The sequence below is a fragment of the Bradyrhizobium sp. UFLA03-84 genome (genome assembly GCF_002289535.1).
Classification (GTDB): Bacteria; Pseudomonadota; Alphaproteobacteria; order Rhizobiales; family Xanthobacteraceae; genus Bradyrhizobium; species Bradyrhizobium viridifuturi.
In genome coordinates, this window is sequence record NZ_NSJY01000017.1 from 222,707 (window position 1) to 674,021 (window position 451,315).

Below are 451,315 nucleotides of genomic sequence, written 5' to 3' on the forward strand. Positions count from 1 at the left end.
ATTGGGCGCTTCGTTCGCATTGTCGGCGAGCGCATTCGCGCAAGATATCACTATCGCAGTCGCGGGCCCGATGACGGGCTCCGAATCCGCTTTCGGCCGGCAGATGAAGAACGGCGCCGAGCAGGCGGTCGCCGACATCAACGCCGCCGGCGGCGTGCTCGGCAAGAAGCTCGCGCTGGAAGCCGACGACGATGCCTGCGATCCGAAGCAGGCGCGCTCGATCGCGGAGAAGATCGGCTCCTCGAAAATCCCGTTCGTGGCCGGCCATTTCTGCTCGTCGTCGTCGATCCCGGCCTCCGAGGCCTATGCCGACGCCAATGTCCTGCAGATCACCCCGGCCTCGACCAACCCGCTGTTCACCGAGCGCAAGCTCTGGAACGTGGCGCGCGTCTGCGGTCGTGACGACCAGCAGGGCCTGGTCGCCGCCGACTACATCATGAAGAACTTCAAGGGCAAGAACGTCGCGATCCTGAACGACAAGACCACCTACGGCAAAGGCCTCGCCGACGAGACCAAGAAGGCGCTGAACAAGGCCGGATTCCAGGAGAAGATGTTCGAGTCCTACAACAAGGGCGACAAGGACTTCAACTCGATCGTCTCGCGCCTGAAGCGCGACAACATCGATCTGGTCTATGTCGGCGGCTACCATCAGGAAGCCGGCTTGATCCTGCGCCAGATGCGCGACCAGGGCCTGCAGACCATTCTGATGGCGGGCGACGCCATGAACGACAAGGAGTTCGCCTCGATCACCGGCCCGGCCGCCGAGGGCACGCTGTTCACCTTCGGTCCCGATCCGCGCAACAAGCCGACCGCGAAGGCGATCGTCGAGAAGTTCAAGAGCAAGAACATCGACCCCGAAGGCTACACGCTCTACACCTACGCCGCGATGCAGGTGTGGACGCAGGCCGTCGCCAAGGCCGGCACCACCGATGCCAAGAAGGTGATGGAGACCATCAAGGCCGGCGATTGGGACACCGTGCTCGGCAAGATGGGCTTCGACGCCAAGGGCGACATCAAGGCGATCGACTACGTCGTCTACAAGTGGGACGCCAAGGGCAACTACACCGAGATCAACCCGAAGGGCTCCTGAGCCTCTCACGCCTGATCCGATCAGAGACACGAAACGCCCCGGTTCGCCGGGGCGTTTTTTTGACCAGGGAGCTGCAAGTGTTACCGCAAGTCGCCGCTCACCTACGCGCGACGGTTGATGCATCCGCCGCGGCTGCTATACCGGATCGATCGGACAGCAGGCGGACGGACGCATCGTGAAAAACCTTCTCACCGATATTGCCGGCGTTGCCGTCGGCCACGCCGACGACACCGTGATTGCCTCCGGCGTCACCGCGATCCTGTTCGAGCGGCCGGCGGTGGCCTCGATCGATGTCCGCGGCGGCGGTCCCGGCACCCGCGAGGACGCGCTGCTTGCCCCGCATAATGTCGTCGAGGCGATCGACGCCATCACGCTGTCCGGCGGCTCCGCGCTCGGGCTCGATGCGGCCGGCGGCGTGCAGGCCTGGCTTGCCGAGCGCGGCCGTGGCTTTCGCATCCGCGATGCGGTGATCCCGATCGTGCCCGGCGCGATCTGCTTCGACCTGCTCAACGGCGGCAACAAGGCATGGGGGCGCTTCCCGCCCTATCGCGACCTCGGTTATGCGGCTGCTAATGCCGCCTCCGACGACTTCGAACTCGGCAGCGTCGGCGCCGGCATGGGCGCGACAACAGCCAACCTCAAGGGTGGCCTCGGCTCGGCGTCGGCCACGACCGACGACGGCGTGAAGGTCGCGGCGCTTGCGGTGGTCAACGCGGTCGGCAGCGTCACGGTCGGCAGCGGCCCGTGGTTCTGGGCGGCGCCGTTCGAAGTCGACGGCGAGTTCGGCGGGCGCGGCCTGCCGCCATCGTTCACACAGGACATGCTGAAGCCGCGGCTGAAGGGCGGCGCGGACGCCACCGCGGCCGAGAACACCACGCTCGTCGTTGTCGTGACCGACGCGCAATTGACGAAACCGCAGGCGCGGCGGCTGGCGATGATCGCACAAACCGGCATGGCGCGCTCAATCTACCCGGTGCACGCCCCGCTCGATGGCGATGTCGTGTTTGCCGCCGCCACCGGCGCCAAGCCGATCGATCCGCTGTTCGGGCTGACCAAGCTCGGCGCGATCGCCGCCAACACGGTGGCGCGCGCGGTCGCCCGCGGCGTCCATTCAGCGACGGCCCTGCCCTTCCCCGGCGCGTTGCCGAGCTGGCGGGACCGGTTCGGCTAGGGCCGCGAAGGCAGTGCGCTCCCTCGCCCGTTCTTACGGGGAGAGGCGTGGCGCTCGCGGTCGTGCCGTCTCAGTTACGTGCTGACCGAAACCGATGACGAAGCCTGTGCCGAGATCGCCTGCGACTGGCGCTGGATCAGCTGCTCGATGAAATTGTAGGACGACGTCGCATTGCTGCCGGCGGAGGACGAATTCGTGCTGCCGGTGGTGGACGCCGAGGCTGGGGTGGTCATCGACACCTTGGAGCCGTCGGCATAGGTCGTCGTCGTCGTGGTCGAGCCGTCGCTGTTGGTCACCGAGGTCGAGGTGGCACCGTTCAGCGCCTGCATCAGGGGATCGGAGCTCGATCCGCCCGAGCCGCTGCTGGAGCCGGATCCATCGGTGGAGCCGCTCTCCATGTGATGGTGATGATGGCCGCCGCCCTTGTGGCCCTGTAGCGCCTGCGACATCTCGCCGAGGCTGACGCTGCCGTCGCCATTCTTGTCGAGCTTGGAGAACACGTCGTCGGCCTGCGCGACGTTGGTGCCGCCGGCGCCGAGCGCGTTCTCGAATTCGGTCTTGGTGATCTGGCCGTTGCCGTCGGCGTCGATCAGCGAGAACAGGTCCTTCAGCGCATCCGACCGGCTGGTCGGCGTTGTGCTGGTTGAAGTCGTGCCGGTTGAAGCCGCGCTGGTTGAAGCGGTCGCCTGGCTCTGCGCGTCGAGCAGCGCGCTCATGGTCTGCGGCGAAATCTGCGGGGTGCCGGCGCCCGATCCGGCGCTGGTGCTGCTGCTCGACGTCGATGTGGTGGTCGAAAGGTCGAACAGCCCGGTGGTCTGATTCCCCTGAGTGGAGCTGCCGGTCTGCGTCGTCGATTTCGACGACATCAGCGAGCTCAAAAGGTCGACGGCGGATGACGCAGCGCCAATGGCAAATAACATGGCAATACTCCAACAAGGCCGCGCCTGGCGGCTCAAACGCTGCCATTGACGGAGCAAGGGGCGTGCCATGGCAAAAACCCAATAAAACCAGGCCTTCGCGCACCGCTGCAGGTTCCGCGTACCCGGCAAGACCTGCCACCGGCGGCAGAATTTTCCGGCTTCCGGCCGCCGTCCGCTCGCATTGCCCGCCACGCCTGCGCATGTTAGGCGGGATCACCCGTCGCCCCCTGAAGTCTTTCGGAACTGCGCTATGACTCAGTCATTCACCCCGCGTCCCCTCGTCATCGCTCCGTCGATCCTGGCGTCGGATTTCTCAAAGCTCGGCGAGGAGGTCCGCGCCGTCGACCAGGCCGGCGCCGACTGGATCCATCTCGACGTGATGGACGGGCATTTTGTCCCCAACATCTCGTATGGCCCCGACGTCATCAAGGCGATGCGGCCGCACACCAAGAAGGTGTTCGACGCCCATCTGATGATCTCGCCCTGCGACCCCTATCTGGAGGCCTTCGCCAAGGCGGGCTGCGACCACATCACGGTGCACGCCGAAGCCGGCCCGCATTTGCATCGCTCGCTGCAGGCGATCCGCGCGCTCGGCAAGAAGGCCGGCGTCTCGATCAATCCGGCGACGCCGGCGAGCGCGATCGAATATGTGCTCGACCTGATCGACCTCGTGCTGGTGATGTCGGTCAATCCCGGCTTCGGCGGCCAGGCCTTCATCCGCTCGGCGATCGGCAAGATCTCTGACGTCAGGGCGATGGTCGCGGGCCGCCCGATCGACATCGAGGTCGATGGCGGTGTCGCGCCCGACGTCGCGGGGCAGCTCGCCGCCGCCGGCGCCAACGCCTTCGTCGCGGGCTCCGCGGTGTTCAAGGGCGGCACGCTCGAGGCCTACAAGACCAACATCGCCGCGATCCGCAATGCCGCGGCCGACGCGCGCGGCGAAGCGATCTAGAACAAAGCGGGCGGCGGCGGCGCGGCATCCGCCGCGGCGTCGCCCGCATCCGTCGCCGGCGTCAGCCGCGACGGCCGCACCACCGTCACCGTGCACGGCGCTTCCCCGGCGACCTGGGCAGACACGCTGCCGAGCAGCGCGCGCCGCATCGAGTTCTGCCGCGCGCCGATGATGATGTGATCGACCAGATTGACCGCGGCGAATTCCAGGATGGCGGCGGCCGGATCGATCGCCTCCAGCACATGCACGGTCAGCCGCCCCTCCGCGAGCCGGAACGGCCGCGCCCAATGCTGCAACGCGACCAGCCGGTCGACATGCTTGTTCTGGCCCTGCTCGTCATGGCTGCGGTCGATCGCCAGGCGATTGAGCTTCAGCACGTTGACGCAGGCGAGCCGCGCCGACGGCGAGGTCGACAGCACCTGCTCGGCGGTGACGCGGATGGTCTCGTTCAGCGCCTCGGTCTCCTCGCCGAGATCGAGCGCGACGGCAACGATCGGGCTCGATGCGAGCTGCACCGCGACGTCGGACTTCGGCTGCGGCGGCGCCGCGCCGAGATTGAAACGGCGGCGCCACACCGTGCTCAGCGGATCGCGCTTGAGCCGCTGTGCCCGCGCCGTCAGCTTGACCTGCTCGGGATGGCCGAGATCGAACGCAAGCTGCGCCGCGGTGGGATAGCGCGCGACGGGGTCGATCTCCAGACAGCGCAGCACGATCTCCTGCAGCCACAGCGGATAGTCCGGCCTGAGCTCGCGCGGCGGATGCGGATCGCGCCACAGCCGCCGGCGCATGCCGCGCAGGGTCTCGCTCTCGCCGAACGGGCGGACGCCGGTGGTGAAGAAATAGAGCAGCACGCCGAGCGAAAACAGGTCGCTGCGCGGATCGTCGCGCACCCCGAGCAGGCGCTCCGGCGCCATGTAGGGCGCGGTGCCGTAAGGCAGCCGAAACTCCTCCTGCAGCAGGTCGGGCAGATGCTGGTGATGCGAGAGGCCGAAGTCGATCAGCACCGCCTCGCCGCGTTCGCGGAACATGACGCTGCTCGGCTTGATGTCGTGATGGATGACGTTCTGCCGGTGCAGGCTGGCGAGCGCGGCGGCGACCTTACCGCCGATCACCCTCACCTCGTCATACGGCAACGGCAGCTTGTCGATCTGCTTGTAGAGGGTTTGGCCCGGGATGCGCTCCATCACCACATAGGCCTGGCGCTCGAAATCGCCGGTGCCGAAACAGGCCGGCACGTGCGGCCCCGACAGCCGCGGCAGGATCATCTGCTCCATTTCGAAGCTGACGATCGCGGCCGGATCCTCACCTTCCGAGGTGAGCGGCACCTTCATCAGCAGCGGCACGTTGATGCCTGGATGGGTGACGGTCCACAGCGTCGCCATGCCACCGCGGTGCACGCGCTCGCCGATGGTGAAGCCATCGAGCTCGGCGCCCGGCTGCATGGTCAGCGCCGCCACCGCGTCACCTGCCGAGCGGCAGGCGATCGGCCAGCCACAGCGGCAGGCCGTTCGCCTTGATCCGCGCCGCGGCGGTCGCGACGTCGTAGGGTACGCGATGATAGGTGATCTCGCGGCTTGTCGTGTCGAACATCGCGAACGATGCGGCCGGATCGCCGTCGCGCGGCTGGCCGACCGAGCCGAGCACCGCAAGCCAGCGTCGCCCGGTCAGAAGCTGTACGGGCACGCCCGAAGTCGGGACGAAGCTCGTCATCTTCGCCGTCGAGGACATCGAGTAGAGGCCGGGACGATGGATGTGGCCGCAGAAGGTGATCTGCAATTCGGTCGCCATCATGCTGCGGGCGGCATCTGACGTGTCGCGGACATAGCGCCATTTCGCCGGGTCGGAGGCCTCGGAATGCACATAGAGACGGTTGTCCTCCTCGCGCAGGATCGGCAAGCCGGCGAGGAAGGCCTTCTGCTCGGCGCTGAGCCGGCCGCGGGTCCAGTCGATGGCGGACTGCGCATCGGCATTCATGCTGTCGCTCGGCACGCCGATCGCATTGTCATGATTGCCGCGCACTGCGACTGCGCCCTTGCCGACGAGGTCCATCACCGTGTCGACGGCCCATTCGGGATCGGCGCCATAGCCGACGATGTCGCCGAGGCAGATCAGCCGCTCGGCACCGCGCGCCCGCGCAGCATCCAGGCAGGCGGCGAAGGCCTGCCGGTTGGCATGAATATCGGCAAAGAGTGCGAGGCGCATGGTTGTTGGCAGTCGAGCCCGGAAAGGCGAACCTGATCTTGACGGACATCAAGCACGCGCAGCCCGGAGGCCGCAACGGGGCACTATTTGCTGAATTCGGACTTGATGGTGGCGCCGCTAACGGAATCAAGCCAAATCGCCCATCCGCTCCACGTGCTGGCGCGAATACAGCCCGCGCTCAGCACAACGTCGACAAATCGGTCCGGGCCGGTATGGTGAGGCAGCTCGGCTCGCCAGCGCAACGAACCGTCACGTTCAAAGCATGTGAGATTTTCCGCGCGATAAATGTCCGCTGCGCCGTCGAACAGGACGACACGACCATCGGTCAGATCGAGGGATTTGATCACATCGCTCATCGTGCCACTTCAGGCCGGTTGCCAGCATGACCGCGCTCTTTGCCGGTCGCCGGAACCATGAGCTAGTGCTTGCACACCCGCACGCCCCGCAGCAGCAGGGCGATCAGGGCGTCGATCCGGGACGGGCATTCCGGCTTGGCCCATTCCTCGGCATGCGCCGGATGATGGTAGCGGACGGTCGCGTCGAACACGGCGCGCGCCGTCGCCTTGACGTTGTCGATCTCGAATTCCCCCTGCGCGACACCGTCGGACAGGATTTTCGCGATCAGGTCGACCTGCTTGTCCTTGTAGGCTTCCACCACCTCGCGCGCGTCCTGCGCCAGTGCCAGGTAGGTCGCGAACATCTCCGGATCGTCACAGACCTTCTTCTGCTTGATGGTGAAGGCGGTGCGCAGCCATTTCTCCAGCCGCTCCGGCGCCGGGCCGTCGCCCGCTGCGAGCTTGCACAGCGGCTCGTTGGCGCGGTCCAGCCAGCGTTTTGCCACTGCGTCGCGCAGCGAGGCCTTGCTGGGAAAATGGCGGTAGACGCTGCCGTGGCTGACATCCAGCGCGCGGGCCACGTCGACAACGGTGGCCTTGGTCAACCCGTAGCGTCTCAAGACATCCTCAGTTGCCTCGAGGATCCGCTCGGGTGTCAAAACCACCGCCTCGTTCATGCGTTTACCGTCTGGTTATCGCTGTCCTGCCCGCGGGTGAACTTGGCGGCCTGGGCTGCCAAATGGCGGGCGACGCGAAGGTTGAGCCACTGTTGAATCTGGGCGGTCAATTGAAAGATTTCTATCGTCATGGAGGTAGTCCTTCGAGGTAGTCAAATTAAGTACGGCTTCCCCGGCCAAACGCCGGAACAGCCACTGGGCGCCCTCCTCCCTTGGGCTGGTGAGTATATACACCATCTCGCTGACAGATTTCAATATCTGTCAGCGAGACGGTGTGAGATGACAGACATGCACGGAGCGCGGCCTCGCTGGAAAATTCCGGTCCGGATCTGGGGGCGGAATCGAAAGGGGCCGCTTCACGCAGCGGCCCCTTTGCCGGGAAAATGGCTTCGGGATAAAATCTAGCCCCGGTTAGAAGTTAGATTACACCGAGCTGACCGTTGGCGGGATTCCGGATCACTACTGTCCACCCCGCTGACCGATTATTGGCGATCCCTACTTTTATGCCATCCTGGTCGGGATGCCCTGTCCTAGCGCTGCTCGTCCTTGGGGGGCATCCGCGGCGGCGGCAGCGGCGTGAAGACCGATCCCTGCGCACCGGCCGGCGGGGCCACGAACGTCCCCGTCGTGGAATCGCCGCCAGTGGTCTCCACGATCGTCTTCGGCGTGATGTACTCCCTGACGAAGTCCATGATGGTCCCGTCGCCGCCGCCGAAATCCGCCGCCCGCCCGCCCTGCGGGTGCCCGGCCTTGATCTCGTTGTCGGCGGTATGGGTCTGCTCGGCCAAGGCGTCGCTGTAGGGAATGCGGAAGGCGCGCGGCACCGCGCTCGGCCGGTTGTCCTCGTCGAGCTCCTCGACCCACAGATAGATCGAGCCCGGATCGCCCTCCAGCGAATGCGGCTCCACGATCCGCGTCGACAGCAGCTTGAAGTTCGCCGGCAGCTTCTCCGCGGAGGCCCAGCCGAGCAGGCCGCGCATGCCGCCGAAGCTGACGAAGTAGAAGGCGCTGGTCACGACGATGACGACCGCCTTCAGCGACCAGTGCAGCCGCGCATAGACCAGCACGATCAAGAGCAGCGCCCCTACCACGGCGTAGGCGACCGCAAGCGTGAGGATGATTGATTGCAGACTAATCACGACGGAGCACCCTCACGCCGGATCTTGGGACGCCGGTGTTCGGATCGAGGTCGGCGCCGTTGCGCCAACTGCTGCGGAAGGTCTCGAGCAGCGATTTCGGCCGCCGGTCGACGTTGATCACCTTGCCCTCCGCGTCGAGACGAAACCTGACCGCGGTCTTCTCGTCGCCGGTGTGATCGACGGTCAGCTTGTCGTCGAAGATCACCTGCGCCGTCGGATTGAGCTTCTGCACCTTCACGTTGGCCTGTACGGGCTCGCCGGTCGTCGCCTGGAAATGCGAGACGTTGACGGTGTATTCGCCGGCGACGACGCCGCGCAGGGTGACGATCTCCTCGCGGATCGGCGACGCGATCTTCTTGCCGTTGACCACGATGAAGTCGTTGGCGCCGCCGCGGTCGTCGCGGTCGAGCGTGAGGAAACCGGCCTCGCGATGCCGGTACCAGGCGATGTTGCCGGCCGGATCCTGCACGAACAGGTCGAGATCGTCGGGGTGGTTGTCGGGCCAGTCCATCGTGATGATGAACTCCGCCTTGGATTCGATCTTGCCGTCCTTGGAGTCCGGCGACACCGCAAGCAGCGCCAGGAAGAACAGGAAGGCGATCACCTGCAGCGCCTTGAACAGCATGACGCCGAGCGGATCAAACGGCTCCTCGCGCGGATAGAGGCCGAACTCGTCCATCATGACGGCGTACCAAGGGACGTATCGAGGCGACGTTCGAGGGCCGGCGTGACATGGGTCTCGGTCAGCACGACGGCGTCGGAGAACACCCGCTGGGTCGCAGAATCCAGCATGTAGTACTGGATGCGGACCAGGATCGACCCGATCAGCCCGGCCAGCGTCGTGTACATCGCGACCGCCATGCCGTCGCTCATCAGGCCCATCGACGATTTCATCGCGACCTTGTCGGCGGCATCGAGCGAAGCGATCGGCGCCAGCATGATGATGAAACCGATGATGGTGCCGAGCAGGCCGAGCTTCATCAGCGTGTCGGAGACGAAGGCGCCGAACCCGTTGGAGCCGCGGAGGCGGTCGGCCAGCGTCCGCAGCAGCAGCGTCTGGTCGATACGGCCCTTGGCCTGCGCGTCGGCCTTCTGCACCAGGCTCTTGATGTGATCGGTGACGAGGCCACGCGGCAAGCCGCGCGCATCCGACAGAAGCGCCTTGGTGCCGTCGGGCGCGGCGAGGATCGTGCGGCAGGACCGCGCCACCTCGCCTTCCCGCGCGATCGCCCGCGTGCGCCAGAAGCAATGGATGCAGGTCACGACGTAGAGAACGGCGATGACGCTGGAAATGTAGGTGCGGTCGGAACTGACCATCAGGCGGATCAGCCCGTAGCGCCACAGCAGGAAGGCAGCGAAGATCGAAAGGCCGGTGAAGATCATCCAGAGCAGCAGGACGCTGCGCTCCGCCGCGTCCGTGCCGGCCGGTGCGGCCGCAGCCTCGACCTTGGCGTCCATGCTGCGCTTGCTCCCTATAACGGTTGTTCCGCGAGGCCCGCGTGAGAACCTCGCTGATGGTTAGAGCAGAGCCGGCGGGCGCCGTCCAAAGACTTCTGCCCAAGTTTCGTCGGGCAAATTTCCCGACCTGCATAGCCTGGCACGCTTGCGATTGGCGGGGAACAGCGGTGCTGTTAGCATCACGCCGCCCATTTCAGCATGAGGCCGCATCACGCTTGGTCGGCTCATGCTCCGGCCGTGGAGTGATCGCATGCGCCTCGTGCTTCAACTGGTCGCCCGCCTGCTCGTCATCGTCGCGCTGTGCCTTGGCGCCGCCACCGTCTGGGCCACGATCGACGCCTATCGCAGCGTCGATCGCGCCACCGAGGCGTCCGCCGGCCGGGTCTCGCAGGCATTGGAGGCGCTGTACTGGCGTGAATTGCTGCTGCGCAGCAACCGGATGCGCGAACAACTGCTGCCAGCGCCGGACTGGCGCACCATCGAGACCATGGGCCTGATCGCCCCCGGGATCTGCGTGCAGTTCGAACCAGCCGGCGCCTTCGAGAAGCCGCTCTGCGGCCAGAGCAAGGGGATCGGCAAGGCGCCGCCGCGCTGGTTCGCGGCAACCGTGCAGACCGTGCTCGGCGAGCACGCCACCGTCGAGCGGCCGATCAGCGCCCGTGCCGCGACCGCGGGAACCGTCCGTGCCATCTCCGATCCGGACGCCGCGATCGCGCTCGCCTGGCAGCACATCCTGGACAACATCCATGTCGCGCTCTTGATGGCGCTCGCCATCGCGCTGCTCGCTTCGCTCGCGATCGCGCATACGCTGGCGCCCGCCCACTCGATCGTGTCGGCGCTGCGTCGCATGGCCGACGGCGAGTACCGCACGCCATTGCCGCGCGTCCGCTCGATGGAGCTTGCGATGATCGGGCGCGCTGTCGGCGATCTCGGCGATCGCCTGGCGCAGGCCGAGGAGGAGCGCACGATGCTGACGCGGCGCCTGCTCGAAATCCGCAGCGACGAACGCCGCGCGCTGGCCCGCGAACTGCACGACGAGTTCGGCCAGAACCTCACCGCGATCCTGGCCTTCGCCAACACGATCGAAGCGAGCGCGGGGGACAAATACGCCGCCGGTACCGAAATCGCACAGGATGCACGGATGATCTCGCAGGCGACGCGCCGCATCATCGCCTGCCTGCGCGACACGTTGAACCGGCTGCGCCATCCGCCGGCGGAGGAGCTCGGGCTGGAGGCAAGCCTGGTCGATCTCGTCGACAGCTGGCGGTCGCGCGCGACGCAGCCGATGATCCAGCTCGATCTGCAGGGCGACCTCGCCGACATCAGCGGTACGGTAGCCGTAACAGCCTATCGGGTGGCGCAGGAATGCCTGACCAATGCGCTACGCCACAGCGACGCGCGCGAGATCGTGCTGCGGATCGAACGACGAACCGGAACCGAGAACGCGCTGCTGGTGCGGGTCGAGGACGACGGCGGCGGCGATGCCGCCAAGGTGGCGCAGTCGGCAGGCTTCGGCCTCACCGGCGTCAGCGAGCGCGTCGCCGCACTCGGCGGTTCGCTGTCGATCGCGCGCGCCAGTCGCGGCCTCTCCGTCGCCGCCACGATCCCGCTCGCCGCCTGAGATGACGACCGCGAAGATGACAGCCGTGAAGACTCGGGGAATCTCGATCCTGCTGGTGGACGACCATCCGGTCGTCCGTCAGGGCTATCGGCGCGTGCTCGAGCATCAGGACGATTTCAGCGTGGTCGCCGAGGCCGACAACGCCGCCAATGCCTATCGCGCGTTCAAGTCGCACGGGCCTGACGTGGTGGTGATGGACATCTCGATGCCGGGCGCGAGCGGGCTGGAGGCGATCCGCAACATCCGCGCGCGCGATGCCGACGCCCGCATCCTGGTCTTCAGCATGCACAGCGAGGCCGCCCAGGTGAAGGCGGCGTTCGCTGCCGGCGCCTCCGGTTTCGTCACCAAGGGCAGCGAGCCGGCCGAGCTGATCGCGGCGATCCGCTCGGTGGCCCGCGGCGAGCACGCGATGAGCGACGACGTCGCGCGGGTGCTCGCGCTGGAGAGCCTGGTGCCGACCAAATCGGCGCTCGACCAGCTCGGCGAGCGAGAGATCGAAATTCTCCGGCAGTTCGCGGCGGGCAGCACCAAGGAGCAGATCGCCGCCAACCTCAACCTCAGCACCAAGACCGTGCAGAACTACCACTATCTGATCAAGGCCAAGACCGGCCTGCGGACCGACGCCCAGCTGGTCCGCCTCGCCGTCGAATGCGGCCTGGCGAACCTCTAACCGCTCCCTCTCCCCGTTCTTGCGGGGAGAGGGTTGGGGTGAGGGGCTATCTCCGCGAAGACGCTGACAGCCGAGTTCGCGGAGGATCCCCCTCACCCGGAACGCATCTGGCGATGCGTTCCGGCCTCTCCCCGCAAGCGGGGCGAGGCGAAGCAAGGCCGGGGCGACGGACCGCCGATCTCGGCCGGTTTTCCCCGCCAAATGCCCCGAAAAGGTGGCTTCGCCCGGCCCGATTTGCTAAAGCGCAGCGTAAAAACAAATTGGCCGGAGCGCGTTTTGCGCGCCCCGCCCCGTCCGATTCGGAGTTCTCGATGATCCCCCGCTATACCCGCCCGGAAATGGCCTCCATCTGGGAGCCGCAGACGCGTTTCAAGATCTGGTTCGAGATCGAGGCGCATGCCGCCGACGCGCTGGCCGAGCTCGGCGTGATCCCAAAGGAAGCCGCTAGGACGATCTGGGCCAAGGGCAAGGATGCCACCTTCGACGTGGCGCGGATCGACGAGATCGAGCGTGAGACCAAGCACGACGTCATCGCCTTCCTGACCCATCTCGCCGAGATCGTCGGCCCCGAGGCGCGCTTCGTGCACCAGGGCATGACCTCCTCCGACGTGCTCGACACCTGCCTCAATGTCCAGCTCAAGCGCGCCGCCGACCTCCTGATCGCCGATCTCGACCGGGTGCTGGCGGCGCTGAAGACCCGCGCCTTCGAGCACAAGATGACGCCGACCATCGGCCGCTCCCACGGCATCCATGCCGAGCCGGTCACCTTCGGCCTCAAGCTCGCCTATGCCCATGCCGAGTTCGCCCGGGCCCGCGCCCGCCTGGTCGCCGCGCGCGACGAGATTTCGACCTGCGCGATTTCCGGCGCGGTCGGCACCTTTGCGCAGATCGATCCGCGGGTCGAAGAGCACGTTGCGAAAGCGATGGGCCTGCGGCCCGAGCCGGTCTCGACCCAGGTGATCCCGCGCGACCGCCACGCGATGTATTTTGCCACGCTCGGCGTGATCGCCGCCTCGGTCGAACGGCTCGCGGTGGAGGTGCGCCATCTGCAGCGCACCGAGGTGCTGGAAGCCGAGGAGTTCTTCTCCGAGGGCCAGAAGGGCTCGTCGGCGATGCCGCACAAGCGCAATCCGGTGCTGTCGGAAAACCTCTCCGGCCTGTCGCGCATGGTGCGCGCCTATGTGACGCCGGCGCTGGAGAACGTCGCGCTCTGGCATGAGCGCGACATCTCGCATTCCTCCGCCGAGCGCATGATGGGCCCCGATGCCACCGTCACGCTCGACTTCGCGCTGGTCCGGCTCGCCGGCCTGATCGAGAAGCTCCTGGTCTATCCGCAGAACATGCAGAAGAACCTCGACCGGCTCGGCGGCCTGGTGCATTCGCAGCGCGTGCTGATCGCGCTGACCCAGAAGGGCGCCAGCCGCGAGGACGCCTACAAATTCGTGCAGCGCAATGCGATGCCGGTGTGGCGCGGCGAAGGCGACTTCCAGACGCTGCTGAAGAACGACCCCGACGTGAAGAAATACATGACCGATGCCGAGATCGAGGAGAAGTTCGACCTCGGCTATCACCTCAAGCATGTCGACACGATCTTCAAGCGGGTGTTCGGCGAGGCCTGAGCGAGGCCGCCATTCCCACGTGACATCGCGGCGGGTTGCGCTACGCTGACCCGCCCTACGCAATCACAAGAAACGGACGCTTCCCATGCCCATCGTCAATCGCGTTGCCGCCCTCTCGGATGAAATGGCCGCCTGGCGCCATGACTTCCACGAGAACCCCGAATTGCTCTACGAGGTGCACCGCACCGCGGGCATTGTCGCCGACAAGCTGCGCGAGTTCGGCTGCGACGAGGTGGTGACGGGGATCGGGCGCACCGGCGTGGTCGGCGTGATCCGCGGCCGCAAGAACGGCTCGGGCAAGACCATCGGGCTGCGCGCCGACATGGACGCGCTGCCGATCGTGGAGGCCGCCGACGTGCCCTACGCCTCGAAGGTCCCCGGCAAGATGCACGCCTGCGGCCATGACGGCCACACCGCGATGCTCTTGGGCGCTGCGAAATACCTGACCGAGACGCGCAATTTCGACGGCACCGCGATCGTAATCTTCCAGCCCGCCGAGGAAGGCGGCGCCGGCGGCAAGGCGATGGTCGACGACGGGCTGATGACCCGCTGGGGCATCCAGGAGGTCTACGGCCTGCACAACATGCCCGGCCTGCCCGAGGGCTATTTCGCAACCACCCCGGGCCCGATGCTCGCCTCGTCGGACACCTTGAAGATCGTCGTGCGCGGCAAGGGCGGCCACGCCGGCGCGGCGCCGCACGAGGCGATCGACAGCGTCCTGATCGGCGCCCAGATCATCAATGCGCTGCAATCGATCGTGTCGCGCAATCTCGACCCGCTGAAGTCCGCGGTGATCTCGATCACGATGTTCGAGGCCGCAAATGCATTCAACGTGATCCCCGAGATCGTCACGCTGGGTGGCACCGTGCGCACGCTCGATCCCGGCGTGCGCGACATGGTCGAGCGCCGGATCGGCGAGGTCGCCTCCAGCATCGCCAAGGCCTATGGCGGATCGGCCGAGACGGACTATGGGCGCATGTATCCGGTGACGCTGAACCATGCGCATCAGGCCGGCATCGCCGCCGAGATCGCCCGCGACGTGGTCGGCGCCGACCGCGTCAACGACAATCTGGTGCCGGTCATGGGCGCCGAGGATTTCGCGTTCATGCTGGAAGCGCGCCCCGGCGCGTTCGTCTTCCTCGGCATGGGCGACGGCCCGATGTGCCACCACCCGGCCTACAAGTTCAACGACAACATCCTCGGCCACGGCGCGTCCTACTGGGTTCGCCTGGTCGAGAAGCAGATGCCGGCGGGCTAGCGCCGCCTGCGCAGTTGATGAACGGTGAATGGCCCGGCCGCGATCCATCGCGGCCGGGCCATTCACGTCATGAACGCGGCTGCTGTTGCGTGGTGCAGTGAATGCCGCCGCCGCCGGCGGCGATGCCGTCGATGTTGAGCTGAATGATTTCCCGGTCGGCAAACAGCTCCCGCAGGATATCGCGCGCATTGCGGTCGGCAGCCGCATCGCCGAATTCCGGGGCGATCACGGCGCCGTTGCAGACGTAGAAATTGATGTATCCGGCAGCGAAGTCCTTCGTGCCGTGCTTGGGGCGCACTGTCGACGGGCCCTGCAACACCACGATGTCGAGATGCCGGCCCTTGGCGTCGACCGCGCCGCGCAGCAGATCGAGGTGCCGCCTGGTCACCGCGTGATCGAACGACGACGGATCCGGCTCGAGGCCGGCCACGACGACGCCTGGACCGGCAAATCGTGCGTAGAAATCGGTATGTCCGTCGGTGATGTCCTTGCCGGCGATGCCGGGCAGCCAGATCACCTTGTCGAGCCCGAGCAGGCGCGACAATTCGGCCTCGCATTTCTCCCTGGAGACACCGGGATTGCGATTGGGGTTGAGCACACAGCTCTCGGTGATGATCGTAGTCCCCTCGCCATCGACTTCGATCCCGCCGCCTTCCAGCACCAGTCCGGCCTTGACGAACGTCGCGTTCGCCGCACGGGCCACGTGCCCTGCCACCTCGGCATCAAGCGCATGGCGCTGCTTGTTGCCCCAACCGTTGAAGTTGAAACCGATCGCGCCAAGCTGTCCCGAATTGTCGCGCACAAACACCGGACCGGTGTCGCGCATCCACACGTCATCGATCGCTCGAATGACGAGGCTGACCGAGGGGCCGCAGAGCCGCGCGGCTATCTCGCGATCCTCCTCGCGCACCAGCATGTTGACGCGTTCGTAGGCCGCAATCGCCTTGGCGATGCCGGCGAGATTTTCCCGCGCGACGGGAAGCAGCTTGCCGCCCCAGATCGCCGCGCTGGCGCCGAACGCCATCCAGGTCGCGGCATGCGGCGCGCCCTCGTCCGGCATCCGCCAGTTCGCATTGTCCCGCGCAAGATCGTCCACGAGATCCCGGCCGCGATGGCCCTCCCGGCTTCAACGCCAGATTAGCGCCGTCGCCAACCGGACGCCACGACCTGACGGTGATCCGCTCGCGCTGGGCCTGGCCGCCCAAGTCGCTCGGTGAGGCGTCTAACGCGCGGGGTCGGCCTCACTCGCCCCGATCATGCGCGCCGCGACGCGGTCGCGCTTGACGAAATGATGGAAGGCGACTGCGGCGAGATGCAGCACGATCAGTGCCAGCAGCACATAGGCGAAGAAGATGTGGCGCCCCTCATAGGCATCCGCCGCCGCCTTGTCAGGCGAGGTGATCTGCGGAACGTGGAACAGGCCGAAGAAGCTCGAATAGTCCTGCGCGCGGGATCCGGAATGCGCCCAGCCCAGCATCGCGACCAGGATGGTGACGGCATAGAGCGCGCCGTGGCTGACGCGGGCGGCGATCCTTTGCCAGCTGGGCATGTCGGCCGGCAGCGCCGGCGTCGGGTTGACGCCGCGCCACAGCAGCCTGAGCACCGTGAGCAGCAGCACTAGGTAGCCGATGTCGGCGTGGATCGACCGGTAGAAGAACTTGTCCGCCCGCGCCGGGATGTGGTTCATCCACCAGCCATAGGCCAGCATGCCGATGATGGCGATGCCGAGCACCCAGTGGAACGCTCGGGCGAGCGAGCCCCAGCTCGCGGTCGTATTGCGGATCATGGTCGAATGGTCCCCGGCGGCCCGTCTGGATTTCACACGTCACAGCAATAGTTTGCCGTGATACTTGCAGGTATCGGCCAAGGCCATGTGAAATTCCCGGCTTCACCGCCTTTTGTCGGCCCCAAAGGCCGGGCAGGCAAAAACAACTGAATGGTAACCCTGCTTCGGATAGACTCTTCACCGTGTCCACCCCCCCGACCATCCTTGTGTTCGATTCCGGCCTCGGCGGCCTCACCGTGCTGCGCGAGATCGTCCGCGCCCGGCCCGACGCGCACTTTGTCTATGTCGCCGACGATGCGTTCTTCCCCTATGGCCACCACACCGAGGACGAGATCATCGACCGCGTGGTGCCGCTGGTCGGCGAGCTGATCCGGGCTCATCGGCCCGACCTGGTCGTGATCGCCTGCAACACGGCGTCGACCCTGGTCATGTCGCATCTGCGCGACGCCTATCCTTTGCCCTTCGTCGGCACGGTGCCGGCGATCAAGCCGGCCTGCGCCTCGTCGAAGACGCAGCGCGTCTCGGTGCTCGGCACCAGGGGCACCGTGAAGCGGGAATATACCCGCAAGCTGATTTCGGATTTCGCGCAGGGCTGCGAGGTGACCCTGGTCGGCTCCGGCGAGCTCGCCTCGCTGGCGGAAGCCGCGCTCAGCGGCCAGAGCGTGCGCGATGAGGACATCGCGGCCGAGCTCGCGCCCTGCTTCGTCGGCGCCGGCCCCGACGACCCGGCCCGCACCGACACCGTCGTGCTCGCCTGCACGCATTATCCGCTGCTGCTGGAACGCCTGACCAGGCTCGCGCCCTGGCCGGTCGACTGGATCGATCCGGCGCCGGCGATCGCACGCCGCGTCGCCGACCTGCTCGGCCCCGCCGGCACCGGGAGCGACGAGGCCGGCGCCGAGATGATCTTCACCTCGAAGCGCCCGCACACGCTGGCAGCGGCGCTGACGCCGTTCTTCGGCGGCCGCGTACCGGCCTGATCCTTCCCGTCGTCACAGCGCGCTGCTAGTTTCCCCTCGCCTCACGAGGGAGCACCGCATTGACCTCAGCACCGCTGACGCCACTCAACCGCCTGCGCAAGGCGTGGCGCGACAAGCGCCCGACCTTCGGCGCGATCGCGACCATTCCGAGCATCCAGACCGTGCAGATCATGGCGCAGTCGCTGGACTGGATCATCGTCGATCTCGAGCACGGCCCGATCGATCTCGGCACAGCGCATGCGATGATCGTGGCGACCTCGGGGACGCCATGCGTGCCGATGGTGCGGATATCAGCCAACGAGCCGCACCTTGCCAAGGCGCCGATGGACATCGGCGCGCTCGGCATCAACTTCCCGATGATCTGCAACCGCAACGAGGCCGAGAAGGCAGCGCGCAGCGTGCGCTATCCGCCGAAAGGTGACCGGCTCTGGGGCCCGTTCCATGCGCCGTTCCGCTGGGGCGTCTCGATGAACGACTACATGGCGACCGCCGACGACGACATGATCTGCATGATCACGATCGAGCATGTCGATGCAGTGAACCGCATCGACGAGATCATGGCGACGCCCGGCATCGACCTCGCGGTGATCGGCCCCGGCGATCTCGCCACCTCGATCAACAAGCGCGGGCTGCCCGACGATCCCGAAGTGATCGCGCTGATGCAGCGCGCCGAGGAAGGCATCTTGAAGAGCGGCGTGCCGATCGGCGGCGTCGCGCGCACCGCAGAGCAGGCCAATGCGATGATCGACCGCGGCTATCTGGCGCTGGCGCTCGGCTTCGACTGGTCGCTGTTCCAGCGCGGCATCGCCGCCGCCTTCGCCGGGATCAGGCGGTAAGCAGGTTCCAATGATGTCACACAGGAACCGCAGCGCGACTGAACGCGGGCGCTGCCAGTCAGCCCTCTGTAAGCTCGGTCGCGGATAATGCCAGGACGGCCGGCGCGATTGGATGAACGGACTAATCCCAATGTCGAAAGCGTACATCACACAGTGCCTGCTTTTCGCCGCGATTCCGCGCTGCTAGACTTTCGCGGGTTGGGAGGAAATTGCATGTTCAGGAAATTGCTGCTTGGCCTCACCGTGATTGCGTTTGCCGGCGCAGGCGGCGGCTTTGTCGGTGCTGGCGCTGCCTTGGCGCAGCAGAGCGGTATCAAGCGAACGCCGCTACAGAAGGTCGATTTTCCGGCGGGCTACAACACGGTCACCGCGATCGCCGAGGTTCCAGCCGGGGGTGCGTCGGGGCGTCACAGCCATCCGGGTGCGGAAACCGGCTATGTGCTCGAAGGCGAGCTGGAGCTTGTGATCGACGGCAAGCCGCCGCTGAAGCTGAAGGCGGGCGATTCCTACCAGATTCCGGAAGGCGCGGTGCACGACGCCAAGACCTCCGGCGACAAGCCGCTGAAGGTGCTCGGCGTCTACGTGGTCAAGGCCGGCGAGCCCCTGGCGAAACCAGCACCGTGAACCCGAACCGATTGGCCTCCGGCCGGTTGGTTCATGTCAGCTTCAGGTGCGGCGAGCGACAATTTGAGTTCGCCGGACCTTCGATGTTTTGCCTGATTGCAGGGATTTGAACCGAACAGATGCGCGGTAAGTTTCGTCGGATTTCATTGCCGCGCCGTCTCGTCGCCGATCTGATGCACGCATCGGCAGATGTGCCGTTCGTCTCCCTGACGCGCTCGCTGAACGTTCGTGCTGTCGTCGAGGCCCGGGCACGCGCCGCGCAGGCACCGGGCTGGGCCGCGATCTTCGTCAAGGCATTCGCGCTGGTCGCCAAGACCGAGCCGACCCTGCGCACGCTGCACGTCAAATTGCCGTGGCCCTGCCTCTACGAGCTGCCGCGCAGCGTCGGCATGGTGGCTATTGCGCGCGTTGAGAAGGGCGAGGACTGCGTGTTGTTCGAGCGCGTCTGCGCCGCCGACGAAATGGCGCTCAGCGATGTCGACGCGCTGATCCGGCGCGCCAAGACCGCGCCGCTGCACGAGATCCCGTCGTTCCGCAAGACCCTCAGCGTGACGCGCCTGCCGCTTCCGCTGCGCCGGCTGGCCTGGGCGATCGGGCTGAATTTCGGCCGGCAGCGCGCCAATTTCTGCGGCAGCTTCGGCGTCACCTCGGTTGCGGCCTATGGCCCCGGCGAGTTGCACGCGCTGAGCCCGGGGCCTTTCCTGCTGAGCTACGGCGTGATCAAGCCGGATAACACCGTGGATGTGGTGCTGCGCTGGGACCATCTGGTCTGCGACGCCGCCCTGATCGCCCAGACCCTGATCCGGCTCGAGCGGGTGCTGGCCGGCGAAATCGCCACGGAATTGGCCACGATCCGGCCTCACGCCGACACCCGGCCGGTCCGGGCGGCCGGAAACCGGCTTTGAGCGACGAAATCGGCCGATTTTGACGCCGATTCGACCCAAAATGCCCCCTGTTTTGTTTGACAGGAGCGGACTTTCTCCTTAAGACCACCCTTGCTCGCGGGCCGGTTTCGGCCCGCGATGCGTTTCGCGACCCGTGGTTCTCCCCGAGCTTTCGAGGCGAACCTGTCGGTACAGGCCTTTTGGCCGGTACACAGGAGGGCGCGTCTCCTCAAACCCTAGACTGACAAAACGCCGGTCGCTTCGTGCGAAGGCTATGCAAAGAGGACGCGATGACAAAGCGCAGTGAGGCGAAGTACAAGATCGATCGCCGCATGGGCCAGAATATCTGGGGCCGCCCGAAGAGCCCCGTGAACCGCCGCGAATACGGCCCCGGCCAGCACGGCCAGCGCCGCAAGGGCAAGCTCTCCGACTTCGGCGTGCAGCTCCGCGCCAAGCAGAAGCTCAAGGGCTACTACGCCAACATTTCCGAGCGCCAGTTCCACGGCATCTATGTCGAAGCCAGCCGCCTGAAGGGCGACACCGGCGAGAACCTGATCGGCCTGCTCGAGCGCCGTCTCGACACCGTGGTGTATCGCGCCAAGTTCGTCTCCACGATGTTCGCCGCGCGCCAGTTCATCAACCACGGCCATGTCAAGGTGAACGGCCGCAAGGTCAACATCGGCAGCTACAAGCTGAAGGTCGGCGACGTCGTCGAGGTCAAGGAATCCTCCAAGCAGCTCACCCCGGTGCTGGAAGCGAGCCAGCTCCCCGAGCGTGATGTGCCCGACTTCATCGAAGTCGATCACTCCAAGATGACGGCGAAGTACGCGCGTACCCCCGGCCTCTCGGACGTGCCGTTCCCGGTGCAGATGGAGCCGCATCTGATCGTCGAATTCTATTCGCGCTGATCGGTTCAGCGTTGCGAGATTCGAAAGGCCCCGGTTTTGCCGGGGCCTTTTTGTTTGGCCTGCGGACTATTGCAGTGCGTCGACCAGCACACGGTCAGCTGTGTGACCATGATCGGCAGCTGCTCGCGAGCAACGTCCGACCAATTTTCGCAGATCACGTCCGGATTGAGCTAGATCAAATTCAAGGCAGATCGGCTCGTACAATGTCGCATTCGATAGGGATGTTGGATGCTGCGACGGGCGACAAATATTCCGACGGAGATGTTCCGGACGGTCATTGCCATTGCCGAGGCCGGCTCCATGTCGAAGGCGGCCGACGTGCTGAACCTCAGCCAGCCCGCGATCAGCGCGCAAGTAAAGCGCCTTCAGCGATACATCGGCGGCGAGTTGTTCATCCGTACCGCAAGCGGCACAAATCCCACCGAGCTGGGCAAGCTGGTGCTTCAGCAGGCACGCCGGATCATCGACGCCAACGATCAGGTTCTCAGACTCGGCGGATCAGAGCGGCCCTCCGTGTGCAGGCTGGGAGTGAGCCAATTCTTTGCCGAGCCTCTGTTTGACATGATCGGCAAGGCTGGCCTTTCCGACATCTTCGTGATTGGCGAGCACTCGAGCGAAATTCGGCGAGGTCTCGTTGAGCGATTCATCGACGTCGCTTGTTTGTTCATGCATGAAGCCGACGGGCACGAAATCGAGGACCTGATCGTCGACGAATTCAAATTCGAAACCAGCTGGGTCAAGGCCCGGGATTTTGTCACGCGACCCGGCGCTCCGATTCCGATCATCACGCTTCCCGAAGACAATTGGATCATCGAGCCGCTGGAGCGAATGAAGGTTGCTTACCAGGTCGTGCTTCGAAGCTCTGACTCGGCAGTACGCGCCAGCGCTCTCAGAGCGGGGCTCGGCGTGACGGCCATGCCATCAGTATTCGTGCCGCCAGGCCTCGTCATCTCCAGGGACTCCTATTTGCCAGTGCTGGCGGCTCGCCGAGCTGTCGTCTGCATTCGTGAGGGGTGGACCGCAACCAATGTGCAGCATTTGGCAGGTCAGCTTTCCGAGCTGCTGGAGGACCTCGGCACCGTGATCTCTGAATCAGAAAGCTTGACCGACAATCGGTGAGCCGACTGGCGCAATCAAAGCCCTGACGTGCGACTTCTCGTCACGCCACCAAAGTTTGAAATTTTAGTCATTCGACATAGATTTCCGCTGAACCTGAAGACCCGCCGCATTGGAAGCAACTTGGTGCGGGTCAATCTCGCAAGCGGAACGACACCTTGGCGTGTTGCTGTTGCTTGTGGTGGCGAACCGCGTCGTCAACTCATGAAACGCGCGGGATGGTGCCGTACTTCGATAAGGCCCGATCGAGGCTTCCCCTTGCAACATCCCGAATGTGAGTCGAATCGGCTCGCGATTGAGCTTGCCTATGTCATCGTCCAGCACGAGCAGGATCGCATTATTCATAGACGGCGCTAGTCTGCACGCGACGGCGAAGGCGCTCGGCTTCGATATCGACTACAAGCGTCTCCTCAGCGAATTTCAAAGCCGCGGGAGACTCCTGCGCGCGTACTACTACACCCCCCTAGAGGACCAAGGATCCTCCTCGATGCGGCCCTTGATCAATTGGCTGAGCTATAATGGATACACCGTAGTCACCAAGACGACCAAAGCATACGTCGACGGAAACGGCCGCCGTAGAGTCACACGCAATGCGAACATCGAGCTTGCTGTCAACGCCATGGAGCTCGCCGATCGTATCGATCAGCTGGTGCTGGTCTCCGGCGATGGAGATTTCCGGCGGCTCGTTGAAGCAGTGCAGAGACGCGGCGTGCAAGTGACGGTGGTTTCGAGCGCGGCCCGTCAGTCGCCGTTGATCGAAGACGAACTGCGTCGGCAGGCTGATGTTTTTACCGACATTGCCGAATTGATGCCCAGGATCAGTCGCGATCTCTCCGAATGAAATTGCCGCGGTAGGGGCCATCAGCCACTGAGCCGCGGATGGCCGACATCTCGTCTGGTCGGAAGAAAAATCCATCTCCGCGGGGAACACCAGAATTCGATCCCAGCGGATCGGCGGCACGACCGCATGGATTGTCGCGTGACGCCGGCCGGGATTATCGTTATGTGGTTTCGCCATGCGGTCCGATCACCCCAAAACTGACCGGTGAATCCGCGCCCCGGCGCGGACCGATGAGGTAAGCCATGCACTACACCCCTGCCCGCCCCGATCCGAAGGCGCCCGCCGTCCGCATCAACCTGCTGTCGGACACCCAGACCAAGCCGACGCCGGCGATGCGCGAGGCGATGGCCGGGGCGGAGGTCGGTGACGAGCAGGTCGGCGACGATCCGACCACCAACGAGCTCTGCGCCCGCGTTGCCGATCTGCTCGGCAAGGAGGCCGCCGTATTCATGCCGTCGGGCACGATGTGCAACGTCGCCGCAACGCTGGCCTATTGCCGGCCGGGCGACGAGATCCTGGCGCATGCCACCGCGCATATCATCGCGCGCGAGGGCGGCGCGCATGCCGCGCTCGGCGGCTTCCAGATCACCCAGCTGTCGGGCGACGATGGCCAGTTCACGCCCGAGACGTTCCGCGCCGCGCTGCATCCGCGCACTCGCTACCAGCCGCCGCAGGTGCTGGTCAGCGTCGAGCAAACCGCCAATATCGGCGGCGGCACGATCTGGAAGAAGGCCGCGCTGGATGAGGTCGTGCGCATCGCCAAAGCCCACGGGCTCGTGACCCATATGGACGGCGCGCGGTTGCTGAACGCGACCGTCGCCTCCGGTATCTCGCCACGCGACATGACGGCGGGCTGGGATTCGGCCTGGATCGACTTCTCCAAGGGCCTCGGCGCGCCGATCGGCGGCGTCATCGCCGGCGCCAGAGCGTTCATCGACGACGTCTGGCGCTGGAAGCAGCGGCTCGGCGGCTCGATGCGGCAGTCCGGCGTCTGTGCCGCCGCCTGCATCCACGCGCTCGATCATCATGTCGACCGCCTCGCCGACGACCACGCCAATGCGCGGGCGCTGGCGCGCGGGCTGTCGCAGATCAACGGCATCGCAGTGCAGACGCCCGAGACCAACCTGGTCTTCTTCAAGCCCGACGGCGCCGGCGTATCAGGTGACAAGATGGTCGCCGAGCTGCGCAAACGCGGCGTGATGCTGGCGATGATGGACGGCCGGATCAGGGCCTGCACGCATCTCGACGTCTCGGCCGCAATGATCGAGGAAGCCGTCGGCCACGTCAGGGACATCGTCCGCGCGGCGTAGTATCCGCTCGTCATTGCGAGCGAAGCGAAGCAACCCATCTGTCCGTGTGCGCGGGGCGATGGATTGCTTCGTCGCTTCAGCGCAAAATTGCTTTGCAATTTTGTCGCGAGCTCCTCGCAATGACGAGAGGAAGGTCTTACCCGAACTACCGCCCCATCGCCTGATAGATCAGCGTCTTCAGCTCCTGCTGGATCCGGCCGCGCTGTGACGGCGTCTGCACCATGAAGATGCCGAACAGATCGTCGGCGGGATCGATGAAGAAGAACGTGCCCCCGACGCCGTCCCAGCGATACTCGCCCAATGGCCAATTCGTGTTCTCCGGCGCCGAGGTGCGCACGGCAAAGCCGAGGCCGAAGCCGGAGTTCGGACCGGGATAATAGTTCTTGTCGCGCACGACCCCGGTCTCGGGACCGATATGGTCCTTCGCCATCAGCGCGATGGTTTCCGGCTTCAGGTAGCGCTTCCCCTCATAGAGGCCGCCGTTCAGCAGCATCTGCGAGAAGCGCGCATAGTCGCCGATGGTGCCGACCATGCCGCCGCCGCCGGATTCCCACCGCAGCAGCTTGCGGGGGTCGCGGATGTCGGCGACCGGACTGATGGTGCGATCCTTCGGCATCGGCTCGGCGATCAGCGGCCATTTCGCAGGGTCGGTGACGTAGAACGCCGTCTCGTTCATTCCGAGCGGGCCGAGCAGCCGCTCCTTCTCGACCTGAAACAGGGATTTCCCCGAGATCACCTCGATGATGCGGCCGAGCACATCGGTGGAATGGCCGTAGTCCCATTGCGTGCCGGGTTGTTCGGCGAGCGGCAGCGCCGTCAGCCGCGCCACGAATTCGGCATTGTCGGGATCGTTGTTGAACAGGCCGGCATCGGCGTAGTCCTTGTTCACGATCCCGCCGCCGTAATAGCCGTAAGGCAGACCTGCGGTATGGCGCATCAGATCTTCGATGGTGACGGGGCGCTTGAGCGGCTCCAGCGTCATCGTCGTCTTGCCCTCGTCGCCGCGCTTCTCCACACCGACCTTCATGCCGGCAAAGGCCGGGATGTATTTCGACACGGGGTCGCTGAGCGCGAGCTTGCCTTCCTCCACCAGCATCATGGCGACGACCGTGGTGATCGGCTTCGACATCGAATAGAGGCGGAAGATGGTATCCGGGCTCATCGACAGTTCGGTGGCGACGTCGCGAACCCCGAAATTCTGGAAGTAAACCGGCTTGCCGTGCTGCTGCAGCAGCAGGATCGCGCCGGGAATCTTGCCGGTCGCGATCTCGTTCCTGATGTAATCGGAGACCTTGACGAGCCCCTCCGGCGAGAAACGCGCGACGGAGCTCGCCCTCGCCTCGACCGCACCGAGCAGGAGCATGAGCGCCGCGATCAGAGCGCGGCGCACGCGCATCTCAATTCTCCAGCGCTTCATAGATCAACTGCTTCAGCTTCACCTGGATGGGCTGGCGCTGGCTCGGTGATTGCTCGAGCAGGATGAAGAACATGTCCTGCTTGCGGTCGATCACGTAATAGCAGCCGCTTGCGCCGTCCCACTTCAGTTCACCCAGGTCGCCGGGCGGCGGCGGCTTCGCATTGCCGGGATCGGTGCGGACCGCGATGCCGAGCCCGAAACCGAAGCCGTCGCCGGGGAAATAGAATGCGTCGCGCGCGACGCCGGAGCCCGGGCCGACCTGGTCTGTCGTCAATTCCTTGAACGTTTCGGGCTTCAGAATGGTCTTCCCGTCGAAAGTGCCGCCATTGAGCAGCATCTGAGCGAAGCGCGAATAATCAGCCATGGTCGAGACCATGCCGCCGCTGGCGGATTCCCACTTCTTGACCTTGGTCGGATCATTGACCCGGCCGACCCGGAAGTCGCTGTCGTTCGGCATCGGTTCGGCCATCAGCTTCTGCTTCTCGGGATCAGTGACGAAGAAGCCGGTGTCCGTCATGCCGAGCGGGTCGAGCAGCCTTTCGCGCTCGATCGTCGAGAACTTCTCGCCAGTGGCCACCTCCATCACACGCGCCAGAATGTCGGTGGAATGGCCGTACTGCCAGAGCGCGCCGGGCTGGTTGTGCAGCGGCAACTTGGCGATCCGCTCGGCGAACTCGGCGAGGTCGAAATCGCCTCCATAAATGTTGGCTTCCTTGTAGGCCTTGCGGACCAGGCTGTCGCCATAGAAGCCGTAGGTGACGCCCGACGTATGCGTCATCAAATCGTGGATCGTGACCGCCCGGTTCGGCGGCACCAATTCGAGTGTCTTGGTGCCGTCCTCGGCCTTCTTCTCGACGCCTACCTTTACATCGGCAAATGACGGAATGTACTTCGAGACGGGATCGTCGAGCTTGTACTTGCCCTCTTGCAGCAGTTGCATCGACACCACGGCGGAGATCGACTTCGACATCGAGGCCAGGCGGAAGATGGTCTTGTCGGTGATCGGCGCCTTGCTCACCACGTCCTGGACGCCGAAGGATTCGTGGTAGACCGGCTTGCCATGCTGCTGGATTAGGACGATCGCGCCGGGGATCTTGCCAGTCGCCACCTGTTCCCTAAAGAATTCCGAGATTTTGGCGAGCTTCTCCGGATTGAAATGCGCGCCAGCCGGAATCTCGTAAGTGCCCTCGGTGTGCGTGTACGCGGGCGAAGCCGCCAGCAGCACTGCGGCGGCCGCAGCCGTGCGCCAAAATCCGAATGAAATCATTTGATCTATCCCTCTCCCCGCATATCACGGGGAAGTGTAGCGGCGGTATCATCAGGCACAAGGGCTCCCAAAGGCGTCCAGGACCGCCTGATGCAGCTCGCCGCTTGGGGCCGAGAAGCAGCAAAAGATCACCTGTGTGACACCGGGGGCGGATAGCAGGGCATCGACGACGGTTTCGACCGCAATCTGGGCGGCGCGATCTGCGGGGAAACGATAGATGCCGGTCGAGATTGCAGGGAAAGCGACCGACGCAAGCCCATGCTTTTCGCAGAGCTCGATCGAGCGCTGATAGCAGGATGCCAGCAGCCTGTCCTCATCGAGCTTGCCGCCATTCCACACCGGGCCGACCGTATGGATGACGTGCCTGGCGGGAAGCCTATAGCCTCTGGTGATCTTGGCCTGGCCAGTCTCGCAGCCGTGAAGCATACGGCATTCGGCGACCAGATCGGGTCCAGCGGCACGATGGATCGCGCCGTCGACACCGCCGCCACCGAGCAGCGATGAGTTGGCCGCGTTGACGATGGCGTCAACGCGCAGGGTCGTGATGTCGGTGACGATGACGTCGAGCCGCGCCTTGCCGATCTGGCGCGCGGTCAAGGTCAGGCAGCTACGTCGACCGGGATGCCCTTGTCGGCAAACAGCTGCTGCAATTCACCGGCCTGGAACATCTCGCGGATGATGTCGCAACCGCCGACGAACTCGCCCTTCACATAGAGCTGCGGAATCGTCGGCCAATTCGAATAGACCTTGATGCCGTTGCGCAGCTCGGCCGATTCGAGAACGTTGAGGCCTTTGTAGCCGACACCGATGTGGTCGAGGATCTGAACGACCTGACCGGAAAACCCGCACTGCGGGAATTGCGGCGTGCCCTTCATGAACAGCACGACGTCGTTCGACTTCACTTCGTTGTCGATGAATTGCTCGATGCTCATTTTCGCTTCCTTCGGGGGCGGCGCTCTCAGGCCTTGACGGGCCGGCCCACCCTTCTAACCCGTGACTGGCTATATATGTAGCTCAAACCATTGTGCATCCAAAGTAAAATGGCGGAAATCTGGCATGCGGCGGGGGCCGGACGGCACCCCCAAAAGCGCCGGGATTATCTGACGGGCCCAATATCATCATGGGGGAGGCTTTTTTCCCGTAACGGAGCCCCTATCTAGGACGAACTGTCCGTCAGGAACCAGATTGCCGAAGCAACGTTCTCCCCCTGGAATCGGAGACCCATGTGACGAAACCAGCCTCTGCCGCGGCCACCAATTCCGCCGCCACCCCGTCACTTTCCTCCGAATCCGCCCCGCTCGCACAGCGGCTGGCGGACGCCTATCGCGCGGTCCGCGACGAGACGGAGCGCCGGGCCGCCCCGCTGTCGGCGGAAGACCAGCTAATCCAGTCGATGCCGGATGCGAGCCCTGCCAAGTGGCACCGCGCCCATACCACCTGGTTCTTCGAGCAATTTCTGCTCGGCGAGCACGTCAAGGGCTACACGCCGTTCCATCCGGACTACGCCTATCTGTTCAATTCCTATTACGTCAGCGCCGGCCCGCGGCACGCCCGCCACCAGCGCGGCCATCTGACCCGCCCGACCGCCGACGAAGTCACCGCCTATCGCCGCCATGTCGACGCCGAGGTGGTGAAATTCTTCCGGACCGCGACGCAGGACACGCTCGAGGCCCTGGTGCCGCTGGTCGAGGTCGGCCTCAACCATGAGCAGCAGCATCAGGAGCTGATGTACACCGACATCCTGCATGCCTTCGCGCAGAACCCGATCCCGCCGGCCTACGATCCGGCGTGGCGCTTCCCGGCATCGCAGCACGGGCCGCAGGAATGGGTCACGCTCAACGAAGGCATCCACACCGTCGGCCACGGCGACGACAGCTTCCATTTCGACAATGAGAAGCCCGCGCATCGCGCCTTGGTCGGCCCGGTGAAACTCGCCAAGAACCTCGTCAGCAACGCCGACTGGCTCGCCTTCATCAAGGACGGCGGCTATTCCACCGCGACGCTGTGGCTGATGGACGGCTTCGGCACCGTCAGCAACGAGGGCTGGCAGGCGCCGGGTCACTGGCGCGAGATCGACGGCGAATGGAAGATCATGACGTTGGGTGGCCTGCAGGCCATCGATCCGCAGGCCCCGGTCTGCCATGTCAGCTACTACGAAGCCGACGCCTTCGCCCGCTGGGCCGGCAAGCATCTGCCGACCGAGATGGAATGGGAGGTCGCGGCACGTGCCGGCCTGCTGAACGACGCCTATGGCATCGTCTGGCAATGGACCCGCAGCGCCTACTCACCCTATCCGGGCTACCGTGCGATCGAGGGCGCGCTCGGTGAGTACAACGGCAAGTTCATGGTCAACCAGCTGGTGCTGCGCGGCTCGTCGCTGGCGACCCCACGCGGTCACAGCCGTGTCACCTATCGCAACTTCTTCTATCCCCACCATCGCTGGCAATTCACGGGGTTACGCCTCGCCGACTACGCCTGATTGATTCCAGTTGACATCAAGTGCGCGCCGGTAAGCGCGTTCAGGAGAGTATCATGAATGTGCATGCCGCCGCTTTGGCCAAAGCGTATCCATTCGACGAAGCGACCTCGGCGTTTGCCGGCGACGTGATCGGCGATCTCGCCCGTCACCCGAAACGGCTGTCGCCGAAATATTTCTACGACGCCACCGGCTCGGAGCTGTTCGAGCAGATCACGGTGCTGCCGGAATACTATCCGACGCGCACTGAACTTGGCATCCTGCGCGACCGCGGCGACGAGATATCAGCGATCATCCCCGACGGCGCGGCGCTGGTCGAGTTCGGCGCCGGCGCGACCACCAAGGTGCGCCTGCTACTCGAGCATTGCGAGTTCGCAGCCTATGTCCCGGTCGATATATCAGGCGATTTCCTGAAAGCGCAGGCCGACGGCCTGCGGAAGGATTTCCCGGGTCTCGGTATCTATCCGGTGGCGGCCGATTTCACCACGCCGTTCGCGCTGCCCGAGGCGGTCGCAGCGATGCCGAAGGTCGGCTTCTTCCCCGGCTCGACGCTCGGCAATTTCGAGCCGAGCGAGGCCTTGGCCTTCCTGCGCAGCGCGCGCAAGATCCTAGGCCATGGCGCGCAGATGATCATCGGCGTCGACCTCGAGAAAGACGAGCGCGTGCTGTACGACGCCTATAACGACGCGGCCGGCGTCACCGCGCGCTTCAACCTCAATGTGCTGGTGCGGATCAACCGTGAGCTCGGCGGCAATTTCGACCTGTCGGGCTTCACCCACCGCTCGATCTACAACCGCGACCGCCATCGCATCGAGATGCACCTGATCAGCCGCAAGGCGCAGACCGTGCGCATCCTCGGCAACACCTTCGCGTTCCGCCCCGGCGAGAGCATTCACACCGAGAACAGCTACAAATACTCGCTCGAGCGTTTCACCGCGCTCGCCCGCAGCGCGGGGTGGACGGTGCGCAACAGTTGGACCGACGCCAACACGATGTTCTCGGTGCACGCTCTCGTGGCGGACTAGCGATATTATTAGATTGACGCGTTTTCTTCACGCGAACCGGTACCCACTTCGCTCGAAAACGCTATGAACGCGAGGGACGGGGGCACGATGATGGGCCGGCGCGCGCTGCAGGTCGCCACAGCGGTGCTCGCCCTTGTCCCGATCCTGACCGGCATCATCACCATGCTCGGCGTGAGCGATCCGCTCTATGCCGCGTCGGGCGTGCCGGCGCTGCCGGTGCTCGACAGCAATCTGCGCTTCTTCGGCGGGGTCTGGCTCGGTCTCGGCCTTGCCCTGCTCTGGCTGGTGCCGCGCATCGAAAGCGAGAGCGTTCTGTTCCGCGTGGTCTGGGGCGGCATCTTCCTCGGCGGGATCGGCAGGCTGCTGTCGATCGTGATGGTCGGCGCACCGCCGCTGCCCTTCGTGGGCTTCACCCTGCTCGAAGTGATCGGCGCGCCCCTGTTCGTCTATTGGCAGCATCGCGTGGCGACTGCCCGTCGCACGTAACGACCTTCCCTATTCTTCCTCTCCCGTCGACCTTAGCGAGATCGACTCCCACGCCGCCACCACGATCATGATCGCGGTGGTGACTATCGAAAGCATCAGCGGGGACATCCCGCCGGCGAAATACGCCGCGACCGCCAGCGCGATGATGCCGACGCCATGCGAGAGCTGCAGAAAGCCGCGGATCACGTATTTGAACAGGATGGTGCCGACCAGGAACAGCGCGGGACCGCCGACCGAGCTGACGATCGTTTTCAGGTCGCAATGGCCGGTGGGATGCTTCAGCACCAGTTCGTCGGCGACCGCGGTGAGAATGATGCCACCGACGATCGGCATGTGCAGGTAGGTGTAGGCGATCCGTGCCACGCGGCCGGATTCCTCGGATTTCGAGATCATGTCCGAGCCGGCCTCGGCGCCCTTGTGGAAATAGATCCACCACATCGCGATGCTGCCGACCAGCGCCGAGATGAAGGCTGTGACATTCTCCGGAGTCCAGGTCAGCTCGGCAAAGGTCGCGCCGTCGACCACGATGGCCTCGCCGAGTGCGATGATGATGAAGCCGGCGCAGCGCTCCGCCATGTGGCCGCCCTCGACCGACCAGGCCTCCATGGAGGAGAAGCCGAGCCCGGGGGTCCAGAACCGCAGGGCCGGCGCGACATATTCGATCGCGAGCGCCGCGATCCAGAGCCACATCCGCGTCTCGTGCTCGGCGAAGCCGCCAAGGATCCACAGCACCGCCGAGCAGCTGAGCCAGGTCAGGATCCGGATCGCATTGTGGCGCACCGCGGTGCGGCGCCGCGGCGTCGCCAGCAGCCAGAACGCCGTGCGGCCGACCTGCATTGCCGCATAGGTCCCGGCAAACCACAGCCCGCGGCCCTCGAAGGCGGTCGGGATCGAGGTCGACAGCAACAGCCCGCCCAGCATCAGGACGAACAGCAGCAGGCGGACCGGCGTCAGGTCGGGATTGAGCCAGTTGGTGACCCAGGTGGTGTAGACCCACACCCACCACACCGCGAGGAACAGCAGCGTGACCTGCACCGCGCCCAGCGGGCTGAAGTGGTGCAGCAGCGTATGCGACAACTGCGTGACGGCGAAGACGAAGACGAGATCGAAAAACAGCTCGGCATTGGTGACGCGGCTGTGCTGGTTCGGCACGATGACGCGAAACATCGCGCCACGCGGATTGTCTGCCATCGCTCCAGGCCCCCGCCCGCTGGCCGGGGCCTAGCCTTCCGGCACCCCGGTCTGCAGGGCGAGCGCGTGCAGCACGCCACCCATCTGGCCCTTCAGCGACTGGTAGACGATCTGATGCTGCTGGACGCGGGACTTGCCGCGGAATGACTCGGAAACGACAGTGGCCGCGTAGTGGTCGCCGTCGCCTGCCAGGTCGCGGATCGTCACCTCGGCGTCCGGGATAGCTGCCTTGATCATCGATTCGATATCACGGGCGTCCATCGGCATCCCAGTCCACCTCCGTCAAGTCGTTCGAATCAGGGCCGATTCGGCCCGGATAAAACCTAGTCCTTGAGGTCTTCTAGGTCATCCTGCCGCACACTATATTCCCATTCCCAGCGAATTAAACCTGCATCAATCGGTCACAAGCCATCACGCCGAAATCACCAGAAGAGGCGCAGAATCATGAAGCTCCCCGGCCCCGACCATCCGATCACGATCACACCCAATGCCAAGCGCGTCCGCGTCACAGCCGACGGCGTCGTCATCGCCGAGACGACCCATGCGCTGACGCTGAAGGAAGCGAGCTATCCGGCGGTGCAATACGTGCCCCGGCAGGACGCCAACATGGCGCTGCTGACCCGCACCGAGCGGACCACGCATTGCCCCTACAAGGGGGATGCGAGCTATTTCAGCATCAAGGCCAACGGCAAGACGCTGGACAATGCGATCTGGACCTATGAGGAGCCCTTCCCGGCCATGACCGAGATCACCGGCCACCTCGCGTTCTATCCGGACAAGGTGAAGATCGAGGAAGTCGCCTAGGCCGCCTCGCCTGCCGCAACACCGCGTCATCCGAGAACCAGAATGCCCGGGCCGGGCCCGGGCATCATGACGGAAAGTGTGCGGCCGGATCGCCGCTAGGCCCTGAATATCGTGAGCCCGAGGATCAGCAGCACCAGGAAGATCACGACGAACACGTAGAACAGGAAGCGTGCGATATCGGCGGAGGCCGCTGAAATGCCGGTGAAGCCGAGCAAGCCCGCGATGATCGAGACGACAAGGAAGATCAACGCCCATTTCAGCAAAGTCATTGCGTGCTCCTCAGAGCCGCGAGCGCCCGCTGCGCCCGCCAGCCTTACCGACAACGCCCGCTAAATATTCCAGTTCCAAAACGAAACAGACGCGCTGAGATGGCCGACCTCGACACCACCGAATCGGGACAATTCGCTCTTGCTGAATCGGGTTCCCGATTGCAACATCAGGGTGCAGACCCGGCTGGGGGCACCATGAAATCGATTGCTCACGCGGCTCCGGCCGTCGACGTCCAGGCAGCTCCGAAGCTCCACAAGCGCAACGTCGCCCTCGATCGTGCGCGCACCTTCCTGACGCTGGTCGTGCTGCTGCACCATGCGGTGATCCCCTACACCCATTTCGGGCATACCGACCCGACCTCGTGGATCGGCTTCGATTGCGTGGTGCTCGCCACCGACAGCTTCTTCATGGCGATGTTCTTCTTCCTGTCGGGGCTGTTCGTGTGGCCCGGGCTCGGCCACAAGCCGTGGCTGATCTTCCTGCGCGACCGGCTGCTGCGGCTCGGCCTGCCCTTCGTGATCTGCGCCTTCACCGTGATTCCGATCGCCTATTACGCGATCGCGCTGCGTGCGACGCCGGAGCTGACCTTCTCCGAATTCTGGTGGAGGACCATGATCTACGGGCCCTGGCCGAGCGGCCCGATCTGGTTCGTCTGGGTTCTGATGGCCTTGGACCTGACGGCAAGCGTGCTGTACCGGGTGTCGTCGCGCCTGCTCGAACCGATCAACCGCCTTTCGGTCAAGGGATTTCAACGTCCCTCGAAGTTCTGGCTGTTCATCGTGGTCGTCAGTGCCGCCTTCTATTTGCCGATGCTGGTGCGTTATGGCCAGAACTACTGGTTCGAGCTCGGACCGTTCTCGGTGCAGGCCAGCCGGGTGCTGCTGTATGCGTGCTACTTCTTCATCGGTGCGGGGATCGGCTCGGCGAACTTCGAGAACGGGCTGCTCAGCGCGCACGGACGGCTGACCGAGAGGCGCTGGTTCTGGACCGGCATCACGCTGATCCCCTATGCGTTGATGTGGGTGATGATCTACATCAAGCGCGAGATCATCGGTAACCCCGATCCGCTGCCGGGCTGGTACCTTGCGATCTACGGCAGCTTCTACGTGCTGTTCAGCGCCTCGATCCTGTTCGCGATCCTGGCCTACTTCCTGCAATCGAAGGCGGCGGGTCCGACGCTGCTCGATCGCATGCAAGGCGATGCCTACGGCATGTTCCTGGTGCACTATCCGATCGTGCTGTGGCTGCAGTACTGGCTGTTCGACATGGAGTTGCCGGCGATCGCCAAGGCCGCGATCGCATTCTTCGCCACCATTGCGCTGAGTTGGGCAGCCACCGCCGTGCTACGCAAGATTCCGGGCTCGAAATACGTGCTTTGATCACGCTCCTCGCCGCCGCGCTTCGCGGCGCGGGGGGCGCGGGCGATCATGATGTAGAGGTCGGCAGCACGAACAGCGTACCGATCACCACGTTGCTGCCGATGACGAAACGGCTCGCCGCAGCGTCGGGATGGAGCAACGGCGCGAAGCGGCAGGCTTGACGGCAAATCGCGACCGACAAGTTGCGCACAACCTGCCATTGGTCACATCCCGTCGAGTGATTCTCGGTTATGCTGGCCGGACTGCTTGACCCTAGGGAGTCCTGAGATGAACGACCCTCAAGTTGGATGGATCGCCGCGATCATCGTCGGCGGATTGGCCGGCTGGCTTGCCGAGATGATCATGAAGTCCGGCACCGGCATCTTCATGAACATCATCCTCGGCATCGTCGGCGCGGCGTTGGCGAACTGGCTGCTGGGTCTGCTCGGCGTGTCGCTCGGCGGCGGATGGCTCAGCTATCTGATCGCCGGATTCATCGGCGCCTGCATCATCATTTTCGCATGGCGCGCGATCCGCGGTGCGACCTAGCGTCCGGTCGCTTCGGGTTGCGTCCGAACAAGACAATGGCGCGATGATCAATTCATCGCGCCATCATTGAGGGCTTGTGCGGCAGCGCCTGATCAGGCCGGATCAGGCCGCAGTGCTGCGCATGTAATTCGGCAGCCAGTGCTCGAAGGCGCGAGAGAGGCTGTCGACGGTCACCGGCGGCTCGCCGGCGACCGCGATCGCATCGCCCCCGGTGGTGCCGATCCGCGCGCAGGGCACGCCGGCGCCCTTCATCTTGGCCAGCACGAGACCGGCGTCGGCAGCGGGCACGGTGACGATGTAGCGGGCCTGATCCTCGCCGTACCAATAGGCATGCGGCACGATCGAGGACGGCGCCGCCAGGAGCTGCGCGCCGATGCCGCTCGCGATCGCCATCTCGACGAGCGCAATCAGGAGCCCGCCGTCGGCGACGTCATGCACCGCGGTCGCGGTGCCGGCGCGGATCATGCCGCGCACCACGTCGCCGTTGCGCTTCTCGGTGGCGAGATCGACCGGCGGCGGAGCGCCCTCCTCGCGGCCACAGACATCGCGCAGGTAGACCGACTGGCCGAGCCAGCCCTGGGTATCGCCGATCAAGAGGATCGCCTCGCCCGCCGCCTTGAACGCCAGCGTCGCGGACTTGGTGAAGTCGTCGAGCACGCCGACACCGCCGATCGAGGGGGTCGGCAGGATGCCGCGGCCGTTGGTCTCGTTGTAGAGCGAGACGTTGCCGGACACGACCGGGAAGTCCAGCGCGCGGCAGGCCTCCGAGATGCCCTTCAGGCAGCCGACGAACTGGCCCATGATCTCGGGCCGCTCCGGATTGCCGAAATTGAGATTGTCGGTGATCGCGAGCGGCCGGCCGCCGACCGCGGTGATGTTGCGCCAGGCTTCGGCGACCGCCTGCTTGCCGCCCTCGAACGGATCGGCCTCGCAATACCGCGGCGTGACGTCGACCGTGAGCGCAAGCCCTTTCGGCCCGTCCTCGACGCGGACCACGGCTGCATCGCCGCCGGGACGCTGCACGGTGTTGCCGAGGATGACGTGGTCGTACTGTTCCCAGACCCAGCGCTTCGAGCACAGTTCGGGGGTGCCGATCAGCTTGGTCAGCGCGTCTGCAATGCCGAGCGGCGGCTTGACGTCCTGGGCGCGGATCACCGGCAGCGCGTTCGAGGCGACATGCGGACGATCATAGACCGGCGCCTCGTCGCCGAGTTCCTTGATCGGCAGATCGGCCATCACGTCGCCGCCATGCTTGACGACGAAGCGCTTGGTCGGCGTGGTGTAGCCGACGATGGCGAAATCGAGCCCCCATTTGCGGAAGATCGCCTCGGCCTCTTGCTCCTTCTCGGGCTTGAGCACCATGAGCATGCGCTCCTGGCTCTCCGAGAGCATCATCTCATAGGCGCTCATGCCGGTCTCGCGGGTCGGCACCGCGTCGAGGTGGAGGTCGACGCCGAGATCGCCCTTGGCGCCCATCTCGACCGCCGAGCAGGTCAGGCCCGCCGCCCCCATGTCCTGGATCGCGACGACGCAATCGGCCGCCATGATCTCGAGGCAGGCTTCCAGCAGCAGCTTTTCGGCGAAGGGATCACCGACCTGTACCGTCGGGCGCTTCTCCTCGGAGGCGTCGTCGAATTCCGCCGAGGCCATCGAGGCGCCATGGATGCCGTCGCGGCCGGTCTTCGAGCCGAGATAGACGATCGGCATGTTCACGCCGGAGGCCGCCGCGTAGAAGATCTTGTCGGCATCGGCGAGGCCCACCGCCATCGCGTTGACCAGGATGTTGCCGTCATAGCGGGTGTGGAAGCGGACCTGGCCGCCGACCGTCGGCACGCCGAACGAATTGCCGTAGCCGCCGACGCCGGCGACCACGCCGGACACCAGGTGCCGGGTCTTGGGGTGCTCCGGCGCGCCGAAGCTCAGCGCGTTCAGGCAGGCGATCGGGCGCGCGCCCATGGTGAAGACGTCGCGCAGGATGCCGCCGACGCCGGTGGTCGCGCCCTGGTACGGCTCGATATAGCTCGGGTGGTTGTGGCTCTCCATCTTGAAGACCACGGCCTGGCCGTCGCCGATGTCGATCACGCCGGCATTCTCGCCGGGGCCCTGGATCACCCAGGGCGCCTTGGTCGGCAGCCCGCGCAGATGGATGCGGGACGACTTGTACGAGCAATGCTCGTTCCACATCGCCGAGAAGATGCCGAGCTCGGTGAAGGTCGGAACTCGCCCGATCAGCTTGAGGATGCGCTCGTACTCGTCCGGCTTCAGCCCGTGGGCGGCGACGAGTTCGGGGGTGATCTGGGGCTCGTTCTTCGGATCATTCTTGGGCGCGGTCATGGGACCCTTAATAGGTAGATCGAACGGGGGCGAAAAGGCCTTTTACGGCCCATTTCCGGCCTGTCCAGAGCTTTGCGGCGGTTGGGCGCGGCTTGGGGTCGGCACCCGGGATTTGCACAATGGGGATGGATCGGATTTAAGGACCCGAACCCGATAATTGAAGGCCCAGATTTCGTGAACGAACTCGCCCCGACCGCACTCAACACCGCATTCAACCGCCGCCCCGACCTGCATGTCGAAACCGAGGGCGAATTCGCCGGCTGGCGAACCTGGACTCGGGACAATTTCGAGACCCATACCGGCCCGTTTTACCACCGCATGGACGAGAACGGCCGCATCTCCTGCGCGTTCCGGGTCGCCAAGAAGCACCTCAACGGCTCCGGCAACGTCCATGGCGGCTGCTTCATGACCTTCGCGGACTACTGCCTGTTCGCGCTCGCCGGTTCCGTGCTCCAGGGCCCCGGCGTCACGGTCTCGTTCGCCTCGGAATTCCTCGACGCCGCCCGCGAGGGCGATTTGATCGAATGCACCGGGGAAGTCACCCGCGCCGGCATGTCGCTGATCTTCGTGCGCGGCATGCTGACATCGGCCGGGCGGCCGCTGTTCACCTTCTCCGGCACGATCAAGCGGGTGAAGCGCAAGGCGCCTGCGGAGCCGACAGCGTAAGCGCGCGCGTCACCGCTTCGTGCGAGAACGCCTCAGGTCCGTGACCACGCGCCGTCATCCAGCCGTTACATCGACGCGCACTGAATCGATAGCAGAGCGCTAGCGCGTTGCGTTCACGCGCGATCTTCGCGTGAAGCAATGCACACTGCAGTTGTGACGCGCAGATGCGCTGTCGTTGCGTCGTCGCGCATGCGTCACATGGCCGTCAGCCAAGCGTCCGTAGATTGCCGAACGGTTTCCGTTTGTGCATTCGCGCAGCGAGGTTGGGGCATTCTCATGAAATTGAAAACGTTGGTTTCCGCCACGACGGCGATGACGCTTGTCGCATCGCTGCCGTGGATCGCAACTCCGGCGCCCGCCGGACAGGACGGCGATAATGGCGATCGCGGCAGCGATTCCCGCGGTCACGATCAGGATCAGGACCAAGATCATGACGGCGGTCATCATGGCCGCAAGTCGCGCGTGGTGTTGATCTCGCTCGACGGCGCAAAACCCGATTTCATCCAGAAATTCATCGAGGAAGGCGTGCTGCCGCGCGACGGCGGTCTCGCCCGGCTCAGCCGCCGCGGCGCGGTGGCGTTGCAGAACGTGACGGCGTCACCGTCGCTCACCGCGGTGTCGCACATTGCGATCGCGACCGGTTCGACGGCGGTTCATAACGATATCCCCTCGAACACGTTCCAGCCGATCGTCGGGCCGATCTCAAGCAGCATCAGCGGTTTTGCGGCGCCGATCGGCGGCTACAGCGAAAGTCCGCTCGGGCCGACGGCAAACCCGACGGCGCAGCCGTTGTGGGTTCAGCTGCGCCAGCAGGGCAAGAAGGTCGTCACCGCGACCTGGCCCGGCGGCGACGGCGCCGACATCTCCATCAACAAGACCGTGGTGCAGCCGGCGCAACCGACCCGCATCACCGACTTCACGGTGCCGTTCGGCGCGTTCGGCGGCATCGGCGCCCAGGGCTTTACGCTGTCGCGCAGCGACTTCACCGCCGATCCCGGCATCGTGGCGGCGCTGCAGGCCGCCGGACATTTCTCGTTCAGCCCGGTGCTGGTGACCTCGGCGCCGGTCGAGACGTTCTCGTGCTCGGCCGCGGCGACCGCGACCTGCACCAATGCCTCGACGCTCGACGTGAAATATTCGATCCGCGTCGCCGCGATCGACACGACAAACGATCGCAAGGTGAATTACGACACGCTGGTGTTCTTCGACGAGAACCGCGGCATCACCGCAGGGCCGTTCCACGCGCCCTCGACCGGACCGGCCTATGTCAAGTTCGGCGGCGAGAACGCGCCGTTCTTCTTCGAAGGCAGCGGCGCCAAGGTCGGCGCCGCGTACTTCGTCTCGGCGCTGTCGCCGGACCTCTCGGTGGTGCGCTTCGCCCGTTACGGCGCCAACTACATTCCGCGCAACACGCCTGTCCTCGCCGATGTCGACGACATCAACAACAATATCGGGTTCTGGCGTCCGCAAGCCGACTTCCGCATTCCGGAGCGCCTGAGCCCGGGCTTCACGGGCTTCCCCGACCTCGAGATCGAGACCATGTTCGAGGACATGGTGAAGACCTTCGTGCGCTACCAGGCCAATATCGGCGAGCGCGCGATCAAGACGCATCCGGATGCCGACCTCGTCATGGTCTATATCGAGCAGCCGGATGGCTCCGAGCACCAGTTCCTGCTCACCGATCCGCGCCAGGGCACCAGCCCGACCGATCCGAACTCGATCGGCGCCAACCAGGATCCAGCCAAGGTGAAGCGTTACGCCTCCTACATCCGCTTCGCCTACCAGACCGCCGACAAGGCCGTGAGGCAGATTGCCGAGGCCGCGGGCCATGACAGCAACGTCGTCGTGGTGTCGGACCACGGCTTCGCGCCGTTCCACACCTCGGTCAATCTCACCAACATCCTGCGCAACGCGGGTATCGACACCAGCAAGGTCGGCATCCGCACCTCGGGTCCCGCCGCCGACATCTACGTCAACCTGCAGAACCGCGAGCTCGGCGGCACCGTGGATCTGGCGACCTACCGCGCCCTGGTGGCGCAGATCACCGATGCGGTGAAGAACGCGGTCGATCCCAATGCACGCTTCAACTATTCGCTGAGGGATCAGCGCATCTTCCCCGTCGTCGAGACCCGGCCGCTGCAATGCGACGCCGGCACTGGACAGTGCACCAGCAAGACCGTCGGCCAGGACTATGGCGACGTGTTCGCGCTGATGGCGCCCGGCTACAATTTCGACGGTATCCAGAACCCCGGCGTCGCGCGCCAGGGCGACGCGCCGTTCAATTCGGCGACCACCGCGCTGTCGATGCCGAACTTCTACGGCGCCCATGGACACGATCCCGAGCTTCCGGTGATGAGCGCGACGTTCATCGCCGCGGGGCCGCACGGAAGGACACCGTGGTACGGCACATGCGCAACATCGACGTCGCGCCGACCATCATGCGGATGCTCGGCACCACGCCGCACCAGGTCGATGGCGAGGTGCTGAACGAGGTGCTGCGCTAGCATCCTTTCGGCAAATTCCTGGCGGTGGACGCCAAGCCGCGTCCACCGCCTCGCAATCCCGCCTCCGGGAATCACTCACGCGCGCGGCGTGCCGAACCGCTCGATCACCTCGGCAAGCGCAACGTGACCGAGGCAAGCGCCCGTTCCCGGACTGCTGTCACCGTTCTCCAGCGCTGTCGCGTAGATCACGGCCGGATCGGCCTCCAGGCGTGCGCGAAGGGCGGCCAGTTTCGGCCAGCGATTGCGGTCGGCGACGGCGTGGAATTCGAGCCAGCGCGCGACACCGATCAGCAGCCCATCCGCCAATGTCGGATGGTCGCCGAGCAGAAACGGCGCATCCCCGATCAGTTCCTCGAGCCTGTCGTGCCGCTGCACGACATTGCCCTTCCCCCACTGACGCAGCGCCGACTGCATCGCCGGGGCCGGCGATTGCATCTCCAGCGCCGCCCACAACGGGCTGAACGCCGCGGTGAAGCCGGTGTTCACGAACGCCATCAGCAAACGCATCCGGTCGACCTCGGGCGACAACGGCTCGAAGCTGATGCGGCGCTCGGTATCGCGCGCCGCGAGCCAGCTTGCGATCGCCATGTTCTCGGTGAGCACCCTGCCCTGGTCGGTGACGAAAGCCGGCGTCTCGTGCCGCGGATTGATCCGCGCATAGGAGGGATCGCGCATTTCGCCGAGCATGTCGACGCGGCAAAGGCGGTAGGGCTTGCGCAGCCATTCGAGGGCCGCAATGAGCCCCATGGAGCTTCCGAGCGGGAAGCCATAGATAAGGATAGGTTCCATGATGTGGTCTCCGGTGATGATCTGACGATCACGCTGCGCAGCGGAGCCGGACCCTATTCGCCACATCCGGGATGTAAATTACGCACCTTTTTGTAACCACGAGCCGCCATGAAATCTCTCGTCTCCCGCTGCCCGATCGAAGAAGTGATGCAGATCCTGAGTGGCCGCTGGCCGACGCTGCTGATCTATTATCTGAAGCAGGGCACCAAGCGCTTCAGCGACCTGCGCCGCGACAACCCGACCATCTCGCACAAGATGCTGACCCTGGAGCTGCGCAAGCTCGAGGACGCCGGCATCGTCGAGCGTATGGAATTCCAGGGATACCCCTTGCGTGTCGAGTACGAGCTCACGTCGGCCGGGCATCGGCTGGTGCCGCTGATCGATGCCCTCGGCGAATGGTGGGAAGCAACCGCTGAAGATGGGCTACAGGCCGACACCGCGAATAGCGAGAGCGCGGTTGCGAAAGTCTCGCGGCCTGATTGATACTGCCGCATGCACGCGTCGTTTCGAATATGCCGCAGGGCAGAATTGAGAGTGAGCCGATGCCATTCTACTTTTTCGCACAGTTTCACGCTGCTCCGGGACAGGAACGCGCCGTCGAAGCCGCGCTGCGCCAGGTCGCGGCGCCCTCGCTCGCAGAGACCGGATGCAGGGATTTCCACGTCTTCCGCGGCAGCCGCGACAGTGCCCGCTTCGTCATTCACTCGATTTGGACCGATGAAGCAGCATTCGATTTACACGCCACGCTGCCGCATACCGTAGAATTCCTCCATACGGTAAACCGGCTTGTCGATCGCCCGCCGGACCTGTGCCGCAGCGAGATGATCGTGTGAGGCGCCGAAGACTCTCCGCTGGCCTAAGCTGCAGTCCCGAAGTATCAGTCTCCTGGCAGGGAGCCAATCAAGGTGCCGAAGAGCACAGCTAGAGCGGGCGGCGTGACGGCTCCCGCGATCACACCCACGGCGTCGACATCGGCGCCGGGCGCGCGCGGCTGGCGCGACTATGCGCTGCTGCTGGCGCTGGCCTGCTGCTGGAGCTCGACCTATCCGCTGACCAAGATCGGGCTCGGCTCGATCCCGCCGGTCACCTTCATCTCGGCGCGCTCGCTGGTGGCCGCAGCTTTCCTGCTCGTGGTGCTGCGGATCCGCGGCATCCGCATCCCGACCGACATCAAGGCGTGGAAGCTGTTCGCCTTCCAGCAGACCATCAACTCGACGATCCCGTTTTTGGTGATCACCTGGGCGCAGCTCTACGTGCCGGCGTCCAACACCGTGGTGCTGGCCTCGACCACGCCGATCTTCGCCTTCCTGATCACCTGGGTCGATCACGCGGCACGAGCCGGCCTCGCTGCTCAAGCTGGTCGGCGCCATCCTCGGCCTCGCCGGCACGGTCGCGATCATCGGCCTCGACGCGCTCTCGGGCTTCGGCAAGGAAATATTCGCCGAGATCGCGATCCTGCTCGCCACCATCTCGTTTGCCTGCGCGACAATCTTCGGGCTGCGACTCTCCGATTATGATCCGATGGTGGTTGCCGCCGGCTCGCTGCTGTTCGGCGGCACCGTGCTGTTGCCCGTCGCCCTGATCGTCGACCATCCCTGGACGCTGCACCCGACGCCGCAAGCGCTGGTCGCCACCGTCGTGATGGGCATCTTCTCCAGCGCATTCGGGTTGATGCTGTTCTACATGTGCCTGACGCGGCTCGGCACGCTGACGACGAACGCGCAAGGCTACCTGCGCATCCCGATCGGCGTCGCATTGTCGGTGATCCTGCTCGGGGAATCCGTGCCGTCGAACCTGGCGCTCGGTCTGGTGCTGGTCATGTTCGGCGTCGCCGCGATGACGGTGCCGGCAGACGCGGTCAAGCGCTGGCTGGGACGATTGCGCGGCCTTTGAAATGACAGCCCAGGCCAATTCAAACGCCCATCGCGTGCCCGCGGCCTAGTGGTTTCTACTTGCGCTCGTTCCGCTCTTTGCATCCCAAGTCATGCGACTGCATCAGCATCATGCAGCGAATTGGCTTGCTTGGGATTATGGCGGCCGGATCGCCGCTCTGGCCGTCCTGGCAGCTATTCCCGCGGCACGAACTGTTGCCTTTCGACCAGGGCAGAACCGGATCTCCCTCCTCGAAATCGGGGTCTGGATCGCGGCAACTTCGCTCCTGGAGCGTCTGAGTCAGTGGCCGCGACGCCTCATCAATGCAGCCCTTCCCGCGACCGTCATCGGTGTGTATCCGCGTCCGACCGGCTGGCTCTACGTATTCGACTTTGTCTTCGGCCTTGCGTTGGTGGCAGTCAGCGAAGAGATCATTTTCAGGCGATGCCTTCGGAACATCGCGCAGCGCTATGTGGGCGACGGCAGCCTTGCCGTTCTGGTCACGTCTGTCATGTTCGGCGCCTATCACTGGTGGGCCGGGATCGGAAACGTCCTGCTTGCCGCAACAATCGGCATCCTCTTTATGGTGATGTACCGGCGATCAGGCGCGCTTTGGCCTGTCGTGCTGGCCCACTATGTCGTTGACCTGATCGCCTTTACCTGAATCTGAAGCCGGTTTTGGAAGCGGCGACTACCGTCGCCTATCGCGCTTCGCAGCGGGCCTTGCGCTCCTCTTCAGCGCGCTCTGCCTCCTCTGATCTCGCCCGCATTTCCTCCTTTGAAAGCTCGACCACCTTCGTCTCTTGTGCGGGTCCATCGTAGGCATCAGCAAAGCCGGCGAGCGGTACGATCAGGCCGATCGGCGAGTTGGCCTTGTCGATTGCTTCCAGGGCAAGCATATGCCCTTGCTTGAGCTGATCGACCAGTTCCGGCCCCGCGTCGTAGTCTGCGATGCAACCGCTGGCAAAGCAGCTCGTGAAGGGCCGCTCAATCGCTTGCCCCTGATCGAGGGTGATCCGAACGCTGCGTTCGACCTTCACCCGGGTCGGCAAGATGACGCGCAACGTCTTCCTGGTATCTCCGGTGCGCGCGATGAGCGTGGCTGATACGACCGGCCCGCAATCGACGTTCCCTATCTTCAATCGACCGTCTCGCCCGACAAAGCAGGCATCGCCCAGGCAGAACTTCGCCCAGGGTGAGTAAGTCAAGTCAGACTGTTCGCCGGCCGCGGCACCGGCAACGAGCCAAGCGAGCGCCATGCCGGCGCAGCAGCGCAAGACAACACGGCGCATGGCCGCATCCCCGATCAGACCTGAATGCAGGCTTGCCGTAGACTGTGTTTACAATAGGGAGTTGCGCGCCGCGGAGGCACTACTTCTTGTCGTCCGCGAGCAGCGTGCGGTATTTCGCGACGTCGCGCGTCACCAGTTGCTGCAACGCCTCGGGTGCGAGCTCATCGGCGTCGGGCGCAACCGTCGACAGGTCGACGAAGCGTTTCTTCACCGCTTCGCTTGCGACCGCGGTGCGCGCGGCGGCGTTGAGCTTGGCGATGATCTCGGGCGGCGTGCCCTTCGGCGCGAACAGGCCGTTCCAGCCCTGCGCCTCGAACTCGGGCAGCCCGGCCTCGCTCGAGGTCGGCAGCTCCGGCAGCGAGGCGAGCCGCACCGTCGAGCCGACCACGACCGCCTTCACCAGCTTGTCGTCGATCGCCTGCGACACCGAGGCCGCGGCATCGCAGACCCCGTCGATCTGGCTGCCGATCGCATCCGTCAGCGCGAGCGCGGCGCCGCGATAGCCGACCAGCTGCACGTCGATCCCGGCAGCATGCACGAAGCTCTTGCAGATCAGGTAGTTCGACGAGCCGACGCCGGCGTGGCCGAGATTGACCTTGCCCGGATTCTTCTTGGCGTAGTCGATGAAGTCCTTGAGGTCCTTGGCCGGGAAATCCTTGCGCAGCGCGACGATGCCGAAGGTCTTCGCCACCACGGCGATCGGCGCGAAGGAATCGGGCGTGAACGACAGTTTTGGATAGATCGTGTAGGTCGCGGCATTGGTGCCGGCATTGCCGATCGCGATCGTGTAGCCGTCCGGCTCGGCGCGCGCGGCGCGGGTCAGCGCGGTCGAGCCGCCAGCGCCGCCGACATTCTCGATGATGATGCTCTGGCCGAGCGCCGCGCTCATCTGGTCGGCGACCGCGCGCGCAATCACGTCCGAGGTGCCGCCGGCGGTGAACGGCACGATCATCGTGATCGGGCGCTTGGGAAAGACCTGCTTTGGGAGATCCTGGGCGTTGACTGCCGACGCAAAAACGAGTGCCGCAGCAGCGGCAAGGCACCACCGCCCCAGCATTTCCGTTATGCCGCCTTCTCGAACTGCTGGACCAGCCCGGCGAACAGGCCACGGCCGTCGGTGCAGCCCATGATCTCTTCGACGTGATTTTCCGGATGCGGCATCATGCCGAGCACGTTGCCGCGCTCGTTGACGATGCCGGCGATCGAATGCGCGGCGCCGTTGAAGTTGGAGGCCTCGTCGACCACGCCATCGGTCGAGCAATAGCGGTAGAGCACCCGCCCCTCGCCCTCGAGCCGCTTCAGCGTTTCCTCGTCCGCTTCGTAATTGCCCTCGCCATGCGCCACCGGCACGCGGATCACCTGGCCGGCATTGTAGCCGCGGGTGAACGGCGTGTCGGAGCGCTCGACCTTCATGTGCACGTCACGGCAGACGAATTTCAGCCCGGCATTGCGCATCAAGACGCCGGGCAGCAGGCCGGACTCGCAGAGGATCTGGAAACCGTTGCAGACGCCGAGCACCAGCCCGCCCTTGGCGGCGAAGTCGCGCACCGCGTCCATCACGGGCGCGCGCGCCGCGATCGCGCCGCAGCGCAGATAGTCGCCGTAGGAGAAGCCGCCGGGCACCACCACGAGGTCGGTACCCCTGGGCAGCGCGGTCTCGGCGTGCCAGACCATCGCGGTCTCGTTACCGGATGCGAGCTTGAGCGCGCGCGCCATGTCACGCTCGCGATTGATGCCGGGGAAGACGAGGACGGCTGATTTCATCGGATCACCTGGTTTTGGGCGCCAGCACGAGCTTCGCTGCGGCGGCAAACTTTGCGTAATTGTCGTTGCTGGCCTTCTCGTCGCGCGCCGAACTGATCAGGCTGGCAGAGCCTTGTCCGCCGATCAGCAAGCCGCTGACTTGATACTCGCTTGCGCCATCGGCCGTCACAGTCAGACGCCGTGCCTTGAACATGCGCGGCGTCGCCGTGCCCTTGTCGCCGTCAACGCCGAGCAGCGTAATCCGCTGTCCGGGCGTCCGCTGCTCCAGCGCCTTGATGATCTGCTCCTGCCCTGCACGGAACTGGTCGAGCGTCATCTGCTTTCCGCCGGTATAATACCGGTAGCTCACCTTGGAGCCCGCGCCGCAGGACGACTGCGCGCAGCGGAACATGTGCACATCTGAGCCGCGGCGCTCGTAGCTCCATCCGCTGACCGTGAACGGCGGCGCCTGCGTCGCGGCGGAAGGTGGCGGCGGCGCCGATTGCGCCGAGACACCGCCGCTTCCAGCAACCGTCAGCAGGGCAGCCAACAACGATCGGACGACGATACGGTCACCGCCAGCAGCGAGGGTGGCTGTTGTCATCTGGCTCGCCCGGCTAGCTCAGGACCTCGACCCGGTAGTTCTCGATCACGGTGTTCGCCAGCAGCTTGTCGGCGGCGGCCTTCAGCGCCGCCTCCGCCTTGGCCTTGTCGGTCGCGGCGAGCTCGATGTCGAACACCTTGCCCTGCCGAACGCTGGCGATGCCATCGACGCCGAGCGACTTCAGCGCGCCCTCGATCGCCTTGCCCTGCGGATCGAGGATGCCCGACTTCAATGTGACAGTGACGCGTGCCTTCACGATTGCCCCTTAAACTTAGCTCTTCACCAGCACCGGGCCGCTGCCGGCCGGACGCTCGTTTTCGATCAGGATGCCGAGCCGTTTTGCCACCTCGGTATAGGCTTCCAGCAGACCGCCGAGATCGCGGCGGAAACGGTCCTTGTCGAGCTTCTCGTTCGACTTGATGTCCCACAGCCGGCAGGAGTCCGGCGAGATCTCGTCAGCGACGATGATCCGCATCATCTCGTTCTCGAACAGCCGACCGCACTCCATCTTGAAATCGACGAGGCGGATGCCGATGCCGAGGAAAAGACCAGTCAGGAAGTCGTTGACACGGATGGCCAGCGCCATGATGTCGTCGATCTCCTGCGGCGTCGCCCAGCCGAACGCGGTGATGTGCTCTTCCGACACCATCGGGTCGTTGAGCTGGTCGTTCTTGTAATAGAACTCGATGATCGAGCGCGGCAGCTGGGTGCCCTCCTCGATCCCGAGCCGCTGCGACAGCGAGCCGGCGGCGACGTTCCGCACCACCACCTCGAGCGGCACGATCTCGACCTCGCGAATCAGCTGTTCGCGCATGTTGAGGCGGCGGATGAAGTGGGTCGGCACCCCGATGTCGTTGAGGTGCTGAAACAGGTACTCCGAAATCCGGTTGTTGAGGACGCCCTTGCCCTCGATCACCTGGTGTTTCTTGGCATTGAACGCGGTCGCGTCGTCCTTGAAGTGCTGGATCAGGGTTCCCGGCTCGGGGCCTTCGTAAAGCACCTTGGCCTTGCCTTCATAAATGCGGCGTCGACGGCTCATTGGGATGTACCGTGTTTTGTTGAAATCCATGAATTTGGGTGCTCCGGATGACTTGGGGTTACGACCCACGACGGAGCTGCCGCGGAGGCCTGGAACCTGAGCTATCCAACTGGAAACAGAACAAGAACCACACCTGTTGGCAACCTATCCGATTGGCCCATTCAGCACAATCGATAGTGCCCCCTTGCGGGTACTTATACCGCCCTATCGAAAAGGGCCGATTCCGCCTGTTTTGCCTGCGGCTTAACGGCTCGTTGTCTTGCCGATTCCTCCCACCTATCTAGGCAGGCATCGGGGCTGCCGCAACGGAGCTGCGGCCCGCATTCAGCAGGGGATTGGAACTTCGGCCATGAGCGAATTCGACAAGCGCGAGGAAGGTTTCGAGAAGAAGTTCGCCCTCGACGAGGAGCAGAAGTTCAAGGCGGAAGCGCGCCGGAACAAGCTGCTCGGCCTGTGGGCCGCCGAGAAGCTCGGCATCACCGGCGACGCCGCCAACGCCTATGCCAAGGACGTGGTGGCCGCCGACTTCGCGGAAGCCGGCGACAATGACGTCCTGCACAAGGTGCTGAAGGACCTCACCGCCAAGGGCCAGCCCGCCACCGAGCGCGATATCCGCGCCAAGATGGACGAGCTGCTGGCCGTGGCCGTGGCCCAGGTCAAGGCGGGGACTTGAACGCAGGAACCTGACGGCGCGAACCTGAGCTCACGCCCCGCAACGCTCCAGTACGATCTTCTACGCGCGCCGGGCATTGTCCCGGCGCGACGCGTTTGTACCCCTCGCCCTGGTGAACTCAGCGCGGATGATGTCGAGCAGACGGCGCGACGCGGCGCTGAGGAAGCCGCCATGCCGCGTCACCGCGACGACCTCGTGGCTTGCGCTGAGATTGCCGACGCGAATCGTCGCGATCGTCGAGGCGCGCAGCTCCTCCGCCGCATTGCTTTGTGACAAGAGCGCGATCCCGAGTCCGGCCTCGACCAGCCGCTTCTGCGCCGTGAGGCTGTCGACCGGCGTCCAGTCGATCTCGCCGAGCCCGTGGGTCAGGAACAGGGCGAACACGTGCGAGGCGGCGATCTCCCGCCGTCCCGGCACCTCGGGAAACGCGATCCATCGCTCGTCCCTCAGATCGGCGAGCCTGCCGACCCGGCGTCCGGCCAGCGGATGGTCCGGCGCACAGACCACCCCGAGCGGCTCGGCGAACAGCACCTCGCAATCGAGGTCAGCTGAGCGGTCGCGATCGTAGCGCAGCCCGATGGTCGCCTCGCCGCGCCGGATCAAATCGCTGACCTCCGCGCTGGTCGCAGTGCGCAGCGTCAGCGCGACATCGGGATGCCGGCGGGCGAAGCGCTTCAGCACCTTCGAGAGCCGCTCGCCCGCAAGTGTGCCCGTCACCGCCAGCGCCACCGGACCGGAATTGTCGCGCAGCAGCGCGCGCACCGCGTTCTCGGCATCCTGCGCCGCCGCCACCGCGCGTTCGGCATAAGGCACCATCACCCGTCCGGCATCGCTGAGCCGCGTCTTGCCTCCGATGCGCTCGAACAACGGCACACCGAGCTCCTGCTCGAGCAGCGCGATGCGCCTCGAGATCGCAGGCTGCGAGCGATGCAGCGCCTTGGCGGCATTCGAGATCCCGCCGCGCCGATGCACCATCAGGAACGTGTTGAGGGCGTCGCTATCCATTGCCTCGCCTCATGCAAAAAGCTGATGATATCGAGAGAAATAACAAATTTGTCTGATGGCTGAAACTGCCCTATCGCTGCTGCCAGTCGCTTTCTTCCAACCATCAGGAGCTCACATGCGCACCCAGGCAGACAAGGCAGCACGGTTTCGCGAGCTGCATCAGCGGAGCGGCGCCTTCATCATTCCAAATCCGTGGGATGCCGGCACGGCGAAGCTGCTCGCGGCGATGGGCTTCGAGGCGCTCGCGACCACCAGCCTCGGGGTCGCCAACACGCTCGGGCAGTCCACCATCAGCCTCGATGCCATCATCGAGAACTGCCGGGTGATAGCGGAGGCCACCGACCTGCCGGTCAATGCCGACCTCGAGAATTGCGGCGCCGACGATCCGAAGACCGCGGCAAAGGCGATCGCGCGCGCCGCCGAAGCCGGCGTCGTCGGCGGCTCGATCGAGGATTCGACCGGCAATCGCGAGCACCCGATCTACGACTTCTCGCTCGCGGTTGAGCGGGTGCAGGCGGCGGTCGAAGCGGCGCGGGCCCTGCCGTTCCCGTTCACGCTGACGGCGCGGGCGGAAAACTTCCTCTGGGGGCGCCAGGATCTCGACGACACCATCAAGCGCCTGCAGGCCTTCGAGGCGGTCGGCGCCGATGTGCTCTATTCACCGGGTCTGTACGACCTCGGCACCATCAAGACCGTGGTCTCGGCACTGAAGCGGCCGTTCAATCTCGTGATGGGTTTTGCCGATCCGACCTTGACGGTCGAGCAGCTGTCGGCCGCCGGCGTCAAGCGCATCAGCGTTGGTGGCGCGATGGAGCGCCACGCGCTGGCTGCATTCCTGCGATGTGCCCGGGAAATGAAGGACAATGGCGCGTTCACCTTCGTCCGCGACATGGCACCGGTGAAGGAGGTGCGCGAAGCGTTCGTTGCGGGGTCAGCGGCACGTTGATGACCATCATCACGGCGAGTCGACGGATCGCGCCAACGCGCGCCCGATAACAAGCCCAGCGAAGCAAACGCGCAGTGGGACGGATTGTTTCGTCCACAAAGTGCCTTGCAACTTCTCCGCTCGCTCGTAGCAACGACGGCTGAAACCGCTACGCGCCGCGGGCGATCCTGCAGTGAATTGCGAGTAACGGACAGAGTCAAAGCGCCCCATCGTGGGTCCCCGTTCGGGCGGTCACGGACTAGCGCGCAACGTTTTGAGTTCGATGGCGGCAGCCCAGCCTTCGACAAAGGGCTTCGGACAATCGGCTGCGGCCAACTCAAGCGACCGCCTCGCGTCATCCCTGGCGCCGCGCTGCAAGGCAAGCTCCGCAACATAGAAGTTCGCCTCGCAGACTTTGCTTCTCTTCTTTTCTGGATTGGAATCATCGGCAGCGTCGAGCACTTGCTGCGATGTCAACGTGCCCAGAAAGAGGTTGACGATCGGGGCGGGCCACTTCGTCATGTCGAGATGCGTTGCCACGTCTGCCAACCGGCTCGGTTGATCACTGCGCCGGGCAATGATGTCGCGCCACAAGGCCGCATAAGCGCTTTTCGGATTGAGCCGACCTGCCTCGTCAAAATCCGCCAAAGACTGGGAAAGGGACCCGCGCTGCCAATGGATCATAGCGCGACCAAAATACGCGAATGCGAACGTAGGATTGATCTCGATCGCTTTGCTGTAATCAGCGATACCACGATCAAGCTCACCCTTCGCTCGATACGCGTCCCCGCGATAGATGTAGGCAAACGAGCCCTTTGGCTCGATCTCGATCACACGGGTGTAGTCTGCAATCGCAGGGTCGAAGTTGCGCTGCCTGAAATATGCGGCTGCACGTACCTGGAGTCCCTGCACGTTGTTGGGGTAGGAATGAAGAAACTGTGAGACGTCGGCGACGGCGGCCTCAAAATTCTGCTCATCAAAATGCGCTTGTCCGCGAAGATAGTAAGCCCTGCTGTAAGCCCAGCTATCAGATCTCGAGGCCAGCGCGGCAGTGCAACCTGAAATCCGCTCCGAAGGTGGAATTTTCTCGATACTCAGGCACTTTGCCCAGTCCTCGGTGGAATTCGCTCTGACGCCTGGCAACGATAGACTCGTTGCCAACACCGCCATCGCACCTGCAAATAGGCCGCATGTACTTCGTTTCACGTGACTTCCCGCCCCGACCGACAGTCAAGTGAGATAGCATGAGGTTGCAGGACGAGTCAGCAGCTACTTGTATTTGCGATAGCGCGCTCCATTCGGAAAGGCGCGCAGAAAGCGACGCCTTATGTATCCCGGAAGACGCCTTATGTATCCCGGAAATAGTATCGATTGAGAAGGTGCGAACGGAGTTTGAGCGACGGGCCTCACCCTGTCGTTCCGGGATGATCCAAGGGGACCAAACCCGGAATCCTTATGTTCCGGATCGCCGCTCCGCGCCGCCCTCACCCTTCCTTGAAGCCGTATTCCGGCACGTTGCCGCTGGCACCATAATATTTGTAGGGCAGGAACTTGCCGCTCATCGTGATCTTGACGCGGTCGCCCTTCGGATTGGCGACGCGCTCCATCGCCATGTCGAAGTCGATCGCCGACATGATGCCGTCGCCGAACTCCTCCTCGATCAACGCCTTCCACGCCGGGCCGTTGACCATCACCATCTCGTAGAAGCGGTAGATCAGGGGATCGGTCGGCGGCATCGGCGTGCCGGTGCCGCGCATCGGCACCTCGTTGAGCATCGCGGTCTCGGCCTTCGACAGGCCGAACAGCTCGCCGGCATTGGCCGCCTGCGGTTTTGTCAATTTCATCTGGCCGAGGATCGCGCCAACGATCAAGACCTCGGAATAGCCGCCGATCTTCTCGCAGATATGCTTCCAGCTCCAGCCCTTCTCGCGCTTGATGTCGAGCAGCTTTTCGGTGAGGTCTTCGCGTTTCATGAGGCTTCCTCCGTGGGGACCGGCACGCAGTACCGACGCCGGCATTGATCAGCGTCCGGCCGCATCTTATGCCGCCGGACGCCGACAAACATGCAGATTTTATGCCGCTTTGCCTGTTACGACGGCAGCGGTCGGCAAGCCCTCGTCGATCGGCAGCGCCGGATCGCGCGACCATTCGTTCCAGGAGCCGAAGTACATCCGCACGTCCTTCACGCCGGCGTTCTTCAGCGCCAGGAAGGTGTTCGAGGCGCGTGCCCCCTTGAAGCAGTAGAGATAGACCGGCGTGGTCTGCGAGATGCCGACGGTCGCGCATTCGGCGAGGATCTCGTCCTTCGACTTGAAGCGCGGCCCCTCGCCGGTCGGCTTCATCATCCGGTACCATTCGAGCCAGACCGCGCCGGGGATGCGGCCCTTGCGCGGGCAGAAATCCTTCCCGTAAGGCGACGAGCTCTCGCCGATCCACTCGTCGACGTCGCGCACGTCGAGGATCGCGACACCCGGCTTGCCGACCGCCGCCAGCATCGCCTTGGCATCGATCATGATGTCGCCGGCCTCCGGCACGATGGCAAATCCGGCCTTCGCCGGCACCGCAACGTCAGTCGTGACCGGCAGGTCCGCCGCCTTCCAGGCATCGAAGCCGCCGTGCAACACCTTGATCTTGGGATAGCCCAGCATCGCCAGCAGGTAGTAACCGCGGCAGGACTGGCCGAAACCGGAATTCATCGACTGCTCGTAGATCACGGCAGTCTCCTTGCCGGAGAGGCCGGCGGCGCCGAAGGCGTCGGCGAACTTGGTCTTCAGCGCGTGCATGCCCTCGGGCGTCGAAGTCGCGAGATAGGTGAAGATGTCATGCACATTGACCGCGCCGGGCAGATGTCCCGCCGCATAGGCATCCGGATTGCGCGTGTCGATGACGACACACGGCTCCTTTGTGACGAGCTCGGCTAGTTCGCCGGCGGTGATCAGAACGTCCGTCATGGCTCTCTCCTGTTTGCGGTTGCAGTCGTGGTGGTCCCGAACTTGTTTGAGCATGATCTCTTCGGAAAACCGGTCCCCACTTTTCCGGATCATGCTTCAGCCGTCCGCCAGCATCTTGCGCAGCTGCTTGGTGGCGGGCGTGACGATGGCGACGAAATAGGCTTCGCGCAGCCGGCGCTGGGCGCGGTGGCTCATCAGGTAGCCGCGCGCGCCGCAATGGAGCATCGCCGCATGCGCGACCGCGACGCTGGCATCGCCGATACGCAAGCGGAGCGCGACGACGCGGCGCCAGTAGCTGTCGTCGGCGTTGTAGGGATCGCCCGCCAGCGTCATCGCCTCCTTCTCGAACTCGGCATAGAGCTCGCGGAATTGCAGCGGCTGCTGCGGCAGATAGCGGTTGACGTGACCGAGCGGCGCGTGGACCTCGTCCATGATGTTGATGCAGTCCCGCATCAGCCCGAGGCCGATGCCGGCCTGCAGCAGGATGAATCCGGCGCGGATCTTCCTGACAAAGGGAGCGGCCGGCTCGGCGAGGATCAATTCATCCGGCACGAACACGTCGCGGAACTGAACGCCGTAGGTGCCGGTGCCGTCCATCGCCAGGAACGGCTTGCACGGTGTCAGCGTGATCGCGGGATCGGAGCAATCGGCCAGGAACATGACCGTGCCGCCGTCCTCCTCCTCGCGCTCGAAGATGGTGCCGAAGTAATGGCCGGGCCCGAGGTTCGACACCCAGGGCAGCGCGCCGCGGACGATGTAGCCGCCGTCGACCCTGCGACCCCTGAGCTTCAGCCGCTCGATGCCGAAGAAGCTCTTCATCGGGTTGGAAAGCCCGGTGCCGCCCAGCACGCGCCCGCGGGAGAAGCAGTCGCCGAAGCGCGCGGCGAGCTTCACATTGGTGGAATTGGCGACGTACCAGACCAGCGTGTTCTGGCACCAGGCCATGAAGGCGGTGGCGCCGCAGACCTCGCCGATCGCGGCCATCGACTGGATGGCCCAGCGCAGGTCGGCGGGGCCCTCCTGCGGCACATGGCTGCTCCACGCCCCGACCTCGCCGAGCCGGCGCAGGAACTCGCCGGGATAGACCGAGCCGGCATCGATCGCGGATGCGATTGGTGCCAGCTCCTGGCGGGCGAGGCGCGCGACCTCGTCCGTGATGGTCGGTGCGGGATCTTGAGCTGCGACCCGCGATAAAGCCAGTGAACCCATGGGTGGTCTCCGCACCTTGAATTGCCGATTGGCGCCTAAGCGCTGACCTCGAGATTGACGGGGCGGGTGAAGGTGTTGGCGACCGGCGACCACTTCTTCACATGCGCCACCAGCGCGTCGATCTCGCCCTGCGCGATGCCTTCACACTCCATGTCGACCTTGACGCGGACGTCGGTGAAGCCGACCGGCTTCTCGCTGACGTCGCCGGTGCCCCACACCGCCGTGATGTTGAGGTCGCCCTCGAGCTCGAGCTCGAGCTTGTTGACGATCCAGCCGCGATGCACGGCGTTGGCGTGCAGGCCGACTGCAAGGCAGGAGCCGAGCGCGGCGAGCGAGGCTTCGGAGGGATTGGGCGCGGTGTCGTCACCAAGCAGGCCCGGCGGCTCGTCGACGATGTAGGGCGCGAGGTTGCGGATGTAGTTGGCGTGGCGGAACTTGCCCTCGGCCACCGTCTTGCACTTCAAGGTCTTGACGACCTTCGGGTTGGCCTTGCCGTTGGCAATGAGCTGCTCGAGCCCGCCTCTGTCGATCGGCGCGAGGCAGCCGGTCAGTACGGTTTTTTGAGCGACAGCGGTCATCAGTTTTCTCCCTGGGAGCGATGGAATTGGTCAGGATACCGAACGGTCTGTTTCCTGCACGAAGCGTGCCAGTCCGGCCCCACATCAAAAGGCGAAATTCCGCAGGCGCTTAAGGGGGTCTGCCTGCGGATTGATCAGCGCCGTCTTGCTCAATCGCCAAGCAGATGCCGCGGGCCTGCGATTATTTTCAGCGCAGGAAGGCGCGCATGAAGATGCGGCTTGATGATTTCGCCGCGCTCCGATTTACTGCCGCGCATGGCCAAATCGATTGCGAAGAAAAAACCAGCCGCGGCGTTCAGCGCCGGCGACGATGAATCGGCGCGCGGACGCCTGCTCAATGCGGCGACGCATCTGTTCTGCAAGAACGGCATCAACGCCACCGGGATCGATGCGATCATCGACGAGGCTGGAACCGCGAAGACCACGCTCTACAAACTGTTCGGCTCGAAAACCAACCTCGTGCATGCGGTGCTCGAGAGCGAAGGCCGGCAGTGGCGCGAATGGTTCATCGGCGCGATCGAGGCCGGCGGCGGCGATCCGCAGACGAAGCTGTCGCGGATCTTCCCTGCCCTGAAATCCTGGTTCGCCGAGGAACGCTTCTACGGCTGCCCCTTCATCAATGCGGTCGCCGAGCACGACAAGGATGCCAAGCAGTTCCGCAACATCGCACTGAAGCACAAGAAGGTGGTGCTGGCGCATATCGAGAAGCTCGCCGCCGAGATGGGCGCAACCGAGCCGGCCGTGCTGGCGCATCAGCTCGCGCTGTTGATCGACGGCGCCATCGTCGCCGCCATGGTGTCGGGTGATCCGGCCGTCGCCGATACTGCAGGCCTCGCCGCAGGCAACCTGTTCGCACCGGCCAGGGCGAAGAAGGCGAAGCGCGCCGACAGCGCCGTGGAACAGCTACTCGCGGTCTGAAGCGCGATGAGATTGGGTTGAATTGTCGTCGCGCTTTAATTCATTGTTTGAGCATGATCTTTTCGGAAGACCGCCAAGCACTTTTCCGGATCATGCTTTAGCAGCGGGGGCGCCGCGCGATCCGCAACGCCCACCGCCTTGTCATCATATCGTCTCTCGGCGCTATTTCAGCGCGTCCGCCACCTTCGCAATGCCGGCATTGGCGCAGACCTCATCCTTCTCGCCGCCGGGCGCGCCCGAGACGCCGACAGCCCCGATCACCTCGCTGCCGGCCTTGATCGGAACGCCGCCGCCGACGCCGACAACATTCGGGATCTGCTTGAGGAAGGCGTTAGCGGGATCTTCCATCTGCTTCATCGTCGCGAGCGAGGTCTGGCTGCGGGTGCGCGCCGTGTAGGCTTTCATTCGCGCGAATTCCATGGTGTGCGGGCCGGTGCCGTCGCCGCGAACCGAGGCCGCGACATTGCCGCCCTTGTCGACGATCACGACCGACACCTTGTAGCCGTCCTTGGTGCACTGATCGATCGCCGCCTGCATGATCGCCAGCGACATCGCCATCGAGACGTTCTTCTCGACCAACGGTGCCTGCGCCAGCGCAGGCGTGGCGGCGAGGATGGTGATGGATTGGAACAAAGACAGACTGACACGACGCATGAAGAAGCCTCCCTGAGAGATGTTGTTGTGCGCCCTATTGAACCCTCGCCGGCGCGGAATAATCCCGCTGCGCCGGACAAAATTCGGAGCCCGCGCGGGCTGCCGCCTACAAATCAAAATTCGTCGGCAGCATGACGACGTCGCGGATCGTCATGCCGCGCGGCCTAGTCAGCATGAACATCACGACCTCGGCGACTTCGCTTGCCTCAAGCAGACTGCCCGACGCTTTGGCTTCCGCGAGCTTCTCCGCCGGCCAGTCGGCGAGCAGCGCGCTGATCCCCGGCCCCGGCGAGATCGAGCCGACGCGGATGCCGTGCTTGAACACCTGGCGGCGCACCGTCTGGACGAAGCAGTTGATCGCCCATTTCGACGACGCATAGACCGGCTCCCAGGGCGTCGGGAAATGCGCGGCGAGCGAGCTCGTGACGATGATGTCGCCGGTCCCCCGCGCGATCATGTGCGGCAGCACATCATGCACGTTCTTCATCACGACATTGACGTTGAGGTTCAGCATCCGGTCGATCGCGCCGCTGTCGGCATCGACGAGGTCGCCGCCGACATAGATGCCGGCATTGGCGTGCAGGATGTCGAGCTGGCCCGCCTTCTGCAGCACGCGCGGCAGCAGTGTCGCGCAGGCCGCGGGATCGAGCAGGTCGATGACCAGCGGGATCACCGCATCGCCGTGCCTGCCGGCGAGCGCCGCGAGCGCGGCGGCGTCGCGATCGACCATCACCACGCGCGCGCCGGCCGCCAGCATCGCCTCGCTGCTCGCAAGTCCGATGCCGGACGCCGCCCCGGTCACGGCCGCGACCTTGCCTTCCAATTGCTTCGCCATCGTCTCCACCCTGTCAGGTCAGTGCGACAGGCATGGCAACACATCGCGGTCGCGCTGTCAGCTGCCATGCGATGCACGACGCGCGCGTCCGGCGCTCACAGGCGGAGCATCGGCGGCCGCGTGGCGAAACGGCGGCGCAGCCATTTTGCCGCCGGTCCAGCCGGCCGCTGCTTGTGCCAGACCACTTCGAGCGCGACGGGATGCGCACCCTCGTCGAAGTCGAGTTCGGGAACCGCCAGTTCCTCGGCGACCTGCGAGCTCGCCATGATGTGCGCCGGGATCAACGCCCAGCCGACGCCGTGCTTGAGGATCTGCAGGATCACCCAATGGCTCTCGACCCACCACACCTCCGCCGCGACACGCAGGCGGTGCCGCTCGGTTCCTTCGTTGCGCACCGTGACCATGATCTGGCGATGCCGCTTCAGCTCCTCCCAGTCCACCTTTCCATGCGCGAGCGGATGGTTCTTGCCGCACACCAGCTGCAGCGGCACCCAGCCGATGGTCTTGAAGCCGAGCTCGGGCGGCAGCTGCTCCTGCCGCCACATCACGCCGACATCGGCCTTGCCGTCGAGCACGAGGCGGCTGACGTCCTCCATGATCGGAAACAGCAGCTCGAGCTCGACATGAGGAAAGCGCGTGGCGAATTCCGCGAACAGTTCGCCGACCGCGCTCTCCGGATAGAGCTCGTCGATCGCCACCACCAGCCGCTTCTCGACATGCGCCTCGAAGCTGCTGGCAACGCCGATCAGGTGCTCGCGGCGATCGAGGATCAGCTTCGCTTCCGGCAACAGCCGCGCCCCCGCTTCGGTCAGCACCGGGTTGCGCCCGGCCCGGTCGAACAGCGCAATGCCGAGGTCGGTTTCCAAATTGGCGACATGCGTGCTGACGGCCGATTGCGCCTTCTTCAGCAGCCGCGCCGCGCCCGAGAACGAGCCCTGCTCGGCGGCCGCCACGAACGATTCGAGCTGGTCCATGGAAATGGCCATCTATCTCTTTTCCAGATATTATCTAACTTTGTAATCCCACAATATCAGATAGAAACCCGATCACAACGACAAGAAAGGGTTTCCAAATGTCCATGCGTTCCTTCTCCGACCGGATCAGGCACGCAGTCCTGTTCGAATTGATCGGTATCGCCATCTTCACGCCGGCGGCCGCTTGGCTGTTCAATCAGCCGGTCGCCCATATGGGCGTCATCGGCGTCGTCTCGGCGACGGTGGCGACGATCTGGAACTTGCTGTTCAATCTCGGCTTCGACCATGCGCTGGTCCGCTTCACCGGCCGCGTCGTCAAGACGATGCCGATCCGCGTTGCGCACGCGATGCTGTTCGAGGCCGGACTGATCGTGCTGCTGATCCCGTTCGTCGCCTGGTATCTCGGCGTCTCGCTGTGGGCCGTGCTGATGATGGATATCTCGATCGTCGCGTTCTATCTGGTCTACGCGTTCGTGTTCAACATCACCTACGATCGCGTCTTCCCCGTGCGCCCGTTGAAGGCCCACGGTCGCGCGGCGAGCCGGGCGCTGCCGGCCTGATCGGTTGCGATACGCGGCGCGGCTCGGATTATCAGATCCGCCGCGCCGCTCCGCACCCTGACACCGCGCCAATATTCATGATGGCAGCGACTACACACAAGTTCTGCCGCGCTCCTCACATAGATTGATTTGATCCGGCTTGAGCCCTGCGTGGTATTCGAGCCGGCACGCCCGTCAGAGGCTGCCAAACGGCCAACAATGCCAAAACGGCCAACAAGAAGAAGCGGAGGACGACAATGCCGAGGAACCGTTCAATTCAGCTATCCCGCCGTCATCTCATCAAGGGCGCAGCCGCCACGTCGGCCACGCTGCTGCTCGGCAGACCCGCGATCGCCAAGGGCAAGGCCGAGATCGTGATCGGCAACATCGACGCCTATTCAGGACCGGCTGCGGTCTATTCGTCGATCGGCCGCACGCCCGGCGGCTATTTCAAGATGATCAACGAGCAAGGCGGCATCAACGGCCGCACGATCAAGTACATCACCTATGACGACGCCTACAGCCCGGCCAAGACCGTCGAGCAGGCGCGCAAGCTCGTCGAAGGCGACGAGATCGACGTCCTGTTTGCGCCGCTCGGTGCGCCCACCAATGCGGCGATCATGAAGTACATGAACCAGAAGAAGGTCCCGCACCTCTTCATCGCCTCGGGCGCGACCAAGTTCGGCGACTACAAGAATTTCCCCTACACCATGGGTTTCCAGCCCTGCTACCAGATCGAAGGGCGCGCCTTCGCGCAACACGTGCTCGCGACCCAGGCCGACCCCAAGATCGGCATCGTCTACCAGAACGACGATTTCGGCCGCGACGTGCTGAAGGGTTTCAAGGACGGACTTGGCGCGAAGACCTCCGCAATCGTGGCCGAGCTATCGTATGAGACCGCGGACCCGACGATCGACAGCCAGGTCGTGCGCTGCAAATCCGCCGGCGCCAACGTGTTCATGAGCATGACCACGCCGAAATTCGCCGCCCAAGGCATCAAGAAGATCGCCGAGCTCGGCTGGCAGCCGGCGCATTACATCGGCAACAACGCCTCGTCCGCCGGATCGACGCTGAAGGCCGCGGGGTTCGATGTGTCGAAGGGGATCATCTCGAGCGCCTATTTGAAGGATCCCGTCGACGCGGCCTGGGACAGCGATCCCGCGATCCAGAAATGGCGCGCCTTCCTCGACAAATACGATCCGGCGGCCGCCAAGAACGACATCTACGCGGTGACAGGCTATCTCACCAGCCAGATCCTGGTTCAGGTGCTCAAGCAGTGCGGCGATGACGTCTCGTCCGAAAACATCATCAAGCAGGCGGCGAATTTGAAGAATGTCGAATCCGACATGCTGCTGCCGGGCATCAGGATCAACACCTCACCGACCGACTACTATCCGCTCGAGCAACTGCAGCTGACGCGCTTCAGCGGCGAACGCTACGAGGCGATGGGACCGGTGATCGACGGCGGCATCTCGAAGGCGTGAAGGCAGCAGGCGATATGCGAAGCGCGGACCCTCACCTGGTCTGCGCCTCTCCATCGTCATTGCCTGCCAAAAGCGGCTTTCAGACTATTCTTTTGCCGGCACCGTACGCAAATAGGCGACGATGGCGTCGAGGTCGGCAGCTGCCAGAGTGGCGTAGTAATGGAAGCCCATGGGCGGATTGAGCTTGCTGCCGTCCTTGCTGACGCCCTGAGTGATGGCGCGCTTGATCTCGTCATCAGTCCAGCCGCCAATGCCTTTCGTCTTGCTGGAGCTAATGTTCCGCGAAACCGAGACGCCCCAAGGTCCCGGAAACTTGCCGCCGCCGGCGCCCATGCTGGTCGCAAATTCTCGCCCTTGCGGCCCCATCGGCGTGTGGCACTCCATACAGTGTGCAATCGTGACGAGGTAGAATCCTTGCTGCACCTTGTCGCCCAACATCGCTTCGGTGTACGGGCTTTCACCACCTGGGGGAACAGGATGTCCTTGCGGCATCTTGTAGACTGGCTCCGGCACCGCATTCCTGATCGGCTGGATGGTGTGCAGATAAGCGATCACTGCATCGAGATCGCGATCGGTCATGATCTCGTAGAAGCCGCTTGGCATGATCATGGCGACGTGCGCGCCGTTGCGCTTGATGCCCTTACGTATCAGTTGCTTGAGCTCTGCGTCAGTGTACTTGCCGATGCCGGTTTCCTTGTCTTGCGTGATATTCGGGGCCGTGACCTTGAACGGCGGCTCATCCCATGACAGGCCGCCGGAAAAAGCCTTATCCCGGATCTCGCCCGATGGTCCCTTCGGGGTATGGCAGTTGCCGCAGGTCAGGATGCCATTGACCAGATAATTGCCGCGCTCGACTAGGTCCGATTGTGCGCCGGCCGGGCTGGTCAATACCGCGCCGATAACGAGCGCTAACGATCCGATACGGATCATGACGACGCCTCCAATCAATTGAAATATGCCGATAGAACTCAGATCGATTTCTGACTTCAAGAAGGTCCGTCAACGAAATGCGCGCACGAGTGCCGACGCTGCGAAGGCCGTGCGTAAATCGAGATAGCCGACGCGCAAGAAAAACGAGCGCGCGGATCAATGGTACGATCGCCGCCCTTTCTTTCGGCGCGTGACTGCCGAGGGCTGGCCAGACAAAATCTAGCAGATTTTCCGTGCTTGAGAAGCCAACATGACTCCGCCGAAATTCGGGGCGCGAGACATCAGGATCAACGCCTCGCCGACCAATCGTCATCCTCCCGAGCACGGCGCGGTGGGCTAGCGTTTCCAACCGATCATTCTTGAGGTAGCCTCATCCATCCTGAACGTGACGAGCCGCCATGCTCACGCTCTATTCCTATCCGCCGTTGTTCGGCGTCGCCGACAACAATGGCTATGGCCTGAAGGTGTTCGCTTTTCTGAAGCTCGCCGGCGTACCGTTCCGGCACGAGCACATTTTTGATGCGTCGAAGGCGCCGCGCCAGCAATTGCCCTATATCGTCGACGACGATGACACCGTCGGCGACAGCGAGACCATCCTTCGCTATGTCACCGAAAAGTACGGCGTGACGCTGGATGCCGCGCTGACGCCGGCGCAACGCACCACCGATCTCCTGATCACGCGTACGCTCGACGATCTCTACTGGGTGATGTCCTACTCGCGCTGGAAGGACGAGCGCTACTGGCCGAAATTTCGCGATGCGCTCAAGCGTGAGCATCCCGACCTCACCGACGACGGCTTGATGAAGGCCAGAGAGTTCAACGCGCAGCGCTACCATTACCAGGGCATCGGCCGCTTCGATCCCGACGCCGCGATGGCCCGCGGGCTCGCCGATCTCGCCGCACTGGCGAGCCTGATCCCGCGGCAGGGCTATGTGCATGGCAACACGCCGACGTCCATCGACGCCGGCATCTATGGCTTCGTGGCCAACATCTACTTCTACGACATCGACACGCCGTTGAAGGCATTCGTGGTCGCGCACGACGCGCTGGCGAAGCACTGCAGGGCCATCCACGCGGCGGTCGCTGGTGTCGCATAGCGCCGGCTCGGCCCAGGGCGCGCACTCGTCAACATGACGAGCCCGCGCCCGGTTCAGCTCTAACCCGACAAGCGGTCAGTAGTCCCAGAACGCCGGGACCCAACGAAAGGCCTCGCCGGCGACCGCGACATGGCCGATCGACGGGAACGGCATATGCGTCGCCACCAGCAGTTCGCCGCTCTCGGCCAGCTCCCGCAACAGGCGGATGCGAACGCGCGCCGCCTCCTCGGGGTCGTGCTCGAAGCCGTTGTGCCATTCGGGCTGGTCGAATCCGACCGTGAACACGGCGTCGCCAGCGAAGGTCAGCGCCTCGCCGCCGGACGCCATGCGGACCACGCTGTGTCCGGGGGTGTGGCCGCCGGTGCGACGAACGACCACGCCCGGCGCCACCTCGTGCTGCTCATCAAAGGTCCGCAGATTGTTGCGGTACTCGTTCGCGAACCGCTTGGCGGTCGCCCGCAGCGCGTCCGGGAATCCCTGCGGCATGTCGGTGCGGGTGAAATCCGGCGCCTCCCAGAATTTGACCTCGGCGGCAGCGACGTGGATCCGCAGGTCCGGACGCAGCCTTTCCTTGACGCCATCGACGAGCAGCCCGCCGACGTGGTCCATGTGCATGTGGGTCAGCACCACATCGGTCACCGACGCAAGGTCGATGCCGGCCGCTTCCAGCCGCTTGATCGTCTGACCGGCGCGCGGAAGGTGCAGGTCAGGATCCGACCCCAGCCCGGCGTCGATCAGGATGGTCTTTCCACCGCTGCGGACCATCACCACGTTCAGCGCCCAGTCGAACGCGTCCGGCGGCAGGAACATGTCGTGCAGCCAGGCCGCGCGGACCGCCGGATCGGCATTGTGCGCCAGCATTTTGGACGGCAGCGGCAGCACGCCATCGCTGACCACGAGCACGTCAATCTCGCCGATCCGCAGCGCGTAGCGCGACGGAACCAGCTCTTCGGGCTTCGACCCGACGGCGTCTGAGGGGGTGTGTAGGTTCATGATCGTCTCCTGCTGACCGACCACGCCGCGTGGGGCGCGGTTGCGGTGAATGGAGAGATGTCTAGCGAACCGGCCGTGCCGGTGCCCCAGAGCGATTGTCGTCGTTGCAGAGAGATTGCTGACGATGCAGCCGACGGGCTAGCTCGCAATAGCAGCGGATGCATGACTCGCCGGCCGCGCAGCATACTCGGTGTCGTCCCTGCGAAAGCAGGGACCCACAACCACAGACGGTCATCGCCGCACGATGCTGGAATGACGAGTCCCGTTCGCAACACTCGCCGCGGAGTATGGATCCCTGCTCCCGTGCGCAATTGCGCACTAGGCAGGGACGACATGTCGGGAGACCTGTGGACTTGAACTCATTCTTGGACAACGAGCTGCGACCGCTCACCGCGCCTGCTGAAGCCCCGCCTCCAGCCGCAGCAACTCACCATCGAGATCACGCTCGACATCATCCACCTTGATGTCGACCACCCGGTAGTCGCGCGCCTCGAGCCAGGCGCGGCGCTTGGCGCGGTCTGCGGCGATGGCCTCGCTCTCGTTCGCGTTGACCAGCTCGATCGCGGTCCGGTGCACGAAGGAGACGAAGTCGGGGATGTGGCGGCCGACCGGGGTCTGGCGCTTGAACTGGCCGGCGAAGCGGCGGTCCCGCGTCAGCGCCTGCCACAGGATCCGTTCGGCGTCCGTCGGGTTGCGGCGGAGCAGCCGGGCGAGGCCACGCACCGTGCTGGAATTGTCGGCGGTCGCGCCGCCCCCGCCCTGTTCGGCGAGCAGCGCCCGAAGCCTCGTTGCCTGGGCGCCGTCGAGCACGCCGCCCTTGGCCGGGCCCTTGCGGCCTTCCGCGATCGCCATCACCACGCCGTGCAGCGTGTGCATGTCCTGCTTGGTCGGGTCCATCCGGGTGAAGATGTTGCGCAGGTTCACCAGCATGGTGTCGCGCTTCTCGGCCGGACGCAGGAACTCGACCTTGTCGAGCTCGGCGACCAAATTGTCGAAGAACGCCTGCATCTGGTGCTGGGAGGCCGGCTCGGACCGCTCCGGCATCGCGAACGGCAGCGCACCCGCGGTCGAGAGCTTGAACCATTCATAGCCCATCAGCAGCACCGCCTGCGCCAGGTTGAGCGAGGCGAAGCCGGGGTTGACCGGAAAGGTGATGATGCGATTGGCGAGCGCGACCTCGTCGTTGGTCAGGCCGGAGCGCTCCCGCCCGAACAGGATGCCGGCGCCGCCGCCGGACGCGACATGGCGGACGATCTCGCTGGCCGCCCCTTCCGGCCCGACCACCGGCTTGGCCTGGTCGTGGGCGCGCGCGGTGGTCGCAAACACCAGCGTGAGGTCGGCGATCGCCTGCTCAACGGTGTCGAACAGTTCGACGGAATCGATGATGTGGTCGGCGCCGGCTGCGGCGCGCTGGGCGGCGATGTTCGGCCAGCCGTCGCGCGGGTTGACGATGCGCATCCGCGACAGCGCGAAGTTGCCCATCGCGCGCGCGGCCATGCCGATGTTCTCGCCAAGCTGCGGCTCGACCAGGATGACGACGGGACCGGCAAGGTCGTGCCCTGCCTTGGTCTTGTCGGTGCCGGACATCTCACTTCACTTTCTGATTCAAGATCTGAAGATTTTGATTCAGCTTCCGAAGCGGCTGATTCAAAGTCTCATACAGGTCCCCGAAACCAGCTTTGCACCGGTTTTGCGCGGGACCAATTTCTCCAAGCAGATAACAGGGTTAGCCGCGATTGCGAATCCTCAATTGGAATCCCGATCGCACAACGCGAGGGTCGCCGCTTGCGCGCACTTCGCCTTCGGATAGGCTATCAACCACAACCAAAGCGAAGCTGTAAAGGCACGCTTGAGACGCCGGTTGAACGGCGAGGCACTTGGTTCAAAGCACTTTTGGGGGAGACGACGATGCGGGGCAGATGGACGCTGGCGATTGTGGGCCTGATCTTGATCGTGGCGGGGGGCCTGCTTGCCCACTTCACGCAAACTGCCGGCGGCATCCGGATCGAGGATGTCAGGTTCAAGGGCGCCAAGGGCAACACCATGAGCGCCCTGCTCTACATCCCGCCGAATGCGACGACACAAATCCCGGCGCCCGGCATCCTCGCCGTTCACGGCTACATCAATTCGCGCGAGACCCAGGACGGCTTCGCCATCGAGTTCGCCCGCCGCGGCTATGTCGTGCTGGCGCTGGACCAGACCGGCCACGGCTACAGCGACCCGCCCTCCTTCGCCAACGGCTTTGGCGGACCTGACGGCCTCGCCTATCTCCGCAGCCTGCCCTTTGTCGACAAGGAGAACATCGGGCTCGAGGGCCATTCGATGGGCGGCTGGACCGTGCTGGCTGCTGCCGCCGCCATGCCCAACGACTACAAGTCGATGGTGCTGGAGGGCTCGTCCACCGGCAAGCCGTTCGCCGCCGAGGGCACCGCGAGCTGGCCGCGCAACACCGCGCTGGTGTTCGCGAAATACGAGGAATTCCCTGACCTGATGTGGGGCGTCCAGCTTGCCCGCGACGTCACCACGAGCCCGAAGCTCTGGGCGCTGTTCGGCACGCAGGCTGCGGTCGAGCCCGGCAAGGTCTATGGCGATCCGGCGGCCGGCACGGCGCGGGTGCTCTACACCCCCGCGATGACCCATCCGGCCGAGCACATCTCGCATGAGGCGATCGGCTACAGCCTCGACTGGTTCGCCAAGACCCTGAAGGGCGGCACCCCGCGCCCGGTCGACGACCAGATCTGGTTCCGCAAGGAGATCGGCACACTCATCGCCCTGATCGGTTTCGTTGCTCTCGTCATCGGGACGTTCGACGGGCTGCTGGAGGCCCAGATGTTTTCCCGCCTGCGGCTGCCGGCGGTCGCCGACGGCACCATGCCGCCGCACCAGGCGGCGAGCGGCCGGCGCTGGACCACGGCGTTCATCCTGTCCGCCTTCATCCCGGCGCTGACCTATTACCCGGCCTTTGCGCTCGGCGGCACCTTCGTCACCCCGAGCGCGGTCCTGCCGCAGGGCATCACCAACCAGATCCTGGTCTGGGCCATCATCAACCTGCTGATCACGCTGGCCCTGATGCGGTTCGCCCCGAAGCGCGCCAGCCGGGCCGGCCTGATCGGTCAATCCGTCGTGATCGCGCTGGCCGCGGTTGCGGTGGGTTATGCCGCGCTCTGGCTCGCCGACCTCGCGTTCAAGATCGACTTCAGGTTCTGGATCGTCGCGCTCAAATTGATGAGCGCAAAGCAATTCCTCATCTTCCTGATCTATCTGATTCCGTTCACGGCGTTTTTCGTTGTGGCGCTGCACGTGCTGCACCGGAATTTCTCGACCATGGATGCGCCACGCGGGGCGCTCTATCTCACCAACATCCTGGCCCTGACGCTCGGTTTCATCGTGTTGCTGGTGCTGCAATACGGCACGATGTGGCTCACCGGAAAACTGTTCAACCCGGTCCCGGACCCAGGTTTCGTGCCGCTCTCGACCATCGTCGCGATCCAGTTCGTGCCGCTGCTGGCGATCGTGGCCGTGATCGCGACCTTCACCTGGCGGCGGACCGGATCGAGCCTGCCGGGGGCCCTGATCGCGGGCCTGTTCGTGACCTGGTACATCGTGGCCGGGACCGCCACTCAGGTCCCATTTTAGGTGAAATGATGGGCTGAAAGTGCATAACCGGTGCGCTTTCGCCCGTCCCCGGGCGGTGCTATAGCGCAGGCGTATTTTCCAACCCGCCGTCAAAAGCGCGCCGTTCCCAAAAGGGCCTCCCCGTCATGGCAAAAATCAAGGTATCCAACCCCGTCGTCGAGCTCGATGGCGACGAGATGACCCGGATCATCTGGCAGTACATCAAGGACAAGCTGATCAACCCGTTCCTGGATGTCGAACTGCTGTATTTCGATCTGGGCATGGAATACCGCGATGAAACCAACGACCAGGTGACCATCGACGCCGCCGAAGCCATCAAGAAGGTCGGCGTCGGCGTCAAATGCGCCACCATCACCCCCGACGAGGCCCGGGTGAAGGAGTTCGGCCTGAAGCAGATGTGGAAGTCGCCGAACGGCACCATCCGCAACATCCTCGGCGGCGTGATCTTCCGCGAGCCGATCATTTGCAAGAACGTGCCGCGCCTGGTTCCCGGCTGGACCAAGCCGATCATCATCGGCCGCCACGCCTATGGCGACCAGTACCGCGCCACCGACATCAAGTTCCCCGGCAAGGGCACGCTGTCGCTGAAGTTCGTCGGCGAGGACGGCACCGTGATCGAGCGCGAAGTGTTCAAGGCGCCCGGCGCCGGCGTCGCGATGGAGATGTACAATCTCGACGACTCGATCATCGATTTCGCCCGCGCGTCGCTGAACTACGGCCTGCTGCGCAACTACCCGGTCTACCTCTCGACCAAGAACACCATCCTCAAGGTCTATGACGGCCGCTTCAAGGACATCTTCCAGGACATCTACGACCGCGAGTTCAAGAAGGAATTCGAGGCCAAGGGCCTGACCTACGAGCACCGCCTGATCGACGACATGGTCGCCTCGGCGCTGAAATGGTCCGGCGGCTATGTCTGGGCCTGTAAGAACTACGACGGCGACGTGCAGTCCGACACCGTGGCCCAGGGCTACGGCTCGCTCGGCCTGATGACCTCGGTGCTGCTCACCCCTGACGGCAAGACGGTGGAAGCCGAAGCTGCCCACGGCACGGTGACCCGGCACTACCGCGAGCACCAGAAGGGCAAGGAAACCTCGACCAACTCGATCGCCTCGATCTTCGCCTGGACCCGTGGCCTCGCCCATCGCGCCAAGCTCGACAACAACCCGGAGCTGGCGAAGTTCGCCACCACTCTGGAGAAGGTCTGCGTGTCGACCGTCGAGGAAGGCTACATGACCAAGGACCTCGCGCTCCTGGTCGGTGCCGACCAGCGCTGGCTCTCGACCACCGGATTCCTCGACAAGGTGTCCGACAATCTCGCGAAGGCGATGGCGGCCTAAAGGCTGCCGTCCTGGAATGACAGGTGCGAGCATGACCGAGGCCCTCATCAGAGCCGTCGTGCTCGCATCATTCGTGCTATCAGGGTCGGCGGCATCAGCTGCCGATCCCCTGCCAGACGCCGTCGCGGCGCCCGGCGAAATCCCGGTCCTGTCAGTCCACGCCGAGGGCGTTCAGGTCTACGAGTGCAAGCCGGTCACCGACGGCAAGCTCGCCTGGTCGTTCCGCGAACCGGTCGCCACCCTGATCGCCAATGGCCGCACAGTCGGCCGGCACTATGCCGGCCCGAACTGGGAGCATATCGACGGCAGCGCCGTGACCGCCCGCACCGCCGGCAGCGCGCCCGGCGCGACCCCCGCCGACATCGCCTGGTTGAAGCTCGAAGTGATTTCCCACCGCGGCAATGGCGTGCTCTCGAGCGTTGCCACCGTGCAGCGGATCAACACCTCTGGCGGCGAGCTCAGCGGCACCTGCGACAAGGCCGGCGCGCTGAAGGGCGCAGCCTATTCGGCGGATTACGTATTCCTGCGCCGCGATTGATCCAAGGCGTTTTCGAGCGAAGCGGGTACCGGTTCGCGTGAAGAAAACGAGTCAAGACTAATCACGGAAGCCACCATCGGTCTCGTGCGGCGCCTGGCCGATCTCCGCGGCGGCAAGGTCGCCACCGGCCGTAAGCGGATCGGCGAGCCGCGCCTCTGCTGTCTCCCGGACATGCGCGGCGAGCGCCGGCATACGCTCGATCAAGGCATGGAAGTCCTGTGCATCGAGCAGCAGCAGCTTGGTCTTGCGCGTCGCGGTCACCGTGCCGGAGCGACTGGTCCGCCTGAGCAGCGCGATCTCGCCGAAGAATGCGCCGTCAGACAACCGCACCCGCTGGTTCGGCAGGTCGATCTCGACCTCGCCGGCCGTGATGAAATACATCGACGACGCCACGTCGCCGCGCCGCACCAAGACCTCGCCGGCCTCGATGGCCTGCGACCGCAACAGCCGCATGATGTCGGCGATGTCAGCGGCGTTGAGATGCGAGAACAGCGGCACCCGCGCCAGCATGCCCCAGGTCACGACGAAGTCGCGGCGCCGGACCTCGTCGGCGAACGCGGTCGAGATGATCGCAACCGGCAGCGCGATCATCGCAAAGCCAACCACGATCGCGATCACGGTGACGATCCGGCCGAGCGGCGTGACCGGAACGACGTCGCCATAACCGACGGTACCGAGCGTCACGATCGCCCACCACATCGCCTGCGGCATGGTGCCGAACTTGTCCGGCTGCACCTTGTGCTCGATGGCATAGAGCAGCGAGGCGAACAGCAGCACTGCGCCGGTCAGGATCACCACGCAGCCGAACAGCGTGCGCCGCTCGGCATGCAGCGCCGCCAGCAGCGAGCGCATCGCGGTCGAATAGCGCACCAGCTTGAGGAACGGCAGCATGCCGAACAGCACCAGCGCGGTCTTGTCGCCGATCGCAAGCGCAATGGCCGACGGCAGGAACGCGAGCAGATCGATCACGCCGAGTGTCGAGAAGGCGTAGTCGAGCCGCGCCTGTAGCGGCGTCACGTCACGCAGGGAATGGCCAACCACGCTCCAGAGCCGGGCGGCATATTCCAGCGCGAAGGCGGCCACCGCCGCGATCTCGACAGTCGTGAGCAGCCAGCCGAACTGCGCGTCGATCTCGGGCACGGAGGCCAGGATCGCCGCCAGCACATCGACCGCGATGATGGCGACGATGATCCCGGCAAACCGCGCGCCGCCCGAATGCGGCAGATCATTGCGCTCGAGCAGCTCGTAGAGGCGATCGCGCAGCCGGGAGGCGCTGATCGTGGGCTTGAGCGGAGCCGTCGCCACGATCAGCCTCTCCGTCAGGCGCCGGCCGATGCTTGTTGAGTCATGGCCTGTTCGATCGCCGACAGCGCGGCGTCCGCCTTGGCGCCGTCGGGCCCGCCGGCCTGCGCCATGTCGGGGCGGCCGCCGCCGCCCTTGCCGCCGAGCACCTCGGAGCCCTTGCGGACCAGCTCGACCGCGTTGAAGCGCGAGGTCAGATCGGCGGTGACGCCGACCACGATGCCGGCCTTGCCGTCCTCGGTGACGCCGACGATCGCGACCACGCCCGAGCCAATCTGCTTCTTGCCGTCGTCGACCAGGCTCTTCAGATCCTTGGTCTCGACGCCTTCGACCGCACGCGCCAACAGCTTGACGTTGCCGACCTCGCGAACCCCGGAGGCCGCGCCGTTCGACGCACCACTACCGCCGCCCATCGCGAGCTTCTTGCGGGCGTCAGACAAATCGCGCTCGAGCTTCTTGCGCTCTTCCATCAGGGCGGTGATGCGCGCCGGGACGTCTTCGATCGTGGTGCGCAGCTCGGCCGCCGCGGTCTTCGCCAGCGCCATGGTGTCGTTGGCGTGCTTGCGTGCGTGACGCCCGGTCAGCGCCTCGATGCGGCGGACGCCGGAGGCGACAGCGCTCTCGCTGGTCACCGAGATCAGGCCGATGTCGCCGGTGCGGCGGACATGGGTGCCGCCGCAGAGCTCGACCGACCAGCCGAGCGCGTTCTGGCCATGCTCGCGGGCGCTCTTGCCCATCGAGACGACGCGGACCTCGTCGCCGTATTTCTCGCCGAACAGTGCGCGTGCACCGGCCTCGCGGGCGTCGTCGACAGCCATGACGCGGGTCGTCACCTCGTCATTCTCGAGCACGACATCGTTGGCGATGTCCTCGACCCGGGCGAGTTCTTCCGGCGTGATCGGCTTCGGATGCACGAAATCGAAACGCAGGCGATCGGGCGCGACCAGCGAGCCGCGCTGGGCGATGTGATCGCCAAGCACCTGGCGCAGCGCCTCGTGCAGCAGATGCGTCGCGGAATGGTTGGCGCGGATCGACGAACGCCTGGCGTGGTCGACCTCGAGCTGCAGCGCGGTGCCGGCCTTCAACGTGCCCTGCTCCACCGTGCCGACATGGACGAACAGATCGCCGGCCTTCTTCTGCATGTCGGTGACGCGGAACTTGACGCCCTCGCCCGTGAGCACGCCGATATCGCCGACCTGGCCGCCCGACTCCGCATAGAACGGCGTCTGGTTCAGCACGATCGCGCCGCTCTCGCCGGCCTTGAGGCTATCGACCTCGGCGCCGTCCTTGACCAGCGCCGTCACCGCGCCTTCCGCGCTCTCGGTCTCGTAGCCGAGGAATTCGGTTGCGCCGAGCTTCTCGCGCAGCGGAAACCAGATGGTCTCGGTCGCCGCCTCGCCGCTCCCTGCCCACGAGGCACGCGCCTTCTCGCGCTGGCGGTTCATCGCGTCGGTGAACGATGCCTGATCGACGCTGATGCCGCGCGACTTCAGCGCGTCCTGCGTCAGGTCGAGCGGGAATCCGTAGGTGTCGTACAGCGTGAACGCGGTGTCGCCGTCGAACATGTCGCCCTTCTTGAGGCCGGCGCTCTTCTCGTCGAGGATCGACAGGCCGCGCACCAGCGTCTTGCGGAAGCGGGTCTCTTCCAGCTGCAGCGTCTCCTCGATCAGCTTCTCCGCGCGCACCAGATCCGGATAGGCCTGGCCCATCTCGCGGACCAACGCCCAGACGAGGCGATGCATCAGCGGCTCGCTCGCGCCTAGGAGCTGCGCGTGGCGCATCGCGCGGCGCATGATCCGGCGCAGCACGTAGCCGCGGCCCTCGTTCGACGGCAGCACGCCGTCGGCGATCAGGAACGCCGACGAGCGCAGATGGTCGGCGATGACGCGATACGACGCGACGTTCTGCGCATTCGGCCCGTGGCCGAGCGCCGACGAGGCCGCATCGATCAGATGGCGGAACAGATCGGTCTCGAACACGCTCTCGACGCCCTGCAGGATGCACGCCATGCGCTCCAGGCCCATGCCGGTGTCGATCGAGGGACGCGGCAGCGCCACGCGCTCCTCCTTCGTCACCTGCTCGTACTGCATGAACACCAGGTTCCAGAATTCGAGGAAGCGATCGCCGTCCTCCTCCGGGCTGCCCGGAGGTCCGCCCCAGATGTGCTCGCCGCGGTCGATGAAGATCTCGGAGCACGGACCGCACGGACCGGTGTCGCCCATCGCCCAGAAATTATCCGAGGTCGGGATGCGGATGATGCGGTCGTCCGAGAAGCCCGCAATCTTCTTCCAGTAGCCGGCCGCCTCGTCGTCGGTGTGGTAGACGGTGACGAGCAGCTTGTCCTTCTTCAGCCCGAAATCCCTGGTGATCAGATTCCAGGCGAGCTCGATCGCGCGCTCCTTGAAGTAGTCGCCGAACGAGAAGTTGCCGAGCATCTCGAAGAAGGTGAGATGGCGCGCGGTGTAGCCGACATTGTCGAGGTCGTTATGCTTGCCGCCGGCGCGCACGCATTTCTGCGACGTCGTGGCGCGCTGATAGCCGCGCTTCTCGACGCCGGTGAAGACGTTCTTGAACTGCACCATGCCGGCATTGGTGAACATCAGGGTCGGGTCGTTGCGCGGCACCAGCGGCGACGACGCCACGATCTCGTGGCCGTTCTCCTTGAAGAAGTTCAGAAATGTCGACCTGATGTCGTTGACGCTGCTCATGTTCATCCAATCGGAAAAAGGGGCCGGCCAGCCGCAAAAAGGCGTCATTTTCCGGCCGAACGCTTTTAGACATTGCCAGCTGCGGTGTCCAGAAACTGTGCAGGCGGATCATGGGCTTGCCGCGGCAGCACAAAGCCCGTGGGATAGTTGCTGCAGCTGCGTTGACAGTCTTGGTGGCGCCGTGTTTTCTACCTACCTGTTACCCGTCACGTCGGGAGAGACCGGTCCCGCTTTGGGCCGGCGCCGAAGGAGCAACCGCCCCGGAAACTCTCAGGCAAAAGGACCGCGTGACGTCTGACATCTGGAAAGAGGCGCAGGGGTTCTCCCCGATGCGTCCGCCGACGGGATAATACTCTCAGGCACAGCGACAGATGGGGCTTTCTGCAGGTTTCTCAAGGGGAAATGGGTCCCCGCGGGAACCGCGAGGGCCCTGTGATGCTTGCGCACGAAAACTCCCCGCTGAAACAGACCCCGCTGCACGCCCTGCATCTGGCGCGCGGCGCCAAGATGGTGCCGTTCGCCGGCTACGACATGCCGGTGCAATACACGGCCGGCGTGCTCAAGGAGCATCTTCACACCCGCAAGGACGCCGGTCTGTTCGACGTCTCCCACATGGGCCAGCTCGTGCTGAAGGCCAAATCCGGCAAGGTCGGCGACGCGGCGCTCGCGCTGGAGAAGCTGGTGCCGCAGGACATCGTCGGCATCGCGCCGGGGCGGCAGCGCTACGCGCAGTTCACCAACGACGACGGCGGCCTGCTCGACGACCTGATGGTCGCGCATTTCGGCGATCATTTGTTCCTGGTGGTCAACGCCGCCTGCAAGGACGAGGACGAGGCGCATCTGCGCGCGCATCTCTCCGATACCTGCGAGATCGTGTCGCTGGCCGACCGCGCGCTGATCGCGCTGCAGGGGCCGAAAGCCGAATCGGCGCTGGCGAAACTTTGTGCAGATGTCAGTTCGATGAAATTCATGGACGCCGGCCCGCGTCGCGTCGCCGACATCGACTGTTTCGTCTCACGCTCCGGCTACACCGGCGAGGACGGTTTTGAGATTTCGGTGCCGGCCGACAAGGCCGAAGCCCTGGTCACTGCGCTGCTCGACAATCCCGACGTGCTGCCGATCGGCCTCGGCGCGCGCGACAGCCTGCGGCTGGAAGCCGGGCTCTGCCTCTACGGCCATGACATCGACACCACGACGACGCCGGTCGAAGGCGCGCTGGAATGGTCGGTGCAGAAGGTTCGCCGCAGCGGCGGCGCCCGCGCCGGCGGTTTTCCGGGCGCCGACAAGATCCTCACCCAATTCGCACAAGGCGCATCGCGCCGCCGCGTCGGCCTGAGGCCGGACGGCCGCGCGCCGGTGCGCGAAGGCGCCTTGCTGTTCGCCGATGCCGCCTCGACCGAACAGATCGGCAAGGTGACCTCGGGCGGCTTCGGCCCGAGCCTCAATGCGCCGGTTGCGATGGGCTATCTGCCGACCGCCCTCTCCGCCGCCGGCACCACCGTTTTCGCCGAGGTGCGCGGTCAGCGGCTGCCGCTGAAAGTCGCCGCCACGCCCTTCGTCCCCAATACCTACAAACGCTAAACGCTGAAGGATCGACCCTATGACGACGCTGTACACGTCCGACCACGAATGGCTCCGCATCGAGGGCGACGTCGCCACGATCGGGATCACCGACTACGCGCAGTCGCAGCTCGGCGACGTCGTGTTCGTCGAGCTGCCCAAGGTCGGCCGCAGCCTGAAGAAGGCCGAAGCCGCCGCCGTCGTCGAATCCGTCAAGGCTGCCTCCGACGTCTATGCGCCGATCACCGGCGAGGTGATCGAGGTCAACGAGGCGCTCGCGGCCGAGCCCGCGCTGGTCAATTCGGATGCCGCCGGCAAGGCCTGGTTCTTCAAGTTGAGGATCGCGGACAAGGGCGAGCTCGGCGGCCTGATGGACGAGGCCGCCTACGCCGCGCACACCGCCTAAAGGATCACCCGAGGATCAGCCCATGAACGCGCCCTTCAAGCCGATCAACGAAGCCGCCACCGATTTCGTCCGCCGCCACATCGGACCGTCGCCCCGCGACGTCAACGCGATGCTGGAAACGGTCGGCGCCGCGAGCCTGCAGGCGTTGATGAACGAGACGCTGCCGGGATCGATCCGCCAGAAGGCGCCGCTCGATCTCGGCCGCGCGCTGAGCGAAACCGAGGCGCTCACGCATATGAGCGAGCTCGCCGCCCAGAACCAGGTGTTCACCTCGCTGATCGGCCAGGGCTATTCCGGCACGATCCTGCCGGCGGTGATCCAGCGCAACATCCTTGAGAACCCGGCCTGGTACACGGCGTATACGCCGTATCAGCCCGAGATCAGCCAGGGCCGGCTCGAAGCCCTGTTCAACTTCCAGACCATGATCTGCGACCTGACCGGGCTTGACGTCGCCAACGCCTCGCTACTCGACGAGGCGACTGCGGCCGCCGAAGCGATGGCGCTCGCCGAGCGCCACTCGCAGGTCAAGGCGAAGGTGTTCTTCGTCGACAAGGAGGTGCATCCGCAAACGCTCGCCGTGATGCGCACGCGTGCCGCCCCGCTGGGCTGGGCGCTGCTGGTCGGCGATCCCCTGACCGAGCTCGACAAGGCCGACGTGCTCGGCGCGCTGCTGCAATATCCGGGCACCACGGGCGCGGTACGCGATCTCCGGCCGGCGATCGCATCGCTGCACACCAAGGGCGCGCTTGCGATCGTTGCCGCGGACCTCTTGTCGCTGACGCTGCTGACCTCGCCCGGCGAGCTCGGCGCCGACATCGCGATCGGCTCGGCGCAGCGGTTCGGCGTGCCGATGGGCTATGGCGGACCGCACGCCGCCTACATGGCGGTGCGCGACACGCTGAAGCGCTCGCTGCCCGGCCGCATCGTCGGCCTCTCTGTGGATTCGCGCGGCGCACCGGCCTATCGGCTGGCATTGCAGACCCGCGAGCAGCACATCCGCCGCGAGAAGGCGACCTCCAACATCTGCACCGCGCAGGTGCTGCTCGCCGTGATCGCCTCGATGTATGCGGTCTATCACGGCCCCGAAGGCCTCACCCATATCGCGCGCGGCGTGCACCGCCGCGCCACCGTGCTCGCCGCCGGCCTGCGCAAGCTCGGCTTTGCGCCGACCAGCGAGGCATTCTTCGATACCGTGACCGTCGAGGCCGGCGCGAAGCAGATCGAGATCGTCACGCGCGCGCAGGCGGAGCGGATCAATCTGCGCATCGGCGCGACCACGCTCGGCATCGCGCTCGACGAGACCACCACGCCGGAAACTGTCGAGGCGGTGTGGCGGGTGTTCGGCGGCAAGCTCAGCTTTGCCGAGATCGAAGCGGCCGCGCGCGAGGCGCTGCCGAAGGAGCTGCGGCGCAGCAGCGCCTTCCTCACCCATCCGGTGTTCAACACGCATCGCTCGGAAACCGAGCTGCTGCGCTACATGCGCAAGCTCAGCGACCGCGACCTTGCGCTCGACCGCGCGATGATCCCGCTCGGCTCCTGCACGATGAAGCTGAATGCCACGACCGAGATGATCCCGCTGACCTGGCCGGCGTTCGGCAATCTGCATCCGTTCGCGCCAGCCGATCAGGCCAAAGGCTATCACGCGCTGTTCAAGCGGCTGGAGCAATGGCTGTGCGACATCACCGGCTATGACGCGGTGTCGCTGCAGCCGAATTCCGGCGCGCAGGGCGAATATGCCGGCCTCCTTGCCATCCGTGGCTATCACCTCGCGCGCGGCGAGCCGCACCGCAAGGTGTGCCTGATCCCCTCCTCCGCGCACGGCACCAACCCGGCCTCGGCCGCGATGGTCGGCATGGAGGTCGTGGTGGTCGCCTGCGATGCGCGCGGCGACGTCGACGTCAACGATCTCCGTGCCAAGGCGGAGAAGCATTCGGCCAATCTCGCCGCCGTGATGATCACCTATCCGTCGACCCACGGCGTGTTCGAGGAGCATATCAGCGAGATCTGCGACATCGTGCATGCGCATGGCGGCCAGGTCTATCTCGACGGCGCCAACATGAATGCGCAGGTTGGCCTCTCGCGGCCCGGCGATTACGGCGCCGATGTCAGCCATCTCAATTTGCACAAGACCTTCTGCATCCCGCATGGCGGCGGCGGCCCCGGCATGGGCCCGATCGGCGTCAAGGCGCATCTTGCGCCCTATCTGCCGAGTCATCCCGCAACCGATGGGGCGACCGCGCACGCCATCGGCCCGGTGTCGGCCGCGCCGTTCGGCTCGGCGTCGATCCTGACCATCTCCTACATCTATATCCTGATGATGGGCGGCGAAGGGCTGACGCGCGCCACCGAAGTGGCGATCCTCAACGCCAACTACATCGCCGCACGGCTGCAGCCGCACTTCCCGGTGCTGTACCGCAACGAGCGCGGCCGCGTCGCGCACGAGTGCATCGTCGACCCGCGGGCGCTGAAGACGAGCAGCGGCGTCACCGTCGACGACATCGCCAAGCGGCTGATCGACTACGGCTTCCACGCGCCGACCATGAGCTTCCCGGTGGCGGGCACGCTGATGATCGAGCCGACGGAATCGGAATCGAAGTTCGAGATCGACCGCTTCTGCGACGCCATGATCGCGATCCGCAGCGAGATCGCGGAGATCGAGAACGGGCGCTGGAAGGTCGAGGCCTCGCCGCTGCGTCACGCGCCGCACACCGTCCACGACATCGCCGATGATGCCTGGAACAGAGCCTACACCCGCACCGAGGGCTGCTTCCCGGCCGGCGTGTCGCGGTCCGACAAATACTGGAGCCCGGTCGGGCGCGTCGACAATGTCTACGGCGATCGCAACCTGGTGTGCTCGTGCCCGCCGATCGAGGCTTACGCGGAGGCCGCGGAGTAGCGCGGCCTCTGTTGCGGGATGTCGTGGCAACCATCCACCGGGGATGGTTGCCACGAGGTCCAGGTCAAAACGTCGAAAACAACCCCATGCACAGTAGGGATTGGGGCGACTGGTCATCCGCGGGCACTAGATCCAGTGGGTAGGACGGGTAGAGCCAACGGGTCCGCGATTCGGCTATGGCAGGGAATGCGCGGGAGCGACCGACGCCGCGGCAGGAGGAGACATGCGCGAGGAATTCTGGTTTCACTTCCCGTTTCGCGTCCGCTATTCCGAGGTCGACGCGCAGGCCGTGGTGTTCAACGCCCACTATTTGACCTATTTCGACACCGCGATCACGGAGTATTTCCGCGCACTCGGCTACGACTATCTCGGCGAGGTGGCGCGCACCGGGATCGACTTCCACACCGTGAAATCGGTGGTGGAGTACAAGGCGCCGATCCGGTTCGACGAGGACATCGAGGTCTGCGTCCGGGTCGCGCGGATCGGCCGCTCCTCGATCAACCTGGCGCTCGCGATCTTCGCCAAGGGCTCCGACGACCTGCGCGCCACCGGCGAGATCATCTGGGTCGCGACCGACCAGACGACCCATCAATCGGTCGCGGTGACGGAGGACCTGCGGGCGCTGATCGCGAGCCGGGAGAAGGCGCTGGCGCCGGGTTGAATTGACTACGGCTTGGTCAGCGTCGGAGCAATGCGCCAGAGATTGTCGTTGGTGAGGTGCGTGCCGCCCCACCAGCGATCGATCGGGTTATGGCTGCTGAAGTCTTCCTGGTGCGCGATGATCGCTTCGCCGAACTCGGTCAGCCGCGGATAGCTTGCGGCGTAGCGCGCGTGCCAGCTCCTTTTGCTCTGCGGTCGTTCGAGATCAGTCACTGCAGGCGACGGACCATCCGTGAGGCCGTCGAGCAATGAGAAAAGTTCGAGTTCTCCGAACACATTTCCGGGGCGCCAGAGACGATGAAGTAGTCCAAGCGCTGAAAAGCCGTCGTAACGTGCGATCAGCTCAAGAAGTCGCATTTCAGTTGCGCCAAGCCCCGTCGCGCGGGAGGGCAATTCTGCAACCAAGGCAAGCTGCGCCGACCTCAGAAATGGCAGTGAGCTAAGGTCACTCTGCAGGCAATCCAGAAAGGGCATTGGGGTGGCTGCGCGATAAGCCGACCAGATCGCACTTCCGGTGTTGAGTTCGACCGGGCCGACGTCGACCGTCGACACATCCTCTGGTTCGGGTATCTCTTCAGCCGGCATCGTCAGATCGAAATCAACAAGACGCAACTTCAACCTGGCCGCTGTCTCGGGATGATATCTGAAAAAAGCCAGAAGGAAGACCAGCTGCAGCTGATCGTTCGGATATTGTTCGAACCAGAGCTCGACAACGTCATACGGTTCGCAATACTCGACGAGCGAAAGGTGCCTGCGAGCCCGGACTTCATCGGAGAACAATCTCCATGAACACCTGGCTGGAACGCGCGCCAAAATAATCTTCGAACTCTTCTACCGGGGGCAACGGCCCCAAACGAAGCGAAAGCGAAATTCAATGACCGCTTCTGCCAGACCTGAGCGCGCGAGACGGATACCGGAACCAGTCAGAATCAAACGCTTCATCGTCCAGACCTCGCCGAACGCAACACAAAACAAAACGGGCGCCGATGACGTCGGCAACTCAACGTCCTCAGCGCCCGTTTGCAGCGAAATGATTGAGCCTTACTCTTCCGTCGGCTCCTCGCCGTCGGCGTCGCGCTCCGGCGTGCCGGCGAGGATCTGTTCGGAGATCAGGCCGGAATTCTGCCGGATCGCGGCTTCGATCTTGGTGGTGATGTCAGGGTTGGCGCGCAGGAACGCCTTGGAATTCTCGCGTCCCTGGCCGAGCCGCTGGCTGTCATAGGAGAACCAGGCGCCGGACTTCTCGACGAGGCCGGCCTTGACGCCGAGGTCGAGGATCTCGCCCATCTTGGAGACGCCCTCGCCGTACATGATGTCGAACTCGACCTGCTTGAAGGGCGGCGCCAGCTTGTTCTTCACCACCTTGACGCGGGTGGTGTTGCCGACCACCTCGTCGCGCTCCTTGATCGCGCCGATGCGGCGGATGTCGAGGCGAACTGAGGCATAGAACTTCAGCGCGTTACCGCCGGTGGTGGTTTCCGGCGAGCCGTACATCACACCGATCTTCATGCGGATCTGGTTGATGAAGATCACCATCGTGTTCGACTTGTTGATCGAGGCGGTGAGCTTGCGCAGCGCCTGGCTCATCAGGCGCGCCTGCAGGCCCGGCAGCGCATCGCCCATCTCGCCCTCGAGCTCGGCTTTCGGCACCAGCGCGGCGACCGAATCGACCACCAGCACGTCGACCGCACCGGAGCGCACCAGCGTGTCGCAGATTTCCAGCGCCTGCTCGCCGGTATCGGGCTGCGAGATCAGGAGCTCGTCGATGTTGACGCCGAGCTTGCGCGCATAGACCGGATCGAGCGCGTGTTCAGCGTCGATGAAGGCGCAGATGCCGCCCTTCTTCTGGCCTTCGGCCACCGTGTGCAGCGCCAGCGTGGTCTTGCCCGAGGATTCCGGCCCGTAGATCTCGACGATGCGTCCCTTCGGCAGGCCGCCGACGCCGAGCGCGATGTCGAGCCCGAGCGATCCCGACGACACCGTCTCGACATCCATCGAACGGTCGTTCTTGCCGAGCTTCATCACCGAGCCCTTGCCGAACTGGCGCTCGATCTGGGAGAGCGCGGCTGAGAGGGCCTTGGACTTGTCCATGGAGGATCCTTCGACGATACGCAGTGCGGTGGCGGACATTTGGGATGTGCTCCTTATGGCGAGGATTCGCTAGCGGGACAAACGGGCGGATGAGATCGGCAGAAAAGCGTTGTTGATAGGAATCTCGTACCACGTTTGTTCTATGTTCGCAATATGTTCTTTCAGAGCTTTCGGCGCTGGCCTGTTTCCGACCTCAGTGGCCTGGTTTGAAAATCGCAGTGGCCTGAATTGGTTGGGCGATGTTCTCAGTACGACTACGGAGACTATGCCCGGTCTTGGGCATAACGAGTTCCTATAGGGCGGCAAACTCGTTCCCTACGTGGTTCTCCGCAAGGAATGGCCCGGGGGATGCTACGTGGGGGAACGGGAGTTCCTAGCACGCTGTGGAACCACGCGCTCCCGGTCAGGGTTATCGACCTGGTAACGGGAGTGAGGAAGATGGGTAGCTCACACCTCAATGATCCGAGGCATTGGCGAGAGCGGGCCGAAGAGACCCGCACCAAAGCGGAACATTTCTGGGACGAAGAGTCCAAGCAACGGATGTTTCGCATTGCCGTCGAGTATGACCGGCTGGCAGACCAAGCGGCAGAGCGTGCACGCGCCGAGCAAACTGCCGCTTTAGCCCGCAGGTAAGGCCGCCTCAGTTGGCAGCCTACGCCGCTTTGACATGCACATTCAAAGCAACGTGGAGCACTAACCCACTATCCTGATTCTGCCCCAAAGAAACGGCCCCAGCGAGGGACCTAGGTGAACGGCTCCGGCAATGTCCCTGTGGGCACGGGGCCAACGCACCGGAGCCGTTCAGACACGCCCGTGCAGAGCGCGCTCTACACGGTACCGGGAAAAAGTGGCAATCGGCGATAGCGATCCCGGGGTACCCCTCACTGTGTCCTAATTTCCGATAGCGGGTAGCGTTCTTTATGAACAGGCGCGCCGCGCGCCAAATTGTTCATGCGTTCGGATCTCAGATGGCTCTTCGGCATTTACGAAAAATCCCCCGGCTTTTAAGGCCGGGGGTGGGAGTTTTTTCCTATGCATCAACTAAAATACCGGGACAAGCCCCGATGATTGATGCCTAGCACACCGCGGTTCCATCCATCCACAGAAATTGCCACTTTTTCCCGACTTCGAAACGACGGTACGTGCTACCAGCGATTCCGGGTCGGCTATCTCACTCAGCACGGGACGCCCGGCCCAGCTCATCGCCGGTCGTCTCGAGAGGGACGACCGGCGCGAGCGAATGCAGGTGTCCTAGTTTGTTCTTGCGACTGTCCTAACTAGGCCAGCACCGAGATTTCGGTACTGTCCGTATTTGAGCCCCCGATCCTAATTCGAATCCTAGAGTGTCCTAAATCGTTTAGCCGGAATGTTTGGGCCGTTCTCGGCAGGACTGCTGAGCCCGATGCACGGTCTTGGGCATAACGAGTTTCTATAGGGCGGCAAATTCGTTCCCTACGTGGTTCTCCGTAAGGCCATCAGCTATTGCCTACGCCATCTCCCCGTAGTTTCACGGATCAAATGTTACCCAGTGGCATATGTTGGGCTCGCGCTGGTTGTGGCAAAATACTGCTTGGCTTTATTGAGCAGTTCGGGGAGTGAGCCATGGCGGACTTTATTTTCACGGCGAACATTGCCCATTACGATCAACTGCTGTCGACGGAAACGGACCCGGCCAAGATCGCGATGCTACGCAAACTGCGGGCCGAGGAAGAAGCCAAGCTAGCCGAGTGGCACAAGCAAAATCCAACGCAGAAGGCGGGGTAAACTGAAATTCGTATCGTTGCCCGGCATGATGACTCTTCAAGAATACGAGGAGCTAGCAGCCAAGTACGAGCGGCTGATCGAGATGCTGCGCGATCCGCACGACCGTTACCAGCTTGAGAAGCTTGCCAATAGCTATCGCGCACTTGCTAACAGCGCGTCCGTTCTAGATCGATGTGCCAGGGTCCTCGAAGCGCTAGAACAGGGCCGGATGAAGTAAGGCCGCCTCAGTTGGCGGCCTCTTTCATTGCATGAAATCAGGCTCTTCATCGCCGTCTTGATCGGCAAGAATCTCTCTATCGAGGCTGTGAAGGCAGCCGCGCGCCGCTACAGCCCTGCCGAGGTAATAGCAGTAAGCCGTAAGAGAGAGAGAGAAGCGGGCCGGTTCGCACGGCTCCTGTCGTTCAGATCGCCAGCCTAAAGAAACGGCCCCAGCGAGGGGGCCAGTTCAAACGAGAGGGCCGCGTCACGCGAACGGCCCGACCGGGCAAATCTGAAAATCATCTGAACTGAAAACCTGCCCCGGCTCCAAAATCCTAGATCGCTTCGCATCCGCAGCAATTCCGGAAAAGCACGTAATGTCCCAGTTTGTTCTCGCGACTGCCCTGTTTCCGACGCTGGTGGCTAGTTTGAAAATCACAGTAGCCTGAATTGGTTGGGCCGCGATCTCAGTAGGACCACTGACCGGTATGCCCATAACAATTTCTATGGGGCGGCAAACTCGTTCCCTACGTGGTTCTCCGTAAGGAATGGCCCGGAGCTCTCAGTTGGGTGAACGGAGTTCCTATCTCGATTTGCGCACGATAAACTTGGATCCCCGGATAGGGGGACACCGATGAAGGACATGAAAGCGCACTTGGAGAAGCTTCGCGTCGAGGCGGAAGAGTGCGAGCTGATCAGCAAGCTGGCGACCAACCCAACCAAGAAAGAACTGTTCGCAAAGCTAGCAGCACATCACCGCACACTTGCCAATGAGGTCGAGCGCACAATGAACGAGTCGAAATAGGAACCTTACGCGAGGCTGACGATTAGAGTTCGCGTTCCGGACAGGAACCTAGAGCAAGGGGTGAATGCATGGGACCGAAGAAGCGCCGCCGTTATGCCCCGCAGGCAGATTTGCTCGAAGCGCGGCTCCTGGAGCGCGCTCGAGAGCTACGCGATCAGGCCGCAGCTCTACTCCCAGGTATCGAGAAAGACGCGCTATTGAAGCTCGCCCGCCAAGCTGAAGCTGGGGCGAGCATGACCGAATGGCTGCGCGTTCCTGGCTCTGCTTAAGAGGTGCCGTCATGCATGCACGCCACCATCATATCGATAGCGTAGAAATCGCCTTTGCCTGTACTGCGGCCGTGTCCCTTGCGGGCTTGATTGCCAGCCTTGCCTGGCTCTTTATGCGATGAAGCAAGGCCGCCTCAACTGGCGGCCGCTTTCGCGTCCCGCTCCAACCGCTTCTGCTGTCGTTTCAAGTCGTCCTCAAGCGCTTCCAGCATCGTCTCATCAATCTCGCCGCTCGCGACGAGCTTGAGATAGTCTTGCGGGTTATGGCTCACCGCCCGCCCGGCGCGAGTGGCCGGTTTTGGTTTTGCGAGTAGCCTCAAAAATAAGTCCCAGCGCCCCGGGGAAGAGCGCTGGGACTGAAGGCGACGGCGGACCGTGGGGGCAGGATTTCGCCCTCGCCAATTGCCTAATTTTCCCGACACTGAATCGTTCCTAAAGAGTGACCGGTTCTGAAATGGCGGTTGGACTGTTTCGGCCAGTACCGAGATTGCGCGCCTGGCCGGACCCAGGCCCCGGTGTCCTGAGCTAGAACCGGGAGTGTCCTCATTCGGATTAAGCGAACGGCCATCAATCGATATGCAGTTTGTGCCACGCACGCCGTATTATGCACGGTTCTGGGCATATAAATTTCGATGGTGCGCAATCTGTTCGCGGTCCTCCGGAACAAAACGCGACCACCCGCCAAGTTTGAATCCTGACTTGCCCCAATCCAGGATGACGGCATGCCCAGTTGGTCAAACCCCACGCCCGCAGCCGCCTCCACAACACGGAAGCCGCGCGCTAGTGACCGTGGCCGAACTCCGGGAATGGCAGGCGCACGGCATCGCGTGCGTGGTCCTCGACGTTGAAACCTGACAGGACGTGACCAGGATTGTACTGGCCCAGGCCGAGGCGGCCTCCGGATCGATGGCGTCAAGAAGCGGCCCCAGCGAGTGGGCACTGACCGGGGCCGAGTTGCACTTTGGTCGTCCCGATGCTGCCCGGCAGGAACAGCACCCGAACAAGCGATAACCCGGAGCGTGCTGCGCTCGTTCCTTTTCCAGCACGCCGGCGTGTGAACGCGGCCCGGTTTGATGTCGGACGCGCTCTGGCCTCCGATGGAACCAACCGACGTCATCACCCGGCCGATGTTCTCAGTAGGACTACCGAGGCGGCATAGTAAATGTTCTGGCCCCATCATTTTCCATGGGGCGCCATCCGTTCTTGCCGCTCGGCGCTCATCGCTTTGGGCCAACCTGAAAGGCGTCGCGCCAGCGCGGGCGAAGAGGTGATGCGCGAAGGTCAGTCGCTCAGAACATCGTCCGTGATAGCCAATTTGGGACATGCCCTTTGGCACAGATTGTATAGGCTTCGCGGTATCAGGATTTTGCACACCTTCCTGGGGCTAGGGCCAGCGCCGTCCGCATCTTTTTCAAGCGGGCGGCGTTGTGCTGTCGGGCATCCGATCGCGTGAAAAGGTCCGCAATCGCAAACGCAGAACGGGCTCATTTCCGGAGCGGCTGGCGTAATCCGTAGTTCTCCGGGCCAGAACAAAGTTCCGCGAACAGGCGGATCCGCCCCCGCCCCAACTGCCCCGGATTATCAACGAGTTACGAGCGGATTTGGCGATGCCGACGTGCGTTTGGCACAATCTGCATACTACCTTGGTACCCCTCCTGACCCCCAAGAAAACTACGTAGCCTTCACGGGAAGACTCGGGTTCCGTCAGTGTTCGTGACATTGGCTCGCCGGGCCGCACCGCGAGACACGGCGTGCCGCCGGCGGATGGATCTCCTTCGGGATCCATGACGACGCCCAGACGGGCGTCGCAGTTCACAACATCGTTGTACGGGTGTTAATCATTGCTACAACCTTTAGTTTAAATATCGACGACCGCCATTCCCTCGCGGAACCGTTCCAGATGATTCACAAGGGCGTCGAATTCAGCGTCACGCAGGTCACGGCCGGCGTCTGGAAATGGCGTTTCCAGATCGGCGATCGGGTCTACACCGGCAAGACCGAAGCGAAACTCGACCTGCTGGCGATCCGCCGCGTGCAGCTGCGGATCGACCGCGAGCTGAACAATCTCGGGCTGGGACGGCCCCGCGGGCAAAGCGATCAGGATTGAGGCGCCGGCTGGATTGGCTCCGCTGCGCCGGCCAACAGGCCGCGCTTCAGTCCGCGCTGGCCAGCCGCCGCATCGTGAACTCGATCTCCCCGCCGGGCAGCTCGCGCCAGCTCTCGACCGCGCTCATATAGGCGGCCTTCGGATAGCGCTTGAGAAAGGCGCGCGCACGCAGGCGGGCCTGATCACGCGGCAGGCTGAAGGTCTCGCGCAGATAGCCGTCATCCGGCCGACGCCGCGCGGCCATCCGGCTGGCGAGATCGCGCGGACGAAACACCATTGCCGCAACTCCGGACCAACTGACGACGCCCCCAATATAGGGGCGGCGCCGGGAGAATCCGAGTCTGCGGCAACCGGCGAAGCCGGCCCGAACGGGGCTTACTGGCTGCGCTGCGCGGAGCCTGCAGGCTGCGCGGAGCTACCGGTCTTGGTCTTCGGCTTGGCCGGGTGGGTGGCCGCCTTCGGCGCATCGCTGCGCACCGCGCCCCAAGGATCGGACGATCCCTTGGCATCCGGGATCTTGCTCAACGAGTCCTTGTAGGCCCGGTCTCTGACCGCGTCCTGATCCTTCTCGTCCTGGGTCTTGGTCTTGACCTCAGGCATCAGATTGACGTTCGGCATTTGCGCATAGGCCGGCGCCGACAGCAGCGCCGCGACCGCGACTGCGCACAAAACTCTCATCACAACGCTCCCTGCATTTTCGCCAGCGGTATATCACCGCAAGAAAGCGGTCGCCAAGCGTGTCTGGCCAGCGCGCCCGTCCCTGCCCTAGAGGTGATCCGACTTGCAGGATTTCGGCGACTGCATCCAGTCGTCCCAGATCGGACCGCATCGCGTGCATCCGCCAAGCGCAAGTCCGATCGCAAGCACCCCACCCAGCAGCACCAACCTGCGGAACATGTACGCCCCCGCCACTGACGAGGGCGAATTGGGCGCCAAAACTGGGGCATTTTCAAGCCGGGCACGGCGCTTGCAGCGCGGCGCAAACGCCTCGGAGCGCATCGGAGCGCAGCGGACGCGCGACGGTTTGACCGGGCGGCTCGGCAAATTACAGTGCGCAACAAAGCAGAAAAGGAATCGACGACATGACTTTGGCGATGAGCTGGGACGAATGGACGCGGCACGACGGAACGGCGCTCGCCGCGCGCGTCCGGAGCGGCGAGCTGACGCCCCGGGAGCTGGCGGCGCAGGCAGCCGTCGCGGTCGCCAAGGTCGATCCGGCGCTCTCGGGCGTGGTCGAGCTGTTCGACGACGTGATCGCCGATCCCGCGCGCGACGGCGCCGATCTCAACGGCCCGTTCGCCGGACTGCCCTTCCTGATGAAGGATCTCGGCCCGACCTTGAAGGGACGGTTGCAGGAGATGGGCTCGCTGATGATGCGCGGCAACCGCGCCGCAGCCGACACCTTCCTGACCACGAAGCTGCGCAAGGCCGGCCTCAATCTGATCGGCCGCACCACCACGCCGGAGTTCGGGGTCTGCAGCTCCGCCGAGAATCCCGCGGTCTATGTCACGCGCAATCCCTGGAACACCGACTACACCACCTGCGGCTCGTCGGCGGGCAGCGCGGCGATGGTCGCCGCCGGCGCCGTCCCGATCGCGCATGCCACCGACGGCGGCGGCTCGATCCGGATTCCCGCCGGCGTCAACGGCAATATCGGACTGAAAGTGTCGCGCGGCGTGTTCTCGCTCGCGCCGCATCTGTCCGACCTCACTGGCCTCGTCTCGATCCAGGGCTGCCAGTCCCGCACGGTGCGCGACACCGCGGCCTTCGTCGACGCCTGCCGCGGACCTGCGCCCGGCGAGTTCATGCCGTTCTGGACATCGCCGGAGCCGTATACAGCGATGATCGCGCGCGACCCCGGCCGGCTCAAGATCGCGCTGTCGCACACCTGGGGCGACTATCGCGCGACGCCGCATATCACCGCCGAGCTCGAGCGGGTCGGACGCTTCCTCGAAGGCCTCGGCCATCAGGTCGATTACGCGCTGCCGTCGCTCGACTACGCGGAAGCCTTCGCGGCGCAGACCACCTGCTACATCAGCAATTTCGCCGTGGTGATCGGCAACATGCTCGCGGCGCGCGGCCTGACGCGGCCGCCGGCGGAGCTGATCGAGCCGATCAATATCCGGATCTGGGAGCACGGCCGCGACACCAGCTTCGCCGACCGCGCCCGCATGCAGGCCGTCTTCAACACGACCGCGCGCGGCTTCGGCGCCTTCTTCGAGGACTGGGACATCATCCTGACGCCGATCACGGCGCTGCCGACGCCGAAGATCGGCACCACGGAATATCTCACCATCAGCGATAACCCGTCGGTGCTGGACTGGTTCGGCAATCTCTGGCGCAACTTCGCCTTCACGCCGCTCGCCAATCTCTGCGGCATCCCGGCGATCTCGCTGCCGCTCGCGACCAACGAGCACGGCCTGCCGCTCGGCATCCAGGCGATCGGAAAGCAGGCCGATGACGGCCTCCTGCTGCAGCTCGCCGCCCAGATCGAGCGGGCGATCGACGGCAAGTGGAATGCCGGCAAGCGGCCTGGCGTGCATGTCACGCGCGATTAGGCGATAGAATAGAGAACGATAAATCAACAGGGGAAACGGGACGTCATGCAGCAGGCCGGTGAATTCGGGATCGACGAGGCGCGACGGGTGCTTGGCGACGTCTTTGCGCCGTGGGTGCAGGATCTCAATCTGTCGATCGAGCAGTTCGAGTTCACGCCGCCGCCCGGCAACGCTGCCGATTGGCAGCCCGGCGCCATCCTGCGCATGCCGTTCTCAGAACGGCTGTGCCGCAATGGCGGCATCGTCTGCGGCCAGGCGCTGATGGCGTTCGCCGACACCGCGATGGTGCTCGCCAACCTCGCGGCCAACAAGGGCTACCGTCCGATGACGACGGTCGACCAGACCACCCATTTCATGCGCGCGGTGACCGCCTCCGACGTACTGGCCGACGCGCGCGTGGTGCGGCTCGGCCGCACCATGAGCTTCGGCCGCGTCACGCTATCCTCCGCCACCGACAACAAGCCGGTGGCGATGGTGTCGAGCGCGTTCGCGATGCTGCCGGGATAGAGCACGATCCGGAAACGCGCGCGCGGCGAGCGCAAGCATGACATCGTGCGCGCGCGTGCTCACGTCGTTTCGGTGCACGCATTGAGAACCGATGTCGCTGAACCGATGTCGCTGATTTGTCATGCAGCGCGCAACATGCGCGCCGCCGCACTACGCCGCAGCGACGCGACGCTTCCTGCGCCAACGCCAGAGCAACCCGATCAGCACGATCAGCACCACACCGGCCGCGAGTGCCTTCGCGGTAAACCGTCCACCGGGACGATCGATCAGACGCGTCCACAGCGACGCGCTCTCGCCCTGACGCGGCAGACGAAACGCGACGACGCTGTCGCCGATCGATGTGCCGCCCTCGGAATGGCCGCCGGCGCCGATCACGACATACTGCTCGCCCTTCCAGAGATAGGTCATCGGATTGGCGACGCCCGGCACCGGAAGCCGGGCGAGCCACAGCTGCTTTCCCGACTTGACATCGAATGCGCGCAGATAGGCATCCATCGCGCCGGTGAACAGCACTCCGCCCGCGGTGATCGCGACGCCGTTGACCAGCGGCGTGCCGGTATTGAGCGCGATGCCGAGCGGCGCGACATCCTCGCTGGTGCCGACCGGCGAGTGCCAGAGGATCTTGCCGGCCTTCAGGTCAACCGCCACGGTCTCGCCCCATGGCGGCGTATTGCACGGCGTCCCGATCGCCGTCATCGCCAGCGCCCGCGACATCGCAAACGGCGCCCCCTCCTGCTGGCCGAAATCATGGCCGGGCGGCGGGTTGAAGCCCCTGGCCTGATCACGCGGAATCAACGTGATGACGTGCGCGGCATGACTGACATTGGCGAACAGGATCTGGTTGACCGGATCGAACGCGGCGCTGCCCCAGTTCACACCGCCGCCGGTCATCGGATAGACGATCGTGCCTTGCGTCGACGGCGGCGTGTAAAGTCCCTCGTTGCGGGATTGTGCAAGCAACTTCGTGCAAGTCGAACTCCGGACGCCCGGCAGCAGGCCGCCGATGTCATCCGCGGTCATGCGCTGCGTCAGCAGCGGCGGCACGTGGGTCGGGAACGGCTGCGTCGGCGAGAGCTGCTCGCCCTCGGCGCCGTTCTGCGGCACCGCGCGCTCCTCGACCGGCCACACCGGCTTGCCGGTGTCGCGATCGAGCACGAACACGAAGCCCTGCTTGGTCGGCTGGATCACGACGTCGCGCATGCCGTTGCCGGTGTCGATCCGCGCCAAGGTCGGCTGCGCCGGCAGGTCGTAGTCCCAGACGTCGTGATGCACGGTCTGGAATGCCCATATCAGCTCGCCGGTCTCGATCCGCAGCGCGACGACGGAATTGGCGTGCTCGTCATTGCCGGGGCGCTTGCCGCCCCAGAAGTCGGGACTGGGCGATGTCGTCGGCAGGAACACCAGTCCCCGCTCCTCATCCACCGACATCGGCGCCCAGACGTTGCTGTGGCCGGCCTCGATGCCGCTGTGCACCAGCGGATCGAAGGTCCAGCGCGGCTGGCCGGTCCGTGCATCGAAAGCCCGCACCGCGCCGATCGGCGCGTCGACCCTGCGGTTGTCGCCGATCGCGGACCCGACCACGACCACGCCGTGGCCTGTCACCGGCGCCGACGTGATCTGAAATTCGCCCGGCCATGCGAGCTTCATCCCGGCGTCGATCTTGATCTCGCCGGCATTGCCGAAATCGGCGCAGGGCTTGCCGGTCCTGGCATCGAGCGCGATCAGGCGGGCGTCGTTGGTGCCGGTGAAGATGCGTGACTTGCAGGCCGCACCTTCGGCCGCACGATCATCCGTCCAGTGCGCGACGCCGCGGCAGACGAAGCGGTTGGCCGGCCGCTGCGCCATGCTGATCTTCGGATCGAAACGCCATTTCTGCGCACCGGTGCCGGGATCGAGCGCGATCACTTCGTTGAACGCGGAGCAGAAGATCAGGCTGTCCTCGACGAACAGCGGCGTCACCTCGAACTTGGTGCGCTTCATGACCTCGGGCGGGCGAGCATCGAGATCGCCGGTGCGGAATTCCCAGCCGCGGATCAGCGTGCCGACATTGTCCGCCGTGATCTGCGTCAGCGGCGAGAAGCGTTGTCCCCCGCGATCGCCTCCCCAATACTCCCAGGCGAGCGCCGGTTGGATGCAAAGCACCAGAGCGGCGAGCAGGCGAAACAGGGACCGCATTGCGTCCTCCCGCAAGACGCGATCATCGGACGCCGCATCTCATGCGGGAAAGCCTTTACGCGATTGGCGCCTCAGTATCCACCCCTGTGGTAGCCGCCGCCATAATTGCCGCGATAACCACCGCGGATGCCAATCCCGATTCCGATCGGTGGTCCGACAGGCTCGTAGACCACGGCCGGCGGCGGCCGGCGCACCACCACGACGTCGTCCTCGACCACGACGCGCGGCGGCCGCTTGCCTGCACGCCGCGGCGGCGGATCGGGAGCGACGCGCTTCTTAGCCGGCGCCGCGGCCTTCTGCTGCTCCGGCGGCGCGGCGTTGCACGGACAGGCCGGCGCCGCCAGCGCGACATTGGTCGCGGGCACGCTGAGCGCGGTGGCCGGCGTCAGGTCGGGACGGTAACGCAACCGTTCGATCATCTTGCGCGCGGTGGCCGTGAGATCGCTGTCGGGATACAGCACGAGGAAGCTGCGATAGGCCGCCGCCGTGTTGGCGAGTACGGCGTCGTTCCACGCCACCATGCGACGATGCCGGTCGAGCCAGTCGCGCGCCTGCAGGCCGCGCGGCGTGCCGGCGAAAACAGCGGCAAAGGCTTCATAGGCTTCGTCGGTACCGTCAACCACGATCAGTTCGTTGGCAGCCTCGATCGGCTTGCCCTGCAAGTCGCGCTTCCATTCGTCGACGGTGCGCTTGGCCGCGGCCGGCGCCGGTGCCGGTGCCGCTGCTGGCGTTGCTGAGGGACCTGCCATGAAGCGGAAGTCGTCGGTGAGCGACGAGGAGTCCCACGGTGTCTGGCGGCCATCGGTCGCCTTGTTCACGGCAAGACGGACACGCTTGAACGTATCCTCGATCGGGATCCCCGGCTCCTTCGCCGAAGCCAGCAACGCGGTCGTGTACGGGCTGTTGGCGCCGCTGCCGTCCTCGGCCTCGGCGCCCGGTGACGTCGAGAACGACACGAAGGTGCCGGGCGCACCGATCCTGGCGTCGACGATGGCAAGCCCGTGCCCCGCGGTCTTGCTGAGTTCCGGGAACGGATTGTTGCGGCAGGCATCGAGCAGCACGATGCGCATCCGGCTCGGCACCGAGGTCAGCGTATTCAGGATGTCGTTGAGACGAACCGCCTGGATCGGAATGTCGGCCTCACGCTTCGGATCGATGTCGACCGGCACCAGATAGTTCTCGCCATCGATCTGCAGGCCATGTCCGGCATAGAACACCAGCGCTACGGTGTCGGCGCCCTTCGCCGCCACCTGACCGGCGAAATCGCTGATCCGTGCGCGCATCTCATCCTGGGACAGATCGGATGCCGCGGTCACCGCAAATCCGGCGTCGGTCAGCATCTGCGACATGGCCTTGGCGTCGTTGGCCGGATTGGGCAGCGCGGGCACCGACTTGTAGGCGGACTGCCCGATCACCAGCGCCAGGCGGCTTTCCGCCGATGCCGGCGCCGCACCGAACAGGATCGCGGCCGGAACGATCAGGCTGAGGAGCGAACGGCGCAACATGGCGGCCTCCGACAAATGACATCGGAGATGGGTCGAAAGCCGTCAGGTGAAGGTTCATGCCGTGCGGCAATGTGCTGCCGCCGACTTCGATGATAGTGTCGAGACGTCGCAGGAACCCGATGCGCCCTCGACGAGCGCCGGCTGTTCGGCTGACTATTTCGGTTTCTTGGCCGGATCGGTGGCCGGCTTGGTGACGCCCCAGGGATCGTATTTCTGCTTGGGCTCGGGAATCCGATCGAGCGCGGCCTTGTAGGCCTTCTCGTCGATCTTGGGCTTCTGCTCCGTCTTCCTGTCGTCGCCTCCGCCGCCTCGCCGGCCCTGGGCCAGGGTCGGTGTCGCGATCAGCGCCAGAATGACGGCAGCAACCGTGAAGCGTTTCATGTCAGTCTCTCTCCCCCGCAGCCGTAGAAACATCCGGCAACACCTCTACCCCAGGATAACTTGTCGCTCGACATTTGTTGATCGACAAAGCGTCGCGCGATGCGAATTCAGCCCCACCAGGGGGGCGCAATCTTGACGGCGGTACATTAAATTCGCCGGATGGGACAGGGACCAGTAAAACTGGCGGCGGTGCTGGCCGGCGCCGCCTTCATGTTGAGTGGCTGTGGGCTCGCGGATAGCCACGCGGTGTGGCCGGAGATGTTGAAGGTCAAGTCGAGCGAGCCGGCGCCGCTCGAGACCCCTCCGGATGTCAAGCGGCTGGTCGCGGGCAAACTGGACTCGGTGTTCACCGCGGGCTCGCAGCCGTCCCATGTGCGGGTCTCCGCTCCGCTGCACGACCCGCGCGGCACCGGCTGGACCGCCTGCGTGCGCGCCGAACTGACATCTGTGATCGGCAAGCCGCTGGGGACGCAGACCTATCGCGTCTTCATCAGTGAGGGCGCGATCTTCGATCGCCGGCAGGTGGAAGCCGACGACAATTGCGTGACCGAGACTTACGAGCCGGTCGAGGGCGCCGTTACGGCAGACGCGCAACGAAGCGCCAAACCCTAGTCTGAGACTCGGCATGCGCCGGCCAAGCCTGATCGCGCATGTCGTGCGGGCCCATGTCGATCGTCGCACGAAACTCCGCTCGCAACGCAGATCAGACGTTGCTGACGCCGCCGTCGACCACCATGTCGGAGCCGGTCATGAACGAGCTCTCGTCCGAGGCCAGGAAGACCGCTGCTGCCGCCAATTCCTCGGGACGGCCGATCCGGAGCATCGGCGTGTAGTTGGAATACATCTTGCGGATCGCGGCGGCTTGCTCGGGCGTCGACGCCTGGGAGTCCATGATCGGCGTGTCGACCGGCCCCGGGCTCAGCAGGTTGGCGCGGATGCCGCTGTCCTTGAACTCGGCCGCCCAGGTCCGCACGTAAGAGCGCACCGCCGCCTTGGTGGCGGCATGGGTCGAGTGGTTCGCCAGACCCATATAGTGCATGGCCGAGGACACCAGGATGATCGATCCTCCGCCGCCCATCATCGGCAGCATCTTCTGCACCAGGAACAGCGGCCCCTTGGCCATCAGGTTGAACGTGCGGTCGTAGTGCTCCTCCGTGATCTCACGCAGCGGCACTTGTTCGGTGAAGCCGGCGTTGGATACGACCACATCCACCCTGCCCTTCGCCTTGCGAACCGTCCCGGCGACACGTTCGAGATCATCGAGCCTCGACGCATCCGCCTGGATCGCGGTGACGCCGCCGCCGATCAGCTTTGCCGCCTTGTCGAGCGCGTCCCGGCGGCGGCCGAAGATGAACACATCCGCGCCTTCCCTTGCGAAGCGTTGCGCGATGGCGAGCCCAATGCCGCTGTTGCCGCCGCTGATCACCGCGACCTTGCCTTCCAATCTCGACATGTCAGTTCCTTTGCGTTGCGCACCCGGATCGTCCGGAGACCCTGCAGCTAGGCGCGCCCGCACCGGCCGCTCAGTGCGGACATGCGCACACCGGTGGTGCAAGAATGATCCGGACGACAGGCGTTGCGGGTGGTTTCTCGCAGGACCATCCTTTTCGTGCGACTGCGGGCGGCTCGGTCGCCGCGATGGTGCGATCGCCGGCCCGCATATGCTGAACGCCCCGTTAACATTACCGCTCGAATTGCCGGATGACCTCAACGGCATTTTCCATTTCTTTCCGCTAGCGTTGCCCCCGATGAACGCAAGGCCGATCAGCCTCGCGGACCGGGGAAACAGGGACGTGGCCGATATTGCTGACCAGGCAGTGATCCGCCGTGCATCGCGCAAGGATGCCACGGACGATCGCGCGTTGCCGCCGCTGTCTGCGGCGCCGGTCGGTGCATGGCGCGCACTTGCCGAGCGCGCGATCGAGCCCAATGGCTACTATCAGGCAGACTGGGAATTGGCGGTCGATGCGTCTGCGCGCGGCCGCACCGGCGCATCGCTGCTCAGCGCCGCCGGCGATGCCGGGCAATTGATCGGGCTGCTGCCGGTCGTGCCATTTCGGCGAATCTATCGGATCCCCCTGCCCGCACTGGTCGGCGCCGAACCCTACGGCACGCTGTGCACGCCGCTGCTGGATCGCGACGCCGCCGAGCAGGCCGTCGGCCAGATGTTGCAGCAGGCGCGCAACGCGGGCGCGCATGCACTGATCCTGCGCACGATGTCGCTCGACGGCCCGGCCATGGCGGCGATCCGAACGGTGCTCGCAAGGGATGGATTGCAGCCGCGCCTGCTGAGCACCTATCAGCGCGCGCAGCTCGATGCGACGGGCGATGCCGACGATTTGCTGCGCGACGCGCTCGGCGCGAAGAAGCTGAAGGAGCTGCGGCGCCAGCGCCATCGCCTGTCCGACCATGGCGCGGTGCGCTTCGACGTCGCCCGCACGCCGCGCGCCGTTGCAGTGGCGCTCGAGACGTTCCTTGCGCTCGAAGCCGGCGGCTGGAAGGGCCAGCGCGGCACCGCGCTCAGCCAGCATCCGGGCGACGCAGCCTTCATCCGCCGCGCAACGGCGGCGATGGCCGAGGCCGGGTGCTGCGAGATCATCACGCTGCATGCGGGCGGTACGGCGGTCGCAGCCGGCATCGTGGTGCGCCATCAGGACCGTGCGTTCTTCTTCAAGATCGGCATCGACGAGCGCTTTGCGAAGCATTCGCCCGGCACGCAGTTGACCCTGGAACTGACGCGCCATCTCTGTGCCGATCCGGCGATCAATTCGGCAGATTCCACCGCGGCGCCCGGCCATCCCATGATCGACCCGATCTGGCGCAGCCGCTTCGCGATCGGCGACGTGCTGCTGCCGCTGCGGCGCCGCGATCCGCTGGTCGGCGCCATTCATGCCGCGCTGACCCTGAACAATGTCGCCTACGAGGCCGCGCGGAGCACCGTCCGCTTCATCCGCAGCCGGCGCGGCAAGCCCGGCTAGCACACCCCCTCTTACACAACCCCGCGCGGACCGGTAGGCTGCAGACAACGGCCTTGAGCCGATGGCGTCGTGATCGGGCGTGAATGTGACGATCCAGCAATGCTACGTCCGACAGGACACGTTGACCGACCCTGGCGAGTTCGCCGGCGCATATGACGATTTGCCGGAGACGATCTCTGGACTACGCGAGGTTGTCTCGGGGCTGATCGTTCATGTCGCGTTGGCTGAGCGGTACGGCATCCCGCCTGACACGCCGATGGTCAGGCAAACCCAGCCGGTCGCGGATCGCTTGAAATCGATCCAGGCGTCGTTCGCCGGATCGCTCACCGCGGCACGGCCGCCGCGCAGTCGCACGTTCGGTACCTGTCGCGACTACGCGCTCCTGCTGTGCAGCATGCTGCGAAGCCGGTCGATCGCGGCGCGGGTGCGCTGCGGCTTTGCCACCTACATCGGCGACGACATCTATCACGACCACTGGGTCTGCGAATACTGGTCACCGGCCGACAAGCGCTGGCGGCAGGCCGACGCGCAGCTCGATGCGCTTCAGATCGACCAACAGCAAATCACGTTCGACTGTACGAACCTGCCGAGCGATGCATTTCTGACGGCGTCGCAGGCCTGGCGACTGGCGAGGAGCAACGCGGTTGCGGCCGGTGCCTTCGGCCATGCCCCGACCACCGGCCTGTGGTTTCTTCACGTCAACGTCTACCGCGACCTGCTGTCGCTCACGAACCGGCAAATCTCCGCCTGGGATGGCTGGCGCGACGCCCCGCCGGGCGGCAAGGTCCTGAAGGTCGACGCGCTTGCCGAGCTCGACCGGCTGGCCGAACTGGTCACGGCGTTCGAGGACGGCGCGGCGCCATTTGCCGTGCTGGATGCGGCGGCATCACGCTGCCTGACGCCATCCTGGCTTTCGTAATGCCCAGGCGCCGCATGGTTTACCCTTTCGTAGCCATGCTGACACATCAAGAAACGATCGGCTCCGCCGTCAGGTTGGTGTCAGCCGGCCCTTTTAGCGTCGCGATGCGCTGTTTCTCAGGCGGCGCATGCCCTTGCCTGGAAAGCCTCATCCGATGGAAACGTCGGGTGAGGCTTTCTGCGCCAGTGTCCCTTACTGCAACGGCGAGTGCGGCGCCGGCAGCATGATGGTCGAGTGCATCTCCTCGAGCAGCAGCGTGCCCTTGCCCAGGAATTCCTGCCAGGCCGGATCCTTCAGCGCGGCGCCGCGCGCAGCAGCGCGGGCGTTGAGATCGGGATAGGCCCAGATGTGGCAGACCTCGTTGGGCTGTCCGGAATCGGTGTGCCAGAGGCCGACGATCTTGGAATATTTCTCGCGCTCCGGCATCACGCCGGTGATCAGGTCGAGCCATTGCTTGACGCCGCCGAGCGGCTTGGCGCGGTAGTTGCGGAATTCGTAGATGTTGCCCTTGGTGGCAGGCGCCACCGGCGGAATGATTGCATTGAGCAGCCGAACCTCCTGACGCACCAAGAGCGGACGGATCGCCGGAATGTATTCGCCGGTCCAGCGCGGATTCTTCGAAAGCTCGGCGCGCAGCCGGGTCCGCTCGTTGAGATCGGCGTAGCTCCACATGTGCATGACCTGATTGAGCGGTCCGATCTCGGTGATCCAGTAGCCTTCCAGCTTGCCGAAATTATCGCCGCGGATATCGCGCGAGATCGTGCTCGCCGCCTTCACCATCTCACCGACGGCTCCCGGACGGACCGTGTAGGTGCGCAGCTCATAGATCATGGTTGTCTCCCTGATTGTTTCCGATGGACGATGTAGGCAAATGAAAAAGCCCGGCGCGAGCCGGGCTTTCGATGGTGCTCGCGGACTACTCCGCTGCCTGTGCGTTGATCTCGGCCGAGACCTGGCGGATGGCGCGGGCGAGCTGCTCGGCCGGCTGGGCGCCGGAGACCGCATATTTCTGCGCGAACACGAAAGTCGGCACGCCGGAGATGCCCTTCTCGGCAGCCTCCTGGGCCTGCGCCGAGACGAGGGCGACATCCTCGTCGGTGGCTAGACGCCTGCGCACATCGTCGGCGTCGAGACCGACATCGGCGGCCGCCTGCACCAGCACGTTGACATCGGTGAGATCACCGCCGTCGCGGAAGTACAATTCCATCAGCCGCTGCTTCATCTCGGCCGCCTTGCCCCTGGCCTCGGCCCAGTGGATCAGGCGGTGGCAGTCGATCGTGTTGGGCTGGCGTTTGACGAGCTCGGGATGGTAGGTCAGCCCCTCCTCATTGGCGGCGGCGACCACGCGGCCGGCGATGCCCTTGTAGGCCTCGACCGAGCCGAACTTGGCGGTCAGATATTCGTCGCGGCTGATGCCCTCGCGCGGCACCCAATTGTTGAGGAAGAACGGCCGCCAGTGCACCTCAACCGGCACGTCGGGCACCAGCTTGAGCGCGTCCTCGATGCGATGCTTGCCGATGTAGCACCAGGGGCAGACGACGTCGGAGACGATGTCGAGGCGAAGCGGCTTCAGATCGCTCATGGCAGGGGTTCCCGGCGGAAATGGAACCCCAAAGGTAGGCAGAAAGCGCCCCGAGACAAGCCGCTATTTCATACTGGCTGCCATCTGCCGCATCCGCTCGGCGGTCAGTTCATCGGCCGGGAAAAACGTCTCCAGCGCCAGTTCCTGCAGGGTGATGTCCACCGGGGTGCCGAACACCATGGTGGTCGAGATGAAGCTCAGGATCTCGCCGTTGAGTCGCAGCTTGAACGGCAGCGCGACATTGTTGTCGGTGGTGATCGGCGCCGAGCGCGCCGGGATCGGATAGGACTTCAGGTCCTGGTAGAGCTTGAGCAGCTCCGGGTCGGCCGTGGCCTCGCATTGCCGGTGCAGCCGCTCCAGAAGATGCGCGGCCCATTCGGCGAGGTTGACGGTGCGCGGCGCGAGGCCCTCCGGGTGGAACGCCAGCCGCAGGATGTTGAAGGGCTGGCCGAGCAGCCGCTGCGGCACGCCCTCGAGCAGCGGCGCCACCATGCGGTTGGCCGAGACCAGATTCCAGTGCCGGTCATAGGCCAGCGCCGGATTGGGCTCGTGCGCCTTCAGCACCAGGTTGATCGCCTCGCGCGCCGATTTCAGCGCCGGATCCTCCAGCGAACGTTGCGGGAATGCGGGCGCGAAACCCGCGGCGACCAGCAGCACGTTGCGTTCGCGTAAGGGCACGTCGAGGCGCTCCGCCAGTTTGAGGACCATGTCGCGCGACGGCGCCGAGCGGCCGGTCTCGACGAAGCTCAGATGCCGCGCCGAGATCTCGGCATCGACGGCAAGGTCGAGCTGGCTGAGATGGCGGCGCTGCCGCCACTCGCGCAGGTGCTCGCCGATCAGGACGGGTTTTGCGGGCTCGGCCCGCGCCAGGGATGCATGTGCGTTCATGGTGCAAAACCTACCATGCGGAATTCGCCCGTTCCATTACGCCTGAGGTAATCGAATTGGCGTGCAGGGCGGCTCATCTTCCACGGCACAGGAGATGACCATGCTGATGCTGTCCCTTTTCCGCGCCTTCGCCGCCCTGCTCCCGTGGCTGGTCCATCTGGCCACCTGGCTGGTCGCGCGCTCGCTCAACCTGCCCCAGCCGCTCGTGCACGCGACCGGCCTGTTCGTGTTCGCGCAGGTCTACGCGGTCGAGATGAGGGTCGGCAAGGCGCTGTGCCCGCCTCGGCTGTGGCGTCAGCTGCAGTCCCTGTTCCGCTGACTAACCCCGTCCCAACCCAAGGAGAATGCTGCCATGATCCATTCGTCCCCGCTGCTGCGCCGCGCTTTGCTTGCCGATGCCGTGTTCAGCGGCGTATCCGCGGTCGCAATGGTGCTCGACACCAGCACGCTGGCCTCGCTGCTCGGCCTGCCGGAAGCGCTGCTGCGCGAGACCGGGCTGTTCCTGATCGCCTACACCGCGCTGGTCGGCTGGCTCGGCGCAAGGACCTCGCTGCCGAAAGGCCCCGTGATCCTCGTGGTCGCCGGCAACGCGGCCTGGACGCTCGCCAGCATCGCGCTGCTGCTCTCGGGCGCGGTGTCGCCGAACCTCTTCGGCACGATCGTGATCCTCGCCCAGGCGATCGCCACCGGCGTGTTCGCCGAGCTGCAATATGTCGGGTTGCGGAGGAGCGGAGCGATGGTTACGGCGTAGAATCCAGTTCTGTAAAAAAGCACCCGGCGCGCCAGACCTGTGTGGGGGGGGGCGGTCTGAGCGCGCCGGGGAAGAACTAGGCCGCCTCGGTCGCGGCCTGAACGGCCGTCGCATATGCCGCGAGCCGCTCGTAGTCGGCGGCCTCCTGCTTGAGCGCGGCCACCCGATGCGCCGGTGCGTCACCCGCCCTTGCCCTCGCGCATGTCGCACATTGCTGCCAATGGACCGGGTCGTACGCCTCGCGCGGTGTGATGGGGGTCTGACGCTGATTCCGAAGGCAATTGTCCGTCCTCGACATTCTGCCGCTCCCGAACGTTTCTTAGCGTCTTGCTTCTGCTTGTCCGCATAGGATAGCCACCCGAACGTCGGCGGTGCGATCCAAGATTTGTGCAGATTTGTCGGAGTCCTGCGCGCAGAGCAGCGGCGGTCCCTGTTTTGATCCAACTCAATGAAATGTGGCCGGGACTGATAAAAATGCGCCCCCAAGACTTGGTCCACGCATGCAGCTTCCGCAGAAAACGATCCTCGTTATCGAAGACGACCCAGACGTTCGAAGAGTATTAGCCTCGGGTCTGGTGGCGGAAGGATTCACCGTGACCGAAGCCGCGAGCCGGGAGGCGGCGATCAAGCTGCTGGAACGCTGCCCCGTCGATCTGATCACGCTCGACATCGGACTGGGCTCGGATGACGGTTTGCAGCTGGCCCGCGAGATCAGAACGACGATCAACGTGCCGATCCTGATCATCACGGGACGGGCCGAGCCGATCGAGCGTGTCCGTGGGCTCGAACACGGCGCCGACGACTATGTCACGAAGCCTTTCCATATTCGCGAAGTCATTCTGCGCGTCCGCACCTTGCTCGGCCGCTACGATGACTCGCGGGAGAACCAGCGCGCCACGCTCGATGCCTACAGCTTCGACCATGCGATCCTCGATCTTCGGCGCCGCGTGCTGCGCCGGCTGGACGGAGACGTCGTTGAGCTGACCGAAACCGAAATCAGGTTACTCGAGCTGTTCCTACGTCATCCCTCACGGGTGCTCTCGCGTGACGAGATCAACACCTTCCTCCGAGGCCGTGACTGGTCGCCGCTCGATCGTACGCTCGACGGCCATATCGCCCGCCTGCGACGCAAGATCGAACCGCTCTCGGATACACCCCATCTGATCAAGAGCGTCAGAGGGGTCGGCTATGTGTTCTGCGGATAGCACACATTCAGGTTGTCGGGGGCGGTCTCTCTGCGAGCGCCTGTTGAATGCAGCGGGCGAGCTGTTCACGACCGTAGGGTTTGAGCAGCAGCGGGGGTCCGTCGCTGGACTCGGTCGTCTTGGCCTCGCCCGGATAGCCGCTCGTCAGCACGACCGCCGTCCGCGGCCGGTGCGCGCGGATCCATCGCGCAAGCTCATACCCCGACATCCCGGGCATCACCACGTCGGCGAAGACGAGATCAATCGCTCCATCGCTTCGTAATGTCGTCACGGCTTCTTCCCCGGCGCGCGCCTCGAGTGTGACATAGCCAAGCGCTTCCAGACGCTTCATCGCGATCTCACGCACCTCGTCATCATCATCCACGACCAGGATGGTTTCGCCGTCCCCCAACGGAATCGATACCGGATCGACGAGCTGCGCCGATGTCACGGACTCGGCGCGGGGAAAATGCAGCGTCACGGTGGTGCCCTCTCCCTGCACGCTGGCGATCTTCGCGAAGCCTCCGGCAAGCTTGGCGAGATTCCTGACCGTCGTCAGTCCCAATCCCGTGCCTCGGCCCGGCTTCTTGGTCGAGTAGAACGGATCCCAGACCTTGTGGAGAACGTCGGCCGTCATCCCTTCGCCGGTATCCGTAACGGAGAGGCACACGTAGTGGCCAGGCGCCGCCGTGCGAGCCCCTTCCGTCACATGCATGTTGCGCGTGGTGATCGTGATGCTGCCGCCCTCCGGCATTGCGTCCCGGCTATTGGCGGCCAGGTTCAGAAGCGCGCTGCATACCTCACCCGCAGGAACCCGCGTCAGCCAGAGTCCCTCCAGGAGGTCAACGCGCAACGACCACTGGCCCGCGACGAGACTTTCGAGCAGCGGCATCATCTCGCGCACCACGTCGTTGAGTGAAACGATCTCCCATTCGCCTTCGGGTTTCCTGGCGAGCGCCAGCAGCCGCTTGGTCACCGTGGAAGCGAGTTTTGCGGCCTGGAGCGCGCGCTCGACGAGATGCTGCGCCGCGCGATCGCCTATTCGTGGCTCGGCGAGTTCAAGGTTTCCCAGAATGACCGCAAGCGAGTTGTTGAAATCATGGGCAACGCCGCCTGCAAGCAGTCCGATCGCATCAAGCCGCTGCCTTTCGGCCACGAGCCGTTCGGCCTGCTTCCGCTCGGTCACGTCCGTGAGTGTGCCGCAATAGAGCTGCGCACCGTTCTCGTTGCGCCAGATGGTGATCGCGAGCTCCGCGGGAAACACGGCGCCGCTCTTGCGCTTGGCGGACACCTCGCGGCCGATACCGATGATGCTCCCCTGGCCGGTTTCGGCATATCGACGCAGATAGTTGTCGTGTGCCATCGCGTCGGCTTCCGGCATCAGGAGGCTCACGTTTCTCCCCAGCAACTCGCTCAGCTCATAACCGAAGACGGCGAGCATCGCCGGATTGACAGCCTCCATCGTTCCTCGCGCGTTGATCAGGACGATCGGATTGGGCGCCGCCTCGAACATCGCACGGTAGCGATCCTCGGAGGCGCGCAGCAGCTCGCGATCGCGCTGCAGCTCTTCTTCGGCCGCCTTTCTGCGGGTGATATCTTCGGTGAGGATCAATATTCCGCCGATGCCGCCGTCCGGTCCGAACCAGGGCCGGACGTCCCACCTCAGCCATTGCACGGTCCCGTCAACGCGCTCGAACCTGTCCTCCTCCGAGCTGCACGATTCGCCGTTCATTGCGCGCTGGTGGATCACGCGCCAAGCCTGCGGAATCTCGGGGAAGACTTCGTAGTGTGACCGGCCCTCGATCTTGCCGCTCAGCCCGTAATCGTCGATCCAGCGCCGGCTCGCCGCCAAGTATCGCATCTCGCGATCGAACATGGCGATCGCAACGGGTGCATACTCGACGAAGCCGCGAAACTGATCACCATTGGGAGAACGGCGTGGCTCCACTACCGCTCCCTCGTCCGCTCGAGCCGCCATTATGCCTCCGGGCGAGCAGACTACGTTGGAACCTCAGTGCTTGCTTGACGCGGATCAAACCTCTTGCAAGCGCACAAATCTGCACAAAGATCGGATTCCGATTCATCGGCCAATCCGCGATATTGACTGCATGTTGCGATGCAGGACCGGGAATTGTCTCGGATCGCAATTTGAAGTGCGCAACTAGGTGGTGGCTGGGGCAACCCTGTTACTAACCGTCCACCGAATGGAGGCCGCCTTGCTGGCGGCCTCTCACTCGGCTCATTGCGACGCATAGGGTTGCGCGATGTCGTCACCGACCTGTTGCGCGCGAAGCTCGGACCAGGGCGCTGCGACCGATTACACAGCGCTCGTTTCTGCTCGCCTGTAGCGTTCGCCCACCCCCAGCATCACGCGCTGTCCGCTGGCAACGCCCATCTCCAGGCTTGCGGCGATGCGCCGTGCGCGTTCGATGAAATGAACCGCGGCAACCGGCGGGCACAGTTCATGTGCAGTCGCCTCGAACAGCTCGAGCCAGCGATCGAAATGCGCGGCATCGATCGGCAGCGGCATGTGCATGACCATCGGCGTGCCGTGATAGCGCCCGGTCATCAGCGCGACCGAGGACCAGAACGCACACATCTGCGCCAGATGCGGCTCCCAGTTGCTGATTTTGGCCTCGAATACCGGGCCGATCATCGGGTCGTTGCGGACCTTGGCGTAGAAGGCGTGCACCAGCTGCGCGATCATGGCCTCGGTGATCCCGGTCCGCGCGACGATCTCGGCGGTGATCTGCTCGCGGCGCTCTGCTCCTGTCATCGCTCATATCCTAAATATGCATTTCAAATACCTATTTAGACTGCTATAGCTGATCCGCCAAGTGCTGATTTCGAAGGGCTTCCATGCGCCTGACTTCGTTCACGGATTTTGCGCTCCGCGCCCTGATGCGGCTGGCCGGCGAGCCGGACCGCTCGTTCGCGACCAGCGAGATCGCGGCGGAGTTCGGCATCTCCCGCAATCACCTCGCCAAGGTGGTGCGCGACCTCGCAGAGGCCGGCTTCATCGCGACCCAGCGCGGCGCGGGCGGCGGGTTTTCGCTGGCGCGGCCGGTGGAGACCATCACCCTCGGGCAGGTGGTCCGCGCGCTGGAAGGCGGCAGCGCGCTGGTCGAGTGTTTCAGGGATGATGGCGGGGATTGCGTGCTGCTGCCGCGCTGCCGGCTGAAGGCGAAGCTCGCCGCGGCTCGTGAGGCCTTCATGCGCGAGCTCGACGGGACCACGCTGGCCGAATGCGCCTACCTGCCGCGCCCCGCGCGCCATCCGGCGCGCGCATCATGACGATCGTCGAACAGGATCAGTCTCGGAACTCAGGCCTGCAACGGACGCGCGGCGCCGCGCTTTGAAGGGACCGCGCGCTTGCCGGCAGCGGCAGTGAGACTGTGGCCGTTGAGGTGCTTGCCGTTCAGGGCCTTGCCATTCAAGGTCTTGGCGTTCAGGGCCTTGGCGTTCAGGGCCTTGGCGTTGCCGTTTGCCTTGGCGGCCTGCTTCGCGCCGGCCTTCCTCTGCCCGGCCCGCTTCTCGGCCTCGCGCTTCGCCTTCCGTTCGGCCTTTTCCTTCAGCCGCACCCGCTCCGCCCGCGCCTCCGCGCGCTTCTTCTTGCGCTTCTTCTCGCAGGCGTCGCACTTGCAGCCGATCGGCTTCAGATACGCTTTGAAGTAGTCGGTTCCGTAATCGTAGTTGATCTCGTCGCCCGGCTCGATGTCCTTGATGGCGCGGATGAACACCTTGCGCTTGCGCGGCTTGACGTCGGATTCCGCGTTCGGCCGGCAGGCGTGGTTGATGTAGCGGGCGACGTTCTCGCGGACCGAACCGTCGATGGTCCAGCGGTTGGTGAGCTCGAACAGGTATTTGTTCTCGATCGCGTCCTCATCCTTCTTCTTCGAATCGAGCAGCGGCCCGAAATAGCGGATGATCTTGGTGCCTTTCTTGATCGGCTTGGTGGCGAAAAGGCCAAGGCCGGTGCGGGAACGGCCGACGCGATAGGGCTTGTGCGATAATGATGCGGGCATGATGATCGAGGCTACGGCACGCCGGGGCGCACGCGACAAAGTTGCGAAGCCGCCCTTCTAGGACGATTCCGCGCGCCTGTCAGGTGTTTCCAGCGTGTCTGTTGAACCTTCCCCAGATTGCATATGTCAGACACAAAGTAACGTCCGGATCACAGGTTTTCCCGATGAAATACCTTGCTTTTGCAACAGCCGTTATGGCGCTTGCCTGCGCAAATCCCGGTCAGGCTGCCCCTGAGACGATCAGCAGCAGCTACACCTCGACCGCGCCGAAGGCCTGCCGCATGATCGGCAAGCCCAACGAGGAGGACGGCAGCACCACGCGGGTCTGCCCGGGGAAATCCGGCCTCGTGGTGCTGATCAACGAGGGCGACCTGCGCGAAGTGGTCTCTGTGGGGCGAAATCGCGCGGCTGCGGCGAAGGAACCGGCGGCGCGGGCCTGGTTCGGCCCGTTCAGCTCGACCGGCGACACGGTCGAATGGCGCACCGCAGGCAGCAAGCCTTTTGCGATCATCCAGCGCTGGCAGATCGCCGACAACAGCGAGCAGGACAAGCGCGGCGGGCCGGTCTCGCGGGCGATGCTCGCGGTGACGCGGCTGCCGCCGGGCGATGTCTGTCACGTCGCCTATGTCGACGTCGCGGCCAATCCCGACGCCAACGTGTTGGCGCGGCAGGCCGCCGATGATTTCGCCCGCGATTTCAAATGCGGCACGGATCAGGTCAAGACGATCGGCCAGAGCGGCCGCTCCACGTCGCTGACAAAACGCTAGCGCTTCTGCTGCTTCGCACGTTTGTAGCGTTGTAGCAGGCGTTCGCCCTTGGCCGCGATGCGGCGCGCAGCGGCCACCGTTTTGGGAACTGGTTCGCCCCAGGCATGGGCCGACAGTGCATGCCGTGTCGGCCGTCCACGATCATCGACCAGCGGTGGCAGCTTTTTGCGCCCGTAGAAGCGCACCGCCCAGCTGCCCTTCCGCCGCATCTCCTGCGGCGTCATCTCGGCTTCCTTCTTCGTGACGCCGGGTTTCAGATGCGCTCCCTGCTTCACCGCGAATGCCTTGCGGCCGGCCGCGGTAAGCCCGCCACGCGGATCCTTTTCACGCGCACGACCAGCGCCTTTCCGCGCCGATGTTCTTGTCGTCGTCCGCTTCTTCGCCGCGCTGTTCTTCGCAGACGGGCGCTTATATGCCGCCCGCTTCTTTCCGGACGTCTTCGTGCTGCGCTTCGTTTTTGCTGCCATGCGCATATTGTCCACGAGGTTGGGGTAGCGCCGTCCGGCACGTCGCGCGGCCGCCCTGGCGGCAGCCTTCTTCGGCGGCGACAAATGCTTCGACGCCTTGCCCGCCCGCTTGCGCGGGTTCGGACGTTTCCAGGGAACGCGCGGTGATCGTGCCATGCGCGTCAACGCGCAGGCACGAGAAGGGTTGCTCGGTTACGGCCGCGCCGAGCGGCCCGCGGACAAACGCAGCATCGCGGTCAACAATGTCTCGACCGACGTGCCTTCGGGCGCTCGGTCCAGAATCGTCTTGAGGCGTCCGTCGAGCAGCAGCATGGTGAAACCATGCACCAGCGACCAGGCGGATGCGATCGCGGCAGCCTGATCCAACGTAAGCTGCTCCTTGGAAATCTGCTCATGCCGGCTGGCGCCGACGCCGCGGGTCAGCCCTGCGAACGATGCTTCGGACGCCTCGTGCAGCGAGGGACGCGAATGATCGAGGCGCTCGCTGCGGAACATCAGCCCATACATGCCGGGATGCGCCTGAGCATAGGCGACATAAGCCTTGGCGCTCGCCACGCCCTTTTCGGGCGGCGACGCCGCTGAAGCGTCCGCCGCCGCCATCGCCTGGCCGAATTGCCGGAATCCGATCGCCGCGAGTTCGCTGAGCAAACCGGTGAGATCGCCGAAATGATGCGTGGGAGCGGCGTGCGACACGCCGGCCTCGCGCGCCACTGCGCGCAGGGTCAGCCCCGCCAGTCCGTCGCGCTCGAGCACGCGTTCGGCAGCCTTGAGCAGCGCCTCATGCAGGTCGCCGTGGTGATACGGCGTGTCATTGGCCCGGCGCCGCGATGCCGGACGATCCGCAGCTACCCGCGCAACCCGGCGTGCCGGAGCCCGCGCCGGGCGAGCCGCTTTGTTTTCCTTGGATAATCTTCCCATGACGCCGTTATATGTCGCAATTTTTACACTGTAAAGATTTTGCTTGACGATCGAAGGCGTCATCCCTACTGATATCTTTACGATGTAAAGATCATAATGCAGGGAGCCGCGAATGCTCGATCAGGTCACATCCACCACGGCGCGGACCAATCTGGCGCCGATCCCGTTTGAAGCCGACGCGCCGTTCCTGAAGATCACCGGCGAATTGCCGCGCGAGCTGAACGGCACGCTGTACCGCAACGGCCCCAATCCACAGTTCGAGGCGCCGGGCGCGCATTGGTTCGTCGGTGACGGGATGCTGCACGCCTTTCATCTCGAGAATGGCCGCGCCAGCTACCGCAACCGCTGGGTCCGCACTCCGAAATGGCAGGCCGAGCACGACGCGGGTCGCGCGCTGTTCGGCGGCTTCGGCCGCAAGCTGCCGGACGCGCCCGCCGACATCACGACTGACGGCGGCGTCGCCAACACCAACATCATCTTCCATGGCGGCCGCCTGCTCGCGCTCGAGGAAGGCCATCTGCCGACCGAGATCGAGCCGGGCACGCTCGATCGCCTCGGCTATTGCGACTATAAGGGCGCGATCTCGGGCCCCTTCAGTGCGCATCCCAAGATCGATCCGGTCACCGGCGAGATGGTGTTCTTCGGCTACAACGCCGCAGGTCCGCTGACGCCGGCACTGTCATACGGCTCCGTGAGCTCATCCGGCGTGGTGACGCGGTTCGAACGCTTCGAAGCGCCCTATGCCAGCATGGTGCACGACTTCATCGTCACCACGAACCACGTGCTGTTTCCGATCCTGCCGATCACCGGCAGCATGCAGCGCGCGATGCGCGGACAGGCCCCCTACGCCTGGGAGCCGGAGAAAGGCGCCTATGTCGGCGTCATGAAGCGCAGCGGCTCATCCAAGGACATCGTCTGGTTCCGCGCCGAGACCTGCTACGTCTTCCACGTCATGAATGCGTGGGAAGACGGCAACCGCATCGTCGCCGACGTGATGCAGTTCGAGGAAGCGCCGCTGTTCAACCATCCCGACGGCTCGCCGACCGATCCGAAGAAGAATCGCGCGCGCTATTGCCGCTGGACCTTCGACCTTTCCGGCAACACCGACCGCTTCACGCAAACCTATCTCGACGACCTCACCGGCGAATTCCCCCGCGTCGACGATCGCCGTGCCGGACTTGCCAGCAATCACGGCTGGTACGCCTGCGCCAACCCGGATCTGCCGATGTTCGGCGCGCTGTCGGGCATCGTGCATGTCGACGGCCGAGGCAAGCGGCTCGGCCACTATCTCCTGCCTGCCGGCGACACGATCTCCGAGCCGGTGTTCGTCGAGCGCAGCGCTGATGCCGCGGAAGGCGACGGCTGGCTGCTCGCGGTGGTCTGGCGTGCCCGCGAAAACCGCAGCGACCTCGCCGTGTTCAACGCGCAGGATGTCGAGGCGGGCCCGGCGGCGCTGGTCCATCTCGGCCATCGCGTGCCGGACGGCTTCCACGGCAATTGGGTGGGGGCGGAGTAGTTCCGGACGTAACGTAACTGACGTCGCAATGTCAGAGGCGGGCCGATGCACGCCTCTGACCGGCGTTGTGAAAGGACATTGCAACGGCATCAGGGGAGGTTCGCATGCACATGCCTTCGATCACGGCTGGCTACCTTGCAATTCTCGCCCTGCTTTACGCCGCCCTCGCCTTGCAGGTGATCCGGTTGCGGCGAAACAGCCTTGCGCCGTTCAGCGACGGCGGCAACATCGCGCTGCGCAACGCGATCCGCGTCCATGCCAACTTCATGGAGTATGTCCCGATCATCACGCTGATGGTCGCCTTCCTGGAAATGGCCGGCGCACCGCCGGCGCGGGTACACATCCTGATGGGGGCGCTGCTGCTGTCGCGGCTGATCCATCCGCTCGGGATGTACGCGGCGCCGGGCTCGTTGCGATTCTCGATCGGGCGGGCCGGCGGCATCTTCATCACGATCGGCCTGCTCATCACCTGCGCGGTCACGACATTGTCGAGAACGAACTGGGACGGATAGGACGACCTCCATCGCAATGCACTGAGATACCTATGTTTTTCGAAATCACATCACGATTTTGACACTGTAAAGATTTCGCTTGACGCTCTTCCCTTGCGCCTCTAGGTTATCTTTACGTTGTAAAGATTAGCCCTTGAGGCTCGCAATGACGATCTTCCTGATCCTCGCTCCCTACGGTGCCTTCGCCACGCTGATGCTGGTGACCTCGACCACGGTGAGCCTGCTCGCTGCCGCCCTGATCTGCCTTGCGGTCATCGCCTTCGATATCGCGCGCGGCCGCAGCATCAAGATCCTCGGCGTCGGCTCGGTGATCGTCTTCACCGCGGTCGGCAGCTACCTCACCTTCATCGATGCAACGCCGAGCATGATCGCGGTGAAGATCGCGGTCGATGCCGGCATCCTCGCGGTGTCGTTCGGCTCGATCCTGATCGGCCACCCCTTCACGCGGCAATACGCGCTCGAGCAGGTCGATGCGGAGATCGCGAAGCAGCCCGGCTTCCTCTATGCCAACTACCTGATCACCGGCGCCTGGACCGCTGCGACGCTGCTGATGCTGATCAGCAACGTGGCGGTACTCTATGTGCCGGCCCTGCCGCTGTGGACGGGCCTGCTGGTCGCTTTCGCCGCACGCAACGCCGCGGTCGGCTTCACCCGCTGGTATCCGCAATATCGGATGGCCAGGGACGGCGCGCCGCCGGCCGGCGCGCTGCCGTCGCCCTAGACGCTGCTACAACGACATCACAACAATCACCTCCCGAGGAAACGGAAACCACGACGATGAAGAGCGTATTTGCCAGGCTCGCGAGCGACTTCCTCTCCACCATCGTGTTTCTGGTGATCTATCTCGCCACCGACAATGTGCTGATCGCGACCAGCGTTGCGATCGCGGGCGCGATCGCGCAAGTGGTCTATGCGCGCGTGAAGGGACAGGCGCTCGGCTACATGACATGGGCGAGCCTCGGGCTGGTGATCGTGCTCGGCGGCGCGACGCTGCTCACCCACGATCCGCGCTTCGTGCTGGCGAAGCCCGCGATTGGCCATATCGCGATCGGCGCGATCATGCTGAAGCGCGGCTGGATGCTGCGCTACCTGCCGCCGATCGTGACCGAGACGATTCCGGAATATGCCACCCTCGCCGGCTATGCCTGGGCCGGGCTGATGTTCATCCTCGCCGCCGGCACCATCGCGGTCGCAGCGACCGGCGACATCAAGCTGTGGGCGTTCTACGTGTCGGTGGTGCTGCTCGGCGCCAAGATCGCCGCCTTCGCGATCCAGTATGTCGCCTTCCGCTTCCTCACCAGTAGCCGGCTGCGCGCCGCAGCCCGCGCCTGATCGCCGCAGCCGCGAACTAGGCGCAAGCAGCAAGATGGGCTATACCCGCGACGCTCCAAATAACCGAGGGGATACATCAATGGCGGTGGACGGAAACTGGAATCTCACGATGACGACGCCGATGGGCGAGCGGAAGGCGACGCTGTCGCTGGCAAGCTCGGGCGGCACGCTCACCGGCACGCAGGGTGCCGAGGGCAACTCCACCGAAATCTTCGACGGCACCGTGAACGGCGACAGCGTCGCCTGGAAGGTTTCCATCACCAACCCGATGCCGCTGACGCTCGAATTCACCGGCAAGGTCGCCGGCGACGGCATCTCCGGCGAGATGGGCATCGGCCCGATGGGCAGCTTCCCCTTCACCGGCACCCGGGCCTAAGCGCCTTTTTCTAGAACCAGATCTGCATCGGCAGATCATGTCCATCCAGCGGCTGCGATCCCTCGGGAACGCGGCCGCTCGGTTGATGGGCCGCCAGCGCCACCGCGCAGGCATCCAGCACGTCGTCGCGCTTTGCGCCGCTGCCGATCCGCGCACGCGTCAGCCAGTGATCGATATCGTGAAACCCTGATCGCTCGAGCAGCCTGCGGCGGAGCGCATCACCCTCCTCGGACTTCTTGCGCGGCAGCGTCGCGCCGCCGTTCAGCCGCAGGAACACCAGTTCGGGATGCACCTCGCGGATGTCACGCGCGGCGTTCGCGCGTACGAACGCATCGACCTCCATGATCTTGTTGCCGAGATGCCAGAGCTGGCGCGAGACGGCGGTCTGGCCGCGGCGCCCAGCCTCCTCGTTCGCCAAATCGGGATCGCGATATTCCTGCCATAGCCAGCGCCGGGCGCCGGTGAAGACGCGCGAGGTGTGCGGGCGCAGACGCGCACGAGCGAGACGATCGCAGGCGCGCTCGCCGTCATCGGTCATGCCGATCGGGATATCGATCCCGGCACGATCGAACGGACACGACAGCGCGTCCGCGACATCGCCGTGAAAGGAAATCGTCCGCTGGTCGCCGTCGATGCTGACGGCGACCCAGCCCTTGGAAAATCCGTCGAGGCCGACCGCGATCAACCCAGGTTCAATTCCTTGAAGAAGTCGTTGCCCTTGTCATCGATGATGATGAAGGCCGGGAAGTCGACCACTTCGATGCGCCAGATCGCTTCCATGCCGAGCTCGGGATACTCGACCACCTCGACCTTCTTGATGCAGTGCTCGGCGAGGTTCGCCGCGGCGCCGCCGATCGAGCCGAGATAGAAGCCACCGTGCTTCTTGCAGGCCTCGCGCACCGCGACGGCGCGGTTGCCCTTGGCGACCATCACCATCGAGCCGCCGGCGGCCTGGAACTGGTCGACGAAGGAATCCATGCGGCCGGCCGTGGTCGGGCCGAACGCGCCGGAGGCGTAGCCATCGGGCGTCTTGGCGGGACCTGCGTAGTAGACCGGGTGGTTCTTGAAATAATCCGGCAGCGGCTCGCCCTTCTCCAACCGCTCGCGCAGCTTTGCATGCGCGGAGTCGCGCGCCACGATCATGGTGCCGGTCATCGAGACCCGGGTCTTGATCGGATATTGCGACAGCGTCGCGAGGATTTCCTTCATCGGCTTGTTGAGGTCGATCTTGACCACATCGCCGCCGAGCGATTGCTCGACCGCGGGCAGATACTGCGCCGGGTTGTGCTCGAGCTCCTCGAGATAGACGCCGTCCTTGGTGATCTTGCCGAGCACCTGGCGGTCCGCCGAGCAGGAGACGCCGAGCCCGATCGGCAGCGAGGCGCCGTGACGCGGCATGCGGATCACGCGCACGTCGTGGCAGAAATACTTGCCGCCGAACTGCGCGCCGACACCGAGCGACTGCGTCATCTTGAGGATTTCCTGCTCCATCTCGAGATCGCGGAACGCGTTGCCATCGGCCGAGCCGTGGGTCGGCAGCGCATCGAGATAGCGCGCCGAGGCAAGCTTCACGGTCTTCATGCAGAGCTCGGCCGAGGTGCCGCCGATCACGATCGCGAGGTGGTACGGCGGGCACGCCGCAGTGCCGAGCGTCAGCACCTTCTCCTTCAGGAACGCGAGCAGCCGGTCCTTGGTCAGCACCGACGGCGTCGCCTGGAACAGGAAGCTCTTGTTGGCGCTTCCGCCGCCCTTGGCCATGAACATGAACTTGTAGGCGTCGTCGCCCTCGGCATAGATCTCGCACTGCGCCGGCATGTTGTTGGCGGTGTTCTTCTCCTCATACATCGACAGCGGCGCCACCTGCGAATAGCGCAGGTTGCGTCGCAAATAGGCGTCGCGCGCGCCTTCGGACAGCGCGGCCTCGTCGTCGCCGTCGGTGATGACGTTACAGCCCTTCTTGCCCATGATGATCGCGGTGCCGGTGTCCTGGCACATCGGCAGCACGCCGCCGGCGGCGATGTTGGCGTTCTTCAGGAAGTCGAAGGCGACGAACTTGTCGTTGTCGCTGGCTTCCTTGTCCTCGAGGATCGAGCGCAGCTGCTTCAGGTGACCCGGCCGCAGATAGTGATTGATGTCACCGAAGGCGGCCTCGGAGAGCGCCCGCAGCGCCTCCCGCGACACCACCAGCATGTCCTTGCCGAGGACCTTCTCGACCCGGACGCCCTCGCTCGTCACCTTCTTGTAGGGCGTGGTGTCCGCTCCAAGCGGGAACAGCGGGGTGTGCTTGTAGGGCGGAACGGGCTTCTGCTGGTCGGGAAAGGCTGAGGGTGCGTTCATGAGCTGCTCGTCGGTTTCGAAAGGCCCGGTCCGGCCGCACGGCCGCCGGCAATGTAGAGCGGTTCTAAGCCTTTTTCGGACAAAGGAAAGGGAAGCCGGCCGCCTTCCAGCCATGCGCGGGACCGCCAAATCCACGTGCTAGGTTTCATCCCTCGGTAATCTCGGGTTGCCACAACTTGCAGCACACCACCAATCGGCCAGGGAAGCCATCAGGAGGCCTTCATGAAGACAGCGCTTTTCATCCGGTTTGCGGCGCTGGCCCTGCTGATGGCGCTCCCGAGCGGTGCCGATGCGGCACGGCTCGGCAGGGTGTGCGGCGGCCTAGCCGGGCTGCAATGCAGCCGGGTCGGCCAGTTCTGCCAGTTCAAGCAAGGGCAATGCGGCCGGGCCGACCAGACCGGCACCTGCGCGTTCCGGCCGACGATCTGCAACAAGATCTACAAGCCCGTGTGCGGCTGTGACGGCAAGACCTACGGCAATGATTGCGAGCGCCGCGCCGCCGGCGCCTCCAAGGCGCAGGACGGCAAGTGCGCGTCCTGACGGGCGGGCCATATTGACGCGCTGCGCGGGAGCCTGCATGTAGCTTTGCGTATTTTCGTACCGCGAGGGTATTTCGTGACAGCACCGTTGCGCCAACGTTTGCCTTTGGGCATCCGCTCCACCCTGCCCGCCGCGCTGATCGCGCTGGCGCCGGCCTTCACCGCGGCACCTGCGCATGCCGATCCCTGCGTGGACATCGCCAAGCAGCTCGCCGGCCAGATCGACGGGCTGAAGGTCAATTTCAGCGCCGCCAACATCACCTACCTCACACATCCGGCGGCGAAGGAATTGTCGCTCGGCTGCCGCGGCAAGGACTATGCGATCGAGCTCTATGCCAAGACCGACCGCAAGATGAGGCCCGAGTTCTTCAACCTGGTCGGCTCCGCGACCGCACTGATCTTCACCGTGCCGAAGGACGATGCCACCACCGGCACCTCACGCTGCCTGAAGCGCATGGGCATCCTGCGCGGCAACACCATCACGATGCGCTATCGCCGCCTCAACCTCGAATGCACGCGCAACAAGACCGATGCCTCGATCACCGTCCGCCGCAGCAACAACGAGTGAACCGTTAGAGCGAGTGAAGTGGGTACCGGTTCGCGTGCGCCAAACTAGGATCCAGAGCCCCGTCCCGATTCAATCGGAACGGAAAGTGCTCTAGGCCTCCGCGGTAACCCGCCCGATCGCATCGACGATCTTGCCCCAGCCCGGGCTCATCATGTCGAACGCGAAGCGGTTGCCGGGGAAGACGAAGCCGTCATGCACCATGCGGACATGGGTGCCGCCCTCGACCGGCGTCAGCGTCCAGGTGACGACCGAGTCGAGCTTGGAGCCGTAGTCCGGGTTGGTGTCGGCGCCGCCCTTCCATGAGTAGCGCAGCAGGCGCGGCGGATCGCAATCCAGCACCTCGCAATGCACGACGCCGTCCCAGTCGCCGATCGGCTTGGTGCGGAAATTGAACCGGTGCCCGACGGCAGCAACGAAATCGTTCGGCATCAGCCATTTCATCAGCAGTTCGCTCGTGGTCAGCGTCCGCCAGATCCTGTCGGCAGCGTAAGGCAGCACCTTCTCGACCGTGATCGCGTGCGTCTCACCCATCACTCACTCTCCTTCAACAATTTCTCGAGATTGGCGAAGCGCTCGGCCCAGAACGTCTCGTAGTGGCCGAGCCAGTCGATCAGCGGACCGAGCCCCTTCGGCGCGACGCGATAATGGATGTGCCGGCCTTCGCGCCGCTCGACGACCAGCCCGGCGTCGCGCAGTGCGCGCAGATGCTGCGACACCGCCGGCTGCGACACCTTTGAGCCCTGCACCAACCCGGTCGCGGCGACTTCGCCCTCCCGGATGATCCGCTCGAACACCGCTCGCCGCGTCGGGTCGGCAAGGCTCTTGAGCACATTGGTCAGCTGCGTGGCGGTGGCCATAGAAATATATAAGCAATTACTTATACGATTGTCAATGCGGAGGCAACGCAGTTGCGGCGCTGGAACAGCTCGCCCGCTCCGAAAGTTGATGGCTGCGGTCGCATGTTTGCCGGGGAAACAGTGCGATAATCGCTGCTGGGATAACGGAGTCGCCATCCATGATCGCAAAGCTCCTCCTGCAGAATACGTTCTTCGTCCTCGCCATGGCTGCGCTGCTGTTTGCCTTCGCCGGCACGCTGCACTGGCCCGGCGCGTGGGCCTATCTGATCGCCTCGGCGCTGATCGGCCCGGCCTGCGGACTGTGGCTTGCCAAGGTCGATCCCGGCCTCTTGGCCGAGCGCATGCGGCTCACCGCGCGTGAGGGCCAGCCCGCCGAGGACAAGCGCTTCATGCTGGTGTTCCTCGTCATCGCGGTGCTGTGGTTCGTCGCGATGGGGCTCGACCGCCGCTTCGGCGGCGCCAACGCGGGCGTGGCACTGATCGTGCTCGGCCTCGCGCTGTATCTGCTCTCGACCGTGCTGATCCTGTGGGTGTTCCGCACCAATTCGTTCGCAGCGCCGGTCGTCAAGGTGCAGACCGAGCGCCACCATCACGTGATTTCGACTGGTCCCTACGCACTGGTGCGGCACCCGATGTATGCGAGTGTGATCCTGTTCTTCATCGGCGTGCCGGTGACGCTCGGCTCCTGGTGGGGCCTTGCCTTCGTGCCGGTGTTCTTCGGGCTGTTCGCGTTCCGCACCGGGATCGAGGAGCGCACGCTGATTGCGGGATTGTCAGGCTATGCTGACTACGCGGCGCGGGTGCGCTATCGTCTCGTGCCCGGGCTGTGGTGAGGACCGACCGTCATGGCAGAGAGTAAGACCTACACCGGCGGCTGCCATTGCGGCCAGGTGCGCTTCGAATGCACCACCGACATGGCGATGGTGACCGCCTGCAACTGCTCGATCTGCACCAAGAAAGGCCTGCACTTCGTGTTCATGCCGCCATCGAGCTTCCAGCTCCGCGCCGGCGCCGAGAACCTGAAGGAATATCTCTTCAACCGCCATGCGATCCGCCACCAGCTCTGTGTCGATTGCGGCGTCGACGTGTTCGCGCGCGGCAAGAAACCCGATGGTTCGGACATCGTGGCGCTGAACGTCAGCTGCATCGACGGCATCGACCTGTCGAAGATCACGATGACGCCGGTGGATGGGCGAAACAGGTGACCGCGATCACAAATCCAGCGCCTTGTAGCGCCGGAAGATGCCCTCCTCGTTGAACGGAATCCGCCGCTCGCTCGCCAGATACGCCTTGATGTTCGGCCGCTCGGCGACGCGGTCGCGCAGTGCGATCAGGCGCGGGACCTTCTTCTCGAACGCGGCCATCCGCTTCGGAAACGCGTAGCGCAGGCCTTCGACGATCTGGAACAGCGACAAGTCGACATAGGTCAGCCGCCGTCCGGTGACGAAGCCGCCGCCATTCGCCGCGACCAGGTCCTCGAAATAGCCGAGATATTTCGGCACTCGCGACGCCCAGAATTCTTCCGTGCGCTTCTTCGCCGGCGCCTTCTGGTCCTCGTAATACAGCGACGGGCCGAGCGGATGATGGGTGTCGTGGATCTCGAGCACAAAGTCCGTGATCGTGAGCTGCAGCTGGTGCACCCAGAGCTTCCCCGCCTCCGCCTTCGGCGCCAGGCCGTGACGCGCTCCGAGATAGAGCAGGATGTTGGCGGTCTGGCCGATCACGAGACTGCCGGCCTTGAGGAACGGCGGCGCAAAGGGTGGCGTGCCCTTATGCGCGTCCATCATCTTCATCATGGCGCCGGTGCCGCCCTTGCCGCGGGCAACGTCGGTATAGCCGGCGCCCGCATCCTCGAGCGCGAGGCGGACATATTCGCCGCGGCCCTGGATCATCGGCCAGTAGTAAAGCTGATAGTGCATGCACTTACCTCCGAAAACTTGGCAGCGTCGTTTCTCTTCAGTCGTTTCTTCTCACCGGGATCGTAGCCGCGCCGCGGCCCAATCGTCCATCGTACACCGGCCGCCTGTCCGAACCGCGCGGAGACTGCTAAGGTTCCAGGATCGAGTCTTCGATGAAGGATCAACTTATGGCGGACGACAAGAAGAAGCGGGGCGCACAGGATCGCGCCCTGATCGCGTTGGGCGAGTCCTACGAAGTTGCGTACTGGTCCAAGAAGTTCAAGGTCACGCCGGCAAAGCTCAAGGCCGCCGTCAAGAAGGTCGGGCATTCCGCCAGGAAGGTGGAAGCCCATTTCAAGGAGCAGCGCCACATGGCCGCCGATCGCGCCCGGATCGCGATCAGCGAGCCCTACGAGGTCCGCTACTGGTCGAAGAAGTTCAAGGTGACCCCTGCGCGGCTCAAGGCGGCGGTCGCCGAGGTCGGACATTCCTCGAAGAAGGTCGGGGCCTACTTCGCGACGAAGAAGAAAACCGCGAAGAAAAAGAAGACTGCGAAGAAGACGGTGAAGAAGGCAGCCAAGAAGACCAAGCGCAAGAAGAGCTGAGCGCGGTCATACTGTCCCCGTCATTGCGAGGAGCGAAGCGACGAAGCAATCCATCGCTCCGCGCATGCGGCAGGATGGATTGCTTCGCTGCGCTCGCAATGACGGGCATTCACTTGCAGCAAAATCAGACCCGCCCCTGCCGCCTCAATTCGCCGCGAAGCAGTACAGCAGGCCGTCGCCGCCGGTGCTCTTCAGATCGGCCTGCGAGCAGCCGCCATCGGGGCCGCGCGAGGGATGCGACGTGTTCCAGGATTTTGACGGCTCGTCGTCGCGCAGCCCCTTGCGGTCGAAATGCCCGACCATCGCAGCGCCCTGCGTGCTGCTTGTCCAGTTCTTGCAGGTGCGGTCCTCACCGGCCGCAAACGCAGTACCGTCGGCCTGCGATCCCGTCAGCACGTCGTGGCGGTTCGGCGTATCGCCGGCACCGTTGATGACCTCGCCCTTCTCGGACAGCGCGGTCTGCTTGGTGAGATTGTTGCTCGCGCTGTGCAGGTCGGCGACGTCCTTGGCGACCACGACGCCCTTCACGTTCTTCCACGGTCCCTTGCCGATACGATCGCGCGCATTCACCGCCGGCTTGCCATCGGCCGCCTGGGTCGAGAGATAGGCGCGCCAGGTCTTCGGCGCGCCGAAGCCCGCGGCCTGCGCCAGGGTCTGGCAATGATTGTCGGCGCCGGCGAGGCCGCCGAGATTGCCGCCATTGCCGATGCCGTTGCTGGTCACGAAGAAGCTGGTATCGGCGGTCTGCGCGCTCGCCGGTGGTGCGGCCATGACGACGAACGCAAGACAGGCAGGAACCGCGATCTGCGCAAATTTCATTCCATCCTCCCGATGGTTGTTATGGTCCGCTGACATCAACCCGCGGCATGTCCGGATATTCCGCCGTCACGACACCGCAATAAACTCCACAAGACAAAAGCGCCGCGGACGATGCCGCGGCGCCTTCTGTTCGTCAGACCATCGATCAGTTGGTCTGCTGGATCGCCGAAAGCTCCCAGTTGCCGCCGCGCTGGCGCACGAAGGTCCAGACCTCGGTGACCTCCTCCGGCTGCCCGCCGCTGATCTGGCGGCCGGTGCCGCGCTCGAGCATGGTGTCGACCAGGGCGTAGCGCATCGCGACCGTCGCATATTCGCTGTCGCCTTCGCGCCAGGCTTCCGCCAGATCGCCCTGCAGGAGCTTCACGTTGGTCACCTTGTTGGTGACGTTGCGCGCCTTGTTCTCCTCGAGATCCTTCGAGAAGTACGACACCATTTCCGGTGTCGCGAGCGTGTGCAGCTTCGCGATGTCCTCGTTCGACCACGCGGTCTGGATGTCGCCGAGCAGCCGTTCGAACGTCTCATAGTCGCCAGGCGCGATCTCGACCGGCGCATTCGATCCGCCGCCGAGGCCAAAGCCGAAGCCCGAGCGGGCATTCGCCTGCGGACCGGGGCCGACGTCGGGTCCGCCGGCGTAAGCGGCAGCCGGCGCATTGCGGCGCTGCCACCACGACATCGCGAGCCGGACCACGAGCACGATCAGACCGATCTGCAGCAGCAGGCCGAGCATCGACGACAGGCCGCCTAGACCCGAGAACAGGCCGCCGCCGAACAGCATGCCGAACAGGCCGGCGCCGAGGAAGCCCGCGGCCAGGCCGCCGAGCAGGCCGCGCCCCATTCCGCCGCGGCCGAACAGGCCGCCGGAGTTCGCCGCCGGTGAGCTCATGCCCGGGCTGCCGGGCTGGCTGAAGGTGCGGTTCATCGGCGCAACCGAACCCGGCGCGGTGCTGGTCGAGGGCGGCGCGGAGAATGTCCGCGAGCCGCGCGAGCCGCCGCCGCCGACGCGAGCGTCGGCCGCCGAGACGGTCATCATCACAGGCAGCGCCAGCGCCATCGCGACGGCGATCGCCCGGACAATTCCACGCGTGCGTTGCGAGAAATTCATGTTGGTTTCCTCAAAGGATTCCCCGGCATGGGGAAACGCCCCTAAGATGGGCAGGGCCTGACAAAAGTGAAGCGGGAAACGGGAACCACGGCTGCGGCCCTCGGTCGCGGCGATGTGACACTATGGGCCTTGTGGCCGCGACAACGCGTCCTAGCGCGAGATGCGCCCCGGTTTCAATCGCAGTTGCATCGGAATTTCACCTCGCACTTGCGAGAAGCGGAGGCAGTTGCGGCGGCAACCGTCTAGTTCGCCGTCATGGTTTCCTTCACCGCGGCGACCAGCTGCGTCAGCGTGAACGGCTTCGGCAGGAACGCGAATTGCTGGTTCTCCGGCAGGCTCTTCTCGAACGCATCCTCGGCATAGCCGGAGACGAAGATGATCTTCAGCTCGGCATTGCGGCTACGCATTTCCTTCAGCAGCGTCGGCCCGTCCATCTCCGGCATCACGACGTCCGACACCACGAGATCGACCGCGCCGTTCTTCTCCTCGAACGCCTCCAGCGCCTCGACGCCGTTGGCCGCCTCGATCACGCTGTAGCCGCGCGAGCGGAGACCGCGCGCATTCAGCGAGCGCAGGCCGTCCTCGTCCTCGACCAGCAGGATGGTGCCCTGTCCGGTGAGGTCGGGCTTCGGCTTGGCGGTTTCCGCCGCGGCCGCGGTTTCCTTTGCCGCGCCGTTGCCGGCCTGCACTTCAGGAGCGACCTCTTGCTCCTGGCGATGCCGCGGCAGGTAGATCCGGAACGTGGTGCCGCCGCCCGGCACCGAATCGACATAGACGAAGCCGCCCGTCTGCTTGACGATGCCGTAGACCGTGGAGAGGCCGAGGCCGGTGCCCTTGCCGACTTCCTTGGTCGAGAAGAACGGCTCGAAGATCTTGTCGATGATCTCGTGCGGAATGCCGGTGCCGGTGTCCGAGATCTCGATCTTCACATAGTCTGCCGCCGGCATGCCCTTGTTGGCGAGCTGGGCGGCTTCCTCGGTCGACACGTTGGCGGTGCGGATGATCAGCTTGCCGCCGTCGGGCATCGCATCGCGCGCGTTGACCGCGAGATTGACCACCACCTGCTCGAACTGCGAGACGTCGACCTTCACCGGCCACAGATCGCGGCCATGCACGAGATCGAGCTTGACCTTCTCGCCGATCAGCCGGCGCAGCAGCATCGTGAGGTCGGACAGCGCGTCGCCGAGATCGAGCACCTGCGGCCGCAGCGTCTGGCGACGCGAGAACGCCAGCAGCTGCCGCACCAGCGTCGCAGCGCGGGTGGCGTTCTGCTTGATCTGCATGATGTCCTGGAACGACGGGTCGGTCGGCTTGTGCGCGTTCAGCAGGAAGTCGTTCGCCATCATGATGGCCGACAGCACGTTGTTGAAGTCGTGCGCGATGCCGCCGGCGAGCTGGCCGACCATCTCCATCTTCTGCGACTGGTTGATCTGGTTTTCCAGCGCACGCCGCTCCGTGGTCTCGAGCATGTAGACGATCGCGGTCTCGGCGTCGCGCTCGTCCTTCTCGACGGTCGTGACGAAGAACTGGGCGAAGCGCTCCTTGGGCCCGTCGAGCATCACCTCGACCGGCGCGATATCGCCCTGCCCTTCGGCGGCCTGGTTGATCGCCGCGATCAACAGGCCGCGGTCCCGCGGGTTGACTGCGCGGAAGATCGACTTGGCCGCGCCGCCATCGCCATTGAGCCCCTGCGCCAGCTTGGCATAGCGCGCATTGGCACCGACCACGTTGCCGCCGCGGTCGACGGTCGCGATCGCCATCGGCGTATGGTCGAAGAAGCGCATGAAGCGCACCTCGGCGGCGCGCTCCGGATCGGAATGCTCGTCGCGGGCACGGCTGATCACCAGCGTGCGCGAGGCGCCCGCTGCGCCGTCGGCGCCGAAAGCGAGCTTGTGATAGAGCCGCACTGGCACGGTCTTGCCGCCGCGCATGCGCAGGTCGATGTCGAATACCTCGGTCTTGACCTCGCCCGGCACGGCCGCGATCGAGGTCAACAATGCGGCGCCGTCGCCTGACACGATGTCGGTCAGCTTCAAGCCGCCCGAGCCGATCTCGGCCAGATCGTAATCCAGCCAGTTGGCCAGCGTCGCGTTGACATAGGCGATCTCGCCGGCCGGATTGACCGAGAAGAAGCCGCACGGCGCATGATCGAGATATTCGATCGCATGCCGCAGCTCCTGGAACACGTCCTCCTGGCGCTCGCGGTCGCGGGTGATGTCTGCGATCGACCATACCGCGTACCTGGCGTCGCGCTTGCCCTCGCCGAGCGGGCGTACCCGCAGCCGCAGCCAGCGCCCCTGTCCGGCCTCGCGCCCGGCGACACGGACCTCCTCCTGCTGCCGCTTGCCCTCGCGCGCGGCCTTCAGCAGGCGGAACACCGCTTCGGAAACGTCGGGGTTGCCGATGAAGACGCGCTCGACGGGACGGACGTCCTGCGGCCCCGCCGCGCCGGTCAGCGTCAGATAGGCGGCGTTGGAATAGACCACGTGGCCGCGGGAGTCGGTGACGACGAGCCCCTCCTGGGCCTGGTCGGCGATCCGCGCCATCACCGGATCGTCGGTGGCGCGGTCGGAGAAGCGGATGATGCCTGCGGCCAAGGCGAACAGGTTGAACAGCCCCGCGGTGGCGAGCAGCGCCAGCACGCCGAGAATATAGGGCTGCGCCTGGGTGCGGCCGATGGTCATGAGCCAGACCGCCACCGCGACGATGCCGATCGCGATCAGCACCACCAGCAGGATGCTGCCGCTCCGCCGGGCTGGCCCGTGAGCCACGAACGGCTCGGTCACGGGAGGATCGTTGCTATCGGCGGTCATCTGGAGAGACATGGCTCGTCTGCATCACGAAGGCGACCGGCCGGCCACCTTGCCCCTGAGTGCCTGAATCGGACCCGAAAACGCAAGTCCATCAGGCGGCAATTTCGCAAGTTACGCGCATTTCAAGCGGTTTTCCGCCCCTTACTGACGCAGGCCGGACAGGCCGCGCCTCAGCCGCATCACGTAACCGATGATTTCGGCAACCGCATGATAGTGTTCGACCGGGATTTCCTTGTCGATGTCGACGGTGGCATAGAGCGCCCGGGCCAGCGGCACGTTCTCCACGATCGGAATATCGTGCTCCTTGGCGATCTCCCTGATCCTGAACGCGAGGACGTCGACGCCCTTGGCGACGCAGACCGGCGCCGACATGCTGCGGTCGTAGGCCAGCGCGACCGAATAGTGGGTCGGGTTGGTGATGATCACCGAAGCCTTCGGAACCTGCGCCATCATGCGCTTCTTGGCGCGCTGGACCCGCAATTGCTTGATCCTGCCCTTGACGTGCGGGTCGCCTTCCGACTGCTTGAACTCCTCCTTCATCTCCTGCAGCGACATCTTGTGACGCTCGTACCAGGTCCGGTACTGGAAGAAGTAGTCGGCGATCGCAACCGCAGCGAGGATGGCGACCACCGCCGCCATCAGGTGCACCGTCATGCTGGTGATGGCGGGCAGCAGCTCGGCCGGATCGACCCGCAGGAACGATTCCATCCGCATCCGGTCGGGCCACAGCACCATGACCATCACGACGCCGAGCGCGATCAGCTTGAACAGGCCCTTCAGGAAGTTCGCCACCGCCTGCTTGCCGAACAGCCGCTTGAAGCCGGCGGCCGGCGAGATCTTGGAGAATTTCGGCTTGAGCTGCTCGCCCGACCACACCAGCTGGTGCTGGATCATGTTGCCGGCGACCGCCGCCAGCGCCAGCATCAGGAACGGCACGCCGATCGCGGCGACCACGGCGTAGCCGAGCGTCTGGGTCAGCTGGAGCAGGCCGGCACCGTCGGTGCGGATCATCCATGAGTTGGCGATCAGATTGCGCAGCGGCATCAAGATGCCGCCGCCGATCGAGCCCGAGAAGGTCGACAGCACCAGCGTGGCGCCGGCGATGATGAACCAGGTGTTGACCTCCTGGCTCTTGACGACGTCGCCTTTCTCAAGGGCTTCGTCGAGACGTTTTTGCGTAGGGTCTTCTGTTTTGTCTTCGGTATCGTCGGCCATCGCTCTTCCCTAGTTCATCGGAGCGAGCTGGCGCATGACGCCGTTGAAGTAGTCGAAATAGGTGTTCATCATCGCCGCGAGCACGACGGCGAAGATCAGGAAGCCGACCATGATCGAGAGCGGCACGCCGACGAAATAGACCTGCATCTGCGGCATCAGCCGCGCCAGCACGCCGAGCCCGATGTTGAAGACGAGCCCGAACACCAGGAACGGCGCCGACAATTGCAGGCCGATCTTGAAGGCGGCCGAGAAGGCGTTGGTCGCAAGGGCCGCGACGTCGCCGGTCGGCATGATCTCGCCCGGCGAGAAGATGCGGTAGCTCTCGCTCAGCGCCGCGATGACGAGATAGTGGCTGTCGGTGGCGAACAGCAGCGTCAGGCCGAGGATGGTGAGGAAGTTGCCGATGATCTGGCCCTGCTGGCCCTGGGTCGGGTCGACCGCGGTGACGAAGCCGAGCCCGAGCTGCTGGGCGATCACCGAGCCCGCGACGTTGAGCGCAGACAGCGTCACCCGCGCGGTCGCGCCGAGCACGATGCCGATGATAAGCTCATGCACCATCAGGACGCCGAGCGCGGAGATCGACGTCAGGTCAACATGATAGGCGTTGCGGTGCAGGGGCAGGATGATCAGCGTCAAGAGCAGCGCGATCGACAGCTTGACCCGTGCCGGGATGTTGCTCTCGCCGAAACCGGGCAGCAGCATCACCATGGCGCCCACGCGCGCGAAGACCAGCACGAAGATTGCGGCCAGCGCCGGCAGCAGGGAGACATCGATGCGCATGACCGCGGCATTAGTGCATCAACCGCCGATGATTCGCGATGAAATCCGCATCATGTGGCTACTGAGCGAGTCCGCCATGAACGGCAGCGCCAGCAGCAATGTGACGAAGATCGCGAGGATCTTCGGCACGAATACCAGGGTCTGCTCCTGGATCTGGGTCAGCGCCTGGAACAGCGACACCACGACGCCGACCACAAGGCCAACCACCATCAGGGGCGACGACACGATCACGATGGTCCAGATCGCATCGCGCGCCACGTCGAGAGTTTCAGGGCCGGTCATTTGAGTTCTCGCTGCTGATTGTTTTTGCACCGTCGTTCCGGGGCGATGCAAAGCATCGAACCCGGAACCTCGAGATCCCGGGCTCGATGCTGCGCATCGCTCCGGGATGACGTCCTGACGGATGTCAGATCGGCATCTTCATGATGTCTTCATAGGCCTGGATCACACGATCCCGGACCGACACCAGGGTCGATACCGCGACGTCGGTGTCGGCAACCGCCGTCACCACGTCCATCACGTTCGCCTTGCCCGAGGCCATCGCCATGGTCTGCGCATCGGACTTCTTGCCCGCTTCCAGCACGCTGCCGACGGAGTCCTTCAGCAGCGCGCTGAACGACGGTCCGGCGACGGCCTGTCCGCCCAGCCCGGCCTTCTCGGCGCCGCCGCGCTCCATCATCCTCGCGAGGCTGGCATAGGCGTTGGCGGCGACTGTCGGTGTAGCCATGAGTTACGTTCCCTGTTCTTGCTGGGTCAGGACTTGAGGATGTCGAGCGTGCGCTGGATCATCCGCCGCGTCGCGCTGATGATGTTGAGGTTCGCCTCGTAGGAGCGCTGGGCGTCGCGCATGTCGGTCATTTCAACCATCGAATTGACGTTCGGATATTTGACGTTGCCGGAGGCGTCCGCCGCTGGATTGCCCGGCTCGTGCTTGATGCGGAATGACGACTGGTCGGGCCTGATCCGTCCGAGCGTCACGACCTGGGCATCGAGCGAGCGATCGAGCGCGGAGGAGAACGTCGGCACCTTGCGGCGATAGGGATCGCCGCCTGCGGTCTGCGCCGTCGAATCGGCGTTGGCGATATTTTCCGAGATCACCCGCATCCGCCCCGCCTGCGCGCGCAGGCCGGAGGTTGCGATGCTCATCGAGCGGGCGAAATCGCTTGTTCCATCTGCCATGGGATCCTCCTGCCGCCGTTAGGTGGCCTAACCCTTGCCGATCGCGGTTTTCAGCAGATGCAGGCTCTTGCTGTAGAGCGACGTGGCGGCAGCGAAGTCCATCTGGTTGGCCGACACTTTCAGCATCTGCTCCTCGAGATTGACCGCATTGCCGGCCGGGCGGGTCTGGAAACCGCTCTTGCCGCGATCATTGTCGAACGTGTCGGGCGCGCCCGAGGCCGCCATGTGGGTGGCGCTGGTCTGCATCATCGGCAGCGTCCCCATGCCGCCGCCGACGGTCGCGCCGCCCTTGTCGAATTTCGGCTCGACCAGATCGCGCGGCCGGAAGTTCGGCGTGTCTGAATTGGAGATGTTCTCGGCGAGCACCCGCTGACGCTCCTGGTGCCACTGCATCTTGGTGCGCAACGCCGACAGGATCGGCAGATCGTTCATGGCCATCGCCGCGGCTCCGTTAACCTCTGGGACCTCCCGAGGTAGGCAGAATTTGCCCGGTGTATGGTTAACGGGTGGTTAAAATATCGGACGGATCCGTGGAGAACGCCGCAACGACCGCCTGCGAGCGCATTTTCGCCACGAATGCTGCGTTAACCAGCACAAACCGAGACAGCGTGGGGCGCTGAGAAGTCGTTTTGGGACAAGCGATTCTTGGTTTATTAATAGAACAGTCGGCTGCAAGCCGCTGGGAATTAAGAAATAAGGCGAATCTCGGGCGCGATTCGCTGCGTAAAACCGCACCTATCAATCTGTGCCCGTTGATGGCGGAAGCTGAGGAAGGCCAAGATGGCCGGGGACTCCAATATGCAGGTCATTACTTTCGTCTTGGCATTCGTTGTCGTGCTGGCGCTTATCGGCGTCACCGCATGGCTCGTCCGCCGCTTCGCTGGAAACCGCCTCGGCGCCAACGCCAACCGCGGCCGCATGCCGCGCCTGGCGGTGATCGACGCCGCAGCCGTCGACGGCCGCCGCCGCCTGGTTCTGGTTCGCCGCGACAACATCGAGCATCTCCTGATGATCGGCGGCCCGACCGACATCGTCGTCGAGCCGAATATCGTCCGCGCTATGCCGGGGCGCGACCAGATGTCGAGCCGCCCCGCGGTCGCAGCCGACGCCGCGCCGCCGCGCGTGGCGCCGCTGCCGGATGCCGCCTGGAACGAGAGCGAAGCCGCCCGCTCCGACAATTTCGACCTGCCCGAGCCCGAGCTGCCGCCACGTCCGGCGCGCCCCTCCTTCGCCGACGAACTGCGCCGGCCCCCGCCGCCGATCGCCGAACGCCGCAGTGATCCGCTCACGGGCTTCACGCCCGAGCGTTCTGAACCGCGGCCCGATCCGATGCCGCCGCGGCTGCCGCCCCGCTCCGAGCCTGCCATCCCGCGTCCGCCGCGCGCCGCCGAGCCGCCGAAGGCACCGCCGCCGCTGCGCGCGCCCGAGCGTGCCGTGACGCCGCCGCCACCGCCTCCCCCGGCTCCGCCGCCGATCGCAACCCAGGCGCCGCCGGCCGCACCCGCGGCATCGAACGCCGATGCCAATCTCGCCGAGATGGCGCAGCGGCTCGAGGCGGCCCTGCGCCGCCCGACCGGTGCCGGCGAGACCGTCGCGCCGCCGGTTGCGCCCGAGGCGCCGCCGGTCCGCGCGCCGCGCAGCGAACCGTCAGCCCCGCCCGCCGGCGGACAGAAGAGCGGGTTCGAGAACCTCGAGGACGAGATGGCATCGCTGCTCGGCCGACCGAAGAATCCTTCGTGAGGTTCGGGGCCGTCCCGCGTAGAGTTTTTTTCATCGCTGTCCTGATCGCCGCCGGATCCTTCGCCGATCCGGCGATGGCGCAGGACATCTCAATCAATCTCGGCGGCGGCAATGGCGGCGTGACCGAGCGCGCGATCCAGCTGATCGCGCTGCTCACGGTGCTGTCGATCGCGCCGTCGATCCTGGTCATGATGACGTCGTTCACGCGCATCGTGGTCGTGCTCTCGCTGCTGCGCACCGCGCTCGGCACCGCAACGGCGCCGCCGAACTCGGTGATGATCGCGCTCGCGATGTTCCTCACCGCCTTCGTGATGGGACCGGTGCTGCAGAAATCCTATGACGACGGCATCAAGCCGCTGGTCGCCAACCAGATCGGCGTCGAGGAGGCGTTGCAGCGCGCCTCGGTGCCGTTGCGCGGTTTCATGCAGAAGAACGTCCGCGAGAAGGATTTGAAGCTGTTCATGGACCTCTCCGGCGAGCCGCCGCCGGCGACGCCCGAGGAGATGTCGCTGCGCATCCTGGTGCCGGCCTTCATGATCTCCGAGCTGAAGCGCGCCTTCGAGATAGGCTTCCTGCTGTTTCTGCCATTCCTGATCATCGACCTCGTGGTCGCTTCCGTCCTGATGTCGATGGGCATGATGATGCTGCCGCCGGTCGTGGTGTCGCTGCCGTTCAAGCTGATCTTCTTCGTCCTGGTCGACGGCTGGGCGCTTGTCGCCGGCAGCCTGGTGCAGAGTTACGGGGGGTAGCCCCGCGTAACATTCATGGCCTGTCGGCTGGATCGGCGGTGCCGTTGCACTATCATGCGCGGCACCGCATCCAGGGAGCCGCGCCGTGCAGCAGCCATTCGACCGCGCCGCAGAAGACCTCGGCAACGCCATCCATCTCGAGCACGTCAACGTGCAGGTGCCCGACCAGCGCCTCGCCACGCTGTTCTACGTCGCCGGCATCGGGCTGACCCGCGATCCCTATCTGATGGTGTCCGACAGCAACATGTGGGTGAATGCCGGCCGCAGTCAGTTTCATCTGCCGAGCGGCCGGCCGCAGGTGCTGCGCGGCCACACGGGAATCGTGATCGCCGGACGGCAGGCCCTGCTCGCGAGGCTCGCCGCGGTCGCCCCCAAGCTCGAAGGCACCGCGTTCAGCTATCGCGAGCACAACGATCACGTCGAGGCCATCTGCCCGTGGGGCAACCGCCTGCGCTGCTTTGAACCGGACGCCGAACGGTTCGGACGGATCGCGCTCGGCATGCCCTATGTCGAATTCGACGTGCCGCCCGGCACCGCTGAAGCGATCAGCCGGTTCTATCCCGAGATCATGGGCATCCCCGCCAGCGTCGCGAACGGCGACGGAGTTGTCGCACGGGCGAAGGTCGGCAAGGACCAGTATCTGCAATTCCGCGAGACCGACCAGGCGCAAGGCGAGTTCGACGGCCATCACGTCCAGATCTACATCACGGACTTCTCGGGCCCCTACAAGCAGCTGCGCGAACGCAATCTGGTCTCGCGCGAGGACAATCAGTACCAGTACCGCTTCTGCGACATCGTCGATCCCGCCAATGGAAGGCATCTGTTCACCGTCGAGCACGAGGTGCGCAGCGCCACCCATCCGATGTACCTGCGCCCGCTGGTCAACCGCAATCCTGATCAGACCAACCGCACCTTCGCCAACGGCTACGACCAGGCGCCGTGGGCGATGGGGCCGGACCAGTACGACGGTTGAGCGCCCGCATCTCCGCGTTACGCCATCACTGCAAATTCCAGCAACGAGACGACATGCTTCCCTCCCAGCGCCACCTGTTCGAGATCCCACGCGAGGTCTGCTACCTGAACTCGGCGTCCTACAGCCCGCTGCCGCTCAAGACGCTGGACGCCGGCCGCATGGCAGTCGGGCGCAAGGGCCGGCCCTGGCGGATCGAGGCCGATTTTGCCGCTCGCCAGCATGAACGTGCCCGCAGCGCGGCGGCCCGCCTGCTCAATGCCGATCCGAATGACGTCGCACTGATCCCCGCGATCAGCTACGGCGTCGCGACGGTCGCGAAGGCGCTGACCATTCCGCGCGGCACCCGCGTCGTCGTGCTGGAGAACGATCACTCGTCGCCGGTGCTGGAATGGCACGCCCGCGCCGAGGCGCAAGGGTTCGTCGTCGACACCGTGCGGCAACCTGCCGACGGCGACTGGACATCGGCGGTGCTCGCAACGGTCGAGCGCTCGGACGCACCGCCGGTCGGCCTTGCCTCGATCTCCTCGGTGCACTGGTCGGACGGCGGCATGATCGACGTCGATCGAGTGCAAGCCGTACTGCGCCGACAGGGGGCGATGTTCGTCATCGACGCGACGCAGAGCGCCGGTGTCGTGGCGATGGACGTGACGAAGCTCGATCCGGATGCGGTGATCTTCCCGACCTACAAATGGCTGATCGGCCCCTACGGCCGCGCCTTCCTCTATATCGCAAAACGCCACCAGAACGGCGTGCCGCTGGAGCAGACCTCCGCCGGCCGTCGCAACGTCAACTCAGAGAACCCGGTCTATTTCGGCGATCTCGCCTATGTCGACAATGCCCACCGCTACGACATGGGCGAGCGCGATCATTTCATCACGCTGGAGATGGCCTCGATCGGCATGGAGATGATGGCCGAATGGGGCGCCACCGCCGTCAGCGAGCGGCTTGCGATGCTGACGCAGCGGATCGCCGAGGGCGTCCGTGATCTCGGGCTCGACGTGCCGGCGCAGGGCGTGCGCGCGCCGCACATCCTGAGCCTTGGAATCGCCGGCGGCATCCCGAAGGAGCTGATCGCGCGGCTTGCCGCCGAGAACATCCACGTCGCGCTGCGGTTGGGGCGGATGCGGATCTCGCCGCACGTCTTCAATGACGAGGCCGATGTCGACCGCCTCGTCGCCGCATTGAGCAAAGCGCTGCGTGGCTAGCTGAACTCGCGCCCTCGCGCGACGACGCTGAACAATTCGATCGCGAGCGCTGCGGCCACGCCGGCCGCGCCGATCAGGAACAGCAGCGCATAGTCGCCGCCGCTCTGCGCGAACAGATAAGACAGGCCGTAGGCGGCCGCCGCCTGGAACAGCGCGAACGTCGTGGTGGCCTGCGCCCAGGCCGAGCGCTGGCTCGCGGCGGAATGCGGGATTAGTTCGTGGATGCGGCCGATCACCAGCGGCACGATCCCGGGTGTGAAGCCGCCGACGATGAGGCTCGACACGATCATCGCAGCAGGCGCGTTCGTGACCGCGGGCATCGCGACCGCGACCGCCTCGATCAGGAACGCCGCGCGCAGCGCCGCCGCGAAGCCGGCGCGATCGGCGAGATGTCCCGTCAGCAGCGGGCCGACCACGGCGCCGATGCCATACAGCACCCAGTAGTACGATCCCGCAGCGATCCCCTGCCCGAGACCACGAGCGACGAAATCGACCAGGAACACCATGTGCGGTACCAGCGCCAGCGCATTGAGGCCGTATTCCACGCACAGCGCGATCACCAGCGGCGAGCGCACGCCGTGCGCCGCGACATGCGCCTCGGCTGCACCATGCGCGGCCGGCGCCTCGGCAGGCCACGCCTTCCAGCTGATCGCGGTCAGCACTGCGGAGAGCACGCCAAGGCCATACCAGGCCTGCTTGACGCCCTGTTGCAGCAGCAGCGGCACCAGCGTGCCAGAGGCTGCGACGCCGAGGCCAACGCCGGCGAAGATCACGCCACCGATCAGGCCGCGCTTGCTTGGCGCGGTGTGCGGCAGGATCGCGGTCGCCGCCAGCACCATGATCACGCCGCCGCTGATCCCGGCGAGGAAGCGGAATCCGAAGAACCAGATGAACGAGATCGGCACCGCGCAGGCGAAGCAGGTGACGGCGGCCAGCAGCATCATGCCGCGCAGCGCCCACACCGAGCCGATCCGCGCGCCGAGGTCACGCGCGATCAGCGCGCCGGCGAGGTAGCCGGCCAGGTTGGCGGCGCCGAGATAGACCGCTTCCGCCGGCGTGAACCACTTCGCCGCGATCAATGCAGGGATCAGCGGCGTGTAGGCGAAGCGCGCCAGTCCAAGCCCGACCAGCGAGGCACAGAGCCCTGCGGCGGCTGACAGCCACAGCGGCCCACCCGCATCGCGATGCGGCCCGGCATGATGGCGCCGATCATGATCGACATTGGCTGACATGGACATCGCAGTAGGCCCTCCGGCCGTTCGTGAAAAATGATTAGTTGCGATCGCAGCAATCGCTCGGAGCGATCACTGCTCACCTCTCCCGATCGGGAGAGGTGCAGGGCTCTTCTGGTGAAGGCCGTCAGCGGGAAGAAGCTGCAGCTGCAAGCTTCCGGCGATATTCCAGCGCGGGCAGGCCGCCCCAGCCCCAATTGTCGGTGTCGACTTCCTCGATGACGACGAAGGTCGATTCCATGGGCTTGCCGAGCACGTCGCGCAGCAGCTCGCTGGCGCCCTTGATCAGAGCGGCCTTCTCCGCCGGCGTGGTGGACGACGCACCGGGCGTCGTCCCCTCACGCGTGACCTGGATGGTGACGATAGGCATGACAGCCTCCCGATCGCGCTTCAGTGCCCGGCGCTCTGGCCGCCGTCGACATGCAGGATCTCGCCGGTGACGAAGCCCGCGTTCTCCAGGAACAGCACCGCGTCGACGATGTCCTTCGCCTCGCCCATCCGGCCGACCGGATGTTGCCTGGCGAGGAAGTCGAGCGTCGCAGGCGGGTGCATCGGCGTCTTGATTACGCCGGGCGAGACCGCGTTCACGCGGATGCCCTTGGCGGCGTATTCAATGGCAAGCGACTTGGTCGCGGCATTCAGGCCGCCCTTGGTCAGCGACGCGAGCACCGAGGGCACGTTGCTGTTGGCATGATCGACCAGGCTGGTCGTGATCTGCACGATGTGTCCCGATCCCTGCTTCTCCATCTCCCTGGCGACACGGCGGGTGATGTAGAAGAAGCCGTTGAGGTTGGTCGCGAGCACCGCGGCGTAGTCCTGGTCGGTGTAATCGGTGAACGGCTTGGCGACGAAGATGCCGGCATTGTTGACCAGCGTGTCGATCCGGCCGAAATGCCCGAGCGCCTGCTTGACGATGCGCTCGGCAACCTCGGGATCGCCGATGTCACCCGGCACGGCCAGGACATCGAGGTCCGACGACGGCTTGATGTTGCGGGAGTTGGCGACGACGCGCCAGTTACGGTCGCGATAACCCTTCAGGATCGCCTCGCCGAGGCCCTGCGACGCACCGGTGATGATGGCAACCTTCTGCTCTGCACCCATGATTTCTCTCCATCCGTTGCTGAAGCGACGCAGCGCCGCTTCGATGGAGAGGAACCTAGATACATCCGCATTCCGCGCGAATGCCCGCTATTCGGCAGACACTCTTCCGCGGCGCGAACGAATGAGCACGGCCCGGGGAAAGTACGAGACGGCTCCATCGTGCCTTGGCTTCATCGGGTCTTGGCTCATCGGGTCTTGGCTCATCGGGTCTTGGCGCCGGCCTTGCTGGCCTCGCGCGACAACCGCTCGAAATAGCGCTTCAGCTTTGGCGCCGCGAAGTCGACGAAGGCGCGCACCTTCGGCACGTCGAAGCGGCCCTGCGGCGCCAAGAAATGCACCGGCAGCGGCGGATGCTCGTCCTTGGCAAGCAAGATCCGCAGCCGCCCGTCACGGATCTCCTCGGCGATGTGGTACGAGAACAACCGCGTGACGCCGTACCCCTCGCTGGCCGACGCAACCGCTGCCCGCACCGTGTTGACGACCAGCCGTGGCGTGAACTGGACCGCACGCGCGATCTTCGACTTCGCGGCCGGCGGAAAGCTCCAGGAGTCGAGACCAAAATGCGTCATCGCGATGATCTGGTGCTTCGCCAGATCGGCCGGCTCGCCGATCAGGGGATGCCCCGCGAGATAGCCCGGCGACGCCGCGACCACGCGGCGCACCTCGCCGAGCTTGATGGCGACGAAATTGGAATCGGAGAGATGCGCGATGCGGAGCGCAACGTCGAAGCCTTCGTCGATCAGATTGACGGTGCGATCGAGCATCACGAGCCGCACCGTCACCGCCGGATGTTCCGCCATGAAGGCGTCGAGCACCGGCCGCAGCACGTCCTCGCCCACGACGATGGGCGCGGTGATGGTCAGCGTGCCGCGCGGCGCGGCCCGCTCACCGCCGGCCGAGATGTCGGCTTCCTCGAGCTCGCTGAGGATACGCCGGCACGCCGCCGCGTAGCGCTGGCCGGTATCGCTCAGCTTCAGCGACCGCGTGGTGCGATGAAGCAGCTCGGCGCCGACGTGATGCTCGAGGAACGCAATCGCCCGGCTGACCGCCGCCGGCGATCGCCGCAACTTGCGGCCCGCACCGGCAAGGCTGCCCTCGTCGACCGCCGCGACGAAGACCTTCATGGCGTCGATGCGGTCCATCGGTCCCCCCGCTTCGCCGCCGCCGCTAACCCCTTACATCGTATTGCTTGCTGAGGTGGTCGCCGATCTGCACCAGCATCGCGACGCATTCGGGATAGCCGGGCCTCGCCACCGTGGCCTCGTCGGCGCTGGCGCGGAATTCCCAGCTGTCGCCGTCGCGCAGCACGGAGATGTCGATGCCGTCGGGGCAGTCGGCATGCACCTTCAGCTCGGCCCGCGCCATCGCGATGAGTTCGGCTTCGGTCTTGATCGGCTTGCTCATGTGACGACGTCCTCCCGGCTGGCAATATCAGCCATGGTTGCCGATTTGGCAGCAGGATGTCGAGAGCGCGAACGCGATCACGACCTCTTGCAATTGACAAATCGCACCTCCCCGGCGAACATTCGGCCGGGTCGATACCACCCGCCGCTTGCACCCCGCCCGGGGACGGTGAATGTATCAAGCCGGTTTCAGGCTTCCTTTGCCCGCACGAACGGGTCAGCAACGCAAGCCCCTGACGCTTTCCGTTCGTCGATGCAGAGGACCAATCCATGCGCGACTTCCGTGATGCCAAGGCCATGGCGCAGACGCTGCGCGAAACGCTCAGCGCCAAATCGATCCCCCTCACCCACAGCGACAGCCTGGAGCTGATCGCCAGGCTGTTCGGTCAGCGCGACTGGAACACGCTGGCGGCGCGGATACAGGCCGCCGGGCCGGCAAGCATGTCGGCCCAGGCTGCCGCAGACCCCGCTGCGGAATCACCGCCGATCGCGGCGCGGCAGGAGATCGCCGTCGATCCAGCCGCGCTCGATCATTATTCCGGTTTCTACCAGCTCAATGACCGCGCCGTGTTCACGGTGACGCCCGATGGACATCATCTGATGATGCAGCTCACAGGACAACGCTCGGTGCGGTTCTTTGCGGAGAGCCCAACCGAATTCTTCGCCAAGATTGTCGATGCGCAGGTCAGCTTCGTCGTCGGACCGGACGGACGGGCCACCTCGCTGGTTCTGCATCAGAACGGCAGCGATATTCCGATGGCGCGTATCGACGCCGCAACGGCAACGAAGATCGCCGATCAGACGGCGGAGCGCGTCAAGCACCAGTCAGCCAGCCCTGGAACCGAAGCTGCGCTTCATCGCCTGATCGATGGGATCGCATCGGGGAAGCCTGATTACAACGCGATGAGCCCGGCGCTGGCGGCGGCCACCCGCAAGCAGATGCAGTGGCTTCAGCCTCTCGCGGACCTCGGCAACATCCAGTCGATCCGCTTTCTCGGTGTCGGCGAACAGGGCGAAGACGTCTACAGCGTCAGGCAGGACAACGGAGCCACGCACTGGCGTATTGCGCTCGACGACAAGGGGATCATTTCCTCGGCGTGGGTGACGCCTGGACCGTAGCAGCCTGCGCTGCTACTGACCCGCGCTGGCGCGGCGCTCGCCCTTGATCGCCGGCAGCGCGCTCACCGGCGCAGCCTTCGGCATGTCGGGCACCGATCCGGTCGACACCGGATCGGGCAGCGGCGCGCGGGCGGTGGCGTCGGGGAAGCGGGTCTTCATCTCGCGGATGAAGCCGTCGAGCGTGTCGACGCTGGCGGCCATCCGCGCGATCTGGGCGAACTCCGCGCTCGAGGTCGCGACCGGCTTGCTGGCCGCATCGAACGCCAGCTTGTCGGTGTCGCCGGACATCAGCGGCGCGTATTTTTCGCGGAACCGGGACAGCCCGATGGCGTCCTCGGCGAGCGCGTAGCCGACCACGGCACGGATGACGTCGGCCTTCTCGCTCGGATTGAGCGGGGTGAAATCGCGCCAGCGGTCGCCGTAATAGAGCTCGATCTGCTCGGACGCCTCGCGCCAGTGCCGCGACGCCCAGTAGATGTCGGAGCGCAGCCGGATCGCCTCGCGCCCGGTGATGTTCGAGATGATGTCGAGCGCGAGGTCGTGCCGCCCGACGTCGCTCTGCGCGCGCGCTTCGAGCAGCAGCCGCTGCTGGCGCAGTTCGCCGGAGAGGTCCGCGATCCGGGTCGAGCGCAGCGCGCCGATGGCGCGATCCGGCTTGCGGTTCATCAGATAGACCATCGCAAGCCGCGCGGCGACCTGGGCGCGCGCCGCGCCTTCCAGCCGCTTGTCGACCTGGTATTGCAGGAGGTCGGCGGCTTGGTCGAGCAGATCGACGCCGACGAGGCGGTCGGCGAGACGGCGGATCATCTCGTCGCCGCGGCGGCCGATCGGCGTCAGTTCGCGATATTCGTAGAAGGTGCCGAGCGCATCGATCGGCGCCATCTCGTCGCCCTTGGGGCCGAGATAAAGCTGCACGAACAGCGCCGAAGCGGCATCCTGCGCCTGGCGCGATTCCGGCGCGTTCGGCTGCAGCCGGGTCGCGGCACGCGTCACCGCGAAGGCGTCGGCATAGCGCGCGGTCTCGGCATAGATCTTCGACAGCACATAGAGCGTCTTCAATTCGATATTGTCGCCGCGCCACAGCATCGACAACAGCTCGAGCTCCTTCAGCACATCGTCGCGGCCGATCTCGCCGCGTTTCTGCTTGAGCAGGGTCTCGAGCAGCATGCCTTCGGCAGCGGCCTGGCGATCGGCCGAATTGGCGGCGAAGCGGTAGGCGTCAAGCGCATCCTTCTCCTGGCCGAGGGCTTCGGCGAGCCGGCCGCGCAGCACCGCAACCGCGGGCTTGAGCGCATCGGGAACGCCGACCACATCGAGATCGCTCTTGCGCCGCGCGGCGCCGGCATAGTCCTTGACCTCGAGCGAAGCCTTCATCGAATCCATCGTGACGATGCGCTGCAGGTCGGGCGGCAGGGTCGCGACCGAGAACTCGGCGTTCTTGAATTTTTCGCGCGCCTCGGCCCATTTGCCTTCGCGGGCAAAGGCCAGCCCCTTCCACAATTGGGAATCGTAGCCGTTGCCGATCACGGGATTGGCGAGATCCTTCAGACCGCGTTCGGGGTGGCCGATCAGGATGCTGGCGACCGCGTGCACCATCACCACCGACGGTGTCTCGCTGCCGCGCTTGCTCTCGGACAGGATCAGGTTGGCGACGCCATGGGCTTCCTGGTACATGCCGCGCGCCATGTAGAACTCGGCGAGATCGAGCCGCGCCTGCGGCAGCTGCTCGGCATTGGCGGTCGAAGCCGCCGCAATCAGGCCGTCGAGCTGCTTGAGGAAATTCTCCGACTGATTCTTGCGCCACTCGTCCGGATCGAACAGCGGCTTCACCGCCGCGGTCGCGCGCTCGGCGGCAACGTCGGCCGACGACAACGTCAGGCCGCCGGGCCGGCCCAGCATCACCTTGTCGGCGCCGACCTCGGCCTTGACGTCGTCGGCGTTCGGATGAACCACGACGCCGTGGATCGATTCCAGCAGCGAGAGCTCGACGAAATCCTGCCGCTTGATGATGCCGCGGGTCGGCGGGGGCGCGGTCACCACCCAGAGCGTATCGCCGGCATCGGGATCGACCAGTTTGTGCAACTGGCCGGGATTGGCGAGCGGCACGCTGACATTGGCGAGCGACGGCTCGCTGATGTTGCGCACCACGGTCAGCGGCAATGGCGGCTTCTGCACGCGGTCGGCAAAGGTCAGCGCCCAGCTCACGCCTTGCGAACGGTCGTCGCTTTCGAGCGACGGCATCTGCGGCCGGTTGAGGCGGAAGCGCACCGCCTGCCCCTTCTCCAGCGCGATCCGGCTGACGTCCGCGATCAGCGAGCCGCCCTTGGCGCGGATCGGATCGACATCGATCGCCTCAGGCGTGTCGAACACCATCCACACCGTGTCGGCGCGGCGGAACAGTGCCGCCGGCGTTGCTGCGGGGAACGAGAACGTCACGCGAAGCCCGTCGCTGTCGCGCTGGGCGTCGACCGAGGAGCTGGCGCCGGACTTGGCGCCGGCGCGGGCTTCGGCTGGCGATGGTGCGGCGGTGGGCTTCGGCGTCTCCATCGCCGGCGCGGCCGCGACGGCGGGAGCAGGCTTCGGCGCTTCGCTGACCGGCGGTTTGTCTTGTTCCGCCGCGGCACCGGCGCTGCCCTCACGCGGCGCTGGCGGCGCAGCCGCATTCTCGGCGCCGGCCGCTGGTGCAGCCGCGATCTTCGGCAGTTCCGGATCGGCTAGCTCCGATCTCGGCTGTTCGGGTTTGGCGGGCGCGGCGGCCGGTTGTTCGGTCGTAGCCTGCTCGGGCTTGGCCGGCTCGGATGGTGGCGGCTCGGACCGGGTCTGCTCCGATGTCGCCTGCTCAGATTTGGCAGGCTCCGCTTTGGGTTGACCGGGCCGGATCTCGATCTTGGCCTGCCGCGCGAAGCTTTCCGATGTCACCGGCGCGATCGCCGCGCCCTTCTTGCTGCGCGGCGTCGGCAGCAACGAGCTCAGCGAGGGCTTTGCAGCCTGCTGCTGCTCGCTCTGCTGGAAAGCGACATCGACGATGTAGTTCTTCTCGTCGCGGAACGAATGCACGTCGACATCGCCGATCAGGGTCACATCGACCGCCGAGGTGTCCGTATCGGCGCGCGAACTGATCGACGCGACGTTCGGCGGAGCGGCGACCTTGGCATCGGCAAGGTCGAAGCTCAGCACCGAGTTGAAGGACAATGTCAGCTTCTGCTCGTTCAGCACCGAGGAGACGCTGACCCCGTCGGGAACCTCGAACACGAAACGGACGAAGGTGGGCTGCACCAGCGCGCGAACGCGGATCGGCGGCTTCTTCCTGGCGGCATCGGCGGCGCGCTGGATACGCAGCAAGCGCTCGGCGGCGCGGGCCCGCTCCGCCAGTTCGCGGATCACATCCTGCGGCAGCGACGGCGGCGGACCGGTCCAGCTGTCGGGCAGGAAGTCGACGAAGATGCGCTCGCCGGCGGTCATGGTGTTGATGGTGACGCGGCGCGCCAGCGAGAGGCGGATCGCCGACCCGTCCGGATCGCGGCGGGCGGCGCCGACATAGTCGGGCACCGCATCCGACAGTTTCTCGACCGGGATATCGACCGGACGCTTGAAGCGGATCACGATGATCGAGCCGGCGGTCGTGACCTCCGACTCGACATCCTCCTTCAGCTTCAGCACCAGCCTTGCATAGCCGTTCGCGGCCGAGAATGTCGCCTCACCCGGCACCGGGTCGTCGGCATGCGCCACGGTCGGGAATGTGAGGGTCGTCAGGGCAAGGCCGGTGGCAAGCAGGCATAGACGCGCGGTCCGCGCCCAGGCGCGGCCTAGCGACCATGTTCCAGCGGCAGCCGTTCGCGCCATCTCGAAACGTTTTCTCGGGACCTCAGCCATACCAGCGCGAAGCGCCCTCGCCCACGCGCCCCGATCTTGGATCGGGCGACGTTAAGGAGCTGTTAACGTAAACCCGTTGACCGCATTTTCGGGAGGCGGCGGCTGCCCCTCGTTCCGCATTCGCTCACCTGCGGGCTTGGCTCGTGCCTCGCCAGCGCCGCGGACGGCGAGCGCTCGCCCTGTTGCCGAGCGGCCGATCGCGCTGATCCCAGAGCAGAGTTAACTCTCCGAACGAGCCCGGGAATGCCCGGCCTTGCCTGGCCCGGAAACGCAATGATAGATTCGACCATTGATTGATTTAATCTCTTTTCAAACCAAAATTATGAACGAAGTCGCACGCCATAATGCTTTTGCGGAAGATGACCCGGCGCTGGCCATTGCCTGCGTTCTCCTGATCGCTATCGCGGTATTGCTGTTCAGTGGCAACGTCGAAGGTGCCGGCAACGATTTCTCATGTTTTTGGGGCGCGGGCACGATGGCGGTCGATGGCCACGCGGCCGCCGCCTACGATTGGGATCAACTGCATAAGCAACTTGTCCTTCGGATGCCGGCGATCAATCAACTCCGATATCCCTACGATCAGTTTCCACTTCCGTTCTTCTATCCGCCAGTGTTTTTCCTCGTCCTGGCGCCCTTTGCCCTGCTGCCGTTTCCGATCGCGTTCTTGGCTTGGAGTGGAGCAAAGCTGTCTTGCTGGCTTCTCGTCATCTATGCGATCCGGCCACGCCCTAGCGCCCTGCTGCTGGCACTCGCGACCCCGCCGGTCTTCTACGATATGTTCCACGGCCAATCCGCGTTGCTTGCCTCAGCGCTGCTCGGCGCCATCCTGCTGACGCTGGACAAGCGCCCGTTCCTTAGCGGCATCCTGATCGCGCTGCTCATCTTCAAACCTCAATTCGGCGTGCTCATTCCCTTCGTGCTGATCGCGACGGGGCGTTGGAACGTCATCATCACCGCAGCCTTGACAATACTGGCTCTCGTACTGCTCACAGGAGTGAGCTTCGGCTGGGATACGTTCAAGGCCTTCGGTGAAGGGGCAACGACTGTGTCGGCGCGGCTTCAGGCTGGTGGAGGGGTCGCCTGGTTTAACCTGTCGAGTGTTTATGGACTGCTGCGAGTTGCCGGCCTTGGTTACGGACTGGCTTGGTCGCTCCATATGGCCATCGCGTCAGCCGTGCTGGTTTGGGTAGTCCTGATATGGCGTCGCAACGTCAGCTTCGCCCTGCAGGCAGCCAGCCTGCTTGCGGCTACGCCGCTCATGTCTCCCTATTTCCTCATCTACGATCTTCCAATGCTGGCGATGGCGCTGGTCTTCCTGATGAAGGCTGACCTCGATCAAGGCTCGCTGGTCGGCAACCGGCGAGCCATCCGTATCGGTCTCGGCGTCATCGTCGTCCTGGGATACGCTTTCCCGTTCGTGCTCGTGCCGGTTGGTCCGTTCATGTGCGCAACGGTGATCGCGATCATCTGGGTGAAATGCAGGCAACCTGATCTCAGGCCGGATCCGGCTTACGGCTGAACCTGCCGACACCTGGCAATCGACGGGCGGCGCGGTCAGCGCCCGTCAATTGGTCTTCGGCGCAAGCATCTTGCCTTCGATCTTGGGGAGATCGTCCGTCGATGCCGACTTGTCGCCGCCGGCGCGGCGGGCGAGTTCGACGGTGAGCCGCTCGGCAGCTTCGGGCTGCATGAGACCGAGAATGTCGGACATCTTGCGCGGCTGGATCTGCGAGGCGATCTGGTAGAGCACGTTCATTTCCAGGCGATCGAAAACCTTGGCGGCATCCTTCGGCTTCATGTTCTCGTACATGGTGACGATGCCCTTGAAGCGCGCAGCCTCGGCTTCCGCCTTGGCGGCGGCGTCGGCGTTCGCCTTGGCATCGTTGGCCTTGGCCTCCTCGACCTTGGCCTCGATGCGCTTCTCGGCCGCCTTCAACAGGCTCTCGCGGATCTCGACCTCGCGTGCGCGCGTCTCGAGCTCCTGGCGGCGCGATTGCAACCGTTCCAGGATCGCTCGCTCGGATGCCGACACCGGCGCCGGCGCATCCAGGTTAACCACCACGCCGTCGGGCTTCGACAGTTCCGCGGCCGGTGCTGCCGGCTTCGGTGCTTCTTCCTTCTTGTCGTCCTTCTTGGCGTCCTTGTTCTCGACCGACCCCGTGATGTCGCCGGGATCGGCCTTGCTCTTGCTGTCGACGACCGCCTTGCTGGCGCCGGGGAAGTTGAAATTCTGCTGCGCCCAAGAGGGGCCGGCAGGCGGCGCGTCCTCGGCAAACACATAACCGCCATCGAGCACGAGGCCGGCGACCTTCAGCACCATCAGGCCGAAGATCGCGACCAGCACCACAGGCATCACTCTGATGTCACGAAGCAACTTCATGCAGCGAGGCCGCCGGCCCTCCTGCGCTCGGTGAAGGCTTCAGCCGCCGCGGCAACCGCGCGCGCGGCGGAAACCCTCGGTGCCGGCGCCACTGGCGCGGCGGGCGCAGCTGCCTGTGAAGGTGCCCGCGCCGGCTCCGCCGGCCGCGCGGCCGCCGCGATCTTGGACAGGCGGCGGACCACCCCGTCACCTTCGGCGAGCTGGGTCTTCAGCAGCGCCGACATCTGCGTCGCCGCGTCGAGCTGGTTGCCCAGATTCTCATTGACGTCGCGCACCGCGTGCTTCAGCCCGCCGATCGCCCGCTCGGCGATCTCGGTTGCGGTGATCAGTTCGGCGATCGTCGCCTTCAGCGAGTGCTCGTCCGCCTTCAGCCGCTGCAGGCGCTTGTTGAGCAGCCAGCAATAGCCGATCGTCAGCATCAGCAGCACGGCCACCAGACTCTCGATCGCTAGTCCAAGCACATGACTCATGGTGCCTCCATCATCTTGGTCCGCTCGTCCGCCTTCTCGAACATCGCGAAGGTGGTTTGGGGTTTACGCAAATTCTTGGTGACGCGGATCGCGACACGGTCGCCGACGCGGCCCATGCGGCCTTCCGTCAGGGTGACGTTGCCGCAACGCACCGAGACCAGCGCGTCGGAGCGGATGTCCAGCGGCAGCGTGTCGCCGACCTTGAGCTTCATCAGCTCCTTCAGCGGGATCTCGGCCTCGTACAGCACCGCATCGACCGAAATCTCGGCCTGCGCCACCTCGGTCGCGAAATGACCTTCCCAGATCGGGTCGCGGCCGAATTTTTCGCCCATGAACATCTGCAACAGCACGTTGCGGATCGGTTCGATGGTGGCATAGGGCAGCAGCAATTCGACGTTGCCGCCGCGGTCTTCCATGTCGATGCGCAGGCGGACCAGAATCGCGGCGTTGGCCGGGCGGCTGATCGCGGCAAAGCGCGGATTGGTCTCGAGCCGGTCGATCGTGAAGGTCACCGGCGACAGCGGCCGGAACGCCTGCTCGGCATCCGACAGCACCACCTCGACCAGCCGCTTCACCAGATTGGTCTCGATCGTGGTGTAGGGCCGCCCTTCGATCTTGAGCTGGGTCTGGCCGCGGCGGCCGCCGAGCAGCACGTCGATCATCGAATAGATCAGGTTGGAATCGACCATGGCTAGGCCGAAATTCTCCCACTCCTCCGCCTTGAACACCGAGAGCACCGCCGGCAGCGGGATCGAGTTCATGTAGTCGCCGAACCGCACCGAGGTGATGCGGTCGAGCGAGACCTCGACGTTGTCGGAGGTGAAATTGCGCAAGCTCGTCGTCATCAACCGCACCAGGCGGTCGAACACGATTTCGAGCATCGGCAGACGCTCGTAGGACACCATCGCGGAATCGATGATGGCGCGGATGCCGGAATGGTCGTCGAGGCTGACGTCGCCGACGGTGAAGCCGAGGAGATTGTCGATCTCCTCCTGCGACAGCACGCGCTCGCCATTGGTGTTCTTACTGCCGAAGTCGCGGCTGCCGTCCTCGACCATGGCGGCCCATTGCAGCGCCATGTTCTCGGTGAGTTCGTTCTTGGCAGCTTCCGCCGCGGCCGCCGCGGGATCCTCGGAATCGAGCGAGGCTTCCCATTGGGCCGCAATGGCGTCCTGGTCCATCTGGTCGTTGCCGGCCATGGCCTTACATCCACCCCGTCACTGGATCACGACTTCCTTGAACAGCACCGCGTTCACTGAATTGGGCGCCAGCGCGAGGTTGACGCGCTTGGTCAGCTCTTCCTTGAGACGGAACAGGCCGGCAGAACCGTTGAGGTCGCTCGGGCGCAGCTCGCGCATATAGGTCTGGAACAGGTCGGTGACGCGCGGCAGCGCCGGCTTGATCGCCTCGGCCTGCTTCTCTTCCTTGACCTCGAGCACGAGCTTCAGCTTGAGATATTGTACGCGCTCGCCGGGCGCGCCGACCAGGTTGACAAGCATGTCCGGCACGTCGACGAAGCTCGGCGGCTTCGGCGGCGGCGCTTCGGCGTGCTGCTCCTCGCCGTGGCCGCGCATGAAGAAGAACCATCCGCCCGCGCCCGCGCCGAGCACGACGAGGAAGCCGACGACGGCAATGATCAGCTTGAGCTTGCCTTGCTTCGGTGCGGCCGCGCCTTCGCCGCTATCCGTCTTTTCCTCGTCCGCCATCGTCCGCCCGCTTCAACAGAAGGATGCGAACGCGATTTGCCCCAGCTTTGGCCTGAAGACGCGATACAAATGCCGCCGGCGCACACGCGCCCCAATGCCGGCAACACTGGGGTCATAATGGTTAACGGAAGCTTAGGATTTACCATCCACTAGGAAAAAACTGCCGGGCAAACATGGTCAACAAGACCTTTCTGCCGCCCCCTACGGTACCCGCCCAGGCACCTAAGCCATTCAAATATCTATCTATTTCAAGTTGGCACGGCTTTCGCTGAGAGGACGGCGTGACCAGCGGGTTTGGGAGAACCCAATGGTTACTGACGGGTCCGGCGTGAAGGTTTGGGAGAACCTGCATTCGGATCGCCTCACAGGGGAGAACCACCGATGCAGAATACGCTTCTGGTCGGCCTATCGAAGCAGATGGTGCTGGAACGGCAGATGGATGTCGTTTCCAACAACATCGCGAACATGACCACCAACGGCTACAAGGCCGACCGCTCGCTGTTCCAGGAGTATCTCTCCTCGAACGCGCATGAGGACAATTTCGCCGGCGCCGACCGCCGCGTCTCCTTTGTGCAGGACCGCGCGACCTTCCACGACTTCTCGCAGGGTCCGACCGAAGAGACCAAGAACCCGCTCGACGTCGCGATCGACGGCAGCGCCTTCCTGGTGGTGCAGACGCCGGCCGGCGAGCGCTACACCCGCGAAGGCAATCTTCAGATCAACAACCGCGGCCAGCTGGTCACCGCCTCGGGCTACCAGGTGCTCGGCACCTCCGGCCCGATCACGTTCCAGCAGACCGATCACGACGTCAACATCGCCCCCGACGGCAACATCTCCGTGCTCGAGGGCACGTCCCGCCTCGACTCGATCCGCGGCAAGCTGCGCCTCGTCTCGTTCGCGCAGGCCCAGCGCCTGCTCAAGGAAGGCTCCAACCTCTACGCGCCCGGCGAAGGCGCGCAGCCGCTGCCGGACACCAAGTCCCAGATCCGCCAGGGCTTCATCGAGAAGTCGAACGTCAATTCCGTCGTCGAGATGAGCCGCATGATCGAGATCACGCGGACCTACACCCAAATCGCCTCGCTGCTGCAGCAGCAGAGCGACCTGCACAAATCGGCGATCGAGAAGCTCGCCGACGTGCCGAACTGATCCGGGGGATTGACCGATGCGCGCTCTTTATACTGCAGCGACCGGAATGGCGGCACAGGAACTCTCTGTTCAGGTGATTTCCAACAACATCGCGAACCTGCGCACCACCGGCTACAAGAAGCAGCGCGCCGCGTTCCAGGACCTGATCTACGACCATGTGCGCCGGGTCGGTGCGCAGGCCTCCGACCAGAACACCATCATGCCGATGGGCATCGACCTCGGCGGCGGCGTCAAGACCGTCGGCACGCCGCGGATGATGACCCAGGGCACGCTGTCGCCGACCGGCAACGATCTCGACATCGCGATCCGCGGCGAAGGCTTCTTCAAGATCCTGATGCCGGACGGCACCTTCACCTACACCCGCGACGGCTCGTTCCAGATGGACAACCAGGGCCGGATCGTCAACGCGCAGGGCAATCTGGTGCAGCCGACGATCACGATCCCGCAGAACGCCTCCGGCCTCACCATCAATGCGCAAGGCCAGGTCTCGGTGACGCTTCCGGGCCAGACCGCATCGACCAACATCGGCACGATCGGCCTGACCCGCTTCATCAACAAGGCCGGGCTGATGCCGATCGGCGACAACTTGTTCCAAGAAACGCCGGCCTCCGGCCAGCCGCAGGACGGCACCGCCAACACCGACGGCTATGGCGACATGCAGCAGAGCAACCTCGAACAGGCCAACGTCGAGGTGGTCTCGGAAATCTCCGACCTGATCGCAGCGCAGCGCGCCTACGAGATGAACTCGAAGGTGGTCTCCGCCGCCGACCAGATGATGCAGTCGACCTCCAACCTGTTCCGCTGAGGATGATGTCGATGATCGCCCGCTCGCTCCTGATTGCAGCCGCGCTCCTCGCGGTGACGGCGGTACCGGCCGCCGCGCAGAGCCGCAGCGAGACCATCGCGGTGCCGACGCTGCGCGCCAGCACCACGGTCGCGGACGACATCGTGCGGGTCGGCGACCTGATCGACAACGCCGGCAGCGCCGGCACCATCGCGATCTACCGCGCGCCCGACCTCGGCACGACAGGCACGCTGCCGGTCGCGCAGGTGATCAACGTGCTGCGCTCGCATCAGGTGATCGGCGTCGATACCCGCGAGCTGAAGGAGATCACCGTCACGCGGCTCGCGCGCACCATCGACAGCAAGGAGATCGAGCAGCAGCTGTCGCGCGCGCTCGAGGGCCGCCACGGCCTCGGCCGGGCCGGCAACATCGCGCTGACCTTCGACCGCGATCCCGGCGATATCAGACTGGAGGCGACCAACACCGGCGCGATGCAGCCGATCGCGGTGCGCTACGACCCGCGCTCGACGCGTTTCGACGTCACCTTCGAGATCAGCAACGACGCCGGCACGGCGCCGTACAAGCTGCGCCTCACCGGCACCGCGATCGAAACCATCGAGGCCGCCGTGCTGACCCGCAATGTCGAACGCGGCGACGTGCTGAAGGCCTCCGACGTGATGATCGAGCGCCGTCCGAAGGCCGAAATCGGCAACGACGCGGCGATGCGCGACAGCTCGATCGGCATGCAGGTGCGCCGCCAGCTCCGCGCCGGCCAGGCGCTGCGCGTCGCCGACATGGCGAAACCCGATCTCGTCACCCGCGACCAGAACGTCGTGCTGATCTACCGCACCGCCGGCATCTATCTCACCATCCGCGGCAAGGCGATGGACGGCGGCGCCGAGGGCGACGTCGTCAGCGTGATGAACCTGCAGTCCAAGCGCGCCGTCTCCGGCGTCGTCACCGGCCGCGGCGAGGTCTCGATCTCGGTCGCGACCCCGCGTGCGGCACCTGGCGCCGATGCCACCTCTTCCGATTCCGCTCCCGTCAAGCTGAGTTCAGTCGCACCAAACGCCGAGTAAAGTTCATGTCCCAGTATCGTATCAACCGCCTCATCCTGACCGGTGCGCTGTTCGCACTCGGAACGATCGCCAGCGGTTGCTCGTCGATCGACCGTCTCTCCCAGATCGGCGAACAGCCGAAGCTGACGTCGATCGACAATCCGACGACGCAGCCCGGCTACAAGCCGGTGCAGATGCCGATGCCGAAGCCCGAGGTCGCCTCCTATAGCCCCAACTCGCTGTGGCGCAGCGGCTCCCGCGCCTTCTTCAAGGACCAGCGCGCCGCGCGCGTCGGCGACCTCCTGACCATCACGGTGAATTTCACCGACAAGGCCGCGATCGCCAACGAGACCCAGCGCAGCAGAACCAACTCGGAAGACTCCGGGGTCACCAATTTCCTAGGCTCGCAGACCATCACGCAGGCCAACAAGATCCTGCCCGGAAAGATCCTGACCGCCGACTCCACGGCGTCCAGCGACGGCAAGGGCTCGGTGAACCGCCAGGAAGCGTTGCAGACCAGCGTCGCCGCCGTCGTCACCCAGGTGTTGCCGAACGGCAATCTGGTGGTCGAGGGCAAGCAGGAAATCCGCGTCAACTTCGAAATCCGCGAGCTGATCGTGGCCGGCATCGTGCGCCCGGAGGACATCCAGAGCGACAACACCATCGACTCCTCGAAGATCGCCCAGGCCCGCATCGCCTATGGCGGCCGCGGCCAGATCACCGACGTACAGCAGCCGCGCTACGGCCAGCAGGTTCTCGACGTGCTCTTGCCCTTCTAGCCGCATGATCCCGCAAAGGGAAGAGGATCATGCCTGAGTAAGAGTTTCACGAGCTCCCACATCTCGTCGCGAACCTAGGCGCGACGCGGTGTACCAACACGGCCCTCGCCAGCTCCCCTGGCGGGGGCCGTGGCATTTGCAGCGCGGCTCTTGTGACCGGTCGCATGCACTCGCGCTGTCGTCGCGCACCAGTCCGATACCTCTGCGTGCAAGTCGCGCGATCGCCTTCTCGGTTCGTTAACCGTCGCAGCAGCGCGCAGTGGCAGTCCCGACGCTTGCAACGTAGCAAGAGAACAACGCAGGGTTTCTGTTTGTATGACGGTCATGCAAAGAGACGGACAATATGCGGCGTGGTTCCGGACGCCGCGCGGCGAAGGCACCGGAATAGTCCAGCTGGCAAATGGCAGGATCAGCGGCGGGGACGCCATGTTCACCTATGGCGGCTCCTATCAGCTCAACAATGACCGCTTCACCGCCGTGCTGACGACGCGCCGCTATGTCGACGGCCCGTTCACCACCGTGTTCGGCTGCGACGAGGTCGAGGCGGAGCTGACCGGCTCGTTCAGCGGCAATCGCGCGGTGTGCATGGGAACGGCCAAGCAGGCCCCCGGCGTGGTGTTCGAGGCCACGCTGTTCTTGCAGCAACCGGAAACTGCGCCCACCCCACCGCCAAAATCCGCGCCGGCGTCTGCCGGCCTCGCGAGGCTGCCAAGGCCCGCGGTCAGCCGCCGCTCACCGAACCCGTTTGCGGGGAAGCGCATCGTCTGACCCGCCCCCTTCCCGATGGCGTCCACGCCCGAGCCGGCGTACGATCATGCCCGCGCATCAAAGCGCAGCCCGATCGATCCCAGCCGGAAGGAGCAAACCATGTATGCCGCCATCCGTCAGGCCAAGGCAAAGACCGGCACCGCCGAAGAACTCGCGCGCCGGATCAAGGAAGGCGCAATCCCGATCATCAGCGATGTCGAAGGCTTCATGGCCTACTACGTGGTCTATGCCGGCGACGACACCGTCACCGCGATCAGCATTTTCAACAATCATGCCGGCGCCGAGGAAGCCAATCGCCGCGCACTGGTCTGGATCGACGACAATCTCGGTCCCTTGCTGGTCGGGCAGGCAACTGCTGTAGCGGGTCCGGTGATCGTGCATACGAAGGCGTGACGGCCGCTTCCCCGGCAAGCTTCACCCGGCAGAACTTTCCTGCGGCACGATTGACGCTCGCAGCATCGTCGCGATCTGCTTGAAAACGCTGAGGTGGCGTATGGCACGCCGTTTGCTCCGCGACTGCAGCATTGCAACGGGGACAGCGCGCGCAGATGACGTCCATCTCGGCCTTTGGATCGGTCGCAGCCAGCATGACGACTGGCACATTGAAGAAGCCGTTGACTGCCGATGCCTCCGGGTCCGCGCAAGCCACCGGCGGCAGCGCTTCCGACGACAGCGTCGAGCAGAAGTTTCTCAAATACGCGCAGATGAGCCCGATGGACCGCATGCGCGCCAACATCCTCAAGAGCATGGGACTGTCGGAGGAAGACCTGAAGAACATGACGCCGGATCAGCGCGCCGCGGTCGAGCAGAAGATCAAAGAGCTGATCGAGCAATCGTTCCAGAAGAATGCCGGCAAGGCCGGCCAAGCGGTCGACATTTCGGCCTAGGTTGGCCGCGTGCAACCCGACGCACGACCGAAATCGCTAGATCGGATAGCGCCATTTGAGCGCGCGCCGCACGAACACCAGAGCCACGGCATCCGCGAGGAGAGCGAGCCAAAGCAACGCCGGCGCTGACCAGAAGCCGATGTGAATGATGCAGTACGCAAGCCCGATCAGACCGGCGAGCAGCGCTGTCCACGTCCAGAACAGCGGCGAGCGGAAGATTCCGGTTGGAGCGGCGTCAAACAATCTGGAGCCAGACTGCGTCGGGAGAAGCGAGCCCAGCAGGGCCTCCCAAAGCGCTTCCCAGTCCATTGCCAACAGCTCCACCTTTCAGATTTGTCGGACCGGCGATCGGCGGGTTCAACCCGAGCGTTGTCGCCGGCCTCGAACGGCGCCGCGCGTCGTTGCACCGCTAGGCGGACACGGCTGCGGGCATCGGCATTGCACGCATCGCCATCGATGATCTGCCGAGCATCGCCTCGACCTTCATCGCCGCCAGCCACAGTAGCGCGCCGCAAGTGAGGTCGATGACGTAATGGCCGCCGATCGGGATCGTCGAGACCAGGACGAGGAGATTCCAGATCAGGGTGATGCCGAACAGCCATCGTGTGCCGATCGTCGCGAAAAACGTCATCAAAGCGAGGCAGGTATGGAACGACGGAAGCGTCACCACGCCCTGCAGATTGCTCAACGACAGCTCCGGAGCGGCGGCGTTACGGAAGTATTCGAACTTGGCGAGATGATAATTCCCGGCATGCTCAGGCAGCGCCTTGAGGATCGCCAGAGGATGGTCGAAATAGACAAAGGCGCCCTTGGCGGGCCAGAACACCGAGAACATCGTCGACGCAACGATCGTCAGGGCGAATACGAACACCAGTTGCCAGAGCTTGTCGAAGCGCCTTGTCGCCGCCAGGAGGACGAACAGCGCGGTAATCTGCACGAAGGAACTGCAATATGCCGCAGCGAGCAATTCAGTCAGCCATGGATGGTTCGCAAACCATGGGATGATCGACGGCAAATCGATTCCGATGAGACGATCGGCCTCGGCGAGACTGTCGTCGATCAGGGGAAATTTGTATCTGAGGCCGACGAGGCTGATCGTTGCGGCCGCCGCAGCCGACCAGAAGAACACGGCAACGGCTGCGGCCAGGTTGGACAGAACCGGTGCGGACCGCCATCTGCCATAGACGATATCGACGGCAAGCAGAAAGCCCATCAGGCCCGAAAACAGCGCCAGGCTTTCCGGCTCGACGTCGATCTGGAATTTCCAGAGCAGGAAGCCGGCGAAACCGCTCGCCGCGATGCCGATCAGCCATGAACCGCGCTCGACCCGCTGATGAGGTTGCGGTGTTCGAGGTGCGCTAGCTGCTGTTCTCGGGGAGGCCTGCGGTGCGACTTCGGTGTCCGCCGACGAAGCGATCCGTGACGGGCCGACCAACTGACTGAACATTGCGACTGCCATTCCAGCGGGCGCCTCGACACGAGACCCGCTCATTCCACAGCCACAGGTTTAGCAGCCGTCCCTTCAATTGTGTCGGTAAGCAAGTACAACCTGTGGCAGGTCGCCCGGCATTCGTATCCGATGGTGAAGACTTTGTTTCTGATTGTTGCCGATCTTGGGGCTCGGGTTCCCGCGCGCGGAACCAAGGTCTCTGGCAATCATCCGATTATCGCCCGAGCTCGGGCCCGTCGCTCAGGACAATGAAAACCGTGCCGCCGAAATCGTATCGCGCGACCTCGCGCATGCCGAGCCGCAGATGGGCTTTCAGCGAGCGCGGATTGTCTTCCCTGATGAAGAGGATTGCTTCGCGGCCGGGAAATAGCGTCTGAAGCATCGCGTACAGCGCGTCGAGGACACCCAGACCACGCGCGTCCTGGGAGACGCACACCGGGCCGTACACATACGCATCGGGACTCCCCGGCCAGGCCTTCAGCATGGCCTGCACCGGCGGCGCGTCGTCAAATCCCTTCTCCGAGGTCAGCAGCGCGCCGAGCAGCCGGCCGGCCTCGCCGGTCGCGACCACGATCGATTGCCCGCGTGCCATGCGCGCGGCGATCGCCTCGCGCGGCCATTGCCCGAGCAGCATCCCGCCGCGATCGCCGGAATTGGCCATCAGCAGCGCCGAGATCGCGTCGGCGTCCGACGGTATGGCGAGCTGGGTTCTGATCATTTTGGACAGACCGGATCAACCGGCCGCATGCAGGCGCAGTTCATGCCTTCTTCGCGGCTGCGCGAGTGCGCACGGCTTTCTTCGCCGACTTCTTCGCTGGCTTCTTCGACTTGGCCTGGTTGAGCTCGATCGCAGCACGGATCAGGGCCTTCAATGCAGCGGCGTTGATCTTGTCGCCCTCGAACAGGTCGATCGCGCGCCGCACATTGCCCTCGAAGCCGGTGTTGAACAGCTTGTCGGGATCCGGAAGCTGCGCGCCATACATGAAGGTCAGCTTCACCTTGCCCTTGTGCGCGTTACCGACCGCGATGATGCCGTCGCGCGACCACACCGGGCTGCCCATCCACTTCCATTCCTCGATGATGCCGGGGTCGGCGGCGAGGATGCTCTTGCGCAGGCTGGCAAGGGTCTTGCCGCGCCAGTCGGTGAGATCCTCGATCATCTGGTCGATCCGTTCCGATGCCATCATCGTTGCCTCACGCCTCCTCGCCTGCCCCAATCAATCATACTTGCGATGCCGGGGTCGATCCCCCGAACCGGCGTCGTGGCGCCAGATAGGGCAACGCGAACAGGTACAGGCCGCTGAGCAGCATGAGGATCAGCGGGAACAGCGCCAGCAGGCCGATCCAGGTCGCCTGCTGCTCCGCGACCATCGCGACGATGTTGACGATGACGGCGACCGTGAAGACGATCGAGAGCCAGCGGTGCGATTGCCTGATCCAGTTGTTCCAGTTCATGTGATCTCCTGTTGTGTGTGTGTCCGTGTGCGGTCGTCATTGCGAGGAGCGATAGCGACGAAGCAATCCGTCGTGCGGTACAGAGATGGATTGCTTCGCTTGCAATGACGCGAGAAACGATCAGCCTTCGCGTACCAGCAGCTGATCGAGCTTCTCCAAAAACTGCTTCCACCCGGCATGGGCGCCGCCATAGGCCTGCTTCTGATGCGGCTGGAAGCCGGACTGCTCGACGCGCAGATGGGTGCCGCGTGCCGTCGGCGTCAGCGTGAACACCACCACGCTCTCGAGATTGTAGGCGGCATCCTCATGCGCGAAATTCCAGGTGTAGGACAGCGTCTTGTGCGGCTCGATGGCGAGCACCTTGCAGTCCAGCACGCCGCCCCACTCGCCGCGCAGATTGAAGCTGTGCCCGACCTCGGGCTTGAAGTCGTTCTTCATCAGCCACTCCTCCATCAAATGCGGTTGGGTCAGCGCGCGCCAGAGCTTTTCCGGCGGATGAGAAAATTCGCGCTCGACGATCGCCGAGCGCGTCTCACGGGTGGTGTTGTTCATTGGTCCATCCTTTTGAGGAGATCTTCGAGGTGGTCGAACCGGTTCTGCCAGAAGCCGGCCATCTGGCTGGTCCAGTCGATCAGCGGCGCCAGCGCACCGAGCTGCGCGCTGTAATGCGTCTGCCTGCCTTCATGGCGATCGCGCACCAGGCCGGCCTGCTTCAGCACGCCGAGATGCTTCGACACCGCCGGCTGGGAAATCCGCGCCCGCGCCGTCAGCGCGCTGACGGTCTGCTCGCCCTCGCGGCACAGGCGCTCAAAGATTGCCCGCCGGGTCGGGTCTGCGAGGGTTCGAAACAGCACGTCGTGAGCGTCTGGCATTTGAGATCAATAACCCATTGGTTATGGATTTACATATAGCTAGCCAGCTATGAATTAGTCAAGCGGGAATTCGGGCAGCCAAATTGTGATGGATCGCCCGGTGTTGAACGGCTCAGTCCTGATCCCAAACGCCCGCTTTTTCATAACCTATGAGTTATTTACTGAAGCCGATTTGTCCGCTGGCTCACGGCGCGAACGATGGGGACTCCGTTAGCGGAGGGCGAAAGCACTTCGGCCTCCGGAATACCGGATCACCTGCATGCGCATGTGCGGGTGACGACACCGGTTGTTGAACGATCCACATCGTCGTCCAGGCGAAAGCCAGGACCCATTATCCCGAGCGATCATTGTTGGGCGACGCTGCGGCCCCATTCCCGCTCATCAGCAACTGCGGTGGCTATCGGTCCCTGCTTCCGTGCGCAATTGCGCACCAGGCAGGGACGACAGTTGTGGCGGTGGCGGCCGCAAGCCTGCGCATGCACGTCGTTGCGAAGAGGTTGCGCTTACCCTACAAATATCGCGCGGATGCGGTCCCTGTTCACGGAGAACCTTGATGTGCGAGCTCTGCGACGTCACACCTTCCGGCCAGACCTCCCGACGATCCTTCCTCGCTGCCGCGGCGTGCACCGCCGCCAGTCTCGCATTCGCTGCCCCTGTCGTCGCCAAGGAGACAAAACCGCCGCCGAAGCCGCAGAACGTGCTGCCGCCGGACGCCGCGCTCGACCGGCTGGTGAAGGGCAATCTCCGCTATGTCGAAGGCATTTCGCGGCGGCATGATTTCAAGCACGAGCGCGAGGCGCTGGCCGGCGGACAAAATCCGTTCGCCGGCATCCTGAGTTGCGCGGATTCCCGCATCGCGCCGGAGTACGCCTTCGACACCGGCCGCGGCGATCTGTTCGTCTGCCGTGTCGCCGGCAATTTCGCCAGCGACGAGATGGTCGCGAGCCTCGAATATGCGTCGTCGGTGCTCGGCGTACCGCTGTTCATGGTACTCGGCCATGACAGCTGCGGGGCAGTCGACGCCGCGATCAAGTCGCTGAAGGACAACACCACCCTGCCCGGCCACCTGCCCTCGCTGGTCACTGCGATCGCGCCGGCGGTGAAGGCAACCGAGGGCAAGCCGGGCGACCACCTCGCCAACGCCATCAGGCAGAACGTCATCGACAATGTCGCCAAGCTCAAGACGGCGACGCCGATCCTCAACGCCGCGGTCGATCAGGGCAAGCTCAGGATCGTCGGCGCGGTCTACCGGCTGACCGACGGCAAGGTCGAGCTGGTCGCGGACGGCAAGCGGCCGGCGACTTGAACCTCGGCGCGGCCTGCGACCACAGAAGCCAAGAACGACGTCGCGCGAGCGACATGGAGAAGGCGGATGTGGCGCGGGAGCGAATGGATAGCTGGAGTGCTGCTCCTGCTGGTTGCTTCGTTGCCGGCGCGCGCCGCCGTCGAGCCCTGCAATACCACGCAGAAGCGGATCGAAATGACCGCGTTGCTCCGCCGCGCCGCGGAGGACCGGCCGGTCAACATCACCTTCGCAACCCGGGCCGACGGCGTAAGGCTGCCCGCCGCCGTGGTCGAGAAATATCCGGAGGAGATCACGATCATCCTGCAACACGAATTCGATCGCCTCGTGGTGAGCGATGACGGCTTCGAGGTCGGCGTCTGGTTCAATCGGAAATATGCCAGGCTGGCCGTGCCGTTCGACGCCGTCAGGAGCCTGTGGGACGGCAAGGTCCTGATGTGCACGAACGATCAAATGTAGGAAACAGTGGCACCCCGACGCGGAAGGCATGCAAGATCGCTCCGCGCACTCAACATCGTCCCTGCGAAAGCAGGGACCCATAACCACGAATGCTGATTGTTGCGCATCGCCGGAACGACGAGCCCCGTTCACGACAACGGCCGCGGCGTATGGCTCCATGCTCCCGTGCGCAATTGCGCACTAGGCAGCGACGCCATCTTTATTTGGAGACGAGTCTGTCAACCCAACTTCACCTCAGGTGAACGTCGCTTCCACCTTGCCGAGCCCGTCGAGCTCCATCACGACCACGTCGCCCGGCTTCAGCCATATCGTCTTGACCAGGCTGCCGGTCATGACGATCTGGCCGGCATGCAGGCCACGGCCCTCGGCGGCGAGATGATTGGCAAGCCAGGCGAGCGCGTTGTGCGGATGGCCGAGCACGTCGGCGCCGGTGCCGCGTCCCTCCTCCTTGCCATTGACCATCGCGCGTCCCACGACGTCGCGCAGATCGGGCGCAGTGATGCGCGGCACGGCCTCGCCGAGCACACAGCCGGCGGCGAAGAAATCGTCGGCGATCAATGTCGGCGCGCCGAGCGTCTCCCATTTGACATAACGGTCGTCGACGATCTCGATCGCGGGATAGTAGGCCTCGATCGCCTCCGCGACCCATTCGGCGGTGAATGGCGCTTCGCTCGCAGCCAGATTACGCGCCAGCTTCACCGCGATCTCGCATTCGACGCCGACATGGACGAAGTCGGCCGCTGGCAGCCGCACGCCACTGTCATGCACGAGCTTCTCGAACACGCCACCGCCGCAGGGGTGCGGGATGTTGATGTACTCCTGCATCACCGCGCTGGTGCAGCCGATCTTGTAGCCGACGAGGCTGCCGACCTGCGGCTGCAGCAGATCATGCAGCGCGTACTGCACCTGGTAGCCTTCGGCCTCGTCGAGCGGCACGACGTCTTTCGGAAGCGCCTTGAGCGGCGCGCGGCTGCGACGCGCGCTGGCAATCGCCTTTGCGGCCGCGAGGACCCGATCCATCTGCGCAGCCTCCCTGATGCTGTGTCTGCTCACGGCAATTCAGCACTCGCCGACGTGTCTGGCAAGCGTGCCGGACGGAAGGGGCCGTCAGGTTTTGACCAGGCCGAGCCTGATCAGGCTTTCGGCGGTCGCGAGGATCATCTCCTCATTGCCGCGCGGCTTCCAGCCGAGCAGGTTCTGCGCCTTGGAGCTGGTCGAGCGGCGCACCTTGCCGAGCAGCGGCAGGGCGGCGCGCGCCAGCGGATTGCGCCGTGCGGCGAGCCGCATCATCCAGTCCGGCGCCTGGAACCGGGGCACGCGCCGCGCCTTGCCGCCGAGCTTCCTGCGCAGCAGGCGGGCCACCTGCAGCACCGACATGGTCTCGCCGGCGACCGCGAGGAACCGCTCCCCCTTGGCCCTCGGCGAAGTCATGGCGCGCAGGTGCAGGTCGGCAACATCGCGGACGTCGACGAGACCGAAATGGATCCGCGGCACCGCCGGCATCGCGCCGTCGAGCAGCGACTTGATGATGCCGATCGACTCGGAGAAATCGGGACCGAGCGCCGGGCCGAACACGGCGGTCGGATTGACCACGGCAAGCTCGAGGCCATTGCCCTCGCGCGCGACGAAATCCCAGGCGGCGCGCTCGGCCAGTGTCTTGGACTTCGGATAGGCCTGCACGTCGGGGCCCTTGAGATTGGTCCAGACGGTTTCGTCGAACGGCTTGGCTTGCGGCGGATGGCCATAGCCGATCGCCGCAAACGACGACGTCACGACGACGCGTTTGACGCCGGCCTCGCGCGCCGCGCGCAACACCCGCAGCGTGCCTTCCCGCGCCGGAACGATCAGCTCGTTCTCGTCGTCCGGCACATGGGAGCCGAGCGGCGATGCTACGTGCAGCACGTAGTCGCATCCGCTTGCCGCCTCGCGCCAGCCATCATCGCGCGTCAGGTCGGCGGTCACGAAGCCGACCTGGTCGGCGGTATCAGCGCCGCCCTCGCGCAGCATCGCGATCACGTCCTTGCTGCGGTCCGGATTGCGCACCGTGGTGCGCACCGCATGCCCATCGGCCAGCAGTTGCAGAATGGCATGCACGCCGATGAAACCCGTTCCGCCCGTGACCAACACCGTGCTCATGTCCTCGCCCTTTCGATGGTTCGTCGGGGTAGGACATCGCAATGCCCACCCTGCACAGGCCGCATCTGGTCACTATCTCTGCTCGAGCAAGTAGAATGAAAATCGAGACGGGTATGGAAAACAATACCAGTGATGTGTGTGACGGCGGTGACTGCGACCGCTGCCCCACCGACCCGACTTTGCTGATCGACTCCAAGCAGGCGATCCACGCGCTCAGCGGCAAATGGAAGCTCGAGATCCTGTTCACGCTGATGCATGGCGGCGTGCGGTTCGGCGCGCTGCGTCGCGCGCTGGTGCCGATCACCCAGCATATGCTTACTGCGCAACTGCGCGAGCTCGAGCGCGACGGGCTGGTGGCGCGCAAGGTGCTGGCCGAGAAGCCGCTGCAGGTCGAATACGAGCTGACGGATTCGGCCTGGGGGCTGACGCCGGCCTTCCGCGAATTGCTGGCGTGGTCGAAGACCTATGGCCCGCGCCGTCACGTGGAGGCAAGCGAGGCGGCACCCGGAGCCGGACTGGCCCGAATGTCGCCTCGCCTTTAGATCGACGGGTCACCGCATACCAAGCGCCTGCCGGATCGCGATCTCGACTGGAGAGTACGCACCGTCCTGACGCGCGAGCCGGTAAGGCTCGCCGGAACCGAGCGCCGGCTGAGCCATGAAGCGCGGCCGCTTGCCCCGGTGCTTCTGCGCGGCATGCACCAGGAACGGATGGCACAGATAGACCGTGCCCGCCTCGCCGGTCGCCAGCGCAAGCTCGCAGTCGGCGCCCATGTGCTCGAGGTTCATCCGCGCACGTCCGGCCTCTCCGGCCGGCGCGAGGTAGCGCGCCATCGGCAGATGCGAGCCGACCCTGATCCGGGTCGGCGCATCGTCCTCGCCGACATCGGAGAACAGGAACAGCATCAACAGCGCGCGGCCGCGCGAGTTGACGTTGACCCGCCAGGTGGAGAAGTCGCTCCGCTCGTCCGGATCGCAGTCCTCGCCGGGAAAGCTGACATCGACATGCCAGCCGGCGTCGCCGGGATCATCCGGATGCGGGAAGCGCACCGGAAAGGTCCCGATGTTGTGGCGCGGAGACCAACGGCCGGAACCGGCGATCTGGTCGAATGCGCGATGCAGCACCGGCGTGTTGATCGCCTGCCGGAACGGTTCCTCGCCGTAGCCGGGCAGCCGCACCACCGGGCGCGTCCATGTCGATGGATCGTGCTCGCTGCACGGAAGATCCCGCCACATGATGGCGCGGCCAGCATCGGCGAGTTCGCGGGGGAAGGCGTTGTCGATCCTGACAAAGCCCTGTTCGATGAATTGCGCGATTTGCGCGTCGCTCAGCGCACGCGCGTCGTCGGGGTGAATCATGATTGTCTCTCAAACTGTCGCCAGCCATCGATGGTCCGCGCTGCGCGGAACCTGGCCGGCCCATTCGGATCACTGGAATCCCACGAGCCCATGCTCGCGGGAACGATCAGCGTTTCCTGTCGGAAACGGGATCAGTCCAGGAAGAAGACCGATGCGATGTTGAGAGTACGTGTCATCATGGCGGCGCGAACCTACGACCGGTGCGCGCCGGAATCAATCAGGAGTGGCCAGCCGCCACTATTCGTCGCGATAGACCTTCTCGCGCTTCTCGTGGCGTTCCTGCGCCTCCACCGACAGCGTTGCGATCGGGCGGGCTTCGAGCCGCTTCAGCGAGATCGGATCACCGGTCTCCTCGCAATAGCCGTAGGTGTTGTCTTCGATGCGCTGGAGCGCCGCGTCGATCTTCGAGATCAGCTTGCGCTGACGGTCGCGGGCACGGAGTTCGATCGCGCGGTCGGTTTCCGAGGAAGCTCGGTCCGCGAGATCGGGGTGATTGACGTTCTCTTCTTGCAACGTCTGCAGCGTGACCTTCGATTCGCGGAGGATCTCATCCTTCCAGGCCAGCAGCTTGGCGCGGAAATAGTCGCGCTGCCGCTCATTCATGAAAGGCTCTTTTTCAGTCGGCCGGTAGTTCTTCAGCTTTTCCAAAGGCAGCCATGTCCCTGTGAGGCGGAGGGAACAGGACCCCTCCGCGCGGCGCCTTATATAGCCACGTCATGTGACAGACAATATCTGCCACCGCGAAAGGAGGGCCGCCCCCAAGGCCTTGCACAGGCAAACTTATCCGCCCTGCCTGGGGGCCGCCCCGCCCCCTCAATAGCCGACCGTGAAACGCTGCCGCAGATGGGCCGGACGCCCGATTTCGTCGGCGAGTGCAACTGCGAAATCCTCGAACGAGATCGAGCTTTTGCCGTCGGCGGCGGTCAGAAGCTGGTCGGTCCCGAGCCGGAACTTGCCGGTCCGCTCACCCGCCACGAACAGCGCCGAGGGAGACAAAAAGGTCCAGTTCAGGTCGCTTTCGCGGCGCAGCAGGTCAAGGAATTCGGCCCCCTTCGAGGCTTCGGCCTTGTACTGGGGCGGGAAGTTCGGGGTGGTCACCAGGCGGACGCCGGGGGCCACTTCGAGGCTGCCGGCGCCGCCGACCACGAGATAGCGGCCGACCCCGGAGGCCTTGGCTGCCCCGATCAGCGTGAGGGGGTCGCTGACCGAGAAATGGACGGAACTGATCGCGGCATCGTGCCCGGCCCACAGCGCTGCGAGGCCCGCCTGGTCGTTCACGTCCCCCTTCCTGGCGGTCACGCCCGGCAGGGTCGCGATCTTCTCCGGATTGCGGGCGATGGCGGTGACGGCATGGCCGCGGCGGGCCAGTTCCGCCGTGATGCGCGAGCCGGCCTGGCCGGATGCGCCGGCGATGGCGATCTTCATCTCAAGTCTCCGATTGGTAGTTTCCGATGGTGACTAGATAGCGAAATGGATGTAGGTGTGAAGAAGGCACTCTTGTCTCACCTGATTACGCCGGAGTAACCCGATGAAAGCCTCGAGCCTGAAGCCGGACGCCTATGCCGCCAATTGCCCGACGCGGCAGATCCTCGACCGGGTCGGCGACAAATGGGCGGTGCTGATCCTGCTGCTGCTGCGCAGCGAGCCGATGCGCTTCAACCAGCTTCGCCGCGCCATTGAGGGCATTTCGCAGAAGATGCTGTCGCAGGTGCTGAAGAGCCTGGAGCGTGACGGGCTGCTGCGCCGCCGCGCGATCGCAACCGTTCCCGTCACCGTCGAGTATTCGATCACGCCGCTCGGATCGACACTCGCCGAGGCGGTCGATCCGCTGCGTGACTGGGCCGAGCAGAATCTGAAGGAGGTGCTGGCTGCGCAACGCCGCTACGATCAGCTGCGCAAGGCGCTGGCGGCCTGAGGCGATGGCGGCGTGAAACAGGTCAGGCGGTCAAGAGACGCCTAGTATTGCCCAGCCTTGGCGAGTTCGACTTCGACGCGCAGCTCGATCTCACCGAGCACGGCATCGAGGCCGGGATCGCCGGAGGATTCCTTCAGGCTCGCCGCGGCATCGCGCAGCCGGTTCACGGTCGAGGAATCGAAATTGCCGGACAGCAGGCCGAGCTTGAGAGCGTCAAGCACGTCGAGTGCACCCTTGCCGCGGGCCACCGAGCGCTTGCGGCGTTCGGTCGGGTCCTCGACGCCCTGCAGCGCGAGAAGCGCATCGAGGCTGGCGGCGGCCTTCGGAGCCGTGGTGGAGCGAACCTCCTCCTGCGCGCTCGTTGCATCCGGCAGCGAGAAGCCGCTCGACGAGGTGCGCCGCGTGGCGCTGGTGGACGTGCCAAGCGTGGTGCCGTTCGGTCCGTAGATGCGCATCGCCATGATCCCGCAGGCCTGAATGCCGCGAGCATCGCCGTTTTATGGTTAACGATGCGTAAACGACCCGGCAATTTCTGCCGCCGCACGGCAGTTTCGCGCTCCCTGGCCAACCGCAGCCAAACGGGAGCCAGACAATTTCGATAAATATATCAATACATTGCCCCAACAAAACGAAGTGGCACGCAGATCGCATGGTTAATGGCGGATCGCCGTCATGGGAGTGTCGCGTGATCCGCCAGTGAGTTTGAGGGGAGCATCAGGATGCCCGGCATCCGCATCGTAAGCTTATTCGGGTTGGCCTGCGCCGCGCTGCTGGCGCTGGCGGCTTCCGCCATGCCCGCGGCCGCGACCTCGCGGATCAAGGATCTCGCCAACATCGAGGGCGTGCGGCAGAACCAGTTGATCGGCTACGGCCTCGTGGTCGGCCTCAATGGCACCGGCGACACGCTCAACAACATCCCCTTCACCAAGCAATCGCTGCAGGCGATGCTCGAGCGCATGGGTGTCAACATCCGCGGCGCCACCATCCGTACCGGCAACGTCGCCGCCGTGATGGTCACCGGCAACCTGCCGCCGTTCGGCACCCAGGGCACGCGCATGGACGTCACCGTCTCGGCGCTCGGCGACGCCAAGGACCTGCGCGGCGGCACCCTGCTCGTCACCCCCCTGCTCGGCGCCGACGGCAATGTCTATGCCGTGGCGCAGGGCACGCTGGCGATCTCCGGCTTCAACGCCGAGGGCGAGGCCGCCAAGGTCGTGCGCGGCGTGCCGACGGTCGGCCGCATCGCCAACGGCGCCATCATCGAGCGCGAGATCGAGTTCGCGCTCAACCGCCTGCCCAATGTGCGGCTCGCGCTGCGCAACGCCGACTTCACCACCGCCAAGCGGATCGCCGCCGCGGTCAACGACTATCTCGGCGTCAAGACCGCCGAGCCGCTCGATCCCTCGACGGTGCAGCTCTCGATCCCGCCGGAGTTCAAGGGCAACGTGGTCGCCTTCCTGACCGAGATCGAACAGTTGCAGGTCGATCCCGACCTCGCCGCGCGGATCGTGATCGACGAACGCTCCGGCATCATCGTGATGGGCCGCGATGTCCGCGTCGCCACCGTCGCAGTGGCGCAGGGCAATCTCACCGTCACGATCTCGGAAACCCCGCAGGTCAGCCAGCCCAATCCGCTGTCGCGCGGCCGCACCGTGGTGACGCCGCGCAGCAATGTGCAGGTCAGCGAGGACGGCAAGAAGTTCGCGGTGGTCAAGGACGGCGTCTCGCTGCAACAGCTCGTCGACGGCCTCAACGGCCTCGGCATCGGGCCGCGCGACCTCATCAGCATCCTGCAGGCGATCAAGGCCGCCGGCGCGATCGAAGCCGACATCGAGGTGATGTGATGGCGAGCCTGATCAACAGCACCACCGGCAGCATGCCGAACAAGGCGCTGATGCCGATGTTCAACGGCCGCCCCGATCCCGTGCTGCAGGACGCGATGAAGAAGGTCACGCCGCAGCAGATCACCAAAGCGAAGGCCACCGCGACCGACTTCGAATCGATGTTCCTCAACACGATGTTCTCGCAGATGACGACCGGCCTGAAGGGCGAAGGCCCCTACGGCGACACGGTCGGCACCGGGCCGTGGCGCTCGATGCTGACCGACGAGTATTCGAAAAACTTCGCCAAGTCCGGCGGCGTCGGCATTTCCAACGAAGTGTTCCGCTCGCTGATCCTGCAGCAGGCGAACAAGAGCTAAGGAGCAGCGAGATGAACCAGCGTCCACAGCAGCCGCGGCCAGCCTCCGCCCCCGCCGCGCGGGGTGCGACATCGACGCCTCCCGACGTCGCGCGTCTCGCCAACGAGCTGACCGAGGTGATGAGCGCGCTGCTTGTCGTCGTCGAGCAGGAGACCGAGTTCGTCCGTGCCGGCAAGATCCGCGAGGGCATGCGGCTCGAGGCACAGAAGTCGGAGCTGTCGCGGCGCTACATGCTCGCGGTCGAGCATCTGAAATCGATGCAGAAGATGCTGTCGCAGACCGACCCCGAACTGCTCGCAACGCTGCGGCGTCATCACGAGACGTTCCGCGCGATGCTGCAGGTCAACCTGACGGTGCTTGCGACCGCGCACGCCGTCTCCGAAGGCATCGTGCGCGGCGTCAATGCCGAGGTGCAGCGCCGCAACATCCCGAACACCTACACCGCGAACGGACAGCGCGCCGCGCCGGGTCCGCGCAACATGACGCCGATCGCCGTCAGCCGCACGCTCTGACGCGCACGGCCTACAATTTAGTTCAATTCGACGCGGCACTGGCAGCACGCCGTTCAGCGTGTTCCCTAACACCCTATTGAGAGGTTCCCCGTAGAGTTGCGGATCGTGAGGGGTTGGGATTTGACTCAAGCAAACTAGTGCCTGTGCACTACGAGGCTGTCATGAGTACAGATTTCAACATCAAGCCGGTGGGGGCACCGGTCGCAGCGCCGATCATCACTCCCGTGAGCGATACGGCGCAGAAGGCGGTGAAGACCGAATTGCCCACGAGCCAGAGCGTCACCGCTCCGGAGCCGAGCGTGCGCGTCACGATCGACCCGAACGCCGTCAACGCGTCAATTTCAAACCAGGCCCCAGCGGTGACCGACCAGGTCATCATCGATCGCGACGCACGCGCCGTGGTCTACCAGGTGGTCGACAATCGCACCAACCTGGTGGTGAGGCAATTTCCGGAAGAAGCCGTCTTGCGCCGCCGCGCCTATTTCCACGCGCTCGATCTCAGCAAGGACGCGCCGACGCGGGCGCGCGCCACCGACCGCCGCGCATAGACGCGAGCGACCGGCGCCTCACTTCTGAGTGGCGTAGGCCTTGTCGAGATAGGTCGATCCGGTGGCCGGATCGGTGACGACATTGGCGATCAGCGCCGTCCCCTGCTGCACCAGCGAGAACTTGGTATCGCCGATCCGGAACGCTCCGTCCTTGATCAGGACGTCCTGATACTTGTTGGTGCCGTCGCTCTGATAGTGGACCTTGGCGCGGAAGCCCTCGACGTTCGACACCGAGATGTTGAACGACTTGTTGTTGGCGTACTTGCCGCTCCAGCTGCCCTGATAGAGCTTCGGATCGACCGCCACATAGGGCGTGTTCGACGGAACGGTCAGCCCGACGGTCTTGTAGTTGGCGGACAGGATGCTCAACACATCGGCCATGGTCGAGAACTCCGCTGCGGACGGTGTCGATCAGCCGCGGCCCGAGAGGCCGGCCGCGATGTTGCAGTTGATGTCGATCAGCGACTTCAGCTTCGCCGGGTCCGGATTCATCTGGATGTCGATGGTCTGCTTCATCACGAACACGCTGATGTTGGCGATGTTCTGACGCACCTCGAGCGGCTGCGGATTATCGTTGCCTTCCGCCGCGCTGAGGAAGATCGACCACAACCGGCGATTGAACAGCAAAGCGTGATCGAGCGCCTTGTCGAGGCCGTTCCAGTTCGCCTGGACTTCCTGCAGCTGCCGCGCGGCCTTCAGGAGCGCCTGCGCTTCGATTTCACGGGGGGACGCCGTCGTCGTTGAGGTACGAGCGTAGGCCTGGGCTGCATTCGACATTAATGACCTCGATGGGATGCGGATTTCTCGAGCCGCGGAGACGCAATTCTAGCGCCCGATATTTATGCATCCGGCGCCTTTAAATATGGTTAGCAGGCGTTACGAAATGCGCCGTTCTTACGGCATGGACAGATACCGTAATATCCCGGAGACAAACGAGAAACGGCGGGGTTGCCCCCGCCGTTCCTGAACCAGGTTTTGGTGCGCTCAGCGCAGCAGCTGCAGCACGCTCTGCTGGCTCTGGTTGGCGAGCGCGAGCGCCGAGACCGCGATCGACTGGCGGGTCGACAGCGCCTGGCTGTTGGCCGCTTCCTCGTTGGTGTCGGCCAGCGTCAGGTTGGACGAACCGGTCTGCAGCACGTTGATCAGGTTCTTCGAGAAGTCCTGACGGATCTGCACGATCGAGAGGTTCGAACCCAGCGTCGAGGCTTCGCTGCGCAACGCGGAGCTCGCCGTGCCCAGCGTCGAGATGACGCTGTTCGCCGAGTTGTTGTCGAGGAAGTCGGTGCCCGCCGTCAGCGACTTCAGGCCGAGGCCGGTGGCGTTGAAGGTGACGCCGGTGATGCTGAGCGTGGACTTGCCGGTCTCGTTGAAGGTCAGCTTCAGGCTGTCGCCGTTCAACAGGTTGATGCCGTTGAACGAGGCATCCTGCGCCGTTGTCGTGATCTGCGAGATGGTGTTGTTGTACTGCTGCACCAGGGCCGCGCGCGCCGACTGCGAGGCGGAGTCGGCAACCGGAGCCGTGCCGGCCGCGCTGAACGTCGCGGTGCCGCCGCCGGTGTTGGTGAAGGTCACCGCACCGATCGTCGAGGACGCCGCGTCATTGGTCGTGGTGATGACGAGCTTGTTGGAGCTGTCGAGGCTCGCCGTCAGGTTGCTGGCCGACAGCGCCGTGTTCAGCTGCGCCAGCGACGAGTTGGCTCCGAAGGTGAAGGTGAAGGCGGGCTGACCGGCCGAGGCCGCGATCGCCAGCACGTCGCCGCTCTTGATCGTGGTGCCGTCGACCAGGTTGGCCGCCGTACCGCCGAGCGCTGCGGTCGAGGTGACCTGCGAGCGGGTGGTGTAGCCCGTCGGGCTCTGCAGCACCTGGTTGGCAATCGACTTCGCGGTATCGACCAGCTTCTGCAGCGAGGTGATGCCGGTGTTGGCAGCCTGCAGCACCTGCACACCGTTGCCGATGCCGTCGAGCAGGTTGTTGATGTCGCTGGCGCGGTTGTCGAGCGACTGGGCGGTGAAGAAGTTGGTCGGGTTGTCGAGCGCCGTGTTGACCTTCTTGCCGGTGGCAAGGCGGTTCTGCGTGGTGGAGAGCAGATCGGCGGTGGACTGGAGGGAGAGGAGGTTCTGGCGAACGGAGGACGAGAGAATGATATCGGACATTTTCATACCTTTCTGGTGTGAAACTGAGGAAAAAACCGCGCCAATCCTTTCTGATCGGGCGGATGGCCGATCCTGCGGGTCGAGCCGCCAAGGAAAAAGAAATCTCCAGCGCGGCATTTCAATCAAATGCCGAAGAATAAAATTGTCGCTATTGGGCGAAGTTCGCCGTGAAAACTACTGAGACGATTGCCGATTCCGGCTGAACCACGACGCCTGCGCCGGACCGTCATTCACCAAGCGTTAACCATCATGGGAAAGGATCGCTGACGCATCGGCCCCGAGCCGCGACGGTGGCTGCTAAGCAGTGCCGAGCACAACTGCGTTCCGCAAGCGACGACATCGCGCGACTGCCCGGCAAAGGAGAACGGTCATGGCCCTGAAGGTCGAACTCAAACCGAACGAGCGCATCATCGTCGGCAATTGCGTGATCACCAACACCGATCAGCGCGCCCGCCTCCTGATCGACGGCGACCGCATCCCGATCCTGCGCGAGAAGGATATCCTGACGCCGGAGACCGCGGACACGCCGGCGAAGCTGATCTATCTCGCCGTCCAGCTGATGTATCTGTCGCCGGACCCGATGGCGCACCACCCGACCTATTTCAGCCTGGTGCGCGACATCATCACCGCGATGCCGAGCGCCTGGCCGTTCATCGAAAGCGTCAACAACTTCATCCTCAACGGCGACCTCTATCACGCGTTGAAGGAATCCAAGAAGCTGATCGCGCACGAAGAGAAGCTGCTGGAGAGCGTGCGCGGTCCGCAAAAGCCCAATCAGGACGATACCCGCAAGAGCGCGTAGAGCTTCGCGTCTTGACGTGTTGTCTTTACGCGAACCGGCGTCCACTTCGCCTGAAAACGCTCTGGCCTCTTGCCTGAACGAAAAAGGCCTCCGCGAGGAGGCCTTTTTGCTGGCTGGAGATGGGCGGCGGGCAATCAGCTGATCGGCAGATATTTCAACAGCGTGGTCTGATACAGCATCGACGTGGTCTGGTACGACGCCTGCAGGCTGGTCTGCAACGCCAGGATCTTGGTCGCGACCTCGTCCTGATTGACGCCCTCGACCGAGTCCAGCATCGTTTCCGCCATGCTCTTGACCTGGGTCTGGCGATCGGTGGCCGCCTTGGTTGCCGTCTGCGCGCCGGCGAACTCGGCCTGCACGTCCTGGATCTGCTGCTGGCCGTTCTGCGGCGCGAGGTTGCCGCTGACGCGCTGCGCCAGCGCCGTCACCTGCGCGCTTGCATTCGGATTGCTGGCGTTGGTGGTGACCGCCGCATAGACCGCGACATTCTGCAACAGATAGCGGAACGCCTGCTCGTTGGCGCGCGCGCCATACTGCACGGTGATCGACTGATCGACCTGCGCGACGGCGGTGCCGCGCGCCGAGCCCGGGCCGTTTTCGCCGGTGTACCAGTACACGGTGTTGGCGGGAGTGCCCGCGACCAGGCTGGTCGCCGTGTCGAACGGCGGTCCCCCGACCCTGAGCGGCGCGGGCGCCGCCGTCGTGTTGTTGGCAATGCCGAGCGCGCCGAGCGCGGCCGTGTTGGAGCTCGAGATCGAGAGGTTTTGACCATCGGCGCCATGCAGGGTGATCACACCATTGCTGATGGTCGACGGGTTCTTGGTGCCGCTGATCTGGTCGATCTTGGCCATCAGCGTCTGCACGCTGTCGGTGATGTTGACCTGATTGCCGGTCGCGCCCGAGGCGACGAAGGTGATCGGGGTCCCGTTCACCGTGATGGTGTCGCCGGCCGCAAAGCTCGTGGATAGCGAGTCGGTGCCCGCCGCCCCCGAAAGCGCCGTGGCACCCGTGATCGGCGCCGGCGGCGTGTTCTGGTTGTTGACGGCGGCGCCCGAGACCGTCGCGACCGGATTGAAGAAGTTGTTCGACGCCGCGACCGCGGAGGCAGCGACGAGCGACGTGTCGCTCAAGGTCTTGATCGACGAGGTCAGCGTCGACTGCAGGTTCGCCGTCGTCGCCGTGGTGTCGGCGCCGATCAGGAAAGATCCGGCCGGCGGCGGATTCGTCGTGGTCGCCGTGAGCTCGATCGAATCGGTGGTGCCGTCGGGCAGCGTGAAGTTGAACTTGATCTTGTCGCCGTCCTTCGGATTGACGGCGCCGAGATCGACCGAGGTGGACTTCGGCGTGCCGGCCGGCTGCGTCACGGTGGCGCCGGTCAACGACGATTGCACCGACAGCAGCTTCAGGCCGAACGGCGAGCCGTCCTCGGCGACGCTGGTCACCGTGGTGGTCGCCGGCGGCGACGAGACGCTCAGGCGTCCCATCAGGTTGGCGCCCTGATCGGCCTGCTTGCGCTCGTTGATGAGCTGGGTCAGGCCGGCCTGGGTTGCGGTGCCCTTCAACATCGTGTCGGCGGACACTGTCGCTGGCGTATCCATGGCGCGGCCGGAGAACAGGTAACGATCGCCCGACTGGGTGTTGAGCATCGCGACCGCGTTGGCGAAGGCAGCCTGCGCCGTGATCTGGCCCGAGGTCTGGCCGCTGTCGTTGAGCGTCAACGTCGCGGTCGTCGAGGCGTTCTTCACCTGGGTGCCGACGTCGGACAGCCCCTGCAGGGTGAGATTGGCGACACCGAGCCGCGTGTTGAGGTTGGTCGCCGTATCGGAGAACGCGTTGATGCTGCTGATCTGCGCACGCAGGCTGAGCGCAAAGCCGCGATCGAGCCCCTGCCCCGCATAGGTCGTCGACACCTTGCCGGTCGCAAGCTGCGTCGTCAGGTCGTTGAGCTGACTGCGCAGGTTGAGGATCGTGGTGCCGATATAGGATGTTCTGCCGCTTACGCCGTCGATCGACATGTTACCCTCACGTGAGCTGCAGCAGCGCGTCGTACATCTGCTTGATCGACGACATCACGCGCGCATTGGCCGAATAGGCGTTCTGGAGCGAGAGCAGATGCGCCATCTCCTCGTCCATGTTGACGCCGGAGGTCGAGTCCATCTTGGTTTGCAGCGTATTCAGGACGACGTCCTGACCGTCGGCCAATTGCTTGGCCGCGGTCGCCGACTCGCCCTGCTGGCTGATGAACTGCTTGGCAAAATTCAGCAGCGTGCCGGTGAACGGCGCGCCCGTGGTGCCAAGGCCGGTCTGCGGCGAATAGCTGTACGACGCGTTCGACAGCTGGTTCAGAATGAGGTTGGCGCGCGTGGTGTCGCCGGCCGGCGTCTGCGGGTTGGTCGCGTACACGACCATGCGCGAGGGATCGCCGACCAGGGCGGTGTTGACGCTGATGCGAGCGGCAAGGCCGGTCGACTGCGAGCCGTTCGCGGTGATTGCGCCGGTGTAGAGCCCGCCATTGTCGGTGAACAGCGGAAGCTGCGGGTCGCCCGAGGTCAGCGACGAGACGGTTGTCGTGACCGAGGCCGCGGTCACGTCGGCCTTGTTGGCGGCGCCGTCGTCGAGCACCCGCAGCGTCGACCCGGACGGATTGGAGAACTGCAACCCCGTTCCGCCGAGCGCGCCGTTGAGCTGCGACAGCACCGAACTCATGCCGCCGGAGAAATCCACCCCCAGCACCTCGTCGTTCGGATCGACGGTCGCGGTGTTGCTCAGCGGCAGTACGCTCGGGTCGTCGACGCGGACGATCGACAGATTGTGCGTAAGGCCGGTGGTGTTGTCCTTGTAGGAGACGTGGATGGTGTTGCCGCTCTGCAGCCCCGAGAGATCGAGGTCAAAGCCGGACTGTGCCCCCGCCGTCGCCGCGGTGCCCGCCGTGGTCTTGTCCGACGCTGCGCTCGACATCGCGGCGGCGAACTGGTCGATCTGCGTCTGGGCCTGCACCAGCGTCTTGTCGCGCAGCTCGAGATAGGCGGCGATCTTGCCGGACCGGATCGAGTTGGTCGACACCATGTCGTAGGTGCCGCCATGCGGGAACGTGATGGTGATGGTGCCGACCGTGCTCTTGGTCGGGTCGGAATTGTACTGCGTATTGGGCGTCATCGTGCCCTGGGCGTTGAAGCTGAGTGTCGCCGCTTCGGTGCCGACCAGCTGCACGCCGGAATTGGTAAACACCGTCACCTGGTTCTGGCTGTTGGTGACAGTGCGGATGTCCATCAGTTGCGAGAGTTGCGTGACGTAGCGGTCGCGCTGGTCGAGCAATGCCGCGGTCGACGCATCGGTCGTGCCGGCATTGGCCGCGAGCTGGACATTGAGGCGCGCGATCTGCTGCATCGCATTGTTGGCGGTGTTGACCGAGTCGCTGATGCCGGCCTCGGCGTTGGCGCGCAGCGTCTGGATCCCCTGCGAGGTCGCGTTGAGCTGCTGCGCCATCGATTGCGCGGCATTGACGACGCCGATCCGCGCGGACTGCGAATCCGGGCTGGTCGACAGCCCCTGCAGCGCGGTCAGGAACTTGTTGTAGGCGTCCTCGATCGTGCCGGTGGAGTCGGGATTGCCGTAGACGCCCTGCAGATTGGCCAGGAATTCCGAGCGGACGTCGGCGTAGGCGGCACCCGACGTCTCGGTGCGAAGCTGGGTCTGCAGGAATTCGTCGAGCTGGCGGTTGACGCCGGTGATCAGGACGCTGGAGCCGAACTGGCCGGTGGTGCCGGTATCCTGGTTCAGCGTCTTCCTGACGTAGCCGGGCGTTTCGGCGTTGGCGACGTTCGACGACACGAGCGAGAGCGAGGCCTGCGTGGCACGCAGGCCCGACATCGCGGTGGAAAGGGCTTGGCTCAAACCCATGTTGTGTACTCGCCTTTACTGCTTCACACGTGCATCATCGATGCGATCAGCGCACGACGTTCAAGAGGTCCTGCACCATCGAATTGGTCGTCGTGATCACCTTGGTGTTGGCCGAATAGGCCTGCTGGGTCACGATCAGCTTGGTGAACTCGTCGGCAATATCGGTGTTCGAGCTCTCGAGCGACGAACCGACGATGGTGCCGGCCTTGCCGAACAGCGCCGCGCCGGACTCGTCGGTCGCCTCGAACGCACCGCCGTCGATGCGCTTGAGGAAATTGGTGCCGTTGAAGGTCGCCACCGAGATTTCCGCGAGGTCGATGTTGCGGCCGTTGGTGTAGTTGCCGACGATGCGGCCGTTGGTCGATACGCTGACCGATTGCAGCTGGCCGGCGGGGAAGCCGTCCTGCTGGATCTGGTTGACCTGGACGTTGCCGTTGGCGTCCGCGAACTGGGTCACGCCGCCGGAGCCGAAATTGATCACGGGGTTGCCGAGCGACACGCCGTTGACGACGGCGTTGTTGAGCGTCACCGACGAGATCGCCGGCGACATCTGGCCGTTCGACGCGAAGGTGAAGTTGACGTTGGCGTTCTGCCAGGAAACCTGCGTACCGGTCGCATTCGGATTGACCTGATAGAACAGGTTCCAGGTGTCGGTGTGTCCGGAGCCGAGCGACGAGCTGTCGGTCTTGGCCCAGCGGAATTGCAGGTTCACCGGCGCACCCGAGACGTCGTAGGCCGTGACGGCGCCGCCCGAGACGGATTCGTTCAGGAAGGTCGAGTTATCGTTGCCGACCACCTGGCCGGTGCCGACCGTGCCGCCGCCGCCGCGGGTCGCGACCGCCGAGCCGGTGAAGCCGAGCGCCGCGAAGGCAGTCGAATTCGAGCTCGTCACGTTGAGGTCAGCCGCGGTGCCGGAATGCAGGGTGATCTTGCCGCCGCTGATCGTCGATGGCGTTGCAGTACCGGTGATCGCGTCGATCTTGGCGAGCAGCGTTCCGATGCTGTCGGTGACGTTGAGCTGATTGCCGGTCGCGCCCGAAGCCACGAAGGTGATGACGGTGCCGTTCACCGTGATCGTATCGGCCGGCACGACGGGCGGACCGGCAGAGCCGGCGCTGAAGTTGGTATTGATCGAGTCGCTGCCTGCTGCGCCCGACAGCAAGGTCGCGGCGGTGTTGGCCACCGAGGGGGTCGCCTTGTTGTTCTGCGCGGTGCCAGTGACGGAGGAATCGGTATACGGCGCGGCCGGCGTGCCCAGCACCAGCGGGTTATGTCCGGCGCTGAACGCGCCCGGCCGGATCAGCTCCGAGCCGGGAACCGAGGTGTCGTGCGCGGTGGTCAGCGGATAGGACGCGAGGTTGGCGCGATAGTCGATCTTGGTGGTCTGCTGCGCCGGCAGGAAGTCGTTCTTGAACCGCAGCACCTGCGGCGATGAGCCCGACGGGTTGCCGGTGGTCGGGTCGATCGGCACGCCCTCGAGATAATAGCCGGCGCCGTTGACCAGATAGCCGTCCTTGTTGAGCTGGAAATCGCCGCGGCGGGTGTAGCGGTCGACGCCGTCGAACACCGGAGAACCGTCGGTGAAGCTGCCGGGCTTCTGCACCGCAAAGAAGCCGTTGCCGTTGATCGCCATGAAGGTCGCGACCGACGCCGACTGCACGTCGCCCTGCACCGAGTTGGTCGAACGCGACTGCGCGGTGACGCCACCGGCGAGCTGCGCGGTCAGCGCGGTTTGCGGGACGAGGTCGAGGAAAGAGGTATCGATGCGCTTGAAGGCCGTGGTCTGCGAGTTGGCGATGTTGCCGGAGATGTTCTCCAGCGCGTACGACCCTGCGCGCAAGCCACCGACCGCCGTCGTAAGTGCGCCGAAGATACCCATGACATGTTCTCCAATTCGATTCCCGGCGGCTGGCAATCAGCAGATGGCCGCATCGGCGGAGCATGTCGCAAAGGTCGTGCCAGGAAACGAATCGTAACAAAATCATGCGCTTGAAAAAAAAGCCCCGGTCGTTTAACCGGGGCACAATTGCCGGGCAGGCAACAATTGCCGGGGACCGAGCGCAATTCTGAACTGCGCTCCTTCGCCCGAGGCGTTATGGGCGCCGTCAGGTTGCCGACGGAGCCGCCGGGTGAAACACCAGCGCAAAACCATCCATGCAGTAGCGCAGGCCGGTCGGTTTCGGGCCGTCGTCGAAGACATGGCCGAGATGGCCGCCGCAGCGGCGGCAATGCACCTCGGTGCGCAGCATGCCGAAGGTGCGGTCCGACGTGGTGCCGACCGCATTGTCCAGCGGCTTCCAGAAGCTCGGCCAGCCGGTGCCGCTCTCATACTTGGTCTCGGACGAGAACAGCGGCAGGTCGCAGCCGGCGCAGGCGAAGGTGCCCTTGCGGTGCTCCTTGAGCAGCGGGCTCGATCCCGGCCGCTCGGTGCCCTGGTTGCGCAGGATCTCGTATTGCTGCGGTGTTAGCTGCGCCTTCCATTCGGCGTCGGTCTTCTCGATCTCGAATTTCTCGGCGGCCTGCGCCGGCGAGGTGCGCAGCCAGCGGAACGCGGCGAAGCTCAGCAGGCTGGCGACGGAAGCAAGCAGGATACGGCGATCGATCATCAATCATCTCCGATGCGGACGGCCAAACAGGCTCGCCAACAGATACGAACCCCGCCGCCGGACGTTACATCCGCCCGTCGGAGATCCGCTCACTTTCTTGCGAGGCGTGAGGATACCGCTCCTCGCCATCCTCGATCTGCCGGGGCGGCGCGGGCGGCGCCACCGGCCGCACGGCAGCCCCGGGCGGACGGCGGGGTGCCGGCCCCCGGGTTCCCGCCTTGAGATTGGCTTCGGCCAGCCGTGCCTCGCGGGCCCGCTCCCTCGCCCGTGCTCCCTCGCGGTAACGCGCCAGGACGCCCGCCGCCGACGAAGCGCCCCTCGCCCACAGGCTGACGAAATGCCCGGCGACGCGACCGGTGGTGCCGCCGGCCCAGACCAGTTCGAACGGCGAAAACAGCCGCCAGCGGTCATCGCCCCACAGAATGCTGCGCGCGATCAACTGGCCCGCGAGCGCCGAGGTGTTGAGCCCCTGCCGGCCGAAGCCGCTCGCCACCCACAGGCCCCTGCGCAATTGGCCGATCTGCGGCATGCCATGCACCGTGACGCCGACCGCGCCGCCGAACGTATCGGCGATCGGAGGCTTGCCGAGTTGAGGAAACACCGTGGCGATGCGGCGCTGCACCGCCGCACCAAGCCGCTTCGGCCGCGCATCCCAGGTGGTTTCGGGACTGGCCCACAACAGGCGATCGCCATCGACGACGCGGAAATGGTCGATGCCGTCGCTGTCGACGACCGAGCCCGTAAAGGCGATCGTCTCCGCCAGCCGCTCCCCGAGCGGCTCGGTCAGCGCCGCGTAGCGCCACACCGGCAGCAGCGTATCGGACAGGCGCTTCAGCGGCGCACCGAGATGGATATTGCCGGCGAGGACGATGTGGTTGGCGCGCAGTCGCGCCGACGGCGTCACGATGCGTTTGCGGATGCCGGAAAAATCGATGCTGACGACCGGCGTCTCCTCGAAGATCCGCACACCCGCGCGCGTCGCCAGCGCGGCGAGGCCGTGGACGTATTTGCGGCCGTCGATCTGGAACGCCTTCGGATAGTAGATGCCGTGGAAATAGCGGCCGGTCCGCAGCACGCTGCGCACGCGATCGACCTGCCAGCCTTCGACTTCGGTCGCAAATTCCTCGCCCAGCGTCTGCAAGCGGCTGATCAGCGCCTCGCCGACATCGACATTGGAGACCTCCAGCGCGCCGTCGCTTGGGCTGATGCCCGGGATCAACTCCTCGGTGGCGGTGGCGCGAACATAGTCGGCGCCCTCCTTCGACAGCGCCCACAATTCGCGGGCATCATCGAGGCCGACGCGCTCGATCACATCTGCGATCGGCAGGCCGAAGCCCGGCATCACGGTGCCGAGATGGTGGCCGGAGGCGTTCCAGCCGACCTGGCGGCCCTCGAGCACGGCGACGCTGGCGCCGAGCCGTGCCGCCTCGCGGGCCACCGTCAGCCCGGCCAGCCCCGCCCCGACCACGCAGATATCGACGTCGAGGTCGAACGCCAGGCGGTCACGAAACGGCGAGGCCGCCGCATCGGGGCCGTCCGCCGCACTTGTGGAAGTCTCGCTCATGTCGTTTCTTACGAACCGCTGCGGCGCTTGTCACCTTGTCCAGGGCATGAGCCTGTAGAATTAATTCGACCAGACCGAATCGAGATGGAAGTCCATGCGCCGTTTGCTACTGCTGCGTCACGCCAAGACCGAACACGACGCGCCCTCGGGGCAGGACCAGGACCGCCGTCTCGACGAGCGCGGCCACCGCGATGCTGCCGAGATCGGCGGCTGGATCGCTCGCCACCCGCCTTTGCCCAATCTGGCGCTGGTGTCGCCCGCGGTCCGCACCACGCAGACCTTCGAGATCGTGCGCGAGGCACTGAAGGGCGCGGGACCTGCGCCGAAGGTCGACTTCGTCCCGGAACTCTACGGCGCCGATCCGGCGCAGCTGCTGACCGCGATCCGGATGGCCTCGGTCACCGATCCGAAGCAGCTGATGCTGATCGGACATAATCCCGGCATGCACGAGCTGGCGCTGACGCTGACCGGCAGCGGCGACGAGGCGGCCAAGCGCGCGCTCGCCGACAATCTGCCGACCTCGGGGCTCGCCGTGTTCGACTTCGCGATCGACGACTGGAACGAGGTCTCCTTCCGGCGCGGCAAGCTCGTCCTGTTCGTCAGCCCTAAACTGTTGAAGCAGGCCTCGCGCGGCTGACGCAAGCGGACACCGCCGCTCCGCCATGCTATGTTGACGATCGCGCGACAGGGGGACCGGTTCGCGTCGACCACGAGCTACTGCAAGAACAAGAAGGCGCGCGTCCCGCCACAGGGACCAAACGGCTCCAGACCAATCGCGGACAGGAGGCGCTGATGTACAAGTCCATTCTCGTGCCGATCGACCTCGCCGATACCGATCTGGCGAAGCCTGCGATCGCAACCGCTGCGACGCTGTCGCAAACCTGGAACGGCGCGGTGCGTCTGCTCAACGTGCTGCCGATGACGCCGGTGATGCTCGCCGAATACGTGCCGGCGGATTTCGACAGCCAGCAGCGTGAAACATCGGAAGAGGCGCTGGCGATCGTGGCGCGCGAATCCGGCATCGCGCCCGGGCGCATCTCCGGCGTGGTCCGCCAGGGCGGCATCTATCACGAGATCCTCGAGGAGGCCGCGACCATGAAGGCCGACCTGATCGTGATGACATCGCACCGCCCGGCGATGCGCACCTACTTCCTCGGCTCCAATGCAGGCCACGTGGTGCGCTACGCCAAATGCTCGGTGCTGGTGGTCCGGCACTGAAGCGCGATCGATCCGGCCGCACCGCGCACCATCTCGACGACCGGGGCAGGTGCGCGCCGCCGAAATATCGAAAACAACCCCATGCAAAGGAGCCAGGCGGCCGCTTCCCTGCCCGGCCCCCTCGCCCCGCACGGGATCAGGTCAACGGATCCGCACCAGCTCCAGGTCGAAGTTGCCGGCCACGGCGGTCTCGATCTGGCAGCGCGAGATCCCGATGTCGCGCAGCGTCCGGTCGTCGAGCTGGCGCAGCGTCTTGATCGCCTCGCGGCGCACCCAATAGGTCGCGAATGCATCGCCCGATACGCGGAGCAATCGGAGCAATCCGCCCAACATACTGGACCGCACGGGCGCTGCGGCGGCTGAGGATATCGTCGTCATCGTCATCTCCATCGATGCCCAGACGCATAGCTATGCCGTTGACGCAAATGCCGTTTCAGCACCTGCGCCGTCGTGACCTCGGATTGCTTGCGCTCTCCTCGGTGCAATCATGGGCTTGTTCCCTCTTAAATGATCCGGTACATTGCTCGGAGCAAGGAAAACATTGCTCTCGGTGCAATAATGTCGAGATTCGAATATCTGAAGCTGGCGGATGCGGTGGCCGCCGAGATCGCCAGCGGCGCGCTGAAGGCGGGCGACCGCCTGCCGCCGCAGCGTCATTTCGCCTATGACCGCAACATCGCGGTCTCGACCGCGAGCCGGGTCTATACCGAGCTGTTGCGGCGCGGGCTGGTGGTCGGCGAAGTCGGCCGCGGCACCTTCGTGTCCGGCGAGGCGCGCCGCGGCAACGCGGCCCCGCCCGAGCCGCGCGGCGCCCGCATCGACCTCGAATTCAACTATCCGCTGCTGCCGCACCAGGCGACGATGATCGCAAAGAGCCTCGAGGGGCTGGAGCGGCCCGAGGTGCTCGAGGGCGCGCTGCGGCCGGCGACCAGTTACGGCACGCGGGCGGCGCGGACGATCTCCTCGGAATTCCTCGCGCGCAAGAGCTGGGCGCCGAATCCCGACCAGATCGTGTTCACCGCCAATGGCCGGCAATGCATCGCCGCGGCGCTCGCCGCCGTGGTGCCGCCCGGCGGCCGCTGCGGCGTGGAGGCGCTGACCTACCCGTTCGTGAAGGGCATTGCCGGGCGGCTCGGCATCACGCTGGTGCCGCTCGCGATGGACGAGCACGGCGTGCGCCCGGATGCGGTGCAGAAGGCGCATCGCGAGGCCCATCTGTCCGCGCTCTACGTCCAGCCCACGATCCAGAACCCGCTCAGCATCACGATGCCGGCCGAGCGCCGCGCCGAGCTGTTGCGCGTGATCGAGAAGCTCGGCCTCGTCGTCATCGAGGACGGCGTCTATGGATTCCTCGACGACGAGATGCCGCTGGCCGCGCTCGCGCCCGACAGCTGCATCGTGCTCGACAGCCTGTCGAAGAAGGTCGCGCCCGGCCTTGCGCTCGGCTTCATCGTCTCGCCGCCGCGGCTGCGCGAAAGCATCATGGCCGCGGTGCGCTCGGGCGGCTGGACCGCGTCGGGATACGCCTTCGCGGCGGGTCAGCGTCTCATGGCCGACGGCACCGCCGCCGAATTGTCACGGCTGAAGCGAATCGACGCTGGCCGCCGCCAGCAGATCGCGGCGAAGCATCTGGCCAATTTCGAGATCCAGACCAACCCGAAGTCCTATCATCTCTGGCTGACCCTGCCGCCGCATTGGCGCTCGCAGACCCTGGTCGCGGCCGCGGCACGCCGCGACATCGCGCTGACGCCATCGACGACCTTCGCCGCCACGCCTGGGCACGCGCCCAATGCGGTGCGGCTTGCGCTCGCCGCGCCGCCGATGGAGCAACTGGACCTCGGACTGCGGACGCTGGCGGGAATGCTGAGCGCGACCGAAGAGGATTTTGACTCGACGGAGTGACATCGCACGTTCACTCCGAGGCGCCGGCCTTCCGCTGCTCGACGCGACAGAGCATCAAAAACCACAGGCCGCATACGTCTTCCGGGCGAGACGAAAATGCGCGCCGTCGGCGACGAAGTCCACATCCAGGCACTGGTTGCCTCGGCGAAACTCCCCGATCACGCCGCACTGCAGATATTCGAGGTTGATCCGCCAGCGCTTCTCTTGCGGCGAGTAGGTCGCAAAGTCGTGCTGCGCGACCGGCGTGTCCTTGCAGATTCCGGCAATATATTGCCGCACTTCGAGCGGCAGAGAATCGATGTGATGGGGATCAACCAGATCATGCTTGTTGCCGACGCTGCCGCCCTTGGAAAGAGCCGGCGCGACACTCGAGAGCACAAGGCCCAGAGCCAGAACGGGGGTCCGGATTGTCATCTGACACTCCAGCTGGAAGCAATTCAGACGGAATGTTACAGCGTGTTGCTTACAGCCCGCTGACAGTCCGGACCGGCGAGAACGTACAGATTTGCCGTTCAGGCAACCGGCCACTGCGCGATGAATCCCCGCGCCATGTACGGCTCGATCTTGTCCCATTCCGTCAGGACGCGGCGACGAAATTCGGGAACGGTGTGCCAGAGCGCACGCGGGACCGCAAAGCTGTCCACCGTCACCAGCATCTTCTCGACCTCCGGCCAGTGCCGATGCAGCGTCATGGGATAGCGCCGCGCGGTCCAGCTGTTGCCGAGACAGATCACGCTCCTGATATTGGCGAGCCCCAACGTCGCGTCGATCACCGGCAGCGAGAAGATCACGTTCTCGCCGGTGTTCTGCGCGCGATGCTCCTCCAGGATCCGCTCCGGCGGCACGCCGCCCGCGACCATTGCGGCCTTGATGACCTCGCATTCCGAGCGGCCATCGCCCGGCGTGATGCCGCCGCTCACGATCGACCAGCGCGCGAAGCCGTCGCGCCAGAGCCGGACCGCCGTGTCGACCCGCTCGGCGACATCGCCGCGGGTGCCGAACACGAACAGGAGATCGGCGGGCTTGAGCGGCGTCTCGATCAGGTGCCGGGCATTGATCGCGGCGATCTCGTCGTCGGACGGCATCCGCAAACTTCGATCGTCCATGCCCCTGCCCGCTCCGTTCGCGACACCACACGCCGACGATGCCGCGCGCGAGGCAGTGCACGAAGTCACGTTTCATTGCGCTTGATTGCGGTCCGGCTTGGGCAGCAGCGTCTCGGGCAATTGATCGAAGCTGTAGCGCCGCGGCCGGTTGCGGCTGACGAAGCCGCCGACCTGCCAGCTGAACAGCGCGGCGAAGCCAAGCAGGAACAGCGCGCCCGTCCAGTTGGATGTCATGAGCGCCATCACCAGCAGGCCGACCATCGCCACCGCAAGCCACGCCAGCACGGCCAGCGCCGCGATGTATGTCTTCGGCCCGAGACCTCCGGACAGCCTCGCCGTGCTGCCGGCCGCCTGCATCCGGCGATGCAGCTCGATGATGAAGTCACGATAGAGATGCCCCTGCGGCGCGACCAGCGTCGCGGTCTGCCAGGTGGTCGAGAGGATCGCGATCCGCCCGCCCTTGGCGTTGTCGATGTCGGCGCGAAACCGCTGCTGCTGCATCGACACTGGGCGATAGGACAGCTTCACGGCGGAAATGTCGTTGTAGTCCCACACCCCCGAGCGGCCGGCGATCCGCCACGCCAGCCCATCCTCGGTCAGCTCGAACTGGTGCGCCGAGCCGACCAACGAGGCCTTGTAGGCATAGCGCACGGCGGCGCCCTCGCCTGCCTCCGACCGCTGCTGCAACCTTGTTGGCAATCCGCCGTTCCACCTGTTCGGACACATCCGCGCGCTTGCATGGAGTGTCACGCCTATCCTACAAGCGAGTCATGCCCGAGACGACCTATTTTCCGCGTTACCTCATCCTCGGCGGCGCGATGATATCCGGCGTGCTGCTGGCGCTGGCCGTGCATATGCTCGGCGCGCGCTACGGGCTCGATCTCGGCGGGCTGTGGCGCTCCGATAGCCACGAATTCATGCCGGCAGGTGCAGCGATCGCCTGGTGGCTGATCGCGAGCGTCGGGTTCTCCGGCGGCTACTTCACCGCCAACCTGATGCACAGCGCGGTGGCCGGGCAGATTCCGCAGCGGATGCGCCAGTTCCTGATCGTCGTCGGCGTGCTGATGCTGGCCGGCGCCGGCCAGGCGGCCTCGGCTCCGAGCGCGGTGTCGACCATCTCCGCCGTGCTCGCCGGCCTCGCCGCCCTGTGCCTCGGCGCCGTGATGGCGTTTTGCGGTGCCTATTTTGCGCTGAGGAAGAACTAGCGCGTCTACTCGTAAACGTCCGGACCCCGAGGCAGATCGCTCCGCTTGGCCGCCACAGACGGCTTATGACCCGTCTCCGAGATCACCCCTCCGGCACCCCGGCTATGCGCATGCCCTCACAGAGGCGCTCTTGTCCAGAGAGATAAATAGGATTGTCGCTTATCTTGGCGGCGCGCAAGCGGCGGATCGTAAAGCCTGGGTTGAGCGCAAATCCCGCTTTCGCAGCAGTTCGCGCCTCATCGAGCGCGCCGAGCAAGCCCAAGGCAGCGGCGAGCGAGAAATGGGCGAGAGGATAAGTGGGGTTGGCCTCAATGCTTCGTCGCAGCCAACTGACAGCTTCGGCATCCGCACCGAGATGTAGCTTTGCCATGCCCACAAAACGCATCAATCGGTTGGCAACGAGATCGCGAGGGGACAGACGGAGAGCATCGAGTACATGGCCTTCAGTCTCGGTAGCACGACCCATATAGAATTTGGCTAAACCAATAACGCCATGAGCATAAGCCAAATTGCGATCAAGTGCTAATGCCTGCTCGCATTCGGTAATCCCTTGCGCGGCGCGGTTTGTGTTGATGTAGATGAGTGCCAGTGTCAGGCGGGCCGCGGCAATGCTGGGAGCTAGTGAACGTGCCTTGATCGCGTTCGCTTCGGCCGCCGAAAGAAGCGCGGCTCGTTCGTCCGTTAGCAGGTCGGCTCCCATTGTCAGATCGACGTTTGCCATGCCGATCAACGCCCAAGCCGCTCCGACCCCTTGGGGATCGATCACCAAAGCACGTTCAAAAAAGCCGCGCGCCCTGGCCAAGTCCTCAAGCGTCGGCCCGCTGTACAAGCAGGCAGTACCCTGAAAGAACAGGTCTAGTGCGTCGGGATGCCGCAAGCGCTCCGCTTTTCGTGCCTCGACTACAACGAGTTGGGCACCGAACGAGTTGGCGAGCCTCGATACGATTTCGTCCTGCATATCGAAGAGATCGGCGACAGGTTTTTCGAAGCGCTCGGCCCAAAGATGTTTGCGGCTTTCGGCATCGATGAGATGCACGTTCACTCGAAGCCGCTTGCCAATGCGCTGCATGGAACCTCCAAGCACGTACCGGACGTTCAACTCGCGGCCGACTTGCTGTACGTCGATTGCTTTGCCCTTGTATGAGAACGCGCTGTTTCGGGCGATTACGAACAAGCCAGCGATACGCGACAAGTCCGTTGTCAAGTTCTCGGTTACACCATCGACGAAGTAATCTTGTTCGGGATCGCCGCTGAGGTTGGCGAACGGCAGTACAACGATGGAAACACGAGGCGGTGAAAGTACGCTCGATCCCGTGCCCTGACACCGTGTCGTTGGGTTGGGTTCATCCCAGATCACGGCATAGGCTCGAACCGGACGGTCGATGTTTTTTAGGTTCTGCTCGCCCAGATCGGCGATCTTGCCTCCAACCTTGCCTTGGACTTGCTCGTAAACAGCAGAGGAGATGCAGATCCCGCCGGGCACAGCAATGCCCTCAAGCCGTGCCGCGATATTGACGCCATCGCCAAAGATGTCGTGAGGCTCGACGAGCACGTCACCAATGTTGACGCCCACGCGAAAAGCGATGCGCCTGTCTTCCGGGTCGCCGATCGTAAGTTCGTGGACCCGGGCTTGGAACTTCATCGCAGCCCGAACCGCTTCGACCGCGCTCGAAAACTCCACCAGGAACCCGTCGCCGGTGTTCTTCACGATGCGGCCACCGTGTTCCGCAATTGCGGGCTCGACGCCGTCAGCGAGGAGCCTCATGAGCTTGGCGTGCGTAGCCTCCTCGTCATTGTGCATGAGCCGCGAATAACTCGCCACGTCAGCCGCCAATATCGCCGTCAACCTGCGCTGGACCCGCATTGACCGCTCCTGCAGCATAGTCGCAATCCAACCAGTTACTTTACTACAACAAGTTGAAAGGATTGCCCATCCGCTACGTCGCCTATTGGCCCCAAGGCCGACATGCCGCCATCTCGGTTTCAATGTCGCCTTTCGAGTGCAAAGCGGACCCCTACCAATTTGCGAACAACGCCGAGCCAAGTGGACGCCGGTTCGCGTCAAGAAACCGCGTCCGACAAGAATCAAGTCAGGCGACCGATCGCTCCGGCATCCGGTGCAACATCTGGCGACGTCAGCCGCCGGCCGCGGCGGGCTGAACAGATAGCCCTGCGCCTGGGTTCAGCCTTCCTGACGCAGCAGGTCGAACTAGGTATCGGTCTCGACGCCCTCGGCCGCGCCAAGGCGACCAAATTCTGCAGCACAGCCAAATGACGCGATGTGCCAAGAACGGACTATGCAGCCGACATGTTCTTCACGGTCGCCTCGGCTTGCTCAGCGAGCCAATTCACGAACAATTCGACGCTGCGATCGCCGATCAAATGAGCCGGCCACTGCGCAACCTGAATTTTCGTGCACTCGACGATGGGGTAATTCGCGAGTGCGGACACGAGGCGTCCAGAAGACACCGCATCCGCGACAAGAAGTGAGCGCCCAAGGGTCACACCGGCTCCCTCGGTCGCAGCCGACATGCACATTCCGATGTCGTCCAGTGTCACGCTGCCGGCGGCAGCACCCGATTTCGGCAAACCCAGACGCCTGAACCAGGTAGGCCATCCCCAGTCGCCGGTCCCATTGTCGCCCTTGTGAATGAGCGGCAAAGCCAGCAGGCCGTTGGGGTCCTTCAAGGGACGCCGTTGAGGCAACAAGTGCGGCGCACAGACGGGAAAGATCCGCTCCCAAAACAACGGCAATTGAGTCGACGTCCGCCGTGCGTCATCGATGGCGTTCCAGACAATTCGCACGTCGAGCGGACGCTTTGAGCTTTCGCCAGTCTCCAATGGCTTGAGATCGACGTTGATGGACGGATGTCGCGACGCAAAGTCCGGCAGCCGGCGCACCAGCCACCACGTGGCCAGCGCCGAGCTTGCGCCGACACGTAACGTCGCGCGATTCGGGCGCCGCCGCACCTGGGCATCCAGTGCACCAAGCGCGTCGAGTGCTGCTGCAAGCTCTTGCCTGAGCCGCGCGCCGGCAGGTGTTATCCCGATCCCTGGATTCTGCCGCTGCAGCAGTGCTACCCCGAAGTGGTCCTCCAGTTTTCGAATCTGATGGCTGACCGCACTCTGCGTGACGCCCAACTCGGCCGCGGCGCGGGTGAACGAGCCATGGCGGGTGACAGCGTCGAACGCGACGAGGGGCGCGAAAGGTGGCAAGCGGCGTGGCATTTCGATTTCCTCAAGCCATGATACAGATTCATGGGCTTTTGAGGAACCATCATTCGACCGAAGCCTGTCGCTCGGCCATCCATGCTCCATGGAGGCCGGAAACGACCATGCTCGACAAACCTCGGCAGAACGATGATGAAACACCGAGCGCCAGTCGGCCTGCCAACGATGGCCATCGCGCCGATCTCATGTCCCGGGAAACGGCGACGCTGGTTGCAGCGTGCTTGAGCGGCTTTCTGTTTCAAGTCGACCTGACGGCCTTGGCGGCTGCTTTACCCGACATCGGCCGCGACCTCGGTGCCGCTTCCGCACGAGCGGCCTGGACCATCGACATCTACAGCCTTGCCTTGATCTTCTGTTTGCCGATCGCAGGCAGCCTTGCCGACAGATACGGACGCGTTCGAATGTTCACTTGGGGCGCGGGGCTGTTTGGCCTGGCGTCCCTGCTGTGCGCATGCGCGAGCACGCTCGACGTTTTGCTGACATTCCGTGCATTGCAGGGTATCGCCGGTGCCTGCATCACCAGCACCTCGTCCGCCCTCCTGGCTGGTGCCTACGAGGGACCTCGGCGCGCGCGGGCGTTTGGACTTTGGGGCACCATCGTCGGAGCCTCGATGGTCGCCGGCCCGCCGCTCGGATCGTTGCTGGCTGATACGATCGGGTGGCGTTGGATCTTCTGGATCAACTTGCCGCTTTGCGTAGTGCTGGTTTCCCTGGCGCAATGCAAGATCGGCAACGGCCTCGACCGGCAGCACTCGAACGCCAAGGTAGACTGGCTCGGTGCTGGCCTTCTCGCGATCACGTCGGCGGCGCTCGCGTTCATGTTGCTGGAATCACCCCTGCTTGGCGGCATCGCGTCGGCGACGTGCCTGACAGGCCTCGCCGCTTCGGGGATTGCGCTGCTCGTGTTCGTTTGGTTGGAACAGCGACACCCCAACCCCGCCTTCGATCCCAAGCTGTTCGGATCGCGACAGTTCATCGCAATGTGCCTCGTCCCGATCGCGGGATCGATCGGATTCTGGTCCCTGCTCGTCTACGTGCCGCAATTGGCGCGCGGACCATTGGGGCTCAATCCGCTCGAGGCGGGCTGGCTCCTGGTCGCGCTCACATTGCCGATGATGGTGTTGCCGCGCTATGGAGCGGCCTTGACGACCCGCATCCCGTCACGGTCGTTCTTCTGTGGCGGTCTCGCGCTGATCGGGATGGCTGACGTGGCACTCGGTGCGATCTCCGGCGCAAATCGGGGGCCGGGCACGCTGGCAATGACGGTCATCGCGCTGCTCGTCAGCGGGTCAGGTTGTGCGGTGATCAACGCTCAGATCACTGCCGCCGCCGTGTCGGTCGTTCCAAGCGATCGTGCCGCGACCGCATCGGCCATTTGCGTCACCATGCGCCAAATCGGCTTCAGCTTCGGGATCGCACTTTTGGGCGCGGCCCTGCAACGCAGTTCGAATGGCGACTATCTCGCCGCGTTCATCGTTGCAGGCGCATCGACCCTTGCCCTGACGACCATCGTCTATTGGCTTATGGACGGGAAGCAGGCCGCATAGCAGCGAGTGATCGACGCGGTAAGCGGACTCCGGTTCAATCAGGCAACCGACCGTTCCGGCATCCGGTGCAACATCTTGGCGACGTCGGCCGCCGGCCGCGGCGGGCTGAACAGATAGCCCTGCGCCTGGGTGCAGCCTTCCTGGCGCAGCAGGTCGAACTGGGTATCGGTCTCGACGCCCTCCGCCGTGGTGACGATGCCGAGGCTCTTGCCGAGACCGGTGACCGCGCGCACGATCGCCATCGAGTCCTCGCGCGTCGCCAGATCCGTCACGAACGAACGGTCGATCTTGATCTTGTCGAACGGGAAGCTGCGCAGATAGCTCAGCGACGAATAGCCGGTGCCGAAATCGTCGAGCGAGATGCGGACGCCGAAACCGCGCAGCTCGTGCAGCACCGTGAGCGTCGCCTCGCTGTTCTGCAGCAGCACCGATTCGGTGATCTCGAGCTCGAGCCGATCCGGCGACAGGCCCGACGCATCCAGCGCCGCCCTCACCGACGACACCAGGTTCGGATTCTTGAACTGCACCGGAGACAGGTTGACGGCAACCGCGATATCCGCGGGCCATCTTGCGGCCTCCGCGCAAGCCTTGCGCAGCACGATCTCGCCGAGCGGGACGATCAGTCCGGTTTCCTCGGCGACTGGGATGAAGTTGTTGGGCGCGATCAGCCCGCGCAGGCTGTGATTCCAGCGGGCCAGCGCCTCGAAGGCGACCACCCGATCGCCCTCGACGTCGCGGATCGGCTGGTAATAGACCTCGAACTCGTCGTGCTCGAGCGCAAGCCGCAAGTCACGCTCCAGCAGCCTGCGCGCCTGCGCGCGCGCATCCATCCCGGTCTCGAAGAACCGGTAGGTGCCGCGTCCGTCGGCCTTGGCGCGGTACAGGGCGAGATCGGCCTTTTGCAGCAGCTCGTCGGGATCCTTGCCGTCCTCGGGTGCGAGCGAGATGCCGATGCTGACGCCGATCACGAGCTGGTGGCCTTCGATCTCGTAGGGCGCGGCGATCCGCTCGACCACGACGCTTGCCAGCGACGACACCACGGACGGTTCGCAATTGCTGCAGAACTGCACGATGGCGAATTCGTCACCGCCGAGCCGTGCCACGGTGTCGTGCTCGGTCACGCATTCGCCGAGCCGGCGCGCGACCTCGCGGAGCAGCGCGTCGCCGATCGGATGTCCGAGCGTGTCGTTGATCTCCTTGAAATGATCGAGATCGAGGCAGAGCACCGCGAGCTGGTCGGAGCGCTTGGCGAGCCGCGAGGCCTTCTCGAGCTGCTCGCGGAACAGCGTGCGGTTCGGCAGGTTGGTCAGCGCGTCATGCCGCGCCATATGTGAAATCTGTTCCTGGGCCTGCTGCCATTCGGTGATGTCTTCGAAAGTCGCAACCCAGCCGCCGCCCTTCATCGGCTGGTCGACGACACGGATCGCGCGCTCGTTGCGGCTGATGATCCGCGTTCCGCTGTTGCCGGCCTTCGCCTCGGCGATCAGGGCCTCGCAGAGCTCTTCGGGATCGCCATCCCACTCGCCGACGGAATGCAGGTCCTGCAGGACGTCGATCAGCAAACGCCCCTGCAACGGCACCCGACTGCGGCCCATCATCTCGCTGTAGCGCTCGTTGAACAGCATGATCCGGCCATCGGCATCGAACATGCAGAGGCCCTGCGACATGTTCTCGAGCGCGGTGTCCAGCACCACCTTCTGCTTGTGGAGCTCGGTCTTGGCGCGGCGATCGAGGATGGAGGCGATCAGCGACAGCCCGAGGATCGCGAAGGCGGCAACCGCGGTCATGAACGAGAGCACGCGCGGCGAGACCGAAAGCCCATCGGGAACGATGGTCGGATCCGGAAAGAGCGTCACGGCGCCCATCGCGGTGAAATGATGCGAGACGATGGCAACGGTCAGAAGACCGGTCGCGGCCGCGGTGATGCCAAGACGTTCACCGCGGGTGGCGACGACCAGCGCGAGCGCGCCGAACAGGCTTCCGAATGCGATCGAGGCGAACACGATGCCGGGCGACCAGACGACGCGCGCCGGCAATTCCAGCCCCAGCATGCCGGTGTAGTGCATCGCCGCGACACCGACTCCGACGATGGCGCCACCGGCGGCGACCGTCGGCCAGCGTTCGTTGAGCGTTGCGACGGCGAGCCCGATGGCCAGGATCGCAACCGCGAGCACCAGCGAGAGCAGCGTGATCGGAATGTTGTAGCCGGCCTCGATGCCGGGATCGTACGCCAGCATGGCGACGAAATGGGTGGCCCAGATACCGCAACCGCCGACGGCCGCGTCGAGGCCGATCCAGATCTCACGGGCGCGGCCCTGTGCGGCGCGAGCCCGGTGAAACAGGCTGATCGCGACGGCGCTGGCGAGCAGGCAGATCACCCCACCGAGGACGACCAACCGCCAGTCATGTTCCAAGGTGAGACAGGTGAATACGCGATACATATAGGCCCCCGTTATGGACCCATAAGAACAAGCGTATTCGTGTACGAACGGTAACCGCACCGCAGCAAGGTTCCACGGATGGTGAAGAAGCCTTGAATGCGCACGATACCGTCGAGGAAAACCGCACTCCTCCCACGCAATTCGATCTCATCGCAGCCTCGGCCACCGATGGGCGGCCGCGCGTCAGGAGCTGGCTTCACTCACCGCCGCGCTTGTGATGAGGCACCGATCCAGACCAGCGCGGCGGCAGCAAGCAAGACGCCGGCGGAGATCACGAGGGCCGCGTGCAGGCCGGCGATGAAGGCCGCGGAGCGGCCGACCATCGAGCCGAACAGCGCGACGCCGAGCACGCTGCCGGTCTGGCGGGTCGCATTCAGCACCCCGGCCGCGATTCCGGCGTGCTGCGGCTCGGCGCTGCCGAGCAGCGTCGAGGTCAAAGGCGGCACCAGCAGGCCGAGGCCGCCGCTGATCGCGAGCAGTTGCAGGCAGATCGCGCGATAGCCGGTGCCTGGACCGATCAACAGCATCGCCAGGCATCCGGCGGCCGAGATCGCGGCGCCGAGCGCGATCGCCGACGGCGCGCCGATCCGCTCCGCGACATGCGGCGCGATCAGGTTGGCGGGCAGCACTGCGCCGAGCATCGGCACGAATGCGAGGCCGGTTGCAAACGCCGACAATCCGTTGACCTGCTGGAAGTACAGGCTGAGCACGAAGATCAGCCCGTAGAATGCGACGTTGACCAGCAGGCCGACCATCGAGGTCAGCGCGAACATCCGGTGGCTGAACAGCGAGAGCGGCAGCATCGGCTGCGCGGCGCGCGCCTCGCGCCAGACGAACAGCACAGAGAACACGGCGGCCAGCGCGAAGCCTGCGACCACGAACGGGCTGCTCCAGCCAAGCGCGCCGCCTTCGATCAGCGCGCCGGCCAGCGTGCCGAGCGCGGCGATCGCTGCAATTTGCCCGGGCAGATCGAGCCTGTGCTGCTGATGGCGGGTGGTTTCGCCGGCAAAGCGCCAGGCGAGCCACAACCCGGCGAGGCCGATCGGCAGGTTGACCAGGAAGATCGCGCGCCAGCCGACCAGCGTGATCAGCGCGCCGCCGACGAACGGGCCGGCGGTCAATGCAAGGCTCGCGCCTGCGGCCCAGACGCCGACCGCGCGTCCGCGCGCCGTCTCGTCCGCATAGGCGTGGCGGAGCAGCGCCAGCGAGTTCGGCACCAGGATCGCTGCGGCCAGTCCCTGCACGCAGCGCGCGGCGATCAACGTCACGGCGTCGGGCGCGACGGCGCAGGCGAGCGATGAAGCGGTGAAGATGGCAAAGCCGGCCATGAAGATGCGCTTGGCGCCGATCCGGTCGCCGAGCGCACCGGCGGTCAGGATGAAGGCGGCAAACGCGATGGTGTAGGCGCTGACCACCCATTGCAGTTCGGCAACGCCGCCGCCGAGCGAGCCGCCGATGGCGTTGAGCGCCGTGTTGACGATGGTGACGTCGAGCTGCACGACGCCGTAACCGAGACTCATGGCAGCGAGCGTCAACGTCGCCGCCAGCCCGGCCGTCCGCCGATGCGGTGCCGCGCGCCGGTCCGGCACGCGCCGGACGTTCGGGGATGTCTGTTGCATGGTCTTGACCTCGCTCTTCGCGACCAATGCCAGAGGTAGGTCTTCGTTTCACAGTAACACTTCGCTACTGATCGAAGTATGACATCGCCAGGTTGCGCGGGCCGTGCGGCCGCAGCGATCTTGCGCGGCGTTTTGCCTCAATAGACCTACGGACCGCCCCCCAGGGCGCCTCATTCCCGCCCAAACGGTGATCCACAGCCCGTCACGCGCATGCACGCATCGACTTCACGCTTTGGTAAACGCCGCGGCCGCCTTCAATGTCCCCATGCTGATGCATACCGTCTATTCGCTTCGCTCCGACAGCCCCGCGGCGATAGCAAAAATCGGCAAAAAGCGCGACAAAACCGGCTGAAACGCCGGAACATGCACCTGGTCCGCGGCCGCAGCGGACATGGCCGCGACTCACATTCCGCAGAGCGAGAACATATGTAGGGCGTATGACAATGACGCTGGACGGGAGCCGAACCTTGGCTTGTCAAGGGCTGCACAACGCATCGGTTTTGCCTTATGGGTCATCGCGTACGGTGCGTTTGCCCGTCACCCGTCGCCATTCGTGACCGGGTCCCACTGAAATTGTCCCTGCCGGGAGGATGAATGCTTCGGCTGCTGACCGCGCTTAGGCGTGGCTTCAAGGAAACGATCGGCTGGAAACGGCTCGGGATCGCCGCGAGTGTGTTGATCATCGCGTTCGCGATCACGACGCTGGTCCACACCCTGAAGGGCGTCGATACCGGCATCATCCTCACCGCGCTGACCGACATCGCGCCGCACCGGATCGCGCTCGCTGCGCTCTGCGTGGTCGGAGCGTTCTGCACCCTCACCTTCTATGACTTCTTCGCGCTGCGCACGATCGGCAAGACCCACGTCCCCTACCGTATTGCAGCGCTATCGAGCTTCACCAGCTACACGATCGGCCACAACATCGGCGCCACCGTCTTTACCGGCGGCGCGATCCGCTTCCGGATCTATTCCGACTACGGCCTCTCCGCGATCGACGTCGCCAAGATCTGCTTTCTGTCGGGGCTGACCTTCTGGCTCGGCAATCTGTTCGTGCTCGGGTTCGGCATGGCCTGGCACCCGGCGGCCGCATCGGCGATGGATCTGCTGCCGCCGGCGATGAACCGTCTGATCGCGCTCGGCTGCCTTGCCGGCATCGGCGCCTATTTCGTCTGGCTCTTGACCGGCGACAAGCGCCGCGAGCTCGGCCAGAACGGCTGGAAGGTGGTGCTGCCCTCGGCCAAGCTGACGCTGCTGCAGATCATCATCGGCGTGGTCGATCTCGGCTTCTGCGCGCTCGCGATGTACCTCCTGATGCCGACCGAGCCGCATATCGACTTCGTCTCGCTGGCGGTGGTGTTCATCCTGGCGACGCTGCTCGGCTTCGCAAGCCACGCTCCGGGCTCGATCGGCGTGTTCGACGCCGCGATGCTGGTGGCGCTGCCCGAGTTCAGCAAGGAGCAATTGCTGGCGACGCTGGTGGTGTTCCGGATCCTCTATTTCCTGATCCCGTTCGGGATCTCGATCTCGATCATGGGCATGCGCGAGCTGTGGCTCAACGTGGTGCGGCCATGGCAGGAACGAAAGAGATTAAGCCAAGCCTGCACGGCTTCGGCGACCGTGCGGCAACCGATCGAAAGCCGGCAGCAGCAGATCAGGCGGCTGAGACGGTAACAGCGACGTTATCAGCCCCTCGGTCCCGGTTTCGATCCCGGATTTTTGGTCCCTGCTGCCGCTTCTCTTATTTTCGCCGTACCACTCGCGTCAAACCGCGCCATGATTGGCTTTTTGGTTCGATTTTCGTTTCGTGTGACGGTCTGCAGCGTGCTGCTCGGCAGCGCGCTTGCCGCGGTATTGGTTCCGACGGCCGCGCAGGCGCAGGATGACCAGCTCTCGATCTCCTGGGAGGTCCGCAACCGCTTCCGCCTGTTCCGGGAGGAGCGCGACTTCCGCCTGCATGTCGAAAGCGGGCTCGGCCGCAGCGTGCTGGCTTCGGAACAGGCGCTGGAACTGCAAAGCGACGGCCGCGGCTGGGCGCGCAACACGGTGAACCGGCTCTGCATCGACTTGCAGGGCCGCGTCAGCGAGCCCTGCACCCGCGACAACGTCAAGGAAAGCTACCTGACGCCGATCGATCATCCGATCACCGTACGGCTCACCGGCCCGGTTCCGGTCGGGGCGACCTGCGCCTGGTCGTTCGACGACGGCGACGGGCCGCAATCCCAAACCTTCGATTGCGCCGAGCCGGTCAATCTGCGCGTCCGCTACGGCCGCACCACGGTCGCGACCGTCGAGGTCGCGAGCGGCTCGGACGCCAACCAGCGCGTGACGACGCAGATCGCGGTACGCGACCTGCTGATCGCGGGCCTCGGCGACAGCATCGCGTCCGGCGAAGGCAATCCCGATCGCGCGATTGCACTCTCCGACGACGGATTCTGTTTCCGCTCCTATCTCGGCGGAGCGCAATATTACCGGCCGAGCCGCGCCGGCTTCAAAGGCGGGCGCGCCTGCGAAGCACCGGACACCCTGACGAACTGGCAGCGCCATAGCGCGCTGTGGCTCAACTCGGCATGCCATCGTTCGCTGTACAGCTACCAGACCCGCACCGCGCTTGCGCTCGCCGTGCAATATCCGCACATCGCGGTGACCTACCTGCCGCTGGCCTGCACCGGCGCGACCATCGCCGACGGGCTGCTCGGCTCGCAGCAGGCGCGCGAGTGCCTGCCGACGAAGACCGCCAACACCTGCTCGGGTACCGTCAACGGCCAGATCGCCGAGTTGCGCGCGGCACTCGCAGCGGCCAAGCGCCGGCAGCCCGACCGCGCGCTCGATCTCGTGCTCCTGTCGATCGGCGCCAACGACATCTACTTCTCCGGCCTCGTCGCCAACGTGATCGTCGACACGCCGACCGAACGCGCGCTGTTCAGCCAGGGCGGCTCGATGGCCAGCGTCGACGATGCGCGTTCGGCGCTGGCGCGCGACCTGCCGGCCGATTTCGCCAAGCTGCGCGATGCGCTGAAGCCGCTGCTCGGCGGCGACCTGTCGCGCGTGATCTACACCGCCTATGCCAATCCGGCGCTGGCCAATGGCGGCGCGCCCTGCCCCGGCGGCCGCGCCGGCTTCGAGATCCATCCTTCGTTCAACGCCGATCCCAAGCGGCTCGCTTCGGTCTCGAGCTTCGTGCAGAACGAGTTCCTGCCGCAGCTCAAGGCGATCGCGCAGTGCCAGTCCGGCATCATCTGCCGCAATCCGCAGGCCGACCGCATGACCTTCGTCGATGCGCATCAGGACGCGTTCGCAAGCCACGGCTTCTGCGCGCGCGCCTCGACCGATCCGGAATTCGACCGCGACTGCTTCGCCGCCAACGGCGACAGCTTCGTCTCCGACATCGTCGCCGCGGCGAGCCAGCCGCTGAAATGCGGCCGCAGCGCCGGCGAATACCGCGCCTATTTGCCTCGTGCGCGCTGGATCCGCGACGCCAATGACAGCTATTTCGCGGCGATGACCTACCCGCAGGGCCTGCCGTCCTCGATGCAGCCAACCGACATCCACGACGCGACATGGGGCATCCTGTCGGCGGTGTATGGCGGCGCGGTGCATCCCAGCGCCGAAGGTCATGCGGCGATGGCCGATGCGGCGGTGCCCGCGGCCGCCACCGTGCTGCAATTGAACACCGCGGTGCCCGAGGTGCTGTCCGAGCCGGTCGCACCATTGCCGACCGCGCCGGAGCAGCGCTGAACGCGCGCGCCGCACGAGGGTGAACGCGCGCGCACCTGATCCGGATCGGAGCGTGAAACGTCCTAGTGCCGCTTCGTCGCAGGCAACGGCGCAGGCGCCGGCGGCTTCACCGCAGCGGCTTGCGCCGGCAGATATTTGGCGACGATCGCGGGATCGAGCTGCGCCAGCGCGGTGTCGGGCAGCCGGGTCCAGACCTCGTCCTTGCCGAACAGCGAGATGCCGAGATAGCCGCGCATGGTCAGCGTCTGCCCGTCGGCGCTCAGCGTCATCTTGGCCTTGTAGATCTTGCCGTTGCGCGGATCGAGCACGTTGCCGCCTTCATAGGCGAGCCCGTTGCGCTTCATGTCGCGGATCAGCGGAATGCCGAGCCACGGCATGTCTTTGCGATCGTCGGTGCATTTCGAGCAGACCGGATTGGGCGGATCGCCGGGCGATGCAAACATCCTTGCGATCATGCCTTCGAACAGGCCGTTGCGCTCGATCACCAGGAACCAGCCTTCGGGCTTGCCGTCCTCGATCTTCTGCCAGAGGCCGGCCGCCGACGGCTCGGCCGCGGCCGCCGCAAGCGGAGCAGCCAGCGCAAAGGCCGCTGCGAGCGCCAAGATCAGCCGAAGTCTGGATAGCGTGTTCCGCATCATCATCACCTGATCAATCGACAAACTCGACTACGCGCAGACTACGGCCATTTGACGGAGCCTTCCAGTGCCCGCGCCGCGCGGGACATGGCCCATGCCCCCGGCATTGGTCGCTGCCGGAGCGGAATCAGTTCACGCCAAGCTTCTTCTGCAAACTTGATGACGAGGTTGTGTACTGGAACACCAGTCGCTTGTCCGGATACACGTAGCGGTGCGCCTTCTGCGCCATCAGCGCGCCCTCGTGGAAGCCGGAGAGAATGAGCTTCAGCTTGCCCGGATAGGTGTTGATGTCGCCGATCGCGAAGATGCCTGAAACGTTGGTCTCGAACGCCGCGGTGTCGACCGGCACCAGGTTGTTCTCCAGCGCCACGCCCCAGTTCGCGACCGGACCGAGCTTCATGGTGAGCCCGAAGAACGGCAGCATCGTATCGCAGGCGATCGTCGACATCGCGTTGTCGTTGCCCTTCAGGGCGGCGCCCGAGAGCTGACCGTTGGCGCCCTCGAGCCCGGTGACCTGGCCGATCCTGAGATCCATCTTGCCGTCGGCAACCAGCGTACGCATCTGCTCGACGCTGTGCGGCGCGGCGCGGAAATCGTCGCGCCGATGCAGCAGCGTGATGCGCTTGGCGATCGGATGCAGATTGAGCGTCCAGTCGAGCGCGGAGTCGCCGCCGCCGACGATCAGGATGTTCTTGTCGCGGAACTGCTCCATCTTGCGCACGGCGTAAAACACCGAGGTGCCTTCATAGGCCTCGATGCCCGGCACCGGCGGACGCTTGGGCTGGAACGAGCCGCCGCCCGCGGAGACCACCACGACCTTGGCTTCGAACTCCTTGCCGGCATCGGTCTTCACGCGGAACAGGGGATCGCCGATCTTCTCGATGCTCTCCACCATCTCGTTGAGATGGAAGGTCGGGTTGAACGGCTTGATCTGCTCCAGCAGCTGATCGGTGAGGCCCTGGCCGGTGACGAAGGGAATGCCGGGAATGTCGTAGATCGGCTTCTCGGGATAAAGCTCGGCACACTGCCCGCCGATCTTGTCGAGGATGTCGACCAGATGCACCTTCATGTCGAGCAGGCCCAGTTCGAACACGGCGAACAGTCCGCAGGGGCCCGCGCCAATAATCAGCACATCGGTTTTGATCGCTTCGCTCATATCCGCTTCTTTTCAAGTTGAGATTGGCGGGGCGGCTTGCGCCTGCCCAGCCAAGTATGGCCGGATCGGGACATGCATAATAGGGGTAGAGGCTGCCGCGGCAACCCCTTGCAGAGCCTTCGTAACTCGGCTGTATGGACAGAAACTGACGGAGATCAATTCTCGTGAACGCCCCTGTCCGCGTGGATGACACGCCGCGCCTGGAAGATTTCCCCTATCGGCTGTCCGACAATGTGCGGTTTGCCGATCTCGACCCCAACGGCCACGTCAACAACGCCGTCTATGCAAGCTATTTTGAGACCGGCCGCGTCACGCTGGTGAAGGATCGCAGCATGGGGCTGATGCCGGCGGGACTCGGCTGGATCATGGTGCGCCTCGACATCCACTTCCGCGCCGAACTGCACTGGCCGGGCCAGATCGAGCTCGGGCTTGGTCTCGTCAAGTTCGGACGGACATCGACCACCTTCGATCAGGTGGTGTTTTCGGAAGGGCGATGCGTGGCGTCGGCGAAGGCGGTCACTGTGATGATCGATGAGGCCACGCGCAGGCCGACGCCGCTGCCGGCGGAGGTCAAGGAGAACTTCCGCCGCTGGATCCGTCGCGGGGTGAATCCGGACGGCGAGTAACGGAGCTCAGGCCTGCCGTTCGGGCGTCGATACGACCAGTCCGTCGAGGTCGTCGCTCACCTTGATCTGGCAGGACAGCCGCGAATTCGGACGCACGTCGAAGCCGAAATCCAGCATGTCCTCTTCCATCGGCGACGGCGCGCCGACCTTCTCGCGCCAGGCTTCATCGACATAGACATGGCAGGTCGCACAGGCGCAGGCGCCGCCGCATTCGGCCTCAATACCGGGAATGGCGTTGCGGATCGCGCCTTCCATCACCGTCGCGCCGTTCTCGATCTCAACTGTGCGTTTCTCGCCGGTATGGTCGATAAAGTGGATTTTGGCCATGATTGCTCGTGCTGCCGGAATGCGCCGGACGATGGATGGAAAGGTCCCGGGCAGTCGTATAACGGGTCGATCCGCGCAGCGCCAGCGCGGAGACCGAAAACCTGCCGGCGGGGAAAGGACGGCGCCTGCGCCGTGGCGGCAGGCCGAGGGGATGCCGGAGGCCTAGGATCGGCCGAGAATCAGCTCGATCGCGGTACGCGCCTCGGCAATCGCGGCCCCGAGCGCCGCGAGCGGTTGGGCCGGATCGGAGCCACCGGTCAGCGCGGTTTCCAGGTTGGCGGCAGCCTCGGCGACGCCGAAGGCGCCGATCGCCCGCGCCGATCCCTTCAGGGTGTGGGCATGGGTCGGTGCCTCCTGCGGCAGGGCAGCCAGCTCGCCAAGGATCCGGGCCGACTGGGTGGAGAACATCGCCAGCACTTCCCGTTCCAGGGCAAGATCGCCCAGCGTCATGCGCCGGAGGTGATCGACGTCGATCGGCCCGTCGCCGGGCGCGAGCGGCGGCGATTGCGTCCATTCAACCCGTTCGAGATGAAGCGGCATGGCCTGTCCCTGTCGTCTCTGCCGGGTCTTCCCCGGCGGACCATCGGCGAGCCAATCACGAAACTGGTTAACGAATTGTTGTCGGGATGATCGGCAAAACCGCCCGATTCTGGACAATTTCCGGACACAATCGACCCTCTGCGGCAGGAATTTCGAGTACCCATAAGGCCTTATGGCGCAAAGCTGTTAACGATGATTAAGAAAGTATTAATCGCAAGCATTTCATTCGCATCACTCTCCCCATAGGATGTTTGCGGATGTAGCGGACAAGCCGCCGAGGGGGCGCTTGCGCTCCGCTTGTGGGCACCGGCTTCGAGCTTGCGTGGGGACGATCGCAGGCTCGCCGACGCGTAAAATAGTGAGAGGGCTCAGACTGAACATGGCGAACACTCCCAAGAAGGTCAAAGATCCCACCGAAGTCGCGCTTTCTGCCATCCAGGAAGCCCTCAACATCAGCGAACAGGGCGCCGAAAGCCGCGGTGCTCTCAACGAAGGCGCGGCGCCGCCCAGCCTGCCGCCGTCAGCTTCGGATTTTTCCGCCACATCGTTCGATCAGCGTCCGAACACCGACCGCTCGGCGTTCGAGCCGATCGAGGAACCGCGCGCTCCGCGCCGCGCCGCCAACGATGATCGCGAGACCATCGGCCAGATGCTGCAGACGCTGCAGGGAGGGCGTACCCGCAACGCCTTCACGCTGTTCTTCGTCTGCTCCGGCGCCTGGCTGCTCGGCGGCGTCATCCTCACCGTCGCGTTCTGGCCTGCGCTGCAGGCGTCGATGGCCCAGGGCACCGGCGTGCTGGTGCTCGCCGGCCTCGCCGCGCTGTTCGCCGTTCCGATTCTGCTGTTCTACTACCTCGCCAGCCTCGCCTCGCACGGCCAACGCATGCAGATGATCGCGCAATCGATGGCGCAGGTCGCGATGCGATTCTCCGAGCCGGAAAACGCCGCCGCCGATTCCATGGTGACGGTCGGCCAGGCGATCCGCCGCGAAGTCGCGGCGATGGGCGACGGCGTCGAGCGCGCGATTGCGCGTGCCGGCGAGCTCGAGACCCTCGTCGCCAACGAGGTGGCGGCGCTCGAACGCGCCTATTCCGACAATGAAGTGCGCATCCGCGCGCTGCTGCAGGACATCGCCCACCAGCGCGACAATCTGGTCGGCCAGGCCGAGCAGGTGCGCAGCGCCATCTCCGGCGTGCAGATCGACCTGCGCCACGACATCGCGCTGATCTCCGACGCGATCGCCTCGCGCGTCGACGAGGTCGCCAAGAGCATCACCGGCGCGCTGGAAGAGCGCGGCCAGCACATCACGACCGCGCTGAGCCATGCTGGCGACAACATGATCCTCGCGCTCGGCGAGCGCGGCGGCGACCTGCTCGATCGCCTCGAGGAAGCCAGCGCCGAGACCACGCGCGCGGTGATGGACGCCTCCGAGCGGCTCACCACCAGCCTCAACTTCAAGACCGGCCACGTCCATGACGAGTTCGTCGATCTGGCCGACCGCGTCCACGAGATGCTGAACGAGCGCGTCGACCGCATCACTGGCGAGTTCGAGCAACGTTCGTCCGCCATCGTCGACGGCATCTCCGACCGCACCGAGGAGGTCCACGACTCGCTGAAGAACTCCGCCGACTCGCTGCTGCTCGAGCTCGAGCTGCGCAGCAACGACCTCGTCAGCAAGATCGACGACGCAGGCAACCGCCTCGCCGGCCAGATCATGACGTCCGGCGACCGGGCGAGCGAAGCGCTCGACGTCACCGTCAATTCGCTGGTCGCCAAGGTGGTGGGCCAGACCGAGACGGCGCACGACTCGCTGTCGCTGCAGATGAGCGCGTTCGACGACCTGGTGAAGAACCACGGCAGCGAGCTCGCCGAGAAGTTCGCCCGCGACTCCGGCACGCTCGGCGCGCTGATCACCCGCCACATCTCGGAATTCGACCGCACGGTGAAGACCTTCGGCGGCGACATCGTCGAGCGCATGGGCCAGCGGACCCAGGACATCGCCGACAGCCTGAAGACCTATGTCGACACCTTCGACAATCGCGTGACCACCAACAGCGGCGAGATCACCGCCTCGCTCGACCAGCGCCTGCTGCAGTTCGAGACCACGCTCGGCAGCCGCGTCTCCACGCTCGATGCCTCGCTGACCGACAAGCTGTCCTCGTTCGACTCTTCGCTCGCCAGCAAGATCGGCTCATTCGACGGCCGCCTGCAGTCGCTGGATGACGCGATCGACGGCCGCATGAAAACGCTCGAGGTCACCTTCGAGAGCCGCGCCAAGTCGGTCACCGACACCATCGACGGCCACCTCGGCACGCTCGCGACGCAGCTGACCGAAGGCGCCACCCAGGCGATCCACTCGATCGACTCGCGTCTCGGCCTGCTCACCACGACCCTGACCGAGGGCACCGTGCAGGCGATCGCCGCGGTCGATCACCGCATCAACGGCGTCACCGAGACGATCGACGGCCACAGCATCCGCCTCGTCGACACCATCAACGGCCACAGCACCCGCCTCGCCGACACCATCAACGGTCACAATAACCGCCTCGTCGAGACCATCAGTGGCCACAGCTCGAACCTGACCGACACGATCTCGGCGCGCTTCGCCGACATCCAGCAGGGCATCGAGAGCAGCGTCGGCGTCATCGCCGGTGACATCGATACCCGCGTCGCCCAGTTCGAGGACCTGCTCGGCTCGCGCGTCGAGGCCGTCGCCGGCCGCATCGAGAGCAGCGGCCGCCAGGCCAGCGAGGACCTGATGTCCCGCGCCGAGCTGCTGTCGTCGAGCATCAAGTCGCACGTCGAGGATGCCGAGCGCTCGCTGACCAACCTCGTGGTCAACACCAGCGAAACCATCCAGACCGGCGCGCGCACCGCGCAGCAGGCCCTGCTCACCGTGTCCGCCGATGTCGGCAACCAGCTCAAGCTGAGCTCGGTCGAGGTCGAGGGCGTGCTGACTGCGGTCGGCACCAGCGCCGCCAACTCGATCCTCACCAGCGCCCGCGATGCCCAGGTCTCGCTGGTCTCCGCCTCCGGCGACGTTGCGTCGCAGATCAAGGCGCTGTCCGAGGACGTCGAACGCACCCTGCAGGCGGCCGGCAGCGCCACCGCAGCCTCCGTGCTGTCGGGCGCCCGCGACGCGCAGACCACGCTGGTCAGCGCTTCGGTCGAGGCCGCAAGCCAGGTCAAGTCGCTGGCCGCCGATGTCGAGGCATCGCTGTCGATGTCCGGCTCTGCCGCCGCCGAAGCGATCATGACCGGTGCCCGCGAGGCCCAGACCACGCTGATCTCGACCTCGACCGACGTCACCGGTCAGGTGAAGTCGCTCGCCAGCGACGTCGAGCGCTCGCTGTCGATGGCCGGCTCCGCCACCGCGGAAGCCGTCGTCGCCTCCGCCCGCGAGGCCCAGAGCACGCTGGCCGGTGCATCCACCGAAGCCGCCAACCTGGTCCGCGCGCTCGCGGCCGACATGCAGCACTCGCTCTCGACCGCCGGCACCGCCACCGCGGAATCCATCGTCGCCTCCGCCCGCGAGGCGCAGAACACGCTGGCCGGTGCGTCGACCGACGCCACCAACCTGGTCCGCACGCTGTCGGCCGACATCGAGCGTTCGCTGTCGATGGCCGGCTCCGCCACCGCGGAAGCCGTCGTCGCCTCCGCGCGCGAAGCCCAGAGCACGCTGGCCGGTGCATCCACCGAGGCCGCCGATCTGGTCCGCACCCTCGCGGCCGACATGGAGCGCTCGCTGTCGATGGCCGGCTCCGCCACCGCGGAATCGATCACATCGGGTGCGCGTGAAGCGCAGAGCACGCTGGTCAATGCGTCGACCGACGCAGCGAGCAAGGTGTCGTCGCTTGCCGCCGACATCCAGCGCGCGCTGTCGATGGCCGGTTCCGGCACCATCGAGGTGCTGACGGCCGGCGCTCGCGAGGCGCAGAACACCCTCGTCACCGCGTCGACCGATGCCGCCAACCACGTCAAGTCGCTGGCAGCCGATGTCGAGCGCACCCTGACGTCGGTCGGCACCAACACCGCCCAGTCGATCCTCGGCAGTGCCCGCGATGCCCAGAACTCGTTCGTCACAACGTCGAGCGAGGCTGCAGCCCAGATCCGCACGATCTCCGTCGAGATCGAGCGCTCGCTGACCACCGCCAGCGCCGAGACCGCGCAGACCATCCTGGGCAGCGCCCGCGAAGCCCAGAGCTCGTTTGCGGCGACCTCCGCCGATGCCGCCGCGCAGATCCGCACGCTCTCGACCGATATCGAGCGCGCGCTGGGCTCGGTCACGGCCAAGACCACCGACAATATCCAGACGTCTGCGCAGAACGCACAGGCCGCACTGATCACCATGTCCAACGAGGTCTCGACCAAGGTCAAGACGACCTCCGCCGACATCGAGCGTTCGGTACTGTCCGCAACCAGCGCGTTCGGCTCGGCGATGACCGGCAAGACCGACGAGATCGTCACCTATGTGCAGCAGCAGGCCGAGCGTCTGTCGCAGATGGTCGACGGCCGCCGCGGCTCGCTGGTCGAGGCGTTAACCGCCAAGACCACGCAACTGTCGGCCGACATGGATCGCGCCACGGCAGACGCGCTGAAGGCGATCGAAACCCGTGGCCTCGCCTTCTCGCAGTCGATGTCGGCGCATGGCGGCGATGTCGCGCGCAACATCACCTCGGCCGGCGATCAGGCGACCGGCGCGGTGGCGAAGTCGCTCAAGGAGCTCGAGCAGGCCTCGCGCGCGGCGATCGACCAGTCGCGCCAGGTCTCGATCTCGGCCGTCACCGAGATGCAGGAGACCAGCAAGATCCTGCGCACCGATACGGTGGCGCTGTTCGAGCGGCTGCGCGAGGGCAACATCCTGCTGCAGGAGGTGTTGACCGGCGCCCACGACAACCTCAACTCGCTGGAGCGCGCACTGGTGACCCGCGTGGCCGACTTCGTGTCCGCCATGAACGACGTCACCTCGCGCAACGGCGTGGCGACCCAGACGCTGGAAGACCAGCTCACGGTGTTCAACAGCAAGACCGGCAAGGCGCTGGAAGATCTCGGCGCGCTGTCGAGCCAGTTCGAGACCCATGGCAAGGCGCTGATCGAGGCGGCTGCCGTGGTCGAGCAGGCCAACCGCTCCACGACGGCTTCCGTCAGCGAGCGCAAGTCGGCGCTCGAAGCGCTGGTCACCACCATCGACCTGCGCACCACCGATCTCGACCAGCGGCTGTCGCGCTTCACCGGGTTGCTCGATGAATCGCTCGGCGCGGCCGAGGAACGCGCCCGCGACATCGCGCGCGTGGTGGCGGAGACCGCAGGCGCGGGTTCGGCTGCGATCAGCCGGCAGTTCGAGGCGGTGCGCCAGGCGGCCGAGAACGAGCGTCAGCAGACCGTCGACGCCATGAACGAGCTCTACCAGCAGAGCAACGCCGAGACCGATGCGATGTTCAAGGAATCGACGGAGAAGTTCTCCGCGATGGTCACGGCGATGAAGCAGATGGCGAGCGAGATGCACAGCGAGCTCGAGGCCACCCGCAACGAGCTGCGCCGCGGCGTGCTCGAGATGCCGCAGGAGGCTGCCGAAAACACCGCGCAGATGCGCAAGGTGATCGTCGACCAGATCGAGGCGCTCGCCGAGCTGAACCGCATCGTCGCCCATCACGGCCGCGGGCTCGACGTGGTCTCGACCACCCGCGCCAGCGTGCGCCACGAGGAGCCGGTGATGGCTGCTGCCGGCGGCCGTGCCGACGTGCGGATGCGGGACAGCATCCGTGACAACGGCAACAGCGCCTCGACGCTGCCGCCGCCCGATCTCGGCATGGCGGCCTCGCGTCGCACCGAGGCCCCCTCGGTCAGCCCGGCCGGCCCCAACAACGCCGACGGCTGGCTGTCCGACCTGCTCAACCGCAGCGACGCACCGCCGCCCGCCCCGCAGGGCCGCGACGCCCAGCAGCGCCCGCGTCCGCAGCAGCAGCCGGCCGCCAATCCGCTGGAGTCGCTGTCGCTCGACATCGGCCGGCTGATGGACCGCACCCTGGCGGCCGAGATGTGGGATCGCTACCAGCGCGGCGAGAACAAGGCGTTCTCCAAGCGCCTCTACACGCCGGCCGGCCAGAAGGCGTTCGACGAAGTGGCCCGCAAGTACCGCGCCGACCGCGGCTTCAAGCAGACGGTCGACCGCTACATCGCAGAGTTCGAGCGCCTGCTCGACGAAGTCGCCCGCGAAGGCCGCGGCCAGCAGGAGCTGGCTGGCCACCTCACCTCGGAGACCGGGCTGGTCTACACCCTGCTCGCGCACGCCGCGGGACGGCTGGGGTAAGCGCCCGACGATCGTGACACCGGAAACGGAGGCAGCAATGCCTCCGTTTTGCTTTTGACCGATGCAGGGATAAATTGCCCGAGAACGAGCTGAGAGGCCTCGGATGCTGCTCGCAGGCTGGTACTCCGTCGTTGCGCTGACGGTGCTGCAGACAATCGGGTTCGCCGCGGTTGCGACGGCGGATCAGATCCAGCCGTCCAAGATCCGGACCATCAAAATAACGGAAGACGCCAAGCCCGCACCCGATGCGCATGTCGTTCAAACGGCGCCGGTCAGGCCTGCCTCCGATGAGCCCCACAATGCGTCCAATAAATGGTCGGGCACGCCGGGCCTCGTCAGTGCCACATCCAATCCCCACCGCATTCGCAGCTTGACGATCCGCTCGGAGCACCCGGACGCGGATCCCCGCTATCGCCGCTTCGCTCCTGAAGCACTGGAGCCAACTCAGGCCGCGCCACAATAGAAGTGCGAGGGTCGTCGAAACCGAGCAGGCGGCGCAGCCTACTGCCGGCGCCGCGGCCCAGGCGCTGCGGCGGCCGGAGCCGGCGCGGGCTCGGGTGCGGCGTTGTTGCTGCCGCCGAAGATCACCCGGCTCGGATTGCGGTCGAAATTGTTCACGGCGCGGCTGATGTCGGCGAGCGTGCGGCGGCCGTCGTTGATCAAGAGATTGGAGCGCTTGTCGACATTGTCGGCGAGCTCGCGGATCGACTTCACCATCTGGTTCAGCTCGCTGCCGTTGTTGCCGCCGGCGATCGCATTGAGGCCCAGCATCAGATTATCGGCCTTGGCCATCACGCCGTCGACCTTGACCATGACGTTGTCGATCTTCTCGGAATTGCGCGCCAGCGCCTCGGTGAAGACCTCGAGGTTCTTCAGCGAATTCTTCACCGACTGCTGATTGTCGGCGACGATGCGGTTGACGTTCTGCAGGGTTGCCCGGATCGCCTCGGTGACGTCCTGCAATGCGTTGGGATCGGCGGTCAGAACCGGGATGCCGTCTTCATCGAGCGGCACCGGCGGGGCGGCCTCCTCGCCGCCCTTCAGCGAGATCGCCGCGACGCCGGTCAGCCCCTGGAATTCGAGGCCGACCAGGGTGTCCTTGCGGAGCGGTGCGTTGTTCTCGATCATCGCCAGCGCGACCACGCGCCGCGGGTTGTCGAGCTTCACCGAAACCACTTCCCCTATTCGGATACCGTTGAAATTGACATTGCCGCCATTGCGCAGGCCCGACGCCGGCCCCTCGAAGATCACCCGCAACGGGCTGCGCTGCTTGGTGGTGTGCAGGCTCTGGAACCACAGCACGAAGCCGAACGCGGCGGCGATCACCGCCAGCGTGAAAGCCCCGATCAAGACGTAGTTCGCCCGCGTTTCCATCAATTGCTCGCGTTATTCACTCTTGGGCTCCCGCGCAGCCAGTCCGCGCGAGCCCGTCGAATTTCCTGTTGGCGCATGATCTCGTCCGAAAACCGGTCTCCTCGTTGCGGGATCATGGGCTAGGCCACAACGGCTCGGGCGCGCTTGCCGTTGAAATATTGCTGCAGCCATGGATGCTGCGATGCCTTCATGTCGGCGATCGATCCTGCTGCAATGATCTTACCGTTCCCTAAAACGGCGATACGGTCGCACGCGGTGTAAAGACTGTCGAGATCGTGGGTTACCATGAAAACGGTCAGCCCCAAAGTGCGCTGCAAGGTGCGCACCAGCTCGTCGAAATCGCCGGCGCCGATCGGATCGAGGCCCGACGTCGGCTCGTCGAGAAACACGAGCTCCGGATCGAGCGCGAGTGCGCGCGCCAGCGCGACGCGCTTGATCATGCCGCCGGACAGTTCCGACGGATAGCGATCGGCGACCTCGGGCTTGAGGCCGACCATCACCAGTTTCGCGACCATGATCTCGTCGAGCAGCCGCTGCGAGACGCGCAGGTATTCGCGCGCCGGAAACTGGATGTTCTGGCGCACCGTCAGCGAGGAGAACAGCGCGCCCTGCTGGAACAGGATGCCCCAGCGCCGCTCGACGGCGCGGCGCTGCGACGAGCTCGCGGCATCGAGATCGACGCCGAACACTTCGATGCTGCCGGAGACCTTCGGCACGAGCCCGATGATGGTGCGGGTCAGCACCGACTTGCCGGCGCCCGACGGCCCGACGAAGCCCAAGATCTCGCCGCGCTTGACGTCGAGGTTGAGGCCGTCGAGCACCCGCGTCTCGCCGAATTGCACGGTGATGTCGCGAACCCGGATGATGGCGTCGTTGTCCTCTTCCGCCATGATCACATCCCGATCGAGGCGAAGAAGATCGCGAACACGCCGTCCATCACGATCACGAAGAAGATCCCTTTCACCACCGAGGCGGTGGTGTGCTGACCGAGCGATTCCGCCGAGCCCTGCACCGCCAGCCCCTCGACGCAGGCGACGATGCCGATCACCGCCGCCATGACCGGCGCCTTGACCATGCCGACGATGAAATGGTCGATCGATATGGCATCACGAAGGCGGAGCAGGAAGGCCTCCGGATCGACGCCGCCATAGAGCCAGGCCACCAGGCCCCCGCCATAGAGCGCGGCCATCGCACCGAGGAAGGCCAGGATCGGCAGCGCCAGCACCAGCGCCAGCATGCGCGGCAGGATCAGGACCTCGATCGGATCGAAGCCCATGGTGCGCAGCGCGTCGATCTCCTCGCGCATCTTCATCGAGCCGAGCTCGGCGGTATAGGCCGAGCCTGAGCGGCCCGCGACCATGATCGCGACCAGCAGCACGCCGATCTCGCGCAGCACCAGCACGCCCAGCATGTCGACCACGAAGATGTCGGCGCCGAACCTGCGGAAATGGAAGATGCCCTGCTGCGAGATGATGCAGCCGATCAGGAAGGTGATCAGCACCACGATCGGCACCGCGCGCAGACAGACCTGCTCGAGGTGATGCACCGTCGAGGTGAAGCGGAAGCTGCGCGGATGGATCAGCACCTTGGCAGCCGCGGCCAGCACCGCGCCGAGCATGTCGACCAGCCCGATGATGGTGCCGCCGATCCCGGCCACGGTGCGCCCGATCTGCTCGAGCATGCCCGATATCAGCAGCGGTTCGCGCGCCGCCTTGGGCGCGGGGCCGACGCGGCGGACCTCGTCGACCAAGCTGGAATAGTTAGCCGAGAGGCCCGCGATCTCGGCTTCGGCGCTGGCATCGCTCAGGCTGCGGCGCAGCCGCTCGATCAGCCAGGCGCCAAAGGTGTCGAGGCTCGCGACCTGCGACACGTCGATGAAGATGTGGGGACGGCTGCCGCGCAGCTTCTCGGCGTCGGAGACGATCCGCTCGAGCGCCGGCGCAAAGCGGGCGGTCCAGTTGCCCGCCGCGCACAACGCCAGTCCTTCGCCTTGGGCTATCCGCTCCAGTGTCGGGTCGCCGCTCACCTTTTGCCCACCCCTCAAGCCGGCTGGCCGCCGCTCACGCAGATCTCCGGCGATCCCGGATCGGCTTGTCGAATCTGTCACTAACCAGCCATAGTTGGTTGCGCGTCGCAAGCTACGGTTCAGGAAATAGTAGACTTTAAAATGACTTCCAGCCCGTCCCAGACCATTTCCTTGAATGCTCGGATCGAGCGCTGGCCGATCGCAGGCTCGTTTACGATCAGCCGCGGGGCCAAAACCGAGGCCGTCGTCGTGGTTGCGGAGGTCAGCCAGGGCGGCCTCATCGGCCGCGGCGAATGCGTGCCCTACCCGCGCTACGGCGAGACGCCGGAGGCAACCCTGGAGGCGATCCAGGCGATGCAGGAGCCGCTCGCCGGCGGCATGGATCGCGCGGCCTTGCAGGGGCGGATGCCGGCTGGGGCCGCCCGCAATGCGCTGGACTGCGCCCTGGCGGACCTCGAGGCCAAACGCGCCGGTCAGCGGATCTGGAACCTGCTCGGCCGGCCCGCACCGGAACCCCGCACCACCGCCTACACGATCTCGCTCGGGATACCCGAAGTGATGGCGGAGGCCACCGCGAAGGCCGCGCATCGCGCGCTGCTCAAGATCAAGCTCGGCGGCGACGGCGATGGCGCGCGGATCGCCGCCGTGCGCAAGGCGGCACCGCGCTCCGAACTGATCGTCGATGCCAATGAAGCCTGGACCGAGGACAACCTTGCCGCCAACCTCAAAGCCTGCGCCGATGCCGGCGTCACGCTGATCGAGCAGCCGCTGCCGGCGGGCAAGGACGAGGCGCTGGCGCGGATCAAGCGCCCGGTTGCGGTGTGCGCCGACGAGAGCGTGCATGACCGCGCCTCGCTCGCGGGCCTGCGCGGCCGCTATGACGCGGTCAATATCAAGCTCGACAAGACCGGCGGGCTGACCGAGGCGCTTGCCATGGCGGACGCCGCCCGCGCGCTCGGCTTCGAGATCATGATCGGCTGCATGGTCGCAACCTCGCTGTCGATGGCGCCGGCGATGCTGATCGCGCAAGCCGCGCGCTTCGTCGATCTCGACGGTCCGCTGCTGCTGGCGAAGGACCGCGACAATGGCCTGCGCTACGAGGGCAGCCTGGTCTATCCGCCCGACGCGGCGCTGTGGGGATGATGATGGGTTAGGCGACGACGCGCCAGCCACATCACGAGCCCGCCTGCCGCCGCCATCGCGGCCATCATGTCGTAGACGCCGAGCCCGAAGCGCGCATAGACCATGCCGCTGACGATCGCCGTGGTGCTGGCGACGATGCCGCCGCAGGCGGTGAGATAGCCCTGCGCGCGCGCCATCACATGAACCGGCACGTGATGCACCATCAGCCCCATGATGCCGACCTGGGTCAGACCGAAGCTTAAGCCATGTCCGAGCTGGACCACGGCCAGCACCGCAAGCGGCGGGTCCTGCGCCGTGATCGCCCAGCGCGCGACGGCGCTGGCGGCCGCGATCATCACCAGCACCGCCGACGGCAGCGTGAAGCGTGGCGAGGCAGCGAACAGCACGATCTCGGCGATTACGCCGAGCACCCAGAGCACCGCGATGGTCAGGCCGCTGAAGCCGGCCTGCTGCCAGGCAATCGAGGCGAAGATGTAGTAGGCGCCGTGGCTGCCCTGGATCAGCGCCGAGGACACGATGATCGCAAGGAAGGTGGGATTGCGCAGGAGCCGCGGCGAACCGGCCGCGTGCGCTACGGTGGCGACCGGGCGGCCCAGCGGCCGCAAGGTCAACCCGACCAGCGCGCCGAGCACGGTCACGGCCGTGATGATCCAGATCAGGTCGACCTCCGCGACATAGCGCAGCAGGAACCCGCTGATCAGCGCGCAGACCGCGAAGGCGGCCGAGCCCCAGAGCCGCAGCGGCCCATAGCTGAGGCCGAACTGCCTGACGCCGCGCAGCGCGTAGGCGTCGGTGAGCGGCACCATCGGCGTCCAGACGCAGCAGGTCAGCGCATAGACCGCGAGCAGCACGAACGGCTGGTGCTGGGTGCCGATCACGGCAAAACCGAACGCGGTGGCTATTCCCGTAGCGATGATCGCGCCGCGCAGCATCTGGCGCCGTTCCGCGGCTGCTGTGACCAGCGGCAGCACGGTGAAGCGCGTCACCGGCGGCACGGCGGTGATGATGCCGATCCAGGTGGCATCGATCCCGATCGCCTTCAGCCACACCGTGAAGAACGGCAGATGGACCCCGGTCATGCCGAACAGCGTGGCGTAGAATGCCGCGAGCCTTCGCGCGAATCGCCGCGATGCAACCTTTGCTGCAATGGGGATTTGTGATTCGGAAGACATCAATTCAATTGCGATTCGCGCGATATCGTGGTGATCGTTAGCGTAACGCGCTGTGATTTGCGCGAAGAGATTGTGATGGCCGAAGAAGCATTCGCCCTGTCGCCGATATCCGCCCGCGCGGCCCTGCCGAGCGAGGAGGACTATGCCGCGATCAGCGCGGCCTTCATGGAGACCTCGCGGGGCCGCTGGTTCCTCGGCGAATATGCCAAGCGCAACCGCAACGCCGACACCCGCATGGTGCTCGATGCCGTGGCGCGGATCGAGGACAGCCTCAGCGCGCAGCGGCAGGCTGCCCAAGCTGCCGTCAGGGACGAGCAATTGGCGCAAGCGCTGGCCGCGCTGCGCGGCGCGATCGAGGCCGCCCAGGCCTCCGCCATCACAGCGCTCGACGGCGTCAGCTTCGAACAGAATCTCGCGCCGGTGCGCAAGGGCGTGCGGGTGATCCGGGAGATCTCCTGGCGGCTGCGCGAGATCGGCAATGATGGGCGGATCTGCGACATCATCGATTCGCAGGCCAGCGCGATCGAGGCCGGCGCGTCACAGGTTTCGATAGACGACGCCAAGGCCGTGCTGGATGCCGCATTCGCGGGGCTGGCCCGCCGGCTCAGCGAGTTCGATCCGGACAAGGCGGCAATGCCTGCGACCAAGCCGGTCATGGCCGAAGTACCGGTTGCGGAACCGGCAGCGGCCACTGCTTCACCGCCGCCGTCAGCCGAAAGCGCCGCAGAGAGCGCGGTCCCCGATGCGACGTCGGCGGCCGCGCCGTCGACACCGCCTCAGGAAGCCGCTGCAGCGCCGACCGCCGAAGCCGCGATGCCCGCTGCAACGCCGCCCACCGAGGCTGCCGCGGTGGCAATGCCGCAGCCGAGCGAAGCCTGGCTCAAGGCTGAAGCCGCACTGGCCGAAGCCGAGGCCGCCGAACTCGCCCGCGTCACCGACGAGGCGGCCGCCGACGCCCATGACGAAGCGGTGCTCGACCTGATCGCGATGGAAATGGGCGCACCCGATCCGGTCGACGAAGAGGCGATCGCCGAGGAAATGCGCGCCGCCGAGGAGCTGCGTGTCGCCGAAGCGATGGCCGCCGAGCCAGAGCCCGAAATGGTTGCACCGGCCATTCAGCCCGAGCCTGCACCGGAGCCCGAGCCGAAGGTCGAGGACAAGCTCGAGCCAGCACTGGTGGTGGAAGCGGCGGTTGCAGCGGCTCCGGCGGCGGTGCCACCGCCTCTCCCGCCGACCGTTGCGGCTGCGCCGGCTCCTGCGGCAGAGGTCTCGCTCGGCTCCACCATCATCGCCAGCGGCCTTTTGAAAAAGCCGAACGTCGCGGCCAACGATCCGCTCGCGCCGATCCGCCGCATGACTCAGGCCGAGAAGATCGCGTTCTTCTCGTAAGCGCAGGCGTGCTCACGCTACGCCTTCACCTCCGATTGACCGCCCACGCTCCGTGACCCAGCTCACGTACCGCGGCCGCATCCGCGTCTAGCCTCCCCTGCGACCGGTCCGCACCGGGATCAGCATTGGGAGCGCGCGATGGTCCGCCTGACATCCATCATGATATCGGCCGCCTTGCTCGGCCTGTTGATCCTTGCTGCGCCCGGCACAGCGTTTGCCGAGGCCACCGGCGTCACCGTCGGCAACGCACCGCAGGCACCGGCGCCATCCATCGATCAGACCGCTTCGCCGGCAACACCGACCGCAGCGACGCCGGCTGTACTACGCGGCCCCGAGCAGCGCGTGGCGCTCGTGATCGGCAATGCGAACTATGAGAATGCGCCAAAACTCGCGAATCCCGGCAATGACGCGCAGTCGATGGCCGAGCTGTTGAACGCGGCCGGCTTCGAGGTGATCTCCGCGACCGACCTCCGGCAGGGCGACATGGTGAAGGTGTTGCGGGATTTCTCCGACAAGGTCGCGGCGCGTGGCCCGGGCACGGTCGCCATGATCTACTACGCCGGCCACGGCGTGCAGCTCGCCGGCGAGAACTATTTGATCCCGGTCGATGCGAAGATCGCGACGCCGTCCGACCTCGACGGCAATTCGGTGCGCCTCGTCGACGTGATGGGCACGCTGGAGAACATCCCGAGCCGGATGCGGATCGTGGTGCTCGATGCCTGCCGCAACAACCCGTTTCCCAACGTCAACGACGCCGGCCGCGGCCTTGCCGTCGTCGACGCACCGAACGGCTCGATCGTCGGCTATTCGACCGCGCCCGGCATGGAGGCGCAGGACGGCAGCAACGGCCACAGCCCCTACACCAACGCCTTCCTGCGGCTGGCGCGCGAGCCCAACCTGCCGATCGAGCAGCTGTTCAAGCGCATTCGCCTCGAGGTCAACTCGACGACCGACGGCCGCCAAACGCCGTGGGAAAGCTCGTCGCTGACCTCCGATTTCTATTTCTTCGGCGACACCGCCGTCGCGTCATCGCGTGTGCCCGCGAACGACCCAGTCGTGCAGATGGCATCGAACCTGCCGAATCGCTCGGTGCGCCAGGCCTATGACTTCGTGCTGTCGGAGGGCCGGCCGGACTATTATGAGGAGTTCATCCGGCTCTATCCGCGCGATCCGCTGTGCGACCGTATCCGCTTCCTGCTGACGAACTGGTTGCAGGTCGCGGCATGGCACAAGGCGGTGCTTGCCAACACGCCGTTCGCCTACAAGACCTTCCACGACAATTTCGCCGGCGGTCCCTACGCGCAGCAGGCCTTGAAGCTGCAGGCCCAGCCGAAGGCGGTGCCGCTGATGCAATTCACGCGGCTCTCAAATCGTCTGGCCTTGCAGCCGGTCAAGGCGGGCCTGCAGGGCGCCGGCGGCAATGGCCAGATCGGCGGCGGCAGGATCGTCAACATGCCCGCGCCCGGAGCGAAGCCGGCCGGGATGCCGAGCACGATCGGCAAAGGCAACATCGCGAGCCTTCCTGTTGCAAATGCCGGCAAGAACGCATCAAGCCCGATCATGAAGGACGGCGACCGGCACCACGTCCGCACCGGCCGGCAGACTATGCAAGTCGACCGGATGCGATCAGGCGGGGGTGGCCGTGCCGTGTTCCACGCAAGCCCGTCAGGCTCGCATCCCGGCGGAATGGGCGGCGGCCACCATGGCGGCTTCAGGCACTGATCGGCCACGTCGCACAACGAAACGGGGGAAGAGCGACCATCGCCCTGCCCCCGCAGCTTTTCAAAACGCCGATCTCAGGCGACGAGCTTCGCGAACAGGTCGGCGTCGACATTGCCGCCCGAGAGCACGATGACGACGTTCTTGCCCTTGGCGTCGATCCGCCCCGCAAGCAGCGCGGCGAGCCCGATGGCGCCACCGGGTTCGACCACTAGCTTCAGCTCGCGATAGGCAAAAGCAACAGCTGCACCAACCTCTTCGTCGGAAGCGTTCACACCGTTTGCGAGCAACTTGCTGTTGATCGCAAAGGTGAGCTCGCCCGGCATCATCGCCATCAGCGCATCGCAGATGGTGCGCGGCGCAACCGCATGCGCCTCGCGATGCCCGACCTTGAGCGACAGGGCGTGATCGTCATAGCCCGCGGGCTCGGCGACGATCACCTGGGCCTGCGGATATTTTGCCTTCACCGCGGTGGCGACCCCCGCGATCAAGCCGCCGCCCGACGCCGGCGCGACCACGATGTCGGGCGTGAGCCCGAGCGCCGCCATGTCCTCGGCGATCTCGCGGCCGGCGGTACCCTGGCCCGCGATCACGAGGGGATCGTCATAGGGAGGCACCAGGGTGGCGCCACGCTTGCTGGCGATGCCGCTCGCGATCGCCGCGCGGTCGTCGCGATCGCGATCGTAGAGCACGACTTCGGCGCCATAGGATTTGGTCCGCTCGCGCTTGGTGAGCGGCGAGTCCGCAGGCATCACGATGGTCGCCTGCATGTTGAGGATCTTTGCCGCCGCGGCGACGCCTTGGGCGTGATTGCCCGAGGAGAACGCCACGACGCCCCCGCTCCGCTGGTCCTGCGGGATCGAGGCGAGCTTGTTGAAGGCGCCGCGGAACTTGAACGACCCGGTCCGCTGCAGCATCTCGGGCTTGAGGAAGACCCGGCTGCCGACACGTTCATTGAGAACGGGGAAGGTCAGGAGCGGCGTGCGCACCGCGAACGGCGCGACCACCCTTGCGGCGGCATCGATGTCCGCGGCAGCGACGGGTGGATTTAGAACGGTGTCCGTCATTTGCGATTTGTATCGCGGTGGGATGCAGCCCGGCAAGACGCTTTAGTGTGACTTGTCTAGCGTGAGGTGGGATGCGGGGCCGGCAGGGCCGCGAAATGGTGCTCCTCGGCGCCGAATTCGAACACTTCCCCCTCGCCGTCGGGCGCCGCGGGGCGGATGTTCATGCAGCGCTCGATGAACACCCGGGCCGACGCCTGCCAGGTGTGGAGCGCGGCGAAATCGACGCAGGCCTGCGGCGGGATGCTGAGCGCCTCCAGGCAGGCATGGTGCAGATCCTCATCGAGCACGCCGACCGGCGCCGCGCCGATCACGTCACGGGGACCGGTGACCGGAAAAGCGGCAACCGGCAGGCCGCTCGCCAATGCCTCGAGCAGCACCAGGCCGAACGTATCGGTGCGGCTGGGGAAAACGAACACATCGGCCGCGGCATAGATTTCAGCCAATTCTTCCCCGTGGCGGGCGCCGAGGAAGACGGCTTCGGGATATTTCCGCTCCAGCGCCGTCCGCGCCGGGCCGTCGCCGACCACGACCTTGGTGCCGGGCAGATCGAGATCGAGGAACGCCTCGAGGTTCTTTTCCACCGCCACCCGGCCGACGCTGAGATAGACCGGCTGCGGCAAACAGAGATCGACGTCGCGTGGATGGAACAGCGCGGTATCGACGCCGCGCGACCACAGCACCACGTTGCGGAAGCCGCGCTGGCGCAGCTCGGCGGCCAGCGCCGGGGTTGCCGCCATCACCGCCCGGCTCGGCCTGTGGAACCAGCGCAGCGCGCGCCACACCCAGGCTTCCGGAACCGGCGTGCGGGCCGAGACATATTCGGGGAAGCGGGTGTGGAAGCTCGTCGTGAACGGCAGGCCGTGCTTGCGGCAATAGCGGCGAACCGAAATCCCGATCGGGCCTTCGGTCGCGATATGGATGCTGTCGGGCCTGGCCGCCTCGATCATGCTCGCGACCTTGGCGCGGTACGGCAGCGCCAGCCGGAGATCGCGGTAGCTCGGCATCGCGAAAGTGCGGAACTCGTCCGGCGTCAGGAAACTGACCTCGACGCCGAGCGATTTCGCCGCCTGTGCCATCATGGTCAGCGTGCGGACAACCCCGTTGACCTGGGGATGCCACGCATCGGTCGCGACCAGGATATGCGTCATGCAGCGCGTGCCGTCACTCGCGGAACTGGCGCGATCCGGCGCACCGGATCGGTCCAGGTGATGATTTCGAAGCTGCCGTCCTCGTGCTCGGCGAGCGCGGTGCAGCTCTCCACCCAGTCGCCGCAATTCATGTAGCGGATGCCGTGCTCGTCATGAATCGTCGCGTAGTGGATGTGTCCGCAGATCACGCCGTCACAGCCGTGGCGCCGCGCCTCGCCCGCAAGCGTGGCCTCGAACGCGCCGATATAGTTCACCGCCTTCTTGACCTTCAGCTTGGCCCATTGCGACAGCGACCAGTAGGGAACGCCGAACATCTTGCGGAAGAAGTTGACGAAGCGATTCATCTGGATCGCGAAGTCGTAGGCCTTGTCGCCGAGATGGGCGAGCCAGCGCGCGTTCTGCACCACGAGATCGAAGATGTCGCCGTGGATCACGAGATAGCGTTTGCCGTCGGCGCCGGTATGGACAGTGTTCTCCACCACATCGATGCCGCCGAAATGGGTGCCGTAATATTTGCGCAGGAACTCGTCGTGGTTGCCGGGGACGTAGATCACCTTGGCGCCCTTGCGCGCCTTGCGCAGCATCTTCTGCACGAAATCGTTGTGGGTCTGCGGCCAGTACCAGTTCGACTTCAGCGCCCAGCCATCGACGATATCACCAACGAGGTAGATCGTGTCGGCATCGTGAGAGCGGAGGAAGTCCAGCAGACGGTCGGCTTGCGAACCGCGGGCTCCGAGATGGACATCGGAGATAAACAAAGTGCGAAAGCGCCGCTCGGGGCTTTCTTCACTCAAGGAGTCACTTCCCATGCCTGTGCACCTAACAGATTCCTGTGACAAGGCGATGACGATCCCCGCGACCTGAGGCTCCACAAAGCGTTAACGAGAATCAGCAGCGCGCCCCTGCCCTGCGGATAACAGCCGCATGCGACAATCTGGCGACATCGGCGGTCGCCGCTGTGCGTAACAGACGCGGTGTTGCGGCATGTCGCGGCGGAACAAGGTGCGCAGCCGACGAAGCGATGATGCGTAGCCCGGATGAAGCTACGCGCTGCGGCAGCTCAATAATATTTGTGGAAGTGATGCACCGGCCCGTGGCCGCGGCCGACGGCGAAGCGATCGGCGGCGGCGATCGCCTCTGAGATCCATGTCTTGGCGTTGCGCACGGCGATCTCCATCGTCTCGCCCTTCGCGAGTCCTGCCGCGATCGCCGACGACAGCGAGCAGCCGGTGCCGTGGGTGTTTGATGTCGCGATGCGCGGCGCCGATAGCGCGATGCTGCGCTCGCCTTCGATCAGGTAGTCGATGCTCTCGGCGCCGTGGCCGTGACCGCCCTTCACCAGCACCGCGCGACAGCCCATCGCCAGCAATCGCTTGCCCTGCCGCTCGACGTCGGCCTCGCTTGCCGCAACCGGCTCGTTCAGCAGCGCCGCTGCTTCCGGCAGGTTCGGCGTGACCAGTGAGGCCAGCGGAAACAGCATGGTCTTCAGCGCATCGACCGCCTCGGCGGCGAGCAGCCGATCGCCCGAGGTTGCGACCATCACCGGGTCGAGCACGATGTGCCGCGGCGCCCAGCGCTTCAGCCCATCGGCGATCGCCGCGATGGTCTCGGCCTGCGCCACCATGCCGATCTTGACCGCGCCGACGGCAAGATCGGAGAACACGGCATCGATCTGGGCGGTGACGAATGCGGCGGGCACCGGCTGGATGCCGCTGACCCCCGTGGTGTTCTGCGCGGTCAGCGCCGTGATGGCAGAGGCGCCATAGACCCCGAGCGCGGCAAAGCTCTTGAGGTCGGCCTGGATGCCCGCCCCGCCCGAGGAATCCGAGCCGGCAATGGTGAGCGCGACCGGCGTCATTTTGCGGCACCGGCGTTTGATAGGAATGAGACCATCTGGAATGAGACCATTATCTGTCCTAGCAAGGCCGCCGATTGCCAGCAAGTTCGCCTGACTTTACCGCAAGTTGGCCCTGCGCCTGCCCCCTTGTCCCCTTGCCTTGGCCGCCGGTTTTTGGCCTATAGTCGGCCAAATCCCCGGAGACGACTTTGATGGTTCCTTTCTTCGTCCAGATCAAATGCAAGCTCGGCCAGTCCTACACCGTCGCCAACGCGCTGGCGGAAGCCGAGATTGCCTCCGAGATCTATTCCACCGCGGGCAATTACGATCTGCTGGTCAAGTTCTATGTCGACCACGACACCGACATCGGCCATTTCATCAACGAGAAGGTTCAGGTGATCCCGGGCATCCAGGACACCCTCACCATCATCACCTTCAAGGCATTCGGCGCGAAGTAGCGCAGCGATCTTCACGCGTGCCGGATTGGACGGGCGCCGCTAAAGCGCGATGAGATTAGGTTGAACCATCATCGCGCTTTAGATTCTTGCTAGGCATGATCTTTTCGGAAAACCGCTTCGCACTTTCCCGGATCATGCTCTAGGCTGATGGCGCCGCGTCGATCAACGCCTTCAGGAATGTGACGACGATCCGGCCACTGCGACTGACTTCGCCGGCCCGCGACAAGAGCGCCATGCCGCGGCCCAATGCGATGAAGCCGGTAGCGATCTCGACGGGATCGGAGGGCGGCTGCTTGCCAAGCGCTTCGAACAGACGCGTCACCAGCACGCCGAGGGCACGGCGGTGCTTGCGGTTGAGCTCGTTGTAGCCTTGCGCGAAAGTCGGGCTGCGCAGCGCCTGCAATTGCAGCTCGATCGCCAGCACGGCAAACCCCGGATCCGAGTTGGCGGTGGCGGCCCATTTTTCGAGGCCGGCCATCACCTTCGCAGGCTCGCCGGACGCCTGGCCCAATACGCTTTCGATTTTTGCACGCTCCTCGGATTGGTGCTGTTGGACCAACTCCAGGAGGATCGCCTCCTTGTCCGGAAAATTCGAATAGAACGCGCCCTGCGAAAATCCGGCCGCGTCGGCGATGTCGCGCACCGAGGCCTGCGCAAACCCCTTCTTGATGATCTCCTCGCGCGCCGCCTCGATCAGGAGAGTCTTCGTACGCGCCTGACTTTCCTCGCGATTCAACCTGGGCAACGGATCGGCCTCCCGAATTTGCAAATACCAATTGATTTTCAGATATCATCTGATATCTAATTTCAGATAGCAGTTGATATTTATAACTCGACGAGTCGGCTGGACGCGCACGGAGTAGCTATATCATGCAGATCAGGGGATTGGACCGCACGCTCGCGATTCTGGCGACGCTCGCGGCGTTGACCGTCGCCGCCATGGTGATCGGTATCCTCACCACCAAGGGTTCGCAGGACTTCTTCCAGACCGCCCGCTCCGTGGAAAGCTATGGCGCCCATCTTGGAACCCAGCTCGTGCCGTTCGGTGTGCGGCTCAATCTCGGGCTCGATAATCTCTTCATGATCTTCTACGGCGCATTTTTCACCGTGCTGGCCGCCCGGCTGCGCACGATGTTGGACCCCTATCTGCTCGGCATTGCGCTCGCCGCCATGATGCTCACCGTTGTCCTCGATTGCGTCGAGAACCACCACATCATGACCATGGTGCATGCGATCCAGAACGGATTGCCGCTGTCGCCGGCCGACGGGGAGCTGCAGATGATCGCCTCCCAGGTCAAGTTTCACGCCAGTTATTTCGCGGCCCTGCTGTTCTCGTTCGGCTTCCTGCAATTCGGCAGGCTCGGCCGGACGATCGCCGTGGTGCTGTGGTGCTACATCCCGTTCGGCGTCCTGATTTCGGTCACGCCGGTGGAGCAGGCGAAGGCGCTGGTGCTGGGACGGACGATCTTCTTCGTCTTTGCCTTCATCCTGTCCGCCGTCCTGTTCGCTTCACAGGCGAGAAGCCACGCTCGGAACAAGCAATGACAAGCCCGGAGGGTCCACTGATGCCGATCACGATGGTAACGATTGCCGGACGAAGCCTGCTCGCGTTGCTGTTCATCCTTGCCGGCGCAGCCAAGATCGCCGGCCCCAAGCCGTTCCTCGACCACATGGCGGCACACCACATTCCCGGCTTGCTGCTGCCGCTGGTCATCGCGCTCGAGCTTGGCGCGGGCCTGGCGTTGCTGATCGGCTGGCAATCATGGCTCGCCGCCGCCGCGCTGGCGCTGTTCTGCCTTGCGACCGCGTTCGGATTTCACCTCGACCTCGCCAACAAGGCGGAACGAACGCTGTTCTTCAAGGACCTCGCGATCGCCGGCGGCCTGATGGTCATTGCCGCCGGCGCGTGGCGCGGATAGCAGGTCAAGCATCGCAGATAGGAGCCGTCACCGCGCCATCAGGAGGGATTCGTCTTGTCAGCCTTGCGCGTCGGCTTCGGCGGTCCGTCGACTGGCGGCAGCGACTTGATGTAGTCGGCGATCGCGTCGCGATCGGACGGCGAGAGCTGCGAGGTGTTGCGGATCACGCGCACCATCGAGCTGCCGGCGCTATCTCCGTCCGGTGTCTGTCCGCTCTCGAGGAAGTAGGCGATATCCTTGGTGCTCCAGTCGGCGATCCCCCGCGGCGTGATGTTGGGCACCCAGCCCTCGCCCTCGGGATTCGGGCCACCGGCGAAACGTTGCGAGCTGACGATGCCGCCGAGGAAATTCCGCGGGCTGTGACACTCGGCGCAATGGCCGAAGCTGTTGACGAGATAGGCGCCGCGATACCAATGCGCCGAGCGGCTAGCGTCGGCGACGAACGGCTTGCCGTCCATGAACAGGAATTTCCAGACCCCGACATTGCGCCTGATGTTGAAGGGAAACGGCACGTCGTGGTCGCGCACCTTGCCGGCGACCGGCGGCAGGGTCTTCAGATAGGCGAACAGGTCGCGCACGTCGTTGACCCTGGCGTGCTGATAAGACGTGTACGGAAAAGCCGGGAAATAGTGCGTCCCCGACGGCGAGGTGCCCTTCATGACCGCGGTGACGAAATCGGCCTCGCTCCAGCGCCCGATACCATCGTTCGGATCGGGCGAGATGTTCGGCGCGTAGAAGGTACCGAACGGCGACGGGATCGCGAGCCCGCCGCCGAGCCTGGTGCGGTCGTCCTGCTTCGGCACCGCATGGCAGGAGGAACATCCACCCGCATTGAACGTTGTGAGCCCGTTGGCGAGGTTGGGCTGGTAGGCGGGCAGCGCGCCTGCGGCGACGGTCGCGGGGATCGTCAGCCACCAGAACACACCGAAGCCGATCAGGCCGGCCAGGCCAGCCAGCAGGAGAATTCGTCGCAACATTCACCGATCCGTCATTGGTCGCGTCAGTTCATCAACCAGTATGATGGCAACCGGTCGCACAAGCTCGCATCAAATTTGTCGCACTCCCGATCAATTTGGGAATAAATCCGGAGCGCCGCGGTTTGAAGATTGCAACCATCGTGTGACGTCAAAGGGGAGAGAACCATGCCAAACAAGACCTTGCTAGCCACGCTGACGCTCGGCGCCGCGATTGCATTCGCGGGCCCGGCCCTGGCCGAAAAGCTGCACGCCAAGCTGGACGCCAAGTCTGAAGTGCCTGCGAATACCAGCGCCGGTACCGGCACCGCCGACATCGATTACGATGCCGCCACAAAGAAACTGAGCTGGAAGCTGACCTATTCCGGCCTGACGGGCCCTGCGACCGCAGCGCATTTCCACGGCCCCGCCGAAGCCGGCAAGAATTCCGGTGTCGCAGTGGCAATCCCGAACGCGACGTCGAGCCCGGTCGAAGGCAGCGCCACGCTGACCGACACGCAGGCCGCTGACCTCCTCGCCGGCAAGTATTACGTCAACGTCCACACCGCGGCGAACCCGGGCGGCGAGATCCGCGGCCAGGTGACGAAGTAAGGTCAACGACAAACGGCCAGCACAACAAAGGGCGGACGCGTCACGGCGTCCGCCCTCTTCATTGCTCGAACGATGACGGCCCGATGACCATCAGCCCTTCTTCAGGCGATAGGTCTCGTGGCAGCCGCCGCACTGCTTGCCGATCACCGTCAGTTCGGCCTTCAACGTGTCGACATCCTTGATCTTGCCCTTGGCGTCGGTGACGGACTTGGCAAAGCTCGCGATGTGCTGCTCGAAGCCGGCCTTGTCTTCCCAGATCTTCGGCCCGGCCGAGTAATCGCCATCCGTCTTGAGGCCCTTGCTGCTTTCGGGGAACAGCGTCGGCAGCTTCTTGGCGGTGTCCTCGAACTTCGCCAGCGCAGCGTCGACGGTTGTCTGGTCATAGGGCTTCTCGCCCTTGATGATGGCGCCGAGCGCACCGGCGTTCTTGCCGGTCTCCTTCATCTGGGCCTGGGTCTGCTTGACCTGTTCCTGGTCGGCCACGACGGCACCCGCACTCAACACCAGCATCGCAGCAACGACGACAATCCGCTTCATCGGCAAAATCCCTCAATTCGCTCTGTCCCGGTCCGCAGGTGCGCGGCCGGCCTGGTTTGCAAACACCGCAGGCGGAATCTTCATTCCGCCTGCGACAATTTATCAGAGAGTATGGCGGCGCTGCGCCTCGCGGATCGCAACCCAGACCCGCTCGGGCGTCGCCGGCATGTCGATGTGGTCGATCCCGAACTCGCGATGCAGCCCCTCGACGATCGCATTGACGACCGCCGGGCATGAGCCGATCGCGCCGGCCTCGCCCGCGCCCTTCACGCCCATCGGGTTGGTCGTGCACGGCACGTTGTGGGTCTCGAACACGAAGGACGGGCCGTCCGAAGCACGCGGCATCGCATAGTCCATGAAAGTGCCGGTGACGAGCTGGCCGTCGGTCTGGCTGTAGACCGCCTGCTCCATCAGCGCCTGGCCGATGCCCTGCATCGCGCCGCCATGAACCTGGCCGGCCAGCATCAGCGGATTCAGCGTGACGCCGAAATCGTCGACGATGACGTAGCTGACGATCTTGATGATGCCGGTTGAGGGATCGATCTCGACCTCGGCGAGATGCGTGCCGTTCGGATAGGTGCCGTCGGCGCTCGCGAAGGTCGCGCTCGCGTTCATCTTCGATGTGTCGCCGCCGGGACGCTTGGCGAGATCGGCAAAGCTGACCGAGCGGTCGGTGCCGGCGATGCGGATGCGGCCGTCTGCGATCTCGAGGTCGCCGGCGCCGGCTTCCAGCGCCTGCGCCGCAAGCTCCTTCAGCTTGTTGCCGAGCTCGTGCGTCGCCCGCTGCACGCTGACGCCGCCGGACGGGATCGATGCCGAACCGCCGGTGCCGAGGCCGGTCGCGATCTTGTCGGTGTCGCCCTGCAGCACATGGACCCGCTCGGGCGGCACGCCGAACTGCTCGGCGACGATCTGCGCATAGGCGGTCTGGTGGCCCTGCCCGCTCGACTGGGTGCCGATCAGGATCGAGATATCGCCATTGGGATCGAGCGCCACGTTGGCGGTCTCCTCGCCCATGGTGCCGCAGACCTCGACATAGCTCGCCATGCCGATGCCCCGCACCAGGCCGTCCTTCTTGGCCGCCTTGGCGCGCTTGGGAAACTCCTTCCAGTTGGCGATCTCCATCGCGCGCTTCATGTGCGCGACGAAGTCGCCGGAATCGTACACCTTGCCGGTCGCGGTCGTGTAGGGCAGCGACTTCGGCGGAATGAAGTTCTTGCGGCGGATGGCATCCGGCGTCATGCCGAGCTTTCGCGCAGCCGCGTCGACCAGCCGCTCGATCACATAGGCAGCCTCCGGGCGGCCGGCGCCGCGATAGGCATCGACCGGCACCGTGTTGGTGAACACGGTGCGGACGCGGCAATGGAAGGCCTGGATGTCGTAGAGGCCCGGCAACATGCCGGCGCCGCCATGCGGGATATAGGGTGCGAAGGTCGAAAGATAGGCGCCCATGTCGCCCATCAGGTCGACATCCATGCCGAGGAATTTGCCATCCTCGGCGAGCGCCATCTTCGCGGTGGTGAGATTGTCGCGGCCCTGCGCGTCGCCCATGAAATGGTCGGAGCGCTCGGCGGTCCATTTGACCGACTTCTTGAGCTTGCGCGCCGCGACCGAGATCAGCGCATATTCGCGATAGGGAAACAGTTTTGTGCCGAAGCCGCCGCCGACATCCGGGCAGATCACCCGCATGTTCTCCTTCGGCATCTTCAGGATCATGTCGCAGAGGATCTCGCGCAGCCGATGGCTGCCCTGGCTGCCGATCGTCAGCGTCAAATGATCCTTCTTGGCGTCGTATTCGGCGACCGCGGCCCGCGTCTCCATGAAGTTGGTGATGACGCGCGGATTGACGATGGTGATCTCGGCCACCGCATGCGCCTTGGCGAAGGCGGCCTCGGCGGCGCCCTTGTCGCCGATCGAGACGTCGAACAGCACGTTGCCGGGCTTGTCCGGCCAGACCTGCGGCGCGCCCTTCTTCACCGCGTTGACGAGGCCTGCCACCGCCGGCAACGGCGTCCATTTGACGTCGATCGCCTCGATCGCGTCACGGGCATGATCGACGGTATCGGCGACCACAAAGGCGATGGCGTCGCCGACATGGCGGACTTCATCCTTGGCAAGGATCGGATAAGGCGGCGCCGTGAACGGATCGGTTTCGAGGTTGAACAGGCACGGCAGGCCGCCCAGTTCGGCGACATCGGCCGCGGTCAGGATCAGCGCCACGCCGGGCATGCCGCGGGCCTTGCCGGCATCGATCGTGTAGGTCGCATGCGCATGCGGCGAGCGCAGCATCAGCGCGTGCAATGCGGGAGACGGTGCGACGTCGTCGGTGTAGCGGCCCTTGCCGCGAATCAGAGCGTCGTCCTCCTTGCGCCGCACACTTTGTCCGACGCCGAATTTGATGGGAGCTGCCATCGTCTCTCCAATTTCCTTGGTGTGTTTTGCGCATATTGGCGTGGTTGTCCGCGAAGCGCAAACGCCTTTCTGGGGGCGTTTTGCCCCTTGCGGAGCGGGCCTCGATCACTATAGCGGGATCGGGCGGAACGGCCGCGGCTCGATGGTCTGCCGGTACAGCTCGACCGCCCGGCTGGCCTCCTCCATCCGATCCGTCTCCATGAGACCATCTGCGTAGGCCATCCGTCGGACGAGGTGCGACGTCGCGAAGGTCCAATACTGAGACATCAGCGGGTTGATGAACAGATCGCTGCCGCTGGTGCGGCTGGTGGCATGATAGTTTCCGAACTCTCCACGCACGGCGCTTGCGATCGAATTGCAGACGATGCTCGGATGAGCCGGTTGGCGCTGGTTGGCGTAGTCGACCAGATCGAGAAACGCCGCCCCTTCCGCCGTTCCAGACGACAGGGAAAAGGCACCGAGAAATCCCCCATCGGCTGTCAGTTGCGCGACGTTCTCAAGGAAGGCGTGGTGTGAGACGCCATGGAAATGATCAATCCCGAAGCCGATCGCAGCGAGAAGCGCCCGCCCCTCGGTGGCATTCTGCGCAGCGACGATCGATACCGCATCTTCGATGATGGTGCCGAGTCCGGGCTCGTCGCCGAAAATAATACTATCGGTACCTCCATCGACCAGCACAACCAGATCAATCTGGTGTTGCTCGATGATCCAGCGGTAGCTGGCTGCGAGCGGCCGGACGCCACTCTTGGCAAAGGCGTAGATCGGCACCGCGCGCCCACGGGTCGCAAGCCATTCCGCCAGCCACTTCTCCGGAAAATATGGAATCTCGGCAGAGCTGCGATCGACCCGCCACGCGGTCGGATTGATGCGCTCGCCGCCGCAAAGCCAGAGATTGGTGAACGAAAAATTCCCGAACACCACGTGCTTTCCGCGCGACCAAAGGCGCTCCGCCAGGGGCACACCAGCGAACACGTCGAAGCCCCCGCCACAGCCTGCGATGAGGACGTTGGTGGCCTGCTCCATACGCTCGAGAAATGGAACCATGTGTGATGCAACCAAGGCGTTCGGGCACGACTGCTCCAACGCATTCGGGCATTATTCCAAGCGATTGACAAGATTAAAGAAATCTATACGCGCCGCAGGGCAAACAGCCAGCCGCGGCCGAACAGCGTGAGGATCAGCAGGCCATAGACGAAGACGCCGACCGCAACCAGCAGCAGCAGGATCATCTCGTCGCGGAAATGCTGCATCGGCGCGAACCACACCACCGCGAAATGCGAGGTCAGCCACAGCGCGACCGCTAGCAGCACGCCGCAAATCGCAAAAGTGCCGAACGAACGGATCAGCGCGCGATCGAGCGCGAGATAGCCGCGGCGCACGGCGAAGAACAGCACGAGCAGCAGGTTGACCCAGGCGCCGACCGCGGTTGCCAGCGCGAGCCCGACCTGCGCCAGCGTGCCGACCAGTGCGATCTTCAGCGCGACGTTGACCGCGACCCCGGTCAGCGCCGCCTTCACCGGGGTTGCGGTATCCTTGCGGGCGTAGAAGGTCGCAACCGCGCTGCGAATCATCACGAAGGGAATGAGGCCGACCGCATAGGCGGCGAGCGTGGCGCCCGCGCTCGCGGCATCGGCTTTCGAGAACGCGCCGCGGGCGAACATCGCGCGCATGATCGGATCGGCAACCGTCAGGAACGCCGCCACGAACGGCACCGAGAACAGCAGGGTGAAATCGAAGGCGCGGCGCTGCGCGGCCATGGCGCCGACGTGATCGTCGGCGGTCAGGCGCCGCGACATCTCCGGCAGCAGCACGGTGCCGATCGCGATCCCGATCACGCCGATCGGCAATTGGTTGAGGCGGTCGGCGTAATACAGCGCCGACAGCGCGCCCGCGGGCAGGAAGGTCGCGATGATGGTGTCGGCGAACAGCGCCACCTGCGTCCCCATCGATCCCAGGGTCGCCGGCCCCAGCGCGCGGAAGAAGGCGCGGACGTCCTCGTCGAGCCTCAGCGGCGCAAACCGCGGCAGGCCGCCATGGCGCGAGAGGTCGCCGGCGAGCAGGGCAAATTGCAGGAAGCCCGAGATCAGGACGCCCCAGGCCGCGGCATGACCGGCGCTGGGGAAGAACGCGGCGAGCGCCAGCGTCATCATCATCGCGAGGTTGAGGAAGATCGGTGCCGCGGCGGCGCTGGCGAAGCGATGCATCACGTTGAGCATGCCGCCATAGAGCGTCACCAGCGTGATCAGCAGCAGATAGGGAAATGTGATCCGCGTCAGTTCGATCGCGAGCTTGCGCTGTTCGGCGTCGTCGGTGAAGCCCGGCGCGAGGATGCTCATCGCCTGCGGCATGAACGCCATCGCCACCACAAGCAGGATCACCTGCGAGGCGAACAGCAGCGTGAAGATGCGGTCGGCGAACAGCCGTGCCGACGCCTCGCCCCGCTCGCCATGGACATGGGCGTAGGCCGGCACGAAGGCGGCGTTGAAGGCGCCTTCGGCAAAGATCGCACGGAAATGATTGGGCAGCCGCAGCGCCACGAAGAACGCGTCGGCGACCGGTCCGGCGCCGAGGATCGCCGCGAGCATGATGTCGCGTGCGAACCCGGTGACCCGCGAGAGCAGAGTATAGCCGCCGACGGTGAAGATGCGCCCAAGCATGCGCTGCTTCTAGCGCATGATTGCGTTACGAAAAAGTTTCGTATCAGGCCGTTAACGATTTAGGCATGATCGAGCCCGAAAACCGGAAACCACTTTTCGGGATCATGCCTGTAGCGCGCTGCGCACAGCCGCGATGACGCGGTCCTGCGCCGCCTCGTCGAGATAGGGGTGCATCGGCAGGGCAATGACGTCCTTCGACAGCCGCTCGCTGACCGGCAGGCCACCGTCGGCAACCGGATAGTGGCTGTAGGCCGTCTGCTGATGGACCGACTTCGGATAGTAGATCATGGTCGGGACGCCCTGCGCCTTCAACGCCGCCGCGAAGGCGTCGCGATCGATGCCCTCGGACAGGCGGATGGTATACTGCGCCCACACCGAGGTGCAGCCGGGAGCAACGCGCGGCACCGCGACGAGGTTGCCGAGTGCGCGCGAATAGCGTTCCGCGACCTTGTTGCGCGCCGCGATCTCGTCGTCGAAGATCTTCAGCTTCTCGAGCAGGATCGCCGCCTGCATGGTGTCGAGCCGCGCCGTGAGGCCGAGCCGGACGTTGTCATACTTGTCCGAGCCCTGGCCGTGGACGCGGATGCTGCGCAGCGTGCGTGCGAGCTCCTCGTCGTCGGTGAAGATCGCGCCGCCGTCGCCGAAGCAGCCGAGCGGCTTGGCCGGGAAGAAGCTGGTGCCGGTCGCGAGCCCGAAAGTGCCGAGCCGGCGGTTCTTATAGGTTGCGCCGAAGCCCTGCGCGGCGTCATCCAGCACAAAAAGGCCCTCGGCTTCGGCGACCGCGCTGATCGCATCGTGGTCGGCGCTCTGGCCGAACAGGTCGACCGGGATCACGGCCACCGGCTTTAGTCCGCGCGCCCGCGCCGTCGCAATGCCGCGCTTCAGCGAGTTGATGTCGATGTTGAAGGTCTCCTCGTCGACATCGACGAAGACCGGCGTCGCACCGGTCAGCGTCACGACCTCGCCGGTCGCGCAGAAGGTGAAGGTCGGGCACAGCACCGCGTCGCCCGGGCCGACATTCTTCGCCATCAGCACCATCAGCAGCGCGTCGGTGCCGCTGGCGCAGCTCACCACATGCTTGGCTCCGGTATAGTCCGCCAGCGCCTTCTCCAGCGCGGTGACCTCGGGCCCGTTGATGAACTGGCAATGGTCGAGCACGCGCGCGACCGCGTCATCGATCGACTTGCCGAGCCGCCGGCGCTGCGCGGAAATATCGATGAAGGGAATGGGCTCAAGCTGCATATGCTGGTTCATGGAAGCTCTTTGCACGTGTTGGATGGATGACAATCAGCCGGTGAAGACGATCAGCCGGCGATGCGGCGCGGTCCCTTGCGCATCGTCGAGGCGGCGGGCCGCGCGGGCGATTCCAAACAGCGGATCGCGATCTCGAGGCTGGCGACGCCTTCGTCGCCGGACACCGCCGGCAGCTTGCCGCTGCGCACGGCATCGAGGAAGGCGATCAGTTCGGCGCGGAGCGGCTCGTCGTGTCCGACCGGCAGATGACGCATCGAATAGCTGCCGTCCGGCTTGAAGCCGAAACATTCGGTGACCTGGCGCGTGAGCAGGTCGCCCATCACATACTTGCCGCGGGTTGCGACCGTGACGTTGCGCGCCTTGAACGGCGTCAGCCAGTTGGTGTTGATGTGGGCGAGCACGCCGGACGCCGTGCGGAACTGGAGCAGCGCGATGTCCTCGCGCTCGGCCACCGCGCTCGAGAGCTGCGGCTGCACCTCGACGATGTCGGACTCGGTGAACCAGCGGATCAAATCGATGTCATGCACGGCGAGATCGATCACGACGCCGACATTGGACATCCGCGGCGGGAACGGTCCGACCCGGGTGATGCCGATCGACAGGATGTCCTCGCCCGAGATCGCCTGCTTGATCGCGGCAACCGCCGGGTTGAAACGCTCGACATGGCCGACCATCAGCGTGACGCCGGCCCGCTCGGCGGCGGCGACGATCTCGCGGCCCTCTTCGACCGTGGATGCGACCGGCTTCTCGACCAGGATGTGGATGTTGCGCGCGATGCAGGCGAGCGCGATCTCGTGATGGAGATGGGTGGGAGCTGCAATCGTCACCGCATCGATGCCCTCGGCGAACAGCTGATCGAGGCTTTCGAAGGCGCGGCAGCCGACCAGGTCGATGGCGCGCGTGCGGTGTTCGGGCAGCGGATCGACGATGCCGATCAGCGTGACGCCGGGCAGTCCAGCCAGCACGCGGGCATGGTTGCTGCCCATCACGCCGGCGCCGATCACGCCGACGCGCAGGGCGCGGCCGATATCGGCCTTTGCGCCGGCTACGGACACTTTTGCATTCATATCGTAGACCCCAAGTAACGTTCTGGCGGTTGTCCCGGCTCCTCAAGGAGCCACACCGGCTCCGAGGGAATCAGCACCTAGGCCCTCTTCCCGATCTGCGCCTTCGGCGCAAATCACCCCGCTTCGTTGGCAGCCGCTATAGCACGGCGTCACAAATGTGGCGATTGCCAAGGGCGAAATCCGGACACGTTTTGATTCAAAGAGTTACATCGCCCGCGGCCGCAGATTCGCGCGGGAACCGGCGCCTCAGCTGCGCTGATAGTCGTCCTCGATGCGGATGATGTCGTCTTCGCCGAAGTAGCTGCCGGTCTGCACCTCGATCAGCTCGAGCTGGATCTTGCCGGGATTCTCCAGCCGGTGCACCGCGCCGATCGGGATGTAGATCGACTCGTTCTCGTGCACCGTCTTGACCAGCTCGTTGACGGTGACCTGCGCGGTGCCGCGCACCACGATCCAGTGCTCGGAGCGGTGATGGTGCTTCTGCAGGGACAGCCGCCCGCCCGGCTTGACGATGATGCGCTTGACCTGGTGGCGGTCGCCATTGTCGACCGACTGATAGGAGCCCCAGGGGCGATGCACCTTGATGTGGTTCTCGGTCACCCCGGGCGCGGTGACCTTCAATTTCGCGACCAGCCGCTTCAGCCCGTTGGCGTCCTTCTGGCGCGACACCAGCACGGCGTCCTGGGTCGCAACCACGACGAGGTCGTCGACGCCTTCGAGCGCGACCAGCGCCCGGTCGGTCGCGACGTTGCAATTGCGGCTGTCCTCGAACACCGCCGTACCGCGCGCCGCATTGCCGAGACTGTCCTTGTCGGAGAGCTCCCAGACCTGACGCCACGAGCCGATGTCGGACCAGCCGCACGCCACCGGCTCCACCGCGGCAAGAGCGGTCTTCTCCATCACGGCGTAGTCGATCGAGATCGCCTCTGCCGCGCCGAATGCCGATGCATCGAGCTTGACGAAGCCGAGATCGCGCGTTGCGTTAGCGACCGACTGCTCCACCGCAGCAATGCTGTCCGCATCGACGTTGCGATACTCGTCGAGCAGCACCCCGGCGCGGAACATGAAATTGCCGCTGTTCCAGAGGTAACCCGCATCGATATAGCCTGCCGCCGTCGCGGCATCCGGCTTCTCGACGAATTTTGCCACCGCGCGCACCTCGCCGGCGACCACCGCGCCCGGGCTGATGTAGCCGTATTCGGTGGCAGGCCGTTCCGGCTTGACGCCGAATGTCACGATGCGGCCGGCTTCGGCAGCCACCAATCCGCCGCGGCACGCGGCCACGAAGGCCAGCGTGTCCCGCACCAGATGATCGGCGGCGAGCGCCAGCACGATCGCTTCATTGTCGCGGCTCTGCGCGAACGCCGCACCGGCCGCGATGGCGGGCCCGGAGTCGCGGCGCATCGGCTCGAGCAGCACGTCGGCCTCGCGGCCGATCTCGGCCAGCTGCTCCAGCACCATGAAGCGATAGGCCTCGTTGGTGATCACGATGGGACGCTCGAACAAGGTCGGATCAGAGACCCGCAGCAGCGTCTCCTGGAAGGTCGAGCGCGCCCCGAACAGCGACAGGAACTGCTTCGGATGCACCTCGCGTGACGCCGGCCAGAGCCGCGTGCCAGCGCCGCCACACATGATCAGGGGAATAATTCGTCGATCCATCGATGCCTCTAGTCCTGTCGTGCACGTCCTATCGTATCCATCCGCGGACGGCACACCGAATTTGGCCGGGCCGCCGCGGCCGGCAGCCCTGTTCCTGGAGAGCACGATCCGAGCAGTCACGCGCCCCCACGCGTCTGGTCGGATTTTACCGGTTTCGTAAAACTCCCGGTGAGCGGCGGGGCGTCCCCGCTCCAGCCTGTTTAGCCGCCCCGTCGCGCCTGCCGCAATAGGGACCAGTACGGGTATTGCCAGATCGCCGCGGAAACCATACCAAGGCGGCGAATTTGGGCGCGCGAAAGCGTTTTGCGCTGTTTTTGACACATCCTGAAACCTGGCAGCGCGAACGGAAATGCGCCGAATCCTGCTTTCGACCGTCAAGATCCTGATCTCGGCCGCGCTGCTCTATTTCTCGCTGCGCAAGGTCAATCTGTACGATCTGGCCTCCCGCATCCAGGTCGAGAGCCTCGGCTGGCTCGGCCTCGCCATTGCGATCACCTTCCTGCAGATCTTTCTCGGGGTGCTGCGCTGGCGCGAGATCAGCGTCGAGTGCGGCGCGCCGCTGGGGACCGCCCAGGCGATGCGCTTCAACGTGATCGGCACCTTCTTCAACCAGACCCTGCCGTCCTCGATCGGCGGCGATGCCGTGCGGCTCTGGCTCGTCGCGCGCGCCGGTGCCGGCTGGCGGGCGGCCACCTATTCGATCTTCGTCGACCGCGCGGTCGGACTGATCGCGCTCGCCGTCGTGATCGCGGCCACCCTGCCCTGGAGCTACCGGCTGATCTCCGATCCCAACGGCTGGACCGCATTGCTGCTGCTCGACCTTGCGGCGCTCGCGGCCGGATTCGGCTTCCTGGTGATCGGCCTGTTGCCGTGGGCCTGGCTGAAGCAATGGTGGGCAACGCACCACATCCACGCCTGCGCGGTCATCGCGAACCGGGTGCTGTTCAGCCGCAAGCACGGATTGCGGGTCGCGGCGCTCTCGATCGCCATTCACGTGGTGACGGTCGTGATCGCCTGGTGCGTGGTGAAGTCGATCACCGCCCCGGTCACCTTCGGCCAGATCTTCCAACTGTTGCCGCCGGTGATGCTGATCACGATGATGCCGATCTCGATCGCCGGCTGGGGCGTGCGCGAGGCCACCATGGCGCTGGCCTTCGGCTATGCCGGATTGATCGCGAACGAAGGTGTCAACATCTCGCTGTTGTTCGGCGCGGTGTCGTTCGCGGTCGGCGTGTTCGGCGGCCTGGTGTGGATCCTGAGCCCCGAAAAGGCCGCCAAGGGCGCAGCGCCGATCGAAGTCCCGGGATCACAATCGTGATTCCCGGGATCACAAGCGTGAGTCCCGGGATCGCAGTGACCGGACCAGCATGAGCAGCTTCGAGATCCTCCTGTCGTTGATCGCAGCGGCTCTGGCCGCATCGATCTCGGCCGTCCTGATCCGGGCGACACGGCCGGTGCTGCTGCGCGTGGCGCTGGCGAAACCGAATGCGCGCTCGTCGCACCGCATTCCAACGCCGCAGGGCGCCGGCATCGCGGTCATTGCGGCCACGCTGCTCGCAGGCGGGATCGTCATCGTGCTGGCCGGATCGCCGGACCTGACGATTCCATTCACGGTGTTTGCGGCCTGCCTGTTCATCGCGGTGGTAGGGTTTGCCGACGACCTCCGCTCCCTGCCCGTCGTCCCGCGGCTGCTGCTCCAGGGCGCCGCCGTTGCCGCCGTGGTGTTGTCGATGCCGGGCGAGCTCAGGCTCGTCTCGGCCTGCCCGCTCTGGCTCGAACGCAGCCTGTTGCTGGTCGCCGGCCTCTGGTTCGTGAACCTCGTCAACTTCATGGACGGGCTCGACCTGATGACGGCGGCCGAGGCCGTGCCGATCACGGTTGCGGTCGCCCTGCTCGGCTGGTTCGGCCATGTCCCCGCGGCAACCACGCTGGTCGCGGCCGCGCTGTGCGGCGCGCTGCTCGGCTTTGTGCCGCTCAACCGGCCGGTGGCCAAGATATTCCTGGGCGATGTCGGCAGCCTGCCGATCGGCCTGCTGCTCGGCTGGTGCCTGCTCGAGCTCGCGCTGCATCAGCAATTCGCCGCCGCGCTGCTGCTGCCGCTGTACTATTTGACGGATGCGACGGTCACGCTGTTTCGCCGCATGGCGCGGCGCGAACCATTCTGGGCCGCGCATCGCTCGCACTTCTATCAACGCGCGACCGACAACGGCTTCACGGTGTGGCGTGTGGTCGGCGAAGTCTTTGCGCTCAACATGGTGCTGGCGCTGCTCGCCTTCGCCTCGGTCGCGCTCAACTCGCTGGTTGCCGACCTCGCCCTGCTGCTGGCCGGCGCGGTCGCCGTCGCCAGGCAGCTGCGCCGGTTCTCGCGCGCATTCTGACCGGCTCAGATATCGGTTCGGCTCAACGCGCGCCTCAGCCCCTCATCGAGGCTGATCGGCTGCTGCCATCCGGTGCTTGCGATCTTGGACAGATCGAGTTCAAGCGAGGCGAACAGGCTGTCATAGGCCTCCTTGCGGCCACCCATCGTCAGCGACACCTTCAGGAGCGGCGGTGGCAGCCAGAACAGGCGCGGCGAGGTTTCCGCCGCGCGGGCCAACCGTTCGACGAACTCCCGCGTCGAGACCTGCTCGCGATCGGCCACCAGAAACACGTCGAAATCGTTTCCCGGTTGCGACAAGCGATGCAGGATGAACGACGCTAGGTTTTCCGCCGACAGGAACGCGCGGCGGTTCCTCACATAGGCCAGCGGAAGCGGCATGCGATTGAGCACCGCGCGCTTGAGCAAGGCGAAATTGCCTTTCGCACCGGCGCCGTAGATCAGCGGCGGCCTGATCACGGTCACCCTCATGCCGCTGCCCGGCGCAATCTCCTTGAGCCCGACTTCGGCGGCCGCTTTCGAGTTTCCGTAGAGGCCGCGGGGCGTCAGGACATCATCCTCGCGAAACGGAGGGCGCCCGTAATTGCTGCGCCCATGCACCAGGATCGTGCTGACAAAGACGAAATCCCGAACCCCCGCCGCAACCGCCGAACGCGCCAGATGCAGCGTGCCCTCGATATTGACGTTGCGGTAGAGCTCGATCGCCTGCTCATCGGACTGCTGGTGAACGCGTGCCGCAAGATGAACGACGGCGTCCACGCCCTCGAGCGCGGCGCGCCAGTCAGTGGCGGGGCTGAGCGAGCCGATCGCCACGTCGTTTGCATCCTGCGGCGCGGTTCGCACCGCGCGCCGCACCAGCCAGCCGTTCTGCGCCAGCTCGGGCACCACATGGCGACCGACGAAGCCGCTCGCACCCGTCACCAGAACCGTCGGGCGACGATCAGTCATGCTGTCCGCTCCATATCGTGATCGGATAACAGCTCCGCGACCAGCGCAGCATAGCTCGACAGGGCCCGCTCGGCACTGAAGGTCCGCGCGGTCGCGACGGCGCGCTCGGCCATCTCCGTGTCCTGCGATCGCGATGCCAGCCTGACGGCATCGGCGAGTTGATCGGGCCGCCCCGGCGTGACGACCCAGCCGAGCCCGTTCTCGCTGACGGTCAAGGCCGCCTCGGCCTCGGGCTCGGAGACCAAGATGACCGGCCGGCCGGCTGCGAGCAGATTATAGAACCGGCTCGGCACCGATACACCGGCAACGTCCTTGCGATAGGGGATGAGCCAGACGTCCGCACTGGAGAGCAGCGCATCCAGTTCGCCATCCGCGACGCGGTCGACCAGCGTGACGTTGGCGAGTTGCGCTGCGGCCTGCATCGCCTTCAACCGCGCAAAGCCCATGCCCCATCCCGAGAGCAGGAAGTGGATATCGGGCTCGTCGCGCAACAGCCGCGCGGCCTGGAAGACGATGTCCGGATCGTGGGTGAAGCCCAGATTGCCGGACAGGCCGACGACGAAGCGGGCGGGAATCGCCTTGCGAAACGGATTATCCGGGCTGACGGGACGATTGCCGGGGGCGAGCGTGGCCCAGTTCGGAATGAACCTGATCTTGTCCGGCGTCATCCCGCCATAGCGCAGCAGAAGCTTCTCGGCGTCGCGGCCGATGACGATCACCGCGTTCAAGGCACGGAACATCAGCGCGTTGATGCCGCGCATCGCCCGCGCGACCAGCGAGGACGGCCGCAGCAGCCCGGCCATCACGAGAACGTCCGGAAACAGGTCGTGCAGGATCAACGCCGACCTGGCCCCCTTCAGCCTCGCCGCGATGGCAACCGCATAGGGAAGCGCGAACGGAGCGGTCACCGTCAGCGCCACGTCGCCCCGCTGCAGCCGCGACAACAGCGCAAAGAACATCCGGCCGGTGAACAGCGCCTCGGCCAGTGCGCGCTTGATCAGCGCCGCCTTTCCCGGCAGCCAGTTCCTGATTTCGACGACCGCGGGCCGCCCTGGCGCCGGCGCCGTCGCCGAGCCCGGCATCCCGGAGACCACCACCACCTCCGCCTCCTGCGCGATCCGTTCGGCTATCGCGAACATGATCGCGGCGGTCGTGCTGTGGTCCGGCGGATAGTGCTGGCTGGCGACCACGACTTTTCGAGAACTGGGCATCAATGGCTTTCGAAACGGTCCTGCCTCATCTTCAGCGGGACGGCGCGGTCAGGCGGCATTCGACCCGAACTCGGGCACCGCGTCCTGAAGGACGGCACGGATGGTCACGCGGTCATCTCGCTCGATCGCATCTTCGAGCGCTGCGAGCCACTTGCGCAGCGTCGACATCGGAGGCTGGTTCGGCTTGGCGGCCATGACGCCGGCGACGCCGATTTCGAGTGTCGGCTCCTGGCTTGCGAACAGGATCTCGTTCAGCCGCTCGCCCGGACGGATGCCGCTGAACACGATCTCGACGTCGACGCCCGGTTGCAGGCCCGACAGGCGGATCATCCGCTCGGCGAGATCGACGATCTTCACCGGCTGCCCCATGTTCAGCACATAGACCGAGACGTCAGGCCGTGCCGGCGTCATGGCGTGGGTCGCGGCGGTGATCACGAGATCGCAGGCTTCGCGGATCGTCATGAAATAACGGACCATGTCCGGATGGGTGACGGTGATCGGCCCGCCGGCCTCGATCTGCGCCTTGAATTTCGGCACCACGGATCCGTTGGACGCCAGCACGTTGCCGAACCGCACCGAGATCAGCCGCATATGCGACTTGCCCTTGGCTTCGATCATCAGGTCGTGATCCATCGCCTGACAATACATCTCGGCGAACCGCTTGGTCAGGCCGAGCATCGATACCGGCTCGATCGCCTTGTCGGTCGAGATCATCACCATGGCGCTCGCGCCCGCGGCACGCGCCGCGTCGGCGACGTTCACAGACCCGAAGATGTTGGTCTTGACCCCTTCGCTCCAGTCGCGCTCCAGGATCGGCACATGCTTGAGCGCCGCGGCATGGAACACGATGTCGGGCTTGAACTCGCTCATCAGGCGCGTGATGCGCTCGCGATCCCTGATGTCGGCGATCCTGCCCTCGATCTCGGGGCCGGAGTCGCGCGCGGACAGCGCCTCGGTGACCGCATAGAGCGCAGGCTCCGAGTTCTCGACGACCAAGAGGCGCGCGGCGCCGAAGGTCGCGACCCGGTCGCAGATCTCCGCACCGATCGAGCCGCCGCCACCGGTCACGATGACGGACTTGCCCTTCACCAGCGCCTCGAGCCGGGCGTAGTCGATCCTCTGGCTCGGACGCAGCAGCAGGTCCTCGACCGCGACATTGGTGAGCCGCGGCGCATCTCCGCCCTCCAACGACGGCAGGCGGCTGACCATCAGGCCAAGCCGCTTGGCGCGCATCAGCAGGCTCTCCGGATGCGCGTCCGGCTCGAAGGCCGAGGGCGTCATGACCACGCGCTTGATCGGCCGCTGCCGGCTCTCGAAATCCCGAATCACGGCCTCGATGTCATCGACGCCGCCGACCACGGGGATGTTGCGGATCATCTGGCCGCGGTCCGCGGCCGAGGGCGACAGCACGCCGACCGGCCAGAGCCGCTTGATGGCACCGTTCTCGATGCCGCGCAGCACGACTTCGGCATCGGCCGTGCGCCCGACCAGCAGCGCCGGCGCGGCATTGTCGGACCGGGCATGAAGCCGCGTGCGCGAATAACGGAAGTAGCGATAACCCAGCCGCAACGCGCTCAGCGCGAACACTTCCAGGAAGAAGAACAGGATGATCGTGACCCGGCCGAGGAACACCGGGCTCAGCGAGGCTGCTCCCGTGAAAAAGTAGACGTAGTCCAGCACGACCAGCGCCAGCGTCAGCACCGCCGCCACCCGCAGGATGTTCACCGCGTCCGGCAACGAGGTGAAGCGCCATTTCGCCGTCGTCAGGTTGGAGAAATAGCTGACCACAATGCTGAACAGCACGAACCACGGCAGAATGCGCAGCAGATGCGGCAACCGATCCGTGAGCAGGCTGCCTTCGAAGCGCAGATAGAAGCTCGCCAGCAACGCAAACGTCGTCGCGAGCGCGTCATGCGCCAGAATCAGGAAGTTGCGCAGGGTGAATTGTGAAAGACGCGTCATCTAGCAGACGGGTTGCTGGCAACTGGGAGTTGGCGACAAGACATTGGCAGGCTGTAGCGTATCTGCGGAGCCCTTGCCAGCGATCATGGACGGATCGAAGGCTCGGGTTCCAAATCGGCCCCCAATCGCCCCTTCAACGCCATGCCGCCGGCAACCCCGACGCCCAGCACATACATCCAGCCTTCGTGAAAGTCGAAGATGTGTGAATTAAACAACGAACTTGAAATATTCTGTACCACGACGAGAAGCCCGATCCAGTTGACGAGGCCGTCGCCGCGGAACAGCAACAAGTGCAGTAGCCACATCGCGTACAGTATCGCCACACCTACAATGCCCCACTGCACGGCGACGTTCAACGTTTGATTGTGGGGATTTCCGATCACCTCCCCCGATGCCTGGTTCACACCACCGGTCGCGACGCGCTCGAACAGGCCCCGCGTTGCTCCGGTGCCGTGGCCGATGACCGGGGCTTCGGCGAAGAAGCCGAGCGACTTGCGCCAGAATTCGAGCCGCAAGCCGAGCGACGTCGGCTCGTTGCGCTCCATGTAGAGCTTGTAGTCACGCCCGAATGACTCGGCCGTCCGTCGCAGCGGCGACGATCCATACCACGCCACCACGGACAACGCGGCGGCCGCGCAAAGGATCAGGACGATGCTGCGCCAGCGCAGATGCAGCAGCGCAAACACCGCGAACATGATCGGAACCGTCACGATCGCCGTCCGCGACACCACCACGAGCGCCATGTTGGCGAACAGGCTGAGCGCAATAGCCACCAGCAGCACGGCCGGCAAGATGCGTTTGTCCCGCAGCAACATCACGATCGGATAGGCCAGCGCGACCGCGCACAGCGTGAATTCCTGGCTCTGGTCAATGTAGTTCTTGACGAACACCCCCTGTTCGCCCGGCGCGGCCGCCCGCAGCGCGAGGTGCGGATAGGCCAGCACCAGCCAGGACATCAGCATCAGCAGCGTGCAGGACACGAGGAAAGCCACGAACACCCACGTGCCGCGGGTCGAGCGTTGGAAATGATAGAGCAGCACCGGGAGCACTAGGAGCTTTGCGGTCGGCCCGACCGCATACAATCTCGTGCCCCAGGCGGCGTCCGACCACAGCGTTCCGGCGAGCGCGAGGCAGAACAACGCGATCGGCGCCACGCAGATCGGCCGCTTCAGCAACGTCCAGAACGCCCGGAGGTCGACGGTCGGCGCAATCGCGATCAGCAGCACCACACCGAAGATGCCGACCAGCGAGGTCGACCACGGCAGCGACAGCGCGATCAGAACCGCGACGACGTCGGTCGTGGTGTGCCAGCGCGCCGGATCGCGCCAGGCCGGACACGCCGCGGTCGGTGCCGATGATGCCATGCTCGCGCTCACGCCTTGCCCTCGCGGGCGCGGGCAACCAGCGACGTCGTGCTGTGGCCCTGCAGGATCTCGACCAGCACCACCTCGCCGCCGGCGGCCTCGACGATCTCGTGACCGACCACCTGCTCGCGGGTGTAGTCACCGCCCTTGACCAGCACGCTCGGCCGCACCTTGGTGATCAGGTTGATCGGCGTGTCTTCCTCGAAGATCGCGACGAGATCGACGGCTTCCAGCGCCGCCAGGACCTCGGCGCGGGCGCGCTCGTTCTGCACCGGACGCCCCTCGCCCTTCAGTCGCTTCACCGAGGCATCGCTGTTCAAGCCGACGATGAGGCGGTCACAGGCGCCGCGCGCGGCGGTCAGGACCTTGACGTGACCGGGATGCAGGATGTCGAAACAGCCATTGGTGAAGCCGATGCGCAGATCCTGCCGGCGCCATTCCTCTAGATACGCATCGATATCGCCACCGGCCGGGACGATCTTGTCCTCGGCCGCGAGCGACGCGTGAGGCAGGATCCGTCGCCGCAGTTCGGCGGTCCTGACGATCGCAGTGCCGATCTTGCCGACCGCAACCGCCGCCGCGGCACTCGCGATCCGCAGCGCGCCGTCCCAGTCCGCACCGCCGGCGAGCGCGAGCGCCAGCGCCGCGGCGACGGTATCGCCGGCCCCGGAGACGTCACGCACCTTGACCGGCAGCGCCGGCACATGGATCGATCCGCCGTCCCGCGTCACCAAGGTCATGCCGCGCTCGCCCTGCGTCACCAGCATCGCCTCGCAATCGGCGAGGACCATCGCATCGGGCGCCGCCTGCGTGATGCTGTCCTGGCTATCGGCGCGGCTGCGGGTCGCCTCGGCGAACTCCTTGCGGTTCGGCGTCAGCACGGTCGCGCCGCGATAGATCGCGAGATTGGCGCTCTTGGGATCGACGATCACGCGCTTCTTCGCCTGACGCGCGGCGTCGATCACGTTGCGGATCACGCGCGCCGTGAGCACACCCTTGGCATAGTCGGACAGCAGCACGATGTCGGCCTGCGCAAGGCGCGGCAGGATGGCGTCGATCAGCTGCTGCTCGACGGCGGGCGCCGCCGGCGCCGCGAGCTCCCAATCGGAGCGCAGCATGTGGGTCGAGAACTGTTCGGAGACGAAGCGCACCTTGCGCGTGGTCGGCCGCGCGGCGTCGCGCACCAGCACGGTCTCGATGCCGGCCTCCTTCGCGAGCGCCTCTGAGAGCACCGTGCCGGCGGCATCCTCGCCGATCAGGCCGACGAAGATACAGCGCCCGCCGAGCGAGGCGATATTGCGCGCGACGTTGCCAGCGCCGCCGATATTGATCTCGCTGCGCCTGACCGCGATCACCGGCGCCGGCGCCTCCGGCGAGATCCGCGACACCTCGCCGTAGACGAACTCGTCGAGCATGAGGTCGCCGACGCAGAGCACGGTCTGGCCGGACATTGCACGGGAGATCGCTTCAAAATCGAACATCAGTCACCGTCATCCGCTCTAGCGATAGCGATCGGCGCGGTCGAGGAAGCCGTTCACATAGGCCCCAACCGCGTCTTCTAGGCGGGTGAATCCGCCATTGTACCCAGCGTGCGCGAGACGATCGACGACGCTCTCGGTGAAGTATTGGTAACTGCCGCGAATCTGCTCGGGCATGTCGACATACTGGATGTTCGGCTGCAGCCCGAGCGCGCCATACGCCGAGACGATCAGGTCCTTGAAGCTGCGCGCCTTGCCGGTGCCGACATTGAACAGCCCGGAGACCCTCGGCGTCGCGATCAGCCACATCATTACCCGCACGACGTCGTCGACATAGATGAAGTCGCGGCGCTGGTCGCCGTCGGCGATGCCCTCGCGATGCGACTTGAACAGCTGCACGACGCGGCCGGCTTTGATGTCGTCGAAGCGGCGCGCCAGCACGCTCATCATCGGACCCTTGTGATATTCATTCGGGCCGAACACGTTGAAGAATTTCAGCCCGGCCCATTGCGGCGGCAGGGGTTCGCCTTTCAGAGCGCGCTCGGCGACGGCGAGATCGAACAGGTTCTTGCTCCAGCCGTACAGGTTCATCGGCCGCAGCCGCTTCAGCGCCTCGACCGAGGCGTCATCGTCAAAGCCCTGCTCACCGTCGCCATAGGTCGCCGCCGAGGAGGCATAGATGAAAGGGGTCGCATTCGCGGTGCACCAGTCCAGCAGCCGCATCGAGAGACGGAAATTGGTCTCGATCACCAGATCGCCGTCGGTCGCCGTGGTCTCGGAAATGGCGCCGAGATGGATGACGGCTGAAAGCCGCCGCCCCTTCAGCCAGTCGCCGAGCTCGGCCGGGGGAACAACGTCGGCCAGCTGACGCTTGGCGAGGTTCCGCCACTTGCCGTCCTGTCCGAGGATGTCGCAGACCGCCACGTCGCTGCGCCCGGCGTCATTCAACGCAGCCACGACGTTCGAGCCGATAAAACCGGCGCCCCCGGTTACCAGAAACATGATGAAATCCCGCCAGATTCCCGTTGTCAGCCGCCAGCTTTGCCCCACTCCCGCGCCACAGGCAACGACGGCTTTACCTCTTATCGCGAACCGGTTACCGACTTGGCCGCGCCGGTCCGGCCTTGGCCCATTTAGAAATGAATATTGATTCAATATCTGATATCGAAACTGAGGATGCCGAGGATACCAGACCTATCCTCGTCGTGCCCTATGTTTGGATCGGCGATTTCGTGCGCGGCCACACTGTGGTCAGGGTGCTTCGCAAGCGCTGGCCGAACCGGCCGGTTGACCTGCTGACGTCAAGGCTTTGCGCCCCTCTGGTCGACTACATGCCCGGTGTCCGCGCCGGGATCGTGTTCGAGCTGCCGCGCAGCCGGCTGGCGCTGGCCCAGCAGCGGGCGCTGGCGACCGAGCTTCGAGCGCGGAATTACGCCACCGCGCTGGTGCTGCCTCGGACCTGGAAGTCCGCCATAGCACCGGCGCTGGCGGGCATCCCGGAGCGGATCGGCTTCTTCGGCGAGGCGCGGTTCGGCCTGATCAATGCGATGCGGTGGGGCGAACAGAAGCAGCCGCGCTTCATCGACAAGAACGCCATCCTGGCGCTACCGGACGGCGCCGCCCGACCTCCCGAATGGCCGGTGCCACAGCTTCGGGTTCCCGCCGACGAGATCGGACAATGGCGGCAGGCCAACGGGCTCGGCAGCAATCCCGCCATCGTATTGGGCCCCGGCTCGGTCGGCGCCTCCAAGCGATGGACCTATTATCCGGAGGCCGCGCGGCTGTTCGCCGAACGCGGGTTCGACGTCTGGGTGGTCGGCGGCCCCGGCGAGAAGGCATTGGCGCAGGAGATCGTGGCTGCCGGCGGTGCGCGGGTCCGCGATCTCACCGGCACCGATTTGCGCAACGGCGTGCTGGCGATCGCCGCGGCCAGTGTCGCGATCGCCAACGATTCCGGGCTGATGCACATCGCGGCCGCGATCGGCACGCCGACCATGGGCATCTTCGGTCCGACCGACCCGTATCTCTGGGCGCCCCTCAATCCGCTCGCCGCGACGGTGCGACAGACCAAAAGCAAGCTGCCTTGCCAGCCGTGCCAGCGCACGGTCTGCACCATGAACGATCATCGCTGCATGCGCGACATTGCGGCCGAGGAGGTCGTGGAGATTACGCAGCGCGTGCTGGCTCAGATCAGCGTGCGATAGACCCTGGCGATCGCGGCCGCCTCCGCATCCAGGCTGAACTTATCCACAACTCGTTGGCGCGCCCGCGCCCCCATCGCTTCGGCCGATGCCGGATCGCGCATCAGCGGCTCGAGCGCGGCCGCCAGCGCGTCGGCTTCGCCGGGCGGCGTCAGCACGCCGGTCGCGCCATCCTCGACCACGAACTCGGCGGCGCCCGCGCGCGCGGCCACGAGCGCAGCGCCGGCCGACATCGCCTCGATCAGGGTCAGGCCAAAGCCCTCGTTGCGTGAGGTGAAGGCATAGATCGTCAGCCGCTGGTACCAGCGCACGACATCCTCGATCGGCAGTTCACCCGTGATGACGATGCGCGATTGTAGCCCCGCGGCCTCGATCTTCCGCTTCAGCTCGCCCGCGAAGGCGAGTTGCTCCGGCACCACGGCGCCGACGATGACGGCGGTGAAATCGGGATAGCGCGGCAGCAGCCTGCACATCGCCTCGACGAACACGTCGCTGCCCTTCTGCGCGCGCACCCGCCCGAAGCAGCCGATCGCATAGCGTCCCGCCAATCCACTCTCGGCAAGCGCCGCCGCGCGATCGGCCGGCGGCGCATAGCGATCGGTGTCGACGCCGTGCATCACCACCGTGGCGTCGCGCTTGAGATAAGAGGCCGACAGCGGGCTGGTGGCGATGATCGCATCCATGTTGCGGATCAGCCAGCGCGTCAGCCATGTGTGATGACGCTGCGCGGCCGAGGTGAACAGCAGCTTCAGCGGCCAGCCGAGCGCGCGCAGCACGAGCCCTGCGATCATCTCGTCGTTGCGCCGCGCGTGCCAGATCACCGGCTGGGCGCGCCGCCACAGCCGCATCAGATCAGCGAATCCCATCGCGTCGATGCCGTCGGGGCGGTGCGAGCCGAGCCAGCCTGCGCGAAACATCTTTGCAAGCTTCGGCGCGACCATGCGGTTGGTCGCGGTGACACCCGAATAGCGCCGGTGCAGGTTGGGCACGATGAGCTCAAGCTCGCCGGCAGGTGTGTTCTCGATCGGCACGCAAGTCTCCGTTTCGCGCCAGTTCCTATACGCAACATTAAGCATAGTGGCCAGTTCGGCCGCGGCGAAACCCCCTCTTCACCGCACTCCCGCTAGCATCGCCGGTTAAAGATATCGGGAGAGCTCTACACATGACCGTGCTCGTGACCGGCGGTGCCGGCTATATCGGAAGTCACATGGTTCATGCGCTGGTCGATGCCGGCGAGAGCGTCGTCGTCGTCGACAATCTTTCCACCGGCTTCTCCGCGTTCCTGCCCGAAGGCGTTCCGCTGTTCATCGGCGATGCCGGCGACGAGAACCTCGTCGAGGGCGTGATCGCACAGCACGGCATCGACAGCATCATCCATTTCGCCGGCTCGGTGGTGGTGCCGGATTCGATGCGCGATCCGCTCGGCTATTACCGCAACAACACCATGACGACGCGCAGCCTGCTCAATGCTGCCGTGAAGGGCGGCGTCAGCCGCTTCATCTTCTCCTCGACCGCCGCCGTCTACGGCAATCCGGACCAGGTACCGGTGCCGGAGATCGCGCCGACTCGTCCGCTGTCGCCCTACGGCTCGTCCAAGCTGATGACCGAGATCATGCTGCACGATGTCGCATCGGCGCATGGCATGAACTACGTGGTGCTGCGCTACTTCAACGTCGCCGGGGCCGACCCGAAAGGCCGCGTCGGCCTTGCCACCATCGGCGCCACCCATCTGCTCAAGATCGCGGTCGAGGCCGCGACCGGGCAGCGCGCCAAGATCGACGTTTTCGGCACCGACTATCCGACCCAGGACGGCAGCTGCGTGCGCGACTTCATCCATGTCAGCGACCTCGTCGAGGCGCACCGCTCGGCGCTGGCCTATCTGCGCGGCGGCGGGCAATCGGTGACGATGAATTGCGGCTACGGCCGCGGCTATTCCGTGCTCGAGACCATCGAGGCGGTGCGCCGGGTCTCGATGCGCAATTTCGCGATCGCCTATGCCGCGCGCCGGCCAGGCGACATCATGACCATGGTGGCGGATACGACACGGATCCGCTCGCTGCTCGACTGGACCCCGCGCTACGATGATCTCGAGACCATCGCGAGCCACGCGCTGGCCTGGGAGGAGAAGCTGTTCCGGGAGCGCGGGGGCGCCGCGCGACAGGCAGAATCGGCCTAAAAATCAAGCCGTTATCAAGCCTTTATTGTGCTTGAAAAAGCCCCGCCAAGCGGGCAATGAGGTCCGCAACCCTGACGGCCGGCGCTGCCCGCCGTCAATGGAACGCGGATGGCTCAGTTTCCAAAGAAAATTACCGACGATCCCTACGGCGCGGCGATCCTGATCCGCCGCCTGGTCACGGAACAGGGGATCACCTACTGGCGGCGTTATCTGACGGCGTTCGCCCTGATGGCGGTTGCCGCCGGCTCGACGGCGGGCGCCACCTATGTGCTCGGCCAGGTGATCAACCAGGCCTATGTCGACAAGAACATCCCCGGCATCGCCATGTTCGCCGGGATCACCGTGGTGCTGCTGTTCATCAAGGGCGTGGCGACCTACGGCCACATGGTGATCCTGTCGAAGATCAGCAACGCGATCCTGGCGCGGAACCAGCGGCAATTGTTCGCCAAGCTGATGAGCGAGAGCATCGGCTTCTTTTCGCAGCGGCACTCGTCCGAGTTCCTGGCGCGGCTCACCGCCGGCGCCAAGTCGATCACCGACGTGCTCAACATGCTGGTCAATGCGATCGGCCGCGACTTCCTGATGCTGATCAGCATGCTCGCGGTGATGATCTGGCAGGACCCGCTGATGTCGTTCATCGGGCTCGTGGCGGTGCCGCCGGCGATGCTGATGCTGCGCAGGCTGGTGAAGCGGATCAAGGGTCTCGCCTACAACCAGTTCACCGGCACAGCCGATATCATGGAGACGATGCAGGAATCGCTGCAAGGCATCCGCACCGTAAAGGCGTTCACGCTGGAAGACGCCATGCAGCAGCGGATCGACGAGAACATCTCGATCGTCGAGCGCAACGCCAACAAGATGGCGCGGGTCGCCAACCGCTCTAATCCGCTGATGGAGATGCTCGGCGGCTTTGCCGTCGCCGGCTGCCTGATGTATGGCGGCTATAGCGTGGTGGCGCTCGGCTCCACGCCGGGGCAGTTCTTCACGTTCCTGACCGCCTTCCTGATGGCGACCGAGCCGGCCAAGCGGCTGGCGCGTCTCAACATCGACCTCAACAGCCAATTGGTCGGCGCGCGGATGCTGCTCGAGGTGGTCGACAGCCCGGCCAGCGAGCAGGTCGATGACGACAAGCCGGCGCTGAAGCTTTCCGACGCGCGGATCGAGCTGCGCGACGTCAGCTTCGCCTATCGCCCCGGTGAAGCGGTGCTGAACCGCATGAGCTTCACGGCCGAGCCCGGCAAGGTCACCGCCCTGGTCGGCCCCTCCGGCGGCGGCAAATCCACCGTGCTCGCGCTGCTGCTGCGCTTCTACGAGACGCAGGAGGGCGAAATCCTGATCGACGGCCAGTCGATCTCACAAGTCTCGCGCAGATCGCTGCGGCAGCAGACCGCCTATGTCGGCCAGGACGTCTATCTGTTCCGCGACACCATCCGCGCCAACATCGCCTTCGGCAAAGGCGGCGCCACCGAGACCGAGATCATCGACGCCGCCAAGGCCGCCTGCGCGCACGACTTCATCATGAGCTTCCCGCTCGGCTACGACACGCCGGTCGGCGAGCACGGCACGCAGCTGTCCGGCGGGCAGCGCCAGCGCATCGCGGTCGCCCGCGCGCTGATCAAGAACGCGCCGATCATCCTGCTCGACGAGGCCACCGCCGCGCTCGACTCGGAGTCCGAAAAGCAGGTGCAGGAGGCGATCGAGCATCTCTGCCAGGGCCGCACCACGATCGTGATCGCGCACCGCCTGCACACCATCATGCATGCCGATGCGATCCTGGTGGTCGAGCGCGGCGAGATCGTCGAGCGCGGGCGTCACGAGGAACTGTTGCGCCGCGGCGGCCGCTACGCCTCGTTCTTCCGCCTGCAACACCGTCAAGACGCGCCGCTGGCACTGGCGCCGATCAGCGCTGCCGGCTGATCATCCTTTCCCGTCCTTCGGGACGATGCCTGCGCGCAGCACGCGCAGGACATTGCCGCCCATGACCTTGCGGATGTCGTCCTCGGAGAACCCGCTCGACATCAGCGCCTGGGTCACGGCGGCGATCCCGCCGGCATCGAATCCCGTGATGGTCGAGCCGTCGAAATCCGAGCCGAGGCCGACATGGTCGATCCCGACGAGGTCGCGGACATGGGCGATCGCCCGCGCGACATTCTTTGGATCGAGCGAACACACGGCGCCCTGCCAGAAGCCGATGCCGATCACGCCGCCGGTCCTCGCGACGCCCCTGACCTCATCGTCGGTGAGATTGCGGTTGACCTTGCAGGTCGCCTGAACGCCGCCATGGCTCGAGACCACCGGACGCGTCGCCATCGCCAGCACGTCGGCGACCGCCGCGTGGCTCGCATGGGCGAGGTCGACGATCATTCCGATCGCTTCCATCTGCTGCACCACCTGCCGGCCGAGCGGCGTCAGCCCGCCCTTTGCCACGCCGTGCATCGAGCCTGCGACATCATTGTCGAAGAAGTGCGTGAGGCCGGCCATCCTGAAGCCGGCGGCGTAAAGCACATCGAGATTGTCGATATTGCCTTCGAGGTCATGCAGCCCTTCGACCGAGAGCATGCCGCCGACCACCGTCACGCCGTTCTTGCGATCCGCGAGCAGGCGATCGATGTCGGCCGGTGTCATGACCACGCGAAGCCGGCCAGCGGACCTGTCGGCGAAGCTGTGCAATTTCTCCGCATGCCACAACGAGCGCTGCAGCGGCGAGAACCACGTCCGGGGCGGCTGCAGATCGATGATGGCGAGGTTCGTGATCGTGTCGGTGTCGTCGGCGTTGGCATCGTAGTTCTGGCCCTTGGGCGACTTGGTGACCGACGAGAACACCTGCAAGGCGTACCGGCCCTCGATCAGGCGCGGCAAGTCGATATGGCCACGATCCGATCGCGCGATCAGATCGCGCTTCCACAACAGGCTGTCCGCGTGCATGTCCGCCACGTCGAGCGTCGCCTGCAAGGCCTGCGTGGCGGGCGTGATGTCCACGGCCACGCGCTGGACCTTGTTCTGTCCCCGATCGATCCGTTCCGGGGTCACCACAAAAAAGCGAACGGCGGAGGCGGCCAGGACCGCCGCGACCAGGGCAAGACCGATCGAAAGCCATCTCCGCGTCGGCATCACCGCTCGCGCCTGCCGAAGGCAGCCGCGCCCGGCGGAAAGCTGGCCTCACCTCTGCGCCCGGTGCAACCGCAGCCACTAGCCCTGAGCGGCGTAAGCGCGTAAAAACCGCCCGCGCTCCCTCCTTCAACCCTCCGGGACCCGTTCATGAACGCCGCCTCCACCGTCATTCCGCTTCCCCCGCAGCCCTCGCTTCCCGTCGTCGGCGAGTCCGGCACCTATCCGGTCCGCCGCATCTGGTGCGTCGGCCGCAACTATCTCGAGCATATCAGGGAGATGGGCAATGACGAGCGCGCACCGCCGTTCTTCTTCGGCAAGCATGCCGACATGCTGGTGCCTGATGGCGCGACGATCCCCTATCCGCCGCTAACCAAGGACCTGCATCATGAGGTCGAGTTGGTGGTGGCGATGAAGAGCGGCGGGCTCAACATTCCCGCCGACAAGGCGCTGGAGCACGTCTACGGCTATGCCGTCGGCATCGACCTGACCCGCCGCGACCTGCAGATCGCCTCGCGCAAGAAGGAGCGGCCCTGGGAGATCGGCAAGTCGTTCGACTATTCCGCGCCCTGCTCCGCGATCCAGCCGGCCTCGAAGATCGGCCACCCCAAGGCCGGCAAGATCTGGCTCACCGTCAACGGCAAGGAAGCGCAGAAGGGCGACCTCACCGAATTGATCTGGAACGTGCCGGAGATCATCTGGCAGCTCTCGCAGCAGGTGAAGCTCGCCGCCGGCGACATCATCATGACCGGCACGCCGGCCGGCGTCTCGCAGTTGCAGGTGGGCGACAAGCTCGAATGCGGTGTCGACGGCGTCGGCAAGCTCGCCGTGACGATCGGCAAGCCTGAATAGTTACCCGCTGCAACCCAGCAGCACAGCGCGGCCCCGAACCTGGTTCGGGGCCGTTTGCGTTTTCAGAATTGCTCGTGTCCATGATGATTGGGGTCGCCGAAGTATCCGCCACCTCCGCTGCCACCCGCACTGTCACCGCTGTAACCCGTTCCGAGGTAAGGCGGCGGATCGACCGGCTGGCGATGCGGGCCACCCGAACCGCCCGAGCCGCTCGAGCCGCCCGAGCCGCCCGGCGGCAGTTTCGCACCGACATTCTTCGGCGGCACCATGTGAAGTCCACCCGCCTGTGCGGAGCCCAGCGCGGTAACGCCGAACGCGACAACGGCAGCGAAAGCAATCAGCGAATTGCGTGTCATGCGACGTCTCCTTGAACTCGGGCCGGGCACCACGCACCAGCTCCGACGCCGCAGTCCTCGCATGATCGTCACAGGGCGCCTGTGACGTGGGTCACGCGCGGGCGCTGCCCGGCGAACATCGTATCAGCCGGGAAGACCCGGACTTGAGGTCCGGGGCTTTTCGCCGCACGCGGTCAGCGCATCGTGCCGGGCATGCAGGGCGGCTCGGTGAAGGGCGCGGTTGCGAACGATCCGACGTTCGGCGCGCGCACGCAATCAGTCGTCTTGCTGTTGACCGGTGTCGTCGTCGTCATCATTGAGGCATGGGCGCGCCGCGCCGCAGCATTGTTGTTGGCGGCCGACGCCTGAGCCGAATATGCAGCTGCCGCAACCAGCGCAAGCGCAGCGAAGGTCAATTTGGTCATGGGAATTCTCCGCGTGGATGAAGCCGACCAAGCTCGGCTCCTGTGACCAATGACCGTGTTCGCCAAGAAATATTTCATCACGTGCGATCACCGAACCGCGAGCACTTCATCACGATCGCGGATCGGGAATACCGGAACGACGCAGACAATCCATTTCATCAAGGCCGCGCGCAAACGCGGCGATGACGGCACGGAGCTTCTCATGATTGATCTTCGACGACTCGGCAAACAACTTGGCCTGGCCGCTTTCCTGTCTGCGGCAATAGCGACCGCTTGCTTCGCGCAGGCGGCGGTTCTGGATACGAACGTCTACGCATCAAACGAAACCGCGACCAGGCCTTGGCTGGCGCCGGTCGGCCATCGCCAGCCGCGGGCCGCCGACATTCCGGCCGCGGCGGCATCATCACAGCAGATCATCGACCAGGAAGATGCGATCGTCGACCGCAAGATCAGGGGCATCTGCCGCGGCTGCTAACCTCTAGTGCTTTGCGGCGTCCTGCGGCGCGGCTGCGCCAAGATGCGTCTTCTCGTACTCGAGCCACAGTTCGAGCAGCGCCATGAACGCGACCACCGCACCCGCAGCGATGGCAAAGTGCATCGCGCGGGTGTGGGTGAAGCCGAGCAGCCAGGGCGAGACGAGCAGCCAGCAGCCGACGAACAGATTGATCCACTCCTCCCAGATCGCGAACGCTGCGATCGCCGCCAGCGACATGATCGCGATCGCGGCTCCACTGATCCTGAGATCGATCGCCGCGGTCGGGTTGGCATGCGCGAACAACCACGGCGCAGCGAGCAGGAAGATCGCTGCGGCCAGATTGTAGAGATCGAGCGCCGATTCTTTTCGCCATTTCACCATCTGCTGCTCCTTGCCGTCTCACACTCACCGCTGATGCGCGGCCGCTGCGTTGATGTCCTTGCCGGTGTAGTCGGTCATCAGCGCGGTTGCGACCAGCGTGATGACGGCGCAGATCGCGATGTAGACCGCGATCGCAATCGACGAATGATAGGTGCCGAACAGCCAGGCCGCGACCAGCGGCGCCGGTCCGCCGGCGATGACAGATGCGAGCTGGTAGCCCAGCGAGGCGCCGCTGTAGCGCAGGCGTCCGGTGAAGCTCTCCGCGATCAGCGCGGCCTGCGGTCCGTACATCATGTCATGCGGAACCAGCGAGAGGATGATCGCGAGGAAGATGACCGCCACCGATCCGGTGTTGAGCATCGCGAAGTAGATGAAACCGAACACACCGGTCGCAGCCGCGCCGATCATGTACATGTTCTTGCGGCCGATCTGGTCGGAGAGATGCCCGAACACCGGGATCGAGACGAACGAGACCACCGACGCGGCGAGTACCGCCGTCAGCAACATGTCGCGCGACATCTTCAGCGTGCCGATGCCGTAGGAGAACACGAAGGCGGTGAAGATGTAGAATGGCGCCTGCTCGGCCATGCGCGCGAAGGCGGACAGCAGGATCTCCTTCGGATGGTCGCGGATCACCGTCAGCATCGGCGTGCGGTCGAGCTGACGTTCGGCTAACAGCTTGCTGAACACTGGCGTTTCCAGAATGCCGAGCCGGATGTAGAGGCCAACACCGACCAGGATGATGCTGAGCGCAAACGGAACGCGCCAGCCCCATGCCAGGAACTGGTCGCCCGACATCTGGCTGAAGGCGAGCACGGCAAGATTGGCGAGGAACAACCCGCAAGGCACGCCGAATTGCGGCCATGACGCGATCAGTCCGCGCGAGCGATCGTTGCGCGCCCATTCCATCGACATCAGCACCGAGCCGCCCCATTCGCCGCCGACGCCGACACCCTGAACGAAACGCAGCACGGTGAGGATCACCGCACCCCAGATGCCGATGCTGGAATAGGTCGGCACCAATGCCACCGCCGCGGTCGCGAGGCCCATCAGCAGCAGCGTCGCGATCAGCGTCGACTTGCGGCCGATGCGGTCGCCATAGTGGCCGAAGATCGCAGCCCCGATCGGCCGGGCGATGAAGCCGACCGCATAGATCGCGAAAGCTTCCAGCGTACCGACCCAGGGATCGGAATGCGGAAAGAACAGCTTCGCGAACACCAGCCCGGTGACGGTGCTGTAGAGGAAGAAGTCATACCATTCGATCGCGGTTCCGACCGTGGAGGCGATCACCGCGCGCCGCAACTGGAGCTGATGCTCGGCTGGCGTGAGTTGGTTGGCGTCGAGCCCGGAGGTTGGGCCAAGCGCAGGGCCGAATGTCGTCATGGGAGCGTCTCCCTCGGACAAGCCCCCGGATGAATTTTTGATCGTTCGGGTCGTTTGAGTACAAACGAAATGGCGCAGCCGAAAGTTCCAGCAGAATTGACCCTGGCGACTAGAACTTTAGTCGGCCACAGCCAGCGGTCGACGCCATCGCCTGCCTGCAGGGGAGCCGAGGGTCACGCCGCGCCGGTGCGTCCGAGGGGCTGGCATCGCCCGACTAGGGCCGATCGCTGCGCCGATACGGAACGTAGCGCGGCGTCCAGACCTTGGCGTGGATGCGGGCCTCGACTTGGTCGATCGGAATATCCTTGGCCAGTCCTTCCTTGTGCGCCTGGAGCGCGACCGCCAGCGCAACCGTCAGCGCGACTTCACGCAGCGCGCTGACCGGCGGCAGCAGATTGTGCTTCGGGTTGTTGCGGGCGGGCGAGACGCTGGCGAGCGCCTTGGCGGCGGCCATGAACATGCCGTCGCTGACCCGGCTGGCGCCGACCGCGAGCGCGCCGACACCAACGCCGGGGAAGATGTAGGAATTGTTGGTCTGGTCGACCTTGAAGCGCGCGCCGTCGCGGGTGATCGGCGGGAACGGGCTGCCGACGCCGATCAACGCCCGCCCTTCGGTCCAGGCCTCGATGTCGGCCGGCGCCGCCTCCTCGCGCGAGGTTGGATTCGACAGCGGGAAGATCACCGGCCGCTTGTTGCACTCGGCCATCGCGCGGACGATCGGTTCGGAGAACGCGCCGGCCTGGCCGGAGACGCCGATCAGCACGGTCGGCTTGGCGTTGCGCACGACGTCGAGCAGCGCGATCTTGTCGGGATGGCTTAGCTGCCAGCCTGCGATCGCCTGCTTGCTCTGCACGAACGGAAGCTGGAACGGGGCGAGCCCGCTCATGCCTTCGAGCAGCAGCCCGTCGCGGTCGACCATAAAGAAGCGCTTCGCCGCCTCGCTCTCGGACAGGCCGGCATCGACCATCGCGGCGCGGATCAGGCTGGCGATGCCGCAGCCGGCGGAGCCGGCGCCGAGAACGGCGACGCGCTGCTCGGTGAGCGGCACGCCGGTGACGTTGATCGCAGAAAGCAAGGCGCCGGTCGCCACCGCCGCGGTGCCCTGGATGTCGTCGTTGAAGGTCAGGAGCCGGTCGCGATAGCGCTCGAGCATCCGCGTCGCGTTGTTCTTGGCAAAGTCCTCCCACTGCAGCAGCACGCGCGGCCAGCGCTTCACCACCGCCGAGACGAACGCCTCGATGAAGTCGTCATAGGCCTGGCCGCGGACGCGCTCGTTGCGCCAGCCGATATAGAGCGGATCGGCCAGGCAGTCGGGATTGTCGGTGCCGACATCGAGCATGATCGGCAGCGTGGTCGCCGGATGCAGGCCACCGCAACCGGTATAGAGCGCGAGCTTGCCGATCGGAATGCCCATGCCGCCGGCGCCCTGGTCGCCGAGGCCGAGGATGCGCTCGCCGTCGGTCACCACGATCGCCTCGACGTGATCGAAGCGCGGATGGGCAAAGATGCGGTCGATCCGGTGCTGGTGCGGAATGCTGAGGAACAGCCCCCGCGGCTTGCGAAACAGCCGACTGAATTTCTGGCAGCCCTCGCCGACGGTCGGCGTGTAGACGATCGGCAGCAGCTCTTCCAGATTGCTGACCAGGAGCGCGTAGAACAGCGTCTCGTTGGTGTCCTGCAGTTCGCGCAGGAAGGCATAGCGCTCGATGTCGGTCTCGTAGCCGCGCAACGCCTCGAGGCGGCGCGAGACCTGCTCGTCCAGCGTCAGGATATTGGGCGGCAGCAGGCCGTGCAGGTCGAACGCCTCGCGCTCGGCCTCGGAGAACGCCGTGCCCTTGTTCAACTGCGGATCGGCCAACAGTTCGTAGCCGCTGAGCGCGGTGGTGGCGAAATCTGCAGTGGACTGGGACATGAGAAGGCCTTTCGGTAGGATGCCGGTCTGGACTGTAGCACTTCGATGCGCATGACCGGAACCCGAGTTCTTGTCCGCCAAGTTCTTGTCCGGCCATGCGGCCGGATCAATTGCCTCGCAGCCGTTGATGACAGTGCGATGAAGCCGGCGCCGATGCCCGGATTGGGTGGGTCGGCCGCACCGCGGCTTTGAATCGTTGCACGGTGCCCGATCACATCATCGCGAGCGCGTGATCGCTCGTCATGCCGGAGAGCAATCCGGAGCGCGAGACAACATTTTGTCCATGTCAAATTCGCAACGCAGGCCGCGCAACTTCCGTTCTGGTTCGACACGACACACGCCGATACTGTCCGGCAAAATCAAAGGTGAGGAAAAACGAATCATGTCGGGAATCGAGCTTGCGACGCCACGTCTGAAATCAATTCAGCGCGTCGCGCTGGCTCTGCTGGTCGTTGCAGGGGTTGTCAATTACATCGATCGCGCGACCCTCGCAGTTGCCAATCCCCTGATCCGCGAGGAACTCGGATTGTCGATTGCCGACATGGGCTATCTGCTTTCGGCGTTCCTCTGGGCCTACGCGTTCTCACAGCTCCCCACCGGCGCGATGGTCGACAGGCTGGGTCCGCGCCTGCTTCTCACCATGGGCCTCAGCCTGTGGTCGCTCGCGCAACTCATCGGTGGCCTGGTGCAGAGTTTCGGCCAGTTCTTCGGGGCCCGCGTCCTGCTCGGAATCGGTGAGGCCCCGCAGTTTCCGACCGGCGCGCGCGTGGTCCGGGACTGGTTCAATCAGCGCGACCGCGGCCTTGCGACCGGCGTCTTCAATTGCGCGTCATCGCTCGGCACGGCCATCGCCGTGCCGCTGCTGACCTACCTCATGCTGACATTCGGCTGGCGCGCGATGTTCGTGGTCATGGGCGTCGCCGGCCTCGTGGTCGCCGCGTGCTGGTATGCGCTCTATCGCAATCCCGAGCAGGTCGCGCTCACCGCGCACGAGAATGCCTACCGGACGCAGGGCGATCCTCCCGGCCAGCGCACCAAGGTCACGTTCCGCGACTGGTCGCAGCTGTTCCGCTTCCGCACCACCTGGGGCATGATCTTCGGCTATTTCGGCTGCATCTACCTGACCTGGATCTACACCGCCTGGCTGCCGGGTTATCTCGAGATCGAACGCCATATGAGCGTAAAATACACCGGATGGGCGGCTGCGGTGCCGTTCGCCTGCGGTGTCGTCGGCGGCGTCATTGGCGGATACATCGCCGACATCCTGGTGCGCCGCGGCGTTGAGCCGCTCAGGAGCCGGCGCTACCCGGCCGCGATCTCGCTGCTCGGAACGGCGGCCTGCACGGTGGCCGCGGCCTATGTCGAGAGCAACACGCTGGCGATCGCCTTCATCTCGATCTCGCTGTTCCTGGTCTATGTCACCAGCACCTGCGCCTGGGCGTTGAGCTCGGTCGCGGTGCCGACCAATTGCACCGCCTCGATCGGCTCGGTGCAGAACTTCGGCGGCTATCTCGGCGGCGCGCTGGCGCCGACCGTGACCGGCCTGATCGTGCAGAAGACCGGTTCGTTCGTGCCGGCGCTCGTCGTCGGCGCCCTGATCGGCGTCGTCTCGGCGGGATGCTATCTGTTCATCGTCGACCAGCCGATCACGGCGGCCGATATCGATGCCGCTTCCGACGCGATCGGTTCACTCGGCGTCGGCGCCAATCGGGAACCGTAAGCCACAACGAGGCAGAAATCGTCTGGGGGATGAGCGACGCACCATCCGCCAGGTCTTGGTCGAATGGCGGATTGGTCGGCCACCCATTTTCGCGCGCGACAACCGTAGAGATACGTGGCCTCTCCCCACGAATCCACTCAACTTGTACTTGCGGGGCTCCCCAAAATGAGACAGTTTTAGCTTGGGCTATATGGGGAGGAGGAATCCATGAAAATTAGAGCCATATTGTTTGCTGGTTTCAGCTCGCTGTTTTTGGTCGGCTGCGATTCAAACGATGCACAGCGAGCGATTGATTCGGGTTGCCAGTATTTGCCGGCGGCGATCACAGTCGCGAAATTGGCAGCAGTGATGTTCCCAGGCGTTGCAGAACTATCGATTGACCAGGTTGGGCAAGTTGCCAAGGCCGCATGCGATGCAGTTAAGGACGCTCGCGGAAAATCGCAGGGCAAGAAAGCGCTGATCACCCCCGTTGTAAGGGTGAGTGGAAGGCAGATCTATCTTTATCCGGATCCAAGCCGTCCCAATCAACGATAGCAAAGCGTGACGACAGGAGCTCAGCCAACTCGAATTGGCTGAGCCGGCGCATGGGAAGCTGTCTGATGCTCCAAGATCTGGGAAGCGTACGTTCACGCGGCCTGGCCTTCGCTCGCGCGAAGCTGCTGGGCCTGTTATTCATCCTGTTCCCGAGCGTCTATCCGCTCGGGCTTGCGCAGGCCGAGCCGGTCCGACGCGCTTTCGTCGTGGGAATTTCGAACTATGACGACGAGGCGTTGCGACTGTTGGGACCAAAGAACGACGCCAGTCTGGTTGCCAAGCAACTGTCGAAATTTGCGTACCAGCAGGTCACGCTCGTCGACGAGGAAAATACGACATTCAGAAAGCTGACCGACCGCTGGGCCACATTTGTGAACTCTGTCAGGCCCGGCGACGCCGTCGTCATTTACTTTTCCGGCCATGGAGTTGCCGTCGGCAATCTGAACTACCTGGTAGCCCGGGATTTCCGTCGATCTGACATGGCCGCCAGCAGCAATGCATCCAATCTCAAGTTGTTCTCGATCGAAAAGTGGCGTTCCGACTTGGTGAAGAAGCGAGCCGCAGTGTCGGTTTGGATATTTGATGCGTGTCGGGACAATCAGATCGGGCTAGAGACCAAGGGGCTCACTTCAATCAAAGCGCTTTCCGGAAATCTCATCATGTACTCGGCCAGAGCCGGACAGGAATCCGGCGACGCGGCCGACAAGAACCAGCCATCCGCTTACACCAGGTACTTTCTGGCCGCGCTGGATCAGCTGCCCAGGCAGGATGCGGTTTTCCTTGCAAGAGTCGTTCAGTCAGAGGTAGCTCAAGCGCATCACGACCAGCTTCCGGAAATATCGTCATTGATGAGCGACAATTGGTGTTTCAACATCTGCGATCCAAACTCAATCATTCGACTGAAATTTGACACTGCCGGCGGTTCATACGAGGTCGCCTCCAAACGCGAATTCGCCCAGAGCAAGTCCATCAGATCTACGGAACGAAGACAAAATGCGGTCTTTATCGGGACAGCATCGCAAGCTCACCTCTGTTCAAGTGGCCATCGACAGACAAATGCTCGCTTCCAATGCTCCGTACTGAAAGACTTTGCAGAGGCAAAGTTCAGCAGCTACTTGGGGCAGCGCATAACGCCGCTACAGCCCGTCGCGATTTATCGAAGGCCGCCCATCGTGAAGGACACGATCAAGTACCTATGTCGGGTCGGATACGTTGATGCGGAAAATGGCCTTGAAGTTACCGGCGTTCTTTCGTTCGAATATCGGAACGAGACGTATTTTTGGGCGACGGTGAAAGATCGGCGCGAAACCTGTCAGAAGCAGACGTAGCGCCGATTGATTGGCTCCGCCACGCCTGCGCCAGGGTGAATCTTGTTGAGCTAGGCAATACGCATTGTTGCTCGCCGGTCAGACGTGGCTTCCCGTCCTCACAAGCCCCGTCTGCAGCGGCGCCACTCCGATCGCTGCAACCCCCATATTACGATCGGCCCGAGGATCAACGCGGTCACAACATACCTTGGTATAGGCTCACCGATTCCTTGTGATGCCCTGCGTTTACGCTCGTACAGTAGAGAGCGATGGCGCGTGATTCCTATACTCGCGACTGCTCCATCGGATGCACTGCTGTCGGCGTCGCTGTGCCGGCGCGACCAGCAACAGATTCACCGTGGGCGCGACTTGCGTTGCGAAATCTGTGATCGGGATCACTGCTCCGGGGAGCGCAGCGCACGACTATCGCGGGCAGCAAATATCGACTTGAACGCAGGTTCCCGAGGAACACTGAAATGATCGTCAACATTCAGAAGCTGGATGGCCTGTGGCACCTCATCGTCGGGTCGTGCAAGATCCGAACTCCGTTCCTGGAAACCCAGGACCGCGAGTGGGTGGTCGCCTACGCCAGGCGCGTCTACCCCGGCGCCAAGGTTTTCGAACGCGACTGACGCGCTCGCGCGTCACGTCTTAGACAAAAAGCCCCGGAGCATGCTCCGGGGCTTTTGCATTCAAGGTAGCGAGCCCGTGCGCGATCAGCGCAACGCCGACACCACGATCAGGCCGAGGATCAGCGCGGTCGCGGAATATTTCAGCGTGTAGTAGACGCTTCGGTTCCATTCCTTGACCTTGCGGCTGCCGAGGTGGAGCTCGTAGAGCTTGCCGAACACCTTGTTCAGCGCGCCGACATGCTCGCCGTCGACGTTCTGGGTCGCCGATGCCTTGACGATGTTGTGGCTGACCCAGCGGTTCATCGCCGTCATGAAGCCGTACTTCATCGGGCGCTCGACATCGCAGAACAGGATGATGCGGTTGACGTCGGTCTTGTTCTCGGCACTGTGAATGAAGGTCTCGTCGAACATGAAGGCCTCGCCGTCGCGCCAGACGCATTCGACGCCGTCGACGAGAATGCGGCACTGGTTCGAGTTCGGCGTCACCAGGCCAAGGTGATAGCGCAAGGAGCCGGCGAACGGATCGCGATGCGCCCCTAGCTTGCCGCCGGGCGGCAGCATCGCGAACATCGCACCGTGCACGTTCGGGATCGAATTGAGCAGCTCCACCGTCTGCGGGCACAGCGTCCGCGCCGACGGCAGGAAGTCGTCGTACCATTTCAGATAGAAGCGCTTCCAGCCGCTCTTGAAGAACGAATAGAAGCCCCAGTCGTTGTTCTTGGCCGCGGCGCGGATGAAGCCCTCGTCGAACAGCCGTGTCGCCTCGTCGCGGATCGTCTCCCAGTTGTCTGACAACTTCTTGAGCTCGGGAAACTGCTCGACCGGGATCACCGGCGTGTTGGGCACCGCGGAGCCGGCATACATCAGCACATTGTAGGGTGCGAGATAGGTCGAGTGATCGCCGAGCTGACGGGCGAAGCGCAGCCGCTGTTTGCCGCGGAAGTGGACGTAGAGTGTGGAGGCCGCCAGCACGTAGAGAATAACGAGCTGCGGCGCGAAGAGCTGTCTCAACATGATCCGTCTATGATCGCAGCCCGCCGACGCTCTTCGTGCACCGCCCCCGCAAGAGCCGATCCCGACGAAGGCCGACTCCGCGCGGGCGGCGAAGCGCATCGCCGTCCGCGAAAATTCCCCTGTTCATAGTGACTTGGTACTGCCGCAAGCTCTGGCGTGAGCTGGAAGCCCCGCAGCGCCATCCCGGATGAGCCATGTAAGCGTATGCTCACCAAATGTGAAGCGCCGCCGCATTCGAGGAGGGCACTGTGTGACAACATTCACACATCAAATTCGTCATTGACAAATAGATTTGATAATTACTAACTCCGGATCGACCCGCCAGAGAATGCGGATATCCATGAGGAGGAACGATGAGACACGTTTTGGCGGCAGCCATTCTCACTGTGATGACGACGGCCGCTCATGCCCAGGTTTCCGACGACGTCGTGCGCATCGGCGTGCTGACCGACCTGTCGAGCTGGGGCCGCGACAATTCCGGCCCGGGCTCGGTCGAGGCGGCCAAGATGGCGGTCGAGGAATTCGGCCCCACCGTGCTCGGCAAGCCGATCGAGATCATCTCCGCCGACCACCAGATGAAGACCGATGTCGGCGTCCAGATCGTGCGCGGCTGGTTCGACAACAACAAGGTCGACGCCGTCGTCGATATTCCCAATTCCGGCATCGCGATCGCCGTGCACAACATGGTGCGCGAGCGCAACAAGATCGCGCTGCTGTCCGGCCCTGGCGCGAGCTCGCTAACCGACGAGTTGTGCAGCCCGAACACCGTGCACTTCACCTACGACACCTACGCGCTGTCGAAGGTGACGGCTTCGGCGGTGATCGCAGAGGGCGGCAAGTCCTGGTACTTCATCACCGCGGACTATGCCTTCGGCCAGCAGCTCGAGAAGGACGCCACGCGCTTCATCAACGAGATGGGCGGCAAGGTGCTCGGCGGCGTCAAGCATCCGACCAACACGGCGGACTTCTCCTCCTTTGCACTGCAGGCGCAAAGCTCGAAGGCCGATGTGGTGGCGTTCGCCAATGCCGGCCAGGACACCGACAATTCGATCAAGCAGTCCGGCGAGTTCGGCCTCGTGCAGGGCGGCCAGAAGCTGGTCGGCCTCCTGATGTTCGACACCGACGTGCATGCGATCGGCCTCAACGCCGCGCAGGGCACCTATATGACGACGGCGTCGTACTGGAACATGGACGAGAAGACGCGCGCCTGGTCGAGGAAGTTCTTCGCCCGCACCAATGTGATGCCGACCATGATCCAGACCGGCGTCTACGGCTCGGTGCTGCATTATCTGAAGGCGATCCAGGCTGCCGGCACCGACGATCCGCAGAAGGTGATGGCAAAGATGCGCGAGCTCCCGATCGAGGACACCTTCGTGCACGGCGGCAAGCTGCGCGAGGACGGCCGCGTCATCCGCGACATGTATCTGGCGAGGGTGAAGAAGCCCTCGGAATCCAAGGAGCCGTGGGACTATCTCGACATCATCAAGACGGTGAAGGGCGAGGACGCGTTTCGTCCGGTCTCCGAATCCAAGTGCCCGCTGCTCAAGAAATAGGATCGATCGCGTGGCCAATGAAGAAACATATGACTGCGATGCACTCGTCGTCGGCTCCGGCTGCGCCGGGCTGTCGGCGGCGGTCACCGCGGGCCATCACGGCCTGAAGGTCCTCGTCGTAGAGAAGGAGCCGCGGTTCGGCGGCACCACCGCGCGCTCCGGCGGCTGGCTGTGGATCCCCGGCACCTCGCTCGCGAAGGCATGGGGCATCGAAGAGAGCCCCGACCAGGCAAAAACCTATCTGCGCCACGAGGCCGGCAACAGCTTCGACGCCGCGCGCGTCGATGCGTTCCTGACCGAAGGGCCGAAGGCGGTCGACTTCTTCACAACGAAGACCGCGGTTCGTTTCGACATGCCGCTGACCTTCCCGGACTACCATGCCGAAGCGCCCGGCGGCGCGCAGGGCGGCCGCTCGATGGTGACGCGGCCGTTCGACGCCCACGAGCTCGGCGACGCCCTGAAGAATCTCGGCAGCCCCCTGCCCGAGCTAACCGTGTTCGGCATGATGCTCGGCTCCGGCAAGGAGATCGTGCATTTCATGCGCGCGACGCGGTCGATCACCTCGGCCGCCTATGTCGCCAAGCGGCTGTCGAAGCACGCCGTTGACGTGGTGCGCAACGGCCGCGGCATGACGCTGACCAACGGCAACGCGCTGGCTGGACGGCTGGCGAAATCCGCCTTCGACCTCAAGATCCCGCTCTGGCTCAACTCACCGGTGCGCGAGTTGATTGTCGAGAACGGCGTGGTACGCGGCGCAATCGTGGTGCGCGAGGGCCGCACCGTCCGCATCAACGCCAAACGCGGCGTCGTGCTCGCCTGCGGCGGCTTCCCGCATGACGTCGCGCGGCGGCAGAAGATGTTTCCGCATGCGCCCACAGGAAAGGAGCATTACTCGCCGGGCCCGACCGGCAACACCGGCGACGGCTTGCGGCTCGCGGAATCCGCCGGCGGCCGCGTCGACGACTCGTTGCCGAATGCCGCGGCCTGGGTGCCGGTCTCGGTCACGACGCGTAAAGACGGCTCGAAGGGCGTGATGCCGCATTTCATCGATCGCGCCAAGCCCGGCGTGATCGCTGTCATGCGCGACGGCAAGCGCTTTGCCAATGAAGGCAATTCCTACCACGACTTCGTGCAGGCGATGATCAAGGCGGCGAAGCCCGGCGAAGAGATCGCGGCATATCTCGTCTGCGATCACGAGACGTTGCGCAAATACGGCCTCGGCTGCGTGCCGCCGCGCCCGATGCCGCTGGGCCATCATCTGAAGACTGGCTATCTCAAGCGCGGCACGACGCTCGCAGAGCTCGCCGCGCAGGCCGGCATCGACGCCGGGGCATTCGAGGCGACCGTCGCCGAATTCAACACGACCGCGGCCGAGGGGCGCGATCCCGCCTTCGGCAAGGGCTCGCGCGCCTACAACCGCTATCAGGGCGATGCGCTGCACGGCCCCAATCCCTGCATCGCACCGATCCGGCACGGGCCGTTCTACGCCATCAAGATGGTGATCGGTGACCTCGGCACCTATGCCGGCATCCGCACCGACGCCAATGCCCGCGCGCTCGACGCCGACGGCCAGCCGATTGCCGGCCTCTATGCCGCCGGCAACGACATGGCGAGCATCATGGGCGGCAACTATCCCGGTGCCGGCATCACGCTCGGCCCCGCGCTAACCTTCGGCTACATCGCAGGCAAGCACATCGCCGGCGCAGCGGCAGAGAGAAGCGCGGCATGAGCACATTGCCGAACCTGCTTGCCGGCAAGCGCGCGCTGGTCACCGGAGCGGCGCACGGCAATGGACGCGCCATCGCGCTCGGCATCGCGGCCCACGGCGCGGACGTTGTCGTGACCGACATCGATCGCGCCGGCGCCAAGCAAACCGCAGCCGACATCCGCGAGCGCGGCCGCGCGGCATGGTCCTTCGACCTCGACGTGACCGATGCCGAGGCCTGCTACGCACTGGCGCAACAAATTGCGCGAGACATCGGGCCGATCGCGATCCTGGTCAACAATGCCGGCATCATCATCCGCGAGGGCATCGACTCGCCGCGGGCGCCGGACAATTGGCGGCGGGTGCTCGACGTCAACCTGAACGGCACCTTCAACGTCACCCACGCCTTCCTGCCGGCGCTGCGCGAGACCCGTGGCGCGATCATCAATCTCGGCTCGATCGCCTCCTTCCTCGGCGTTGCCGACACGCTGGGCTACGCGCCGTCCAAGGGCGGCGTGAAGCTCCTGACCCAGGCGCTCGCCCGCGAGCTCGCCGCCGACGGCATCCGCGTCAACGCGATCGCCCCCGGCGTGATCGAGACAGCGATGACCGAAGCGACCCGCAACGACCCTGCCCGGCTCGCCGGATTTCTCGGCCGCACGCCGCTCGGCCGCGTCGGGCAGCCGGAGGAGCTGGTCGGACCGGTGGTGTTCCTGGCGTCGGAGCTGGCGTCTTATGTGAACGGCGTGACCATGCCGGTCGACGGAGGGTTTCTCGCCGTATAAGGACGTTGTCGGAGAGTTGGCAGGACGCGATGACGAGAGAAAGCCGCGGCATACAGTCGATCGAGGTCGGCGGAGAATTGCTCCGCGCGCTCGCCCGCAGCGGCGAGCCGATGATGCTGCGCGACCTCGCGCGCGAAGCCGGCATGCCACCGGCCAAGGCGCATCCCTATCTCGTCAGTTTTTCGCGCATCGGCCTGATCGAGCAGGACGAGACCACCGGCCGTTACGAGATCGGCGCGCTGGCGCTCGAGCTCGGCCTGATCAGCCTGCGCCGGCAGTCCGCGGTGCGGATCGCGACGCCCAGGATCGCCGCGCTCGCCGACAGCATCAATCATGCGGTGTCGCTGTCGGTCTGGGGCACCCATGGCGCCACCGTGGTGCGGCTCGAGGAGCCGAGCCATCCGGTGCATATCGCGATGCGTGTCGGATCGGTGGTGGCGCTGCTCGAGACCGCGACTGGCCGTGCCTTCGCTGCCTTCATGCCGCCGAACGCCGTCAAGACCGCACTCGAAAGCGGCCTCGACCGCCTCGGCGTCGGCTACAATCCGAAACGCGAGACCATCAGCGCAAAGACGACGGAGATGCTGGCCGAGGTCCGAAGCCACGGGCTCGCGCGCGCGATCGGCGATCCCCTGCCCGGCGTCAACGCCTTCGCCGCCCCGGTGTTCGATCACGCCGGCCATGTCGCGCTCGTGATCACTGCGATGGGCCCGGAAGGCACCTTCGACGCCGGCTGGGACAGCCCGATCGCGAGCGCGCTACGTGATTGTGCGAGCGAGATCTCGCGGCAGCTTGGGCACGGCTCGGCGCAGAAGTCGGGGTGAGGTGGATTACGGCGCGCTCTGTTCCTGAGGGCGGAACGACAAGCCAAGCTCGGGTAGACCGTGTCGCACCAATGCGCGACGTATGACGCCCAGACCGTGCAACAGACTCACTGTCGTCCCTGCGAAAGCAGAGAGCCATAACCGTCGACGCTGACGATTTGCGCGCTGCTGGAAGGACGAGCTCCCCTTCACAACAGCTGCCGCGGAGTATGGGTCCCTGCTTTCGCAGGGACGACATCGGTGGATCGGCGTCATCCCGGGTGCCGTCCACGCGCACAACAGCCCAGCAAAAAGCCCCGGACGTTGCCGGGGCTCTTCACGTCATCGATCGCAGTCAGCGCGGATCAGTAGCGGTAGTGGTCCGACTTGTACGGACCTTCCTGCTTGACGCCGATGTAGTCGGCCTGGTCCTTGCGCAGCTCGGTCAGCTTGACGCCGATCTTGGCGAGGTGCAGGCGTGCGACCTTCTCGTCGAGCGTCTTCGGCAGCACGTAGACCTTCTTGGCGTACTTGCCGTCCTTGTTGTTGGCCCAGAGCTCGATCTGCGCCAGCGTCTGGTTGGTGAACGAGGCCGACATCACGAAGGACGGGTGGCCCATCGCATTGCCGAGGTTCACGAGACGGCCTTCCGACAGCATGATGATGCGGTGCTTGTCGGGGAATTCGATCTCGTCGACCTGCGGCTTGATGTTGGTCCACTTCAGATTGCGAAGGCTCGCGATCTGGATCTCGTTGTCGAAGTGGCCGATGTTGCAGACGATGGCGCGATCCTTCATCGCGCGCATGTGCTCGATGGTGATGATGTCCTTGTTGCCGGTGGCGGTGACGAAGATGTCGGCGCGCGGCGCGGCGTCTTCCATCGTCACGACTTCATAGCCTTCCATCGCCGCCTGCAGCGCGCAGATCGGATCGACTTCGGAGACCATGACGCGGCAGCCGGCCTGGCGCAGCGAGGCGGCCGAGCCCTTGCCGACGTCGCCGAAGCCCGCAACCATCGCGACCTTGCCCGACAGCATGACGTCGGTGCCGCGGCGGATGCCGTCGACCAGCGACTCGCGGCAGCCATAGAGGTTGTCGAACTTCGACTTGGTGACGCTGTCGTTGACGTTGATCGCCGGGAACAGCAGCGTGCCCTTGTTGGCCATCTCGTAGAGACGATGCACGCCCGTGGTGGTCTCTTCCGAGACGCCCTTGATGTTCTTGGCGATCTCGGCGAAGTAGCCCTTCGGCTTCTCCTTCAAGAGACGCTTGACCAGCGCGTAGAAGATCTCCTCTTCCTCGGAGGTCGGCTTGTCGAGGAACGCGGTGTCGCCCTGCTCGGCGCGGTAGCCGGCATGCACCAGCATGGTGGCATCGCCGCCGTCATCGAGGATCATGTTCGGCGTACCGCCGCCGTGCCAGTCGAACAGCTTGGCGGTGTAGTCCCAGTACTCGGTCAGCGTCTCGCCCTTCACGGCGAACACCGGAATGCCGGCGGCGGCGATCGCGGCCGCAGCGTGATCCTGGGTCGAATAGATGTTGCAGGAGACCCAGCGGATGTCGGCGCCGAGCGCGGCCAGCGTCTCGATCAGCACGGCAGTCTGGATCGTCATGTGCAGCGAGCCGGCGATGCGCGCGCCCTTCAGCGGCTGCTTGGGGCCGAACTCCTCGCGGGTGGCCATCAGGCCGGGCATTTCGGTCTCGGCCAGCGAGATCTCCTTGCGGCCGAAATCGGCGAGCGCAATGTCCTTGACGATGTAGTCGGTGAAGCCGGGCTTCGTGGGGGCGTTCATTTGAGCGTCCTGTTGTTGAACTGGTCATTCCGGGGCGCCTCGATGAGGCGAACCCGGAATCTGGAACTGATGGAAGAGGATTCCGGGTTCGCCCGCTCGCGCGAGCGCCCCGGAATGACGCAAGGGTTAGAGCGCGCGCTTCAGCGGCTCGACGAGGTCGGTCTTCTCCCAGGAGAAGCCGCCCTCATTGTCCGGCGTGCGGCCGAAATGACCGTAGGCCGAGGTGCGCGCGTAGATCGGGCGGTTGAGGTCGAGATGGGTGCGGATGCCGCGCGGCGTCAGATCCATCGCCTTTGCTGCCGCCTTCTCGAGCTCGTCCTCCGACACCTTACCGGTGCCGTGGGTGTCGATGTAGATCGACAGCGGGCGCGCCACGCCGATCGCGTAGGCGAGCTGCAGCGTGCAGCGGTCGGCAAGACCGGCCGCAACGATGTTCTTGGCGACATAGCGCGCAGCGTAAGCAGCCGAACGGTCGACCTTGGTCGGATCCTTGCCGGAGAACGCGCCGCCGCCATGCGGAGCCGCGCCGCCGTAGGTGTCGACGATGATCTTGCGGCCGGTCAGGCCGGAGTCGCCGTCGGGACCGCCGATGAAGAACTTGCCGGTCGGATTGATGTGCCAGATCGTCTTGCCGTTGATCCACTCCTTCGGCAGCGCCTCGCGCACATACGGCTCGACGATGTCGCGGATCTGGTTGGAGGTGAGATCCTCGACCAGATGCTGATGCGAGACGACGATCTCGCGGACGCCGACCGGCTTGCCGTTCTCGTACTGCACGGTGACCTGGCTCTTGGAGTCCGGACCCAGCACCTTCTCCTTGCCGGAGTGGCGCGCTTCCGAGATCAGCCGCAGGATCTTGTGGGCGTAGAAGATCGGCGCCGGCATCAGGTCCGGCGTCTCATTGGTGGCGTAACCGAACATGATGCCCTGGTCGCCGGCACCCTCTTCCTTGACCTCGCCCGGCTGCAGCGCGTCGACGCCCTGCGCGATATCGGCCGACTGCGGATGCAGCAGGATCTCGATGTCGCAGGTCTTCCAGTGGAAGCCATCCTGCTCGTAGCCGATGTCCTTGATCGCGCCGCGCACGACGCCCTCGATCTGCTCGTTGGTGACCGAACTCGGGCCGCGCGTTTCGCCGGCGATCACCACCTTGTTGGTGGTCGCGAGCGTTTCGCACGCCGCGCGGATCTGCCACGGGTCGATGCCCGCTTTCGGTCCCTCGCGGTAGAACAGGTCGACGATCTCATCCGAGATGCGATCGCAGACCTTGTCCGGATGGCCTTCCGAGACCGACTCGCTGGTGAAGAGATAAGACGCGCGCATCAAGCAAACCCCTTGTTTCGTCGATGTCCGACGTTGGTTGGTGAATATGTCCCCGGCATGTCAGTCTCGTCGCCGTGAGATGACGTAGGACTCGTCGTAGAACCACAGCCCGTTGTGTTTGCGGAGAACTTCGCGTGTGGCCTCGAGAGCTCGTCCGTTTTCGGTCGTTTCGGTCAACCGCTCATCTTCGATCTGCGCGACATACACCGCGGCATTCCACGCAGCAAAGGCTGTCGAGGTTCCGATCGAGCCGGTCACCTCATTTGGCAGCGCTTCCATATCATATCGGAAGATCGAACGATTATCGGCGTAGGCATTGAAGTTCAGCTCGCGGCCCGCCGAACCCAACTCGTATTTCACCGCGCGCAGTATCTCATGACGGCTGACGGCGAAAGGATTTTCTCCGGGCCAGACGGCTTGAATCATTTCAAGCCCGGGATCGCCTCCGTGGGAGTGGATTCCTATCAGCCGCCCGCCGCCGCGCAGTGCGCGGGCCAGCGGCGCGATGATCCGCTTGGCGCGGAAATTCACCGAGGATTTGGCGCGGTAGGGCTGCGAGGCGATCACGAGATCGAAATTGGCCTCGGTGCGGCCGGCCCGCGGAATGATGGAATCGAGCAGGAAGCGGTGATCGTCCCGGTACAGCACCAGCGCCACCGGCCGCTCATAGATCGGCATCGCATTGCCGGGGCTGAGATTGGCCCGCCAATTCTGTTCCAGGAACGGGCCGAGCTCGGCGATCTGGGCCTCGAACTCGCCAGAGGAGGCGCCGCGCAGGGCCACCTCGTGCCAGATCATGCTGGCGGCCGCCGCGGAGTTCTTGGGCGTCAGCCAGGGCGCCTCGGCGTAATACATGTTGGTGAACACGAAGACGCTGGCCGGGTGCTCGAACAGACGGTCCGGCACCTTGTCGAGCGTGAGGCGGACGTCCTCCAGGCTCAGTTCCTTGCCAGCGACATAGAACGGCATATGTGGGAAGCGGCCATGCATGGCACGCAGGACGCGCGCCAGCACCGTGCCATCGCCCATTCCGGCGTCGAACACCCGCAGCGCCGGCGGCCGGGGGTGGATCGCCGCCAGTTCCAGCGATACCCGGTCGGCGATCACCCGCTTCTCGCTGCAGGTGTGTACGAACAGCAGGTAGCGCTGGCGGTTCTCGAAGAAGCGGAAATTACCCCTTGGATCGCGCTTTTCCGGCGGCACCACGAGGCCGCGCGGCGGCGCCACGCCGCCCGGGGTCGAGGTCGCGATGAAGCCGTTGATGCGATCGAGCGTATCGATGGTGATGCGCTTGCCCTCGCGCAGCCGATGCACCAGCTTGCCGTCGTTGACGGCACGGCGGCCGAACGTCGTCTCCGCCATGTCGGAGCGTCGGCAGAAATCCGTGATCTGGCTGAGGATTTCGTCGTTCTTCATGGTGCCAAGGGCAGGAATTGTGGGCAGCGGCGAGTGGGACAAAAGTGGGCAGAGATAGTGTGCAGCGCCGTCTTACCACCATTTTCCCACCAGTTGAACCCCCTCTGCGGCCCGATCACCAAACAGTCATGGATAGCCCCTTGGATCGTTCCCTGGATCGCCATGCCGTCGCCGATCACGATGACGGCCTACCCGCCGGATGACCGATGCGCCGCCTGCTCCTGATCCCCTGCCTGCTTGCCGCCATGCTGTGGTCGGCGCCCTGCCTCGCCCAGACGCGCGCCCAGCTCGGCCCGCTCTGCACGACCGGCACCACGCCGGCCGACCAGATGATCGACGCCTGCACCAAGATCATCGCGCTGAAGGTGTTTTCCGGCGAGAAGCTCGCGACCGTCTATTTCTGGCGCGCAGTCGGCTGGAACAAGAAGGGCAACTATCCGCAGGTGATTGCGGACACGACCGAGGCGCTGCGCCTCAAGCCCAGCACCGCCGTCTACAATCTGCGCGGCTCGGCCTATTACGACAAGGGCGAGTACGACATCGCGATCGCCGACTTCAACGACGCGCTGCGGATGGGGCCACCGAGCGGCATCATCTATCACAACCGCGGCAACGCCTATCGCGGCAAGGGTGACTACGCCAAGGCGATCGCCGACTACGACGCCGCGATCAAGGCCGATCCGAGGTCGGCGTTCTCCTACCAGAACCGCGGTGCCTCGAAACAGGCGCTCGGCGATCTCGACGGCGCGCTCGCCGACATCAACGAGGCCGTTAGGATCGATCCGTCACTGCCGGAGCCCTTGATCCGCCGCGCCGTGATCTGGCGCGCCAAAGGCGACATCGCGCGCGCGATCGCAGACACGACGGAAGCGATCCGGCTCGCGAAGGCGAAGGCGCCCGTCAACATCATGACGCCGCCCGGCAGCGTGCTGATCTCGGCCTACACCCAGCGCGGTCTCTCCTATGAAGCAAAGGGCGATGCTGCGCACGCCAAGGAAGATTACGCCGCGGTGCTCGAGGGCGTCGCCTCCGACGCCGGCAGCAAAGCCAACCAGGCCACCGCCAAGGTGCGCCTCGCGCTGCTGAAGGAGGCTGATGCAGCACCGCGCAAGACCGCAGCAGTGCCCGCCGCCGAAAGCAGTCCTGCTCCCGCGCCGCCGGCGCCCGCGGCAGCCAATCCGGCCGCACGCGTGCAGGCCGCAGCAACCGGCCGGCGCGTCGCGCTGGTGATCGGCAACGGCGCCTATGCGCATGTGAAGGCGCTGCCCAATCCACCCAACGATGCACGCGCCATCGCCAAGAGCCTGCGCGACATCGGCTTCACCGTCTCGGAGGGTCTCGATCTCGATCGCGACGCGATGCAGCGGACGATCCACGATTTCTTGCGCGAGGCGACGCGGTCGCAGATCGCCGTGGTCTACTATGCCGGCCATGGCGTGCAGGTCGACGGCCGCAACTACCTCGTGCCGGTCGATATCGAGTTCAAGGCAGGTGCACGCATGACCGACGCGATGGTCGATATGGATACGATCATGGCCGGCCTCGACGATCAGATCCGCACCAACATCCTGATCCTCGATGCCTGCCGCAACAATCCGATGGCGCCGCAGGTGGCGTCCACAGGGCCCAGCCGCGGCATCGAGGCCGGCTCCGGCCTCGCCGCGCCCGCTACGCTCGGATCAGGCTCGACGCTCGGCGCCGGCACGCTGATCGCGTTCGCGACCGCGCCGGGCCAGGTCGCGCTCGACGGCGAAGGCGCCAACAGCCCGTTCTCGGCGGCGCTGTCGCGCCATGTCGGCACGCCCGGCCTCGAAGTGCAGCAGATGCTGACGCGAGTCCGCGCCGAGGTCGTCGCCGCGACCAAGGGCAAGCAGGTGCCGTGGTCGAACTCGTCGCTGCTCGGCGAGGTCTATCTGGCGGAGCAGTGACGGCGCGTACGCGTCACTTGCCCCACACCTCGTTGGCGACTTCGACAGCCAACCGCAGCTTGGCCCACTGCTCTTCCTCGGAGAGGATGTTGCCCTCCTCGGTCGAGGCGAAGCCGCATTGCGGCGACACCGCGAGCTGCTCGATCGGGGCGAATTTGGATGCCTCCTCCAGCCGCCGCTTGATGTCGTCCTTCTTCTCGAGCTCGCCGAACTTCGAGGTGATGACGCCGACCACCACGACCTTGTTGCCCTTGGGCAGGAAGCGCAGCGGCTCGAAGCCACCGGCACGATCGGAATCATACTCGAGGAAATAGCCGTCGTAATTGGTGCCGGCCAGCATGGTCTCGGCGACCGGCTCGTAGCCGCCGGAGGAGATCCAGGTCGAGCGGAAATTGCCGCGGCAGACATGGGTCGTGATCACCATGTCGGACGGACGATCGGCGATCGCATAGTTGATAACGCGCGCGTAAATCTCCTGCAGGCCGTCCGGATTGTCGCCACGGTCGCGCGACTTCTGCAATTCCTCCGGCGAGCACAGATAGGCCCACACCGTGTCGTCGAATTGCAGGTAGCGGCAACCGGCGTCATAGAACGCCTTCACCGCCTTGCGATAGGTCTTGCCGAGGTCCTGATAGAACTCCTCGAGATCGGGGTAGACCTCCTTCGAGATCAGCTTGCGGCCGCCGCGGAAGTGCAGCACCGCGGGCGACGGGATCGTCATCTTCGGCACAACATGCGCCTGGTCGGCGTACTTCTTCAGGAACCTGAAGTGATCGAGCATCGGATGCTGATCGGAGAAGTCGAGCTTGCCGATCACCCTGATGGCGTCGTGGCGGGTCTGCACGCCGGCGAACTGGATGCCCATGTCGGGGTGGAACAGCTCGCAGCCGGTCAGATGGCTGAGGAAATCGAAGTGCCACCAGGAGCGGCGGAACTCGCCGTCGGTCGCAAGCTTCAGGCCGACCGAGGCCTGCTTGTGCACGACCTTCTCGATCTCCATGTCCTCGACCTTGCGCAGCTCGTCGGCCGAGATCTCGCCCTTCTCCAATTTGGCGCGGGCTTCCTTGATCTTCGGCGGCCGCAACAGGCTGCCGACCTCGTCGGCGCGGAACGGAGGCTTGGTTCGCTGCATGGTGAACTCCCTGAGGTCGTCAGTGCTTCTTGGTCCCGGCGACGCCGAGATGGCGCTCGAGGACGGAGGGATCGGCCTTCAGCGCGCTGCTTGCGGCATCGTGCACGATCGTGCCGCGTTCCAATATCACAACGCGGTCGGCGAGCCCCAGAATCTTTTGCGCGTTCTGCTCGACGATGATCGAGCAGATGCCGCCCGAGCGCGTGATGGTTCCGATCGCCTTTAACAATTCCTCAACGATGATCGGCGCGAGGCCCTCGGTCGGCTCGTCCAGCAGCAGCACCTTCGGGTTCAAGGTCAGCGCGCGGCCGATCGCCAGCATCTGCTGCTCGCCGCCCGACAGCTGGTTGCCGAAATTGCCGCGCCGCTCCTTCAGCCGCGGAAACATCTCGTACACCCGCTCAACCGTCCACGGCCCGGGCTGCGCCACCGCGGTCATGTTCTCCTCCACCGTCAGCGAGCGGAAGATGTTGCGCTCCTGCGGCACCCAGCCGATCCCGGCGCGGGCGCGCTGGTCAGGCCGCAGTGCCGTGACGTCGCGGCCCGCGAGCGCAATGCTGCCGCCAAAGCGGCGGGTGATGCCGACGATCGAATTGATCAGCGTGGTCTTGCCGGTACCGTTGCGGCCGAGCAGCGCAAGCACCTGGCCGTCGGCGAGCGCCAGCGACATGTCCGGCAGCACCACGGCCTCGCCGTATCCGGCACGCAGGCCCTGGATGGAGAGCAGGTCAGGCATCGGCAGCCTCGCCGAGGTAGACCGCCCTCACCTGCGGATCGCGCGCGACCTCGTCGGGCGCGCCCTCGGTGAGCAGGCCGCCGTTGACCAAGACGGAGATGCGATCGGCGAACGAGAACACCAGGTCCATGTCGTGCTCGATCAAGAGCACGGTGACGTCGCGCGGCAATGCTGCGACCGCTGCCAGGATATCGTGGCGCTCGCTTTCGGGGACACCGGCCGCGGGCTCGTCGAGCAGCAGCACCCGCGGCCTGGCGGCAATCGCGACCGCGATCTCGAGCAGGCGCTGCTTGCCGTAGGGCAATGTCGAGGTGAGCTCGGTCATGACGTCGAGCAGATGGAAGCGCGACAATATCTCGGCGATCTCGGCATTGACGTCGCTGCGCGTGCCCATCCGCCGCCACCAGTCACCACCGCGGCCCATCCGTTCGGAGACTGCAAGGCCGATGGTCTCGAGCGGGGTTAGGTCGGGATAGAGCTGGTTGATCTGGAAGGTGCGCGACAGCCCGCGCAGCACCCGTCTGTGCACGGAGAGGCCGGTGATGTCGGCACCTTCGAGCAGGATGCTCCCGCTGTTCGGCGTCAGCACGCCGGTGAGCTGATTGATGACGGTGGTCTTGCCGGCGCCGTTCGGCCCGATCAGCGCGTGGCGGGCGCCCTGCATTACCTTCAGCGAGAGATCGCGGGTGACACGAAGGCCGCCAAACGACTTTTCGAGATTGCGGGTTTCGAGCGCGATCGTCATGACGCCTCGCTCTCCGGCACGGGAACGGCGGCCTTGCGGCCGGCGAACTGACGGATGATCAGGTTCGGCACGAACAGCACCAAGCGGTGGATGCGTGCGCGGCCGACCATCACGATCACGACCAGCACGAGGCCGATCCAGAACAGCCAGTATTGCGGGGTGATGCTCTGAAACAGCTCCTGCAGCATCTTGAACACGACGGCGCCGATCAGGCCGCCATAGAGATAGCCGGTACCGCCGATCACGAGCACCAGCATCAGGTCGGCCGAGCGCTCGAAGGCGAACACGTCGAGCGAGGCGAGCGCCGTGGTCTGGGTGAACAGCGCGCCGGCGATTCCGGCATAGAAGGCGGCCAGCGTGTAGACCGCGATCAGGCGGCGATTGACCGGCACGCCGATCGCGGCCGCGCGCAGCGGATTGTTCCTGATCGCCCGCAGCGACAGGCCGAAAGGCGAATGCACCACGCGTCGCGCGAGCAGGAACAGGACGAACAGCACGATCAGTGAGTAGAGGAACCCGGTCTTGCCGAACATGTCGAAGGCGAACAGCCCAAGGATCGGCTGCATCTCGATGCCCTGCAGGCCATCGGTGCCGCCGGTGATGTCCGAGAAGCGCTCGGCGAGCGCTTCCAGCAGCAGCGCGATGCCGAGCGTCACCATCAGCCGGGTCAGGTCGGCGCCGCGGATGACGAGGAAGCTGGTCAGGAACCCGAGCACCGCCGCAACGAGGCCGGCGGCGACGAGGGCGATGACGGGCTCGTTGATGATGCCGTGCAGCGCCAGCAAGCCGGCCGAATAGGCGCCTACGCCGAAGAACGCTGCATGGCCGAGCGAGACGATGCCCGCGTAGCCGAGGATCAGGTCGAGCGACAGCGCGAACAGGCCGAGCCGCACGATGTCGGTCATGATCAGATAGCGCGAAGGGAACAGGAACGCGCAGGCGAGCGCGAGCACCCAGAAAGCGACCTCGCTGATCCGCCAGCGCGCGCTGGCCATCGCATGGGTGGAGACGTCGGACAGCGCGGTCATGACGGCCTCACCGCGCCGCGGTGCGGCCGAACAGGCCGTTGGGGCGCCAGAGCAGGATCACGATCATGACGGTGTAGATCACGAAGGGACCGACCTTGGGCACGTAATATTTGCCGGCGACGTCGGCGATGCCGAGCAGCAGGGATGCGAGGAACGGGCCGGTGATCGAGGACGAACCGCCGACCGTCACCACGATCAGGAAGTAGATCATGAATTTCAGCGGAAAATACGGATCGAGCCCGAGGATCTCCGCGCTCAGCGCACCGCCGAGCCCAGCGAGGCCGCAGCCGAAGGCGAAGGTGAACGCGAACACCTGCGGCACGTTGATGCCGAGCCCGATCGCGGCGCGCGGATCGTCGACCGCGGCACGCAGACGGCTGCCGAACCGCGTCTTGGCGAGGATCAGTTGCAGCGCCAGCGTGAGCAGGCCGCAGATCACGACGATCATCAGCCGGTAACGACCGATGCCGACGCCGAACAGATCGATCTGGCCCTCCAGCGCCGCCGGCAATTTGATGAAGACCCGCGACGATCCCATGATGTAGTCGACCGCCGCAACCGACATGAACACCAGACCGATCGAGAACAGCACCTGATCGAGATGGCTGCGGCTATAGAGATGACGGTACAGCGTGCGCTCCAGCGCGATACCAATGACGGCGCTGCCCACAAAAGCGAGCGGCAGAGCTGCGAAGAAAGGCCAACCGGAATTGTTCACCAGCACGGCGCAGATATAGCCGCCGACCATCGCGAAGGCGCCATGCGCCAGGTTGACGAAGTTCATCAGCCCGAGCGTCACCGCCAGCCCGCAGGCGAGCACGAACAGCAGCATGCCGTAGGCGACGCCGTCGAACAGGTTGGTGAGGATAGAGGCCATGAAGTCAGCTCAGCCGAGACGACGCAATGGGCACCACGTCAAGTGGAACGTCATGGCCGGCAGTCCCGGCCATGACGTGGAGGAAGGCGGAGCTTCGCGCGTCACTTCTTGGTCTTGCCGGAATCCTTGACGGCCTCGAAGGTCGCGAACTCGACATTGTACAGCTCACCGTCGACCTTCTCGACCTTGCGGATGTAGATGTTCTGCACGATGTCGCGGGTTTCCGGATCGATCGAGATCGGGCCGCGCGGGCTCTCCCACTTCATGCCCTTCATCGCCTCGATCAGCTTGTCGCCGTCGGTCGCGCCATTGGTCTTCTTCAGCGCCTCGTAGATCAGATGGATGCCGTCATAGCCGCTCACCGCCATGAAGCCCGGCCGGTTGCCGAACGCCTTCTTGTAGGCGGCGACGAAGTCCTTGTTCATCTGGGACGGATGCGCCGCCGAATAGAGATGCGCGGTCACCGCGCCGAGCGCGGCATCGCCCATGTTGTTGAGCAGGTCGTCGTCCATCACGTCGCCGGGGCCGATCACCTTGATGCCGCTCTTGTCGAGCCCGCGCTCGGCATATTGCTTCATGAAGTTGCCGCCCTGCCCGGCCGGCACGAACACGAACATCGCGTCGGGCTTGGAATCCTTCATGCGCTGCAGGAACGGCGCGAAGTCGGGATTGGCGAGCGGGACCTTGACCTCTTCCACGATCTCGCCGCCACCGGCGGTGAAATGCTGCTTGAAGAAGGTCAGCGCGTCGTTGCCCGGCGCGTAGTCGGAGGTCAGCGTCGCGACCTTCTTGATGCCGTTCTTGACTGCCCAGTCGCCGATGATGGTGGAGGACTGCGCCAGCGTGAAGCTGGTGCGCACGATGTAGGGCGAGCGCTCGGTGATGATCGAGGTGCCGGCCGCCATCACGACTTCCGGGATCTTGGCCTGCGTCGCGAGCGGCGCGGCGGCCAGCGCTGCGGGCGTCACACCGAAGCCTGCGATGAAATTGACCTTGTCGTTGACGATCAGTTCCTGTGCGAGCCGCTTGGTGTTGTCGGGCACCGCGGCGTCATCCTTAAGGATGATCTCGATCTTCTTGCCGGCGACGGTGTCGCCCTTCTGCTGCATGTAAAGCTTGATGGCATTGTCAATCTGCTTGCCGGTCGAGGCCTGGCCGCCGGTCATCGGCAGGATCAAACCAATCTTGACGGCGTCGTCCGCCCGCGCCGGCACGCCGGTGCATACCCCGCAAAGCACGACCGAAGCGGCGCCCCACAGCAACATGTTGCGACGATTGAACATCGACATCCCTCCCCCTTCCATTGTTCTGCCTCGAGCCGAGTGCCCGGCCCTTGCCTCAACCTTAACCCAAGCACGTCGCGGCCGGGCCGCAACGCGACAAGGCGTCTCGAAGCGCCCTGTTGTCAATCGGACGATGGACGTGTGTCGCGCGCGGCACGATCGGGCCCAACCACGACGATAAGTATCAGGATACCAGAATTGTTCTCCGAAATTCAACGCCCCCAAAGAGAACCGGTCTGGCGCATCCAACCCGCCCATTGTTTGTACGATCGTACAAATCAATCGCCAATGTCAACAAACAAGCACAATTGCAGCCGAACGGTCGCGCCCAAGATCATGATCCATAAAGACCAGGGCCGTATGCTGCTGCCAATGCCGATCTTCACACGTCACATCCCTGTACTGATCGCCCTCGCGCTCGCGGCCTGTGCGCTCGGGGGATGCAGTTCAATGAACCAAAAGGTCTCGGCCGGCATGGCCGACTACATTCCGGCCTGGGCCGGCGGCCTGCCCGCCGATGCGCCGCCGCGGCCGGGCACCCCCGAGTATGACAAGTTCATGCAGGAACGGGAGCGCAAGCGCCTGATGCCGGCGGCCGAGCGCGGCGACGACGCCAAGCCGGCGGCGACGCAGAGCGCTGCCCACTGAGCGTGCGGCCTAGTCGAGGGCATCCTCGCTGATGATTTCGCCGCGGTAGCCGAACTCCACCATGTGCACGGTGACGTAGTCGTCGCCGATGAACGCCACACCGTAGGACTCCGGCAGATCGGCAACCGTCAACACCTCGGCGAACACCGGATAGCTGGCGTGGTTCGTTCCGCGCAGCGAGGTCGTGGGAACGCCGGCGACCGAGCCGCTCAGCACCATGTGGCAGTGGCCGAAGAAAATATGGCGGATCTTGCTCCGGTGCCTTGCGATGATCGAGCGGAACGCGGCACCGTCAAGCAGGCCGATCCTGTCCACCGGGCCGATATGGGTCGGGAATGGATTGTGATGCATGAACAGAAAGAACGGTCCGTCATGCTCCGATAGCTGCCGTTCCAGCCAGGCCCGCCGCGTCTCGCAAAAGCTGCCGGCGGCCGTCTGCGGCTCGTAGGTGTCGAGCAGCAAGACGCGTCCGACCGACGTGTCGTGAACGCCCTGCGCGAAGCCGTCTGCGTCTGCGCATTCGGGAAACACGCCGAGAAACGTCTCGCGATGGTCGTGGTTGCCGATACAGAGCCGCACCGGGATCGGAAAGCCGCTCAGGCGTTGGCGCAGCAATTGATAGTCCGCGAGGTCGCCGATATCGGAGAGATCGCCCGAGATGACCATCAGCTCGGCGTCACGATGATCGGCAAGCACGTGCTCCAGCGCGCGTTCGAAATTCTGCAGCGGATCACGACCGAAGATCGTCTTCCCCGGCGTCGTCAGATGGATATCGCTCATGTGGATGAGCTTCATGCAGCACCTCGATGCAAGGGCGACGCCACAACGGTCAAAGCGCGACAATGGGTGAAGGCGCAGATCAGTCCACGAAGACCACCGTCTTGCGGCCGTTGAGGATGACGCGGTCGGCGAGATGGTAGCGGATCGCGCGCGCCAGCACGCGGCGCTCGATGTCGCGGCCCTTGCGCACCAGATCCTCGGGCGTGTCGCGATGGCTGATGCGCTCGACGTCCTGGTCGATGATCGGCCCCTCGTCGAGATCGCTGGTGACGTAGTGCGCCGTGGCGCCGATCAGCTTGACGCCGCGCTCATGGGCCTGGTGGTAGGGCTTGGCGCCCTTGAAGCCCGGCAGGAAGGAATGATGGATGTTGATGCAGCGGCCCGACAGCCGCGCCGACATCTCGTCGGACAGGATCTGCATGTAGCGGGCCAGCACCACGAGATCGGTCTGGGTGTCCTGCGCCAGCTTCCATACCGCGTCCTCCTGCTGCCGCTTGGTCTCCTTGGTGACCGGCAGGTGGTGGAACGGGATATCGCCGAAATCGAGCGAGCCATAGGTTTCGCGCGGATGGTTGGAGACAACAGCGGTCGGGATCATCTCAAGCTCGCCGGTGCGCCAGCGATACAGGATATCGACCAGGCAGTGATCGGACTTGGAGACCAGCAGCATCACCCGGCGGCGGCTGGCGCGGTCGCGCATCTGCCATTCCATGCCGAAACGTTCGGCGATCGCGGCAAAACCGGTCTGCAGCGCCGGCAGCCCGACCGCGAGGTCGGCTGCGGTGAACACCACGCGCATGAAGAACTTGCCGGTCTCGACATCGTTGAATTGCTGGGCGTCCAGGATGTTCTGGCCGTTATGCGCGAGGAAGGTCGAGACCGCGGAGACGATCCCCGGTCGATCCGGACAGGACAGGGTCAGAACGAATTGATGGTCGGGCATGCCAATTGACCAAAGCTTGAGCAGGTATGTGGAACGATCATTTTCGGCCCCCGTCTATCACCGCAGGCGGCCTTGCGCCAATCCCGGCGCGGGGGTCAAATCGAACAAATGACGACAATGTTTGTTAAGGACCATCATGGCTGACCGGCTGAACGGCTACCGTATCCTGATCCTCGAGACGCGCGAGGAGGCGCAGTTTTCCCGCCTGCTCGCCGAGCAGGGCGCCGAGGTGCTGCAATGCCCGATGTTCACCATCCACGACGCGCCGGATCCCGCGCCGATCGAGGCCTGGATCCGGCGCGCGATCGCCCGCCCGCTCGACGACCTCGTGCTGATGACCGGTGAAGGCCTGCGCCGGTTGATGAAGGTCGTGCGCCGGATCGATGTCGAAGCGCAGTTCGTCGCGAGCCTCGCCAAGGCGCGCAAATTCGCCCGTGGGCCGAAGCCTGGCCGGGCGCTACGCGAGATCGGGCTCGAGCCGCAGATGACGACGGAGAAGCCGACGTCGGAAGGCGTCGCCGAGATGCTGTCGAAGCTCGACCTGAGCGGCCACCGCCTCGGCCTGCAGCTCTATCCGGACAAGGACCACGCCACCCTGATCGGCGCGATCAAGGCGCAGGGCGCCGAGGTCGATACGGTGCTGCCCTATGTCTATGATGCGCAGGCAGCCGACGCCAACATCGTCACTGCGATCGAGGAGATGGCGCGGGGCCGAATTGACGCGATCGCGCTGACGAGTTCCGGCCAGGTCCGCCGCCTGCTCGAGGTGGCACAGGCGCACAAGTGCGAGGCGCAATTGCGCGAGGGCCTCGAGCGCACGCCGATCGCCTCCGTCGGGCCCGTGGTGTCGGATGAACTGAAGACTTACGGCTTGCGCACGGACATCTATCCGGCCAACGATGCGTTCTTCATGAAGCCGCTGATCTCGGCGATGGCGACAGCACTGGCGAAGGCGCCGCCGCGCGCAACGGCGACGTAGCATTTCGGCGCTACAGCGCCGCCTGGTTCGCCTCGTTCAGATAGGCCTGGTACGCGAGCTTGATGCCATCCTCGAGCGAGGTGGTGGCGCGCCAGCCGAGCTTGGCGAGCCTGTTGACGTCGAGCAGCTTGCGCGGCGTGCCGTCGGGACGTGAGGTGTCGAAGCTGATCTCACCGCGGTAGCCGACGGCGGCGGCAACGATGCGGGCGAATTCGGCGATCGTGATGTCCTCGCCGGTGCCGATATTGACCAGCTCCGACGAGGAGTAGGTCTTCATCAAATGAATGCAGGCGTCGGCGAGATCGTCGACATAGAGGAATTCACGGCGCGGCGTGCCCGTGCCCCACACCACGACATCGGCGGCGCCTGCGACCTCGGCCTCATGGAAGCGGCGGATCAGCGCCGCGACGACGTGGCTGTATTCGGGATGATAATTGTCGCCGGGACCGTAGAGGTTGGTCGGCATCACGCTGATGAAATCGGCGCCATATTGGCTGCGATAGGCCTCGGTCATCTTGATGCCGGCGATCTTGGCGATGGCATAAGGCTCGTTGGTCGGCTCCAGCGGGCCGGTCAGCATCGAGTCTTCGCGCAGCGGCTGCGGCGCGAGGCGCGGATAGATGCAGGACGAGCCGAAGAACATCAGCTTCTCGCAGCCATTGGCATGCGCCGCCTGGATCACATTGGTCGAGATCGCCAGATTGTCGTAGAGGAATTCCGCCCGCAGCGTGTTGTTGGCGACGATGCCGCCGACCTTGGCGGCGGCAAGGAACACCGCCTGCGGCCGCTTCGCGGCAAACCAGGCGTTGACCGCCCCTTGGTCGCGCAGATCGACCTCGCCGCGCGACACGGTCAGGAGATCGACCTGTTCGCGCGCCAGCCGGCGCACCAGCGCCGAGCCGACCATGCCGCGATGGCCGGCGACGAAAACCGTCTTGCCCTTCAGTTCAAACGCCGTGCTTGCCATGGGCCGCATCCTGCCTCGCCTCGACGAGATCGCTGGCGACCATTTCCTTCACCAGCTGCGCGAACGGTGTCTTCGGCGCCCAGCCGAGCTGGGCGCGCGCCTTGCTGGCGTCGCCGATCAGAAGATCGACCTCGGTCGGGCGGAAATAGGCCGGGTCGATCTGCACCAGCGTGGTGCCGGACGCCTTGTCGACGCCGATCTCCTCGACGCCCTTGCCGCGCCATTCGATGCTGCGGCCGACCTCGGCAAACGCCAGTTCGACGAACTCGCGCACCGAGCGCGTCTCGCCGGTCGCGAGCACGAAGTCGCCGGGCTCATCCGCCTGCAGGATCTTGTGCATGCCCTCGACATAGTCGCGGGCGTGACCCCAGTCGCGCTTGGCATCGAGATTGCCGAGATAGAGCTTGTTCTCGAGGCCGACTTCGATGCGGGCGACGGCGCGGGTGATCTTGCGCGTCACGAAGGTCTCGCCGCGGATCGGGCTCTCATGGTTGAACAGGATGCCGTTGCTGGCGAACATGCCGTAGGCCTCGCGGTAGTTCACCGTGATCCAGTAGCCGTAGAGCTTGGCGACGCCATAGGGCGAGCGCGGGTAGAACGGCGTCGTCTCCTTCTGCGGCACCTCCTGCACCAGCCCGTACAGCTCCGAGGTCGAGGCCTGGTAGAACCGGGTCTCCTTTTCCATGCCGAGGATGCGGATCGCCTCCAGCAGGCGCAGCACGCCGATGGCGTCGGCGTTGGCGGTGTATTCCGGGCTTTCGAAACTGACCTGGACGTGGCTCTGGGCGGCGAGGTTGTAGATCTCGGTCGGCCGGATCTGCTGCATCAGCCGGATCAGATTGGTCGAATCGGTCATGTCGCCGTAGTGCATCAGGAACGGCACGTTGCCGGCATGCGGGTCCTGATAGAGATGATCGACGCGCGCGGTGTTGAACGAGGACGAGCGGCGCTTGATCCCGTGCACGGTGTAGCCGAGCCCGAGCAGATATTCGGCGAGATACGCGCCGTCCTGCCCGGTGACGCCGGTGATCAGCGCAACGCGCCGCTTTGAGTCCTGAGCCGTCATATCATCTCCAGAGAGCGCGAGACCGCGCGATCCCGACGAGGCCGGTCTGTAGCATCCGGCCACCTCCAAGTCTAATGGCATAATCGTTTGGAATCAGGGCCTTAAAGCCTTGAAAACCCGGTTCGATGCGGTCTGGGGCCCGCTCATTCGCCGTAGTGGCGCAGCCGGTCGAGGTTGATGATGGTCACCCCGCCATATTCGAGCCGCAGCAGTCCCTCGCGCTCGAGCCGCTTCAGGCACTGGTTGGCATTCTGCCGGGAGATGCCCGACAGCGCCCCGATTTCCTCCTGGGTGATCTCCAAATGCAAGGTGAGATCGGGATAGAGGATCGGGTTGAACAGCGAGGCGATGGAGCGCGCCAGCCGCGCCGTCGCGTCCAGCGTCCGGCCATATTCGAGCAGTGCGATGAACTGGCCGAGCCGTTCGTTGAGCGACCCCACCAGGAAGCGGTTGAAGCCGACGCTGTTCTCGAACAACCAGACGAAGGTCCGACGGTCCATCATCGCGAGACGCGTGTCGCGCAGCGCGACGACGTCGTAGCGTCGCAGTTCGTTCTTGAGCACGGTCCCCTCGCCGAACCAGGCGCCGGCGGTGAGGCCCGCAAAGCTCGCGGCCTTGCCGCCGCGCGAGACGATGCCCATCCGCGCCAGCCCGGTCACGATGCCGGTCCAGTACTGAAAATTGTCGCCGCGCATGAAGATGAATTCGTTCGCGCGGTAGGACTTCTCGGAAATGCCGGCGCGCGCGATTTCGATTTCTTGCTCGCTCAATTCGCGCGACCAGGCCGCGATGCGCTTCAGGTAATCAGCAGCAATCATTCTAGCGACGGCATCCCATCCAAGATATTGCACCGCAGCAACGCCGTGCGCAAAGCCAGGTCACCCGAGGCCTGGAATGCCAGCGAAAATTCCTGACCAAATGTCGGGCACATGACAATTCAACCTATCGCTTTCTCGTATTCAGAGCCACCTCGCGTAACGCCGCGCGCAGCGCCTTGATGGATCGCTGAAGGCGGACGACGCGCGAGCGGGCTTGCAGGCGGGTGCGGCGTTACCGCGCATGACGCAGGCGATCGGGGCGAGCGATGCTCCCGGACGCCGGCATCATTAGTCGGGTGGTTTCCGTCGGCGGCCCATGTAAGATCGAACCGAGCTCGAAACGAAAGATAAAGAGCGCGCCAAAGCGCCCGTATCTGGAGGGAACAGGGTGGCCAACAGTCTCGAGGTGCGCGGAGTCTCATTGCGCTTTGGCGGCGTCCGCGCGCTGACCGATGTGAGCTTCAGCGTCAACGAGGGAGAGCTGTTCTCGATCATCGGCCCGAACGGCGCCGGCAAGACCTCGATCGTCAACTGCATCTCCGGCCGCTACCGGCCGACCGAAGGCCAGCTGTTCTATCGCGGCCAGGACATCACCGGCCTCACCCCGAACGCGCGGCCCCGCTTCGGCATCGGCCGGACTTTCCAGAACCTCGCGCTGTTCCACCATATGAGCGTGCTCGACAACATCATGGTCGGCCGCCATCACCTGCTGAAGAACAACTTCATCACGGGGTCGCTGTACTGGCTCACCGGTGCGCGCCGCGAGGAGCTGGAGCACCGGCGCAAGGTCGAGGAGATCATCGACTTCCTCGATCTGCAATCGGTGCGCAAGGCAACCGCCGGCACCCTGCCCTATGGCCTGCGCAAGCGCGTCGAGCTCGCCCGTGCGATGGCGCTCGAGCCGCAGCTGATCCTGCTCGACGAGCCGATGGCCGGCATGAACTTCGAAGAGAAGGAGGACATGGCGCGCTACATCGTCGATCTCAACGAAGAGTTCGGCATGACGGTGATGATGATCGAGCACGACATGGGTGTCGTGATGGACATCTCCCACCGCGTCATGGTGCTCGACTTCGGCCGCAAGATCGCCGAGGGCGACCCGGCAACGGTGCTCGCCGATCCCCACGTCAAGCGCGCCTATCTCGGCGAAGAGGACGAGGTGCTGGTCGATCCCGACGACAAGCCGGCGGTGCGGGAGAGCGCGGCATGATGGACTATGCCGGTCGCGCCGCGCAGGCGGACACATTCCCCAAGATGCTGCGCCTGAACGCCAGAGAGCACGGCGGCGAGATTGCGCTGCGCGAGAAAGATCTCGGGCTGTGGCGCGAATTCACCTGGGACGACTACCAGAGGCGCACCCATGATTTCGCGATCGGCATGGTCGAGCTCGGCCTTGGACGCGGCGACGTCATCGGCATCATCGGCGACAACCGGCCGGACTGGGTCGCCGCCGAGATCGCGGCCCACGCGATCGGCGCGATGAGCCTCGGCCTCTACCGCGACGTGCTGGATGAGGAAGCCGCCTATCTCCTGACCTATGGCGAGGCCAAGCTGGTCTTCGCCGAGGACGAGGAGCAGGTCGACAAGCTGCTTGGCCTTGCCGATCGGGTGCCCAATCTCAAGCATATCGTCTATTCCGATCCGCGCGGCATGCGCAAATACGACGATCCGCGCCTGATGGAGGCGAGCAAGCTCGTTGCGTTGGGGCGCGACCGCGCCGCGCGCGAGCCCACCTTGTATGAGCGGCTGGTCGACCAAACCAAGGGCGAAGACATCGCGATCCTCTGCACGACCTCGGGCACGACGGCCAACCCGAAGCTCGCGATGCTGTCGGCCGGGCGGGTGCTGCGGCATTGCGCGACCTATCTCGCCTTTGATCCGAAGGGACCGGACGACGAGTACGTCTCGGTGCTGCCGCTGCCCTGGATCATGGAACAGATCTACGCGCTGGGCAAAGCGCTGCTCTCCCGGATGAAGGTCAACTTCGTCGAAGAGCCGGACACCATGATGCACGATTTCCGCGAGATCGCGCCGACCTTCGTGCTGTTCGCACCGCGGGTCTGGGAATCGATCGCGGCCGACGTCCGCGCCGGCGTCATGGACGCCTCGCCGTTCAAGCAGCGGCTCTACGATCTAGGCATGAGGACGGGCCTTGCAGCGCTCGCCGAGGGCAAGCACTCTGTCTTCGCCGACCAGATCCTGTTCCGCGCGCTGCGCGACCGCCTCGGCTTTACCCGGCTGCGATCGGCGGCGACCGGCGGCGCGGCGCTCGGGCCGGATACATTCAAGTTCTTCCAGGCGATGGGCGTGCCGCTGCGCACGCTGTACGGCCAGACCGAGCTGCTCGGCGCCTACACGCTGCATCCGGAAGGCAAGGTCGATCCCGACACGACAGGCGTGCCGATGGCCGACAACATCGAGATCCGCATCGACAACGCCGACGTCAACGGCGTCGGCGAGATCTTGGTGCGGCACCCGAACATGTTCCACGGCTACTACAAGAACCCCGAAGCCTCGGTCGCCGACATCAAGGACGGCTGGATGCATTCAGGCGATGCCGGCTACTACAACGACAACCGGCAGCTCGTGGTGATCGACCGCATCAAGGACCTCGCCGAGACCTCGCGCGGCGAACGCTTCTCGCCGCAATACATCGAGAACAAGCTGAAATTCTCGCCCTATGTCGCCGAGGCGGTCGTGCTCGGCGCCGGCCGCGACACGCTCGCGGCGATGATCTGCATCCGCTACTCGATCATCTCGAAATGGGCGGAGAAGAACCGCCTCTCGTTCACGACCTATACCGACCTCTCGTCGCGGCCCGAGGTCTATGCGCTGTTGAGGAAGGAGGTCGAGACCGTCAACGCCACCTTGCCGCCCGCGCAGCGCATCTCGCGGTTCCTGCTGCTGTACAAGGAGCTCGATGCCGACGACGGCGAACTGACCCGGACCCGGAAGGTCCGTCGCGGCGTGATCAACGAGAAATATGCCGATATCATCGAGGCGATCTACCGCGGCAAGGCCAGCATCCCGGTCGACACCGTGATCCGCTTCCAGGACGGCACGACGCAGCGGGTGCGCACCACGTTGCAAGTCGTCGATCTCGGCCGCGCCGCGATCGCGGAGGCCGCGGAATGAGCGGGCTGCGAGAACGGAGCGCGGTGCCAATGAATGCGCCCTCTCTCCTTGTGGGAGAGGGCAACACCGCCAGTCGACAAAGACCCGCTTGGGTGAGGGGTCCTCTCTCCACGATCGCAATGCGGAGACAACCCCTCACCCGGCTTCGCTTTGCGAAGCCACCCTCTCCCACAGGGGGAGAGGGTGCTGGCGCCGTTCGGAGCGACCACACCCCATGAACACGCAGTTCCTGATCCAGCTGATCGTCAACGGCCTCGTGGTCGGCACGCTCTATGGCGTGGTCGCGATGTCGTTCGTGCTGATCTACAAGGCGACCCAGGTCGTGAATTTCGCGCAGGGCGAATTGCTGCTGGTCGGCGCCTGGGTGTGCTGGGCACTGCTGACCAAGTATCAATTGCCGTTCTGGATCGGCATGCCGATCACGCTGGTGTTCATGTTCATCTTCGGCATCGCGATCCAGGTCGTGATCCTGCGTCCGATGATCGGCGAGCCGATCATCTCCGTGATCATGGTGACGATCGGCCTGTCGACCGTGTTCCAGGCCGCCCTGAAGTGGATCTTCGGCGTCAACCCGCAGCCGTTCCCGCAGATATTCCAGAGCCAGTCGATCAGCCTGTTCGGGCTGCAGATCCAGACCGTCTATGTGATGAGCCTCGTGGTCTCGCTCGCCATGATGGTCGGCATGGCCTGGTTCTTCCGCGCCTCCAAATACGGCCTTGCGATGCGCGCCACCGCCTTCAACCAGCAGGTCGCGCAGTCGCTCGGCATCTCCGTGAAGAGCGTGTTCGCGATGGCCTGGGCGATCTCGGCCACCGTCTCGGCGGTCGCCGGCGTCGTGGTTGCGGTCGTCAACGGCGTGTCGTCCGGTCTCTCCGCCTATGGCATCAAGGTGTTTCCGGCCGCGATCCTCGGCGGGCTCGACTCGGTCGGCGGCGCCGTGCTCGGCGGCATCATCATCGGGCTCCTGGAAAACGTCGCCCAGTATGTCGACAGCGAGTATCTGCACTGGGGCAATCTGTACGAGATCGCGCCGTTCTACGTCCTGATCATCATCCTGATGATCAAGCCGTACGGGCTGTTCGGCACCAAGGACATCGAGCGGGTCTGATCAATGGCGACAAGCACACTCATCCCGTCAGGCGATTTCCGCACCAGCTACGCGGCCGACACCACGATCTTCCCGACCGCGACCAGCCGCAACTTCGCGATCGCCGGCATCGCTCTCGCCTGCTTTGCGCCGATGCTGCTGTCCAACTACCTGCTCTCGATCGCGATCCAGATCGGCATCTTCGCGATCGCGGCCCTTGGCCTCAACGTCCTGGTCGGCTTCACCGGCCAGATCTCGATCGGCCACGCCGCGTTCTTCCTGTTCGGCGCCTTCACCTCAGCCTACATCTCGAACAACCTGCCGATTCCGGTATTCTTCGCGATTCCGCTGGCCGGCGTGGTCACGGCGCTGGTCGGCCTGATCTTCGGCGTGCCGGCGGCGCGGCTGAAGGGGCTCTATCTCGTCATCGCCACGCTCGCCGCGCAGTACATCCTGCTCGACTTCTTCTCGCGCGCCGAATGGTTCTCGGGCGGCTCGGTGCCGGCCAGCGCCAATCCGTTCTCGATCTTCGGCTATACGCTGCGTGGCGACCGGCAGTATTTCTACGTCGTGCTCGCCTACATGGTGATCAGCTATCTGCTGGTTACAAATTTGATGCGCACCCGCGACGGCCGTGCGCTGGTCGCGATCCGCGATCACTATCTCTCCGCCGAGATCATGGGCATCAACCTGACCAAGTACCGGACGTTGTCGTTCGGGCTGGCCGCCTTCTTCGCCGGCATCGCCGGCGCGCTCTACGCGCATTATCAGCTGGTGGTCTCCCAGGAAGGCTTCGGCATCGAGCGCTCGGTGCTGTTCCTCGCGATGGTCATCATCGGCGGCACCGGCTCGGTGATGGGCACCCTGATGGGCACGGCCTTCGTGGTGCTGCTGCCGGAATCAATGGAATGGCTGAGCGCCTGGCTGAAGGGCGGCGCCGTCGACAAGGCGCTGCAGCTCAACAACAACATCACCTTCCTGCGCGAGATCGCGATCGGCCTGATCATCATCGGCTTTTTGATGTTCGAGCCTGATGGCCTCGCGCACCGCTGGCGGCAGATCAAGGCCTACTGGAAGCTTTACCCGTTCTCGCACTGACGCATCGAGCAAATTCAAATTCGGTTCAACGAATAAGCAGGAGGAAACAAGAATGACGATTAGATCCCTTTTGAGCTCGGTCTCCCTTGCGCTGCTGATCGGCAGCGCCGCCAGCACCGCGCAGGCGCAGATCGCCATCGGCCATCTGCAGGACCTCTCGGGCGGCACCTCCGACGTCGGTACGCCCTACGGCCAGGGCGTCGCCGACACGTTCGCCTGGGTCAACAAGAACGGCGGCGTCGGCGGCAAGCAGCTCAATGTCGACAGCAACGACTACGGCTACCAGGTGCCGCGAGCGATCGCGCTGTACAAGAAGTGGTCGGCGCCGGACGGCAAGGTCGCAGCGATCATGGGCTGGGGCACGGCTGACACCGAGGCGCTGACCGGCTTCCTCGCGCAGGACAAGATCCCCGATCTGTCGGGCTCCTATGCCGCCGCGCTGACCGATCCCGAAGGCACCAGCGGCAAGGCCAAGCCGGCGCCCTACAACTTCTTCTACGGCCCGAGCTACTCGGACGCGCTGCGCGCCGAGCTGACCTGGGCGGCCGAGGACTGGAAGGCCAAGGGCAAGCCGGGCAAGCCCAAATTCGTCCACATGGGTGCCAACCACCCCTATCCGAACGCGCCGAAGGCTGCCGGCGAAGCGCTCGCGACCGAGCTCGGCTTCGAAGTGCTGCCGCCGCTGGTGTTCGCACTGTCGCCCGGCGATTACTCGGCGCAGTGCCTCAGCCTGAAGAGCTCAGGCGCCAACTACGCCTATCTCGGCAACACCGCGGCCTCCAACATCTCGGTCATGAAGGCCTGCAAGACCGCCGGCGTCGACGTCCAGTTCCTCAGCAACGTCTGGGGTATGGACGAGAATGCGGCCAAGACCGCGGGCGATGCCGCCGACGGCGTGATCTTCCCGCTGCGCACGGCGGTCGGCTGGGGCGGCAATGCGCCGGGCATGAAGACGGTGATGGAAATCTCGAAGATGTCCGACCCGTCGGGCAAGGTCTATCGCCCGGTGCACTACATCGCCGCGGTGTGCAGCGCGCTCTACATGAAGGAAGCACTGGATTGGGCCGCCAAGAACGGCGGCGCTACCGGCGAGAACGTCGCCAAGGGCTTCTACCAGAAGAAGGACTGGGTGCCGGCCGGCATGGACGGCGTCTGCAATCCCTCGAACTGGACCGAGAGAGATCATCGCCCGACGACCAAGGTCGACCTCTATCGCGCCAAAGTTTCCGGCGCGACCGATGGCGACATCAACGACTTGATGGCCAAGGGCACGATCAAGCTCGAGAAGGTGAAGACCGTCGAACTGCCGCGCAAGCCGGAATGGTTTGGCTGGTGAGGTCGTAATTCGACCACACGCACAAATCGTCATGCGCGGGCTCGACCCGCGCATCCATCACGACAAAACGTCTTCCGATCGATGGGTTGCCGGGCCAAGCCCGGCAATGACATCGAGGGGTGAACCAGAGCCATGAACGAAACCCTCGAAGCCACCCGCACGGGGCCGACGGCGGTCCCGCCGCCGCCGCTGCTCAGCATCAACAATATCGAGGTCGTCTATGACGACGTCATCCTGGTGCTGCGCGGTCTCAGCCTCGAGGTGCCGAAGGGCGCGATCGTGGCGCTGCTCGGTGCCAATGGCGCCGGCAAGTCAACCACGCTGAAGGCGATCTCCGGCCTGCTCAAGACCGAGGACGGCGAGGTCACCCGCGGCGAGATCCTGTTCGAGGGCCAGCGCATCAACGGCATCGATCCGGACAAGATCGTCCGCCGCGGCATCTTCCAGGTGATGGAGGGCCGCCGCATCGTCGCCGACATGACGTCGCTGGAGAATTTGCGGCTCGGCGCCTTCACCCGTCGCGACGGCGAGGTCTCGGCCGACATCGACATGGTGTACAAATATTTCCCGCGCCTGAAGGAGCGCACCGGCCTTGCCGGCTATCTCTCCGGCGGCGAGCAGCAGATGCTCGCGATCGGCCGCGCGCTGATGGCGCGCCCGAAGATGATCCTGATGGACGAGCCGTCGATGGGGCTGTCACCCCTGCTCGTCAAGGAAGTGTTCGCGATCATCAAGGAGATCAACCGCGATCTCGGCGTCACGATCCTCTTGGTCGAGCAAAATGCGCGCGCCGCGCTCTCGGTCGCGAGCCATGGCTACATCATGGAACAGGGCAAGGTGGTGCTCGACGGCTCCGCCGACGAGCTGCGCGACAACGAGGACGTCAAGGAATTCTACCTCGGCGGCGCCGGCGACCAGCGCAAGAGCTTCAAGAATTTGAAGAGCTTCAAGCGGCGCAAGCGCTGGCTCTGAGGATATCGAGCGTTTTCCGGCGGAGTTGCGTGTGCAGAAAGCGCGTCAGACCAGGAAGGCGGCCCTAGCTGAGCACCTGCTCCGCTTCGGTGACCGCGCAGAGCACATGGTAGAACGACGACGCCGGGATCGCGGCGATCAGCGAATTGCCGTCGCGGTCGAACTGGTCGTACCAGCCGCCCGCCACGGGATGGCTGAGATAGTGCCGCTCCAGCAGCAGCAGCGCCGCGCGCGCTTCGTCCGCAGCACCGGCTTCGCCCGACTCGGCCTGCGCGATCCAGGCCTTCGCCAGTTCGCTCTGCGGCCACAGCCGCCTGGTGTGGCGGCGGATGTTGCCCTCGGCGTCGCCCTCGTCGATCAGGCAGCCGGTGGCGTCGCGATAGCGCAACGCAGAGGCCAAGAGCTCGCCGCGCGGACGCCCCGTTGGGCAGCCCGTGATCCGCTCAAAACCCTTCAGCAGCCAGACCCATTCCGCGAGGTGCCCGGGCTCGACGCTGACCGGCGGGATCCTCGACCAGTCCTCCTCGAAATATTCGCTGAGCGTCCGCGTCTGCTTGTCGTAGAGGTTGGCCAGGAACAGCGCGAAGAAATCGCCGGCGCGGTTCTGGAACGACAGATCATGCGTCGCGTCGAAGCAGGCGATCATCGCCTCGAACAGATGCATCTGCGGATTCTGCCGGCGCGGCATCGACGGCGGCAGGCCCTCATGAAAACCGCCATGCGGCGAACGCAGCTCGGTGTCGAGGAACGCGAGCAGCGCGTCGATCTCGGCGCGAACCTGGGCGTCCTGGTCGAGGCTATAGACGGTCGCCAGCGCGAGCAGCACGAAGGCATGGCCGTAAGTGTCGCGCAGCGGATCGTGCACGCCGCCTTCCGGCGTCAGGCTGAAGACGAAGCCCGGCCGGCCATCCGGCGCCTTGGCCTTGGCGAGCACGTAATCCAGCGCCTTCAGCGCGATCGCGCGCCCTTCCGGATACCAGCCCATCTGCGCCGCCCTGGCGTAGCAATAGATCTGGCGCGCCTGCACCATGGTCCGGCGCGGGGCAGCGCGATCGGGACTGCCGTCCTGATGCAGCCGGTCCACGAAACCGCCGGCCGTGCCGTCCCACCCCACAGTCGACCACAGCGGCAAGGCGTGGTCGATGATGCGGCGCTTCAACCTCGCGACGACGTCGGCGGCCCCGTCCGCCGCCACGTTCTCTACCTCAGCCATCGTACGTCCTGGAACCGTCCCAATATCAGCGCTCACCGTCTGATAGCACGGGCAGACCGGCACGCCACCTGCGCAAATCCTCGCTCAAGGACCCGCCATGACCGACCATTACGACGCCCTTGAAACGCGCGATCCGGCCGCCCGCGAGACCGCCCTGTTCGCCCGGCTGCCGGAGGTGCTGCGCAAGGCGATGGCGGCACCTGCCTACGCCAATTTGCTGCGGGGCACTGATCCCACGTCCATCACCAGCCGGGAGGCATTGGCGGAGCTGCCGGTGCTGCGCAAATCGGAACTCCCGGCCCTGCACAAGGCCGCCCCACCGTTCGGCGGCTTCGTGGCGGACAAGCCCGGCTCGTTTGCCCGGCTGTTCACCTCGCCCGGACCGATCTTCGAGCCCGAAGGCCGCCAGGCGGACCCCTGGCGCGGGGCGCGGGCGCTGTTCGCGGCGGGCTTCCGCGAGGGGGACGTGGTGCTGAACACCTTCAGCTATCACCTCACCCCCGGCGGCTTCATCTTCGATGCCTCCGCGCGGGCGCTCGGCTGTGCCGTGATTCCGGCCGGCCCCGGCAATACCGAGCAGCAATTCGAGCTGATCGAGGCCTATCGCCCGGTCGGCTATAGCGGCACCCCGGACTTCCTGAAGATCCTGCTCGACGCCGCAGCCAGCACCGGCCGCGACGTATCGTCGATCAAGCGCGCGCTGGTGTCGGGCGCGGCATTTCCAAAATCATTGCAGGAGGAAATGAAGTCGCGCGGCGTCGAGGCCTACCAGGCGTTCGGCACCGCCGATCTCGGCCTGATCGCATTCGAGACCCCGGCGCGCGACGGGATGACGGTCAACGAGGATCTGATCCTGGAGATCGTCAGGCCCGGTACCGGCGATCCCGTTGCGCCTGGCGAGGTCGGCGAGATCGTGGTGACCTCGCTCGATCCGCATCATCCCTGGATTCGCCTCGCGCTCGGCGACCTGACCGCCGCCCTGCCCGGCGTGAGTCCGTGCGGTCGCACCAACATGCGCATCAAGGGCTGGATGGGCCGCGCCGACCAGACCACCAAGGTCAAGGGCATGTTCGTGCGTCCTGAGCAGGTCGCGGAAATCGGCAAGCGCCATCCCGAGCTCGGACGGCTGCGCCTCGTGGTCACGCGCGCCGGCGAGGCCGATGCGATGACGCTGCGGGCGGAATGTGCCTCAGCGGCCGATGCCTTGCTGGACGAAGTCGCGGCGACGCTGCGCGCGGTGACAAAACTCGGCGGCGCCGTCGAGCTCGTCGGCACAGGCTCGCTGCCGAACGACGGCAAGGTGATCGCGGACGAACGGTAGCCTTGAGAGCCCGGGTATCCCGCTGACCATATCGTGAGCCCACATTTGCCGCGCGCGGCATTGTGAACTATTGAGCTGGCTCATGCGTCGTCGCAACGGGATTATCACCTCATGAGCAGCGCTTCCGGAAATCAGCCGAGAAGGCCGGCGGTTTTCTTCGATCGGGACGGCGTCCTGAACCGGGACATCGGCTTCCTGTTCGAGAGCCACAGGCTGATCTGGACCGACGGCGCGCGCGAGGCGGTGAAGGCGGTCAACGACATAGGCTACTTTGCGTTCGTCGTGAGCAATCAGTCAGGCGTTGCGCGGGGCCTCTATGAGGAGGCGCACGTGCAGCAGCTGCACGACTGGATGGCCGCCGAGCTCGGCAAGATCGGCGCCCATATCGACGCCTTCGAATACTGCCCGTTTCATCCTGAAGGGACGGTGGAGCGGTATCGGCAGGTCAGCCCTCGCCGCAAACCCTCGCCAGGCATGATCACTGATCTGCTGGAACGTTTTCCCGTCGATGTCGAACGAAGCTTTCTGGTCGGTGACCAGCCGACCGATCTGGAGGCCGCGCGCGCGGCGGGCCTGCAGGGCTACCTGTTCGCGGGTCCCAATCTGGAGCTGTTCTTAAAGCCCCTGCTGCAGCGAGGCTGAGCCCACGCAACGGCGCGAGGCCACGATCGCGATCAGAATTTCCGGACCAGGTCGATCACCTCGTCCTGCTGCTCGCGTGTGATCTCGGCAAACATCGGCAATGAGAGAATCCGGCCCTGATCGCGATGGGCGTTGGGAAACTGCTCCGGCTGGTGACCAAACCGGGCATAGGCCGGCAGGAACGGCAGCGCCATTGGGTAGTTGATCGCGGTCTGCACGCCATTGGCGTTCAGATGCGCGGCGAGCGCGTCGCGGCGCGGATGCCGGATCGTGTAGAGGTGATAGACATGGCTGCGCGCCGGCGCGACCTCGGGGACCACGACGTCCTCGATCTGGTTGAGGCCGGCATCATAGACCTCGGCCGCAGCCTGACGGGCCTCGGTCCATGCTTCGAGATGCGGCAGCTTCGCTGAAAGGATCGCCGCCTGCATGCCGTCGAGCCGGCTGTTGATGCCCTCGATATGGTGCTGGTGCTTCACCAACCCGCCATGGCGCGCCAGCATGGCCATCTGCTCGGCGAGTGCCTTGTCGTTGGTGACGACCGCGCCGGCGTCGCCCATCGCGCCGAGATTCTTGCCCGGATAGAACGAATAGGTCGCGGCCTCCCCGAACGTGCCGACCATGCGGCCCTTGTAGCGCGCGAGATGAGCCTGGGCGCAATCCTCGATCACCCACAGCTTGTGCTTCTGCGCGATCGCCATGATCGCATCCATGTCGGCAGGCTGGCCGTACAGATGCACCGGGATGATGCCGACCGTGCGCGGCGTGATCGCGGCCTCGATCGCCGCAGGGTCGATCGTGAACGTCGCGTCGTCGGTATCGCAGAACACGACCGTGGCGCCGGAATGCGTGATCATCGCCGCGGTCGAGATCCAGGAATGCGCCGTGGTGATCACCTCGTCACCCGGCTTCACTTTCAGCGCCCGCATCGCGAGGTAAAGCGCATCGGTGCCGTTGGCGCAGGAGACGCAGTGCGCGACCTCAGCGGCCGCGGCGAACTCGCGCTCGAAGGCGTCGACATAGCTGCCGCGGATGAAGGCGTTGTCGCGGATCACGCCGGCGATTGCCGCATCGATCTCGCCTTTGATGGACTGGTACTGCAGTTGCAGGTCGGCATACGGCACAGCCATCGATATTCCCCTATTGCCCTATTGGCTCGCCAGCAGCCGGCGCGCCGGATTGCCGGCATACGTACCTGGTGTCGTGATGTCCTTGGTCACCACGGATCCAGCGCCGATGACGACGTCGTCGACGATCCTGACGGGCATGATCGTCGCGTTGGAGCCGATCGACACCCGGTTGCCGATCACGGTCTCGCGCCACAGCTCCTTGCGTCCGCGCGCCGGACCGCCGGTGGAGAAGGTGTCGTTGACGAACATCACGCCGTGCCCGACGAAACAGTCCTCGCCGATCGTGACAAGCTCGCAGATGAACGCATGCGACTGCACGCGGGTGCGCGCGCCGACCACCACGCCCTTCTGGATTTCGGTGAAAGGCCCGACGAAGCAGTCGTCGCCGAGCGTACAGCCGTAGAGATTGCAGGGCTCGACGATCTTGACGCGCTCGCCGAACGCGACGTCGCGAACGCTGGCCTGATGCACGTCCGGTCGATTCACGAAACGACACCCAGCCGGCTCAACCGCGGCGTGAAGCGCAGCGCGACCTCCTCGCCGGTCTCGATCGACTCGTAGAGGGCCGAGATCAACTCCAGGCTCTTGCGGCCCTCGAGTCCGTCGACCAGCGCGGCGCGCTGGTTCTCCAGGCAGTCGACCACGTGATGATAGTAAGCTTGGTGGCCGAAGCCGTAGACGTTGGGCGGGTTGACCGAAAACTTCTCCACGACGTCCTTGTCCGACGGCAGCTCGTCGACAAAGCGCCAGTGCCGGATCTGGTTGACGGCGAAACCGGAGATTTCGACGGTGCCCTTTTCGCCGAGGATCGACAGCGAGCCTTCGAGATCGGTCGGGCGTGCCGCGGTGGTCGCCTCGATGATCCCGAGCGCGCCGTTGCGGAACTTCAGTGTCGCGACGGCGGTGTCCTCGGTTTCGATCCTGGCCAGCGCCGTCGTCGCCCGCGCGTGCACGCTCACCACGTCGCCGAAGAACCACTCCAGCATATCGACATGGTGGCTCGCCTGATTGGTCAGCACGCCGCCGTCATAGGCCCAGGTGCCGCGCCAATCGTCCTGGTCGTAATAGGCCTGGTCACGGCACCAGCGTACCCGGACCGTGCCCAGGATGAGCTTGCCGAAGCGACCGGCGTCGAGCGCCTCGCGCGCCTTGACCACCGGCACGTTGAAGCGGTTCTGCTTGACGATGAACATCTTCACGCCGGCCTGGTCGCAGGCCCGGATCATGTCGTCGGCGTCCTGCAACCGCAGCGCCATCGGCTTCTCGACCACGATGTGCTTGCCGGCCTTCGCGCAGGCGATCACATGGGCGGGATGCAGCCCACTCGGCGTCAGCACCGCAACCGCGTCGATATCCTTGCGCGCCAGGAATTCGTCCATGTCGTAATGGGCCGGAACGCCAAACTTCCCGGCAATCGCATCCGCCCGCGTGCGGATCGGATCGCAGACCGCGACCAGGCTTGCTCCCTCGATGTGATTGCCACCCAGGAGATCGGAATGACGCTTGGCGATACGCCCGCACCCGAGCAGGCCAAATCTGATCATGCAACAGGCCCTGTCTTGTCTCGCGGCCGACCATTGCAGCCAGCCGAACAGCCGAGGGAACAAGCGGCCTTGCGAGCCGCACGATAGCGTTCCATTACCCAGAAAACTCGGGATAACGCAAGGCCATGCGATCGGGCGAGGATTGAGGGATTGGGGTCGCCCGTGCCCGGGACGCGCACCTCGCTATGTCATGACGACCGCGGAGCTTCGGGTTCAGATCCCCAATCGGCCCGCCGGAGCCGCAGCAGGACCATCCGAAACCATCGCATCCGGGCAGCGAGACCACATCACTGAAATTCAGCCTCGCTCGGTGACCACGCTCGACGCGCCGCCGCTCCACGCGAAATTTGTGTTATTGGGCAGGAACAATAGAATGCCATTTTGGCATCATTCTTGTCGTCCTCTCAGCGCCGTGCCATGTCCCTGGGTCGAAAAGGCGACATCGGTTGGCAATCGCGTGGGCTTAGTCTGCCGAATACGTTAACCACCACGAGACGGTCCAAACGCACAGTCCGACACGGCGGTAAATGAGAATGAACGATCGCGTTATGCAGCTGGAGCCCGGTCTCGGTTGGCGCCAGGCGAGACTTGCCCTGCTCGCCTATGCGCACATCGTGGTTTGCGCGGTTTCGCTGTACTGCATCACGATCACCAATTCCTTCCCGGGTGTCATCGGTTTCGACAAGTCGCACCTGGCGGCTGCAATCCTGAACGTCGTCGCATTCAGCCCGGTCGTGATACTGTTCGCATTCGGACGTTTCAGCCTTGGCTATCTGGTCGGCTTCTACTTCTACGTGATGGTGCTGGGATATCTCTGGCTCATCGAATTTTCGGTGCTCGATTACGATCACCGCCTGGCGCTTGCCTCGATCGTGCTCTCGGCCCTCGCATTCCTCGCCCCGGCGCTGTTTATCACCGGCCCAGTGCGGCAGGCCGTCGTGATGCCGGCCCGCGCGTTTTACATGATGCCTTCCGTCATCCTGGTTGGCGCAGCCGTGATCATCGGTATCGGCTCGCTCTACAACCTCAAGCTGGTCAATCTCTCCGAGATGTACAAGTATCGCGCGGAGGTAGCGCTGCCCGGCTTGCTGCAATACGCCATCTGGATCGTCTCGAACGCCCTGCTGCCGCTTGCCTTCGCTTGCTTCGTCACCAGCAAGCGGAACTGGCAGGCAGGGATCGCACTGCTCCTGATGCTGCTGTTCTACCCGATCATGCTGACCAAGATGGCGCTGTTTGCCCCGGTCTGGCTGCTGTTTCTCGCCCTCGTCTGCAGGCTGGTGGTCGAGGCCAGGGTCGCGACGATCCTGTCGTTCTTCCTGCCTGTCCTGATCGGCGTCATCTTGTTCGTTCTCGTCAAGGCCGAGCTGTTTCCGCTCACGCCCGGACTGGTCTATTTCGGAACCGTCAACACGAGGATGGTTGCGATCCCATCGCTCGCCCTTGAAATCTACAACAACTACTTCTCAGCACACCCGCTGACCCACTTCTGCCAGATCAACGTGCTGAAGCTCGTGATTCCATGCGCCTACAGCGAGCCGATATGGGCCGTCATGGCGAGGTCGTATGATCTCGGCTCCTTCAACGCTTCGCTGTTCGCGACCGAAGGGATCGCTTCGGTCGGCCTCGTGCTGGCGCCGCTCTCCGCGCTGGGCTGCGGGCTGATCATTGCTCTCGGCAACCGCCTATCGGCCGGCTTGCCGTCGCAATTTGTGCTGTTATCCGCAGGACTGCTACCCCAGGTGCTGCTCAACGTACCGCTTTCGACGGCATTGCTGACGAACGGCGCCGGGCTGCTGTTCCTGCTCTGGTACATTACTCCGCGGTCGGCCTTCGACCAGGCGCCGAAGGCCGCCGTGAGCGAAAGCCCACAGGCGACAAGCACCGGCTAGCGCGCGCTGCGAACCTCACCGGCCACCGTTCGCAGGGGTGGCCAGGCGGAAAGGGATCACCGGAGCGCTTGCGAGATCGTCTACGCGCGAATGATGTTGTCGGCCGGCTGAGGAAACTTGCCACGGCAATCGACCAGCAGCGGGGCATGCTTGCCGAGCAGTTGATAGTCGAACTTGTCGTGGTCGGTCGCAAGCAGGACGCAATCGAAGCCGCGCAGATTGTCCTCAGTGAGCGTGACGCTCGACAGGTCGAACGAATGCGCGCGCATCTTCGGGAACGCGGGAACGTGCGGATCGCTGTAGGCGACCTTGGCACCGAGGTCGCGCAGCTTCTCCATCAAGAGCACCGAAGGCGACTCGCGAACGTCGTCGACATTCTTCTTGTAGGCAATGCCGAGCACTAGGACCGAGCTGCCGCTGATCGACTTGTGCCGCTGATTGAGGGCGAGCGAGATCTTCGACACGACGTAGTCCGGCATCGAGGAATTGATCTCGCCGGCGAGCTCGATGAAGCGCGTATGCATGCCGTATTCCCGCGCCTTCCAGGTCAGATAGAACGGGTCAATCGGAATGCAGTGCCCGCCGATGCCAGGGCCCGGATAGTACGGAACAAATCCGAACGGCTTGGTTGCCGCTGCGCGGATCACCTCGTGAATGTCGATCCCCATCTTGTCGGCGACCATCTTCATCTCGTTGACGAGACCGATATTCACCGAACGATGGATGTTCTCCAGCAGCTTGGTCAGCTCGGCGGCCTGTGTCGAGCTCACCGGAACGACCTTGTCGATCACCTGGCGATAGAGCGCGATGCCGGCCTCGAGACACGCCGGCGTGCAGCCACCGCACACCTTCGGGATCGACCGGGTCGAGAAATTCTGGTTGCCGGGATCTTCGCGTTCCGGCGAAAACACCAGAAACACATCCTTGCCGACGGTGAAGCCGCGCTTCTCGATACGCGGTTTCAATTCCTCCTCGGTCGTGCCGGGATAGGTCGTGCTCTCGAGCGACAACACCATGCCCTGATGCAGGTACGGCACCAGCGACTCCGTCGTGTCCAGCACGAAGCTGAGATCGGGCTCGCGGTACTTGTTGAGCGGCGTCGGCACGCAGAGAATGAGCGCATCGACCTCACGCGCCCGCGAGAAGTCGGTCGTCGGTTCGAAGCCGAGCTCCGTGGCATTGCGGATGCTGGCGCTCGTAATATGCTCAATGTACGAACGGCCTGCGCGAAGCGCGTCGACCTTGGTCTGGTCGATATCAAAGCCGATCACCTTGTAGCCGACTTCGCAATAGCGAAGCATCAAGGGAAGGCCGACATAGCCCAAGCCGACGATGCCGATCTTGGCCGTTCTCTCGTTGAGCTTCGCGATCAATTCGGAATTCATTTTATCACTCGTACGGGGTTGTTACGGATAACCGGCCTGAAAAGCATCCAATTCGGCCTCTGATAGCGCCATAGTTGCAAAGCCACAACCCCGGAAGCCATCCTGAAGGCCTCACCGGGCGCCGTGGCACCGAGCCAGGCAGGACTGTCATTTGCTATTCGCGGTGCTCCAACGCAGCGTCGGTCGGCAGGGCTACCGCGGGCTGCCGGCGCTCAACAAGCGCGTGACGTCATAGGCGGCACGACCAGTCCCATACTCGTCGATATCGCGCCGAACGGCATGGCCGGGCTGCTTCCATAGTCGGTTCCATCCGTGCGTGACCGTTTCCGTCCACTCGGTCTCGTCACGCAATGTGATGCACGGGACACTATGGAAATAGGCCTCTTTCTGCACCCCGCCCGAGTCCGTATAGACCTCGACGGCGTTGTGCAGAAGCTTCGCCATATCGAGGTAACCGACCGGGTCGATGACCTTCAAGCCGTCCAGATCAACCCCCAAAGCGGAGGCAGCCTGTCGCGTGCGTGGGTGCAGCGGGAGGACGACGGGAAATTTTCGCGACCGCTCCTGCAGGAACTGCACGACCGCAAGCAGCTGCTGCCGATCAGCCGTGTTCTCGGCACGATGGATCGTCGCGAGTGCATAAGCCTTCGGGGCGAGCCCAAGACTGGTCAATATCGTCGAGCTTTTCTCTGCCTTGCCGGTCACGAACAAGGTCGCATCGTACATCACGTCACCGACGTGATGGACGCCGGCGGTCACGCCTTCAGCGGCGAGATTGGCGACGGCAGTTGCCGTCGGACAGAGGTGCAGAGCGGACAGATGGTCCGTTACCAGCCGGTTGATCTCCTCCGGCATGCGGCGGTTGAATGATCGAAGCCCCGCCTCGACATGCGCGACCGGAATGTGCAGCTTCGACGCCGCGAGCGAGCCGGCCAGCGTCGAATTGGTGTCGCCGTAGACCACGACCCAGTCGGGCTTCTCGGCGAGCATGATCGGCTCGATCGCCATCAGCATGCGTCCCGTCATGTCGCCATGGCCGCCGCCATGGATATCGAGATGATGCCGAGGTCGCGGAATGTCCAGCTCTTCGAAGAAGACGTCGGACATGTTCGGATCGAAATGCTGGCCGGTGTGCACCATCACTTCCGAGAGCCCGTCGGTCTCGCGGATCGCGCGGCTGACGGCCGCGGCCTTGATGAACTGCGGCCGGGCACCAACGATGGTCAATATCTTCAGCGACATGGCTTCACGAACGGTGTCGGGATTCGGCCGGACGATGATCCGGCGCGTCGTGGGGATTTGCGGACATCGTCCTATGCAGCCCGTCCCGGAACTGCACGAAGCGCTGCAAGTCCAAACGAGATGCAAGACGGCTCAGATCAGGGGCGATGTCGACGGAAGGCGTGTTCGTGTTCACAAGCTCGAACTTCGGTTCGACGCCGAGTTGCTGACCGATCGTATTCGCGATCTGGCGGATCGAGAGTATCTCCGGGGTTGCTACGTTCAGCGTGTCCGTCCAGGACGAAGCAATGCTTTCACGAATGACCTCGACGATGTCGTCGATGAAGGTCGGAGCGAGGCGAATCCCTTCCGTGCCGCCGGAGAGCTGGATTGCTTCGCCGTCCCGGATCCTGCGTATCAGCTGCGGAATGAGCCGGTCGTGCTGCCCCGGACCGTAGGGGAAGAACAACCTCAGAATGTTCACGGAAAAGACGCTGGAGAACGGCTTTGCGACAATCTCGGAAGCAAGCTTGCTTGCGCCGAGGAACCCGGAAGGCGCCAAGGCAGCATCCTCTCTCAGGACTTTCGTGAACGGCTCGTAAACCGCCCCCGACGAAAGCAGGCAGAAGTGCTTGACCGCGGCCTGAGCCGCCCAATCCAGCAGCCGCATCGTCATGTTCACATTGACGTCGAACATCTCGCGCGAGTCAGCCGGAAAACTGCGGTAGCGGCGCGATTGGGCGGCATGAACGACAATGTCGACCGTCCTTGGGAAACTGGCCTGGTCGATCGGCGTCGTTCCATCCCAAGCCACCTTCGTTCCGAAGGCGATCGACGTTCCCGGCCGGCACACGCAGAAGAGCTCGTGCCCCTCGCCCACCAGCCGGGGGCCGAGGGCAGAGCCCACGAAACCGCTGCAGCCCGTCAATAAGATCCGCATGCGCGTGTCAGACCGTTGGCTTCGTCAGCAGAACGGAGATTCCGTTCGGGTTGGAGTCATTGAAGGCATAGTCCTTGACCCCGAGATCCTTCATCCAGCCCGCAACCTCGTCATCGCTATGCTGCCAGGCGTTGTGCGGATGATACCAATCGAAGTTGACCATGTTGTTCGTTTCATAGTCGAATGCCTCGTTCCAGAAGCATTTCAGGAAATTGTAGTACAGCAATCGCTGGATGTTGTGCGTTCCGGCCGGAATTCCAAGCACCGGAATCGGCTTCTCAAGCGTGATCGTGGCGTTCAACCGCGACAGCTCCCGGCCCAGCTCCGTGATCCCCTCGCACGCCGCATAGCATTCCTCCGCGGAGAGCGGCATGAAATTCTGGCGGACATGATCGTCGGCGAAGACACGCACGGCGCCCATCTTCCGATAGACATAGAAGAAGAACTGTCCGCCGGGCCTGACCTTTCGATACAGGGCCTCTACCGCCGCCCTGGTGTTCGGCGTGTGATGCAGCACCCCGTCCGCGATGATGAAATCAAACGTATTATCGGGGAAAGGCGCCTCCATCAGGTCGGCCTGAACGACCGAGCAGTTCTCGAGATCGCGGGTGTTCTCGAACGTCGTCAATGCCGCGTCGGAGACGTCGAGCGCAAACACCTCGCCCGGGCAGTTCTCGGCGATGAACCTCGTGTTGAAGCCCGACCCTGGACCGACTTCGAGCACGCGCTGCTTGGACCGGTAGAACGCTTTCAAGGCGTCAAGATCGGGCAGCCCGAGCTTCTTGCAATACCAACCAAACAGGAATTCCTTGTGCTCGGGTTGCAGCCCATATTGCTTGAAGCGGCGCCACTTGTCCGAGAAGGTCTGGTTCGTCTTGGCCTGCTCATGGGCTTCCGGCCGGCTCTGCGCGGTCGCCGGCTTCGGAAGGCCGTAGCGTGCGCAGAAATCGCTCAAGTCAGGCTGCATCGGGCCGCTCAGGAAGCACGGAACTCCCTGCAGGACCGGATACCACAGCGATGCATCGGGTGTCCGCAGGACGCCTTCGATGACCTGGCCGTCCTGTTGCGTGAAAGCCTCGAGCTGAAGCTCCATTCCGTTCGGACGGAGACGTGAAGACGCAACGGTTCGCATAAATCTAGCTCCTACAACTGCAACTAATGGAGGGCACCGCCATAGGCGCTGTGTTGCTTGCACCAGGACTCGAAGCTGAGCAAACACCAGATCAGCGCGACATGGTTCGCCTTCTCCTCGAAATGCTCATTCAGAATCCGACGTACGAAGTCGTGCTGGAGCACGCCTCGCTGTTTGATACGGGATTCCGAGAGTTGCTCCTCGATCCATGAACGCAGAATCCCTCTGTACCAAGATGCGTCCGGAGGACCAAACCCCATCTTGGGCTTCCGGTAGATCGTATCGGGCACCAGCGGCCGGACGGCTTCGCGGAACAGGATTTTGCCGGTGGAGCCGTCGGACAGCAGGCCCCAGTCCACGCCGAGCAGATAGTCGACCAGCTCGTTGTCGAGCAGCGGCACCCTGGTCTCAAGCGAATGCGCCATCGACAGCTTGTCCTCCAGCGACAGCAGACCCGGAAGATAGGTGGTCATGTCGACGTGCATGATGACGTCCCAGGGATCCCGCGACGGAACCGAGCCGATCGCGTCGCCGATCGCGGCGAGCGGATCGAAACCCCCAGCGGCGCGCAAGAACTCCGGCGTAAAGGCATCCTTGATCTTATCCGCCGAGATCGGGACGTTGAGGCTTGCCCGGTAGAGGGCAAAGGCATCACGCGAGGCTGCCTGATCTGTGACGCCGGCACGAAGGCGCTGTATCACGCGCTGCATCAGGGAAGCTGGCGCAGCCCGCGGCACAATGGCATATCGGCCGACATATCCTCCAGTGACTTCGTCACCGCCGGTTCCCGATAGCACGACCTTTGCGTCCTGGGCGACCCGCTGGGCGATCAGATAGTTCACATAGGCCATTCCCATGCGAGGATATTCTATCGCGCCGACCGTCGCGTCGAGATGGCGGACCAGCGCGTCCTGCGGCACCATGAGCTCGACACGTTCGATGTTGAGCTGCTTGGCGACCTCCCTGGAGAACTCACGCTCGTCGACGAACTTGTCGACACCGACATTATCGAGATCGAAGATGCACGAATAGGCGCGAACGACCGGGTCGATCTGATGTGCACCCGCCGTGATCGCCGAACTGTCGATACCGCCCGACAAATATGCCATCACCGGAACGTCCGCAGCCAACTGCCTGCGCAACGCTGCTTGCAATATCTCGCCGAACTCGCCCGAGGCCTGGGCCAGACCAGGCGCGTATTTGCGATGATAGGAGGGCGACCAATAGGTGCTGCCCGAACTTCCGCTCGCCACAAATCGTTCGAAGCTACCCGGCTTGAGGAGACGAACGCCGCGGAACGGCGTGCGCCCTCCCCAATTGTTCATCAGCGTGAAGTACTCCAGGGTTGCAGACGCATCGAACTGCTTGTCGATCAATCCGCTGGCGTAGAGCGCACGCACCTCCGAGCCGAACACGAGACCCTTGCCGGGCAGCTCGGCAACGTAGACCGGCTTGATGCCGTATCGGTCACGGGCGATGACCAGCTCGCGCTGCCGTTCGTCCCAGATGGCACAGGCGAACATGCCGTTCAGCCTGTTGAACAACTCGTCCTTCCACTGCTCCCAGCCGTGGACCAGAACTTCGGTGTCCGAGTGATCCGTCGCAAAGACATGGCCGGCGGCCTCGAGCTCCTTTCTGAGCTCGCGATGATTGTAGATCTCGCCATTGAAGACAACCCATACGGTGCCGTCCTCGTTGCTCATCGGCTGATGGCCCGAGACAAGGTCGACGATCGAAAGCCGGCGGAAGCCCAACACGACGTCCGGCGAGGCATAGTAGCCATCATCATCCGGACCGCGGTGCACGATGCTGGCCGTCATGCGGCGGATGCGAGCGTCCGCGTCCGGGCAAGAGCCAAAATGCAGGATGCCTGAAATGCCACACATCTGAATCTACCCGACCTCGACGCCCGCCGGCGCCAGCACAAACGTACTGTCGGGGCTGCGATAGGCCTCGATCATTGCCCCGGCAATGTGGTCAGGATCGTGCCATCGCTCGACATAACGGCGAGACCGCTTTCCCAGCTCGGTCCACTCGGCCCGGCGTTCGAGAATGGCCGCAAGATCTTCCGTGAGCCGCGCGGGATCGACGTTCAGGATCGCAAGATCATCCCGCATGGCCGGCGGGATGAATTGCAGGTCGCTTTCCCTGACGTAGCAAACCACCGGCTTTCCCATCGCCATCATCTCGACGGCAAAGCCGCCGTACCAACCCGCAAGCACCTGGTCAATGGCAAGATCGGCTGACCTGTAGATCGCCATCGCCTCTTCATGGGTCTTCTTTTCGACCAGGATCAGCTCAAAGTCGAACCGCGATTTCAGACGTTCCAGTGCGTCGAGTATCATCTGGGTGCCCTTGATACTCGCATCACTCGGCGCGTGGACGATCCTTGGTCTGCCTTCGGCGCGGGGATACTCGGGCGAGAAATGACCGATCTCCACATTGGCGTAAGGGAGAAACTGCCCGCCCGGAACGACGTGTCCCAGTTCCGGATTGAGATAGAACACGCGGTCGAACAGCGGCAGCACACGATCGATCAGGCGGGACCGGCGCGCATCCAGCGACGAGACGCAGGTTTCATAGGCTGAGCAACGTCCGCTCGCGCACATGGTCCATCGATTTCGCCGATTGCCCTCCCCCGCGAGCCGTGCGTCGCAGCCCTGCAGGGTCATGAACCTCTTCTTGCCCAACCCCCTGGCCAGCTGGAGATCGATCGTCACGAGCCGATTCAGCAGCGGCCCCATCCGGCCCACGCCCTCGAATGCGTAGCCCGGATACAGGAACGTGGTTCCAAAATAGTAGTGGAGCACGTCGTAGCGAAGCAGCGCGGACAATCCGAACCACGCGCTTCTGGCCATTTTCTGAAAGTCGGTTGCGGTGTCGTCATACAGCACCCTGTCGGCCGGATAGCGAAACCAGGTCCCGCTGCGAACGACCAGGTCGCTGCTGTTTCCACGCCTGCGCTCGGCACGCGAGAGCGACCAGGGCTGATTGCCGATATTGAAGGGACCGTGAAGGATTTTCATCTTGTTACGCAAATATGCCGAGCTGCGCCGTCAGCTTCGGCGATCACCATGGTGCCCACCAACGGCTTCGATCTGCCGTTGATACGCAGTCAATTGCAACTCGACGATTCTCGCCGCAGAGTGATACTGCCGGATCCACTCTGCACTGGCAGCGCCGATCCCATGCCGGTCGTCCCGATCGGCCACGATCCTGCGAAGCGCGTCGGCTATCTCACTCTCCGTCGATGCCGACAGGATGGGCGGAGCTTCGGAGAAGAACTCCTTGGCCATGCCCGAATCCACATTCGTGATAACGCGCCTTCCGAGCGCCAGCGCTTCAAAGGTGATTCCACCGAATGACGGGAGGACGAACTGATCCAGCACGGCGTGGCTGCGAAGATATGTTCTCCAAAGCTCCGGCTTGCGCATCGGCGCAAGCCACTCCACCCTGTTGTCCAGACCCAGGCTCCGTATCAGCTCCCGTGAGGCGTCGAGGTCGCGTCCCCAGGCGATCATCGCAAGTCGCAGCGCCGGCGCCTGCTGCGCCACGCTCGCAAAGGCGCGGATCAACCGGTCATTGCCCTTCACCAGGCTGGGGTCCGCGTCGCGCCAATCATGGCGGGTCGGGTGAAACACAACGACAGCATCGCTGGGCGGGCGGATCGCGCTATTCTGCTTCCCGAACTCTATGAGTTTCGTGTCGTCGAAGGCATGCGGAAGCGGCGTGATCCGATCCGGCGGCACGCCAAGCCGTCGCGCGGCAGGCACGCAATCGATGTTGGTGACGAAAACGTGGTCAGCTCCGAGGAACACGGTGGCGGTCAGCCGCCCGAGGCTATCGTCCTGAAACGGAAGCGCCCGCAACGTCCCATGCTCATATCCAAAGTAGGGGCGCCGGGCGAGCAGTGGCCAGGCACCATCGGTTGCGTAGGCCTGGACGACGTCAAACTGATCCAGCAGACCGATGAGCGGCGCGAGCCGCGCCCGGTAGCTGGCAAAATCCGCAGCGCTCGGCGGTGAAGCCGGCGCGCTGCCTTGCCGCCACACAGCCGCAAGCCGCATCTGCTCCGGATCATCCTTTGCCAACACGCGCCGCAGGAAGAGATCGCGGGCCATCGCGGGAGACCTGCGAATCCGCCGTGCTATCTTCTGGCCAAGACGGGTCGCGCGGGCGGACACCGTCTGCCCGCTCACGGACTCCCGGGCGCGATCCAGCGCGCGTCGAATTTCATCGGCCAGGTCCGACTGCCCACCAACCTCGGCGGCAATCATCGAGCAACACAGCCTCAGAGGCCCGGAAGCAAACCATCGTGGCCGCTGGTAGCCCCCGAGATTGACCTTGGTCCACTCAGGAAAGAACGGATCTCCGAGGTCCCCCTCGAACGCCGCCTCCTCCCATTCGGGGCAAGCCATGATGTGATAGTTTTCGTAGGCGATGACATAGGCATCGATGCCGTGCTGGCGTTGGATCCTGGCATTGTTGAACGCATTGTTCGCAATGTTGCCGAGGTGCAGCACGCGCAGAGCCCGCCCGTGCTCTTGCTGAAAACGCCGATGCCAATCGACGCCTTGCGGCTGCGGCGGTAGCGAAGACATCATTGCGGCGGAGGCGTCCACCGACGTCACCGGAAGCGCCCTTGCGGTTCGGTCATCAGGGAATCGTCCTCGCCAGCGCGCCGAGATCGTCCGGAGCAGACTGCCTCGTGACCTGGAACGGATGTTCCCAATTCCCGGCGACAGGAATGGCGTTGCGGCGAGCTTCTTCCTGATCCTGGGCGACCCGAATACGGGCAACCACGATCGGAGGGAAGTCCGCAGTCTCTCGATAGAGCTGACCAAGTCGTGCAGCGATGGCGGAGATGCCGTGCCACCGCTCGACATAGCGCCGTCCCTGCTCGCCGATCCTACGAAGGCGCTCTCGATTGCGAAGGATCCACAGCAATGCCTGCTCGAGCTCGTCCGGGGTTGCGTTGATGATCGGGCATTCCTCCGGTGCCTCGACCAGATCCGGACTTCTGACGAAGCTCAGGACCGGCTTGCCAAGCGCCATCGCTTCGAGCGCGGTGTAGCCGTAGGCGCCGCCGATGAACTGATCCGCCACGATGTCGGATTGCGCAAAAAGCTCGATCACCTGGCTGTTCGGCACCCCCTGGATCTTGCAATATTCGATATCGTATCCCTGCAGCTTCAGCCGGTCGATCGTTCGCTCCAGGTATTTGGAGCCCTTGAAGTGCGTGTGATTTGGCGCGTGCGCGATGCGAAGCGGACCGGATGGCACGTTCGGGAGAACCGCATTCAACCGATCCAGATCGAGCGGCCAATAGTTGATATGCTTTGCCGTCGGCATGTAGGTAAGCATGTCACCCAGCGAGACCAGGGCCGTCACGTTCCTGGCCACTTCGGAAATGTACCGCCGAGCCTCTGCGTCGTGACACGTGCAGTATTTCGGCGGTTCCGTACAATCGACGCAGAAATTCCATTTGCCGAGCGCCAGGGTCGCCTGCCGGGTGCGAACATCGGCGCCATACGCATAGATATAGACCCGCTTGCGAGCCCGTCGCAGCGCGGCAAGCTCCTCAAAACTGATCTGCAGACGCTCCGTCGAATCCAGCAGCCCGCGGTCAGCGAAGAAGTGAAACACGTCATATCGCATCAGGGCCCACGCGAGCACCACGCGCTGGAATGCGGATCCGAAACCATACCTAAATGCCAGACTGTACGGGCGATGTAGATCCAGATCGAAGCGCGACGTGATGACGTAGGTTACGTAGACGAGCGAGGTCGATCGAAAGCCGAGCATCTGATCGGCCCTGGCTTTGAGCTCCAGGGTCAGGATCGGCGTCACGCCCCACAAGGTCCTGGGTCGTCCGCGCCACAGCCGCGCGACTCCGGCTATGGGAGCGGCGTAGATCGCAAGCTTTAGAATGACGATCGAAATTGCAGTGGCGAGCAGCCTGAGCAGCTTCAGCGGCAACGCCTGCAATTTGCGGCGCACCATGGCTCCCCGGCCCGGCGATCTCGCGATCGACCAGGTCGTGAGCATCCAGACTCGAACGCTCCGCGGCAACACGCGCCGCGCGAGCGATCTTAGTCGATCCTTCATTGCGCGGATCCGCGTTGCGGCGGCTTTTTTGGAGACAGGCTGTCGTAGAGCGAAACGACCTTCTGCCACTCCGACCTTGCATCGAGCTTTGCCAGGGTCGTCCGCGTGCTCGCCCTGAAGGCGGCCCGGAGCTGCTTATCCTGGACCATGCGGTTGATCGATTCCGCGATGGAACGGGGATTGTAGGGATCGAACGTCAATCCAACCGCGTTCTCCTCGACAAGACGCTTCGCCTCCGCGTATTGCGCAACGAGGACAGGAAGATCGGCGGCCAGGTATTCGAAAATCTTGTTGGGGAGCGCAAAGGTGAAGTTGCGGCACAGCGCCGGCAATGTCCAAATGCCGGCATCGGCCCCGCGGGCGGCCGCGACAACGTCCTTCGACGGCACCGGCGGAGCAAGCACCACCCTGCCTTCCACGCCGACGCGCTGAGCCAATGCTAGATAATCGGGCCCGAACAGATCCAGAGAAGGACCCCGGATGACGAAAATACAATCCGGTGCATAAGCAAGGGATTCGATGATCGGTTCGATCAGACGCGTCGGGCCGGTCCCTCCCTGCCATAGCAGCACGAAGGTCGATTCCGGCAGCCCCAGTTGCTGCTTCAGCGGCGGATACTCGCGCGACGGCGTGACCGCGATATCCGGAATGTTACGGACCACGACGGGACGGCTGCCGCCGAGTTCGGCCTTCATCGCATCCGCGATCGAGTCACACACCGTGATGGTGGCCGATGCCTCGTTGAGACAACGAACTTCCAGCTCCTGAAGCGCCCGCTTCCACTCCGGCGGATACGGCGCCCAGGCGGACTGCTTCGTGCTCCAATGAACGTTCTCCGAAAACCACTCATGAAAGTCGACGACGAGGTGCGCGCCGCGGTACTTTGCGGCCGCCATCGCGGCATAGGCGGTGGAGAGATCATGCGCATGGAACGCAAATGGCTTCCTCTTCACCGCTTCCAGGTAGAGCTGTTCCGCAATATAACCCGGCTGCTCGCTCATGAACGTCGCTGCCGTCCAATCGGCGTGCCGAATATGGACGCGCGGTCCCCAATCAAGATTGAAGGTCGCCCCTGCCCCCTTCGTGGGCTCGGGACAGATCACCGTGACGTCATATCCGGCGGCGCCGAGCGCGCGGGCTTCTCGTTCAACCCGAGGATCCACACGCAGGTCGGAGACGACGAGCATCACCACCTCGCGACCAGAGGCAGATCTGCCGATCTGTCTGTTTCGCGATGTCGCGTCGGCCGCATCGGACATCTTCGGGATTCGCGCCTGCATGAACTGCGCGCGGCGGACCACGAGCTGTGAGACCAACGCATTCCACCGGCCAAAGCCGAAATAGAATACAGGCCGCAGCGCGCGGAAAAGCGGAGGATACTGCTTGATGAAAGATGAGATCTGCTTGAGCATCATTCTGTGGCAACTCTAGGAAATCAGCATCGGAGTCGCGGGAAACGCCATCACCACTGCCCCGCGAGCAAATTGCTGTACGCCTTGCACTGGAGAGCAACGATTCTTTCCGCGGAATGGTAGGTCGACATCCATTGCGAAGCGGCTGCACCCCGGCCCTGGGAATCGAGAGGATCCTGGATGACTTCCCGCATCCGGCCGGCACAGTCGGCGACGTTGCCGGCCGCGAGCAGCGGCGGCTCCTGACCGAAGAACAACGCGGTCTGTTGCCGGTCGATGGCCGAGATAAGCCGGACACCCAACGCCATCGTCTCGAACCCGACGCCGCCGAGCGCCGGAACGACGAATTGATCAACCACCGCATGCGATACGCAGTAGCGCTGCCACAGCTCCCGCTTCGACATGGTCGGAACCCATTCAATCAGCTCGGACAGGCCCAGTTCGTCGATCAACGCCTTGCTGTCCGCGACCTCCTGGCCCCATTCGACGAACACGAGCTTGAAGTTTCTCGTCTCTCGCGCAACTTCAGCCGCGGCCCGGATGATGACATCATTGCCCTTCTGCCAGGATGAATTCCCCAGCTTCCAATGGTGGCGGGACGGACTAAAGAAGATCACCGGCCCGCTCGTCGGGGGCTTTAGCTCCGGGTGCGCTTCGCGGAATGCGCGCAACTTGTGATTGTCGAACGCGTGCGGAAGGTAGACGACCTTGTCCTTCGCCAGCCCCAGGCGTTCGACCGACGGCAGGACATCTGAATTGGTTACAAAGACTGCGGGCGCGCGCTGAAACGAGATCCGGCAGATCAAGCCGGTCAGATTGTTCTCGAACGGGATTTCGCGCAGCGTTCCGTGCTCGTAGCAGCTGAAGTTCTTGACGCCGTTCATCATCGGTATCAGTCCGTCGATCGCATATCCCTGGATGATGTCATAGTGCAGCAGGACATCTTCGAACGGCTTTGGATGTATCATTACATACTCTTCGCGATAACGAAGTGACTGACCGTCAAGTTCGGCGGGATCCCTCCTGATTTCATCGAGCAGCGTTTCGATTTCCTTCGCCCGCGTCGCCGGTTCGGACATCGATCGCGCCACGCAGCCGGATTCCGAGACCGGGACGAACTTGAGCATGACCCGCTCGAGCAGCGCCAGGAAGCTGTGGGTCAGCGAACGGGCGAGCGAAGACGATCGCTCCCGCAATCCGCCGGTGCGCAGCCAGCGAACATCTTCCCGCAGGGCCCCGAGTGCGGCTCGAGCCTCCGCATCGGCCTGCGGACCTCGGCGCGCAATCCACAACCAAGCGGCAGCCGAGATTTTGTCCAGCCAGCCCGCTTCAAATTCGCCCGTCTTGCCCTCGCGTCCGAGCACGCCGTTTGCCACGAACGTGCCCAGCCATATTCTGTACAGGCTAAGCGGCTGCCTGGTCCCTTGCGACGACCGACCGGGTCCGCTGAGCCAGAGCAGGAATCTCAGATGCTGGGGAACATACTTGGCAAGGAAACCCGCATCGTCGCCGGAACGGGCGTCCTGAAGAGCCGTCAACTCCAGCTCCAGCCATTTCAGATATGCCGTCGTTTGCCAACCTGCATTCTTGGCGCGAAGGTATTCAATGCAAAGCGCGGATGGACCTTGAACAAACCAGCGAGGCCGCTTCCATCCCTTCAAGCTGGTCGCCCACCAATCCGGCTTGAAATGATCCTGCCCCAGCGCCGAGGATCCTTCCTGCAGCGCACCGTCCTCCCACTCGGGACAGCCCATGATGTGGTAATAATTGTAGCAGAGCACGTCCGCCTGGATGCCGAGCTGCCGCTGAATCCGGGCATTGTTGTAGGCATTGTTGGCGATGTTGCCGATGTGAAGAACCCGAAGCGGTCGCCCCATTCTTCGCTGGAAGTCGTCGACCAGACGCAATGCGCGTTCGTTTTCAGCCTCGATCGCGCGTGTCGCGTCGGTTGGGCTCAAGGGGCTCTCGAGCCGCGCTTCGACGTAGGAAACTGACATTGGTTCAGGCGCTCCGCGCATGAGCGACGCGCCGGCAAAGCCAGTTCGGATTTTCGGGCATGGATCGCTTTGACGGCATCACGAATTCAGCAGCCTGGCGCTTTCGCCAACTCTTGCCTTCAGCGGCATCGGCAAATCCGCAGTAGCCAGATAAAGATCTGCCAAATGCTTGCCCAGCGCCTCCACCGAGTAGTTTCTACGGACATAGTGAGGGCCGGCAGCGCCGGCGTCGGAAAGCCGCGCGCGGTCCAGGATCAGCTGATGCAGGACCTGCTTTATCGTGTCCGGATTTGCCTCGATGACCGGACAGGCCTCCCGCTCGGCCACCGCGACCCCATCGTGCAGATAGCAGATGACGGGACAGCCCGATGCCATTGCCTCAACGGCCGTCAAGCCGAACGACCCGCTGATAAGCTGGTCGACAAGAACGTCGATCGTCTGCATCGCCGCCAGAATCTCATCGTGCGGCCTTCCGCTCAGTTGCAGAAGCTCGACTTCATGACCTTCAGCCTGCAGGGACTCGATTGCGCCTTGCAGATACTTCGTCCCCTTGAAATAGCCGTGGTTCGGAAAGTGACCCACGACCAGCTTGCCGTTCCTTCGACTCCGGGGTGGCCCGGGAGATACCTTGTCAACATCGACCGTCAAGTACGGCACATTTCGAGCGCCGGGAATGAGCTTCATGGCGAGCCCATGCGCAACCACAGCGGTTGAGTACTCCCTGATGACTTGCAGCATGGCAGCGCCGCCGGCATCGTCGCAGACACAATAGACGCCCGGATCAGGACATTCCGAGCAGAAATTCCATTTTCCCAGCGCCATGTTTTTTTCGCGCGTTCTATGGTCTGCGCCATATGCGTAGGTATAGAGCCGCTTCCCGGCCTGCCGATAGATTTCCATCTCGCGCACCGCAATTCCGAAGCGGGGACTGCCGTAGCCACCTGCCGGCTCGATGATGCCGCGATCGTTGTACAGATGAAAAAAATCGAAGTTGGCGATCGCCCAGATCAGCATGAGCCATCGAAACAGGAACCAGTCCTCGCCCCGCTCAGCCACGAGGCGCGCTTGAATTTCAGAGCACACGAAATCGAAATTCGAAGACGTATGGTACGTCGTAAACACCAGCGAGCGCGCATTGACGCCCAAGGCACGGTCTGCGGCGACGCCCGAAGTCAGATTAACGATCGGCGTGACCCCCCAGAGCGAATTCATCTCTCCGCTCCGCAAGCGATCCTCAGTGATCACGCGACAATCGGCGATGAGAGCATCCCAGAAGTCGCGCGCATCAGGAGATCGGTCGGGATTGAGGAATGGCCGCAGCGCATCCAGCAGAGTGGTGAGCAGCGCGTAGTCCCCCTCGGCAGCAACCCGGTTCGCATTTCCAACAATCGCCTGTTCTACGCGGCCTCTCCCACGCGCAGGAGAAAGTGCGGAAACAGCCGCTTCGAACTTCTGGTTCTTTCGGGCGAACCGCGCGAGGTTGGGAAAACGCGTACCCTCAAACAGATTGCGCGCCGACCGAAAGAGATTCGAAGACACCGATGCCGTTCCGCAATCGCCTCAGGCGCTGGCCCGGTTGATGCAATCGACCACGCGGCGCTGATCCTCCTCCGTCATGTTCGGGAAGATCGGCAGCGTGATCGTCGTGTCCTCCGCGAGCGCCGCGTTCGGAAACTGCTCGGGCCGCAGGCCATACTTATTCTTGTAGTAGCCGAGCCGGTGCACTGCATGCGTGCCTGGCCGGGTTTGAATTGCCGCGGCAGCCAGCGTCGCCATCACCGCGTTGCGGCGGGCGCGATCTCCGTCAACGAAACGAATAACGTAGGACTGAAACGCATGCCCGTCGACGTCTCCGCCGAGCGGTCGCACGATTGAATTGTTTCCTGCCAGCAATTCGGAATAGCGATGGCCGAGACGCCTGCGCTCCGCGAGCAGCCGGTCGAGCTTGCCCATTTGCGCCACGCCGACGGCTGCCTGAATGTCGGACAGGCGCAAGTTGAAGCCGAGATTGTCAAACGTCGCCATCGTCCAGGGACCGTGAGGCTCGATCGATGCATCCGGAGCGCCGGTGGAGCCATGGTTGCGCTGCGATCGCACGCGTTCCGCAAGATCATCGCGGTTGGTGGTTACGGCGCCGCCCTCTCCAGTCGTGACCGCCTTGCGCGGATGGAACGAGAAGCAACCGATGTCGCCGATCGCGCCAATCGGCTTGCCCTTGTAGGTCGTGCCGATCGCGCACGCGGCGTCCTCGATCACGGCGATGCCTCGAGGTTCTGCAATCGCCTTGATCTCGTCCATCGGGGCGGCGAGACCAAACAGATGGACCGCAACGATCGCCTTCGTGCGCGGCGTGATCGCGGCCTCCAGCCGTTCCGGATCGATATTGAAGGTCGACAGATCGATGTCGGCGAAGACGGGCTTCGCACCGACATATTCGGCGGAGTGCGCGCTTGTCACCCAGGTGAAGGCCGGGACGATCACCTCGTCGCCCGGCCCAAGTTTCAGGGCCAGGGTCGCCAAATGCAGCGCGGCGGTGCAGGACGTGCACGCAAGGGCATGCTTGACGCCATGTTTCTCGGCAATCAGCCGCTCGAAGCGCTCCGTGAAAGGCCCCTGCGTAACCCATTTCGAGTCGAGGCACTCCCGCAGCAACGCAATTTCAGCTTCGTCGAAACTCGGTTCTGTGATGTTCATTTGGTCGATGCTTTCAATGCCGAGGCTCCTGCAACTTCCGTCGAGAACGAACTGCTTCGAGCCGCGGAGTTACACGGAGCGCCCTTGACCCAGCCCTAAGCCGAATAGATCTCCACGCCGTAAGGCGCGAGCTTCGCTTTCACCTGATCGAAATAGACCGGGCTGATCGCCAGCGCGACGTGCCGGATCCCCAGTTCCTTGATCTTGTCGAGGCCGCCCACCGAACGTCCGTGCAGGCCGCTTCCCCACGTGGAACGATTCTCGTCGAGATAAGCCGCGATCTTCGCAACGTCGAAGCCGAGGTAGAACGGCGCAAACAAGCCCGACGACCCCAGGCCAAAGATGGCAAAGGGATCCCCGGCGGCATCGGCAGCCTTGCGGCACCGGTCGATCGCGTCCATCGCGTTCTTGGCCACCATCGCGTTCTGATCGACGATGCGCTGATTGAGCTCCACGACATTCGCCGCTTGCGGCTTCGGACCATCGACCTTCCTCAGCAGAATAAAGATCGGCACGCCCGCTTCCTTGGAAGCCACCACCTCGAATCCTGCGGCGTGAGCCAGCGATTCCAATGAATGCAGGGTCAGCTTCGACAGGTGATCCGCGCAAAACAGGTCGTTCGGATTCTTCGCGAAGTTGGGGACGCGAATGTAGAAGAGGCCCGACGTCTTGAGGCGTTGATGCGCCCATTTCAACATGTCGAGCGGGTTGTCGACGTGCTCGAGCACGCCCAGCGCCACGATCAGATCGAAGCTGCCCGCCTCGGCCTCGAACTCCTTGTAGTCGCAGCGGCTAAGCCGGGCGGAAGGAAACTTCTTCTGCAGCACATCGAATGCCGAGCTCGGCTCGAAGGCCGCCGCGCGCCAGTCGCGGGATTCCTCGAGAAAATGTCCGAGAAAATCGCCTTTTCCCGCACCGATCTCCAGAATGGATCCGTCAGCCGGCAGGCTGGTCATCTCCCTCAGAATCTGGTGCGTGCGCTCCGCCTGGGAGATCGGCGCCGGACCCGAGAAGCTCTGAATTGCCGCATCCTGACTCTTCATCATCAGGCTGTAGCTTTCCTTATAGAAGGCTTCGCTCCATCCCCTGGTCCCGCCGGCATTGAATATGAGGCCGCAATGCGAACAAAGCCGATTGTCCAACGACGCGTCACGCAGGACCATCATATCGGAGGTGATGCACGTCCCTGAAAACGAGGGATAGATGTCCTGCAGACGATCGGACTCGCACACCGGGCACTGTTTTTTCATCGTGGTCGCTCTCTGTTGATCGTGGAACGTCGCTTCTTAGCCGACGAGATGCTCTTCCAAGCCTCGCAAGATCATCATTTCCTTGTACGGGAATCGCTCCGGGATCGTTTCCCCGAAAACGTCGCGTCGAATGAGAACGTCGGGCTCATTGTATCCGGCCATTGCCCTCAAGGAGGTCGTTCCCGAAAAGCGCGGGTTGATCTCAAATGGAATGACGACACCATCCGCCACGCGGCACTGCACGTTCACGGGCGCTTTTGGCGACAGTGACTCGGCAATCTTCTCGCACGCGCTCCGCACCGAGGGCCAGTCGGCAACGTGGCCTTGCGAGATGCCCGTCGACACAACGAGCCGCGCGCCGAATTCCGGCCGCCCCGTCCGGTTTGGAACCTGCGTGCGGATCGTTAGCGCGTTGTTGATGACACGCTTGATCGCAATCGAATTGATCAGGACGCCGTCCGCCCCGAAAAGCACGCCGACGGTGTACTCGTCTTCAGAACTGCCGATGTATTCCTGGATCGTGAACGACGGACAAACTCCGAGGAGATAGCGCGAGAAAGTCAGGAGTTCCTCGGTCGACTGAACGATGAACACGTTGGCCGATCCGCCCCCCCCTACTGCAGGCTTTAGGATGGCCGGCAAGACTGCCCAATCATCAAGATCCGACAGAGCGCGGACTTCCCTGAACTTCGGCGTCGCGAAGCCGCACGACGCCAGGTGCGCCATGGTTTTCGTCTTGTCTTGGCAGATATCCAGAACCGACGGTGGATTGACAGGAACGTAAAAGCCATCCGCCTCAAGCGCAGCTCTGGATCGGCTCATCACCGCCATCTCGGGCTCCGACCCATGAAAGATGGCGACGCACTTCTCTGATTGGGCCAGAGACCGGAGCTCATCCAGATATGCAGGATCAGTCGCCCGCGGCAACCTCACGAACTTATCGACCAGGTGCCGGTTCGCGCAGGCATCGGACATGTCGGTGCCGACGATGTCGTATTCGAGTTCTCCCAACCGAAGAGCCTTGAGGATTTGCTCGCCATGCCCGCCTCCGCCGATCCCGGTCAGCAGCACCTTGACCCGCCTACGCTTCACGATCGTTCCTCACTTCGTAGTTTGAGCATCGTTCCAGCAGGGATGTCACAGTGGGCGAAAGCGAATGGCGCGAAAGGATTCGGCGGCAGCAGCCCGAGATATCGAACCTGATGATCGTCGCTGAACGTTCGCGAAGATCGTAAATGCAGACCGCGCCACGAAGGTCGTCACCTCGCGGAAGGCCACAGCTGCCCACGTTGACAAACAGCTTTCCGCCGTGCTCGCGCACGAACGGATGATGGGTATGGCCCATGAAAACGACATCGGCGCTCACAGTCGAGAGATCGGTCAGGCTGCTGTCCGGATAGACATATCCCGCGAGCGGATCCTTTGGACTGCCATGGACGAACAGCATCGTTCCGTGCTCGCCGTTCAAGCGGAATTGCGATGGCCACCCGCTGATGAACTCTCGCTCATCGTGGCTGAGCGCCGCGAATGTTTCCCGGTGACGATAAACGAGATCCTTGGCGTCATTCGCGCTCTGTCGCAGCAGCATGTCGTCGTGATTTCCGCGAACGGAACGAATACTGCGGCCCATGAGTGCGCTGACGACGCCCTTGTCGGGAATATATCCGACGGCGTCGCCCAGAAAGTAAATCTCGTCGGCGCCCGCGTCCGTCAGGATCTGGAGCGCCAGCTCAAAAGCCTCCACGTTACCGTGGGCATCAGACAGGATACCGAGACGCATGCCGAGATGATCAGTCGTTTGCGAGTCTCAGGACCACGGCAGCGCGAAACGCTTACGCGCTGCGGACCCGCTTTGACTGGGTCTTCGCTCGAACCACTCAAAACATTCGCTCATCGTCCACGGAACAAACCCGTCCTCGACAAGCTTGCGGACAGCCTGGTGCATCCCCTGTGTCTTGCCAATATTCTCGGGATGAAGATTGACGACGATCACGCCGGGAACGCCATCGTTGCGAATTCGCTCGGCCAGTCCAAGGATACAGTCGGCCGACTGCTGGTCATCCCAACCATGCACGAATACGATCCCGTCACCGATCGCAGTCAGGACACTCCAATGTTCCGTCAGCCTGTCGTCCAGCAAGAGCTTGGCCGGCAACAGCGAACCATTGAGGATGCAGCCGTCGAGCCCCGGCAGATTGGAACTGCCCTTCACGCCGTGAGCATTCCAGGCCGTCGCGTGTCTCCAATAGCCGTCATTCAGAAAGCCGTGATTGCGTACGGTGCGCGCACCTTCTCCGGTCAATTGCTCGAACCATTTTGCCTGATCGGCAAACAGTTCGGCGTATCGATCGGGATGCTCGAGCGCATCGGGATGAAGGCCCAGTTCGACCTTCCTGCCCGATTTAAGCTGCTTGAGCGTGCTCGCGGTGTGCTTTGTGAGGGGATGAAGAAAGTAGGTGACCGGTGTCGATCCGAGCGCCTCGCGCTGCTGCGCATAGCAACTCAGCGCCGCCTGGTCGTCATCACCCGTCACGACGATAGCGCCCACCGCCCCATTCGGCAGCATCGGCAACCGGCTTACCCCGCAATACCGCGCCAATGCATCGGCCAGAGCCTCGCACCACCAGTCGGCGGGCCGCTCACGCAGACTTTCTCCGGCAAGCTGGCCCTCGAAAAGATAGTTCGGCCGCTCACCGGCAAAGCCCCACATTGCCTCCGCGGGACGCTTCGCGGCCGCCGCGGGATCCCCCTGGCGATAGCGAACAATGTCGGAAACGAAATCGGTCCCGATGAACATGATCGGGCCGCCCGCAGCATTGCTCAAGCAGAGCCAGGCTGCGCGCCCCTCATCGTCGGATACGATCGGCACTCCGTCCGGGGCGACAAAGCGCATGTAGGAATGCAGCGTCCGCAGCCGCTTCCATGGCCTCGTCCCTGCCGTCTCGGCCCGCAGCACTTGGGCGGAGCCGATGGTTCTTGCCTCTGCCGCAACGGCAAATGCTTCGGCAAACTCGACCGCCGGCAGCACTGCCGCGACCGCGCGGCCGCTCGCGAGGACCGCGCGCGCCATGTCCACATCCGTCCCCTGAGGACGGTACAGCACGACGGGAGTGCCATCGGACGATGCCGAGGCCTGCGCAAGCCCAAACACCCGGAGCAGGTGCGCGACGAATTCGCTGCCGGTTTGTGCAGTTAGAGACGACGGCGCCGCGCGATGCCCGATGCACTCGAAACTATCCCGTATCGCGGGAAGCTCCCGGATGTACTTTTCCGGGCGCCGAAACATGCTGCCCTGGATGATCGGTCTGGCCTTGGATCCGAACTTGGTCTTGAAATACGATACCTTGGATATCGGCCAGTCCCGCGGCACTTCAGGAAACCATGGGCCCAGGCGGTAAGTCTGGAAGCCGGCGCGCTTCGCCCACAGCATCGCACTCCAATGGAGAAAGTCGTTCGGCCTGAAGTTCAGTTCGTCGGGTCGCGAAACTCCGGCCATGAAATGCACGGCGCCCTTGTCACTCAACAGGAACAAGCCTGCAAGGCGGATCTCCTGGGCTCGCGCAAACAGCAGATGCGCGCGGCCCTGCGAAAAGAAACTCTCCAGCACGGCTTGGTAGTAGTCGGCGGGTGGCAGCACCTCGCCCGTCCGTGCTGCCGATTCCCTGGCTATTTCCAGGTAGCTGTCCAGCGCCGATCGATCCGTCGCGAGCTCGAATTCGAGGCCCGCCTTGATCGCCTTTCGAACCGCCCGGCGACACCCGTCATCCAAATTCACGAACAGTTCGTCCTCCGACCGGTCAAGGTCGATCAACTGATCGGCATTGACGGTCGAAAGGCCCGGAAAGGGCGTCATTCCATGCGGACCGAAGGCGATCCCGAGGTGGAATCCGAAGTCTCTCACCCAGAAGGGAATTTCCTCGCGCGAGGCCGAGCGATTTGCCGGCGCGAGATTGTGGCTGTTCAGCTGGATCCGATCGACGTCGTACAATTCACCAAGCGCAAATATCTGCTTCATGGCCGCCGAACGGACAGCCCGCATCGTGTTTCGATCGATCCCTTCAGGAATAGCGAGGCCCGTATGGCGATGAATGCCCGAATGCAGCAACCGCTCACCGAATACGCCGCTCTCGTTCAAGTACAGCGGCTGGATTCCGACAACGTCACCGTTTTCAACGAGCCCGAACGACAGGTTGGTAGTCGCGAAGAAGCGCTCTTCGATCCCAACCCATGCCGCATCGTGGGTCAGCCACGCCTCAGGCGAGGACGCCGCCAACGGGTTCCAGCGATCCGGCCCAAGCTCGTGGAATCCGACGATCTTCATTTCGCAATGAATATGGCGTTGAAGCGCGTGCCGACATACGGATTGTTGGCGTGAATGTCGGTAATTTGAGTTTCAACCCGAAGGCGCCTGCCGAGCTGAATGAAGTCGTCCCTGGAGAACCAGTGCGACACGATCTCCGGCTTGATCTCGCGCACGGCGTTCTTGGCGCTCAATCCCAGATAGCGCGAGAATTTCGACAGAGGACCCGCTTTCCCGGCCTTGACCATGGTTTCGATGGGCGGACGGTTTGTCTGGGCCCCGAACCCGGCCGCCAGGCGCGTTGCGATCTGCTGGGTTCGCTCAATTTCATTTCGATCCGGGACAGAGCCAATCAGCACGCGGCCGCCGCTTCGCACGGTGCGCAGCATGTCCCGAATGATCTTCTCACCTGTCTCGAACTTCGGAAAATTGGAGAACACATCGTAGCAAAAAGCGGCATCGAACTCGCCGTTGCCGAATTCCAGCTTCTGCCCGTCTCCCTTGCGGAACTCGGCGTTACCGAGCTTCAGCCGCTGCGCGACCCGCAAAGGAGCCTCCGCAAGATCGACCCCGGTGTATTTCCGCACGTTCGGCGCAACGAGAGACGCCAACAGGCCCGCTGCGCATCCGACTTCCAGCACCGCAGAGTTCTGATCAAGTCGCATCAGATCGAGGAGGTGCGACTTGAGATCGTCGAGCAGGCTCGGGTCGGTCCAGAGAAACGGATTTCTGCCGGCGACGTAACACAGGTCGTCCAGCGTTGGCTCCTCCGATATCTGCCGCGCACGAAGCTCGAAGAACGCCTCAAGCCTCTCCTGCCAATCACCGTCCGTCATCGTTGCCATCAGCTTCGCTCGATTGTGCAGGTGAATTTCGGATCATAGAGATAGTTGTAATGCCATAGAGAGTTGCGCGACACCGAGAACTGCGCCGCCTTCTCCACGTAGTGCAGAATGGATTCCGCCCCCTTGGGCAGCATGTGCCGGCACATGGCGGCGGAAACGTAGTATAGCCCTTCGCCAAGAGCGAGTTCGGGCACCTCGTAGATGACGCTTCCGCGCTCCGGCAGACCATCGTCCCCATCAAGAAACAGGCCACCGTCGGACCCGTCAATTCCGGTGACCGCCTGAAGGCGCGCAGTGTCGATCCGCAGACTTGCGAAGATCTGCTTGTGCTCCGAGGAGCCCGACCACGACACCCGAATGCGAAGTGGCTGCCCATTCTTGACGACGCCGGCCGGCTTGCCTTCGGCGTCGATCACCTCGACGGAAGTGATCCGCAAGGTGCTGCCGCCGAGCTCGTATTTTCCGGTTTCAGCCGTGCTTTCGATTGACTGGCTCAGTTTCTTGGTTTCCCTGAGATTGCGCGCTTCCTCGATATCCCAGACACTCTGCTCATATGCCTTGCTGACACGCTGGGCGTTTCCGTGCATCAGCACCCGACCCTTGTCGATCCAGATCGCCTCGTCACACAGTTCGCTGATCAACCCGCTCGAGTGCGAGACGAACAGCACGGTGGCGCCGCTTTCGCAGATCTGACGAACCCGCTTCATGCACTTGTTGACAAAGGCGGTATCACCCGCCGCGAGCGCCTCGTCGACGATGAATACCTCGGGATCGACGCTGATCGCCGTCGCAAAGGTGAGCCGCGCCTGCATGCCGCTCGAGTAGGTCCGGAACGGCTGATCGATCACATCTTCGAGTTCGCTGAAATCGATGATCCAGGGAACCTTCGCCTCGATTTCCGCTCGTGTCATACCCAGGCACATGCCGCCGAGCACGATGTTGTCGCGCCCCGACACGTCCGGATGAAAGCCGGTCCCCAATTCCAGGATCGCGGACAACCGTCCCGCCACTTCGACCCGTCCGGTCGAGGCATCCAGCAGACCGGCAATGATCTTCAGGAGAGTGCTCTTTCCCGCGCCGTTCGGCCCGATGATGCCGACCACGCGTCCGCGCAACACCTCGAAGGAGACATTCTGGATCGCCCAATGCTCATGGTGCCGAGGCTTCCCGGTAATGATCTCCTTCAGGAAATCCAACGGCTGCTGATAGAGCCGATAGGCTTTGCCCAGATCGGTGACCCGAATGGCGCACTGCGGCTCCAATGACCCGGCAAGCGGAATCAGCACGCCGGCTTCCGGATTGTCAGAGAGCATTGCCATAGTAGGGTTTCAGCTTTTCAAAGATGCGGTATCCGAGTCCCAGGCTGAGCAGCGCGAACACGATGGTCACCACCCAGGCGTAGGGATGTCTGAACGAACCGAAGAAGAGAACGTCCTGGTAGACCCAGACGACGTAACTGAAGGGGTTCGAATAGATCAATGGACGGAGTGCGCGCGGCATCCAATCGGGGAGGTACACCGTCGGCATCAGATACATCGCAATCGAGGTGAAGACCGTGACGATCTCGCGCATATCCCGGAAGAACGGAGTGATCGCGGACAGCGCGAAGCTCAATCCGATCGCCAGAATTGCATGGATGGCGAACACGACCGGCAGCAACAGCACCATCCAGCTGAGGCCGCCCACATAGGCCTTGTAGAGAATGACGAGCCCGAGAGCCGGCAGATGCGGGATCGTCGCAGCAATGGTCGCCGCGATCGGGAGCAGCTCGATCGGAAACACGACCTGCTTGACGAGATTTGCGCTCCCGATCAACGCCCCCGGCCCGCGCACCAGCGCCGCCTGGAGTATCAGCCACGGAACCAGGCTTGCGAGGATGTAGGCAGAGTAGTCGCCTGGAAAATCCGCGGTGATCGACAGCTTGCTGCCCAGCACGAAGCCAAAGATGAGCAGGTATGTTCCCACGACGACGAGCGGGTGTATGAAGACCCACAAGGCGCCAAATCCGTGCCGGGCATGCGCTGCGCTCAGGTCACGATCGACCATCTCACGCAACAACTCGCGATAGCGTCGGATCTGATTGATCGTGATCCATAGGGCCTGAGAGTTGCGGTATGGCGACAGGCCAACCCGCACCCATCTTGCCGCCGGAAAAAGACCATTCATCTTCAGCGCGCTCCCATTCGTGCGTGCCTAAAAGCTGCTTTCCATGATCTGCTCGAGATTGAGCAAGGACCAGATCAGCAGCCGCCGGTTTTGCCGGCCTTCCAGATGTTCATCGACCAGTGAACGAACGGTCTTCCGATCCACCAGGTCGTAGATCCGAGCCGTGTTGCTGAAGAGCCTGCGTTTGACGTACTCGATGCTCTCGCCCTTGAACCAGCTGGCATCCGGCGCAGAGAAGCCCTGCTTCTCGCGCTCCGCCACTTCGTCGGGAATGTGCCGGCTCATCATCTTCCGCAGAATCAGCTTGCCGTCCTTGGTGCGCTCGTAATAGCGCTGCGCCTTTCCACCGGGCTCGTTTTCGTTGAGGCTGATGACCTCGGTCAGATTGCCAAGCTTCATCTTGGCGGGGAGCTTCATCGCGAAATCGACCAGATCATTGTCGAGGAACGGCACCCTGCTCTCGAGCCCGTGCGCCATTGCCAGCTTGTCCTCGACGACAAGGAGACCGTTCAGGAACGTCTTGGCCTCGAAGTAGAGCGAATGGTTGACGTAGTCCTCGGGCCGCCGCAGCTCCGAAGCGTGCTCCTTGAACACCCCCCTGAAGATGTCGATCGGCGAGGTCTGCCTGGCCTCATCCCATACCGGTCCGAGCAGGCTCGGCATCGTTCCACTCGGAACCATGCGCTGCCAGAAACCGAAATATTTTTCGATGTAGTGATCGAAATCATCGTTCACGACAGCGCGGTAGTAGCGCCAAGGGTATCCGGCGAAGAGTTCGTCTCCCCCGGTCCCGGTCAGCACCACCTTGCCGAATTTGGATGCGAGCTTCGCGGCGTAGAAGTTGGGGTAGGACTGCCCGACGCGCGGCTCTTCCAGATGCCATGCGAGCTTGGGCAGCGCGCGCTCCATGTCGCCGGCCTTCAAGACCATTTCGTAGTGTTCGGTCTTGAACAGGTAGGACATGTACTCGGCCTTGATCCGCTCGTCATATCCGAGCTCGACGCCCGAGGCCGAGTTGAGATCGAAGCCGACCGTGAAAGTCCTCATGAACGGCAGTTGGCTGGATGCGAGCGCGGTAATGGAGCCGGAATCCATGCCGCCGGAGAGATAACAGCCGACCTCGACGTCGCTCACGAGTTGCCGGTTGACCGCCTGTCTGAACAGGCGATCGAGTTCGTCGAGCGCCTCGTTCTCATTGACGGCGTACTCGGGTTCCTCGAAATGAAAATCCCAGTACTGCACCGGCTCGGTAGCCTTGCCTCCCTGCGAAATCTGCAGATAGCAGCCGGCCGGCAACAGCTTCACACCGGCGAACAGCGTCCGCTCGGCGAAGAAGTTCTGAAAGCTGAGATACTCCGAGAGGCCCCTGATGTCGACGCGCGGCTTGTATTCGGGAAATGCCCGGAAAGCCTTGTGCTCGGACGCGAAGACGAATGTCTGACCGAGCTCCGCATAGTACAGTGGCTTCACGCCAAAGCGATCCCGGGCCAATGTGAGCTTGCGCTCCTGATTGTCCCAGATCGCAAAGGCGAACATGCCGTTGAACTTGAGCAGCGCACCGATGCCCCACTCCGCGAAGGCGTGCAGCAGCACCTCGCTGTCACCGGACGAATTGAAGACGTGCCCCCTGGCCGAAAGCTCGATCTTCAATTCCTTGAAATTGTAGATCTCGCCATTGTAGGTCAGGACAAAGCGCCCGTCGCGCGTCTCCATCGGCTGCCGCGCGGCGTCAGTCAGATCAATGATCGACAGCCGGCGATGACCCAGTCCAACGGGACCGTTGCAGTAATGGCCTTCGCCGTCGGGGCCGCGATGGGCAATGATATCGGTCATTGCCGTCAACGCGGTGATCGAAGCGGGACGCCCGTCGCGGTGCAGAATTCCGGCTATGCCGCACATGTGAACCTGGCCGATTTATTCAATGATCTTGCGCGCGCTCAGATTTGAGCCTTTCAGATTTGAGCCTTGGCGCGCCGCTGATCGACCTGATCGATATGGCTCTTGCGCCACTCGATCAGCCGCCGCAGCCCGTCATCGAGGTCGATCGCGGCGGTGAAGCCGATTTCTTCCTGTGCCCGCTTCGGCGATCCGATGCGATTGCGCACAAGCGTGGCCTGGCTCCGCGGCGCATAGTTGATCGGCTGGTTTGAGCCGGTGAGATTCAGGAGCTTCTCGGCGATCTGCTTCAGCGAGGTCCGCTGCCCGGTGCCGACATTGTAGAAGCGGTCCGTCGCGGTCGCGCCCATGGCGCAGAGATTGGCTCGCGCGCAATCTTCCACCGCGACGAAATCGAAGGCTTCCGATCCGTCGCCGAGAATCGTCGGACCTTCTCCCTTGTCGATGGCATCGAGCATCTTCATGATCACCGCGATGTAAGCGCCGCGATAATCCTGACGAGGACCGTACACGTTCATGTAGCGAAGCCCGACATAGTCGAGGCCGTAGCGGAAGTGGTAGGCGCGCGCCATCGCCTCGCCGCAGATCTTGGTGGCCCCGTAGAAGTTCTTGTTGTTGAACGGATGATCCTCCGTCATCGGCTCCTCGACCGCATCGCCGTACACCGACGCCGAGGACGACCATACCAGCCGCTTGACGCCGTTGCGCACGCAGCCGTCCAGGACGTTGAACATGCCGTTGACGTTGACGTCGAACGCCGTGCGCGGATATTCGTGACACTGCAGCAGCCACAGCGCAGCGAACTGGAACACGCCGTCGGCCCCCTTCAGGGCAGCATCGAGGATGTCGACCTGCGTGATATCGCCGCCGGCCTCGAAAATCTTCACACGAGGGTCGCGCAGCGCGCCGGCAAGGTTCTCATGCGTGCCGCGCACGAAGTTGTCGTAAATCACGATCTCACCGACATCGGTCTGCGTCAGCTGATCGACCGCATGAGACCCGATCAGCCCGGCGCCGCCGATCACGACAACTTTCTTTCCGCGAATGTCCATTTTCTTCAATCCTCGATTTCCACCAGCGCTTCATTGCGAAGCTCATAACGACGATGAGTACGCGGGCACACCAGGTCGCTGCCCAGCCGCTCGCCCGCCCTGCTCATCCAACCAATTCGTCGCGCCGGATTGCCCGCCATCAACGAAAATGCAGCAACATCCTTGGTCACGACCGTACCGGCTCCGATGAAGCAGTACTCGCCCAGCGAATGCCCGCAGACGATGGTCGCATTGGCGCCGATACTGGCGCCGCGTCCGATCGGCGTCTTGCGAAACTCGTCCTTCCGCGACACCCCGGCGCGCGGATTGTTGACGTTGGTGAAAACGCAACTCGGACCGCAGAACACGTCATCGGCGAGTTCGACGCCGTCATAGATCGAGACGTTGTTCTGGATCTTGCAGCCGTTTCCGATCCTGACGTTCGGACCGACCATCACGTTCTGGCCGATCGAGCAGTTCTCACCGATCACCGTGCGCGGCAGGATGTGGCAGAAGTGCCAGATCTTGGTGCCGCGTCCAACCACTGCCCCGTCGTCGACGTAGCTCGATTGATGGATCAGGACACCAGGGAAGCGCGGATCCTCGCGCATCTCGCTCATCTGTGCATCGCCTTCTGGGCAAAGGCATGAACGCCGTTGCTTCTGACGATCGGCGCATTGCGGAACGTGGAGACGATATCGATCGACGGGCGAACCTCGTCCAGCCTGAAGCCGCGGCCGGCGACGATCTCTTCATAGCTCCGCGTATGGAGGTCGGTGAACCCTTCGGAAAACTCGACCTCCTCGCCGTCGACCGTGATCGAGCGGTAGGTCGTCTTCTTGCCCTTCACGCTGTCGGGCAGATCGTTGCGGTCCAGCGACAGGAACCAGCTCACATCCGCCCGCTCGCATTCCAGCGAGCCGGCCGCCCGCTCCGCCTCGCGCAGGTGCGCCTCGTTGCGGCTGGCGGGGCCGAACACGAAGCTCAGCATGTCGAAGAAGTGCACCCCGATATTGGTCGCCACGCCACCGGACTTCGCGTCCGCGCCCTTCCAGGAGGTGTGATACCAGCGCCCGCGCGACGTGATGTAGGTCAGTTCGACCTTGTGGCGTTTCTTGGAATTCGCGAAGCGATCACGCAGCGCGATGATCGCCGGATGCAGACGCAATTGCAGAATGGTCGAGATGCGGCGGCCGGTATCCTGCTCGATGGCCGCCAGTTCGTCGATATCGCCGGGATTGAGGACCAGCGGCTTTTCGCAGATGGCATCGACGCCCGAACGCAGCGCAAACCGGCAATGCGCGTCATGCAGATAATTCGGCGAGCAGATCGACATATAGTCGATCTTCGTGCCGCCTCTGCGCAGCTGGTCGACGTAACGATCGAACAGCTCGAACTGCGTGAAGAATTCGGCATCGGGAAAGTGGCTGTCCATGATGCCCACGGAATCGTTCGGATCATACGATACCGCCAGTTTGCCGCCGGTCTCGGCCATCGCACGCATATGCCGCGGAGCGATGTAGCCGGCAGCGCCGATCAATGCGTAAGTCGTCATGGGCCCCTCTTTCGAACCTTCCGCTTGCTTCAGGCAAGCTACCGCACTCGGGGTGAATCGAACATCACACCCGAGCCTAACATCTCGATCACGCCTGCCGGCAGCAGACGTACTTATGCCGCGGCGATCAGATCCGCCCCGACCAGAACGCGAACCTGGCGGCCAAGCAAATTCAACAGAACAGCAACACGTTGGTGATCGCTGACGTCTTCGACGAGCGCAAGGCTGTCAACGAACGCGCCCTCGATAATTCGCACCTTGTCACCCGGCGAGAAAGCCGGCCTGCGCGCAAGCGTGATGAAGCCAGCCTTGTCCTCACGCGCCTTCAAGGCATCGATGACGCCGGTTTCCACCGCGGCCGGCCGATCTCCCACGCACACAAGATGCGATACGCCGAGCGTCGATTGAATCGCGCGCCAGCGCTGGGACGCAACATCGATCGCGACAAAGACATAGCGCGGAAACAACGCACGCGGCACAGTCTCCACCTTTCTGGCATGACTGCGGCGCTTCAGGTAACGGGGAAAATACGTGGAAAACCCTTGCCGCCCGAGGTTGGCGACCGCCTTTGCCTCGGCGTTGACTTGGGTCTGGACGACGTACCAGCGGGACGCGTGCTCCATGGCCATCACGCTCCCTGCGGCTGCTTTGGACGCAAGCCGAGCAGGTCCGGCGCGAGCACCTTCTCCGCGCCGAAATTGCTGACCGCCTGGTCGAACACGCTTCGTGCCGCCGTGAGATGGGTCACGACGACAGCATCAAACGGTTCCTCGACCAACGCGTAGGAGGAAACCACCTTGACGCCAATGAACCGGGTGGCGGTCGCGTCGGGATCGACGATCGCAAGGACCGAGATCGGCCCGTCGACCGCGCACAGGATCGCGATTTCGCAAAGGTCAGATTGTCCGGCCAGCACGACCCGCCTGAAGCCGCGCGCCTGCGCACGTTCAAACAGCCTGCCATACTCCTCCTTCGCCTTGCGGAAGAGCGAAAAGGAGTCGGACAGGAACTGAACGGTCAGCCGCGATTTCTCGGAGAAGCCTTGCGGCGTTAGATAGTAGGCATATCGCCGCGCGGGCGCCTGCCCGACCTTGACGAAACCCTTCTTGATCGCCCGCTTCAGGTAGGCGTTGACGAGGCCGAGCGCGACGCCCAATTCGGCTGCGATCCGCCGCTGCGATTGCGCACCATCCGCCTCGAGCGAGGTGAGCAGGCCGAGCACCAGCCGGTCGCTGTCATTCTCATCCGTCGGTAGAATGCCTGCCATCACGCCTATCCCCACTGGAGCAGGCTGATAGCGCGTTCACCCGATGAACGTCAAGCGAATTCGTTCACGCGATGAACACGTCAACTAGTTGATTGTAAAGGAATTTTATCCAAACCATGTGTCACGACGGCCACACTTGAAGCCCGATCGGGGGCTAGGCCAGATATTGCGCCGCCAACGCTGAATAGCTGTACCGGCGCGCGACGGCGACGCGATCGCCGAGCGGACGCGGAGGACCGTCCAGCGCGGCACGCAGGGACGCTGCGAGCGCATCGGCGTCGTCAGGCGCACATCGCGCGGTCACCAGATCCTCGAGTCCGGCAAGCGCCCGCTCCTCGCAGGCAATGACGCTGCGCGGCGCGAACAGGCAGTAGTCGAACAGCTTGTTCGGACTGATGCCGTGGTGATAGAGCGCGTTCTTGTGAAAGGCGACGACGGCGCAATCGGAAGCGTGCAGCATGCCGTGCACGACCGACCGATCGACTTCGTCGTGAAACTCCACATTGGCAAGCGCGGCCGCCCGCTGCTTCAGCGCGTCCCGCGAGGTGCCGGAGCCGATCATCACGAAATGGATCCCGGCATTCGCTTTGCCGAGGATCGAAGCCGCATCGAGAATGGCCTCCACCGCATTCGGCGGGCCCATGCCTCCGGCGTACAGGACGACGCGCCTGCCCTGCTGCTTCAGCGCCTTGATGCGGTCGACCAGGGGATGATCGAGACCCTCGATCGTCAGCGCGCTCTGTATTTCGCCGTCGGATACTCCGTTCGGGATCCACAGGAACTTGCCGGCCGCCAAGCCCCGCGCGCGCATATGGGCTTCAGCTCCGGCCAGCAGGCAGATCACGCGATCGGCCTCGCGATAGGCGGCGCGCTCTTTCCAGCCGAGCACCTTCATCAGCGGATGCCATGCCGGAGTCATCCCGAGCGCGATGATGCTCTCCGGCCAGAGGTCGCGGATCTCCACCCAGAACCTCGCATCGAAGCGCCGCGCGACCTGATGCGCAGCCGAAATGAAGAACAAATGCGGGCTCGACGCAATGATCAGATCCGGCTTGCCGAACTGCGCGGCAATCGCCGAAGCTGCCGAGCGGACGGCCGGCCCAAAGCTCAGATTGTTGCGAAGCCGCCCCAGACTGCCACTGCGATAGCGCGGCGCGTCGAGGAACCAGAAGTCGACGTCATTGATCCGCTGGGGACCGGGCGCGCGCGGCTGCCTGTGCAGATGGTGGAAGGCCGCGCTGACGACCACCACCCGATGCCCCATCTTTGTCCAGGCGTCAGCGAGCCAGAACGGACGATAGTGACGGCCGAGACCCGGCCCCCCGGCGAACGGATGCAATAGCCAGATGTTCATGAGCCCGCCCGGAAAAAATCCGCTGACAGATCGGCAGCTGCCGACGGCGACGATGACATCCAGGAATCATCAGGCGTCATGGCGCTTCGACCCGAAAGCGCTCCCCCCAGAGCGCCACGCAATAAAGCCTCCAGCGCATTCCAAGGTCGAGCCGGTGAAATTTCCGCTTGAGCTTCGGCATGTCGACATAGCGGGCCAGCAGCTCGCTCGCGATCACCTTGTCGTACATCGTGGCCGAGTGCCGCGTGAGCCATATCCGGTCCGGGGCAGCAAAACCGATCTTGTCCCTGCGCCAACTGATACTGGCGGGCAAGAGGTCATTCATCGCGGCACGGAGCGGCCATTTTGCCCACCCCTTGTTCAGCTTGATGCGTGTCGGAAGAGCCAGGGCAAACTCGACGAAGCGATAGTCAAGGAATGGAAGCCGCGTTTCGATGCCGAACCTCATCGAATTCTTGTCTTCGAAACGCAACAGCATCGGTAGATTGGTTTCGTTGATCTCCAGCACTTGCATGCCCTGCGCATCCCGCGCCTTCGAAGCAAAGCGGCGAAGCGGTTCGGGCAGGTCGGGCTTCTTCAGAAAGGCGTAGCGCAAGCGGTAATAGGCTGCACGCAGTCCTGCCGAACTTGCGCCGAACAGATAGAACAGCAGCCGTCCGCGCGAAATACCTGCCCGCGTTGCAGCGCTGAAGGCCGACAGAAATCCACCGACGCCGCCGCGGCGAAGATGGTCGAGCAGCCAGGCAGCATAATAGCGATGGTATCCCAACAACGTTTCGTCGCCGCCCTGGCCGTCGAGCAGCACGATGACGCCATTCGATCGCGCGGCCTTCATCACTTCGTACTGCATCATGATCGAGGGGCCGGCGAACGGCTCCTCCTGAACATCGAGCAAGGTCTCCGCCGTAGACGCGAAATCCTGATAGGTCGGCTTGGTGCGCAGCCAGTTCAAGTCCGCCTTCTCCGCAACCTCTGCCGCGTAGGCCTCCTCGTTGTTGGAGGCCTGCTCACTGACGGCCGTGATGGCAAAGAAGCGCTCGCCGGAACCTGGCGCATAACGCCGCGCGGCCAGCGTTGCCACGCTCGAACTATCCAACCCTCCCGAGAGGCAGGTTCCGACACGGACATCCGAACGCAGCCGCAGACGCGTCGCGTCGTCAAGCAACTCGCGCAGCGACCCGGCTGCGCTCGCCTCATCGGTCACCGCCGAACCCGGAGCAAGCGAATAGTAGCGCTCGATTTCAACCCGGCCTGTCGATACCTCGACACGCATCCAATGCCCGGATGGCAGCTTCTCGACGCCCTTGAAGAAGGTTCGATTGGTATGGTCGGTCATGCCGCAAACGAGGAAATCGTTGATCAGATCATCATCCGCGACCGGGCGCTCGATCAACGGAAGGAGCTGGCGGATCTCGGAGCCGAATGCGAACTGGGTTGCCGTATTCACATAGTAGAACGGCTTCACGCCGAACCGGTCGCGGGCGCAGAACAACGTATTGTCGCGCTCATCGTGAATCGCGAACGACCACATGCCGTTGAAGCGCGCGAGGCACGCCGTACCCCAGCAAATATAGGCGGTCAGCAGCACCTCGGTATCCGAGGCCGAATGGAAAACGTATCCGAGCGCTTCGAGCTCGGCGCGGAGCTCGACATAGTTGTAGATCTCGCCGTTGTAGGTGATCCAGATCGGAAGCCGCCTGTCACGCATCGGCTGCGCGCCGTCGTCGGTCAGATCGATAACGGCCAGTCGCCGATGGCCGAGCCCGACCTTCCCGCTCACCCTCACGCCGCGCCCATCCGGTCCACGGTGGGCAACGAGATCGGTCATCTGATCCACTCGGCGGGCATCGACAGGCCCGGTCTTATCTACAAGGCCAAATATGCCGCACACGAAATGCCTATCCAGATTGATTCGATGGCGGAGCTCGGTATAACCGCCGCGTCAGAATATGTGCGCATTTGGAACAAACCGCCGCTGTCTTAGCCTGTTCATGTATTGAACGTCAACGTTCCCGGATCGATCGAAGCTGTTTCCATGCGCCGCTGAAACCTGAGATAGCGCTGGCCGGCTACCAATTATGTCTAGCTCCTCCGAGGGGTACGCGGCCGGTCGAGCGGCACGTCGAACTGAACATGTGCTAAAAGCTTTTGGTTGACGTTGAGTTGGCATCCATCGGATCCCGAGTGAACAAGATCGAACCCATCGGACCAACGTCGCCGAAGGAAGTCACCCTTCCCGCCGGCGGTGTTGAATCTCCCCGGCCAACCCAATCTGCCGGCGCAGGTTTCGCTACGCGCATGCTCGTGCGCGCGGCGCGGCGCGCCACCGAGAAGCGTCTTGCAAAGGGAAAGGTCCGCACCTTGTGGGCCTCCACTCCGATCCTCACCTTGCCGCTGCTCGCACGCTGCGATCGCATGCTCGGCTTCCGCTCGTCGTCGCTGGTGTTCAATACCTACTATGTGACCCGGTCATTCGACATCAATTTGATCCTGTTCGAGGGATTCCTTCGACTGACCCGCAGTCGAAAAGGCCTCGGCCTGTTTCGTCGCCTCGTCTTTGCCTGGGCCCTGCTACGCTTCGATTTCTTCAACTACTTCTATGACCGCGGCTTGATGCTGAGCGACGGGCGCTACGGCATCAACCCCGAGGAACTCGACCTCCTCGTCCGCTCGGGAAAGCGGCTGTATACCTACGCCTATGGTGCTGACGTCCGTGCAAGGGAATTAACGCTCGAACTCGGTCATCCCAACCTGTGCGAAGAATGCCCGGCGCCGGGCAAGTTCTGCGTCTGCACGACGGAGATGCATGCCTCGTCGATCGACCGCCTGAAGGGCCGTGCGACCGCGCAGATCGCGATGGGCGACATGGTGACGTATGTGCCCGGCTGCCGGGACATCCACTACTGGCCGATCGACGCAAGCAAGCTGGTCGCGAAGCCACCGGCGTACCGAGCAGGTGACACGCTGAAGGTTGCACATGCGCCGAACCACGGGCACTTCAAGGGCACCCGGCTTCTGATCGAAGCAGTTGATCGGCTGGCGAAAGAGGGCGAGAAGATCGAGCTGATCTCCGTGCAGGGGGTTCCCAACAAGAAAGTCATCGAGCTTTTCGGCGCATCGCATGTGGTTGCGGATCAGTTCGTCGCCGGCTTTCACGGCTATACGGCCCTCGAGGCGATGGCCATGGCCAAACCGGTCCTCTGCTTTCTGCGTAACGACCGGATGATGATCGACCCGGCGACCTGCCCGATCATCAACACGCGTCCTGACGAGATCTACGATGTCCTGAAGCGATGCTTGAGAGGCGAGCTCGAGCTGAACGGCATCGGCAATGCCGGACGCCGCTACGTGGAAACGCATTACAGCGTGCAGGCAGTCGCGGCCAGGCTCGGGCGGCTCTATTGTGAGACGGCCGATCTTCCCGCGGACGTGCAGGCAAGCCTTGCAAGGCAAGTCGACGAGCTCGCGAAACCTGATCATGCCATGCAGTCCGCGCGGCCTATGCCCGGGTCAGCGGACCTGAATACGCGCACATGAGAATCCTGCACGGACCAGTCAATGTCGGGAATCAGCCCTGGGTGCTATCCCGCGCCGAACGGCAGCTTGGCGCATCCAGCGACGTGGTCGTTCGCAGCGACACGTGGCTCGAATATTCGGCGGACCGGACGCTGTCCGCAAAGAACGCCGGCTTTGTCGAGACGGCTATCCGCAGCGCGGCGTTCGGCCTGAAGAACCAGTGGCGCTACGATGTTCTTCACTACTATTTCGGACAGACCTTTCTGTCGCCGGGCTTCCCCCTCTCCGCACCGGGATCGGTGCTCTCCCGGGCATCGCTGATAACGGACATCGCCAACAGACTGGGCACCACAGACCTGCACGCCGCGCGCCTGCTCAACAAGAAGCTGTTCATGACATTACAAGGCTGTGATGTGCGGCTGGCGCAAGAGGGAAACAGACGCAATGAGTGGACGATGTGCGCTCCGCAACACTGCGAGCTGTATCACCGATGCACGGACGCTCTCGACCATCGGCGGCATTTCCTGATCGAAAAGGTTCTGCCGCTCTTCGATCGGGTCTTCTACCTCAATCCGGAACTCGGACACGTCGTACCGAACGGCCGCTTCCTGCCGTATTCAAACGTCGAGATCGAAAAGTTCGACGTCGCGCCGCCCTCCGCGCAGGGCCGACTGAAGATCGTTCATGCCCCGACCGCGGGACGGATCAAAGGTACGCCGATGATCCTGAACGCCCTCGAACAGCTGCGGTCGCGGTATGATTTCGAGCTCATCCTCGTCGAAAATACGAGCCATGAGCGGGCGTTGGAAATCTATCGGTCGGCAGACCTCGCAATCGACCAGGTACTGGCAGGCTGGTACGGAGGCTTCGCCGTCGAGATGATGGCGATGGGAAAGCCGGTCGCGTGCTATGTCAGGGACGAAGACATGATGTTCGTTCCGGATGCCATCAGACGCGAGTTGCCCGTTTACGGACTGAACCCGGGGAACCTTGTCGAAAGCATTGCCGGCATTCTTGACCGACGGTCCGAATGGTGCGCACGCGGCGAGGCATCGCGCCTTTATGTCGAGCGATGGCACAATCCGAAGCTGATCGCCAAGGCGATGCTCAACGCCTATGAAAGCCCCGACAGCAACTTCGAGCTAGTCCCGCTTGCCGGTTGACGCGATCGGCCCCTCAGCGGACGTTGGCCGGATCAGGCGAGGAGGCTCCATTGCTCGAAGCAACGGCGCGCGGTCCCTGCGCCAACTTCCATCCCGCCCAATATTGAATGATCGGGATCGCATTCTCGGTCCAACCTCCCGGAGCAGCGGCTTGTTGCTCCGGCTCCAACAGATTGGCCTGCGCCGAAAGCTCATCGACTGAGTATCGCCTTGATGGACACAGGACGTCGGCAGCAGTCGCCCAGCAGTCCCACTCGCCAATTGTCACGGCTCCAAGTTCGCCGGTCTTTCGGTTGTAGAGCATCGCTCTTGGCGAGGAGTTGGCCACAATCACGAGCCAGGTCGAGTTACTGGCTATGCTCGTGACGTAGAATGGCGATGCGCCGTCAAACAGCTCTTGCCGTCCGGGCATCAGGAGCAGTTTTCCGTCATCGGTATACAGTCCGCCATAGCCGGCGCGGACATTCTTGTCGAACATTCTGTAGCTTGGACGATCAAACTGCACCGCTCCATGCAGCATGTTCGAAGCGTTTCGCAGCCCGAACGGAAAGTCGATGTATCGCCATTGCGCGCCGCTGAACTCATACGAGGTCGCGCTGTCGCGACCGATGCTTACGAACCTGTCTTGATAGGTCGAGAGGACATAAATTCCCTGGCGATCGCGGTAGGCGCAGAACGGTGATGAGAAGTTCGAATAGGTCGGTCCGTTGGCGCCGAACTTGCTGGTGACCTTGAGATCTTTGGTCATCCCAAAAACGATTCCGGACATCGCATCCGATCCGATCAACTGTCCGCTACTTTCATCCACGTTGAGACACGTCGCAAAAAGAATTGGTTCGGAACCGAGCTTTGAAGTTCTGGCCGCCTCCTGTCCGGTTTCGATTGAGAATTTCACAATGGCTCCCTGGCCGGAGGCGAATACGTAATCACCGGCGATCGCCACGCCGTGAGAGCCGATGATCTCCCGCTTCCACCGAAACGCCCATTGGTCATCAATCCTTTCGAACAAGGACAGCGCGTTACCTTCGTAGTCTGCGATCGCCATGAAACGTCCGCCTTTGGAGACCGCAACGCCCTCCGCGCCCTGGATGGCAGCCTCGTTCACGATCCGATCCGTCAGATGGAGCTTGGGCCCCCCTCCGTCGCGCACGAGCTGAGCGACGACGATGTCCTTTCCTGAATAATTGGCGATGAACACCCGATCGTAAAACGCGGAATAGAAAACCGCTGTCGGATTCCAAACGGGCAACTCGACATCAGTCTGAACCGGCACGGCAGTGCGACGATCCTGATCGAAGAGGAAGATGTCCTGATAGTTGGCGATCAGGAACTCATGGGCCCCGATCCTCGCCGCCGACACCGGCCCCATGGGTCCGTCATCATGCCGATCCAGCGTGACGTCAACCAAGGTGCCGCGCAGGTCGGGCATTTTCCGCTCGCGACCCGGCATCGACTCCAAGCGCGCCCTGACCTGACGCTCGCTCTCTTCCAAGCGTGTCATCCGCTCAGCCGTCGAGAGAATCGTGGCGGTGAGCTCAATCGGCGCGTTCCACTTGCTGTACGTCAAGGAAATCAGGACGACTGCGCAAACCGCCACCACGGACAACGCACAAAGTACCTTCGGCTTCATATGCTCTCGTGCGTCGTTTTCAAATGACCTGCTCACACCTTCATCGTGGCTGATATCGCAACTTTCGGCTCGCGAGAATGCCACTCAGCCCTAGCGAAACATCGCGTACTAAATGATACCGCGATGGGTGGCGGTCGCCTTGTGAAATATTCCGAAACGAATGAGCAATCTCGAGAGCCCGGCCACTCGCCGTTCTCGCAACTGAAGTGACGACAAATGCGAGATTGGACGCACCGACACGAGCGGTCATATGCGATTGCCGCGCACTATTGTTTCTGTGGAGATACCAGCGAGGTTCGCGACCGTGTTGAACTGGTGTATTGCGGCATATCGCCACGACCACACGATTGCGTCACCTTGTGGAACAATCGGACATGGCGCTGTCGAATCACGCCGCCAGGCGTGCGACGCTTCTATTTTGCAGCCGACTCACCCCTGGCGAACGGCCTGTCGCATTGTGGCTGCGAAACTCGCTGCGAAGGCGCGGACATCGTCGTCCTGATGCGGGACGACATTTCGGATCACCGGCTCGCCGCTGAGCTTCGCGAGCTGCGTCAGATGATCGGCCAGCGCGGCCGGATCATCGACGCCGAAATAGCGTGCGGCACCCGCGGTCTGCTCCCGATGCACGTCGATGTCGGACAGGATCAGCGGAACGCCGAACGATTTCGCTTCCTCGACCGTCGTGCTCCAGCCCTCGAAGCGAGATGGGTTGAGCAGCGCGGTGCACGCCCTCAGCAGCGCGTAGACGTGCGGCAGCGGGATGACGCCGAGGTGCCGGAAATGCGTATCGAGACCGCGTTTCTGGATCTCGGAGTTGACCAGATCAAAGTAGCCCGGCTCGCGCCGATCTTCCGTGCTACCGGAGGCGCAGACCACCACGTCGACCCCGCGACGCTTCAGGATCGTCAGGGCGTCGACGACCAACTGGTGGTTCTTGTGGCGATAGAACTGGTTGGGCAAATAGAAGTAGCGCGCCGGCAGATTGTAGGCGGCGATCACCTCTGATGGGTCCGTGTTCAGGAATGCGGCGGGCGGCTGGGTCGCGAAGCGAACGACGCTGACCTGGTTTCGGGCATGCGGATAGTAAGCCCTGAAATCGCGCAAGGCGCTCTCGCTGCTCAGCATGATCGTTCGCCCCGACGCGATCTGAACGCGAAAGCCGATCTCGCGCCTCCAGCGTGCAGTCCGTGGGAAGAGTTGAGGTAGCGAACGATGCTGCAGGTCGGGGATCCACGCCACCGCCGGGATCGGCAGCCGCCAGCCGAAGAAGCGAGCCGCTTCGACGACGACATCGACGCGCGCGGCGCGAAACGCCGCCGCAGCCCCGCGATCCAGACCGAACCCGAGCGCCGCGGCCAAGCCTGGCTGTCCATCGAATGCTTCTGACCGGACGACCTCGACGCCGGGTATCGCGGCAAGCTCGCCGAGCTCACTCTCATCGGCTTGCGTCCCGGCAAAGACCACCGGGACGAACTCGCCGGGCAAGAACCGGTCGAGCGCCGCGAAAAGATTGCGCTGATAATTGTAGCCGCCGGCCCAAAGCCGCCGCGAAATGTGACTGAACGCGAACCGCCATGGGCGCGGCGTCACGAAGCCTGTCCCTTGAACCACGCCACGTAGTCGGCGAGACCCTGGTCGATCGGGATGCGCCAATCGAAGCCGATCTGGCGCAGCATTGCATCGTCGGCCAGCAGGCTCACGGGATCACCGGGCCGGCCTACTCCCGAATGCCGTACGACCGTGTTGCCGCCCCACTGCTTGATGACACCGGCTGCAATGCCGGCGACGCTGGTCCCTCGGCTCGAGCCGCCATTGATGATCCGGAACGTCTCCTGGGACGGCGATTGCGCGAGACTGGCAAGCAGCCTCGCAACATCGCGAACGTCGGTCCAATCGCGGATTTCGTTGCCCGTCCCGCCGAGCGTGAGCACCGGCTCGTCGGCCGCCAGCCGCGAGCAGATGTCCCAGAGCAGCTGCTTGCGCAGATTGGGGCCATAGACCGAGAACAGCCGCACGACGGTGCAGCGGATGCCGAAGGACTGCGCGTAGCTCCGGCACAATTGTTCCATCATCAACTTGTGCTGCCCATAGGGCGACATCGGAGCCGGGACGGCACCTTCCGCGATCGGGCCGGCATGGTCGGCACCATAAACGGCCGCGCTTGACGCCGCGATCACGTCACCATCAGGCGCTGACCCGCGCAACCATTCGAGCATGCGCGCGGTGCTGGCGACAGTTCGCGAAAAATCCTCGAACGGCCGCTCGATCGAGACGCCGACTGACGATCCGCCCGCCAGATGAAAGATACGCGCCGGCAGCCCGTGCGCCGCTGCAAGCGCATTCAGATTGGCCGCGTCAATCTCACCGTTGATCCAGCTCTGCAAACCAAGCCGCCGGGCTTCCGTTGCATCAAGCGCCCCGTGTCCGACGCCATGCACCGCATGGCCTGCTCCCGCCAACTCGTGGGCGAGATGGCGGCCGATGAACCCATTCGCTCCGGTAACCCAGACGATCATCGCTCAGGCCTTGTGACAGACAAAGGAATAGAGCCGGCCCGGTCGATTGTCGAAACGTTCGGCCATCGACAGCAGCGAGCCAAACACACGCCGTGAGGCGAAAGCGGTTCGCCACAACGGAGCAACCGGAATCCTTTGCGACAGCTTCGTCACGATCGCCGCCCTCAGCGTCTCGTGCGTGTAGGGAAACAGATTGATCGGGCTTTGCAACGGTGCCAGCGTGTCGATCGCGGAGAATCCCGCGGTGGTCAGTGCGCCGGTGTAGCGATCGAGCAGGAAGGCATGCTCGCCGCCGTAGAGATGGTGCAACGGGTGCTGCGCGAGGAATTGCGGAAGGTCCGCCTCCTTGGTGATGACATGCTCGCGCGCTGCGATCAGCATGCCACCCGGCCGCAGCACGCGAAACATCTCGCGGCAGGCGCCGTCGAGATCGCGCGTATGGTGCAGCACGGCGCGCGCGAACACGAGATCAAACGTCGCGTCGGCGAACGGCAACCGCTCGGAGAACTCCTCGACCACCTGGATCGGCAATTGCGTCTGCGCTGCCAGATCCCGGATCGCGGCCGCTCCGACGATCGCGCTGGGATCCGGCTCGAGCGCGGTGACGGAAAAGCCAGTTCGGGCGAGCGCGTAGCTCGCGATGCCGCGACCAGCGCCAACGTCGAGCGCAGCGCCGGACCGGCCGGCAAGCAGCGCGGCCACCGCCTGCCACTCGGAGCTCTGGAAATAGCGTTCAGCAGCGCGAGCCAGGGGATCGTCGTAAAATGCATCGAGCACGAGCTGGCGCTGGTCCGGCTGATTGCGCAACCAGACCACCGCTTCCTCCCAGCTGGTAAACTTGCGTTCACCGTTCATCGGGGCCAAGCTCCCTCACCAGCACGGCCGGATTACCCGCCACGATCGAGAACGGCGCGACATCCCTGGTCACGACCGCACCGGCGGCAACGATCGCGCCCTGACCTATCGTCACACCGCGCAGGACCATGGCGCCGGCGCCGATCCAGGCATCGTCGCAAATCCGTACCGGGCCTTCATCAAGCGATATATCGCTCGGATGTCCGCGCGTGAAAATCTCCTTGACCTGCCGGTGCCGCTCCGCTGCCCGCAGCGGGTGGGTGAGATTGTCGAACACGTTCGCCGAATGCGAGATCAGCACGCGGTTGCCGATCTCGATCGAGGCCGCCGACCAGATCCGCGTGCCCTCGCCGACATAGCACCACTCACCGATCCTGATCTCTCCACCATGTGCGAAGGTCAGCAGCTCGCCCAGGATGCGGCTGTTGCGGCCGACGACGATCTTGTCGGAATCGCCGCGGATGTTTCTGATCCTTGCCGAGCGCCCGAGCGCCGCGTCGGCCTGCAACCGGCAGGTCGCGCGACCGATCAGGCGCTGGATCAGGTAATCGAGATTCATGCCGTCAACTGCAGGCAAGCGACGGCGCGCGACGACGCCGCCAGGTCATTGCCCTGCCCCTTGCCGGTATGAACGTCGAAAACGGTCGCGTCGGCGAGCGCCTCGGCGCTCTGGCGCGACCAGCCCTGCCGCGAATAGCCGAAATAGTCGACCTGGTGCGACGTCGCGCCGAACGCGTCGATGATCCGCTCGACCATCGCAAGATCGAACACCTGGTACCAGCCGAGATTGTCGCGCTTGCCGAACGGCACGGAGATCAGACAGGTCCCACCGGGCTTGAGAATGCGCTTGAATTCCTTCACGGCCGGGACGAAGCCGTCCCGATCGGTCTCGGCGTCACGCGGATCGCCGGTGTACAGCATCTGATTGTCGAGCCCGATGTGCTCGATCGTCGAAATGCTGGCGACGGTGTCGAACACCTGATCGCCGAACATCGTCTTGCGGAGGTCGCCGAAGACGTAGGAGTAGCCATCATGCCAATAGCACCGCCGCTCCGGCGCCAGCGTCATGATGGTGAGATCCGCGCCGTGTAATGGCGGACGCGCCAGCAGGTAGTCGTGGTTGAAGGTCGATCCCGCGTCCAGCATTTTGCCGACATTGCTCAGTCGGCCATAGACCCAGGGATATTCGACCACGCGCTCGTCCATCGCGATGCCGTAGCCGGGCGGAAGCTCCTTTCCCGCCTGCAGCAGGCCCGCATCGATGGCCGCAGTGATGGTGTCGCGCTTGACCGTCTGATAACCCGGGCCGAACGGCCGCGGCCGCAGCCTGAAGAGCGGCACGGCAAGCCCGTCGGCCGCCCATTTCAGTTGATGGATCAAGTCACTTGCAGACATCATCTCGGCCCGATCGCCCGCCCGCTGGCCGGCTCTGTGCCCCCTCTAGCACGGCTCAATCCGCGCGACGAGATCGATAAACTGCGCCCATTGCGCGGCCTTGCTGTAGGTCTCCTGCACGCGCGCTCTGCCGGTTGCGGCGATCCGGGCCCATTGCGGCCAATCCCGCAGGCTGCTCGAAATCGCCTCCACGGCCCGCTCGGGAACATCATAGGTGCGCATCGTGGCGCCGTCCTGCATCGCCGCCGGATAGTTGCCGGCATCCGACACCAGCAGCGACCCGCAGCCCATCGCCTCGAAGCAGCGCATATTGCCGCGATCATTGCCGGCCATGTCGATGGCGCCATTGAGCACGATCTTCGCTGACCCGAATAGCTCGTAGAGGTCACGGCCGAACAGCGGCAGCCTTGCGATGCGCGCGATGACGTCAGGCCGCCGATGCTTCCCGAGCGGCAGCAACCGACCGAGCGGGCTTTCGGCAAGCCGCGTCAGCCGCGACGCGTCGAGGCAGAACACGATGTTGCGATCGGCCGCAAGCGCCGCCACCTGCTCGAGCGTCCGGCCACGCGCGCTGTGATGCCTCGAATAGCCACCAACGAACGCCACGTCGATCGGCCGCTCGCCGTGACCATATTGCTCCATGACAGGATCGATGGCGGGGAAGAACAGCTCGGCCCGACATCCCTTGTCGCGCCAGGCCTGGAGGATCGAGGGAAAGTTGCCAAGCACCGCGCCATAGGCGGTGAGATCGGCGTTTCCCGAGGGCGCCGCGCGCCAGCACAACGTCTTCTTCACGCAGCCGGGAAGCTTGGCGACGAACGCGCTTGGAAAGCGCACCGGATCGAGATTGTAGAACACCTCGGTTCGGTGATGCTCGATCTGCGCGAGCAGAATGGCCTCGAGCGTCGGCGTCGCGGTTATGCCTTGCTCACGCGCCCACTGCCGCTGCAGCAGTTCGTCGTCGGCATTGGTGAAGAAGGCTTCGGGCGCGCCGTCGAGCACCGGCTCGAGAAAATGCGCCGCACCGAAACGATCGTGCAGGAACACGTCGCGACGTGCGGCGAAGGTCGACGCTTTTGCCGCAAGCTGGTTTAGCCGCGGCAGATAGGACGGATAGAGACCACTATTCTGGAACAGACGCATCGGTTATGCGGACCTTGCCAACAGCCATTTCATGTTCAGGTATGGCCAGATCCGGCCAACGGATTCCCAATCCCAGCGCTGCGTTGCCGTCAAGTGGCCAACCGCCTTTCGGAGCGGTGCTTCGTCGACGAACTCGGCGAAGGCCGGGACTTTCTTATCGAGCAGCTCCGCGGTCCAACCCGCCAACGGTCCATTCAGCCATTCCGGCATCGGCGAGTTGAAACCGACCTTGCGACGCGCAGTACGGATACTCTCGGGCATCAAATCTGCCATCGCCTGGCGCGCGATCACCTTGGTCATTCCATCGGCCGATTTGCTCGTTTCCGGCAGCGCCATTGTATAGGTCACCAGCCGCCAGTCCATGAACGGCATTCGGACCTCGATCCCGTGCGCCATCGAGAGCCGGTCGAAATTGCGCAGAATGGTCGGCAGCGTGGTCGAGTGGAACATGCGATAGAGACGCCGGTTCAGCGCGCCCCAGTTATCCGGCAGTTCGTCATTCTCGGCGACCAGCGGCAACGCTGCAGGGATCGCTGTCAGGCCTCCCCGCAGGAAATAGCGCCCCTGGCGCCTGATCATCTGCGCCCGCAAGAAGTCGATGCCGCGCTGCGCCAGCTTCGATCGCGACATCAAAGCAGCGGCTGCGTTGCGGATCCGGAACGCGGCCGACTGTCCTTCCTGGAAGTAAGCACCCATCAGTTCGTCCGCGCCGTGACCGTCAAGCGACACGGTGACGTTCTGACGCCGGAGTTCGCGATAGATTAGCCACGGCGCGCTGGGCAGCCCAATATAGACGTCGTCATTGTCGTCGAGGATGCGGTCAAGATCGGTGAGAGCATCCGAGCGTCCGATCTCGAGAAAGCTCGGCGCGACCTTGGCCCACGCGGCCGCCTCCTCCGCCATCGGCCGCTCGTCATTGCTCGCGCCGGGAAAGGTCGCGACAAAGGCGTGCCGCCAGGCTGTGGAGTCGCGCGGTCCCATGCCGGCCTTTTCATGCGTCGCCATGGCGCAGATCACCGCGGACGAGTCGAAGCCGCCGGACAGGCAGGTCCCGATCGGAACGTCGCTGCGCATCCGTAGCGCCACGGAATCCTGAAATAGCTCGCGAAAGCGTGCGACGCGCTCGGCTTCGGTGTCGGGGATCGCAGGCAGATGGTCCACGGTCCGCCACCAGCGCCGCACCTGCACCCGCCCCTGACGCAGCCACATGCAGTGGCCGCCCTGCAGGCGGCGCAGTTGCGAATACAATGTCCGTTCGCTGCCTTCGATTCCGAACGGATCAAGCAACAGTCGCCGCGCCACGTCGATGTCGAGCGACGTCTCGAGCAGCCCGCTCCGCGCCAGCGCCCGCTGCTCGGATGCGAACACGAACCGCTCGGGTGACAACGCATAAAGCAGCGGCTTGATGCCGAAGCGATCGCGCGCAAGGAACAGCTCGTCCGTCGTCGCGTCGTAGATCGCCAGCGCCCACATGCCGTTGAAGCGCAGCAGCATGTCCTCGCCCCACGCCTGCCAGGCGGCAAGGATCACCTCGGTGTCGGACTGGCTGCGGAACACCGCGCCCTTCACTTCGAGTTCGCGGCGCAGTTCGAGAAAGTTGTAGATCTCGCCATTGTAGACGATCACATGGCGGCCATCGCCTGACACCATCGGCTGATAGCCGCCCTCGCCGGGATCGATGATCGCAAGCCGGCGGTGGCCGAAGGCGACGTTTCGCTTCGTGTTGAACCAGGTGCCTTCGCCGAACGGTCCGCGATGCGCGATCAGGCTGGTGAGTCGTGAGATCTCGGCCGGCTCCACGGGATTGCCCCGAAGATTGACGATGCCTGCGATACCACACATGTCTAGGCGGCCTTGAAGGGCAAGAAGCGGGTGATGATGATGCGGAGATCCCGCCAGCAGACGGCGCGATAGGGACCCAGCTGCGACACGGCAACCGCGGCGACAAAGATCACCGCCGCCGACACGCCGTAGAGCGACACCACATACCACCATGACGGCGCGTGGTCGAATGATACATGGCCAAGCTGCGAGCGCAGCGCCAACGCAATCGCGATGCCGGTGCCGAGCGGGATCAAGACGAAGTGCAGCATTCGTGACCACATCCCCGAAAGCCTGAAGGTTCGCCGCAGCAACAGCACCGTGATCACCATCTGGGCGAGCATTCCGACGCAGGAGCTCCAGCCGGCCGCCTGCCAGCCGAAATACGGCAACGCGACAGCGCTGGTCGCCAGCGTGAAGATGCCGGTGACGAGCGAGATCAAGGCGTTGAAACTGGAGCGTCCCTGCGACAGCAGATAGTACGCGAACACGTTGGCGCTCGAGCCCAATATTCCGCTGATCGCGAGCACCACCAGCACCAGCTGCGCCTCGGCGGCGACTTCGGCGCCGGTCCATCGATACAGCAAAGCGCCGGCGACTGGGATCAGGCCCCCCAGCGCGCTCGCGGCCAGCACGTTGAGAATCCAGGACGAGCGAAGCAGCAGGTCGACCTTGCGGTCGTCATCCTCCTTCTGCAACGTGCTGAAGAATGGGAACAGGATCTCGCCGATCTTCAGCACGCCGATATAGACCGCCTCTTCCAGCCGCTGCGCGACGCTGTAGAAGCCGACGAATTGCGGCTGCAGCAGCGCGCCGAGCAGATAGCGGTCCGCCTGGCCTGCGAACAGCGCGCCGCTTTGCGCCGCGACCTGCCAGCCGCCAAGCTTGACCAGTGCACGGAGCGCACCCCGATCAAGCGCCGGCTGCGCCAGCCAGTCGCTGATGGCGTGCCGCGACCAGGCGAAGGCCATCAGGAGATTCGTCGCGAAGCCCAGGGCCTGACAGCCGAGGAAGGTCGAGGCGCGCGGCGCATAGGGAATCAGGAACAGCATCGACATCGTCGTCACGACCGTGCCTGTGATGCTGATCGCCGCGATCCGCCGATAATCCTGACGCGCCGTGAACAGCGACAGGAACACCGCGAACACGCACTGGCATAGCCAACCGGCGCCGGCCAAGGCGAAGGCAAGCCCGAGGTCTTCGGCAGCCGGGCCGCCGAGGTGAAATCCCAACCGCGCCAGCGGCGCCCCTGCAAGGATGAGCAATGCCGCGATCAGGCTGCCCACGGCGATCGCGAGCGCGAGGGCGGTTGCGAAGAAGCGCCGTGCCGCGTCGCGATCGGACGGCTCCAGCCGTTGCGCGAGTTCGCGTGCGGTCGAGAGGCCAAGCGCATTGCTGAACATCAGCGCCGGCGCGACACATGCGGTCACCAGACCCGCAACACCGAACGCGGCAAGGCCGAGCCGGAATATCACGAACGGGAGAATGGCGAGGTTGAGCAGAACCGCGACCGCAAACGCGGTCGCATTCCATGCCGAGTTGCCGAGCAGGTGGGACGGACCTCTCTTCACTGCCATGCCCGCTTTCGGTCCATCACGTCGAAACGCCTCAAGTCCCTCTTTCATAAGGGCAAAACCCATCCGATGGGGCGACGGGCTAGCAGCCAACCGCGTGATTGTCGAGGGTTGGCGGTCGGCAGACCGGCGCGCCGGTGTGGGCAGGCTCGAATCGCACCTCACGCAGAGCCGGCCTTCGCGGAACCGTGTCTGTTTGTTTTCGGGCGGTTTGTTACCGGGGTAACAGTTGGAAAGACCTGCCAAATTGTCTATGGCAGATGAGCAATAGCCCCCACAGCGGCCCGCCAAACAAGAGGTGTCTCAATGCCCTTTCCCCGCGCATCCCAAGCCCTGTCCCGCTTCACCGTGCTGGATTTGACCCGGGTCCGGTCTGGGCCGACCTGCGTGCGCCAGCTCGCGGATTGGGGTGCCAACGTGATCAAGATCGATGCGCTGCTGGAGGACGGCGGCGGCGAGCAGCCGGGCGGCCCGCGCGGCGGATCGGACTTCCAGAACCTGCACCGCAACAAGCGGGCCATGACGCTGAACCTGAAGGACCCCAAAGGGCTCGAGGTGTTCAAGCGGCTCGCCGAGCAGGCTGACGTTGTGGTCGAGAACTTCCGGCCGGACGTCAAGGCCAAGCTCGGCATCGACTATGAGAGCATCCGCAAGATCAATCCGAAGATCGTCTATGGCAGCATCTCCGGCTTCGGCCAGGACGGCCCCTATCACAAGCGCCCGGGCTTCGATCAGATCGCGCAGGGCATGGGCGGTCTGATGTCGGTGACCGGCGCGCCCGGCGAAGGTCCGATGCGGGTCGGCATTCCCGTGGCCGACCTGACCGCGGGCCTGTTCTGCGCGATCGGCATCCTCACCGCGCTGCTGGAGCGCGACGTGTCCGGCGAGGGTCAATGGGTGCAGACCTCGCTCTTGCAGGCGCAGATCTTCATGCTGGATTTCCAGGCGGCGCGCTGGCTGATGGAGAAGGAAGTCGCCAAGCAGGCCGGCAACAACCATCCGACCTCGATCCCGACCGGTGTGTTCAAGACCTCCGACGGCTACATCAACATCGCCACCACAGGCGGACGGATCTGGGAACGCTGCGCGCAGGCAATCGGCGCGCCCGACTTGGTCACCGACCCCGATTACGCGACCGCGCCGGCGCGCTCGAAGAACCGGGACGCCCTGAATGCGCGGATCAGCGCGCTGACCGAGAAGAAGTCGACCGAGACCTGGGTGCAGCAGCTCAACGCCGCCGGCGTGCCCTGCGGGCCGATTTACTCGATCGACCAGATGTTCGAGGATGCCCAGGTCAAGCATCTCGGCATGGCCCAGCACGTGCCCAATGACGAGAACCGGCACATCCAGCTGGTCAGCCAGCCCGTCACGCTGTCGCGGACGCCGAGCAAGATGGTGGCGCGGCCGCCGGAGTTCGGCGAGCAGACCGAGGAAGTGCTGGCCGAGTTCGGCTTCGGCAGTGACGAGATTGCCGAGCTGCGTCAGCGCAAGGTCGTCTAGAGCTCCGTTCCGATCAAATCGGAACGGAGCTCCGGATTCTGGCTTGACGTGTTTCCTTCACGCGAACCGGTGTCCACTTCGCTCGAAAACGCTCTGGAACCTCACGCCTTTGCCGGCCGCAGCAGACGCGCGGCGCCGGCAAAGGCCCGATCGATCACCGGCCAGAACAGCAGCACGATCGCAAGCGTCGTGATGCTGCCGACGAGGCCGTTCGACCAGAACACCTTCATGTCGCCGCCGGAGCCGATCATCGAGAGCCGGAACGCGTCCTCGGCGCGGCTGCCGAGCACCAGCGCGAGCGTGAACGGCGCGAGCGGAATGCCGATCTTCTTGAAGACATAGCCGACCACGCCGAAGCCCAGCATCAGCCAGATGTCGAACATCGCATTCTGGATCGCATAGGCGCCGATCGCGCAGGACACCACGATCATCGGCGCCACGGCCGCGAACGGCACGCGCAGGATCGAGGCGAAGATCGGCACGGTGGTCAGCACCAGCACGAGGCCGACGACATTGCCGAGATACATCGAGGCGATCAGGCCCCATACGAAATCCTTGTGCTCGACGAACAGCAGCGGCCCCGGATTGAGACCCCACACCATCAAACCGCCAAGCAGGATCGCGGCGGTCCCCGAGCCGGGAATGCCGAGCGCGAGCATCGGCAGCAGTGCCGAGGTGCCCGAGGCATGCGCGGCGGTCTCCGGCGCGAACACGCCCTCGATGCGGCCCTTGCCGAAGCTTTCCTGATCCTTGGAAAAGCGCTTGGCGAGGTTGTAGCCCATGAACGAGGCCGCGATCGCGCCGCCCGGCGTGATGCCGAGCCAGCAGCCGATCACCGACGAGCGCAGCAGCGTCACCCAGTATTTCGGCAGGTCCTTCCACACCGAAAGGACGACGCGCAGGGAAATGCCGGCGGCATGGCCGCGCAGTGCCAAACGCTCCTCCATCGTGATCAGGATCTCGCTGATGCCGAACAGGCCGATCACCGCGACAAGGAAGTTGATGCCGCGCAGGAGCTCCGCGGAGCCGAAGGTCATGCGCAGTTGCCCCGACACCGTATCCATGCCGACGCCGGCGAGCAGCAGCCCAAGCGACATCGAGATAACGGTCTTGTGCTTGGCCTCGCGGCCGAGCCCGACGAACGAGCAGAAGGTCAGGAGATAGACCGCGAAGAATTCCGGCGGGCCGAACTTCAACGCGAACGACGAGATCATCGGCGCCAGGAAGGTGATCAAGAGCACCGCGACCAGCGAACCGATGAAGGAGGAGGTGAACGCCGCGGTGAGCGCTTCGGCCGCCTTGCCCTGCTGCGCCATCGGATAGCCGTCGAAGGTGGTCGCGACCGACCAGGCCTCGCCGGGGATGTTGAACAGGATCGAGGTGATGGCACCACCGAACAGCGCACCCCAGTAGATGCAGGACAGCATCACGATGGCCGACGTCGGGTCCATCGTGAAGGTCAGCGGCAGCAGGATCGCAACGCCGTTGGGGCCGCCAAGTCCCGGCAGCACGCCGACGAAGATGCCGAGCACGAGGCCGACCATCATCAAGAGCAGCGTCTTCCACGTCAAAAGGACGGCGAAGCCGTGCAGCAGGAGACCGAAAGCTTCCATGTTTCGAAATCCTGTCGATCGCTCAGTAACCGAAGGCCGCTTCGAGCGGCCCCTTCGGCATGATGACATCGAATGCGATGTCGAAGGTCACGAACATCGCGGCGGTGAAGATGAAGGCGGTCAGCAGCGACTTCCACAGCGCGATCTTGCCGACGAGGCGCATGAAGCCCGCGATCAGGAGGAAGCTCGCGACATAGAGGCCGAGATACTGGGTGGCAAGACAGAACAGGAATGTCGGCACGAACACCGCCATCACCCGGCGCAGCTGCGCCCGAGTGACGAAGGTCTCGACAGCCTCCCGGCGCGACACGAAGGCGGTGCCCAGGCCATAGAGGCTGGCGGCGCCGAGGATCACCGAAAGATAGAACGGAAAATAGCCCGGCTGCGGCCCGGTCGAGTCCCACGAGGCGCCGGTGCGCCAATTGTCCCAGCCCAGCACGACGGCGAGCGCCAGCAGGAGCAGCGAGACGACGATGTCGACGACGCCGGTCGAGACGACGGCGGGGGAGTTCTCTTCAGGCGCGGTCGGATCGTCGACGACGATCTCAAGTTCGGTGTTGGACATGGACGAGACGGTCTGGGTTGCGAGGGCAACGATTGGGATAGCGTGCAGAACCAATCACCGTCAATGCAGCCTTCAGCTAACTTGAGCGTTCGGGAAACGCGCTCGCGAGTGCAGCACGATCAGCGCGGAGAACGCCGCGCTCGGTGATCAATCCCGTCACCAGCCTTGCCGGCGTGACGTCGAAGCCGAAATTGGCGACGGAGGAGCCGTCCGGAACCACGCGCACGGTTTCGATCCGTCCATCCGCCGTCCGCCCGGTAAGGTGCGTAACCTCGCTGGCCGCGCGCTGCTCGATCGGAATCTGCCTGACGCCGTCATCAATACGAAAATCGATGGTCGGCGACGGCAGCGCAACATAGAACGGCACGCCGTTGTCGTGGGCGGCGAGCGCCTTCAGATAGGTCCCGATCTTGTTGCAGACGTCGCCATTGGCGGCGACGCGATCGGTCCCGACGATCGCGAGGTCGACCATGCGATGCTGCATCAGATGGCCGCCGGTGTTGTCGGGAATCACGGTGTGCGGCACGCCGTGGTGGCCGAGTTCCCACGCGGTGAGCGAAGCGCCCTGATTACGCGGCCGGGTCTCGTCGACCCAGACATGAACCGCAATGCCGCGATCATGCGCCTGGTAGATTGGTGATGTCGCCGTTCCCCAATCGACGGTTGCAAGCCAGCCGGCATTGCAATGCGTCAGCACGTTCACCGGCTCGCCCGGCTTCTTGGTCGCGGCGATGGTCTCGATCAGGCCGAGCCCGTGGCGGCCGATCTCGCGGTTGATCTCGACATCCTCATCGGCGATCTCGCGGGCGCGGGCATAGGCTGCATCCACCCGCGCCGAGGCTGCGAGCGGCGCGAGCGCGCGCTGCATCTCGTCGATCGCCCACTTCAGATTGATCGCGGTCGGACGGGTCGCGGCCAGCATCTTGCCGGCACGGTCGAGCGCCGCGTCGGAGGCATCTGATCGCATCGCAAGCGCCATGCCATAGGCCGCGGTCGCCCCGATCAGCGGCGCACCGCGGACCAGCATCGAGCTGATCGCCTCGCCGGCCTCGTCGGCGGTCGTGATCCTGGCGACGATGAATTCATGCGGCAGCCGGCGCTGATCGATCGCGCCGACCGACCAGCCGTCGGGCTCGAGCCAGATGCTGCGAAAATGCTGACCATCCACTCTCATGTGCGGAGCACCCGTCCGGCAACTGCATCGAGCTTGGCAAGCAACTGCGGATCGCGCGCCGCGGGCGCCGTGATCAGCGCGGTGTCCAGCGCGCGGTCCGATCCGACCGGACACGGCTCGTGCTCGCGCGGGAAATCCCGCGCCAGCCGCGCGACCAGCGCCTTGGCCTTCTCGGCGTTCGAGTTCAGCACGCGGATGATATCCTGCACCGTCACCGCATCATGCGCCGGATGCCAGCAATCGAAATCGGTGACCATCGCCACGCTGGCGTAGCAAATCTCGGCTTCGCGGGCGAGCTTGGCTTCCGGCATGTTGGTCATGCCGATCACCGAATAGCCCTGCGCCTTGTAGGTCAGGCTTTCGGCCAGCGAGGAGAATTGCGGCCCCTCCATGCAGAGGTAAGTGCCGCCGCGCGCGAACGCGATACGCTCGGCTTCCGCCGCGGCCGCGAGATGCTTCGCCAGCAACGGCGACACCGGGTGCGCCATCGAAACATGCGCGACGCAGCCTCTGCCGAAGAACGAGCTCTCGCGCTTGTAGGTGCGATCGACGAACTGGTCGACCAAGACGAAGGTGCCCGGCGGCAGCTCCTCCTTGAATGAGCCGCAGGCGGACAGCGCGACGAGGTCGGTGACCCCTGCCCGCTTCAACACGTCGATATTGGCGCGGTAGTTAATTTCGGACGGCGACAGCGCATGTCCCTGGCCGTGGCGCGGCAGGAACACGATCGGCAGTCCCGCCATCTCGCCACGGCGCAGCGACGCCGACGGCTCGCCCCAGGGACTTACGACCGCTTCCTCGCGGACGTTTTCCAGGCCCGGCAGATCGTAAATGCCGGATCCGCCGATGATCCCCAACACGGCTTTGGTCATGATCGCTCCACGGCTAGCCGTACGTTCGGCCATACTGCGGCGCAGTAATCACCGCGCCGCCGCCGCTTGCAAGCCAATTCCGGACCGCGCGCGCTATTTTGCGACAAAGCCCGCTGCGTTCATCAGCGAGGCATTCTGCTTGTCGTCATCCTCGAGGAATTCCACCATGTCCTTGCCGGTGAGGAAGATCGGCTTCAGCGCCTGCTTCTCCATGTAGTCCTTGTACTCCGCCGTCTGCGTCACCTTTTGGAACAGGTCGACATAGAACGCCTGCTGCTCCTGGGTGACCTTGCCCGGCAGGAACATCGCGCGCAGCATCAGGTACTGCACGTCGAGCCCCTCCTCCTTGCAGGTCGGGATGTCGTTCCAGGATTGCGTGTCGGTGACCTTGGTCTTGTAGGAAATCCGCTCCTTGTCGAACACGCAGAGCGCGCGAACCTGGCCGGCGCGCCAGACCTCGAGGTTCTCGCTGGGATTGTTGACGTTGGATTCGGTGTGACCGCCGACCAGCTGGGTTGCGGCCTCGCCGCCGGATTTGTACGGCAGATAGGAGAATTTTGCGCCGGTCTTCTGCTCCATGAACACGGTCAGCACGTGGTCCTCGCGCTTGGAACCGGTGCCGCCCATCTTGAACGGCGCGCTCGCCGCCTTGGCGGCATCGATGAACTCCTTCACCGTTTTCGGACCGGAGGCATTGTCCCACAGCACGAACTGGTCGAGCGCGATCACCGACACCGGTGTCAGGTCGCGCCAGTTGAACGGGATCTTGGCCGACAGCGGCAGCATGTAGATCAGCGAATAGGCGATCAGCACCTTGTTGGGATCGCCCTCGCTGGACTTCATGTACATCAGCGCTTCCGCACCCGAGGCGCCGCCCTTCAGCGACACCACCATCGGCTGCTTCATCAGATTGTTCTTCTGGATCGCCGCCTGCATCATGCGCGCCATCTGGTCGGAGGCGCCGCCGGCGCCGGCAGCAACCACGATCTCGACCGGCTTGCTCGGCTCCCAGCCGGCAAAGGCCGGCGTGCTCAGCAGCAGGGCCGCGATGGCAGCCGTGGTTTTCACAATCTGTCCCACGTGTTTCTTCCCTATCTATTTGTTCGGCTTGGCAAAACCTGCGAAGCGGAAGGTCGCATCATTGTGCCGAGAATAAGGGTGAGTTCAAGCCGCGAACTGCCGCATGACGTATGACTTTGGAATGAGGAACGAGCGTCGTTGCGAGAGGCAGGCTGTGCAGGATAGCGAAAGGCGCGCCGTCTGTTCGCTATCGTCCCTGCGAAAGCAGGGACCCATAACCACAGGCGTTCGTTGTGGAAGCCGGTTGTGGCTCCAGCGCCATGCAACAATCGCCTTTGGTGGTTATGGGTCCCGGGTCGCGCTTCGCTTGCCCGGGACGACACCGAATTTGTGAAGGCGATCCGCGACGCACGCAGCCCTGCGCGCGCCAAGCTCACTTCGCCGGCGCTACTTGCCCTTGAAGTTGGGTGCCCGCTTGTTGAGGAAGGCGTCCATGCCCTCGCGGAAATCCTCGCTCATATAGGCGCGCAGGATCAGGTCCTCGCCTTCGTCGCGCGACAGCGTGCGGCGGATGCGGCGGACCGCTTCCTTGGTCACTTCGAGCGTGATCGGCGCGTGGCCGGCGACGAGCTTCGCGGTCTCGTCGGCACGGCGCTGCAAGGTCTCCACATCGGGCACGACTTCGTTCAACAGCCCGAGCGCCAGCGCCTCCGGCGCTTCGACGAGGCGCGCCTTGAAGATCAGATCCTTGGTCCGCGCCGGACCGACCAATGACACCAGCCGCGAGATGTTGGACATCGAGAGGCAGTTGCCGAGCGTGCGCGCGATCGGGAAGCCGATCCGCGTCGCCTCGGTGCCGATGCGGATATCGCAGCATGCGGCGATGCCGGCGCCGCCGCCGGTGCAGGCGCCGGCAATCGCTGCGATGACCGGCACGCGGCACTGTTCGAGCGTTCCCAGCACGCGGTCGATCCGTGCCTCATAGTCCAGTGCGTCCTGCGCAGTCTTGAACGCGCGGAACTGCGAGATGTCGGTGCCGGAGGCGAAGGCCTTGTCGCCGGCGCCGGTCAGGATCAACGCCTTGATCGAGTGATCCTGATTGATGTTCTCGCAGATCGAGGCCATCTGCTCGTACATCGCAAAGGTCAGCGCGTTGCGCGCCTGCGGCCGGTTGAACGTGATGCGCGCGATCCCGTCCTCGACGGAGTAGATCAGGTCTTCGGTCGGTGCGACGGGCGCGTTCATGTCTCGCTCTTTCTGTTCGTTACGATTCGATTTTCCGGCCGAGGCCTTCCTAAGCGACTTTCGACGCCTGCGCGGCGTCGCGTCCCTTCAGGACCTCCATCGCCGCCAGCACGCCGCCGCTGCGATGCGGCACCTTGGCCAGATCAAGACCCATCTCGACGCCGGACAGCGTGCCCATCAGCATCAGGTCGTTGAAGTGACCGATGTGGCCGATCCGGAACACCTTGCCCTTGACCTTGTTGAGACCGGTGCCGAGCGACATGTCGAAATTATCCAGCACAACCTTGCGGAAATGATCGGCGTCGTGGCCGTCAGGCACCCGCACCGCGGTCAGCGCCGGCGAATGCGCGCCCTGCTCCTGACATTGGGTCTCCAGGCCCCACACCTTGATCGCCGCACGCGTCGCCTCGCTGTGGCGCTTGTGGCGGGCGAACACGTTGTCGAGGCCCTCTTCCTCCAGCATCTTGACGGCCTCGCGCAGGCCGAACAGCAGGTTGGTGGCGGGCGTGTACGGCCAGGTGCCGGCCTTGTTGATGTTGATGACTTCCTGCCAGTCCCAATAGGAGCGCATGCCCGGATTGGCCTTGGCCACCGCAAGCGCCTTCTCCGACACGGCGTTGAAGCCGAGGCCGGGCGGCAGCATCAGGCCCTTCTGCGAGCCTGCGATCGAGACGTCGATGCCCCAGGCGTCGTGCTCATATTCGAGCGAGCCGAGGCCGGAGATGGTGTCGACCATCAACAGCGCCGGGTGCTTCAGCGTGTCGAGGATCTTGCGGACGTCGCGCGGATAGGTGACGCAGGCGGTCGAGGTCTCGTTATGGACCACGCAGACCGCCTTGATCTTGTGCGCCTTGTCGGCGGCAAGCCTGGCCTCGATCTGCTCGAGGTCGGCGCCGTGGCGCCAGTCGCCCGCGATGAAATCGACGTCGAGCTTGAACTTGTCGGCAATGCCGTGCCACAGCACGGCGAACTGCCCGGTCTCGCACATCAGGACCTTGTCGCCGGGCTGCAGCGTGTTGACGATCGCGGCCTCCCAGGCGCCGGTCCCCGAGGAGGGGTAGATGATCACGGGCTGCTTGGTGCGGAACACGCGCTGCATCGCGGAAAGCACGGCAAAGCCGATCTCGGCGAATTCGGCACCGCGGTGGTCCATGGTCGGCATATCCATGGCCCGCAGCACCCGGTCCGGCACGTTGGTCGGTCCCGGAATCTGCAGAAAATGCCTTCCAGTATGCACGGTCATGAGCGTCTTTCCCGGTCTTGCCTTGGTCTTGGTAAGCCGCTCGCATATCACTATTCGCCGGGTTTGTCCTAGGCCCGGCGAGGGGCCGTCATGCATATCTGACGGCGCTGCAACGGGGCCGGCAGCCCCTCATTCGGCGGCCACCACCTTGCCCGGCATCACCTGTTCGCTCGCCTCCTCGAACGGCCGTTCCGGGTGCATCAGAAATGCCGAGAAACCACCGAGCAGCAACAGGCCCATCGACATCAGGAATGGCAGGTACCAGTTCCCGGTGGCGTCGATGACGAAACCGGCGACCAGCGGCGAGACGATCGCCGCGAAGGCAGAGCCGGTGTTCATGATTCCCGCGGCGGTGCCGGAATATTTCGGGGCGATGTCCATCGGGATCGACCACATCGGGCCGATCACGAGCTCGGCGCAGAAGAAGCCGGCCGACAGGCAGAGCGCGACCACCGTAATGTCGTGGACGAACAGGATCGGCATCAGCGACAGCAGCGCGCCGGCGAAGCCCACAACGGTCACGCTGAGCCGTGCCAGGCGCACATTGCCCGTGCGCTCGAGGATGCGGTCGGAGATGACGCCGCCGATGCTGTCACCGATCACGCCGGCGAAGAACACGCCGGAGGCGAACAGCGCCGAGTTCTTCAGATCGAGGCTGTAGTTGTTCTTGAAGAACAGCGGCAGCCAGTTGAGGTAGAGCCACAGGCACCAGCCGTAGCAGAAATAGGTCAGCGTCACCGGCCACATCCGCTGCAAGAGCGGTCCCCACGGCACTTTCGGCCGCTCGCCTTTCGGCCGCGGCGGCAGCGTCGCCAGTTCGGCTTCCGTGATCGAGCCATGATCCTCGGCTCGTTGCGGAAGTACCAGACCCACACGACGCCCCAGATCAGGCTGACGACACCGAGCACGACGAATGCGCCGCGCCAGGTCAGCCAGAGGATCAGCAGCGCGACGACCGGCGGGGTCACCGCATTGCCGAGCCGCGCGAACGAGTGCGTCAGCCCTTGCGCGAAGCCGCGGCGGTTCGCCGGCGTCCAGTACTGCATGGCGCGCGTCGCCGTCGGGAAGGTCGCTCCTTCGCCGAACCCCAGCGCGAACCGCGCGACGAACAGCGCGGCGAGACCATGGACGAAGCCGGTCATGATGGTCGCCGCCGCCCAGATCATGCCGCACCAGAACAGCGTCTGGCGCGGCCCGAAGCGATCGCCGACCCAGCCGCCGATCACCTGGAACAGCAGATACGGATAGGCGAACGCCGAGAACACCAGGCCGAGCTCGGTGTTGGACAGGCCGAGCTCCTTCTGGATCTCGCCGGCCGCGGTGCCGATGTTCACGCGGTCGACATAGGTGATGAAATACATCACGCAGAGCATGGCCAACACGACGTGGGTGGCCTTGAACCGAAGCCTCATATCCCCTCCCTGGTCTGCGATTTTCTGGTTGTTGGTGTCGCTAGGTGCCGACCACTTTCAGATGCGACGGTGAGTTGCGCTGGTCCCGCTGTTCGAGCAGCTTCATCGCAACCGCGACGCCGCCCGCGCGATGCGGCACGCCGGCGACCGACAGTCCCATCTCGACCCCGGTGAGCGCCCCGAGCAACGTCAACTCGTTGCACTCGCCGAGGTGACCGATGCGGAACACCTTGCCGGCGACCTTCGACAGGCCTGAGCCGAGCGACATGTTGAAATTGTCCAGCACGACCTTGCGGAACTGGTCGGCATCATGGCCGGGCGGCATCAACACCGCGGTCAGCACCGGCGAGAACTCCGAGGGCTCCTGGCACAGCACCTCGAGTCCCCAATGATTGACCGCGGCGCGCGTCGCGGCGGCGAGCCGCTGATGGCGCGCGAATACATTGTCGAGCCCCTCCTCCAGCAGCATCGCGATGGCCTCGCGCAGCCCGTAGAGCAGGTTCGTCGCCGGCGTATAGGGGAAGAAGCCCTTGGCGTTCGGCTTCAGCATTTCCTCCCAATCGAAATAGGAGCGCGGCATCTTGTTGGTGCGTGACGCGGCGCGGGCCTTTTCCGAGATCGCGTTGAAGCCGAGGCCGGGGGGCAGCATAAAACCCTTCTGCGAGCAGCTGACGCTGACATCGACCTTCCACTCGTCGTGCCGGTAGTCGACCGAACCCAGCGACGAGATGGTGTCGACCATCAAGAGCGCCGGATGCGAGGTGCGGTCGATAGCGGCACGGATATCGGCGATCCGGCTGGTCGCGCCGGTCGAGGTCTCGTTGTGGACGACCATCACCGCCTTGATGCTGTGCGCGGTGTCGGCGGCCAGCCTGGCCTCGATCTGCGCGGGGTCGGCGCCGCGCCGCCAATCGCCGGCGATGAAGTCGACCTCGATGCCGAAGCGGCTGGCCAGTTGCCGCCACAGGGTGGCGAAATGGCCAGTCTCGACCATCAGAACCTTGTCGCCGGGCGACAGCGTGTTGACGATCGCCGCTTCCCAGGCGCCGGTCCCCGACGACGGGAAGATCACCACCGGCCGTGTGGTCTGGAAGATCCTGGCGCTGCCCTCGAGCACGGTGCGGCCGAGTTCGCCGAACTCGGCGCTGCGGTGGTCGATGACCGGCATATCCATCGCGCGAAGAATGCGATCCGGAACGGGGCTCGGCCCTGGAATCTGCAGAAAATGGCGCCCTTGATGCATCAGAACCTCCCAATCGCCGGATGTCGGCCGTTCTCCACGCCATTTTGCATTCATTTTTTGTCTTTTCAATCTCATTTTGGTATTCGATTGAGGACATCGACGCGACCGCACCGGCAAACTATTGTTCAGAATATGAAATCCGCGATTCCCGAAACCGGGGTTCCGATCACCCCACCCGCCACCGGCAACGGCAGCGACCGCCAGGAAGCCTCGCTGCACGGCGAGATCCTGCTGCGGCTGCGCGACTATGTGGTGGAAGGCAACATTCCCGACGGCGCCCGCGTTCCGGAACGCCAGCTCTGCGAGATGCTCGGTATATCAAGGACGCCGCTGCGCGAGGCACTCAAGGTGCTGGCCGCCGAAGGCCTGATCGAGCTGCTGCCCAATCGCGGCGCGCGGGTGCGCCAGCTCAGCCAGCGCGACCTCGAGGAATTGTTCGACGTGATGGCCGGACTGGAAAGCCTCGCCGGACGACTGGCCTGCGAGGCAATCACGGACGAGGAAATCGCGGCGATCGAGCGACTGCACTACGAGATGTACGGCCACTATCTGCACCGCGACATGCACGGCTATTTCCAGACCAACCAGCGGATCCACGAGAGCATCGTCGCGGCCGCGCGCAACGCGACGCTGAAGGCGACCTACGCCAACTTCGCGGGCCGCATCCGCCGCGTGCGCTATTCCGCCAATTTCGCCCGCAAGCGGCAACGCTGGGCCGAGGCGATGCGCGAGCACGAGGCAATCCTCGATGCGCTGCGCCGCCGCGCCGGCAGCGAGCTCAGCGACATCCTGTTTCAGCACCTGCGCAACAAGCGGGGCGCGGCCATCGAACACCTCGCGGAAGGGCCGGACGACACCCCGGCGTCGACGCCTCAGGGGGACTGAAGGGCCATCGGACTCCCCTTCGCCTTGCTCATTTTGAATTCATAATGTAATTCTCAAATCGAGAGAATGCATAATCCATGAGCAAGCCTCGGTTGCGCCATGGATCACATCGGATCTGGGATGAAGAACGCCTCATCGCTCGAACAGCGCCTGCGGTCCGACCTGACCGGCGACGTGTTTTTTGATGCCTTCAACCGCGGCCGCTACGCGACCGACGCCTCGTTCTACCAGATCATGCCAGCCGGCGTGGTGGTGCCGCGAACCGTCGACGAGGCGCTGCGCACGCTTGCGATCGTCCGCGACGCCGGGCGGATCGTGACCCCGCGTGGCGGCGGCACCTCGCAATGCGGCCAGACCGTCAATGACGGCATCGTGGTCGACCTGTCGAAGCATCTGAACAAGATCATCTCGCTCGACGTCGAGAACCGAACCTGCGTGGTCGAGCCCGGCATCGTGCTCGACGACCTCAACCGGCAACTCAGGAAGCACGGGCTGTGGTTTCCGGTCGACGTCTCCACGGCGTCGCGCGCCACCATCGGCGGCATGGCCGGCAACAATTCCTGCGGCGGCCGTTCGCTGCGTTACGGCACGATGCGCGACAACACGCTGTCGATGGATGCGGCGCTCGCCGACGGCACGCTGCTGCATTTCGGCGAGGTGCCGCGCGATCTGACCCGGGTCAATGCGTCCGACAGCGGCTTGAAGCTGTTCCGCGACATGCTCGATCTCGGCGAGCGCGAGGCGCTCGAGATCGCGGATAAATTCCCCAAGGTGCAGCGCCGTGTCGGCGGCTATAACCTCGACGCGCTGGTGCCACGCAACGCGCCGAACAATCTGGCGCATCTTCTGGTCGGCTCCGAGGGCACGCTTGCCTTCACCACGCAGGTCGAGCTCAAGCTGTGGCCTGTGATCCGCAACAAGGCGCTCGGCGTCTGTCATTTCGGCAGCTTCTACGAGGCGATGGACGCGGCCCAGCATCTGGTCAAGCTGCGGCCGATTGCCGTGGAGTTGGTCGACCGCACCATGATCGCGCTCGGGCGCGAGATCGCGATGTTCCAGCCGATCGTCTCGGCGGCGGTGCGCGGCGATCCCGACGCGATCCTGGTGGTCGAGTTCGCCGAGGAAGATCAGGCCGACAATCTCGCCCGCCTCAGGCAGCTCGGCGAGCTGATGGGCGATCTCGGCTTCGGCTGGGACAAGCCGCAGCGCAAATGGGGCGGCGTGGTCGAGATCGTCGAGCCCGCGCTGCAGACCGGCATCGCCGATTTCCGCGCCGCAGGCCTCAACGTCATGATGTCGATGAAGCAGGAGGGCAAGCCGGTCTCGTTCGTCGAGGATTGCGCGGTGCCGCTGCAACATCTCGCCGACTACACCGAGCGGCTCAATGCGGTGTTCGCGAGGCACGGCACCCGCGGCACGATGTATGCGCACGCCTCCGAGGGCTGCCTGCATGTGCGCCCGGTGCTCAATCTCAAGCTCGAGAAGGACGTCAAGGCAATGCGCGCCATTGCCGAGGAAGCCTTCGCGATGGTGCGCGAATACAAGGGCTCGCATTCCGGCGAGCATGGCGACGGCCTGGTGCGCTCTGAATTCCACGAGACGATGTTCGGCGCGCGCATCGTCGCCGATTTCCGCGAGGTCAAGCAGCGCTTCGATCCCGGCAACACGCTCAATCCCGGCAAGATCGTCGATCCGCCGAAAATGGACGACCGTTCGCTGTTTCGTTTTTCGCCGGACTATCGCGTCGGCGAATTGAAGACCGCGCTCGACTGGTCGGCCTATCCCGGCGCCGGCGGCGGTTTCCAGGGCGCGGTCGAGATGTGCAACAACAACGGCGCCTGCCGCAAGCTCGAAGGCGGCGTGATGTGCCCGTCCTATCGCGCGACGCGCAACGAGAAGGACGTCACCCGCGGCCGTGCCAACACGCTGCGGCTTGCGATCTCGGGCCAGCTCGGGCCGGACGCCCTCTCCTCAGACGAGATGATGGACACGCTGAAGCTCTGCGTCTCCTGCAAGGCCTGCCGCCATGAATGCCCGACCGGCGTCGACATGGCCAAGATGAAGATCGAGATGCTGGCCGCCCGCGCCGCGACGCACGGCCTGTCGCTGCGCGACCGGCTGGTCGGCTATCTGCCGCGCTACCTCGATCTCGCCTCGCGCTTCGCCCCGATCGCGAACTGGCGCAACAGCAGTCCGCTGCTGCGCAGGTTGTTCGAGACGCTGGCCGGCATCAGCGCCAAACGGGCGCTGCCGGCGTTTCGCAGCGATACGTTCCGCCCCGAGGCCGAGGTGCTGGGCGCGCCCGATGGCCGCGAAGTGGTGCTGTTCGCCGATACCTTCAACCGCGGCTATGAGCGGGAGAATCTCGACGCCGCAATCGAGGTGCTGGTCGCCGGCGGCTATCGCGTCCATCTGCCGAAGCCATCGGATGGCGGCCGGCCGCCCTGCTGCGGACGGACGTTCCTGTCTGCCGGACTGGTGGAGCAGGCCCGCGCCGAGCTCGACCGGCTGGTCGCGACCTACGCGCCGTTCGCGGCACGCGGCGTGCCGATCATCGGCCTCGAGCCGAGTTGCCTGCTGACCCTACGCGACGAGCTGCTGTCGCTGCGTTCCGATGACACCGCCAAGAGCGTCAGCGCGCACGCTTTGCTGTTCGAGGAATTCCTGGTGCGCGAGGCCGAGGCTGGACGCCTCGCGCTGCCGCTCGGCGCCGTCGCCGGCAAAGCCGTCGTGCACGGCCATTGCCACCAGAAATCCTTTGGCGCGTTCAAGCCGGTGGAGAAGGTGCTGCGCCTCGTGCCCGGCCTCGAGGTCAAGACCATCGAGTCGAGCTGCTGCGGCATGGCCGGCGCCTTCGGCTACGGCGCGGACACCTATCAGGCCTCGATCGAGATGGCCGAGCTGTCGCTACTCCCAGCGGTTCGCAGCGCCGACCGGGACACGCTGATCGTCGCCGACGGCACCTCCTGCCGGCACCAGATCAAGGACGGCAGCGGCCGCACGCCGCTGCATGTCGCCAGCGTATTGGCGATGAGCCTGAAACGTGCGAAGTCGAATTCCAGCAGATCATTACCGACAAAGGAACAGGCCCATGGCTGAGCTCACTCTCGACACCGCCCGCAAGATTCTGGATGCCGCCCTCGCCAAGGGCGTCGAGAAGAAGCTGAAGCCGCTGGTGGTCACCATCCTCGACGCGCGCGGCGCGGTGAAGGTGACGGCGGCGCAGGACGGCACCAGCCTGATGCGGGCCGAGATCGCCCACGGCAAGGCCTATGGCGCGCTGGCGCTCGGCATGGGATCGCGGGCGCTGTTCCAGCGCGCGCAGGAGCAGGCCTATTTCATCGATTCCGTGAATACGCTGGCGCAGGGCCGACTGGTGCCGGTCCCCGGCGGCGTCCTGATCATGGACGGCACCACCCTGCTCGGCGCCGTCGGCGTCAGCGGCGACACCTCGGACAATGACGAGATCTGCGCCGTCGCCGGCATCGAAGCCGCCGGCCTGAAGGCCAACGCGGGCTGATACGCGACGGGTCAGCGAGCGGGCGCCCAATTTCGGAATATTAGAAATATACCCCTGAGTTGCCCGGCGTGTCAAGTTGACTTGTCCAATGCCGGCCGCCGCCCGCTCCTTTGCATGGGGTTGTTTTCGATATTTTGGTCGTGCGCGCCTGCGACGGCCGCAGGCGGCGCGGCGCGGCGTGAAGCGGCACCGCGATGCCTCAGCGTCCCGTCCAGGTCGGCTTGCGCTTCTCGCCGAACGCCTTGAGGCCTTCCTTGGCGTCCTCGGTCATCGCCAGCAGCGCAATCTGGCTTTCGGTGTAGGCGATGCTCTCGTCGAACGACATCGAGGCGATCGCGCGCATGGCGTATTTGCCGCGACGGATCGCCGTCGGCGACTTGTCGACGATGCGGCCGATCAGCCAGTCGACCTTGGCGTCGAGCTCGGCCGCCGGCACGATGTAGTTGAGAAGGCCCGCGGCCTGCGCGGCTTTGGCATCGAACGGCTCGCCGGTCAGCGCCCATTCGTTGACGAGACGCGGCGGCGCGATCGATTGCAGCAGGCTCAGCACCTGCATCGGAAACACGCCGACCTTCACTTCAGGCAGACCGAAGATCACGCCATCGGCGGCGACCGCCATGTCGGTCATGCACAGCAGGCCCATGCCGCCGGCCATGCAGACGCCGCCGACCCGCGCGATCGCGGGCTTGGTCGCGTTCTGCGACAGCCGCAAGAGATCGGCGTAGTCGACATTCGGCCGCGAGAAATCCATCGAGAATGCCGCGCCGCTGTTCTGCAGATCGGCGCCGGCGCAGAACGCCTTGTCGCCCGCGCCCGTCAGCACGATGACGCGCACGTCCTTGTCGTCATGCGCCTCGCGATAGCCCCTGGCGATGCCCGCGATCACGCCGGCATTGAGCGCGTTGCGCTTGTCCGGGCGGTTGATGGTGATCCAGTACGCCTGCCCGCGCTTTTCGAGAAGAACGCTGTTATCGGTCATGTTTCCTGCCTTGTGCGCCGTTTCCTGCCCACATTTGCGGCAGGATCGGCGCCGACTGCAAGCAGGATTATGCGGCGGCGGGCGCCTTCCTCATCCAGACTTTGTTGTCGTGGAACGCGGCGCCGCCGACCGGCGCGACGGCTTCAGCCCCGGTCAACATGTTGATGCCGCGACCGCCGATATGCGACTTGTTCGGATGGATCGACTCGGCGATCAGCACGCCGCGGCGGACGCCATCGAACAGTTTTGCAGTCAGCGTGGCCTCGCCGCGCGTGTTGCCGAGCGTCACGGCGTCGCCATCGGCGATCGAGAGCGCGGCCGCATCGTCGGGATGGATCATCACGGTCGGTGCGCCCTCGCGCGCCTGCGACGACGGCGTTTCGTTGAAGCTGGTGTTGAGGAAGCTGCGCGACGGCGACGTCGCGAGCCGGAACGGATGCTGCGCATCCGCTTCCTCGATGATCGTCCAGTGATCGGGCAGCGAGGGCATCTTGTCCCAGGCGCCCATCAGCCCGCCCGAACCGACCGGCACCTTGCCCCAATCGACCTTGAAGTGGAACTTCTTGTCGGCATGCGCGAAGCCGTCGAGATAGTGCGAGGTCCGGAAATCGGGCTGCAGATCGCGCCAGATGTCGGCCTCCAGCGCCGCGATGTCGCCGTGTCCGCTCTTCTTCAGCGTCGCATCGATCAGCTGGCGGGGCGTCATGTCGAAGCCGGGATGCACGGCATTGAGCCTGCGGCCGAGCCCTTGCAGCACCTCGTGATTGGAGCGGCATTCGCCGGGCGGATCGATCAGCTTGGGACCGACCGAGATGTGCTGATGGCCGCCGCCGTAATAGAGGTCGTCGTGCTCCATGAACATCGTCGCCGGGAGCACGATGTCGGCCATCTGCGCCGTCTCGGTCATGAACTGCTCGTGCACCGCGACGAACAGATCTTCGCGGGCGAACCCCTGGCGCACCAGCGCCTGCTCGGGCGCCACCGTCATCGGATTGGTGTTCTGGATCAGCATCGCCTTGACCGGCCCGCCGCCGCGCAGCGCCTCGGCATCGCCGGTCAGGATGCGGCCGATCTTCGACTGATCGAGCACCCGGGTGGTGGGATCGATCGCGTCGTGGCCTTCGATGATCGACTCGTCGAAGCGCCAGAGCGCTGCATTGTTGAAGAAGGCGCCGCCGCCCTCATATTGCCAGGCGCCAGTCACCGCGGGGATGCACAGCGCGGCGTGCATCTGGGCGGCGCCGTTGCGGCTGCGGGTGAAACCGTAGCCAAGACGGAAGAAGGAGCGTTGGGTGGTCCCGACCAGCCGCGCGAACGCCTCGATCTCCTCGACCGGCACGCCCGAGATCGCCGAAGCCCATTCCGGCGTGCGGGTCTTCAGATGCGCCTCGAGCTCGTCGGGGCAATCGGTATAGCGCGCCAGATAATCGCGATCGGCAAATCCCTCGCGGAACAGCACGTGCATCACGGCGCAGGCGAAGGCGCCGTCGGTCCCTGGCCGCAGCAGGATCTTGATGTCGGCCTGCTTCATGGTCTCGTTGTTGTAGACGTCGACCGCCGCGATCTTCGCGCCGCGCTCCTTGCGAGCACGCGACGCATGCGTCATCACGTTGACCTGGGTGTTGACCGGATTGGTGCCCCAGATCACGACGAGGTCGGAGACCCCCATCTCGCGGGGATCGACGCCGGCGATCTTGCCGGTGCCGGCCGTAAAGCCGATGCGCGCGATGGTCGCGCAGATCGTGCCGTAGAAGCGCGAATATTTCTTCACATGCGACAGCCGGTTGAGGCCGTCGCGCATCACCAGCCCCATGGTGCCGGCGTAATAGTAAGGCCAGACCGACTCGGCGCCGAACTCGCGCTCGGCGGCATCGAAACGCGCGGCGATCTCGTCCAGCGCCTCGTCCCAGGAAATCCGCGCGAACTGGCCCGAACCTTTCGGCCCAATCCGGCGCAGCGGGTGCATCAGCCGTTCGGCATGATGAATGCGCTCGGCATAACGCGCGACCTTGGCGCAGACCACGCCTGCCGTATAAGTCTGCTGCTTGGAGCCGCGTACCCTGCCGATCGAACGTCCGTCGATCACTTCGACGTCGAGCGCACATGCCGAGGGGCAGTCGTGCGGACAGGTGGAATGGCGGATGTCGACCTTGGCATGCTGGTTCATGCCAAATTGGTAACATCAAACACCGGCCCCGCCGAGGGGCATTATTGACCCGGTCCGCGCGAAAACCGAGCATATGCCATGCGTCAAACGCCCAAATGCTCGGCTACCGGCCTCAACCGTCGGTCAAACGTGGAAGATGCGGGTGTAGCGCGCCTTGATCGATTCGCCTTCCCGTTCCACCGCCACGGGATCGTCCTTCATCGTCTTGATGTCCTTCAACGGCTTGCGCCCGGCTTTCTCCTGGGCCTGCGCATGGACGGACCTGAGGCCGCCGATCTCGACATTGAGCTGCTGCCCCTCACGCCCGAGCGCGAACGACTGAAACAGCCTTGCCGCGTTGGGATGCGGACAGTCCTTGAAGATCCCGTTGGGGCCGACGATGATCGGCGACCCCTCGGTGGCATAGACCGGCTCGACCGGGCGGCCGGCTTCCTTCAGCTGAAAGATGTTGTACTCGTTGCCGTCGGCCATCACAGCCCGCTCGCCGAGGTCGAGCTTCTTCGGCGGATCGGTCGAAGACTGCACCTGCATGATGTTCTGCTTGGCGAGCTGCTCGAAGAAGCTCCAGCCGAGATCGCGCTGCATCTGATAGGTCGCGGTCATGATGGTGCCGCTATAGCCGGGATGCCCCTTCACGATCTTGCCCTTCCATTTCGGATCGAGCAGATCGGCAAAGCTCTTCGGCGCCTCCTCGGCCTTCACGAGATTGGTGTTGTAGGCAATGATCGACAGCCAGACCCGGAAGCTTGCGAACTGTCCGTCTGGATCGCGATGCTCGTCCGGATAATATTTCGCGACCTCCTCCGGGACATAGGGCGCCAGAATGCCGTCGCGCTTCCACACGATGAAATGTGCGGCGTCGGAGGAATTGACGACGTCGACCGCATGAATGTTGCTGGAATATTCCTGGCCGACCCGCTGGAACACCCGCTCCGCGCCGGTGCGTTCGACCCGTACGGTGATCCCGGCATATTTCGCTTCGAATGCCTTCGCCAGCTTCTCGGCGACCGGCAGATCGGTCGAGGTGTAGTAGACGATCTGCCCCTCTTTCTTCGCCGCCTCGATCAGCGCCGGCGTCACCGGTTCCGCGGGTGGCGCGGCGGCCATCACGCGCGACGACAATGCGGCGCCCGCCAGCACGGCGCTGGAGCCCTTCAGCAGATCGCGGCGCGATAGCCCGGAATGTTTCCTCATCTGATTCCCCGCACGTGATGGCGAAGTTGGTACACCGTCTTCCCGCCGATATTCCGATGCGTGAAGACAGAGTCTGTCGTCGACAGAGCCTTCAGGTTGCAGCTAGACTTCTCGTCAAGAAAGAAGACTAAAGTTGGGGGGAGGCGATCAATGGCGAGCTTTCGGTACGCCTTGATGTGTGTCGCGGCATTGCTGACCGCGTCGATGTCGGGCTCACATGCCGACGCCGAGGACTATCCCGCGCGGCCGGTCAGGATCATCGTTCCTTTTGGCCCCGGCGGTCCGGCCGACGTCGTTGCGCGGCAGATCGGCAGCATCTTGCAGGAAAGCCTCGGCCAGCCCTTTGTGGTCGAGAACCGCACCGGCGCCGGCGGCGTGATCGGCACGCTCGAGGTCGCGAAGGCGCCGGCCGACGGCTACACCCTGCTGATGATGTCGAACACCCAGACCGCGAATGAATCGCTGGTGCCGCAACGCAAATACGAGCTGATGCGCGACCTGACCCCGGTCGCATCCCTGAACACTTCGGATCTCGTGATCGTGGTCCACCCCGCCGTGCCGGCCAGGACGCTGCAGGAACTTATCGCGCTCGCAAAGGCAGAGCCCGGAAAGCTGAACTACGCCTCGTCGGGCCAGGGGACGCCGTACCACATGGCGGGCGAATTGTTCAAAGCCATGGCCGGCATCAACATCGTGCACGTGCCCTACCGCAACAGTGGCGAAGCCCGCAGCGGCGTCATCGGTGGCCAGGTCCAGATGATGATCGATGCCGTTCCGGCGATGGCGCCGAACATTGCTGAAAACCAGGTGCGCGCGCTCGCCACAACCGGCAAGACGCGTTCCGCGGTGCTGCCCAACATTCCCACCGTCATCGAGGCGGGCGTGTCCGGCTATGAAGCGACGATCTGGCTCGGCCTGATGACGCCAGCGGGGACACCGAAGCCGATCATCGACAAGCTCAACACGGCCGTGAGCGCTGCGATCAAGCGGCCGGAAGTCGAAAAGCTCTGGGCCGAACAGGGCGCGGTGCCGATGACGATGACGCCGGAGGCATTCGGCGGGTTCCTGCGCGCCGATATCGTGAAGTGGGCGGACGTAGTCAAACGACTAGACAAGGCCGAATAGGCACGTGGCGGCAGGACCGGGGTGATGGAACAGGGCCTATGAAGACGTTGAACATCCTGAGCGGCGGCGCAGCGCAGGGCCTGGTGCGCAGCCTTGCGCCTGCGTTTGAAGCCGAAACCGGCCTCGGCATTGCCGGTGACTTTGGCGCGGTCGGCGCCATGGCCGACAGGTTGCGGGCCGGTGTTGCAACCGACATCGTCATCCTGACTGCCGCGCTGATCGCGACGCTTGCCGACGAAGGGCTGGTCTTGCGCAGTTCGATCGCCGACATCGGCCGCGTTGAAACGGCGCTCGCGGTCCGCGCCGGCGATCCGCTTGCGCGCGCCGAGGACCCGGCAAGCCTGCGTACTGTGCTGCTCGCTGCGGACGCGATCTTCGTGCCGGATACCAAGGCGTCGACCGCCGGAATTCATGTCGCCAAGGTGCTCGCACAACTCGGCATCACTGACGCCGTCGCCGACCGCCTGAAGGTCTTTCCGAACGGTGCGACGGCGATGCGGCATCTGGCCGAGTCCCGAGACAAGCGGCCGATCGGTTGCACGCAGTCGACCGAGATCATCAGCACTCCCGGTGTCGTGCTGTCGGGCACGTTGCCGCCGGGATGCGCCCTCGCGACCATCTATACGGCTGCCGTTACAACGCGGGCATCGGCTGCACCGCAGGCGCAACGCCTGATCGCGCTGCTGACGTCGACGGATGCATCTGGCCTGCGCAGTCAGGCCGGTTTCATCTCCAACACCACGTCGTAGCTAGCGCGCCAATTGGGTGAGACCCGTCGGCGGTCCATCAACCGCCGTCCAGCCGCCGTCGACGAACAGCGTGCTGCCGCTGACATAGCTCGCCGCGTCGGATGCAAGATAGGCAACGGCGGTGGCCACTTCGTCGGCGCTGCTCCAGCGATTGAACACGGTGTGGCCGGCATAGAGATCGTAGATGTCGGGCCGCTGCTTGAACGGGCCGGTCAACGCGGTCTCCGCGATGCTCGGCGCGATGGCATTGACGCGGACGCCGGAGCGGCCGACCTCGGATGCGAAGCCCTTGACCAGGAGGCCGATCGCCGCCTTGGTCGAACCATAGACCGCGAGTCCCGGCTCGATCGTCACGGCGCGCACCGAGGAGCAGGCGATCAGGCTGCCGCCTTGCTGCTTGACCATGATGCGGCCTAACGCCTGGAAGAACCAGACCGTGCCCTTGATGTTGAGATTGATGACGCGATCGAGATCCTCCTCGGTGTAGTCGAGGATGGTCTTGCGGATGTTCAGCCCCGGCGTGGTGACCGCGATGTCGACGCGCTGCAATTCCGCGAGCGCCTTCGCCGCCAGCGCCTCGACGTCCGCACGGTCGGCCGCATCACAAGCGGCAGCGGTTGCCGATCCGCCTTGCTCCCGGATCGCCGTGGCGGTCGCATCCGCCCCCTCCTGCGTACGATCGGCACACAGCACGCGGGCGCCCAGCGACGCCAGCGCTTCAGCAGAGGATTTCCCGATACCCGAGGCGGCGCCAAGCACCACGGCGGTCTTGCCGGTGAGATCGAACAGCTTGCGGTAGTCGGTCATGCGGACCTCCCGGGTTGCGAGCGATGCGTGTTTGCCTTCAGCGAATGCTTCATATACTAATATATCAATTCCGGGAGCAAGCATGCCCGCCCGCGCGCCGAAAAAATCGGAGCTTCGCCGCCTCGCCGGCCAACGGCGGACCGGTCGTCCACGGACCGCAACGGCGGCGGCGCGGATCTATGCCGAGCTGCGCGCCGAGCTCGTCTCGTTGCAGCGCAGGCCGGGCGATCCGATCATCGAGGCCGAGATCGCGCGCTCCTATGGCGTCAGCCGGACCCCGGTGCGGGAAGCCATCCTGCGCCTGTCGGACGAGGGCCTGGTCGAGATTTTCCCGCAATCCGGCATCTTCGTCTCGCGCATCCCGCTCGCTGCGCTCCCGGAGGCGATCATCGTCCGCAGGTCGCTGGAAGAAACCACGACCCGCATGGCGACCGAGCGCGCCAGCGCCAGCCAGATCCTCGGCCTGCACGCGATCCTCGAACGCCAGCGCGAGGCCGACAAGGCCGGCGACCGCGAGGCATTCCATCAGGCCGACGAGGCCTTTCACGCCGCCATCGCCGAAATTGCCGGGCACCCCGGCATCTGGAAGCTGATCCTGCAGGTCAAGGTTCACGTCGACCGTTTCCGCTGGCTGACGCTGCCGCAGCGTGGGCGGATGGCCGAGGTCATCGCCGAGCATGAAGCGGTCATGGGCGCGATCGAAGCACGCGACCCGGCAGCCGCGGGAGCTGCGATGACGAGACATCTCGAACGGCTGCTGGCCGACATCTCGGCCACCCAGCACAACAATCCGGAGTTCTTCGACGCGCAAAGCCAGCCGCCATGACCGCGGCCGGACTCCGGCAAGGCATCTTTGGGAGGAAATAACATGAATCGTACAGACCGATCGCGGACCCGCGCCGCCGGGCTCAACCGTCGCGACATCATCAAGATCGGCGCCGGTCTTGGCGCTGCCGTTGCGACCTCGGCGCAGACCGCCCTCGCCCAATCGAAGGCCGTGTTCAAGGCGTCAGACGTGCAACCGCCGGGCTACCCGACCGTGGTCGCGACGGAAAGCCTCGGCAAGAAGCTCGCGGCGGCGACCAACGGCCGCCTGTCGCTGCAGATGTTCCCCTCGATGCAGCTTGGCGGCGAGAAGGAAACCATCGAGCAGACCCAGATCGGCGCGGTCCAAATGCTGCGTGTCAGCGCGGGCTCGATCGGCCCGATCGTCGACGACATCAACGTCGTCAACATGCCGTTCCTGTTCAAGAACATGGCGCATGCCGAGCGGATGATGGACGGCCCGATCGGCCAGGAGCTGCTGGACAAAATCACGGCAAGCCCCAATGCCGGGCTGGTCGCACTGTGCTGGATGAATTCCGGCGCCCGCAGCCTCTACAACACCAAGCATTCGATCAAGACGATCGCCGACATCAAGGGCCTCAAATTCCGCGTCATCGGCAATCCGATCTTCATCGACATGATGAATGCGCTCGGCGGCAACGGCGTCGCGATGGGTTACGACCAGGTGTTCAGCGCGCTGCAGACCGGCGTCATCGACGGCGCCGAGAACAATCCTCCGAGCTACGTCTTCAGCAACCACTACACCGCGGCCAAGCACTTCTCGCTCACCGAGCACCTGATCGTTCCCGAGGTGCTGGTGTTCTCGAAGCGGGCATGGTCCGCGCTGTCGGCCGACGACCAGACGCTGATCAGGAAGCTTGCCCGCGAGGCGCAGATGGAAGAGCGCGGGCTCTGGAACACTTACGAGCAGCAGGCGATGGAGAAAGCGAAAGCCGCCGGCTGCGAGATCATCGAGATCGCCGACAAGGCGCCGTTCCAGAACGCGGTGAAGCCGGTATGGGACAAATACGGCCCGAAATACCAGGACATGATCGGACGCATCCAGTCTGCCTGACACGCCGCCACACGGGACATCGACATCCGACAGGACATGACATGGCCGGATCATATCGCCGCGCGATGGACTATCTGTATCTTGCCTGCGTCATCACGGGCTCTGCCGCGCTGATCCTGATTTCAGCGGTCATCCCCTGGGCGGTGTTCACGCGCTACGTGCTGAACAGCGCGGCCTCCTGGCCCGAACCGCTCGCGGTGCTGCTCACCATCGTCGTGACCTTCATCGGAGCGGCGGCGGGATATCGGCTCAACCTGCATATGAATGTCGGCTATTTCGCCGGCAAGCTGCCTGACCCGCTCCGGGCGCTCGCCGACCTCGTCGTGCAGCTCCTGATGGGCCTGATCGCGCTCTTCATGATCATCTGGGGCTACCGGCTCGTCGACGTGACCTGGCACAACACGATCGCCGACTTTCCGTCACTGTCGGTCGGCGTCACCTATCTTCCGATTCCGATCGGCGGCGCCTGCCTGCTGCTGTTCATCATCGAACGGATCTTCCTCGGTGCGCCGCCCGACCCGATCGGCTCGCACCAGGACGCATCGATCGACTGACCCCGCGAGGCCATCATGGACATCTCCATTCTGCTCGCGACCATGCTGCTCTGTTTCCTGATCGGTATGCCGATCGCCTACTCGCTGGCGATGGCGGCCATCGTCGGCGCCTTGTGGATCGGCATTCCGCTGGAGGCGGTGATGCTCAAGATCTCCGACGGCGTCAGCAAGGTCGCAATGCTGACGATCCCGTTCTTCGTGCTGGCCGGCGCGATCATGGCAGAGGGCGGCATGGCCCGCCGCCTGGTTGCGTTCGCCGACGTGCTGGTCGGGCTGACCCGTCTGCGCGGCGGCCTCTCGATCGTCAACGTGCTGGCGACGACATTCCTGAGCGGCATTTCCGGATCGGCCGTCGCCGATACGTCCGCGATCGGCTCGGTGATGATCCCGCAGATGGAGCGGAATGGCTATCCGCGCGTGTTCGCGACCAACCTGACGATCACCTCGTCGGTTCAGGCCCTTCTGGTACCGCCGAGCCACAATGCGGTGCTCTTCTCGCTGGCGACGGGCGGAACGATTTCGATCAGCGCCCTCTTCATGGCCGGCGTATTCCCCGGGCTGCTGCTCGGCTTCTCGCTGATCATCCTGTGCCTCGCCGTCGCCTACCGCGAGAAGCATCCGCACGGCCAGACCGTACCGGCCAAGGACGCAATCCGGATCGCCATCGACGCCTCCTGGGGCCTCATCACCCTGGTCATCATCCTGGGCGGCATTCTCGGCGGCATCTTCACCGCGATCGAAGCCGGCGCGATCGCGTGCATCTGGGCCTTCTTCGTCACGATGTTCATCTATCGCGACTATCGCTGGCGCGACCTGCCGGTGCTGCTGCATCGCACGCTGCGTACCGTCGCGATGGTGATGACGCTGATCGCCTGCGCTTCCAGCGTCGGCTACATCATGGCCCTGACCCAGATGCCGGCCAAGATGACCGCCTTCTTCCTGTCGATCTCCGACAACAAGTACGTCATCCTGCTCTTGATCAACGTCCTGCTGCTGGTGCTCGGCACGCTGGTCGACATGGCGCCATCAATCCTGATCGCAACGCCGATCCTGCTGCCGGTCATGAAGAACTTCGGCGTCGATCCGGTACATTTCGGCATGATCATGCTGCTCAATCTCGGCATCGGCCTGTGCCATCCGCCGGTCGGTGCGATCCTGTTCGTCGGCTGCGCGGTCGGCAAGGTCACCATCGAGCAGGTCATGCGCAAGATCTGGCCGTTCTACACGGTGATGTTCTTCGTCCTGATGTGCGTGACCTATCTGCCGGAAATCTCGCTCTGGCTGCCGCGGCAGCTTCAGGTCCTGCACTGAGGGCAAGCGGCATCTTGCAGAACAGCCGCAAACGCGTCAGCATCGCCGCAGAAGCGCGCCTGCGCCAGCTCCGTCAAGAAAGGGCACCGCCGTGAGGATCATTGACCTGAGCCGGGAGCTCTATCACCGCACACCGAGCTATCCCGGCCATCCGCCAATCATGCACGGGATGTGGAAGAACCACGAGGAGGCGCTGGCGGAGTCGCGGAATGTCTACGGGCTGGCATCGATGTTCATCTCGATGCCCGACCACGGCGGAACCCACATCGACGCACCCCGACATTTCGGCCCGAGCGGCATCCCGATCAATGAATATCCGCTGGAGAAGTGCATCGTCCCCGGCATCTGCCTCGACCTGCGCCACATTGCGCCGCGTGCCGAGATCACCCCATCTGATCTCGATACGGCGGCGAAGGCGGCCGGGCGGCCGATCCCGAAGGGCGGCACCCTGCTGCTCTGCACCGGCCATCACGCGCGGACCTTTCCGCGCAAGGAATATTCGACCGACAATTCCGGCGTCAATGTCGCGGCCACCGAGTGGCTGGCGAAACAGGGCATCGTCCATTTCGGCATCGACTCGATGCGGCCGGGTCCCGACAGCGACGAGAACCTGCTCGTCCACAAGGCCTGCCTCGACCTCGACATCACTCACATCGAGAGCCTGTGCAATCTCGAGGCCCTGCTGGGCGAGGGACCTTTCACCTTCATCGGTCTGCCGATGAAGTGGCGCGGCGGCACCGCATCGCCGATCCGCGCGGTGGCGGTGTTCGATCTGTAGAAGTCGGGGTGCGGATGAGGGATCTCCGATGACAGGCAGCAGATCGGCCCCTCCCTCGCGTCGCACGATCCTGACGGCCGCTGGCGCGCTGGCGATCGCCGCCCTCACCCGGCAAGCAATCGCCGCCGGCTATCCGGACCGTCCCGTCAAGATCATCGTGCCGTTCGCGCCGGGCGGACCGACCGACATCATGGCGCGTATCCTCGGCAGCCATCTCGGCGAAGCGCTCGGCGCCACCATCGTGGTCGAGAACCGTCCCGGCGGCGGCGGCAATATCGGGATCGGCCTTGCGGCGCATGCCGATCCCGACGGCTATACCCTGCTGATCTCGTCGAGTGCCTTGGTCGTCAACCCGGGCCTCTACAGCAAGATCCCGTACGACCCCGACAAGGATTTTGCACCCATCGCCGAACTCGGCACCTCGCCGAACGTGATCCTGGTCGACCCGAAGCTCGGCATCAATTCAGTCGCCGACCTGGTTGCGCGCGCCAAGGCCAACCCGGACGAATTGAACTATGCGAGCCCCGGCCTCGGGACGACGCCGCATCTCGCCGGAGAGTTGTTCAAGATCATCGGCCGGATCCAGATGACGCACGTGCCGTTCTCGGGCGCCGGTCCCGCGATCCAGGCGATCCTGAGCGGAACCACCCAGGTCGCGTTCGCCGCCCTCCCGCCTGCCCACCCGCACATCGAGTCAGGCGCGCTAAAGGCGCTCGCAGTCACGGGAACCCATCGCTGGTTCGATTTGCCCGATGTGCCGACCATGATCGAGCTCGGCTACAAGGATTTCGTCTCCGACACCTTTCAGGGCTTCCTCGCGCCTGCGCATACGCCCTCCTCGATCGTGGAGCTGCTGTCGACGAAATCGATTGCGATCCTGAAGACGCCAGAGATCGCCGACCAGCTGCGCAACGACGGATTCGAGGTGCTGGCAAACGGCCCCGACGGCATGCGCAAGCGCATCGCGGATGAAGTTCCGAAATGGCGCGACATCATCGCAAAAGCCGGCATCAAGCCGGTCTGAGCAGATCAACATTGCGCGACACGCACAGCGTGTGATCTTGCGACCACTAGCCGTCATCCCCTAGGCTCGCCATCCATAACAAAAAGACCAGGGAGGCGATCGTCATGAGCACAAGGCGTGATTTCCTGAAAGCGGGAGCGACGGCGGCAGCAGGCATCGTGTTCTGCGGCTGCGGGCTCGTCCACAACGCGAATGCACAGCCATCGCGGCAGAAGTTACCGGTCAGCGTCGACGGCAAACGCGTCAAGACGATCGACATTCACTCGCATTGCCACTTCCGCGAGGCGGGCGTCCTGCTCGGCGCCGACGCCGGAAAGTATCAACTGCCGCCGGTCAACGGCGCCGCGGAAGCCTTCATCGAGATCGACAAGCGCCTGGCGGCGATGGACGCGCAGGCCGTCGACATGGAGGTGCTCTCGATCAATCCGTTCTGGTACGACCGCGACCGCGACCTCGCCGGCAAGATCGTGAAGATCCAGAACGAGAAGCTCGCCGAACTCTGCGCCTCGAAGCCCGACCGGTTTGCGGCTTTCGCCTCGCTGACGCTGCAGGCACCGGACCTTGCGGTGCAGGAGCTGGAGACAGCAGTGAGGAAGCAGGGGCTGAAGGGTGCGGCCATCGGCGGCGTCGTCGATGGGGTCGAATTCTCAGATCCCAGGTTTCATCCGGTGTGGGCCAAGGCCGAGGAACTCGGCGTCCCCTTGTTCATCCATCCGCAGGGCGTGCCCGAGCTCAGCAAGCGCCTCTCCGGCAATGGCTGGCTCGGCAACACCATCGGCAATCCGCTCGAGACCACGATCGCGCTCTCGCATTTGATCTTCGAGGGCACGCTCGACCGCTTCCCGGGATTGAAGATCATTGCCGCGCATGGCGGCGGCTACCTCCCCTCCTATGCCGATCGCTCGGATCATCCCTGCCTGGTCGGACCGAAGGGATGCAATCCGGAGGTCAAGCTCCAGAAGGCGCCGACCGAATATCTCAAGCAGATCTACTTCGACTCCCTGATCTTCACGCCCGAGGCGATCCGGCATCTCGCCGCCCAAGTCGGCGCCGGCCAGATCGTGCTCGGGAGCGACTATCCCTATCCATGGCAACTGGCACCGGTCGACCACATCTTCGCCTGCTCGACGCTGAGCGACGACGACAAGGCGAACATTCTCGGCCGCACCGCGGCGAGGCTGCTCGGCGTTGCCGCGTGAGGAGGGCAGCGGACCGTCGGACGATCTGAACTGCCGTTGTCGCGCCCGTATGCGAGGCGACGGCGAGAACGATCAATTGGCCTTCACGGTCCGCATCTCGTTGCGCGGCAGCGACGTTGTCGCCGGCTGCGCAATCCTGGACGGCGGGTCAGAGTCGACGGCGTCAGTTCCGGCGAACTCGGCTTGCGCCGCGTCCGATATCCATTTGACTGCCGCGGGGTGACTGACCAGCATCCCGATCAAGGCAACGATCACGAGCACCGGCAATGCGATCAGCTTGATGCTGAAGCTCCTATAATTATTCTCCGGGTCCTGTTGCCGGTTGTCGAAAGAGCCCTGCATGGATTCCTCCACAGTGCGGACGTGATCCACCCGGGGCTCACTTACCGCAGGGCACGCAAGGCCGATGTGAATGATTTCACAGGCCTTGTTCGGCTCACCATTTCGTGAAACGCGGGACGGCCCCGCAGCCGGCGCGGCTACTCGGCGTCGTCAGCGCCGGCGTCGACCAGCGCCTGCAGCGACTCGGGCTTCAGCACGACGATCGCGCCATGCTCGAGCCTTACCCAACCGCGTGTCGCCCACGCGCGGAGCTGCTTGTTGATGCTCTCGCGGGTCATGCCGACCATCTCGCTGATCTCCTGCTGGGTGATCGAGATGGTGCGCCCCTGCGGCTTGTGCTTGTCGCTGAGACGCAGCAGCGCGCTCGCCAGTCGGCCCGGCAGGTCCTGCAGGATCACCTGCTCGACCTGATCGCTGGTCCAGCGCAACCGCGCGCACAGCAGCTCGATGAACTTCATCGCAAGCGACGGCTGGCTGCGCACGAACGGAATGAACTCGCGCCGGTCGATGACGAACAGCTCGCAATTGGTGTTGGCGGTGGCGTCGGCAGTCCGCGACAGGCCGTCGAGCAGTGCGATCTCGCCGAAGATCTCGCCTGCCTCGATCAGGTTCAGGATGGCGTTGCGACCATCCGGCGAAGAGATGCTGATCTTCACCGTGCCCGAGATCACCGCGATCAGACTGGTGCCGGGATCGCCCTTGGAGAAGATCGTCGTCCCGCGCTTCAGCGTGATGTGCTTGGCGTAACGACAGAGCTGATCGAACGCCTCGGGCTCGAGATCGGCGAAATAGGGATGCTTGCGCAGCACCGATAGCTTGTTGTTCGCAAACGACGGCGCGCCGGCAGTTCGTTCAATGGGCGGCGCACCGGTCATCGTGATCCAGACTGATTGTGTTGCGTTCAATCGGCGCGCCACAGCGCGACGCCGACAGAGCCATCGATCAATGAAAGCAGAAAGGACTATAACCCCACCGCGGGCCTACAGCAACCAATGGTCCGATCCGCTAGAAATCATCCAAGTACAATTTGGAATAAATGCGTGCTTATGCAACGCTCAATTGCAGGCAGCCGCTGCCCGTGATCCGGAATATCCGGTCCAGCAACGACGATCTCGCCCGGCAAAACCCGCCTGTCGGAGGGGCAACGCCGCCAACTCACAACAGTTTGCCGTCCGGGCCAAAGAACGGATGCGGCCCGTCAAACTGACCGATGGGGACCTGGTGCGTCACCAACTGTCCAAAATCCTGCCCAGGAAACCACGTGTGCAAGTGAAATGCAGGGGGTTCCACCTTGAACGACGGTTCGCGAAGCTGCCCGAGGTCCAGGTCGACCGCATGGTTCGGCGCGGGGCAAATTGTCACGGGAAGCCCGGCGAAGGTGGTCAGCATGGCACGGTGGACGTGCCCGCATGCGATCAGCCGCGCACGCGGGTGTCGCGTGACGACGGCAGCCAACTCGTCGGCGTTGAAGAGGTCCTGCCGGTCCATATGCCAGATGCCGCCCTTGAATGGCGGGTGATGCAGGAACAGCAGCGCCGGCCGGTCGACCGCGGTCGCCAGCGCCTCATCCAGCCATTGCAACGTGGACGCTTCGAGCATGCCGTGGGGCTTGCCGGCCACGCTTGAATCGAGCAGCAGGAGATCGATGCCGCCGACCTCGATCTTCTGATCGAGCGGGCCCGTCGCGCGAACATAGGGCGCGGCCGGAAACGCCTCGCGCATCCACTGCCGCGAGTCGTGATTGCCGGGAATGCCGGCAAACGGCAGGCGCAGCGGCGCGAGCAATCGCTTGAGATAATCGTATTCCTCGACCGACGGCGTATCGACCAGGTCACCCGAGATGACGACGAAATCGGGCGCCGGCTCGAATGCGCTGAGATCAGCTACGCAGCGTTCGAGCGCCTTGGCGGTATCGACCCTGCCGTAGGCCAACGTTCCCGGCGGCTTGATGTGGAGATCGGATATCTGGGCGATGAGAACGGGCTTCGACGGCATCGATGTATCTCAGGGTTCGGACGGCAGAAGACGAAGCGCATCGGGCGCGATGGACAGGCCGACCCGATCACCGGCCCTGGCTTGAATCGTGTTGGGCGCGTCGACATTAAGCGGCTTGCTCGATGCACCGCTCACGACAATTCGCTGCCGGTCGCCGATGAAGCTGACGGAATCGACGACGCCCGAAAGCGCGTCCGCCCCGGCGCTCGTCACGCGAATGGTTTCGGGGCGGATCATGACCGTCGCAATCGCGGCCGTCGCACCACCCTCGATCGGCAATCGCCCGCCGGGCAGCATCAATACGCCGTTCTCGATCGGAGCTTCCACGATGTTCGCCGCTCCGATGAATTCGGCCACGAAGCGATCCTTCGGCGCGAAATAGACCTCGCGCGGCGTGCCGATCTGAGCGATCGCACCTTTCCGCATCACCACGATGCGGTCGCCCAATTCCATCGCCTCGGCCTGGTCATGCGTGACGTAGATCGTCGTGACGCCGAGTGCGCGCAACAACCGGTTAAGCTCGCTCCGCAGCCGGTCCCGCAAGGCGGCATCAAGCGCGGTCAACGGCTCATCAAGCAGCAATATGCCGGGCCGGATCGCGACGGCACGCGCCAGCGCGACGCGCTGGCGCTGACCGCCCGAGAGCTGGTCGATACGGCGGTTCTCCAAGCCTGTGATGTTCGTCAGAGCCACCAGTTCGGCAACGCGCGCAGCACGCTCCTCCCTGGGGACACCCCGGATCTTCAGCCCGTAGGCGATATTGTCCGCCACCGTCATGTTGGGGAACAAAGCGTAGGACTGAAACACCATCCCGACATTGCGCCGTTCGATCGGGACCGAGGTCATATCCTTGCCGTCGAACAGCACCTTGCCGCCGGCGTCCGGCAGTTCGAGACCTGCAATGATGCGCAGCATCGTGGTCTTGCCGCATCCGGATGGGCCAAGCAGCACCAGCGTCTCGCCGCGCGCAATGTCGAGCGTTGCGGGATCGAGCGCGCGGGTCCCGTCGGCAAAGGTCTTGCCGCACGCCTCGATCCGCACCGCTGCACCGTGTCCCGCCGTACTCATCGCTTGGTATCCCTGTCGGCCAGTAGCTGCATCGCAACCAGCAGCGGAATGATCATCACGAAGAAGATCAGGGTGTAGGCCGAAGCCACTTCGAGCCGCATCGAGGCATAGCTGTCGGCGAGCCCGATCGGCAGCGTCTTCGTCAATGGCGTATGCAGCATCCAGGTCAGGTTGAATTCACCGAGCGACAATGTGACCACCATCAATGCGCCGGCCAGAATTCCCGGCAGCGCGTTCGGCACGATGACATCGCAGAACCGCCGCCATGGCGAGGCACCCAGCGAGGCCGCCCCCTCATCCAGCGTCTTGATGTCCACGGTCGCAAACACCGCCATGACCGAGCGAACCATGAACGGCATGGTGAAGATCACATGGCCGACCAGGATGAACAACCAGGAACGGCGGAAGTCGCCGAAGCTGCCATAGGTGAGCAACAGCGCAAGCGCGATCGCGAGCCCGGGGATCGCCAGCGGCAGCGTGATGATCTCCTCGACGATGCGGGCAAGCCGGCCTCCCCGCGCATGGAGCGCGTAGGCCGCGGGGACACCGGCGAGCAGCGTGACGGCAAGGGTTGCGAACGCGATCACGAAGGAGAGCAGAATGGTGCCGGCATAGAGCTCCCAGACCTGCGCGACCCATTGCAGCGTCACGCCGGACTGGATGCCCCTGAAATAATTCACGGTCACGCCGGCGGAGATCGAAAGCCCGGCAGGCACCACCAGGAAGGCCGCGACGAGCAGCGTGAAGATGAACTGGCCGGTGAAGATCAGGCGATCGCGCATGCGTTCACCCGGCCGCTGCGACTGCGCTGCCGCTGAACGTGCGGGCGAGCGCCAGGATAAACCAGGTGATCAGGCCGAGTCCCACCGACAGCGCCGCCGACGTCGCGAAATTGGCGGCCAGCGTGAACTCGGTGTAGATCAGCATCGGCAGCACGTCGATATTCGTCGCCAGCGTGAAGGCGGTTCCGAACGCCCCCATCGCGGTGGCAAACGCGATCGCGCCGGACGCAACGAAAGCCGGCGCCAGCGCCGGCAGCACGACGTCGCGCTGCACCGCCCAGGGGCTTGCGCCAAGCGAGCGCGCGGCCTCCTCCAGCCCGACATCGAGCTTCTGCACGGCCGCCATGATGGTGAGGATCACGCGCGGAATCGAGAAATAGAGATAACCGAGGAAGAGCCCGTAGATCGAATAGGCGAACACGAATTTCTCGCCGAACATCCGGTTCGACAGATCGCCGATCAATCCCTGCCGCCCAGCCAGCAGGATGATCATGAAACCGACCACCACGCCGGGGAAGGCGAGCGGAAAGGTCAGCATCGCGATCAGCACGGCCCGCCCGGGAAAGCGGTGCCGCTGCAGGAACATCCCGGCAATGGTTGCCACGATCAGCGTGACGATCGTGGTTGCCGCCGCGAGCAGCACGGTGTTGATCAATGTCGCGCGATAGCGGCCTTCCGTCAGGATGGCGAGATATCCGGCGAGCCCGTGCGGCCCTTCGGCGCCCGCAACCACCAGCCGTGCCATCGGCAACAGGAAGAATGCCGTGGTCACGACCGCAAGCGGCAGCAGGCAGAGCCAGACAAAGGACTTTTGCGACATCGGAAGAGTGGTGCCCCGCGAAGGGCACCATATTGCCTCAGCGAACCTCGGCGAGATAGCGGTCGACGAAGGCTTTTTGCACGTTTTCCATCTCGCCCCAGTCGACGCTCTTGGCGCGGGCATAGTCGCTGTCGGGGAGGAATTTGCCCTTCACGGATGCCGGCAGTTCGATCGGGCGGGCCGGACGGAGATAGGCGTTGGTCCAGATCGCCTGCCCCTTGTCGGACAGGAGATAGTCCATCACCTTCTTGGCCTTCTCCTTGTCGGGCGCGTTCTTCACGAGACCGACGACATAGGGAAACACCACCGAGCCCTCGCAGGGAATCACAAACTCGAAGTTGCCCTTTTCCGAGTACTTCGCGCGGTAGGCGTTGAAGTCGTAGTCGAACAGGATCGGCATCTCACCGGAAACGACGCGGGCATAGGACGTTTGCTTGGGCACGATCGGATCGTTCTTGCGCAGCTCCTTGAAGAAGGTGATCGCCGGATCGAAATTGGTCGGCGAGCCGCCCAGCGCCAGATTGACGGCGACCGCGCCGACATAGCCCACCGCCGCCGAGGACGGGTCGAGATAGCCGACCATGCCCTTGTAGTCGGGCTTCAGCAGGTCCTTCCAGCAAGCCGGCACCGGCTTGCCGCCGAGCGCATCCTTGTTCACGAACAGGCCGAGCGTGCCGGAGTGAATCATGGTCCAATAGCCATCCGGGTCCTTGAGGCCGGCGGGGACCTGATCCCAATGCGCCGGCTTGTAGGGTTCAAGCGCGTCCTGCGCCTTGGCCTTCATGCCGAAGGTGACGCCGAAATAGCCGATATCGCCGACCGGATTGCTCTTCTCGGCCAGGATCTGGGCCAGCGCCTGGCCGGAGTTCTTGTTGTCATGCGGGATATCGTAGTTGAGGTCCGCCTTGATCGCCTTCAGCATCGAGGCCCAATCGGCCCATTCCGGCGGGCAATTGTAGCAGATCACGTCGGCCGCCTTGGCGGATTGCCACGGCGCGAGCAGTGTCAGCGCCAGCAACGCAAGGACAAGGCGGACGGTCTTCATGGGAGGCTCCGGTCTGGACGAGGATGCAATGAGGATTTCAACATCAACGGAGCGACCAAGTATAGGCCGCGTATGAATGTTTTGCGACACGCTTGCTGCCATGCAGCAATTGGAGCGTGCCGGCCACCGGATGCTCGCGGCAGCACGGCGTTTCGCGCTAGGCTGCCAGCCAAAAGAGGAAGCGCCCATGTACCAGCCGCCCGGCGTCAAGACATCGCCCGACCTTCCCGTCCCCGATCTGATGAAAGCCTGGATCCTCGGTGACCGCGACCAGCTCCACCTTTCCGAGAAGCCCACGCCGATCCCGTCGCGTGCCGAAGTGCTGGTGCGCATCGACGCAGTTGCGATCTGCGCCACCGACCTCGAGATCATCCATGCCGGGTCGCCGGCAAGCATTCAGGGCGGCCTGCCCTTCAACAAGAACTTCACGCCGGGTCACGAGTACATGGGCACGGTCGCCGCGCTCGGCCCTGAAGTCGACGAGTTCAGGATCGGCGAGCGGGTCAGCGTGGAGATCCATGCCGGCTGCGGCCAATGCAAACGCTGCCGCCAGGGCATGTACACGTCGTGTCTCAACTATGGAAAGCCGGAGAAAGGACACCGCGCCAACGGCTTCACGACCGACGGCGGATTCGCGGAGTATGCGGTGAACCACATCAACACGCTGGCGCGCGTCCCGGATACCATGAGCGATGCCGAAGCGACGCTCGTGGTGACCGCCGGGACATCGATGTATGGCTTGACGGAATTGGGGGGATTGGTGGCCGGCGAGAGCGTCGTGGTGATCGGCCCGGGGCCGATCGGACTGCTCGCAGTGGCGGTGGCCAAGGCGCTAGGCGCGAGCCCGGTCATCCTGACGGGAACGCGCCACAAGCGGTTGGCAATCGGCAAGGAGCTGGGGGCCGACCGCGTTGTCAATATCAACGACGAGGATGCCGTTGACGTCGTGAGGCAACTAACAGGGGGGATCGGTGCTGACTATGTCGTCGAATGTGCCGGCACCGAAGCGACACTCAACCAGGCGATCCATATGACGAATCGCGGCGGCAAGATCTGTCTTGCCGCCTTCCCGCACGAGGCCGCGACGCTGGATATCGCGCACCTGGTCCGAAACAACATCTATGCCTACGGCATCCGCGGCGAAGGCCGCAGTGCCACTCACCGCGCCATGGAGCTGATGGCAGCGAAGCGGTTCGACGCCACCAGGATCCACACGCATACGTTTCCGCTGGCCGACCTGCCGACGGCGCTGAGATATGCGCGGGATCGTGTCGACGATGCGATCAAGGTCGTCGTGACCAATCGAAAGGCTGGCGCGATCGCGCGCGCTGCGGAGTAACGGTCCGATCGGGGCCGCGCGCAGGAGCACTACCTGGAACGCCTGCTCACACCGAGCAGTAGCGCTCCTTGATCTCGTCGTCGGCGAGCAGCGCCTGCGCCGAGGCCTGGTGCACCACCGAGCCTTGATCCAGCACATAGGCTCGATCGGCGATACCGAGCGCAAGCTCGACATTCTGCTCGACCAGCAGAACCGTCGTTCCCTGCGCCTTCATGCTGCGGAACAGCTCGAACATCTCATCGACCAGCACAGGCATGATGCCCTCCGACGGCTCATCCAGCATGATCAGGGCGGGTTTTGCGATCATTGCCCGCGCGATCGCCAGCATCTGCTGCTCGCCGCCGGACATCGTGACCGCCTCCTGCTCCATACGCTCGGCCAGTCGCGGGAATATCGATGCGATCTCGTCGATCAGTTCGGCCTCGCGCTTCTTTTGCTTTGATGCCACCAGGCCAAGCCGTAAATTTTCTCGCACCGACAGTCCCTGCACGATCCGCCGCTCTTCGGGAACATAGGCGAGCCCCAACGCGAAACGCACGTGCGCCGGCCGGTTCAGCAGCTCTTCGCCCTTGAAGGTCACCGAACCGCGCGTCCGCCCCATCAGGCCCATGATCGATTTCAGCGTTGTGGTCTTGCCGGCTCCATTGCGGCCGATCAGGCAAACAATCTCGCCCTTGGTCACCTCGAGACTGATGTCCTGCAAGGCGTGGCTTGCACCATACCAGGCATTGAGCTTGCTGACCTGGAGCATCTCGTCAGTGCTCCCGCTGGCCGAGATAGACACGCTTCACCGCCTCGTTCTGCCGGACCTCCTGCGGCGTTCCCTCGGCAAGCAGTTCTCCGTGGTGCAGCACGAGGATGCGATCGCTGATCCCGAGCACCAGCTTCATCTTGTGCTCGACAAGGATGACCGTGCGCTCCTTGGCAAGTTTCACGATCAGATCCATCATGGTCCGGGTTTCTTCCGGGCTCATGCCGGCTGTGGGCTCGTCGAGCAGCAGCAAGCGAGGCCGGCTCGCAAGCGCCATGCCGATCTCCAACGCCCGCTGCTCGCCATGTGCCAGCGTCTTGGCGGCACGTTCCCGGGATTCCCACAACCCGACCAGTGCCAATAGCTCGTCCGCCCGCTCGACCAGCTCGGTCAGGCGCGCACGCGGACGCCAGATGTCGTATCGCGACACCAGTGCCTGCAAGCCGACGCGGATGTTCTCACGCGTCGTGAGCTGCGGAAACACGCTGGTGATCTGGAAGGACTTTGCGATCCCCATGTGAGCGAAGCGATGCTGCGGCAGGCCGGTGACGTCCCTGCCCTCGAACTCGACACTGCCCTTCGTCGGCGGAAAGGCACCGCACAGCAAGTTGAAATAGGTGCTCTTTCCGGCCCCGTTCGGACCGATGATTGAGGTGATCGCCCCTCTGGAAAACTCGGCCGAGATGTTGTTGAGCGCGACAAACTTGCCGAACGTCTTGCCGACGCCCCGGGTGCGCAGGATGATCTCGCCGGCTTGGCCTGCTGCAGCCGTCATCGCTTGCCCCGCGCGATCAGCGTGCCCCAAATGCCGGCCGGGAAGAACAGCACGCATGCAATGAAGATTGCGCCAACGATTAACTGCCAGTGAACAGTCCAGACCGAGACGATGTTCTCCAGGACCAGGAAGACCGCGGCGCCGATCATCGGCCCGAAGAATGTCCCCATCCCGCCGAGCAGGGCGATCATCACGACAAGGCCCGAGGTCTCGTAGTGCAGGATCTCGATCGGAACGATCGACAAGTGCAGCGCCTGCAAGGCGCCGGCGAGGCCGCAGAAGCCACCTGACAGGACGAAGGTCAGCAATCGCGTCAGGGTGACGTCATAGCCCGACGCCCGGGCCCGCATCTCGTTCTCCCGCACCGCTTCAATGACGGCACCGAATGGCGAGGCCAGAATGCGCGACATCACGAAGAAGGCGGCGATGACGAACGCCGCAATCACGTAATACCGGATCATCGGGTTGATGAAATCGATCCGCAGGCCAAACAGATCGATGGTGCGGACGTTGATGCCGCGAAGCCCGTTCTCGCCCCCGGTCAGGTCAACCGCCTGATAGAAGAGGTAGTAGACACATTGCGACAGCGCCATTGTCACCATGGCGAAGTAGATGCCGCGGGTTCTGATCGCGAGCACGCCAATCACCAGCGCCATCAACAGGCCGCCGGCAACCCCGGCCGCGATCGCCGCATACCATGGCCAGCCGAAGTGCACGATGGCAATGCCGCAGAGGTAGGCACCGGTCCCGAACAGCGCCGCATGACCGAACGACAGAAGGCCCAGATAACCAAACACGAGGTTGAAGCCGAGAGCGTACAACCCATAGATCAGGATGTTCACCGCAAGAGCGGTGAACGGCATCAGCAATGGGAAAACAAGGATCACCGCGGCTGCAATGCTGGCGCGGTGCCGCGTGGCGAACTCGTACCAGCTGACCGTCGTGGTATGGGGCTCCTTGATGGATTCGGTCGCGTCGGTCATGCCGGGCTCAGCTCATCAATCCGGCGCGGCCAAAGAAGCCCTGCGGACGAACGATCAGGACGATCGCCATCAGCGCAAAGATCGATACCTTGGCCATCTCGGGTGCAAACAACGAGGTCATGCTGACCACCACGCCGACCAGCAGGCCCGCCAATACGGCGCCGCCGATCGACCCCATCCCTCCAACAACCGTCACCACGAAGGCCTCGGCGAGGATCGTGCCGCCCATCTCCGGAATGACACCTTGAAGCGGGGCAGCCAGCAGGCCGGCAAATCCCGCGATCGCCGTGCCTATCCCGAACACGATCAACCAGACCCTGGAAACATCGACGCCAAGGACACGGACGATCTGCGGATCGCGCGCGCCGGCGCGGATAATCAGCCCGAAGCTGGACTTCTCGAGGAACAGCCAAAGTGCCAGCAGAACGACGGCCGTCGCGCCAATCACGAACAGGCGGTAGAGCGGAAAATAGCCGACACCAATGTCGACCGCGCCCTGCAGAACCTCCGGCGTATCGAACGGATATCCGGTCTTGCCAAAGGCAATGCGCACGCATTCGACCATCACGTAGCTCAGCCCGAAGGTCAGGAGCAGTGGATAATCGATGCCGCGGCCGTAGAGCGGCCGGATCAGCACGCGCTCGACGGCAAGGCCGAACAGTCCGATCACGATCGGCACAGCTATGAGGCAAATCCAGAAATTGCCCCCGATCGAGATCAGATAGAGTCCGACATAGGCGCCGACCATGTAGAAGGCGCCGTGGGCGAAGTTGACGACCGTCAACATCCCGAAGATCAGCGAGAGGCCGATCGCAAACAGCACGTAGATCGCGCCGAGCGCCAACCCGGCAAACAGTTGCAGCGCGATCAGGTCAAAGCTCAGGCCCGCCATTTGTCCCCCTCGGCACGACGCGCACCGCCGTGCGGCGCGCGCCGGCGCACGGCTCAGCTCTTATGACCGAGCGCCTCGCAGGTGCGCAGGTACTTTTCGTTGGGTTCTTCGGTCGACAGGACCTCGAACACATCGGACTCGTTCTTCATGTCCTTGGACTTCGACTTGATCACCAGCACCGATTGCACCGACTGGTGGTCGCATTTGCGATAGTATTGCGGTCCCTTGTAGTAATCATACTTGAGCGCTTCCAATGCCGCGACGACCTTGTCGGTCTCGACACTGCCGGCACCCTTGACCGCCTCGAGCACGGTCCGCACGCCGCCATAGCCGAGCGCACCGTAGTCGGTCGGCAACTTGCCGTCGTACATCTTGCGGAATGCGTCGTTGAACGCCTTGGTCGAGGCGAACTTGTCCTCGATTCCCCAATAGAACGAGCAGCCGCCGACGACGCCCTCGAATGCCTGGGGTCCCGCCGCGACGCGGCTGGCATGCGAAAGCAGTGGCGCAATGATCTGGATCGATTTCTTGATGCCGAAGTCAGTTGCCTGCTTCAGCGCGATCTGCTGGTCGCGACCGAAATTGCTGATGCAGAGGATATCGGGCTTGAGCGCCTGAAGACGCGGCAGCAGCGTGGAGAAGTCGGTCGTTCCCAAGGGATGGCGGATGTCGCCGAGGTTCTCGATGTTGAATTCCTTGCCAACCTCGAGGAAGCCGCGAACCATCTCATGACCATAGGCGTAGTCTGCCGTGAGGAACGCAACCTTCTTGCCGAACTTGGCAAAGGCATAGCGGCCGACCGCGCCTGAGGTCATGTGCGGGTTCAGTGCTTCGTGGAAGGTGAATTTGCTGAAGTCCGCCGCCTCATTGATGGCATCCGACTGGCTGATCGAATTAAAGATGACGCCGCGTTCCTTGGTGACGTTGTTGATCGCGAGCTGAACCGCCGCCGACAGACTGCCGACGACGAAATTCACCTTCTCCTTCTCGACCAGCTCCAATGTCCGCGTCGCCGCTTCACCGGGATTGAGCTTGTCGTCGCGCACGACGAGCTCGGCCTTGCGGCCGTTGAGGCCGCCGGCATCATTGAACTGAGCGACGGCCAGCTGACCTGCCCGCACCTGGTCCTGCGCCTCGGCGCCATAGGGACCGGTCAAGGGAACGGGGAAGCCGATCTTGATCGGTGCTTCCTCGGCCTGCAGCAGATTGATGCGAAACGGTGAGACGGCGAGAACGGCACCGGCGCTTGCCGTTGTCAGCAGACGACGCCGCGATATCGATCCGGCTTTGGCAACCTTCTTCGTCATGACTATTCCTCCCCAAGAACTGTCTGTGTTTTGCTTATCGTCTTGTCTTTGCCTGGAACGTCTCCACCTCAGATTCGTCCCAAGGCCGTCAGGATAACCTGAGGCGTGAGCGGAATCTCGGTAATTGTTGCGCCGAACGGCCGCAGCGCATCATTGACCGCGTTGGCAACCGCTGCTGCGGCGCCGGCTGTGCCCGCCTCGCCCGCCCCTTTGGCTCCCAGCTCGGTTTCCTGCGTCGGCGATACCACGTGGCCGACCTCGATATCAGGCATCTCGCCGGACATCGGGACCAAATAGTCCGCCATGTTGGCGTTGGTCAGCTGACCACGTTCGTCATAGATACACTTTTCAAACAGCGCCGCCCCGAGCCCCTGCACAACCCCACCCCGGATCTGTTCGTCGACCAGTTGCGGGTTGATGATGGTGCCGCAATCTTCGACAACCCAGTGCTTCAGCAGCTTCACGAACCCGGCCTCGGTGTCGACCTGAAGCCACGAGGCCTGAACGCCATTGGTGAACGCGAAGGGATATTGCCGCGGTACGAAATGTCGGGTCGCCATCAACTCAGGCTGGATGCCTGGCGGAAGCGTGTCCGGCCGAAAATACACGATCCGCGCCAGCTCGTTCAGCTCGATCCGCGCCCCCCCGTCGTCGGCATTGACGATACTGTTGTTGACGATATCGAGCCCGGCCGGTGTCGTTTGCAGGATGGCCGCGGCGACATCCAGAATGTTCCGGCGCAGCGCCTTGGCCGCCTGCAACGCGGCTTCGCCGCCGATGCCGGCGCCGCGCGAGGCCCAGGTGCCGCCGCCATAGGGCGTATTGTCGGTGTCGCCCAGGGTCACCCGGACCCGGTCCATCGAGACGCCGAGCACGCTGCCGACGATCTGGGCAGTCAGCGACTCGGACCCCTGCCCCTGCTCCGTGATGCTGGTCTGGCAAATGACCGAGCCCTGCGCGTCGAGCCGAACCGCAACGCCATCCTGCGAGGAGATTTTCGCGCCGCCGACACCGTAAAAGGCGGCACTGGGATTGGTGACCTCGATGAAGCTGGCTAGTCCGATGCCCCGATAGATGTTGTGGGCTCGCAAGGCTGCCTGCTCGGCACGCAATGCGTCGTAGTCCATCATCTGAAGCAGCTTGGCCAACGAAGCATGATGCGAGAGCTGCTCGAACTTCATGCCCGAGGGGGATGCACAGGGATAGGCATCGTCGGCGATCAGGTTGCGCCGGCGAATCTCGACGGGATCCATGCCGATCTTCGCCGCGGCAAGGTCGACCAGGCCTTCGGTGACCGAACAGGCAATCGGGTGTCCGACCGCCCGGTACTGGCACATCACGTTCTTGTTCTGGAAGACGACACGCGCCCGGGCCCGGTAGTTCGGCGTGACATATGGCCCGCCGACCAGGTTGACCACCTGATTGGCCTCGATGGCGCTGGTGCGCGGATACATCGAATAGGGACCGATCCCCGTCAGGTCGTCGATCTCGAAGGCCGTGATGGTACCATCCGGTTTGACGCCTATCCGCCCCCGGCATCGATGATCGCGGGCATGAATGTCCGTGTTGAAGCTTTCGATACGGTCAGCCACGAATTTGACCGGCCGGCGCAACAGCTTCGACAGTGCGTATGTCGCCATTTCGTCGGCGTAGATGTGAACCTTGATGCCGAACGACCCGCCGACATCCTTGCAGACCACCCGGATCTGCGCTTCGTTCAGCCCGAGATGCAGGGCTGCGATGTTCTGCACCATGTGCGGCGCCTGCGTGCCCTGATAGATCGTGAGCCGCGCCTCGGCGGCATTCCAGTCGGCAACCACGGCACGCGGCTCAAGCGTCACGCCAGTGTGGCGCCCGAAGATGAAATCGGCCTCGACGACTTCGGATTCCGATAATGCGTGGTCGACGTCACCGGCATCGAGTGTCCGTTCAAAGGCAAGATTGTCACCAAGCGCGGCGTGGATGACAGGCGTTGCCGGATCGAGCGCAGTGCGCATATCCGTGACCGCCTCGAGCTCCTCGTAGTCAACGGCAATCTGTTCCATTGCGTCTTCGGCCGCCGCGCGGCTGGTTGCGACAACCGCCGCGACCGCTTCACCCTGCCAGCAGACCCGGTCGACCGCGATCGCGTGCTGCGGCGCCGACTTCAGTCCCTTCAGATGCGAGAGTACGCCGACCCACGGCGTGATGACAGCTTCGAGTTCCCGACCTGTCACGATGGCAATGACGCCGGACATACGTCGCGCCGCGTCGGCATCGATCGCCACGATTCTGGCATGGGCGTATGGCGACCGCAGGAAGACCGCATGCGCCATGCGCGGCAGTTCCAGGTCACTGACGTATTGTCCACGCCCCTGCAGCAACCTGTCGAGGTTCGGCCGCGGCACCGTCTTGCCGATGTAGGAGTTCGGGCGATCGAGCACCGAAAGCGTCTCTGCTGGCGCACGGGTCACTGTCATGCCGGCCGCTCCGCACGGGTCTTGGCGGTCGCCTGCACAGCGTCCACGATGGCCTGATAGCCGGTGCAGCGGCAATAATTTCCGGAGAGATGCTCTCGGATCGCTTGCCGATCAGGCTCGGGCGTATGCTTCAGCAGATCCTGCGCCGTCATCAGCATCCCAGGTGTGCAGTAGCCACACTGCAACGCATTGCGTTCGCGGAATGCCGCCTGAAGGTCGGCGATTTCACCGCTGTCGGACACCCCCTCGATGGTTTCGACCGACGCGCCTTGCGCCTGGACCGCCAGCATCAGGCAGGAGCGAACGATCTCGCCATCGATCCGGACGGTGCAGGCGCCGCAGACGCCGTGCTCGCAACCAACATGCGTTCCGGTCAGCTTCAGATTCTCCCGAAGGAAATCCGCGAGATTGAGCCGCGGCAAGACAAAGGCGTCGATGGGCTCGCCGTTGACCAGAAGCGAAACCGATACCGGAGCGCTCACGCCGTCGCTCCCGTTTCCAGTTCGGGCCGCGCGAGCAATGCGGCCACGCAGCGCCGGAGCAGGATTGCGGCGAGATGTCGGCGCATCGTGGGGCTCGCCTGCTGATCCTCCTGCGGGTCGAGTTCGCGGGTGAGCGCTGTCGTAACCTCTGCGAGTAACGCGGGAGTCACGGATACATCGATCAGCTTGCCGGCGGCGGCTGCCAGCAAGGGGCGGTCGCCAACCGCAAAGAAGCCGAGCCGAAGATCCGTGAACTTGCCATCTGCGACGACAGCACGCGCGGCAAGACCGACGATGGCATAGTCACCGTGCCGCCGGGCATATTCCTGAAAGAAGAACGTCGAGCCCTGGCCTGGGACCGGTACCTCGACCGCGACAAGCAATTCATCCCGTGCCAGCGCAGTTTCGTAGATTCCCTTGAAAAGTTCGGTCGCAGCAATCCGCCGCTCGCCTGTCGGACCGCGAGCAACGATCGTGGCGTCAAGCGCAACAACACAGGCCGGCAACTCCGACGCGGGATCGGCGTGAGCGAGGCTACCGCCAATCGTTCCGCGGTTGCGAATAGCAGGATGGGCAACGTGGCTGACGGCATGCCGCAACAGCGGTGCGTGCAGCGCAATCTCCGGCGATCTGAGCAGGTCGACATGCCGGGTCAGCGCGCCAACGACGAGGACGTCTCCCCTCATCGCAATGCCGCGCAACTCGGCGAGGCCGCCGATATCGACCAGAATCTCCGGCGATAGTAGCCGCAAGTTCATCGCCGGCATCAAGCTCTGGCCACCCGATAGAACCTTCGCCTTGTCGCCATGCACGGCAAGCAACTCCAGCGCATTCACGACGCTGGTCGCGCGGGCGTAGGCGAAAGCCGCAGCTTTCATGTGGGCGTGGCCTCCCGGCCCAATTTTGGTTTGCCAGATTAGAGGGCCGCCCTGCTCAAAGGTCAAGCTTGTTTATCGAGTGATTATTTGTGCGTCAGGGCTTGTCTTCGCCTTGGGAAGGCCGCAGGTTCCTTGCCAACTAAAGTTCAACGCGCAGCGAGGCGGATCATGAAGCTCGGGTTTTTTACGATGCCGATCCATCCTCTCGACAAGGACTGGCGGCAATCGCTGCGGGAGGATCGGGAAGCCTTCCTGCTTGCTGATGAGCTCGGGTTCACGGAAGCGTATGTCGGCGAGCATGTCACCGACAAGGCCGAGAACATCACCTCCAGCATCGCGTTTATTGCGTGGCTCGCAGCCGCAACCAAACGGATCAAGCTTGGGACCGGCACCGTCAACATGCCGAACACCCATCCGGCAGCGGTCGCCGCGTCGATCGCCATGCTCGATCACATGCTTGATGGCCGGTTCATATTTGGAATAAGCCCCGGCGGATTGCTGTCCGACGCGGAGATTTTCGGCAATCTCGACGCCGACCGCAATGCCATGTTCCTCGAGGCGATCAATCAGGTTCTGGAAATTTGGGCAGGAAAGCCGCCCTATGATTTGCAGGGCAAATACTGGAATGTCTCGGTCAGAAGGACTCTGATTGAGGATATCGGCCAGGGAATTGTGGCTCGCCCCTTGCAGACCCCTCACCCGCCGATCGTGGTGACCGCGGTCGCGCCGTTCTCGAAAGGCGTCACGGAGGCCGCTGCGCGCGGCTGGGATCCAATCTCTGCGAACTTCCTGATGCCCGCCTGGGTGAAGAGTCACTGGCCCAAATACGTCGAGGGATGCGAGCGCGTGAACCGGACAGTCGATCTCGCCAATTGGCGCGTCGCCAAGAGCGTGTTCGTGGCAAAGGACGCCGCAACCGCGAAGGCTTATGCGACTGCGCCCGACAGTCCCTATGTGTATTATTATCATCAGCTGTTCACGAAGCTGAAACGCGGTGGCCGGCTCGAACTGTTCAAGACGCGGCGGGACCAGCCTGACGCGGAGGTGACGCTGGAATCGATTTGCGACAAGCTCATCATCCACGGCACACCCGAAAGTGTGGCCGACCAGCTACTGTCTTTCCAGCAGGAGATCGGCCCCTTCGGAACCTTGCTCTATGCCGGGAAGGACTGGAAGGATCGCCAGCTTGGCCGCCAATCGATGATTCTGATGGCCGAGAAGGTCTTGCCGCGCATCAATGCCGCCGGCGCCGGTGGATCGACGTGAAGGAGTTTCGACGTGGCTTTCACTGATCGCATTCCGTACCAGGCACAAGTCGACCGGCCGAAATTGACATTGCCCGATGGCAAGAAGCTTGCCGTCTGGGTCATCCTCAATGTGGAGGAATGGCGCATCGGGAATCCGATGCCGCGTACCGTTCTGAGCCCGCCGATGGGGCAGCCACTGCTGCCCGACGTGCCGAACTGGTCTTGGCATGAGTACGGCATGCGTGCCGGCTTCTGGCGGCAATTCAAGGCCTTCACGGACCGAAAGATACCGGTGACGCTGGCTGCGAATGCCAACGTCTGCAACAGCTATCCGCGCGTCGCGTCGGCGGCGCTCGAGGCGGGCTTCGAATTCATGGGACACGGGTTCGTCCAGGGACCGATGCACAAGGTGGAAAACCAGGCGGATGCAATCAAGCGCGCGGTCGACACCATTGCCGGCTTCACCGGCAAGCCACCACGATCATGGGAGAGCCCGGGCCTGACCGAAACCGAAGAAACGCTCGACCTCTTGCGCCTCAACGGGATCGAATACGTGGCCGATTGGGTGATCGATGATCTTCCGCAGGACATCGCCACGCCGCACGGAACTGTGACGACGATCCCTTACTCCGTCGAGACCAACGACATCGTCATCCACGCGCTGCAACACCTACCGTCGGAGCAGTTCCTGACGCGCTGCACCGATCAATTCGATCGCCTGTACCTCGAAGGCGCAGAGAATGCCCGGATCATGGCGATCTCGGTGCATCCCTACATCACGGGCGTACCACATCGAATCAAGTACCTGGAGGCCCTGCTCGATTACGTCATCGGCCATGACGGCGTAGCGCTCATGACGGCGAGCGAGATCGGCGACTGGTATCGGGATCAGATGGCGGCGAACTAATTCGGCTCAGCCGACGACCTTGATCGGCACCCTCCGACGATCCGGTCGCGCTCTCCGCCATCCGCTCAAACCCTGCGAGGAAAATGTCCAACGCGTCACTGATCATCTGCGCTTTGTCTTCGAGGACAGGCGCTTCGTAGATGTATTTGCGTACGCCGTAGTAGAAGATACCGCCGTGAAACACCCAGGCCAGTTCCAGTTCGGCAGCGCTGGGCCGGCTCTGCGTCGCGAGTCCGGCGTCGTGGCGGCACTCCCTGAGAATGCGGGTCAGGATCTTGTCCTTGACCATGCCAACATACCAGCGATTGATATCGAGACCCTTCAGGCCTGAATAAAGATAGATCCTCAGCCATCTTCGATTGAAGATCGCGTCCGTATAGACCTCGTAAAATTCCTGCAGCCGCGCGCGGAGCGGACGCGACCGATCCGACAGCAATCTCTCCCAGCCGATCTCAAGGGGTTCGAGATAGACCTTGCGGTAGACCTCCTTGATGAGATCGTCCTTGCTGGGAAAATAGCGGTAAAGCAACGGCTGGGTTACACCGAGCTTGCGGGCGAGGGCACGCGTGCCGCCCCCGAATCCCTCCTCCGCAAACAACTCGGTCGCCTTGGTGACGAATTCACTGCGACGGTCGTCAGCTGACAGTCGCTTTTGCTTGGTACGAACTCGCTTGAGGGGCGTCTTTCGATTCATGATGGTTCTTTACCATCGTCAGCCAAGAAGCGGCCAAAACCTCCGCACGCGAACAACAGCGGATCGTTCCGGCCATAGGCGTAGGCCTCCACCGCCCCCAGGAAGATGACATGATCGCCGCCGTAGTAGCGGTTGGCGGCACGGCACTGGAAATTTGCGACCACGCCGGCAAGTACGGGGGCGTTCCCAAGGCCTGGCGTCCAGTTCACGCCTGCGAACTTGTCACCCGACGACCTGGCAAATTGCATCGCCAGCGTCTGCTGCGAGGCGTCAAGAACATTGACCGCGAAATGGCTGGCATTCTGGAAGATCGGCAGCCCCTGCGAAAACATCCCCAGGCTCCACAGCACCAGCGGTGGATTGAGCGATACCGATGCAAAGGAATTGCAGGTAATTCCATACGGCCGTCCTTCGGCCGACATCGCGGTGACGATCGTTACACCGGTGGCAAAGGTACCGAGCGCATTGCGGAAGTCACGAGGATCGATCGTCGAACTGTCGCTCGCGAGCTCATTGGCGGGATCCGGTGGTTGTTTGGGTGAGTCGGACATCCAGCTCACCTCAAAGCGTCAGGTTTTCAGACGGCAGCCCAAGCGCTACCCGCCCGTAATTGGTGCCCGCCGCGTCGAAATTGAAGGCGAGATGCGAGTTCGCGGCATGAGCATCGCGGAATTGGCGTTGCAACGCGCCCGATGTGAACAGGCTGCGCGCGCCGCTCGCTGCAAACAGGAGAGATACTGCTTCGGTGCAAAGATTGACCGCGAACGCACCATCGCGTCGGAGCTTCGTCTTCGCGGCAATGCTTGGGATATTGCCACACTGAATGTCGGCAAACACCTCAACACAGTTCGTGCGCATGATCAGCCGCGCGGCATCGATCTTCGCGGACGCCTCCGCGATCTTGATCTGCGTGCTCTGCAGGTCCCCGATCTTGGCCCGATTAAAGGTCGAGGCGCGGTGCCGCGCGCTCTCGACATAATCGTCGAGGCAAGCCTGCGCGTTTCCCAGACCAACTCCAGACAATACATAGGGAAACAACGAGAACACCGGTAGCATGTAGAGCGCGCCCGGATTGACAACGCTGCCTGGCGTTGAGCCACCGGCCAGATCGCTGACGGCAATCGTCATATGCTCGGGAACGAATGCGTCAGCTACCCGCACATCGTTCGACCCGGTTCCACGCAAACCAGCCGCATTCCAGGTGTCGTCGATACTATAGTCTCGCCTGTTCAGCAGGAACAACCGGTATTCGACACCATCGGCTTCATCATCCGAAGCAACCACGCTCGCGAGCATGTTCCACCCGCATGCTTCTACCCCGGACGAGAACGGCCAATGACCACTCAGCACATATCCGCCACTTGTCTTCCTGGCACGACCTGCCGGGAAGACAAAGGAAGACGCAATCAGCGTGTCTGGATCGCCCCCCCACACTGTGCTCTGCGCTTCCGGCGCGAACATACCCAGCATCCAGTGGTGACTGGCAAGATTGGCAAAGTTCCACGAAACCGAGGCGTCGCCCTGCCCCAGGGCATCAGCGCAGTCGACGAGCGCGACGTAGTCGAGTTCGCTTCCGCCAACACGTCTGGGCTGCAGGATTCGAAACAGCCCACTATCGTGCAGATCCCGCTCGGTCTCAGGTGGCAACCGGCGCAACTCTTCGGTCCGTGCCGCTCGTTCTCGCAAGGCCGGCACAAGCCCTCTCGCTCTCGCGACCATCAGCGCGTAACGATCCCGGTCTGCCCCTGGCGGCACCCCTGCGTCGAGTCTACGGCCAACCTCAACCATGGTCTCTTCCTCTGTTCGAGCTCCAGACACTCGGGCGATCGGGGTCGGCTCAGTTTATCGAGCGATCACCAGAGATCAAGGCGTGCGACCTGCGGCCCGTCCATTCGAGGCACAGAATCGACAACTACCGCCGCCGCCCGTTGAGCGAACGCATGCGGCGGCACTTCGTCCGCACACGGCAAGCCACTCCAACATTTCCTCGCCTAGCTTCGATGTGCCGTCGACGCTCCGGTTGCCCATCCCACTGCGAACCGGATACGCAAAGAAGCCCGGCGGCCATTCGGCCACCGGGCTTCCAACGTCGCCGAGCGGATGACAGCAGCCCAATCCCCACTCCGGCGTTAGACGAGCTCCTTTCGCCAATAGAGCGTGTGCTGCCATGCCCAGGGCGAAACGGGCTCGAAGAGCCTGTACCCCTGGCGAATGAAGTTGTTCGCCGAGAAAACGTTATCTGTCGTGTCCGAAACGATTGCCTTCCAACCGGCACGCCGCGCTCGCGTCTCCAGGGCACGAGTAAGCCGCACTTGCAGGCCGTGGCCGCAATGCGGCATGGCAACGCCGACACGGCACAGATATCCAGCGTTGACAACGTGCGTTGAAGGAACGACACCAGCAAAGGCAATTGGTTTCGTTCCGCTGAATGCAATCCACCAATGACCCTGCTCAAAATCGGGTACACGGGTCCCGTCGCAGAACACCAGCCGATGGAGTTCGGTAAGCGCGTCCGCCACCTCGTCATCCTGCGAATCGACCTCGCGAATCCGGTACATTGCCGCACCTCAAGAGTTTCATTGTCGGCCAAAGTGCCCAGACCTACGATCTGGACGCGGTCCGCCAGTGCCGAAGGGCAAGGCCCGCTACTTTCCGAGCGTGGCTTTGATGCCCAGCCAAACAGCTCCGAGAAGGCCGGTGGCGATGACGGTGATCACCGCCTTGAAAGTATAACTCTGCGCCTGCTCGACGCTTCGTCGCCAGCGCCGCAGGTGTTGAAAATCGGACCGCAGCTCACGCCGGTCTCCCTCTTCGAAGCCGAATGAAGTCAAAACCGTCGCAATGGTCTTGACCACTACGGCGTCGATATCGCTTCGGCGCACTCGATCCTGTTCAATCAGCGTTTCCATGATGATCGCTTTGACATCGGCTTCGTGCATCGGATCACCGTCGTATGATGCGCGCAACATTCTCAAACGTACGCTTTCCAAAGTAGAAGCCCATGATCATGCCGGCCCAGGTGCTGACGTCTCCGGTGAGTTGCGGCGTCGTCCCAAGCCCGAGAACTTTGTCCCAAATGACGCATTTCGCGAAAAACACCAACGTGACGTAAAAGGCCAATTTTTCGGGCTCCCAGGGGTGACCGATCTCGGCGATCTTCAGTTGACCGTGTATCTGTATTTCCGCTGTCTGTGCCGCGACCTCGCTTGCAGCGAGATCGGCAGCGATCTTGCTGTCAACGTTGCCGGCCTTCAGTTTGGCCTGATACGCATCGATCAGCCCCTTGATGACGGGACCGCCAAGGAAGGAAAGGATAGCCATCCACATCGATCAGCTCTTTCCCATCGACCGCAACCGCGCAACGATCGTGATCGTCGAGATTCCGATCATGGTGTAGGCGAGATACTGAGGATTGTTCTTCAGGGCTTCTATGACTTGGGCCTTGAGGTCCGGGTCGCCGAGAGCCGACGCGATCGGGTCAAGGCACTGGAAGACTGTTCCAATACCGGTCAGGAAGAGGCCCCAGATCACCGTTACCGATCGCCCCGTCAGCGCCCAGGCCTTGCCCCAGAACGTATTTGCTTCAATGTAAAACGACTTGAGGATTGGAATCGCGTGCAGGATCGGCCGCATGACGATGAAGTAAGCGCAAAGCAGTCCGGGCACGGTAAGGAAAAGCCAAAGCATCGTCATTTCTTCCCGAAGAGAGATTTGAAAAGGTCAACAAAAAAGGCTCCGAGGGAGCCTTTGGCAGGATCACGGATCGATGGGGTGACCGAGGGTGGCCTACGCGGCGGCGCAGGTGGCTGTGTTGCGGGGATGATCTTCGCCCCCGAGAAGGTAATTGTCGGATCGAGTTGCATCATCGCGGCCAACAGCCCGGCACACCCCAACTGTTGATCCACGACGCTGGCGTCGTAAACTCCATCCCGAACATACTTGCCCGAGACGTACTGATCCGTGCCAGACCAGATGTAGGGCGACGGCCGCCCCCGAGCAGCATAGCCGAGCCCGTTGTACTGCTCGAGCATGGTTAGCGTACCGCCGATCGACCAATCATGGTTACGAGCAGCAAATGGGGCGCAGTTCACCAGTGCATCATAGGCGCCGTCCTCCCACGTCTTGAAAGGGCCCCTTCCCTTCGGCACGTGGACAGAGACGCTCCCGAGCGGGTCACCCTGCCCAAGCTGGGTATTCCAGTTCTGGGAGGCCTCGCGCTCATGGGCGACCGCGATGAAGAACCAGGGAACGCCGGTCTTGAATGATACAGTTTGATAGCGAGCCTTAGCCTTTGGGTCGATGAGCCTCTTGGCCATACCGGAGAAACTCCGGGTCAGTTTCGCTTTTGTCCAGCGGGCCGTGTTCGCCACCGTTAGGGCAACGAGGTCAGTCATGGCATCTCCAACGAAAAGGCCGCCCGAAGGCGGCGGCTGGGCCTGCGCTATTGAGAGCTCGGCCAGTGCGCTTGCGCGACTATCCCAAGGGCGTGCTATAGGTTGCGCATGAAAGTGGCCTACCGACCTGACATCGACGGCTTGAGAGCGGTAGCTGTTTCTGCAGTGGTCCTATTCCACGCATTTCCCGGATCGCTACCTGGCGGATTCGTCGGCGTGGACGTCTTCTTTGTCATCTCGGGATATCTCATTACTGGAATTGTGACGTCAGAGCTGCACGACAAGACATTTAGCCTTGCGACATTCTACGAAAGACGTATTCGGCGGATTTTCCCGGCCCTGATCGTTGTTTTGGCGGCAACCGTGTCTATTGGGCTCCGCCTTCTCCTTCCAAACGAGTTGCATTCGCTCGGGAAAAACGCAGTCGCGAGCGCTCTGTTCGCTGCCAATCTGATGTTGCTATCCGAGGTCAACTACTTCGATATCGACGCACACCTTAAGCCGCTTTTGCACCTCTGGTCCCTCGGCATTGAGGAGCAATTCTATTTGGTGTGGCCTCTGATTTTGTGGGCGCTTCCACGACGTAGTGCGCCGTGGGCAGCGAGCATCGGCCTAGTTGCCTCGTTCGCTCTCAATCTGGCGTTGGTCGGTGGGCATCCGTCAGCGGCGTTCTTTCTGCCGTTTACTCGCGCTTGGGAACTTATGGCCGGCGCATTGCTAACGTTCATCCCCACTCCGTCAAAAGCAACAAAGGAGCTTGCGGCAGTCGTGGGACTGGTCGCCATCGAGACGTCATTCTTTTTGTTTACCGACAAGATGACCTTCCCCGGCGCTGCAGCTGCTCTTCCAGTAGCAGGTACGTTCCTGCTAATTATGTCCGAGGGCGCCACCGTAAACCGCATTCTTTCGCTTAAACCGTTCGTCGGTATAGGGCTTGTGAGTTACTCCCTATATCTGTGGCATTGGCCAGTTCTCGTATTCCTCCAAGTCTACCTTTTCAGGCAGCTCAATGACACTTTAGGACTTGTCGCGGTCGTATTGGCGTCCGTCCTCTCCGTGGTGACTTATTTTGCAGTGGAGCGGCCATTGCGACGCCAGTCCAGAGTTGCGCCGATAGGCGCCGCCATGGCTGCGGCAGGGTTGTTCGGGTTGTATGCCGCCCTGGTGAAGGTGCCGGATCTACCCAGCCCACTCCAAGCCATGATTAGCGCACCCGATGGCGTGAGTGCGTGGCGTGTGCACGAATGTATCTTGCTTGACGGCGAGGACGGCGATTTCCGAAATTGTTCAGAGAGCAAGCGACCGTTGATCGCAATTTGGGGGGATTCAACGGCCTCCGCGCTAATTCCCGGATTTAGAAAGCTGCAACAAGACCACGAATTCGGGATTGCACAGCTGACCGTAAGCTCCTGCCATCCGCTGTTGGTTCTGGCGCACTCAGCCAGCCCATATTGCCTGAAAAAGAACGCCGAGATTGTTCGACGCATTTCGGAGATCAAGCCAGATGTTGTAGTGCTTCACGCCATCTGGGACGTTAACGATAGGACCGGAACCACCAAACCGACCATCGACGCCCTTCGCGCTGCCGGTGTTCCTCGAATTGTTATTCTGGGACCGGTCCCGGTTTGGCGAGGCGGCCTCCCCAATGCCGCAGTGGACTACTATAGGCGAAGCGGTCAGATAATTCCTGAGCGAACCTCCCAGTTTGTAGACAGCGATGCAGGTGACAAAGTCATGAGTGTCATAGCTGCTCAGTTAGGTGTCCAATACGTATCCGTAAGAAAAGCCATGTGTCGTGGTGACGAATGCTTGACCCGGGTCAACGGATCAATCACCGCGAGAGACATTATCCATCTTACCAAGGCCGGCTCGGAATTCTTGATTCAACAAATCGCACCACAACTCGGCATCGAGTGACGAGCGGCACGCATTCTATATGATCCTAATGATGTAGTTGCAGAGAATGGTCGGCTGTAGGATCGCGTGAGCGGCGCTGCCACCCACGGCGGCGTTCGTGAGCGCGATGTTCGAAAGTCGCGAGTCCGTCACTACGTTACCGTCAACACCGTTGCTGAGCTGCAAGCCTGCTACAGGAGATTGTGCATTGCCGTTAAACCCGCCGTAAATGCGACCTTGAACAACATGGCTATGGCCGCCGTCCGACAGAGTATTCGCGTGCGTGTGTAACGGGATCTCCGCTACGGTCAGGGTGTGGGTTTCAGTGCCCCCAATACCGCCTAAGGCGATGCTATTCACGGTGGCACCGGATAGCCGCCCGATCCCACCGTCTGCCGCGGCAGAGACCCGACCGCGCTTGTCTGGAAGGTTGAACGTCGTAGTACCGTCACCGATGCCGAACGTGGTGCCCATCGCAGCGAACAGTGTCGCATAAGTCGCGCGCGAGATCGCCTGTCCGACCGGAAAGACAAACGAGCTGTTCGGAGCGGTGGGCGCCCAATAGTCCATTCCCGCCGCAAGCGGCACGTTGTACGGATTGCCAAAGAAGCCGTGCAGGTACCATGCTGCATCGGAGCTATTGTAGGTAGCAGCATAAGGCGTGCCTTGAATGATAACGCCGGCTTGCAACTCGACGCTAGGCGCGATTCTCAACGGACGGCTCCCGAGCCCATCCACATTTATGACGGTTATCGCTCCGTTAGTGACGTGCGGCGTGAACGCAATCATCACACCGTTCATGCTCGTGAAGCTGTCGAATTGCTGATAGCTTGAAAGCGTGTATGAGGTGCTGGATCCGCCTGTGACGATCGCGCCGGCGATGTCGTCGCGGTACTTCGCGGTCGCCGCCATCATCGCGCGCGCAGAGTCATTGACGCTCGACGGGGCCTGCCCTTCCTGCCAATTGATCGAGCTATCGGCGGTCGCATCGGAGGCCGCCACCCGCGACCACTTGAAGAGAGTCATGGTACTATCCCTTGATGATTTTGTCATCGTCGATGAGCGGATATCCCGCCGCTATTCCGCGCGACCGAGCTGGAGATATTGTGTGCACGGACAGGCTGGAGCTCGTGCGATCAGCAGATTACGGATCACGCTAATGGGCACGCCGGGGCTTTCCGCGGCTACGGCCTGCGCCCGAGCATCGATGATCGCTTCAATGTGATTGTACCTATCAGGATACAATGAGAGGTCGGTGCGGCGCTCCTCTTCGAGGACAGTCGGAAACCAGGGATTGTCCCGCCAGCTCGCCCCAATGACGATCGATCCCGGTGGCTTGCGGCCGCGCAGGAAGTCGTCGATCGCATCCGACTTGCGTCGTGGATTCCAGCTTGCCCACAGCTCCGAACCCGGCGCACGGATCGTCGGCCGCAGCAGCGCAAGACTATGCGCACTCAACGACTGCGCCTCATCGACCCACGCGACCTTGAATCCCTCCAGGCTTTTGATCGAATCGGCCGTGTGATCCATCATGCCGCGGAAGATGATCACACCATCGCCGGGCGTTGCGATCTTGTCGGAGTAGAGCTTGAATCCCCTGCCAATGCCAAGAGACGCGATCTTGCCTTCGATCAGCCGTTTGGACGATTGCGCTAACGTGCGCTGCGCTTCCCGAATACAAACCGCGAGCGTGCCGCGCTCGGCCTGGCACATCTCGACCAGAAGCTCACCGAAGAAATGCGATTTTCCTGATCCTCGGCCGCCGAACGCTCCCTTGTAACGCGCCGGCTGCAGCAGCGGCTCGAACACTTTCGCGGTTGGAATTTTCAGGATCGACAAGGCTGCTCTCGATAGGCAAGGCGGCTTACACGCCGGTCGGGTGTCTTGACGATCCCTGGCGATCGTCGGCCGTGATCTGTCACTGACGAGGACGCGGCCGGATCAGGCCCGCAGGCCAGCCATTTGTATCCGTCTCCGGAACGTCGGACTTATCCGGAAGGCCAAAGACCGACGGGGGCAGGTATCGCGTGGCCTGCCCGCTGAACGGGCTCAGCGATCTCCTCGCCGCCGAAGGCGCAGCAGCCCGCGGAGTGGACGCTCCGAGTTCTTAATGACGTGATTGAACGTTTCGAAAAGACCTTCGACACGCAACTCAAGCGATCCGTTGGGATTGAATGAACTGCCACCGCAACACCTAGATATCCTCACCCTCAGCCTCTTCAGGCTCGACGATAATTCTCTCGATGCGGTGCACAAGCTCGAGCGCTCCATCACCGTTCTCGATCGCCTGCGACGCTTTGCCCCAGCCACGATCGAGGATGGCGTTGGCGGCGGAGACGCGGGCAGCCGGGGTTGCGTTGGTCGATCGCATCACGCCGACCAGCACGTTGATCGCGCTTCTCGTATGACTCCTCGCAAGCGAACGGATCTGTGTAACCGTCTTCGCCACCTCACTTCTCCTGCCAATCGGACGGGAGATATTCACTCGGAGCCGTGTCCGCGTGATCTGGTTCTAGATCCGGCAACGCCGAGCGAAATGCGATCGTGGGAAAGTCCGTCCTTTCGCGATCCAGGCGCGGTCGCGGGATGAACTGGATGAACTCGGCGCTCATGCCGCCTCCAGCAAAGCAACGGCGATCAAACTCACGAGCGCAAGCGATATCAGATAGGCGGTCATACATACCTCGTTGATAGGCCGACAGCGCGCAATGCGGCGATGGAATGAATGTGCGGCAGACCGCGCGGCGGGCGGCGATCTTTGGGGCGCGAACCTTATCCCTGATGAGTGGGGCCGCGGGCGACGCCGGCTTTCGCCGCGTCGCCGGGCCGACGCGTTCGCGCGCGCCGGCCAATTTGTAAGCGTTCTGGTGGTTCGGACGGCGGCGCGCTGACGACGCTCAGGCGACGGGCTGGGAGGATGTGGCGTCGTGACGTGGCGGCCGCCGTCCGATTGGTGAAACGGCAAAGAAAAAAGCCCTCCGCGGATTGCTCCGCGCGGGCTCAACAATTTCTGATTTTCCGATTATGCCGGTGAGTTGCCCGACGTGTCAACCGTTTTTGCAAGCTGAATGCGATCGGTAAATTGCGTCGCGCCAGCTGCTTGATCACAGCGACCGTCATCGCGGTACATGTAGCCATAGAAAGGAATGTGCGGCAGATCGCGCAGTGGGCGGCGATCTTTGGGGCGCGAGCCTTATCCCCTGACGAATGGGGCCGCGGGCGGCGCCGACTTTCGCCGCGCCGCAGGACCGGCGCGTTCGCGCGCACCGGCCAATTTCGTGCTCGTTTCAATGGGTTCGGACGGCGGCTCGCTTGCGACGCTCAGACGACGGCTGGGAGGATGTGGCGTCGTGACGTTGCGGCCGCCGTCCGATGGGTGAAACGGCAAACAAAAAGCCCGCCGCGGATTGCTCCGCGCGGGCTCAACAATTTCTGATTTTCCGATTATGCCGGTGAGTTGCCCGACGAGTCAACCCGTTTTTACGAGCTGAACGCGATCGGTAAAATATGATGCGTCAGCTTCGACGGTGAGAAACCTCCTTCACCGAAAGTCCGCGCATGATGCCGGAATCGCAACACGAGCTGGCGTCGGTCGCCCTATGTTTGTTGCGATGATGTCAGTGTGCCGCTGAGTTGCCCGACGCGTCAAGCGGACAGCCGGCTCACAATGTTTGGATCGACATCAGGACAGTTTTTGGCGCGTGTCAGTCCAACCGACCCGCGCCGCCGTTAGATTGCAAGGAGGAAGCGCCGATGTATTTCGTTGCTGCCGTGCTCGCGGTCCTGTCCGGCCTGTTCTATGCCGCGGGCCATCATCAGATTGGTTCGATCGGTACCACCATGTGCCAGTATGGCGGCATCTTCTGCGACAGCCCGGTGCTGGTTCTCGTCGGTGCCGGGTTCGCCGCGGCGTGGGGCATGCTCGTCAGCGTGCGCTGATCATCCCGCGCGAGCGCCCGCACCTATTGCGGCGGGATCGGGTTTGCCGGTTGAGCAGGCTTTGGGCCGGGCGGAGCAGGCTCAATCGGCGCCTTGGGCTCGGTCGGCATCACATTTGCGCCGGCCGCACGTGCGGCCTCGCCAGTCGTCGAGTAATTGGCGGAAGCGGCGGGCTGCACCTTCGGCTTGCTCCACGGACCGTGGTCGACGACCAGCATGCCCAACACGCCGAGGATCGCAACCACCGCCGCAACCAGCAGCGGCGCGCCACCATGCCGATTTCTATGCTTGACCGAACGGCCATCCGATATGCCATGCGCCTGCATTGTCATCACCGTCTCCTCCACGGAAACAAGCCGCGACCGGCGCGTAAGTTTCCGGTTCCGCGATGTGAAAGCCAGACATGTTGGTGGAACCAATCCATAGCCACCGAATTTCCCCGATACGCGGCCGCTACCGGCCGTTCAAAGCACGCCCGGATCGTCAAGAGTGGCACCTGGCTTTCAGCGAAATCGCGGCACGGCACATGAGCTCCGAAACACCCGAGTCCCCGCTTCAGCCCACGCTCGGTGAGCGAGCGATCGACACCGCGACGGATGTTTCGCGCACCATCACGGAGGTCTCGGACGGACTTCGCGCGGCGGCCGATCGCCTCAGCGAGGCGATCGCAAGCTCGCGCCGGCCTGGCGGCGCCTTGGCCACGGTGAGTGCGGTCACGCGTGAAGCGCCGCTCGCAAGTCTGTTCGTCGCGTTTCTGCTCGGCGTTGCCGTGGCGCGCCGGCGCTAGGCGTCGATGCCCGCGACGACCGTCCTAGAACTTGCCCTTCGCGGCGTCCTTGGTTGCGGACATTACGCTTCCGCTGATCTGCCGCATATGTTCGCCGGCATTGGTGAACTGGCTGCGCAGGAATTCCGACTGGATCCGCATCGCCTCCTGCAGATCGGTCGCGTGCACGAGCTTGCGCGCATGCTCGAACGCCGCCTTCATGTTCTGCTCGGTGAAGGAAAGAGCCTGTTTGGAAATTTCGGTCCCCGTCCCCGGCATCGCCGTCATCGACTTGCTCGCCGCATCAAAGAACAGGCCGAAGGCCTGCTCGGCCTGGTCGATGGTCTTTTCCGCGAGATCGCGCAACTCGGCGGGAACTTCAAGCTTCGGTTCAATCATGATCACGCCCCCTGAAATTAGCGTCGGCCGACGTTAGCATAGATTGTGACGGCGTCAGCGCCGTATCGCCAACGATAAGAGGCCCCGTTCGCTCCGGCCACCGAGGAAAAATTACCTAGCAGCGACGGGACTGCGCCATCGCGGGATTCCAATCATGTCAGCACTGTGGCATAGTGATTCGGCCTTACCGTTGATCGCGTTCGCGTCTCGTCTCGCGTCTCTTGGGGAATATGGGGATCCGATGCTGCGCGCCGTTCGTCCGACACCGACCTGCACCCGCTTCAAGACCAGTATAGAGATGCCGTGCATGAAGTGCGGCACGCAGATGCGGCTTGCCTTGATCGAGCCGCGCGATCAGGTCTACGACGTGCTGACCTATCAGTGCACGCCCTGCAATTCCGGCGAAAGCTTCCTGAACGCGCGCTAGGCCGCCGGCCCATTCAGTCGTTCAGCACCGCAGCCCCCGCTTCCGTCAGCTCAGGCTCGCCGTCATGCAGTTCGACGAGGCCAAGCCCGGTGAGGACACGCAGGTCCTCGTCGCTGACCGGTGACAATTTGAGCCTGCGCGCCTGGATGTCCCGAAGGGTCCAGCGCAGGCCGATGGCGCGCTCGAGTGAAAATTCGGCGAATGGATTATCTGCCATTCGCCTCGACTAGTGCCGCATTTGGATCAGACTTTGTCTCTGCCGCGGCGGCTTCATGGATATCACGGATTGATTATGAGTTGGCGCGATCGGGGTGCCCAGCGTGCCCTGATCGCGCCATATGTCTTTCGCAGCCGCTCAGTAGCGATAGGGCTCGATATCGAGCAGCGGGAATGCGCTGAACACGCTCGGCAGGTTGGTCGGCATCGCCGGATGCAGATAAGACTTGTCCAGTTCGGCAAAGCTGGTAGCGCCGAGCAGACCGAGGCAGCGGATCACCTCGTCCTCCAGCAGTTCAAGCATCCGAACGATGCCGGCCTCGCCGGCCGCGGCGAGCGCCCAGCACTGCAGACGGCCGATCCCGACAAGGTCTGCCCCCGAGACGATGGCCTTGACGATGTCGGCGCCGCGGCAGATCGAGCCGTCGACCATGATCTTGGCACGGCCGGCGACGGCCTCGACGATCTCGGGCAGGACATGCATGGAGCCGCGGCCGTGGTCGAGCTGCCGCCCGCCATGATTTGAGACATAGATCCAGTCGACCCCGTGATCGAGCGCGATCCTTGCGTCTTCCGCGGTGGCGATACCCTTGAGGATCAGCGGAATCTTGAACTTGTCCTTGATCAATTTCACCGTCCGCCATTCCAGACCCTTCTGGAAGTCGCCGCCGGTGGCGCGGATGCGGCTTTCCCGGACGTAGCGCTTGGCAATGTCGCGCTCGCGCCGGCTGTAGTGGGCGGTGTCCACGGTGAGGCAGAACGCGGCGTAACCGTTGTCGATGGTGCGGCTCACCACATCCTCGACGAAAGCATCGTCGCCGCGCACGTAGAGCTGGAATATGCGCAAGGCCTCAGGCGCCGCCTTGGCGGTATTCTCCAGCCCGGGTTCGGACACCGAGCTCAGCATATGGGCCGCGCCGAACGAACCGGCGCCGCGCGCAACGGCCGCGCCCGCGTCGGGATCGAAGATTTCGAGCGCGCCGACCGGGGCGATCATCACGGGAAGCCGGAGCTTGCGGCCGAACACCTCCGTCGAGGGATCGACATTGATGACGTTGCGCAGCACGCGCGGCCGGAACGCGATCTCGTCGAGCGCCATTCTGTTGCGGCGCATCGTGGTCTCGGTCTCCGAAGCGCCGACGATGTAATCCCAGGCATTCTGGTTCAGCTTGGCGCGGGCGCTTCGCGCGAATTCGTGCAGGTTCTGAAATTCCTCGCCGCTGGCGCCGAGCTCGACATTGCGCGCCTGCCGAATGGGGGTCCCGTCATTCATGGTGTTTCTTCTCCCGATTTGGCCGGCACATTAGCCGCAGACAAACCGGAAAAGCTACCACCATGACCCACGAATCCGGCCAGCGAAGGCCAGCTATTCGCCCATGAGATAGATCGGCCTTCGACGCGCCGCTACCGCTCCAGATTGACCTTGCCTCGCTGCCAGCTAGCTGCCCGAAAACCGGTTTCGGTATTCGGTCGGCGACACGCCGAGGTGGCGCAGGAAGGCCCGCCGCATTCGCTCATCATCACCAAACCCCGCTCGTTTGGCGACCTCGACGACGCCGCCGATCTGGCGGCTTTCGAGCAGCAGGCGCGCAGTCTCCACCCGCAGCGCCTCGACACCGCTTGCAGGTGTCATGCCGGTGCGGCTGACATAGGTCCGGGCAAAGGTGCGCGGCGTCATCCCGGCCTTTTCCGCGAGGGTCTCGACCTTGAGGTCTTCAGTGATGTTCTCGATGATCCAGGCATGCAGCGCGCTGAAACGTCCCTCGACGTCCGACGCTTGGGCCGCAAGAACGGTCGAGAACTGGCTCTGCCCACCCGGCCGCTTCAGGAACACCACGAGCCTGCGCGCGACATCGAGCGCGATGGTGTGGCCGAAATCCTCCTCGATCATCGCGAGCGCCAGGTCGATGCCGGCGCTGACGCCCGCCGATGACCAGACATGTCCATCCTTGACGAAAATCGCATTGGGCTCGACGCGGATATTGGGAAAGCTGTCCTGCAGACGAGGACAATAGCGCCAGTGCGTTGCAGCACGCTTGCCATCCAGGATCCCGGTCCAAGCCAGCGCAAATGCGCCGAGGCAGACCGATGCGATGCGGCGCGCCTTCGGCAGCGCCTTCGCAATCCAGTCCATCAACTCGGCGTCGTTGCGGATCTTCCAGATGCCGGGCCCACCCGGAATCACCAGCGTGTCGACCTCTGTGGGCGCAACACTGGTGATCGGCGCCGTGTCGATCATCATGCCGACATCGGTCGGCACCAAGCCGCCAGACGTCGACAGATAGGAAAGCGAATAGTCCGGCCCGGGCAGTTCGATCGCCTCCAGCTCAGCGAACACCTGAGCCGGCCCCGAAATGTCGAGCAAGGTCACGCCCGGAAAGGCGACGATCGCGATCCGTCGCGGCGCTTTCCTGTCGCGCGGCTCAGGCCGGGGCGGTTTGGCAGCTTTCGAGGGCATATTGTCCTTTAAGCCATTCGAGCCCGCCCTGTATAGCTCGCGATGGAATTCTGGAGTTCTGCCATGTCGCGACATCTGGGCGGCGGATACGAGGCGATCAAATCGCCGTGGGCGGATTACGCGATCTACAGTCTACCCGACGCCTCCCGGATCGAAGCCTGCGACCGTCAGCCGCTGATGGACGCCATGAACGGCATCATTGCCGTCAACTGGCAGGCCACCGAGCCGCACTGGACCTCGGCCTCGTCACCCTTCGATAAGAAGTACAGCCTGATCCTCGTCTATGACGGCTCCGGCCTCGTGGCCTTCTCGGTCTACCGCATCCTGCAAATGTCGGCCGGGCTTGGAATCTATCGCAGCGGCACGGAAGTACTGCCGGCGCATCAGGGCCGCGGCTTGTACGGCTTCTTCACGGCAGAAGTCCTGAAATGTTCGGGCGCCGCCGAGCGAGCCGACGGCAACGTGCTCTACGGGTGGCGGACGCGCAATCCGATCGTGTGGGCAGCGAACGCTAAGATTTGCGAAAAAGTGTCTCCATCATTGCTCGATGGTGCGCAGGACCCGGCACTGCAGGCGGCCTGTGTCGAGATGTGCACTTCGCTCTATCCGGGCAAGCCGCTCGAACTGCCCGACATGATCATGCGTGGCGCTTACGGCCACATTAAGCACCATCGGCAGGCCTATCATGGCACCGCGTCGCTGGTCGATGCCGCGATGTCGCGAAAGATTCCAAATTCAGCGGATGCCCTTTTCTCGGTGGGTTACGCGAGGGTGTGATGTCGATGCTCGGACAACAAGCCGTTTTCGCCCCGACGTCGCGCTTAACCGATCGCGCCTACCTGGCCTGGACGGCTGTGGCTATCGCCTATGCCATCGCCTTCCTGCAGCGCGTGGCGCCGCAATCGGTCAGCCTCAGCTTCATGCACGACTTCAACACCGACGCGGCCGGTGTGGCGATGTTGGCCTCGAGTTACTTCTGGGGCTACACCTTGATGCAGATTCCGGCCGGCCTTCTGGTCGATCGTTACGGCGTCAAGCGCGTCGTCCTCGTCAGCATGATCGCCTCGTCACTCGGCAGCGCGGCGTTCGCGCTGGCGCCGAATCTGCTCGACGTCTTTGCTGCGCGCCTGATCGTCGCCTGCGGCGATGCGCTTGTCTTTACCGCACTTCTGAAGCTCGTCGCGCAAAGCTTTGCCGATGAGCGTTTCGGCATGATGTCAGGCATTTCACAGGTCTCCGGATACGTCGGCGGCGTGATCGCGACGACACCTCTGGCAGCCGCCGTCTCGGGGTTCGGCTGGCGGGCCTGCTTCCTGTTCATTGCCTGCATCGGCCTCGCCAACCTCGCCTTCGCCAAGGTCACGCTCAAGCCTGATCCGGCGTCGCACAGCAACAAGACACTGAAGGGCGTTGTGATCGCCGCGCGACAATCGCTGGCCCATGTCGCGAACTGGGGTTGCGCAATGACGTTTGCCTCGCACTTCGCGGTCGTGACGACGCTGTCGGGCGTCTGGGGCATTCCGATGGTCGCCCACCTCTTCCACATCTCGCCGACGGCTGCCGGCACGCCGCTGCTCGCCTTCATGATAGGCAATGCGTTCGGCTCGATCTTCCTCGGTCACGCCGCCGATCGTGCCGCCGCGGCGCTCGACCGCGCACTGATCGGCATTTGCGCATTGCGCATGCTGCTGATCGCGATGCTGCTACCGCCGGTCGCCCAGACATTCGGTCTCGCTTACGTCACCGTCGTGTTCACGATCCTGGGCCTCGTCGCCGGCGGCACCGTCCCGCTGGTGCTGAAATGCGTCAAGAAGCTCTACACCTCCGACTTGATCGGCGTGGGCGCTTCCGTGAACACCACCGCCGCGGGACTCTTCGCCGGCGTCTCGCAGCCGATCATCGGCTTTGCGATGCTTACCGCCAGCAGCGTCTCCGGCACCGACGCCGTGCATAACGCAGCCGCGATCGGTGACGGCGGTTACAGCGCCTTGATCGTCATTCTGCTTCTGATGTCGCTGCCCGGCGTTGCCGGGCCGCTGATGATGAGAAGCAAGTTGATAGCTCGTTAGTGTCGTTATGAGTGTAGGGGGTGTTATGGAGCGCTTGTTCTTGAAAAGAGGCGACGTTGCGTCGAACTTTCCGGTCAGCAGCTGGCAGAGCGTGATGTTCTCCGAGTTTGAGGCGCAGATGAGCAGCGAGGCAAGGCCGTTTCCTTGCGTGTTCGGAGTGACCGGGCATCGCCAGGATCAGCTCCGCTACCTCTTCCTCGATCCGTATGACGTTGCGGTGCTCGGCGAACAGCTTGCACAATATGTTTCGGAGGCACGCTCGTTCGGCCCCAACACCTCATTGATCGTGTTCACGAGGCCCCGCCCCGTGCAGACGCTCGACGCCTATTATCGCAAGATGTGGCTGACGCTCGATCAGCTCGCACGCCTGGACAAGAATCCGTGGCCATCAGATATTCCGGAACAGATCGACCACCCGATGTGGGAGTTCTCGTTTGCGGGCGAGCCGATCTTCGTCGTATGCACGACGCCCGCCCATGTGATGCGCCAGAGCCGTCGATCCAGCGCGTTCATGCTCACGTTCCAGCCGCGCTGGGTATTCGAGAAGATCCTCGGAACGGAAAAGGCGGCAAATGCTGCATTTTCCGAGGTGCGCAAGCGCCTGATCCCATACGACAGTGCGAGCCCCTCCCCGCTTCTTGGCCGCTACGGCGCGACCGATGGCCGCGAATACCTGCAGTACTTCCTGCACGACGACAACAATGCGAGCGGAGGCTGCCCGTTTGCCAAGCTCGCACAGAACAAGACACCTCCGATCGCGAACAAGGAACAGGCAGCATGACCCAGATCATCGCCAGCACGAAGACTGAATTTGCCATCGATCGGGAGATCCTGAACCTGCTTCCGGCCCAGGGCTCCGTCGAGCTGCAGCACGATGCGGCAGGCAAGGTGCATCACTTCCATACCCATCCGGTCGATGAAATCCTGATGATCGTCAGCGGCCGGCTGAACTTCATCTGGGACGGCGGCGAGCGGGTCGTCGGTGCCGGCGACACCATCTTTCTGCCTGCCGGCACCCGACATCAATCCGAAGCGCTCGAGGGCGGTGCGATCTACGTCATTGCGACGCAGCCGCCAGCCAGACCGATGAGCAACTGACACACAGGGAAAACGCGAACACCTCAGGATAGTGAAGGATCGCGCGGCGGTTCAACCGCCAAACGTTCGACCAGCTCGATGATCTCGGAACGCTGGCCGGGCGCAAGTCGACGGAGAGCCTTCAACAGTCGCAGGCTTTCCAGTGTTTCGCTCGATGGAGCTCCGAGCTTGTTCTGCAGCTCTGCAACATATGTGGGATTTTTCATCTCGCACCTTAAGTGAGGATTACGAATGGCATACCCAGGTAAGCGTGAAGGCTTGGCCCAGAAGGTCGACACCGCAGCTCAAGAGGCCGAACGCCTCGGCCTGACCACGGCAACCTTGATACTCCGGATGGCACGCCTCGAGATCGATCGGGCGGAGCCCGAGGAGGTTGAAACTATGCCAAGGAACAACTTGCGCAGCAAGCCGAACTGAGGTTCCGGCACGGGCCGGTTCCGCTTCACGGGGCCTCCGGCCCGCATCGACGCCGTAAACGACATCGCACGAGGCGTGAGGCTTTGCTCTCGCCTGCGGGTCAGGTTGCCATTACGTGGATCTGATCTTTGGCGCAGGCTGACTGGCTAGCCGGTGTTGCCTGCCTTGCCGAACGCGCCTGCCTCGGCCAACGCGGCGATGCGCCGGTCGTCATACCCAAGCGTCTTGCTCAGCACTTCCCTGGTGTGCTGACCGAGCAGCGGCGCCGCGACGGGATCGACCGTCGGCGTCAAGCTCATGCCGACCGGCGATTCGATGTTCGGAACCGAGCCGGCGGTTGGATGCGCGATCTTGCTGAGGCGATGCCGATCGCGCACTTCAGGCGCGTTGAAGCCCTCCTCGACCGTACGCAAATATCCCACCGGAATGTTGGCCTTCTTCATCTTCGCCATCCAGTGCTCGAGCGTGTCGCTTGCAAACACGCTGGCAATGATGCCGCGCAGCTTCTCCTTGTTGGCGGACCGCGCCTTGCGGTGGGCAAATTCGGGGTCGGTGACGAGATCCGGGCGTTCGAGCACGTCGGTGACAAGCCGGCGATAGAGCCGGTCGTTGGCACAGGCCATATAGAGCGGACCATCGGACGCCCGGTAGACGCCGACAGTCGGCGAGCCGTTCGGCGAGTTGCCGAAACGGCCGGGGTTGTTGCCATTGATGAGATAGGCCATTCCATAGAAGCCGGTCATCGATACCGCAGTGTCGATCAACGCGACCTCGACCTGCTGGCCGCGGCCGAGCCGATCCCGCGCGATCAAGGCCAGCAGGATGGCGTTGCAGGCCGACATGCCGGTTGCCATGTCCACGATCGGTGGTCCGGTGCGCACCGGTTCTCCATCCGGAAAGCCGTTGAGCGACATGAAGCCGCTTTCGGCCTGCGTGATCGGGTCGAAGCCCGGGCGCAGCGCGAAATCGCCTTTGCGGCCGTAGGCCGAGATCGAGCAATAGATCAGCCGCGGATTGGTCTCCGCGACCGATGCATAGTCGAGGCCAAATTTCTTCATTACGCCGCCGGAGAAGTTCTCCACCACGACGTCGGCCTTGGCGATCAGCGCGCGCGCGACGTCGAGCGCAGCCGGATTGTTGAAATCGAGCGCAATGCCACGCTTGTTGCGGTTGAGGCTGAGATACGCGGCACTCTCTCCGCCGATTTCGGCGTGCTCGTAGGCGCGCGTGTCGTCCCCGCCGTCCGGATTCTCGATCTTGATGACCTCGGCCCCGAAGTCGGCCAGCGTTTGCGTACAGGCCGGGCCGGCAACGACGCGGGTGAAGTCGACAACCAGCAGGCCGTCAAGCGCCGTCGGAACTCCCTCCCCGCGCGGCGCGCGCCCTGGCAATTCTGGTCTGGTCATGATCCGGCGCTTCCCATGTTATTTTGTCAGGCGAAATACGACGGCCCTACCAGGACCGGTACTGCACGCCTTTTAGCGGAAGCTCGTGACCAAAACCAAACCCGGATTTTGCAGGGCGGGACCTTCGCCTGACATGGCTGTCGTCGGCAAAAGACGGCCCGCAGTGCCTACGCGCGGTCGGGCGACTTGAACGTCGCGGAAATCGGCTGGATGCTGAAGCGAGAGCCGCGTCCGGCAAGCAGGGGAATAGATATCTGCGGGTAGCAACATTCGGTCGCCACCCGCTTTCGTCACCGCGAACCGCGGCGCTATTCGGCAATTATCTCGCCGGAGCCGCCGAACTCGGCCGGGAAGTCCTTCAACTTCGGCAGGCCGTCGCGTATCGGCAGCACCGCCTCGGAATAGTTGACGTGAACGCCAGGGTTGAACTTCAGCGTCGGGATCGTCGCGGTAAAGACGTCGACGAGCCCAAGCGTCGGGTGGTTGGTCATCAGGTGACCGCCGCACTTGTTGCAATATTTGCGCTGGCTCATTGCGGTCTTCTCGAATGTCGCGATGTGGTCGGCGCCCTTGGTGACCTCGACCGCCTCAGGCTTCCAGAGACTGAACGCATTCACCGGGCCGCCGGACCAGGAACGGCATGAACGGCAGTGGCAGTAGCCCATCGCCTCGGGCTCCCCCGTGACCTTGAGCTCGACGGCGCCGCAGAAGCAGTTTCCAGTGTGATTCATTGGTCGGTTCTCCTTGGGTGAAGTGGTCGGACTTCGCGCCGGCATCGACCCACGTTACTCGTGATGTTCGCGATGCAGGATAAGACGTAGGCGGACGTAGCCGCGGCGAACTCCCTGGTGGACGTACCAGACCATTCCCAGCACGAGAGGCAATCACATTGCGCTCGCATGCAGGCAGGTCGTCGACGCGAGCGAAGTTACATGAAAGTCCGCGCCGCTGTCGACCATCTTCCACCCGGCACGGCCGCGCACATCACCCATCACCCATCACCCAAGGATGGCGCTCACTGCGAGGCAAAGCACCATGCCGCAATGTGATGAATAGTTGTCGTACCGGTTGCCTGCACGGCAACCGGCACGTGAGCACGTCACCCTGGATCAGCGTTAACGGTCCTTCGCCGGACCCCGGTCCGGTGTTGCGAGCCCGTACATCAGCGCCAGCCGATCCAGGCATTCCTTGAGGCGCCGCGCGAAATAGTCCTGCCAGCGCTGCGTGCACAATCCACGCCGCTGCCCAACCTGCTCCATGGTCATGCCGAGGATCAGGACGTCGTGCACCAGCGCCGAACCGTCGGCGCCGAGCTCGTGTTCCGCACGATTCAAGCGCAGCGTCGCCTGGCGCTGCCCCTCCGTGATCGGCTCACGTTGCTGACCGCCATCAACATACTCCCGCGTCGTGTCTACCGCGCGCGGGCCACGCTCGGCCTTCTCCCAGTCATTCTGGAAAGCCCGACCGCTCCGATATTGTGTGTCGTCGATCTGCCGGTGTGCATGCAACCGGCCGAGCGGATCGTTGCGGATCGAGCGAAACGCGATGATCTTATTGCCCGGCTCGAGTGCCAGGGGATCGTCGACCGCGACGGTCGTCACCTCGGCATTGAAGGGCAGATCCTGGGAGCGACGATCATGCGTTCCAGCGGGATCGTACGGTTTCCGGCCCTTTGTGCGCGGCATTGGCAAGCTCCAAAAATGAGTCGTGGGAGCGCGCGGCATCTCCCGCGCGGTTGCGGTAGTGGGATCGACATGCGTCGGTCGGATGACAGCCTCAGCTGGCCGCGATGGCTTGAAGCCAGGCGTCGTTCAGTACAGGTCTCACCGAGGCGTCGGGATCGCGGCTCAAGTGGAAATGCGGGGCGCAGTAGCTCGAGCCCGGTCGGCGCGGATGACCACAGAAGGTCATGGCTTCGTCCTCGGCATCCCCGCCATAAGGATAACGGCAGTCTCCGGGTTGGAGATCAAGCAACGAGAGGTGCCGTGGCGCGACTGCCGCGCAGCGAAGCCGGGGCATCTCCACCATTTCGGTGAAAATCCTTGGACAGCGAAGCAGATTGAGCTTCGGCTCGGCCCTCCGGTCACACGGCCACCCGCGGAGTTCAGGCAAGGATGGTTTCGGTGGATCGAGGTGACCCGGCAGGGTCGGCTCGGGCCGATCGAGGCCCGCCAGTCCCATGCGCTGCGCCCGGCTCAGCGCCGCGTTGCGGGTATAGGCCGTATTGAAGGTTGCGTTGATCGTGTCAGCTATTTCCGAATAGGACAAGCCGCGGGCGCGCAGGTCCTGCAGGGCAGCCGAATGCTCCGGCAGCCAGTTCATCATTTCCATTCCAAATTCCCATTTCTGTCATTCTGCCGGCGCCTTGCATAACTTCCGATATTCCGAACAAAAAGTCAAGCTTGAATTCTGATAATCGTAACGGTAGTAATGTATCCGGGTTTGGAGAGGATGAAACATGCTGGACGCGGCGCTGATTGAACGAGCACTGGAAAAGACGGGTAAGAGCAAAGGCGGGCTGGCCCGCGCGATGGGGGTTCGGGCCGGCGCGGTGTCCGAAATCCTGTCGGGAATACGACTGATCAAGGCATCGGAGATCGCCCCGATCATGGAGTATCTGGAGCTGAACTCGGTGCCGATCGTGGGCCGGGTCGGCGCCGGCGCTTCTATCCAGCCGGAGCTGGAGCAGGTGCCGCCGGAAGGTCTCGGGGAAATCGAGCTTCCTTTCCCGATGACGGAGGAGACCGTTGCTTTCGAGGTTTCGGGCGATTCGATGCTGCCGAAATACGAGAACGGCGATGTGATCGTGGTCTATCGCGAGCAGCGCTATCCGCTGTCGAGCTTCTACGGAGAGGAAGCTGCGGTCCGGCTGAAGAGCGGCGAGCGCTACCTGAAGACGATCGAACGCGGCAGCTCTTCTGGCACCGTCAATCTCAAGAGCTTCAATGCCAAGCCGATCAACGGCGTCAAGCTCGAATGGATCGGCGAGATCTGCGTCACCCTGCCCCGTGGCCAGATCGAGCGGCTGCGCGGCAAGACGGCGGCGAAGGGGCGGAAATCCGCACCCAAGGGCGGCCGATCGTCCGAGAAGTAGCGCTCCTTCTGGACCCGCCCGGACCGATTCGGCGCCACTGCACCGAATCGGTCTGGGCCGTCGAGCTTGAATTCCGATTATCGGCAATTTCTCTTGACATAATTCCGATTATCGGAAATAATGGTCGGTGTCAGTCAACGCACCGAACCACCAGGCATGCAGTATTTCGTCGTGATGATCGACTATGGCGGCCGCGAGGCGATCGTCGACCCCGAACTGACGCGGCGCGAGGTCGTCTCGCGGATCGCGTCGGGGGAATATACGAACGTCAGCTTTATTCACGAGATCGCCGGATGCTCGGTTGAGGATGTCACGGACGACATCCTCTCCGAGGCCGCCCTACCCGAGATCCCCCTCACCGGCGCGGAGCTGCAAGCCAAAACGCTGGATCACATCCGCGACCGGCGGAAGCACGAACCGGTGTGACGGCACTCACGTGGTGATTGCGAAAACGTGATCTTTCTTGCGCCGGCCACTTGGCCGGACCCCGAAACGGACTAGATAGGGTTCACGCAGAGTCTATTCGGACCAGGCGTGGGTTCCCATTAGATTAGCGAATCGTTTTCTCGGGCCGGCAGCTTTCAGCTTCAAATGACTTCGACAACAAACGCCGAGATCGCGAGAGCCGATGGCGATCTCCGGATCGCGCTGCTGCTTGGCGTCGCAAACTGGTTCCTCTTCCTCGACCATATTCCGCATAACTTCGTCAGCGCGCTAACCATGCGCAATTTCGGCTTTAGCGGCGCGACCGACCTTTTTGTGTTCGTCGGCGGCTACGCGGTGACGCTCTTCTACGCAAGGATGACGCTGGAGCGCGGATTCCTGGTGGCGGCAACCCGCATCTTCAAGCGGGTATGGCAGCTCTATGCCGCCTATATCGTTCTGTTCGTGATCTATGTCGAGTTGATCAGCTATGTCGCCGCGCGCACCGCGGCGCCCGAGATCATCAGCGAATTCAACATCACCGGCTTTATCGACCACCCGGTCCGGACGCTGATCTACGGCTTGTTCCTGCAGGCCAAACCGCTCAATCTCGACGTGTTGCAACTCATCATCGCACTGATGGCATTCCAGCCGATCGTCGTCTTCGGACTGCTGTACGTCCCGAACGTGACGCTTCTTGCATCCGTCACACTTTACGCGGCCGCCCGCGTACTCGACTGGAACCTGACATCCTATCCGTATGGGGCCTGGTATCTCAATCCGTTCTGCTGGCAATTGCCGTTCGTCATGGGCGGTTGGCTCGCGCTCATCGGCACGCGCTATGCCCCTGCGATCCGCGCGATGCAGGCCAGTTCCGCGCTGCGCGCGACAGCGCTGCTCTATCTGCTGTTCGCGTTGACGATTGCTTCCAGCAGCGAAATCCCGGCACTCGCCCAGATGATGCCAAGCGGATTGAGCGACGTTCTGCTGCAGAACGACCGCGAGGATGTCGCCCCTCACCGTATCCTGCACTTCCTGACCCTGACATTCCTGTTCACCTGGTTGGTGCCGCGCGACTGGGAGCACCTGCGATCATACGCCTTGCAGCCGATCATCAAATGCGGCGAGGAGTGGCTGGCCGTGTTCTGCGCGGGCGTGTTCCTCTCCTTCGCTGCGCACCTCATTCTGATTACCGGCCCGTACTCGCTGGCAAGGCAGGTCGCGGTCAGCCTCGCCGGCATCGCGGCGATGACGGCCGTTGCCTACTACGTCTCGTGGTCGAAGCAACAGGACAGCAAATCGACCGTCGGCGTTCATTCCTGAACCCGACGGTCTAATCGATGAGCTGTGCATGCCTTAGCCGCGTCTCGCTGTCGTGCAACATTGCGGTATCGAGCCCGCCTGCTGCCGCTGCACCGGTCGCGCAGGCGAACATGCGGTAGAACTGCAAGCCGTCATAGGCGACCAGCAACAGGTCGACGCCCGCATTCAAGGCCTCCACGACCGCCGTGCAGACGTCGTGCTGATAGATCGCGCCCATCACCAGATCATCCGTCATGACGATGCCCTGATAGTTCCAGGTCTTCCGGATCAGCCCGTCGACGACCGCCTTGGAATGCGACGCCGGCCGTCCGGGGTCGAGCGCACTCACCGCCACATGCCCGACCATCAGTCGCGCGCCGCTCGTCGACAGCACATCACGGAACGGACGCCAGTCGGTCGCCTCCAGTTCACCGACCGGCGTATCGAGATCGGCATTGAAATGATGGGTGTCAGCGCGCACCCGGCCCAGTCCGGGAAAGTGCTTCACCGTGGCGCTGACGCCCGCAGTCTCGAGGCCATGGATGTAGGCGCCTGCGATCGCGCTCACCGTGGCCGGATCGGCGGAGATCGCACGCTGATTGGTCAGCGTGTTGAAATCGAGCCGATTGCGCTTGGCTTCCGGCCGAAGGTCGAGCACCGGAGCAAAATTGAGGTTGATGCCAAGCGACGCCAACTCACGTCCATGAACCCGCCCGAACTCCTCGGCTCGCGTTCTTCGCTCGTCCGGCGCCAGCTCCGCCAATGTGGCAAGCGCGGGCAGCCTCGTCAGCGGCGGGGCGAGATGCGAGACGATGCCACCTTCCTGATCCGTCGCGACCATCAGTGGCGGCAGCCCCGCAGCTCGCCGCTTGCCCTGCAGTTTGGCGATTTCCGCCTTCAAGTCATCAGCCGTCCTGCCGGCGACATTGCGCCGGGTGACATAGATGCCGGCAATGAACCCCTTCTCCACGAGCGGCGCGACCTCGTCGAACGACCGATAGCCGACGATAAAATGCTGACCGAGTGACCGCGCAAGCACCGGCTCAGTCTGGAGAACAAGATGCCTCCGCACCTCGAACACACCATGCGCGGCCAGCATCGCAGGCGGCGGCAGGCACCACAGGATGACCAAAAGCCTTCCTGCCCAACTCCGCCTGCGCCAGGCGGCGCGGCGGATCAGCATGAATACGATGATAATGCTTGCAACCACGAGGAGAACGTTACCCGGCCCGCGCAGCGGGACCAGATACGGATCGTTGTGGTTGATGCCCGCGAGGACGAAGACCAGGCCCGCGATCCAGAGCAGGAGTGTGCCGATACATTTGCTGACTTGCATTGGACCACGCGCGACTGAAGAGGCCGATCGGCTTCGTCCGTATCAGACGGGATTCACTGGCGCGAGCCGATAAGTCGCACCTGCACGCAATCTGCATAAAAATCCTGAACTCTTGCAGATCCTGTTCCCGGCATTTGCACATGTACGCCTCAAGGTTCGTTCGTGCGGCACTTCGATCCCGAACCCAAGCAAGCGGCTCGAGGCGCCGCGGCCGACACATCCCAGCGATCCTGAGGTCATCATGACAAGCCTTGCGCCACCGGAGATCGAAACCCGATCAGTCGACAACAAGCTTCTCCCGGTCAAAATCGCGGCCACGCTCGCTCTCGCGGCATTGGCCGATTGGTTGTTCTACGACCAGCGTCTCGGGCTTTCCGTCGTCATTTTTGCAGTCGCGCTCGCTTGCGCGTCGTTGTTCGTCAACCTTGGCAATCTCGGCCATCGTCGATTGCTGCTCGCCGGGATGGTCATGCTCGCCGGGCTGCTGCCTGCGATCGAGGAGCTCAACGCGGCTTCACTGGTCATTATTGTCCTCGCGCTCGGCGCCGGACTGATGCTGACGACCAATCATCATCTCGACGGTCTCGCCGCGGGAGCTTCCTCCCTGCTCGATCTCTATCTGGTCGGTCCCTTCAGATTGTTCCGGGATGTGATCAGCGCTTTCAATTGGCCTGCACTCACCAGAGGCTTCACCCTATGGTGCGTGCCATTGGTGCTCGGAAGCCTCTTTATCCTGCTGTTCGTGGCAGCCAACCCATTGCTGGCGAAATGGATCGGCCAGCTGAATCCGGGTGACCCTTCCTCCTATCTCAGCATGGGCCGTGCGCTGTTCTGGATCGCGGCGCTGGCAATGGTGTGGCCTTTCGTCCAGGTCAAATGGCCTAGGAGTGCCGAGCTTGCGGACGACGCGCGCAGATTTGCCACAAACGATCCGCCGCGGACGGCCGATATCACGAGCTTGCTCAGTGCCGGTACGATTCTGCGCTCGCTGATCCTGTTCAACCTGCTGTTTTCGATCCAGACCGTCCTCGATTTGATCTATCTCTGGGGCAACGGGACCCTGCCCGCCGACGTGACCTACGCGTCCTACGCACATCGCGGCGCGTATCCGCTGATCGTCACCGCGCTGCTCGCCGCGGGCTTCGTCCTGGTGACCATGCGGCCGGGTGGCGCCGCCGAGCGGTCGCGCGTGATGCGCGCACTCGTTTATTTCTGGATCGGACAGAATGTACTGCTGGTGATCTCATCGATGCTCCGGCTTGACCTTTACGTTCAGACTTACCTGCTCACCTATTGGCGTATCGCGGCTTTCGTCTGGATGCTGCTTGTCGTGCTCGGCCTGGTCCTGATCCTGGGGCGTATCGTCCTGCAGCGCTCGAACGATTGGCTGATCCGTACCAACCTGCTCGCATTGACGGTCGTCCTCTACGCTTGCTCCTTGATCAACTTTGCCGCCATCATTGGCGACTACAACATCAGCCATAGCCGGGAAGCCTTGGGCAGCGGGGTCAACCTGGATATCGACTATCTGGTCCGGCTCGGACCGCAGGCTCTCCCGGCGATCGATCGGGGGCTCGCGCTCCACGCTTACGATCCCAACCTTGTTTACCGCCGCAATTGCCTTGTAAAAGAGCAGCGCGAGCGTATGACCTCCTGGCGCAGCTGGGGCTTCCGCAACTTGCGGCTTCAGCGCATGCTGGATCGCCAGCAGGACTCCGCCGCAAGCTAGATCGCCTCGTATCCGGAGTGGACCGTGACCAACCGCATTCTTGTCGTCGACGATGACCTCCATATCCGGGAGGTCATCCGCGTCGCCCTCAAGAAGGCGGGTATGAACGTGATCGAGGCACGCGACGGGAAGGAGGCCCTGACCCGGTTTTCCGCCGAGCAACCGGACCTGATCGTGCTCGACATCGGCATGCCGGAATTTGACGGCCTCGATGTCTGCCGGGAGGTCCGCAAATCATCCGACGTGCCGATCTTGTTCCTGTCCGCCCGCGACGATGAGATTGATCGCGTCCTCGGGCTCGAGATCGGCGGCGACGACTATGTGACCAAGCCGTTCAGCCCGCGCGAACTCATCGCGCGGGTCAATGTGATTCTGCGACGGCTGGCACCGCGGCCGGGCCCGCCGGAATCGAGCGCGCTCTTCAAGGGGCAGCTCTCGGTCGACCCCGAGCAGCACGTCGCAACGTTCGCAGGCACGCCGCTGCATCTGACCGCGATCGAGTTTGGCATCCTGCGGGCCTTCCTGACGCGGCCCACCGCGGTATTCAACCGTGAGCAGATCATGAGCGCTGCCTATCAACTCAATATCCAGGTCTCCGACCGCACCATCGATAGCCATATCCGCAACATCAGAGCCAAGCTCGCCGCGGTGAAATGCGACAATGTCATCGAGACCGTGCATGGCGTCGGGTTCAAGCTCGGCAGGTGCGAGCCTCCCGCATGACGTCGTTCCGTGCCCGACAGAAGTGGCGCCCGTCGCTCAGCTTCGTCATCTTTGCCGTGCTCGCCCTGGTCGCCGTGCTCCCCTTGCTCGGGCTGTTCTTCTTCCGGCTCTATGACAACCAGCTCATTCGCCAAACCCAGGCCGAACTGATCGCACAGAGCCGCGTACTGGCCGTGATCTATGCGCGGGACGTGCAGGCGCAGCTTGCCAATGGCATCCCTCTCGGCGCCGCGGTTCCACCCGAGGCGCTTCCGGATCCGGGCGATCAGGTGACACCGATCCGGCCCGAGCTCGATCTTGCCGGCAACGATCTTCTGCGGCGACGGCCCGACGCACTGCCCGCACCCAAGCCGGCAGATCCGGCCCATATTGCTATCGGCGCGCGGCTCATGCCCCTCGTGCTGGAAACCCAAAAGGTGACGCTGGCAGGCTTCCGGATTCTCGACCCGCAGGGCGTCGTCATCGCGGGACGCCAGGAGGTCGGACAATCCCTGGCTCATATTGAAGAGGTGGCGGCGGCGCTGCGCGGCCAGTACAGCGCCGCGTTGCGCATCCGCATCCCCGACAAGCCTCCGCCGCCGATCTATTCGATCAGCCGCGGCGTCGGCGTTCACGTCTTCTCGGCAATGCCCGTTATCGTCAATAACCGGGTTGCCGGCGTGATCTATGCGTCGCGGACGCCGAGCAACATCTTCGAGCATCTCTATCGGGAGCGCGGCAAGTTTTTGCTGGCCGCGATCGTTGTCGTCCTGGCCACGATCGCCATCGGCCTGGTATTCTCACGCACCGTCACGCGGCCGATGCGTGAACTGGTCGACCGCGCCGTGCGGATCGGCCGCGGCGACCGCGATGCATTCAAGCCGCTGGACCATTACGGCACCCGTGAGCTCGCGCAACTCTCCGACAGCTTCTTCGGCATGGCGCAGCAATTGTCGCGCCGCTCCGACTACATCGCCACCTTCTCCGCGCACCTGACGCATGAGTTGAAGTCGCCGCTGACCTCGATCAAGGGCGCTGCCGAGTTGCTTCTGGACTCGCTGCAAAGCAAAACGGCGACACTCACGCGGACCGAGCAGACGAATTTCGTATCGAACATCCTCGGCGATGCCGAGCGCCTGGAGGCCATGAGCCACCGGCTCCGCGAGTTGGCCCGCGCCCAGGGCGTGCCGGAGAACGAGCAGACCCGACTATCAAACATCATCGAGAGCCTGAGGAAACAATTTCCGGCCCTTGCCATCAGCGCCCACGGTTGCCTTGAACGTTCGATCGGCATGTCGACCGAAAAGGCCATGATCGTGTTGGCCCATCTGGCCGACAACGCGATCCGTCACAACGCAAAATCGCTGGCCATTGAGACGGTCGGCGAGACGTCCAGCATCCGGGTCACCGTCGGCAATGACGGCGACCCGATCTCCGAGCCGAATCGCGACAGGATCTTCGATGCGTTCTTCACCACCCGCCGTGATGCGGGCGGCACCGGCATGGGGCTCGCGATCGCGCAAGCCGTGATGGTGAGTCACGGTGGCTCGATCCGCCTGCGGCCGTCCAGTCGGAGCGTCACCTTCGAGCTGGAATTCCCAGCAGTCTGACCGGTGACAGGCCAGTGACCGCCCCGGGCAATTTCCCGCGTGATGGACAAAGTGGATATCGAGATCCCGACGCTTCCCAGGCCCCACTTGCGTTCAGGACGCTCAGCCAAGCGTTTGCTTGACGCGCAATTTTGTTTGTGCGCAGCTGCCTAAAACAACAAGGCTACTCAGGGGCAGGACATATGGGCGGGCTTCGACGGGCGTTGGCCGGTTACGGCTTCCTCATCGCATCGATCAATCTGGCGGCAGCGGCGGAACCGATCAAGCTGCGGGTCGCCGACTCCTTTCCGAAGGGACACTATCTCGTCCGTCTCGTGCTCGAGCCCTGGATGGCCGAAGTCCAGAAGCGCACCAACAACGCGGTGACGTTCGAGCACTATCCGGCCCAGCAGCTCGGCAAGGCCGCCGACATGCTCAAGCTGACGCAAACCGGCGTCGCCGATATCGGCTATGTCGCGCCGGCTTACGTCTCCGACAAGATGCCTGTCTCCGAAGTCGCGATGCTTCCCGGCGCGTTCGAGCATTCCTGCCAGGGTACGCTCGCCTATTGGAAGACCGCGCGGAGCGGCGTGATCGCGCAGCAGGATTATACCGCGAACGGCATCCGCCTGCTGCTCGCGGTGAGCCTGCCGCCCTATCGCATCCTGACCGTGAAGCAGCCGGTCAAGGACACAGCCGACATCAACGGACTGAAGCTGCGATCGACCGGCGGCGCGCAGGACCTCACCTTGCGCGCAATCGGCGCCGTGCCGGTACGCATGGCGGCGCCAGACGCCTATGAGTCGCTGTCACGCGGCACGATGGACGGCCTGCTGTTTCCGCTCGAAAGCGTCGTGGCCTATGGCGCCGACAAGCTCGTGAAACATTCCACCGATGGCTTCGGTTTCGCGAGCTTCGTCGTCGCCTATTCGATCAGCGAGAGCAGCTGGAAGAAACTGTCGCCCGAGATCCAGAAGGCGATGATCGACGTCGCCGAGGAGATCCTGCCGTCTGCCTGCAAGGAAGTGCAGAAGCAGGACAGCGAAACCATGAAGTCGATGGAGGCCGCGGGCGTCCATTTCGACACCCTGCAACCCGACGTGGTCGCAAAGCTCAAGGACCTGACCAAGGGCGTCGGCAAGGCATGGGCCGACGGGCTGGATGCACGCGGCAAGCACGGCAGTGACGCCCTGAAGGAATTCGGCGCTGCCGTTGCGGCGGTGCCGGCCCAGTAACGCCGACGGAGCCATACGTGATCAAGACAAGTCTGAAAGCCCTGACCGCCATCGAGAAGGTGACCTCGGCTATCGCAGCGGCCCTGATGTTTGCAATCATGATCATCGTCTTCTCCGATGTCGTGATGCGCTACGTCTTCAACCGGCCGTTCTCCTGGGCCTATGACCTGATCTCGCTCTATGTGATGGCCGGCGTGTTCTTTCTGTCGCTCTCCGGTACCTACGCGGTGAACGGACATATCAGCGTCGATATCCTGCTGCCGCGCTTCTCAGCGATCATCCAGCGCCTCTGCGTCATCATCTCGAACCTCGTTGGTCTCGCCATCTTCGTTCCGATCACCTGGCTCGGCTACCAGCGCGCACTCGACAACTATGTCTCCAGCGACGTGATGGCGGGTGCGATCCCGTGGCCGACCTGGGCATCCTCGATTTTCGTGCCGATCGGTGCCGGTATCCTCGCACTGCGCCTCGCCGTTCATCTCATCGCCAATACCGCAAGCCTCCTGACCGGCGAGAATCTGCTGCCGCTGCCGGCTATCTCCGGTCATTCGGAGAAGGCTGCCGGAGGTTTCGAATGATCCCGACCTTCATCCTCGCGCTGCTGTTCTTCCTGCTTGCGATCGGAACTCCGGTCGCGTTCGCTATGGCGTTCTCAGGCGGGCTCGGCCTCTATCTGACCGGTGGCCTTCCGATCCTGCTCGGCGTGCTGCAGACCACGCCGCTTTCGGCGGTCACCTCCTACGAGCTGATCACGATCCCGATGTTCCTGTTGATGGCGGACCTCGTGCTGCTGTCCGGCGTCGCCGACGACCTGTTCAAGACCGCGGCGGCCTGGGTCGGGCGTATTCCCGGAGGCCTCGGCATGGCGACCGCGCTCGCCGGCGCGGGTTTCGGCTCGATCTGCGGCACCAGCACGGCCTCCGCCGCGACGCTGTCCTCGACCAGCCTGCCCGCGATGATCCGCCAGGGCTATGAGCCAAAGATGGCGGCCGGTGTCGTCGCGATCTCGGGCACGCTCGCGATGCTGCTGCCGACCTCGGTGGCACTGGTTATCTTCGGCCTGCTTGCCGAGGTGAACATCGGGAAGCTGCTGATCAGCGGCATCATCCCGGCGATCTTCGTTACCATCATCATCATGTCGACGATCTACATCCTCGTGCTGCTCGATCCCTCGCGCGCGCCGACAATCTCGGCGGTGACGTGGTCGGAGCGGTTCAGCCTGCTCTGGCAGGTCAGCCCGATGGTGGTGCTGTTCTCGATCGTTACGGGCACGATCTATCTCGGGATCGCGACCCCGACCGAAGCCTCGGCCTTCGGCGCATTCGGCGCGTTCTGTCTCGCCTGCTGGAAGCGCAAGATCAACCTGACCTCGCTCTATACGACGTTACGGCATGCCGCCCAGGGCACCTGCATGATCGTCCTGATCATCATGTGCGCGCATATCTTCGGCTATTTCTTCACGCTGACGCAGGTGACGCAGAACATCGTCGGCTGGGTCGGCGGGCTCGATGTCTCGCGCTGGATCATCATCACGCTGATACTGTGCGGATACATCGTGCTCGGCTCGTTCATGGATCAGATCGCGATCCTGGTGCTGACGGTTCCGATCGTGCTGCCGCTGATCAAGTCGCTCGGATTCGACCCGATCTGGTTCGGCGTCATCAAGATCGTGACCGCCGAGGTCGGCATGATCACGCCGCCGATCGGATTGAACTGCTTCATCGTGGCGCGCTATGCACATCGCCCCGTGGGCGAGGTGTTCCACGGCACATTCCCGCATTTCATCGCGCACCTGATCGCTATCGCCATTTTCGTGGCATTCCCGGAGATCATCCTCTGGCTGCCGAACCACATGCAACATTGAAGAAGCCGTCGGCCGTGACGGCCAGTTCTGGGAGACCCTTATGAACCTCTATTCCCGCTTGCTCGCCGGCGTCGGCACGGCCCTGCTGGCCGCTTCCACATCGCCGGTCTTCGCCCAGGAGAAGATCACGCTGCGCCTTGCCGACAGCCTGCCGTCGGGCCACGTGATTCATGAGCTCGTCGGCAAGCCATTCTCGGAGCTCGTCACCAAGCTGACCAATGGCCAGGTCACCTTCCAGCATTTCCCGGCCGAGCAGCTCGGCAAGGCCAAGGACATGGCCCAGCTCACCGCGCTCGGCGTCGCCGATGTGTCCTACATCGTGCCGTCCTATTCGTCCGACAAGTTTCCGCTGACGGCCGTCGCCGAACTGCCCGGCATCTTCGACAACGAATGCCAGGGCTCGCTCGCCTTCTACAAGGTCTCGCACAATGGCGGCATCCTGGAGACCAAGGAATTTGCCCCCAACCAGCTTCGACCGCTGGTGACGCTGGCGCTCCCGGCCTATCAGGTGCAGCTTGCAACCAGCCGCGAAATCAAGAGCGCAAAGGACCTTGAGGGCCTCAAGATCCGCACCACCGGCGGCGCGATGGATCTGATGATGCGCTCGATCGGCGGCGTGCCGGTACGGATGGCCGCGCCGGAGATCTATGAATCGCTGACCCGCGGCACGCTCGACGGCTTGATCTTCTCCTTCCAGAGCTCTGCGTCCTACGACTTCGGCAAGCTGTTGAAATCGGGCACCGAGGGCCTGAATTTCGGCACTGCGATCTTCACCTATTCAATAGGTGAACTGAAGTTCAAGTCGCTGCCCGAGAATGTGCGCAAGGCGCTGATCGAAGCCGGCGAGCAGACCACGCACGAGGCCTGCAAGCGGTTCGAGGACGGCGAGAAGGCGGCAGCCGACAAGATCAAGTCGCAGGGCATGAAGGTGATCAACTTCAGCGCCGACGACAAGAAGGTATTCGACACCGCCTTCAAGTCGGTGGCACAGGATTGGGTGAAGGACGTCGACAAGCGCGGCAAGCCGGGCACCGACGTCTTCAAGGCCTTCACCGAAGCGCTGGCCGCCACCCATTGAGCAACGCTCCGACGAGAGACACGCCAACCACGCCGGCAGGCCCGCTCGCCGGCGTCAGGATCATCGACCTCACCAGCGTCATGATGGGGCCCTACGCGACCATGATCCTCGGCGACTACGGCGCCGACGTGATCAAGGTCGAGAGCCCGGATGGCGACGTCATGCGCCACGCCGCCCCGATGCGCCATCCCGGGATGGGCGCGATGTACCTGCAGGGCAACCGCAACAAGCGCTCGATCGTGCTAGACCTGAAGAAGCCGGGCGGCCGCGCTGCGCTGCTGCGGCTGGCCGCCGCGGCCGACGTGTTCGTCCACAATGTCCGTCCCGCGGCGATGGCGCGGCTGAAGCTTGGCGCCGACGATCTTCTCGCGACCAACCCGCAGCTCGTCTATACCAGCCTGCACGGCTTCGGAGAGACCGGCCCCTATGCCGGCCGACCCGCCTATGACGACCTGATCCAGGGACTGACGGCGCTGCCCGCGCTCACCGGCCAGATCACCGGTGAGCCGCGCTACTCGCCGGCCACCATGGCCGACCGCATCGTCGGCCTCAACGCGGTCCATGCCATCCTGGCGGCTCTGTTCCATCGCGAGCGCACCGGCGTGGGACAAGCCATCGAAATCCCGATGTTCGAGACCATGGCGCAGTTCGTGCTCGGCGATCACATGGCCGGCCGCAGCTTTGATCCCCCGATCGGACCGCCCGGATACTCCCGTCTGCTATCGCCCGACCGCCGCCCCTACCAGACCAGCGACGGCTACATCTGCGCGCTGGTCTATTCCGACAAGCAATGGAACGCCTTCTTCGCCAAGATCGGCCTTGCCGAAGAGGCCGACCGCGATCCGCGGCTGAACAGTATCTCGGCCCGCACGCGGAACTACGACTTCGTCTACGACTGGTTCTCGCAGATGATGAAAACCCGCAGCACAGCCGAGTGGATGCGGTTCTTTGAAGAGGCCGATATTCCGCATGCGCGGTTGCACGATCTCGATAGCCTGATCGATGATCCGCATCTCGCCACCGTCGGGCTGATCCAATCGCTGGAGCATCCGACGGAAGGAACGCTACGGGTCGCCGGACCAGCCGCGACCTGGAGCCGTACACCGCCATCGATCCGGGCCTATCCGCCGAACCTCGGCGAACATGGCCACGAGATCCTGCGCGAGGCAGGACTTGCGGATGCGGAGATTGCCACCCTCCTCAAGGAGGGCGCGCTGATCGAGCCCAGTTCGTCCTGACTATTTCCTACGTGACGCCAGAATCTTCTCGGCGGCGCGCAGATGCGGCTTGTCCAGCATCTTGCCATCCATCTTGGCGACCCCGGACGGATTATCGGCGAACGCGGCGATCACCCGCTCCGACCAGGCGATCTCCTCATCGGTCGGCATGAAGGCCGCGTTGACGACATCGACATGCTTGGGATGGATCACGGCCTTGGCCAGGAAGCCGTCCTGCCGCGCCGAGATCGCCTCGGCCCTCAGCGCGTCGAGATCGTTGATGTCGGTGGCGATGGTGTCGATCGCAACCACGCCGGCCGCGGCCGCGCCGATCAGGCAGAGATCGCGGGCGAGAATGAACGGTGAGTGATAGCGGCCATCGGTGCGGTTGCGGGTTGCGCCGAGCGAAGCCGCGAGGTCCTCCGCGCCCCACATCATTCCCCATAGCCGCGGGCTCATGTTCTCGAAGTCGAGGATTTTCAAAACCGCCCGCGCCGTCTCGGTCGCGACCGTGACGACCCGCGTGGTGCCCTGCTCGATACCCGAGGCAGCCTCGAAGGCATCGAGATAGAGCGCGAGCCTGTTGACGTCGACGGCGCCGGCACATTTCGGCAACACGATGCCATCGGGCTTCCCGGGCATCACGGCGGCGAGGTCGCCGAGCGTCAGGTCGGTGTCGAGCGCGTTGACGCGGATATAGAGCTTCTGGTCCGGATTGCGCGCATCAAGCATCTGCCGCGTGATCTCGCGCGCAACCACTTTCTGGTCCGGTGCTATGGAATCCTCGAGATCGAGGATCAGGGCATCGGCCGCGGTCTTCTTCGCACTCTCATATTTCCGGGTGCTGTCGCCGGGAACGAACAGGAACGATCGCATCGCTTACGCCTTCGGCTTGCAGTGCATCAGGCCGGTGCGGCGGCAGCTCGCCACCACCTCACCCCGCTGATTGGTCATGGTATGCTCGAATTCGACGATACCCTGGGTCGGCCGCGACTTGCTGGCCCGCTTGCCGACGATCTTGGTATGCGCTTTCAAGGTATCGCCATGAAACACCGGCTTCGGAAACTTGACGTCGGTCATGCCAAGATTGCCGACGGTCGTGCCCAGCGTCGTATCGTACACGCTCATGCCGATCATGATGCCGAGCGTGTAGAGGCTGTTGAACAGCCGCTGGCCGAATTCGGTCTTTTCGGAGAAATGCGCGTCGAGGTGCAGCGGCTGCGGGTTCATGGTCAGTAGGCTGAACATGGTGTTGTCCATCTCCGTCACGGTCCGGCTGAACTCATGATGGAATTCCTGCCCGACCTCGAACTCTTCGAAATACAATCCAGCCATTTACCGTCCCTTGTAGTTGGGCGTCCGCTTCTCGACGAACGCATTCAGCCCTTCCTGGCAATCTTCCGTCGACGCGACCACCACGAAACTTTCGGCCGTGTTCTCCACCGAGCGGCGGAAATCGGCATCGACCGCTCGCATGAAGGCATCGCGGCCGATCTTCATCACGATCGGCGATTTTGTTGCCAGCTTTCGCGCAATCTCGCGAGCACGCTCCAGCGCCGTGCCCTTCGGCACCACCTCGCTCAGCAGACCCATGCGGAAGGCCGTTGCCGCATCGAAGGGCTCGCCGAGGAACAACGGGCCGAACGCCTGATGCTTGCCGACCAGCCGCGGCAATTGCACGAAATGGATCGCCGGGATCAGGCCGACGTCGATCTCGGGATAGCCGAAGGTGGAGCCGTCGCCCGCGATGATAATGTCGCAGGAGATCGCGATCGTCATGCCGCCGGCGCGTACCGCGCCGTCGATCGCCGCAATCGTCGGCTTGCCCATTCGGTACTGCGTATCGTTCAGTGCGAAATACAGCCGCTCGAGGAACGTTTTGGTCTCGATCGCGGGCTTGCCCCTGACGATATCGAGGTCGAGGCCGGCGCAAAAAACCTTGTGGGCGCTGCTGATGATGACGGCGCGCACCGCCTCGTCATCGCGGGCTTTTGCCAGCGCCGCCAACAGCGCGTCGATCAAGGGGATGCTGAGCGCATTGACCGGCGCGCGGTCCAGTACGATCTCCGCGATCTGTCCAGTGACCGAGTAACGAACGAGGTCCGTGCTCATAATGTGTCGTCTCCTCTATCGCTTGGCTTGCCGCACCGCGCCTGATTGCAGCAGGCCGTCGATCTCAGCGGAACCAAATCCGGCTTCTGTCAGCACAGCGCGGCTGTCCTGCCCGACATCCGGCGCAGGGCAGAGGTGATCCTCGGACAGGCTCGCGATCCCCGGCGTCCGCGGCGAATAGACCGCGCCGACGCCGGGCGTGTCCTGGCGCACCGACGCCCTGGTCGCGTCGACGTGAGCGTTGCGCAGCCATTCACCGGGATTGAGGATACGCTCCGCGATGATATCGGCCGCGTGCAGCGCCGTGAGCCAGGCATCCGTCGGCTGGGTCAGGAAGACCTCGCGCAGCTGCGGGATCAGCGTGTCGGCCGCATCGGCACGCCGGGCGAAGTCGGCAAAACGCGGATCGCTGGCGAGATCCTCGCGCGCGATTGCATTGCACAGACGCTTGTATTGCGGCTCGTTCACCAGCGTCACCATCATCCAGCCGTCCTGTGTCTGGTACGTTCCGGCCGGCACATTGAGCGCGCGCGGCGCGCCGCCCTCGAGGATGAACTCGGCGACCTTGTGGCCAAGCAGCGCCGACGTCGACTGGCAGAGATTGACGTCGATCCAGCGGCCGGTGCCGACCGTCGCGCGCGCGAACAGGGTCGTCGCGATCGCCTGGAACGCATAGACGCCGGTAACGACGTCGGAAATGGTCGTACCGACCCGATGCGGCACGCCATCGGTGCCGACGTTGACCGAGACCAACCCCGAAAATGCCTGTGCCACCGAATCCGAGCCGGGCCGCTTTGAATACGGCCCGCTTTGCCCGAAGCCGCTGACCGAGAGATAAATCAGGCCAGGATTGTCGCGCGACAGGCTCTCGTAGCCGAGCCCGAGCCGCCCGGCGACACCGGGGCGAAATCCTTCAATCAGCACGTCGGCCTCACGCGCCAGCCGCTGGGCGACCGCGATCCCATCCTTGTTCTTCATGTCGAGGCACAGGCTGCGCTTGCCGCGGTTGTAGACCGCCGAGAGCGTCGTGTGATTGCCGTAGGTCGTGCCGAGATAGCGCGACCAATCGCCCTCGGGCGGCTCGACCTTGATCACGTCGGCGCCATAGACCCCGAGCAGCATCGCACAATAGGGCGAGGCGATCCCCTGCCCGAAATCGAGCACCTTCAGCCCGCGGTACGGCGCCTCGTGCGTCGGCGTCAGCTTCCCCGCCATTTGTCCTCCCACAGCTGTCGAAGAGCCCTATCGGATGATCCTCTGGATCACGCCCTACAGCGCCAGATAGCGCTGCCGGATGTTGTCGTTGGCCTTCAGCTCTTCGATGGAGGATGTGTAGACGATCTGTCCCTTGTCGATAACCGTCGCGTGGCTCGCAAGGCCAAGGCAAAAATGCATGTTCTGCTCGGCGATCAATACTGTGGCACCGCCGCCGCGGAGCTGCCGCAGCAGTTCGCCGATGCGCTGCACGATAATCGGCGCCAGCCCCTCGCTCGGCTCGTCTAGCAGCAGCAGCACCGGATTGCCCATCAGCGTGCGGGCGATCGCCAGCATCTGCTGCTCGCCGCCGGACAGCCTTCCGGCGATCCGGTGCCGCAGCGGCTCCAGCAGCGGAAACACGTCGTAGACGCGGCGGATCGACCACTCGTCCTCGCCTTCAGGCCCCTTCTTCTGTCCGATGACGAGATTGTCCTCGACCGTGTGCTCGGGAAAGATCTGGCGGTCTTCCGGCACGAAGCCAAGCCCGGCCCGGGCGATGAGATGCGACCGCATTCCGGATACCACCCGGCCGCGCAAGCTCACCGTGCCGCGCCGTGCGGGCGCCAGCCCCATGATCGCCTTCATGGTGGTCGACTTGCCGGCGCCATTTCGGCCGAGCAGCGCCATGGTCTCGCCCTTGCGCACCGACAGGCCGACGCCGAACAGGATCTGGCTGGTGCCGTAGTAGACGTCGAGGTCCTCAACCTGCACCACCGGCTGCGCGCTCATGCCACCGCTCCCGCGTGGTCGTCGCTGCCGAGATAGGCTTCGATGACGGCTTCATTGCTGCGGATCGCATCCGGCGTCCCGGTCGCCAGGATCCGGCCGTAGCACAGCACGACGATCTGCGGCGCGATCTTGAACACGATGTCCATGTCATGCTCAATGAACACGACGGTGATCTTCTGCTTCTCCCAGAGCTCGCGCACCTTGTCGATCATGCGCCAGCGCTCTTCGGTGCCCATGCCCGCGGTCGGCTCGTCCAGCAGCAGCACCTTGGGTTCGAGCACCAGCGCGAGCGCGATATCGAGCAGCTTCTGGTCGCCATGCGACAGCGTCGCCGCAGTCCTGTTGCGCTTGCCGGCAAGGCCGAGCAGCTCCATTGCATGCTCGGCGCGGTCGCGCGTCTCGGCCAGCGGGAAGCGGCGATGCATCGCGCCGGCGCGGCGCTGATCCGCGCAGACCGCGGCCAGCATCGTCTCCTCGACGGTCAGCGACGGAAAGATGCTCGCGACCTGGAAGGCGCGGCCGATGCCATGGCGCACGATCTCCGGCGGCGCCTTGCCTGCCATGTCGACGCTATTGAGCAAGATCTGCCCGGCATCAGGCCGCAGCGCACCCGTGATCAGGTTGAAGAAGGTGCTCTTTCCCGCCCCGTTGGGGCCGATCACGGCGGTGAGCGAGCCGTCGGCAAAGTCGAGCGAGACATTGTCGGTCGCCTTGACGCCGCCGAAGGATTTGGAAAGCCCGCGAATTTCCAGCATGGCTAACCGCGCCCCTCGCCGCGACGCTGCGCGAACCATTCCACGACGAAGTCCATCAGGCCCTTCCGCAGGCCGATGGCAAAGAACAGAATTACGATGCCAAGCACGATGCCGTGATACTCGGTCAGGCGCGTGACGGTATCGTTGAGGATCAAGAGCAGCACCGTGCCGACCATCGGCCCGAGGAAGGTGGTCACGCCGCCGAGCATGTTGATGAAGATGCCCTCGCCGGAGATCGTCCAATAGGCGAACTCGGGATAGGCGCCGGAGACGAACAGCGCCATGATCATGCCGCCGGTCGCGGCGAACAACGCCGCCAGCACGAATATGGTCAGCTTGGCGCGCCAGACGTCGATGCCGATGAAGCTCGCCCGCGTGGCGTTGTCGCGAATCATGCGCAGCGTGTAGCCGAACGGCGACTGTGCGATCTGGCGCATCAGGAACAGTCCGATCACCAGCAGCGCGCAGCTCGCGATGTAGAGATGCAGATGGTTGGATAGGTCGATGCCGAGAAACGGCGGCCGCGGAATGCCGCCACGCAGGCCCTGGTCGCCGCCGGTCAGCGACTGCCACGACAGGATCGTCGAATGGATCAGCATCTGGAACGCCAGCGTGACGAAGGCGAAATAGATCTCCTTCAGCCGCACGCAGATCGCACCGATGACGACGGCGACGACGAATGTCATCGCCAGCGTGGCGACGAAGGCCACCGGAATCGCGACGCCGGCCTTCTGCATCATCAGGCCGAAGCCATAGGCACCGAGGCCGAAGAACATGCCGTGCCCGAATGAGATCAGTCCGGTGTAGCCGACCAGCAGGTTGAGCGACGTCGCGAACAATCCGTAGGCTGCGCATCGGATCACGAAGTCGAGCAGTTGCTTGCTGCCGAAGATGAACGGCAGCAGCGCGAGCAGGACGAACGCCACGAGCGCGATCAGCACATCGCGATAGCGCTGCGGCCTGGCGTCGATCCGGGGAGGGGCAAGCGGCTGCGCGCCCTGTCCGGCCTGCAACTCGGTCATGCGACCTCCTTGCCGAACAGGCCGGTCGGACGCGACACCAGCACGATCACCATGAAGAGATACATCAGCCCCTCGGTGAACAGCGGGAAGCCGAGCGATCCGAACGAGCGGATCAATCCGATCAGCAGCGCACCAATCAGGGCGCCCAGGATCGATCCCATGCCGCCGATCACGGTGACGATGAAGGATTCGATCAGAACCGAGAAACCCATGCCCGGCGTCAGCGAGCGCACCGGCGCCGCCAGCGCTCCCGCGAGCCCCGCCAGCATGCCGCCGAGCGCAAACACGCCGCCATAGATCAGCCCGGTGTTGATGCCGAGCGCCGATACCATACCGGGGTTATGTGCCGCCGCCCGGATCACCTTGCCGATCCTGGAGCACGCCAGCCCCAGCCCGAGAATCACGGCCGCAGCGAGCGCCACGCCGATCAGCAGAAGGTAATACGGCGGCACCACGCCGCCGGCGATGAACAGCGGCGGCACCTGAAAGGCGGCCGGCATGCCCATCGACTTGAATTCGGGTCCCCAGATCATGCGGACGACATCGTCGAAGATCAGCACGAAGGCATAGCAGACCAGGAGCTGCATCAGCACGTCGCGGCCGTAGACCCGGCTCATGAACACGCGCTCGAAGATCAGGCCCAGGATCGCGGTGCCGGCCGCGCCACTCAGCATCGCCAGCGCAAAGCTTCCCGTGAGCTGGTAGGCCGTCATCGCAAAATAGGCGCCAAACATGTAGAAGGCGCCGTGGCTGAAATTGACCACCTTGAGCACGCCGAAGATCAGGGTCAGCCCGACGGCGACGAGAAACAGCAGCATGCCGATGATCAGGCCGCTGGTGGTCTGGGTCACCAGGCACGCAGGGCTGGCGAGGCAACTGGCGAGCGCGTCGAGGTCCACGGGAATCATCCATTACGGCGGGCCGCAACGCCGGCGCGCGACAAGCATCAGATGAAAGGCGGAGACAGCTTGCGGCCCTCTCCGCCTGACATGCGGATCAGGTGTAGCCCTTGCTCTTCTTCCACTCGGCTTCGAGTTCGAAGATGGTCTTCCAGTCACCGGCCTTCACATCAGGCACATAGGGCTCCTGCGGGATCGTCGTGCCCCAGCCGATCGCGTAGCCGACCAGTGTGCGATCGTCCGCCCGCATGGTGACGGTGCCATCGGCGCCGAACGGACACTTGATGGTGAGCCCGGTGAGGACTTCCGCGACCTTCTTGCCGTCGGTCGAGTTCGCCTTCTTGACGGCTTCGTTGAGGAACATGACCGCGGTCGCATTCTGCCACGACCAGTTGGTCGGGTACTCGTTGTACTTGGCCTTGTAGGCATCGCCCCAGGCGGCATTCTCCGGCGTCGCCGGGAATGTCTTGATGTAGCGGTCGCCGGAATGGATGCCCTTCGGCAGGTTCTTCACCACTGTGAGCGCGGTGTAATCGGCCATGTTGACCGCGAACACCTCCATCTGGGTGAACAGCGCGTAGATGTTGGCCTGGTCGATGTAGGATGTGAGATCGCCGCCCCACAGGCATGAATAGAGCGCCTGCGGCTTGGCCTGCAGGATCTTGGTCACGACCTCGGTGTAGTCGGGCTGGAACAGTTTTGGCCAGGACTCGCTGATAATCTCGACGTCAGGCGCGAACTTCTTCAGATACAGCACGAACTCGCCGGTGGTATCGCGGCCATAGGCATAGTCGGGCGAGCAGGTCGCCCATTTCTTGAGGCCCTTGGCCTTGGCAATCCCTGCCGCGTAACCAGCGCCGACGATCGAGTCATGAATGCCCTGCCGCACGCAGCGGAAGGCATTTGGAATGTGCTGCTTGGGATCGGCGGTCAGCGACGACGCCTCCGAGCAGGTGTGGATGCAGAGCACGCCGAGATCGCGCGCCACCTCGTGAACCGCGAACGATCCCGATGATGCCTCACCGTCGAGCAGCATCTCGCAGCCGTCGGTGTTGACGAGCTCGCGCGCGATGCGCGCGGCTTCCTGCGGCTGCCCCTTGGAATCGCGGATCACCATCTCGATCTGCCGCCCGGCAAGGCCGCCGGCGGCATTGACCTTCTCGACTTCCAGCATCACCGCGTTGCGCGAGGATGTGCCGAGCTGCGCGACGCGACCCGACAGAATCGTCGGCATGCCGATCTTGATCGTCTTGGCCTGCGCGCGCGCCGCCCATGGCGCAGCAAAGGTCACCGCACCGGCGCCCATCAGCGCAAGCGTCGAGCGCCGGCTGACGCCCGGTTTCCGGGTCCTCGTCATACTCCCCTCCCTGTCGGGTTCGCGTTCCCAAAATCCCTTGCGGAGATCGTTCCGTCTCCATGCCCGTGATGTTTTCAGAGCAAGGGGGGTGACGTCAAGCCAAAGATGAATTACGACTCATAATTCATCTAGGGAGAAAACGGCGCCAGAATTGGCCCGGCGAGCGGCAAATGATCAATCTTTCCAGCTTCATCGCATTTCATGCCAGGCGGACTCCGGACCGCTGTGCGCTGAAATATCGCGGCGAGGACGTCTCATACGCCGACTTTGACCTGCGGATCCGACAGGTCGGCAGTTGGCTCGCGATGCGCGGGATTGCGCCCGGCGATGTCGTCGCCATCCTGATGAAGAACAGCACCGCTTTTCTCGAGTTGGTGTTCGCAACGAGCCATATCGGCGCGGTTTTCCTGCCGATCAACTATCGGCTGTCGGCCGACGAGGTCGGCTACATCATCGGCAATTCCGGCGCGCGGCTGCTGGTCGCCGATGATGAATTCGCCGCGATCGCAACGGGCGGCGCACCTGTGGTGCTGCTAGGTGAAGTCGCACAGTCGAGCGTCACCAATCTCGCGCCCGACATCGCGCCGGCACCGATCCATGTGCGGCAGCCACGCGATTTGATGCGGCTGATGTACACCTCGGGCACGACCGATCGTCCCAAGGGGGTGATGCTCACCTACGAGAACATCTACTGGAAATCCGCCGACCAGACGCTGGTGCTCGGATTGAACACGGACACCCGGCTGCTCGTGGTCGGCCCGCTCTACCATGTCGGCGCGCTCGATTTGCCCGGCATCGCCGTACTCTGGCACGGCGGCATGCTCTGCATTCACCGCAGCTTCGAACCTGAACCCGCGCTCGCCGCGATCGAGCGCGAGAAACTCAACGCGGCGTGGTTTGCGCCGGTCATGACAACGGCGCTCCTCACCTGCCCCAACCGCGAGCGCTACGATGTCTCCAGCCTGCGATGGGCGATCGGCGGTGGCGAGAAAACGCCGGAGCTGCGCATCCGTGCCTTCTCCGACTATTTCAGGAATGCGCGCTACATCGATGCCTACGGCCTCACCGAAAGCTGCGGCGGCGATACCTTCATGGACGCCGGTCGCGAGATCGAGAAGATCGGGTCGACCGGCCGCGCCATCGCCCATGTCGAGATCGAGATCCGCGACGACGCCGGCAAGCGCCTGCCCGCTGGCCAGGATGGCGAGATCTGCCTGCGCGGGCCGAAGGTGACGCAGGGTTACTGGAAGGACCCCGAGAAGACCGCATCCGCTTTCTTCGGCGACTGGTTTCGCACCGGCGATATCGGCTATCTCGATGACGACGGCTTCCTCTATCTGACCGACCGCAAGAAGGACATGATTATCTCCGGCGGCGAGAACATCGCCTCCTCCGAGGTTGAGCGCGTCATCTACGAAATGCCCGGCGTGCGCGAGGTCGCAGTGATCGGCCTGCGGGACGACCGATGGGGCGAAAAGCCGGTCGCCGTCGTGGTGCTGGACGGCGACGCAAAGCTCGATCTGCCCGACCTCACCAATTTCTGCCGCGCTCGGCTCGCCCGCTTCAAGGTGCCGCGGCAGCTGATCATCCGCGACAGCCTGCCGCGCAATCCATCCGGCAAAGTGCTCAAGCGCGTGCTCCGCGCCGAACTCGAGGCCTCCGCATGACACAAGCGACATCCTCCAAGGTGACAAAGCTCAACCGGGTCGAGCGCAACGCCTGGACCAAGCAGAAGATCTTCGACGCCGCGACCAAGGTCGTCGGCAAATATGGCTATGCCGAAGCCTCGGTTGCCCGCATCACCGAAGCCGCCGGCGTTGCGCAGGGTACCTTCTACAATCACTTCGAGAACCGCCAGGAGCTGCTCGACCAGCTGCTGCCGAAGATCGGCCTCGATATGGTCCGCTTCATCCATGCGCGCACCGGCACCGCCGACGAGGCCAGGCAGGAGATCGAGCGCTTCAGCGCGTTCTTCGACTTCATCCGCGAGGTGCCGGAATTCCTGCGGATTCTCAACGAGGCCGAGTTCTTCGCGCCGATCGGCTACCAGAAGCATTTCGACAACATCTCGAATGCGTATGTCCGGATCCTCCAGCGCGCGCGGGCGGTGGGCGCGACCGACAAATTCAGCGACGAGGAATTCGAGGCCATCGTCCAGGTCCTGATGGGCGCCCGCGGCTATCTCAGCCGCCGCTACTCCTATTCCGAGCACGGCGTCACCGCGGTGCCCGACTATGTGATCACGGCTTACCAGAAGCTGGTCACCCGCGGCCTGTTCAATGCCGGCAACAAGGGAAGCAAGACATGAGCGCTGACGGCACCATCCTCGTCACCGGCGGCAGCCGAGGCATCGGCGCTGCAACCGCAACACTGCTTGCCGATCAGGGACACCGCGTCGTCATCGTCGACATCGCGCCGGAACCGCTAGTCGGCACGAACGTCATCCTTTGGCCGGCACCGTTCGACGTCGCGAGCGAGAGCGCCGTGGTCGCGGGCATTGCGGATATCGAGCAGGCACACGGCCCGACCACCGGTCTCGTCAACGCGGCCGGCGTATTCGGCAAGATGCACACGATCGACCGGGTGCGGATGGAGCAATGGGACCGCGAGGTCAATATCGACCTGCGCGGCACCTTCCTGGTTGCGCGCAGCGTCGGCATCGGGATGGCGAAACGGCGGCATGGCGCGATCGTCAATGTCGCTTCGGTGGCCGGCATGACGTCGGGTCCGATCCACGCCTACACCGCGGCGAAGGCCGGCGTCATCCAGATCACCCAGACGCTTGCCGCGGAATGGGGCCGGACCGGCGTCCGCGTCAACGCGGTGTCTCCCGGCTTCACCCGCACGGCGGCGCTCGAAGCCGGCATCGCGTCGGGCGCGCTGAACAAGGACCTGCTGGCCAGCCCGACGGCGATGAACCGGCTGGTCGAGCCAATGGAAGTGGCGCAGGCGATCGCCTGGCTGCTCTCGCCGCAGAGCAGCGGCGTCACCGGCATCAACCTGCCGGTCGACGCCGGCTACATCGCGGGCACCACTTGGGCCGCCTATGGCGGTTTGCCGGAAGCACGACACAGCTAAGGACAACGCATGAATATCGAGCTTCCGCGCCAACACCTCGATCTGTCCTCCGCCATCGCCGAGGGCGACATCCGCGTGCTGCTGATGGTGCTGGTGCACATGACCGGCGACGAGAAGTGGCTCGAGCCGCCCTACAAGCCGAAGCGCGATGTCCGCCTGATCCCCGATCCGGACGCCGGCGTGCCGAAGCCGATCCAGGACGAGATCCGCGCTGCTGTCCTTAACTTGTTCGCCGACGGCACGCCGAAGCCCGTCATCACCGATCCCGGCGATGAGCTGATGCTGCGGATGATGCGCGCGACTCTCGGCGAGAACGTCGCGCCGGAATATGCACCGTTGATGCGCGAGGAAATGGGTTTCGTTCCCCGCGATGCCCGCTGGCGCACACGTCCCGCTGACGAGAGGCTGGCTCAGCAACATGTGCTGATCGTCGGTGCCGGAGTCTGCGCAATCGCGCTCGGCGTTGCGCTCGGACGGCTCGGCATTCCCTACACCATCGTCGAGAAGCAGGACGAGATCGGCGGCACCTGGTATGTCAACCGTTATCCCGGCTGCGGCGTCGATACGCCGAACCACTCCTATTCGTTCTCGTTTGGCGCCCGCAATCCGTGGACGCGCTACTTCGCTCAGCGCCAGGAATTGCTGGACTATCTGCTCAAGGTCGTGCGCGAGCACGACATCCGCAGACACGTCCGTCTCTCGACCGAGCTGGTCGCCTCGCACTGGGACGAAGCCAAGCGGCGCTGGATCTCGACGCTCAGAACCGCGAACGGCGATGAGACCTTTGAGTCCACCGCGCTGGTCAGCGCGATCGGTCAGCTCAACGATCCCCTGCCCGCCCGCTTCGACGGCGACGAGGATTTCAAGGGCCTCAAGGTCCACTCGGCGCTGTGGTCCGACCACATCAAGCTCGATGGCAAGCATGTCGCCGTGATCGGCACCGGTGCCACCGCGATGCAGCTGGTGCCGTCGATCGCCGATCGCGTCGCCTCGGTCACCGTATACCAGCGCACCGCGCAGTGGGCGCGGCCGGTGAAAGGCTATTCCGATCCGATCACCGAAGGCGCGCAGTGGCTGCTGGCGCATCTGCCGTTCTATGTGCAGTGGTATCGCTTCAACATGTTCTGGCGCTACGGCGACGGGCTGCTGCCGTTCCTGCGCAAGGATCCGGCCTGGCCGCACCCCGAACGCGCTGTCAACAAGGGCAATGACCGCCACCGCGAGGAGCTCGCCGACTTCATCCTCTCCGAACTGAAGGACCGCCCGGACCTGATCGAGAAGTGCATGCCGACCTATCCGCCCTACGGCAAGCGTATCCTGCTCGACAACAACTGGTTCAAGACGCTGACCAGGTCAAATGTCGAGCTGGTCACCGACAAGATCGACCACTTCGCAACCGACGGAATTGTCACCGCCGACGGCACATCGCGGCAGCACGACATCATCGTGATCTCGACCGGCTTCAAGGTCTCCGAGATGGCAGCACGTCTCAACATCACCGGGCGCGACGGCAAGAACCTCAAGCAGGTCTGGGGAAACGACAATCCGACCGCCTATCTCGGCCTCACCGTACCTGACTTCCCCAACTTGTTTCTGATGCTCGGCCCGAACTCGGGACCCGCGCATGGCGGCAGCGTGATCTTCCAGTCGGAATGCCAGAGCCGCTACATTTCGGCCTGCCTGGTTGAGATGATCGAGAACGACATCGCGGCGATCGACGTCGATCCCGCTGCGCATGACGAATACATCCGCAACGTCGATGCGGAGCATGCGCGGCTGATCTGGACGCATCCGGGCATGACGACCTACTACCGCAACAGCCGCGGCCGTGTGTTCTCGGCAATGCCGTGGCGGTTCGTCGACTACTGGAAGATGACGCACGATCCCGACTTCACGCAGTATCGAAAGACCAGGGCGTGACAGGAAGGCTGACCTGAATTCCCTTGTTCGTTAACTTGACAGCAGGCCATAACTGCCGCAGCATTTCGATGACTGCACCTGTTGGGGTGCTGGAGCGCCTGCTCCTCGCGTCGCAGGAATTGTCGGACGATTATGGGATCGGCCGCCAGGCAGCAGAAGCGGACAGATGTCCGTCGGCCCACCCTTGGAGAGGAGCATGACGCCACCGGCGCAAGCCAGCGACCTTGCTCAGCGGCAAGGTCTCGGTGCACGTTGAGGCGATAGCAGCTGCTAGCCGCGTGCGCTGCCGACAATCTGAACATATCCGCAGGACGAGAGCGCAAAGGCCAAGCGCTTTTGGATCCCGAAACACCACTGGTCTATACCAGATATCCTTCGCTAAAACGAAGTAGCAGGGCCCCGCGATGCTTGAATGCACCGGGGCCCATTCGCTTGCGCGCCGTCTCCCCTTCATCACGCCGCATTGTGTCGCCGCTCGGGATCGGGAACAATCGTCCTGACGGGATCAGGAGCGATCATGGAAAAGCCGCGGGTGCGCGTCTACACCGACTACAAATCTCCCTACGCCTATGTCGCCAACAAGCGGCTGTTCGAACTCGAGGAGACCTTCGGCGTCGAACTGGAATGGCTGCCCTACACGCTGCGCATTCCCGAGTTCATGGGCACGGTCGAAGGGCGCACGCCGCATTTCTGGCGCAAGGTGCGCTACTCCTACATGGATGCGCGGCGGTTCGCCAACGCGCAGGAACTGACCATGAAGGGCCCGCGCCGGATCTACGATGCCTTCTATTCAAGCGCTGGGATGCTGTTCGCGCAGCGCCATGGGCTGTTCCGGCCCTATCATGACACGGTCTTCCGGAAGTTCTGGAACCACGAGCTGGAGATCGACGAGTTGTCGGAGATTGCCGGCGTGATTGCCGCTATCGGCGGATCTACCGACGCGTTCGAGGCCTATGTCAACGGCCCTGCCCGCGCCGAGCACGATCGCATCATCGACGAAGCCGAAGCGCTCGGCGTGTTCGGGGTTCCCAGCATGTTGTTCAACGGGGAACTGTTCTGGGGCGGCGACCGTATCGACCTGCTGGTCGAACGGATCAGAAATCCGGAATCGATCGCGCTCGCACTCGGGAGCAGGCACCGAACCTAGGCTCACGCCGTTTTGAACCTGCTTGCCCTCCGCGATCGATCAGCCTCCGTTCAGGATGACCCAACATCCGGTGCGTTCCAGCAAGGGCTTCAACGCAGTGCGATCGCCAGCATCGAGCGCGGCGAACTTCTCGCGCAACTGCTGCAGGCACTTCACCTGATACTTGAACGGCGCCAGCGCATAAGGCAGGCCCCAGACGTTGATCTCGAGGCGCTCAAGGCCCTTCGCGAACGCATCTGCATTGGCGGCCAGGAACGGCAGATAGAGTTCTCCTGCGATCCGCAGCAATGCTTCAGCGAACCCGCCAAGCGCCTGCTCGCGCGAATACCAGCTGCCCTCGACACCGGATGCGTCGTCGAGCCGCCGCACCCAGTGATCGGTGAACGGCGCGCGTTCGCGCATGATCCGCATCGGGGTCGGGTCGGTCGCCATCTCGCTGAGTTGTCCGAACCAGGCAAAGTCCGCCAGCGACGGCTGGCTGCCGAACAGATAGTTCGTCATGCCGACATACGGCTCGAATGCTGCCAGCGTCCGCCGATAGCTCTCCTCGAGCAGCGGCCGGTTCTCGTCCGTCGCACCGAGAATGACCATGCGCGAGATCTGGCGTTGCCGGAACTCCTCGATCTCCTCCCGGCTGCCGGCTCGCGCTTCCGACGTCGACCATTCCTCGCCGGCCCAGCGTGACACATAGGCCTGATCTTCCGGGTCCCACCAGCGATAGAGAAACAGGGGCTTCACCGCCCATTCGTCGGCGACGTCCTCGAGCAGATCGCAGACGAAAGCGACCGCCTTGTCCTCCGGGATCACCGACCTCCCCTGATGGCGCGCTTCCAGATCATAGGCAAGTGTCGTGGTCTCGCCGCGATAACTGCCGTCGGGATATTGCAGGACCGGAATCAGCATCGGCTTCAGATGCGCGGTCGCCGCGCGCAGCGCCTTGGTCATGATCACCCAGTCGTGCGGGATCCGCCGGTAGCGCATCAGCGCGCGCAGCTTGATCGCATAGGGCGACGCGGTCGAGCCGATCAGGCGATAGCGGCCTTCAGTCATGACGACGTTTCCGAAAATGCCGGGCTGCCGTAGGGATAGAATCGTGTGAGGTCGACATTCCTGTAGGGCAGCTTGTCCAGACGCGTGGTGCCGAGGAACGGTTGCTCCGGCTCGACCAGCAGGATCGTCTTGGCAAAGCCATTATCGTCGAAACCGCGCCGGAAATGGACCCGCGACTTGATCGCCATCACGTCGAATGCATCGATGTCAGGCACCAGCGCCTTCAGCGAAAACGGCTCCATGATCTGCACCAGATAGGTGGACAGGATCAGCACATTGTTTCGGCCAAAGCGCACGCAGACCCAGAATTGACCGTAGCCCTCGCCCGCCGCCGAGATGGTACCCTGGATCCGAACCGGATCGCCCGCCGACTCGTCGGCGAGACCGCCGATCTCCATGTCGAAGTTATCGCCGGCCTTGGCACCGGCGGCCTTTAGACTCGCCGTCGCTTTGCCGTCCGCAATGGTCGCAACCACGGTATTGGGGAGGTCCTGCGCGATGATCTCGCGCAGCAGCCAGGTTGCCGATCCCGAACGGTCGCTGTGATCGGCGAGCACCACCGGCGTGTTGCGGTCCGCGACGGCCTGCTTCGCCAGCGCGACGCCCTCGGTGATGCTGTGGAGTTTCGTCGATTGCAGCAACGCTTCACGCAGCCGCCAGATCGTACCGGCGAGATCGCGCGCGATTTGCTCGGCGAGCTTCGGGTTGTCGTTGGTCAGGACCTGCACGGTCATGCCGACGTCGGGAACATCGGCGAACGGAAAGCCGAAGAAGATATTGACGTAGACGTCGACCTCGCGCGCCTCCCACACCAGCGCGCGCTGCACGAGATCCATCCACGGGCGTGCTCCGGTCCATTGCAGCACGGTAGGTGAGATCACCGGAACCTTGATCGTCCTGTGTACCGGCTTGTAGTCGCCGCGGATCGCCCGCACCAGCATGCGCGCCGCGCGCTCGCCCTGCAGATGCGCATCATAATGCGGGAAATATTTGACGGCGAACGCCATGTCCGCCTGCTCAAGGAACGCCTCGTCCTCGTTGCCGTGAGGATCAAAGGTCGCGGCGATGAAAGCCGAGCGCCCGACCACCTCGCGGACTTGTCGCGCCAGATCGGCCTCCGGCCGCGGCACGTCGCGCACGGCCATGGCGCCATGCAGGCACAGATAGACGCCGTCGAACGGCCCCTCCTCCTTGAGCCCGGCAATCATCTTGCCGGTAAAGGTCCGATAAGCCTCCTGGGTGATCCAGCCCGATCCAGTGTAGGTCTTCGGCCAGAGCGGCGATTCGATGCCGACCAGCTCGACCTCGGAGAACTCGCGCGCAACCTGCACGAAGCCGCCCATGTAGTTCTTGGGATCGAACTGCAGCAGCGCCTCGCCCTTGGCCGGCGAGCCCGGATAGATAAAGTCGTCGAGCGTGGTCTCGTTCGGCAGGAACGAGACGGTTTCGTGGGAGAAATGCAGGACGGCGATACGTATCTTGCGATCGCTCATTTTGGTGCGCCTCGGCTGTTTTCCGCAGTGTGGCATCGAAGGCGCCGCGCGCCAATCCGCATTCGGTTTTTGCCCGACAGACCTGCAAATAAGCAGACGCGACGCGGCTTACCGCCGCGCCGATTCTGCTATGGTCCCAGCCAAATAGTCGGGCCCGGCCTCGCAGACATCCCAAGGAGAGAACACCATGAATCCCCCCGTCAGCTCGCCCGCAATCAAGGTCGTGAAATCCGTTCGCGAGCAGGTGAGCGCCGAGGAGTGGCAGGCCCGCGTCGATCTGGCCGCCTGCTACCGTCTCACCGCGATGTACGGCATGACCGAGATGATCGCTAACCACATTTCCTGCCGGGTGCCCGGCACCACCGACCAGTTCCTGATCAACGCCTACGGCATGCTGTACGAAGAGATCGACGCCTCCAGCCTGATCAAGGTCGACGTCGAGGGCAACACGCTGCTCAACGCCAGCGACTATGACGTCAACGTCGCCGGCTTCGTCATTCATAGCGCCATCCATATGGCGAAGCATGACATGGACTGCGTTGCGCACACCCATACGCCGGCCGGCATGGCGGTCTCGGCAATGGAATGCGGCCTGCTGCCGCTGGCGCAGACCTCGATGCGCTTCCTGCACATCGCCTATCACGACTTCGAAGGTATCGCCGACAATGTCGACGAGCGCGAGCGGCTGGTCCGCGACCTCGGTGACAACGAAGCGATGATCCTGCGCAATCACGGCCTCTTGGTGGTCGGTCGCACCGTGCCCGCCGCCTTCAACGTGCTGTTCCGGCTCGAGCGCGCCTGCCAGACCCAGGTGATGGCGCTGTCCTGCAACACCAAGCTGATCTATCCGCCGCAAAACATCCTCGAAGACACCTATGAGCGGATGCTGCCCAAGCCCGGCCGCGCCGCCCGCAACGGCGAGCTCGCCTGGCCGGCGCTGCTGCGCAAGCTCGATCGGGCGGATCCGTCGTATCGGGATTGAGGCGGTTGAGCGCGAGGCGCCACTCCGAATAACGCCGTCGTCCCGGCGAAGGCCGGGACCGATACGCCGCAGCAGCCGTCGCAGGCGAGACTCGGCGTTCCAGCATCGCGTAACAGTTTGCATTCGTCGTTATGCGTCCCGGCCTTCGCCGGGACGACAATGAGTGTTTGGCGCTGCTGATGAGCCATACGCCTGCGCTCTCGCGACATCAGGTCCGAACTCCGATCACCCTGCGCGGAGCCACACCGGAATGCGTAACCAAACGGGTCCCGCTCAGCTTACCGCGACAGGGCATCCGCAGATCGCACTCACCGCTTTCCGCGCGATCTCGCGCAGTTCGGTGCGACGCGCACCGGCACGCGCACGGATCGCGATACTGTGCATCGTGGCCGATGCCAGGATCGCGAGCGCTTCAGGATCGGCGTCGGCTTTGAGTTCGCCTCGCTCTCGCGCGGTCTGGAAGCGAGCTTCGAAATCGGCGTCGATCGCACGGAGTCCCTTCGCCACGCTGCTCCGGATCGCGGTGTCTTCGACCGATTCGACGACCGCGGTACCCAGCACAAAACAGCCGCGCGCGCTGCCGCGCCCCGAGAAATAGATCGACAGCGCGGCGTCGTAGGCCAACATCAGCGCGTCGGCCAGCGGACGCTCCTGCGCCAGAGCTTCGCGCGTCGCGGCCAGACTGATCTCCCAATAGCGATCCAGCGCCTCGAGATAAAGAGCATGCTTGTTTCCGAAAGCAGCGTAAAGGCTCGGCGGATTCATGCCCGTAGCGGCGGCAATGCTATCCAGCGTGGTTCCGGAATAACCGGTCCTCCAGAAGGTTTCCGTGGCTTGCTTCAGCGCGGCTTGGGCATCGTACGCCTTCGGCCGCCCCCGCCGTGCCGGGCCCGATTCGCTGTTCTTTCCCGCCATTGTGCAAATACTCCGATAACCGTTAGCTCACCTATATTTGTATACACCGTTACAAAAATCAAGAGCGCCCCTCTTGACGCCGATCGGGCTCGCTCTATTTTGTCATCAACGTTACAAAATTAAACGGATTGGTGAAGGGCCCTACGATGCGCTTCGATTTTTCGCCGTTCGCCGGCTGGATAGGCGAGTTCAAGGCGTTCCGCGCAGGCGAAGCGCCGATTCAATTGACGGGTGCCATGGGGGCGAATGCGGTCGAGGCACGCTTCGACGGCGGGACCGCCCGTCCGGTATCGGAACCTGCGACCGTGACGTCCGGCAGGGGCTTCAGGGAACGGCTACGGCGGACGCTGATGATAGCGGTGCCGCTGTTTGCCGCAGCAATAGGCGCTGCGGTCTATTTCGCCGGGGAGCCTTACGTCTCCACCGATAACGCGTTCGTCCGCGCGGCGAAGATAACGGTCAATGCCCGCGTCTCGGGCCAGGCGGTCGAGGTCGCCGTCCACGATAATGAGCGGGTCCGCCAGGGCCAGCTGCTGTTCCGGATCGATCCGGAACCCTATCAGATCGCGGTTGATCAGGCGGAGGCACGGCTCGGCAGCGCACGCCTCCAGATCGACGCGCTGAAGGCGACCTATCGCCAGCAACGGGCCGAACTGCAGTCCGCCCAGGATACCGCGGCGTTTGACGAACGCGAATACGAGCGCAAGAAGGCGCTGGTCACCTCGGATTTCACGCCGCGCGCGGTCTATGAGCGCGCGGAGACCGATCTCAAGGTCGCCCGCCAGCGCATCGTGTCGGTCGAACAGCAGATCGCCAACACGGTGGCTGCGCTGGACGGCGACGCCGACATCGCGATCGATCGCCATCCGACGGTTCGTGCAGCCAAGGCCCAGCTCGATCGTGCGAAACTCGACCTCTCCTATGCAACAGTGACGGCGCCGGACGACGGCATCGTGACCAGGGTTGATGACCTGCAGATCGGCGGCTTCGTCAATGCCGGCGCACCGGTGTTTTCGCTGCTGTCGAGCCGGCACGTCTGGATCGAGGCGAACTTCCGCGAAACCAGCCTGACCCATATGCGCCCAGGCCAGGCCGCGACGATCGACGTCGACGCCTATCCGGATCGCACCTTCAAGGCGCACATCGTCAGCATGAGCCCGGGTACCGGTTCGGATTTCTCTGTGCTGCCGCCTGAGAATGCGACCGGCAACTGGGTCAAGGTCGTGCAGCGACTGCCGGTGCGCCTCGAGCTCGATGAGGTTGATCCCAACCGGCCGCTCTATTCGGGCATCAGCGTGACGGCACAGGTTAACACCGGCTATCGCCGCGCCTGGGGTCATCCGCTCCAACTCGCCAACGCGATGGGGGCGGCCAAATGAGCACCACCCTGCCATCAGCGGGAGGCGATGGCCATCGCACTCTCGCGCTATCAGCGTTCGCGGCAACCTATATGCAAGCCGTCAACATCTCGCTGCCGAATGCCGCTCTGCCCCATATCCAGGGCGCCCTGTCGATGGCCACCGACGAGGTCGGCTGGGTGTTCTCTTCCTACATCGCCGCGAGCGCAGTGGTGATGTCGGTGGCGAACTGGCTCGCCGGACGATTTGGCCGCAAGACCGTCTATCAGATGTCGCTCGCCGTCTTCGCGCTTGCGCTTCTGCTCGATACGCTCGCAACGAGTTCAGTGCAGTTCGTGCTCGCCAGGGTCCTTCAGGGTGCGGCGAGCGGACCGCTCGCGCCGCTGTCGCTGGCCATCCTGCTCGAGACACGTCCGCCGGCGCAGCATGCCCGGATCAACCTGATATGGTCGTTGTGCTTCCTGATCGGAATCAGCAGTGGGCCGGGCATTGGCGGCTGGCTCAGCGAGTACTATGGTTGGCGGTCGATTTTCTATGTCAGCCTGCCGGCGACGGCGCTTGTTATGGTGGTGACGGCGTTGCTGCTCCGCGAGAAGCGGGCCGAGCGCTCGAAGCCGTTCGACTTCTTCGGGCTTGCGACTTTCTCGCTCGGTATGATCGGGCTGCAAATGCTGCTCGACCGTAGCGAACGCCTGGAATGGTTCGCGTCGACTGAGATCTGGATCGAAGCAGGTGCCTCGGTGCTCGGCTTCTACCTGTTCATCGTGCACGTTCTGACCACGAAGACGCACTTTCTCCGCACGGCGCTGTTCAAGGATCGCAATCTGGTTCTCTCGACGGTGATCTCGTTTGCGCTTGGATTCGTGTTGCTGCCAACCCTGGCCCTGACCTCGCCGATGCTGGAGGAGTTGCTCAACTATCCGGTTGACACCACCGGCTTCATGACCATCCCCCGCGGCGTGGCGCTGGTTGGAACAGTCGTGATGACGAGCCTGGTGCCCGCCCAGATCGACTACCGGCCGTTCATGCTCGGCGGAATGGCACTTGTGGTCTATGCCAACTGGATGATGCTCGGCTATTCGCCACAAATGGACTGGCAAGCCGTGGTTCAGACCGGCGTTCTCCAGGGGGTTGGTCTCGGCATGCTGATCCCGGCGCTCGGAAAGGCGGCGTTCGGAACACTTGATCCGAAGCTGCGCCCGGAGGGTAGCGCCCTGCTCAACCTGTCGCGGCTCTATGGCAGCACGATCGGAATCGCAGTGGTGCAGATCTTCTTCTACAACAATACGCAGGCCATGCACGCGGCACTCGCCCGCGACCTCACGCCGTACCGGGCCGCCGCGCATGTCGTGGGTTCGATCGGAGCGCCGGGTCTTGCCGCGCTCAACGAACTGGTCACGCAGCAGGCCGCCGTGGTGGCGGTGATCGGCCAGTTCGAGATCCTGATGTTCGCCATACTGGTCGTCAGTCCGCTGGTGCTGCTTCTCCGGAAACCGCGGCCGGCCAACTAGGAAGGGAATATGAGCATGACAATGTCCAGGACGCTTCGTGACACGCGGCTTCCCCTTAATCACGGCGCTGGTGCAATGCCGGCGGTCGGGTTTGGCACACTGATCCCGGATCCGCTTGCAACCAGACAAGCCACCAGGACCGCGCTGGAGGCCGGATTCCGCCTTCTCGACGGTGCGGAACGCTACCGCAACGAAGCGGCGGTCGGCGAGGCAATACAGGACGCCTTCAGTGCAGGAATCGTGCAACGCGAGGAACTGTTCGTCATGACGAAGCTGTGGAACACAAATCATCGCCCGGAACGGGTTATGCCTGCTTTCGACGCCAGCCGGCGGCGATTGCAACTCGACGTAATCGATTGCTATCTGATCCACACACCTTTTGCCTTCCAGCCAGGTGATGAGCAGGATCCGAGGGACGAACGCGGCCAGGTGATCTACGACCCCGGCGTGACGCTGGTGGAGACGTGGCGGGCGATGGAACGCCTGGTGGACGACGGCCGCTGCAAGGCGATCGGCCTGTCGGACATCACATTGGAGAAGCTGCGCGAGATCGTTGCGGTCGCACGGATCAAGCCTGCCTTGGTGCAGGTCGAGTCTCATCCCTATCTTCCCGAATGGGAGCTGCTCGAATTCTGCCGGCAGAATGGCATCGTGCTGCAGGCGTTTGCCGCGCTGGGGCATGCCATGAAGCCCAATCTACTGGAGGATCCCGTCATTACCGCCATCGCGCGCCGCCTCGGCAAGACCCCGGCACAAGTTGCCCTCGCCTGGGCCGTGCAGCGCGGCACCGCTTTCCTCACCACCTCGACCAATCCTCAGCGCATCCGCGAGAACTTCGATATCTCGGCGTTGCCCGAGGATGCCATGCAGGAAATGCGCGACCGCATCACGACGAACGTCCGGTTCAACTCGGTGGTGCGGACCGGCGTGCCGGGTTTCATCCCGGGATCGCGATGAACCGCCTTACGGCAGGCTGGACGCGCAGCGCGAGACGCGCGACCGTTCAGGTACCAAGTTGAATCGTCCGCTCCAGCGCCGCGGCGAAGCCGTTGAGCGGGACATTGAAGACGACCGCCTGCCCGGTGTTGATATTCTGCGCGGCAACGGTCAGCGTCTTGGCCTTGCTCATGGTGTCGGTCACAACGGTGGGAAAAGACACCGGAAGCAGACAGCCTTGCGCGGTGCAGGTGGAGAAGCGCGTCTGCTCGAGGTCCTTGCCGTCAAGCTTGACGACGGCCCCGGCGTCGAGCTTGAGCCCGAGCGGCATCAACATGTTGCCTTCGGCCCTTCCGTTCCGTGGCAGCAGTTCGATGGCGAAGACTTGCTGGTTGGTCTCCTTGGAGGTCTGTGTCTGGCTGAGTGTGCACAGCCTTGCTCCGCCGTCGAGCTGACATTTGACGATCCAGTCTCCGTAGGTCTCGCTGATCGCGGACGCGCCCTTGGGAAGCTGCACGGGATGGACCGCGCCATCCATCGTGGACGTTTGGCTCCGCGTGTCGATCGGAACGGAGACGCCGCTGGCATCCGATAGATCAGGGGCTCGAGCGGCTTGCGCCGAACTGATGTCGGCCAGAATGGCGAGAACGACGATCGACCGAAGACGTTTGCCCGCTGCACTGACTCCGACCATGCATTCGCTCCGCCACGTTACGTCCGGAAACCGATTTTCCATTTTGTGGGCATATTTCCCACGTAGAGGTACGTGTACTTGGAGACCCGCGGACATGCAAGAGCTTCTCGCCGCCACCGTGATCGTTGCGATCGTTGCATTCTGCGGCGGGTATTTTTGGGCAGTTGCGCGTGAGATCAGGATCTCGGACAAGCAACAGCGCAAATGACCCAGCCGTCCTAGCGGCAGAACAGCATCGCGAAGACCCGTTCCTCGCCTGATTTGCCCGCGGGGCGCGTTTTCAATTAAGCTCGCCGGATGGACATGCTCGTCAAGCTCTATGCCCTTCCCGATTCCCGGCCCGCCTATGATCGGTTGCAGCAGGCCGGAATTGTCATGCGCCGGGCGCTCGCCCCTGAGAAGCACAAGGTCGTCGGCTGGATACGCGAGACATTCAGCAAGGCATGGGCTAGCGAAACCGAAGTCGCGTTCAGCCACCAGCCGGTCTCCTGCTTCATCGCGATCCAGCACAAGAAGATCGTCGGGTTCGCCTGCTACGATGCAGCCTGCCGTAACTTCTTCGGCCCGACCGGCGTCGCACCCAAGGCGCAGCAGGGCGGCATCGGTAAGGCGTTGCTGTTCGCCTGTCTCGAGGACATGAAGCACCAGGGCTTCGGCTACGCCATCATCGGTGGTGTCGGGCCGGCAGACTTCTATGCGAAGGCCGTCGGCGCGGTGGCGATCGAAGGCTCCGCGCCGGGAATTTATCGGGGACTGCTGTAGATGGCGGG

438 protein-coding genes, 4 pseudogenes and 1 riboswitch (1 of these 443 only partly in view) are annotated in these 451,315 nt (G+C 64.1%); of the genes and pseudogenes, 179 read left to right on the forward strand and 263 right to left on the reverse strand.

The features are described 5' to 3' along the window. Together CK489_RS33705 and CK489_RS33710 are read left to right on the forward strand one after the other, a co-directional pair. Window positions 1–1,090: the 3' portion of a branched-chain amino acid ABC transporter substrate-binding protein gene (locus tag CK489_RS33705; RefSeq protein WP_050629191.1), read on the forward strand. The gene continues 29 nt to the left of window position 1, outside the view; the window shows 1,090 of its 1,119 coding nt (coding positions 30–1,119); its start codon lies beyond the left edge, outside the window; it ends in the stop codon at window positions 1,088–1,090. 175 nt (window positions 1,091–1,265) lie between these two features. Further along, window positions 1,266–2,261 (forward strand): P1 family peptidase, encoded by a 996-nt coding sequence (locus CK489_RS33710; protein WP_095735333.1) that lies wholly within the window; start codon window positions 1,266–1,268, stop codon window positions 2,259–2,261. A 74-nt stretch (window positions 2,262–2,335) separates the two neighbouring features. On the opposite strand, the gene CK489_RS33715 is transcribed toward CK489_RS33710, so the two are convergent. Next, window positions 2,336–3,181, reverse strand: coding sequence for an EF-hand domain-containing protein (locus CK489_RS33715; RefSeq protein WP_095735334.1), 846 nt, complete (start codon window positions 3,179–3,181; stop codon window positions 2,336–2,338). 250 nt (window positions 3,182–3,431) lie between these two features. On the opposite strand from CK489_RS33715, the gene rpe reads away from it, so the two are divergent. Beyond that, window positions 3,432–4,133 carry a ribulose-phosphate 3-epimerase gene (gene rpe, locus CK489_RS33720; protein WP_095735335.1) on the forward strand — a complete coding sequence of 234 codons (702 nt, stop codon included), beginning with the start codon at window positions 3,432–3,434 and terminating at the stop codon, window positions 4,131–4,133. On the opposite strand, the gene CK489_RS33725 is transcribed toward rpe, so the two are convergent. The 8 genes from CK489_RS33725 to CK489_RS33755 all read right to left on the reverse strand — a co-directional run bounded on the left by CK489_RS33725 (window position 4,130) and on the right by CK489_RS33755 (window position 9,944). Beyond that, complete coding sequence (locus CK489_RS33725; protein ID WP_095735721.1) at window positions 4,130–5,575, reverse strand: serine/threonine protein kinase; 1,446 nt, start codon at window positions 5,573–5,575, stop codon at window positions 4,130–4,132. The two genes, rpe and CK489_RS33725, sit on opposite strands and share 4 nt — an antisense overlap. 19 nt (window positions 5,576–5,594) lie before the next feature. Then, a complete protein-coding gene (locus CK489_RS33730; RefSeq protein ID WP_095735336.1) occupies window positions 5,595–6,335 on the reverse strand; it encodes a metallophosphoesterase family protein in 741 nt (246 codons plus the stop codon). A gap of 83 nt (window positions 6,336–6,418) precedes the next feature. Beyond that, a complete protein-coding gene (locus tag CK489_RS33735; RefSeq protein WP_095735337.1) occupies window positions 6,419–6,691 on the reverse strand; it encodes a DUF7957 family protein in 273 nt (90 codons plus the stop codon). 62 nt (window positions 6,692–6,753) lie between these two features. Continuing rightward, window positions 6,754–7,347 carry a TetR/AcrR family transcriptional regulator gene (locus CK489_RS33740; RefSeq protein ID WP_095735338.1) on the reverse strand — a complete coding sequence of 198 codons (594 nt, stop codon included), beginning with the start codon at window positions 7,345–7,347 and terminating at the stop codon, window positions 6,754–6,756. After that, entirely contained in the window at window positions 7,344–7,478 is a 135-nt protein-coding gene (locus CK489_RS42710; protein WP_016843141.1) for a hypothetical protein, read from the reverse strand. Before CK489_RS42710 ends, CK489_RS33740 begins: the two co-directional genes overlap by 4 nt. A 399-nt stretch (window positions 7,479–7,877) precedes the next feature. Further along, the gene (locus CK489_RS33745; RefSeq protein ID WP_050629185.1) at window positions 7,878–8,486 is read right to left on the reverse strand and encodes a hypothetical protein; all 609 of its coding nucleotides are present in this window, start codon (window positions 8,484–8,486) and stop codon (window positions 7,878–7,880) included. After that, window positions 8,479–9,168, reverse strand: a complete 690-nt coding sequence (locus CK489_RS33750; RefSeq protein ID WP_021077822.1) for a DUF2135 domain-containing protein — start codon at window positions 9,166–9,168, stop codon at window positions 8,479–8,481. The genes CK489_RS33745 and CK489_RS33750 overlap by 8 nt, the downstream gene beginning before the upstream one ends. Continuing rightward, window positions 9,165–9,944, reverse strand: a complete 780-nt coding sequence (locus CK489_RS33755) for a MotA/TolQ/ExbB proton channel family protein (RefSeq protein WP_095735339.1) — start codon at window positions 9,942–9,944, stop codon at window positions 9,165–9,167. The genes CK489_RS33750 and CK489_RS33755 overlap by 4 nt, the downstream gene beginning before the upstream one ends. A 250-nt stretch (window positions 9,945–10,194) precedes the next feature. Between CK489_RS33755 and CK489_RS33760 the strand changes: the two genes are divergently transcribed. The 4 genes from CK489_RS33760 to CK489_RS33775 all read left to right on the forward strand — a co-directional run bounded on the left by CK489_RS33760 (window position 10,195) and on the right by CK489_RS33775 (window position 15,112). Continuing rightward, entirely contained in the window at window positions 10,195–11,565 is a 1,371-nt protein-coding gene (locus tag CK489_RS33760) for a histidine kinase (RefSeq protein WP_095735340.1), read from the forward strand. Between the two features lie 16 nt (window positions 11,566–11,581). Continuing rightward, a complete protein-coding gene (locus CK489_RS33765) occupies window positions 11,582–12,235 on the forward strand; it encodes a response regulator (protein WP_095735722.1) in 654 nt (217 codons plus the stop codon). Between the two features lie 311 nt (window positions 12,236–12,546). Further along, window positions 12,547–13,854 carry an adenylosuccinate lyase gene (purB, locus tag CK489_RS33770; RefSeq protein ID WP_050629183.1) on the forward strand — a complete coding sequence of 436 codons (1,308 nt, stop codon included), beginning with the start codon at window positions 12,547–12,549 and terminating at the stop codon, window positions 13,852–13,854. A gap of 85 nt (window positions 13,855–13,939) precedes the next feature. Further along, window positions 13,940–15,112, forward strand: a complete 1,173-nt coding sequence (locus CK489_RS33775) for a M20 aminoacylase family protein (RefSeq protein ID WP_095735341.1) — start codon at window positions 13,940–13,942, stop codon at window positions 15,110–15,112. Between the two features lie 67 nt (window positions 15,113–15,179). On the opposite strand, the gene CK489_RS33780 is transcribed toward CK489_RS33775, so the two are convergent. Beyond that, window positions 15,180–16,208, reverse strand: a complete 1,029-nt coding sequence (locus tag CK489_RS33780; protein ID WP_245350591.1) for an agmatine deiminase family protein — start codon at window positions 16,206–16,208, stop codon at window positions 15,180–15,182. A gap of 126 nt (window positions 16,209–16,334) precedes the next feature. Further along, window positions 16,335–16,898 carry a cytochrome b gene (locus CK489_RS33785; RefSeq protein WP_095735342.1) on the reverse strand — a complete coding sequence of 188 codons (564 nt, stop codon included), beginning with the start codon at window positions 16,896–16,898 and terminating at the stop codon, window positions 16,335–16,337. Window positions 16,899–17,080: 182 nt separating this feature from the next. On the opposite strand from CK489_RS33785, the gene murI reads away from it, so the two are divergent. The 8 genes and pseudogenes from murI (at window position 17,081) to CK489_RS33825 (ending at window position 24,397) form a co-directional block, all read left to right on the forward strand. Further along, complete coding sequence (murI, locus tag CK489_RS33790; protein WP_095735343.1) at window positions 17,081–17,878, forward strand: glutamate racemase; 798 nt, start codon at window positions 17,081–17,083, stop codon at window positions 17,876–17,878. A gap of 59 nt (window positions 17,879–17,937) precedes the next feature. Then, window positions 17,938–18,714, forward strand: a complete 777-nt coding sequence (locus CK489_RS33795; RefSeq protein WP_095735344.1) for an HpcH/HpaI aldolase family protein — start codon at window positions 17,938–17,940, stop codon at window positions 18,712–18,714. Window positions 18,715–18,927: 213 nt separating this feature from the next. Beyond that, window positions 18,928–19,338, forward strand: coding sequence for a cupin domain-containing protein (locus CK489_RS33800; protein WP_198961091.1), 411 nt, complete (start codon window positions 18,928–18,930; stop codon window positions 19,336–19,338). Between the two features lie 119 nt (window positions 19,339–19,457). Further along, a complete protein-coding gene (locus CK489_RS33805) occupies window positions 19,458–20,243 on the forward strand; it encodes an acyltransferase (protein WP_095735345.1) in 786 nt (261 codons plus the stop codon). Window positions 20,244–20,512: 269 nt separating this feature from the next. Then, the gene (rpsD, locus tag CK489_RS33810; RefSeq protein WP_024582597.1) at window positions 20,513–21,130 is read left to right on the forward strand and encodes a 30S ribosomal protein S4; all 618 of its coding nucleotides are present in this window, start codon (window positions 20,513–20,515) and stop codon (window positions 21,128–21,130) included. A 228-nt stretch (window positions 21,131–21,358) separates the two neighbouring features. After that, on the forward strand, window positions 21,359–22,249 hold the full coding sequence (locus tag CK489_RS33815; protein WP_095735346.1) for a LysR family transcriptional regulator: 891 nt from the start codon (window positions 21,359–21,361) through the stop codon (window positions 22,247–22,249). Window positions 22,250–22,553: 304 nt separating this feature from the next. Beyond that, a pseudogene (locus CK489_RS33820) lies at window positions 22,554–23,084 on the forward strand (LabA-like NYN domain-containing protein); the annotation flags it as partial. A gap of 245 nt (window positions 23,085–23,329) precedes the next feature. Then, window positions 23,330–24,397: a threonine aldolase family protein gene (locus CK489_RS33825; protein ID WP_095735348.1), complete on the forward strand. Its 1,068-nt coding sequence runs from the start codon at window positions 23,330–23,332 to the stop codon at window positions 24,395–24,397. A 145-nt stretch (window positions 24,398–24,542) separates the two neighbouring features. On the opposite strand, the gene CK489_RS33830 is transcribed toward CK489_RS33825, so the two are convergent. From CK489_RS33830 to grxD, 4 genes are read right to left on the reverse strand one after another with little or no spacing between them, the layout of a single operon-like run. Further along, window positions 24,543–25,793 (reverse strand): serine hydrolase domain-containing protein, encoded by a 1,251-nt coding sequence (locus CK489_RS33830; protein ID WP_198961092.1) that lies wholly within the window; start codon window positions 25,791–25,793, stop codon window positions 24,543–24,545. Between the two features lies 1 nt (window position 25,794). Continuing rightward, window positions 25,795–27,081, reverse strand: a complete 1,287-nt coding sequence (locus CK489_RS33835; RefSeq protein ID WP_050629175.1) for a serine hydrolase domain-containing protein — start codon at window positions 27,079–27,081, stop codon at window positions 25,795–25,797. Window positions 27,082–27,132: 51 nt separating this feature from the next. Further along, the gene (locus CK489_RS33840) at window positions 27,133–27,684 is read right to left on the reverse strand and encodes an O-acetyl-ADP-ribose deacetylase (RefSeq protein WP_094194029.1); all 552 of its coding nucleotides are present in this window, start codon (window positions 27,682–27,684) and stop codon (window positions 27,133–27,135) included. Further along, window positions 27,681–28,013 (reverse strand): Grx4 family monothiol glutaredoxin, encoded by a 333-nt coding sequence (grxD, locus tag CK489_RS33845; RefSeq protein WP_016843475.1) that lies wholly within the window; start codon window positions 28,011–28,013, stop codon window positions 27,681–27,683. Before grxD ends, CK489_RS33840 begins: the two co-directional genes overlap by 4 nt. Window positions 28,014–28,306: 293 nt before the next feature. Between grxD and egtB the strand changes: the two genes are divergently transcribed. The 3 genes from egtB to CK489_RS33860 all read left to right on the forward strand — a co-directional run bounded on the left by egtB (window position 28,307) and on the right by CK489_RS33860 (window position 31,068). Next, a complete protein-coding gene (gene egtB, locus CK489_RS33850; RefSeq protein WP_095735350.1) occupies window positions 28,307–29,560 on the forward strand; it encodes an ergothioneine biosynthesis protein EgtB in 1,254 nt (417 codons plus the stop codon). 53 nt (window positions 29,561–29,613) lie between these two features. Next, window positions 29,614–30,582, forward strand: coding sequence for an L-histidine N(alpha)-methyltransferase (egtD, locus tag CK489_RS33855; protein WP_050629172.1), 969 nt, complete (start codon window positions 29,614–29,616; stop codon window positions 30,580–30,582). Between the two features lie 87 nt (window positions 30,583–30,669). Continuing rightward, window positions 30,670–31,068: a DUF4345 domain-containing protein gene (locus tag CK489_RS33860; RefSeq protein ID WP_245350592.1), complete on the forward strand. Its 399-nt coding sequence runs from the start codon at window positions 30,670–30,672 to the stop codon at window positions 31,066–31,068. 9 nt (window positions 31,069–31,077) lie between these two features. Here CK489_RS33860 and CK489_RS33865 read toward each other — a convergent pair whose 3' ends face one another. Further along, window positions 31,078–32,259 (reverse strand): low temperature requirement protein A, encoded by a 1,182-nt coding sequence (locus CK489_RS33865; protein ID WP_095735352.1) that lies wholly within the window; start codon window positions 32,257–32,259, stop codon window positions 31,078–31,080. Window positions 32,260–32,289: 30 nt separating this feature from the next. After that, window positions 32,290–32,526 (reverse strand): BolA family protein, encoded by a 237-nt coding sequence (locus tag CK489_RS33870; RefSeq protein ID WP_021077843.1) that lies wholly within the window; start codon window positions 32,524–32,526, stop codon window positions 32,290–32,292. Between the two features lie 177 nt (window positions 32,527–32,703). Between CK489_RS33870 and CK489_RS33875 the strand changes: the two genes are divergently transcribed. Beyond that, on the forward strand, window positions 32,704–33,063 hold the full coding sequence (locus CK489_RS33875; protein WP_095735353.1) for a DUF427 domain-containing protein: 360 nt from the start codon (window positions 32,704–32,706) through the stop codon (window positions 33,061–33,063). Between the two features lie 95 nt (window positions 33,064–33,158). Here CK489_RS33875 and CK489_RS33880 read toward each other — a convergent pair whose 3' ends face one another. Beyond that, window positions 33,159–33,332 carry a DUF1328 domain-containing protein gene (locus CK489_RS33880; RefSeq protein ID WP_029083837.1) on the reverse strand — a complete coding sequence of 58 codons (174 nt, stop codon included), beginning with the start codon at window positions 33,330–33,332 and terminating at the stop codon, window positions 33,159–33,161. A gap of 195 nt (window positions 33,333–33,527) precedes the next feature. Between CK489_RS33880 and CK489_RS33885 the strand changes: the two genes are divergently transcribed. The 3 genes from CK489_RS33885 to CK489_RS33890 all read left to right on the forward strand — a co-directional run bounded on the left by CK489_RS33885 (window position 33,528) and on the right by CK489_RS33890 (window position 35,240). Then, window positions 33,528–34,712: an acyltransferase family protein gene (locus CK489_RS33885; RefSeq protein ID WP_050629169.1), complete on the forward strand. Its 1,185-nt coding sequence runs from the start codon at window positions 33,528–33,530 to the stop codon at window positions 34,710–34,712. Further along, window positions 34,709–34,873: a hypothetical protein gene (locus tag CK489_RS41555; RefSeq protein ID WP_158226533.1), complete on the forward strand. Its 165-nt coding sequence runs from the start codon at window positions 34,709–34,711 to the stop codon at window positions 34,871–34,873. Before CK489_RS33885 ends, CK489_RS41555 begins: the two co-directional genes overlap by 4 nt. A gap of 106 nt (window positions 34,874–34,979) precedes the next feature. Then, window positions 34,980–35,240 (forward strand): GlsB/YeaQ/YmgE family stress response membrane protein, encoded by a 261-nt coding sequence (locus CK489_RS33890; RefSeq protein ID WP_050629168.1) that lies wholly within the window; start codon window positions 34,980–34,982, stop codon window positions 35,238–35,240. A 102-nt stretch (window positions 35,241–35,342) separates the two neighbouring features. Here the strand turns inward: CK489_RS33890 and purL are convergent, their stop codons facing one another. Beyond that, window positions 35,343–37,574, reverse strand: coding sequence for a phosphoribosylformylglycinamidine synthase subunit PurL (purL, locus tag CK489_RS33895; protein ID WP_095735354.1), 2,232 nt, complete (start codon window positions 37,572–37,574; stop codon window positions 35,343–35,345). Between the two features lie 174 nt (window positions 37,575–37,748). On the opposite strand from purL, the gene CK489_RS33900 reads away from it, so the two are divergent. After that, window positions 37,749–38,240, forward strand: a complete 492-nt coding sequence (locus tag CK489_RS33900; RefSeq protein WP_050629166.1) for a PaaI family thioesterase — start codon at window positions 37,749–37,751, stop codon at window positions 38,238–38,240. A gap of 276 nt (window positions 38,241–38,516) precedes the next feature. Further along, complete coding sequence (locus CK489_RS33905) at window positions 38,517–40,727, forward strand: alkaline phosphatase family protein (RefSeq protein WP_245350610.1); 2,211 nt, start codon at window positions 38,517–38,519, stop codon at window positions 40,725–40,727. Between the two features lie 92 nt (window positions 40,728–40,819). Here CK489_RS33905 and CK489_RS33910 read toward each other — a convergent pair whose 3' ends face one another. Then, on the reverse strand, window positions 40,820–41,533 hold the full coding sequence (locus CK489_RS33910; RefSeq protein ID WP_095735355.1) for a glutathione S-transferase family protein: 714 nt from the start codon (window positions 41,531–41,533) through the stop codon (window positions 40,820–40,822). A gap of 108 nt (window positions 41,534–41,641) precedes the next feature. Here CK489_RS33910 and CK489_RS33915 point away from each other — a divergent pair, with 108 nt between their 5' ends. From CK489_RS33915 to CK489_RS33930, 4 genes and pseudogenes are all read left to right on the forward strand, one after another. Further along, the gene (locus tag CK489_RS33915; RefSeq protein ID WP_095735356.1) at window positions 41,642–42,016 is read left to right on the forward strand and encodes a winged helix-turn-helix transcriptional regulator; all 375 of its coding nucleotides are present in this window, start codon (window positions 41,642–41,644) and stop codon (window positions 42,014–42,016) included. 59 nt (window positions 42,017–42,075) lie between these two features. Further along, window positions 42,076–42,366: a putative quinol monooxygenase gene (locus CK489_RS33920; protein ID WP_050629163.1), complete on the forward strand. Its 291-nt coding sequence runs from the start codon at window positions 42,076–42,078 to the stop codon at window positions 42,364–42,366. Between the two features lie 72 nt (window positions 42,367–42,438). Next, a pseudogene (locus CK489_RS33925) lies at window positions 42,439–43,426 on the forward strand (DMT family transporter). Between the two features lie 91 nt (window positions 43,427–43,517). Continuing rightward, window positions 43,518–44,069 carry a CPBP family intramembrane glutamic endopeptidase gene (locus CK489_RS33930; RefSeq protein WP_095735358.1) on the forward strand — a complete coding sequence of 184 codons (552 nt, stop codon included), beginning with the start codon at window positions 43,518–43,520 and terminating at the stop codon, window positions 44,067–44,069. 37 nt (window positions 44,070–44,106) lie between these two features. Here the strand turns inward: CK489_RS33930 and CK489_RS33935 are convergent, their stop codons facing one another. From CK489_RS33935 to purC, 6 genes are all read right to left on the reverse strand, one after another. Continuing rightward, window positions 44,107–44,697 (reverse strand): invasion associated locus B family protein, encoded by a 591-nt coding sequence (locus CK489_RS33935; protein ID WP_095735359.1) that lies wholly within the window; start codon window positions 44,695–44,697, stop codon window positions 44,107–44,109. A gap of 79 nt (window positions 44,698–44,776) precedes the next feature. After that, window positions 44,777–45,754 (reverse strand): tripartite tricarboxylate transporter substrate-binding protein, encoded by a 978-nt coding sequence (locus tag CK489_RS33940; RefSeq protein WP_095735360.1) that lies wholly within the window; start codon window positions 45,752–45,754, stop codon window positions 44,777–44,779. A gap of 5 nt (window positions 45,755–45,759) precedes the next feature. Continuing rightward, entirely contained in the window at window positions 45,760–46,461 is a 702-nt protein-coding gene (gene purQ / locus CK489_RS33945; protein ID WP_050629160.1) for a phosphoribosylformylglycinamidine synthase subunit PurQ, read from the reverse strand. Between the two features lie 4 nt (window positions 46,462–46,465). Next, window positions 46,466–47,044, reverse strand: a complete 579-nt coding sequence (locus CK489_RS33950; protein WP_244486212.1) for a hypothetical protein — start codon at window positions 47,042–47,044, stop codon at window positions 46,466–46,468. A gap of 13 nt (window positions 47,045–47,057) precedes the next feature. Beyond that, entirely contained in the window at window positions 47,058–47,300 is a 243-nt protein-coding gene (gene purS / locus CK489_RS33955) for a phosphoribosylformylglycinamidine synthase subunit PurS (protein WP_021077860.1), read from the reverse strand. Between the two features lie 15 nt (window positions 47,301–47,315). Continuing rightward, the gene (gene purC, locus CK489_RS33960; RefSeq protein WP_016843454.1) at window positions 47,316–48,083 is read right to left on the reverse strand and encodes a phosphoribosylaminoimidazolesuccinocarboxamide synthase; all 768 of its coding nucleotides are present in this window, start codon (window positions 48,081–48,083) and stop codon (window positions 47,316–47,318) included. A gap of 349 nt (window positions 48,084–48,432) precedes the next feature. On the opposite strand from purC, the gene CK489_RS33965 reads away from it, so the two are divergent. Beyond that, the gene (locus tag CK489_RS33965; RefSeq protein WP_050629159.1) at window positions 48,433–48,756 is read left to right on the forward strand and encodes a DUF1476 domain-containing protein; all 324 of its coding nucleotides are present in this window, start codon (window positions 48,433–48,435) and stop codon (window positions 48,754–48,756) included. A gap of 60 nt (window positions 48,757–48,816) precedes the next feature. Here CK489_RS33965 and CK489_RS33970 read toward each other — a convergent pair whose 3' ends face one another. Then, on the reverse strand, window positions 48,817–49,761 hold the full coding sequence (locus CK489_RS33970; protein WP_095735361.1) for a LysR family transcriptional regulator: 945 nt from the start codon (window positions 49,759–49,761) through the stop codon (window positions 48,817–48,819). Window positions 49,762–49,876: 115 nt separating this feature from the next. Between CK489_RS33970 and CK489_RS33975 the strand changes: the two genes are divergently transcribed. Continuing rightward, window positions 49,877–50,707 (forward strand): isocitrate lyase/PEP mutase family protein, encoded by an 831-nt coding sequence (locus CK489_RS33975; RefSeq protein WP_095735362.1) that lies wholly within the window; start codon window positions 49,877–49,879, stop codon window positions 50,705–50,707. Between the two features lie 231 nt (window positions 50,708–50,938). On the opposite strand, the gene CK489_RS33980 is transcribed toward CK489_RS33975, so the two are convergent. From CK489_RS33980 to CK489_RS34000, 5 genes are all read right to left on the reverse strand, one after another. Beyond that, window positions 50,939–51,856 (reverse strand): tetratricopeptide repeat protein, encoded by a 918-nt coding sequence (locus CK489_RS33980; RefSeq protein ID WP_095735363.1) that lies wholly within the window; start codon window positions 51,854–51,856, stop codon window positions 50,939–50,941. 314 nt (window positions 51,857–52,170) lie between these two features. Beyond that, window positions 52,171–52,659 carry a cyanase gene (gene cynS / locus CK489_RS33985; protein WP_050629156.1) on the reverse strand — a complete coding sequence of 163 codons (489 nt, stop codon included), beginning with the start codon at window positions 52,657–52,659 and terminating at the stop codon, window positions 52,171–52,173. Window positions 52,660–52,758: 99 nt separating this feature from the next. Continuing rightward, on the reverse strand, window positions 52,759–53,637 hold the full coding sequence (locus tag CK489_RS33990; protein ID WP_050629155.1) for a sulfurtransferase: 879 nt from the start codon (window positions 53,635–53,637) through the stop codon (window positions 52,759–52,761). A gap of 96 nt (window positions 53,638–53,733) precedes the next feature. Continuing rightward, the gene (locus CK489_RS33995) at window positions 53,734–54,846 is read right to left on the reverse strand and encodes an acyl-CoA dehydrogenase family protein (protein ID WP_198961093.1); all 1,113 of its coding nucleotides are present in this window, start codon (window positions 54,844–54,846) and stop codon (window positions 53,734–53,736) included. A 35-nt stretch (window positions 54,847–54,881) separates the two neighbouring features. Continuing rightward, window positions 54,882–55,424: an OsmC family protein gene (locus CK489_RS34000; protein WP_095735365.1), complete on the reverse strand. Its 543-nt coding sequence runs from the start codon at window positions 55,422–55,424 to the stop codon at window positions 54,882–54,884. A 255-nt stretch (window positions 55,425–55,679) separates the two neighbouring features. Between CK489_RS34000 and CK489_RS34005 the strand changes: the two genes are divergently transcribed. Beyond that, complete coding sequence (locus tag CK489_RS34005) at window positions 55,680–56,342, forward strand: TetR/AcrR family transcriptional regulator (protein WP_095735366.1); 663 nt, start codon at window positions 55,680–55,682, stop codon at window positions 56,340–56,342. 162 nt (window positions 56,343–56,504) lie between these two features. On the opposite strand, the gene CK489_RS34010 is transcribed toward CK489_RS34005, so the two are convergent. The 3 genes from CK489_RS34010 to CK489_RS34020 form a co-directional block, all read right to left on the reverse strand. Further along, complete coding sequence (locus CK489_RS34010; protein ID WP_050629151.1) at window positions 56,505–56,996, reverse strand: GlcG/HbpS family heme-binding protein; 492 nt, start codon at window positions 56,994–56,996, stop codon at window positions 56,505–56,507. A 106-nt stretch (window positions 56,997–57,102) separates the two neighbouring features. Beyond that, a complete protein-coding gene (locus tag CK489_RS34015; protein ID WP_095735725.1) occupies window positions 57,103–57,831 on the reverse strand; it encodes an SDR family oxidoreductase in 729 nt (242 codons plus the stop codon). Between the two features lie 95 nt (window positions 57,832–57,926). Continuing rightward, window positions 57,927–58,817, reverse strand: coding sequence for a LysR family transcriptional regulator (locus CK489_RS34020; RefSeq protein ID WP_050629149.1), 891 nt, complete (start codon window positions 58,815–58,817; stop codon window positions 57,927–57,929). An 86-nt stretch (window positions 58,818–58,903) separates the two neighbouring features. On the opposite strand from CK489_RS34020, the gene CK489_RS34025 reads away from it, so the two are divergent. Together CK489_RS34025 and CK489_RS34030 are read left to right on the forward strand one after the other, a co-directional pair. Then, a complete protein-coding gene (locus CK489_RS34025; RefSeq protein ID WP_198961094.1) occupies window positions 58,904–59,365 on the forward strand; it encodes a PACE efflux transporter in 462 nt (153 codons plus the stop codon). 236 nt (window positions 59,366–59,601) lie between these two features. After that, the gene (locus CK489_RS34030) at window positions 59,602–60,828 is read left to right on the forward strand and encodes an ABC transporter substrate-binding protein (protein WP_095735367.1); all 1,227 of its coding nucleotides are present in this window, start codon (window positions 59,602–59,604) and stop codon (window positions 60,826–60,828) included. Between the two features lie 84 nt (window positions 60,829–60,912). Here the strand turns inward: CK489_RS34030 and CK489_RS34035 are convergent, their stop codons facing one another. Beyond that, the gene (locus CK489_RS34035; protein ID WP_245350613.1) at window positions 60,913–61,818 is read right to left on the reverse strand and encodes a c-type cytochrome; all 906 of its coding nucleotides are present in this window, start codon (window positions 61,816–61,818) and stop codon (window positions 60,913–60,915) included. 338 nt (window positions 61,819–62,156) lie between these two features. On the opposite strand from CK489_RS34035, the gene CK489_RS34040 reads away from it, so the two are divergent. Further along, the gene (locus CK489_RS34040; RefSeq protein ID WP_095735368.1) at window positions 62,157–62,855 is read left to right on the forward strand and encodes a glutathione S-transferase C-terminal domain-containing protein; all 699 of its coding nucleotides are present in this window, start codon (window positions 62,157–62,159) and stop codon (window positions 62,853–62,855) included. 75 nt (window positions 62,856–62,930) lie between these two features. On the opposite strand, the gene CK489_RS34045 is transcribed toward CK489_RS34040, so the two are convergent. After that, window positions 62,931–63,848: an MBL fold metallo-hydrolase gene (locus CK489_RS34045; protein ID WP_095735728.1), complete on the reverse strand. Its 918-nt coding sequence runs from the start codon at window positions 63,846–63,848 to the stop codon at window positions 62,931–62,933. 387 nt (window positions 63,849–64,235) lie between these two features. Beyond that, window positions 64,236–65,435, reverse strand: coding sequence for a TrmJ/YjtD family RNA methyltransferase (locus CK489_RS34050; RefSeq protein WP_095735369.1), 1,200 nt, complete (start codon window positions 65,433–65,435; stop codon window positions 64,236–64,238). Window positions 65,436–65,756: 321 nt separating this feature from the next. On the opposite strand from CK489_RS34050, the gene CK489_RS34055 reads away from it, so the two are divergent. The 3 genes from CK489_RS34055 (at window position 65,757) to CK489_RS34065 (ending at window position 69,362) form a co-directional block, all read left to right on the forward strand. Beyond that, window positions 65,757–67,484 (forward strand): alpha/beta hydrolase family protein, encoded by a 1,728-nt coding sequence (locus tag CK489_RS34055; protein ID WP_245350614.1) that lies wholly within the window; start codon window positions 65,757–65,759, stop codon window positions 67,482–67,484. A 125-nt stretch (window positions 67,485–67,609) separates the two neighbouring features. Beyond that, on the forward strand, window positions 67,610–68,824 hold the full coding sequence (locus CK489_RS34060) for an NADP-dependent isocitrate dehydrogenase (RefSeq protein ID WP_050423623.1): 1,215 nt from the start codon (window positions 67,610–67,612) through the stop codon (window positions 68,822–68,824). A gap of 31 nt (window positions 68,825–68,855) precedes the next feature. Then, entirely contained in the window at window positions 68,856–69,362 is a 507-nt protein-coding gene (locus CK489_RS34065; protein WP_095735370.1) for a DUF3455 domain-containing protein, read from the forward strand. Window positions 69,363–69,419: 57 nt separating this feature from the next. On the opposite strand, the gene CK489_RS34070 is transcribed toward CK489_RS34065, so the two are convergent. Both CK489_RS34070 and alaS read right to left on the reverse strand, forming a co-directional pair. Beyond that, complete coding sequence (locus tag CK489_RS34070; protein WP_050629143.1) at window positions 69,420–70,670, reverse strand: cyclic nucleotide-gated ion channel; 1,251 nt, start codon at window positions 70,668–70,670, stop codon at window positions 69,420–69,422. An 11-nt stretch (window positions 70,671–70,681) separates the two neighbouring features. Beyond that, window positions 70,682–73,372: an alanine--tRNA ligase gene (alaS, locus tag CK489_RS34075; RefSeq protein ID WP_050629216.1), complete on the reverse strand. Its 2,691-nt coding sequence runs from the start codon at window positions 73,370–73,372 to the stop codon at window positions 70,682–70,684. Window positions 73,373–73,573: 201 nt separating this feature from the next. Continuing rightward, window positions 73,574–73,668: riboswitch (glycine riboswitch) on the forward strand. Window positions 73,669–73,807: 139 nt separating this feature from the next. Here alaS and gcvT point away from each other — a divergent pair. From gcvT to CK489_RS34095, 4 genes are all read left to right on the forward strand, one after another. Beyond that, window positions 73,808–74,953 (forward strand): glycine cleavage system aminomethyltransferase GcvT, encoded by a 1,146-nt coding sequence (gene gcvT / locus CK489_RS34080; RefSeq protein ID WP_198961095.1) that lies wholly within the window; start codon window positions 73,808–73,810, stop codon window positions 74,951–74,953. Between the two features lie 19 nt (window positions 74,954–74,972). Further along, entirely contained in the window at window positions 74,973–75,338 is a 366-nt protein-coding gene (gene gcvH, locus CK489_RS34085; RefSeq protein ID WP_095735372.1) for a glycine cleavage system protein GcvH, read from the forward strand. Between the two features lie 22 nt (window positions 75,339–75,360). Next, window positions 75,361–78,234: an aminomethyl-transferring glycine dehydrogenase gene (gene gcvP, locus CK489_RS34090; protein ID WP_095735373.1), complete on the forward strand. Its 2,874-nt coding sequence runs from the start codon at window positions 75,361–75,363 to the stop codon at window positions 78,232–78,234. Between the two features lie 223 nt (window positions 78,235–78,457). Then, window positions 78,458–78,895, forward strand: a complete 438-nt coding sequence (locus CK489_RS34095) for an acyl-CoA thioesterase (RefSeq protein ID WP_074124810.1) — start codon at window positions 78,458–78,460, stop codon at window positions 78,893–78,895. 5 nt (window positions 78,896–78,900) lie between these two features. On the opposite strand, the gene CK489_RS34100 is transcribed toward CK489_RS34095, so the two are convergent. Both CK489_RS34100 and recA read right to left on the reverse strand, forming a co-directional pair. Beyond that, window positions 78,901–79,674 carry a hypothetical protein gene (locus CK489_RS34100; protein WP_245350616.1) on the reverse strand — a complete coding sequence of 258 codons (774 nt, stop codon included), beginning with the start codon at window positions 79,672–79,674 and terminating at the stop codon, window positions 78,901–78,903. A 261-nt stretch (window positions 79,675–79,935) separates the two neighbouring features. After that, entirely contained in the window at window positions 79,936–81,024 is a 1,089-nt protein-coding gene (gene recA / locus CK489_RS34105) for a recombinase RecA (protein WP_050629140.1), read from the reverse strand. Window positions 81,025–82,587: 1,563 nt separating this feature from the next. Between recA and CK489_RS41965 the strand changes: the two genes are divergently transcribed. From CK489_RS41965 to CK489_RS34120, 4 genes are all read left to right on the forward strand, one after another. Next, complete coding sequence (locus CK489_RS41965) at window positions 82,588–82,749, forward strand: hypothetical protein (RefSeq protein WP_198961096.1); 162 nt, start codon at window positions 82,588–82,590, stop codon at window positions 82,747–82,749. Window positions 82,750–82,774: 25 nt separating this feature from the next. Next, entirely contained in the window at window positions 82,775–82,966 is a 192-nt protein-coding gene (locus CK489_RS34115) for a hypothetical protein (protein ID WP_050629139.1), read from the forward strand. A gap of 615 nt (window positions 82,967–83,581) precedes the next feature. Beyond that, window positions 83,582–83,752, forward strand: a complete 171-nt coding sequence (locus CK489_RS41970; RefSeq protein ID WP_198961097.1) for a hypothetical protein — start codon at window positions 83,582–83,584, stop codon at window positions 83,750–83,752. A 68-nt stretch (window positions 83,753–83,820) separates the two neighbouring features. Further along, complete coding sequence (locus CK489_RS34120) at window positions 83,821–84,021, forward strand: hypothetical protein (RefSeq protein ID WP_050629138.1); 201 nt, start codon at window positions 83,821–83,823, stop codon at window positions 84,019–84,021. A gap of 134 nt (window positions 84,022–84,155) precedes the next feature. Here CK489_RS34120 and CK489_RS41105 read toward each other — a convergent pair whose 3' ends face one another. Further along, window positions 84,156–84,341: a hypothetical protein gene (locus CK489_RS41105; RefSeq protein WP_143278289.1), complete on the reverse strand. Its 186-nt coding sequence runs from the start codon at window positions 84,339–84,341 to the stop codon at window positions 84,156–84,158. 1,580 nt (window positions 84,342–85,921) lie between these two features. Between CK489_RS41105 and CK489_RS34125 the strand changes: the two genes are divergently transcribed. Continuing rightward, window positions 85,922–86,128 (forward strand): hypothetical protein, encoded by a 207-nt coding sequence (locus tag CK489_RS34125; protein ID WP_050629137.1) that lies wholly within the window; start codon window positions 85,922–85,924, stop codon window positions 86,126–86,128. A gap of 46 nt (window positions 86,129–86,174) precedes the next feature. Here CK489_RS34125 and CK489_RS34130 read toward each other — a convergent pair whose 3' ends face one another. The 3 genes from CK489_RS34130 to CK489_RS34140 all read right to left on the reverse strand — a co-directional run bounded on the left by CK489_RS34130 (window position 86,175) and on the right by CK489_RS34140 (window position 87,025). Beyond that, window positions 86,175–86,405 (reverse strand): hypothetical protein, encoded by a 231-nt coding sequence (locus CK489_RS34130; RefSeq protein ID WP_050629136.1) that lies wholly within the window; start codon window positions 86,403–86,405, stop codon window positions 86,175–86,177. Between the two features lie 98 nt (window positions 86,406–86,503). Continuing rightward, window positions 86,504–86,806: a hypothetical protein gene (locus CK489_RS34135; protein WP_050629135.1), complete on the reverse strand. Its 303-nt coding sequence runs from the start codon at window positions 86,804–86,806 to the stop codon at window positions 86,504–86,506. An 87-nt stretch (window positions 86,807–86,893) separates the two neighbouring features. Further along, window positions 86,894–87,025, reverse strand: coding sequence for a hypothetical protein (locus CK489_RS34140; protein ID WP_050629134.1), 132 nt, complete (start codon window positions 87,023–87,025; stop codon window positions 86,894–86,896). Window positions 87,026–87,210: 185 nt separating this feature from the next. Between CK489_RS34140 and CK489_RS34145 the strand changes: the two genes are divergently transcribed. Together CK489_RS34145 and CK489_RS34150 are read left to right on the forward strand one after the other, a co-directional pair. Further along, complete coding sequence (locus CK489_RS34145) at window positions 87,211–88,686, forward strand: amidase (protein WP_198961098.1); 1,476 nt, start codon at window positions 87,211–87,213, stop codon at window positions 88,684–88,686. Between the two features lie 45 nt (window positions 88,687–88,731). Then, window positions 88,732–89,193 carry a PaaI family thioesterase gene (locus CK489_RS34150; protein ID WP_050421254.1) on the forward strand — a complete coding sequence of 154 codons (462 nt, stop codon included), beginning with the start codon at window positions 88,732–88,734 and terminating at the stop codon, window positions 89,191–89,193. Window positions 89,194–89,343: 150 nt separating this feature from the next. Here CK489_RS34150 and CK489_RS34155 read toward each other — a convergent pair whose 3' ends face one another. The 3 genes from CK489_RS34155 to CK489_RS34165 form a co-directional block, all read right to left on the reverse strand. After that, a complete protein-coding gene (locus tag CK489_RS34155; RefSeq protein ID WP_095735376.1) occupies window positions 89,344–91,368 on the reverse strand; it encodes a pyrroloquinoline quinone-dependent dehydrogenase in 2,025 nt (674 codons plus the stop codon). A gap of 71 nt (window positions 91,369–91,439) precedes the next feature. After that, a complete protein-coding gene (locus CK489_RS34160) occupies window positions 91,440–92,873 on the reverse strand; it encodes a caspase family protein (protein ID WP_095735377.1) in 1,434 nt (477 codons plus the stop codon). 153 nt (window positions 92,874–93,026) lie between these two features. Beyond that, entirely contained in the window at window positions 93,027–93,254 is a 228-nt protein-coding gene (locus tag CK489_RS34165) for a hypothetical protein (protein WP_050629131.1), read from the reverse strand. 159 nt (window positions 93,255–93,413) lie between these two features. On the opposite strand from CK489_RS34165, the gene CK489_RS34170 reads away from it, so the two are divergent. Further along, a complete protein-coding gene (locus tag CK489_RS34170; RefSeq protein ID WP_095735378.1) occupies window positions 93,414–93,866 on the forward strand; it encodes a hypothetical protein in 453 nt (150 codons plus the stop codon). Between the two features lie 91 nt (window positions 93,867–93,957). Here CK489_RS34170 and CK489_RS34175 read toward each other — a convergent pair whose 3' ends face one another. Then, window positions 93,958–94,707, reverse strand: a complete 750-nt coding sequence (locus tag CK489_RS34175) for an SDR family NAD(P)-dependent oxidoreductase (protein ID WP_095735379.1) — start codon at window positions 94,705–94,707, stop codon at window positions 93,958–93,960. 340 nt (window positions 94,708–95,047) lie between these two features. Between CK489_RS34175 and CK489_RS34180 the strand changes: the two genes are divergently transcribed. Continuing rightward, entirely contained in the window at window positions 95,048–96,232 is a 1,185-nt protein-coding gene (locus tag CK489_RS34180; protein ID WP_095735730.1) for a GNAT family N-acetyltransferase, read from the forward strand. Window positions 96,233–96,353: 121 nt separating this feature from the next. Beyond that, window positions 96,354–97,151 carry a transglutaminase domain-containing protein gene (locus CK489_RS34185; RefSeq protein WP_143278290.1) on the forward strand — a complete coding sequence of 266 codons (798 nt, stop codon included), beginning with the start codon at window positions 96,354–96,356 and terminating at the stop codon, window positions 97,149–97,151. A 192-nt stretch (window positions 97,152–97,343) separates the two neighbouring features. On the opposite strand, the gene CK489_RS34190 is transcribed toward CK489_RS34185, so the two are convergent. The 3 genes from CK489_RS34190 to CK489_RS34200 all read right to left on the reverse strand — a co-directional run bounded on the left by CK489_RS34190 (window position 97,344) and on the right by CK489_RS34200 (window position 99,621). Next, window positions 97,344–97,982, reverse strand: a complete 639-nt coding sequence (locus CK489_RS34190) for an NIPSNAP family protein (protein ID WP_050629127.1) — start codon at window positions 97,980–97,982, stop codon at window positions 97,344–97,346. Between the two features lie 85 nt (window positions 97,983–98,067). Then, window positions 98,068–98,733 (reverse strand): DsbA family oxidoreductase, encoded by a 666-nt coding sequence (locus CK489_RS34195; RefSeq protein WP_050629126.1) that lies wholly within the window; start codon window positions 98,731–98,733, stop codon window positions 98,068–98,070. A gap of 63 nt (window positions 98,734–98,796) precedes the next feature. Continuing rightward, on the reverse strand, window positions 98,797–99,621 hold the full coding sequence (locus CK489_RS34200) for a helix-turn-helix domain-containing protein (protein WP_050629125.1): 825 nt from the start codon (window positions 99,619–99,621) through the stop codon (window positions 98,797–98,799). Between the two features lie 94 nt (window positions 99,622–99,715). Here CK489_RS34200 and CK489_RS34205 point away from each other — a divergent pair, with 94 nt between their 5' ends. From CK489_RS34205 to CK489_RS34215, 3 genes are all read left to right on the forward strand, one after another. Next, a complete protein-coding gene (locus CK489_RS34205) occupies window positions 99,716–99,940 on the forward strand; it encodes a hypothetical protein (RefSeq protein ID WP_095735381.1) in 225 nt (74 codons plus the stop codon). A gap of 33 nt (window positions 99,941–99,973) precedes the next feature. Continuing rightward, window positions 99,974–100,372, forward strand: coding sequence for a hypothetical protein (locus CK489_RS34210; RefSeq protein WP_095735382.1), 399 nt, complete (start codon window positions 99,974–99,976; stop codon window positions 100,370–100,372). Between the two features lie 500 nt (window positions 100,373–100,872). Then, entirely contained in the window at window positions 100,873–101,577 is a 705-nt protein-coding gene (locus CK489_RS34215) for a response regulator transcription factor (protein ID WP_095735383.1), read from the forward strand. A gap of 7 nt (window positions 101,578–101,584) precedes the next feature. On the opposite strand, the gene CK489_RS34220 is transcribed toward CK489_RS34215, so the two are convergent. After that, window positions 101,585–103,534, reverse strand: coding sequence for a hybrid sensor histidine kinase/response regulator (locus tag CK489_RS34220; RefSeq protein ID WP_095735384.1), 1,950 nt, complete (start codon window positions 103,532–103,534; stop codon window positions 101,585–101,587). A 339-nt stretch (window positions 103,535–103,873) separates the two neighbouring features. Further along, a complete protein-coding gene (locus tag CK489_RS34225) occupies window positions 103,874–104,332 on the reverse strand; it encodes a group III truncated hemoglobin (RefSeq protein WP_095735385.1) in 459 nt (152 codons plus the stop codon). 83 nt (window positions 104,333–104,415) lie between these two features. Here CK489_RS34225 and CK489_RS34230 point away from each other — a divergent pair, with 83 nt between their 5' ends. Continuing rightward, a complete protein-coding gene (locus CK489_RS34230) occupies window positions 104,416–104,850 on the forward strand; it encodes an RrF2 family transcriptional regulator (RefSeq protein WP_095735386.1) in 435 nt (144 codons plus the stop codon). Between the two features lie 29 nt (window positions 104,851–104,879). Here CK489_RS34230 and CK489_RS34235 read toward each other — a convergent pair whose 3' ends face one another. Beyond that, entirely contained in the window at window positions 104,880–105,581 is a 702-nt protein-coding gene (locus CK489_RS34235; protein WP_095735387.1) for an SET domain-containing protein, read from the reverse strand. A gap of 164 nt (window positions 105,582–105,745) precedes the next feature. On the opposite strand from CK489_RS34235, the gene CK489_RS34240 reads away from it, so the two are divergent. Continuing rightward, window positions 105,746–106,348, forward strand: a complete 603-nt coding sequence (locus tag CK489_RS34240) for a hypothetical protein (protein ID WP_502694156.1) — start codon at window positions 105,746–105,748, stop codon at window positions 106,346–106,348. Here the strand turns inward: CK489_RS34240 and CK489_RS34245 are convergent. Both CK489_RS34245 and CK489_RS34250 read right to left on the reverse strand, forming a co-directional pair. Further along, complete coding sequence (locus CK489_RS34245) at window positions 106,345–106,971, reverse strand: DUF6321 domain-containing protein (protein WP_095735389.1); 627 nt, start codon at window positions 106,969–106,971, stop codon at window positions 106,345–106,347. The genes CK489_RS34240 and CK489_RS34245 overlap by 4 nt on opposite strands. Window positions 106,972–107,007: 36 nt before the next feature. Next, the gene (locus CK489_RS34250) at window positions 107,008–107,733 is read right to left on the reverse strand and encodes a TetR/AcrR family transcriptional regulator (RefSeq protein WP_095735390.1); all 726 of its coding nucleotides are present in this window, start codon (window positions 107,731–107,733) and stop codon (window positions 107,008–107,010) included. Window positions 107,734–107,845: 112 nt separating this feature from the next. Here CK489_RS34250 and CK489_RS34255 point away from each other — a divergent pair, with 112 nt between their 5' ends. From CK489_RS34255 to CK489_RS34275, 5 genes are all read left to right on the forward strand, one after another. Next, entirely contained in the window at window positions 107,846–109,249 is a 1,404-nt protein-coding gene (locus CK489_RS34255) for a carotenoid oxygenase family protein (RefSeq protein WP_095735391.1), read from the forward strand. A 104-nt stretch (window positions 109,250–109,353) separates the two neighbouring features. Beyond that, window positions 109,354–109,761 carry an MAPEG family protein gene (locus CK489_RS34260; protein ID WP_095735392.1) on the forward strand — a complete coding sequence of 136 codons (408 nt, stop codon included), beginning with the start codon at window positions 109,354–109,356 and terminating at the stop codon, window positions 109,759–109,761. A gap of 145 nt (window positions 109,762–109,906) precedes the next feature. Beyond that, window positions 109,907–110,482, forward strand: coding sequence for a hypothetical protein (locus CK489_RS34265; RefSeq protein ID WP_050631852.1), 576 nt, complete (start codon window positions 109,907–109,909; stop codon window positions 110,480–110,482). A gap of 56 nt (window positions 110,483–110,538) precedes the next feature. Continuing rightward, entirely contained in the window at window positions 110,539–111,093 is a 555-nt protein-coding gene (locus CK489_RS34270) for an inner membrane-spanning protein YciB (protein WP_095735393.1), read from the forward strand. A 79-nt stretch (window positions 111,094–111,172) separates the two neighbouring features. Next, on the forward strand, window positions 111,173–111,469 hold the full coding sequence (locus tag CK489_RS34275; protein WP_050631850.1) for a hypothetical protein: 297 nt from the start codon (window positions 111,173–111,175) through the stop codon (window positions 111,467–111,469). Between the two features lie 10 nt (window positions 111,470–111,479). On the opposite strand, the gene CK489_RS34280 is transcribed toward CK489_RS34275, so the two are convergent. Both CK489_RS34280 and CK489_RS34285 read right to left on the reverse strand, forming a co-directional pair. Next, a complete protein-coding gene (locus CK489_RS34280; protein WP_095735394.1) occupies window positions 111,480–112,154 on the reverse strand; it encodes a DUF429 domain-containing protein in 675 nt (224 codons plus the stop codon). After that, window positions 112,151–113,806 (reverse strand): fumarate hydratase, encoded by a 1,656-nt coding sequence (locus CK489_RS34285; protein ID WP_095735395.1) that lies wholly within the window; start codon window positions 113,804–113,806, stop codon window positions 112,151–112,153. Before CK489_RS34285 ends, CK489_RS34280 begins: the two co-directional genes overlap by 4 nt. Window positions 113,807–114,028: 222 nt before the next feature. Between CK489_RS34285 and CK489_RS34290 the strand changes: the two genes are divergently transcribed. Both CK489_RS34290 and CK489_RS34295 read left to right on the forward strand, forming a co-directional pair. Next, a complete protein-coding gene (locus tag CK489_RS34290; RefSeq protein ID WP_050631848.1) occupies window positions 114,029–114,346 on the forward strand; it encodes a Kazal-type serine protease inhibitor family protein in 318 nt (105 codons plus the stop codon). Window positions 114,347–114,451: 105 nt separating this feature from the next. Further along, the gene (locus CK489_RS34295; RefSeq protein WP_095735396.1) at window positions 114,452–114,913 is read left to right on the forward strand and encodes a hypothetical protein; all 462 of its coding nucleotides are present in this window, start codon (window positions 114,452–114,454) and stop codon (window positions 114,911–114,913) included. 90 nt (window positions 114,914–115,003) lie between these two features. Here CK489_RS34295 and CK489_RS34300 read toward each other — a convergent pair whose 3' ends face one another. Beyond that, a complete protein-coding gene (locus CK489_RS34300; RefSeq protein ID WP_095735397.1) occupies window positions 115,004–115,444 on the reverse strand; it encodes an SRPBCC family protein in 441 nt (146 codons plus the stop codon). After that, a complete protein-coding gene (locus tag CK489_RS34305) occupies window positions 115,444–115,770 on the reverse strand; it encodes an ArsR/SmtB family transcription factor (protein WP_095735398.1) in 327 nt (108 codons plus the stop codon). Before CK489_RS34305 ends, CK489_RS34300 begins: the two co-directional genes overlap by 1 nt. Window positions 115,771–115,928: 158 nt before the next feature. Here CK489_RS34305 and CK489_RS34310 point away from each other — a divergent pair, with 158 nt between their 5' ends. Next, window positions 115,929–116,603, forward strand: a complete 675-nt coding sequence (locus CK489_RS34310; RefSeq protein WP_050631844.1) for a methyltransferase family protein — start codon at window positions 115,929–115,931, stop codon at window positions 116,601–116,603. Window positions 116,604–116,615: 12 nt separating this feature from the next. Next, window positions 116,616–116,975 (forward strand): GFA family protein, encoded by a 360-nt coding sequence (locus tag CK489_RS34315; RefSeq protein WP_050631843.1) that lies wholly within the window; start codon window positions 116,616–116,618, stop codon window positions 116,973–116,975. Window positions 116,976–116,981: 6 nt separating this feature from the next. On the opposite strand, the gene CK489_RS34320 is transcribed toward CK489_RS34315, so the two are convergent. After that, the gene (locus CK489_RS34320) at window positions 116,982–117,689 is read right to left on the reverse strand and encodes a glutathione S-transferase (RefSeq protein WP_095735399.1); all 708 of its coding nucleotides are present in this window, start codon (window positions 117,687–117,689) and stop codon (window positions 116,982–116,984) included. A gap of 167 nt (window positions 117,690–117,856) precedes the next feature. Between CK489_RS34320 and CK489_RS34325 the strand changes: the two genes are divergently transcribed. Further along, window positions 117,857–118,273: a DUF3606 domain-containing protein gene (locus CK489_RS34325; protein ID WP_095735400.1), complete on the forward strand. Its 417-nt coding sequence runs from the start codon at window positions 117,857–117,859 to the stop codon at window positions 118,271–118,273. A 144-nt stretch (window positions 118,274–118,417) separates the two neighbouring features. On the opposite strand, the gene CK489_RS34330 is transcribed toward CK489_RS34325, so the two are convergent. The 9 genes from CK489_RS34330 to flgB form a co-directional block, all read right to left on the reverse strand. Continuing rightward, window positions 118,418–119,044 (reverse strand): lectin, encoded by a 627-nt coding sequence (locus CK489_RS34330; protein WP_244486457.1) that lies wholly within the window; start codon window positions 119,042–119,044, stop codon window positions 118,418–118,420. A gap of 193 nt (window positions 119,045–119,237) precedes the next feature. Then, entirely contained in the window at window positions 119,238–120,194 is a 957-nt protein-coding gene (locus CK489_RS34335; protein WP_050631840.1) for a Tim44 domain-containing protein, read from the reverse strand. Between the two features lie 242 nt (window positions 120,195–120,436). Continuing rightward, entirely contained in the window at window positions 120,437–123,007 is a 2,571-nt protein-coding gene (gene cckA, locus CK489_RS34340) for a cell cycle histidine kinase CckA (protein WP_095735401.1), read from the reverse strand. 141 nt (window positions 123,008–123,148) lie between these two features. Next, the gene (gene flhB / locus CK489_RS34345) at window positions 123,149–124,222 is read right to left on the reverse strand and encodes a flagellar biosynthesis protein FlhB (protein ID WP_050631839.1); all 1,074 of its coding nucleotides are present in this window, start codon (window positions 124,220–124,222) and stop codon (window positions 123,149–123,151) included. A gap of 9 nt (window positions 124,223–124,231) precedes the next feature. Continuing rightward, on the reverse strand, window positions 124,232–125,002 hold the full coding sequence (gene fliR, locus CK489_RS34350) for a flagellar biosynthetic protein FliR (protein ID WP_050631838.1): 771 nt from the start codon (window positions 125,000–125,002) through the stop codon (window positions 124,232–124,234). 18 nt (window positions 125,003–125,020) lie between these two features. Then, window positions 125,021–125,284 carry a flagellar biosynthesis protein FliQ gene (gene fliQ / locus CK489_RS34355; protein ID WP_021077937.1) on the reverse strand — a complete coding sequence of 88 codons (264 nt, stop codon included), beginning with the start codon at window positions 125,282–125,284 and terminating at the stop codon, window positions 125,021–125,023. Window positions 125,285–125,408: 124 nt separating this feature from the next. Continuing rightward, on the reverse strand, window positions 125,409–125,729 hold the full coding sequence (fliE, locus tag CK489_RS34360) for a flagellar hook-basal body complex protein FliE (RefSeq protein ID WP_050631837.1): 321 nt from the start codon (window positions 125,727–125,729) through the stop codon (window positions 125,409–125,411). A 26-nt stretch (window positions 125,730–125,755) separates the two neighbouring features. After that, window positions 125,756–126,181, reverse strand: a complete 426-nt coding sequence (flgC, locus tag CK489_RS34365) for a flagellar basal body rod protein FlgC (RefSeq protein ID WP_021077939.1) — start codon at window positions 126,179–126,181, stop codon at window positions 125,756–125,758. Between the two features lie 27 nt (window positions 126,182–126,208). Next, the gene (flgB, locus tag CK489_RS34370) at window positions 126,209–126,619 is read right to left on the reverse strand and encodes a flagellar basal body rod protein FlgB (protein ID WP_074130920.1); all 411 of its coding nucleotides are present in this window, start codon (window positions 126,617–126,619) and stop codon (window positions 126,209–126,211) included. A 360-nt stretch (window positions 126,620–126,979) separates the two neighbouring features. On the opposite strand from flgB, the gene CK489_RS34375 reads away from it, so the two are divergent. The 4 genes from CK489_RS34375 (at window position 126,980) to CK489_RS34390 (ending at window position 130,848) form a co-directional block, all read left to right on the forward strand. Continuing rightward, a complete protein-coding gene (locus tag CK489_RS34375) occupies window positions 126,980–127,921 on the forward strand; it encodes a flagellar biosynthetic protein FliO (protein ID WP_095735731.1) in 942 nt (313 codons plus the stop codon). Continuing rightward, a complete protein-coding gene (gene fliP, locus CK489_RS34380) occupies window positions 127,918–128,670 on the forward strand; it encodes a flagellar type III secretion system pore protein FliP (protein WP_050631029.1) in 753 nt (250 codons plus the stop codon). Before CK489_RS34375 ends, fliP begins: the two co-directional genes overlap by 4 nt. A gap of 85 nt (window positions 128,671–128,755) precedes the next feature. Next, complete coding sequence (locus CK489_RS34385; protein ID WP_095735402.1) at window positions 128,756–129,643, forward strand: hypothetical protein; 888 nt, start codon at window positions 128,756–128,758, stop codon at window positions 129,641–129,643. A gap of 53 nt (window positions 129,644–129,696) precedes the next feature. Next, on the forward strand, window positions 129,697–130,848 hold the full coding sequence (locus CK489_RS34390; protein WP_095735403.1) for an aminotransferase class V-fold PLP-dependent enzyme: 1,152 nt from the start codon (window positions 129,697–129,699) through the stop codon (window positions 130,846–130,848). Here the strand turns inward: CK489_RS34390 and CK489_RS34395 are convergent. From CK489_RS34395 to CK489_RS34415, 5 genes are all read right to left on the reverse strand, one after another. After that, entirely contained in the window at window positions 130,845–132,086 is a 1,242-nt protein-coding gene (locus CK489_RS34395) for a YbfB/YjiJ family MFS transporter (RefSeq protein WP_245350618.1), read from the reverse strand. The two genes, CK489_RS34390 and CK489_RS34395, sit on opposite strands and share 4 nt — an antisense overlap. 121 nt (window positions 132,087–132,207) lie before the next feature. Next, complete coding sequence (locus CK489_RS34400; RefSeq protein WP_095735404.1) at window positions 132,208–132,450, reverse strand: tautomerase family protein; 243 nt, start codon at window positions 132,448–132,450, stop codon at window positions 132,208–132,210. Between the two features lie 20 nt (window positions 132,451–132,470). After that, entirely contained in the window at window positions 132,471–133,181 is a 711-nt protein-coding gene (locus CK489_RS34405) for an SDR family NAD(P)-dependent oxidoreductase (protein ID WP_095735405.1), read from the reverse strand. 200 nt (window positions 133,182–133,381) lie between these two features. Continuing rightward, entirely contained in the window at window positions 133,382–134,323 is a 942-nt protein-coding gene (locus tag CK489_RS34410; RefSeq protein ID WP_095735406.1) for a LysR family transcriptional regulator, read from the reverse strand. Between the two features lie 25 nt (window positions 134,324–134,348). Beyond that, on the reverse strand, window positions 134,349–134,585 hold the full coding sequence (locus CK489_RS34415; protein ID WP_095735407.1) for a hypothetical protein: 237 nt from the start codon (window positions 134,583–134,585) through the stop codon (window positions 134,349–134,351). Between the two features lie 269 nt (window positions 134,586–134,854). On the opposite strand from CK489_RS34415, the gene CK489_RS34420 reads away from it, so the two are divergent. After that, complete coding sequence (locus CK489_RS34420; protein WP_095735408.1) at window positions 134,855–135,703, forward strand: glyoxalase superfamily protein; 849 nt, start codon at window positions 134,855–134,857, stop codon at window positions 135,701–135,703. A gap of 12 nt (window positions 135,704–135,715) precedes the next feature. On the opposite strand, the gene CK489_RS34425 is transcribed toward CK489_RS34420, so the two are convergent. Continuing rightward, entirely contained in the window at window positions 135,716–139,546 is a 3,831-nt protein-coding gene (locus CK489_RS34425; RefSeq protein WP_095735733.1) for a hypothetical protein, read from the reverse strand. A 319-nt stretch (window positions 139,547–139,865) separates the two neighbouring features. On the opposite strand from CK489_RS34425, the gene CK489_RS34430 reads away from it, so the two are divergent. Continuing rightward, window positions 139,866–141,095 (forward strand): glycosyltransferase family 87 protein, encoded by a 1,230-nt coding sequence (locus CK489_RS34430; RefSeq protein ID WP_245350620.1) that lies wholly within the window; start codon window positions 139,866–139,868, stop codon window positions 141,093–141,095. A gap of 45 nt (window positions 141,096–141,140) precedes the next feature. Here CK489_RS34430 and CK489_RS34435 read toward each other — a convergent pair whose 3' ends face one another. Genes CK489_RS34435 through fliL form a run of 4 tightly spaced genes read right to left on the reverse strand, consistent with a single transcriptional unit; the run spans window position 141,141 to window position 144,132 of the window. Beyond that, window positions 141,141–141,956 carry a MotE family protein gene (locus CK489_RS34435; RefSeq protein WP_095735410.1) on the reverse strand — a complete coding sequence of 272 codons (816 nt, stop codon included), beginning with the start codon at window positions 141,954–141,956 and terminating at the stop codon, window positions 141,141–141,143. Then, complete coding sequence (locus CK489_RS34440) at window positions 141,953–142,426, reverse strand: DUF6468 domain-containing protein (protein WP_095735411.1); 474 nt, start codon at window positions 142,424–142,426, stop codon at window positions 141,953–141,955. The genes CK489_RS34435 and CK489_RS34440 overlap by 4 nt, the downstream gene beginning before the upstream one ends. Continuing rightward, complete coding sequence (fliM, locus tag CK489_RS34445; protein WP_050631039.1) at window positions 142,423–143,625, reverse strand: flagellar motor switch protein FliM; 1,203 nt, start codon at window positions 143,623–143,625, stop codon at window positions 142,423–142,425. The genes CK489_RS34440 and fliM overlap by 4 nt, the downstream gene beginning before the upstream one ends. 18 nt (window positions 143,626–143,643) lie before the next feature. Further along, on the reverse strand, window positions 143,644–144,132 hold the full coding sequence (gene fliL / locus CK489_RS34450) for a flagellar basal body-associated protein FliL (RefSeq protein ID WP_095735412.1): 489 nt from the start codon (window positions 144,130–144,132) through the stop codon (window positions 143,644–143,646). 381 nt (window positions 144,133–144,513) lie between these two features. Here fliL and flgF point away from each other — a divergent pair, with 381 nt between their 5' ends. The 7 genes from flgF (at window position 144,514) to CK489_RS34485 (ending at window position 149,554) form a co-directional block, all read left to right on the forward strand. Then, window positions 144,514–145,278 carry a flagellar basal-body rod protein FlgF gene (gene flgF, locus CK489_RS34455; protein WP_050631041.1) on the forward strand — a complete coding sequence of 255 codons (765 nt, stop codon included), beginning with the start codon at window positions 144,514–144,516 and terminating at the stop codon, window positions 145,276–145,278. 16 nt (window positions 145,279–145,294) lie between these two features. Next, window positions 145,295–146,083, forward strand: a complete 789-nt coding sequence (gene flgG, locus CK489_RS34460) for a flagellar basal-body rod protein FlgG (protein WP_050631042.1) — start codon at window positions 145,295–145,297, stop codon at window positions 146,081–146,083. Window positions 146,084–146,085: 2 nt separating this feature from the next. Further along, window positions 146,086–147,141 carry a flagellar basal body P-ring formation chaperone FlgA gene (gene flgA / locus CK489_RS34465; RefSeq protein ID WP_050631043.1) on the forward strand — a complete coding sequence of 352 codons (1,056 nt, stop codon included), beginning with the start codon at window positions 146,086–146,088 and terminating at the stop codon, window positions 147,139–147,141. A gap of 5 nt (window positions 147,142–147,146) precedes the next feature. Continuing rightward, entirely contained in the window at window positions 147,147–147,899 is a 753-nt protein-coding gene (gene flgH / locus CK489_RS34470) for a flagellar basal body L-ring protein FlgH (RefSeq protein ID WP_050631044.1), read from the forward strand. 324 nt (window positions 147,900–148,223) lie between these two features. Next, window positions 148,224–148,667, forward strand: a complete 444-nt coding sequence (locus CK489_RS34475; protein WP_198961099.1) for a hypothetical protein — start codon at window positions 148,224–148,226, stop codon at window positions 148,665–148,667. 99 nt (window positions 148,668–148,766) lie between these two features. After that, window positions 148,767–149,060: an antibiotic biosynthesis monooxygenase gene (locus tag CK489_RS34480; protein ID WP_095735734.1), complete on the forward strand. Its 294-nt coding sequence runs from the start codon at window positions 148,767–148,769 to the stop codon at window positions 149,058–149,060. Window positions 149,061–149,215: 155 nt separating this feature from the next. Next, window positions 149,216–149,554, forward strand: a complete 339-nt coding sequence (locus tag CK489_RS34485) for a hypothetical protein (protein ID WP_050631046.1) — start codon at window positions 149,216–149,218, stop codon at window positions 149,552–149,554. 36 nt (window positions 149,555–149,590) lie between these two features. Here CK489_RS34485 and CK489_RS34490 read toward each other — a convergent pair whose 3' ends face one another. The 7 genes from CK489_RS34490 to CK489_RS34520 form a co-directional block, all read right to left on the reverse strand. After that, a complete protein-coding gene (locus tag CK489_RS34490) occupies window positions 149,591–149,863 on the reverse strand; it encodes a hypothetical protein (protein ID WP_095735414.1) in 273 nt (90 codons plus the stop codon). Window positions 149,864–149,963: 100 nt separating this feature from the next. After that, a complete protein-coding gene (locus CK489_RS34495) occupies window positions 149,964–151,013 on the reverse strand; it encodes a phosphatase PAP2 family protein (RefSeq protein WP_158226534.1) in 1,050 nt (349 codons plus the stop codon). Window positions 151,014–151,218: 205 nt separating this feature from the next. Beyond that, window positions 151,219–151,722: a GNAT family N-acetyltransferase gene (locus CK489_RS34500; RefSeq protein ID WP_095735416.1), complete on the reverse strand. Its 504-nt coding sequence runs from the start codon at window positions 151,720–151,722 to the stop codon at window positions 151,219–151,221. 40 nt (window positions 151,723–151,762) lie between these two features. Further along, a complete protein-coding gene (locus CK489_RS34505) occupies window positions 151,763–152,191 on the reverse strand; it encodes a DUF1801 domain-containing protein (RefSeq protein WP_095735417.1) in 429 nt (142 codons plus the stop codon). Between the two features lie 34 nt (window positions 152,192–152,225). Then, window positions 152,226–152,459 carry a hypothetical protein gene (locus CK489_RS34510; protein ID WP_050631051.1) on the reverse strand — a complete coding sequence of 78 codons (234 nt, stop codon included), beginning with the start codon at window positions 152,457–152,459 and terminating at the stop codon, window positions 152,226–152,228. A 120-nt stretch (window positions 152,460–152,579) separates the two neighbouring features. Continuing rightward, window positions 152,580–153,011, reverse strand: coding sequence for an SRPBCC family protein (locus tag CK489_RS34515; RefSeq protein WP_095735418.1), 432 nt, complete (start codon window positions 153,009–153,011; stop codon window positions 152,580–152,582). Further along, window positions 153,008–153,331: an ArsR/SmtB family transcription factor gene (locus tag CK489_RS34520; RefSeq protein WP_074129070.1), complete on the reverse strand. Its 324-nt coding sequence runs from the start codon at window positions 153,329–153,331 to the stop codon at window positions 153,008–153,010. Before CK489_RS34520 ends, CK489_RS34515 begins: the two co-directional genes overlap by 4 nt. A gap of 553 nt (window positions 153,332–153,884) precedes the next feature. Between CK489_RS34520 and CK489_RS34525 the strand changes: the two genes are divergently transcribed. Together CK489_RS34525 and CK489_RS34530 are read left to right on the forward strand one after the other, a co-directional pair. Next, window positions 153,885–154,637, forward strand: a complete 753-nt coding sequence (locus CK489_RS34525; RefSeq protein WP_095735419.1) for a carbonic anhydrase — start codon at window positions 153,885–153,887, stop codon at window positions 154,635–154,637. Window positions 154,638–154,733: 96 nt separating this feature from the next. Further along, the gene (locus CK489_RS34530; protein WP_050631055.1) at window positions 154,734–155,093 is read left to right on the forward strand and encodes a ClpXP protease specificity-enhancing factor SspB; all 360 of its coding nucleotides are present in this window, start codon (window positions 154,734–154,736) and stop codon (window positions 155,091–155,093) included. Between the two features lie 234 nt (window positions 155,094–155,327). Here the strand turns inward: CK489_RS34530 and CK489_RS34535 are convergent, their stop codons facing one another. Together CK489_RS34535 and CK489_RS34540 are read right to left on the reverse strand one after the other, a co-directional pair. Beyond that, window positions 155,328–156,113 (reverse strand): 2-keto-4-pentenoate hydratase, encoded by a 786-nt coding sequence (locus CK489_RS34535; RefSeq protein ID WP_095735420.1) that lies wholly within the window; start codon window positions 156,111–156,113, stop codon window positions 155,328–155,330. A gap of 87 nt (window positions 156,114–156,200) precedes the next feature. Continuing rightward, window positions 156,201–157,229, reverse strand: coding sequence for an SDR family oxidoreductase (locus CK489_RS34540; protein WP_095735421.1), 1,029 nt, complete (start codon window positions 157,227–157,229; stop codon window positions 156,201–156,203). Between the two features lie 95 nt (window positions 157,230–157,324). On the opposite strand from CK489_RS34540, the gene CK489_RS34545 reads away from it, so the two are divergent. Continuing rightward, window positions 157,325–157,771, forward strand: coding sequence for a winged helix-turn-helix transcriptional regulator (locus CK489_RS34545; protein WP_095735422.1), 447 nt, complete (start codon window positions 157,325–157,327; stop codon window positions 157,769–157,771). A 9-nt stretch (window positions 157,772–157,780) separates the two neighbouring features. Here the strand turns inward: CK489_RS34545 and CK489_RS34550 are convergent, their stop codons facing one another. The 3 genes from CK489_RS34550 to CK489_RS34560 all read right to left on the reverse strand — a co-directional run bounded on the left by CK489_RS34550 (window position 157,781) and on the right by CK489_RS34560 (window position 160,012). Continuing rightward, window positions 157,781–158,587: a phytanoyl-CoA dioxygenase family protein gene (locus CK489_RS34550; RefSeq protein ID WP_095735423.1), complete on the reverse strand. Its 807-nt coding sequence runs from the start codon at window positions 158,585–158,587 to the stop codon at window positions 157,781–157,783. 237 nt (window positions 158,588–158,824) lie between these two features. Next, window positions 158,825–159,190: an RNA polymerase-binding protein DksA gene (dksA, locus tag CK489_RS34555; protein WP_021077973.1), complete on the reverse strand. Its 366-nt coding sequence runs from the start codon at window positions 159,188–159,190 to the stop codon at window positions 158,825–158,827. Window positions 159,191–159,400: 210 nt separating this feature from the next. Beyond that, a complete protein-coding gene (locus CK489_RS34560; RefSeq protein ID WP_095735424.1) occupies window positions 159,401–160,012 on the reverse strand; it encodes an NAD(P)-dependent oxidoreductase in 612 nt (203 codons plus the stop codon). Between the two features lie 103 nt (window positions 160,013–160,115). On the opposite strand from CK489_RS34560, the gene CK489_RS34565 reads away from it, so the two are divergent. Then, window positions 160,116–160,502, forward strand: a complete 387-nt coding sequence (locus CK489_RS34565) for a winged helix-turn-helix transcriptional regulator (protein ID WP_198961100.1) — start codon at window positions 160,116–160,118, stop codon at window positions 160,500–160,502. 41 nt (window positions 160,503–160,543) lie between these two features. Here the strand turns inward: CK489_RS34565 and CK489_RS34570 are convergent, their stop codons facing one another. Next, window positions 160,544–160,957, reverse strand: coding sequence for a flagellar assembly protein FliX (locus CK489_RS34570; RefSeq protein WP_095735736.1), 414 nt, complete (start codon window positions 160,955–160,957; stop codon window positions 160,544–160,546). A 264-nt stretch (window positions 160,958–161,221) separates the two neighbouring features. On the opposite strand from CK489_RS34570, the gene CK489_RS34575 reads away from it, so the two are divergent. From CK489_RS34575 to CK489_RS34590, 4 genes are all read left to right on the forward strand, one after another. Next, window positions 161,222–162,346 carry a flagellar basal body P-ring protein FlgI gene (locus CK489_RS34575; protein WP_095735425.1) on the forward strand — a complete coding sequence of 375 codons (1,125 nt, stop codon included), beginning with the start codon at window positions 161,222–161,224 and terminating at the stop codon, window positions 162,344–162,346. Beyond that, window positions 162,346–162,702, forward strand: coding sequence for a flagellar assembly peptidoglycan hydrolase FlgJ (flgJ, locus tag CK489_RS34580; protein ID WP_094194282.1), 357 nt, complete (start codon window positions 162,346–162,348; stop codon window positions 162,700–162,702). The genes CK489_RS34575 and flgJ overlap by 1 nt, the downstream gene beginning before the upstream one ends. A gap of 11 nt (window positions 162,703–162,713) precedes the next feature. Then, window positions 162,714–163,214 (forward strand): hypothetical protein, encoded by a 501-nt coding sequence (locus CK489_RS34585; protein WP_095735426.1) that lies wholly within the window; start codon window positions 162,714–162,716, stop codon window positions 163,212–163,214. 161 nt (window positions 163,215–163,375) lie between these two features. Continuing rightward, window positions 163,376–163,762 (forward strand): hypothetical protein, encoded by a 387-nt coding sequence (locus CK489_RS34590; protein WP_198961101.1) that lies wholly within the window; start codon window positions 163,376–163,378, stop codon window positions 163,760–163,762. A gap of 18 nt (window positions 163,763–163,780) precedes the next feature. On the opposite strand, the gene CK489_RS34595 is transcribed toward CK489_RS34590, so the two are convergent. From CK489_RS34595 to CK489_RS34605, 3 genes are all read right to left on the reverse strand, one after another. Further along, the gene (locus tag CK489_RS34595) at window positions 163,781–164,143 is read right to left on the reverse strand and encodes a hypothetical protein (RefSeq protein WP_095735428.1); all 363 of its coding nucleotides are present in this window, start codon (window positions 164,141–164,143) and stop codon (window positions 163,781–163,783) included. 30 nt (window positions 164,144–164,173) lie between these two features. Continuing rightward, window positions 164,174–164,539, reverse strand: coding sequence for a flagellar biosynthesis regulator FlaF (gene flaF / locus CK489_RS34600; protein WP_021077982.1), 366 nt, complete (start codon window positions 164,537–164,539; stop codon window positions 164,174–164,176). Window positions 164,540–164,746: 207 nt separating this feature from the next. Then, entirely contained in the window at window positions 164,747–165,916 is a 1,170-nt protein-coding gene (locus tag CK489_RS34605; protein WP_095735737.1) for a flagellin N-terminal helical domain-containing protein, read from the reverse strand. Window positions 165,917–166,286: 370 nt separating this feature from the next. On the opposite strand from CK489_RS34605, the gene flbT reads away from it, so the two are divergent. After that, window positions 166,287–166,718, forward strand: coding sequence for a flagellar biosynthesis repressor FlbT (gene flbT, locus CK489_RS34610; RefSeq protein ID WP_050631063.1), 432 nt, complete (start codon window positions 166,287–166,289; stop codon window positions 166,716–166,718). Between the two features lie 134 nt (window positions 166,719–166,852). On the opposite strand, the gene CK489_RS34615 is transcribed toward flbT, so the two are convergent. From CK489_RS34615 to CK489_RS34635, 5 genes are all read right to left on the reverse strand, one after another. After that, complete coding sequence (locus CK489_RS34615) at window positions 166,853–168,733, reverse strand: flagellin family protein (RefSeq protein WP_095735429.1); 1,881 nt, start codon at window positions 168,731–168,733, stop codon at window positions 166,853–166,855. A gap of 7 nt (window positions 168,734–168,740) precedes the next feature. Further along, window positions 168,741–170,618 carry a flagellar hook-associated protein FlgK gene (gene flgK, locus CK489_RS34620; protein WP_050631064.1) on the reverse strand — a complete coding sequence of 626 codons (1,878 nt, stop codon included), beginning with the start codon at window positions 170,616–170,618 and terminating at the stop codon, window positions 168,741–168,743. A 46-nt stretch (window positions 170,619–170,664) separates the two neighbouring features. Continuing rightward, window positions 170,665–172,497, reverse strand: a complete 1,833-nt coding sequence (locus CK489_RS34625; protein WP_050631065.1) for a flagellar hook-basal body complex protein — start codon at window positions 172,495–172,497, stop codon at window positions 170,665–170,667. Between the two features lie 226 nt (window positions 172,498–172,723). Beyond that, complete coding sequence (msrB, locus tag CK489_RS34630) at window positions 172,724–173,224, reverse strand: peptide-methionine (R)-S-oxide reductase MsrB (RefSeq protein WP_095735430.1); 501 nt, start codon at window positions 173,222–173,224, stop codon at window positions 172,724–172,726. A gap of 64 nt (window positions 173,225–173,288) precedes the next feature. Then, on the reverse strand, window positions 173,289–174,788 hold the full coding sequence (locus CK489_RS34635) for an NAD(P)/FAD-dependent oxidoreductase (RefSeq protein ID WP_095735431.1): 1,500 nt from the start codon (window positions 174,786–174,788) through the stop codon (window positions 173,289–173,291). Between the two features lie 94 nt (window positions 174,789–174,882). Between CK489_RS34635 and CK489_RS34640 the strand changes: the two genes are divergently transcribed. After that, window positions 174,883–175,425: a SixA phosphatase family protein gene (locus CK489_RS34640; RefSeq protein WP_095735432.1), complete on the forward strand. Its 543-nt coding sequence runs from the start codon at window positions 174,883–174,885 to the stop codon at window positions 175,423–175,425. Between the two features lie 155 nt (window positions 175,426–175,580). Beyond that, complete coding sequence (locus tag CK489_RS34645; protein ID WP_021077991.1) at window positions 175,581–176,006, forward strand: universal stress protein; 426 nt, start codon at window positions 175,581–175,583, stop codon at window positions 176,004–176,006. Window positions 176,007–176,147: 141 nt separating this feature from the next. Here CK489_RS34645 and CK489_RS34650 read toward each other — a convergent pair whose 3' ends face one another. After that, window positions 176,148–176,318, reverse strand: a complete 171-nt coding sequence (locus CK489_RS34650) for a DUF1127 domain-containing protein (protein ID WP_245350622.1) — start codon at window positions 176,316–176,318, stop codon at window positions 176,148–176,150. A gap of 246 nt (window positions 176,319–176,564) precedes the next feature. On the opposite strand from CK489_RS34650, the gene CK489_RS34655 reads away from it, so the two are divergent. After that, entirely contained in the window at window positions 176,565–177,908 is a 1,344-nt protein-coding gene (locus tag CK489_RS34655; protein WP_095735433.1) for an aminotransferase-like domain-containing protein, read from the forward strand. A gap of 54 nt (window positions 177,909–177,962) precedes the next feature. Here the strand turns inward: CK489_RS34655 and CK489_RS34660 are convergent, their stop codons facing one another. The 3 genes from CK489_RS34660 to CK489_RS34670 all read right to left on the reverse strand — a co-directional run bounded on the left by CK489_RS34660 (window position 177,963) and on the right by CK489_RS34670 (window position 179,713). After that, window positions 177,963–178,322, reverse strand: a complete 360-nt coding sequence (locus CK489_RS34660; protein ID WP_095735434.1) for a hypothetical protein — start codon at window positions 178,320–178,322, stop codon at window positions 177,963–177,965. Between the two features lie 98 nt (window positions 178,323–178,420). Further along, on the reverse strand, window positions 178,421–179,014 hold the full coding sequence (locus CK489_RS34665; protein ID WP_095735435.1) for a YdcF family protein: 594 nt from the start codon (window positions 179,012–179,014) through the stop codon (window positions 178,421–178,423). A 72-nt stretch (window positions 179,015–179,086) separates the two neighbouring features. Continuing rightward, window positions 179,087–179,713, reverse strand: a complete 627-nt coding sequence (locus CK489_RS34670) for a hypothetical protein (RefSeq protein ID WP_245350623.1) — start codon at window positions 179,711–179,713, stop codon at window positions 179,087–179,089. Between the two features lie 71 nt (window positions 179,714–179,784). Here CK489_RS34670 and CK489_RS34675 point away from each other — a divergent pair, with 71 nt between their 5' ends. Beyond that, entirely contained in the window at window positions 179,785–180,219 is a 435-nt protein-coding gene (locus CK489_RS34675) for a hypothetical protein (RefSeq protein ID WP_050631073.1), read from the forward strand. An 82-nt stretch (window positions 180,220–180,301) separates the two neighbouring features. Here CK489_RS34675 and CK489_RS34680 read toward each other — a convergent pair whose 3' ends face one another. Both CK489_RS34680 and CK489_RS34685 read right to left on the reverse strand, forming a co-directional pair. Beyond that, complete coding sequence (locus tag CK489_RS34680; RefSeq protein ID WP_095735437.1) at window positions 180,302–182,101, reverse strand: adenylate/guanylate cyclase domain-containing protein; 1,800 nt, start codon at window positions 182,099–182,101, stop codon at window positions 180,302–180,304. Window positions 182,102–182,514: 413 nt separating this feature from the next. Beyond that, window positions 182,515–183,447 carry a LysR substrate-binding domain-containing protein gene (locus CK489_RS34685; protein ID WP_158226535.1) on the reverse strand — a complete coding sequence of 311 codons (933 nt, stop codon included), beginning with the start codon at window positions 183,445–183,447 and terminating at the stop codon, window positions 182,515–182,517. Window positions 183,448–183,554: 107 nt separating this feature from the next. On the opposite strand from CK489_RS34685, the gene CK489_RS34690 reads away from it, so the two are divergent. Further along, the gene (locus tag CK489_RS34690; RefSeq protein ID WP_158226536.1) at window positions 183,555–184,997 is read left to right on the forward strand and encodes an MFS transporter; all 1,443 of its coding nucleotides are present in this window, start codon (window positions 183,555–183,557) and stop codon (window positions 184,995–184,997) included. A 38-nt stretch (window positions 184,998–185,035) separates the two neighbouring features. Here CK489_RS34690 and CK489_RS34695 read toward each other — a convergent pair whose 3' ends face one another. Then, window positions 185,036–187,438 (reverse strand): bifunctional diguanylate cyclase/phosphodiesterase, encoded by a 2,403-nt coding sequence (locus tag CK489_RS34695; protein ID WP_050631077.1) that lies wholly within the window; start codon window positions 187,436–187,438, stop codon window positions 185,036–185,038. 200 nt (window positions 187,439–187,638) lie between these two features. After that, entirely contained in the window at window positions 187,639–189,057 is a 1,419-nt protein-coding gene (locus tag CK489_RS34700) for an MFS transporter (RefSeq protein ID WP_095735740.1), read from the reverse strand. 594 nt (window positions 189,058–189,651) lie between these two features. On the opposite strand from CK489_RS34700, the gene CK489_RS34705 reads away from it, so the two are divergent. Both CK489_RS34705 and CK489_RS34710 read left to right on the forward strand, forming a co-directional pair. Beyond that, the gene (locus CK489_RS34705; protein ID WP_050631078.1) at window positions 189,652–190,728 is read left to right on the forward strand and encodes a lysylphosphatidylglycerol synthase transmembrane domain-containing protein; all 1,077 of its coding nucleotides are present in this window, start codon (window positions 189,652–189,654) and stop codon (window positions 190,726–190,728) included. Between the two features lie 102 nt (window positions 190,729–190,830). Next, window positions 190,831–192,792 carry an SGNH/GDSL hydrolase family protein gene (locus CK489_RS34710; protein WP_198961102.1) on the forward strand — a complete coding sequence of 654 codons (1,962 nt, stop codon included), beginning with the start codon at window positions 190,831–190,833 and terminating at the stop codon, window positions 192,790–192,792. 62 nt (window positions 192,793–192,854) lie between these two features. On the opposite strand, the gene CK489_RS34715 is transcribed toward CK489_RS34710, so the two are convergent. After that, window positions 192,855–193,427, reverse strand: coding sequence for a DUF2147 domain-containing protein (locus tag CK489_RS34715; RefSeq protein ID WP_198961114.1), 573 nt, complete (start codon window positions 193,425–193,427; stop codon window positions 192,855–192,857). A gap of 127 nt (window positions 193,428–193,554) precedes the next feature. Further along, window positions 193,555–194,583, reverse strand: coding sequence for an NAD(P)/FAD-dependent oxidoreductase (locus tag CK489_RS34720; RefSeq protein WP_095735440.1), 1,029 nt, complete (start codon window positions 194,581–194,583; stop codon window positions 193,555–193,557). 164 nt (window positions 194,584–194,747) lie between these two features. Between CK489_RS34720 and CK489_RS34725 the strand changes: the two genes are divergently transcribed. Then, on the forward strand, window positions 194,748–195,209 hold the full coding sequence (locus CK489_RS34725; RefSeq protein ID WP_050631080.1) for an acyl-CoA thioesterase: 462 nt from the start codon (window positions 194,748–194,750) through the stop codon (window positions 195,207–195,209). 6 nt (window positions 195,210–195,215) lie between these two features. On the opposite strand, the gene CK489_RS34730 is transcribed toward CK489_RS34725, so the two are convergent. Continuing rightward, complete coding sequence (locus CK489_RS34730) at window positions 195,216–195,536, reverse strand: 2Fe-2S iron-sulfur cluster-binding protein (RefSeq protein WP_095735441.1); 321 nt, start codon at window positions 195,534–195,536, stop codon at window positions 195,216–195,218. 162 nt (window positions 195,537–195,698) lie between these two features. Then, entirely contained in the window at window positions 195,699–196,076 is a 378-nt protein-coding gene (locus tag CK489_RS34735; RefSeq protein ID WP_095735442.1) for an Hpt domain-containing protein, read from the reverse strand. A 379-nt stretch (window positions 196,077–196,455) separates the two neighbouring features. On the opposite strand from CK489_RS34735, the gene CK489_RS34740 reads away from it, so the two are divergent. Together CK489_RS34740 and CK489_RS34745 are read left to right on the forward strand one after the other, a co-directional pair. After that, window positions 196,456–202,386 (forward strand): apolipoprotein A-IV repeat region-like domain-containing protein, encoded by a 5,931-nt coding sequence (locus CK489_RS34740; protein WP_095735443.1) that lies wholly within the window; start codon window positions 196,456–196,458, stop codon window positions 202,384–202,386. A 103-nt stretch (window positions 202,387–202,489) separates the two neighbouring features. Then, complete coding sequence (locus tag CK489_RS34745; RefSeq protein WP_095735444.1) at window positions 202,490–202,849, forward strand: hypothetical protein; 360 nt, start codon at window positions 202,490–202,492, stop codon at window positions 202,847–202,849. 38 nt (window positions 202,850–202,887) lie between these two features. On the opposite strand, the gene CK489_RS34750 is transcribed toward CK489_RS34745, so the two are convergent. The 3 genes from CK489_RS34750 to CK489_RS34760 form a co-directional block, all read right to left on the reverse strand. Next, on the reverse strand, window positions 202,888–203,760 hold the full coding sequence (locus CK489_RS34750; protein ID WP_050631176.1) for an MlaD family protein: 873 nt from the start codon (window positions 203,758–203,760) through the stop codon (window positions 202,888–202,890). Between the two features lie 119 nt (window positions 203,761–203,879). Further along, window positions 203,880–204,650 (reverse strand): ABC transporter ATP-binding protein, encoded by a 771-nt coding sequence (locus tag CK489_RS34755; protein ID WP_095735445.1) that lies wholly within the window; start codon window positions 204,648–204,650, stop codon window positions 203,880–203,882. A gap of 2 nt (window positions 204,651–204,652) precedes the next feature. Then, window positions 204,653–205,786 carry an MlaE family ABC transporter permease gene (locus tag CK489_RS34760; protein ID WP_050631175.1) on the reverse strand — a complete coding sequence of 378 codons (1,134 nt, stop codon included), beginning with the start codon at window positions 205,784–205,786 and terminating at the stop codon, window positions 204,653–204,655. 141 nt (window positions 205,787–205,927) lie between these two features. Here CK489_RS34760 and dgcA point away from each other — a divergent pair, with 141 nt between their 5' ends. Further along, entirely contained in the window at window positions 205,928–206,929 is a 1,002-nt protein-coding gene (gene dgcA, locus CK489_RS34765; RefSeq protein ID WP_095735446.1) for an N-acetyl-D-Glu racemase DgcA, read from the forward strand. On the opposite strand, the gene CK489_RS34770 is transcribed toward dgcA, so the two are convergent. Continuing rightward, on the reverse strand, window positions 206,899–208,101 hold the full coding sequence (locus tag CK489_RS34770; RefSeq protein WP_095735447.1) for an MFS transporter: 1,203 nt from the start codon (window positions 208,099–208,101) through the stop codon (window positions 206,899–206,901). The two genes, dgcA and CK489_RS34770, sit on opposite strands and share 31 nt — an antisense overlap. A 75-nt stretch (window positions 208,102–208,176) precedes the next feature. Here CK489_RS34770 and CK489_RS34775 point away from each other — a divergent pair, with 75 nt between their 5' ends. Next, window positions 208,177–209,490 carry a hypothetical protein gene (locus CK489_RS34775; RefSeq protein ID WP_095735742.1) on the forward strand — a complete coding sequence of 438 codons (1,314 nt, stop codon included), beginning with the start codon at window positions 208,177–208,179 and terminating at the stop codon, window positions 209,488–209,490. 138 nt (window positions 209,491–209,628) lie between these two features. After that, the gene (locus tag CK489_RS34780) at window positions 209,629–211,212 is read left to right on the forward strand and encodes a caspase family protein (RefSeq protein ID WP_245350625.1); all 1,584 of its coding nucleotides are present in this window, start codon (window positions 209,629–209,631) and stop codon (window positions 211,210–211,212) included. A 74-nt stretch (window positions 211,213–211,286) separates the two neighbouring features. Here CK489_RS34780 and CK489_RS34785 read toward each other — a convergent pair whose 3' ends face one another. The 4 genes from CK489_RS34785 to thiD all read right to left on the reverse strand — a co-directional run bounded on the left by CK489_RS34785 (window position 211,287) and on the right by thiD (window position 215,282). After that, window positions 211,287–212,276 (reverse strand): threonine/serine dehydratase family protein, encoded by a 990-nt coding sequence (locus tag CK489_RS34785; RefSeq protein ID WP_050631171.1) that lies wholly within the window; start codon window positions 212,274–212,276, stop codon window positions 211,287–211,289. 56 nt (window positions 212,277–212,332) lie between these two features. Further along, entirely contained in the window at window positions 212,333–213,424 is a 1,092-nt protein-coding gene (locus CK489_RS34790) for a glycosyltransferase family 4 protein (RefSeq protein WP_095735448.1), read from the reverse strand. Beyond that, on the reverse strand, window positions 213,421–214,233 hold the full coding sequence (locus tag CK489_RS34795) for a UDP-2,3-diacylglucosamine diphosphatase (protein WP_021078021.1): 813 nt from the start codon (window positions 214,231–214,233) through the stop codon (window positions 213,421–213,423). The genes CK489_RS34790 and CK489_RS34795 overlap by 4 nt, the downstream gene beginning before the upstream one ends. A 251-nt stretch (window positions 214,234–214,484) precedes the next feature. After that, window positions 214,485–215,282: a bifunctional hydroxymethylpyrimidine kinase/phosphomethylpyrimidine kinase gene (thiD, locus tag CK489_RS34800; protein WP_095735449.1), complete on the reverse strand. Its 798-nt coding sequence runs from the start codon at window positions 215,280–215,282 to the stop codon at window positions 214,485–214,487. Window positions 215,283–215,473: 191 nt separating this feature from the next. Between thiD and CK489_RS34805 the strand changes: the two genes are divergently transcribed. After that, a complete protein-coding gene (locus CK489_RS34805) occupies window positions 215,474–215,719 on the forward strand; it encodes an Lrp/AsnC ligand binding domain-containing protein (protein ID WP_016845986.1) in 246 nt (81 codons plus the stop codon). 139 nt (window positions 215,720–215,858) lie between these two features. Here the strand turns inward: CK489_RS34805 and CK489_RS34810 are convergent, their stop codons facing one another. After that, the gene (locus CK489_RS34810) at window positions 215,859–216,464 is read right to left on the reverse strand and encodes a TetR/AcrR family transcriptional regulator (protein WP_158226537.1); all 606 of its coding nucleotides are present in this window, start codon (window positions 216,462–216,464) and stop codon (window positions 215,859–215,861) included. Window positions 216,465–216,589: 125 nt separating this feature from the next. On the opposite strand from CK489_RS34810, the gene CK489_RS34815 reads away from it, so the two are divergent. Together CK489_RS34815 and CK489_RS34820 are read left to right on the forward strand one after the other, a co-directional pair. Further along, entirely contained in the window at window positions 216,590–217,264 is a 675-nt protein-coding gene (locus CK489_RS34815; protein WP_128089664.1) for a hypothetical protein, read from the forward strand. 20 nt (window positions 217,265–217,284) lie between these two features. Then, on the forward strand, window positions 217,285–217,638 hold the full coding sequence (locus tag CK489_RS34820; RefSeq protein WP_198961103.1) for a DoxX family membrane protein: 354 nt from the start codon (window positions 217,285–217,287) through the stop codon (window positions 217,636–217,638). A gap of 38 nt (window positions 217,639–217,676) precedes the next feature. Here CK489_RS34820 and CK489_RS34825 read toward each other — a convergent pair whose 3' ends face one another. Continuing rightward, a complete protein-coding gene (locus tag CK489_RS34825; protein ID WP_095735451.1) occupies window positions 217,677–218,615 on the reverse strand; it encodes a c-type cytochrome in 939 nt (312 codons plus the stop codon). Window positions 218,616–218,780: 165 nt separating this feature from the next. Between CK489_RS34825 and CK489_RS34830 the strand changes: the two genes are divergently transcribed. Continuing rightward, window positions 218,781–219,203, forward strand: coding sequence for a CHRD domain-containing protein (locus CK489_RS34830; RefSeq protein ID WP_095735452.1), 423 nt, complete (start codon window positions 218,781–218,783; stop codon window positions 219,201–219,203). A 90-nt stretch (window positions 219,204–219,293) separates the two neighbouring features. Here the strand turns inward: CK489_RS34830 and CK489_RS34835 are convergent, their stop codons facing one another. The 7 genes from CK489_RS34835 to CK489_RS34865 form a co-directional block, all read right to left on the reverse strand. After that, window positions 219,294–219,740 carry a c-type cytochrome gene (locus CK489_RS34835; RefSeq protein WP_050631163.1) on the reverse strand — a complete coding sequence of 149 codons (447 nt, stop codon included), beginning with the start codon at window positions 219,738–219,740 and terminating at the stop codon, window positions 219,294–219,296. Between the two features lie 102 nt (window positions 219,741–219,842). Further along, window positions 219,843–222,152, reverse strand: a complete 2,310-nt coding sequence (locus CK489_RS34840) for a xanthine dehydrogenase family protein molybdopterin-binding subunit (RefSeq protein WP_050631162.1) — start codon at window positions 222,150–222,152, stop codon at window positions 219,843–219,845. Window positions 222,153–222,260: 108 nt separating this feature from the next. Further along, window positions 222,261–223,196 (reverse strand): DUF1152 domain-containing protein, encoded by a 936-nt coding sequence (locus CK489_RS34845; RefSeq protein WP_095735453.1) that lies wholly within the window; start codon window positions 223,194–223,196, stop codon window positions 222,261–222,263. An 83-nt stretch (window positions 223,197–223,279) separates the two neighbouring features. Beyond that, window positions 223,280–224,809, reverse strand: coding sequence for a murein biosynthesis integral membrane protein MurJ (murJ, locus tag CK489_RS34850; protein WP_095735454.1), 1,530 nt, complete (start codon window positions 224,807–224,809; stop codon window positions 223,280–223,282). Between the two features lie 102 nt (window positions 224,810–224,911). Further along, a complete protein-coding gene (locus CK489_RS34855; RefSeq protein ID WP_074130158.1) occupies window positions 224,912–226,063 on the reverse strand; it encodes a DegT/DnrJ/EryC1/StrS family aminotransferase in 1,152 nt (383 codons plus the stop codon). A 50-nt stretch (window positions 226,064–226,113) separates the two neighbouring features. Next, the gene (locus tag CK489_RS34860; protein ID WP_095735455.1) at window positions 226,114–227,130 is read right to left on the reverse strand and encodes a Gfo/Idh/MocA family protein; all 1,017 of its coding nucleotides are present in this window, start codon (window positions 227,128–227,130) and stop codon (window positions 226,114–226,116) included. A 246-nt stretch (window positions 227,131–227,376) separates the two neighbouring features. After that, a complete protein-coding gene (locus tag CK489_RS34865; RefSeq protein WP_095735456.1) occupies window positions 227,377–228,789 on the reverse strand; it encodes a mannose-1-phosphate guanylyltransferase/mannose-6-phosphate isomerase in 1,413 nt (470 codons plus the stop codon). A gap of 349 nt (window positions 228,790–229,138) precedes the next feature. Between CK489_RS34865 and CK489_RS34870 the strand changes: the two genes are divergently transcribed. After that, entirely contained in the window at window positions 229,139–230,107 is a 969-nt protein-coding gene (locus CK489_RS34870) for a lysylphosphatidylglycerol synthase transmembrane domain-containing protein (protein ID WP_095735457.1), read from the forward strand. A gap of 49 nt (window positions 230,108–230,156) precedes the next feature. Further along, entirely contained in the window at window positions 230,157–231,167 is a 1,011-nt protein-coding gene (locus CK489_RS34875; RefSeq protein ID WP_095735458.1) for an MraY family glycosyltransferase, read from the forward strand. A 5-nt stretch (window positions 231,168–231,172) separates the two neighbouring features. On the opposite strand, the gene CK489_RS34880 is transcribed toward CK489_RS34875, so the two are convergent. The 6 genes from CK489_RS34880 to rfaD form a co-directional block, all read right to left on the reverse strand. Next, window positions 231,173–232,114 carry an NAD-dependent epimerase/dehydratase family protein gene (locus CK489_RS34880; protein ID WP_050631155.1) on the reverse strand — a complete coding sequence of 314 codons (942 nt, stop codon included), beginning with the start codon at window positions 232,112–232,114 and terminating at the stop codon, window positions 231,173–231,175. After that, entirely contained in the window at window positions 232,111–233,325 is a 1,215-nt protein-coding gene (locus CK489_RS34885; protein ID WP_095735459.1) for a glycosyltransferase family 4 protein, read from the reverse strand. Before CK489_RS34885 ends, CK489_RS34880 begins: the two co-directional genes overlap by 4 nt. Before the next feature lie 48 nt (window positions 233,326–233,373). Beyond that, window positions 233,374–235,287 carry a nucleoside-diphosphate sugar epimerase/dehydratase gene (locus tag CK489_RS34890; RefSeq protein WP_095735460.1) on the reverse strand — a complete coding sequence of 638 codons (1,914 nt, stop codon included), beginning with the start codon at window positions 235,285–235,287 and terminating at the stop codon, window positions 233,374–233,376. Between the two features lie 83 nt (window positions 235,288–235,370). Next, window positions 235,371–236,651 carry an O-antigen ligase family protein gene (locus CK489_RS34895; protein ID WP_095735461.1) on the reverse strand — a complete coding sequence of 427 codons (1,281 nt, stop codon included), beginning with the start codon at window positions 236,649–236,651 and terminating at the stop codon, window positions 235,371–235,373. Between the two features lie 8 nt (window positions 236,652–236,659). Beyond that, window positions 236,660–238,132, reverse strand: a complete 1,473-nt coding sequence (gene rfaE1 / locus CK489_RS34900; protein ID WP_095735462.1) for a D-glycero-beta-D-manno-heptose-7-phosphate kinase — start codon at window positions 238,130–238,132, stop codon at window positions 236,660–236,662. An 18-nt stretch (window positions 238,133–238,150) separates the two neighbouring features. Then, a complete protein-coding gene (gene rfaD / locus CK489_RS34905) occupies window positions 238,151–239,131 on the reverse strand; it encodes an ADP-glyceromanno-heptose 6-epimerase (RefSeq protein WP_050631152.1) in 981 nt (326 codons plus the stop codon). A gap of 137 nt (window positions 239,132–239,268) precedes the next feature. Between rfaD and waaF the strand changes: the two genes are divergently transcribed. Beyond that, the gene (gene waaF / locus CK489_RS34910) at window positions 239,269–240,333 is read left to right on the forward strand and encodes a lipopolysaccharide heptosyltransferase II (protein ID WP_095735463.1); all 1,065 of its coding nucleotides are present in this window, start codon (window positions 239,269–239,271) and stop codon (window positions 240,331–240,333) included. Here waaF and CK489_RS34915 read toward each other — a convergent pair. Then, the gene (locus CK489_RS34915) at window positions 240,315–241,355 is read right to left on the reverse strand and encodes a glycosyltransferase family 4 protein (protein WP_095735744.1); all 1,041 of its coding nucleotides are present in this window, start codon (window positions 241,353–241,355) and stop codon (window positions 240,315–240,317) included. The genes waaF and CK489_RS34915 overlap by 19 nt on opposite strands. A gap of 137 nt (window positions 241,356–241,492) precedes the next feature. Between CK489_RS34915 and galE the strand changes: the two genes are divergently transcribed. Together galE and CK489_RS34925 are read left to right on the forward strand one after the other, a co-directional pair. After that, a complete protein-coding gene (gene galE, locus CK489_RS34920) occupies window positions 241,493–242,506 on the forward strand; it encodes a UDP-glucose 4-epimerase GalE (RefSeq protein ID WP_095735464.1) in 1,014 nt (337 codons plus the stop codon). Between the two features lie 108 nt (window positions 242,507–242,614). Then, window positions 242,615–244,423, forward strand: a complete 1,809-nt coding sequence (locus CK489_RS34925) for an ABC transporter ATP-binding protein (protein WP_050631150.1) — start codon at window positions 242,615–242,617, stop codon at window positions 244,421–244,423. On the opposite strand, the gene CK489_RS34930 is transcribed toward CK489_RS34925, so the two are convergent. Next, entirely contained in the window at window positions 244,424–245,617 is a 1,194-nt protein-coding gene (locus CK489_RS34930; protein WP_095735465.1) for a dipeptidase, read from the reverse strand. Window positions 245,618–245,764: 147 nt separating this feature from the next. On the opposite strand from CK489_RS34930, the gene CK489_RS34935 reads away from it, so the two are divergent. Next, the gene (locus tag CK489_RS34935; RefSeq protein ID WP_050631148.1) at window positions 245,765–246,466 is read left to right on the forward strand and encodes a fumarylacetoacetate hydrolase family protein; all 702 of its coding nucleotides are present in this window, start codon (window positions 245,765–245,767) and stop codon (window positions 246,464–246,466) included. 62 nt (window positions 246,467–246,528) lie between these two features. Here the strand turns inward: CK489_RS34935 and CK489_RS34940 are convergent, their stop codons facing one another. After that, on the reverse strand, window positions 246,529–246,822 hold the full coding sequence (locus CK489_RS34940; protein ID WP_095735466.1) for a hypothetical protein: 294 nt from the start codon (window positions 246,820–246,822) through the stop codon (window positions 246,529–246,531). Between the two features lie 173 nt (window positions 246,823–246,995). Next, window positions 246,996–247,226 (reverse strand): hypothetical protein, encoded by a 231-nt coding sequence (locus CK489_RS34945; RefSeq protein WP_095735467.1) that lies wholly within the window; start codon window positions 247,224–247,226, stop codon window positions 246,996–246,998. Between the two features lie 49 nt (window positions 247,227–247,275). On the opposite strand from CK489_RS34945, the gene CK489_RS42440 reads away from it, so the two are divergent. Further along, window positions 247,276–247,701: a hypothetical protein gene (locus tag CK489_RS42440; protein WP_245350627.1), complete on the forward strand. Its 426-nt coding sequence runs from the start codon at window positions 247,276–247,278 to the stop codon at window positions 247,699–247,701. Window positions 247,702–247,704: 3 nt separating this feature from the next. Here CK489_RS42440 and CK489_RS34955 read toward each other — a convergent pair whose 3' ends face one another. From CK489_RS34955 to CK489_RS34965, 3 genes are all read right to left on the reverse strand, one after another. Further along, window positions 247,705–248,082 carry an SPW repeat protein gene (locus CK489_RS34955; RefSeq protein WP_095735468.1) on the reverse strand — a complete coding sequence of 126 codons (378 nt, stop codon included), beginning with the start codon at window positions 248,080–248,082 and terminating at the stop codon, window positions 247,705–247,707. Between the two features lie 24 nt (window positions 248,083–248,106). Then, on the reverse strand, window positions 248,107–249,465 hold the full coding sequence (locus CK489_RS34960; RefSeq protein WP_050631144.1) for an MFS transporter: 1,359 nt from the start codon (window positions 249,463–249,465) through the stop codon (window positions 248,107–248,109). Between the two features lie 214 nt (window positions 249,466–249,679). Beyond that, window positions 249,680–251,377 (reverse strand): NAD-dependent malic enzyme, encoded by a 1,698-nt coding sequence (locus CK489_RS34965; RefSeq protein WP_095735469.1) that lies wholly within the window; start codon window positions 251,375–251,377, stop codon window positions 249,680–249,682. Between the two features lie 382 nt (window positions 251,378–251,759). Between CK489_RS34965 and CK489_RS34970 the strand changes: the two genes are divergently transcribed. The 4 genes from CK489_RS34970 to CK489_RS41975 all read left to right on the forward strand — a co-directional run bounded on the left by CK489_RS34970 (window position 251,760) and on the right by CK489_RS41975 (window position 255,570). Continuing rightward, entirely contained in the window at window positions 251,760–253,097 is a 1,338-nt protein-coding gene (locus tag CK489_RS34970; RefSeq protein WP_095735470.1) for an MFS transporter, read from the forward strand. Between the two features lie 207 nt (window positions 253,098–253,304). Continuing rightward, window positions 253,305–253,631, forward strand: coding sequence for a hypothetical protein (locus CK489_RS41110; protein WP_143278292.1), 327 nt, complete (start codon window positions 253,305–253,307; stop codon window positions 253,629–253,631). Between the two features lie 65 nt (window positions 253,632–253,696). Then, entirely contained in the window at window positions 253,697–254,959 is a 1,263-nt protein-coding gene (locus CK489_RS34975; RefSeq protein WP_158226538.1) for a caspase family protein, read from the forward strand. 455 nt (window positions 254,960–255,414) lie between these two features. Continuing rightward, complete coding sequence (locus tag CK489_RS41975) at window positions 255,415–255,570, forward strand: hypothetical protein (protein ID WP_167350189.1); 156 nt, start codon at window positions 255,415–255,417, stop codon at window positions 255,568–255,570. 84 nt (window positions 255,571–255,654) lie between these two features. On the opposite strand, the gene CK489_RS34980 is transcribed toward CK489_RS41975, so the two are convergent. Beyond that, window positions 255,655–256,584, reverse strand: a complete 930-nt coding sequence (locus CK489_RS34980) for an aspartyl/asparaginyl beta-hydroxylase domain-containing protein (RefSeq protein WP_095735472.1) — start codon at window positions 256,582–256,584, stop codon at window positions 255,655–255,657. A 353-nt stretch (window positions 256,585–256,937) separates the two neighbouring features. Between CK489_RS34980 and CK489_RS34985 the strand changes: the two genes are divergently transcribed. Genes CK489_RS34985 through CK489_RS35000 form a run of 4 tightly spaced genes read left to right on the forward strand, consistent with a single transcriptional unit; the run spans window position 256,938 to window position 261,451 of the window. Next, the gene (locus tag CK489_RS34985) at window positions 256,938–258,137 is read left to right on the forward strand and encodes an ABC transporter substrate-binding protein (protein ID WP_050631140.1); all 1,200 of its coding nucleotides are present in this window, start codon (window positions 256,938–256,940) and stop codon (window positions 258,135–258,137) included. 10 nt (window positions 258,138–258,147) lie between these two features. Next, on the forward strand, window positions 258,148–259,866 hold the full coding sequence (locus CK489_RS34990; RefSeq protein WP_198961104.1) for an FAD-dependent oxidoreductase: 1,719 nt from the start codon (window positions 258,148–258,150) through the stop codon (window positions 259,864–259,866). Next, window positions 259,863–260,627 (forward strand): SDR family NAD(P)-dependent oxidoreductase, encoded by a 765-nt coding sequence (locus CK489_RS34995; RefSeq protein ID WP_095735474.1) that lies wholly within the window; start codon window positions 259,863–259,865, stop codon window positions 260,625–260,627. The genes CK489_RS34990 and CK489_RS34995 overlap by 4 nt, the downstream gene beginning before the upstream one ends. 29 nt (window positions 260,628–260,656) lie before the next feature. After that, entirely contained in the window at window positions 260,657–261,451 is a 795-nt protein-coding gene (locus CK489_RS35000; RefSeq protein WP_095735475.1) for an IclR family transcriptional regulator, read from the forward strand. A gap of 344 nt (window positions 261,452–261,795) precedes the next feature. Here the strand turns inward: CK489_RS35000 and ahcY are convergent, their stop codons facing one another. The 3 genes from ahcY to CK489_RS35015 form a co-directional block, all read right to left on the reverse strand. Next, a complete protein-coding gene (gene ahcY / locus CK489_RS35005) occupies window positions 261,796–263,223 on the reverse strand; it encodes an adenosylhomocysteinase (RefSeq protein ID WP_095735476.1) in 1,428 nt (475 codons plus the stop codon). Between the two features lie 126 nt (window positions 263,224–263,349). Next, a complete protein-coding gene (gene metK / locus CK489_RS35010; RefSeq protein WP_050630189.1) occupies window positions 263,350–264,546 on the reverse strand; it encodes a methionine adenosyltransferase in 1,197 nt (398 codons plus the stop codon). Between the two features lie 60 nt (window positions 264,547–264,606). Then, a complete protein-coding gene (locus CK489_RS35015) occupies window positions 264,607–265,962 on the reverse strand; it encodes a hypothetical protein (RefSeq protein ID WP_095735477.1) in 1,356 nt (451 codons plus the stop codon). Window positions 265,963–266,168: 206 nt separating this feature from the next. On the opposite strand from CK489_RS35015, the gene CK489_RS35020 reads away from it, so the two are divergent. Beyond that, a complete protein-coding gene (locus tag CK489_RS35020) occupies window positions 266,169–267,890 on the forward strand; it encodes a caspase family protein (protein WP_095735478.1) in 1,722 nt (573 codons plus the stop codon). Between the two features lie 13 nt (window positions 267,891–267,903). Here the strand turns inward: CK489_RS35020 and CK489_RS35025 are convergent, their stop codons facing one another. From CK489_RS35025 to CK489_RS35050, 6 genes are all read right to left on the reverse strand, one after another. Continuing rightward, on the reverse strand, window positions 267,904–269,022 hold the full coding sequence (locus tag CK489_RS35025; RefSeq protein ID WP_095735479.1) for a cobalamin-independent methionine synthase II family protein: 1,119 nt from the start codon (window positions 269,020–269,022) through the stop codon (window positions 267,904–267,906). Between the two features lie 19 nt (window positions 269,023–269,041). Continuing rightward, the gene (locus CK489_RS35030) at window positions 269,042–269,758 is read right to left on the reverse strand and encodes an ABC transporter ATP-binding protein (RefSeq protein WP_095735480.1); all 717 of its coding nucleotides are present in this window, start codon (window positions 269,756–269,758) and stop codon (window positions 269,042–269,044) included. Beyond that, window positions 269,751–270,503 (reverse strand): ABC transporter ATP-binding protein, encoded by a 753-nt coding sequence (locus CK489_RS35035; protein WP_050630192.1) that lies wholly within the window; start codon window positions 270,501–270,503, stop codon window positions 269,751–269,753. The genes CK489_RS35030 and CK489_RS35035 overlap by 8 nt, the downstream gene beginning before the upstream one ends. After that, complete coding sequence (locus tag CK489_RS35040; RefSeq protein ID WP_095735481.1) at window positions 270,500–271,531, reverse strand: branched-chain amino acid ABC transporter permease; 1,032 nt, start codon at window positions 271,529–271,531, stop codon at window positions 270,500–270,502. The genes CK489_RS35035 and CK489_RS35040 overlap by 4 nt, the downstream gene beginning before the upstream one ends. 7 nt (window positions 271,532–271,538) lie before the next feature. Then, window positions 271,539–272,408 carry a branched-chain amino acid ABC transporter permease gene (locus CK489_RS35045; RefSeq protein WP_095735482.1) on the reverse strand — a complete coding sequence of 290 codons (870 nt, stop codon included), beginning with the start codon at window positions 272,406–272,408 and terminating at the stop codon, window positions 271,539–271,541. Between the two features lie 101 nt (window positions 272,409–272,509). Beyond that, window positions 272,510–273,673, reverse strand: a complete 1,164-nt coding sequence (locus CK489_RS35050; protein WP_245350658.1) for an ABC transporter substrate-binding protein — start codon at window positions 273,671–273,673, stop codon at window positions 272,510–272,512. Between the two features lie 468 nt (window positions 273,674–274,141). Between CK489_RS35050 and CK489_RS35055 the strand changes: the two genes are divergently transcribed. After that, the gene (locus CK489_RS35055; RefSeq protein WP_347336324.1) at window positions 274,142–274,339 is read left to right on the forward strand and encodes a hypothetical protein; all 198 of its coding nucleotides are present in this window, start codon (window positions 274,142–274,144) and stop codon (window positions 274,337–274,339) included. A gap of 9 nt (window positions 274,340–274,348) precedes the next feature. Here the strand turns inward: CK489_RS35055 and CK489_RS35060 are convergent, their stop codons facing one another. Together CK489_RS35060 and purU are read right to left on the reverse strand one after the other, a co-directional pair. Next, on the reverse strand, window positions 274,349–275,134 hold the full coding sequence (locus tag CK489_RS35060; protein ID WP_095735483.1) for a phosphodiesterase: 786 nt from the start codon (window positions 275,132–275,134) through the stop codon (window positions 274,349–274,351). 64 nt (window positions 275,135–275,198) lie between these two features. Further along, entirely contained in the window at window positions 275,199–276,062 is an 864-nt protein-coding gene (gene purU / locus CK489_RS35065; RefSeq protein ID WP_095735484.1) for a formyltetrahydrofolate deformylase, read from the reverse strand. A 136-nt stretch (window positions 276,063–276,198) separates the two neighbouring features. Here purU and CK489_RS35070 point away from each other — a divergent pair, with 136 nt between their 5' ends. Then, complete coding sequence (locus CK489_RS35070; RefSeq protein WP_095735485.1) at window positions 276,199–277,041, forward strand: uroporphyrinogen-III synthase; 843 nt, start codon at window positions 276,199–276,201, stop codon at window positions 277,039–277,041. Between the two features lie 10 nt (window positions 277,042–277,051). Here CK489_RS35070 and fcl read toward each other — a convergent pair whose 3' ends face one another. From fcl to CK489_RS35085, 3 genes are all read right to left on the reverse strand, one after another. Continuing rightward, complete coding sequence (gene fcl, locus CK489_RS35075; protein WP_283807333.1) at window positions 277,052–278,008, reverse strand: GDP-L-fucose synthase; 957 nt, start codon at window positions 278,006–278,008, stop codon at window positions 277,052–277,054. After that, window positions 277,989–279,074, reverse strand: coding sequence for a GDP-mannose 4,6-dehydratase (gene gmd / locus CK489_RS35080; protein ID WP_050630199.1), 1,086 nt, complete (start codon window positions 279,072–279,074; stop codon window positions 277,989–277,991). The genes fcl and gmd overlap by 20 nt, the downstream gene beginning before the upstream one ends. A 143-nt stretch (window positions 279,075–279,217) precedes the next feature. After that, window positions 279,218–279,892: a Crp/Fnr family transcriptional regulator gene (locus CK489_RS35085; protein ID WP_024585027.1), complete on the reverse strand. Its 675-nt coding sequence runs from the start codon at window positions 279,890–279,892 to the stop codon at window positions 279,218–279,220. Window positions 279,893–280,280: 388 nt separating this feature from the next. Here CK489_RS35085 and CK489_RS35090 point away from each other — a divergent pair, with 388 nt between their 5' ends. From CK489_RS35090 to CK489_RS35115, 6 genes are all read left to right on the forward strand, one after another. Further along, window positions 280,281–281,102, forward strand: coding sequence for an ABC transporter ATP-binding protein (locus tag CK489_RS35090; protein WP_095735487.1), 822 nt, complete (start codon window positions 280,281–280,283; stop codon window positions 281,100–281,102). Beyond that, window positions 281,099–283,027 (forward strand): long-chain fatty acid--CoA ligase, encoded by a 1,929-nt coding sequence (locus CK489_RS35095; RefSeq protein WP_095735488.1) that lies wholly within the window; start codon window positions 281,099–281,101, stop codon window positions 283,025–283,027. The genes CK489_RS35090 and CK489_RS35095 overlap by 4 nt, the downstream gene beginning before the upstream one ends. Window positions 283,028–283,241: 214 nt before the next feature. Next, window positions 283,242–284,135: a branched-chain amino acid ABC transporter permease gene (locus CK489_RS35100; RefSeq protein WP_024585024.1), complete on the forward strand. Its 894-nt coding sequence runs from the start codon at window positions 283,242–283,244 to the stop codon at window positions 284,133–284,135. 3 nt (window positions 284,136–284,138) lie between these two features. After that, window positions 284,139–285,212 carry a branched-chain amino acid ABC transporter permease gene (locus CK489_RS35105; RefSeq protein WP_050630201.1) on the forward strand — a complete coding sequence of 358 codons (1,074 nt, stop codon included), beginning with the start codon at window positions 284,139–284,141 and terminating at the stop codon, window positions 285,210–285,212. A gap of 52 nt (window positions 285,213–285,264) precedes the next feature. Next, on the forward strand, window positions 285,265–286,548 hold the full coding sequence (locus CK489_RS35110) for an ABC transporter substrate-binding protein (protein ID WP_095735489.1): 1,284 nt from the start codon (window positions 285,265–285,267) through the stop codon (window positions 286,546–286,548). A 132-nt stretch (window positions 286,549–286,680) separates the two neighbouring features. Beyond that, window positions 286,681–287,520: an ABC transporter ATP-binding protein gene (locus CK489_RS35115; RefSeq protein ID WP_050630203.1), complete on the forward strand. Its 840-nt coding sequence runs from the start codon at window positions 286,681–286,683 to the stop codon at window positions 287,518–287,520. A 64-nt stretch (window positions 287,521–287,584) separates the two neighbouring features. On the opposite strand, the gene CK489_RS35120 is transcribed toward CK489_RS35115, so the two are convergent. Continuing rightward, window positions 287,585–288,733 carry an AGE family epimerase/isomerase gene (locus CK489_RS35120; protein WP_095735490.1) on the reverse strand — a complete coding sequence of 383 codons (1,149 nt, stop codon included), beginning with the start codon at window positions 288,731–288,733 and terminating at the stop codon, window positions 287,585–287,587. A gap of 97 nt (window positions 288,734–288,830) precedes the next feature. Here CK489_RS35120 and CK489_RS35125 point away from each other — a divergent pair, with 97 nt between their 5' ends. Together CK489_RS35125 and CK489_RS35130 are read left to right on the forward strand one after the other, a co-directional pair. Next, window positions 288,831–290,054, forward strand: a complete 1,224-nt coding sequence (locus tag CK489_RS35125) for a phenylacetate--CoA ligase family protein (protein WP_095735491.1) — start codon at window positions 288,831–288,833, stop codon at window positions 290,052–290,054. A 111-nt stretch (window positions 290,055–290,165) separates the two neighbouring features. After that, the gene (locus tag CK489_RS35130; protein ID WP_050630206.1) at window positions 290,166–290,696 is read left to right on the forward strand and encodes an HAD family hydrolase; all 531 of its coding nucleotides are present in this window, start codon (window positions 290,166–290,168) and stop codon (window positions 290,694–290,696) included. Between the two features lie 32 nt (window positions 290,697–290,728). Here CK489_RS35130 and CK489_RS35135 read toward each other — a convergent pair whose 3' ends face one another. The 3 genes from CK489_RS35135 to CK489_RS35145 are packed head-to-tail and all read right to left on the reverse strand — an operon-like array spanning window position 290,729 to window position 293,370. After that, on the reverse strand, window positions 290,729–291,826 hold the full coding sequence (locus CK489_RS35135) for a DegT/DnrJ/EryC1/StrS family aminotransferase (RefSeq protein WP_095735492.1): 1,098 nt from the start codon (window positions 291,824–291,826) through the stop codon (window positions 290,729–290,731). A gap of 18 nt (window positions 291,827–291,844) precedes the next feature. Next, entirely contained in the window at window positions 291,845–292,312 is a 468-nt protein-coding gene (locus CK489_RS35140; protein ID WP_050630208.1) for an acyltransferase, read from the reverse strand. Then, the gene (locus tag CK489_RS35145) at window positions 292,309–293,370 is read right to left on the reverse strand and encodes a Gfo/Idh/MocA family protein (protein WP_050630209.1); all 1,062 of its coding nucleotides are present in this window, start codon (window positions 293,368–293,370) and stop codon (window positions 292,309–292,311) included. The genes CK489_RS35140 and CK489_RS35145 overlap by 4 nt, the downstream gene beginning before the upstream one ends. A 533-nt stretch (window positions 293,371–293,903) precedes the next feature. On the opposite strand from CK489_RS35145, the gene CK489_RS35150 reads away from it, so the two are divergent. Next, complete coding sequence (locus tag CK489_RS35150) at window positions 293,904–295,262, forward strand: hypothetical protein (RefSeq protein ID WP_143278293.1); 1,359 nt, start codon at window positions 293,904–293,906, stop codon at window positions 295,260–295,262. 80 nt (window positions 295,263–295,342) lie between these two features. Here CK489_RS35150 and CK489_RS35155 read toward each other — a convergent pair whose 3' ends face one another. From CK489_RS35155 to asnB (CK489_RS35285), 27 genes are all read right to left on the reverse strand, one after another. Further along, window positions 295,343–296,647, reverse strand: a complete 1,305-nt coding sequence (locus CK489_RS35155) for a nucleotide sugar dehydrogenase (protein WP_095735494.1) — start codon at window positions 296,645–296,647, stop codon at window positions 295,343–295,345. A gap of 192 nt (window positions 296,648–296,839) precedes the next feature. Further along, window positions 296,840–297,889: a non-hydrolyzing UDP-N-acetylglucosamine 2-epimerase gene (gene wecB / locus CK489_RS35160; protein WP_095735495.1), complete on the reverse strand. Its 1,050-nt coding sequence runs from the start codon at window positions 297,887–297,889 to the stop codon at window positions 296,840–296,842. Between the two features lie 4 nt (window positions 297,890–297,893). Further along, on the reverse strand, window positions 297,894–298,808 hold the full coding sequence (locus tag CK489_RS35165; protein ID WP_095735496.1) for an NAD-dependent epimerase/dehydratase family protein: 915 nt from the start codon (window positions 298,806–298,808) through the stop codon (window positions 297,894–297,896). A gap of 7 nt (window positions 298,809–298,815) precedes the next feature. Next, window positions 298,816–299,901 (reverse strand): class I SAM-dependent methyltransferase, encoded by a 1,086-nt coding sequence (locus tag CK489_RS35170; protein WP_158226539.1) that lies wholly within the window; start codon window positions 299,899–299,901, stop codon window positions 298,816–298,818. Window positions 299,902–299,963: 62 nt separating this feature from the next. Then, on the reverse strand, window positions 299,964–301,826 hold the full coding sequence (asnB, locus tag CK489_RS35175) for an asparagine synthase (glutamine-hydrolyzing) (protein WP_095735498.1): 1,863 nt from the start codon (window positions 301,824–301,826) through the stop codon (window positions 299,964–299,966). A 6-nt stretch (window positions 301,827–301,832) separates the two neighbouring features. After that, window positions 301,833–302,966 carry a glycosyltransferase gene (locus CK489_RS35180; RefSeq protein WP_143278294.1) on the reverse strand — a complete coding sequence of 378 codons (1,134 nt, stop codon included), beginning with the start codon at window positions 302,964–302,966 and terminating at the stop codon, window positions 301,833–301,835. Window positions 302,967–302,996: 30 nt separating this feature from the next. Further along, on the reverse strand, window positions 302,997–304,562 hold the full coding sequence (locus CK489_RS35185) for a glycosyltransferase family 4 protein (protein ID WP_158226540.1): 1,566 nt from the start codon (window positions 304,560–304,562) through the stop codon (window positions 302,997–302,999). Window positions 304,563–304,596: 34 nt separating this feature from the next. Continuing rightward, entirely contained in the window at window positions 304,597–306,048 is a 1,452-nt protein-coding gene (locus CK489_RS35190; protein ID WP_095735501.1) for a glycosyltransferase, read from the reverse strand. Next, window positions 306,045–307,463: a glycosyltransferase family 4 protein gene (locus tag CK489_RS35195; RefSeq protein ID WP_095735502.1), complete on the reverse strand. Its 1,419-nt coding sequence runs from the start codon at window positions 307,461–307,463 to the stop codon at window positions 306,045–306,047. Before CK489_RS35195 ends, CK489_RS35190 begins: the two co-directional genes overlap by 4 nt. Window positions 307,464–307,510: 47 nt before the next feature. Beyond that, window positions 307,511–309,457, reverse strand: coding sequence for a glycosyltransferase (locus tag CK489_RS35200; protein WP_158226541.1), 1,947 nt, complete (start codon window positions 309,455–309,457; stop codon window positions 307,511–307,513). A gap of 78 nt (window positions 309,458–309,535) precedes the next feature. Continuing rightward, on the reverse strand, window positions 309,536–310,996 hold the full coding sequence (locus tag CK489_RS35205; protein ID WP_095735504.1) for a glycosyltransferase: 1,461 nt from the start codon (window positions 310,994–310,996) through the stop codon (window positions 309,536–309,538). Window positions 310,997–311,017: 21 nt separating this feature from the next. Then, window positions 311,018–312,151 carry a DegT/DnrJ/EryC1/StrS family aminotransferase gene (locus CK489_RS35210; protein ID WP_050630221.1) on the reverse strand — a complete coding sequence of 378 codons (1,134 nt, stop codon included), beginning with the start codon at window positions 312,149–312,151 and terminating at the stop codon, window positions 311,018–311,020. A gap of 95 nt (window positions 312,152–312,246) precedes the next feature. After that, the gene (locus CK489_RS35215) at window positions 312,247–313,401 is read right to left on the reverse strand and encodes a class I SAM-dependent methyltransferase (protein ID WP_095735505.1); all 1,155 of its coding nucleotides are present in this window, start codon (window positions 313,399–313,401) and stop codon (window positions 312,247–312,249) included. Between the two features lie 36 nt (window positions 313,402–313,437). Further along, window positions 313,438–314,493 (reverse strand): ATP-grasp domain-containing protein, encoded by a 1,056-nt coding sequence (locus CK489_RS35220; protein WP_050630223.1) that lies wholly within the window; start codon window positions 314,491–314,493, stop codon window positions 313,438–313,440. Continuing rightward, on the reverse strand, window positions 314,483–315,181 hold the full coding sequence (locus CK489_RS35225) for a metallophosphoesterase family protein (protein ID WP_095735506.1): 699 nt from the start codon (window positions 315,179–315,181) through the stop codon (window positions 314,483–314,485). The genes CK489_RS35220 and CK489_RS35225 overlap by 11 nt, the downstream gene beginning before the upstream one ends. Window positions 315,182–315,208: 27 nt before the next feature. Then, a complete protein-coding gene (locus tag CK489_RS35230; protein WP_095735507.1) occupies window positions 315,209–317,722 on the reverse strand; it encodes a lipid II:glycine glycyltransferase FemX in 2,514 nt (837 codons plus the stop codon). Next, on the reverse strand, window positions 317,719–318,546 hold the full coding sequence (locus CK489_RS35235) for a class I SAM-dependent methyltransferase (protein ID WP_050630226.1): 828 nt from the start codon (window positions 318,544–318,546) through the stop codon (window positions 317,719–317,721). Before CK489_RS35235 ends, CK489_RS35230 begins: the two co-directional genes overlap by 4 nt. Beyond that, a complete protein-coding gene (locus CK489_RS35240) occupies window positions 318,546–319,832 on the reverse strand; it encodes an ABC transporter ATP-binding protein (protein ID WP_158226542.1) in 1,287 nt (428 codons plus the stop codon). Before CK489_RS35240 ends, CK489_RS35235 begins: the two co-directional genes overlap by 1 nt. A gap of 16 nt (window positions 319,833–319,848) precedes the next feature. Beyond that, entirely contained in the window at window positions 319,849–320,712 is an 864-nt protein-coding gene (locus tag CK489_RS35245; protein WP_095735508.1) for an ABC transporter permease, read from the reverse strand. A 27-nt stretch (window positions 320,713–320,739) separates the two neighbouring features. After that, a complete protein-coding gene (gene asnB, locus CK489_RS35250; RefSeq protein WP_095735509.1) occupies window positions 320,740–322,611 on the reverse strand; it encodes an asparagine synthase (glutamine-hydrolyzing) in 1,872 nt (623 codons plus the stop codon). 53 nt (window positions 322,612–322,664) lie between these two features. Continuing rightward, window positions 322,665–323,660: an NAD-dependent epimerase/dehydratase family protein gene (locus CK489_RS35255; RefSeq protein WP_095735510.1), complete on the reverse strand. Its 996-nt coding sequence runs from the start codon at window positions 323,658–323,660 to the stop codon at window positions 322,665–322,667. Between the two features lie 5 nt (window positions 323,661–323,665). Continuing rightward, entirely contained in the window at window positions 323,666–324,259 is a 594-nt protein-coding gene (locus CK489_RS35260) for an acyltransferase (protein WP_095735511.1), read from the reverse strand. Continuing rightward, complete coding sequence (locus CK489_RS35265) at window positions 324,256–325,194, reverse strand: Gfo/Idh/MocA family oxidoreductase (protein WP_050630232.1); 939 nt, start codon at window positions 325,192–325,194, stop codon at window positions 324,256–324,258. Before CK489_RS35265 ends, CK489_RS35260 begins: the two co-directional genes overlap by 4 nt. 113 nt (window positions 325,195–325,307) lie before the next feature. Continuing rightward, window positions 325,308–325,823: a transcription termination/antitermination protein NusG gene (nusG, locus tag CK489_RS35270; protein WP_050630233.1), complete on the reverse strand. Its 516-nt coding sequence runs from the start codon at window positions 325,821–325,823 to the stop codon at window positions 325,308–325,310. Then, window positions 325,823–326,461 (reverse strand): winged helix-turn-helix transcriptional regulator, encoded by a 639-nt coding sequence (locus CK489_RS35275; protein WP_050630234.1) that lies wholly within the window; start codon window positions 326,459–326,461, stop codon window positions 325,823–325,825. Before CK489_RS35275 ends, nusG begins: the two co-directional genes overlap by 1 nt. Window positions 326,462–326,615: 154 nt before the next feature. Beyond that, entirely contained in the window at window positions 326,616–327,815 is a 1,200-nt protein-coding gene (locus CK489_RS35280) for a glycosyltransferase family 4 protein (protein ID WP_095735512.1), read from the reverse strand. A gap of 76 nt (window positions 327,816–327,891) precedes the next feature. After that, entirely contained in the window at window positions 327,892–329,706 is a 1,815-nt protein-coding gene (gene asnB, locus CK489_RS35285; RefSeq protein WP_158226543.1) for an asparagine synthase (glutamine-hydrolyzing), read from the reverse strand. A gap of 293 nt (window positions 329,707–329,999) precedes the next feature. On the opposite strand from asnB (CK489_RS35285), the gene CK489_RS35290 reads away from it, so the two are divergent. Both CK489_RS35290 and CK489_RS35295 read left to right on the forward strand, forming a co-directional pair. After that, window positions 330,000–331,352: a glycosyltransferase family protein gene (locus CK489_RS35290; protein ID WP_143278296.1), complete on the forward strand. Its 1,353-nt coding sequence runs from the start codon at window positions 330,000–330,002 to the stop codon at window positions 331,350–331,352. Further along, on the forward strand, window positions 331,349–332,494 hold the full coding sequence (locus tag CK489_RS35295) for a glycosyltransferase family protein (RefSeq protein ID WP_143278297.1): 1,146 nt from the start codon (window positions 331,349–331,351) through the stop codon (window positions 332,492–332,494). Before CK489_RS35290 ends, CK489_RS35295 begins: the two co-directional genes overlap by 4 nt. 13 nt (window positions 332,495–332,507) lie before the next feature. Here the strand turns inward: CK489_RS35295 and CK489_RS35300 are convergent, their stop codons facing one another. The 9 genes from CK489_RS35300 to CK489_RS35340 all read right to left on the reverse strand — a co-directional run bounded on the left by CK489_RS35300 (window position 332,508) and on the right by CK489_RS35340 (window position 343,434). Continuing rightward, window positions 332,508–334,124 (reverse strand): NHL repeat-containing protein, encoded by a 1,617-nt coding sequence (locus CK489_RS35300; RefSeq protein WP_095735516.1) that lies wholly within the window; start codon window positions 334,122–334,124, stop codon window positions 332,508–332,510. 429 nt (window positions 334,125–334,553) lie between these two features. Then, on the reverse strand, window positions 334,554–335,717 hold the full coding sequence (locus CK489_RS35305; protein WP_050630240.1) for a glycosyltransferase family 4 protein: 1,164 nt from the start codon (window positions 335,715–335,717) through the stop codon (window positions 334,554–334,556). Further along, a complete protein-coding gene (locus CK489_RS35310; RefSeq protein WP_095735517.1) occupies window positions 335,714–336,643 on the reverse strand; it encodes an NAD-dependent epimerase/dehydratase family protein in 930 nt (309 codons plus the stop codon). The genes CK489_RS35305 and CK489_RS35310 overlap by 4 nt, the downstream gene beginning before the upstream one ends. Window positions 336,644–336,646: 3 nt before the next feature. Next, entirely contained in the window at window positions 336,647–337,498 is an 852-nt protein-coding gene (locus tag CK489_RS35315; RefSeq protein WP_050630268.1) for a class I SAM-dependent methyltransferase, read from the reverse strand. Then, the gene (locus CK489_RS42715; RefSeq protein ID WP_095735518.1) at window positions 337,488–338,057 is read right to left on the reverse strand and encodes an acyltransferase; all 570 of its coding nucleotides are present in this window, start codon (window positions 338,055–338,057) and stop codon (window positions 337,488–337,490) included. The genes CK489_RS35315 and CK489_RS42715 overlap by 11 nt, the downstream gene beginning before the upstream one ends. Continuing rightward, a complete protein-coding gene (locus tag CK489_RS35325; protein ID WP_095735519.1) occupies window positions 338,054–338,896 on the reverse strand; it encodes a methyltransferase domain-containing protein in 843 nt (280 codons plus the stop codon). Before CK489_RS35325 ends, CK489_RS42715 begins: the two co-directional genes overlap by 4 nt. 42 nt (window positions 338,897–338,938) lie before the next feature. Beyond that, window positions 338,939–340,036 carry a glycosyltransferase family protein gene (locus CK489_RS35330; protein ID WP_095735520.1) on the reverse strand — a complete coding sequence of 366 codons (1,098 nt, stop codon included), beginning with the start codon at window positions 340,034–340,036 and terminating at the stop codon, window positions 338,939–338,941. Between the two features lie 3 nt (window positions 340,037–340,039). Further along, window positions 340,040–341,878, reverse strand: coding sequence for an asparagine synthase (glutamine-hydrolyzing) (asnB, locus tag CK489_RS35335; protein WP_095735521.1), 1,839 nt, complete (start codon window positions 341,876–341,878; stop codon window positions 340,040–340,042). Between the two features lie 2 nt (window positions 341,879–341,880). After that, entirely contained in the window at window positions 341,881–343,434 is a 1,554-nt protein-coding gene (locus tag CK489_RS35340) for a lipopolysaccharide biosynthesis protein (protein WP_095735522.1), read from the reverse strand. 303 nt (window positions 343,435–343,737) lie between these two features. On the opposite strand from CK489_RS35340, the gene CK489_RS35345 reads away from it, so the two are divergent. Next, complete coding sequence (locus CK489_RS35345; protein ID WP_095735523.1) at window positions 343,738–344,931, forward strand: CaiB/BaiF CoA transferase family protein; 1,194 nt, start codon at window positions 343,738–343,740, stop codon at window positions 344,929–344,931. Between the two features lie 101 nt (window positions 344,932–345,032). Here CK489_RS35345 and CK489_RS35350 read toward each other — a convergent pair whose 3' ends face one another. From CK489_RS35350 to CK489_RS35390, 9 genes and pseudogenes are all read right to left on the reverse strand, one after another. Then, on the reverse strand, window positions 345,033–346,544 hold the full coding sequence (locus CK489_RS35350) for a tripartite tricarboxylate transporter permease (RefSeq protein WP_095735524.1): 1,512 nt from the start codon (window positions 346,542–346,544) through the stop codon (window positions 345,033–345,035). Window positions 346,545–346,566: 22 nt separating this feature from the next. Beyond that, a complete protein-coding gene (locus tag CK489_RS35355) occupies window positions 346,567–347,109 on the reverse strand; it encodes a tripartite tricarboxylate transporter TctB family protein (protein ID WP_095735525.1) in 543 nt (180 codons plus the stop codon). Window positions 347,110–347,185: 76 nt separating this feature from the next. Continuing rightward, window positions 347,186–348,283: an S-methyl-5-thioribose-1-phosphate isomerase gene (gene mtnA / locus CK489_RS35360; protein WP_095735526.1), complete on the reverse strand. Its 1,098-nt coding sequence runs from the start codon at window positions 348,281–348,283 to the stop codon at window positions 347,186–347,188. Continuing rightward, window positions 348,280–349,155, reverse strand: a complete 876-nt coding sequence (locus CK489_RS35365; RefSeq protein WP_050630248.1) for an S-methyl-5'-thioadenosine phosphorylase — start codon at window positions 349,153–349,155, stop codon at window positions 348,280–348,282. The genes mtnA and CK489_RS35365 overlap by 4 nt, the downstream gene beginning before the upstream one ends. Window positions 349,156–349,248: 93 nt before the next feature. Beyond that, window positions 349,249–350,226 (reverse strand): Bug family tripartite tricarboxylate transporter substrate binding protein, encoded by a 978-nt coding sequence (locus CK489_RS35370; RefSeq protein ID WP_502694163.1) that lies wholly within the window; start codon window positions 350,224–350,226, stop codon window positions 349,249–349,251. A gap of 396 nt (window positions 350,227–350,622) precedes the next feature. Further along, window positions 350,623–351,420, reverse strand: coding sequence for an enoyl-CoA hydratase/isomerase family protein (locus CK489_RS35375; protein ID WP_050630250.1), 798 nt, complete (start codon window positions 351,418–351,420; stop codon window positions 350,623–350,625). Between the two features lie 49 nt (window positions 351,421–351,469). Next, the gene (locus tag CK489_RS35380) at window positions 351,470–352,663 is read right to left on the reverse strand and encodes a pyridoxal-phosphate-dependent aminotransferase family protein (RefSeq protein WP_050630251.1); all 1,194 of its coding nucleotides are present in this window, start codon (window positions 352,661–352,663) and stop codon (window positions 351,470–351,472) included. Between the two features lie 129 nt (window positions 352,664–352,792). Further along, a pseudogene (locus CK489_RS35385) lies at window positions 352,793–354,075 on the reverse strand (MFS transporter). A gap of 40 nt (window positions 354,076–354,115) precedes the next feature. Then, the gene (locus CK489_RS35390; protein ID WP_198961105.1) at window positions 354,116–355,318 is read right to left on the reverse strand and encodes a pyridoxal-phosphate-dependent aminotransferase family protein; all 1,203 of its coding nucleotides are present in this window, start codon (window positions 355,316–355,318) and stop codon (window positions 354,116–354,118) included. 132 nt (window positions 355,319–355,450) lie between these two features. Here CK489_RS35390 and CK489_RS35395 point away from each other — a divergent pair, with 132 nt between their 5' ends. The 3 genes from CK489_RS35395 (at window position 355,451) to CK489_RS35405 (ending at window position 359,723) form a co-directional block, all read left to right on the forward strand. After that, on the forward strand, window positions 355,451–356,203 hold the full coding sequence (locus CK489_RS35395) for a GntR family transcriptional regulator (protein WP_095735529.1): 753 nt from the start codon (window positions 355,451–355,453) through the stop codon (window positions 356,201–356,203). Between the two features lie 120 nt (window positions 356,204–356,323). Next, window positions 356,324–359,302, forward strand: a complete 2,979-nt coding sequence (locus CK489_RS35400) for an FAD-binding and (Fe-S)-binding domain-containing protein (protein ID WP_095735530.1) — start codon at window positions 356,324–356,326, stop codon at window positions 359,300–359,302. Next, the gene (locus tag CK489_RS35405; protein WP_021080440.1) at window positions 359,295–359,723 is read left to right on the forward strand and encodes a GlcG/HbpS family heme-binding protein; all 429 of its coding nucleotides are present in this window, start codon (window positions 359,295–359,297) and stop codon (window positions 359,721–359,723) included. Before CK489_RS35400 ends, CK489_RS35405 begins: the two co-directional genes overlap by 8 nt. Window positions 359,724–359,922: 199 nt before the next feature. Here the strand turns inward: CK489_RS35405 and CK489_RS35410 are convergent, their stop codons facing one another. The 3 genes from CK489_RS35410 to CK489_RS35420 form a co-directional block, all read right to left on the reverse strand. Next, window positions 359,923–360,702 (reverse strand): enoyl-CoA hydratase/isomerase family protein, encoded by a 780-nt coding sequence (locus CK489_RS35410; protein ID WP_095735531.1) that lies wholly within the window; start codon window positions 360,700–360,702, stop codon window positions 359,923–359,925. Window positions 360,703–360,769: 67 nt separating this feature from the next. After that, window positions 360,770–362,869 (reverse strand): molybdopterin oxidoreductase family protein, encoded by a 2,100-nt coding sequence (locus CK489_RS35415; protein WP_095735532.1) that lies wholly within the window; start codon window positions 362,867–362,869, stop codon window positions 360,770–360,772. A 123-nt stretch (window positions 362,870–362,992) separates the two neighbouring features. Continuing rightward, entirely contained in the window at window positions 362,993–364,063 is a 1,071-nt protein-coding gene (locus CK489_RS35420; RefSeq protein WP_245350633.1) for an ABC transporter substrate-binding protein, read from the reverse strand. A gap of 174 nt (window positions 364,064–364,237) precedes the next feature. Here CK489_RS35420 and CK489_RS35425 point away from each other — a divergent pair, with 174 nt between their 5' ends. Continuing rightward, the gene (locus tag CK489_RS35425) at window positions 364,238–365,188 is read left to right on the forward strand and encodes a tripartite tricarboxylate transporter substrate binding protein (protein ID WP_502694164.1); all 951 of its coding nucleotides are present in this window, start codon (window positions 364,238–364,240) and stop codon (window positions 365,186–365,188) included. A gap of 38 nt (window positions 365,189–365,226) precedes the next feature. Further along, on the forward strand, window positions 365,227–365,937 hold the full coding sequence (locus CK489_RS35430) for a molybdate ABC transporter substrate-binding protein (protein WP_095735534.1): 711 nt from the start codon (window positions 365,227–365,229) through the stop codon (window positions 365,935–365,937). On the opposite strand, the gene CK489_RS35435 is transcribed toward CK489_RS35430, so the two are convergent. Continuing rightward, the gene (locus CK489_RS35435; RefSeq protein ID WP_095735535.1) at window positions 365,938–366,744 is read right to left on the reverse strand and encodes an SDR family NAD(P)-dependent oxidoreductase; all 807 of its coding nucleotides are present in this window, start codon (window positions 366,742–366,744) and stop codon (window positions 365,938–365,940) included. 82 nt (window positions 366,745–366,826) lie between these two features. On the opposite strand from CK489_RS35435, the gene CK489_RS35440 reads away from it, so the two are divergent. The 7 genes from CK489_RS35440 to CK489_RS35470 all read left to right on the forward strand — a co-directional run bounded on the left by CK489_RS35440 (window position 366,827) and on the right by CK489_RS35470 (window position 373,510). Beyond that, window positions 366,827–367,570 carry a GntR family transcriptional regulator gene (locus tag CK489_RS35440; RefSeq protein ID WP_095735536.1) on the forward strand — a complete coding sequence of 248 codons (744 nt, stop codon included), beginning with the start codon at window positions 366,827–366,829 and terminating at the stop codon, window positions 367,568–367,570. Window positions 367,571–367,612: 42 nt separating this feature from the next. Then, the gene (locus tag CK489_RS35445; RefSeq protein ID WP_095735537.1) at window positions 367,613–368,644 is read left to right on the forward strand and encodes a TRAP transporter substrate-binding protein; all 1,032 of its coding nucleotides are present in this window, start codon (window positions 367,613–367,615) and stop codon (window positions 368,642–368,644) included. Between the two features lie 41 nt (window positions 368,645–368,685). Beyond that, window positions 368,686–369,198, forward strand: coding sequence for a TRAP transporter small permease (locus tag CK489_RS35450; RefSeq protein WP_050630262.1), 513 nt, complete (start codon window positions 368,686–368,688; stop codon window positions 369,196–369,198). A gap of 15 nt (window positions 369,199–369,213) precedes the next feature. Continuing rightward, complete coding sequence (locus tag CK489_RS35455; RefSeq protein WP_095735538.1) at window positions 369,214–370,509, forward strand: TRAP transporter large permease; 1,296 nt, start codon at window positions 369,214–369,216, stop codon at window positions 370,507–370,509. A gap of 91 nt (window positions 370,510–370,600) precedes the next feature. After that, on the forward strand, window positions 370,601–371,287 hold the full coding sequence (locus CK489_RS35460; protein WP_158226544.1) for a cyclase family protein: 687 nt from the start codon (window positions 370,601–370,603) through the stop codon (window positions 371,285–371,287). 28 nt (window positions 371,288–371,315) lie between these two features. Continuing rightward, window positions 371,316–372,311 (forward strand): Bug family tripartite tricarboxylate transporter substrate binding protein, encoded by a 996-nt coding sequence (locus CK489_RS35465; protein WP_095735540.1) that lies wholly within the window; start codon window positions 371,316–371,318, stop codon window positions 372,309–372,311. Window positions 372,312–372,415: 104 nt separating this feature from the next. Continuing rightward, window positions 372,416–373,510 carry an amidohydrolase family protein gene (locus CK489_RS35470; RefSeq protein WP_095735541.1) on the forward strand — a complete coding sequence of 365 codons (1,095 nt, stop codon included), beginning with the start codon at window positions 372,416–372,418 and terminating at the stop codon, window positions 373,508–373,510. A 72-nt stretch (window positions 373,511–373,582) separates the two neighbouring features. Here the strand turns inward: CK489_RS35470 and CK489_RS35475 are convergent, their stop codons facing one another. From CK489_RS35475 to CK489_RS35505, 7 genes are all read right to left on the reverse strand, one after another. Further along, window positions 373,583–373,852, reverse strand: coding sequence for a hypothetical protein (locus CK489_RS35475; RefSeq protein ID WP_095735542.1), 270 nt, complete (start codon window positions 373,850–373,852; stop codon window positions 373,583–373,585). A gap of 137 nt (window positions 373,853–373,989) precedes the next feature. Continuing rightward, complete coding sequence (locus tag CK489_RS35480; protein ID WP_050628575.1) at window positions 373,990–374,727, reverse strand: Crp/Fnr family transcriptional regulator; 738 nt, start codon at window positions 374,725–374,727, stop codon at window positions 373,990–373,992. Between the two features lie 280 nt (window positions 374,728–375,007). Next, entirely contained in the window at window positions 375,008–375,847 is an 840-nt protein-coding gene (locus tag CK489_RS35485) for a phosphodiesterase (protein ID WP_095735543.1), read from the reverse strand. Window positions 375,848–375,856: 9 nt separating this feature from the next. Then, on the reverse strand, window positions 375,857–376,915 hold the full coding sequence (locus CK489_RS35490; protein ID WP_095735544.1) for an ABC transporter ATP-binding protein: 1,059 nt from the start codon (window positions 376,913–376,915) through the stop codon (window positions 375,857–375,859). Continuing rightward, the gene (locus CK489_RS35495) at window positions 376,912–377,697 is read right to left on the reverse strand and encodes an ABC transporter permease (RefSeq protein ID WP_050628578.1); all 786 of its coding nucleotides are present in this window, start codon (window positions 377,695–377,697) and stop codon (window positions 376,912–376,914) included. Before CK489_RS35495 ends, CK489_RS35490 begins: the two co-directional genes overlap by 4 nt. Window positions 377,698–377,701: 4 nt before the next feature. Next, on the reverse strand, window positions 377,702–378,517 hold the full coding sequence (locus CK489_RS35500) for an ABC transporter permease (RefSeq protein WP_050628579.1): 816 nt from the start codon (window positions 378,515–378,517) through the stop codon (window positions 377,702–377,704). A gap of 37 nt (window positions 378,518–378,554) precedes the next feature. Continuing rightward, window positions 378,555–379,562, reverse strand: a complete 1,008-nt coding sequence (locus tag CK489_RS35505; protein ID WP_095735545.1) for an ABC transporter substrate-binding protein — start codon at window positions 379,560–379,562, stop codon at window positions 378,555–378,557. A 187-nt stretch (window positions 379,563–379,749) separates the two neighbouring features. Between CK489_RS35505 and CK489_RS35510 the strand changes: the two genes are divergently transcribed. Continuing rightward, window positions 379,750–380,901, forward strand: a complete 1,152-nt coding sequence (locus CK489_RS35510; RefSeq protein ID WP_095735546.1) for a zinc-dependent alcohol dehydrogenase — start codon at window positions 379,750–379,752, stop codon at window positions 380,899–380,901. A 46-nt stretch (window positions 380,902–380,947) separates the two neighbouring features. Here CK489_RS35510 and CK489_RS35515 read toward each other — a convergent pair whose 3' ends face one another. From CK489_RS35515 to CK489_RS35550, 8 genes are all read right to left on the reverse strand, one after another. Next, window positions 380,948–381,652 carry an ABC transporter ATP-binding protein gene (locus CK489_RS35515; RefSeq protein WP_095735547.1) on the reverse strand — a complete coding sequence of 235 codons (705 nt, stop codon included), beginning with the start codon at window positions 381,650–381,652 and terminating at the stop codon, window positions 380,948–380,950. 4 nt (window positions 381,653–381,656) lie between these two features. Then, window positions 381,657–382,427: an ABC transporter ATP-binding protein gene (locus tag CK489_RS35520; RefSeq protein WP_095735548.1), complete on the reverse strand. Its 771-nt coding sequence runs from the start codon at window positions 382,425–382,427 to the stop codon at window positions 381,657–381,659. Continuing rightward, entirely contained in the window at window positions 382,424–383,410 is a 987-nt protein-coding gene (locus CK489_RS35525) for a branched-chain amino acid ABC transporter permease (RefSeq protein ID WP_095735549.1), read from the reverse strand. Before CK489_RS35525 ends, CK489_RS35520 begins: the two co-directional genes overlap by 4 nt. 7 nt (window positions 383,411–383,417) lie before the next feature. After that, window positions 383,418–384,302 carry a branched-chain amino acid ABC transporter permease gene (locus CK489_RS35530; protein WP_095735550.1) on the reverse strand — a complete coding sequence of 295 codons (885 nt, stop codon included), beginning with the start codon at window positions 384,300–384,302 and terminating at the stop codon, window positions 383,418–383,420. Between the two features lie 53 nt (window positions 384,303–384,355). Further along, complete coding sequence (locus CK489_RS35535; RefSeq protein WP_050628586.1) at window positions 384,356–385,609, reverse strand: ABC transporter substrate-binding protein; 1,254 nt, start codon at window positions 385,607–385,609, stop codon at window positions 384,356–384,358. A gap of 68 nt (window positions 385,610–385,677) precedes the next feature. Beyond that, window positions 385,678–388,068: a xanthine dehydrogenase family protein molybdopterin-binding subunit gene (locus CK489_RS35540; protein ID WP_095735551.1), complete on the reverse strand. Its 2,391-nt coding sequence runs from the start codon at window positions 388,066–388,068 to the stop codon at window positions 385,678–385,680. Beyond that, window positions 388,065–388,550 carry a (2Fe-2S)-binding protein gene (locus tag CK489_RS35545; protein ID WP_095735552.1) on the reverse strand — a complete coding sequence of 162 codons (486 nt, stop codon included), beginning with the start codon at window positions 388,548–388,550 and terminating at the stop codon, window positions 388,065–388,067. The genes CK489_RS35540 and CK489_RS35545 overlap by 4 nt, the downstream gene beginning before the upstream one ends. Continuing rightward, window positions 388,547–389,494: an FAD binding domain-containing protein gene (locus CK489_RS35550; RefSeq protein ID WP_502694157.1), complete on the reverse strand. Its 948-nt coding sequence runs from the start codon at window positions 389,492–389,494 to the stop codon at window positions 388,547–388,549. Before CK489_RS35550 ends, CK489_RS35545 begins: the two co-directional genes overlap by 4 nt. Before the next feature lie 102 nt (window positions 389,495–389,596). Between CK489_RS35550 and CK489_RS35555 the strand changes: the two genes are divergently transcribed. Beyond that, on the forward strand, window positions 389,597–390,694 hold the full coding sequence (locus tag CK489_RS35555) for an LLM class flavin-dependent oxidoreductase (RefSeq protein WP_095735553.1): 1,098 nt from the start codon (window positions 389,597–389,599) through the stop codon (window positions 390,692–390,694). 12 nt (window positions 390,695–390,706) lie between these two features. Next, window positions 390,707–391,582 carry a polysaccharide deacetylase family protein gene (locus CK489_RS35560; protein ID WP_095735554.1) on the forward strand — a complete coding sequence of 292 codons (876 nt, stop codon included), beginning with the start codon at window positions 390,707–390,709 and terminating at the stop codon, window positions 391,580–391,582. Here CK489_RS35560 and CK489_RS35565 read toward each other — a convergent pair. The 8 genes from CK489_RS35565 to CK489_RS35600 form a co-directional block, all read right to left on the reverse strand. Continuing rightward, a complete protein-coding gene (locus CK489_RS35565) occupies window positions 391,527–392,276 on the reverse strand; it encodes a TetR/AcrR family transcriptional regulator (protein WP_095735555.1) in 750 nt (249 codons plus the stop codon). The genes CK489_RS35560 and CK489_RS35565 overlap by 56 nt on opposite strands. Beyond that, window positions 392,273–392,827: a flavin reductase family protein gene (locus tag CK489_RS35570; protein WP_095735748.1), complete on the reverse strand. Its 555-nt coding sequence runs from the start codon at window positions 392,825–392,827 to the stop codon at window positions 392,273–392,275. Before CK489_RS35570 ends, CK489_RS35565 begins: the two co-directional genes overlap by 4 nt. A 10-nt stretch (window positions 392,828–392,837) precedes the next feature. Then, a complete protein-coding gene (locus CK489_RS35575) occupies window positions 392,838–394,064 on the reverse strand; it encodes an acyl-CoA dehydrogenase family protein (protein WP_095735556.1) in 1,227 nt (408 codons plus the stop codon). A 341-nt stretch (window positions 394,065–394,405) separates the two neighbouring features. Then, entirely contained in the window at window positions 394,406–394,834 is a 429-nt protein-coding gene (locus CK489_RS35580; RefSeq protein ID WP_095735557.1) for a GNAT family N-acetyltransferase, read from the reverse strand. Window positions 394,835–394,921: 87 nt separating this feature from the next. Next, complete coding sequence (locus CK489_RS35585; RefSeq protein ID WP_198961106.1) at window positions 394,922–395,215, reverse strand: hypothetical protein; 294 nt, start codon at window positions 395,213–395,215, stop codon at window positions 394,922–394,924. Between the two features lie 4 nt (window positions 395,216–395,219). Further along, a complete protein-coding gene (locus tag CK489_RS35590) occupies window positions 395,220–395,597 on the reverse strand; it encodes a hypothetical protein (RefSeq protein ID WP_349626973.1) in 378 nt (125 codons plus the stop codon). A 9-nt stretch (window positions 395,598–395,606) separates the two neighbouring features. Next, window positions 395,607–395,963 (reverse strand): hypothetical protein, encoded by a 357-nt coding sequence (locus tag CK489_RS35595; protein ID WP_095735750.1) that lies wholly within the window; start codon window positions 395,961–395,963, stop codon window positions 395,607–395,609. Between the two features lie 2 nt (window positions 395,964–395,965). Further along, a complete protein-coding gene (locus CK489_RS35600; protein ID WP_198961107.1) occupies window positions 395,966–396,670 on the reverse strand; it encodes a hypothetical protein in 705 nt (234 codons plus the stop codon). Window positions 396,671–396,778: 108 nt separating this feature from the next. Between CK489_RS35600 and CK489_RS35605 the strand changes: the two genes are divergently transcribed. Continuing rightward, the gene (locus CK489_RS35605; protein ID WP_095735559.1) at window positions 396,779–398,587 is read left to right on the forward strand and encodes an acyltransferase family protein; all 1,809 of its coding nucleotides are present in this window, start codon (window positions 396,779–396,781) and stop codon (window positions 398,585–398,587) included. A gap of 15 nt (window positions 398,588–398,602) precedes the next feature. Here the strand turns inward: CK489_RS35605 and CK489_RS35610 are convergent, their stop codons facing one another. The 3 genes and pseudogenes from CK489_RS35610 to CK489_RS35620 all read right to left on the reverse strand — a co-directional run bounded on the left by CK489_RS35610 (window position 398,603) and on the right by CK489_RS35620 (window position 401,015). Further along, on the reverse strand, window positions 398,603–399,592 hold the full coding sequence (locus tag CK489_RS35610) for a phage tail protein (protein ID WP_095735560.1): 990 nt from the start codon (window positions 399,590–399,592) through the stop codon (window positions 398,603–398,605). 192 nt (window positions 399,593–399,784) lie between these two features. Continuing rightward, window positions 399,785–400,405 (reverse strand): annotated as a pseudogene (locus CK489_RS35615) (PBSX family phage terminase large subunit); the annotation flags it as partial. 355 nt (window positions 400,406–400,760) lie between these two features. Then, window positions 400,761–401,015 (reverse strand): hypothetical protein, encoded by a 255-nt coding sequence (locus tag CK489_RS35620; RefSeq protein WP_095735562.1) that lies wholly within the window; start codon window positions 401,013–401,015, stop codon window positions 400,761–400,763. Between the two features lie 1,304 nt (window positions 401,016–402,319). On the opposite strand from CK489_RS35620, the gene CK489_RS35625 reads away from it, so the two are divergent. Next, window positions 402,320–402,505: a hypothetical protein gene (locus CK489_RS35625; protein WP_050628593.1), complete on the forward strand. Its 186-nt coding sequence runs from the start codon at window positions 402,320–402,322 to the stop codon at window positions 402,503–402,505. Window positions 402,506–402,528: 23 nt separating this feature from the next. Here CK489_RS35625 and CK489_RS35630 read toward each other — a convergent pair whose 3' ends face one another. Continuing rightward, complete coding sequence (locus CK489_RS35630; protein ID WP_050628594.1) at window positions 402,529–402,831, reverse strand: hypothetical protein; 303 nt, start codon at window positions 402,829–402,831, stop codon at window positions 402,529–402,531. A gap of 200 nt (window positions 402,832–403,031) precedes the next feature. Here CK489_RS35630 and CK489_RS35635 point away from each other — a divergent pair, with 200 nt between their 5' ends. Continuing rightward, the gene (locus CK489_RS35635) at window positions 403,032–403,292 is read left to right on the forward strand and encodes a hypothetical protein (RefSeq protein WP_095735563.1); all 261 of its coding nucleotides are present in this window, start codon (window positions 403,032–403,034) and stop codon (window positions 403,290–403,292) included. A 24-nt stretch (window positions 403,293–403,316) separates the two neighbouring features. Here the strand turns inward: CK489_RS35635 and CK489_RS35640 are convergent, their stop codons facing one another. Next, window positions 403,317–403,670, reverse strand: coding sequence for a phasin (locus tag CK489_RS35640; RefSeq protein WP_050628678.1), 354 nt, complete (start codon window positions 403,668–403,670; stop codon window positions 403,317–403,319). A 241-nt stretch (window positions 403,671–403,911) separates the two neighbouring features. On the opposite strand from CK489_RS35640, the gene CK489_RS35645 reads away from it, so the two are divergent. Next, window positions 403,912–404,097 carry a hypothetical protein gene (locus CK489_RS35645; RefSeq protein ID WP_018272817.1) on the forward strand — a complete coding sequence of 62 codons (186 nt, stop codon included), beginning with the start codon at window positions 403,912–403,914 and terminating at the stop codon, window positions 404,095–404,097. A 13-nt stretch (window positions 404,098–404,110) separates the two neighbouring features. On the opposite strand, the gene CK489_RS35650 is transcribed toward CK489_RS35645, so the two are convergent. The 3 genes from CK489_RS35650 to CK489_RS35660 all read right to left on the reverse strand — a co-directional run bounded on the left by CK489_RS35650 (window position 404,111) and on the right by CK489_RS35660 (window position 406,771). Further along, a complete protein-coding gene (locus tag CK489_RS35650) occupies window positions 404,111–404,314 on the reverse strand; it encodes a hypothetical protein (protein ID WP_050628596.1) in 204 nt (67 codons plus the stop codon). Window positions 404,315–404,452: 138 nt separating this feature from the next. Next, window positions 404,453–405,586 carry an alpha-hydroxy acid oxidase gene (locus CK489_RS35655; RefSeq protein WP_095735564.1) on the reverse strand — a complete coding sequence of 378 codons (1,134 nt, stop codon included), beginning with the start codon at window positions 405,584–405,586 and terminating at the stop codon, window positions 404,453–404,455. 165 nt (window positions 405,587–405,751) lie between these two features. Next, window positions 405,752–406,771: a GlxA family transcriptional regulator gene (locus CK489_RS35660; protein ID WP_095735565.1), complete on the reverse strand. Its 1,020-nt coding sequence runs from the start codon at window positions 406,769–406,771 to the stop codon at window positions 405,752–405,754. A gap of 42 nt (window positions 406,772–406,813) precedes the next feature. On the opposite strand from CK489_RS35660, the gene CK489_RS35665 reads away from it, so the two are divergent. From CK489_RS35665 to CK489_RS35680, 4 genes are read left to right on the forward strand one after another with little or no spacing between them, the layout of a single operon-like run. Further along, window positions 406,814–407,548: a hypothetical protein gene (locus CK489_RS35665; RefSeq protein WP_094193963.1), complete on the forward strand. Its 735-nt coding sequence runs from the start codon at window positions 406,814–406,816 to the stop codon at window positions 407,546–407,548. Further along, window positions 407,548–408,840 carry an MFS transporter gene (locus CK489_RS35670; RefSeq protein ID WP_095735566.1) on the forward strand — a complete coding sequence of 431 codons (1,293 nt, stop codon included), beginning with the start codon at window positions 407,548–407,550 and terminating at the stop codon, window positions 408,838–408,840. The genes CK489_RS35665 and CK489_RS35670 overlap by 1 nt, the downstream gene beginning before the upstream one ends. Before the next feature lie 25 nt (window positions 408,841–408,865). Beyond that, the gene (locus tag CK489_RS35675) at window positions 408,866–409,621 is read left to right on the forward strand and encodes a YqcI/YcgG family protein (RefSeq protein WP_050628600.1); all 756 of its coding nucleotides are present in this window, start codon (window positions 408,866–408,868) and stop codon (window positions 409,619–409,621) included. After that, on the forward strand, window positions 409,618–409,938 hold the full coding sequence (locus tag CK489_RS35680; protein ID WP_095735567.1) for a cupin domain-containing protein: 321 nt from the start codon (window positions 409,618–409,620) through the stop codon (window positions 409,936–409,938). The genes CK489_RS35675 and CK489_RS35680 overlap by 4 nt, the downstream gene beginning before the upstream one ends. Before the next feature lie 23 nt (window positions 409,939–409,961). Here the strand turns inward: CK489_RS35680 and CK489_RS35685 are convergent, their stop codons facing one another. From CK489_RS35685 to CK489_RS35710, 5 genes are all read right to left on the reverse strand, one after another. Next, a complete protein-coding gene (locus tag CK489_RS35685) occupies window positions 409,962–410,144 on the reverse strand; it encodes a hypothetical protein (RefSeq protein WP_094193964.1) in 183 nt (60 codons plus the stop codon). Window positions 410,145–410,501: 357 nt separating this feature from the next. After that, window positions 410,502–411,764: a CaiB/BaiF CoA transferase family protein gene (locus CK489_RS35695; RefSeq protein ID WP_095735568.1), complete on the reverse strand. Its 1,263-nt coding sequence runs from the start codon at window positions 411,762–411,764 to the stop codon at window positions 410,502–410,504. 305 nt (window positions 411,765–412,069) lie between these two features. Then, window positions 412,070–412,492 carry a GFA family protein gene (locus CK489_RS35700; RefSeq protein ID WP_050628601.1) on the reverse strand — a complete coding sequence of 141 codons (423 nt, stop codon included), beginning with the start codon at window positions 412,490–412,492 and terminating at the stop codon, window positions 412,070–412,072. A 384-nt stretch (window positions 412,493–412,876) separates the two neighbouring features. Further along, window positions 412,877–413,446, reverse strand: coding sequence for a DUF6456 domain-containing protein (locus CK489_RS35705; RefSeq protein WP_095735569.1), 570 nt, complete (start codon window positions 413,444–413,446; stop codon window positions 412,877–412,879). 91 nt (window positions 413,447–413,537) lie between these two features. Next, complete coding sequence (locus CK489_RS35710) at window positions 413,538–414,092, reverse strand: GcrA family cell cycle regulator (protein WP_095735570.1); 555 nt, start codon at window positions 414,090–414,092, stop codon at window positions 413,538–413,540. Window positions 414,093–414,219: 127 nt separating this feature from the next. Between CK489_RS35710 and CK489_RS35715 the strand changes: the two genes are divergently transcribed. The 3 genes from CK489_RS35715 to CK489_RS35725 all read left to right on the forward strand — a co-directional run bounded on the left by CK489_RS35715 (window position 414,220) and on the right by CK489_RS35725 (window position 416,601). Beyond that, entirely contained in the window at window positions 414,220–414,855 is a 636-nt protein-coding gene (locus tag CK489_RS35715) for a LexA family transcriptional regulator (protein ID WP_050419158.1), read from the forward strand. A gap of 156 nt (window positions 414,856–415,011) precedes the next feature. Next, window positions 415,012–415,281, forward strand: coding sequence for a hypothetical protein (locus CK489_RS35720; RefSeq protein ID WP_095735571.1), 270 nt, complete (start codon window positions 415,012–415,014; stop codon window positions 415,279–415,281). Between the two features lie 165 nt (window positions 415,282–415,446). After that, entirely contained in the window at window positions 415,447–416,601 is a 1,155-nt protein-coding gene (locus CK489_RS35725; protein ID WP_095735572.1) for an OpgC domain-containing protein, read from the forward strand. 10 nt (window positions 416,602–416,611) lie between these two features. On the opposite strand, the gene CK489_RS35730 is transcribed toward CK489_RS35725, so the two are convergent. After that, window positions 416,612–417,916: a glycoside hydrolase family 3 N-terminal domain-containing protein gene (locus CK489_RS35730; protein ID WP_095735573.1), complete on the reverse strand. Its 1,305-nt coding sequence runs from the start codon at window positions 417,914–417,916 to the stop codon at window positions 416,612–416,614. A 112-nt stretch (window positions 417,917–418,028) separates the two neighbouring features. On the opposite strand from CK489_RS35730, the gene CK489_RS35735 reads away from it, so the two are divergent. From CK489_RS35735 to CK489_RS35770, 8 genes are all read left to right on the forward strand, one after another. Beyond that, window positions 418,029–419,645 (forward strand): DUF4153 domain-containing protein, encoded by a 1,617-nt coding sequence (locus tag CK489_RS35735; protein ID WP_349626974.1) that lies wholly within the window; start codon window positions 418,029–418,031, stop codon window positions 419,643–419,645. A 24-nt stretch (window positions 419,646–419,669) separates the two neighbouring features. Next, window positions 419,670–420,368: a response regulator transcription factor gene (locus tag CK489_RS35740; RefSeq protein ID WP_050628607.1), complete on the forward strand. Its 699-nt coding sequence runs from the start codon at window positions 419,670–419,672 to the stop codon at window positions 420,366–420,368. Continuing rightward, on the forward strand, window positions 420,365–421,957 hold the full coding sequence (locus CK489_RS35745) for an ATP-binding protein (RefSeq protein ID WP_095735574.1): 1,593 nt from the start codon (window positions 420,365–420,367) through the stop codon (window positions 421,955–421,957). Before CK489_RS35740 ends, CK489_RS35745 begins: the two co-directional genes overlap by 4 nt. 182 nt (window positions 421,958–422,139) lie before the next feature. Further along, entirely contained in the window at window positions 422,140–423,171 is a 1,032-nt protein-coding gene (locus CK489_RS35750) for a TRAP transporter substrate-binding protein (RefSeq protein WP_095735575.1), read from the forward strand. 17 nt (window positions 423,172–423,188) lie between these two features. Then, window positions 423,189–423,749 (forward strand): TRAP transporter small permease, encoded by a 561-nt coding sequence (locus tag CK489_RS35755; RefSeq protein WP_094193965.1) that lies wholly within the window; start codon window positions 423,189–423,191, stop codon window positions 423,747–423,749. Beyond that, complete coding sequence (locus tag CK489_RS35760) at window positions 423,746–425,035, forward strand: TRAP transporter large permease (RefSeq protein ID WP_021080340.1); 1,290 nt, start codon at window positions 423,746–423,748, stop codon at window positions 425,033–425,035. The genes CK489_RS35755 and CK489_RS35760 overlap by 4 nt, the downstream gene beginning before the upstream one ends. 40 nt (window positions 425,036–425,075) lie before the next feature. Then, window positions 425,076–426,113 (forward strand): TRAP transporter substrate-binding protein, encoded by a 1,038-nt coding sequence (locus tag CK489_RS35765; RefSeq protein WP_095735576.1) that lies wholly within the window; start codon window positions 425,076–425,078, stop codon window positions 426,111–426,113. Continuing rightward, window positions 426,110–427,351, forward strand: a complete 1,242-nt coding sequence (locus tag CK489_RS35770) for a CaiB/BaiF CoA transferase family protein (protein WP_095735577.1) — start codon at window positions 426,110–426,112, stop codon at window positions 427,349–427,351. Before CK489_RS35765 ends, CK489_RS35770 begins: the two co-directional genes overlap by 4 nt. On the opposite strand, the gene CK489_RS35775 is transcribed toward CK489_RS35770, so the two are convergent. From CK489_RS35775 to CK489_RS35815, 9 genes are all read right to left on the reverse strand, one after another. Continuing rightward, window positions 427,352–428,206: an HpcH/HpaI aldolase/citrate lyase family protein gene (locus tag CK489_RS35775; RefSeq protein ID WP_095735578.1), complete on the reverse strand. Its 855-nt coding sequence runs from the start codon at window positions 428,204–428,206 to the stop codon at window positions 427,352–427,354. A gap of 3 nt (window positions 428,207–428,209) precedes the next feature. Beyond that, window positions 428,210–428,665 (reverse strand): MaoC family dehydratase, encoded by a 456-nt coding sequence (locus CK489_RS35780; RefSeq protein WP_050628612.1) that lies wholly within the window; start codon window positions 428,663–428,665, stop codon window positions 428,210–428,212. After that, window positions 428,666–429,442: an enoyl-CoA hydratase/isomerase family protein gene (locus tag CK489_RS35785; protein ID WP_095735579.1), complete on the reverse strand. Its 777-nt coding sequence runs from the start codon at window positions 429,440–429,442 to the stop codon at window positions 428,666–428,668. It abuts the gene before it with no gap. Between the two features lie 15 nt (window positions 429,443–429,457). Further along, window positions 429,458–430,657, reverse strand: coding sequence for a CaiB/BaiF CoA transferase family protein (locus CK489_RS35790; protein ID WP_095735580.1), 1,200 nt, complete (start codon window positions 430,655–430,657; stop codon window positions 429,458–429,460). Between the two features lie 54 nt (window positions 430,658–430,711). Beyond that, window positions 430,712–431,428, reverse strand: coding sequence for an ABC transporter ATP-binding protein (locus CK489_RS35795; RefSeq protein WP_095735581.1), 717 nt, complete (start codon window positions 431,426–431,428; stop codon window positions 430,712–430,714). After that, window positions 431,425–432,183, reverse strand: coding sequence for an ABC transporter ATP-binding protein (locus CK489_RS35800; protein WP_095735582.1), 759 nt, complete (start codon window positions 432,181–432,183; stop codon window positions 431,425–431,427). The genes CK489_RS35795 and CK489_RS35800 overlap by 4 nt, the downstream gene beginning before the upstream one ends. Before the next feature lie 2 nt (window positions 432,184–432,185). Next, window positions 432,186–433,205: a branched-chain amino acid ABC transporter permease gene (locus tag CK489_RS35805; RefSeq protein ID WP_050628617.1), complete on the reverse strand. Its 1,020-nt coding sequence runs from the start codon at window positions 433,203–433,205 to the stop codon at window positions 432,186–432,188. Next, window positions 433,202–434,104 (reverse strand): branched-chain amino acid ABC transporter permease, encoded by a 903-nt coding sequence (locus CK489_RS35810; RefSeq protein WP_095735583.1) that lies wholly within the window; start codon window positions 434,102–434,104, stop codon window positions 433,202–433,204. Before CK489_RS35810 ends, CK489_RS35805 begins: the two co-directional genes overlap by 4 nt. 97 nt (window positions 434,105–434,201) lie before the next feature. After that, complete coding sequence (locus tag CK489_RS35815) at window positions 434,202–435,461, reverse strand: ABC transporter substrate-binding protein (protein WP_095735584.1); 1,260 nt, start codon at window positions 435,459–435,461, stop codon at window positions 434,202–434,204. Window positions 435,462–435,631: 170 nt separating this feature from the next. Here CK489_RS35815 and CK489_RS35820 point away from each other — a divergent pair, with 170 nt between their 5' ends. The 5 genes from CK489_RS35820 (at window position 435,632) to CK489_RS35840 (ending at window position 441,606) form a co-directional block, all read left to right on the forward strand. Further along, complete coding sequence (locus tag CK489_RS35820) at window positions 435,632–437,128, forward strand: AMP-binding protein (RefSeq protein WP_095735585.1); 1,497 nt, start codon at window positions 435,632–435,634, stop codon at window positions 437,126–437,128. After that, complete coding sequence (locus CK489_RS35825) at window positions 437,125–437,769, forward strand: TetR/AcrR family transcriptional regulator (protein WP_095735586.1); 645 nt, start codon at window positions 437,125–437,127, stop codon at window positions 437,767–437,769. Before CK489_RS35820 ends, CK489_RS35825 begins: the two co-directional genes overlap by 4 nt. Beyond that, a complete protein-coding gene (locus tag CK489_RS35830; RefSeq protein ID WP_095735587.1) occupies window positions 437,766–438,539 on the forward strand; it encodes an SDR family NAD(P)-dependent oxidoreductase in 774 nt (257 codons plus the stop codon). Before CK489_RS35825 ends, CK489_RS35830 begins: the two co-directional genes overlap by 4 nt. Window positions 438,540–438,548: 9 nt before the next feature. After that, window positions 438,549–440,459 carry a flavin-containing monooxygenase gene (locus CK489_RS35835; protein ID WP_095735588.1) on the forward strand — a complete coding sequence of 637 codons (1,911 nt, stop codon included), beginning with the start codon at window positions 438,549–438,551 and terminating at the stop codon, window positions 440,457–440,459. 517 nt (window positions 440,460–440,976) lie between these two features. Continuing rightward, a complete protein-coding gene (locus tag CK489_RS35840; RefSeq protein WP_095735589.1) occupies window positions 440,977–441,606 on the forward strand; it encodes a 2-hydroxychromene-2-carboxylate isomerase in 630 nt (209 codons plus the stop codon). Window positions 441,607–441,645: 39 nt separating this feature from the next. On the opposite strand, the gene CK489_RS35845 is transcribed toward CK489_RS35840, so the two are convergent. Further along, entirely contained in the window at window positions 441,646–442,656 is a 1,011-nt protein-coding gene (locus CK489_RS35845; RefSeq protein ID WP_095735590.1) for a glutathione S-transferase N-terminal domain-containing protein, read from the reverse strand. Next, window positions 442,653–444,149, reverse strand: a complete 1,497-nt coding sequence (locus CK489_RS35850) for a M81 family metallopeptidase (protein ID WP_095735591.1) — start codon at window positions 444,147–444,149, stop codon at window positions 442,653–442,655. The genes CK489_RS35845 and CK489_RS35850 overlap by 4 nt, the downstream gene beginning before the upstream one ends. Before the next feature lie 187 nt (window positions 444,150–444,336). Here CK489_RS35850 and CK489_RS35855 point away from each other — a divergent pair, with 187 nt between their 5' ends. Next, window positions 444,337–445,131: a class II aldolase/adducin family protein gene (locus CK489_RS35855; RefSeq protein WP_095735592.1), complete on the forward strand. Its 795-nt coding sequence runs from the start codon at window positions 444,337–444,339 to the stop codon at window positions 445,129–445,131. A 273-nt stretch (window positions 445,132–445,404) separates the two neighbouring features. Here the strand turns inward: CK489_RS35855 and CK489_RS35860 are convergent, their stop codons facing one another. Then, on the reverse strand, window positions 445,405–446,046 hold the full coding sequence (locus tag CK489_RS35860) for a TetR/AcrR family transcriptional regulator (protein ID WP_050628626.1): 642 nt from the start codon (window positions 446,044–446,046) through the stop codon (window positions 445,405–445,407). Window positions 446,047–446,192: 146 nt separating this feature from the next. Here CK489_RS35860 and CK489_RS35865 point away from each other — a divergent pair, with 146 nt between their 5' ends. The 3 genes from CK489_RS35865 to CK489_RS35875 are packed head-to-tail and all read left to right on the forward strand — an operon-like array spanning window position 446,193 to window position 449,872. Next, window positions 446,193–447,425 (forward strand): HlyD family secretion protein, encoded by a 1,233-nt coding sequence (locus CK489_RS35865; RefSeq protein WP_245350637.1) that lies wholly within the window; start codon window positions 446,193–446,195, stop codon window positions 447,423–447,425. After that, window positions 447,422–448,915 carry a DHA2 family efflux MFS transporter permease subunit gene (locus CK489_RS35870; protein WP_050628628.1) on the forward strand — a complete coding sequence of 498 codons (1,494 nt, stop codon included), beginning with the start codon at window positions 447,422–447,424 and terminating at the stop codon, window positions 448,913–448,915. Before CK489_RS35865 ends, CK489_RS35870 begins: the two co-directional genes overlap by 4 nt. A gap of 15 nt (window positions 448,916–448,930) precedes the next feature. Next, on the forward strand, window positions 448,931–449,872 hold the full coding sequence (locus CK489_RS35875; protein ID WP_095735754.1) for an aldo/keto reductase: 942 nt from the start codon (window positions 448,931–448,933) through the stop codon (window positions 449,870–449,872). Between the two features lie 46 nt (window positions 449,873–449,918). Here CK489_RS35875 and CK489_RS35880 read toward each other — a convergent pair whose 3' ends face one another. After that, on the reverse strand, window positions 449,919–450,545 hold the full coding sequence (locus CK489_RS35880) for an invasion associated locus B family protein (RefSeq protein ID WP_095735593.1): 627 nt from the start codon (window positions 450,543–450,545) through the stop codon (window positions 449,919–449,921). Between the two features lie 297 nt (window positions 450,546–450,842). Here CK489_RS35880 and CK489_RS35885 point away from each other — a divergent pair, with 297 nt between their 5' ends. Continuing rightward, window positions 450,843–451,307, forward strand: a complete 465-nt coding sequence (locus CK489_RS35885; RefSeq protein ID WP_095735594.1) for a GNAT family N-acetyltransferase — start codon at window positions 450,843–450,845, stop codon at window positions 451,305–451,307. Window positions 451,308–451,315 lie beyond the last annotated feature (8 nt).

What these genes read in the sequence shown, in the direction of transcription:
- CK489_RS35000 (WP_095735475.1), top strand. Translation starts at nt 260,657, where the DNA reads ATGACGAGAGAAAGCCGCGGCATACAGTCGATCGAGGTCGGCGGAGAA.
- CK489_RS35215 (WP_095735505.1), bottom strand. Translation starts at nt 313,401, where the DNA reads ATGAAAAAACAGTGCCCGGTGTGCGAGTCCGATCGTCTGCAGGACATC.
- CK489_RS34925 (WP_050631150.1), top strand. Translation starts at nt 242,615, where the DNA reads ATGGCTCAGTTTCCAAAGAAAATTACCGACGATCCCTACGGCGCGGCG.
- CK489_RS35585 (WP_198961106.1), bottom strand. Translation starts at nt 395,215, where the DNA reads ATGCACGAAGCCGATGTCAAAGCGATCATCATGGAAACGCTGATTGAA.
- CK489_RS35375 (WP_050630250.1), bottom strand. Translation starts at nt 351,420, where the DNA reads ATGAACGCGCCCGTCGCACCGACCGAAGACCTGATCTACTCCGTCGAG.
- CK489_RS34655 (WP_095735433.1), top strand. Translation starts at nt 176,565, where the DNA reads ATGTCGAGATTCGAATATCTGAAGCTGGCGGATGCGGTGGCCGCCGAG.
- fliL (WP_095735412.1), bottom strand. Translation starts at nt 144,132, where the DNA reads ATGGCGGACGAGGAAAAGACGGATAGCGGCGAAGGCGCGGCCGCACCG.
- CK489_RS33980 (WP_095735363.1), bottom strand. Translation starts at nt 51,856, where the DNA reads ATGGCGGTGTTGGCAACGAGTCTATCGTTGCCAGGCGTCAGAGCGAAT.
- CK489_RS33815 (WP_095735346.1), top strand. Translation starts at nt 21,359, where the DNA reads ATGCTGCGACGGGCGACAAATATTCCGACGGAGATGTTCCGGACGGTC.
- CK489_RS34200 (WP_050629125.1), bottom strand. Translation starts at nt 99,621, where the DNA reads ATGAACGCACATGCATCCCTGGCGCGGGCCGAGCCCGCAAAACCCGTC.
- CK489_RS34995 (WP_095735474.1), top strand. Translation starts at nt 259,863, where the DNA reads ATGAGCACATTGCCGAACCTGCTTGCCGGCAAGCGCGCGCTGGTCACC.
- CK489_RS35230 (WP_095735507.1), bottom strand. Translation starts at nt 317,722, where the DNA reads ATGAAGATCGTCGGATTCCACGAGCTTGGGCCGGATCGCTGGAACCCG.
- CK489_RS35055 (WP_347336324.1), top strand. Translation starts at nt 274,142, where the DNA reads ATGAACCAAAAGGTCTCGGCCGGCATGGCCGACTACATTCCGGCCTGG.
- fliM (WP_050631039.1), bottom strand. Translation starts at nt 143,625, where the DNA reads ATGGCCGGCAACGACCAGATGGACCAGGACGCCATTGCGGCCCAATGG.
- CK489_RS34505 (WP_095735417.1), bottom strand. Translation starts at nt 152,191, where the DNA reads ATGATGGCATCGGAACGGATCGACCAGATGATCGAGGATCTCACCGAC.
- CK489_RS34320 (WP_095735399.1), bottom strand. Translation starts at nt 117,689, where the DNA reads ATGCACTATCAGCTTTACTACTGGCCGATGATCCAGGGCCGCGGCGAA.
- CK489_RS34485 (WP_050631046.1), top strand. Translation starts at nt 149,216, where the DNA reads ATGACGTCCATCTCGGCCTTTGGATCGGTCGCAGCCAGCATGACGACT.
- CK489_RS34160 (WP_095735377.1), bottom strand. Translation starts at nt 92,873, where the DNA reads ATGTTGCGCCGTTCGCTCCTCAGCCTGATCGTTCCGGCCGCGATCCTG.
- CK489_RS34245 (WP_095735389.1), bottom strand. Translation starts at nt 106,971, where the DNA reads ATGGCACGATCACCGCGCGTTCCCTGGAAACGTCCGAACCCGCGCAAG.
- CK489_RS35680 (WP_095735567.1), top strand. Translation starts at nt 409,618, where the DNA reads ATGACCCAGATCATCGCCAGCACGAAGACTGAATTTGCCATCGATCGG.
- CK489_RS35465 (WP_095735540.1), top strand. Translation starts at nt 371,316, where the DNA reads ATGACAGGCAGCAGATCGGCCCCTCCCTCGCGTCGCACGATCCTGACG.
- CK489_RS35510 (WP_095735546.1), top strand. Translation starts at nt 379,750, where the DNA reads ATGTACCAGCCGCCCGGCGTCAAGACATCGCCCGACCTTCCCGTCCCC.
- CK489_RS34730 (WP_095735441.1), bottom strand. Translation starts at nt 195,536, where the DNA reads ATGGCCAAAATCCACTTTATCGACCATACCGGCGAGAAACGCACAGTT.
- CK489_RS35280 (WP_095735512.1), bottom strand. Translation starts at nt 327,815, where the DNA reads ATGAACATCTGGCTATTGCATCCGTTCGCCGGGGGGCCGGGTCTCGGC.
- CK489_RS34545 (WP_095735422.1), top strand. Translation starts at nt 157,325, where the DNA reads ATGAAAATCGAGACGGGTATGGAAAACAATACCAGTGATGTGTGTGAC.
- CK489_RS35495 (WP_050628578.1), bottom strand. Translation starts at nt 377,697, where the DNA reads ATGCGCGATCGCCTGATCTTCACCGGCCAGTTCATCTTCACGCTGCTC.
- CK489_RS34750 (WP_050631176.1), bottom strand. Translation starts at nt 203,760, where the DNA reads ATGGAAACGCGGGCGAACTACGTCTTGATCGGGGCTTTCACGCTGGCG.
- egtD (WP_050629172.1), top strand. Translation starts at nt 29,614, where the DNA reads ATGAATGTGCATGCCGCCGCTTTGGCCAAAGCGTATCCATTCGACGAA.
- CK489_RS34985 (WP_050631140.1), top strand. Translation starts at nt 256,938, where the DNA reads ATGAGACACGTTTTGGCGGCAGCCATTCTCACTGTGATGACGACGGCC.
- CK489_RS34165 (WP_050629131.1), bottom strand. Translation starts at nt 93,254, where the DNA reads ATGAAACGCTTCACGGTTGCTGCCGTCATTCTGGCGCTGATCGCGACA.
- CK489_RS35445 (WP_095735537.1), top strand. Translation starts at nt 367,613, where the DNA reads ATGAATCGTACAGACCGATCGCGGACCCGCGCCGCCGGGCTCAACCGT.
- CK489_RS42440 (WP_245350627.1), top strand. Translation starts at nt 247,276, where the DNA reads ATGACCGTGTTCGCCAAGAAATATTTCATCACGTGCGATCACCGAACC.
- CK489_RS35225 (WP_095735506.1), bottom strand. Translation starts at nt 315,181, where the DNA reads ATGCGTCTCGGTATCCTGTCTGATGCCCACGGTAACGTGGAGGCTTTT.
- CK489_RS34645 (WP_021077991.1), top strand. Translation starts at nt 175,581, where the DNA reads ATGTACAAGTCCATTCTCGTGCCGATCGACCTCGCCGATACCGATCTG.
- fliR (WP_050631838.1), bottom strand. Translation starts at nt 125,002, where the DNA reads ATGCGCATCGATGTCTCCCTGCTGCCGGCGCTGGCCGCAATCTTCGTG.
- CK489_RS35120 (WP_095735490.1), bottom strand. Translation starts at nt 288,733, where the DNA reads ATGGCTGAGGTAGAGAACGTGGCGGCGGACGGGGCCGCCGACGTCGTC.
- CK489_RS33800 (WP_198961091.1), top strand. Translation starts at nt 18,928, where the DNA reads ATGTTCAGGAAATTGCTGCTTGGCCTCACCGTGATTGCGTTTGCCGGC.
- CK489_RS33715 (WP_095735334.1), bottom strand. Translation starts at nt 3,181, where the DNA reads ATGTTATTTGCCATTGGCGCTGCGTCATCCGCCGTCGACCTTTTGAGC.
- asnB (WP_095735498.1), bottom strand. Translation starts at nt 301,826, where the DNA reads ATGTGTGGCATTTCAGGCATCCTGCATTTTGGCTCTTGCCCGGACGCG.
- CK489_RS35085 (WP_024585027.1), bottom strand. Translation starts at nt 279,892, where the DNA reads ATGATTGCTGCTGATTACCTGAAGCGCATCGCGGCCTGGTCGCGCGAA.
- CK489_RS34685 (WP_158226535.1), bottom strand. Translation starts at nt 183,447, where the DNA reads ATGCCACGCCGCTTGCCACCTTTCGCGCCCCTCGTCGCGTTCGACGCT.
- dksA (WP_021077973.1), bottom strand. Translation starts at nt 159,190, where the DNA reads ATGAATGAGCGGCAGCGCGACTATTTCCGCGCCAAGCTGCTGGCCTGG.
- CK489_RS34030 (WP_095735367.1), top strand. Translation starts at nt 59,602, where the DNA reads ATGCCGAGGAACCGTTCAATTCAGCTATCCCGCCGTCATCTCATCAAG.
- CK489_RS34425 (WP_095735733.1), bottom strand. Translation starts at nt 139,546, where the DNA reads ATGGCGCGAACGGCTGCCGCTGGAACATGGTCGCTAGGCCGCGCCTGG.
- CK489_RS34300 (WP_095735397.1), bottom strand. Translation starts at nt 115,444, where the DNA reads ATGGGTGAGACGCACGCGATCACGGTCGAGAAGGTGCTGCCTTACGCT.
- CK489_RS34095 (WP_074124810.1), top strand. Translation starts at nt 78,458, where the DNA reads ATGCGCGAGGAATTCTGGTTTCACTTCCCGTTTCGCGTCCGCTATTCC.
- flhB (WP_050631839.1), bottom strand. Translation starts at nt 124,222, where the DNA reads ATGGCCGACGATACCGAAGACAAAACAGAAGACCCTACGCAAAAACGT.
- CK489_RS35765 (WP_095735576.1), top strand. Translation starts at nt 425,076, where the DNA reads ATGAACCTCTATTCCCGCTTGCTCGCCGGCGTCGGCACGGCCCTGCTG.
- CK489_RS35050 (WP_245350658.1), bottom strand. Translation starts at nt 273,673, where the DNA reads ATGTTGCTGTGGGGCGCCGCTTCGGTCGTGCTTTGCGGGGTATGCACC.
- CK489_RS42715 (WP_095735518.1), bottom strand. Translation starts at nt 338,057, where the DNA reads ATGAATCTCGATTACCTGATCCAGCGCCTGATCGGTCGCGCGACCTGC.
- alaS (WP_050629216.1), bottom strand. Translation starts at nt 73,372, where the DNA reads ATGAGCAGCGTCAACGACATCAGGTCGACATTTCTGAACTTCTTCAAG.
- CK489_RS35410 (WP_095735531.1), bottom strand. Translation starts at nt 360,702, where the DNA reads ATGACCGATAACAGCGTTCTTCTCGAAAAGCGCGGGCAGGCGTACTGG.
- CK489_RS35180 (WP_143278294.1), bottom strand. Translation starts at nt 302,966, where the DNA reads ATGAAAATCCTTCACGGTCCCTTCAATATCGGCAATCAGCCCTGGTCG.
- CK489_RS34970 (WP_095735470.1), top strand. Translation starts at nt 251,760, where the DNA reads ATGTCGGGAATCGAGCTTGCGACGCCACGTCTGAAATCAATTCAGCGC.
- CK489_RS34885 (WP_095735459.1), bottom strand. Translation starts at nt 233,325, where the DNA reads ATGCCCAGTTCTCGAAAAGTCGTGGTCGCCAGCCAGCACTATCCGCCG.
- CK489_RS35775 (WP_095735578.1), bottom strand. Translation starts at nt 428,206, where the DNA reads ATGCGATCGTTCCTGTTCGTTCCCGGCGACAGCACCCGGAAATATGAG.
- CK489_RS34870 (WP_095735457.1), top strand. Translation starts at nt 229,139, where the DNA reads ATGCGCCGAATCCTGCTTTCGACCGTCAAGATCCTGATCTCGGCCGCG.
- CK489_RS34835 (WP_050631163.1), bottom strand. Translation starts at nt 219,740, where the DNA reads ATGAAGCGGATTGTCGTCGTTGCTGCGATGCTGGTGTTGAGTGCGGGT.
- CK489_RS34140 (WP_050629134.1), bottom strand. Translation starts at nt 87,025, where the DNA reads ATGTTCCGCAGGTTGGTGCTGCTGGGTGGGGTGCTTGCGATCGGACTT.
- CK489_RS34195 (WP_050629126.1), bottom strand. Translation starts at nt 98,733, where the DNA reads ATGAGCGATCTGAAGCCGCTTCGCCTCGACATCGTCTCCGACGTCGTC.
- CK489_RS34290 (WP_050631848.1), top strand. Translation starts at nt 114,029, where the DNA reads ATGAAGACAGCGCTTTTCATCCGGTTTGCGGCGCTGGCCCTGCTGATG.
- CK489_RS35440 (WP_095735536.1), top strand. Translation starts at nt 366,827, where the DNA reads ATGCCCGCCCGCGCGCCGAAAAAATCGGAGCTTCGCCGCCTCGCCGGC.
- CK489_RS35530 (WP_095735550.1), bottom strand. Translation starts at nt 384,302, where the DNA reads ATGGCGGGCCTGAGCTTTGACCTGATCGCGCTGCAACTGTTTGCCGGG.
- CK489_RS35500 (WP_050628579.1), bottom strand. Translation starts at nt 378,517, where the DNA reads ATGTCGCAAAAGTCCTTTGTCTGGCTCTGCCTGCTGCCGCTTGCGGTC.
- metK (WP_050630189.1), bottom strand. Translation starts at nt 264,546, where the DNA reads ATGCGCGCGTCTTATCTCTTCACCAGCGAGTCGGTCTCGGAAGGCCAT.
- CK489_RS33750 (WP_021077822.1), bottom strand. Translation starts at nt 9,168, where the DNA reads ATGATGGACGAGTTCGGCCTCTATCCGCGCGAGGAGCCGTTTGATCCG.
- CK489_RS34965 (WP_095735469.1), bottom strand. Translation starts at nt 251,377, where the DNA reads ATGTCCCAGTCCACTGCAGATTTCGCCACCACCGCGCTCAGCGGCTAC.
- CK489_RS35590 (WP_349626973.1), bottom strand. Translation starts at nt 395,597, where the DNA reads ATGGCTATCCTTTCCTTCCTTGGCGGTCCCGTCATCAAGGGGCTGATC.
- CK489_RS33880 (WP_029083837.1), bottom strand. Translation starts at nt 33,332, where the DNA reads ATGACTTTGCTGAAATGGGCGTTGATCTTCCTTGTCGTCTCGATCATC.
- CK489_RS34875 (WP_095735458.1), top strand. Translation starts at nt 230,157, where the DNA reads ATGAGCAGCTTCGAGATCCTCCTGTCGTTGATCGCAGCGGCTCTGGCC.
- CK489_RS35135 (WP_095735492.1), bottom strand. Translation starts at nt 291,826, where the DNA reads ATGGCTGTGCCGTATGCCGACCTGCAACTGCAGTACCAGTCCATCAAA.
- CK489_RS35345 (WP_095735523.1), top strand. Translation starts at nt 343,738, where the DNA reads ATGCCCTTTCCCCGCGCATCCCAAGCCCTGTCCCGCTTCACCGTGCTG.
- CK489_RS35665 (WP_094193963.1), top strand. Translation starts at nt 406,814, where the DNA reads ATGGAATTCTGGAGTTCTGCCATGTCGCGACATCTGGGCGGCGGATAC.
- CK489_RS35310 (WP_095735517.1), bottom strand. Translation starts at nt 336,643, where the DNA reads ATGATCGTCTGGGTTACCGGAGCGAATGGGTTCATCGGCCGCCATCTC.
- CK489_RS33890 (WP_050629168.1), top strand. Translation starts at nt 34,980, where the DNA reads ATGAACGACCCTCAAGTTGGATGGATCGCCGCGATCATCGTCGGCGGA.
- CK489_RS35520 (WP_095735548.1), bottom strand. Translation starts at nt 382,427, where the DNA reads ATGACGGCTGCAGCAGGCCAAGCCGGCGAGATCATCCTGCGCACCCGG.
- CK489_RS35865 (WP_245350637.1), top strand. Translation starts at nt 446,193, where the DNA reads ATGCGCTTCGATTTTTCGCCGTTCGCCGGCTGGATAGGCGAGTTCAAG.
- CK489_RS33970 (WP_095735361.1), bottom strand. Translation starts at nt 49,761, where the DNA reads ATGGATAGCGACGCCCTCAACACGTTCCTGATGGTGCATCGGCGCGGC.
- CK489_RS34400 (WP_095735404.1), bottom strand. Translation starts at nt 132,450, where the DNA reads ATGCCTATCGTCACCATCCAGGTCACGCGTGAGGGGACGACGCCCGGT.
- CK489_RS35470 (WP_095735541.1), top strand. Translation starts at nt 372,416, where the DNA reads ATGAGCACAAGGCGTGATTTCCTGAAAGCGGGAGCGACGGCGGCAGCA.
- CK489_RS34250 (WP_095735390.1), bottom strand. Translation starts at nt 107,733, where the DNA reads ATGGGAAGATTATCCAAGGAAAACAAAGCGGCTCGCCCGGCGCGGGCT.
- flaF (WP_021077982.1), bottom strand. Translation starts at nt 164,539, where the DNA reads ATGTCGAATGCAGCCCAGGCCTACGCTCGTACCTCAACGACGACGGCG.
- CK489_RS34550 (WP_095735423.1), bottom strand. Translation starts at nt 158,587, where the DNA reads ATGATTCACCCCGACGACGCGCGTGCGCTGAGCGACGCGCAAATCGCG.
- CK489_RS34145 (WP_198961098.1), top strand. Translation starts at nt 87,211, where the DNA reads ATGACTTTGGCGATGAGCTGGGACGAATGGACGCGGCACGACGGAACG.
- CK489_RS33805 (WP_095735345.1), top strand. Translation starts at nt 19,458, where the DNA reads ATGCGCGGTAAGTTTCGTCGGATTTCATTGCCGCGCCGTCTCGTCGCC.
- CK489_RS34740 (WP_095735443.1), top strand. Translation starts at nt 196,456, where the DNA reads ATGGCGAACACTCCCAAGAAGGTCAAAGATCCCACCGAAGTCGCGCTT.
- CK489_RS34525 (WP_095735419.1), top strand. Translation starts at nt 153,885, where the DNA reads ATGTGCGAGCTCTGCGACGTCACACCTTCCGGCCAGACCTCCCGACGA.
- CK489_RS34220 (WP_095735384.1), bottom strand. Translation starts at nt 103,534, where the DNA reads ATGGCGGCTCGAGCGGACGAGGGAGCGGTAGTGGAGCCACGCCGTTCT.
- purB (WP_050629183.1), top strand. Translation starts at nt 12,547, where the DNA reads ATGATCCCCCGCTATACCCGCCCGGAAATGGCCTCCATCTGGGAGCCG.
- CK489_RS33885 (WP_050629169.1), top strand. Translation starts at nt 33,528, where the DNA reads ATGAAATCGATTGCTCACGCGGCTCCGGCCGTCGACGTCCAGGCAGCT.
- CK489_RS34475 (WP_198961099.1), top strand. Translation starts at nt 148,224, where the DNA reads ATGCAAAGAGACGGACAATATGCGGCGTGGTTCCGGACGCCGCGCGGC.
- CK489_RS35485 (WP_095735543.1), bottom strand. Translation starts at nt 375,847, where the DNA reads ATGCCGTCGAAGCCCGTTCTCATCGCCCAGATATCCGATCTCCACATC.
- CK489_RS34045 (WP_095735728.1), bottom strand. Translation starts at nt 63,848, where the DNA reads ATGAACCTACACACCCCCTCAGACGCCGTCGGGTCGAAGCCCGAAGAG.
- CK489_RS33950 (WP_244486212.1), bottom strand. Translation starts at nt 47,044, where the DNA reads ATGACAACAGCCACCCTCGCTGCTGGCGGTGACCGTATCGTCGTCCGA.
- CK489_RS33870 (WP_021077843.1), bottom strand. Translation starts at nt 32,526, where the DNA reads ATGCCGATGGACGCCCGTGATATCGAATCGATGATCAAGGCAGCTATC.
- CK489_RS35400 (WP_095735530.1), top strand. Translation starts at nt 356,324, where the DNA reads ATGAAGAACGCCTCATCGCTCGAACAGCGCCTGCGGTCCGACCTGACC.
- CK489_RS35490 (WP_095735544.1), bottom strand. Translation starts at nt 376,915, where the DNA reads ATGAGTACGGCGGGACACGGTGCAGCGGTGCGGATCGAGGCGTGCGGC.
- murJ (WP_095735454.1), bottom strand. Translation starts at nt 224,809, where the DNA reads ATGCTTGGGCGCATCTTCACCGTCGGCGGCTATACTCTGCTCTCGCGG.
- CK489_RS34945 (WP_095735467.1), bottom strand. Translation starts at nt 247,226, where the DNA reads ATGACCAAATTGACCTTCGCTGCGCTTGCGCTGGTTGCGGCAGCTGCA.
- CK489_RS33865 (WP_095735352.1), bottom strand. Translation starts at nt 32,259, where the DNA reads ATGGCAGACAATCCGCGTGGCGCGATGTTTCGCGTCATCGTGCCGAAC.
- CK489_RS35835 (WP_095735588.1), top strand. Translation starts at nt 438,549, where the DNA reads ATGAATATCGAGCTTCCGCGCCAACACCTCGATCTGTCCTCCGCCATC.
- CK489_RS34260 (WP_095735392.1), top strand. Translation starts at nt 109,354, where the DNA reads ATGCACATGCCTTCGATCACGGCTGGCTACCTTGCAATTCTCGCCCTG.
- CK489_RS35780 (WP_050628612.1), bottom strand. Translation starts at nt 428,665, where the DNA reads ATGGCTGGATTGTATTTCGAAGAGTTCGAGGTCGGGCAGGAATTCCAT.
- CK489_RS35030 (WP_095735480.1), bottom strand. Translation starts at nt 269,758, where the DNA reads ATGCCTGACCTGCTCTCCATCCAGGGCCTGCGTGCCGGATACGGCGAG.
- CK489_RS35685 (WP_094193964.1), bottom strand. Translation starts at nt 410,144, where the DNA reads ATGAAAAATCCCACATATGTTGCAGAGCTGCAGAACAAGCTCGGAGCT.
- CK489_RS35600 (WP_198961107.1), bottom strand. Translation starts at nt 396,670, where the DNA reads ATGACTGACCTCGTTGCCCTAACGGTGGCGAACACGGCCCGCTGGACA.
- purC (WP_016843454.1), bottom strand. Translation starts at nt 48,083, where the DNA reads ATGAGCCGTCGACGCCGCATTTATGAAGGCAAGGCCAAGGTGCTTTAC.
- flgA (WP_050631043.1), top strand. Translation starts at nt 146,086, where the DNA reads ATGATGTCGATGATCGCCCGCTCGCTCCTGATTGCAGCCGCGCTCCTC.
- CK489_RS34405 (WP_095735405.1), bottom strand. Translation starts at nt 133,181, where the DNA reads ATGGGTGCAGAGCAGAAGGTTGCCATCATCACCGGTGCGTCGCAGGGC.
- CK489_RS34500 (WP_095735416.1), bottom strand. Translation starts at nt 151,722, where the DNA reads ATGATCAGAACCCAGCTCGCCATACCGTCGGACGCCGACGCGATCTCG.
- CK489_RS34830 (WP_095735452.1), top strand. Translation starts at nt 218,781, where the DNA reads ATGCCAAACAAGACCTTGCTAGCCACGCTGACGCTCGGCGCCGCGATT.
- CK489_RS34570 (WP_095735736.1), bottom strand. Translation starts at nt 160,957, where the DNA reads ATGCGCATCTACGGACCGAACGGCACCACGCTTGGCACGTCCACCAGC.
- CK489_RS34625 (WP_050631065.1), bottom strand. Translation starts at nt 172,497, where the DNA reads ATGGGTATCTTCGGCGCACTTACGACGGCGGTCGGTGGCTTGCGCGCA.
- CK489_RS35095 (WP_095735488.1), top strand. Translation starts at nt 281,099, where the DNA reads ATGATGGACTATGCCGGTCGCGCCGCGCAGGCGGACACATTCCCCAAG.
- CK489_RS34745 (WP_095735444.1), top strand. Translation starts at nt 202,490, where the DNA reads ATGCTGCTCGCAGGCTGGTACTCCGTCGTTGCGCTGACGGTGCTGCAG.
- CK489_RS35790 (WP_095735580.1), bottom strand. Translation starts at nt 430,657, where the DNA reads ATGGCGGGGAAGCTGACGCCGACGCACGAGGCGCCGTACCGCGGGCTG.
- CK489_RS34955 (WP_095735468.1), bottom strand. Translation starts at nt 248,082, where the DNA reads ATGGTGAAATGGCGAAAAGAATCGGCGCTCGATCTCTACAATCTGGCC.
- CK489_RS35745 (WP_095735574.1), top strand. Translation starts at nt 420,365, where the DNA reads ATGACGTCGTTCCGTGCCCGACAGAAGTGGCGCCCGTCGCTCAGCTTC.
- CK489_RS34700 (WP_095735740.1), bottom strand. Translation starts at nt 189,057, where the DNA reads ATGCAACAGACATCCCCGAACGTCCGGCGCGTGCCGGACCGGCGCGCG.
- CK489_RS41975 (WP_167350189.1), top strand. Translation starts at nt 255,415, where the DNA reads ATGATCGTCAACATTCAGAAGCTGGATGGCCTGTGGCACCTCATCGTC.
- CK489_RS35105 (WP_050630201.1), top strand. Translation starts at nt 284,139, where the DNA reads ATGGCGACAAGCACACTCATCCCGTCAGGCGATTTCCGCACCAGCTAC.
- CK489_RS35155 (WP_095735494.1), bottom strand. Translation starts at nt 296,647, where the DNA reads ATGAATTCCGAATTGATCGCGAAGCTCAACGAGAGAACGGCCAAGATC.
- CK489_RS35020 (WP_095735478.1), top strand. Translation starts at nt 266,169, where the DNA reads ATGCGCCGCCTGCTCCTGATCCCCTGCCTGCTTGCCGCCATGCTGTGG.
- CK489_RS34315 (WP_050631843.1), top strand. Translation starts at nt 116,616, where the DNA reads ATGGCAGAGAGTAAGACCTACACCGGCGGCTGCCATTGCGGCCAGGTG.
- CK489_RS33935 (WP_095735359.1), bottom strand. Translation starts at nt 44,697, where the DNA reads ATGCGCCGTGTTGTCTTGCGCTGCTGCGCCGGCATGGCGCTCGCTTGG.
- CK489_RS35800 (WP_095735582.1), bottom strand. Translation starts at nt 432,183, where the DNA reads ATGCTGGAAATTCGCGGGCTTTCCAAATCCTTCGGCGGCGTCAAGGCG.
- CK489_RS34310 (WP_050631844.1), top strand. Translation starts at nt 115,929, where the DNA reads ATGATCGCAAAGCTCCTCCTGCAGAATACGTTCTTCGTCCTCGCCATG.
- CK489_RS34115 (WP_050629139.1), top strand. Translation starts at nt 82,775, where the DNA reads ATGATGACTCTTCAAGAATACGAGGAGCTAGCAGCCAAGTACGAGCGG.
- CK489_RS34000 (WP_095735365.1), bottom strand. Translation starts at nt 55,424, where the DNA reads ATGACCGCTGTCGCTCAAAAAACCGTACTGACCGGCTGCCTCGCGCCG.
- cynS (WP_050629156.1), bottom strand. Translation starts at nt 52,659, where the DNA reads ATGAAACGCGAAGACCTCACCGAAAAGCTGCTCGACATCAAGCGCGAG.
- CK489_RS34495 (WP_158226534.1), bottom strand. Translation starts at nt 151,013, where the DNA reads ATGGCAGTCGCAATGTTCAGTCAGTTGGTCGGCCCGTCACGGATCGCT.
- CK489_RS34155 (WP_095735376.1), bottom strand. Translation starts at nt 91,368, where the DNA reads ATGCGGTCCCTGTTTCGCCTGCTCGCCGCTCTGGTGCTTTGCATCCAA.
- CK489_RS34590 (WP_198961101.1), top strand. Translation starts at nt 163,376, where the DNA reads ATGAGTACAGATTTCAACATCAAGCCGGTGGGGGCACCGGTCGCAGCG.
- CK489_RS34275 (WP_050631850.1), top strand. Translation starts at nt 111,173, where the DNA reads ATGGCGGTGGACGGAAACTGGAATCTCACGATGACGACGCCGATGGGC.
- CK489_RS34020 (WP_050629149.1), bottom strand. Translation starts at nt 58,817, where the DNA reads ATGGCCATTTCCATGGACCAGCTCGAATCGTTCGTGGCGGCCGCCGAG.
- CK489_RS34820 (WP_198961103.1), top strand. Translation starts at nt 217,285, where the DNA reads ATGCCGATCACGATGGTAACGATTGCCGGACGAAGCCTGCTCGCGTTG.
- CK489_RS34175 (WP_095735379.1), bottom strand. Translation starts at nt 94,707, where the DNA reads ATGTCGAGATTGGAAGGCAAGGTCGCGGTGATCAGCGGCGGCAACAGC.
- CK489_RS33730 (WP_095735336.1), bottom strand. Translation starts at nt 6,335, where the DNA reads ATGCGCCTCGCACTCTTTGCCGATATTCATGCCAACCGGCAGGCCTTC.
- CK489_RS35200 (WP_158226541.1), bottom strand. Translation starts at nt 309,457, where the DNA reads ATGTCAGTTTCCTACGTCGAAGCGCGGCTCGAGAGCCCCTTGAGCCCA.
- flgC (WP_021077939.1), bottom strand. Translation starts at nt 126,181, where the DNA reads ATGGCAGATGGAACAAGCGATTTCGCCCGCTCGATGAGCATCGCAACC.
- CK489_RS35880 (WP_095735593.1), bottom strand. Translation starts at nt 450,545, where the DNA reads ATGGTCGGAGTCAGTGCAGCGGGCAAACGTCTTCGGTCGATCGTCGTT.
- CK489_RS35575 (WP_095735556.1), bottom strand. Translation starts at nt 394,064, where the DNA reads ATGGTTGAGGTTGGCCGTAGACTCGACGCAGGGGTGCCGCCAGGGGCA.
- CK489_RS34435 (WP_095735410.1), bottom strand. Translation starts at nt 141,956, where the DNA reads ATGAAGTTGCTTCGTGACATCAGAGTGATGCCTGTGGTGCTGGTCGCG.
- CK489_RS35655 (WP_095735564.1), bottom strand. Translation starts at nt 405,586, where the DNA reads ATGAATGACGGGACCCCCATTCGGCAGGCGCGCAATGTCGAGCTCGGC.
- CK489_RS34975 (WP_158226538.1), top strand. Translation starts at nt 253,697, where the DNA reads ATGCTCCAAGATCTGGGAAGCGTACGTTCACGCGGCCTGGCCTTCGCT.
- CK489_RS34005 (WP_095735366.1), top strand. Translation starts at nt 55,680, where the DNA reads ATGGCCAAATCGATTGCGAAGAAAAAACCAGCCGCGGCGTTCAGCGCC.
- CK489_RS34585 (WP_095735426.1), top strand. Translation starts at nt 162,714, where the DNA reads ATGAACCAGCGTCCACAGCAGCCGCGGCCAGCCTCCGCCCCCGCCGCG.
- CK489_RS35610 (WP_095735560.1), bottom strand. Translation starts at nt 399,592, where the DNA reads ATGACTCTCTTCAAGTGGTCGCGGGTGGCGGCCTCCGATGCGACCGCC.
- CK489_RS34775 (WP_095735742.1), top strand. Translation starts at nt 208,177, where the DNA reads ATGGCCGAAGAAGCATTCGCCCTGTCGCCGATATCCGCCCGCGCGGCC.
- CK489_RS35580 (WP_095735557.1), bottom strand. Translation starts at nt 394,834, where the DNA reads ATGTACCGGATTCGCGAGGTCGATTCGCAGGATGACGAGGTGGCGGAC.
- CK489_RS34025 (WP_198961094.1), top strand. Translation starts at nt 58,904, where the DNA reads ATGTCCATGCGTTCCTTCTCCGACCGGATCAGGCACGCAGTCCTGTTC.
- CK489_RS34695 (WP_050631077.1), bottom strand. Translation starts at nt 187,438, where the DNA reads ATGTATCGCGTATTCACCTGTCTCACCTTGGAACATGACTGGCGGTTG.
- CK489_RS34215 (WP_095735383.1), top strand. Translation starts at nt 100,873, where the DNA reads ATGCAGCTTCCGCAGAAAACGATCCTCGTTATCGAAGACGACCCAGAC.
- CK489_RS34565 (WP_198961100.1), top strand. Translation starts at nt 160,116, where the DNA reads ATGAAAGCCTCGAGCCTGAAGCCGGACGCCTATGCCGCCAATTGCCCG.
- CK489_RS34270 (WP_095735393.1), top strand. Translation starts at nt 110,539, where the DNA reads ATGAAGAGCGTATTTGCCAGGCTCGCGAGCGACTTCCTCTCCACCATC.
- CK489_RS34790 (WP_095735448.1), bottom strand. Translation starts at nt 213,424, where the DNA reads ATGACGCATATCCTGGTCGCGACCGATGCGTGGCATCCCCAGGTCAAC.
- CK489_RS35570 (WP_095735748.1), bottom strand. Translation starts at nt 392,827, where the DNA reads ATGTCCGACTCACCCAAACAACCACCGGATCCCGCCAATGAGCTCGCG.
- CK489_RS35805 (WP_050628617.1), bottom strand. Translation starts at nt 433,205, where the DNA reads ATGACCGAGTTGCAGGCCGGACAGGGCGCGCAGCCGCTTGCCCCTCCC.
- CK489_RS33915 (WP_095735356.1), top strand. Translation starts at nt 41,642, where the DNA reads ATGAAATCTCTCGTCTCCCGCTGCCCGATCGAAGAAGTGATGCAGATC.
- CK489_RS33735 (WP_095735337.1), bottom strand. Translation starts at nt 6,691, where the DNA reads ATGAGCGATGTGATCAAATCCCTCGATCTGACCGATGGTCGTGTCGTC.
- CK489_RS34285 (WP_095735395.1), bottom strand. Translation starts at nt 113,806, where the DNA reads ATGAACGCACCCTCAGCCTTTCCCGACCAGCAGAAGCCCGTTCCGCCC.
- CK489_RS34335 (WP_050631840.1), bottom strand. Translation starts at nt 120,194, where the DNA reads ATGAATTTCTCGCAACGCACGCGTGGAATTGTCCGGGCGATCGCCGTC.
- thiD (WP_095735449.1), bottom strand. Translation starts at nt 215,282, where the DNA reads ATGACGCCGGTCGCGCTCACCATTGCCGGCTCGGATTCCTCGGGCGGG.
- CK489_RS35730 (WP_095735573.1), bottom strand. Translation starts at nt 417,916, where the DNA reads ATGCAAGTCAGCAAATGTATCGGCACACTCCTGCTCTGGATCGCGGGC.
- CK489_RS34865 (WP_095735456.1), bottom strand. Translation starts at nt 228,789, where the DNA reads ATGGATCGACGAATTATTCCCCTGATCATGTGTGGCGGCGCTGGCACG.
- CK489_RS34805 (WP_016845986.1), top strand. Translation starts at nt 215,474, where the DNA reads ATGGTTCCTTTCTTCGTCCAGATCAAATGCAAGCTCGGCCAGTCCTAC.
- CK489_RS35255 (WP_095735510.1), bottom strand. Translation starts at nt 323,660, where the DNA reads ATGGACATTCGCGGAAAGAAAGTTGTCGTGATCGGCGGCGCCGGGCTG.
- CK489_RS34515 (WP_095735418.1), bottom strand. Translation starts at nt 153,011, where the DNA reads ATGAACAACACCACCCGTGAGACGCGCTCGGCGATCGTCGAGCGCGAA.
- CK489_RS34415 (WP_095735407.1), bottom strand. Translation starts at nt 134,585, where the DNA reads ATGAGCAAGCCGATCAAGACCGAAGCCGAACTCATCGCGATGGCGCGG.
- CK489_RS34735 (WP_095735442.1), bottom strand. Translation starts at nt 196,076, where the DNA reads ATGCCGCTTCATCTCGAACGGGTTGAATGGACGCAATCGCCGCCGCTC.
- CK489_RS35025 (WP_095735479.1), bottom strand. Translation starts at nt 269,022, where the DNA reads ATGCAGCGAACCAAGCCTCCGTTCCGCGCCGACGAGGTCGGCAGCCTG.
- CK489_RS35210 (WP_050630221.1), bottom strand. Translation starts at nt 312,151, where the DNA reads ATGAACATCACAGAACCGAGTTTCGACGAAGCTGAAATTGCGTTGCTG.
- CK489_RS35830 (WP_095735587.1), top strand. Translation starts at nt 437,766, where the DNA reads ATGAGCGCTGACGGCACCATCCTCGTCACCGGCGGCAGCCGAGGCATC.
- CK489_RS34120 (WP_050629138.1), top strand. Translation starts at nt 83,821, where the DNA reads ATGGGACCGAAGAAGCGCCGCCGTTATGCCCCGCAGGCAGATTTGCTC.
- CK489_RS35565 (WP_095735555.1), bottom strand. Translation starts at nt 392,276, where the DNA reads ATGAATCGAAAGACGCCCCTCAAGCGAGTTCGTACCAAGCAAAAGCGA.
- CK489_RS34845 (WP_095735453.1), bottom strand. Translation starts at nt 223,196, where the DNA reads ATGGTTCCATTTCTCGAGCGTATGGAGCAGGCCACCAACGTCCTCATC.
- CK489_RS34540 (WP_095735421.1), bottom strand. Translation starts at nt 157,229, where the DNA reads ATGAGCACGGTGTTGGTCACGGGCGGAACGGGTTTCATCGGCGTGCAT.
- CK489_RS34060 (WP_050423623.1), top strand. Translation starts at nt 67,610, where the DNA reads ATGGCAAAAATCAAGGTATCCAACCCCGTCGTCGAGCTCGATGGCGAC.
- CK489_RS34595 (WP_095735428.1), bottom strand. Translation starts at nt 164,143, where the DNA reads ATGGCCGATGTGTTGAGCATCCTGTCCGCCAACTACAAGACCGTCGGG.
- gcvP (WP_095735373.1), top strand. Translation starts at nt 75,361, where the DNA reads ATGAACGCGCCCTTCAAGCCGATCAACGAAGCCGCCACCGATTTCGTC.
- CK489_RS34560 (WP_095735424.1), bottom strand. Translation starts at nt 160,012, where the DNA reads ATGAAGATCGCCATCGCCGGCGCATCCGGCCAGGCCGGCTCGCGCATC.
- CK489_RS34135 (WP_050629135.1), bottom strand. Translation starts at nt 86,806, where the DNA reads ATGAGAGTTTTGTGCGCAGTCGCGGTCGCGGCGCTGCTGTCGGCGCCG.
- CK489_RS35115 (WP_050630203.1), top strand. Translation starts at nt 286,681, where the DNA reads ATGAACGAAACCCTCGAAGCCACCCGCACGGGGCCGACGGCGGTCCCG.
- CK489_RS41970 (WP_198961097.1), top strand. Translation starts at nt 83,582, where the DNA reads ATGAAGGACATGAAAGCGCACTTGGAGAAGCTTCGCGTCGAGGCGGAA.
- CK489_RS35265 (WP_050630232.1), bottom strand. Translation starts at nt 325,194, where the DNA reads ATGACGACTTACGCATTGATCGGCGCTGCCGGCTACATCGCTCCGCGG.
- CK489_RS34490 (WP_095735414.1), bottom strand. Translation starts at nt 149,863, where the DNA reads ATGGACTGGGAAGCGCTTTGGGAGGCCCTGCTGGGCTCGCTTCTCCCG.
- CK489_RS35660 (WP_095735565.1), bottom strand. Translation starts at nt 406,771, where the DNA reads ATGCCCTCGAAAGCTGCCAAACCGCCCCGGCCTGAGCCGCGCGACAGG.
- CK489_RS35425 (WP_502694164.1), top strand. Translation starts at nt 364,238, where the DNA reads ATGTGTGTCGCGGCATTGCTGACCGCGTCGATGTCGGGCTCACATGCC.
- CK489_RS34710 (WP_198961102.1), top strand. Translation starts at nt 190,831, where the DNA reads ATGATTGGCTTTTTGGTTCGATTTTCGTTTCGTGTGACGGTCTGCAGC.
- CK489_RS34690 (WP_158226536.1), top strand. Translation starts at nt 183,555, where the DNA reads ATGCTCGACAAACCTCGGCAGAACGATGATGAAACACCGAGCGCCAGT.
- CK489_RS33835 (WP_050629175.1), bottom strand. Translation starts at nt 27,081, where the DNA reads ATGATTTCATTCGGATTTTGGCGCACGGCTGCGGCCGCCGCAGTGCTG.
- CK489_RS35300 (WP_095735516.1), bottom strand. Translation starts at nt 334,124, where the DNA reads ATGAAGCCGAAGGTACTTTGTGCGTTGTCCGTGGTGGCGGTTTGCGCA.
- CK489_RS35260 (WP_095735511.1), bottom strand. Translation starts at nt 324,259, where the DNA reads ATGAGCGAGATGCGCGAGGATCCGCGCTTCCCTGGTGTCCTGATCCAT.
- CK489_RS34375 (WP_095735731.1), top strand. Translation starts at nt 126,980, where the DNA reads ATGCAGGTCATTACTTTCGTCTTGGCATTCGTTGTCGTGCTGGCGCTT.
- CK489_RS34935 (WP_050631148.1), top strand. Translation starts at nt 245,765, where the DNA reads ATGAACGCCGCCTCCACCGTCATTCCGCTTCCCCCGCAGCCCTCGCTT.
- CK489_RS33905 (WP_245350610.1), top strand. Translation starts at nt 38,517, where the DNA reads ATGAAATTGAAAACGTTGGTTTCCGCCACGACGGCGATGACGCTTGTC.
- CK489_RS33755 (WP_095735339.1), bottom strand. Translation starts at nt 9,944, where the DNA reads ATGGACGCCAAGGTCGAGGCTGCGGCCGCACCGGCCGGCACGGACGCG.
- flgB (WP_074130920.1), bottom strand. Translation starts at nt 126,619, where the DNA reads ATGGCCATGAACGATCTGCCGATCCTGTCGGCGTTGCGCACCAAGATG.
- CK489_RS35535 (WP_050628586.1), bottom strand. Translation starts at nt 385,609, where the DNA reads ATGACGAAGAAGGTTGCCAAAGCCGGATCGATATCGCGGCGTCGTCTG.
- CK489_RS35450 (WP_050630262.1), top strand. Translation starts at nt 368,686, where the DNA reads ATGGCCGGATCATATCGCCGCGCGATGGACTATCTGTATCTTGCCTGC.
- CK489_RS35595 (WP_095735750.1), bottom strand. Translation starts at nt 395,963, where the DNA reads ATGCTTTGGCTTTTCCTTACCGTGCCCGGACTGCTTTGCGCTTACTTC.
- CK489_RS35760 (WP_021080340.1), top strand. Translation starts at nt 423,746, where the DNA reads ATGATCCCGACCTTCATCCTCGCGCTGCTGTTCTTCCTGCTTGCGATC.
- CK489_RS35670 (WP_095735566.1), top strand. Translation starts at nt 407,548, where the DNA reads ATGTCGATGCTCGGACAACAAGCCGTTTTCGCCCCGACGTCGCGCTTA.
- fcl (WP_283807333.1), bottom strand. Translation starts at nt 278,008, where the DNA reads ATGGCAAGCACGGCGTTTGAACTGAAGGGCAAGACGGTTTTCGTCGCC.
- CK489_RS35340 (WP_095735522.1), bottom strand. Translation starts at nt 343,434, where the DNA reads ATGGCAGTGAAGAGAGGTCCGTCCCACCTGCTCGGCAACTCGGCATGG.
- flgK (WP_050631064.1), bottom strand. Translation starts at nt 170,618, where the DNA reads ATGGGTTTGAGCCAAGCCCTTTCCACCGCGATGTCGGGCCTGCGTGCC.
- CK489_RS35415 (WP_095735532.1), bottom strand. Translation starts at nt 362,869, where the DNA reads ATGAACCAGCATGCCAAGGTCGACATCCGCCATTCCACCTGTCCGCAC.
- rpe (WP_095735335.1), top strand. Translation starts at nt 3,432, where the DNA reads ATGACTCAGTCATTCACCCCGCGTCCCCTCGTCATCGCTCCGTCGATC.
- CK489_RS35190 (WP_095735501.1), bottom strand. Translation starts at nt 306,048, where the DNA reads ATGAAGGATCGACTAAGATCGCTCGCGCGGCGCGTGTTGCCGCGGAGC.
- CK489_RS35350 (WP_095735524.1), bottom strand. Translation starts at nt 346,544, where the DNA reads ATGGAAGCTTTCGGTCTCCTGCTGCACGGCTTCGCCGTCCTTTTGACG.
- CK489_RS34980 (WP_095735472.1), bottom strand. Translation starts at nt 256,584, where the DNA reads ATGTTGAGACAGCTCTTCGCGCCGCAGCTCGTTATTCTCTACGTGCTG.
- CK489_RS34305 (WP_095735398.1), bottom strand. Translation starts at nt 115,770, where the DNA reads ATGGCCACCGCCACGCAGCTGACCAATGTGCTCAAGAGCCTTGCCGAC.
- CK489_RS35245 (WP_095735508.1), bottom strand. Translation starts at nt 320,712, where the DNA reads ATGAATGGTCTTTTTCCGGCGGCAAGATGGGTGCGGGTTGGCCTGTCG.
- CK489_RS34680 (WP_095735437.1), bottom strand. Translation starts at nt 182,101, where the DNA reads ATGCTGCAGGAGCGGTCAATGCGGGTCCAGCGCAGGTTGACGGCGATA.
- CK489_RS34785 (WP_050631171.1), bottom strand. Translation starts at nt 212,276, where the DNA reads ATGACGGACACCGTTCTAAATCCACCCGTCGCTGCCGCGGACATCGAT.
- CK489_RS34940 (WP_095735466.1), bottom strand. Translation starts at nt 246,822, where the DNA reads ATGACACGCAATTCGCTGATTGCTTTCGCTGCCGTTGTCGCGTTCGGC.
- rpsD (WP_024582597.1), top strand. Translation starts at nt 20,513, where the DNA reads ATGACAAAGCGCAGTGAGGCGAAGTACAAGATCGATCGCCGCATGGGC.
- CK489_RS35840 (WP_095735589.1), top strand. Translation starts at nt 440,977, where the DNA reads ATGGAAAAGCCGCGGGTGCGCGTCTACACCGACTACAAATCTCCCTAC.
- CK489_RS35040 (WP_095735481.1), bottom strand. Translation starts at nt 271,531, where the DNA reads ATGACCGCGCTGTCCGACGTCTCCACCCATGCGATGGCCAGCGCGCGC.
- CK489_RS35130 (WP_050630206.1), top strand. Translation starts at nt 290,166, where the DNA reads ATGAGCAGCGCTTCCGGAAATCAGCCGAGAAGGCCGGCGGTTTTCTTC.
- CK489_RS34795 (WP_021078021.1), bottom strand. Translation starts at nt 214,233, where the DNA reads ATGGGAAGTGACTCCTTGAGTGAAGAAAGCCCCGAGCGGCGCTTTCGC.
- rfaE1 (WP_095735462.1), bottom strand. Translation starts at nt 238,132, where the DNA reads ATGTTCGATTTTGAAGCGATCTCCCGTGCAATGTCCGGCCAGACCGTG.
- CK489_RS35455 (WP_095735538.1), top strand. Translation starts at nt 369,214, where the DNA reads ATGGACATCTCCATTCTGCTCGCGACCATGCTGCTCTGTTTCCTGATC.
- CK489_RS34895 (WP_095735461.1), bottom strand. Translation starts at nt 236,651, where the DNA reads ATGGCATCATCGGCACCGACCGCGGCGTGTCCGGCCTGGCGCGATCCG.
- CK489_RS35475 (WP_095735542.1), bottom strand. Translation starts at nt 373,852, where the DNA reads ATGCAGGGCTCTTTCGACAACCGGCAACAGGACCCGGAGAATAATTAT.
- CK489_RS34130 (WP_050629136.1), bottom strand. Translation starts at nt 86,405, where the DNA reads ATGGTGTTTCGTCCGCGCGATCTCGCCAGCCGGATGGCCGCGCGGCGT.
- CK489_RS34815 (WP_128089664.1), top strand. Translation starts at nt 216,590, where the DNA reads ATGCAGATCAGGGGATTGGACCGCACGCTCGCGATTCTGGCGACGCTC.
- CK489_RS35295 (WP_143278297.1), top strand. Translation starts at nt 331,349, where the DNA reads ATGAGAATCCTGCACGGACCAGTCAATGTCGGGAATCAGCCCTGGGTG.
- grxD (WP_016843475.1), bottom strand. Translation starts at nt 28,013, where the DNA reads ATGAGCATCGAGCAATTCATCGACAACGAAGTGAAGTCGAACGACGTC.
- CK489_RS33910 (WP_095735355.1), bottom strand. Translation starts at nt 41,533, where the DNA reads ATGGAACCTATCCTTATCTATGGCTTCCCGCTCGGAAGCTCCATGGGG.
- CK489_RS35195 (WP_095735502.1), bottom strand. Translation starts at nt 307,463, where the DNA reads ATGATGCTCAAGCAGATCTCATCTTTCATCAAGCAGTATCCTCCGCTT.
- CK489_RS35715 (WP_050419158.1), top strand. Translation starts at nt 414,220, where the DNA reads ATGCTGGACGCGGCGCTGATTGAACGAGCACTGGAAAAGACGGGTAAG.
- CK489_RS34640 (WP_095735432.1), top strand. Translation starts at nt 174,883, where the DNA reads ATGCGCCGTTTGCTACTGCTGCGTCACGCCAAGACCGAACACGACGCG.
- CK489_RS35825 (WP_095735586.1), top strand. Translation starts at nt 437,125, where the DNA reads ATGACACAAGCGACATCCTCCAAGGTGACAAAGCTCAACCGGGTCGAG.
- CK489_RS34615 (WP_095735429.1), bottom strand. Translation starts at nt 168,733, where the DNA reads ATGTCGATCGACGGCGTAAGCGGCAGAACATCCTATATCGGCACCACG.
- CK489_RS35150 (WP_143278293.1), top strand. Translation starts at nt 293,904, where the DNA reads ATGAACGATCGCGTTATGCAGCTGGAGCCCGGTCTCGGTTGGCGCCAG.
- CK489_RS34880 (WP_050631155.1), bottom strand. Translation starts at nt 232,114, where the DNA reads ATGACTGATCGTCGCCCGACGGTTCTGGTGACGGGTGCGAGCGGCTTC.
- cckA (WP_095735401.1), bottom strand. Translation starts at nt 123,007, where the DNA reads ATGACCGCCGATAGCAACGATCCTCCCGTGACCGAGCCGTTCGTGGCT.
- asnB (WP_095735509.1), bottom strand. Translation starts at nt 322,611, where the DNA reads ATGTGCGGCATAGCCGGAATTCTGCACCGCGACGGGCGTCCCGCTTCG.
- CK489_RS34040 (WP_095735368.1), top strand. Translation starts at nt 62,157, where the DNA reads ATGCTCACGCTCTATTCCTATCCGCCGTTGTTCGGCGTCGCCGACAAC.
- CK489_RS34410 (WP_095735406.1), bottom strand. Translation starts at nt 134,323, where the DNA reads ATGGACCGCATCGACGCCATGAAGGTCTTCGTCGCGGCGGTCGACGAG.
- gmd (WP_050630199.1), bottom strand. Translation starts at nt 279,074, where the DNA reads ATGACGGCTCAGGACTCAAAGCGGCGCGTTGCGCTGATCACCGGCGTC.
- CK489_RS34420 (WP_095735408.1), top strand. Translation starts at nt 134,855, where the DNA reads ATGCGCGACTTCCGTGATGCCAAGGCCATGGCGCAGACGCTGCGCGAA.
- CK489_RS34055 (WP_245350614.1), top strand. Translation starts at nt 65,757, where the DNA reads ATGCGGGGCAGATGGACGCTGGCGATTGTGGGCCTGATCTTGATCGTG.
- CK489_RS34330 (WP_244486457.1), bottom strand. Translation starts at nt 119,044, where the DNA reads ATGGCCGCACCACCGGCGAGCGCGCAGACCGCCGATACCAGCTTCTTC.
- CK489_RS35165 (WP_095735496.1), bottom strand. Translation starts at nt 298,808, where the DNA reads ATGCGGATCTTATTGACGGGCTGCAGCGGTTTCGTGGGCTCTGCCCTC.
- CK489_RS34535 (WP_095735420.1), bottom strand. Translation starts at nt 156,113, where the DNA reads ATGGATCGGGTCCTCGCGGCCGCAAAGGCGATTGCCAGCGCGCGTCGC.
- CK489_RS34605 (WP_095735737.1), bottom strand. Translation starts at nt 165,916, where the DNA reads ATGTCCGATATCATTCTCTCGTCCTCCGTTCGCCAGAACCTCCTCTCC.
- CK489_RS35355 (WP_095735525.1), bottom strand. Translation starts at nt 347,109, where the DNA reads ATGTCCAACACCGAACTTGAGATCGTCGTCGACGATCCGACCGCGCCT.
- CK489_RS34480 (WP_095735734.1), top strand. Translation starts at nt 148,767, where the DNA reads ATGTATGCCGCCATCCGTCAGGCCAAGGCAAAGACCGGCACCGCCGAA.
- CK489_RS35705 (WP_095735569.1), bottom strand. Translation starts at nt 413,446, where the DNA reads ATGCCGCGCACAAAGGGCCGGAAACCGTACGATCCCGCTGGAACGCAT.
- CK489_RS41110 (WP_143278292.1), top strand. Translation starts at nt 253,305, where the DNA reads ATGAAAATTAGAGCCATATTGTTTGCTGGTTTCAGCTCGCTGTTTTTG.
- CK489_RS33725 (WP_095735721.1), bottom strand. Translation starts at nt 5,575, where the DNA reads ATGCAGCCGGGCGCCGAGCTCGATGGCTTCACCATCGGCGAGCGCGTG.
- CK489_RS34855 (WP_074130158.1), bottom strand. Translation starts at nt 226,063, where the DNA reads ATGAACCAGCATATGCAGCTTGAGCCCATTCCCTTCATCGATATTTCC.
- CK489_RS35875 (WP_095735754.1), top strand. Translation starts at nt 448,931, where the DNA reads ATGACAATGTCCAGGACGCTTCGTGACACGCGGCTTCCCCTTAATCAC.
- CK489_RS34255 (WP_095735391.1), top strand. Translation starts at nt 107,846, where the DNA reads ATGCTCGATCAGGTCACATCCACCACGGCGCGGACCAATCTGGCGCCG.
- CK489_RS34930 (WP_095735465.1), bottom strand. Translation starts at nt 245,617, where the DNA reads ATGCCGACGCGGAGATGGCTTTCGATCGGTCTTGCCCTGGTCGCGGCG.
- flgG (WP_050631042.1), top strand. Translation starts at nt 145,295, where the DNA reads ATGCGCGCTCTTTATACTGCAGCGACCGGAATGGCGGCACAGGAACTC.
- purU (WP_095735484.1), bottom strand. Translation starts at nt 276,062, where the DNA reads ATGCCCGACCATCAATTCGTTCTGACCCTGTCCTGTCCGGATCGACCG.
- CK489_RS35625 (WP_050628593.1), top strand. Translation starts at nt 402,320, where the DNA reads ATGTATTTCGTTGCTGCCGTGCTCGCGGTCCTGTCCGGCCTGTTCTAT.
- CK489_RS34575 (WP_095735425.1), top strand. Translation starts at nt 161,222, where the DNA reads ATGCCCGGCATCCGCATCGTAAGCTTATTCGGGTTGGCCTGCGCCGCG.
- CK489_RS35100 (WP_024585024.1), top strand. Translation starts at nt 283,242, where the DNA reads ATGAACACGCAGTTCCTGATCCAGCTGATCGTCAACGGCCTCGTGGTC.
- CK489_RS35145 (WP_050630209.1), bottom strand. Translation starts at nt 293,370, where the DNA reads ATGATCAGATTTGGCCTGCTCGGGTGCGGGCGTATCGCCAAGCGTCAT.
- CK489_RS34190 (WP_050629127.1), bottom strand. Translation starts at nt 97,982, where the DNA reads ATGATCTATGAGCTGCGCACCTACACGGTCCGTCCGGGAGCCGTCGGT.
- CK489_RS35045 (WP_095735482.1), bottom strand. Translation starts at nt 272,408, where the DNA reads ATGGCCTCTATCCTCACCAACCTGTTCGACGGCGTCGCCTACGGCATG.
- CK489_RS35430 (WP_095735534.1), top strand. Translation starts at nt 365,227, where the DNA reads ATGAAGACGTTGAACATCCTGAGCGGCGGCGCAGCGCAGGGCCTGGTG.
- CK489_RS33825 (WP_095735348.1), top strand. Translation starts at nt 23,330, where the DNA reads ATGCACTACACCCCTGCCCGCCCCGATCCGAAGGCGCCCGCCGTCCGC.
- CK489_RS33740 (WP_095735338.1), bottom strand. Translation starts at nt 7,347, where the DNA reads ATGAACGAGGCGGTGGTTTTGACACCCGAGCGGATCCTCGAGGCAACT.
- CK489_RS35515 (WP_095735547.1), bottom strand. Translation starts at nt 381,652, where the DNA reads ATGCTCCAGGTCAGCAAGCTCAATGCCTGGTATGGTGCAAGCCACGCC.
- CK489_RS34705 (WP_050631078.1), top strand. Translation starts at nt 189,652, where the DNA reads ATGCTTCGGCTGCTGACCGCGCTTAGGCGTGGCTTCAAGGAAACGATC.
- CK489_RS34720 (WP_095735440.1), bottom strand. Translation starts at nt 194,583, where the DNA reads ATGAGCGAAGCGATCAAAACCGATGTGCTGATTATTGGCGCGGGCCCC.
- CK489_RS34635 (WP_095735431.1), bottom strand. Translation starts at nt 174,788, where the DNA reads ATGAGCGAGACTTCCACAAGTGCGGCGGACGGCCCCGATGCGGCGGCC.
- CK489_RS34395 (WP_245350618.1), bottom strand. Translation starts at nt 132,086, where the DNA reads ATGTCCATGTCAGCCAATGTCGATCATGATCGGCGCCATCATGCCGGG.
- CK489_RS34010 (WP_050629151.1), bottom strand. Translation starts at nt 56,996, where the DNA reads ATGCGTCGTGTCAGTCTGTCTTTGTTCCAATCCATCACCATCCTCGCC.
- CK489_RS33965 (WP_050629159.1), top strand. Translation starts at nt 48,433, where the DNA reads ATGAGCGAATTCGACAAGCGCGAGGAAGGTTTCGAGAAGAAGTTCGCC.
- CK489_RS34390 (WP_095735403.1), top strand. Translation starts at nt 129,697, where the DNA reads ATGCTTCCCTCCCAGCGCCACCTGTTCGAGATCCCACGCGAGGTCTGC.
- CK489_RS35815 (WP_095735584.1), bottom strand. Translation starts at nt 435,461, where the DNA reads ATGACGAGGACCCGGAAACCGGGCGTCAGCCGGCGCTCGACGCTTGCG.
- CK489_RS35015 (WP_095735477.1), bottom strand. Translation starts at nt 265,962, where the DNA reads ATGAAGAACGACGAAATCCTCAGCCAGATCACGGATTTCTGCCGACGC.
- CK489_RS34960 (WP_050631144.1), bottom strand. Translation starts at nt 249,465, where the DNA reads ATGACGACATTCGGCCCTGCGCTTGGCCCAACCTCCGGGCTCGACGCC.
- CK489_RS33995 (WP_198961093.1), bottom strand. Translation starts at nt 54,846, where the DNA reads ATGGGTTCACTGGCTTTATCGCGGGTCGCAGCTCAAGATCCCGCACCG.
- galE (WP_095735464.1), top strand. Translation starts at nt 241,493, where the DNA reads ATGACCGTGCTCGTGACCGGCGGTGCCGGCTATATCGGAAGTCACATG.
- CK489_RS35845 (WP_095735590.1), bottom strand. Translation starts at nt 442,656, where the DNA reads ATGACTGAAGGCCGCTATCGCCTGATCGGCTCGACCGCGTCGCCCTAT.
- CK489_RS35650 (WP_050628596.1), bottom strand. Translation starts at nt 404,314, where the DNA reads ATGGCAGATAATCCATTCGCCGAATTTTCACTCGAGCGCGCCATCGGC.
- CK489_RS35820 (WP_095735585.1), top strand. Translation starts at nt 435,632, where the DNA reads ATGATCAATCTTTCCAGCTTCATCGCATTTCATGCCAGGCGGACTCCG.
- wecB (WP_095735495.1), bottom strand. Translation starts at nt 297,889, where the DNA reads ATGTCGCTGAAGATATTGACCATCGTTGGTGCCCGGCCGCAGTTCATC.
- CK489_RS34170 (WP_095735378.1), top strand. Translation starts at nt 93,414, where the DNA reads ATGGGACAGGGACCAGTAAAACTGGCGGCGGTGCTGGCCGGCGCCGCC.
- CK489_RS35275 (WP_050630234.1), bottom strand. Translation starts at nt 326,461, where the DNA reads ATGGCAGGCATTCTACCGACGGATGAGAATGACAGCGACCGGCTGGTG.
- CK489_RS35380 (WP_050630251.1), bottom strand. Translation starts at nt 352,663, where the DNA reads ATGACCGTGCATACTGGAAGGCATTTTCTGCAGATTCCGGGACCGACC.
- CK489_RS35035 (WP_050630192.1), bottom strand. Translation starts at nt 270,503, where the DNA reads ATGACGATCGCGCTCGAAACCCGCAATCTCGAAAAGTCGTTTGGCGGC.
- CK489_RS34715 (WP_198961114.1), bottom strand. Translation starts at nt 193,427, where the DNA reads ATGCGGAACACGCTATCCAGACTTCGGCTGATCTTGGCGCTCGCAGCG.
- CK489_RS35640 (WP_050628678.1), bottom strand. Translation starts at nt 403,670, where the DNA reads ATGATTGAACCGAAGCTTGAAGTTCCCGCCGAGTTGCGCGATCTCGCG.
- CK489_RS35795 (WP_095735581.1), bottom strand. Translation starts at nt 431,428, where the DNA reads ATGAGCGCGCAGCCGGTGGTGCAGGTTGAGGACCTCGACGTCTACTAC.
- CK489_RS35850 (WP_095735591.1), bottom strand. Translation starts at nt 444,149, where the DNA reads ATGAGCGATCGCAAGATACGTATCGCCGTCCTGCATTTCTCCCACGAA.
- CK489_RS41965 (WP_198961096.1), top strand. Translation starts at nt 82,588, where the DNA reads ATGGCGGACTTTATTTTCACGGCGAACATTGCCCATTACGATCAACTG.
- CK489_RS35700 (WP_050628601.1), bottom strand. Translation starts at nt 412,492, where the DNA reads ATGAATCACACTGGAAACTGCTTCTGCGGCGCCGTCGAGCTCAAGGTC.
- CK489_RS34150 (WP_050421254.1), top strand. Translation starts at nt 88,732, where the DNA reads ATGCAGCAGGCCGGTGAATTCGGGATCGACGAGGCGCGACGGGTGCTT.
- CK489_RS33830 (WP_198961092.1), bottom strand. Translation starts at nt 25,793, where the DNA reads ATGCGCGTGCGCCGCGCTCTGATCGCGGCGCTCATGCTCCTGCTCGGT.
- CK489_RS35525 (WP_095735549.1), bottom strand. Translation starts at nt 383,410, where the DNA reads ATGACCGACGCGACCGAATCCATCAAGGAGCCCCATACCACGACGGTC.
- CK489_RS34890 (WP_095735460.1), bottom strand. Translation starts at nt 235,287, where the DNA reads ATGACGCGTCTTTCACAATTCACCCTGCGCAACTTCCTGATTCTGGCG.
- CK489_RS34660 (WP_095735434.1), bottom strand. Translation starts at nt 178,322, where the DNA reads ATGACAATCCGGACCCCCGTTCTGGCTCTGGGCCTTGTGCTCTCGAGT.
- CK489_RS34230 (WP_095735386.1), top strand. Translation starts at nt 104,416, where the DNA reads ATGCGCCTGACTTCGTTCACGGATTTTGCGCTCCGCGCCCTGATGCGG.
- flgH (WP_050631044.1), top strand. Translation starts at nt 147,147, where the DNA reads ATGTCCCAGTATCGTATCAACCGCCTCATCCTGACCGGTGCGCTGTTC.
- asnB (WP_095735521.1), bottom strand. Translation starts at nt 341,878, where the DNA reads ATGTGTGGTATCGCAGGCATCGTCAATCTTCGGGGCAATCCCGTGGAG.
- CK489_RS34440 (WP_095735411.1), bottom strand. Translation starts at nt 142,426, where the DNA reads ATGAGTCATGTGCTTGGACTAGCGATCGAGAGTCTGGTGGCCGTGCTG.
- flgJ (WP_094194282.1), top strand. Translation starts at nt 162,346, where the DNA reads ATGGCGAGCCTGATCAACAGCACCACCGGCAGCATGCCGAACAAGGCG.
- dgcA (WP_095735446.1), top strand. Translation starts at nt 205,928, where the DNA reads ATGACTTCCAGCCCGTCCCAGACCATTTCCTTGAATGCTCGGATCGAG.
- CK489_RS34265 (WP_050631852.1), top strand. Translation starts at nt 109,907, where the DNA reads ATGACGATCTTCCTGATCCTCGCTCCCTACGGTGCCTTCGCCACGCTG.
- CK489_RS42710 (WP_016843141.1), bottom strand. Translation starts at nt 7,478, where the DNA reads ATGACGATAGAAATCTTTCAATTGACCGCCCAGATTCAACAGTGGCTC.
- CK489_RS35405 (WP_021080440.1), top strand. Translation starts at nt 359,295, where the DNA reads ATGGCTGAGCTCACTCTCGACACCGCCCGCAAGATTCTGGATGCCGCC.
- CK489_RS34210 (WP_095735382.1), top strand. Translation starts at nt 99,974, where the DNA reads ATGATCCATTCGTCCCCGCTGCTGCGCCGCGCTTTGCTTGCCGATGCC.
- CK489_RS34825 (WP_095735451.1), bottom strand. Translation starts at nt 218,615, where the DNA reads ATGTTGCGACGAATTCTCCTGCTGGCTGGCCTGGCCGGCCTGATCGGC.
- CK489_RS33760 (WP_095735340.1), top strand. Translation starts at nt 10,195, where the DNA reads ATGCGCCTCGTGCTTCAACTGGTCGCCCGCCTGCTCGTCATCGTCGCG.
- CK489_RS34770 (WP_095735447.1), bottom strand. Translation starts at nt 208,101, where the DNA reads ATGTCTTCCGAATCACAAATCCCCATTGCAGCAAAGGTTGCATCGCGG.
- CK489_RS35885 (WP_095735594.1), top strand. Translation starts at nt 450,843, where the DNA reads ATGGACATGCTCGTCAAGCTCTATGCCCTTCCCGATTCCCGGCCCGCC.
- CK489_RS34240 (WP_502694156.1), top strand. Translation starts at nt 105,746, where the DNA reads ATGAAATACCTTGCTTTTGCAACAGCCGTTATGGCGCTTGCCTGCGCA.
- CK489_RS33785 (WP_095735342.1), bottom strand. Translation starts at nt 16,898, where the DNA reads ATGATCCGCAATACGACCGCGAGCTGGGGCTCGCTCGCCCGAGCGTTC.
- CK489_RS35505 (WP_095735545.1), bottom strand. Translation starts at nt 379,562, where the DNA reads ATGAAGACCGTCCGCCTTGTCCTTGCGTTGCTGGCGCTGACACTGCTC.
- CK489_RS35395 (WP_095735529.1), top strand. Translation starts at nt 355,451, where the DNA reads ATGAAATCCGCGATTCCCGAAACCGGGGTTCCGATCACCCCACCCGCC.
- CK489_RS34675 (WP_050631073.1), top strand. Translation starts at nt 179,785, where the DNA reads ATGCCCGAGACGACCTATTTTCCGCGTTACCTCATCCTCGGCGGCGCG.
- purL (WP_095735354.1), bottom strand. Translation starts at nt 37,574, where the DNA reads ATGACCGCGCCCAAGAATGATCCGAAGAACGAGCCCCAGATCACCCCC.
- CK489_RS34015 (WP_095735725.1), bottom strand. Translation starts at nt 57,831, where the DNA reads ATGGCGAAGCAATTGGAAGGCAAGGTCGCGGCCGTGACCGGGGCGGCG.
- CK489_RS35630 (WP_050628594.1), bottom strand. Translation starts at nt 402,831, where the DNA reads ATGCAGGCGCATGGCATATCGGATGGCCGTTCGGTCAAGCATAGAAAT.
- CK489_RS35390 (WP_198961105.1), bottom strand. Translation starts at nt 355,318, where the DNA reads ATGCATCAAGGGCGCCATTTTCTGCAGATTCCAGGGCCGAGCCCCGTT.
- nusG (WP_050630233.1), bottom strand. Translation starts at nt 325,823, where the DNA reads ATGGCCATGGAGCACGCGTCCCGCTGGTACGTCGTCCAGACCCAAGTC.
- fliE (WP_050631837.1), bottom strand. Translation starts at nt 125,729, where the DNA reads ATGGCTACACCGACAGTCGCCGCCAACGCCTATGCCAGCCTCGCGAGG.
- CK489_RS35540 (WP_095735551.1), bottom strand. Translation starts at nt 388,068, where the DNA reads ATGACAGTGACCCGTGCGCCAGCAGAGACGCTTTCGGTGCTCGATCGC.
- CK489_RS35060 (WP_095735483.1), bottom strand. Translation starts at nt 275,134, where the DNA reads ATGAAGCTCATCCACATGAGCGATATCCATCTGACGACGCCGGGGAAG.
- mtnA (WP_095735526.1), bottom strand. Translation starts at nt 348,283, where the DNA reads ATGAGAGTGGATGGTCAGCATTTTCGCAGCATCTGGCTCGAGCCCGAC.
- CK489_RS33875 (WP_095735353.1), top strand. Translation starts at nt 32,704, where the DNA reads ATGAAGCTCCCCGGCCCCGACCATCCGATCACGATCACACCCAATGCC.
- CK489_RS35675 (WP_050628600.1), top strand. Translation starts at nt 408,866, where the DNA reads ATGGAGCGCTTGTTCTTGAAAAGAGGCGACGTTGCGTCGAACTTTCCG.
- CK489_RS34860 (WP_095735455.1), bottom strand. Translation starts at nt 227,130, where the DNA reads ATGAATGCAAAAGTGTCCGTAGCCGGCGCAAAGGCCGATATCGGCCGC.
- CK489_RS34065 (WP_095735370.1), top strand. Translation starts at nt 68,856, where the DNA reads ATGACCGAGGCCCTCATCAGAGCCGTCGTGCTCGCATCATTCGTGCTA.
- waaF (WP_095735463.1), top strand. Translation starts at nt 239,269, where the DNA reads ATGAATATTGATTCAATATCTGATATCGAAACTGAGGATGCCGAGGAT.
- CK489_RS34510 (WP_050631051.1), bottom strand. Translation starts at nt 152,459, where the DNA reads ATGAACTGGAACAACTGGATCAGGCAATCGCACCGCTGGCTCTCGATC.
- CK489_RS33990 (WP_050629155.1), bottom strand. Translation starts at nt 53,637, where the DNA reads ATGACGGACGTTCTGATCACCGCCGGCGAACTAGCCGAGCTCGTCACA.
- CK489_RS35555 (WP_095735553.1), top strand. Translation starts at nt 389,597, where the DNA reads ATGAAGCTCGGGTTTTTTACGATGCCGATCCATCCTCTCGACAAGGAC.
- CK489_RS33940 (WP_095735360.1), bottom strand. Translation starts at nt 45,754, where the DNA reads ATGCTGGGGCGGTGGTGCCTTGCCGCTGCTGCGGCACTCGTTTTTGCG.
- CK489_RS35315 (WP_050630268.1), bottom strand. Translation starts at nt 337,498, where the DNA reads ATGAACGGTGAACGCAAGTTTACCAGCTGGGAGGAAGCGGTGGTCTGG.
- CK489_RS35235 (WP_050630226.1), bottom strand. Translation starts at nt 318,546, where the DNA reads ATGGCAACGATGACGGACGGTGATTGGCAGGAGAGGCTTGAGGCGTTC.
- CK489_RS34780 (WP_245350625.1), top strand. Translation starts at nt 209,629, where the DNA reads ATGGTCCGCCTGACATCCATCATGATATCGGCCGCCTTGCTCGGCCTG.
- CK489_RS34325 (WP_095735400.1), top strand. Translation starts at nt 117,857, where the DNA reads ATGGCGGACGACAAGAAGAAGCGGGGCGCACAGGATCGCGCCCTGATC.
- gcvT (WP_198961095.1), top strand. Translation starts at nt 73,808, where the DNA reads ATGCTTGCGCACGAAAACTCCCCGCTGAAACAGACCCCGCTGCACGCC.
- rfaD (WP_050631152.1), bottom strand. Translation starts at nt 239,131, where the DNA reads ATGTTTCTGGTAACCGGGGGCGCCGGTTTTATCGGCTCGAACGTCGTG.
- CK489_RS34225 (WP_095735385.1), bottom strand. Translation starts at nt 104,332, where the DNA reads ATGACAGGAGCAGAGCGCCGCGAGCAGATCACCGCCGAGATCGTCGCG.
- CK489_RS35125 (WP_095735491.1), top strand. Translation starts at nt 288,831, where the DNA reads ATGACCGACCATTACGACGCCCTTGAAACGCGCGATCCGGCCGCCCGC.
- msrB (WP_095735430.1), bottom strand. Translation starts at nt 173,224, where the DNA reads ATGATCGATCGCCGTATCCTGCTTGCTTCCGTCGCCAGCCTGCTGAGC.
- CK489_RS35870 (WP_050628628.1), top strand. Translation starts at nt 447,422, where the DNA reads ATGAGCACCACCCTGCCATCAGCGGGAGGCGATGGCCATCGCACTCTC.
- CK489_RS35110 (WP_095735489.1), top strand. Translation starts at nt 285,265, where the DNA reads ATGACGATTAGATCCCTTTTGAGCTCGGTCTCCCTTGCGCTGCTGATC.
- CK489_RS35855 (WP_095735592.1), top strand. Translation starts at nt 444,337, where the DNA reads ATGAATCCCCCCGTCAGCTCGCCCGCAATCAAGGTCGTGAAATCCGTT.
- CK489_RS35785 (WP_095735579.1), bottom strand. Translation starts at nt 429,442, where the DNA reads ATGAGCACGGACCTCGTTCGTTACTCGGTCACTGGACAGATCGCGGAG.
- CK489_RS35750 (WP_095735575.1), top strand. Translation starts at nt 422,140, where the DNA reads ATGGGCGGGCTTCGACGGGCGTTGGCCGGTTACGGCTTCCTCATCGCA.
- CK489_RS35860 (WP_050628626.1), bottom strand. Translation starts at nt 446,046, where the DNA reads ATGGCGGGAAAGAACAGCGAATCGGGCCCGGCACGGCGGGGGCGGCCG.
- CK489_RS35480 (WP_050628575.1), bottom strand. Translation starts at nt 374,727, where the DNA reads ATGACCGGTGCGCCGCCCATTGAACGAACTGCCGGCGCGCCGTCGTTT.
- CK489_RS34665 (WP_095735435.1), bottom strand. Translation starts at nt 179,014, where the DNA reads ATGGACGATCGAAGTTTGCGGATGCCGTCCGACGACGAGATCGCCGCG.
- CK489_RS35710 (WP_095735570.1), bottom strand. Translation starts at nt 414,092, where the DNA reads ATGGAAATGATGAACTGGCTGCCGGAGCATTCGGCTGCCCTGCAGGAC.
- gcvH (WP_095735372.1), top strand. Translation starts at nt 74,973, where the DNA reads ATGACGACGCTGTACACGTCCGACCACGAATGGCTCCGCATCGAGGGC.
- ahcY (WP_095735476.1), bottom strand. Translation starts at nt 263,223, where the DNA reads ATGAACGCCCCCACGAAGCCCGGCTTCACCGACTACATCGTCAAGGAC.
- CK489_RS35635 (WP_095735563.1), top strand. Translation starts at nt 403,032, where the DNA reads ATGAGCTCCGAAACACCCGAGTCCCCGCTTCAGCCCACGCTCGGTGAG.
- CK489_RS34755 (WP_095735445.1), bottom strand. Translation starts at nt 204,650, where the DNA reads ATGGCGGAAGAGGACAACGACGCCATCATCCGGGTTCGCGACATCACC.
- CK489_RS35325 (WP_095735519.1), bottom strand. Translation starts at nt 338,896, where the DNA reads ATGATGTCTGCAAGTGACTTGATCCATCAACTGAAATGGGCGGCCGAC.
- fliQ (WP_021077937.1), bottom strand. Translation starts at nt 125,284, where the DNA reads ATGACCGGCCCTGAAACTCTCGACGTGGCGCGCGATGCGATCTGGACC.
- CK489_RS33975 (WP_095735362.1), top strand. Translation starts at nt 49,877, where the DNA reads ATGCGCACCCAGGCAGACAAGGCAGCACGGTTTCGCGAGCTGCATCAG.
- CK489_RS34050 (WP_095735369.1), bottom strand. Translation starts at nt 65,435, where the DNA reads ATGTCCGGCACCGACAAGACCAAGGCAGGGCACGACCTTGCCGGTCCC.
- CK489_RS35605 (WP_095735559.1), top strand. Translation starts at nt 396,779, where the DNA reads ATGAAAGTGGCCTACCGACCTGACATCGACGGCTTGAGAGCGGTAGCT.
- CK489_RS33765 (WP_095735722.1), top strand. Translation starts at nt 11,582, where the DNA reads ATGACAGCCGTGAAGACTCGGGGAATCTCGATCCTGCTGGTGGACGAC.
- CK489_RS35645 (WP_018272817.1), top strand. Translation starts at nt 403,912, where the DNA reads ATGCTGCGCGCCGTTCGTCCGACACCGACCTGCACCCGCTTCAAGACC.
- CK489_RS35435 (WP_095735535.1), bottom strand. Translation starts at nt 366,744, where the DNA reads ATGACCGACTACCGCAAGCTGTTCGATCTCACCGGCAAGACCGCCGTG.
- CK489_RS33920 (WP_050629163.1), top strand. Translation starts at nt 42,076, where the DNA reads ATGCCATTCTACTTTTTCGCACAGTTTCACGCTGCTCCGGGACAGGAA.
- CK489_RS35170 (WP_158226539.1), bottom strand. Translation starts at nt 299,901, where the DNA reads ATGGAGCTTCAGCTCGAGGCTTTCACGCAACAGGACGGCCAGGTCATC.
- flbT (WP_050631063.1), top strand. Translation starts at nt 166,287, where the DNA reads ATGGCCCTGAAGGTCGAACTCAAACCGAACGAGCGCATCATCGTCGGC.
- purQ (WP_050629160.1), bottom strand. Translation starts at nt 46,461, where the DNA reads ATGAAATCAGCCGTCCTCGTCTTCCCCGGCATCAATCGCGAGCGTGAC.
- CK489_RS34520 (WP_074129070.1), bottom strand. Translation starts at nt 153,331, where the DNA reads ATGCCAGACGCTCACGACGTGCTGTTTCGAACCCTCGCAGACCCGACC.
- CK489_RS35420 (WP_245350633.1), bottom strand. Translation starts at nt 364,063, where the DNA reads ATGAGGAAACATTCCGGGCTATCGCGCCGCGATCTGCTGAAGGGCTCC.
- CK489_RS35720 (WP_095735571.1), top strand. Translation starts at nt 415,012, where the DNA reads ATGCAGTATTTCGTCGTGATGATCGACTATGGCGGCCGCGAGGCGATC.
- CK489_RS33930 (WP_095735358.1), top strand. Translation starts at nt 43,518, where the DNA reads ATGCGACTGCATCAGCATCATGCAGCGAATTGGCTTGCTTGGGATTAT.
- CK489_RS35330 (WP_095735520.1), bottom strand. Translation starts at nt 340,036, where the DNA reads ATGCGTCTGTTCCAGAATAGTGGTCTCTATCCGTCCTATCTGCCGCGG.
- CK489_RS35365 (WP_050630248.1), bottom strand. Translation starts at nt 349,155, where the DNA reads ATGACCAAAGCCGTGTTGGGGATCATCGGCGGATCCGGCATTTACGAT.
- CK489_RS34205 (WP_095735381.1), top strand. Translation starts at nt 99,716, where the DNA reads ATGACCATGCTGATGCTGTCCCTTTTCCGCGCCTTCGCCGCCCTGCTC.
- CK489_RS35070 (WP_095735485.1), top strand. Translation starts at nt 276,199, where the DNA reads ATGGCTGACCGGCTGAACGGCTACCGTATCCTGATCCTCGAGACGCGC.
- CK489_RS34235 (WP_095735387.1), bottom strand. Translation starts at nt 105,581, where the DNA reads ATGCCCGCATCATTATCGCACAAGCCCTATCGCGTCGGCCGTTCCCGC.
- CK489_RS34125 (WP_050629137.1), top strand. Translation starts at nt 85,922, where the DNA reads ATGATTCACAAGGGCGTCGAATTCAGCGTCACGCAGGTCACGGCCGGC.
- CK489_RS34840 (WP_050631162.1), bottom strand. Translation starts at nt 222,152, where the DNA reads ATGGCAGCTCCCATCAAATTCGGCGTCGGACAAAGTGTGCGGCGCAAG.
- CK489_RS33775 (WP_095735341.1), top strand. Translation starts at nt 13,940, where the DNA reads ATGCCCATCGTCAATCGCGTTGCCGCCCTCTCGGATGAAATGGCCGCC.
- CK489_RS35725 (WP_095735572.1), top strand. Translation starts at nt 415,447, where the DNA reads ATGACTTCGACAACAAACGCCGAGATCGCGAGAGCCGATGGCGATCTC.
- CK489_RS33860 (WP_245350592.1), top strand. Translation starts at nt 30,670, where the DNA reads ATGATGGGCCGGCGCGCGCTGCAGGTCGCCACAGCGGTGCTCGCCCTT.
- recA (WP_050629140.1), bottom strand. Translation starts at nt 81,024, where the DNA reads ATGTCCGCCACCGCACTGCGTATCGTCGAAGGATCCTCCATGGACAAG.
- flgF (WP_050631041.1), top strand. Translation starts at nt 144,514, where the DNA reads ATGCAGAATACGCTTCTGGTCGGCCTATCGAAGCAGATGGTGCTGGAA.